Here is a 457,672-nt window from a genome sequence, read left to right on the forward strand (position 1 = left end):
CGCGGGTGGCGCGCGACTGCCCCATCGACTCGCGCAGCACCTTGCCGCCGCCGAACACCGCTTCCTCACCGGCGAGTCCCGGTCCGCCGCTGCGGTCTTCGGTGATCTCGATCAGCAGGTCGGTGTCGGCCAGGCGAATGCGGTCGCCGGTGGTCGGCCCGAACAGTTCGGCGTAGCGGGCGCGGCTCAGTTCGGTCATCGATTCTCTCCCGGACGTCGCGGTGAATTGCCGGTATCCAGCTGCCCCGGCGGGTGCATGCTGATGCCGTGGACCTCACGGGTGCCACCGAGCGGGACCAGCGAAATCCGCTGCGGCAGACCGGGTTCGAAACGAACCGCGGTGCCGGCCGGGATATCGAGCCGGTGCCCGTGGGCGGCATCACGGTCGAACTCCAGCGCGGCGTTGGACTGCGGGAAATGCACATGGCTGCCCACCTGAACCGGGCGGTCACCGGTGTTGACGACATCCAGCTCGACGCGCACCGCGCCGGCGTTCAGTTCGATCGTGCCCTCGGCACAGAGATATTCGCCGGGAATCATGGGTCTCGCCTATCCGATCGGGTGGTGCACGGTGACGAGCTTGGTCCCATCGGGAAACGTCGCCTCGACCTGCACGTCGTGGATCATCTCCGGCACCCCGTCCATCACATCGTCGCGGGTGAGCACCGACCGTCCCGACGACATCAGCTCCGCCACGGTCCGCCCGTCCCGCGCACCCTCGAGCACATGATCGGTGATCACCGCGATCGACTCGGGATGGTTCAGCTTCAACCCCCGCGCCTGCCTCCGGCGCGCCAGCTCGGCCGCATAACTCAGCAGCAACCGTTCCTGCTCGTGCGGCGACAGGCGCATTGGTTCTCTCCTCGGCGGGTCGTGTTCGGTGAGCGACATTCTGGCACGTCCCACGTCCGCGCGGAGACCGCCAGAAAGCACGACCGGGGACGACTCCGCAGCGATTAACGAGATGTTAACGAGCGCTCCACTGTCACCCGACCCGTACCGTCAGACCCATGAACGAATGGACCGGCCTGCTCAACGTGGTCGATGTGGAAGCCACCTGCTGGGCCGGTGATCCGCCTGCCGGGCAGACCAGCGAGATCATCGAGATCGGCATCACTGTTGTCGACCTCGCCGCCCGGACCAGGGTGAGCAAGCACGGGATCATCGTGCGGCCGGAGCGGTCGACGATCAGTGAGTTCTGCACCGAGCTCACCACACTCACGCAGGCGCAGGTCGACGACGAGGGCGTCGAGTTCGGCGAAGCGTGCCGCCTGCTGGTGCGCGAGTTCGCGGCGGGCGAGCGGCCATGGGCGAGTTGGGGCGACTACGACCGCAAGCAGTTCCGTACGCAGTGCGCGGCAACCGGCGTGGAGTATCCGTTCGGGCCCGAGCACACCAATGCCAAACAGGTGTTCGCCGAGTCCTACGACCTGCGGCGACGGTTGGGCATGGACCGGGCGCTTCAGCTCGCCGATATCCCCCTGGAAGGCACCCACCACCGAGGTGAGGACGACGCGTGGAACATCGGCGCGCTGGTCGTCGACGTGCTCGGCCGTGGCGGCTGGCGGGTCACCACCGTCGATTGACGCCTGCGCATGTCGGACCCGGCAACCGCGGCGGAACAGTTCCTGGTCCTGATCACCGGGCCGATGGAGGGCCGCACCCGACTCGGCACCCGCAAGGTCTCCACCGCCGAGATGCGCACCGTCGCCGCCACCGCTGTCGACACTTTCCTGCGCGCCTACGAAATCCCCTGACCCGCACGCACAAAGGACCCGCTGTGACCGGATCACTCGACACCCTGCTCGCCACGATCGAAGCCGAGCGCGCGATCTTCAAGACCTTCTACAAGTTCTTCCGGATCGCCGACACCCAGGAGAGCGAACGCTTCTCCGAGTGCTTCACCCCCGACGCACTGATCGAATACCGCATCATGCCCGGTCCGCCAGTGCTCTTCCACGGCCGCGAATCGTTCACGAACCACATGAGCCGGGTGCCGAAATCCCAGCGCGCCCTGGTGGCCCACGTGATCGGGCAGGCCACGATCGAATGGACCGGCGACCGCCCACTGCTCACCGCGTATGCCACTGTCTGGCACTGGTTTTCGACCACCGATGTGGGTAAACCCGCCGACTGGACCGTGATCGGCCTGGTCGAGGACGAGTTCGAGCGGCACGAGGGCGAATGGCTGATCTCGCACCGCGAGGTGCGCCATGTGGCAGGCAGCGTCGCCGCGGGCCGCGGCCCGCGCTGATCGACGGTGTCAGGCGGCGAGGTTCTGCAGGCGGACCTGGCCGCGGGCGACGGTGCGACCTTCCGCGTCGGTGATGACGACGACCCAGAGTTGCTGGCTGCGGCCGCGGTGGATGGGGGTGGCCTCGGCGGTGAGGAGTCCATCGCGGACCGCGCGGAGGAAGTCGGTGTTGTTGTTGACGCCGACGACCTGGCCGCGGTCACCGAACCAGACACCGCCACCGACGCTGGCCAGCGTTTCGATGACGGTGCAGAACACGCCGCCGTTCTGGATGCCTGCGGGCTGGAACAACTGGGGGTGGACGTCCCATTCGCCGCGCACCCGATCGGGGGTGACCTCGGTGTAGCGAAGGCCGATGAAATCGGTGAAGGTACCGACGCTGGCCTTGTTCATCAACTCGGGAGTGAGATCGACCAGCGAGAACGACGGGTTGCTCATACCGTCCGGTTTACACCATCCGAAACGCTGCGCCGCAGCCGGTAAGACGTAGCGGCGGACTCCGTCTCGAAAACGGAGCCCGCCGCGGCAGGATGGCGGAGTCGACCGCAGCCCTCGGGACCACCGGCTCATCCGTACGCCGAGTTCAGAGTAGGTCAGGCTTACCTAAGTAGTCAAGCGGGCGCTCCGCGGCGTGACGCGCCGATAGTGCGCCCCCGGGCTTGCTCAACACGATCGCAATACTCCATGATCGCTGATACCTCTATGTTCCGAGGCTTGTGTCGATGGTGATAGCTCATGTTCTGGGCGTACGACGACCAGGGGTGGGCGCGGCGAGAGAGGCAAGATTTCGTGAGTAGTAGTCGTATCCCCCGATGGGCTGTGCAGGCGGCGATGTGCGCGGCGGTGGTCGGGTCCGCGGTCGCAGCGCCCGTACAGGCCGAACCACTGTGGCCAGGCGGGCCCGATGTGCCCGGCGTGCCCGCCATCATTCCCGCCCCGCCGCCGGAGCCCGTGGTGGCCCCGTGCAGCGAGAAAGCTCGTGCGTGCCTGCAGTTGTCGACCAATAACGCGTGGTTGATGGACGGCGGGAAGGTCACTTTCGGGCCGAGCCCCATGTCACACGGCCGGCCCGGCTACGAAACGCCGCCCGGGGTCTTCAAGGTGGCGTTCAAGAAGCCGTTCCACTGGAGCACTCTGCACAACGCCCCCATGGAATACGCGATCTTCTTCAACGGTGATATCGCGTACCACATCGGACCCACCGAGGAGCAGTCCCACGGGTGCATCCGGTTGACCCCGGAAGGCGCCAAGGCGCACTACGAATGGCTGGAACCGGGCGACATCGTCGAAGTTGTTCCCTGAGTTCTGAACACCGGAAAGGGAGGCCACGAACGGCCTCCCTTTCCGTGTTCCGGCCCTACTTCCGCACCCCACCGCCGACGCCTGGCCGAACCGAGGAGGACAGGGCGTCGAAGAGCCAGAGCTGGGTGGCGCCGGAGGTCGCGCGTTCGCCGGTGAGAGTTGTTGTGAGGTGCCAGTATCGGCGGACCCGGTGGTCCGCGCCCGCGGCGTCGGTGAGGAGTTGGCGGCGGAAGGTCGCAGTGTCACGACGGGCTCGGGCGGTGGCGTGGACGTCGACGTAGTGGTCGAGTTCCACGCCGGGTCGGGGTGCGGTGTTCGCGGCCACGAGGGGTGCTACCGCTACGCAGGCGTCGGCCACGTCGAACAGGAGACGGCGTTCGTCGCGGATGCCGGGGGTGCTGCGGTGGCGAATGGTGTCGTACATGGCGGTGGCGATATCCGGGTTCGACACCGCGCCGATCAGTTCCGCGTAGGCGATGAGGTGTTCTGGGCGGGCGTCGGCCGTGAGCTCGGGGACGTTCATGCTGAGGAAGCCGTCGATGGCCGAGGTCGGCAGTGGGGCGAGTTGGCGGCGCCAGAAAGTTACGAGCACGTCGCGGGCAGCTCGCGGATCGACCACGGCGGCAAGCAGATCCAGCTGTTCGGCGTGTGCGTCGGGGGCGGCTGATTCGACCGCTCGCAGGAGTGCCCGGCGCCGGTGCAGTGCGTCGAGCTCGTCGTCGAGGGCGATCCGTTCGGCGGCGATCACCTCGGCGATCGACCGGGTGCCGTCCAGTACGTCCTCGATCGCGGGCAGCCCGATGCCGAAGGAACGCAACCGGCGCAGCAGCAGGAGTCGATCGACCGCGCCGGGTTCGAACACCCGGTGGCCGGTAGGCGTGCGGGCAGCGTCGAGAAGGCCCGCATCGCAGTAGAACCGGACCGTGCGCACCGCGACGCCGGTCCGGGCAGCGAGCTCGCCGATCGTCAAGTAGGTGATGTGAGTCACTTTCGCTGGCACCTCCACCTCGGTGGAACTCCTACGGTACCGAGGACACCCACGCGACGGAGGTTCCAACGATGGCCGAACTGGACACGATGAACGACACGATCTGGGAGGCGGTAGCCGAGGAGCGCTCCACGCTGGTCGAATTACTGCGCGAGCTGCCCGAATCGGCGTGGGACACCGCGTCGCTGTGCGAGGGGTGGCGGGTCAGGGATGTGGCGGCACACCTGGTGCTGGCCACCCGCGTCACGATCGTCTCGCTGCTGGTGAATCTGATCCGCGCTCGCGGCAATACCGACCGGCTCATCCACGACACCGCGGTTCGGCACGCCGACCGCACCCCGACCGCCGCGTTGCTCGCCGAGCTCCGCGCCACCATCGACTCCAGAGCCATCCCGGTGGGCACCACACCGATCGACCGCCTGATGGACCTGTTGGTCCACGGCCAGGACATTGCCGTTCCACTCGGTATCGACCGGGTCATGCCCTCGACGCCGGCGCGACTCGCACTGGACCGCGTGTGGACGATGGGCGCGCCCTTCCACGCCCAAGATCGGCTGGTGGGATACGCGCTCACTGCCACCGACACCGCGTGGGCCGCGGGCAACGGCACGCCGATCACCGGCACCGCGGCGGCACTACTGATGATCGTGACCGGTCGCCGCTCCCCCGCCGAGCGAGCCGACGGGAACAGCGACTGACTCCGTCGGCACGCTGCGGTCATCGCCGCCGACCGACAACGCAGTACAGCGATCCGTAGCACCGGTGAGGTGCCACGGATCGCAGTGTTCGACGGGGATCCCGCGGCGATCAGACGGCGACGGTGGTTCGCCCGGCGCCACCATCCGCCGCCGAAACCTCCTTTGCCTCATCGATTTCCGGCACGGAAGTCGCACCGGCCGGAATTCGTCGCAGCAATGCCACCGCCAGCACCGCACCCGCGGCCGAGAGCACAGCAGCGGTCAACGCGGCGGCGTTCAGGCCGTTGGTGAAGGCTTCACGAGCGGCGGCGATGACCGAGTCGGCGAGATCGGCGGGCAGCGATTGCGCCGAACTCAGTGCTCCCGGCAGGGTTTCCGCGGCGGCACCCTCGGCGTCGGACATGTCGGCGCGGTAGATCGCGGCGCCCACGCTGCCGAGCAGGGCGACTCCCGATGCCACGCCGAGGTCGCTGGCGGTGCTGTTCACGGCCGAGGCCGCGCCCGCCTTCTCCGCCGGTGCGGCCCCGATGACCAGACCCGGGATCAGTGCCATCGCCGGGGCGATGCCCGGGTAGAGGATGTAGAAACCGACGATCAGCAGGGGCAGCCCGGCTTCGCTTGCGACCTGGGTGAGGACCAGATAGCCGATTGCGGAGACGGTCAGACCGGCCGCGATGAGGTAGGCGGGGCGAATGCGGCGAGCGAGGGCGGGGGTGACGGTGGAGACGATGACCAGACCGAGGGCGGCGGGCAGGATCCACAGCCCGGCCGCCAGCGGCGACTGGGCCGCGACCAACTGCAGGTACTGGGTGAACAGCAGATACACCCCGCCGAGGGCGATGGCGGCGAGCATGTACACACCGAGCGAACCGCTGAACGTCCGGTTGGCGAACAGTCGCACATCGAGCAGCGGATCCGCCAGGCGCAGCTGCCTGCGGACGAAGACCACCGCGAACAGCACACCGGCGAGCAATGTGAGCACCGATTCGGCGGCGATCCCGGACTCGGCCAGCTTCTTCACGCCGTAGACGAACGGCAGCAGCGCGGCCAGCGACAGCGCGACGCTGATCGGATCGAGCCGACCCGCGAGCGGTGCACGGTATTCGGGGATCAGCACCGGCACCGCGAGCACGACCAGCACCATGACCGGCACACCGATGAGCATCGACGCACCCCACCACAGCGACGCGAGCATCAGACCGCCGAGCAGCGGCCCGAGCGCCACACCCGCCGAGACCGACGCGGCCCAGAGTCCGATGGCGGTGGCGCGCTGCCGGTCGTCGCGGAACATGGTCGTGATCAGCGACAGCGTGGCGGGCATGACGGCCGACGCACCGAGGCCCATCACCGCGCGAGCCGCGATCAGCAGTTCGGGGCCCGGTGCGAACGCGGCGACGATCGAGGCGATGCCGAACAGCACCGCACCCGCCAGCAACAGCCTGCGGCGGCCGAGCCGGTCACCGAGGGTGCCCATGGTGACGAGGAACCCGGCCATCACGAATCCGTAGATGTCGTTGATCCACAACAGCTGGCCGCTGCTGGGCGACAGGTCGGCCGCGATATAGGGGGTGGCGAGGAACAGCACGGTCATGGTCAGGAACAGCAGGACCGTCGGCAGCAGCAGGACCGCCAGACCCAGCCATTGGCGGGTGCCAGCCCGCTCGGGGGTATCGGTGAACTCGGACATCAGGAGTTTCCCTTCTCAGGTTCGAACTTGCGAGCAACAGTGCCGAGCCGCACTTCGGGAACCCTTCGGGTCGACTCCAGACGACCTCGAGCCGCGCACCGCGGTGCGGGCCACCTCGCATCGTCGACCCCCGTTTAGGGTGGGTGACATGCGTTTCGGAGTGCTCGGTCCGCTGGCGGTCTGGACCGACGACGGTCAGCCCGTCCGGGTTCCAGAGCTCAAGGTGCGGGTACTGCTCGGCGCGCTGTTGGTGGAACCCGGCCGGATCGTGCCCGCCGATCGACTGGTCGAGGACCTGTGGGGCACGGCGTTGCCCGCCAACCCGGCCGGCTCCTTGCAGACCAGGGCCTCGCAATTGCGGCGGGTCCTCGGCGACGCCGAAGCGGGCGGGCGGGAGTTGCTGGTATCGCGCTCCCCCGGCTATCTCCTCGACGTCGCCGCGGGTGCCGTCGACTCCCAGGTGTTCCAGCTGTTGCTCCAGCGGGCGCGCGCCACCGACGACACCGCCACGCGCGCAACACTTCTCGCGGAAGCGCTCGCATTGTGGCGCGGCGAGGTCTTGGCCGATCTCACCGATCACGACTTCGCGCGGATCCCGGTACTTCGGCTCGCGGAACAGCGGCTCACCGCGGTCGAGGAACTCGCGCAGGCCCGGATCGCCCTCGGCGAACACGACCGGGTCGCCGACGAGCTCGGTGAGCTCACCGAACTCCACCCACTGCGTGAACGTCTGCGGGCCGCCCACATGCTGGCGCTGTACCGATCGGGACGACACGGGGAGGCCCTGGATTCCTATCGGCGACTGCGCGAGCACCTGGCCGAGGAGCTCGGCCTCGACCCGAGTCCCGAGCTCGCCGGCCTGCATCGTGCTGTGCTGGAACAGGATCCGGCGCTGGGCGCGCCGGTTCGGACCGCGCCCAGCGCCTCCGTGACCCCGCGCCCCACGCTGCCAGTGCCGGTGACCTCGCTGATCGGGCGCGACGACGATCTCGCCGCGATCGACGCGCTGATCCGGGCCGAACGACTGGTGACCCTCACCGGACCCGGTGGGGTCGGCAAGACCCGTCTCGCCTTGGCCACCGCCGCGGCCGACTCGGCGCGCGACGGCGTCTTGTTCGTCGAGCTCGCCGGCCTGTGCCTCGACGCCGAACCGGACAGCGCGCTGACGACACTCACCGAGGTGGTGGCGGCAGCCTTCGATATCCGCGACGATTCCGCGGGTTCGAGCCCGTTCCCGGTGCGCGGCAACGGCACTCAGCTCAACCGTCTCGCCGACGCGGTGCGCGCCAAACAGGTGCTGCTCGTGCTGGACAACGGTGAGCACGTCGTCGACGCGGCCGCCGCGATCGTGTCGCGACTGCTGGCCGCCGCGCCGGAACTGCGCGTGCTGGTCACCAGCCAGGTACCGCTGAACATCGCGGGCGAACACATCTGGCCGGTGGCCCCGTTGCCCCTGCCCACCACGCGAACCTCACGGGTCGCCGAGGCGTCCGACAGTAACGCGGCGCAGCGTGGCGGGCCCGAGATCCGCTCCGCGACGGCTACGCGGGCGCAGGAACATCCGCATGACGGCACTGCCCGGTCGAGTGACGTGGAGACCTCGCCTGCCGCACAGCTTTTCGTCGAGCGCGCCCGCTCGAGCGCGCCCGGCTTCGCGGTCACCGATGACAATGCCGACGCCGTCGCCGCTATCGTCACCCATCTCGACGGCCTGCCGCTGGCCCTCGAGCTGGCGGCGACGCGGGTGCGCGCACTCGGTGTCCATGCGGTCGCCGAGCGGATCGAGGACCGTTTCACCCTGCTGTCGTCGGGGTATCGCGATGCGCCGGACCGTCAGCGCACCCTGCGCGCGGTGATCGATTGGAGCTGGGAGCTCCTCGACGAGGCCGAACGTTCGGTACTGCGGCGTCTTTCGGCGCAGGCCGACGGCGGCACCCTGGAGTCGGCCAAGGCGGTGTGCGCGGGCGGTGACGTCGAGGGTGTCGATGTGGCGGAGGTGCTGGCCCGCTTGGTCGACCGTTCCCTCGTCATCACGCCCGGCGCCGATTCCCGACCGCGCTACCGCCTGCTGAAATCGGTCGCCGCCTACGGTATCGACCGGTTGCGGGAGAGCGGCGAGGAATCCGCCACTCGGCGGCGGCATCTCGACTACTACGTCGCCTTCGCCGAACGCGCCGACCAGCACCTGCGCACCGCTGACCAGCGACGCTGGCTGGCCAGGCTCGACGCCGAGTCGGCGGACCTGCGCCGGGCACTCGAAACCGCCTGCGCGACAGAACGATCCGGCGAAGCGCTGCGCTTGGTCAACGCGCTCGCCTGGTACTGGGTGATGCGCGGCCGGTTGGCCGAGGGCATTCGATCCCTCGGCATCGCACTGGCCGTGCCGGGCGGGACCGATCCCGCCGAACGCCGGGTCGCCCTGCTGTGGCGGCGCGCCCTCGAGCTCGGCGCGGGCCGCACCAACGACACACCGGCCAGCGACCAGTCGGCGCCGGGGAACGGGGGCGATACCACCGCCGAACACACCGGGTCAGTGGGCACGGCCGACCGATCGCAGGCTGTCGAACACCGCCTACCGGCGGAGTTGCGCGCCCGGTGGTATCTCGCGCACGTGCACACCGGATTCGCCGCGCAGCGGGGGATGGACAGCGCGGCCGACCTGCGAACCGCCTTCGCCGGCGACGACTGGGGCGTCGCGGCGGCCTCGGTATCGCTGGCCCGCGAGGCGTTCTCCCGCGGCGATCTGGCCGGGTTGGGTGAACACGCGGGGCGCAGCATGGACCTGTTCACGCGGGTGGGCGATCGCTGGGGGCAGGGTATCGCGGGATTCCTGCTCGGCAGCCACGCCGAGGTGACCGGCGACCTCGACGCGGCCCGTGACCACCACCGGACCGCGCTGGCGACCGCCGAGGAACTCGGACTGTGGACCGAGGTCGGTGAGCGGCTCACTTCCCTCGGCCGGATCGCGTTGCTGCGCGGCGAACTCGAACGCAGCGCCGACCTGCACGAACGAGCCCGTCGGGTCGCGGTCGAGCAGGGTCACCTCGTGGGCGAGGAGTCCGCGGTGCTCGGGCTCGGGTTGGTCGCGCGGCGCCGCGGCCACCTTCGCGCGGCCCGCGAACATCTCAGCGCCTGGCTGGACTGGCACCTGCGGGCCGGATCGCATTTCGGCGCCGCCCTGATCCTCGCCGAACTCGGGTTCACCGCGGAGCTGGCGGCTGACGCCGACGACGCCGAACAACAGCACCTGCGCGGGCTGGACTCCGCGCTGCGCACCGGCGATCCCCGCGCCCACGCGCTCGCGCTGGAAGGCCTGGCCGGAGCCCGTTCGCTCGCCGGGCATTCCACGCACGCGGCCCAGCTGCTCGGCGCCGCCGACGCACTCCGCCGGTCCACCGGCGCCCCGCTGCCCGACGCCGAGCGCGGCGACGTCAACCGCATCGGGGCGCGCATCATCGCCGATATCGGCGCCGGCCAATTCGCCACCGAACTCGACACCGGCCGGGCCACCGACCCCCACACTCTGCACTCCGCCCGAACTCCGAGTCGACCCTGAGTCCAGCGGGCAACACAGAGCCGCACCACCGCACCGAGCCGACTCACGAGTGCGGCCGGCATGCGCCGGTCGCCGCACCCGCGCCGGATACCTCGAGTCGACCCTGAGTTCACCCGAAGGCCGCAGGCGCAGGGTGAATCCATGACTCCCACCGTGACCGACAGCCCCGATCCCTCGGTGACCGACCACGTCCGCCGTTACCTCGCCACCGACGGGCGTGACGGCTTCCTCGAAGGCGGCACCACCAACCTCGTTCTCACCACCGTCGGCCGCCGCACCGGCGTGCGCAGGCGCACCGGACTGTTCTTCGGCGACGACGGCGACCGCCTCGTCCTGGTGGCCTCCGGTTCGGTGCCGGGCCGTGCCGAGCTCCCGCAGTGGTACCGGAATCTGCTTGCCACACCAGAGGCGGAGGTCCAGGTCAGAGCAGATCGGTTCCGGGTGCGAGCGCGCGTCGCCGAAGGCCAGGAGTATCAACGGCTCTGGCAGTCGATGCTCGCGCAAGCACCCGTCTACCGCCACTACGCACGACTGGCCGCGCAGCCGATTCCGGTCGTCGTGCTCGAACGCGTCGAGGAGCGGAAATGAGTACCCGCGGCCGCGCCCAGGTCCACACTTTCGCCGATATCAAAGCCGACTTCGACGCCATCGTCGGCACCGTCAACTACGCGACCATGACCACGGTCGACGCCGAGGGCCGACCGCGGTCGCGCGTCTTGATTCCGGTCTGGGAAACCGAGCCCGACCGCCCGGTCGGCTGGCTCGGCACCTATCGCACGCCGGTGAAAGCCGCCCATATCGCGGGAAATCCGCACGTGACATTTTCCTATTGGAGCCCGGCGCAGAACACCGTCGCCGTCGACACGGTGGCCGAATGGACCGACGACCCCGGCGAGCGGGCACACGTGTGGGACCTGTACCGGCACGGCAGTCCGCCCGGCGCGGGCTATGACCCCCGGCAGTTCTGGCAGGGGCCGCAAGACCCCGCCTTCCAGGTACTTCGCCTCGATCCGTGGCGCATCCAGGTGTTGCGGCGCCAGGATCTGGTCAGCGGAATTCCGGCCCGGATCTGGCGCGGCCCGCTCCAGGGGGATTGACAGAAACGGCGGTGAACGCCACCGTTCACCGCCGATCTGACGTGACTGGACATCTGTACAGGTCACGGCGCGATCCTTCGTGACAGGTACCAATACCGACGACCATTTCCACCGGGAAGGATCCTGAGCCGAATTACGCGAATCGGGCGATTTCCTTGCCGGAGAAAATTCGCGGAGCTACGTTACCCACATCACAACAGAGATCTGATTGTGATCCACATCCCGGCCGACGATATCCCCATTTTCCGGCGGGATGCTTACCGATCATGCAAGGAGATTCACCATGGGTTCGCTGACGGAGATAATGATGGCCGCAATTGCGGGACTGGGTTCCATGGTCGAGGGCGACGGCCTTCTCGCCGTATTCCTCGGCTCGGTCGAAGCCTTCTTCCCGTAAACCGCGTCACCCGACGAACACTGCTGAACTCGAGGACGAGTTCGCTATTCATTTCAGCACCCGAGGAGAACGCACAATGGGATCACTCTACGAATTGATGCAGACCGGCGCAGGCAGCCTGAGCGAAGCCGTCCTGCCTTTCATTCAGGCACTGATCTCGGTCAGCGGCGGTACGCCGACGCCGGGTAAGTAATACGCGGCAATGCCGTCGGGGGTGGGCCGTTCACGGTCCACCCCCGATCCATTCCTACCGACCTGGCCGAGTGGTGTCAACGCCGCATTTTGATAGCGTCTATGCATAATAGGACACAATCGCGAGCCGGAAAAAAGAGGAATGCCGATATCGTCTCACTCACCGGGAATCTCAGGTCCCGGCAAACGGTCCGGCAACAGGCATCCGCAACGGCAGGACCCACTTCAGCCACAGCCATCGACACCTTCTCCGCCAGGGGATCGCCGGGCCGGCGATGCCGGTCTCCTCACCCACTCTTCGAATTCACCGCAGATCAGCCTACTCATCGCCGATATCAATCCCCCTTGACGCACTCACGATGAACGTGCGCGTTCGCAGCGAAACGGTCGCTTACTGTGCCAGACAGTCGCAGTAACTACAGGTCACACGTAGTCCCCGGACGCGCTGCGGCAATCGCCGAACAGCTTCCATCGGGAAAGAAAAAAATGAACGATTCACCGTGAGTGAAACATCGGCTTGCCACACATCTGCAGCGGCGCTACGTTACCGGCATCACATCAGCTACCGATCGTGATGACCACCCGGACCGTGGGGGCCACCCCAGTTCCGGGGGCTAGACAACAGCGCAAGGAGAGACATCATGGGCTCATTCGATGAGCTGCTGCTGGGCGTCCTGGAAGGAATGGCGTCCGCGAACTCGGGCGACCTCCTGCTCGGGACTTTCCTGGGCTCGCTGGAAGCGTTCTTCTCGTAGCCCGATCACCTCATCTTCAGGAGTTACACGTGGGATCCTTTTACGAATTGTTCTCGACCGGCATGGCCAGTCTCGGCAATGGCGCGCTGCCCTTCGTCGACGCACTGATCAGCGCGAGCGGCGGACCCTACACCGGCTAGCCGCCAGCACGCAGTTTGTTCCACCACCAAGCAAGGAGATTCACACATGGGTTCACTGACCGAGATCATGATGGCCGCGATCGCCGGACTGGGTTCCGCGGCCGAAGGCGACGGCCTGCTCGCCGCCTTCCTGGGTTCGGTAGAAGCCTTCTTCCCGTAATCCGATCCACCTCACTACCAGGAGTTTCACATGGGTTCCCTTTACGAACTGATGCAGACCGGCGCGGGCAGCCTGAGCAACGCGGCCCTGCCCTTCGTCCAGGCGCTGATCAGCGCCAGCGGTGGCACGCCCACCCCGGGTAAGTAATCCCAGCGAACGTAGTTCAGCGCGGTTCGGGGGTCGGCCACAGGTGGCAGGCCCCCGTTTCCGCCCGAGAAGTCAGCAGGCTCGCGACACCATGAACAACCAAATGCTCCGCGCCATCATGTCGGCCGTCTGCGCCCTCGCCGTGGCCTCGACGCCGGTCTTCGTCGACGGCGCGCAGGCATCGGCCGCGCCCGGCGCACGGCTGGTGAGTCAGACGCACGCCGGCCAGGTCGCCGACATCAGCGTGTACTCCCCCGCCATGGATCGCACGATCGCGCTGCGGGTGCTCCGGCCGGTCGACACCTCGACCCCGGCACCGACGCTGTATCTGCTGAACGGCGCGGGCGGCGGCGAGGATTCGGCCAACTGGCCAGGTCAGACCGATGCGGGTGGATTCTTCGGCGACAAGCATGTCAACGTCGTCATCCCGATGGAAGGCGCGTTCAGCTACTACACCGACTGGCAGCGACCGGACCCGGGCCTGGCGAAGAACCTCGAGAACAACGGCAACAACAAGTGGACGACGTTCCTCACCCAGGAGCTGCCGCCGGTGATCGACGCGGCCTTCGACACGAACGGCGTCAACGCCCTGGCCGGCATCTCGATGGCGGGGACGTCGGTGCTCGATCTCGCGATCCAGGCGCCTGACCTGTACCGCAGCGTCTCGGCGTACAGCGGCTGCGCGATGACCAGCGATCCGATCGGCCGCGCCTTCGTCTCCCTGGTCGTGCGGATGGGCGGCGGGAACACCGAGAACATGTGGGGTCCCGAGAGCGACGCCGCCTGGCGCGAGCACGATCCGTATGTGCAAGCCCATCGTTTGCCGAATATTCCCATCTACATTTCCGCGGGCACCGGATTGCCGGGACCGCACGACACTCTGTCGAATCCGCGCGTGCACATCAATGGCAAGAATCCGACGTCGATTCTCACGAATCAAATGCTCGTCGGCGGTGGCATCGAAGCGGCGACGGCGTACTGCACGGCGAATTTGGCGCAGCGCACCAGGGAACTCGGCCGGACGAATATCACCTACAACATCCGCCCGACCGGCACCCACTCCTGGGGCTACTGGGAAGACGACCTGCACGCCTCATGGCCGATGATGGCGACAGCCCTGGGCATATGAGCACCGAACTCCGGGTGGGCACCCGGCAGCTGAGTCCCCGGGACGCGGTCTTCGTCTACGACGAGACCGACCGGCACCTGTCCCATATCGTGGCGGTGTACTTCGCCGACTCGACGCGGGCCGCACCGCTCGACGCGGAACAGACGCTGGCGTGGGCACACAGCCGGATCGGGCACGCGGCGCTGTTCCATCGACGGCTGCGAAGGGTGCGGCTGGACGCGGATCTGCCGTACTGGGTACCCGACCCGACGCTGTCGGTCGACGCGCACGTGAGCTTCGAGCGGCCGGGCAACTGGGATGACGCTCGCACCCGGATAGCCGAACTCGCTTCCGCGCGTATGGATCTCACGCGACCGCCGTGGGAGATCCACATCCTCGATCGCGTGGACGGTGTGCCCGCGATGCCCGGCGAAACGACGCTGGTGGTGGTCAAGTTCCACCACAGTGTCGGCGACGGTATCGCGACCCGAGAGCTGGAACGGCTGCTGTTCGGCACCGAACCCGCACCGCCGGTGCGGCTCGAGCCGGCCCGGCCGCTCTCGACCGCCGTGCGCACGATCGCCGCGCTCGGATATCGCCCGATGCGGTTCGTAGCCGGACTGCGCCGCTTCCGGGTCGCGCGGGAGCAACTGCGGGCACTCGTCGAGACCGGTGCGGTGCGCGAACCACTCCCCGAGCGTCCGGCGACCCGTTTCAACCGAGACATCAACTCGGCGTTGACCTTTCACCTCACACCCATTCCGATGCGGGAAGTACTGGCGGCCAAGAACGCCGCACCGCACCGGGTCACGATCAACGACCTGATGTTGACGACGATCGCGGGCGCGCTGGCCACCTACCTCGCCGAGCACGACGAGACGCCCGACGGCTCGCTGGCCGCGATGGTGCCGATGTCGATGCGCGGCATCGCCGACTGGGACTCGGCGAACAAGCTCACCCAGATGGTCGTCGACCTGCACACCGACATCGCCGACCCGATCGCCCGTTTGCACGCCATCCAGGACTCCGCGGGCGCGGCCAAGAAACGAACGCGGGACCCGGTCGTGCAGCGCACCGAGCTGCGCGTGGAAACCGCGCCCGCGCTGCTCCTGCGCGCCGCGGGGTGGGCAAGGGCGCAGCGCCGCTTCGACGCGTCCCCGACGGTCCCGCTGTGCAACACCACGATCAGCAATGTCCCGCCGGTGACCGACGCCCTCGAATTCTGCGGGCGCCCGGTCACGCGAGCGGTCGGCGCGCTCCCCATTCTGGACGGCGACGGCCTACGCCACCTGATCACCTCGCAGGGTGACGAGATCGTCATCGCGATCACCACGAACGCGGAGATGATGCCCGACCCCGAGCATTACGACAAGCTGATCCTCGCGTCGTTCCACGAGCTCGCCGCCGCCCTGCACGCCCCCCACTAGCGCTGCAAGCAGCTGCTGCGGCGCACCGGAAGGCCGCGTTCCTCGAAGGCGCCGAGCAGGAGCTGGCCGCGGCGGGCGCCCGCGGACACATCCGCACGGGCCAGGTCGGGGACGTAAGTCGCCGCGCCGATGATGGATTCGCCGACGAGGGTCCAGAACCGGCGGGCGGGCAGGCCGGAGCAGCGGGTGAGCACCGACTGCAACGGGATCAGCGAGGAGGCGCAGCGTTGAGCGAGCCAGACCGCCATGGCGGCTTCGCAGGGGAAGGCGACCGCGCCGGGTTCGGGATCACAGTCGACGACCCGAATCGTGGTGTCCGACAGCCCCGCCCAGTCGATACCGCCGTCGTTGTCGTGGTGGATCCACAGGTTGTCGCGACCGGGATCCCAGGCCTGGGCATCCATGACGAACAGCGCGGTGACCCGGCCCGCGACGGCGTGGATGAGCGCGGTGGCGACCACTTCGGCGGCGATCTCGTCGTTGATCATCTCCGCGGCGTGGCGCCGGTACATCAGCTCGACGCGACCCTCGGAGAGCCCGTTCGGGACATGCCACCATCGCCGTTTGCCCTGTCCGCTCATCGCCGCGACGGCATACACGCGCGGATGCTCGGGTTGCAGCGATTGCAACCGGGCACAGGCGCGATCGAACGCGGCGGTGGTGCGGGACATGGCGGTGGTGACGGGCTCGGACATCGAACCTCCTCGAACGGTTGGTTCCCGTGACGATGATGTCTCGGAACATAGGTTAGGCTTACCAGACTTCACAAGTCGTGTCCGGTTTCGAGGCAGGAGAAGTTCGTCGCCGTGATCCACCCTGGCACCGTCAGACGTCGTCGTCTGACCGGGCTTCTTCTGCTCGTTGTCCTGCTCACCGTGGCGGTGGTGGCCAGCATTGCCGTCGGCACCCGCTCGCTCGCACCCACCACGGTGTTCGACGCCGTCACACACGCCCTCGGCTGCGACGGCGGCCCGTTCCGATGCCCGGCCCGCTCCACCGCCGAGGAAATCGTGCGTGAGCTTCGTCTGCCGCGCACCGCATTGGCCCTGGTCGCCGGGATGGCGTTGGGCGTCGCGGGCGCGCTCATCCAGGGGTATACCCGGAATCCGCTCGCTGATGCCGGATTGTTAGGACTCAATGCCGGCGCGGGGTTTCTGGCAGCGCTGAGCATCTTCGCGTTCGGGTTCACCGCGCCCGCGCAGTACATCTGGTTCGCCTTCGCCGGGTCCGCGATCGCGGGGATGATCGTGTTCGGGGTGTCCTCGATCGGCGGAGGTAAGGCGAGCCCGTTGAGCCTGGTCCTGGCCGGCGCGGCCGTCACCGCGTTTCTGCAGGCGATGACGAACGCGGTCATCGTGCTCGACAACGCGGCGCTCGACACCTACCGGTTCTGGGTGGTCGGCACCGTGAACGGTCGCGAAGCCGGGGTGTTCTGGCAGGTGCTGCCATTCCTCGTGCTCGGGATGGCGATGGCGGTCGCGGCGGCGCCGGGGCTGAATCTGCTGAGCCTCGGTGACGATGTGGCGCGCGGCCTCGGTGTCGACGTCGGGCGGGCGCGCGCGTTCGGGTTGGTCGCGGTAGTGCTGCTCAGCGGTGCCGCCACCGCGGCGGTCGGGCCGATCGCGTTCCTCGGGCTGGTGGTGCCGCATATCGCGCGGGTGATCACCGGGCCGGACAATCGGTGGCTGATCCCCTACTCGGCGTTGCTGGGTGGGTTACTGCTGCTGGTGGCCGATGTCGCCGGGCGGGTGATCGCGCCACCGGGAGAACTGCAGGTCGGCGTGATGCTGGCCGCCGTCGGTGCGCCGTTCTTCATCGCGCTGGTGCGTCGCAAGAAGTTGGTGTCGCTGTGAGCAAGATTCAGCCGAACACACCGGCCGAATCGGCAGGCTCCGAGCAGGCAGGTGCGAATCGAGCGGACGCCGACCACACAGTTCGGGCGGGCGCCGGGGAAGCAGGTACCCCTCCGGTGGGCAGCGATCGGCTCGACCATCATTCGGCCGACACGAACAAGGCTGTCCTGGACGCCGATTCCGTGGGCGCTGAGCAAGCAGACGCCGCGCTGCGGAAGGTGCGTCCCGCGCTGCGGGTCGGGCCGGTGTCGCTGGTGCTGCGTCCGGTGATGCTCGGCGTCGTCCTGGCCCTGGCAGTCGCGGTGTTTCTGCTGTTCTGCCTCGATATCGCCGTCGGCGACACCCATATCCCGCTCGGGCGCGTGCTCGATGTGCTCGGCGGCGGCGGTTCCCGCTCACAACGCTTCATCATCATCGAATCGCGATTGCCTCGCGCGCTCACAGCGGTGGTCGTCGGCGCCGCGCTCGGACTTTCCGGTGCGCTGATGCAGTCGATCCTGCACAACCCCCTCGCCGGGCCGGACGTTCTCGGCATCACCACCGGCGCGAGTGTGGGCGCGGTCGCGGTGCTGGTCGGCAGCGGTGGCGCGACGACCGGGCTGATCGCGACCGTCGGAGCACCTCTCGCCGCGCTGACCGGCGGCCTGCTCACCGCTGTTGTCATCTATCTCCTGGCCTGGGGACGCGGGCGCGGCGGCGAACGCGGTGTGACCGGGTTCCGGCTCGTTCTCATCGGCATCGGCGTGAACGCGGTGCTGATGTCGGTGATCAGCTGGCTGCTCACCCGCGCCAGCCTCACCGACGCCGCGCGCGCCCAGGTCTGGCTGAACGGATCGCTCAACGCGGCCGACATGTCCCGGGTCGTGCCCGCCGTGATCGCCCTGTCGGTGGTGACCGTCGTGTCGCTGGTGTCCGCGCGGACGCTGGCCACCTTGCGCCTCGGCGAGGAATCGACCCGGGTGCTCGGCGTGCGGATCCAGTCCCAGCAGGCGCTGCTCATCGGGGCGTCCGTGGTGGCGGCGTCGGTGGCGACCTCGGCCGTCGGGCCGGTCGGGTTCGTCGCACTGGCCGCGCCGCAGATCGCGCGGATGGCACTGCGCACGCCCGGCGAACCTCTGATCGCCTCGACCCTGACCGGTGCCGCCCTGGTCGCGGGCGCCGACATCATCTCGCGCACGCTGCTGCCCGTCGATCTGCCGGTCGGTATCGTCACCGCGGCGCTCGGTGGACCGTTCCTGCTCTACCTGCTCGTCCGCATGAATCGGAAGGCCACGCTCTCATGACCAGCCCCGTCCACCGCCTCGCCGCCGATACCGTTTCCCTCGGCTACGGCGACCGGGTGATCGTCGACGAGCTCACACTCGACATCTCTCCCGGCGTGGTCACCACGGTCATCGGCCCCAACGGCTGTGGTAAGTCGACGCTGCTGAAGTCACTGGGCAGGCTGCTTCGCCCGCGCGAGGGACAGGTCGTCCTCGACGGCAAGGCCATCTCATCGATGAAGACCAAGGACGTAGCCAGGGTGATCGGCATGCTGCCGCAGACACCCGTCGCCCCCGAGGGGCTCACCGTCGCCGACCTGGTCGCGCGCGGACGCCATCCGCATCAGTCCTGGTTGCGGCAGTGGTCGACCGACGACGAGACCGAGGTCGCCGCCGCGCTGGCCCAGACCGGCATCGCCGACCTGGCCGACCGCACCCTCGACGAACTCTCCGGCGGCCAACGACAGCGGGCCTGGATCTCCATGGCCCTGGCCCAGGGCACCGACATCCTGCTCCTCGACGAGCCGACCACCTACCTCGACCTCGCGCATTCCCTCGAAGTGCTCGACCTTGTCGACCGCCTGCACGCCGAGTTCGGGCGCACGGTGGTGATGGTGCTGCACGATCTCAATCTCGCGATCCGCTACAGCGACGAGCTCGTCGTCATGCGCGACGGCAAGATCGTCGCGCGCGGTAAACCGGCCGACATCGTCACCGCGAAACTGCTCGCGCAGGTGTTCGGTCTCGAAGCCACCGTGCTCACCGATCCGGTCTCGGGACGGCCGATGATCGTCCCGATCGGGACCAGACACGTGCACGGCGCGGCCGACTATGACGAATGACACACAGCAAACACCCCGTTACGACAAACTGTAGTACGCATGTTTGTCGTTGAGGCCGTAAAATCGGTGGGATGGCAGGTCTCGGCGAACTCGAAAAAGCGGTCATGGACCAGTTGTGGTCGGCCGATGAGCCACTCACGGTGCGGCAGGTCCACGAAGCACTGGCCGCGCGGCGCGAGCTCGCGTACACCACGGTGATGACGGTGCTCCAGCGACTGGCGAAAAAGGATCTGGTGGTCCAGCGACGCGACGATCGCGCGCATCGATACGCACCGGTGCACAGCCGCGACGAATTGGTCGCGAGCCTGATGGTCGACGCCTTGCAACAGGCCGACGCCGCAGGTAGTCGCGCCGCGGCGCTGGTGCACTTCGTCGAACAGGTCGGCAAGGACGAGGCGGATGCCCTGCGCGAGGCGCTCGCCAAGCTCGAATCCGACGAAAACAGCGGCTAGACTCCCTGGCGGCTCTCACAATGGGGTGAGCGCCCCTGGCCCCACAACGCAGTGAGCAGAGTCGATGAACGCAACCGCGGCAGTCTTTGCTGGTCTCGCCTTGCTTCTCGCAGGGCCGGTACCAGCGCTGCTCAGTCGCGCTACCTGGGTGCACCGCAGCCCGCGCGCGGCGCTGGTGTTGTGGCAGGCGATCGCCCTGGCCGCCGTGCTCAGCGCCTTCGGATCCGGACTGGCCATCGCCAGTCTGCTGCTGGTCCCCGGCCCCGACGGTAGGCCGACCACCTCGCCCACCAAGGAGATCGACGCGCTCGGTCTGCCGCTGTGGACGCTGTATGTGCTGGTCTTCGCGCTCACCTTGATGGTCGGCGCCCGCCTGATGTTCTCGATCGTGCGCGTCGGTGTCCACACCCGGCGCCGCCGCTCCCGCCATCGCATGCTGGTCGACCTGCTCGATCAGAGTGGCCCGGTACGTCGCGCCGCCGATATCCGCGTGCTGGCCGCCACCGAACCCATCGCCTACTGCCTGCCCGGCCTTCGTCAGCGGGTCGTGATCAGCGAAGGCACCCTGACCAGCCTCGACGACTCCGAGGTCACCGCCATCGTGAGCCACGAGCGCTCGCACCTGCGCGCCCGCCACGACCTGGTCCTCGAGGCCTTCACCGCCGTGCACGAGGCCTTTCCCCGGGTGGTCCGCAGCAAGGCCGCGCTCGGCCAGGTGAAACTGCTGATCGAACTGCTCGCCGACGACTCCGCGGTGAAGGTCACCGGGCCCAAACCGCTCGCCCGCGCCCTGATCGCCTGCGCCAAGTCCACCGCACCGCAGGGCGCGCTCGCCGCGGGCGGTCCGAGCACGCTGATCCGGATCCAACGGCTCGCAGGCCGCACCGGAGACGTGAGAGTCGCCACCGCCGCCTACCTCGGCTCGGCCGCGATTCTGGTCGTACCGACGCTCGCTGTCGCGGTGCCATGGCTGCAGGAACTCAGCCGGCTCTTCCACGGCTGACCTGGCGATCCCCCGCCGTACGCCGCGAGCGTTCCCAGCGCGGCGGCGCTCGCGCCGCTCCCTGTTTCGCGGCGGAACAGACCTTGCCACAACCACTTACCTGACCAGCCTGTTTACCCAACCGAGGCCGAACACGCCTATCCTGGGAGACCGGTCCTTCCTGCTGGGCCGCACCCCGCTCACGCCGAAGCGCGTATTCGGGTAATCGGCGCCGATCATCGTTCGGCGCGATTCGCAGCCCAACGAAAGGCCACCTTGACCAACTCTGCCCTGCCCACCGAACCGACCTTCGCCGAACTCGGCCTACCCGTCGAACTGGTGCAGACCCTGCGCAACGCGGGTATCGACAAGCCCTTCCCCATCCAGGCCGCCACCATCGGCGACGCCCTCTCCGGGCGTGACGTGCTCGGTCGCGGCCCGACCGGCTCGGGCAAGACCCTGGCCTTCGGCCTGCCGATGCTGACCCGCCTGGCCCAGGGTTCGCAGTCCAAGCCGGGCCGCCCGCGCGGCCTCGTGCTGGTACCGACCCGCGAACTCGCCACCCAGATCGAGAAGGCCCTCGAAGAGGCCGCCCGCTCGCTGGGCCTGCGCGTCGCCTCCGTCGTCGGCGGTGCGCCGATCAAGCGCCAGGCAGATCGCCTCGCACGCGGTGTCGACCTGCTCATCGCGACCCCTGGCCGCCTCGACGACCTGATCAAGCAGCGCAACGCCGACCTGTCGGATGTGACGATCACCGCGCTCGACGAGGCCGACCACATGGCCGACATGGGCTTCCTGCCCCAGGTCACCCGCCTGCTCGACCGCACCCCGAAGCAGGGTCAGCGCCTGCTGTTCTCGGCCACCCTCGACGGTGATGTCGACAAGCTGGTCAAGCGCTACATGCACAACCCGGTGACCCACTCGACCGCGCCCGCCGAGGCTTCGGTCAGCACCATGACCCACCACCTGCTCTACGTGCGCGACAAGAACATCAAGCGCACCGTGGCCACCGAGATCGCGGCGCGTGAGGGCCTGACCATCATGTTCGTGCGCACCAAGCACGGCGCCGACCGCCTGGCCAAGCAGCTGCGCGGCGCCGGTGTCGACGCGGGCTCGCTGCACGGCGGCAAGGCCCAGAACAACCGGGTCCGTACCCTGGCGGCCTTCGCCGACGGGTCGGTGCCGGTGCTGGTCACCACCGACGTCGCCGCGCGTGGCATCCACATCGACGGTGTCTCGCTGGTCGTGCACTTCGACCCGCCCGCCGAGCACAAGGCCTACCTGCACCGTGCGGGCCGCACCGCGCGCGCCGGGGAGGACGGTGTCGTGGTCACCCTCGTCACCGACGAGGAGCGCAAGGACGTCGCCGCGATGACCCGCAAGGCGGGCGTGCGGACCGACGGTGTCGACGTGCGCCCCGGCGACCGGAACCTGGTGGAGATCACCGGCGCCCGCAAGCCCAGTGGGATCGCACTGGCCGCGCCGGTCGCCCCCGCGCAGCCGACCAGGTCGGCGAACGGCGGCGGGCGGACCCGTCGTCCACGCACCGGTGGCGCGCCTGCCGCCGAGGCGGGCCGCGGTGGCGCACCGCGCCGCGAGCGTCCGGCACACGAGCCGCGCACGCGCTCCGGTGGACACGCCCGCACGGGCGACACGCCGACGAATTCTCGTCGTCGCGCCGCGCGTCCGGCCGCTCCCGCCGCGCACCGCAACCGCACGGCAAACTGAATTATCGCGTGGCCGAACCGATTACGGTTCGGCCACGCGTCTGTTTCCCAGAGTTGGAACACGGCGACTTTCCGCTCGTAGATCAGCGCAGGCAAGGGCCGGATCCCGCACACTGAGCCCGTGACGAACCATGAGATCGCCACCGTCGTTTTCGCGCTCATCGCGGCCATGTTGATCGCGCTGGGCGCCGTAGCGCAGCAACGGGCGGCCGCGGCGGTACCGGAAGGCAAGTCGCTGCTGGGCGGCCTGCTCCGCAGCCCACGCTGGTGGTCCGGCGTCGTCGGCGACGCCGGTGGTTACGCGATGCAGGTCGTCGCGCTGGCCTTCGGCGCGGTACTGGTGGTGCAACCGATTCTGGTGAGCGCCTTGGTCTTCGCGCTCCCGCTGTCCGCGCGACTCAACGGGCAGCGGATCACCGCCCGCGCCGCCACGATCGCGCTGATTCTCGTCGGGGCGCTCGCGCTGTTCCTGATCGTGGGTGATCCGACCGCGGGTGAGGACACGGCGCCGTTCCGAGAGTGGTTGATGCCCTTGGCGATTCTGCTCGCCGTCGTCGTGGCCGCGACCGTCACCGGACTGCTGATCGCCAGCCGATCGGGGCAGGCGCTCGCCCTCGGCCTCGCCGGTGGCGCCCTGTTCGGAACGGCCGCGGCACTTACCGATCGCGTGGTCACCCTGTTCGGCGACGGGATCGGCGCGGTGCTCGGCGGGTGGCAGACCTGGACGCTGCTGGCCGCGGGACTGCTCGGCGTGTACCTGCAACAGCGCGCGTTCCAGGCCGGACCGTTGTCGGCCTCGCTGCCCGCCGCGACCATCGCCGAACCACTGGCCGCCGCGTTCCTCGGCCTCACCGCCCTCGACGAGCACCTACGCACCGACGGCGTCGGCTTGATCGTGGTCGGCGCCTGCGTGGTGGTGATGTGCGCGGCGACGGTCGCGCTGTGCCGCACCAGAGCGGTCGCCGACGAACCCGCGCGCTGAAACGTCGCGAGGATTGCACACCGCGGTGCTCACAGGGCTACTATCAATCAAGTGCGATTTCTTCCGGGACCCCAGCCGCCGTATGACCTGACCTACGACGACCTGTTCCTGGTCCCGAACCGGACCGAGGTAGCGTCCCGGTTCGATGTGGACCTGGCCAGCGTCGATGGGTCCGGCACCACCATCCCCCTCGTGGTCGCGAACATGACCGCTGTCGCGGGCAAGCGGATGGCCGAGACCGTCGCCCGGCGCGGCGGCCTCGTGGTGCTCCCCCAGGACCTGCCGATCCCGGCGGCCGCCGACACCATCGCGTTCGTCAAGAGCCGCTCGCTCACCGCCGACACCCCCGTCACCCTCGACCCCGATCGTTCGGTGTCCGACGCGATGGCGCTGATGCACAAGCGCGCGCACGGTGCCGTCGTGGTCGTCGAGGGCGGCAAGCCCGTCGGGGTGGTCACCGAGGCCGCCTGCGCCGATGTCGACCGGTTCGCGCGCCTGCGCGAGGTCGCGTTCACCGATTTCGTCCAGGTGCCTGTCGAGGCGTCCCCGCGCGACATCTTCGACCGCCTCGCCGAGGCGCACGCCCAGCTCGCGGTGCTCACCAACTCCGACGGCACCCTGGCCGGCGTGATGACCCGCACCGGCACCGTCCGCGCGGGCATCTACACCCCCGCCGTCGACGCGAACAACAAGCTGCGCGTCGCGGCCGCCGTCGGCATCAACGGTGACGTGGCCGCCAAGGCGAAGGCACTCGCCGAGGCGGGCGCCGACGTGCTCGTCCTCGACACCGCGCACGGCCACCAGACCAAAATGCTCGAATCCTTGCGCACCGTCGCCGATCTGGGCCTCGGCCTGCCCCTGGTCGCGGGCAACGTGGTCTCCACCGAAGGCACTCGCGATCTGGCCGAAGCCGGCGCGACCATCATCAAGGTCGGTGTCGGCCCCGGCGCCATGTGCACCACCCGCATGATGACCGGTGTCGGTCGCCCGCAGTTCTCCGCCGTGGCCGAATGTGCCGCCGCGGCAAAGGAACTCGGCGTGCACGTGTGGGCTGACGGTGGCGTTCGGCACCCCCGCGACGTCGCCCTCGCGCTGGCCGCCGGTGCGTCGAACGTGATGATCGGTTCCTGGTTCGCGGGCACCTACGAATCCCCGGGCGACCTGCGCATCGACCGCGACGGCAACAAGTACAAGGAAAGCTTCGGCATGGCCTCCAAGCGCGCCGTCGCCGCCCGCACCGCCGCCGACAGCAGCTTCGACCGCGCCCGCAAGGCACTGTTCGAAGAGGGCATCTCCAGCTCGCGGATGCGTCTGGACCCCGAGCGTCCCGGCGTCGAGGACCTCATCGACCACATCTGCTCCGGCGTGCGCAGCTCCTGCACCTACGCCGGGGCCCGCTCGCTGCCGGAATTCCACGACAAGGCCGTGCTCGGCGTGCAGTCCGCCGCGGGCTTCGCCGAGGGAAGGCCGCTGCCCAGCGGCTGGTGAACCGCGCACACGGCGGTCGATCGAACCTTCGATCGACCGCCGTTGTCGTGTCCGGCCCCGCGCCGCTGACACATCATGGGTGGGCACCGATTACTATGGAGTTGCCGATCACGGCACCTGCTCGACTCCCGCCTCGAAAGGATCCAGTTGTCACCCGCGTCCAAGGGCGCCACACAGGAGGGCTCCTCTACGGAGCCGGGTGACAAACCCGGCGTCCTCCTTTTCGCAGCGTCCGTTCGACCTTTCCCGCCGGCACCGCTCGGGCGGTGCTGAGAATGTCCATCGTTCTGACCGTGCTCAGCCTGCTCGGCTTCGTCGCACTCACCCTCGGAACGGCGCTGTTCGTCGCCGCCGAGTTCTCCCTCACCGCACTGGAACGCAGCACCGTCGAAGCGGCCGCCCGCGAAGGTGACACCCGGTCACGGCTGGTGAAACAGGCCCATCACACCCTGTCGTTCCAGCTCTCCGGCGCCCAGCTCGGCATCACGATCACCACACTGATCACCGGCTACATCGCCGAACCCGTCCTGGCCAGATTGCTCGATCCGCTGCTGAGCGGCCTCGGCTTGAGCGAAACAGCTTCGCACGCTGTGGCATTGGCACTGGCCTTGATCATCGCGACCTCGCTGTCGATGATCTACGGCGAACTGGTGCCGAAGAACATCGCGATCGCCGAGCCGATGAAGGTCGCCCGGCTCACCGCTGGTCCGATGATCGGGTTCTCCGCCCTGTTCAAGTGGCTCATCCGCTTCCTCAACGGCTCCGCCAACCAGGTGGTCCGCAGGTTCGGCATCGAGCCCGCCGAGGAATTGCGTTCGGCCCGCTCGCCCCAGGAGCTCGGTTCGCTCGTGCGCACCTCCGCCCAGCGTGGCGCGATGGATCAACGCACCGCGCAGGTGATGGACCGCTCGCTCGAATTCGGTGAGCGCAGCGCCGAGGACCTGATGACCCCGCGCGTGAAGGTCGAATCGCTCGACCGCCACGACACCATCGCCGACCTCATCGCCGCCGCCGCCCGCACCGGCTACTCCCGGTTCCCGGTGGTCGACGGCGACCTCGACAACACGCTCGGCGTGGTGCACGTCAAGCAGGCGTTCACCCATCCGGGCGAGCTGCGCAAGCAGATCCGGTTGAGCGAGCTGGCCGTCGCGGTGCCGATCGTGCCCGCCAGCCTGGACGGCGACGAAGTCCTGGAGCGGGTGCGCGCCGACGGCATGCAGGTGGCGCTGGTCGTCGACGAATACGGCGGCACCGCGGGCATGGTGACCATGGAAGACCTGATCGAGGAGATCCTCGGCGACGTGCGCGACGAGCACGACGAGGAGGAACGCGATGTCCGCCGGGTCTCCGACGGCTGGGACTGCTCGGGTCTGATGCGCATCGACGAGGTGTCGCGCGCGACCGGCTACGACGCGCCGGAAGGTGAATACGAAACCCTCGGCGGGCTGGTACTGGCCCAGCTCGGCCGCATCCCGGTGACCGCCGACGACGTGGTGCTGCCCGAATCCCGCGGTTCCGGTGGCGGCTGGATCGCCCGGGTGGAACGAATGGACGGACGGCGCATCGACCGGGTGCGGCTGATCCCGGTCGACGCGGCGAACCTGGCGGAACGGGAGCACAACCATGGGTGACCTGTTCGGACTCTTCCTGACCGTCGCGCTCCTGGCAGGCAACGCGTTCTTCGTCGCCGCCGAGTTCGCGCTCATCTCCGCCCGCCGCGACCGCCTCGAAGCCCTTGTCGCACAAGGGAAGAAGAAGGCGCAAACAGTGATCGAGGCGGGCGAGAACCTGTCGATCATGCTGGCCGCGGCCCAGCTCGGCATCACCATCTGCTCGATCCTGCTCGGCCGCGTCGGCGAGCCCGCGATCGCGCACCTGATCGAGCGTCCGTTCGAACTGCTCGGCCTGCCGGATCAGCTCCTGCATCCCGTCGGTTTCGCGCTCGCGCTCACCATCGTGGTGATCCTGCATATCCTGCTCGGCGAGATGGTGCCGAAGAACATCGCGCTCGCGGGTCCGGAACGCTCGGCGCTGCTGCTGGTGCCGATCCACCTGCTGTGGTTGCGGATCGCCCGGCCGCTGATCGCGCTGTACAACCTCGCCGCGAACATGACACTGCGGATGATGCGGATCGAGCCGAAGGACGAACTCGACGCCACCGTGTCGACCGTGGAACTGGCCGAGATGATCGGCGAATCCCGCTCCGAGGGCCTCCTCGACGAAGAGGAACACCGCAGGCTCACCCAGGCCCTCGGCACCTCCGACCAGGTCGTCGGCGACGTCATGGTCCCGTTGGCCAAAGCCAGATCGGTACCGCTGATCGGCAACGGCACCACCCTCGGCGAGGTCGAAGCGGCGGTCTCCGAAACGGGCTTCTCCCGCTACCCGGTGGCCGCGTCGGACGGCTCCCTGGTCGGTTACCTGCACATCAAGGACGTCCTCGACGAGGTAGCCGACGACAACGCGGGTCCCGACACCGTCATCCCCCGCACCGACATCCGCCCCTTGCCCACCGTGAGCACCGGAACTCCGCTCTACGAGGCACTGGCTCGTCTCCGCCGCACCAGCAGCCACCTGGGCCGCGTCGTCGACAGCCGAGGCAACACCGTCGGCGTGGTCGCCCTGGAGGACCTCATCGAAGAGTTCGTCGGCACCGTCCGAGACGGGACCCACCGCATCGCCGACTGAATTCCTCGCTCCACACCGGACCCCGGCCGCAGGCGGTCCGGTTCAGAGTCGAGCCTGCGAGCGGCGAACCGTCTCGGGATCGATCTCCTGGATCTGGACGACAACACCGTCGGGATCGGTCACCCGGATGCTGCGGCCGAAGTCCTCCGCGACGAGCGTGTAGTCGTAGCCGCCCGCCGCAAGGCGGGCGGCTACGTCCTCGAGCGGCTCGTCGGTGGAGAAGCCGAGCTCGACCGCCCCGGGCGCGCGCCCCTTCGACACAGCGGCGTCGTGGACACCGACCGCCCCGGCAGGCGCGTCGAGCTGTGCCCAGACCGCGACGCCACCGTCGGCGCGATAGGTGAGTCCCAGACCTTCGTAGAAGCGGCGCGAGGCCGCCACGTCGGCAACGTATCGGATGGGCAGAACTGTCAGCACGGAATCTTCTCCTCGGAAATCATGCGGTCCGGCGAGCCGGGCGACCCGTCGGCGGGCCACGAACTCACTGTGCTTCGCGTGCGGAAGATCGTCGTTCACACGACCACGTCCCGGCGGATACTGACACTAGAGTGGCGGATTGTGGTGGAACCAGTCAGCTTGGACGCCGATGACCGGCGCGTGCTGCATGCGCTGCAGCTCGAATCTCGCGCCTCGTTCGCCCGGATCGGCGCGGTACTCGGCATGTCGGAGCGCAGTGTGTCCCGCCGCTATCACCGCCTGCGTTCTCAGCTGATCCTGCGCATCGTGGGTATCACCCGCCACGACGGGCCGGACCAGGCGGACTGGATCATCGACCTCACCCCGTCGCCGGGCTCGGCCGGCACGGTTGCCCGCGCGCTGGCCGCCCGCGCGGACACATCCTGGATCGCCTCGCTGGCCGGTACCGGCGGACTTTTCTGCATTCTGCGGACGACAGCCGCCGACTGCCACGCGCTTGCCCAGCTCCGGCAGATGCCGCAGGTCGGGGATGTCACCGCCCAGCGGCTGCTCGCACCCGTCGCAGGTGTCGGCGGGTGGCCCGGCCGGCTCCAAGCCCTCACCCCCGAGGAACAGCGCGCTCTGCTCCAGCACGATCATCCCGACCTCGCGCAGCCTCGGCCCGTCCCGTCGCACACCGCCGAGGACAAGCGCCTGCTGACACTGCTGGCCACCGACGGCCGGATGAGCGTCGCGCGGCTCGCCAGAGCGTCAGGGATCGCCGAATCGACTGTGCGCCGCCGGATCACCGAGCTCACCGCGCACGGCGTCCTGATGTTCGAAGTCGAAGTCGATCCGAAACTGTACGGCCGCAGCATCGACGTCATCTGCCGGCTCGATGTTCGTCCCGAGTCCCTTCGGTACGTCGCCGACGCCCTCGGTACACATGCCGAGGTGGCCTTCGCCGCCACCACGAGTGGCACGAGCACCGTGCTGGCCATCCTCGAACTCACTGACGCCGAGGCCCTGCACAACTACCTCGCCGACGGCATCGGGGCGCTACCCGGGGTGAATCGGGCGCACACCGAGGTCGTCGCCGAGTGGATCAAACGTGCTGGCCCGCTTCCACTTCCCCGCCGCTGAGGCCGGCCCCTCTGCGTCGGCCGAACGAAACCACGCCGAATCAGGGTTTGCCCGGATGTGAACGGCCGCCCGCCATCCGATACTTAAGATACGATTCCGTATCTTAAGGGGAGTTCATGTCGCGAGGTCTTCGCCATCTGCTCGTGTGGCTGCATGTGATCTCGGCGGTCAGCTGGCTCAGCCAAGCGGCCGCCTTGTCCGTACTCCTGCTGGTCAGTGCCATTTCGGCACCGGGCGAGCGAAAAACGGGCACTGCGGCCGCGGCGGAACTGCTCGATCAGACCGTGCTGGTGTATTCGGCCAATACGGCTGCTTTCACCGGCCTGATCCTGGCTGCGGTCACCGCGTGGGGGTACTTCCACCACTGGTGGGTGTGCGTGAAATTCGTTCTCACCATCGGACAGCTGTATGTCGGCATTTTCATTCTGTCCTCGGCGATGCACGAGTCCGTGGCGGCGGCCGAAAAGGGCGTCGACGGTTCCGCGGTCGCGCTGGGGATCACCGGTGGCGTGATGGCCGCGGTGCTGGCCTTTCAGGTGTGGCTGTCGGTCGCCAAGCCGTGGGGACGGACGCCGTGGGGTGAACGGGCTCGCACACGTCCGGTGGCGGCACCGACCTGGCTGTACGCGCTCGGTGTCCTCGCGCCGCTGGTCGATCTGGGTTTCGGTGTCGCGGTGGGTGATCCGACGCCGGTGGTGTCGTTGTCGACGCTGGTCATCGCGCTCGTCAGCCGGTTGTGGCGAGCGCGGAAGACGACCACGCCTCGCCTCCGCGACGAACACACCTCGACAGGCACGATCGAACGGGTCATCATGCTCACCCCTGCCGTCGCGGCATTGCGCATCGCCGGTGACGCGAACCCATGGGAACCGGGCGCACACCTCGACCTCACCCTGCCCTCCGGAAAGACCAGGCAGTACTCACTGTGCGGCGACCCCACCGACCGGACCGGCTACGACATCGCCGTGCTGCGCGAAGACGGCGGACGCGGCGCCTCGCGAGAGATCCACGCACTGACAGTCGGTGACACCGTGCGAATCAGCCGCCCGCGCAACAACTTCCCGCTGGTCGAAGCGCCCGCGTACGTGTTCGTCGCCGGCGGCATCGGGATCACGCCGTTCCTCCCGATGATCGCGCGCCTGGCCGCCGACGGCCGACCGTGGCGGTTGATCTACCGCGGCCGATCGCGCGACGATATGCCGTTCGCCGCCGACCTCGAGCGCGCCTATGGCGAGCGGGTCACGGTGCTGCCCTCGGCGACCACACCACGTCCCGACCTACCCGCCCTGCTCGCCGAGCAACCCGGCGGAACCGCCGTCTACTGCTGCGGGCCCGACACCCTGATCCGCGCCATGTCGGAATATGCCGGTCCCACACTACATTTCGAACGTTTCGCACCCGCCCCACGAGACGACGCACCCAACGCGGCCTTCGACCTGTACCTGGCGCGAGCCCACCGCGTCGTCCGCGTTCCCGCCGAGGTCAGCGCCCTCGAAGCCCTTCGAACAGCTCTGCCCACCGCGCCGGGGTCGTGCGAGAACGGGCTGTGTGGCAGTTGTGTGCTGCGAGTCGAAGCCGGGCATCCCGACCACCGCACAGACGTCGCCGAGGACTGCGCGGACATCTTCCACCCGTGCGTATCTCGGTCCCGAGGACCGTTGCTGGTGGTCGACGCCTGACAGCACCCAGCACCGCTACGCTGGTCGGAATGGATTCCGCACAGCCAGTACGCACCCGGCGCCGGGGTGAGGATCTGCTGCGTGCCATTCATTCCGCCGTGCTCGGTGAGCTCGCCGACGTGAGCTACGGCAACCTGACGATGGAGAGCGTGGCAGCCAGAGCCGGTTGCGGCAAAGCACCCCTGTACCGACGCTGGAAAACCAAGGACGACATGGTGCTCGACGCTGTGCGCCACGGGTTTCCGCTGCGCGCGGGGCCGACATATACCGGAAACCTCCGCGACGATCTGTTGGCGCTCCTGCGCGGCATGGCGGCCGGGCTCGCAGGCCCGTTCGGTGGCATCCTCCGTGCCGTCCTCAGCGAGACCCACCGCCGACCCGCGCTGATGACGGCACTGCACGAATCGATCTTCGACCCGCGCGCGGTCGACATGCGCGCACTGCTGCGCGCCGCGGCCGCCGCAGGCGAGATCCGCGCCGACGCCGTGCACTCGCCTGCCGCGACCCTCGGACCCGAACTGGTCATGTTCCGGTTCCTGACCGAGGGCACTCCCCTGCCCGACACGACGATCACCGAGATCGTCGACGACATCGTCCTGCCTCTGCTGTCCTGAATATCGCGTAGGCCGTCCCCGGCGATTCACCCTTGACGATTGGTAACCGATAGCTTACCAATTAAGGAGTGGACGTATTCGAGGCATTGGCCGACCCCGTGCGCCGCGACCTGCTCTGCCGCCTTGCCGACGCACCAGCCAGGGTCGTCGATCTCGCCGCGGAATACCCCATCAGCAGGCCGGCGATCAGCAAGCATCTCCGGATACTCACCGACGCCGGCCTTGTCCGCGCCGAATCGCACGGCCGCGAACGCCACTATCGCCTGGCCCGCGCGGGCCTGGCACCGTTGCACGACTATCTGGAACAGCTGCAGCCGACCCGGCTGCCGATTCCGGAGCACGCGCTCGACGGTCTCGACCTCGAGGTCCGCCGCACCACCCGGGAACGCCGAGCCACGCCGAGCACAAACAGCGACAAGGAGCAGACCGCATGAGCACCCCCACCGCGAGCGGACACCGCCGCGACCGCACCGACGGCATCTACTGCGAATGGACCCGAACCTTTCGCGCACCGATCTCCGACGTCTGGGCCGCCGTCACCGACCCGCAGCGACTCGCGCGCTGGCTCGGCACCTGGACCGGTGACCCGTCGTCCGGCGAGGTGAAGTTCCAGATGCTCTTCGAGGATGAGATGCCCGCCGAGCGATTCCGGATCGACGAATGCGACGCCCCGTACCGGCTGCGGGTCACCACCTCCATGCCCTACGACGGGGAGAACCCCGAACACTGGCAGCTGCGCCTCGACCTCACCGAGGAAGGCGGCATCACCACGCTGACGTTCGCCCAGAACGTGCCCGACCCCACCATGGCGGAGAACGTCGGACCGGGCTGGGACTACTACCTCGACCGTCTGGTCGCCGCCGAAGACGACCGCGACCCAGCCACCGTGAGCTTCGACGACTACTACCCTGCCTTGTCCGAGCACTACCGCGAGGAATTCGGGCGCGAGAGCTGAGCTGGATCCACGATGTGCCGCCGCGGGGCTCGACTACTGTTCGCCGGGTAAGCGATCAAGGGTCCCGAGGCCGTGGATCAGGATGTCGACGGGGTGCTCACCTGCGCAGCAGCGGCTGCGCGCTGTGCGTGCCCGCTCGCCGTCCGGAGAAGACGCAGTCGGCCAGCGACAGCCCGCTGACGTAGGAATTCGCGCAGACGCCGACCGCCGCACGCCCGGCGGCGAAGAGTCCCGCCACGACTCCCCCGTTCTCGGCGCGCACAGCGCCGGTGTCCTCGTCCACCAGCAGACCACCGAGGGTGAGCATCGGCATGGGATAGGTGAGCCGCGCCTTGAACGAGATGTCGAGCAGGGCGAAGGGTCCGGTGCGAAGAGGTCGACGGATGTCGTCGGGTTTACCCAGCGGATCGGGACGGTTGTGTTCGACAGCTCGGTTGTGCGCGTCCACGGTTTCCCGCAGCGCGGACCCGTCGATCCCGGCGCGCGCGGCGACCTCTTCGACGGTGTCGCCGCCCACTCGCCCGATCCGCAGCAGGCGCTCGGTCTGCATTCGCTGGAACCACACCGACTGGGTGCCGATCTGCCGACGGGCTTCGGCCTCGAGCTCCGCGTCCACGAGCAGCCATGCGCGGTGGCCTGGGCTGGCCGCGATGGCCGCGCCCAGCGCCGCGCCGTAGCGGGACTCGTCGATCATGCGCCGGCCCGAGGCATTCACCGCGATCGCTCCGAACAGGGCGCTGGGCGGGGCGATGAAGCGCCACGTCGACATCGCGTCCATGTTGCCGCTGGCCGCACCGATGTCGAGGGCCATGGTGATGCCGCTGCCGTCGTCACCAGCGCTCCCCAGTGGCAGTCCTTGCGACCACGGATAGGCGGGGGCGTGCCGAGCGACCATCTCCCCGTTCGCGATGAACCCACCCGTGGTGAGCACGACTCCGGATCTGGCCTGGATCCGGACCGGCAGTCCGTGTTTGTGCTCGATCCGGGCCAGCAGCGTTTCCATCGCCCGGCGCAGACCAGGGTGATACACACCGGGTTTCGCCGAGAGGCGAGCGAGCGCGGCGAATCGGCGGCGCACCGCCACGGGCGCGTTGTCGATCGTGACCGCCTCGACGCCGGTCACCCGCCCGTCCTCGACAACGAGCCGCGTCACCCTGGTACCGGTGCGGACGCGAACGCCACGCCGGGCCGCCGACTCGGCCAGCGGCCCGAACAGTGCCTTGCCGGAGACGCCGGGACCGTGGACGCGGTGGCCACGCTGGCGTGGCTTCGCGAGTTCCCGATAGCGGCCCGACATTTCGCTGCCCGAGAAGTACAAGTAGTAGTCGTCGGTGGGGTACGACGTCTTGTACGGACACACCGACGCCTGGAAGGGCACGCCGTGCTCGGTCAGCCAGTCGATCATCGCCGCGGATCCTTCGCAGAATCGGCGCAGCGTCGAGGCGCTCACGGCGTCACCGACCTCGGCCTGCAGATACGCGAGCATGTTGTCGACATCGTCGTCGATGCCGGCCGCACGTTGCACCCACGTGCCGCCGCCCGCGTACACGATGCCACCCGACAGCGCCGTGGCACCGCCACCCAGATACCGGTCGACGGCCAAGACCTCGGCGCCGGATTCCCGCGCGGCCAGCGCCGCGGCCACCCCCGCGCCGCCGTATCCGACGACCACGACATCGGCTGCATCGTCCCAGGTCCGCACTTGTTCCACCTCTCGAGCAAAGGCCGACCACATCGCCGCCCGACTGTCACATGTTCCAGTCAAACTATAACGTGTTCTAGAAATCCGGCGGGGTCAACCGGCAGCCTTCTCCTCGCGCGCTTGCGATGCCTGTACACAGCCACTGTCGTCCTGCATCCGATGCCGATCCGGACAGCGCCGGTTCACTCGAGTAGCCCCACAGCGGGCCACGTGTCGACCCGAGGGCGGGTTCGGGGCGGATCCGTCGCCGTGGACCGGTGCGGGAGAATGGCCAGGTGAACGTGCACGACGACCTGACCCCGCCCCTCGACCCACCGGTGTTACCAGTGCTCGAGTGGCAGGCTCGTGCGCAGGCACACCGGCAGCGGCTCGACCGCCTGGTCGGGCCGTATCTGGAGCGGCGGGCGGCGGGGACCACCCATCCGGTCGTGGATTTCTTGTTCACCTACTACGGCAACAAGCCTTCGCAGTTGCGCCGCTGGCATCCGGGCTTCGGGATCGGATTGCGCGACGCGGGCGAATACCGCGGTGCGCGCGGGTACTACGAGCTTGCTCGGGAGCGGGGCGTGTTCACCGCCGACCCGGCGTATCTGTCGAAGCGACGCGACACGATCGCGTTCGTCTCCCGGCTGCTCACCGCCACCGCGCGGCGTCCGGCGCAGTTGTCGTGTTTCGGACTGCACGAGTGGGCGATGGTCTATCGCACCGACGAGGTGCGGCACCAGCAGGTTCCGCTGCGTCTGGGCCACGCGGGCACCGACGCGGTCGTGGAGTCGATGTCGTTGCGCTGCACGCACTTCGATGCGTTCCGCTTCTTCACGCCGGAGGCGGTGGGCCGCAACGCCGAACCGCTCGCCCGCGCAGACCAAGTGGAGCGCGAACAGCCGGGTTGCCTGCATGCCAACATGGATTTGTACAAGTGGGGATTCAAACTCGCCCCACTGATCTCCTCGGATCTACTCCTCGACTGCTTCGAACTCGCCTGCACCGCACGCGAACTCGATATGCGAGCCAGTCCCTACGACCTGTCCGATTTCGGCTACGAACCGGTCCGCATCGAAACCCCCACCGGCCGAGCCGATTACGTTCGCGCCCAGGCAGCCATCGCCGAATCCGCTGACGCACTGCGCGCTCGCCTGCGGCTGGCCTGCGCCGAGTTGTCCTCGGCGCAGGCCGGATTCGACGCTATCGGCTAGCTCCGATCCGTCGCTCGGGGCTCGTCCTTGTCGAGAGTCAGACCTTCCGGCTCCTCCACCGACGCCTCGGTGACGAGGGCGAAATCACCGTCGTGCAGTTCGGTGCCCTTGTCGACGGCGATCTCGACCAGTTCGACGCCGCGGTCCATTCGCACGATCAGCGGGTCGTCGCTCAGGTCCTTGTACAACGACACACACATGGCCACCATCACCACCAGGAACGGGAGCGACACGACGGTGGTCAAGGCTTGCAGGCCGGTCAGCGCACCGCCGAGATTGTCGGAATCGGCGATCGCCAGCATGATCGCGGCGACGGCGCCGGTGGCCGCACCCCAGAAGATGACAACCCATTTCGACGGTTCGATGCTGCCACGCTCGGACAGCGTGCCCATCACGATGGAGGCCGCGTCGGCACCGGAGACGAAGAAGATGGCGACGAGGATCATCACGACCACCGTGGTAACCGAGGTGATCGGGTACTGGTCGAGCAGGTGGAACAGCGCGAAGTTGGAGTCGACCGTGCCGTCGGCTTCGGTGAGGTCACCGTCCTTGGTCTGCTCGAAGATGCCCGCGCCGCCGAAGATCGCGAACCACAGCAGGCTCACCACGCTCGGCACCAGCAACACGCCGGTGACGAACTGGCGGATGGTGCGGCCACGGCTGATCCGCGCGATGAACATGCCGACGAACGGCGTCCACGAGATCCACCAGGCCCAGTAGAAGATCGTCCAGCTCGACAGCCACGCCTTCATCGCCTCGTCACCGGCGCCGGTGCGCGAGGCCATGGTGGGCAGGTTCTCGATGTAGTCGCCGAGCGAGGTCGGCAGCATGTTCAGGATGAACAGCGTCGGGCCCGCGATGAACACGAACGCCGCGATGGCAAGGGCCAGCACCATATTGATGTTGGACAGCCACTGGATGCCACGCGCGACGCCGGAGACCGCCGACAGCACGAAGGCCACGCACAGCCCCGAGATGATCGCGACCAGACCGACCTTGCCGATGCTGTCGATCCACCCGTTGAACTCCATGCCCGCGCCGATCTGCAGGGCACCGAGGCCGAGGGAGGCGGCCGAGCCGAACAGGGTCGCGAAGATCGCCATCATGTCGATGACCCGACCGCCGATGCCGTCGGCGTGGTGGCCGAGCAGCGGCCGGAACACCGCGGAGATCAACTGTGAGCGGCCTTTTCGGAACGTGCCGTAAGCGATGGCCAGGCCCGCGACGGCGTAGATCGCCCACGGGTGCAGGGTCCAGTGGAACAAGGTGGTGGCCATGGCGATCTCACCCGCGGCCGGTGAGCCGGGTTCGGCGGTGTGCGGCGGCGGGTTCACGAAGTGCGACAACGGTTCCGCCACACCCCAGAACATCAGGCCGATGCCCATGCCCGCGCTGAACATCATCGCGATCCACGACACGGTGCGGAATTCGGGTTTCTCGTCGTCGGCGCCCAGCGGGATCCGGCCGTAGCGGCTGATCGCCAGCCAGATCACGAACACCACGAACGCTGTCGCGGTGAGCACGAACAGCCAGCCGGTGTTGGTGATGACCCATTTCTGAGCCGTGCTCGCCGCGGAGGCAAGGCCCTCGTCGTCGAGCACACCCCAGGCGACGAAGGCGAGTGCACCGATCGCGGTGGCGCAGAAGATGAGTAGATCCAGCCGGGGTCTACCCGGCGACCCACCGGCTACCACTCCGCCGGGCGGCGGTGCGGTGCCGGAACTTCCTACGACATCGTTCGACATGGATCCGAGTCCTCTCCGATCGCGGAAACTCCCCGCCTTTACAGACGCGCTTGTCGTGCAGAGCAACCGTACAGCGTATGGACGGTGACCCGCCGTAAGCGCGAGCACCGCCCAACACCCTGTTCCCCGAAACGCCCCACGGCAACCATTCGTGCGGCTTAGTATTCGTGACAGGACACAACTGTCTGAGCCAGTTGGGTTCTCCGCATCATTGATCGGGGGGCAACAAATGCCATCACGTCCGCACACCGGTACACCGTCGACTGCCGCACCCACGGTCCGGCCAGGGGAAATAGCCAGCACACCACCCCGACGACATTCGCTTGTCCGGTACGTGGCGCTGGCCGCGATCACCGCGTTGGTGGCGATCGGCCTGCCGTCGGGTGCGTCCGCGGATTTCGGCGCCGACCTGACCGGCACGGTGCAGGAATTCCTCGACGTGGGCCGAACGGCGGTGCCGCGCGCCGATTGTGGGCCCGGATCGCTGCCGGAATCCGGATTGCAGGGCGATGTGCCCGCGGGTGACCGAGACAGCGGACGCAGTACCCAGGGCTATCGCTGCAATATGTCGATGATCGGCGGTTATGCCGGGCGCGGGGCAGGCATCACCTCCACCAGTTTCGAGCACTGCGCCTATATGGGCACCTTCTTCCCCGGGAACATGCTCAGCGAGCACCAGGGCGTGCAGGTCCTCGATGTCTCCGATCCGGCGAATCCGCGGCTCACCGCGACGCTCGCCGAGCCCGCCATGCTGGCCGGGACCTGGGAGACATTGAAGGTCAACACGACTCGCAAACTGCTCGTCGGGACGGGCGTGCCGGTGGGCATCGGCGCCGGCTACCTGTCGGTGTACGACATCTCCGATTGCGCGCATCCGCGCCTGCTCAATCCGGGTACCGGCTCGAATCTGCTGATGCCACTGCCGATCACCACGCACGAGGGTGGCTTCTCCCCCGACGGTCGCACGTATTGGGCATCGGGCCTGGTGCCCGGCTTTCTCAGCGCGGTCGATCTCACCGATCCGGCGAATCCCCGGGTGATCTGGCAGGGGTTGACGGGGATCGAGGCGCACGGGCTCGGGGTGAGTCCGGACGGAAACCGGCTCTACATCTCCGCACTGGGCGGATTCACCGTGCTCGACGTGAGCGCGGTGCAACGGCGCGACCCGAATCCGCACGTGCCGCACCTGGGCCGGACGTTCTGGACCGACGGCTGGGCCACCCAGCACAGCGTGCCCGTGACCTATGACGGTGTGCCGCACCTGTTCACCGTCGACGAGGGCGGTTCCGGTGGGGTGAAACTCATCGACGTGTCCGACGACAGCGCGCCCCGGATCACCGCGAAGATCAAACTCGAGATCAACCTGCCCCAGAACATCGACGCCGGTGTCGGTTCCGCCATGGGCGGTTCGGCGTTCTCCTACGAATCGCACTACTGCACTGCCGACCGTCCCGACAATCCGACCGCACTGGCCTGCGGGTGGATCTCCTCCGGTATCCGGGTGTTCGACGTCCGCGACCCCGGCGACATCCGCGAGATCGCCTATTTCAACCCGCCCGCCCGCACTGGCCACAACCTCGAGATCTGGAACTCGCCACACGCCCTTGCCTCGATCATCGGCATTCCGGTGATGAGCGCACCGGCGGCACTGCGGTCGATGGCCGAAGGGCTGTTCGATCCGGCACAGGTGCTGACCTCCCGGGCAGGCGATGTCGCGTTCGGTGACCTGTCCACGGACTGGTGCCTGTCGCCACCGGAGTGGCGTGGCGACCAGCTGTATGTCACCTGCTCCGACAACGGGTTCATGGTGCTGCAGCTCGACAACGAGGTGTACACACCGCCCGCGAATCAGCAGTCCACGGTCGGGTCGTGAGCATGAACCGGGTGATCCGCCTGGCTTTCGCGGGTGCTGCCGCCGTGTTCCTCCTCGCGCTCGGCGCGGCACTGCGACCGCTGTTCATCACTGAAACATCCTCTCCCCCAACAATTCTCACGGCGACAGAGCTCGGATTCGTCCAGGACATGACCGCCCACCATCAGCAGGCGCTGATCCTCACCGAGCGCCTCGACCCGGCCGCCGACCCCACCGTGCGCAGACTGGCCGACCAGATCGCCGACACCCAGCGGGTCGAGATCGGCACCCTGCTCGGCTGGACCCAATTGGCCGGCGCCGCCCCCACCGCGACCGTCCCGATGACCTGGATGGCGGGCACCCACCACCACTCGACCACCGCACCGACCACGATGCCGGGCATGGCCACCACCGCCGACCTCGACACCCTCGCCTCGGCTCGCGGGTCCGACGCCGAAACCCTTTTCCTGCAACTGATGTATCGCCATCACGCGGGCGGAATCACGATGGCCCGCGCCGCCGACACCCTCCTCACCTCGGGACCCGTCAAACAGGCCGCCCGCGCGATGGCCCAATCACAAAGCCAGGAACTGGGCTACCTGGGCATGCTCCTCGACCTCCGAGGCGCCAGACCTACGTCCTGACCGAGATCAACAGGCACTCACGTGGATCGGCTCGCGGGACATCCCTGGTGATCAATTGTCCAGCGCGCCTGCGCCTATCAGGTGCGGTCGGTGAAGTGGTCGTTGAGGGCCGATTGGCTGAGTTGGGTGTCGCCGTAGGTGAAGGTGCCGTGCTCGGCGAGCTCGTGAGCCGCGTCAAGGAGGTGGCGATAGAGCGAGCGGGCGATACTGCCGCCCACCGTGACCCGGCGGACGCCGAGGTCGGCGAGTTCGGCCATCGACAACGCGCCGGTCAGTCCCATGACGACATTGAGTGGTCCGTCCAGGGCGTCGACCAGGGTGGCGATCGTGCTGGCGTCGGCAGCGCCGGGGACGAAGACGCAGTCCGCACCGGCGGCGAGGTAGGAGTTGCCGCGGCGAATCGCCGCGTCGAGTCCCGCGTCGACCAGCAACGCGTCGGTTCGGCCGACGAGGACGAACGGCTCACCGCTGGCAGCCACCGCCGCGCGCGCCGCCCGTACCCGATCCACGGCATGCACCTCGTCGAACAGCGGGGTGCTCCGATCGCCGGTGAAGTCCTCGATATTGCCGCCCGCGGCACCGGCCTCGAGCGCCAGCGAGATGGTGGTCGCCACCTCCTGGGCGTCCGGTCCGTACCCCTCCTCGAGGTCGGCGCTGACCGGCACCCGCACGGCGCCGGTGATCTCGTGGATCCGCCGCATCATCGTCGGCCGATCCACCCGACCGTGCGCACCGTGCTCGGTGAAGAAGTCGTGATCGGGGCGGCCGAAGGAGAAGGCGACCCCGGCGCTGGTGGTCGCGATCGCCGGAAATCCCACCGACTCCAGAATCCGCGCGCTCCCCGCGTCCCAGGCATTCGGCAGCAGGAAGCACCCTTCGCGGTGCAGATCGACGAATGCCTGTGCGCGTACTCGCTGGGCGCTGTCCACGAGAGCTCCTGCGGGGAGTCGGGGTGTCCTTACCCGGCCCATTCTGCCCTGCCGGTCCCCACCGGACTTCGCCGATGACCCGGCCGCGGGTCTGAACTAGCATCGAAACGCTGGCGATCGGATGTGAGGGAGGGGCAGCGGGTGCGCGACGGTGCGGTTTTCGCCGGATACACGATCGAGCGGCGGGTGGGTCATGGCGGCATGGGTGCGGTGTACCTGGCCAAACATCCGCGACTGCCCCGGTTGCTCGCGCTGAAATTGCTGAACGAGGAGTTGTTCTCCGACAACGAGTTACGTGCCCGGTTCGAGCGGGAAGCCGATCTGGTCGCGCAGTTGGAGCATCCCAATATCGTCACCGTGTTCGACCGTGGTGCCGATGAGGGCCGACTCTGGATTTCCATGCAGTACATCGATGGGGTGGACGCGGCCACCGTCGACCCGCTGACGTTGCCGCCCGAACGGGCCGTCTACATCGTCGGTGAGACCGCCAAAGCCCTCGACTTCGCCCATCACAAAGGCGTCCTGCATCGCGACGTGAAACCGGCCAACATCCTGCTGGCGAAGGCGTCCGACGGCCAGCAACGGGTGTATCTCACCGATTTCGGCATCGCGCGGGTCGTCGACGACGCGGCGAATCGCCTCACCCGAACGGGGACCTTCACCGCGACCCTCGCCTACGCCTCGCCCGAGCAGTTGACGGGGGCGCAGATGGACGGCCGCGCCGACCAGTACTCACTGGCCTGCACCCTGTACCTCTTGCTCGCGGGGACAGCGCCGTTCGAATCGGTCCATCCGGCGGCCGTGATCCAGGGCCACCTGCAACAACAGCCGCCCGCGGTGTCTGTCGCTCGCCCCGGCCTGCCCGCCGCACTGGACGCGGTCCTGGCCCGCGCGATGGCGAAACGACCGGCCGACCGATTCGCGTCCTGCGCGGACTTCGCTGACGCGGCACGGCTCGCGCTGAGCGGGATCGCCCCGCGACAGCGACCAGCCGCGGCCCCGCCGCCGAGCCCCGCGCAGCCGTATCCCGCTCCGGTACAGCACAACTCGCCCGCGCCCCGTCCGTATTCGCCGGCACCGCACGGCGCGTACCCTTACCGCCCCGCACCGCGACGCCGCTCGAACGCGGGCTGGATCATCGGGCTCTGCGTCGGCCTCGTCGTGGTGGTGGCCGCGAGTATCGGCGTCTGGGTCCTGACCACGAATCGCACTCCGCCGCAGCGCGATCTGGACGAGGCGCGCCAGGCATTCGCGCACATGCTCCCCACCACCGAGATACCGGCCGGGCAGACATGGGGTTCGGGACCAGGATTCGGCGAAGCAACCTGCAGTGGCGACGTTTTCAACGAAAGGAGCACGATCCACTGGTTCTTTGTCGGTTCCCAACCGGACCCGCAGCTCGGCAAGCCCACCGCGATGTGGGAATGCGGGTACGCCAACAGCTACATGATTCCCGCGAGTCTCACCCGGTGGCCCGACGTCAGAATCTTCCGCTACGCATCCGCCGCCGAGGCGAAGCAGGTAACCGACACCTTCGCGGGCGCGGCCAGAGACGTCGACATCAACGGCGACACGGCCTACACGAATTACAAATGGGGTTCGACGCCCACCGACGCCCCCCGCATCGCGACGGTCTTCCCGAACGACCCTCGCCGCGACAAATTCATCATGTACTCCTACGGCCTCGGCGCGACCAACGATCCGTCCATGGCCCAGTTGCTCGACTGGTGGAAGACGGTGCCGTTGACGTGATCGACGGCGGCTAGCGGTCGCGCAGGCGCCGCACCGCGTCGTCCATGTGTTCCCTGAGCAGGGCACGCGCACGTTCCGGGGAGCCGGTGCCGATCGCTTCGTGGAGTTCGACATGTTCGCGGGCTTGTTCGCGCAAGTCCGGGTAGGTGGTCTGCAGCGCGCCGAGGCACATGCGGGTTTCGATGAGGAGGGTGCGGGCGGCGCGGACGAGGCGGGGGCTGTCGGCGGCGGTGACCAGGGCCTCGTGGAAGGCCTGGTCGGCGTCGGAGACACCGGGGGCGTCGCCCGCTTCGGCGGTGATTCGCAGGGCGGTGACGCTGGGTTGCAGGGCGGCGTAGGCGATCTCGCGGCGGCCGTCGAGGATCAGGTCGAGCGCGCCGCCTTCCAGGGCGGCGCGGGCGCGGTAGATGTCGATGACGTCGTCGGTGGTGAGTTCGATGACGAAGATGCCGCGGTTGCGGATGCTGAACAGCAGGCCCTCCTGGACCAGGCGTTGCATGGCCTCGCGCACGGGTCCGCGGGAGACACCGAAACTGGTTGCCAGATCGGCTTCACCGAGTTGGGCACCGGGTGCGAGCGCACCGCGCATGATCGCCTCGCGCAGCCGGTCGGCGATCATCTCCGCGGTCGACTGCTGGTTGACGGGTTCGAAATCAATGATCGACATGGCGACCCCCTTCCGCGAACAACGCGCCGAGTTCCGGCGCGACCGCGGTCACCCCGGCCAACCGCAGACCTTCCCAGATGGTCACCTGGTTCGCCGTGAGCACCGGCTTGCCGAGCGCGGCCTCGAGTTTCGGGAGCACCTCGAGAGTATGCATGGCGGTATCGGGGATGAGCAGCGCCTGAGCGTCGGGGTGGTCGTTGGCGACGGCCAGGGTCAGGACCTGCTCGGGTGTGAGGGTGCCGACCTCGGCGGCGGTGTCGATGCCCGCGCTCGACATCGACACCACGTCGATGCCCGCGTCAGCGAGGAAGTCGACGAACAATCGCGCCACCTCCTCGGGATAGCTCGCGACCACGGCCACCCGCCGCACACCGAGTGCCCGCGCCGCTTCGACGAACGCGAAGCTCGTGCTGGAGGCGGGCACACCGGCCGCCTCGGCGAGGCTCTCGACCTGGCCGCGAGCGCCCTCGGGGCCATAGACGAAACTGCCCGAGGTGCATGCCCACACCACTACGTCGGGCTTCTCGGGTGCCAACAGCGACGCACCGTGGCTCAGCTTCTCCGGGCTGCCCAGGTCGAGCAGTTCGGCGATCGCGTGCAGGTCGGTGCCGTAGATATGGGCAACCGGCAACGCGGCATTCAGCAGGGCGGCCGCGCGTGGGTAGTCGTCCTCGGCGGCATGGTCGGGGTAGATGAATCCGATTGTCGGCATGTGCATCTCGCTCCGTTCAGAAGAAGTTGTCGCGTCAGAAGACATTGACGAGCCATTTCCCTGGGCAGAATGTCGCGTCCACATTCGTTCAGAAGACATTGACGAGCCATTTCCCTGGGCCCATCATGGGCAGCTTCATTCGGCCGAGGCAGGCCCACATGGTCAGCTGGTTGGCGGTGAGGACGGGTTTGCCGAGTGCCTGTTCGAGCGGCTCGATCACGTCGTAGGTCGGCAGGTTCGTACAGCTGACGAAGATCGCTTCCGACCGGGGATCGTCGGCGCCGAGTATCCGTTCGGCGATGGTGCGGTAGTTGACCTTCCAGATGCCGCCACCCAGCCCGAGATGATCGGACTTGATCGTGGCGCAGCCCGCTTCGTCGAGGAAGTCGTGCAGTTTGCCGGTGAGGATCTCGTCGTAGGGGGTGATCACCGACATGCGGGTGATGTTGAGATGCTTGATCGCCTCCACCAGGGCACCGGAGGTGGTCACCGCGTCCGGCGCACCGGCCAGGCAGATCGTTTCCCGCAGCGACCGTTCGTAGGCCAGCCCGTTGATGAAGCTGCCCGAAGTACACAGGTAGGCAACGACTTCCGGTTCCACATGGAGCACGTCGTGGGTGGCCGCCGTGAGATGCAGCGGGTTGGACACCAGTTCGGCCATGGCCAGGGATACCGGCACCGGTTCATAGGGGGTGCGGGCCAGGTGCAAACTCACCTCGAGGGGCGCCCACCGCCACAGTTCCCGTTCGAGGGCGAGGTCGAACGGCGCGATCACGCCGATGCCTCGTTGGGCTACCGGCCCGTCGATGTCCGGGAAGCTGAACTCCACTGCGGCCCCTCTCGCGCTCAGCCGGGCAGACCTCCGAACACGATCGGATTGTTGACAATCATACGATCTGAATTTACGGTGTCAATGTGGAAAACGGGCCGATTGTCACCGTCTTACATCGTGACAGTGTGCCCGAATCGGACCTCATGGCCCCCGTAGCCGAGCGCGCCGAGGTGCGCTATACCGAGGCCGACGGGCTCGCCGCCGCGCTACGCGGCGCCGAAGTGCTGTTCGTGTACGACTTCCAGACCCGCGCGGTGCCCGGTGCGTGGCACAGCGCCGATCGCTTGCGCTGGCTGCACATGGGCGGCGTCGGCGTGGATGCGGTGATGTTCCCCGAGCTGCGGGCCTCCGATGTCGTGGTCACCAACACCCGCAACGTCTTCGACTCCGCCATCGCCGAATACGTTCTCGGACAGATCATCTCGTTCGCCAAGGATCTGCCCGGCTCGATCCGGTTGCAGCTGCGACACGAGTGGCAGCACCGGGAGTCCGAACGGGTCGCCGGCACGACCGCGCTGATCGTCGGCACCGGCTCGATCGGGCGGACCATCGCACGATTGCTGCGCGCGGCGGGGATGACGGTGCGCGGGGTCGGGCGCCGAGCCCGCACCGGCGACCCGGATTTCGGCACCGTCAGCGACGATCTGCACGCCGAACTGCCCGGCGCCGACTACGTGATCGCCATCGCACCGCTCACCGCGCAGACCACGCACATGTTCGATGCGGCCGCGTTCGCCGCGATGAAACCGCATGCGAGGTTTGTCAACGTCGGGCGCGGGGAACTAGTGGTTACCGACGATCTCGTCGCCGCGCTCGGCAACGGCTCGATCGCCGCGGCCGCGCTCGATGTGGTCGACCCGGAGCCGCTACCTGCCGCTCATCCGCTGTGGGATCTGCCGAATGTGGTGCTCACGCCCCACAATTCGGGTGACTTCCACGGCTGGCGCTCCGAGATCGTCCGCGCATTCACCGACAATTTCGGCAGGTGGGCAGCGGGTCTGCCGCTGGACAACGTTGTCGACAAGACGCTCGGGTACGTGCCCGGCTGAAGGAGCCCCGCCATGACGCAGCCCGATCTCCCCACCGATCCCACCGTGCTGACGGCGGTTCAGTTGGTTTCGGCCTACGCGGCCGGTGAACTCTCGCCCGTCGAAGCAGCACAGGCCAGCTTGGACGCCATCGCCGCCCGCGACGGCGCGTTCAATGCCTTCTGCCTGGTCGACCCGGATCGGGCGCTCGTGCAGGCCAAGGATTCCGAGGCGCGCTGGCAGTCGGGCAATCCGCGCGGGCTACTCGACGGTGTGCCGATTTCCATCAAGGACATCTTTCTGACCGAAGGCTGGCCGACCCTGCGCGGTTCCACCTGTGTCGACGAGGGCGGGCCGTGGTTGATGGACAGCCCGGTCGCCGCTCGGCTGCGCGAGGACGGGATGGTATTCGTCGGCAAGACGACCACGCCGGAGATCGCCTGGAAAGGTGTCACCGACAGTCCGTTGACCGGCGTCACCCGCAATCCCGCCGACCCGGCGACAACGGCGGGTGGATCTTCCGGGGGCAGCGCGGCGGCGGTGGCGGCCGGGATGACGCCGGTGTCGGTCGGCACCGACGGCGGTGGCAGTATCCGGATTCCGGCCTCGTTCTGCGGGATCGTCGGCTTCAAACCGACGCACGGACGGGTTCCGCTGTACCCGGCCAGCCCGTTCGGGCCCCTCGCGCACGCCGGGCCGATGACGCGCACCGTCGAGGACGCGGCGCTGCTGATGGACATTCTCTCGCTGCCCGATCCGCGTGACCCGACCGCGCTGGCGCCCACCGTGACCACGTTCCGCAGTCAGATGCAGCGAGATGTGCGCGGGCTGTCGGTCGGCTATTCCGCCACGCTCGGTTTCGCGCAGGTCGATCCCGAGGTCGCCGAGATCGTCGAGCGCGCGGTACGGCGGCTGGCCCAGGCCGATCTGACCATCGATGCGGTAGATCCTGGATTCGCCGATCCGCGGGACGCCTTCGAGACGCTGTGGGCCGCGGGTGCGGCGACCATGCTGTCGAAGTTCCCCGCCGGGTCCCGCGAGAAAGTGGATGCCGGTTTGGCCGCGGTGTGGGCGCGCGGGGAATCCGTCAGCGCCATCGACTATCTCGACGCCCGCCAGGTAGCCGCCGAGGTCGGCATCACGATGGGCAATTTCCACACCGCCTACGACGTCCTGATCACCCCGACGATGCCGATCACCGCCTTCGCGGCCGGCCACGATGTGCCGCCCGGCAGCGGACTGCACGGCTGGCCCGACTGGACCCCGTTCACCTACCCGTTCAACATGACGCAGCAGCCCGCCATCAGCATCCCCGCCGGCACGACTCGTGCCGGTATGCCGGTGGGCTTACAGATCGTGGGGCCACGCCACTCCGATGACCTGATCCTCGCGGTCGCCAGGCACGCCGAATCCGTGCTGAACAGCTGAAACAGGTTGGCAGCACACCCGTGACGACGGTGCGGTAGCCGGAGCCACCCCACCAGATCCGCCCTGAGCGGAAGGCCGAATCGACAGTGGCACTTCAGGCGCGGGCGAAGGCCAAGGTCTCTCCTTCGACACCGCGCAGCCACAGCCCGTTGCATGCCGTAGCGAGGTCGGCCAGGCCTTCTTCGATCGTGGCGAAGACGCTGCCGGGGACCCAGCCGAGGTCGCCGTTGATCAGTAGATTGTTGCGGCCGTAGAACAGGGCGAGGTCGGTGGCGCCCTGGGCATGGTGGGCGGCGGAGCCGGGTTCGTAGCCGTAGGCGGGGTTGCCGATTTCCCACGGTTCGAAGTCGAAGAGGCAGACATCGCCGGGAATCGGTGTGACCGTGGGGTTTTCGCGGTGAGGGGCCGCGGTGATGCGGGGCACCAGGGCGTAGACCTCGTTGCGGGCGTATTTGGCGTGGAAGGCGTCGCCTTCCTGGGGTAGCGCATCCCAGACGGCGGCGCACGTCAGCGGGGCTTCGTCGTCGAGCAGGCGGGCACGACAGGTGACGCCTGCTTTGGTGAGGGTGATGCTCATATAGCGGGCCATCGGTCCTGCTTCCTGGTGGGGGCGAGCGGAGGGTGCGAGATCGCGAGTTCCAGAGTTCGGTGCGTGGTCCCACCCGCGCTCCGGGTGGGACCACGACCGAGGACTACAGCTCGGCGAGAACCTCTGACCAGATCGCCAGCGCATCCTCGACCTGGGTCTCGGTGACGATCAGCGGCGGGATCATGCGCACCACGTTCATGTGGGCACCGCAGGTGAGCAGCAACAGTCCCTTGTCGACGGCCGCCTTCTGCGCGGCCGATGCCGTCGCGGTGTCGGGTTCGCCTGTCGGCGTGGTGAACTCGGCGCCGACGAGCAGGCCGAGGCCGCGGACGTCCCCGATCGCTTTCGTCGCGAGCTTGTCGACGCCGCTGAGCAACTGCGCGCCGCGCACGGCGGCGTTGTCGACGAGCCCCTCGGCCTCGATCACCTCGAGTGTCGCGACAGCGGCGGCACAGGCCACCGCGTTGCCGCCGTACGTGCCACCCTGGGACCCCGGCCAGGCCTTCGCCATCAACTCCCGCGACGCCGCGATACCCGACAGCGGGAAACCACTGGCCAAGCCCTTGGCGATGGTGATCACGTCGGGTCGAACGTCGAAGTGCTGGTGGCCGAAGAACTTTCCGGTCCGGCCGAACCCTGTCTGGATCTCGTCGAAGACCAGCAGAATGCCGTGCCGGTCGGCCCGCTCACGCAGCCCTTGGAAGAACCGGGTGTTGCCGGGGATGTACCCGCCCTCGCCGAGCACCGGCTCGACGATGAACGCGGCGGTCTCCGCAGGCGAGGTGAGGGTAGCGAACAGATAGTCGAGCTCACGCAGCGCGAAGTCGGTGGCTTCCTCCTCGCTCCAGCCGTAGCGGAACGCGGTCGGAAAAGGTGCCACGTGCACACCCGGCATCAGCGGGCTGAAACCCGCCGAGAACCGGGTCCCCGAGGTCGTCATGGTCGCGGCGGCGACGGTACGACCGTGGAAACCGCCGTGGAAGACGATCACGTTCGGGCGCCCGGTGGCTTGCCGGACCAGCCGCAGCGCCGCCTCGACCGCCTCACTGCCGGAATTGGCGAAGAACAGAGAATCCAGGCCCGCGGGCAGCACGGCGCCGAGACGCTCGATGAGTTCCAGCAGCGGCCGGTGCATCACCGTCGTGTACTGACCGTGGATCAGCTTGCCGACCTGGGCCTGCGCGGCCGCGACCACGGTGGGATGACAGTGCCCGGTGCTGGTGACGCCGATCCCGGCGGTGAAATCCAGGTAGCGGCGACCGTCGGTGTCGTAGAGGTAGCAGCCTGCGCCGTGATCGACGTGGACGGGCGTGGCCTGCTTCAGGACGGGAGACAGCTCGGTCATCAAAGACTCCCCAGATTGTCCATTGTCGGATTGTTGACAATATGCATAACATGGCGGGAGGGTTCACAGCAATGGGTGATTCACCGCGTCGGGAGGCAGGCACCGTATGAACGAGGCACGAGGGCTGCTCACAGCCGAGTCCGAGAGCGGCGCACAACCGCTCGAACATCTGAGCGCCGCCGAGCGCGCCGCGATCGACAGCGTCCCGACGGGGTTGTTCATCGGCGGCCGCTGGCTCGACTCCCCCGCGGCGCTGCCCGTCCTCGATCCCGCGACCGGCGCGACACTGTGCGCGGTGGCCGACGCGACCCCGGCCGACGGAATCGACGCCCTCACCGCCGCGGCCGAGGCCCAGTCGGGCTGGGCGAACACCCCGGCACGCACCCGCAGCGACATCCTGATGCGCGCCCACCACGCGCTACTCGCCGACACCGAGCGCCTCGCCCTGATCATGACCCTCGAGATGGGCAAGCCGCTGACGGAAGCGCGCGGCGAAATCGCCTATGCGGCCGAGTTCTTCCGCTGGTTCGCCGAGGAAGCCGTTCGCCTCGACGGCGGATACATGCCCGCGCCGACGGGAGGTTCACGGTTTCTGGTGACGAAGCAACCGGTGGGGCCGAGCCTGCTCATCACGCCGTGGAATTTCCCGATGGCGATGGGCGCCCGCAAGATCGCGCCCGCGCTGGCCGCGGGGTGCACCTGCGTGGTGAAACCCGCTGAGCAGACACCGCTTTCGATGCTGGCGCTCGCGGCGATCCTGGCCGATGCCGGTGTGCCTGCCGGTGTGGTCAATGTGGTGACCACCGCCGACCCCGGCGCGCTGATGACACCGCTGATCGCCGATCCGCGTTCCCGCAAACTCTCCTTCACCGGGTCGACCGCGATCGGGAAACTCCTGCTCGAACAGTGTGCCCGCACCGTCATGCGGACCTCGATGGAACTCGGCGGCAACGCGCCGCTGCTGGTGTTCGACGACGCCGATCTCGACGAGGCGATCGAGGGCGCCTTGTCCGCCAAGATGCGCAATATCGGCCAGGCTTGCACGGCCGCGAACCGGATTCTGGTGCAGCGCGATATCGCTGACGCGTTCGCCGAGGGACTGGCCGCGCGGATGGCGGCGTTGCCGATGGGCCGTGGCACCGAACCGGGCGTCGTCGTCGGTCCGCTGATCGACGACGATGCCGTCGCCAAGGTCGAGCAGCTCGTGGCCGATGCCCGCCGGCGCGGCGCCGAGGTGCGGCTCGGTGGCACCGCGATCGACGGACCCGGCACGTTCTACCCGGCGACCGTGCTCACCGGCGTCCCCGACGATGCCGAGCTGTGCCACACCGAGATCTTCGGACCCGTCGCGGCGATCGGCACGTTCGACACCGAGGACGAGGCGATCACCCGCGCCAACGACACCCCCTACGGGCTGGTCGCCTACGTATTCACCGAGAACCTGCGGCGTGGACTTCGCGTCTGCGAAGCTCTCGAAACGGGAATGGTCGGCCTGAACCAGGGCGTGGTCTCCAATCCGGCCGCACCGTTCGGCGGGGTGAAGGAATCCGGACTCGGGCGCGAGGGCGGTTTCACCGGGATCGACGAATTCCTCGAGTCCAAATACATCGGCGTCAAGGTTTAGGGAGACAGCGTGCGCACATACCGGATCGCGACCATTCCGGGCGACGGAATCGGCGTCGACGTGACCGTCGAGGCGGTGAAGGTGCTCGACCGGGTCCTGCCTGGTATCAGCTGGACCGAGTTCGACTGGTCCTGTGAGAACTATCTGCGGACCGGTGCGATGATGCCCACCGACGGAGCTGAGCAGCTGGCGGAGTTCGACGCGATCCTGTTGGGCGCCGTCGGATTCCCCGGGGTGCCCGACCACATCTCCCTGTGGGGCTTGCTGATTCCGCTGCGGCGCGCCTTCGGCCAGTACGTCAACCTGCGGCCGGTGCGGCTGCTGCCCGGCACCGAATCGGCGCTGAGCGACCGCACCGCCGAGGACCTCGACCTTCTCATCGTGCGCGAGAACTCCGAGGGCGAGTACTCCGAGATCGGCGGCATCCACAACCCCGGCAGGCCGGACGAATTCGTGCTGCAGGAATCGGTGTTCACCCGCACCGGCTGCGAGCGGATCATCCGCTACGCCTTCGACCGCGCCGCCGAGCGCTCGGGAAAGCTGTGTTCGGCGACGAAATCGAACGGCCTTATTCACTCGATGCCGTACTGGGACAGCATCTTCGAGCGCATCGCCGCCGAATATCCCGCGGTACAGACGCGGCAGATGCACGTCGACGCCCTCGCCGCCGAAATCGTGCTGCACCCCGACCGTCTCGACGTGATCGTCGGCTCGAACCTCTTCGGCGACATCCTCTCCGACCTCGCCGCGGCTGTCACCGGCGGACTCGGCCTCGCGCCCTCGGGCAACATCAACCCCGCCGCGGACACGCCGTCGATGTTCGAGGCCGTGCACGGTAGCGCGCCCGACATCGCGGGCCTCGGCATCGCCGACCCCGTCGCCCAGATCCTCGCGGGCGCCATGCTCCTGTCCCACCTCGGCGAGCACGCCGCGGCTGCCGCCGTCGACCGGGCGGTCTGCGATGTGCTCGCCGCGGGCAAGGTCCGCACACCGGACCTCGGCGGCACCGCCACGACCGCCGAACTCGGCACCGCCATCGCCGACCGCGCCGCCGAACTCGCGAATTCGCTCGCCGAAGCCTGAACCCCGACTGCGCACCGCCGGACCCGCGCTGTCGTGAGCACAACGTCATCGCGAGGCAACTGCCAAGAAAATCGCAGGCAATCGGTGGTGCGCACGATGAGTCGCAGAGTCGGTGACAGGTGAGGTAGAAGGCGAGACGTGGTGACGAGCGCACGGGTGGGCGTAGTTCCGGTGGTGCACTGTGGGCTGGCTCTGGTGCGCGCGCAGATAGCCGCGGACCTCGAGCCGATCCCGGTGCGCGAGCGACCCGTGGCCGAGGCCGTCGGGGCGACCCTGGCCGTGCCGCTGTCGGCGGGCACTCCCCTGCCGCGCGTGGACACTGCCGCCATGGACGGCTACGCGGTCGCGGGCCCTGGACCATGGTGGCGCCTGCACCAGCAGGTCAGCTATGCCGGACGGGGCTGTTCGGTGGTCCTCGCGCCCGGCGAAGCGGTCCGCATCGCGACCGGCGCGGCGACCCCGTTGGGCACCACGGCGACCCTGCGCGACGAACACATCGTGATGACCACCGTGTCCGGCAAACCGGTGGTGATGCGCGCGCCCGGCGCGCCCGTCCGCGACGACACCCGCCGCCAAGGCGAACACTGGCACAGCGGAACAGAATTGGCCGGCGCCGGTGCCCGCGTCTCGGCGGCACTCGCCTCGGCAGCACTGAGCTCCGAAGCCGAAACCGTCACTGTGCGTGGGCCTTTGCGCGCCGACGTGGTGATGACCGGCGACGAGATCCGCGCCGTCGGCCCGCTCGAGCCCGGTGAAACTCGCGACTCCCTCGGCCCGGTCATGCCAGAGTTCTTGCGCTGCTGCGACATCGAGAGCACCGGCCTGTGGCACCTCGCCGACAGCAAAGATCTCCTACGGTCCTGGCTCACCCTGAAATCACACGCTGATCTGGTCGTCATGGTCGGCGCCACCGGCCGCGGCGCCGCCGACCACCTGCGCACCCTGCTCGCCGACCTCGGCGCTCGCATCATCGTCGAACGCATCGCGATCCGCCCCGGCGGCTCCACCCTGGTGGCCCAACTTCCCGACGGCCGCGTCCTGCTCGGCCTGCCCGGCAACCCCTTCGCCGCTGTCGCCGCCCTCCTGGCCGTCGGCCCGGCCATCGTCGATGCCCTCACCCTGCGCACCCCCGGCCCCACGATGTGGGGCCGGCTCTCCGACGCGGGCGTCATGGAAGGCGACGCGACCCGCCTGGTCGGTGTCCAGCAACACCCCGGCGGCGTCTGGCGCAGCACCGGCCCCGCCCACACGCCCCACCTGGCCGGCCTCATCCCCTCCCAAGCCCTGGCCGTCCTCCCACCCGGCACCGGCCGAGGCACCCTCGTCGAACTCCTCCCGCTCCCCCACTGATTCACCGGGCGGGCGGCACACTGCTGCCTGCGTCGTCACGCCGTGGCAGGTGGGCCTGCAACCACAGCACTACGCGGTAGGCGAGAACAGCAGGTACGACAACCATCAGCACGATGCGCAGCGCTACCAGCGCCACTACAAGGATCGAGAAGCCGATACCGACACCGTCGGGCGAACCGAACCCGTGGCGCGCGGACACGGCCGCGAGAATCCAGTGCAGCGCGAGGTAGATCGCACCCAGGATCGCCGGTAGCCGGACCAGCCGCCAGCCGTCGAGCAGCCGGGTGTGGCTCATCGCGTCAGCTCCGGGCCGGAGGTGAGGAAGGCCAGCAGCAACGCGTTGCCGATCACACCGCCGGTCGCGAACCGCACCCGGGTACCGCTGCGCATCGACAGCCCGAAGAGGTCCGCGGTGCGGAACAGACGGGTGAAGGTGTCACGGTGGCCGAAAGCGCGCGCCGGGGCGAGCGCGAAACCGGTCCGCACTGAGATCTACGTCGCGCCGCGATTCACTTCGTGCGGTGGACCTCCGCCGTGTTGGCGATCGCGGCGGACGGTATCTCGATCACCGGGACCGGTTTGTTGCTCGGGTTGCCGCTGTTCTCGCCGCGATAGCTGAAACTCAATTGGCCGCCCGCGCCGGGCACTTCGTCGAGGCTGTTCAGATTGAGCATCTGGTTGAGCACGTCGAGGTGGGTCGGCATCGTGTAGTCGGACTGGGCGCGGGCCGACAGGCGGGCCGCTTTCGCCGCGATGAGAATCGCGTCGTGGGTGGCGATGGCGCCGCCGTCGTTGAGGTTCACCGACGCGAAACCCAACTGCTGGAACTGTTCGTGGAATTCCCGGAAGAACGGCGGTGTGCTCGGCGAATTCTGTATCCAGCCCTGCGGATCGGTCTCTGTCGCATAGACGACGCGAATGTTCTTCGCGCGCAGCACCGCCTCCTCGGCACGGAGGTCGAGGACACCGAAATCGGCGCCTGCGGCGACAATGGTGATCGGCGAATCCGGGCACACCCGGTTGAACATCGACTCGAGGAAACTGCTGAAATCGACGACCCGTCCCGCGAAGGCAACTACTTCGGGCTTCACCGCACAGACATTCTGCACGATATTGGAGAACAGGTTGGGGCTCGCCGCGGTCTGCCCGTACAGGCCCACATAGCCCTGCGGGGGATATTTGATCAGGTCGGCCAACCGCGCGTTCATGTCGTCGCGCAGCGACTTGGTGAACAGATCCGTGCCCTGCGTCGCCTCCGGGTCCGGGTTGAGATCAGAATTCAGGTCGTACACCAGCATTGCCGACTCCAGGTCGGGATGGTTGCCCAGATAGCCGTGGAGCGCCTCGGCGTACTCGAGATTGGGTGGCGATGCCCGGACGAAACCGCGAATCGCGCCGTAATTGAGTTGATCGGCGGTGGCGATCGAACTCACGATCGGAATGCTGCGCTGAGCAAGGCGCTGGGCCGCCAATTCGGTCTGCACGGTGGAGACACGCAATCCGGTGACGGCGACCAGCGGTTCCGGACCACCGACCATCGCCTCGAGTTGCCCGACCACCGGCTCCCACTGCAGCTGATGGCTGCCCCAATTTGCCAGCACGAGTTTGACCAGCGGCTGCTGGTCGCCGACCGCTTTGGTGTGGTTGATCCGGTACTGCGCGGTGTAGGCGCCCTCGAGTTCATTGCGGACCATCTCGAGGGTGATCGCCGAGGTCTTGTCGACGGTCAGCGAGTCGAGCAGCGCGACGGTCACGGTGTGTCCCGACCCGCTCACCCGTGCGTTCTCCTCCGCGATCTTGCGCTGGACGCCGGCCAGGGATTCGTGGAAGGCGTAGGTGCCGTCGGTGACTCCGACACATTGGCCGTCGATTTCCTGCACACCGGAATCCGATGCACCACAGGTGTTCTCGGGCCACACGCGATATACGGCGTAGCCCGCCACCAGGGCGACAACGAGACCGACGGCGAGTTTCGGCCACTGCCGCGCTGCCCAGAGCCGAAATCTCGTCCGCCAGTCCAGGATCCGGGGAAGCTCGATACCCGGGCCGTCATTGTCGTGGTCGGCGCTCATCAGCTCATCAACTCCACAGCTCGGCGTTCCGGTGATGGTGGTCCGCCGCGGTGAACAGCGGCCCTGGGTCTCCGCGCACCGTGCCGGCGACGCTGTCGAAATGGACGGCGATCTGCCGATGCAGGGTGCGGCGGACATTGGAAATGAACGGATCGAGGACAACGGACTGCTCGATCACCAACCGGGTCAGGGGATCCGGATCTGACTGGGCGGCGAGCGCGTTGTCCACCTGGTGCATCGGCGAGACGTCCGGGTCGACGGCGCGGCGCGTTGCGGCGGCGACCGCGTGCAACAGCCGAACCCCCGCGGCTGTCTCGCCGGATTCGACCAGCTCGGTGCGCAGGGCAGCGCACACGGTGTCGATATCGCCCGCGGCCATCGTGTAATACAGGATGTCCTCGCGGTGATCGGTGCCGCCGGACTCGTCCTGCAACCGCTGGGATCGTCCGCGCAGCCATTCGAAGACCGCCGGCCAGCCGGGCGCACCGCCACCGGTTCGGTCCGCGAGTTGCCGCAGCAGGAGCCTGCGCAGGACTGCGGGCCCCGCCCCGCCCGATTCCGGCCACAGCACCGCGGCGATATCGCGCAGATAGGCGAGATCGCTGGTCAGGAACCCGCTCCCGGTGGCGAGCAGCGCGGCATGCTGGTAGGTGCGCGCCGCCGCGCACGTCACCAGATCCGCGTAGGCCTCCTCGGGGAATCCCGCGAGCAGTTGAGCGCGCAGTTTGTCTTCCAGCCGGACGGGCTGACTGCCGTTGCCCGGCTCCAGCCGGTCGAGCGTCAGGGCCAGGGATTCCCCCTCGGCGAGCGGCCGTTCACGCAGGGCCGCGACGAACAACCCGGTCGATGCTCGATGACCGGCGAGCAGACCGAACAGCATGGCGGTCATTTGATGGTTGCCGATCGGCACGGCGCCGCCGGGCAGCACGGGCCGCAAGGTGGAGACGATCCGGCGGGTGTCGTCTTCATCCAGGTCCGGCAGCTTGTACCGACACCACAGGTGGGGGCGCCGTTGGGCGTCGAAGGTGAGCTCGCGGTTGCCCAGCGACGCGTCGAATTCGACCAAACGCTGGGTGTGGGCGGTGAGCAGACCGCCTCGACTGGTGACCACAGCCGTCAAAGGATCGGTCGCGATCTCCCCGGAGGCCGGGCGGGCGCGCCGGGCGTCGACCAATCCGTTGACGAACTCCTGCCCGAGTATCGTGTCCGCGTTGTCCAGCAGCACAACGCAATTCAGCGTCATCGCACCCGCCCGGAACGACGACCTGAAATTGTTGCGCAAGTCAGCCAGGAACGCGGACCACAACAGTTCGTTGACCGACGCCATCTGGTCGGTCGCCGCCCACTGATGCAGGTCGACGAGGACGTCGAGCGGGTCATCGGCATGGCCCTGATCACGATGGCCGTACCACTCGGGCGAGAGGGCTTTCGCCCGCCGGACGGCCCGCATCGTCCAGTCGACCCCGAGCTGTGCGAGCAGTCCGAGAAAGGGCGAGACGGGCGAGGGCATCAGCGCACCGCCGAGCAGAGGTGCGAGCTCACCGGCCGACGTCCGAAAGACCTCGTGCATATCGGCCAGATCGACTTTCGTTTCGAGCTTCTTACGCAGCACCGCACGCGATTCCGGACGACCGGGAGACAGCGAGGCTGTCATCGCCAGCGCACCGATCGTGAGCAACGGAAACTCGAACGAACCGTAGGGCTCACTGATCCGCGCCAGCTGAAAGGCAACGCCGAACAACACTTCGGGAACCGTGGCCTGGTGCAACTGTTCGAAATCGATACGCGCACGCGGAATCTGCTGGCCGGCCAGCTCCCGCTCCAGTTCGTCGATCACTCCTGTTTTGCCGCATCCGCGAGCGCCTTCGATGACCAGCACGGGGTGGTGCAGACTCCTGGTGGGACTGCGTCCGATGTCGCGCGTCATCAATCGCCCGACGAGAGAATTCACCACAAAACTGCCCCGATTCACTGTTCTGCGGATATCACGAACCGAATCGGATCCCCGCCGAAGGTGGGGACCACCATCCCAGCAGCTCGGCTAATTGTCAACCAACACAACGTCTTTCATGCCGCAATGACAAGCTTGCCGCACAACAGAAACGGCCCCGAAAACTCGGGGCCGTTTCTGCTAGTTCTCTACCGGATCAGCCGTGTTGCGGCGGCTGCCAGGGGCGACCGTACGGGTCGTCGGGGCGGGGAGCCGGCTGTTCCTGCGGGGCGATCGGGGGTGGGGTCGGCAGTTCCGGGTCCCCCTTGGCCACGGAGGTTTTCGGGCGAGGTACCGGTGTGTCGAACCCTTCGACCGGGGTGCGGGCGGTGGCTTCGGCGGCGCGGACGGCTTCGGCGATTTTCGGGTCAGAGGCGGTTTCGAACCAGTCGGCCACGTCGGAATCGTCTTCGATCTTCACCGGTGCTTCATCGGCGGACGGCTCGTAGCGGAACACACCGTCCTCGCCCTTGGTGGCGAAGTTCTGGGCGAACCCTTCGAGTGCCTTGCCGAAATCGGACGGCACCAGCCACACCTTGTTCGCGTCGCCCTTGGCGACCATCGGCAGCGTCTGCATGTATTGGTACGCAAGCAGTTCCGGGGTCGGCTTGCCGTTCTTGATGGCGGCGAAGACCTTCTCGATCGCCTTCGCCTGACCCTGAGCCTGCAGGTAGGAGGCGGCGCGTTCACCCTGGGCGCGCAGGATGCGGCTCTGGCGTTCGCCCTCGGCCGACAGGATCGAGGACTGTTTACCGCCCTCGGCGGTCAGGATCGCCGCCTGCTTGGCGCCCTCGGCGGTCTTGATCTGCGCTTCGCGGTTACCTTCGGCGGTGAGGATCGTCGCGCGCTTCTCGCGATCGGCCTTCATCTGCTTCTCCATCGATTCCTGGATCGACGGCGGCGGATCGATGGACTTGAGCTCCACCCGGGCCACCCGGAGGCCCCAGCGGCCGGTGGCCTCGTCGAGTACACCGCGCAACTGGTTGTTGATCTGATCGCGCGAGGTCAGCGTCTCTTCGAGGGTCATGCCACCGACCACGTTGCGCAGGGTGGTGACGGTGAGCTGCTCGACCGCGGCGATGTAGTTGCTGATCTCGTAGACGGCGGCCTGCGGGCTGGTGACCTGGAAATACACCACCGAGTCGATCTGCAGGGTGAGGTTGTCCTGGGTGATCACCGGCTGCGGCGGGAACGATACGACCCGCTCGCGCAGGTCCACCTTCGCGCGGACACGATCGGCGAACGGGACGAGGAACGTCAGCTGACCGGACACGGTGCGCGAGTAACGCCCGAGCCGTTCGATCACCGCCGCCTCGGCCTGCGGAACGAGGGCGATCGATTTGAACACCACCACCACGACCAACAGGACGAGGACGGCGGCCACGATCAAGGCAACCATTGCTAGGGACCCTTCCAGACGACGGCGGTCGCGCCATCGATCTTCATCACATAGACAGTCACACCGGCTTCGTACACTTCACTCGGGTCGAGCGGACGCGCGGTCCAGACCTCGCCACCGAGCTTGACCTGACCCGAATACTCCGCGACCTGCTCGAGCACCAGCGCCGACTTGCCCGGCAGCGCATCGGCATTCGTCGGAGTGGGCGGCGGCGTACCGAACTTGCGGCGCAGCAGCGGGCGCACCCCGAGAAACAGCACGCCTGCCATCGCGGCGAACACCAACGCGTCGCCCCAGATCGGCAGATCGGTCGCGGCGCTCACGCCCGCGGTGCCGAGTGCGGCCACGCCCAGCGTGAGCAGCATGAGATCGCCGGTGAGCATTTCCGCCGCCGCGAGAACAATGCCCGCGATCAGCCAGACTATTGCGGCCACCCTGCCAGCCTAGCCGTGATGACCGGTTTACGGGCGGCCTCGCGTGATCGCCGGTCACGGTGCGGCGGTGCTTAGCGCTGCCTTCTGCGCGCGGTAGTTTCGGGGACGTGAGTGCACGAGACAGCTACGGCGACATCTATTCCGGACATGATCGGACCAAGAAGAAGCCGGTGCCGACGGTGAGCGCCGAACGCGACCTGGTGGTGGAGGACGCGGCGAGCGGATTCTGCGGTGCCGTAGTCGGTTTCGATCGCAGCTACGACGGCGAGTTCGTGAAACTGGAGGACGCGCGCGGGGCGGTGCGGTTGTTCGCGATGCGCGAGGCCGCGTTCCTGATCGACGGGAAACCGGTCACGCTGACCAAACCCAGCACGACCGCGCCGAAGCAACCGGCACGGTCGGCGTCGGGTTCCACCCGGGTCGAGGGTGTGCGCGCACGAGTCGCGCGGACCAGCCGGATCTGGGTGGAGGGCGTGCACGACGCGGCCCTCGTCGAGCGGGTGTGGGGCCACGACCTGCGGGTGGAGGGTGTGGTCGTCGAACATCTCGAGGGCCTCGACAATCTCGGCGCCCGGCTCACCGAGTTCGAGCCAGGCCGGGGCGCGCGGGTCGGCGTGCTCGTCGACCACCTGGTGACCGGCTCGAAGGAGACGCACCTGACCACCGGCCTCGGCCCGCACGTGCTGGTCACCGGCCATCCCTACATCGATGTCTGGCAGGCCGTGCGGCCCGCCGCACTCGGCATCGAGGCCTGGCCGTCGGTGCCACGAGGCGAGGATTGGAAGACCGGAATCTGCGCGCGGCTGGGTTGGGGAACACCGCAGCAGGGCTGGCGCCGTGTCTACGATGCGGTCGACTCGTTCCGGGATCTGGAACCCCCACTCATCGGCGCCGTCGAACGACTCATCGACTTCGTGACCGAGCCGGACTGACGCGCAGCAGGTCAAGTGGGCCGTGTTCGAGCACTCAGTGCGCGCACGCGAAGCCGGGCGAACCTTTATGCTCGATGATTATGTGCTCTCCCAGTGCCACGCTGACGCTGTGGGCCGGCTCCTGGCTGGCCGGTACCAGCGCGCCCGACGACCTGCTGGAGGCACTGCACGCCTGGGCACCGCGCCACACCATCGCGGCGGGCGACCCGGTCACCGGCGGACGCACGGATCTGCCGTGGACCGCACGCGGCGAAGCGGGCACCGGCGCCATGCCACTGCTCAAGGTGATCCGCGAGGCGATGGCCCCGGCCGGCGCGCAGTTGCGTCTGGTCCTGCCCGCGCCGGGTGATGTGCGCGGGCTGCCCGTCGGCTCCGCCTTCGCGGCCGACGCGATCGACGCCGAGGAAGGCCTGCTGCTCGGTGTTCCCGGCGAGCCCGGCACCGGCCTGATCCCGCAGTGGGACGATGACGACACGCTGCAGTGGACCGTCTACGGCGTAGACCTCCCCCGCGTCGCCGGGCACGACATGTCGCTCGGCGAGGCCGAATACACGATGCGCGAATCGGTCCGCGACGCCGCCGACGCCCTGATGCGACTGCACACCACCGCGGTCGGCAACGGCGACGACGATCCGCGCGAGCAGATCGAGGCGCAGCTCGCGGCCTACTCTCGCCACGCGTACCCGGACTCGATTCCGTTGCGTGCCAAGCGAATTCTCGATACCGCAGATCATGTGGCCGCGATCCTCACCGTCGCCCAGCACGAGCCGGCGTCCTCGCCCACCTCGGCTACCGCGCTCGGCGCGCACGAATCCCTGCTGCGCCCACTGTGGAACACGATCCGCGAAGCCCGCCTCGTCGCGGTCCACGCCGCCGCCCGCCGCGACACGTAGCCGACCGAGTCTTCCGCTCGGCACCGGCGAAGGTGCCCTCGCCGGTGCGAGTCATGCGCCGTCGCCGAAGTCCAGCGGGCATCGCCGGACCCGGCGGAGGCCGATTCGTCAGCGCCGGTACGGCTGCTGGTACTGCGGCTGCTGGGGGTACGGGTACGGCGCCTGCTGCGGGTACGGCTGCTGCTGCGGGTACGGCTGTTGCTGCGGATACGGCTGTTGCTGCGGATACGGCTGGGGATAGTGGCCCTGCGGATACTGCGGCGGATACTGCGCCTGCGGGTAGCCGGGAGCCGATGGGTGCTGCTGCGGATAGGGCTGCTGATACTGCGCCGGGTACGGCTGCTGCGCCAGCTGCTGTGGCGGCATCTGGTGGGGCGCACCCTGATTCGACCCACCGCTGAACTTGCGGATCAGCACGATGAGGACGATGAGCACGATCACGCCGATGATGAGGTACCAGACCCAGTCCGGCACGCCGATCCCGACGCTCGTGCCGCTGCCACCCCCACGACGGGCCAGCACTGTCGCCGCGTCGCCCGCGAGTACGCGTTCGCCGACGAACAGACCACCTCCCCCGGATAGTGCGGTCACCGTCACATCGACATAGCTCATCGGGCCCTCCCCGTAGCGTCATCGAACCTTCGGGCGAAGGTCCGCGGCGATGCTAACGCAGCGACGGCGCCAAGTGGGAAGTGCCGGTTCAGAATCCGCCGAGGGCGGCCTTCAGGTCCGGAACATCGAGCGACTTCATCGTGGCGTCGCGGACCTGCGGGCAGGTGCGGATGGTGACGGTGTCGACGATGCGGCGGTTGTAGGAGATGGCGGCGTTGGCGACGGTGTCGTTCACAGTCCACAACTTCATCGCGCCGGTGAACGCCACCCGTGCGACCGGCGGGCCGAGCGCCTTCCATGTCCCCTTCTGGCCGTCGAGAATGCCGCACAGTTCCTGGACCGAAGCTTGCGAGATCGTGGGCTCGGTGGGGTGCGGAGGCTGGGTCTCGTAGCCGGACTCGCCGCACCCGGTCAGGCCGAGGGCGGCGGCGGACAGGACCAGGGCGAGCCCGGTGGCGCGGCGCGGCGGTGTCGAAATCATCGGAAATCCTCCGATCAGTCGAGCGCAACTGTGAAAAGGCTACTCCTCGAACCGGGGACTACCGGTGAATGGTTATCCGGTTGTGTTCAGCGCCGGACGGGGCGCGCGGGCGGTGCGCAGCACCCGGGCGCGCACAGGGCACCGTCGACCGTGCAGCCGTAACCAGCGACTTCACCCAGTTCACGGACCGGACCGGCGCTCACGCGTTCGGCGATCAGTTCGACGATCATCCGGGCGAACCGCGGATCGGTGCCGGGGGTCGCGGCGCGCGCGAAAGCCATGCCGAGTTCGGCGGCGCGGGCCGACGCTTCGTTGTCGAGGTCCCAGATCACCTCGAGGTGATCGGAGACGAAGCCGACCGGGCACACCACCACGGCGTCGATGCCCTTGCCGTGCAACACATCCAGGTGGTCGACGATGTCGGGTTCGAGCCACGGCACCTGCGGTGGGCCCGACCGCGACTGCCACACCACGTCGTAGTCGGCGAAACCTGTTGCCGCGGCACACAATCGGGCGGCTTCGGCGACCTGTCGGCTGTAGAGGCGGCCACCGTCAGCGGGCGGGCCCGCGGCAATGTCGGCGGCGACGGGGATGGAATGGGCGGTGAATACGAGGCGAACACCGGCCCGCCGATCGGCCGGAATCTGTTGCACCGCAGCGGTGATCGCGTCGGCGAAGGACTCGATCAGCAGCGGATGGTCGAAGTACTGACGCAGCTTCACGAGTTCGGGGGCGCTGTCACCCACCGCCGCGCGGGCTCGGCTGATGTCCTCGTCGTACTGGCGGCAACCGGAATATCCACCCCACGCCGAGGTCGTGAAGACCAGTGCCGAGCGCACGCCGTCAGCGGTCATCCGCGCGACAGTGTCGGAGACCATGGGGTGCCAGTTGCGATTGCCGAAATAGACCGGCAGCTCCATCCCGGCGGCGGCGAGGTCGGCCTCGAGCGCGGCGATGATCTGCCGATTCAACGCGTTGATCGGCGAGACACCGCCGAAATGCAGGTAGTGCTGCGCGACCTCGGCGAGGCGCTCCGGAGGCACCCCGCGGCCCCGAGTGACGTTCTCCAGGAAGGGGATCACGTCCTCGGGGCCTTCGGGGCCACCGAAGGACAGCAGCAGCAGGGCGTCCGGCATCAGCTCAGGGACATGTTCTCCGGGAACCACATGTTGTGGCTGGCGCCGCCGTCGACGTAGATGATCGAGCCGGTGGTGGCGGGCAGCCAATCCGAGAGCAGCGCCACGATCGACTTGCCGACCGCGCGCGGGTCGTTGCCGTCCCAGCCGATCGGCGACGCGCCGTCCCAGTACTGGTCGAGCTGGACGAGCTGCTTGGCGTCGTCGGTCGCGGTGCCCGCGATGGCCTTGGCCGCGAGGGTCTTGATCGGGCCCGCGGCGATCAGGTTCGAGCGCACCTTCTTGGCGGCGCCGACCTCACGCGCCACATAGCGGTTCACCGACTCCAGCGCGGCCTTCGACACGCCCATCCAGTTGTAGTACGGCATCGCCACGCGCGGATCGAAGTCCATGCCGACGAGCGAGCCGCCCTCGTTCATGACGGGGAGCACGGCGCGCGCGAGCGAGGCGTAGCTCCACGCGGAGATCTCGAACGACTTGGCGACATCGGGGCCCGGACCCTCGAGGAACGGCAGCGCGCCGGGTCCCATGATCGACCGCGGCGCGAACGCGATGGAGTGCAGCGCGCCGTCGATGCCCTCGGGCGCCAGCTCACGCAGCTTCTCGGTGAGCGCGGCCAGGTCCTCTTCGTTGGTCACGTCGAGGCCGATGGCAGGCGGCACTTCCTGCGGCAGCCGCTTGGCGATGCGGTCGATGAGCCGCAGGCGGTCGGGGATACCGGTGATGATCACCCTCGCGCCCTGCTCCTGCGCTATCGCGGCCGCGTGGAACGCGATCGACGAGTCGGTGATGATGCCGGTGACCAGGATGGTCTTACCTTCGAGCAGTCCGCCCATGAGTTTTCGGTTCTCCTGAGATCAGTGTGGGGTGCTGCCACCTTGTCGGTGGCGCGGTGCGGTCCGTTAGCGGGTCAGTGACCCATACCCATGCCGCCGTCGACCGGGATAATCGCACCGGAGATGTAGGACGCATCGTCGGAGGCGAGGAAGCTGATCGCCGCGGCGACATCCTCTGCCTGGCCGATCCGGCCTGCGGGGATGAACTCCAGCGCGGCCTTGCGCATCTCCGGGGTCATGTCCTCGCGGGTCATGTCGGTGTCGATCAGGCCGGGCGCCACCACATTCGCGGTGATGTTGCGCTTGCCCACCTCACGGGTGATCGCGCGCGCCATACCGACGAGACCCGCCTTCGCCGCCGCGTAGTTGACCTGGCCAGGCGCGCCGATCTGACCGACGACCGACCCCAGGAAGATGACCCGGCCCCAGCGGCCCTTCAACATATTGCGATTGGCGCGCTGGGCGGCTCGCCATGCCCCGGTCAGGTTGGCATCGATGACCTTGGTGAAGGAGTCCTCGCTCATACGCATGAACAGCGTGTTGTCCACGATGCCCGCGTTGGCCACGATGACCTCGACAGGTCCCTGATGCGCCTCGACCTCCGTGAACGCGCGGTCGATCGAATCACTGTCGGTGACATCGCATTTCACGCCGAACAGACCCTCGGGCACCCCCGATCCACGATGGGTGACGGCGACCTTGTGGCCGTCGGCCTGCAGACGCTGCGCAACGGCGAGACCGATACCGCGGTTACCGCCGGTGACCAGGACCGACCGTGATGTGACGTTCGACATAGGGTCCAACCTATCTGTTCCGATTCGTGCGCCCCGCGTCAGGGTCGCGCCGTTGCGACAGCTCACAACGCGGGGCGTGGGGAGCTAGGGCAGGCGTTGACGATAGAGCAAACTGACCACGACTCCCGCCGCGATGGCCAGCATGCCGAGCAGCAGCCATGGCCTGCTCGCGTCGCCCCGCGTGGTCTCGTAGCCGATCTGTTCCTCGAGGGTGTCGTAGACCGCGGTGAGTTCGGCCAGCGACGAGGCGGTGTAGAAATCGCCGCCGGACAGCTCGGCGATCTCGCGCAACGAGTCGTTGTCGACCGGGACCTTCACCCGCTGTGAACCCTTGCCGTCGGAATCCGGGATCTCGACCGTGCCCCATTCGGTGCCGAAGGAGATCGTCGAGACCGGGATGCCCTTGTTCTTGGCCAGGCGCGCGGCGGTGAAGCCGTGGCGCGGGTTGTCGACGTCCTTGTCGTCGGGCACGGTCTGCTTGCCGTCCGACATCAGCACCACCCGCGCCGGCGGGGGCGTCTCGGCGCCACCGAGCACGGCGGCCAGGGTGTCGATCGACTGCAGCGCGGTGAGGACGCCCTCGCCGGTGGCGGTGCGCTCGGCCAGCTTGATGTTGTCGATCGAGTGCTTCACCGCCTCGCGGTTGGTCGTCGGCGACACCATCACCGAGGCCGTGCCCGCGAACGTGACGAAGCCGAGGTTGATACCGGGCGTCAGCCCGTCGACGAAATCCTTACCGGCCTTCTGCGCGACCTGCAGCCGGTCCGGCTCCACGTCGGTGGCTTCCATCGACAGCGAAACATCCATCACCAGAACAACAGTCGCGCGGTTGCGCGGCACCTTCTGCACGGCGGTCGGGCCCGCGGCGGCGATGGTCAGCAGCACCAGGCCGACCAGGATGAGTGCGATCGGCGCGTGGCGCATCGGACTCGGCCGCGAGGGGGCGACCCGCTCCAGGATGGCCATGTTGCCGAACTGCAGCATCCGCTTGTGCCGGGCGCGCTGCACCAGCACATAGCCGAGCACCAGCAGGGCGACGACCGCGAGGAAACCGAGCCATGCAACGGCCGTGAAATGCGAAATACTCACTGGCGAGGCACCCGCCCGCTCGGGGCGCCGAGGCTGTGGCGCCGGGTGGACACGAACCGGACCACGTCGGCGATCCAGTCCCGATCGGTCTGCAGGGTGAGCACCGGCGCGCCGCAGCTACGCAGCGCCTGCGCCACCTGCGCACGCTGGGCTCCGGCCGCGGCCGCGAAATCGGCACGCAGCGTGGGGGTGACGCTGAACTCGCGGGTGCGGCCCGATTCGGGATCGTGCAGCACCACGTCGCCGCCGTCGGGCAGCGCGATGTCCAGCGGGTCGAGCACCTCCACCGCGAGAATGTCGTGACGGGCGGAGATCGCGCGCAGGGAACGCTGCCAGTCGACGTCACCGAGGAAGTCGCTGATCACCACGGCCAGACCACGTTTGCGTTGCGGACGGCGCAGCGATTCGATCCCGGCCTTGAGATCACCGCGCACACCGTCGCGGGCGTGCGGGGTGGTCGCGATGCCGCGCAGCAGGGTCTGGGCGTGCATTCGCCCGCTGCGAGCGGGGATGCGTACCAGGTCCTGACCGGTCGCCACGACCGCGCCGATCCGGTTGCCGCCACCGGAGGTGAGGTGGGTGATCGCCGCGGCGGCCGCGATCGCGAGGTCGCGCTTGTGTACCCGGCCGGTGCCGAAATCCAGGCTGGACGACAGGTCGACCACGAGCCAGGTCTCGAGCTCGCGGTCGGCGATCATCTGCCGCACGTGCGGATGGGTGGTGCGGGCGGTCACCGACCAATCCATCTGCCGCACATCGTCACCCGGCTGGTACAGCCGCGCCTCCCCCGGTTCCGACCCCGGTCCGGGGATCAGCCCCTGATGGTCGCCGTGCAGCACGCCGTCGAGACGGCGCCGCACGGTCAACTCGAGGGTCTTGAGCGCCGCGGACAGCTTCGGGTCGGTCAGCTCACCGGCCCGGAACGACGGCGGAGCGTGAGACGACATGGGCACGCGGACAACGGGTTCCGGCGCACTCACTGGGGCGCAGCGGAGCCGGCGGGCTGGGACTGCTGCCCGTTCACCGACTGCGGCACAGCCTGGGCCTGGGGCGGCTGGGGCACCGGCGGCTGCTGCGGGGCAGCCTGACCGTTGGCCTGCGGGGCGACCTGCGGCAGACCGACGGTCTGCAGCACGCGCTTGATGACGTCCTCAGGCGACACCTCGTCGGCCAGTGCGTCATACGACAGCACCAGACGGTGACGCAGCACGTCCGGGATCACCTCGACGACGTCTTGGGGCACCACGTAGTCACGGCCACGGATCAGCGCCACCGAGCGGGCCGCGGCGATGATGCCGAGGCTCGCGCGCGGGGAGGCACCGTAGGAGATCCAGCTCGCCACGTCGTCCATGCCGAAGTCGGCGGGCGTGCGGGTCGCGGTGATCACGCGGACCACGTAGTCGACCAGCGCGTGGTGCACGAAGACGTTGGCGGCCACCTTCTGCAGGCGGATGATGTCTTCGGGGTCGAGAATCTGATTCGGCTCGGGCGCGCTCACACCCATCCGGTAGATGATCTCGCGCTCTTCCTCGACCGAGGGGTAATCCACGACGACCTTGAACAGGAAGCGGTCGCGCTGCGCCTCGGGCAGCGGGTAGACGCCTTCGCTCTCGATCGGGTTCTGGGTCGCCATGACCAGGAACGGATCGGGCATCGGGTAGGTCTTGCCGCCGATCGACAGCTTGCGCTCGGCCATCACCTCGAGCAGTGCCGACTGCACCTTGGCCGGTGCGCGGTTGATCTCGTCGGCGAGCACGAAGTTCGCGACGACCGGGCCGAGCTCGGTGTCGAATTCCTCGCGGCCCTGCCGGTAGATGCGGGTACCGATCAGGTCGGTGGGCACGAGGTCCGGGGTGAACTGCACCCGGGAGAACGAGCCGCCGATGACCTTGGCGAAGGTTTCCACCGCAAGAGTCTTCGCGACGCCCGGCACACCTTCGAGCAGCACGTGTCCGCGCGCCAGCACGGCGACGAGCAAACGCTCGACAAGCCGATCCTGACCGACGATAACCCGCTTGACCTCGTAGATCGCCTTCTCGAGAGTCTGGACGTCACGCTCCAGGGTGCTCGGCGTAGCCGTACCGGCGTCCTTCGCCAGCTTCGGCCCGCTCACACCTTCCGTCGAAGTCACCAACATCCCCGCTTTCGCTTTGGTCCTGTGCGTGCGGCACCAACTATTCCATTGAATCGCCCGGTCCGCCGCAACCGGCCAGTACTAGACGGGGATTCGTCATGGTGGTGACGGCGCTCACGCGCATCGGCGAGTGTGGTGCGCACTTCGCCGATCCGGCCTCTACCAGCACTGATACCCACTCAGTCGGTGACGATGCGAACCGCGTACGGCATGATGCCGTCCTCGCGAACCGGCGAAATCTTCACGATATCCCCAGATTCAGGGGCCTCGATCATCGTGCCGTTGCCCAGATACATCGCCACGTGCGCGCTGCCGCCGGGGCCCCAGAAGAGCATGTCGCCGCGTTCGCGGTCCTCGACGTCGACGCGGGTGCCCGCGTTGTACTGGTAGCCGCTGTAGTGCGGTAGCGAGACGCCGATGCCGGCGAAGGCGTAGAGCATCAGACCCGAGCAGTCGAAGCCGACCTTGTTGAAGTCGCCGTGGGCGTCGCCGGTGCCGCCGTCGCGGATGCCGAGGGTGGGGCCGTCCTCGTCGCCGCCGCCCCAGGCGTAGGTGACGCCGAGTTGGGACATCGCGCGGTCGACCACCGTTTCGATCGCGGCCGAACCGGTGATCTGGGGCTGCGAGGGGCGCGGTTTGGTTCGGCGGGGGGAGGCGGGGGTCGATTCGAGGTCGGTGTGGGGGCGCTGGCCCTCGTTGAGTTCAGCGGCGCGTTCGCGGGCGGCTTTGTCGGCGGCGGCGCGGGAGGCGGCGGCGTTGGCGGCGGCCAGTAGGGCCATTACCTCGGCCTCGCGTTGGGCGTCCCAGGTCAGGAAGATCTCGCGCTGGCCCTGCAGGCCGGCGACCGTCGAGCGGGCGGCGTCGAGGGCGGTCTGGGCGGCGCTGCGGTCGCGGCGCAAGTTGTCGCGGGCCACAGCTTGGGTGTCGAACTCGGTCTTGGCGATGTTCACCGCGGTCTGGGCGGCGTCACGTTTCTGTTCCGCGCCCGCGGCGGCGGTATCGGCGTCGGCCTTGGCTTGCCGGGCGGCGGAGTTCTGGTTGGCCTGGTCGATCTGGGCACGACGTAGACCGTCCAGGACCTGGCGCTGGTTCTTCGACACCATGCCGAGCACCTGCGCGCGATCCATCGCGGCGTCGGGGGTCGAGGAGGCGAGGTAGGTGACGACCGAGCTGTTGGCGGGGCGCACGTAGGCCTGGGTGGCGACCTGATCGAAATCCTGGCGTGCCACACCGACTTTCGTGCCCGCGTCGGCCAGTCGGTCCTGGCTGTCGGTAACGGCCGCAGCGGCCGCGTCGGCGGCGTCGCGGGCGGTCTGCAGGTCGACGAGCGCCTGGTTGACCGCTTCGCGTTTGCCCGCGAGCTGGTCGTCGAGTTCGCGCAACTGCTGATCGGCCGCGGCGACGCGATTGATCAGTACGCCGATCTCGCTGACCCGCGCGTCGACTTGGGCGCCCGCTCCCGCGATCTCACCGTCGGAGGGATTGGGCGGCGGAGGTGGCACCGCGGCGACCGGGCCCGCGGTGAGCAGCACCGCCATCACCGCCAGCAACCCGATCGCTATTCGTAATAGACCTGGTTCGTCCTGCCTGCCCGCACCGCGCACGGCACCTCCGAGTATCTCGACTCGACATACGCCACCGGCACATCAGCCGAAACACCGACCACAAGAGTCGACCAATGCCCCCTGTACCACTGCATTCACGATCGCGATCACCGCTACCGTACGACACATAGTTCCCAAAGGAAACAACTGCCACAGTGGCGCGCGGCAGCAATTCATCGATTGCTCAGAATTAGCCTGACGCGAGACAGTTTTCTACGCCATAAAACAGACCGTTGGTCTGGAAATGTGACTGGAGTGAAATCAGTTAGTTGGCGGAGCTCGCATCGACGCGCGGCGACTCGGTGACAGCCGGGACGTCGGGGCCACGGCGGACCTTCACCAGGTACAGCCCGGCGATCGCCAGCGCCATCAGGCCGAGCATCACGGCGGTGATGACGCTCCAGGAGACGCCTTCCGGCTGCTCCAGCCGGTCGACGAAGGCCTGCACGGCCTCTTCGGGATGGTTGCCCTTGTACTTGGCCGCGTCCTCGGCCCATTCGAGGCGAACCCGGCTGATGCCGTCGCTGTAGGTGCCGAGCCAGTCGTCGCTGAAGACCGCGACAGTTCCGTGCGTGCTTTCGCCGACCTCGGTGGCCAGATCACGTAGGCTCGAGTCGTGGCCGGGATTACCGGGAACGATGACGACGCTGAGCGGGATCCCCTCGGATCGCGCCTGCGCGACGATCGCCGCCAGTTTCTCCTGATCCTGACCCTTGGGGGCCGCGACGTGATTGTCGGCGAGGTCGGACGCGACGCTGCTCAGCACGGTGTTCGGTGGCAGCTCAGCCGCCATCGGCGCAAAAGTGGTCATCTTCCATCCGGTCTGTCGAGCCACGATCGCCGGTGTCGCGACGGGCGTCCAACACTGCCAAGGTGAGCGTCACTGCGTCTTCGGCCGACTTCGCTCGTCAGGCACAGTACGCGACGTAGCGCTCTCCTACGTCCGCACGCCGCTGTCGGCGGCCCCCGCGTATTTCATAGGACAAGCGTACTGTTAGGCTCGTACGGCGAGGAAACCGGCACATAACGGCGCCGGATACCCCCTCCGAAGACGCGAGTCGCCGGCACAGCCCCGCCGGCGGCACACCCTCACACATGAGTGGAGCTGACGTGACGAAGATTGATACCTTCGGCGCCAAAGGCACGCTCGAGGTCGGAAGCAACTCCTACGAGATCTTCCGTCTCTCGGCTGTTCCCGGCACCGAGAAGCTGCCCTATGCCCTGAAGGTGCTGGCAGAGAACCTGCTGCGCACCGAGGACGGCGCGAACATCACCGCCGACCACATCCGCGAGATCGCGAACTGGGACCCCTCGGCGCAGCCGAGCGTCGAGATCCAGTTCACCCCCGCGCGCGTGATCATGCAGGACTTCACCGGCGTGCCCTGCATCGTCGACCTCGCCACCATGCGCGAGGCCGTCACCGTCCTCGGTGGCGATCCGAGCAAGGTCAACCCGCTCTCGCCCGCCGACATGGTCATCGACCACTCGGTGATCCTGGACGTCTTCGGCCGCGCCGACGCGCTGGAGCGCAACGTCGACCTCGAGTACGAGCGCAACGGCGAGCGGTACCAGTTCCTGCGCTGGGGCCAGGGCGCCTTCGACGACTTCAAGGTCGTCCCCCCTGGCATGGGCATCGTCCACCAGGTCAACATCGAGTACCTGGCCCCCACCGTCATGGTCCGCAACGGCCAGGCCTACCCCGACACCTGTGTCGGCACCGACTCGCACACCACCATGGTCAACGGCCTCGGCGTGCTCGGCTGGGGCGTGGGTGGCATCGAGGCCGAGGCCGCGATGCTGGGCCAGCCGGTCTCCATGCTCATCCCGCGCGTGGTCGGCTTCAAGCTGACCGGTGAGATCAAGCCGGGCGTCACCGCCACCGACGTGGTGCTCACCGTCACCGAGCAGCTGCGCAAGCACGGCGTCGTCGGCAAGTTCGTCGAGTTCTACGGCAAGGGCGTCTCCGAGGTACCGCTGGCGAACCGCGCGACCCTGGGCAACATGAGCCCCGAGTTCGGTTCCACCGCCGCGATCTTCCCGATCGACTCCGAGACCATCAACTACCTGCGCCTGACCGGCCGCAGCGACGAGCAGCTCGCGCTCGTCGAGGCGTACGCCAAGGAACAGGGCATGTGGCACGACGCCGAGCGCGAGCCGGTGTACTCGGAGTACCTCGAGCTCGATCTGGGCGACGTGGTGCCCTCGATCGCGGGCCCGAAGCGTCCCCAGGACCGCATCCTGCTCAGCGACTCCAAGCGCGCGTTCCGCTCCGACATCGTCAACTACGTCGGCGAAGGTGAGCTCACCGCGCTGGACGAGGGCGTCGACGAGTCCTTCCCGGCCTCGGACTCGACCGCTGTGTCCGCCAGCGCCGCCGACGACACCTACACGCCCGCGCACTCCGCGGCCAAGGGTGCCAACGGCCGGCCGTCCAAGCCGATCGAGGTCGTCGGTGAGGACGGCAACAAGTTCGTGCTCGATCACGGCGCCGTCGTGGTCGCGGGTATCACCTCCTGCACCAACACCTCCAACCCGTCGGTCATGCTCGGCGCCGCCCTGCTCGCCCGCAACGCGGTGGAAAAGGGTCTCGCGACCAAGCCGTGGGTGAAGACCAACATGGCGCCGGGTTCGCAGGTCGTCACCGACTACTACGAGAAGGCCGGTCTGTGGCCCTACCTCGAGAAGCTCGGCTTCTTCGTCGGTGGCTACGGCTGCACCACCTGCATCGGTAACACCGGTCCGCTGCCCGAGGCGATCTCGGCCGCGATCAACGACAACGACCTCTCGGTCACCGCGGTGCTCTCGGGTAACCGCAACTTCGAGGGTCGCATCTCCCCCGACGTGAAGATGAACTACCTGGCCTCCCCGCCGCTGGTCATCGCGTACGCGCTCGCGGGCACGATGGACTTCGACTTCGAGACCGACGCGCTGGGCCAGGACACCGACGGCAACGATGTCTTCCTGAAGGACATCTGGCCCTCGGCCCAGGAGATCGACGACACCATCAAGACGTCGATCAGCCAGGACATGTTCCGCAACTCCTACGCCACCATCTTCGATGGTGACAAGCGCTGGCAGGGTCTGGCGACCCCGGAGGGTGACACCTTCGCGTGGGACGAGAAGTCGACCTACGTGCGCAAGGCGCCTTACTTCGACGGCATGTCGATGGACCCCTCCCCCGTCACCGATATCGCCGGCGCTCGCGTGCTGGCGCTGCTGGGCGACTCGGTCACCACCGACCACATCTCCCCGGCGGGCCCGATCAAGCCCGGCACCCCGGCCGCGCAGTACCTCGACGCCAACGGTGTGGCCCGCAAGGACTACAACTCGCTGGGCTCGCGTCGCGGCAACCACGAGGTCATGATCCGTGGCACCTTCGCCAACATCCGGCTGCGCAACCAGCTGCTCGACGACGTCTCGGGTGGTTACACCCGCGACTTCACCCAGGACGGTGGCCCGCAGGCGTTCATCTACGACGCCTCGCAGAACTACCAGGCCGCGGGCATCCCGCTGGTCGTGCTCGGTGGCAAGGAATACGGTTCGGGCTCCTCGCGTGACTGGGCCGCCAAGGGCACCAGTCTGCTGGGTGTGAAGGCCGTCATCACCGAGTCGTTCGAGCGCATCCACCGCTCGAACCTGATCGGCATGGGCGTTGTGCCGCTGCAGTTCCCGGCCGGCGAATCCGCCGCGTCGCTGGGCCTGACCGGCACCGAGACCTTCGACATCGCCGGGATCACCGCCCTCAACGAGGGTGTCACCCCCGAGACCGTCAAGGTCACCGCCACCGCCGAAGACGGCAAGGTCACCGAGTTCGACGCGGTCGTCCGCATCGACACCCCCGGTGAGGCCGACTACTACCGCAACGGCGGCATCCTGCAGTACGTGCTGCGCAACATGATCCGCGGCTAACTGCTCGACCCGGTGGCGTGACATCGTAAGATGTTGCGCCACAAGGGCATTCGTATGCCCGTGAATAATGCGACAGCCCCCGTCTCGGTTCGCCGGGGCGGGGGTCCGTGTATCCGCTAGCTGGAGGAATCATGCCCAAGGTCAGCGACGACCACCTCGCCGCCCGCCGCAGCCAGATCCTCGACGGTGCACGACGCTGCTTCGCCGAATACGGCTACGACGGCGCCACCGTGCGCCGCCTGGAAGAAGCGATCGGCCTCTCGCGCGGCGCGATCTTCCACCACTTCCGCGACAAGGATGCCCTGTTCTTCGCCCTCGCCAAAGACGACGCAGAGCGGATGGCCGACGTCGCCGCCAACCAGGGTCTCGTCCAGGTCATGCGCGATATGCTCGCCCGCCCCGAAGAATTCAACTGGCTCGGCACCCGCCTCGAAATCGCCCGCCGGGTCCGCACCGACCCCGAATTCCGCGCGGGCTGGACCCAACGCTCCGCCGAACTCACCGCCGCGACCCTGGCGCGCCTGGAACGCCGCAAGGCCGCGGGCGCCCTGCGCGACGACGTCCCCACCGACGTCCTGCTCGGCTACCTCGACCTGGTCCTCGACGGTCTGATCGCCCGCATCGCCTCGGGCCACACGAACGAAAACCTTTCGGCCGTACTGGATCTCGTCGAAGCCTCGGTGCGCCGCAAGGAGTCCTGAGTCAGGCTCCACACGGTTCCCGCCGCCATGGCCGCCACTCTTGCGCCCGGCGGGATCATCGCGAGGCGCCGTTTCGCTGATCGGGATCGGGCGGTCACTCCGCCCACCGACTGAGCAGAGTTCGCGAAATTCGGTCCAGGGCGGCCCGATCCGCGGGATCGAGAACCGAGAGCATGGCCGTCTCGTTCTCGGTGTGGGCCACGACCACCGTGTCGATCAGTGCGCGCCCGTCCTCGGTGAGCGCCACCCGCACGGCGCGTCGATCTTCGCGGTCGGCGACCCGACGCACCAGGCCCGCCGTCTCGAGCCGGTCGATGCGGCCGGTCATGCCTGCGCGCGACAGCATCAGAGTGTCGGCGAGCACCGACGGGTTGAGTTCACAGGGCGCACCCGAACGGCGCAGTGCCGCAAGCACATCGAACTCACCCCGTTGCAAACCGTGTGCGGTGAACACGGTTTCGATCCGCGCCATGGCGATGGTCATCAGCCGGCCGAGCCTGCCGAAGACCGCCATCGCCTCGAGTTCCAGCTCGGGTCGCTCCCGCCGCCACTGCGCTGCGATCGCATCGACCACATCCGGTTCGCGTTCATCCATGGACACGATTCTATTCGCTGAGATATAGTTCGGTACCGAATTATCAACCGACGAACGGAACGGTCATGACGAACTCCCGCGACATCGCCCTCTGCCTGCCCGAAGACGCCGAGACTCTGGGCACCGAGAACGTGCGGATGCGCCTGCTCGTCGACGCGAACGCCAGCGACGGCGCGGTCAGCACGCTCGAAGTCACCATGACGCAGGGCGCCGACGGCGCCGCGCCGCATTTCCACACCCGCTCCGATGAGCTGTTCTACGTCGCGGACGGCGAACTCCAGGTCATGGCCGGGGACCGCATCCTCACCGTCGGTGCGGGCGGCTCGCTGGTCGTGCCGCGGCAAGTGCCGCACGCCTTCGGCGCGACCCCCGACAGCGGCGCGCGCATTCTGATCGCCTTGATGCCGGGCGTACAGCGCTTCGAGTACTTCCGCCTGCTCGACCGGCTGATCCACGGCCAGGCCACCCACGACGAATTCGTCGCTGCCCAAGAGGAATTCGACAATCACTTCGTCGACGCGCCCGCCTGGTGGGCCGAGCGCAACGCCCATCGCGGGTAATACGCCCTCGGCACCACTGTGGCCGATATTGCACCCGAAACGGGAACAACCCGTCGAGAGCGCCTGGTTATACACCGTATGACGTTCTCCGTACCGGTCCTCGTCCGCGGCTACGAGCTCGACACCCAGGGCCACCTCAATCACGCCGTCTACCATCAGTACGGTGAGCACGCCCGGTGGGAGTTGATGCGCGCGGCGGGCATCTCGCAGGACAAGTTCATCGCCAGCGGTGTCGGCGCGGTGGTGCTCGAGTCGACCATCAAATACAAGCGCGAGCTGCGCGGCGGCGACGAGGTCACGGTGACCTGCGTCTTCGACTGGAAGGAAGGCGAGAAGGTCTTCCGCTTCCACCAGCAGATCATCAAGCTCGACGGCACCGTCTCCGCGGAGATCACCGTCGTGGCGGGTGCGATGGATCTGACGACCCGTCGACTCGTCCCCGAACCGGCCGAACACTTCCGCGGCCTCGCCGAGAATCCCGAACTGCTCGGCCTCTAGCGACCACACACGGCGCGGCGCGCAGCTCCCGGCATCCGTCCGGGATTGCCCGTCGCGCCGTTGTCGTATATGTTTGCTGCCGGATTGCCCATGCGAACACAGTTGACGCATCCGAGTTGTCCGAAATTCTTTCCCCGCAAGGCGATCACGCGCCGCTCGGCGGTTTGCCCGGCGCTCCGCAAATCTTGCGAACCCGCTCGGCAGGCCACCCGTTCACGCTATGATCCGAAGCACCTTTTGGGGTTCTGGCAAATCGCGAGCAGACGAGAAGATCGGAGTGAGTGCCCATGACCGACGCCATCCACCTCCCCGCTACCGCGTCGTCCCGAGATCGGGGCCCCGCCTTGCGCGGATTGCTGGTGGCCGAGTCCGATCGCGACATCTCGGTGCGGGTCGACGGTGGTACCTGGACTTTCGACCGCAGCGACGTCGTGCGACTCACCGAAGAGGGCGCGGGAGAACGTCAGGTGCGCGTCGACATCCGCCCTGGCGCGACAGCGGATTTCACCCGGCGCATGCGCGTCGAGCTCGTCGACCGGCCGATCACGCTCGCACCGGAACCATCGGAAGCGCTCGGCGACGAGCAGCTGGCCCGCGCCACCCGCAGCTGGGCGACGAAACTGCGCATCGCCGAACGAGGTGGTGTCACCGGGGCGACGTTCACTTTCCGCGACGGCATCAACTGCGACAGCCTCGACTGAAGCGGACCGGGCTCATGGAAGGCGCTACCGACGCCGTGCTCATCGTCTCCGAAACCGACGACCTGCACGCCGATGCGCTGGCGTCGACCCTGCGAGAACACCACGGGCTGGACCCGATTCGGCTCGACCTGCGCGACTTCCCTTCCGAGACAGGAAGTTTCCGGCTCGACAAGGCGGGCACCAACCGCGCGATGTCGCATATCCACGGCCTCGACGACGTCCGTGCGGTGTGGTGGCGCAGGCCGCATCCGTGCCGGGTTCCCACCGGCGTTCGCGCGGCCGACGACGAGTTCCGCCAAGCCGAGTGCGACGGGTTCATCCAGGGCATGCTCTGGTCGATCCCGGCGTACTGGGTCAACGATCCGGCAGCCGAGCGCACCGCGGCCCGCAAGATCGTGCAGCTCGAAACCGCGCAGCGGGCGGGCTTCACGATCCCGGAAACGCTGATCACCAACGACCCGGACGAGGCGCGCAGTTTCGTCGAATCCCGGTGCGGTCCAGTGGTGTACAAGCGCACCGGCACCGGGCGTGGCGAGTTCTCGGAGACCAGGATCATCACCAGGCCCGAGCTGAGCAGGCTCGAGTCGATCCGTTCGACGCCGACCACGTTCCAGGATTATGTGGAGGCCAGCTGCGATCTGCGGGTGGTGTGGGTCGACGGTGTCGAGTGGAGTGTGCGCATCGACTCGCAAGCGGGCGTCGGTCGCATCGATTCGCGGCTCGACACCTCGGTCGCGTTCGCGCCGGATCGGCTGCCCGCCTCGGTGAGCAAGTCCCTCGCGACCCTGATGGGTGCGCTCGGGCTCAGCTTCGGCGTCGTCGATCTGCGCCTGGGCAGCGACGGCGAGTACTACTTCCTCGAGGTGAACCCGCAGGGACAGTTCGCGTACCTCGAGATCAAGACGGGGCTGCCGCTGTTCGCCAGCCTGGCGAATCTGCTGGTCCGCGGCGACGGAGCCGTCGCAGGCTGGTAGCGGCCGGCGTCCGCGCCGCGGCTCAGTCGGCCGGATTCTTGCGCCGGTTGGCGCCGCCGCGCCCACGCAGTTCGACATGCGACTCGACCAGCACATTGTGAATGAAGCCGTACGAGCGACCGGTGGACCTGGCCAGGGTGCGAATGGACGCGCCCGCCTCGTACTGCTTCTTCAACTGGGACTGCAACCGGTCGCGGGACTTGCCCGTCACCCGGGTGCCCTTGCCCAGCGCTGCCTTGCCGATCGTCGATTTACCCTTGGCCGATCTAGCGGCCTGTCTGGCACTGTCGCTCATGGCTTCCTCCGAGTCGCCGAGCACTGCCTCCAGGCTAGACACTTCACACTCGGTGATCAACGAAAACAGTGATCAAACTCACGCGACCCCGGCGAGTTCCGCCCCGACACAGCGTTTCACATCAGATCAGGCAGTATTCGACTTCGCCTGACTCCGGGCCATGACGGATCAGGCGAGATCGATGAGCTCCGCGTACTCCGCGGACCAGTGGTCCTCGGTGCCGTCGGGCAGCAGAATGACCCGCTCCGGGTTGAGCGCCTCGGCGGCACCCGGATCGTGGGTCACCAGCACCACGGCGCCCGCGTAGGTGCGCAGCGCCTCGAGGACCTGCTCGCGCGAGACCGGGTCGAGGTTGTTGGTCGGTTCGTCGAGCAGCAGCACGTTGGCCGCCGAGGAGACCAGCCCGGCCAGTGCCAGACGCGTCTTCTCACCGCCGGAGAGCGTGCCCGCGGGCTGCTCGAGCTGCGGCCCGGTGAACATGAACGCACCGAGCAGGCTGCGCAGCTCCTGCTCCCCCGCATCCGGGGAGGCGTGGCGGATGTTCTCCCACACCGAGGCCTGATCGTCGAGGGTGTCGTGCTCCTGGGCGAAATAGCCGACCTTGAGCCCACGGCCCTGTTCGACGCCACCGGCGGTGGGCGTCTCCACACCGGCGAGCAGTTTCAGCATGGTCGTCTTACCGGCACCGTTGAGCCCGAGCACCACAACGCGGCTGCCCTTGTCGACGGCGAAGTTCACACCGGTGAAGATTTCGAGGGAACCGTAGAGCTTGGTCAGGTCCTTCACCATCAGCGGTGTCTTGCTGCAGGCGGCGGGCTCGGGGAACCGGATGCGGGCGACCTTGTCGCTCACGCGCACGTCGTCGAGCTCGTTGATCAACCGTTCGGCGCGACGCACCATCTGGTGTGCCGCAGCGGCTTTGGTGGCCTTCGCGCCGAGCTTGGCGGCCTGCTGACGCAGCGCACCCGCCTTCTTCTCGGCGTTGGCGCGCTCGCGGACACGACGCTGCTCGTCGGTGGCACGGGCGTCGAGGTACTTCTTCCAGCCCATGTTGTAGACGTCGGGCTCGCCGCGCACGGCGTCGAGGAACCACACCTTGTTCACCACGTCGCCGAGCAGTTCCACGTCGTGGCTGATCACGATCAGGCCGCCGTCGTGGTTCTGCAGGAATCCGCGCAGCCAGGTGATGGAGTCGGCGTCGAGGTGGTTGGTCGGCTCGTCGAGCAGCAGGATGCGATCGGAGCGCCCGCCGGAGCCGTCGGAGGCCGAGAACAGGATGCGGGCCAGCTCGATGCGGCGACGCTGACCACCGGAGAGGGTGCGCAGCTGCTGGTCGAGGACGCGGTCGGGCAGGCCGAGGCTGTTGCAGATGCGTGCCGCTTCGCTCTCGGCGACGTAGCCACCGAGCGAGGAGAACTGGTCCTCGAGGCGCCCGTATCGGCGAATCGCCTTGTCGCGCGCGGCATCATCGGCCACCTCGGCCATCTCGACCTGGGCCTTCTCCATATCGCGCAGCAGCACGTCGAGCCCACGCGCCGACAGCACCCGGTCCTTGGCGATCACATCGAGATCGCCTTCCTTCGGGTCCTGCGGCAGGTAACCGATGTCGGTGGAGCGAGTGATCTTTCCGGCATACGGCTCACCCTCGCCCGCGAGGATGCGCAGGGTGGTGGTCTTACCCGCACCATTACGACCGACCAGTCCGATCCGGTCGCCGGACTGCACCCGCAGCGCCGGCCCCGGGGCCGAGAGCAGGGTGCGGACTCCGGCCCGGACCTCCAGGTCGGTCGCCGTGATCACAGAGTTCTCCTCAGAGTAAGACAAGCGGGAAAGGTATATCGGCAAGAACCACTTATTTTACCGTCGCCCTCGCCGGAAGCCGCACCCGGCGCTGCCCGATGTGAGCGTGGTTACTCTCTTGGCATGACTACCGATCTACTTGGCCGCACTGCCCTCGTCACCGGAGCCAGTCGCGGCATCGGCCTCGCGACCGCGGCCGAACTGATGCGCCGGGGCGCGAACGTGCTGATCACCGCCCGTAAACCCGAACCGCTGGAGGCCGCCGCTACCGAGCTGCGCGCGCTGGGACACAAGGGCCAGGTGAGCTTTATCGCCGGCAACGCGGGTGACGCCGACGCGCGCGCGGAAGCCGTGGCCAGGGCCGTCACCGAGTACGGCTCGCTCGACATCCTGGTCAACAACACCGGCATCAACCCGGTCTACGGTCCGCTGATGGACGCCGACCTGGGTGGCGTGAGCAAGATCTTCGACGTGAACGTGGTGGCGTCGCTCGGCTTCGTCCAGCAGGCCTACCGCGCGTGGATGGCCGAGCACGGCGGCGCTGTGGTGAACGTGGCCAGCGTCGCGGGCATCCGGTCGTCCGGGGTGATCTCGGCCTATGGCGCGTCGAAGGCGGCGCTGATCCGGCTCACCGAGGAGCTGGCCTGGCAGCTGGGCCCGAAGATCCGGGTCAACGCGGTGGCGCCGGGCGTGGTCAAGACCAAGTTCGCCGATGCGCTCTACTCCGACGACGAGGAGCGCGCCGCGAGCGTGTACCCGATGAAGCGACTCGGCGAGCCCGAGGATGTGGCTCGGCTGATCGCGTTCCTGGTGTCCGACGAGGCCGCGTGGATCACCGGCGACTGTGTGCGGGTCGACGGCGGGTTCCTGTCCACCGGCGGCATCTGACACGCACTCCGCCGAAACTCGCAGGGGCGGGCCGCGTTTCCGCGTTGCCCGCCCCTGCGACTTTTCGTCAGTCCGGGGTCGCGTCAGTCCGAGGTCGCGCGGCTTCCCGACGAGGCCGAGATACTCGCCTGCGGCCGCGCGCCGCCGGTCCCGTCCTCGGCGCGCTCTGCCTCGGCCCGCTCTGTCTCGGCGCGTGCAGCCTCAGCGCGTGCCGCCTCGGCCCGCGCGAGCGGATCCACGACAACGACCTCCTCGCCCCTGGCCGCGGCGAGCGGATCGCGCACCACCACTTCACGTTTCGGCGATCGCGCCGCGCCGCTGTCATCCAGGCCCCACCGGTCGTGCAGGCGGCGCAGGAATTCCGGTGCGTACCAGTTCGCGTCGCCGAGCACCTTCATCGCGGCGGGGAGCAGGAACCCGCGCACGAGGGTGGCGTCGACGATCACGGCCAGCGGCAGGCCGATGCCGAAGGCCTTCATGAAGGTGATGTCGGAAGCGAGGAAGCCGAGGAACACCAGGGAGATCAGGATCGCCGCGGCGGTGACGATGCGTCCGACCCGTTCCAGGCCGAGCGCGACCGCGGTCTCGTTCTTGCCGGTGCGGTCGTATTCCTCGCGGATCCGCGAAAGCAGGAACACCTGGTAGTCCATCGCGAGCCCGAAGGCCGCGGCGAACAGCATCACCGGGACGGTGGCCGACAGATCCCCGGTAACGGTGAAGCCGAGCACCCCGGACAGGTGCCCGTCCTGGAAGATCCACACCAGCGCACCGAAGGTCGCGGTCAGGCTCAGCGCGCTGAGGACCACCGCCAGCACCGGCAGCACCACACTGCCGGTGAGCGCGAACAGCACGATCAGCATCATGATCACCACGAAGCCGAGCGCCCACGGCAGTTCGTTCTCGATGGCGGCGACCGAGTCGGCATTGGCCGCGGCCACGCCACCGACCAGCAATTCGCTCGGTGTCTGCACCGCGCGCACCTGCTCGACCAGGCTTGCCAGGGCGTCGCTGTCGCCGCTGGCGGGCACGATCGACAGGTAGACGGCCTGCTCGACCCGGAATCGCGCGTTGTCCGCGGTGGGTTCGACGAGCAGCCCGCCCTGGGCATAGCTGCCGGTGGCGGTGTCGACGCGGCGGACATTGTCGAGGTCGGACAGGTCACGGGCGATGGTGTCGAGTCCCGCTGCGCTGTAAGCACTGTCCGGCAGCACCGCTACCAGGGTGTGCTGGTCGCTCTCGCCGAAGTCGCGGGCGACGATCTCGGCGACCTGACGGGAGTTCATCGCTTCCGGCAGGATTCGTTCGTCCGGGAAACCGAGTTTCACGCCGAGGAACGGTGCGCCGAGCAGGAGCAGCAGCGCGGTGACGGCGAGCCCGATCGAGATCGGCTTGCGCATCACGGCCGTAGCCAGTTTGTGCCAGGCACCCTCGCCCGGTGCGGGGCGCGGCGCGCGCAGGAACCACCAGCCCAGCTGACCCTTGTCGATGCGTGTGCCGATCAGCAGCAGCGCGGCGGGCAACACGGTGAGCGACACCAGCGCGGCCAGCGCCGCGACAACGATGCCCGCGTACCCCATCGACCGGATCGCCAGCAGCGGGAAGAACAGCAACCCGGCCAGCGCCACCGCGACGGTGAGCGCGGAGAACGCGACCGTCCGGCCCGCAGTGCGCAGCGTGGTGGCCACCGCGCCCGCCGGAGTGCGGCCATCGGCGAGTTCATCGCGATAGCGGTTGACGATCAGCAGGCTGTAATCGATGGCGAGCCCGAGGCCGAGCAGCGTCGCCACATTGGTCGCGGTGACCGAGAGCGGCGTGAACAGCGTGAGCAACCACAGCGCGCCCATGGTGGTGAGCACGGTGCCGATCGCGACGAGCAACGGCAGGCTCGCGGCGACCAGGCCGCCGAAGACGAACAGCAGCGCGATCAGCGTGAGCGGGAACGCGATGGCCTCGCCCTTGGCGATATCGGTCTTGCTCTGCTGGACCGTCTCGTGCATCAGCATGGCGAATCCGCCCGCCCTGACCTGCAACGATCCCTGGTTCCCCGTCAGCTCCCCGGCGATGGCGGCGACGCGCTGGTCGATCTCGCGTTCGCTGCCGAGCACACTCGCGACGATCAGACCCTGCTTGCCGTCGACACTGCGCAGCGCGGGCAGGTGAGTGGTCCAGTACGACATCACCTCGGTGACGCCCTCGCGTTCCTGCAGGTTGGCGACCAATGCCGTTGCCGCCGCGGTGGATTCGGGATCCTCCACCGAGGACTCGGTCTCCACCAGCAGCAGCAGATTCGGCGGCGACTGCCCGAACTCGGCACGCAGCACCTCGAGCGCGCGGCTGGATTCGCTGCCGGGGTCGGTGTATCCGCCGCCCTCCACCCGCTCGAACAACGTGGCACCCAGGGCGCCGAGCACCACCGCGAGCACCGCGAAAACACCGAGCACCCAGCGACTGCGCCGCCTGGTGAATTCGAACACCGAATTGTCCCCTAACTGATCACGCGATGACGCGACCGCATGTCGACGCGCGGGGGCTCGGAATACAACCGGGCCGTCCCGCCTCGTCTCACCCGATCCTGTTGGCGGGTCGGCGCGTTCGCGTGGCGATCGTAGCAACTTCGTGGCGGTGCCGCCGGGCCTCCGGCACACCCTCGTCCGTCCGGTCGGCTACGGGTCTCGGCTTCGGCTACCGGCGAGCCGCATCGACACTCGCGGTCACGACAGCGCGGCGCAGATTCGGCGGAAGGGCGGCGAACAGAACGCGCATCGCGGCGAGGGTGCCGCGCAGGTCGTCGAGGCCGGACAGATAGGAACGCTGCAGCGGTGCGGGCAAACCGAAGAACGCCTCGAAGAAGACCGGGACCTCGCGCGGCGGGAGAGCCAGCAGCGCACGCAGTCCCGCGCGGCGCAGCGCGGCCACGGCCCGCGCGCGCGGCGTCCACACCGTGTCACCCGCGACAACGGTGTCCGCCGCGGCGAGCGCGGCCGCGACGCTGTATCCGGTCGCGGGGTGGATCAGCCCACCGGCCGCACCGAATCGGCCATGCCCCGGTCTGCCGCCCTGTACCGGAAACCGCACCCGTTCAACAGGTTCGGTTCCGGTGAGTGCGATCCCCCGCGCAGCTAACCGGTGTTCGAGCCTGCGCCGCAACACCTCCGGTGCGAGCGCGGGCCGCCCGGCGAGGCAGGTCTCCTCGAACAGCATGGTGTCGGCGCTCAGCGGTATCGCGTATAGAAACGACGGTGGGTCGTCCGGATCGGCGCCGTTGTCGAGGCGCCAATCCATGAACAGCGTGGGTTCGAGTTCCGCACGGGCCACGACCACGCCGTACGCGGTCTGCTCCGCGCGACGCGGCGACCTGGCCAGCCCCCGCGCATCGACCACCTGCCCGGTGCGGGTCAGCCCACCCGCCGTCCGCACCGATCGTGTCGTCACCTCGACGGCCCGGTCCGCGATCACCGTCGCGCCGTGCAGTGTCAACGACGACTGCAGCGACGCCGTATCGAACACCTGATAGCCGCGGTCGATCCGATGCTCGCGCGCCGCCCACGCCGATGGGCGGTCAACCGCCGCCGCGACCACACCGGAATCGAGCCACCCGGGCAATTCGTCGACCCACGCCGCATAGGTCGGCGTCCACACCCGATCCGGGTGCGGATCGATCACCGTGACGTCGCGTCCCGCCGCCAGCGCACGATGAGCAACGGCCCGCCCCGCGGGCCCGAGCCCACACACGATCACCTCGACACCCACCCGGCAATTGGATCAGACACCACGATTTCAAGCACCGCCGGATCACGGGCGGGCACCTATTCGAGATCGCTTGCTCGCCCCGGCGCGACATTTCGACCATGATGGGGTGCATGAGATCGATCTGGAAGGGCTCGATCGCCTTCGGGCTGGTCAATGTCCCGGTCAAGGTCTATACCGCGACCGAGGACCATGACATTCGGTTCCACCAGGTCCATGCCAAGGACGGGGGCCGGATCAAATACGACCGCGTCTGTCAGGTGTGTGGCAAGTCCGTGCAGTATGCCGATATCGACAAGGCCTATACCTCGCCGGACGGTGAGCAGGTGGTGCTGACCGACGCCGATTTCGCCACATTGCCCGCGGCGGAGAAACACGAGATTCCCGTGCTGGAATTCGTGCCGTCCGATCAGATCGACCCGGTGCTGTTCGATAAGAGCTATTACCTCGAACCGGATTCCACGACGCCGAAGGCCTACCAATTGCTGGCCGCGACGCTCGAACGCATCGACAAGACCGCGCTGGTCCATTTCACGCTGCGGCAGAAGACCCGACTGGCCGCGTTGCGGGTGCGCGACGGTGTGCTGGTCCTGCAGACGCTGCTGTGGCCCGACGAGGTACGCGCGGTCGAATTCCCGTCGCTCGACGACGCGCCCGCCCCGCGCCCGCAAGAACTGAAGATGGCCGAAACCCTCGTCGAGTCGATGTCGGGCGATTTCGACCCGTCCGAATACACCGACGAATACCAGATCGAATTGCAGAAACTGCTCGACGAGGCGATCGCCAGCGGCACCGGCAAGGTCGAGCCCGCCGCCGAGACCGAGCCCGCCGAACAGGCGGATGCCGAAGTCGTGGATCTGGTCGCCGCGTTGCAACGCAGTCTCGAGACCAGCGGGCGGCGCGAAGCCGCGGCGGAGAAGAAGCCAGCGAAAAAAGCCGCCAAGAAAGCCGCACCGCGCAAAGCCGCCACGAGCAAATCCACCGCGGCCAAGACCGCGACCCGCAAGGGCGCGTAGGGCACACTGGCGGCCATGGACACCGCCATCGCTGTCGTGCCGATGGGATTGGGACACCTGCGTCAAGTCCTCGACCTCGGCCATCAGGTCTTCGACACCACCATCAAGCCGTACACGTCGTGGTCGCTGACCGCCGTCGCCGCACACCTCGACAGCCCCGATAACGCCTGCTGGGTGGCGCTGGATTCCGACCGGGTGGTCGGGTTCGTGCTCGGGTCGATGGAGTTCGAGCATCGCGACGACTGGGCCTACCTCGAGTGGATCGCCGTCGCACCCGACATGCAGGGTCACGGGATCGCGCGGCGACTGGTTGACGTCTGCTCGAAGGCGTTGTTCGCGCGCGGCGCCCGCCATATCGTCACCGATGTCGAAGACCGCAACAGCGCCTCGGCCGCGCTGATGACCAGCAGCGGGTTCGTGCCTGCCGCGACCGTCACCTTGCTGGTGCGGCCCAACCCCGCCGCCCCCGACGACGACGCCACGCTGCCGCCGATCACCAAACGCGACCTCGTCCGCCGCGGCAGGTTGTCGGTGGAGCACCCGCTGCGCTGATTCACCCCGGCCGCCGCTTCGCACGCGCAACCGCAGCGTGTCCACAAGTTAGACGGCCGTCCAGGTATTTGCGAGGGTTTCGCTCGCGGCAAGCTAAACCATTGTCGAGGGTCGCGAGGGACGGCTTGGATGACCGAGTTCATCTTCTGCGATCAACTCGGGAGTACAAGTGAAATTCCGTCGGACACTGGCGATCCCGGTGCTGATAGCAACCGCGGCCCTCACCCTGACCGCGTGCGGTTCCGACGACGAGTCGGGCACGGTGGTGCGGATCGGCACCACCGACAAGGACAAAGCCTTCGAAGTCTTCGAACAGAAGGCCAAGGAGCAGGGCATCACACTGAAGGTCACGAACTTCTCCGACTACAAGCAGCCGAACACGGCGCTGTCACAGAAGCAGATCGACCTCAATCTGTTCCAGCATCTACAGTTCCTGGGCCAGTACAACGTCGCGAGTTCGGATACTTTGACCCCGATCGGCTCGACTTACATCGTGCCGCTGGGTCTCTACTCGAAGAAGCACACGGCGCTGGCAGACATCCCCGCCGGCGGTGAGGTCGCGATCCCCAACGATCCGACCAATCAGGCGCGTGCGCTGTTCGTGTTGCAGGCGGCCGGATTGCTGAAGCTCAGCGGCACCTCGGTCCAGCCGACCCCTGCCGACATCGACAAGGCGGCCTCCAAGGTGCGGGTGACTCCAGTCGACGCCGCCCAGACCGCGCTGTCGCTGCCCTCGGTCGACGGTTCGGTGATCAACAACACCTTCCTCGAGCGCTCGGGCGTCGACCCGAAATCGGCGCTGTACAAGGATGATCCGAAGAACCCGGCCGCCGAGCCGTACATCAATGTGATCGTCAGCCGCGCCGAGGACAAGGCCAATCCCACGTATCTGAAGCTGGTCGAGATCTGGAAGGACCAGGCAGTGGCGACCGCGCACGCCGAGGTCACCAAGGACACGGCGGTCGCGGTGAGCCGTCCCGGCCCCGAGCTCGAACGGATTCTGGACCGGGTGCAGCAGGGCATCCGTACGACCAAGTGAACGCGGCGGTCGAATTTCGGTCCGTCACCAAGGTTTTCGGCAGCGGCGACGATCGGCACACGGCGCTCGACAACATCGATCTGCGGATCGAGCCGGGTGAGATCTTCGGCGTCATCGGCTATTCCGGGGCGGGCAAGTCCACGCTGGTGCGGCTGATCAACGCGCTCGACAAGCCGACTTCGGGCACCGTCACGATTTCGGGCACTCCCATCACCGGGGTGCCCGAGTCGGCGGTACGGACGCTGCGCCGCGATATCGGCATGGTGTTCCAGCAGTTCAACCTGTTCCGATCTCGCACTGCCGCAGGCAATATCGAGTATCCGCTGAAGGTGGCGGGCTGGAAGCGGGCCGAGCGCAAGGCCCGCGTGGCCGAGCTGCTCGATTTCGTCGGGCTCACCGACAAGGCGCGCGCCTACCCCGATCAGCTCTCCGGTGGGCAAAAGCAGCGGGTGGGGATCGCCAGGGCTTTGGCGACCTCGCCGTCACTGCTGCTTGCCGACGAGGCAACCTCCGCGCTCGACCCGGAAACCACGGGCGAGGTGCTGCGGCTGTTGAAGAAGATCAATGCCGAGCTCGGGGTGACCATTGTGGTGATCACCCACGAGATGGATGTGATCCGGGCGGTGGCCGCCCGGGTGGCGGTGCTCGCCGAGGGGCGAATCGTCGAATTGGCGTCCACCTTCGATGTTTTCGCGGCACCGCAGGCCGCGCCGACACGATCGTTCGTGGCGACTGTGCTGCACAACCGGCCCGATGCGACGGAATTGGGTCGATTGGGCGAGCTGCACGGCGGGCGGTTGGTCACCGTCGACATCGATGATGACAGCGGTCTCGGCGCCGCGTTGGCCGCCGCGACGGCCGCCGACGTGCGCTTCGAGATCGTTTACGGTGGGGTGAGCACGTTGCAGGACAAGACGTTCGGCAGCGTCACCCTGGCGCTGCACGGACCCGATGCCGCGGTGGATCGCGTTGTCGCCGACCTGGAACGGAACGCGGGCTGATGGAAACCAACTGGGAGAAGCTGCGGCCCACGCTGTTCGAGGCGATCGGCACCACCATCTACCTGGTCGGCGTGACATTCGTCGCGGCCGGGGTGATCGGGCTCGTCCTCGGGACCGCGCTCTACACCACCCGCAAGGGCGGGCTGCTGGCGAACGGGCCGATCTACTTCGTGCTCAATGTGTTCGTCAATATCGTGCGCCCGATCCCGTTCATCATTCTGCTGGCCGCGCTCGGTCCGGTCACGCTGGAAGTGGTCGGCACGACGATCGGTTCGGAGGCGGCGCTGTTCGTGATGATCGTCGCGGCGTCGTTCGGCATCGCCCGGATCGTCGAGCAGAACCTGGTGACCGTCGATCCCGGTGTGATCGAGGCGGCGCGTGCGGTCGGCGCGGGGCCGCTGCGGATCATTCTCACGCTGCTCATCCCGGAAGCGTTGGGGCCGTTGATTCTCGGCTACACCTTCGTGGTGATCTCGATCGTCGACATCTCCGCGATGGCGGGCACCGTCGGCGGTGGCGGGCTCGGCGATTTCGCGATCGTCTACGGGTATCAGCAGTTCCAGTGGCAGGTCACGCTCGTGGCGGTGCTGATCATCATCGTCGGCGTGCAAGCTGTGCAGTTCTTCGGCAATTGGCTGGCGAGGAAAGTTCTGCGCCGCTGAATACAGCAGGGGCACGGAGTGATTCGTGCCCCTGCTGGTTCAGGTTCGCCTCAGACGTTGGCCGTACAGGCCGACAGGATCACGCTCGCCGCGCGCGGCGACGCCGAACCCAGATCCGGGAAGGGCGGGGCGCTGAAGCCGAGCACATCCACCGCGCCACGCTCGGCCGCGGCCAGCGAGTGATCCCACGCCCACCCGAAGCGGTAGTCCGCGCCCTGCGCCACCGCACCGCAAGCATTGCGGAACTCGACGACGACCTGGCAGTCACGCACACCGCACTCATCGAGCGCGGCCCGGCTGGCCGCCGCCCAGCTGCCGTAATTCACCGCAGAGGCGACCACGGCACGGCTCGACGACAAGGCCAGCGCCCCATAGAGATCCCCGGCCGCGGCCTGGAATCCACCATCGCGCGAGACGGCCGTGTACCCCGGCGCCTCAGCGATCGCCACACCGCTGGCTCCCGCGGCGGCAGGCCCCGCGGTCACCACGGTGAACGCGGCCACCGCAGCCGTGGCAGCAATACCCAGGGCATATTTGCCCACAACAGACATCAGAGATTCTCCCCGTCGAAATACCGGCTCCGCGCCTCGAAGCCGAACCAATCATGAACGGCCGCCCACTCCCCCGGAAATAGTTATCCGACATCGCCGCGACGGCCGTCCGGCGAATCTGTCATAGCGCCGAAACATCAGCTCCAGCAGCCATATTCGCCGCATGCAACGCCCGATTCCTCCCGAACCGTTCGTCCGCTACAGACTAACAATGCCCTCCGACAAGTAACGGCCACCACGACTACCGACCGCCCAGCTCATCCCGCGCCCGCATCAACGCGAACCCGAGCAGATTGAGCCCCTTCCAACGCCCAGGATCCGCGACATCGGGGTCGTCGGCAGCCATCCCGATTCCCCAGATCCGGTCGACCGGACTGGCCTCGACGAGCACCCGAGAACCGGTCCCGGTCAGATACTTTCGCAGCGCGTCGTCCTGCCCGAACTTGGCGACGCTCCCCGCGACGACAATGTCGAACCGCGCACGTTCCCACACGTTTTCGTCGAAGCCGCCGATCTGCCTGCCGAGCTTCTTCGCCTGGCTCGGATGACCGACCTCGAGAACCTTCGCCGCGATCGCCGAATCCTCGAACAGCATTGCCTTGCGCCACATCATGTAGTGCTCGGCACTGGCGAACTCCACCCCGTCGACCTCGAATGCCGCAGGCCACCACTGACTCAGGCAGCTCGACCCAATCGTTGCGTCCCGACGCGGAGCGTGCCCCCAGAACGCCAGGTATTTCGGCGAAGTACCCTGCGCGATCGCCTGGCACAACTGCTCTACGGATTCGAAAGCCATCACCCCTCCTAGTTTTGGTCTATGTAACCATAGATAGGAAGTGGGTGCTACCCACTCTGCGAGGCGCCTGGCGGATTCGCTTGGCAGACTGGGTAATCGGCATTCGCGGGTACGAGCGCCGACACCTCGACGCACTCGCGTCGTGATGCCGATGCGGGCGACTTCGGTGTCAGGCCGAGCGGGCGCGGTCCAGGGCGGGGTAGGAGTGGCGGGGGACGCCGGTTTCGGCTGCGACGTGCGATTGAGGGGCGGGGCCGGTGTGGAAGCTGCGGGCGATCATCGAGGAGCGCAGTTGCCAGAGGCCCGAGGATTGGGCGGGGTCGAGGCCGGTGAGCTGGGCTACTCGGCGCAGGCGGTAGTCGACGGTGTTGGTGTGGATGTGCAGCAGGCGAGCGGTGCGCTGGCGGTTCATGTTGTTGGCGATGTGCACGCGCAGGGTTTCGTAGAGTTCGGGGTGGTTGTCGAGGGGGGCGAGGAGTTCGCCGAGACGGGCGCGGCCGGGGCCGGGGCGGGTGAGCTGGTATTCCAGGGCCAGATCGCCGAAGCGGTAGAGGCCGGGGGCGCTGTCGAGGCGCTCCACCATGTCGAGGAGTTCGTGGGCGCGCTGGGCCGCGTCGGGGATCTCGTCGGTGGTGGCGGGTACCAGGGCCGCGGTGATGTCGACGTGCGCGGCCCGCGCCAGCGCCTCGACCAGGGCGTCGAGTTGGCCGTCGACCAGCAGATCGGCCGGGATCAGCAGCGTGCCGCCGTCGACCGACAGCAGCGAGAGCACCTGGTCACCACAGCGGTGCGCCAGCGCCGTCTGCACCCTGCGCAGCTTGCGCCGGGCCACCACCGCACCGTTCACACGCGGGTCCCGCTCGTCGGGATGCGCCCCGATCGACAGGGCGAGAACCGAATACGCGTCGGCGACGGTGATGCCGACCTCCCGCGCCATGGTGACGGTCGACTGACCGGCCAGCAGCGCCGAGGTGAGCGTGTGCACGGCGGTGTGATGCTCGCCGACCGCCTCCCGATGCTCGCGGATATAGGACCGGGTCACGGTGGTACACAACAGGTCCGAGATCTCGACCGTCCGGCGGAACCCGTGGATCAGGCTCGCGCGGTCGGCGTCGGCCGCCTCGTCGTAGACCGCGTCGAAGGCGAGCCGGAAGCCCTCGTGGAACGCGTGCAGGATCGTGTCGATCGGCACGCCTTCGCGCGCCCAGCCCGCCGCCGCCACCGCGAGGCGGTTCAGCTTCACCTCCTCATCGCGCCCGTCGAGCATTCCGCCGACGATCTCCAGGCACATCCGGGTGACAGAAGTGACGTCGCCGGCGATCACATCGCCGGGTAGCGTCCGGCAGGTCGCGACGTTGTCGACGAAATGGCCCACCAATCGGCTGGTCATCGTCCGGACGTCACGCAGGGGCTGCCACAGGGCCGTCTCGTCCAGTTGGATCGTCATCGTCGACTCCTCCTTCTACACCCCGGCGCCGCCGGTGGTGGTTGTGCTTGCCGCCCTGTCCGCCGATGTGATGGCCTACACTGCGGTTTCTCTGTGATCATGACTGTAGGGTGAGCAACCGCTCACCTTCTACTCTTCTTTCTGCCGAGGTCGATAGATGCCCCCGCAAGCCGATAAGCAGCGCAAACGCCCCAAGCAGGACCGGGCGAAGGAGACGAGAACACGCATTCTCACGGTGGCCGCTCATCTTTTCGGCACCCGCGGCATCGGCAATACCTCGACCAACCGGATCGCCACCGAAGCGGGCATGAGCATCGGCACCCTGTACCGGTATTTCAACGACCGCGACGAGATCGTCAAAGAACTCAACGACAGCCTGTTTCTGCAGGTAGAGGAGCGCTACAGCCAGCTGCTGACCGCTAGCTCGAACCAAACCCCGCGCGATGCCGTGGTCGACCTGATCCGCTCGGCCGTAGACATCCTCGTCACGAACGGGCCGCTCGTGCGCGCCCTGGTCGCCGACCTGCAGTTCTACGGCAGCGGCATCCCCGAATTCGAACCCCGGCTGCGGATGCTCATCAAGCTCTACATCATCCAGTTCATGGGTCCGATCAAGCACGCCGACATCGACGTGATGGCCTTCGTCGTGCTCAACGCGGGCTTCGCCACCGCGTTGCGTTCGGTCGAACTCGACGACGCCGAACTCGACGCCATCATCGTGGGCACCGCCGACATGATCAGCGCCTGGATCGACACGGTCGCCGCGGCCGAAAACGCTGAGCGCACAACGACAAAAGGCCCGGATCCGACAAGGATCCGGGCCTGATCGCTACGCGGTGATCAGCGCGCGTTCGCCGTGCAGATGACGTCGATGATCTTGGCGCCGCTGAGGTTCGCCGAACCCGTGTTGGCCAGGATCGCGGTGGGCGTCACCGTCGAAAGCTTCTCGTGCGCGAGGCGCTCAGCCTCTGCCCGGTTGGGGGCGACGGCCCATGCGAAGGCGTCGTTGCTCTGGATGAGCGCGCCGCAACCGTTGGCCCAGGTGGCGATGACCTCGCAGTCGGCGAAGTAGCAATCGGCCAGCGCGATCGTTTCTGCCACCGCGGCATCGACTTCGTTGGCGCTGGTGCCGTAGATCAGTTCGCTCTTGCTCACCGCGATCGACGCCCACTGATTGCCCGCGGCACTCGCCGAACCGGCACCCAGCAGCGAACCGGCCGCAAGACCCATCGCCGCAACGGCGAAGCCGGCCTTACCCATGAAACTCATCGAAAGATCTCCTCTTGAAAGCTGTTCCGGAAGTCCGGAACCTTCAAGATCATCACCGATCGCCCGGTGATAGCCAACCGGACCGGGAAACGTCACACCGAGCACGGTCGACACATATCCGCAATATCCGGGCGGTGCCCAGCACCCGAGGCGAGGACGACGCAAGCCCGGACCGATGTGCGGTCCGGGCTTGCGCGGTTGCCGTGCGGATCAGCCCGCGTTGTCGGTGCAGAGCGTGTCGATCACGCGACCGCCGGCCAGCTGCGACGAGCCGACGTTGACGAGCAGGTTCTGCGGGGTGCCCTCGGTCAGCGCGAGGTAGGCCTCCCGCTCCGCCTCGGCGCGGGTCGATCCCTTGCCCCAGGCGATGAACTCATCGTTGTCCACCAGGGCCAGGCACCCGTTCGCCCAGGTGACCTCCACGTAGCAACCATCCGCGGCGCACTCTTCCAGCGCTGCGGCCTCGGCCTCGGCCCGCGTCGGATAGTTGATCGAACGACCGAAATTCGCCCAGTCAGCGTCGATGGCCATCGCGCCCCACTCGTCGCTCGCCGCATTCGCCGAACCAGCACCCAGCAGCGACCCGGCCGTAAGAACCGACGCCGCGACGGCGAAGCCGACCTTACCCATGAAATTCATTCGAAAGTACTCCTCGTGAAAGCTGCTCCGGAAGTCCGGAACCTCGAGATCATCATCGAATGTCCGGTGAAAGCCAACCTCACCCGCGAAATGTCACATTGTGACCGGTCAGTGCAATACCGCCAGCACATGAAAGGGCCCGGATCCCTGCAGGATCCGGGCCCGACATGCGGAATGTTCTACACCGTGAAGCCGAGGGCGCGCAGCTGTTCGCGGCCGTCATCGGTAATCTTGTCCGGGCCCCACGGGGGCATCCAGACCCAGTTGATCTTCAGGTCTTCGACCATGCCGCTGCGCACCAGCGCGTTGCGGGACTGGTCCTCGATGACGTCGGTCAGCGGACAGGCCGCCGAGGTGAGCGTCATGTCGAGGGTGCAGATGTTGTCCCCGTCGACCGACAGGCCGTAGACCAGGCCGAGGTCGACGACATTGATGCCGAGTTCGGGGTCGACGACGTCACGCATCGCCTCCTCGAGGTCCTCGAGGTGCTGAATCTGTTCGGCCGTCAACTCGACCTCGGCGGGTTTGTCGACCTCGACCGCCGCCGCGACGTCCGGGGTCTGTGCGATATCGGTGCTCTCACTCATGTGGCAGACTCCCCATTTCCCATCGGTGCCTTGGTTTCCTCGGCCGAACTGATCTGCACGACAGCGTCTTTGAACGCCATCCAGCCCAGCAGCGCACACTTCACACGCGCCGGGTACTTGCTCACGCCGGCGAGGGCGATGCCGTCGCCGATCATGTCCTCATCGCCTTCGACGGTGCCACGGCTGGAGATCATCTCGCTGAACGAGTCGACCACCTTCAGCGCCTGCTGCACCGGCAGCCCGATCACCTGATCGGTGAGGATCGAGGTGGCGGCCTGACTGATCGAGCAGCCCTGGCCGTCGTAGGAGACGTCGGCGACCTCGCCGGCGTCGTCGATCTGCACGCGCATCGTCACTTCGTCACCGCAGGTCGGGTTCACGTGGTGCACCTGCGCACCGAACGGTTCCCGCAGCCCGCGGTGGTGCGGGTGCTTGTAGTGATCCAGGATCACTTCCTGGTACATCTGTTCCATACGCATGATCTAGGCAACTCCACGGTGTCTAATTGTCGGCCTTCGCTTCGCTCACGCCGAAGAAGGCCTTGGCCTTCCGCACGGCCGCGACCAGTGCGTCGACCTCATCGAGGGTGTTGTAGACGGCGAACGAGGCACGCGCGGTGGCGGCGACACCGAACTTGCGGTGCAGCGGCCAGGCGCAGTGGTGTCCGACCCGGATGGCGACACCCTGGTCGTCGAGGATCTGGCCCACGTCGTGGGCGTGGATCCCGTCGACCACGAACGACACCGCGCCACCGCGATCGGTGTTCTCGATCGGCCCGACGATCCGCACACCGTCGATGGCGGCGAGTCCGTCGAGCGCGGCACCGGTGAGTGAATGCTCGTGCGCGGCAACGGCATCCATGCCGAGGTCTTCGAGATAGCGCACCGCGGCGGCCAGCCCGACCACCTGCGAGGTCATCGGTGTGCCCGCCTCGAAGCGCTGCGGCGGCGGCGCGTAGGTGGTCTTCTCCATGGTGACGGTCTCGATCATCGACCCACCGGTGATGAACGGCGGCGTCTCCGCCAGCAGCGCGCGTCGGCCGTACAGTCCGCCCACACCCATCGGGCCGAGCATCTTGTGACCGGAGAACGCGGCGAAGTCGACACCGAGCTCATGGAAGTCCACCGCCATGTGCGGCACCGACTGGCAGGCATCGAGCACGACGAACGCGCCGACTGCCTTCGCCCGGCGGACCAATTCGTCCACCGGAGCCACCGCGCCGGTCACGTTCGACTGGTGGCTGAACGCGAGAACCTTTGTCGCGGGCGACAGTTCGAGCGAATCCAGGTCGATGCGGCCGTCATCGGTGATGCCGTACCACTTCAAGGTCGCACCGGTGCGGCGCGCGAGCTCCTGCCACGGCACGAGATTCGCGTGGTGTTCGAGCTCGGTGATGACGATCTCGTCGCCGGGGCCCACCTTGTAGGGGAACCGGTCGTCACCGAACGCGTTGGCCACCAGGTTCAGCGACTCGGTCGCGTTCTTGGTGAACACGATCTCGCCGGGATCGGCGCCGACGAAGCGGGCGATATCGGCGCGCGCCTGCTCATAGGAGTCGGTCGCTTCCTCCGCCAGCTGATGCGCACCGCGGTGCACCGCGGAGTTACGGGTGAGCAAGAACTCGCGCTCGGCGTCCAGCACCTGCAGCGGACGCTGCGAGGTGGCACCGGAATCCAGGTACACCAACGGTTTCCCGTCCCGCACCGTGCGGTGCAGGATCGGGAAGTCGGCCCTGATCCGGGCCACGTCGAGGGCGGGCACCGTAGCGGTCATATCAGGCTCCAGCGGTCGCGGACGTGAAGCGCTCGTACCCGTTCGCGTCGAGTTCGTCGGCCAGCTCGGAGCCACCCTCGGCGACGATCTTGCCGTTGACGAACACATGCACGAAGTCGGGCTTGATGTAGCGCAGGATGCGGGTGTAGTGGGTGATCAGCAGCACGCCACCGTCGGTGCGCTCCTTGTAGCGGTTGACGCCTTCGGAGACGATGCGCAGCGCGTCGACGTCCAGACCGGAGTCGGTCTCGTCGAGGATCGCGATCTTCGGCTTGAGCAGACCCAGCTGCAGGACCTCGTGACGCTTCTTCTCGCCACCGGAGAAGCCCTCGTTCACCGAGCGGTCGGCGAAGGCCGAGTCGATATCGAGCTCCTTCATCGACTCCTTCACCTCCTTGACCCAGGTGCGCAGCTTGGGGGCCTCGCCGCGCACGGCGGTGGCGGCGGTGCGCAGGAAGTTCGACATCGAGACGCCGGGGACCTCGACCGGGTACTGCATGGCCAGGAACAGGCCGGCGCGAGCACGCTCGTCGACCGACATGTCGAGGACGTTCTCGCCGTCGAGGGTGATGGTGCCCTGGGTGACGGTGTACTTCGGGTGGCCCGCGATCACATAGGACAGCGTGGACTTGCCCGAGCCGTTGGGGCCCATGATGGCGTGCGTCTCGCCGGACTTCACGGTGAGATTCACGCCGTTGAGGATCTGCTTCGACTCACCCTCGGGGGTGGTGATCTCGGCGTGCAGGTCCTTGATTTCCAAGGTGGTCATCGAATTCGAATCCTTCGTTGCAGTAAGTGGTGTCAGATACCGACAGTGGCGAGTTCGGCCTCGATGGCCGCCTCGAGCCGCTCCCGGACCTCGGGGACCGTGACCTTCTGGATGATCTCGAAGAAGAAGCCACGCACGACCAGGCGGCGGGCGACGTCTTCGGGAATGCCACGAGCGCGCAGGTAGAACAGCTGCTCGTCGTCGAAACGGCCGGTGGCACTGGCGTGTCCGGCACCGGCGATCTCGCCGGTCTCGATCTCCAGGTTCGGCACCGAGTCGGCGCGAGCGCCGTCGGTGAGCACCAGGTTGCGGTTCGCCTCGTAGGTATCGGTGCCCTCGGCGGCCGCGCGGATCAGCACATCGCCGATCCAGACCGTGCGAGCGTCACCCTTGTCCGAGGCCGGATCGCCCTGCAGCGCACCCTTGTACAACACATTGGACTTGCAGTTGGGCTCGGCGTGGTCGACCAGCAGACGCTGTTCGAAATGCTGGCCCGCGTCGGCGAAGTACAGGCCGAACAGCTCCGCTTCACCACCGGGACCGGCGTAGCGCACGGTGCCCGACAGGCGAACCAGGTCACCGCCGAGCGTCGCCGACACGTGGCGCAGGTTCGCGTCACGGCCCAGCTTCAGGTGATGCGCGGTGACGTGCACGGCGTCTTCGTTCCATTCCTGGACCGCGACGACGGTGAGCTTGGCGCTGTCGCCGAGCACGAATTCGACGTTCTCGGCGTAGGTTCCGCTGCCGCGCTGGTCGATGACCACGGTGGCGACGGCGAAATTGTCCAGGCGGATCTGCAGGTGACCGTAGGCGATCTTGCCCTCACCGGGACCGGTGATGGTGACGGTGACCGGGTCCGACACTTCGGTTTCCGGGCCGACCGTGATCACGGTCGCCTCGGAGAAGCCCGAATAAGCCTGGGCGGCAACACGATCGGCGGGGGTACCGGCCTGGCCGAGGCGAGCGTCGGTGCGGCCCACCGTTTCCACGGTGACACCGGCGACTTCGCTCACCTCGACGGTTGCCTGACCATCGGCGACAGCGGTGCCGTCGTGCAGGCCGCGCAGGCGGCGCAGCGGGGTGAACCGCCACGCCTCGTCGCGGCCCGACGGGATCTCGAACTGGTCGACGTCGAACGAGGTGAAGACCTCGCCCTTGTTGACCGCGGCGCCCGCGCCAGGATTCTGGATCGGCGTCTCGAGCGTCGACATCAGCCCACGGCCCCTTCCATCTGCAGCTCGATGAGCCGGTTCAGTTCCAGTGCGTATTCCATCGGCAATTCCTTGGCGATCGGCTCGACGAACCCGCGCACCACCATCGCCATCGCCTCGTCCTCGGTCATGCCGCGGCTCATGAGGTAGAACAGCTGCTCCTCGGACACCTTGGAAACGGTCGCCTCGTGACCCATCGTCACGTCGTCTTCGCGGATGTCGACGTAGGGATAGGTGTCGGAGCGGCTGACCGTGTCGACCAACAGCGCGTCACACTTCACGGTCGACTTCGACCCGTGGGCGCCCTTGTTGATCTGGACCAGACCGCGGTACGACGCGCGACCGCCACCACGCGCCACCGACTTCGACACGATGGTCGATGAGGTGTGCGGGGCCAGGTGCAGCATCTTGGCGCCGGTGTCCTGGTGCTGGCCGGGGCCCGCGAACGCGACCGAGAGGACCTCGCCGTGCGCGTGCTCGCCGGTCATCCAGACCGCCGGGTACTTCATGGTGACCTTGGAGCCGATGTTGCCGTCGACCCACTCCATGGTGGCGCCCGCCTCGGCCTTGGCCCGCTTGGTGACCAGGTTGTAGACGTTGTTGGACCAGTTCTGGATGGTCGTGTAGCGGCAGCGGCCGCCCTTCTTCACGATGATCTCCACGACCGCGGAGTGCAGCGAGTCGGACTTGTAGATCGGGGCTGTACAACCCTCGACGTAGTGGACGTAGGCGTCCTCGTCGACGATGATCAGCGTCCGCTCGAACTGGCCCATGTTCTCGGTGTTGATCCGGAAGTAGGCCTGCAGCGGGATGTCGACGTGCACGCCCGGCGGCACGTAGATGAACGAGCCACCCGACCAGACGGCGGTGTTGAGCGCGGAGAACTTGTTGTCACCGGCGGGGATGACCGAACCGAAGTACTTGTGGAAGATCTCCGGGTGCTCCTTCAACGCCGTATCGGTGTCGAGGAAGATGACGCCCTGGGACTCCAGGTCCTCGCGGATGGAGTGGTAGACGACCTCGGACTCGTACTGTGCGGCGACACCGGAGACCAGACGCTGCTTCTCCGCTTCCGGGATGCCCAGCTTGTCGTAGGTGTTCTTGATGTCCTCGGGCAGGTCTTCCCAGCTCTCGGCCTGCTTCTCGCTCGAGCGCACGAAGTACTTGATGTTGTCGAAGTCGATGCCGGCGAGGTCCGAACCCCAGTTCGGCATGGGCTTGCGATCGAAGATGCGCAGCGCCTTGAGGCGCACGTCGAGCATCCACTCTTCTTCGCTCTTCTTCGCCGAGATGTCGCGGACGACGGCCTCCGACAGGCCACGTTGCGCACTGGCACCGGCCACATCGGAGTCGGACCAGCCGTAACCGTAGGTGCCCAGCGAGGCGATGGTTTCGTCCTGGGTGAGCGGTTGCACCTGGTCGGTAGGGGTCGTCATTCGGCACTCCTTCCGGAGTCGTTCGTTCGTCCCGCCGCGGGCTGTGCGGCGGATGGGATCTTCGGCACCGCGACCAGCGGTACGTGGGTGGTGCAGGCGCAATCGCCGTTGGCGATCGTCGCAAGTCGCTGCACGTGGGTACCGAGCAGGTCGCGGAAAGCGTCCAATTCGGCAGCGCACAACTGCGGGAACTCCTCGGCGACGTGAGCCACCGGGCAGTGGTGCTGACAGATCTGCACACCGGCGCCGACCTGACGGGTGGTGGCGGCGAAACCGGCCTCGGCGAACGCTTCCGCGATCTCCTCCACCTTGGCTTCGATCACCGGTGCGGTGTGGTCGGCGACGGGCTCGATGCCGTCGACGATCACCCGAACCCGCTTACGCGCGAATTCGGCGATCGCGGCGTCGCCACCGATCTCGCCGAGCTGGCGGATCGCCGCCCCGGCCAGATCGTCGTAGGCGTGACCGAGATTGCCCCGGCCCGCCGCGGTGAGCTGGTACTGCTTGGCCGGCCGACCGCGCCCCTTCTGCTGCCACGGCGCGGAGCGGCTCGCCCGAGCCTGGCCGGCGTCGATGAGCGCGTCGAGGTGTCTGCGCACCCCGGCGGGCGCGAGACCGAGTTCGGTGCCGATCGCCGTCGCGGTGATCGGCCCCTGCTCGAGCAGCAACTGGACGATGGCCGCCCTGGTCTGCCCTTCGTGCGCGGTCGCCGCGGGCACAGCAGACGACCGAGCGCCGGTCGTCTTACGACCGCCACTTTCCACGTCTGTCCGCAAACCCACGGTTTTCACAACACCAGTGTGGCGGAATTGCTTCCCTAAATCTAATAAGGGTCACCTGACAAAGGGTGCCCTGACCTGCGATGAAGATCATCGGGGCCACACCTTCCACCACAAAACCCCAGGTGCACCCCCTGCGGACTGATCTGCGGCCCGCTGCGCGGTGATCCATCGCACAGGCCTACCCCGCCGTCCGGGCGTCTCGTGGCACGATGTCGAGGCATCCGATCGGCAGTCAGGGGGAACCACCGTGCAACGACTGTTGCTCGCTGTCGCACTGCTCGTCACCGTTGTCGCGTGCGGGGGCCCGAAGCCGGCTGCCCCGTATTGGAGCGTAGAGGCGACCACGGATGCGCAGGTCTTCGAGGTATTGCGGCAGGCCGGGAAGGTCGAGGCCTGCGCATTGCTTCCGCGAGCGGAACTGGCGGACCTCGGTACGCCCGGCCCCGACCGACTGCACCAGACGGCGGGCTGCCGGGTGAATCTGCAACGGCCGGACGGCACCGGGACGCTGTTCCTCCAGGTAGTGGCCGGGGTATTCGACGGCGCGTGGGGATACGTTCCCGAGGGGAACCGTCCGGCGACGATCGGCGGCGCGTCGGTCGTGACGGTCGAAGACCGTGCGACCACCAGAGATGGCAGGGTGCCCGATGGCGAGCGATGGTGCCGCGTCGATGTGAAGTATCCGGCGTCGGTCGGTTATCAACTGAACTTGCGCCTACCGGCGGGCAGCGACAGTCCGTGTCCGGCAGCCGAGCGACTGGCGCGGGTCGTGATGGACCGCTGGGTCGAACAGCCACCGCACGGCACCACACCGGGTCTGCCACGCAGCATCGTCGCAGGCATCGATCCGTGCGCGGTCCCGAAATCTCTCGGTGCCGCCATCGATGCCCGTGAGCAGCAACTCGGGGCGTGCTCGTTCACTCTGGACGGGGCGCCCAGCGGCATCATTTTCGACTACTTCCCCGAGGAAAGCTTCGCCGGCGGACGTCGTGACGACCGCGGCCGATATGTGCTGCCCGAGGGATACGCGCTGATGAAAGGGCAGCTGGGGCCCGCATTCGCCGACAGCGAGAACGGCCGCCTGGCGCCCGCGGTGATCGTCCCGGACGACACTCCCACCTCGCACCGCGTGATGAACGCCGTCCTCGACCACTTCGCGTAGCCATCACCGCGTGCTCGGATCGCGGGGTGCCGATACAGGGCCGCCTGCGTCGGGGTCTGGCACGATGGGCAGGTGTCGAACCCGCTCACACCAACGTGTGTCCGTCATCCCGATCGGCCTACCGGACTCGCGTGTACGCGGTGCGGGCGGCCCGCCTGTCCTGATTGCCTGCGCCCGGCGTCGGTCGGGCAGCACTGTGTCGACTGTGTGCGGCAAGGGCAGCAGGACGTGCGACCGGTGCGAACCGTCAGCGGGGCACGCCAGGGCGGGCCCGTTCCCTATGTGACCTACGGGCTGATCGCGATCAATGTGCTGGTCTACGTGATCACCGCGGCGCAGGCCGGTAGCCCGATGGACAACTATCGCGGGTCGGCGGTGTTCCGCGAGTTCGTGCTGGTGCCGCTGCTGGTGGCCGACGGCGAGTGGTGGCGACTGTTCGGGTCGGGGTTCCTGCATTACGGCGCGATCCATCTGCTGGTCAATATGTTCGCGCTGTACGTCGTGGGGCGTGACCTCGAGCAGGTGCTCGGCCGGGTCAGGTACGGGTGCGTTTACCTGGTCTCGCTGCTCGGCGGGTCGGCGGCGGTCATGATGCTGTCCGATTCGATCACCGCGACGGCGGGCGCCTCGGGTGCGGTGTACGGCCTGTTCGGCGCCGTCACGGTGACGCTGATCCGGTTGCGGCAGAGCCCGACTCCGATGCTGGTGGTCATCGGCGTGAACGTGCTGATCAGTTTCTCGATCCCGGGAATCTCGCTGTGGGGCCACCTCGGCGGCCTGGCCGCCGGCACGTTGAGCGCGCTCGGCATCCTGTTCGTGCCCGGTTGGCTGTCGGCCCGCGATCAGCGATCCGCGCAACGCATCGGCTGGGCGGCACTCGGGGCGGTCGCGCTGGTCTGCCTGGCCGTGATCATCGCCGCCGTATTCTCGCTGCGCTCGGACCCGGACTTCGACGGACCACCGGCCGTCGCCGCGCCGACCCCTGTCGAAGTACCCAGGTAGTTCAGACCGGCAGTGCACGATCGCCATTCGGACCGAGTCGTTCGGCGTGGCGGCCTTCTGCAATGATCACGAACGACCAGCGACCGTCTGGTACTGCCGATATCGCGCGGTGACACAAAGATCGGGCTCCGATGATCAGAAGAAGCTTCGCCGCTGGTTGCCTGGCGGTAAGCGCGACAACGCTGGTTGCCTGTGCGGGCAATTCCACCGAGGACCGCGCGAATACGGTAGTTCCAGCGACCACCGCGCCCACGACCTCCGCTTCCGTGCAGGTTCAGGTCCCGCCGGCACCGGTGCAGACCGGCGCCACCCAGGTTCGGTTCGACCCCTGTGTCAGCGTGGGCGACGATCTGGTGACCCGCGCTGGATTCGACCCGGCTACTCGCGAAAGAGCCGCAGACGAAAGCGTATCCAGCCTCTTGACGACAATCGGTTGCCAATTCTGGCGTGAGGAACTCGTCGATGGCGAGAAGTATCCGACCGGCGGTTTGGGGGTGACGTCGAGCGACATGACGCTGGACGACATCAAGCGCAACCCGGGCCACACCGTATTCGACTCCGACCCGATCGGCGGGCGCGAAGCCGTGCTGTACCGGACTCCACAGGTCCCCAGCTCATGCTCAGCGTCCATCAAAGCCCCCGATGGAACCTTCACTGTGCGTCTGACAGTGCCCCCCGGTCCGGTTGCCGTGCCGGAGCCATGTGACCAGATCCGCCAACTGGCCGAAATCTTCAGCGAATCCCTCGGCGGCAACTAGGTCATTCGAGCATTGGGACATGGCACAGTTCTTCGGTTTTGACAGGCCATAGTCGTGCCCCTAAGGTCCGACCATGACCGGAGCGGGAGTCCGGCGGTGGGGAAACGACGTTCAGCTCCGCCTCGTTGAGTAGTGCACAGTTAGGGCATAACACCGATGGCGGAAACCTTCGCGGCGAATCCCAGTGAGATCGCTGGTCTCGGCAATCTCGTCACCTTGATCGCCGCGGACGCCCAGGCAGCCTCAGCCTTCGTGGCCAAGGAGGGGCGGGCCGCTGATTGGCTCCACGGACCGATCATCGACACGCTGGTAGCCCCCATCAATGACGCCGCCGAATGGATGTCCAAGCGCCACGAAGTGCTGGCGACTACCACCGCGAGCACCGGCACCGAACTCAACAAGGCCGCCTGGATGTATCACAGCCAGGATCAGAAGACCTACGCGGCGCTGAACGCACACACCGAATCCGGTCTCGCAGTAGGCGACAACGTCGAGGAGACCGGCGCCACGGCCCAATACGAGGGTGCCGCTACGTACCCGAAGCCGAAAGAGGTCAAACTCGACCCACCATCGGCGAACAAAGATGACGTCATCGGTCTCATCGCAGATATTTTCCCAACGCTCGGCAGCGTGAACGAATCGATCAAGAGCATGACTCGCGCGGCCGGCAACGAACAAGATCCACTGGGCAAATGCTTGTCGCCGATTCCCGGCAACTGGTCCGAGATCCGCAGGCTCGGCGACGTCTACAAGTCGGCAGGCAACGGCCTCGAGGCATGCGGTGAGAATCTCGAATCCGGAATCAAGCGGATCGACGGGACCACGAACAACACGCCGAATTGGGACGGTCAAGCCTCGGTAGCCTTCACCGACTGGGCTACAAAGCAGATCGCCGCGATGAAATGGGAAGGTCCTGTCGGCCGCGTCGTCAGCGACTGCGCGGGCGTGGTCGCCGATTTGATCAGGGATGGAATCAAAGCCATCATCGAAGGCTTGTGGGGGATGCTCAACAAGTATGTCGATTTCGACGACATCAAAGGTGCTCTCAAGTCGGTCGCCAACATCTTGTCCGCGGCCGTCCCGGCGCTGGGCGCTGCCCGGATCGCCAAACTCGTCGTTGATATCGCCACGATTGTCACAAACGCCGTCAACACGGTTCTCAAGATCAAAGAGCTCGTTGAGGCTTTCCAGAAGCTGCTCGAGTACATCAAGGATCCGATAGGCAAGTTGCAGGACAACGCGAAACAAAAATTGGAGGAGGCCGTCGCACCCGTCACCAAGAGGGTTGACCAGGCGACCCGAGCCACAGCTATCGGCCAGGATCTCACGCGAATCGCCGACTACGGCAACTACACGAACCGGCCGACCGAGGGCTATGACACCGGTGCCGCGCCGTGGGAGAACGCGAAATGACCCGGCCGCAGTGGGGCAGCATGCGAGAGCCCGATCTCGACGCCGAGGTGGAGGCTTTCGCGCGCAAGGTCATGGACGCCGCGGACGATCTACGAACGGCCACTATCCGCCTGAACAGCATAAACGTTGACGAACTCTTCAACAGCGCCACCGAGGTGACCGAGGAGTTCATCTCGATGGTCGCCGGGATGGACACGGCGTCCCCGGCACTGAAGGCCTACGCCGAAAGAGTAGCCGCCGGTGAATGCCGATGGTGCGACATCGAGACACTCGCCCGTCCGGTTCCACCGGAGGTCGCCGAGATGAAAAGCTTGCCGCAGGAGTTCATTTGGAAATGGACACCGGAACCCCCGCAAGCGCCACCTCCACCACCGCCGCCCGCGTGGCCACCCGCCCAGACTTCCACCGGTCGATTCCGACCAGCGGATAACGTCGTCGGCCCCAGCGACTGGCCGGAGGACTTCGAGGATTTCCCCGACGATCGGCCTTGGCGCTGAGACGCACCATGCCGTGACGTCGTGTTCCGAGGTGCCGCTACAGGTGGCTCATCACATTTCCGTTTTGCTTGAGGAGTTCGTATGGCGCGGTCGGGCAGGCTGGTCAACCCGATGACGCTGGTGTGGATATCGGGTGTCGCGGTCGGGTCGGTCATCTTCGTCGGGGGCGCACTGAATCTCGGTGTCGCACTAGCCCGATGGACCGGTTCCGGCGTCGCAATGGCGCTGTTCTTTCCAGCGAGCCTGATACTGGGAGTCCTTGGATGGATGGTCTTGTTGGCCGGCGCTTGGCGGATGCGGCGGGCTTATCTGCGGCGGGTCGGTAGCGAGGTGTCCGCAGTAGTGGTCGAGTCGGATCTGGAATGCAAACGCAGTAGAAGGCTGTTCAACTTCGATTTGTGGCGGCTACAGATCGAGGTTCAGTTCCCGCACCCGGATTCCGGTGCGGAGGTCCAGGTACGGAAGCAGTTCTTGTACCACGAGTTCCGGGTGGCCACAGCGCGAGCAATGGGTGAACAGCTGAGCATCGGGGCCTCGGTTCCCGTCCTGGTTCGTAAGAAGTCGGCCCTGATCGAAATTCCGAAGCGGCCTATGTGGATCGATATCTGGTGATGTACGGATCGATTCCCCGACGAAGTGCCCAGGTAGAAGCGAGTGCCCTGGTCGCGGCCGCATCGGCTCGGTGGCTACTGAAGAACCCTGTCGTGTCCGCGCACACTAGGCTCTGACTTCGTGGCGGTACTGGAGGGCGCGGCGCGCAAGACACTGGCGTTCGGGCGGCGAGCTCTCGGGCTCGACGTGTCGGCGCCCGATCACACCGTCGCGGTGCTGCATCGCGACGAGACCGAGGTCCCGGGGCTCGACAAGCGCGAACGCGCGCAACTGGACCGGATCCGGCTGATGGGCGCGACCGGCGCGGTGCTGATGGCGATCGCGGCGTTGGGCATCGGCGCCCAACCCGTGCACCAGAATCCGGTCTCCGGTGTTCGGGTGCTCGGGATCTTCGCGCGAGCGCACACCGGGTCGCTGGCGATGTGCATGTTCGGCACCGCGCTGGTGATCGGGGCGTGGTTGCTGCTGGGACGCTTCGCGATCGGTGGACTCGCGGGTTCGCCGCTGCACCGGCTGAGCCGCTCGCAACTGGACCGCACACTGCTGCTGTGGATCATCCCGCTGTCCGTGGCGCCACCCATGTTCAGCAACGATGTCTATTCCTATCTGGCACAGAGCGAGATCGCCGCCCGCGGCATCGACCCCTATTCCGAAGGCCCGGTCGCCGGACTCGGGATCGACAATGTGCTCACCAACAATGTGCCGACGATCTGGCGCGATACGCCCGCGCCGTACGGTCCACTGTTCCTGTGGATGGGCCGCGGTATCGCCGAGCTGACCGGCGACAACATCATCGCCGGGGTGTGGGTGCACCGGTTACTGGCGCTGGCCGGTGTGGCGCTGATCGTGTGGGCGCTGCCGCGGTTGTCGGTGCGTTGCGGGGTGGCTCCGGTGAGTGCGCTGTGGCTCGGTGCGGCGAACCCGCTGGTGCTGTTCCACCTGGTCGGCGGCGTGCACAACGACGCGCTGATGCTCGGTCTGATGCTGGCCGGAGTGGAGCTCATGCTGCGCGCGATCTACGGCGAAGGCGGCAGACCCGACCGGCTGACGGCCACGAATCTGCCACCTTTCGATGCCCGCGCCTACGGGCTGCTGATCGGCGGGGCGGTGGTGATCACGCTGTCGTCGTCGATCAAGCTCACGTCGATCATCGCCCTCGGGTTCGTCGGCATGGCATTGGCCAGACGCTGGGGCGGGTCGTTCGCGGCCGTCGCCAAAGCCGCGGCTCTGCTGGGTGTCATCGCCGTGGTGACAACGCTTTTCATCGGGTTCGCCAGCGGGCTCGGCTTCGGCTGGGTCCACACCCTCAGCGTCGCCAACGCCGTCCGGAGCTGGATGTCGCTGCCGACCATCATCGGCATCGTCACCGGATTCGGGGGCGTCCTGCTCGGCCTCGGCGATCACACGACCGCTCTGCTCTCGATCACCCGCCCGATCGCGGGACTGGTCGCGGTCTTCGTGACCCTGCGCATGCTCGTCGCGACCGGCGTGGGCAGGCTGCATCCGGTCGGCGCGATGGGTGTCTCGCTGGCGGCGATCGTGCTGCTGTTCCCGGTGGTCCAGCCCTGGTATCTGCTCTGGGCCATCATCCCGCTGGCGGCCTGGGCCACCCAGCCGGTGTTCCGCGTGCCCGCCGTCGCCTTCTCGGCGGTGGTCTCGATGCTGGTGATGCCGCGCGGTGCGGAATTCCAGGTCTTCCAGATCATCGGCGCCGCGCTGGCCGCCGTGGTCTGCTTCGCGCTGTTCTTCGCGCTCACCCGGCACACACTGCCCTGGCGGGCCCAGCCGGGGGTGTCGGCTCCGTCACAGGAGGGCACGGCTTACCGTGTGACATCGTGACAAGTCGCCCTGGACCCGCCGTTAGCGTCGACGGTGTGGTCAAGCATTATGGCGAGACCACCGCGGTAGACGGTCTCCGGTTCGACGTAGAGCCCGCCCAGGTCTTCGCTCTGCTCGGACCCAACGGCGCGGGCAAGACCACCACCGTCGAGATGTGCGAAGGCTTCGTGCGCCCGGACGCGGGCACGGTCCGCGTCCTCGGCCTGGACCCGATTGCCGACTCCGAACAGCTGCGACCGCGGATCGGCGTGATGCTCCAGGGCGGCGGCGCCTACCCCGGCGCCCGCGCCGGGGAGATGCTCGACCTGGTCGCGGCCTATTCCGCCGATCCCATCGACCCTGACTGGCTGCTGTCGACGCTCGGTCTGCGGGACAACCGCCGCACACCCTATCGACGCCTGTCCGGCGGTCAGCAGCAGCGGCTCGCGCTCGCGTGCGCGCTGGTCGGCAGGCCCGAGATCGTGTTCCTCGACGAACCCACCGCCGGTTTGGACGCGCAGGCGCGCCTGATCGTCTGGGAGCTCATCGACGCCCTGCGCCGCGACGGCGTGAGCGTCGTGCTCACCACGCACATGATGGACGAGGCCGAACAGCTCGCCGACCAGCTCGTGATCATCGATCACGGGCGGATCGTCGCGCAGGGCACCCCCGCCGAGGTCACCGCCCACGGCGCGGCAGGCCAGCTGCGGTTCTGCGCCCCACCGAAACTCGATATCGCCTTGCTGAAATCGGCCCTGCCGGAAGGTTTCTCGCCGCACGAGACCACGCCGGGGATGTACCTGATCGAGGGCGAGATCACCCCGCAGGTCCTGGCCACGCTCACCGCCTGGTGCGCCAGGATGGACGTGCTCGCCACCGACATCCGCATCGACCAGCGTCGCCTGGAAGACGTTTTCCTCGAACTGACCGGACGGGACCTGCGCGGATGAGCGAGACCACCAGCCGTTTCCTGCCCGGCACCTTCGCCCCCGATCCGCGGCCTGCCTCGCGGATGGCGATGCTCACGGCGCAGACCGGGCTCGAGCTGAAGCTGTTGTTGCGCAACGGCGAACAGCTGCTGCTCACCATGTTCATCCCGATCACCCTGCTGATCGGCCTGACCCTGTTGCCGTTCGGCGATCTCGGCGAGCATCGGGTCGACCGGATTGTGCCGATGGTGATGATGACCGCGGTGATGTCGACCGCGTTCACCGGCCAGGCCATCGCTGTCGGCTTCGACCGCCGCTACGGCGCCCTCAAACGGCTCGGTGCGACACCGCTGCCCCGCTGGGGCGTGATCGCGGGCAAGTGCGCGGCCGTGCTCATCGTGGTGGTGCTGCAGGCGATGCTGCTCGGTGCCATCGGCGTCGCGCTCGGCTGGCGACCCGGCATCGGCGGACTCGCGCTCGGCGCCTTGGTGATCGCTCTCGGCACGGCCACTTTCGCGGCGATGGGACTGCTGCTCGGCGGAACGCTCAAGGCCGAGGTCGTGCTGGCGCTGGCCAACATCCTGTGGTTCATCATGCTCGGCATCGCCAGCCTGGTGCTCGTCGACTCCCTGCCCACCGCGCTCACCGTGATCGCACGGCTCATCCCGTCCGGTGCGCTGGCATATGCGCTGGATGCGGCGCTGTCGGGGTCGATCGACTGGTTCGGGGTGGCGGTGCTCGCGGTGTGGGGCGTGGTGTGCGGATGGCTCGCGACCAGGCTGTTCCGCTTCCACTGACGTGACCAACGACGCACTGTAGTAGCCCTGGTATCAGCGTCGAATTATCGGCCGGTACCATTCCTGACGTGCTGTATCGCGCCTTCGTTGGCCTCGTCGACCGGCTGCCGCTCCCCTCGCTGCGGGTGCAGCGGCTCATCGCCATCGCGGTGATCCTGAGCCAGGCGGGCATCTCGGTGACCGGCGCCATCGTGCGCGTCACCGCCTCCGGGCTCGGCTGCCCGACCTGGCCGCAGTGCTTCCCCGGCAGTTTCACCCCGATCGGGGTCTCGGAAGTACCCGTCCTGCACCAGACCGTGGAGTTCGGCAACCGGCTGCTCACCTTCGCGGTGACGCTGTGCGCCGGGCTGATCGTGCTCGCAGTCGTCCGGGCGCGCAGGCGCAAGACAGTTCTGACCTACGCCTGGCTGATGCCGGCGGGCACCGTCGTGCAGGCCGTCATCGGCGGGATCACCGTGCGCACCGGGCTGCTGTGGTGGACCGTGGCGGTGCACCTGCTCGCCTCGATGGCGATGGTGTGGCTCGCGGTGGTGCTCTACGCGAAGATCTGCGAACCCGACGACGGCATCGAGACCGTCCAGGTGCCCGCTCCCCTGCGCTGGCTCACCGCCCTGTCCGGGGTGGCGCTCGCGGGGGTGCTCATCGCGGGCACACTGGTCACCGCGGCCGGGCCGCACGCCGGTGACAAGAGCATCGAGCGACAGGTCGAGCGCCTCGAAGTCGAGATCGTCACCCTGGTGCATCTGCACTCGCAGTTGATGATCGGGTATCTCGCACTGCTCGTCGGGCTCGCGTTCGGGCTCTTCGCCGTCGGCATCACGCCCGCTGTCCGCAAGCGGTTGTTCGTGTTGCTCGCGATCGTGCTCGCCCAGGGGCTTGTCGGTGTCGTCCAGTACTTCACCGATGTGCCCGCTGCCCTCGTCGCCATCCACGTCGGTGGCGCCGCCGCCTGCACCGCCGCGACCGCCGCGCTGTGGGCGTCGCTGCGCACGCGCGAGAAGGTCGAGGTGCCCACGGTCGCTCAGGCTTCCGTGCGCTGACCCGTCCCAACGAAACAGCCCGCGATCGGTGCATCCGATCGCGGGCTGTTCGATGTTCGTCGGCCGTTGCGCCGCGAGGATCAGGCGCCTGCGAACAACTTTCCGTTGCGCGCCTTCGGGAACTTGGTCTGACCGGCGACCCAGCCGGCCATCCTGGCCCAGTGTGACGGGGCCGGGGTGACGATCGAGCCGAGCTCGCGGCTCCACTCGTCGGTCTCGACGAGCCCGTCGACTCGCTCGACGAGTGCCTTCGCGGTCGCCAGATCGCCGACCACCCGGTCACCGAGGATGCCGTCGGCGCCGACAAGGGTGATCCGGACACCCTGCTCGCCGAGATACTGCAGCACGGCCGTTCCCGAACCACCGTGCTCAGCGAGGAATTTCACGATGGACTTCTCGACCTCGGCCGGCACCTTCACGGCCTCGGGGGTGGCGGTTGTACTCATGCACCGCAGTTTACCGGCCGGTAGTTTCCAGTCCAGCCCCGAGTGGTCTGGAACACGGGGTGTAGAAAGGGGACTCATGCGCGCGATTCAGGTTTCCGAGCACGGCGGTCCCGAGGTTCTGCAGTACGTGGAGGTGGCCGACCCCCAGGCCGGCCCCGGCCAGCTGCTGGTGAAGACCCAGGGTGTGGGTGTCAATTACATCGATATCTACTTCCGCACCGGCCTCTACCCGCAGGCGACGCCCTACACCCCCGGCTCCGAGGGAACGGGGCTCGTGGTGGCGATCGGCTCGGACGTCACCGAATTCGCGGTCGGCGACCGGGTCGCCTGGGCATCAGCGCCCGGCAGCTACGCGGAGTTGGTCGCGGTCGACGAGGCCGTCGCGGTGCAGGTCCCCGACGGCGTCGAACCGGCCGTCGCCGCCGCCGCGCTCCTGCAGGGCATGACCGCCCACTACCTCACCGAATCCGTGTTCACCCCCGAACCCGGCGACCCGGTCCTCATCCACGCGGGCGCGGGCGGGGTTGGCCTGCTGCTCACCCAGATGGCTGTCGCGAAGGGCGCCCGCGTCATCACCACGGTCTCCACCGACGCCAAGGAAAAGCTCTCGCGTGAAGCGGGTGCCACCGACGTCCTGCGCTACGGCGACGACCTCGCCGCCCGCGTCCGCGACCTCACCGACGGCATCGGCGTAGCCGCGGTCTACGACGGCGTCGGCGCCAGCACCTTCGAAGCCGGCCTCGCCTCCCTCCGCGTCCGCGGCACCCTCGCCCTCTTCGGCGCGGCCAGCGGCGCGGTCCCCCCTTTCGACCCGCAACGACTCAATCCCGCCGGTTCGCTCTGGCTCACCCGACCGTCTCTGGGCGCCTACACCCGCGACCGCACCGAATTCCTCTGGCGCGCAACGGATGTCTTCGACTGGATCGCCGCGGGAACCCTGAACCTGCGCGTCGGCGCTACCTACCCGCTGGCAGATGCGACTCAGGCACAGCGCGATCTCGCGGCGCGCAAGACCACCGGCTCGATCGTGCTGCTGCCCTAGCCACGACCTCGACTGTCCGCTCACCCGGAAAAGCGCATACCGGCTCGAGCAGCTCTCACCGCGGCCCCGACAGCCGGAAACGACAGTGGCCGGGCATCGCTGCCCGGCCACTGGTCGAGAATGTCTTACAGCCCGATGAAGCTGCCGACCGTTTCCCACCCGAGCACCGAGTCGACGGCCAGCCCACAGAACACCACCGCGAGGTAGTTGTTCGACTGCAGGAACAGCTTCAGCGGCTTCACCGACTCGCCGCGGCGCACCCCGGCGTAGAGCTGGTGCGCCATCAGCAGGAACCAGGCACCGGCCACCAGCGCCACAGCGGCGTAGATGACGCCCGTCGCGGGAACCAACGCCATCGTCGCGAGCACCGTCAACCAGGTGTAGATGACGATCTGCTTCGTCACGACCTGCTCGGTAGCGACCACCGGCAGCATCGGCACGCCGGCCGCGCGGTAGTCCTCCTTGTAGCGCATGGCCAGCGCCCAGGTGTGCGGCGGCGTCCAGAAGAAGATCACCGCGAACAGCACCAGCGCGGGCCAGCCGATATCGCCGGTCACCGCGGACCAGCCGACGAGGGCGGGCATACACCCGGCCGCGCCACCCCACACGACATTCTGCGAGGTCCGGCGCTTGAGGCCCTTGGTGTAGACGAAAACGTAGAACAGGATCGTCGCGACGACGAGCGCGCCGCTGAGTAGGTTGGCCTGCCACCACAGCCAGGCGAAGGAGATCGCGCCGAGCGCGACACCGAACACGAGCGCGTGCGAGGTGGGCACCGCATCGCGGGCCAGTGGCCGCCGTGCGGTCCGCTTCATCACCTTGTCGATGTCGGCGTCGGCGACACAGTTGAGGGTGTTGGCACTGGCCGCGCCCATCCAGCCACCGAACAGGGTGACCAGGATGAGCCGGATATCGACGGTGCCGCGGTCGGCCAGCAGCATCGTCGGAATAGTCGCGACGAGCAGCAGCTCGATGACGCGTGGCTTGGTGAGGGCGATGTAGGCAAGGGGCTTGCGCACTATCCGCGCGCCGAGACTGTCGCCCGCCAGGCGATCGGCCAGCGCCGTCGACGAAGTTCCGTGCGCACCGCTACTACCCGGCTCGTGACCGATCCGCACTGTATCTCCTCGCACGCTGTGCTTCGCTTCGCATCCGGTAATGGAACGAGCAGCGCGCGGCTGCGGCGCGGCCACTACTACAGAGGATGGTAGACCCACTCACCTGCCGCTCCGCGCCAGACCCCCGCCACCGTGGGCGCGGTCACTACGCCCCACGAGCCCGCATCCCGGGCCCACTCGGCGGTGAACCCGCATCGACGCGCAGGTGAACGGCACCGCGACGGGCTCCGTCCGCACGGCGGCGAGGGTCTGCACCGCACACCGCCGACGCACGGCGATCCGCACTAGACTCAACGCCAGGGTTCGCGCCAACCGCTGTAGCAGCACCACTAGGGTATTCCTGTACATCGGTACGCATCCCGGCCGCGTGCGACCCGCTGTCGAACACCATCGCCGCTGCCAAGCTATCGCCGTCGACGAAACCTAGGTCAGGAGAACTACGGTCGTGCCAGTCACAGACGACATTCGCGCCCTCACTCAGCGGAACTATCCCAGCGACTGGACGGACCTCGACACCTTGGCCGTCGACACCGCCCGGGTACTCGCTGCCGACGCCGTGCAGAAGGCGGGCAACGGGCACCCCGGTACCGCGATGAGCCTCGCGCCGGTCGCCTACACCCTCTTCCAGCGCACGATGCGCCACAACCCGGCGGATCCGAGCTGGGTGGGTCGCGATCGCTTCGTGCTGTCCTGTGGACATTCCAGCCTCACCCTCTACATCGAGCTCTACCTGGCCGGTTTCGGTCTGGAGCTGACCGACCTCGAGCAGTTGCGCCAGTGGGGTTCGCTCACCCCGGGTCACCCCGAGTTCCGCCACACCGACGGCGTCGAGATCACGACCGGCCCGCTGGGCCAGGGCCTGGCCTCGGCGGTCGGCATGGCGATGGCCGCCCGACGTGAGCGTGGGCTGTTCGATCCGAACGCTCCCGAGGGCACCAGCCCGTTCGACCACTTCATCTACACGATCGCCTCCGACGGCGACCTGCAGGAGGGCGTCACCGCCGAGGCCTCCTCGATCGCGGGCACCCAGCAGCTGGGCAACCTCGTGGTGATCTACGACGACAACGAGATCTCCATCGAGGACGACACCGATATCGCCTTCACCGAAGACGTGGCCAAGCGGTACGAGGCCTACGGCTGGCAGGTGCAGATCGTCGAAGGCGGCGAAGACGTGGTGGCCATCGAGAAGGCCCTGGATGCGGCCAGGGCCGAGACGTCGAAGCCCTCGATCATCATCCTGCGCACCATCATCGGCTTCCCTGCCCCGAACAAGATGAACACCGGTGGCGCGCACGGCGCCGCGCTCGGCCCCGACGAGGTCGCCGCGGTGAAGAAGGCGCTGGGCTTCGACCCGGAGAAGTCCTTCGTCGTCGACCCTGCCGTCATCGAGCACACCCGCAAGGCACTGGCCCGCGGCGCGCAGGCACAGGCGCAGTGGCGGCAGAGCTTCGACAAGTGGGCCGAGGCCAACCCCTCGAACAAGGCGCTGTTCGATCGTCTGCAGACCCGCTCGCTGCCCAAGGGCTGGACCGAGGCGCTGCCGAGCTTCGAGGTCGACCCCAAGGGCATGGCCACCCGCAAGGCGTCGGGCAAGTTCCTCGCCGCGGTCGCCGACGAGCTGCCCGAGCTGTGGGGCGGTTCGGCCGACCTGGCCGAGTCCAACAACACCACGATGCCGGGCCAGGCCAGCTTCGGCCCCGAGTCGATCTCCACCGGCGCGTGGAAGGCCAACCCGTACGGGCGCACCCTGCACTTCGGTATCCGTGAGCACGCGATGGGCTCGATCCTCAACGGCATCGCGCTGCACGGCCCGACCCGCCCCTACGGCGGCACCTTCCTCGTGTTCAGCGACTACATGCGCCCGGCCGTCCGCCTGGCCGCGCTGATGCGGGTGCCCGCCATCTATGTCTGGACCCACGACTCCATCGGCCTCGGCGAGGACGGCCCGACCCACCAGCCGATCGAGCACCTGGCCGCGCTGCGCGCGATCCCCGGCCTCAACGTCGTGCGCCCCGGCGATGCCAACGAGACCGTGTACGCCTGGCGCACCGTCCTCGAACGCGACTCCGACGAACACACCTCGCACTTCTCGGTCCATGACGCGCCGCACCAGGACGGCCCGTCCGCGCTGGCGCTGACCCGCCAGGACATCCCGACCCTGGAGGGCACCAGCTACGAAGGCGTGAAGAAGGGCGGCTACATCCTGGCCGAGGCTTCCACCGGCACCCCCCAGGTGATCCTCATCGGCACCGGTTCCGAGGTCCACCTCGCGGTCGCCGCGCGCACTACGCTGGAAGAGCAGGGCATCCCGACCCGCGTGGTCTCGATGCCGTGTGTGGAGTGGTTCGACGCGCAGGATCAGGGATACCGCGACGAGGTGCTGCCCCCGTCGGTGCGGGCCAGGGTCGCGGTCGAGGCCGGTATCGCGATGCCGTGGCACCGATTCGTCGGTGACGCGGGCGAGGTCGTCGGCATCGACCACTTCGGCGCGTCGGCCGACTACAAGACTCTGTACCGCGAATTCGGTATCACCCCCGATGCCGTCGTCCGCGCGGCACTGCGTTCCACCGACAAGGTGAAGGGGTAAGACCATGGCACAGAACGAGAACCTCGCCGCGCTCGCGGCCGCGGGCGTCTCGGTGTGGCTCGACGATCTCTCGCGTGATCGCATCCAGTCCGGCAATCTCGCCGACCTGGTCGCGACCCGCAGCGTCGTCGGTGTCACCACCAATCCGAGCATCTTCCAGGCCGCGATGAGCGTGGGCCACGCCTACGACGCACAGCTGAAAGACCTTGCGGCCCAAGGCGCCGACGCCGACGCGGCGATCCGCACGATGACCACCGATGACGTGCGCGCCGCCTGCGACGTGCTCGCGCCGGTGTTCGAGGCGACCGGTGGGGTGGACGGGCGGGTGTCGATCGAGGTCGACCCGCGCTTCGCCTTCGACGCCGACAAGACCGTCGCCCAGGCGATCGAGCTGTGGAAGATCGTCGACCGCAAGAACCTGTTCATCAAGATCCCGGCCACCGAGGCCGGGCTGCCCGCGATCACCTCGGTGCTCACCGAGGGCATCAGCGTGAACGTGACGCTGATCTTCTCGGTACCGCGCTACCGCGCGGTGATGGGCGCCTACCTCGACGGTCTGCGCAACGCCAAGATCGGTGGCCACGACCTGGCCAAGATCCACTCGGTCGCGTCGTTCTTCGTGTCCCGGGTCGACACCGAGATCGACAAGCGCCTCGAGGCGATCGGTACCCCGGAGGCACTTGCCCTGCGCGGCAAGGCGGGTGTGGCCAACGCCCGGCTGGCGTACGCCGAATACCAGGACGTGTTCGACGGTGGCGCGCACACCTCCACCTACAACCACCTGGCCGCACAGGGTGGCAACCGGCAGCGGCCGCTGTGGGCGTCGACCGGGGTGAAGAACCCGGATTACCCCGACACCCTCTACGTCACCGAACTCGTCGGCCCGAACACGGTCAACACCCTGCCGGAGAAGACGCTGCAGGCGTTCGCCGATCACGGTGAGCTGCAGGGCGATACGCTCAGCGGCCGCGGCGCCGAGGGCGCACAGGTCTTCGCCGACCTGGCCGCGGTCGGTATCGATCTCGACGATGTGTTCGCACTGCTCGAGCGCGAAGGTGTCGACAAGTTCGAGGGCGCGTGGGGCGAACTGATCGAGGCCACCACCGGCCAGCTGAACATCGCGGCGGAGGGCAACTAGCACGATGGCCGGCACAGCATCGACGGATCAGGCGGCGGGGCTGTGGCACAACCCGCTGCGCGACGAACGCGACAAACGGGTCCCCTTCATCGCGGGCCCGTGCAGCTTGGTGATCTTCGGTGTCACCGGAGATCTGTCCCGCAAGAAGCTGATGCCGGCCATCTATGACCTCGCGAACCAGGGGCTGTTGCCGCCTGGTTTCGCCCTGGTCGGCTTCGCTCGGCGCAACTACGCCGACGAAGACTTCGCCTCGGTGGTACTCGAGGCCGTGAAGAAGCACGCGCGCACCCCCTTCCGCCAGGAAGTCTGGGATCACCTGGCCGAAGGGGTGCGGTTCGTGCAGGGCAGTTTCGACGACGACGCGGCTTTCTCGACGCTCGCCGACACCCTGAAGAGCCTCGACGAGACCCGCGGCACCGGCGGCAATTACGCCTTCTACCTGTCGATTCCGCCGAACATGTTCCCCGTGGTGCTCGACCAGCTCTCCGAGCACGACCTGGCCGAGGCCGAGCCGGAGCCCGACGGGTACACCCCGTGGCGGCGTGTGGTGATCGAGAAGCCGTTCGGTCACGACCTGACCAGCGCCAAGGAGCTCAACGCGCTGGTGAACCGGGTGTTCCCGGAGGAGCAGGTCTTCCGGATCGACCACTATCTCGGCAAGGAGACGGTCCAGAACATTCTGGCGCTGCGCTTCGCCAACGAGTTGTTCGAGCCGATCTGGAACGCCAACTATGTCGACAGCGTGCAGATCACCATGGCCGAGGACATCGGGTTGGGCGGTCGCGCAGGCTATTACGACGGGATCGGCGCCGCGCGCGACGTCATCCAGAACCACCTGTTGCAGTTGCTCGCGCTGACCGCGATGGAGGAACCGACCTCCTTCGAGCCGATGCAGCTCACCACGGAGAAGATCAAGGCTCTCTCGGCCACCAAACTCGTTGCGCCGCTGGATGAGACGACCGCGCGCGGCCAGTACACCGAGGGCTGGCAGGGCAGCGAGCACGTCGTCGGCCTGCATCAGGAGGAAGGCTTCGATCCGCAATCGCGGACCGAGACCTACGCCGCGATCACCCTGCACGTGGAAAACCGGCGCTGGGCGGGTGTGCCGTTCTATCTGCGCACCGGAAAACGCTTGGGCCGCAGGGTGACCGAGATCGCGGTGGTGTTCAAACGCGCACCGCACCTGCCCTTCGATCAGACGATGACCGAGGAGCTCGGCCAGAACGCCCTGGTCATCCGGGTGCAGCCGGACGAGGGCATCACCCTGCGCTTCGGTTCCAAGGTCCCCGGCTCCGGCATGGAAGTGCGCGATGTGAACATGGACTTCAGCTACGGCGAGGCGTTCACCGAGTCCTCCCCCGAGGCCTACGAACGGCTCATCCTCGACGTGCTGCTCGGTGTGCCGTCGCTGTTCCCGGTCAACGCGGAGGTCGAATTGTCCTGGCGCATCCTCGATCCCGTGCTCGCGCACTGGGCCGCGGGCGGCAAACCCGAACCCTACGAGGCCGGGACCTGGGGTCCCACCTCGGCCGATGAGATGCTCGCGCGCAGCGGGCGGGAATGGCGGCGTCCGTGATCGTCGACATGCCCGACACCAATACCGTCGATGTCGGCAAGCGGATGGTGCAGTTGCGCGAGACCAACGGCGTGATCACCCAGGGCCGGGTGCTCACGCTGGTGGTATGCACCCTCGACTCCTCCGAGGCCGAGGACGCGATCGACGCCGCCAACGACGCCAGTCGCGAACATCCCTGCCGGGTCATCGTGCTGGCCCGTGGTGACCGCGACGCCGAGGACCGCCTCGACGCCCAGATCCGGGTGGGCGGCGACGCCGGTGCGGCCGAGGTGATCGTGCTGCGCCTGCAAGGTGCGCTGGTGAACCACGAGAGCAGCGTCGTGACCCCGTTCCTGCTGCCCGACACCCCGGTGGTGGCGTGGTGGCCGCGTGGCGCGCCGGAGTTCCCGTCGCTGGATTCGGTGGGCAAGCTCGCCAAGCGCCGCATCACCGATGCCACCTTCGCTCCCGATCCGATGGGCGCGATCAAGAAGCGCGCGGCCAGTTACGCCGCCGGCGACACCGATCTGGCCTGGAGCCGGATCACCTACTGGCGGGCGCTGCTGGCCGCGGCACTGGACGAGCCGCCGTTCGAACCGGTCACCTCGGTGATCGTGTCGGGCCTTGCGTCCGAACCCGCACTCGACACCCTGGCCGGTTGGCTGGCCTCCCGGTTGCACTGCCCGGTGATCCGCCGGACCGGGGAGTTGAAGGTGGAAATCCAGCGCGCCACCGATTCGATCGCCATCGAACGCCCGCAACTAGGAAGGACGGCCACGCTGACCCGCACCGGCGAACCCGACCAGCGGATCGCGCTGGCACGCCGGGAAACTCGCGATTGCCTCGCCGAAGAACTGCGCCGGCTCGACGCCGACGAGATCTACGCCGAGGCGCTCGCCGGAATCGAGAAGGTGACCTATGAGTGATCTCGACCATGACGACCTCGGTGCCGAATTCCCCGCCAATACGATCGAGATCCACGACGACGCCGACTTGCTCGCCGACGCCGCCGCCGAACGCTTCGTCGACGTGATCGTCGCCGCCCAGGCCGAACGCGGCCACGCCTCGGTCGCGCTCACCGGCGGCAGTGACGGCATCCGCCTGCTCGAACGCGTCCGCCAGACCCCCGGCGCCATCGACTGGTCCACCCTCTACGTCTACTGGGGCGACGAACGTTTCGTCCCGGTCGGGGACAAGGACCGCAACGAACTCCAGGCCCGCGAGGCGCTGCTGGACTTCGTCCCGCTCGACCCGGCCCACGTCTTCCCGATCGCCCCCTCCGACGGCGCCTACGGCTCGCCCGAGGAAGCCGCCGCCGCCTACGCCCAGCTCGTGCACACCGAACTCGACGAACGCGGCGAATTCGACCTCACGGTCCTCGGCATGGGCCCCGAAGGCCACATCAACTCCCTGTTCCCGCACTCACCGGCAGTGCAAGAAACAACGGATTATGTTGTCGCCGTCCATGATTGCCCGAAGCCCCCACCGACCAGGGTCACGATGACCCTGCCCGCGGTGCACCGCTCCCGCCACGTGATGCTCGTGGTCAGCGGCGAAGGCAAGGCCGCCGCCGTGGCCGCGGCCGTCAACGACGCCTCCCCCGACGAGATTCCGTCGGCAGGCGCGGTCGGCATCGAGTCGACCACCTGGGTGATCGACGAGCCCGCCGCGACGGGCCTGCTCCTCGACGAGGAATAACGCACCTGACGAAGCCGGGCCCGTGATCGGGCCCGGCTTCGTCGTGTCAGGTGACGGGAGTCAGGGAGGTCGTCCAGAAATCGGCATAGCGACCTGCTCGGCGGAGGAGTTCTTCGTGGGTGCCGTCCTCCTGGATGTGGGCGTTGTCGAGGAAGACGATGCGGTCGGCGCGGTGGACGGTGCGTAGGCGGTGGGCGACCATCACCACGGTTCGGCCCGCCATCAGGCGTTCGATTCCCTCGTGGACCGCGGCCTCGTTGAGTGGGTCGAGGGCGGAGGTCACCTCGTCCAGCAGGACGATCGGGGCGTCTTTCAGTAGTGCTCGGGCGATCGAAACACGTTGGCGTTCACCGCCGGACAGTGACGTGCCGCCTTCGCCGACGTTGGTTGTCCAGCCGCCGGGGAGCCGGTCGATCACCTCGTCGAGGCGGGCCGCGGTGGCGGCCGTTCTGACCTCGTCGTCGGTGGCGTCGGGGCGGCCGAGGCGGATGTTGTCCTCGATGGTGCCGTCGAAGAGGTAAACGTCCTGGAACACGATGGCGAACTGGGCCATCAGCGTTTCGGTACTGATCGAGCGCACGTCGACACCGCCGATGCGCACGGTCCCCGCGTCGACGTCGTAGAAGCGGGCGAGTAGTTGCAGGAGAGTGGTTTTACCCGCTCCGGAGGGGCCGACAACGGCGAGCCGTTGCCCCTGGGGAACCGTCAGTGACACGTCGTCGAGCACCGTCCTGGTGCCGTGCCGGAAGCTGACGGCGTCGAAGGTCAGGTCGTGGGCTCGCGGCTGGAGTGGCGTGCTGGGTTCGGGCAGGGTCTCGGTGCGCAGGAGTGCGTCGAGGCGAACCAGTTCCGATCGGGCGCTGCGCAGTTGACCGCCGATATCGGCCAGTGACAGCAGCGGGTCGGCGCAGCGGGCGGCCAGGATCAGGATGGCCAAAACCTCTGCCGCGCCGATGTTTCCGCCGAGGGCGAGGTAGGCGCCGAGGGCGAGCAGCACGGTGAACATCGCCTGCACCGCCAGCGAGAGACCGAGGATTGCGGGCAGCGCGGTGAAGGCTCGGCGGCGCGACGCGCGAGCGACTTCGCGCAGCGAGTCGTCGAGCAGGTCGAACCGTTGCGCGGTGCGCCCTCCGGCCCGCAGGATCGGCTGGGCTTGCAGGTATTCGATGACACGTTGCGCGGCATCGTGATCGCGCTGGTGCCGATCCTCGTCGCCGGCCGCCATCGAGCGCCCGGACCAGACCTGGATCGCCGCCACGATCGGTACCGCGGCGGCCGCGGCCGCCCCCAGCTGCCAGTTGAACGCGAACATCACGACGATGATCGTCAGCGGCGTCACGGCGGCGGAGATGAGCGGCGCCATCAGGTGGGCGAGCACGCTCAACGCTTGCAGCACACCGCGACTCGCGAGCACCGATACCTCCCCGACGCGACCCGCTGTGTACCAGCCGATGGGGAGCCGGGCCAGGTGGTCGCCGAGTCGGTAGTACACGCCACGCAGCAAGGTGGTTCCGACGCGGAAACCGGAAAGATCGCTGCGGTAGCGCAGGACCGCGTAGAGGGCGACGGCACCTCCCAGCGCGATCAGCCAGGTTTGGGCGTCGGCGGGCCGGTCACCGAACAGCGCTCGCAATACCGGAACCAGTAGCGCGTAGGAAAAGCCCTCGGCGACCGCGGTCACGGTCATCAGCGCGACGGTGCGCCGCACCGGTTTCGCGTACTCGGGTCCGAGCACGCGCAACAGCATGCGAATCATCGTGGGTCTCCCTGTAGTTCCGCGGTCACCGTCCGGTGCGCGTGCCAGAAGTCGGCGAATCTTCCTTGCCGGGTGAGCAGATCCGCGGGTCGGCCCTGTTCGATGATCGTGCCGTTGTCGAGCAGCACGACGGTGTCGGCGTCGGCGATCGTTTCCAGGCGGTGGGCGATGACCAGGACGGTCCGGTCGCCGCCGCGCGAGGCCAAAGCTTGTCGCACCGCCTGTTCGGTGTGTGGGTCGGCGAACGCGGTCGCCTCGTCCAGGATCAGGACGGGCGCGTCGGCGAGCAGTGCCCTTGCGAGCGAAATCCGTTGTGCCTCACCGCCGGACAGGGACGCGCCGTCACCGATCACGGTGTCGTAGCCGTGCGGCAACGCGAGGATTCGGTCGTGGATGTTCGCCAGCCGCGCGGCGCGAATGACGGTGTCGCGGTCCGCGTGTGGGACGGCCAGGGCGATATTGTCCGCGATCGACGCGCGCAGCAGGCGCACATCCTGGAAGACGAACGAGACCGTCCGGTAGAGCTCGCGGCTGCCGAGTTCGCGTAGATCGACTCCGCCGAGCGCGACGGTGCCGTGGCTCGGATCGAAGAACCGCGGCAGCAGCTGGACCAGGGTGGATTTGCCGCTGCCCGACGGCCCGACGAGCGCCGTGACGGTACCGGGCTCGAGCACCAGGTCGATCCCACGCAGTACTTCGTGCTCGGTGTCGTAGCCGAACCGGACCCCGCGCAACTCCACCCGGTGCCCCCGCGGTGCTCGCGGCCGGGTCGGCTCGGGCAGCGGCGCCTCGTCGAGAACGTCACGAATTCGGCCTGCCGCGCGACCGGCGGCTTGCAGGTCGTCGAAACCGTGCCCGAGGGCCGCCACGGGCGCGGTCAGTCCGATGCCGAGCAGCAGAAACGGCAGTAGATCAGCCGGGGCCAGCCCACCGTTCGTGATCAGCACCGCACCGCCGATCAGCACGACCAGCAGCACGAACGGCGGCGACAACGCCACCTGCATGCCGGCCGCGGGACCCGCGAGGCCACGCACCATCCGCAGGAAGATATCCGCGAAATCGTCGGTGGCCGTGCGGAATCGGCGATGGGCACGCTCGGAACCGCCGAATGCCTTCACCACGGCGATGCCCTGCACGAACTCGACGACCGAGCTGGCGATGCCACCCATGGCCGTGTCGAAATCCTGCTGTTCGCGCAGCCGGGTGGGGGTCATCATCAACGGGACGAGCGCGATGGCCAGCACCACCGGGATCAGGGTGATGAGGGTGAGCCGCCAGTCGACGGTGAACAGGTAAGCCAGCGAGACCAACGGCACCACGAACGCGGACACCAGCTCGCCGGGCGCGTGGGCGATGAACGGGTGCACGGCGCTCACGTCCTCACCCACGATCTTCGCCAGTTCGCCCGTGCGGCGTCGCGCGAACCAGCCGATCGGCACTCGCCCGAGCTGGTCGGCCAACTGCCGCCGGAACGACAGCTGAACCCGATCATCGAGAAGGTGCCCGATGGCCGAAGATGCCGCGGTACACAGCAATCGGACCAGCAGGCCCACCGCACCGGCCAGCACGACGAGCCACACATGAGCGCGGTCGATCTCGCCGGGCGACAACACCGTGCGGCCCAACTCGACCACTGCCAGCAAGGGTGCAAGCCCGGCCACGGCACCGATGACCTGCAAGATCACCACTGCCGTGAAACTGCCGAGATACGGACGAAGCAGCGCGGTGAGGCTCGTTGCCGGAGCTTGCTCGCGGATCATCGACGCGCTCCCGGACGCACGGACAGGTGGCTGCGCAGATGGTCGAGAATCTCCGCACGAGCCGGTCTGGCGGCGGGGATCAGACCAGACATGCTCAGAAAGCCGTGTACCGCTTCGGGATAGCGGGTCAGCGTCACCGCTGCCCCCGCCTGCCGCAATCGATCGGCATAGGCCGACGATTGATCTTCCAGCGGATCCAGGCCCGCGGACTGCAGGAGCGTCGGGGCGGAACCGGCGAGGTCGTCGTGGAACATCGGCGATATCGCGCGGGCATCGAAACCCGCTGGCAGCGCGATGCGGTGCACCGCACGGCAATGGGCCGGGGTCGCCGTGGGGCTGTCCGCGTTCTCGGTGAACGAGGGGTACTCGAACGCCCCGTCGGTCCAGTCGAGTTGGGGATTGATCAGGACCTGCGTCCGCAGCTCACGAATCTCGCGGGCGGTCGACACCGCCAGCGATGCCCCCGCACTACTACCGAGCAGCGCGAGCAGCGCCCCGTCCGCGCCCCACTCCCCCGCCCGCGCGACGAGCACCGGCACCGCATCCCGGGCATCCTCGAAAGCCGCCGGAATCGGATACTCCGGCGCGAGCCGATAGTCCACCGACGCGACCACCGCCGGACACTCGGCAGCCAGGTGACTCAGCAACCAATCATCCTGCGCGGGCACCCCGCTGACGCACCCACCGCCGTGAAAAGCGACGATCAACGGCAGCCCCGAGCCCCCGCGCACCGGCCGATGCACGCGAACATTCAGTGTGCGACCGGGCAATTCGAGTGTGTGGTCGGTGCCGAGTGCACCGCGGTCCGACTTACCGGTGATCAATGTCCCGAGCGCGGACCGCCGCAACTTCTCCTGCGCCGCCCGCACTTCGACTACCTCCGCCTGGGTGATCGAATCCCAATCCGGCCCAGCATGGAGGGCGGCCAACACCCGCATCCGTAGGGGAACTCTGCCTCGCATGACGTACCTCCTGGCGCTCGCTCACCGCCCGTTCCCGGCGGCGTACCGATACCCTGACAGCCGCGAACACCGCGGCGCTTTCGGAAACATGCGGTCACCTTCGACGGCGCGTTCGAGTCGTCTAAACCTTTTTCTGCCAGATCATGATCAATCGCACAGCGCGTCGTCATATCCCCTGTCCGCCCTTCCCGTCCGGTTTCGCGTCGGGGTTCAGCGGTTAAAATGTCGGGCGATCGGTGTGGCGGGGGACGCGAGTTTGCCAAACCGGGACGTCACGGCTTGCCTGCCGGTGGCGGTGTCGTGCCCCGTGCGCCGAGTTGCGCTTGGGCCGGGTGCGAGGTGCCGGCATGGGAAGGGAAAGGGTGATGGGTGGGTTCCTCAGGACCATGGGAGGACGAGAGTCCGGGGTCACCATTCGGTCCGCCGCTGGACGCGCTCGGACCTGATCCGGCCGCCGTGGCGGGTTTGCACGAGCAGGCTCCGACTTCGTGGCGACCAGCCGATCCGGAGCCTGCCCCGGTAGCGATGATCCCGGCGCCACCGCCTCAGTTCCGGGCGCCCGCGGGGGACGAGCCGATGCACGCCACCGGCGCCGTCGGGCTGCCGGACCGGTCGGCACCAGCCCGGCCGGTTCAGCAGGACCGGCGCGAGCCTCCGCCGTCGTGGGACGACGATCCGATGGCCGCGATCTTCAAGCCTGCCCAGGCATCTGGTCGACAGCAGTCCTCGTGGGATGAAGACACGAACACCACGCCCACCGACCCGTCGTCGAGATCCGGCCGCGGCAAGGTAGGAATCGTCCTGCTTGCTTCGGTGGCCACGATCGCGGTCGGCGTGGCGGCGGCGATGACCTACGTCGTCATGACCGGTCAGGACAGCGGACCGGAGAAGACGGTGGTCGTCGCCGCGACCAGCCCACCGACGACCACGGCGCGAAAGACGGCGGGGCCACTCGCCTGTGCCGACGAACAGCGCGGCAACCTGACCATCGGCCGCGGTCCCGGTGACAGCAACTCCGGTCCCGGCGTGATCCTCGGCTTCGAGTACGCGTTCTACACCGACCGCAACGGCGAGAAGGCACGGTCGTTCGTGGCGCCTGAAGCCGACACCGTCGGTTCGGCCCCGATCATCCAGGACGGCATCGACAAGTACGTCCCGCTCGGTACCACCTATTGCGCCCAGATCAGCCAGATCGGCCCGGACAGTTACGAACTCGACCTGACCGAACGTCGTCCCGGCGGCATGCCGGCCGACGATCTGCTCTACACCCAGCTCATCACCACCACCGTCCGCGACGGGCGAACGATGATCGCGTCGATTCGCGAACGGGGACAGTGAGATTCGGCCCGGATACGATCGGGACCACTGAACGACGTTGCCCTCCAAGCCGAATCAGCTTGGAGGGCAACGTATTCAGATCGACGGGCGATGCGACGCGGGTCGCGTCAGATCGCGCTACCCACCGCACCGCCGATGACTCCGCCGACGACGGCCGCTGGCACGCCGCAGGCGACAGCGCCGACTGCCGAACCGGCGGCGACCGTCGCCGCGAACGCCGCGCCCGCGGCCGGAGCCGCCATGACCCCAGCCGTTGCGGCGCCCGCCGCGGTACCGGCTGCTACCGCGGCAGCAGGGGCGAGGGTCGCGGACGTGATCAATCCGCCGGCCACACCGCACACGACCGCTGCGGGCACGCCGCCCACCGCCGCGCCGGCCAAGGCGCCCGCCGCGATCTTGTCCGACCGGCTCGGGTCGATGCCGATCGACTTTCCGCCCGTGGCGATCGCGGCTTCGGCGTTGGCGGCGGCCGAGTTCACGCCGTCGAGAAGGTCTTCCGGCACCGCGTCGGGCACCGGGGAGGTGAAGTCGCCGAGGCGCAGCGTGCGGTCCGGCGGCGCGATGGGCGCGACCGGCTCCACCGCTTGCGGCGCGTGCAGCGCGCCGAGGTCGACCGGCGGCGCACCCTCGTTGCTCGGTACGGTCCGGTGCCCCGGCGGGACAGCGTATTCGCCGAACGGGCCCGGCTTCGCCTCTTGCGGCACGGTGACACCCGGCTGACGCGGAGTGGTGCGCGGACCGAACGCGGCGTTCGGATCGTCGCCCGGTGCGGTGACGCCCGGCTGCACGGTGGTGGTGGGGCCCGGTCCGACCACGGGCGTGGGGCCGCCCCGCTCGCCGGGCGGCGGCGGGGTCGCGGTTCCCGGTTCCGGTTTCGCCGGGTTCGGCGTTGCCGTAGTGGGTTTCGGCGCCTGCGTGTCGCTGGGTGCCAGGCTGGTGGATGTCGAACTCGCGACATCGGTGCCGGTGTTGGTGCAGGCGACCGCGAACATCACGGGCAGGACCCCCAATGCCGGCGCCGCGCGCCTCGCGATCACTCCTGCTTTGACTCTTCGGTGCTTGCCGGCCATCTCGAACTCCCCGCTTCTGATCATGTCGACATCCGGCACCGTCACGGTGCCGGACGCGCCACTGTAAACATGACCAATACGACGGCGTCAAAACCTGAGTGCGGGTTGACAATCACCGAGCTATACGTCTGTCCGATTCCACCATGGCCTGCCACCAGCGGAATCACCCCGCGAGATCCCGCCTCACGACGTAGACTGTGTCGTCACTCACTCCTTGCTCAAACGTGGCCGGTTCGGGTCATCGCCTCCGCCATGATCACGAGCCGCCGCCGGCACCGCGCCCCATCGCGAGTCAGCCAGGGACACCGAGTCGGCCACGTCCCCGAGGTCGTCGATGAGCGGGGACAGCGCTCGGTCGAGTCGCACCGACACGGCGAGTTCTTGGTTGCTGACACAATCCGCGCGCATCTGGCGGAAATTGCACGTTATTCATCGAGAATCACAGTAACTTTCTTGGCATAGCGACGGAATCGAGGTCGACTCGACTGCGGGCGAGGAGTTGTTGCGGTGGCGCTGGGTTCGCTTGACCTGGACGGGGCCTTTCGGGCCGCGATGGACAGTCGCGCGGTGCCCGATAGGATCGACCCGCTCGAGACCGTCGACGCCGCGTTCGGGATCGAACTGTTCGAATCGCAGGTCGCCAGTCGGCATCTCGATCTGGCGGCGCGGCGGCTGGGGGCCGCTCGGCAGGGGTTCTACAGCATCGGGTCCTCCGGACATGAGGGGAATGCGGCGGTGGCGGCCGCGTCGCGCGTCGATGATCCGGCGTTGTTGCACTATCGGTCGGCGGCCTTCTTCGTGCAGCGATGCAAGCGGATTCCGGGGCTGGATCCGATTCGGGATGTGCTGCTGGGGGTGGTCGCGGCGGCCGCGGATCCGATTTCCGGTGGTCGGCACAAGGTGATCGGGAGTGCGGCGGCGTCGATCATTCCGCAGACCTCGACCATCGCTTCGCATCTGCCACGGGCGGTGGGTCTGGCCTTCGCGTTGGATCGGGCCGCCAAGCAAGGGGTTTCGTGTCCGTGGCCCGCGGATGCGGTGGTGGTGTGCAGTTTCGGCGACGCGTCGGCCAATCATTCGACGGCGGTCGGTGCGATCAACGCCGCACTGCATGCCACCCATCAGGGGGTGCCGATGCCGCTGGTGTTCGTGTGCGAGGACAACGGGCTCGGCATCAGTGTGCCCACCGCGCCGGACTGGATCGAACGCGCCTATGGCCCGCGGCCGGGACTCACCTACCTCGCCGCCGACGGTTGCGACCTGCCCGATGTGCTCGGTGCCGCCCAGGACGCGGTGCATCTGGCGCGGACCTGGCGGACGCCGGTGTTCCTGCATTTGCGCATGGTCCGGCTCGGCGGGCACGCGGGGTCCGATGTCGAGTCCGCCTACCGAGGTCCGGCCGAGATCGCCGCCGACCTGGCCCGCGACCCACTGCTCGGCACCGCCCGCTACCTGATCGCGGCGGGAGTCACCGACGCCGACGAGCTGCTCGAGCGCTATGAGCGGATCGGGGCACACGTGCGGGAGACCGCGGATGCCGTCGTGCACGAGGCTCGCCTCGATTCGGCTGCGGCCGTGATCGCACCGCTCGCACCGGCTCACCCCGACGCGATACGCGACGATGTCACCCGGCCGTCGTCGGCCACGAATCGGCGCACTGCCGCTCCCGATCCGACGTCGGATCACCAATCACCCTCCACCACAACGGAATTGCCCCACGCTGATACCGCCGCGGCGAAGGCCGACGACCGTGTCGCCTTGATGACAATGGCGCAATCGATCAACCACACCCTCGGCGAGCTCCTCGCCAGGGATCGCGATGTGCTCATCTTCGGTGAGGATGTCGGCCGCAAGGGCGGCGTCTACGGCGTCACGAAAGGCCTCAGAAAACGCTTCGGAGCGCGTCGCGTCTTCGACACCCTCCTCGACGAACAGTCGATCGTCGGCACCGCACTCGGCACCGGTCTCGCCGGATTCATCCCGATCCCCGAGATCCAATACCTCGCCTACGTCCACAACGCGGCCGACCAGATCCGCGGTGAAGCGGCGACCCTGCAGTTCTTCTCGAACGGCCGATACCGCAATCCGATGGTGGTACGCATCGCGGGCCTCGCCTATCAGAAGGGCTTCGGCGGCCACTTCCACAACGACGATTCCCTGGCGGCACTGCGCGACATCCCCGGCGTCGTCGTCGCGGTACCGGCGCGCGCGGACGACGCGGCCGCGATGCTGCGCACCTGCGTGTCAGCGGCCCGCGTCGACGGCCGAGTTTGCGTGTTCGTCGAACCGATCGCGCTGTATCACACGAAAGATCTGCACCAGGGCGACGAAGCCTGGCTGGCCTGCCCCACCACCGAACACGCCCCGATCGGCAGCGCCCGCACGTACGGCGACGGCACGGATCTGACCATCGTCACCTTCGGCAACGGCGTTCCGATGAGCCTCCGCACAGCGAAACGCCTTGCCGCCCAAGGAATCAACGCGCGAGTACTCGACCTGCGCTGGCTCGATCCCCTACCGATCGCCGATTTGGTCCACCATGCCGAGACCACCGGGCGTGTACTGGTCGCCGACGAGACCCGTCGCAGTGGAGGCGTGTCCGAGTCGGTGTTCGCCGCACTCGTCGACGCCGGTTACCGCGGCGCACTCGCCCGGGTGACCAGCGAGGACAGCTTCATACCGCTGGGACCGGCCGCGGACACCGTCCTGCTCGGCGAATCAGCGATAGAAGCCGCCGCCCGACGAATCGTGTCGTCGAGCTAGCCGACTCAGGCGAACTTGATCTCGAGGCCGATGCCGAGGATCGCGATGAACCAGACGATGCCGACGAAGATCGTGATGCGGTCGAGGTTCTTCTCGACGACGGTGGAGCCGGACAGGCTCGACTGCACGCCGCCACCGAAGAGGCTGGACAAGCCGCCGCCCTTGGCGCGGTGCAACAGCACCAGCAGCACCAACAGCAAGCTGGTGATCACAAGGAGGATATCGAGGAACAGCGACATGAGGTTCATCCTAGGTGGTGGAGGGCGGACTGGTCTAACCAGCCTCGACGGCGACCAGGTGTGAGACGGTGTGGGGACCCGCGGAGTAGTGGGCGACGGTCTGTTCGATCTCGCGGTCGCGGGCGGTCAGGCGCACTTGATGCTGATGCATGTGCTCGGCCCAGGACCGGACGACGAAGGCTTCGACGAAGCGGTCGACGGTGCCGACGTCGCGGTAGAGCCGCCATTCCATCGCGCCGGTGCGCTGCCGTGACCGGCCGACCAGCGCCATCGATTCGGTGAAGACGGCCACGTCGGCGGGTGGCACGTCGTAGCCGCGCATTACCAGGACGGGCCCGTCCGCGGGTTCGGGTTCGACGACGAGTTGCGGTTCGGGCCAGAATGCCGCCGGGGAGAGGTCGATCTCCTCGACGTTGTGCCGGATCGGCCACCACAGGGTGCTCACGGCACAGCAGGCGAGCAGCACCGCCGCGATGAGCAGCGCCGCCACGGCACCGTAGGCGCCGGCGACCAGGCCCCAGAGCAGGGAACCGATCGCCTGACCGCCCATGAACACCAGCATGTACACCGACAGCCCACGGGCCCGGACCCACGCGGGAAGCAACAACTGCATGGTCGAGTTCAGCGTCGACATCGCCAGCAACCACGCCAGCCCGGCCCCCACCAGCAACACGAGTACCACCACCACGTGGTGGACCAGCGCGGCGGCGACCGCACCGAGCCCGAACAGCACCGCGGCGAGCGCGAGCCGCTGGGTGGGGGTGAACAGGACCCGCAACCGTGACAATCCGAGCGCGCCGCAGACCGCCCCGAGCCCGAGCGCACCGAGCAGCAGACCGTAGCCGGAGGACGACAGTCCCAGCCGGTCGTGCGCGATCACCGGCAGCAGCGACCACACCGCGCTGGCGGGGGCGATGAACAGGATCGCGCGGAACAGCACCCGTCTGATCGCGGGCGCGGCCCGAATGAACCGGGTCCCCGCCTGCAACGCCGCGAGGGGCCGTTCGCTGGGCAGTGGGCTGGTTCGCGTCGGCCACTTCGACACCAGCAGCACCGCGACGATGCCGACGAACGACACCGTGTTGAACCCGAACACCACGGTGGGCCCGGCCAGCGACACGATCACCCCCGCCACCGCGGGCCCGACGGCACGACCGATATTGACACTCATGCTGCCCAGTGCCGCGGCCGAGGTGATCTGATCGCGCGGCACCAGCTCCGGCTGGATCGCCTGCCAGGCCGGGGCGGTGAGCGCCTGTCCGCAGCCGAGCAGGAACAGCAGACCGAGCAGGACCGCGGGGGTGGTGTGGCCGGTGGCGGTGGACACGGTGAGGGTGAGCGAGACCAGCGCCATGCCGGTCTGCGCGCCGAGCAGCAGCCGCCGTCGATCCACCAGGTCCGCCAGCACCCCGGACGGGATCGACAGCAACATCACCGGCAACGTCAGCGCGGTCTGCACGAACGCCACCAGTGCGGCCGCGTTCGGTTGGTCGACCACCAGCCACTGCGCGCCGACCGTCTGCATCCACGTGCCGAGATTCGACACCAGCTGAGCGATCCACAACGCCCGGAACAGCGGCGACCGCAACGGCGCCCAGGTCGAGATCCGTTCCGCCGCGACGATGCCCACCCGACGAGCTTATCCCCGGCGACTGCCATCGCGCGCGAGGTGACCCCCGCCGAGCTCGCCGCTCGCCGTCCGCGCGCGGCCATTGCGAAAGATCCCGGCGAACTATCAGATACCTTGTGGCCCACGACAATAGGGAAGTGATCGACCGATACGGTGTTATCTTCTGACCGCTTTCGAGCGATCAGCACCGCAGCTCCCGTTTCGTTCGGGGGGAGCTCGTACGACACGGAGGACAACGCATGAATGCCCCGCAGCAGCCGTATGGCCAGCAACCCTATGGCCAGCAACCGCCGTACGGCCAGCAACCCCCCGGCGGTGGCTACCCGCCGCAGGGTGGCTACCCGCCGCAGGGCGGCTACCCGCAGCCGCCGCGCAAGAAGAAGGTGTGGCCGTGGGTGCTCGGTGGCATTCTCGTCGTGCTGCTGCTGATCGTCGGTGGGTGCGTGGCCTTCGTCGGCACCGTCGCCAATGAGATCGAGAACGAGGTCAGCCGCGAGGTGACCGTCTCCTACCAGGCCGCGGGCTCGGGCACCGGCACCGTCATCTACTCCGACGGGACCCTGGACGTGCAGACCGAAGCCGACGTGCCACTGCCGTGGTCCAAGGATGTGACGATCACCGGTCTGGTGAAGCACTCCGCGCTGAGCGTCATGTCGGGCATCGACGGCGGAACGGTCTCCTGCAAGATCGTCGTCGACGGCAAGGTGATCGCGCAGGACGAGGCCAGCGGTTCACTCGCCACCGCGGACTGCACGGGTGACGCAGGCAAGTAAGTCGACCGCCCGCCCCGGACATCGCCTGGCGGTGTCCGGGGCGGGCCGTACCATCGGCTTCATGCGGATATTCCTTCGACGACTCGCCGCCCTCGCGATACTCGGCACGGCAATGGCCGGGTGCGGATCAGCCGAGAAGGAACCGGTGGACGACACCGCCACGCCGATGGGCCATACCTACATCTCCACCGAGGTCGTCGGCGACAAGATCCCCGGCGGCGGGCCGATGACGCTCGGTTTCTCCGACGGCCGGATCTCGGCGAGCTCCGGCTGTAATTCCGCGGGCGGCACCGTCGACCTGAGCAACCACGTCCTGCACACGTCACCGCTGGCAGGCACCCTGATGGCATGCCCCGGCGAGCGCGGACGCGCCGACGCCTGGCAGTCCGACTTCCTGGAATCCGATCCCACCTGGCGCCTCGACGGTGACCGGCTGACACTGACGGGCAAGTCCGTCACCATCCATCTCACCGACAAGAAGATCGTGAGCCCCGACAAGCCGCTGATCGGGACCACCTGGGTGGTCACCACCATGCTCACCCCGGACGCGCAGATTCGCTCGACCGCGCTCGACGAGGCGAGCCCGACCCTCACCATCGGGGAGGGCGGCACCGTCAACGGCAACGCCGGCTGCAATCGGATGACCGGAACCGCGGGCGTCGGTCCCGGCGAGGCGGTGAACTTCGCCATCGGCACCACCAAGATGATGTGCCCGCCGGAGGTGATGGAGGTCGAGCAGAACGTGCTGCGTGCGCTGGACGGGAGAACCACCGCCACTATCGACGCAGACGCGCTCACGGTGCGCAACGACAACGGCTACGGCCTGATCCTGCGCGCGCGGTAACCGCTCACGTAGACGAAGGGCCGGAAACCCAGCGGTTTCCGGCCCTTCGGCGTTGAACTACCCGATCAGGGCAGCGGACCGCCCGCGGCGATCGCCGACAGGGTGGCGAACTCATCACCCTTGAGCGAAGCACCGCCGACCAGCGCGCCGTCGATATCGGTCTGGCGGATCAGCTCGCCGATGTTCTTGGCGTTCACCGAGCCGCCGTAGAGCACGCGGACTCCGGCGGCGACCTCCGGGGAAGCCAGCTTCTCCAGCTCGCCGCGGATCGCGCCGCACACTTCCTGCGCGTCGGCCGCCGAGGCGACCTTGCCGGTGCCGATGGCCCAGACCGGCTCGTAGGCGATGACGACCTGCGAAATCTGTTCCGCCGTCAGGCCTTTGAGCGAACCGCGCAGCTGCTCGAGGTTGTACTCGACGTGCGTACCCGCCTCACGGACGCCGAGACCCTCACCGATGCAGACGATCGGGGTGAGCTCGTTCTTCAGCGCCTGCTTGGCCTTGGCCAGCACGGTCGCGTCGTCCTCGTGGTGGTACTGACGACGCTCCGAGTGCCCGACCACCACGAAGGTGCAGCCGAGCTTCGCCAGCATCGACCCGCTGATCTCGCCGGTGTAGGCACCGGAATCGTGCGCCGAGACATCCTGCGCACCGTAGGTGATCAGCAGCTTGTCGCCGTCGACGATCGACTGCACGCTGCGCAGATCGGTGAACGGCGGGATCACCGTTACGTCGACCTTCGCGAAGTACTTCTCGGGCAGCGCGAACGCCACCTTCTGCACCAGCGAGATGGCCTCGAGGTGGTTGAGATTCATCTTCCAGTTGCCCGCGATGAGCGGTTTACGTGCTGCCATCGCTCAGCCCTCCAGCACCGAAATACCGGGCAGCTCTTTGCCTTCCAGGTATTCCAGGGAAGCGCCACCACCGGTGGAGATGTGCGAGAAACCGTCGTCGGGCAGGCCGAGCGCACGCACGGCCGCGGCCGAGTCACCGCCACCGACGACCGTGAACGCACCCTTGGAGGTGGCGGTCACGATGGCTTCGGCGACACCGCGGGTGCCTGCGGCGAACTTCTCGAACTCGAACACGCCCATCGGGCCGTTCCAGAACACGGTCTTGGCCTCGGTCAGCAGGGCGGCGAACCGCGACACCGACTCGGGGCCGATGTCCAGGCCGAGCCAGCCGTCGGGGATCTCGGTCGACGCGACGGTCTTGGTGTCGGCATCGGCCGCGAACTTGTCGGCCACCACGATGTCGACCGGCAGGTGCAGCACGTCGCCGAAGCGCTCGAGCAGATCCTTGCAGGTGTCGATCATCTCGGCCTGCAGCAGCGAGCCACCGACCGGAAGTCCTTGCGCGGCAAGGAAGGTGAAGCACATGCCGCCGCCGATGACCAGGGTGTCGACCTTGGGCGCCAGCGCCTCGATCACTGCGAGCTTGTCCGAGACCTTCGAGCCACCGAGCACCACGGCGTACGGGCGAGCCGGGTCCTGAGTGAGCTTCTGCAGCACCTCGACCTCGGCCGCGACCAGCGTGCCCGCGTAGTGCGGGAGCTGCTGGGCGACGTCGTAGACCGATGCCTGCTTGCGGTGGACCACGCCGAAACCGTCGGAGACGAACGCACCGTCGTCGCCGACCAGCTCGACGAACGCCGCCGCGAGCTTGGCCCGCTCCGACTCGTCCTTGCTGGTCTCGCGCGGATCGAAGCGCACGTTCTCCAGCAGCAGCACGTCGCCGTCGGTGAGACCCTCCGAGCGCGAGAGCGCGTCGTAGCCCACCACGTCACCGGCCAGCTGGACGTTGCGGCCCAGCAGCTCGGCCAGCTTCGCCGCCACGGGGGCGAGGGAGAACTTGGCGTCGGGCTCGCCCTTGGGGCGACCGAGGTGCGCCATCACGACCACCTTGGCGCCGGCCTCGACCAGCGCCTGAATGGTCGGCACCGAGGCGATGATGCGGCCCGGGTCGGTGATCTGACCGTTGTCGTCGAGGGGAACGTTCAGGTCGGAGCGCACGAGCACGCCCCGACCCTCGACACCCTCGGCCAGGAGATCCTGCAGTGTCTGAACAGTCATCGCGTTCAGAGCGACTTGCCGACGAGATCGACCAGGTTGGCCAGGCGGTTCGAGTAGCCCCACTCGTTGTCGTACCAGGAGACGACCTTGACCTGGTTGTCGATGACCTTGGTCAGCGGCGCGTCGTAGATCGACGAGTGCGGGTCGGTGACGATGTCACTCGACACGATCGGGTCCTCGTTGTACTTGAGGATGCCCTTCATCGGGCCCTCGGCGGCGGCCTTCATCGCGGCGTTGATCTCCTCGATGGTGGCGGGCTTGGCCAGCGTCGCGGTCAGGTCGGTGACCGAGCCGGTCGGAACCGGAACGCGCAGCGCGTAGCCGTCGAGCTTGCCCTGCAGCTCGGGCAGCACCAGGCCGATGGCCTTGGCGGCACCGGTGCCGGTGGGCACGATGTTCAGGGCCGCGGCGCGGGCGCGACGCAGGTCCTTGTGCGGCGCGTCCTGCAGGTTCTGGTCCTGGGTGTAGGCGTGAATGGTGGTCATCAGACCGTTCACAATGCCGAACGAATCGTTGAGCACCTTGGCGATCGGGCCGAGGCAGTTCGTGGTGCACGAGGCGTTGGAGATGATGTTCTGGCTGCCGTCGTACTTGTCGTCGTTGACGCCCATCACGATGGTGATGTCGTCGCCGGTGGCAGGCGCGGAGATGATGACCTTCTTGGCACCCGCGGACAGGTGGCCCTTGGCCTTCTCGGCGGCGGTGAAGATGCCGGTCGACTCGACGACCACGTCGACGTTCAGGTCGGCCCAGGGCAGTGCCGAGGGGCCTTCCTTGATCGCGAGCGCCTTGATGCGCTGCTCGCCGACCACGATGGTGTCGCCCTCGACGGAGACGTCCTGCGGCAGCCGACCCAGGATCGAGTCGTACTTCAGCAGGGTGGCGAGGGTGTTGATGTCGGTGAGGTCGTTGACCGCGACGATCTCGATATCGGTCTCGCCGACGGCCTTCAGCGCCTCCACCGCACGGAAGAAATTACGTCCGATACGACCGAAGCCGTTGATACCTACCCGGACAGTCACGTTATCGCTCCTCAGCTTTCAAGCGGATTCATTCCGACGGTCACCACAGTAGTAGCCGCGCCAGCCTTCACGACAGCCACCTGTGAGTTGTGAGCTCCCCGGCCTCAGGCCTGCGGAGACCCCAGAATAAAGGGCAGAGCGGTCAGGTATGACCGCTCTGCCCTAATCGTCGGATTCGCCACACCTTTCGGTGCGAGGAGTCTGTGCGAAGTTCCTACTACGCGTCGTCGAGCAGTTCCGCTGTCACCGCGGACTCGGTATCGGGGATGCCGAGGTCCTTGGCGCGACGATCGGCCATCGACAGCAAGCGCCGGATCCGGCCCGCGACAGCGTCTTTGGTCATCGGCGGCTCGGCCAGCTGACCGAGTTCCTCCAGCGACGCCTGCCGGTGCTGCACCCGCAGCCTGCCCGCCGCGGCGAGATGCTCGGGCACATCGTCGGCGAGGATCTCGAGTGCGCGTTCGACCCGCGCCGCCGCCGCGACGGCCGCCCGCGCCGAGCGGCGCAGGTTCGCGTCGTCGAAGTTGGCGAGCCGGTTGGCGGTGGCCCGCACCTCGCGGCGCATCCGCCGTTCTTCCCAGGTGAGCCTGGTGTCCTGCGCGCCCATCCGGGTGAGCAGGGCGCCGATCGCCTCGCCGTCACGCACCACGACCCGATCCGTGCCGCGCACCTCCCGCGCCTTCGCGGTGATGCCGAGCCTGCGCGCCGCGCCGACCAGTGCCAACGCCGCCTCCGGACCCGGGCAGCTCACCTCGAGCGCCGAGGAACGACCCGGCTCGGTGAGCGAACCGTGCGCCAGAAACGCGCCACGCCACGCCGCTTCGGCGTCACCGATGCTGCCGCCGACCACCTGCGCGGGCAACCCACGCACGGGACGGCCACGAACATCGAGCAGACCGGTCTGGCGCGCCAGCGCCTCGCCTTCCTTCGACACCCGCACGACATACCGGGAAGTCTTCCGCAACCCACCCGCGCCGAGCACGTGCACGTCGGAGCCGTATCCGTACAGCTCGAAAATCTCTCTGCGCAGTCGCCGGGCGATGGACCCCATGTCCACCTCGGCTTCCACGATTACCCTGCCCCCCACGATGTGCAGACCGCCCGCAAACCGCAGCAACGCCGACAGTTCCGCTTTACGCGAGCTGACCTGCGACACCACGAGCCTGCTCAGCTCGTCTTTCACCTCGGCTGTCATCGCCACGAGACGCGCTCCTTTCCCACCGACCCGGAACGCACATCTGTGACACTGTGCCGTCCCTCGACTCGAAGCCCTGCCAGTTGCGGCCGCGGCGACCGGATCAGCTGATCCAGTGCGGCGGCTAGTTTTCCGGGATGATGCCGATCCGTTCCCGGCTCGGCGACATCGCAGAACGTTACCCGTGCACGCAACTGTTCGGCGGCTCTTGCTACATGTTCCCGTTGCCGCCCCTCGGGCACCGACGCCGAGTCGACGAGCACCTCGTCGACCGCGAAATCCGGTGCGTGCTGGGACAATACATGCAGATGACGCTCCGCGGAAAAGCCGGCTGTCTCCCCTGGCTCCGCGGCCAGATTCAGAACGAGTACTTTACGTGCCCCGGTACGCACGAGTGCGTTGTGTAGTTGCGGTACGAGGACATGCGGAATGACGCTGGTGAACCACGAACCAGGTCCCAGCACAACAACATCCGCGTCTTCGATGGCCGAGGTCGCCTCGGGGCTGGCAGGCGGATCGGACGGAATCAGCCGCACCCGCCGGACCTTACCCGGCGTGGTCGCCACCGCAACCTGACCGCGCACACACCGGCCGATCCGCGGATCCGACTCGAGGCCCGACACTTCTGCCTCGATATCGAGCGGAATCGGCGACATCGGCAGCACCCGGCCGGTGATCCGCAGCAACCTGCCGACCTCGTCGAGCGCGGCAACGGGATCACCGAGGATGTCGGTGAGCCCGGCGAGAATCAGGTTGCCCACCGAGTGTCCGGCGAGCGCGCCGTTGCCGCCGAAGCGGTGCTGCACGGCCGTGGTCCAGACGCCGTCGGCGTCGTCGGACAGTGCGGCCAGCGCCATCCGCAGATCTCCCGGCGGGAGCATGCCCAGTTCGGCACGCAGCCGCCCGGACGACCCGCCGTCGTCGGCGACGGTGACGACGGCGGTGATCCGCCGCGTCAGCCTGCGCACCGCTGTCAATGTCGCGTACAGCCCGTGCCCGCCGCCCAGCGCGACGACGGCTGGGTCGGCTTCGGTTCCACTCATTCGCGCCCCAGATCCCGGTGCACGACGCGGACGACGTCCACCGCCGTGTGCCCGGTCTCGGCGCCGATGCGGGTACCCAGTGCCTCGGCGATAGCGACACTGCGATGTTTGCCGCCGGTGCACCCCACTGCCACGGTCATGTATCGCTTCCCCTCTTGGCGGTATCCGGTCGTCGTCAACTCGACCAGGTGTTCACCGGTCCGCAGATAGTCCTGCGCGCCCGGCCTGGACAACACGTAGTCGCTGACCACCGACTCCTGTCCGGTGTGTTCCCGCAATTCCGGAATCCAATGCGGGTTGGGCAGAAATCGCACGTCCAACACCATGTCGGCGTCGAGGGGAACACCGTACTTGAAGCCGAACGACTGCAGGGTCAGCTGCAGTGCGGCTGGCGCGCCCGCGCCGTAGGCCTCCTCCAGCTTGCGGTGCAGCTGGTGGATGGACAGCTCGGTGGTGTCGATGACGAGGTCGGCGGCGCCCTTGACCGGGGCGAGCCTGGCTCGTTCGGCGGTGAGACCGGCGCTCAACGTGCCGTCCGGACTGTCGCTCTGCAGCGGGTGACGGCGCCGGGCGAAGCCGAATCGCCGGATCAGCACATCGTCGGAGGCCTCGAGGAACAGCACTCTCGTCCGGATGCCCGCGCCACGCAACTCCTCGGTGACACCGGAGAGCTCACCGGTGAAGAATCGGCTGCGCACGTCCATGACCAGCGCCAACCGCCGGATCGGCGGGTCGGCCGCGGCGCCTAGTTCGATCATCCGCCCGATCAGTTCGGGCGGTAGGTTGTCGGTGACGTACCAGCCGAGGTCCTCTAGCACGCGCGCGGCAGTGCCGCGGCCCGCGCCGGACAAGCCGGTCACGATGACCACTTCTACTGGTTGCTGTGTGTCGGTGACCGTCCCGGATTGCCCGGGTGCCGCCCCCGCATTGTTATTCGATTCGACGCGTGTCATGTCCTACCGGATCCGTTTCTGGGTGCCTTTCGATCATCCCGCACCGGTTCGGGTATCGGGCGCAGACACACAACGTACGGCACACGCAATCTTGCGTCCTGCGATACCGGCCGTCGGCGGTTACGGGCTGTTGAGTGCCGCGAGCACTGCTTTCGCCGTCGAGACCCCGATTCCGGGCACCGAGGTGATTTCCTCGACAGTCGCGTCCTTGATCCTGGCGACCGAGCCGAAATGGGTGACCAAGGCGGTTCGCCTGGTCTCGCCGAGGCCCGGCACCGAATCCAGCGCCGATGCCGTCATCCGGCGTGAGCGTTTGCTGCGGTGGAAGGTGATGGCGAAACGGTGAGCCTCGTCGCGCACGCGTTGCAGCAGGAACAGCGCTTCGCTGTTGCGCGGCATGATCACCGGGTCGGCTTCCCCGGGCACCCAGACCTCTTCGAGGCGTTTGGCCAAACCGATCACCGCGACATCGGTGATGCCGAGTTCGTCCAGGACCTCGGCGGCGGCGGCGACCTGGGGTGCGCCGCCGTCGACCACGTAGAGGTTGGGCGGATAGGCGAAGCGGCGCGGGCGGCCGGTGGTGGGGTCGATGCCGGGACGTGAGGCGGGTTCGTCGACCTCGTCGGGTTCGATCTCGACGGGCTGTTCCCGGTCGCGGGCCAGGCGGGCGAAGCGGCGGCGGGTCACCTCGGCGATGCTGCCGACGTCGTCGGAGCGGCCGTCGCCCGCGGCTTCCTTGATCGCGTAGTGGCGGTAGTCGGACTTGCGGGCAAGGCCGTCTTCGAAGACCACCAGCGAGGCGACCACGTCGGTGCCCTGCACGTGGCTGATGTCGACGCATTCGATCCGCAGCGGGGCGCTGTCGAGTTCGAGCGCGTCCTGAATGTCTTGCAGCGCTTGGGATCTCGAGGTGAGGTCACCGGCGCGGCGGAGCTTGTGCTGGGCCAGCGCCTCGGCGGCGTTGCGCTGCACCGTCTCGGCGAGCGCCTTCTTGTCGCCGCGCTGCGGCACGCGCAGCGAGACCGCGGAGCCTCGGATCTCGGTGAGCCACTCCCCGATCTCCTCGGCGTCGGCGGGCAGTTCGGGTACCAGCACTTCCCGCGGGACGACAATGGCCGCGTCACCGTTCTGGTCCGCCAAGGCGGCCTGTTCGCCGTAGAACTGGGTGAGGAACTGTTCGACCAGGGCGGCCATTTCGGTTCCCGACTCCGCGACATCGAGTGCGTCACCGGATTTGTCGACGACCCAGCCGCGCTGACCGCGCACGCGTCCGTCGCGCACATGGAAGATCTGGACGGCGGCTTCGAGTGCGTCGGTGGCGAAAGCGATCACGTCGGCGTCGGTGCCTGCGCCGAGGACCACGGCTTGCTTCTCGAGTGCGCGGCGCAGCGCCTGCACGTCGTCGCGCAGGCGGGCGGCGTTCTCGAAGTCGAGGTCTTCGGCGGCTTCGTGCATCCGCCGTTCGAGGGCGCGCACCATCTTGTCGGTCTTGCCGGAGAGGAAGTCGCAGAAGTCCTCGACGATCTGGCGGTGCTCGTCGGCGCTGACCCGGCCGACACACGGCGCGGAACACTTGTCGATATAACCGAGCAGGCAGGGGCGCCCGATCTGGTTGTGCCGCTTGAAGACTCCGTTGGAGCAGGTGCGCGCGGGGAACACCCGCAGCAGCAAGTCGAGGGTCTCGCGGATCGCCCAGGCGTGGGCGTACGGACCGAAGTAGCGCACCCCCTTCTTGCGGGCGCCGCGATAGACGAACAGGCGCGGGTACTCCTCGTTGAGGGTCACCGCGAGCACCGGATAGGTCTTGTCGTCGCGGTAGCGCACGTTGAACCGCGGATCGAATTCCTTGATCCAGTTGTACTCGAGTTGCAGCGCCTCCACCTCGGTGGACACCACCGTCCACTCGACCGACGCCGCCGTGGTGACCATCTGCTTGGTGCGCGGATGCAGCGAATACACATCGGCGAAGTAGGAATTCAACCGACTCCGCAGGCTCTTCGCCTTACCGACATAGATGACCCGCCCGTGCACGTCCCGGAACTTGTACACACCGGGTTCGACGGGAATCGTGCCCGGCGCCGGCCGGTACGTCGCGGGATCTGCCACCCATCCAGCCTAGCGAGGGGCTCCGACAGGTCCGCACCGCCGACGGTTGATCGAGCAACCGCCCTTCGGCCGAGCTGACGAACCAGGTGGCGCGCTGACCGTCACCCCGCATCGGGTGTGGTCGGCCACGGGCTCGCACGCTGTGGCGAGGGCCGGTCGCCGGGGCCGCCTGTGTACCGTGATTGCTCGGAACATGTGCCCGAAAGGACGTGCGATGACCAACGCTGCTGCGCCGCGCACAGGCGAGGACCTGTACGACGACGAGGTGACCCCGCACGGGGTCATGCCCGGCACGGTGCGCGGGGCTCGGCTGATCGTCGCGGTCGCCTCGGCTGTCGGGGTGGTGCTGATCACGATCACCGTGGCGCTTGGCGGTTCGCTCGGCGCGCTGCTCGCGGGGTACCTGCCGTCCTTCGCGCTGGTCCCGTTGGTGCTGTTGTTCCGGCAGGGCGGCGACCTGGTGCGCAAGGCCGCGGTCGCGGTCGCGGTGCTGGCGTTGCTCGTGTCCTCGACCGGCATTCTCACCGGACTACCGCCGGGTGCGGTCGGCATCGTCGCCAATGGCGCGGTCGCCGCGATGCTCCTTCGCCCCTCGGCTCGCGCCTGGTTCACCCGCGAACGCTGACCTGCGATCGGGTGATTCGTCCCGCGCTGAAAGGTGCGCGAGCTGACTGGAAGGTCGGGCGCCGAGACCGTCAGCGTCGCGGTCAGTCGACCGTGCGGATCCCGTGTTCGGCGAGTGCGTCGATGAGGCCGCGGGGACGGTCGACGGTCGGAACCGCGTCGACGAGGGCGAAGCGGGCGCCGAGGATCGTCGCGCCGCCGTCGGCTTCGGTGCTGTCGCCGACCATGAGGACGCGTTCGGGATCGACGCCGAGGCGACTGGTGGCGTCGCGGAAGATCTGGGGATTCGGTTTGATGGCGCCTACTTCGTAGGACAGGGTCATCGAGCCGATCAGGTCGGTCCAGCCGTGCTTGCCGAAGGCGGGTCGGATGTCGAAGGCGATATTGCTGACGATGCCGATCGGGATTCCTTGGGCGGCAAGCGATTCCAGTACCGTGCCGGTGTCGGGGTACGGAGTCCAGGTGAACGGGTCGATGAGGCGTTCGTAGAGGCGGGTTGCCTGGATATCGGGAACCCCGGAGCCGCGCAGCACCTCCAGGTAGGCGTGGCGGTGCAGGGCGGGGTCGAGATCGCGGTTGTCCCAGGCGTGTTGGCCTGCCGTGTCGAAGGTCATGAACTGCTCGACCGGGGCCGTCATCCGCCGCAGCACTTCGGCTTTCGCGGCCACGTCGAACGGTGTTCCGTCGTCGCCGACGAGTTCGTCGGCCCAGGTCCGATCGTCCTCCAATCGGAAGACCGTGCCGGAGAAGTCGAACAGCACCGCGTCGATGTCCATATCAGCCAGGGTAACCAGCTAGCCGGTGCGCGCCTGGCGGAAATCGGCCGGGTAACCCAGGATTCGCGTGCCCGTCATCGGGGCGCCGTCGGAGCCGGTTGCCGGCACCGGGCCGAAAAAGATCCAATCGTGTCGGACCGGAGAGTTACGCTGCCTACATGACGCCAAGGCGACGGACGTGGATCGGGGCCACGACGGCCGCAGTGCTCGCGGTGGGGGTACTGGCCGGTTGTTCGACAGACGACAAGCGTGCCGCGGAGTGCACGAGCACGCCCAACGGCACGCCGGTGTCCGCGGCACCCGCGACCAGCGCCGGTGCGCCGACCTCGCAGAATCTCAGTACCAATCCCGAGATCGCGTCGGGGTACCGCTTGGACATGACGGCCGTGCGCACCAGTACCTACGCGGTGTCGACCGCGAACCCGGTGGCCACCGAGGCCGCGTGCCGGGTGCTGCGGGCGGGTGGTACCGCCACCGATGCGCTGGTCACCGCGCAGGCGGTACTCGGGCTGGTCGAACCGCAGGCTTCCGGGATCGGGGGCGGCGCGTTCCTCGTGCATTACGACGCGAAGTCGCGCACCGTCGACACCTACGACGGCCGCGAGACCGCACCCGCGGCGGCCACCGAGAACTATCTGCGCTGGGTCAGCGACACCGATCGCACCGAGCCCGCCCCGAACACCCGGGCGAGCGGCCGCTCGATCGGCGTTCCCGGGGTACTGCGGATGCTCGAACTCGCGCATTCCGAGCACGGGATGACCGCCTGGAAGGAACTGTTCGATCCCGCGATCAGCCTGTCCGACAGCGGTTTCGAGATCAGTCCGCGCCTGGCCGGGCAGATCGCCGAATCCGCGCGGGATCTGGCAGCCGACGAAGCCGCACGCGGCTACTTCCTCGAACCCGACGGTTCACCCAAGAAGGCCGGCACCGTCCTCACCAATCCCGCACTGGCGAAAACACTGTCGGCGATCGCCACCGACGGCGCGAAAGCCCTCTACAGCGGCGCCATCGCCCAGGACATCATCGCGGCGGCGGGCAGCACCGCGGGCGGACGCACCCCGAGTCTGCTGACCACCACCGACCTGGCGAACTACCAGGCCAAGAAGCGCACCGCGCTCTGCACCGGGTACCGCAAGTACGAATTGTGCGGCATGCCCGCGCCGTCCTCGGGTGGCAGCACCGTCGCCGCGACGCTGGGCATCCTCGCCAATTTCGATATCCCCGCGCTGCGCCCCCAAGAGCTCGACGCCAACGGTGGGCGCCCCGACGCGCAGGCCGTGCACCTGATCTCCGAGGCGGAGCGGCTGGCCTACGCCGACCGCAACAAGTACGTCGCGGACCCGGATTTCGTTCCGCTGCCGGGCAATTCGGCCCTGTCGCTGGTCCACCCGCAGTACCTGAAGGAGCGGTCGGGGCTGATCGACCCGCAGCGCAGCATGGGCACCGCCAAGCCTGGCAACCTCGGTCCGGTGCCCCTAGGCAACGGCCCGCAGCCGCCCGAGCACGGCACCAGCCACATCTCCGTCGTCGACAAGTACGGCAACGCCGCGGCGATGACCACCACGGTCGAATCGGCGTTCGGGTCGTTCCATCTCGTCGACGGGTTCGTGCTCAACAATCAGCTCACCGACTTCGCCGCCGATCCGGTCGACCCCGACGGCACCCCGGTGGCCAACCGCCTCCAGCCCAACAAGCGCCCGCGAAGTTCGATGGCGCCGACCCTGGTGTTCGAACGTGACGACAAGGGCGACCGCGGCGAACTGAAGCTCGTCACGGGTTCACCCGGTGGTTCGGTGATCATCCAGTTCGTCGTGAAAACGCTGATCAATACGCTGGATTGGGGCCTCGACCCGCAGCAGGCGGTCTCCGGGGTGTCGTTCGGCGCCGGCAATACGCCGGTCACCGGCGTAGGCGGTGAGCACCCCGACATCGATCCCACCGACAACGGCGACCACGATCCGCTGGTCCAAAAGCTACGGGCGATGGGTCACCAGGTGTCGGTCGCACCGCAGTCCAGCGGGCTGAGCGCCCTGCAGCACAACGGCAAGGACGGCTGGATCGGCGGCGCGGATCCGCGCCGTGAGGGAGCGGTCCTCGGCGATACTCGCTGACCGCAGGCGGTTCGTCGCCGGGACTCGCACCTCCCGTCCCGGCGACGCCGCGCTGACCTACCTCGGCATGCGGCGCATGGTGAGTGCCGAACGAATCCGCCGGGCGCAGGCGCACGAGTCGCGGCAGCGGGACTGTTCGCGAGCGCGACTCAGTCCTGCGGGGCGTACCGGGCCCCGAGTTCGCGCACACGCTCTATCGCGTCGGCGGCGTGGGCCTTGTCGTTGGAACGGATCGCGAGCATCGGGACATAGTCGTCGTCGGCCAGTTCGAGGCGAGCCCAGGCCTTGCGGTCCGGGAAAGACGCGCCTCGGATGTAGGCCCACGGGTAGACCTGCTCGCCCAGGATGTTGCGCACCCCGACACCCTGGCGACCCGCGCGCACCCGCGGACGGGTGAGCATCAAAACCGCGCCCGCACCGACGACCCCGATCAGGATCATCGCGACCTGATCGGCGACCCGGAAGTTCACCCCGGTCGAGCCGGTGCGCAGCAGCAGTCCGCCCGCGGTGAAGGCGACGACGATGACGATCGCTGCGACGACGGCGGTGCGGATCGCCCGGCGCGGACGCACCTCGAACTCCCAGCCCGTGTCCGGCTCGGGAACACCGCGCCGCCACGTCCGCACCACCGGCACGGTCACGCCGATCGCAGCGCGCGCAACGTGAGCGCGGCGTCGAGGGCGGCGGCACAGGCCTGCTCGCCCTTGTCCTCCGACGAACCGGGCAGCCCGGCCCGATCGCGCGCCTGCTCTTCGTCGTTCGTGGTGAGCACACCGTTGGTGACCGGCGTGGCCGCGTCGAGCGACACCCGGGTCAGCCCTGCCGTCACCGCGTCACACACGTACTCGAAATGTGGTGTGCCGCCCCGGATCACGACACCGAGAGCCACCACCGCATCATGCGTGCGTGCCAGTTCCTGCGCGACGACCGGCAGCTCCATCGCACCGGCGCAGCGCACCACGGTCACCTGCTCGACGCCGGCTTCCTTGGCGACCCGCTCGGCATTGGCCACGAGCGTGTCGCAGATCTCGGTGTGCCAGCGCGAGGCGACGATGCCGAGTTTGACGTCTTTGGCCTGCGCCAAAGCGAAGCTCGGAACACCTGTGCCGCTCATCGTTGCCGCCTTTCGTGGGAAGTGATCACTGCGCGGTTTCGCCCAGGTCGAGATCGTCGAGGCCGACCAGGTCGTGGCCCATCCGATCCCGCTTGGTGCGCAGGTAGTGCAGGTTCTCGGCATTGGCGCGCAACGGCATCGGGACGCGCTCGGTGATCGCGAGGCCGTAGCCGTCGAGGCCGACCCGCTTGGCCGGATTGTTGGTGAGCAGACGCATCGAGCGGATCCCGAGATCGACCAGGATCTGCGCGCCCGTGCCGTAATCGCGGGCGTCGGCGGGCAGGCCGAGATCGAGGTTGGCGTCGACGGTGTCGCGGCCGGTGTCCTGCAATTGGTAGGCCTGCAGCTTGTGCATCAGGCCGATGCCACGGCCCTCGTGCCCGCGCATGTAGAGCACGACGCCGCGGCCCTCCTGATCGACCATCTCGAGCGCCGCGTCCAGCTGCGGGCCGCAATCGCAGCGCAGCGAGCCGAAGACGTCGCCGGTCAGGCATTCCGAGTGCACGCGCACCAGCACGTCCTCGCCGTCGCCGATGTCGCCGCGCACCAGCGCGACGTGCTCGGCGTCGTCGAAGATGCTCTGATAGCCCACGGCCTTGAAGTCGCCGTGCGCGGTCGGAATCCGGGCCTCGGCCACCCGCACGACATGCTTCTCGTGCTTGCGCCGCCAGGCGATCATGTCGGCGATCGAGATCATCGCCAGGTTGTGCTCGTCGGCGAACACCCGTAGCTCGTCGGTGCGGGCCATGTGCCCGTCGTCCTTCTGGCTGACGATCTCGCAGATCACGCCCGCCGGACGCAAGCCGGCCATCCGGGCCAGATCGACCGCGGCCTCGGTGTGGCCCGGCCTGCGCAGCACGCCGCCGTCCTTGGCGCGCAGCGGCACCACATGGCCGGGGCGGGTGAACTCGTCGGCCTTGGCCTGCGCGCTGGCCAGCAGGCGCATGGTGACCGCCCGGTCGGCGCCCGAGATACCGGTGGTGATGCCCTCGCGCGCGTCCACCGAGACGGTGTAGGCGGTGCCGTGCTTGTCCTGGTTCATCGCGTACGCGGGCGGCAGGCCGAGCCGGTCGCAGTCATCGGCGGTCAGCGGCACGCAGATGTAGCCGGAGGTGTAGCGGATCATGAACGCGACCAGCTCCGGGGTGGCCTTCTCGGCCGCGAAGATGAGATCGCCTTCGTTCTCCCGGTCCTCGTCGTCGATGACGACAACAGCCTTGCCGGCCGCGATATCGGCGACCGCGCGCTCGATGCTGTCCAACCTGGTCACGTCTGCTTGCTCCGTAATTTTGGCGGCTGGCGCCGCGGGTTTCTCGGCCCTGAGGCCTCGATCTTCCCTCCCGGCGGGCACTCCTTCGTCGCACCCTCTGGTCAGTCCAGATCGAGGCGGCCGAGAAACTGCCTTGGGATGGCAATGACTTCCTACATTACGGCGTGGCCTCGGCGTGTTCTGTGAGGCCCGGCGCCGATCGGTGTCAGCCTCGCTGGGCGAGGCGTTCTACGTACTTCGCGATGACGTCCACCTCGAGGTTCACGGTGGCGCCGACCGGGGCGGTGCCGAGGACGGTCAGGGCGAGGGTGGTCGGGATCAGCGAGACTTCGAACCAATCGCGGGATCCGTCGGCGTTCGGTTCGTCGTCGATGCCGAGCGCGGAGACCGTCAGCGAGACGCCGTCGACGGTGATCGAGCCCTTCTCCACCACATAGCGCGCGATGGAATCCGGCAGCGAGATCCGCACGACTTCCCAGTTCTCCGACGGGGTCCGCCGGAGCACGGTGCCGGTGCCGTCGACGTGGCCCTGCACGACGTGCCCGCCGAGGCGGCTGTTCAACGCGGCCGCGCGTTCGAGGTTGACCGGCGATCCGGGGACCAGGCCGCCGATGCTCGAGCGCCGCAACGTCTCGTCCATGACGTCGACGGTGAAGCTGTCGCCGTCGACCACGTCGACGACGGTGAGGCAGACGCCGTTGACGGCGATCGAATCGCCGTGTCCGGCATCGGAAGTCACCAGCTTGCCGCGGATCGTCAACCGGGCGGCGTCGGTCAGCGCTTCGGTGGCCACGACCTCGCCGAGCTCCTCGACGATCCCTGTGAACATGCCTGACTCCCTTGTCGCGTCATCGATACCCGTTCGGCCCAACAGCAGGTGCGTTGCCGCTATTCCCGCGCGGCCGCCCGGCTTGTCGCACAGCCTAGTAGCGGGGCCGGTGAGACCGGGGCGGGGGCCGAACCCGACCGAACGCAGCACAAGGTCACCGGAAGCGATCGATAGCGCATCGATTCGGCGACAAAGGTGTATCGACATGACGCGACGCCGCCGTTAATCATTCCGGCGGTTGTCGTTCAATCCAATTTTCGGCGAACCGATCCCCCGCATTCATCCGGCTGCCTTAACCTGGGAATACCCGCCATTACGAACTGGAAACACGGTGAGTGGAATGCTTGCGCCCGCCGCGCCATTGACGCAATATTGTTACGTCAACGATTCCTGCTGTTCAACCAGATGTCGGGCCCTGGAACTGCGGGTTTCCCCGACATCATCGCCCGGAGCACTGCGGCTGCCGGGAGTTCGCCCCAGGGATAGTCCACCACTCCAGGAAGACAACACTGTGGGTTACAACAGGTTCGCAATATGTGGGGGTGCCGCGTGAGCACGCTGATCGATTCGACGCTGGAAATGCGCTGCGTACGTTATCGGCGAGAGCTGCACCTGCCGGCCAAGATCGATTTCGATTCCCGCCGCATTCTGCTCCACATCGGCGCGCACTACGGCGCGGTGACCATGCCCAGCGATCTGGGCGAGCGGGTACAGGCGCGCCTGCGCGAGGCCTCGATCGCGGGTCCGGTAGTCGATCACCCCCGCGCTCGGCGCTGGACGTTCCTCACCGGCCCGTGCCGACCGGACTCGCTCACCGCGACCGCGTCGGCCGAACTGTTCCGCCTCTACGCGACCGTCGCCTGCGCGGGCAGCCAGATCGTGCTGCCCTCCCCCGACGACGAGCGCACCGGCTATCGCACCTGGGTGCAGGTACCCGAATCCGGCGACCAGCGGCCGCCGGTGCAGGCTGTCATCGAAGCGGCGCGGGCGCTGGGCACCCGCAAACTCCGCTCCCTGTAATCACGGCAGCCAGGCCGAGGTGGCCAAGTTGCGCAGCTTCTGCACGGCGGCGCCGGGATCGGCCGTGTTGTAGACGGCCGATCCGGCCACGAAGCAATCGATCCCGGCCGCGGCGGCCTGCTCGATGGTGTCGTCGTTGATGCCGCCGTCGATTTCGACGACCAGCCGCAGTTCGCCCGAGTCGACCAGGTTGCGCACGATCCGCGCCTTCTCCAGCACGCCGGGGATGAACGACTGCCCACCGAAACCGGGTTCCACGCTCATCACGAGCAGGGTGTCGAATTCGCGCAGGATCTCCAGGTACGGCTCGATCGGGGTGTTCGGCTTCACCGACAGCCCCGCACGGCCGCCCGCGGCGCGGATATCGCGCGCCACCGCGATCGGATCATCGGTCGCTTCGGCGTGGATGGTGACGTTGTAGGCGCCGGCCTCGGCGTAGCTCGGGGCCCAGCGGCCCGGATCGTCGATCATCAGATGGCAGTCGAACGGGATGTCGGTGGCCTTGAGCAGGCTCTGCACGATCGGCAGACCCAGTGTGAGGTTCGGCACGAAGTGGCCGTCCATGACGTCGACGTGGAGCCAGTCGCATCCTTGCACCGCGGCGGCCTCAGCGGCCAGATTCGCGAAGTCCGCGGACAGGATTGACGGGGCGATCATCGGCTTGGACGGACGGGAGAACGTCGGAGTGGACACAGCGCGACAGTGTAGCGACCGAATGGTGATTGCCCTGCCGGGTTATGGGTAGCCTTCTCAGGGTGACCAATTTTTCGGCGGAACATGGGCCCTTCGGCGCCCCGGTGGAGATTCGTGTGGCAGCACAGCTGACGCAGCTGCCAATCGTGCGCGGACTGGCCGAAACACTGGTGCTACTCAGCGATTTCACCCTCGACGAGGTGGCCGACGTGCGCCTCGCCGTGGACGAGGTGTGCTCGACGATCATCGCGATCGCAGGCCCGGATACGCTGCTCACCTGCCAATTCCTCGTCGGTGACAGCGAATTGCAGGTGCGGGTCGACGGAGTGGCGGCGGCCGAGGGCATGCCGGATCAGCGCAGCTTCGGGTGGCATGTGCTGCGCACGCTCTGCGACGAGGTCATCGCCGAACAGCAGGACTTCGACGCCGGCGCGTCCGGGTACCCGACGACGGTACGATTCCGCAGGGTCCGGGGGAAGGCATAGTGCACGGCGAGGACAACCAGCCCGACCAGCACAATCTCAGCGAACCCGACAAACCCGACGCTCCTGCCGTGGAGTCGGAGAACGCCGCGGAACCGGACAAGGAAGCCCTCGAGCAGGAAACTCTCGAGGAGGAGGCCGAAACTCCGGAACCGGTGTCCGGATACGACGACGTCAGCGCGCTGTTCGAGCGGCTCGCGGCGACCGAGCCGGGCAGTGTGGCGCACGCGGTCGCACGGGACGCGCTGATCAACCGGTGCATCCCGCTGGCCGACCACATCGCGCGCAAATTCAGCGGGCGCGGTGAGCCGTTCGACGATCTGTCGCAGGTGGCGCGTGTCGGTCTGGTGCACGCGGTGGACCGGTTCGATCTGAGTCGCGGCTCGAATTTCCTGTCCTTCGCGGTGCCGACGATCATGGGTGAGGTCCGGCGGTATTTCCGCGACAACACCTGGGCGATGCGGGTTCCGCGGCGCGTCAAGGAGACTCATCTGCGCATCGGCGCGGCAGTGGATCAGCTGTCGCAGCGGTTGGGGCGCTCCCCCACCGCCAAGGAGATCGCCGCCGAACTCGATGTCGACCCCGACGAGGTCACCCAGGCCGTCATCGCGGGCAACGCCTATCAGCCGACCTCGATCGACGCGGCCTCGATCGGTCGCGACAGCGACGCCTCGCTGCTCGACACCCTGGGCGAGGAGGAATCGCAGTTCGACCGGGTCGAGGAGTACATCGCGGTGCGCCCGCTACTGGCGGGCCTGCCGGAGCGTGAACGCCGCATCCTGACCATGCGGTTCTTCGAGTCGATGACGCAGACGCAGATCGCGTCGCAGCTGGGGATCTCGCAGATGCACGTGTCGCGAATTCTCGCGAAAACCCTTGCGCGCCTGCGTGAATTGTCCGAGCGGGACTGAGTCGCGGACGGGACAACGAAGTCCTACGCGCCCTGCCGGGCCCGCCGCAGCTTCGCGGGTGCGCGCAGCCACCAGGCACTGTCGAGCAGCTCGGCGAGCTGTTGCCGGTCGACCGTGTCCAGGTCGATGAGAATGCACGGGTACCCGTCGTAGTGCGGGGTCGTGTAGAAGGCTGGGTCACCGGAGGCCAGCAGCGCCTCCTTCTCCGTGGGCTCGCAGAGCAGCACGAGACCACCTTCGGCTTCGTCACGTAATCGGGCGAAGCTCTTGCCACCGACGTTCAGGCCCGGACTGCGCCACCAGGTGCCTTCCGCCACACCCGGCAGCGCCGTCGCCATCGCGACCACTTGATCCCACGTCATAGCCATACGCCGATTCTCCCCCTCGGCGATCGCTGCGCGCTTGGACGAATGGAACGGCGCCGTCCCCCGTACAGGGGACGGCGCCGTTGTACTGTCGCGTCTATTTCTTGCGCAGAGTCGCCAGGAACATGGCGTCGGTGCCGTGGCGGTGCGGCCACAGCTGCGCGGACGGACCGTCACCGAGATCGGTGACACCGGGCAGGAACTCGCGGCTGTCGAGCTCTTCGGCACCGGTGCGGCGGACGAAATCGGCCACCACCGACACTGTTTCGGCGAGGTGCGGTGAGCAGGTCGAGTAGACGACGACACCGCCCGGACGCACCAGGTCCCAGGCGGCGGCCAGGAGCTCACGCTGCAGGGTGACCAGTTCCGTCACGTCTGCCGGGGTACGACGCCAGCGAGCCTCCGGACGACGGCGAAGGGCGCCGAGGCCGGTGCAGGGCGCGTCGACGAGAACGCGGTCGTAGCCGGGGGTCAGCCCACTGTCGCGGCCGTCCGCGACGTGGACGGTGACGGGCAGGTTGCGGGTGGATTTGCGAACCAGTTCGGCGCGGTGTTCGGCCGGTTCGACGGCGTCGACGGTGAACAGGTCGATCGCGGCGAGCGCGCCGAGCAAGGCCGCCTTACCGCCGGGACCTGCGCAGAGATCGAGCCAGCGGCCCTTGTCCTCGCCGTCCAGTGGCGCGCGGGTGAGAGCGAGCGCGACCAGCTGACTGCCCTCGTCCTGGACGGCCGCGATGCCGTCGCGGACCGGCTCCAGCTGACCCGGGTCGCCGCCGTCGAGGTACACCGCGTACGGGGACCAGCGACCTTCTTCGCCACCGGTGACCAGGGCGAGTTCCTCGGCGGTGATTTCCCCGGGCCTCGCGACCAGGTGCACGACCGGGCGCTCGTCGTCGGCTTTCAGGAGCTCGTCCAACTCGCCTGCTTGTGCGCCGAGCGCGTCGGCGAAGGCTTGGGCGATCCACTTCGGATGCGCGTGCTCGAAGGCGAGCTTGCCGACCGGGTCGGCGGGGGCGAGTTCGGCGATCCACTCCTCGGCGGTCTTGCCCCCCGCCCGGCGCAGCACGGCATTGACGAAACCGGCACGGCCCTGGCCGAATTCGGCGCTGGCCAGGTCGACGGAGGTGTCGACGGCGGCGTGCGCGCTGGTGCGGGTCCGCAGCAACTGGTAGACGCCCAGGCGCAGGATGTCGAGGATGGGGCCGTCGATCTCGTCGACCGGGCGGCCCGCGCACGCCGAGATCACCGCGTCGAGCTGTCCCTGCGAACGACTCGCACCGTAGGTGAGCTCGGTCGCGAACGCGGCATCACGGCCACTGATCTTGCGCTCGCGCAACAACTTCGGCAGCGCGAGGTTGGCATAGGCATCGCGCTCACGCACGGCCCGCAACACATCGAGGGCCACCTCACGCGCCGGATCCACAGGCTCGCCGCGCCGCTTGCGCGGACTCGGCACGGTGGGATCGGGACGCTCGGGTCGCCGCTGCGTGGGCGCCTTACCCGCCGTTCCCGCACCGGCGTCGCGGGTGCCCGCGCCACGGCCGCGCGAATCTCCTACGCGCGCACCACGATCGGGACGCGACGCGCCACGGCCGGTTCGGCCCGCACCGGAACGTCCCGCGGCGCCACGCTGGTCGGCCGAGTCACGACTCTGCGCCCTGTCGTTCGCGTCGCCGAAACCTGGGCGGTCGTCGACACGACGAGGTACACCGGATCGCGGAGCGTCGTCCCGGCCACCACCGTCACCACCCTGCGCGCGGTCGTCTTCGCGACGTGGCCCACCGGATCGCGGAGCGGCAGCACCTCGATTGCCCGCGCCGCGCGCGAAACCAGGGCGATCGTCGGAACGGCGGGGTGTGCCCGATCGGGTGCCCCCGTCGCGGTCGTCGCGGCGGGGTCGGTCGGAGCCGCCACGGTCATCGCGGCCGGTCCAGCGATCGCCGTCCGCACGCGGGGTGGTGGTGCCCTTCGCGGCGCGGGCGGCCCAGCCACCATCGACATTCTTGCTGGTGATCTTGCGGTCGTCGCGGGAACCGGTGCCGCGCGCGTCGCCAGATTTTCCGGTGGGTTTGCGATCCTCGCGGGGGCTCACGCCCTTCGCGGCGTCGGCTTCGCGGCGACGGCGGCGGTCGGAGGCGCTCATGCGCGCACCTCGCTGTCGATCGGCTCCGGCATGACCGCGGTATCTGCTCGCTGCTCCCTCATCCGATCACCGTGCCGGGAGCGAGGCGGGCGCCGCGGGCCCAGTCGAGGGCGTTCATCATCTTCTTGCCGGGCGGTTGGACCTGTCCGAGGCGGACCGCCGTGGTCGATGTTCCGACGAAGACGCCGGACTTGCGCACCTCGATCTCGCGTTCGGGCAAGGTTTCCTCCACCATTTCCACCGGGCCGAGTTTGAGGCGCAGCCCGTTCACCTCGGTCCACGCGCCCGGCGCCGGGGTGACGGCGCGGATGTGGCGGTGGATGGCCAGCGCGGGTTCGTCGAACCCGATTCGTCCCGCCTCCACGGCCACCTTCGGTGCGTAGGTCACGCCGTCGTGGGATTGCGGAATCGCTTGCAGCGACCCGTCTTCCACGCCGTCCAGAGTTTTCTCGAGCAGCACGGCGCCCGCTTCGGCGAGCCTGGCCAGCAGTTCGCCCGCGGTGTCGGTGAGCCCGATCTTCTCGGTCATCACCCCGTACACCGGGCCGGTGTCGAGGCCCGCTTCGATCAGGAAGGTCGACGCACCGGTCATGTCGTCACCCGCGTCGATGGCCGCCTGCACGGGCGCCGCACCGCGCCAGGCGGGCAGCAGCGAGAAGTGCAGATTGATCCAGCCGTGCGCGGGGATGTCGAGCACCTGCTGCGGCAGCAGCGCACCGTAGGCGACGACCGGGCAGCAGTCCGGCGCGAGTTCGGTGAGCGCGGCGACGAATTCGGGTTCGGACGGCTTGCGCGGCGTGAACACCGGAATGCCGTGCTCGTCGGCGAGCTGCCCGACCGGCGAGCGCATGATCTTGCGGCCGCGACCCGCGACCGCGTCGGGCCGGGTGACCACCGCGACGACCTCGTGGCCTTCGCTCTCGATCAACCGGCGCAACGACGGCACCGCGGGTTCCGGCGTGCCGGCGAAAACTACCCGCATCAGCGGCCACCGCCCACACCGCTGGATTCGCGCACGGTGATCCCGCCGCGGAACCAGTCGGATTCGCGGATGGTGCGCATCGCGTCCTTGCGGTCGGCCGGTTCGAGCCGGTTGATGAACAGCACGCCGTCGAGGTGGTCGTGCTCGTGCTGTACGCAGCGGGCGAGCAGCCCGTCGGCCTCGAACTCCACCGGCGCACCGGTGACGTCGACCCCGGTGACCCGCACGCGCGATGCCCGGCGCACGTCGTAGCGCACACCGGGAATCGACAGGCAGCCCTCGGGGCCGACCTGTTCATCGGCCCCGAGGGCCGACCATTCCGGGTTCACCACGTGACCCGCGGCGTCGCCGGTGTCGTAGACGAACACCCGCAGCCCGACCCCGATCTGCGGCGCGGCCATTCCGACCCCACCGTCGTCGTGCATGGTCTCGGTGAGGTCGGCGACCAACGTGGCGAGGTCGGGACCGAACTCGGTGACCGCGTCGGCACGCGAGCGCAGGATCGGGTCGCCGAACAGGCGAACGGGCTGAATGGTCACGGCGGCTCCCGGGGAGGACGAATTGCGGTCGTCCCAGTCTAGAGACCCCGCGAGGTGCTTCCGTCCAGCCCGGCCGTCAGGAGTTGCCCGCGATGATCACCTCGGGGATGCCGGTGCCGAGCGGGACCGGGGTACAGACCGGGGCGGGTGCCCGGACGGGGTCGAGGATGCGCTGCAGCAGCTGCTGCACGAAGGGGTCGTAGACCAGGTGGAAGTGGCCGGTCATGTCGTCGGCGCACAGGTCCTGCAGGACGAGGTTCTCCGCGCCCGCACCGCGCAGCGCGATGTTGGAGAACGGCTGGATCATCTCGTCGACCCGGCTGCCGACGGTGACGTAACGGACACCGGGCACGGTGTCACCGCCCGCGTTGAGCTCCACCATCAGCGGTTCCCCCTGCGCCTGCTGGACGGCCGCCGTGGAGGTGACTCTCGCGAACACGTCCATCATTCCCGGAACGGCCTGACCCACCGGCACCAGTCCGTACATGACACCGCCGTAGCTGGGCGAGGCCAGGCCGACCCAGGTCCCGACCTTCGGCGCACCACCGAGCTTGTTGACATAGAACCGGCTGACATTTGCCCCCTGCGAGAAGCCGACCAGATCGACCTTGGCCGCCTTGGTCGCGACGAGCACATCGTCGACGAACTGGGCGAGCTGAGCGAAACTGATCCGCATGTCCTCGGTGCCGTAGGTGTCGGCGCCCGGCGCCCCGCCGTAGTTCAGCGCGAAGACGCAGTAGCCGGCCGCTACCAGTTGCGGCCCGATTCCCGCCCAGTCGGAGTAGGCGCTCGAGTCGGTGCCGTGCACCAACACGATCGGCCGCGGGTGCTCGGCGCTCGGCGTACACCCGAAGTTGTTGAGGCCCACCGGAACCGAGTTCGGATGGGCATTGATGTAATGGGCGGCATCCAGGTGATCGGACTGCGCCGGACCCGCCTGCATCGGAATGACAGCGGGCCGATAGCCCGCCGGTTCAGCGGCGGCGATCGGCGCGAAAGACACACCGATCACCGCCGTGCAGGCGAGTGCCGCGACCGATACCGCGCCGCGCAATCGTGATGTTCCCCAACCCCACAACGTTCCCAGTTGTTCCATGACCCAAACATTTACTCCATGGGTCCGACAACCGCACGTCGGGAAGGCGGTTCACGACGCCCTCACTTCTCGGGGGTTGCGTCGCCCTCGGAGGTGACATCGTCCTCGGCGAGGATTCGATACAGCGCCCTGCGGGTCTCGGCGAGCACCTCGGCCGCCTTCGCCGCCTGCTGCGCGGTGCCGACCTGGGCCACCTGACCGACCGCGCCCATCACCTGTCCGACCAGCCCGCGCAGGTCCAGCGCCTGGGCGCCGACGTCCTGCTTGACCTCGGCCCACGGGTCGCCGAGATCCTCACGATGGGTCTCGACATAGGCCTTGCCCTCGTCGGTGAGCTGGGCGGTCTTGCGACCGGCCACCTTCTCGATGAGCACCAGACCCTCGTCCTCGAGCTGGGCCAATGCGGGGTAGATGGACCCCGGGCTCGGACGCCAGATGTCGTCGCTGCGGTCGCGGATCTGCTGGATCAGTTCGTAGCCGTGCATGGGGCGCTCGACGAGCAGTAGCAGCACCGCGGCCCGCACGTCACCGCGCCTGCCACGACCACCGCGGCCGCGTCCGCGACCGAAACCGGGACCGAATCCCGGTCCGAAACCTGGGCCGAAGCCCGGTCCGAACTCGGGGCCGTGCCCGTGTCGACCGCCGTGGCGGAACTGCTGACGGTCGGGACCGAATTCCCGGGGGCCCGGTCCGCGACCGCGCCGGAAGTGTCCGAATTCTCGTTGCTCTTGGTTATGCATGACAGCCTCCTGTGGCCTCTCGTTGTTCTTGACACTATCGACGATATATCGGCAATGCATCGAATGCAAGGAGTAATCCGAATTCCTGCCGGACCCGCCCCTGCCCCTTCGGCTCGCCGAACTGGTCGCCTCGCTGTCACTGGCCACCGACCTCGGGCTCGGCCAGCCGCAGGAACACGTCCTGCGCCAGACCGTTCTCGCCGTCCGGCTCGCGGACGATGGCGCGATCACCGACATCGACCTGTTGTGCCCAGGCTGGCAGCCAGTCGAGTGAGCCGAGGCGACACGATGCCCGACGCGCCGACTCCTTTCGCGTTTCACCCCGGCGGAACACACCGCACCCTAGGCTTGAACTGGACAAGCGTTCAGTCGAAGTTCACCGGAGGGTCGGCGTGACGGGTACCGATGTTTATGACGTTGTCGTGGTGGGGGCCGGACTGGCCGGGCTGGCCGCCGCGCGAGAACTCACCGCCAAGGGCCGTCGCGTCCTGGTTCTCGAGGCACGCGACCGGGTCGGTGGCCGCACACTCAACGAATCCATCGGCGACGGCAATGTCGTGGAGGTCGGCGGCCAGTGGGTAGGCCCGACACAGGATCGCGTGCTCGCCCTGATCGACGAACTGGGCCTGAGCAGGCACGCCACCTACAACGAGGGCCTGGCCCAGATCGAATTCGGCGGCCGCACCAAGCGCTACCGCGGCGCGATCCCCCCGCTGCGCCCGATGGCGCTGGCCGATGTCGCCCAAGCTCAGGTGCGCCTCGACCGGATGGCCCGGACGGTGCCGCTCGACGCGCCATGGACCGCCCGGCGCGCATCCGTATGGGACGCACAGACTTTCGACAGCTGGCTGCGCCGCAATGTCCGCACGAAGGGCGCGCGTGAGGTATGCACGCTGGTCTGCCAGGCGGTATTCGCGGCCGAACCCGCCGATATCTCACTGCTGCACTTTCTGTTCTACCTACACTCCGGTGGCGGCATCGACCGGCTGATCTCCACCGTCGACGGCGCCCAGCAGTGGCGCATCGTCGGCGGCTCGCAGCGCATCGCGCAGCGGATGGCCGAAGATCTCGGCGACGCGGTCGAACTGTCCGCACCGGTGCGGCGCATCGAGACCACCGACTACGACGTCACCGTCGTCGCCGACGGTCGCACGGTCCGCGCGAGCGCGGTGATCGTGGCCATCCCGCCGACCCTGACCAGCCGCATCGCCTACGACCCACCATTGCCGGGACACCGAGACCAGTTGGTACAGCGCTACATTCAGGGCTCGGTCGTGAAATGTATGGCCGTGTACGCCGAGCCGTTCTGGCGCCGCGACGGGCTCAACGGCCAAGCGACCAGCGACGTCGGCCCGGTGAAACTCTGTTACGACAACTCACCACCCGACGCCAGCAAAGGTGTGCTGCTCGGCTTCCTCGAGGCTGGCCATGCCCGCCGCCTCGGGCAGCTGCCCGCCGCCGACCGTAAAGCTGAGGTGCTCGCGTGTTTCGCGCGCCACTTCGGGCCCGCGGCCGCCGAACCCGAACAGTTCGTCGAGAAGGACTGGAGCCAGGAAGAGTGGTCGAGGGGCTGCTACGGCGGTTACCTGCCACCCGGCGCCTGGACCGCCTATCACGACACCGTGCGCGTCCCGATCGGCCGAATCCATTGGGCGGGAGCGGAATCCGCGACCGTATGGAACGGCTACATGGACGGCGCGCTCACCTCGGGCGAACGCGCCGCCACCGAAGTCCACACCCTGCTCGACGCCGGGGCACGCCTCATTCCCGGGTGAGGATCTCCCAGATCCATTCCGCGACAACCGGCGCCGGCGTGTCGGGCAATCGCTCGAGCCAGTGCGTGAGCACCGCGAGCATCGCGCCCGCCAGCGCCGCCGCGTCCACCTCGATCGGCACGCCCGAGACCACCGGCGCGTGCTCACCGAGCAACCGGATGCCCTCGGCGAGGATGGTCGCGATCCGCCGGGTCAGCCGGGCGTGCACCGCCGCCGAGCCGTGCGCGCCCAGCACATTCCGGTAGAGCTGGGCATGATCGGCGATGTGCTGGACGTAGCCGATCAGGAATTGCGGCGGCTGGTCGGGTAGACCGTCGTCGAAGCCGCCCTCGCGCAGCGAGATGCCCGCGTCGAGCGCGTGCCGTTCGATCGCGTCGGCGAGCAGCGTCTCCTTGTCGGTGTAGTGGTCGTAGAAGGTGCTGCGGCTCACGCCCGCACGACCGGTGATGTCGGAAATGGCGATGCCGTCGACCGGGCCTTCGAGTCCGAGCTCGAGGATCGCGTCCTGGAGTAGACCGCGGCTGCGCAACACCCGCGGATCGTCGGAGGTCGGCTTGCGCCCGGCCGGCTGCGTTCGAATCACATCTCCACCTTCACATCCACGGGTCGTTGTGTCGCGCGACACGTTGACGTCCGCCGGGCGACCGGGCTTATCCTACACATGTAGGTAATCAGCCAGTTGTAGGTTAAATACCCTGGAGGGGTAACCATGGCGCGGGCTCTCTATCGCCTCGGCGATCTCTGTTTTCGCAATCCGTGGTGGGTGGTCGCCGTTTGGTCACTCATCGCCACTGCCGTCGCACTCGTCGGAATCACCTTGGGCGCCAGGGTTTCCGATCGGTTCGACATTCCCGGCACCGAATCCGACCGCGCCCAGATCGTGCTGAAGGACAGCTTCGGCAAGGGCGCACCGACTACGCAGGGCGAAGCGCCCGCCCGGCTCGTCGTGCGGGCACCCGACGGCAAACCGCTGCCGCTGACCCAGATCGATGCCGAACTGGCGACGCTGAGCGGCACACCCGGCATCGATGGCGTCACCCCGGCCGTGTTCGCGGTGTCCGAGAAGGGCGACGTCACCTTCGTCGACATCACCTTCGCCACCCCGGTGAACCCGACCGCGAAGCAGTCCGTGGAAACGGTCCACAACCGGTTGAGCGCGCAGGGACTGCGGCCGATGCTCACCGGCGGCCCGTTCTACACCGAGGCCTCGTTCGTCGGGCCGTCCGAGGCGGTCGGTGTGGCGATCGCGATGGCCGTTCTGGTCATCACCTTCGGTTCACTCCTCGCCGCGGGGTTGCCGTTGCTGCTCGCGCTGGTCGGAGTCGGTATCGGCACCGGTGGCGTGGTCGCGGCCTCCACGCTGTTCGACGCGTCGTCGGCCACGTTGGCACTGTCGCTGATGCTCGGTTTGGCGGTCGGTATCGACTACACGCTGTTCATCGTGTCGCGACACCGTCAGCAGCTGGCCGAGGCGATGCCGGTGCGTGAATCGGCGGCGCGATCGATCGGAACGGCGGGCAGCGCGGTCGTTTTCGCCGGCGCCACCGTGCTGATCGCCCTGTGCGGCTTGGCGATCGCGCGGATCCCGTTCCTCACCGGGATGGGTCTGGCGGCGGCAGCGAGCGTCGGCGTCGTTGTGCTGCTGGCGATTACGCTGCTGCCCGCGATTCTCGGCTTCGCCGGCGAGCGATTGATTCCGCGTGGGCGGGGCCTGGCCTCGATCGTGGCGGCACAGCGGCCCAACCGCTGGGGCGACACGGTGACCAAGCGGCCGATCCTCACCCTGCTGGCGGGCATCGGCGTGCTCGCCGTCATCGCACTGCCCGCGCTCGGACTGCGTCTCGGCTTGCCCAACGCGGGCCAGGAGCCGACCGATACCGTCGCGCGACAGTCCTACGATCTGCTCGCCAAGGCCTACACACCCGGCCTGAACGGGCCGCTCGTGGCGGTGGTGCAGGGCGAACCGGGCCGGATACAGGCACAGACCAAGGCCGCGATCGAGCAGATCACCGCGCTGCCCGGCGTCGCGATGACGCTGCCGCCGGAGGTCAACGCCGCCGCGGACACCGCCCAGTTCGTGGTCGTCCCGACCACCGAGCCCAGCTCGGAAGACACTGCCACGCTGGTGAAGTCGATCCGGCGCGGCGGGGCGATTCCATTCCATTCCATTCCATTCCATTCCATTCCATTCCATTCCATTCCATTCCATTCCATTCCATTCCATTCCATTCCATTCCATTCCATTCCATTCCATTCCATTCCATTCCATTCCATTCCATTCCATTCCATTCCATTCCATTCCATTCCATTCCATTCCATTCCATTCCGACCTGCGGGCCGAGCACGGTGCGACCCTGCACCTGACGGGCGAGACGGTGATCGCGATCGACGTGGCGCGCAAGCTCTCCGCCGCGTTGGCACCGTTCCTGATCGTCGTCGTCGGCCTGGCCCTGACACTACTGATGCTGGCATTCCGTTCACTGCTGGTTCCGCTCACCGCGGCACTGGGCTTCCTGCTCTCCCTGGCCGCGGCGCTCGGCGCGACCACGGCGGTCTATCAGTGGGGATGGCTGGGTTCGGTCCTCAATGTGCACCATCCGGCACCGATTCTGGCGTTCCTGCCGATCCTGCTGATCGGTGTGCTGTTCGGGCTGGCGATGGACTATCAGGTGTTCCTGGTGTCGCGGATGCGCGAGGCCTACGTCACCGGAGACAGTTCCGCGCTCACCGCGGTGCGCACCGGTTACGCCCACAGCGTGCGGGTGGTCGCGGCGGCGGCGGTGATCATGATCGCGGTTTTCGCCGGATTCCTGTTCAGCCACAACACCATGATCGGCCCGATCGGGTTCGCGATGGGCGTGGGCGTGCTGTTCGACGCGCTGATCGTGCGGATGACCCTGATCCCCGCCGTGATGGCGCTGCTCGGCCGCTGGGCGTGGTGGTTGCCGGGCCCGCTGGAGCGGTTGCTGCCGCACGTCGACATCGAGGGTGAGTCACTGCCGAAGGTGACCGGCAGCCGACCGGAGCGTGAAGTCGTCACGGCCTGAGCGGATTTCACCCGCGTCGACGACGCCCGGCGAGTTTCGCGCCGGGCGCCGTTGACGTGGGCTTTCACGGCTTCCGAGGCGGAAAATCACACGGTCGCCGATCGCACCGGGAAATGGCCCGATCGCCTCCCCGAGTTCATCTGGACGTCACCGGAAATCGAAATCCATTGGGCTACTTTGGATTTCGCGGAGGTCACAACGACGTAACACATCCGCTTCTCGGGTCCACCGAACTACTACCGGGTGCACGACGAATTCGTTCGTTCCCCGCCCCGGAGTGGAGGGAACATGAGCATCAACCGTGAGTCCACTTTCCTGATCACCGGCGCGTCCGGCGTCATCGGCGGCGCACTGGTCGAACTACTGCCCGACCATCGCATCTACGCCGTCGGCCACAGCAAGACCGGGGCCGCGCGTCCCGGTGTCACCTGGCTCAGCGGCGACATCCGACAGCCCGACCTCGGTCTCGGCGACGACTACCAGCGCATCGCCGACGAGGTCGACCGGGTCATCCACGTGGCGGCCATGGTCGACTTCAATCGGGACGAAGAGACCATCCGCTCGATCAACGTGAACGGCACGCGCAATGTGCTGCGGTTCTGCGAGGTCGCCGGCGCCGATCTGGTGCACACCAGTTCGTCGTTCGTCGCCCGCGCCGAGTCGGCGCTGGTCGTCACGGGCACCGGGTGTGCCGACGGTCGCGACATGTACCTGCGCTCCAAGATCGACGGCGAAGCGGCGGTGCGCGAGTCGGGCGTGCCCTACGTGATCGCTCGTCCGTCGTTGCTCATGGGCGATTCGGCGACCGGGCAGATCATCCGCCACCAGGGCCTGCACACCTTCCTCGGCGCCTACGTCAAGGGCGCACTGCCGTTCGTGCCGTTCAGCGACACCGCCCAGGTCGACTTCCTCGCCCAGGATGTCGTCGCGTCGGCGCTGGCCCGCCTCGCCACGGCCGACACCGACGGCTCGGAGTACTGGCTCACCGCCGGTGACCACGCCATCGAGACCGGCGCGATCGTCGAGCTGTGCCGTGAGCTCTACGGCGCCGAGGGCACCGAGCTCGACAGCCCGCGCTACTTCCAGATCGAGGCGGTGCAGCGATTGATCCTGCCGATGCTCGGCGATGTGCTCGACGCCAAGGCACGCAAGAAGTTCGACAATCTGCTCGCCATGGCGTCGCTGTTCACCGACGCGCCGTTCGAATCCAGTCTCGGCACCGGTCCGTTCGTCGGTATCCAGCCGAGTCTGGACACCGCGCGCGATCTGCTGACCCGCACCGTGCGCGCGTACTGGCTACCCGAGACGGTCGCGGCATGAGCGGTCAGCGCCCGGAGGCGGCCGCCTGTGTAACCACGGAGGGAGCCCGAGCATGCCGAATGGAGACAGCATGACCATCGAACGCGCCGAGATCGTCGAGCTCTATCGGGCACATCTGGGTCGTGGGCGCGCGGCCCTGGCCGAATTCGTGAGCGCACCGGTCGAAGTGGCCTCGCACGGCGCGATCGTCGAGACCGCCGACGGCCGTTCCTTCATCGACTGCGGCGGGTATGCGGTGTTCCTGCTCGGGCACTGCCCCGAGCCGGTGGTGGCCGCGGTGGTCGAACAGGTACGCACCCACCCCCTGGCGACCCGGCTGCTCTTGGAGCCCAAGGTCGCCGAGGCCGCTCGGGCGCTGGTGTCGATCGCGCCGGAGGGGCTCGAGTCCGTCGCGTTCCTCAATTCCGGCGCCGAGGCCACCGAGCTCGGGCTCAAGATCGCCCGCGCACATGGCAAGGACCGGCTGATCACCATGCTCGGCGGGTACCACGGCAAGACCACCGGCGCACTGGCGGTGACGCCGAAACCGGAGTACCAGCGCCGTTTTCAGCCGTTGCTGTCCGCCACCGCGATTCCCTACGACGACATCTCGGCACTCGAGGCCGAGCTCGTCGCGGCCGAGGGACGCGGGGCGGTCATCCTGGAACCGATCCAGGGTGAGGGCGGCGTCGTCATCCCGCAGCCGGGTTATCTCGCCGCCGTGCAGCGGTTGTGCCGGGCCAACGACGCGTTCCTGATCGTGGACGAGATCCAGACCGGCCTCGGCCGCACCGGCACGATGTGGGCGCACCAGCCCGAGATCGATTGCCCTGACGTGCTTTTGGTGGGCAAGGCGCTGTCCGGTGGCGTGGTTCCGGTCTCGGCGGTGCTCGCCACCGCCACGGCGTTTCGGCCCTTCGCCGATGACCCGACACTGCACTCGTCGACCTTCGGCGGGTCACCCCTGGCAGCGGCGGCCGTGATCGCCACGGTCGGTGCGCTCGTCGCCGGTGACACCGCCGCACGCGCGGCGGAACTGGGTGAGCGGATGCTCGCCACGGTCGGTGACCTGTGCGCGCAGTACGTGGGCCGCACCGTCCGCGAGGTACGCGGTCGCGGCCTGCTCATCGGCATCGAGTTCACCCGGCCCGATCTGGCCGCCGAGCTGGTCACCGATCTGCTCGCACACGGGGTGATCGTCAATCACTCGCTCGGTGCGAGTGCGGTCGTGCGGCTCACCCCGCCCGCCGTGCTCACCGACGACCAGGAGCGCACCGTCCTGGTCGCCCTCGACAACGCACTCACCGCACTACTCGCACACGTCTGATCACAGGAGTTCTGCCATGCCTACTGTTTCGCTCAGCCGACGCATCGAGAACATCGACGCCGACACGGTTTTCGCTCAGCTCAAGGATCTCGACAGCTACCCCCACATCGCCGACGGTGTGCAGCAGGTCGAGGTGAACTGGGATGCCGACGGTGGCGCCGCCACCAGCGAGTGGGAGGTCCGTTTCCGTGACGGCTCGCTGCGCTGGACCGAACGCGACCTGTTCGACACCGCCGCCCGCACCTACTCGTTCGTCCAGGTCGCCGGCGATCTGGTCGCGTTCGAGGGCCGCTGGGAGGTGGCCGCCGACGGCGCCGACGCCGTGGTGAGCTTCGACGCCGATTTCGATCTCGGCATGCCGAGCCTGGCCGCCATGCTCGACCCGATCGCCACCCGCGCCCTGCACGACAACATCGACGAGCTGATGACCGCCATCAGCGCGTCGGTAGCCGTCGGATCCTGATCCAAGCCATCTGACCAGGCGTTCTGCCGAGCCCAACGACGTGCCCGGCAGAACGCGCCCCTATTTCCGGGCCAGCTCGTCGATCCATCGCTCCAGCCGCGCCCCCTCGGTGACCATCAGCTCCGGGTCACGGAAGGTGTTGGTGAGCAAGGAGATTCCCTGATAGGCGGCGACGAACGCGATCGCGAGCTCGTCGGCATCGGCGCGGCCCAGCTCGGCGAACTGCTCGCGCGCCCACTCCACGAGTAGCCCGATCACCCGCGCCGGTTCCCCACCGAAGGCATCCTCGCGCTTGTCCAGTTCGGCGGCGAGTGAACCGGTCGGGCAACCGAATCGTGCCGCCATCTCCCGTTGCTCGACCCAGCTGCGCACCATCGCCTTCAATTTCTCGGCAGGGCCGGGCAGCTCCGCGAGCTCGGCGACAGCTCCCACCAGCACCTGTCCGTGCAGCTCGATGACCGCGGCGATGAACTGGTCTTTGGTTTTGAAGTAGTAGTAGACATTGCCGACCGGCACGTCGGCCTCGCGCGCGATATCCGCGATCGTCGTCTTCTCGATGCCCTGCTGGTAGAACACGCGCATCGCCGCTTGGACCAGGCGTTGCTGCTTCCCGATCGGGGGTCTGACCTGCGCGTCCGATTCAGTCATACAACTAACTATAGAGTGAGCAGGTCAGGCGCCGTCGCCCGAGGAACTCGCCCCGTCTCCCTGACGACCGTCACGGCCGCGCAGCCACCCCGGACGCCCACTGGGCACAACGCGATCGGGCGATGTAGGCCTAGGCGCGGATCACCCGATATCGACCGGGTCTATCTGCACCCGCAGCGGCGCATCGGACCGGTGCGTGCTGCGCACCGCCTGCGCCGCGGTCAACGCGCGGGCGAGCGGAGCGCCATCGGACCGGGCCACGCGCAACAGCATTCGTTCGACTTCGGCCGGAGAGTCGCTGCCCGAGAAGGGTTTACGCGCGGTCGGTGGTAGCGGGACGGGACCGAGGATCTCGGTGCCGTCGGGAAGTTCCGCGGCGTCGAGTAGTTCGGCGATCGAATCGGTCGTCCCGTCCACGGCCGCCAGCCGAATCGCCGGCGGAAACCCGACTTCGGCCCTGGCGTCGAGTTCGGCGGCGGCGTGGTTGACCGGGTCCCAGCGCACCAGCGCCTGCACGGTCGGCAGGGAGGGCTCGGCCATGACGATCACCTGGCCGCGCGGGCGGACCAAGGCGGCGGCACCCATCCAGCGGCGCAGGGTGTCCTCGCTCGCGCGCAGGTCGGCGCGGCCGAGTAGGGCCCATCCGTCGAGCAACAGCGCCACCCCGTAGCCACCGGGAACGAGCGGCTCGGCGCCGACCGTCGCGACGACCACCTGGGCGCCGGGTTCGACGGTGTCGAGTACCTCCCCGCCTCCCGAGGCCCGGATCGGAACCCCCGAGAACGCACGCCCGAGTTCCTCCGCGGTCCGGGCCGCCCCGATCACGGTCGCCCGCAGCGCTCGCGCCCCACACGCCTGACAGCGAAACGCGGCCTCGGTGATCCCACACCACTTGCACTGCGGACTCGCCGCTTCCCCATTCGTGGAGTGCGGCAACGCCAACGGGCCGTTGCAGTGCCGACACCGCGCGGGTGTCCGGCACTTCGCGCAGGCAAGCGACGGAACGTACCCCCGCCGCGGCACCTGCACCAGCACCGCCACGTTCTCCTTGATCGCCGACCGTGCCGCGGCGAACGCCACACCGGGCATCCGCACCGACCGCGCCAACGCATCCCGCTCCAGCGCGAAATCGCTGTCGCCGGGCGCGCTGATCCTGGGCGTCACCTCACGCAACACGTGACGTTCCGCGAGAAGGTCACGTGCCCAACCGGATTCGACGACCGCCTGAATCTCGGCCGTCCGCGCGAACCCGGCGGCGACGAACGCGGCTCCTGTCTCGTGCGCCCGCAACATCGCCACCTCACGAGCATGCGGATAGGGCGAGCGCGGCTCGGCGTAGGTGTCGTCGCCGTCGTCCCACATCGCGATCAACCCGAGATCCCGTGCGGGCGCGAACACCGCCGCCCGAGTCCCCACCACGATCCGCGCCTGCCCCCGTAGCACCGCCAGCCACCGCCGATACCGCGCCGCGGGCCCCAATCCGGCCGACAACCCGACGGCCCGATCCCCCACCAGCGCAACACATTCGGCGAGCAATCGATCGAGATCCCGCTGATCCGGCACCATCAACACCGCACTGCGCCCGGCGGCCACCACCGTCGCCGCCAACTCCGCCAACCGCGCCGCCCAGTCCTCCCCCGGCAACGCCTGCCACGCCGCTCGCGCACCCCTACCTTGCGCCACTGCGCTGACAAAGCCCATGCCGTGCGCATACCGACCCCACGCCGACGCGTCGACCTCAGGAGACGGCGAATCCGACCCACCTGCTGCCACTGCGCCGACCACCGTGGTCGAATCGCCGACGTTGTCCGAACCCACCGAGGCCGAGCCGTCCGCACCGGTGGAGCTGTTCACACCGGTAGACGCACCCTCACCGTTCAAGCCGACCGCTGCGGTCGAGCCAGCCGCTGCGGTCGAGCCGGCTGCTGCGGTCGAGCCAGCTGCTGCGGTCGAGCGCGAAAGATGCTCGACATCAACCGCTCCCGGCGCCGCGATGCCCGCGCCTTGCTCATCGGCGGCGGGTGACTCCGCCTGCTCGGACGTCGAATCATCGGCGGTAACGACAACGTCGGACGCCGAACGCGCCGACTTCTTCACGACATCGGCCTTCTTCGTGCCGCCGGTTTCGGTGCGGGCGTGACGCGGGGGAATCGCCAGGCGAAGGACATCGGCGCGCGTCCCCGCATAGCGGGCGGCGACAGCAGTGGCCAGTCGCAGAATATCCGGGGTGAGGACGCGTTCCGCGGAGACGACGCGTTCGAGCGACATCATCTTGCCGGTGTGGTCGCTGTGTGGGAGCCGCTCCAGCAGGTAACCGTCGACGAGGCGACCGGCGAACCGCACGCGCACCCGCACGCCCGGTTGCGCGATCTCGTCCAGTTCGGCGGGGACGAGGTAGTCGAAGTCGCGGTCGAGGTGGGCAGGCGAAAGCAGCGGGAGCACCCTCGCGATGGGGTGTCCCGCTGCTGTCGATGAATCGTCCGCTGTCACGCGGTCCGTGACTACTACAGGCCGACGGCCGCGCGCAGCTTGTCGGCGCGGTCCGTGTGCTCCCAGGGCAGGTCGACATCGGTGCGGCCGAAGTGGCCGTAGGCCGCGGTCGGCGCGTAGATCGGGCGCAGCAGGTCGAGATCACGGATGATCGCGCCCGGACGCAGGTCGAAGACCTCGGAGATGGCGGTGGAGATCTTGGTCGGGTCGATCTTCTCGGTGCCGAAGGTCTCGACGAACAGACCGACCGGGGCCGACTTGCCGATCGCGTACGCGACCTGCACCTCGACGCGATCCGCCAGGCCCGCGGCCACGACGTTCTTGGCGACCCAGCGCATGGCGTAGGCGGCCGAGCGGTCGACCTTCGACGGGTCCTTGCCGGAGAACGCGCCGCCACCGTGGCGGGCCATGCCGCCGTAGGTGTCGACGATGATCTTGCGGCCGGTCAGGCCCGCGTCGCCCATCGGTCCACCGAGCACGAACTTGCCGGTGGGGTTGACCAGCAGCCGGATGTCGGAGGTGTCGAGGCTGGGCAGGTTCAGATCGCCGATGACGGCGTCGACGACCTTCTCGCGGATATCGGGGGCGAGCAGGTTGTCCAGGTCGATATCGGCGGCGTGCTGGGTGGAGATGACGACTGTGTCGAGCCGGACCGGGCGGTCACCCTCGTATTCGATGGTGACCTGGGTCTTGCCGTCGGGACGCAGATAGGGCAGCACACCCGACTTACGCACCTCGGTCAGCTTGCGCGAGAGCCGGTGCGCGAGCGCGATCGGCAGCGGCATCAGCTCGGGCGTGTCGATGGTGGCGTAGCCGAACATCAGGCCCTGGTCACCGGCACCCTGGCGCTCGATCGCGTCGTCGGAACCGCCGACGCGCGCCTCGTGCGAGGTGTCGACACCCTGGGCGATATCGGGCGACTGAGCGCCGATCGCGATGTTGACACCGCAGGAGTTACCGTCGAATCCCTTTGCGGAGGAGTCGTATCCGATCTCGAGGACCTTCTCGCGCACGATCCGCGGGATGTCGGCGTAGGCGGAGGTGGTGACCTCGCCCGCGACATGGACCTGCCCCGTGGTGACCATGGTTTCCACCGCGACCCGGCTGCTCGGGTCCTCCGCGAGCAGTGCGTCGAGGATGGAATCGCTGATCGCGTCACAGATCTTGTCCGGATGCCCCTCGGTCACGGACTCACTGGTGAATAGCCGACTACCTGTCGTACGCACAGTTATTCCCTCTCCCTCAACGGGTTACTCGTTCGGCTTGTGACGGTAACTTCTCGGTGTTACCGCGCAACCCTTCTCATCAAGACTATTCCAAACCACCGACATGGTGGCGAGTAAATACCAAGCCACCCCGCGAACACCCGCGCGGACGGTACACTGCGCGACCATCGTTGTAGCGCAACAGCTTTCGCGTGAACTACCCGGTCAGCGCAGCAACGGGACCAGCGCGTCGAGCACCCGGCTGGCCAGCAACGCCTTCGAACCGTGATCGAGGGCCTGTTCGGTGCCGTCGGCACCGAGCAACCAGCCGTCGTTGGTGTCGACCTCGAACGCCTTGCCCTCGCCGACCGCGTTGACCACGAGCAGATCGCAGCGCTTGCGTGCCAGTTTCGCGCGGGCGTGGGTGAGCACGTCGCCGTTGTCGTCACCGGTCTCGGCGGCGAAACCGACGATCGCGGTACCGGCGAGCCGTCCCTCGGTGCGGGCCTCGACCAAGCCGGCGAGGATGTCCTCGTTCTTGGTCAGCGGGATCACGTCGGGTTCGTCGGCGCCCTTCTTGATCTTCGCGGCGGCCACATGGGTCGGACGGAAATCGGCGACCGCGGCAGCCATGATCACCGCGTCGGCGCCGAGCGCGTGCTTGTCGACGGCGGTCTTGAGCTGGTCGGCGGTGGTGATGTGGACCAGTTCGACCGCGGCGGGTGGCGCGAGCTCGATGGTGTTGCCCGCGATCAGCGTCACCTGGGCACCACGCTGGGCGGCGACCCTGGCCAGGGCGTAGCCCTGCTTGCCGGAGCTGCGGTTGCCGAGGAAGCGCACCGGGTCGAGGGGTTCCCTCGTGCCACCGGCGGTGATCACCACGCGGCGACCGGTCAGGTCGCGCGGCAGCGCGTCGGCACGTTCGAGCAGCAGCGAGGCCAGACCGAAGATCTCCTCCGGTTCCGGCAGCCGTCCCGGACCCGTGTCGGTGCCGGTGAGTCGGCCCGACGCGGGCGACATCACGTTGGCGCCGTGCGCGCGCAGAGTCGCGACATTGGCCACCGTGGCCGGGTGCTCCCACATCTCGGTGTGCATCGCGGGCGCGAACAGCACCGGACATCGGGCCGTCAGCAAGGTGGCGGTGAGCAGATCGTCGGCGCGCCCCTGTGCGGCGCGCGCCATCAGATCCGCGGTGGCGGGGGCGATGACGACGAGATCGGCCTCCTGGCCGATCCGCACGTGCGGCACCTCGGGCACGTCGGCGAACACCGTGGTGTGCACCGGCTGACCGGACAGCGCCTCGAAGGTCGCCTTACCGACGAACTGCAGAGCCGACTCGGTGGGAATGACCCGCACCTGATGTCCGGTCTCGGTGAAACGGCGAACGAGGGCACACGCCTTGTAGGCGGCGATGCCCCCGCCGACCCCGACGACGATCCGCATGGTCTTACGCCTCCGGAGTAGAGATTGTCACTCGCCCTCGGTGTGTTCGAGCAGGTCGGAGTGGATTTCGCGCATGGCGACCGACAGCGGCTTCTCCTGCAGACCCGGCTCGACGAGCGGGCCGACGTACTCGAGGATGCCGTCACCGAGCTGGTTGTAGTAATCGTTGATCTGACGGGCGCGCTTGGCCGCGTAGATCACCAGGGCGTACTTGGACGACGTGCGCTCGAGCAGCTCGTCGATCGGGGGGTTGGTGAGGCCGATCGGGGTGTCGTACGCGGGTACTGCGGTGATGTCTGTACTCACTAGGAGTGGCTCCTGCGGGTTAGTGGGTCAAGAACTCGAATTTGTGCTAACGAACAACGATACCAACTGCTCACAAGCAGTGGTTACCTCGCTGTTCACGATGACCGTGTCGAACTCGTCACGGGCCGCCAATTCGACCCGGGCGGTCTGGAGCCTGCGCTCGATCACCTCGGGTGTCTCGGTGCCGCGCGAACGCAACCGCGAGACCAGTTCTTCCCAGCTCGGCGGCGCGAGAAACACCAGAAGTGCCTCGGGCATCGCCTGCCGGACCGACCGTGCACCGGCCAGGTCGACTTCGATCAGTACCGAAAGTCCGCTCGCCAGCGCTGCTCGCACCGGGGCGGCGGGGGTGCCCGATCGCTGCAACCCCCCATGGATGTCTGCCCATTCGAGCAGCTCGTCCGCCACGATCATGGCGTCGAACTCGGCTCGGGAAACAAACCGGTAATCGCGACCGTCGACCTCGCCGGGACGGGGGTCCCGCGTCGTGGCCGACACACTGAAAACCAGTTCGGGCAGGCGTTCCCGCACGCACCGTACGACCGTGGATTTACCCACGGCCGAGGGGCCGACCAGTACTACCAGCCGGCCCTTCCGCGTGTTTTTGTCCACCAGACTTTAGGCGTCGAAGTCGAAGCGGGTGAGCAGCGCAGCGCGCTGCCGGGCACCGAGACCACGGAGACGACGCGTAGGCGCGATCTCCAGCTCGGTCATGATTTCGGCCGCCTTGACCTTGCCCACCTTCGGCAGAGCCTCGAGCAGCGCAGAAACCTTCATCTTGCCGAGAATCTCATCGGACTCGGCGTCGGTGAGGACCTGCTTCAGGTTCGTTCCACCGCGCTTCAGGCGCTCCTTGAGCTCTGCCCGAGCGCGGCGAGCGGCAGCCGCCTTCTCCAGAGCAGCGGCGCGCTGCTCATCAGTCAGCTGGGGAAGGGCCACGGGTTCCTCCGTCTCATCGTTCATTGCCAGATCTACCGCCGGTTACCCGGACGGTCTGTGCGACCGTACCCACGGTGCGCGCCGATTGCGAACCCGACCCCCAGGTCAGGGCAGGATTACGGATGCCGTATGGCGCGCGCGGACTCGATGCGGTGACGGCCGATTCCCACGCCTCGATCGTACCGCCGAATTCCTAAAATGCATCCTCACCTGCGGTTATACCGATATGGGCGATGATAGCCACCGGGTAGCGTGAGGGCCAGGTGCCGCCCTGGCAAACCCGGCGGCGCGCGACCAGCGGGTTTCCTGAAAAAGCCCGCGTGTCGCTCGATTTCGTACCGCGTGTCGTCACGATCGGGCCCGAAACTCGTCGAGAACCGCACCCGAAGCGGTCGCGACGACCTCGTCGATCCAGTCCGGAATCGGGGTGGCGCGGGCGATGTAATCTCGGACCAGACCGTACGGAATCGCCTTCACGGCGGCGCCCGCGATGGCCAGCGAGCGGTCGTCGGCGGCCCCGAATTCGGTCACGACAGCGCCGAGCAGAGCGGCGTTCATGTCGTCGTTCACCCCGGCGATCGCGGCCCGCAGATCCTCGGCGCCGACCTCGACGAGTTCGTCGCGATGGAACATCTTCATCGCCCGCGCCTCGGTCGGGTACGCGCGGCAGTAGCGCGGCAGAAAGGTAGCGGCGGACAGCAGCGGCGCGGGGCCGGTGAGTGCCGTGATGAAGCCCTCGTGGAACCGTCGGATCGACCGCAGCCACAGCCGGGCGAGTAGTTCGTCACGTGAGGCGAAACGCACATAGATCGACCCGGAATGCACGCCGGCGGCGGTGCTGATCGCCGTGATGGCGGGACGGGTGATCGCGGGGTCGGCGAGCAGATCGCGCGCCGCGTCGAGCACCTGATCATCGGTGAAAAGGCGGGGTCTTGCCACCGGATCAGCCTAATGGCACAGTTTATGAATATGGATTCAAAAACACGATTTCCCCTTGCCGGCGCCCTCATGACGTTCATCGGCACGGCGCACACCGCGCTCGGCATCGCCGTGTGGCTCGGCGGTGATCAAGACGTGGAGCTCACCTTCTGGTTCACTCAGTTCGGCGTGGTCAGCGTCGGTTTCGGGCTCGCGATGATGGCGCTGGAGCGGACGCTGGGGTATGTGCCCGGCGCGGTGCTGCTCGCGCTCGGCGCGGTCACCGTATTCGGTCTGGTGTTCATGCCCGTGTCGGGGTTCGTGACCGTGCTGCTGCCCCTCGGCGTCGGCGCGTTCGGTTGGTGGCGTGCCAGGAACCACCGGGTCGCCGCTGAGATCGCACGGCTGGACGGGCCCGAGTAGCCCTTGCACGGCAAGGAAGCAGAGCACGGCCCCTGGCAGCGCCCGGCGCCGCGACCGTCGCCCAGGTGACCCCGCCCCGTGCGTCGCGTCAGCCCTGGAGGAAGGCGAACTCCGCTTGCAGCTGAGCGGTCTTGTCGCACAGCGCCGTCACCGATGGGCCCGCGTTGAGTACCTCCCGAGACACGTTGGGCACGACAGCAGCCAGGTTCGCTTCGGCGACCAGGGCGCGGATCGAGTCCGCTCCCCCGCCTTGCGCGCCCACACCGGGCATCAGAATCGGGCCGTTGAGGGCCGACAGATCGGGTGCCTCGGTGAGCGTCGCGCCCACGACCACGCCGACCGAGCCGAAGCCGTCACCCGCATTGCGGGCCGCGGCCTCGTCGACCATCGTCTGCGCGATCGTGCGCCCGTCCGCGGCGGTGATCCGTTGCAGTTGCGCCCCTTCAGGATTCGAGGTCGCGGCGAGCACGAACACGCCACGATGATTCGCCTGCGCCAGATTCAGCGCCGGATCGAGCGATCCGAATCCGAGGTAGGGCGAGACGGTCACCGCGTCCGAACCCAGCGGTCCGTCGCCGAGCCAAGCGTGGGCGTAGGCATCCATGGTGGAGCCGATGTCGCCACGCTTGGCATCGGCCAGCACCAGGGTGCCCGAGGCCCGCAGCACCGAGATGGCGCGCTCGAGCACCGCGATGCCGCCGGAACCGTAGGTCTCGAAGAACGCGACCTGCGGCTTCACCAGGGCGACCCGGCCGTCGAAGGCCTCGACACAGATCTCGGCGAACGCCTCCAGCCCCTCGACGTCCTCGGTGAGCCCCCACGCCCGCAGCAGGGCAGGGTGGGGATCGATGCCGACGCACACCGGGCCGAATTCGCGCATGGCGTGCTGCAGTCGGCTACCGAACGTCGTCATCGATCCTGCTCCTGGTTGTCGTCGTGGTGTCGCGGACGCCTCGCGTGGTCAGCCACGCAGTGTCGAGTGCAGTTCCTGCAGCGAACGCACCCCGATGCCACCGTTGATGCTGGCCTCGATGCCCTGCACCGCCGCGGCAGCGCCCTGCACGGTGGTGATGCACGGGATGTTCGCGCCCACCGCGGCGGTGCGGATCTCGTAGCCGTCCACGCGGGGGCCCGAGTTGCCGTAGGGGGTGTTGAACACGATGTCGATCTCGCCGTCGCGGATCTGCTCCACGATCGAGGCTTCCGGCATTCCGGTGGCCGGATCGGTGGCTTCCGGGTCGGAGTGCTTGCGTGCCTGTTCGCACGGAATACCGTTGCGGCGCAGAGTTTCCGCGGTGCCCGAGGTGGCGAGGATGCGGAAGCCGAGATCATGCAGGCGCTTGATCGGGAACACCATGGCACGCTTGTCGCGGTTGGCGATCGAGACGAAGACGGTGCCCTCGGTCGGCAGCGAGCCGTAGGCGGCGGCCTGGCTCTTGGCGAACGCGGTGCCGAAGTCGGCGTCGATGCCCATGACCTCGCCGGTGGACTTCATCTCCGGGGAGAGCAGCGAGTCCACGCCGGAGCCGTCGGCGCGACGGAACCGGTGGAAGGGCAGCACGGCTTCCTTCACCGCGACCGGCGCGTCCAGCGGCACGTGGCCACCGTCGCCCTCGGGCGGCAGCATGCCTTCCTTGCGCAGGTCGGCGATGGTGGCGCCGAGCATGATCCGCGCGCAGGCCTTCGCGAGGGGCACGGCGGTCGCCTTGGAGACGAACGGAACCGTCCGGCTCGCACGGGGATTGGCTTCCAGGACGTAGAGCACGTCGTCCTTGAGGGCGTACTGCACATTGAGCAGACCCTTGACCCCGATGCCCTTGGCCAGCGCGATGGTGGAGCGACGCACGGCCTCGATATCGCTGCGGCCCAAGGTGATCGGGGGCAGCGCACAGGCGGAGTCACCGGAGTGGATGCCGGCTTCCTCGATGTGTTCCATCACGCCGCCGAGGTAGACCTCGTCGCCGTCGCACAGGGCGTCGACGTCGATCTCGATGGCGTCTTCGAGGAACCGGTCGACCAGCACCGGGTGATCGGGGCTGAGCTCGGTCGCGCGGGAGATGTAGCCCTCGAGCGAAGTCTCGTCGTAGACGATCTCCATGCCGCGCCCGCCCAGCACGTAGGACGGGCGGACCAGGACGGGGTAGCCGATCTCGCCTGCGATCTTCTTCGCCTGCGCCACGTTGGTGGCGGTGCCGTACTTGGGCGCGGGCAGGCCCGCGGCGACGAGCACATCACCGAATTCGCCACGGTCCTCGGCCAGGTCGATCGCGGCCGCGGAGGTACCGACGACGGGCACGCCCGCGTCGGTGAGCCGCTGCGCCAGACCCAGCGGAGTCTGGCCGCCCAGCTGGACGATCACACCGGCGACGGTGCCGGACTCGGCTTCGGAGTTGTACACCTCGAGGACGTCCTCGAAGGTGAGCGGCTCGAAGTAGAGGCGATCGGCGGTGTCGTAGTCGGTGGAGACGGTCTCGGGGTTGCAGTTGACCATCACGGTCTCGTACCCGGCGGCCGACAGAGTCTGTGCCGCGTGCACACACGAGTAGTCGAACTCGATGCCCTGACCGATGCGGTTCGGGCCCGAGCCCAGGATGATGACCTTCTCGCGCTCGCGCTGCGGCGCGACCTCGGACTCCGCGCCGGGATCCAGCTCGTAGGTGCTGTAGTGGTAGGGCGTCTTGGCCTCGAACTCCGCGGCGCAGGTGTCGACGGTCTTGTAGACGGGGCGCACCCGCAGGCGGTGACGCAGCGAGCGCACGCCTGCCTCACCCGCGAGCTCGGGGCGCAGCGCCGCCAGCTGACGATCGGACAGACCGTAGTGCTTGGCGCGACGCAGCAGGTCCTCGTCGAGGACGGGCGCGTCGAGAACTTCCTGACGCAGCTCGACCAGGCCGAGCACCTCGGCGACGAACCACGGGTCGACGCCGGAGGCCAACGCGACCTCGGCGACGCTCGCGCCGTAGCGCAGTGCCCGCTCCACCTGGTAGATGCGGCCTTCGGTCGGGACGCGCAGGTCGGCGAGGACGGCTTCGATCGCCTCGCGCACCGAGGCCGGGTCACTCGGGTCCGCCGGGGCCCACTGGCCGTCGTCGGTGGTCCAGAAGCTCGTGGCCTTGGTCTCGAGCGAACGCAGCACCTTGCCGAGGGCCTCGGAGAAGTTGCGGCCCATCGACATCGCCTCGCCCACCGACTTCATGGTGGTGGTCAGCGTGGCGTCGGCGCCGGGGAACTTCTCGAACGCGAACCGCGGCGCCTTCACCACGACGTAGTCGAGGGTCGGCTCGAACGAAGCCGGGGTCTCGCCGGTGATGTCGTTGACGATCTCGTCGAGGGTGTAGCCGATCGCCAGCTTGGCCGCGATCTTGGCGATCGGGAAACCGGTGGCTTTCGACGCCAGCGCCGAGGAGCGCGAGACGCGGGGGTTCATCTCGATGACGATCAGGCGGCCGTCGGCCGGGTCCACCGCGAACTGGATGTTGCAGCCGCCGGTGTCGACGCCGACCTCGCGCAGGATCGCGATGCCGAGATCGCGCATCTTCTGGTATTCGCGGTCGGTGAGGGTCATCGCGGGGGCGACGGTGACCGAGTCACCGGTGTGCACGCCCATCGGGTCGACGTTCTCGATCGAGCAGACGATGACCACATTGTCGTTGCGGTCACGCATGAGCTCGAGTTCGAATTCCTTCCAGCCGAGGATGGACTCCTCGATCAGGACGTTCGCGGTCGGCGAGGCGGACAGGCCGCCACCGGCGATGCGGTCGAGGTCGTCCTCGTTGTAGGCCATGCCCGAGCCGAGGCCACCCATGGTGAACGAGGGGCGCACGACCACGGGGTAGCCGAGGTCGGCGACGGTCTCGCGGACTTCGTCCATGGTGTAACAGACTGCGCTGCGGGCACTCTCGCCGCCGACCTTGGCGACGATGTCCTTGAACTTCTGCCGGTCCTCACCGCGCTGGATGGCGTCGAAGTCGGCGCCGATCAGCTCGACGTTGTACTTCTGCAGCACACCGTTCTCGTGCAGCGCGACCGCGGTGTTGAGCGCGGTCTGTCCACCGAGGGTGGCCAGGATGGCGTCGGGGCGTTCCTTCTCGATGACCTTCTCGACGAACTCCGGGGTGATCGGCTCGACGTAGGTGGCGTCGGCGAATTCCGGGTCGGTCATGATGGTCGCCGGGTTGGAGTTCACCAGCGAAACGCGCAGTCCCTCGGACCGCAGTACCCGGCAAGCCTGGGTACCGGAGTAGTCGAATTCGCACGCCTGGCCGATCACGATCGGGCCAGAGCCGATCACCAGGATGTGCTTCAGATCCTCGCGGCGAGGCATCAGGCTCCTTCCATGAGACCGGCGAAACGGTCGAACAGATATGCGGCGTCGTGCGGGCCTGCGGCGGCCTCGGGGTGGTACTGCACCGAGAAGGCGCGGCCGTCGATCAGCCGGACCCCTTCGACGGTGCCGTCGTTGGCGCAGATGTGAGAGACCTCGGCCTTGCCGAACGGGGTGTCGAACACCTCGCCGCGCTCGCCCTCGAGGGCGAAGCCGTGGTTCTGGGCGGTGATGGACACGCGACCGGTGCCCTCTTCGATCACCGGGATGTTGATGCCGCGGTGGCCGAACTTCATCTTGTAGGTGCTACGGCCCAGTGCGCGGCCCAGGATCTGGTTGCCGAAGCAGATGCCGAACAGCGGCATTCCGCGTTCCAGGACACCCTGGGTGAGCGCGATCGCGCCGGTCTGGGTGGCCGGGTCGCCGGGGCCGTTGGACAGGAACACACCGTTGGGGTTCAGCGCGAGGATGTCGTCGAGGGAGGTGTTCGACGGCACCACGTGGGTGCGCACGCCGCGCTCGGCGAACATGCGCGGGGTGTTGGTCTTGATGCCCAGGTCGACCGCGACCACGGTGAACCTGTGGTCACCGACCGGCTCGATCGTGTACATCGCGTCGGTGCTGACCTCTTCGGCGAGGTCGGCACCCAGCATCGAGGCCTGGCCGTTGACCCGCGCGAGGAGTTCCTCGTCGGCGGCCAGCGCGGCGCCGGAGAAGATGCCCGCCTTCATCGAACCGCGGCTGCGCAGGTGGCGGACCACCGCGCGGGTGTCGATGCCGGCGATGCCGACCACGTCCTGGCGGTCGAGCTCGTCGGTCAGCGTGCCGGTGGCGCGCCAGTTGGAGGAGACCCGCGAGGGGTCGCGCACGGCGTAACCGGCGACCCAGATCTTGGCGGACTCGTCGTCCTCGTCGTTCCAGCCGGTGTTGCCGATCTGCGGGGCCGTGGCCACCACGATCTGGCGGGCGTAGCTGGGGTCGGTCAGGGTCTCCTGGTACCCGGTCATCGCCGTGCAGAACACGGCCTCACCGAGTGTCTGGCCCTGTGCGCCGAAGGCGGTACCGCGGAATACGCGGCCGTCCTCGAGCACCAAGGCTGCTTGTGCCTTCGTCATTCATCGTCTCCCGTCGTCACCCTGGTCGCATCCGCAATCCATGCCGGGTACACCGTCTTGTCGTCGCCCCGGAAACCGGTATCGATCTCGGTTCCGGTCGGCAGTGTCCAGCGAATTACCAGCACACCGCCTTCTGTCATCACTTTGCCCGCGTGTCCGCGCTCGGTGCGCACGGCTGTCACCGATTCCTGCGGAATCCAGATCACCGTGGCGCCGTCGCGTTCGAGCAGAATTCCGCGTTCGAACCGCGTCAGTTCGGCGGTCGCCCGGAATCCCAGGTCACCGACCGCGATCCGGTCCTGCCAGCTGGGTGCGATGGTGCTGCCCAGGTACATACCGGTGGTCGGTTCCAGTAGTTGTGCGCCCAGTTCGGCCGGCACGGTCGGCAGTTCGCCGATGCGTGCCCGTTGCCGCGTGGCCTTCTTCTGCCAGGCCCGGTACATCAACCACAGGCACAGCACGAAAAAAGCCAGCAGCCCGACAATCCACAGCGTTCTTTCCACTTCCTGGCCTCCCTAGATCCCGACCGCCTTGCCCTCGCGGGCAGTTACCCGGCCGCGCAGCACAGTGGCTGTCACCTCGGCCGGGAACGTCATGTCCTCGAACGGTGTGTTGTTCGAGATGCTCGCCAGTTCGGCGCCGCGCACCGTCCACTCGGCGTCGGGGTCGATCAGCGTGAGGTTGGCGGGCTCGCCGACGGCGAGCGGGCGGCCGTGGTCGTCGAGTCCGACGATCGCGGCGGGCTTCTCGCTCATCACCCGGGCGACACCGCGCCAGTCGAGCAGGCCGGGCTGGACCATCGTCTGCACGATGATCGAGAGCGCGGTCTCGAGGCCCAGCATGCCGGGGCGGGCGGCCGCGAATTCGCAGCACTTGTCCTGTTCGGCGTGCGGGGCGTGGTCGGTGGCGACGCAGTCGAGGATGCCGTCGGCCAGTGCCTGGCGCAGGGCGGCCACGTCGGTGGATTCGCGCAGTGGTGGGTTCACCTTGTTCACCGCGTCGTAGGTTTCCAGGCGCGAGTCGTCGAGGAGCAGGTGGTGTGGAGTCACCTCGGCGGTGATCGAAATGCCTTGGGACTTAGCCCATTTCACCAGTTCGACGGTGCCCGCGGTGGAGGCGTGGCAGATGTGCACGCGGGCGTTCGCGTCGCGGGCCAGCAGTGCGTCACGCGCGACGATCGACTCCTCGGCGGCGCGGGGCCAGCCGTGCAGGCCAAGGCGCGCGGCGTTGGGGCCCTCGTGCGCGATGGCGTTCTTGGTCAGGCGCGGCTCCTCGGCGTGCTGAGCGATGAGAACGCCGAGGGAGTTCGCGTATTCCAGCGCGCGGCGCATGATCAGCGGGTCGTCGACGCAGTAGCCGTCGTCGGAGAACATCCGCACCTGGCCGACACCGGCGGCCATGGTGCCCATCTCGGCGAGTTGCTTGCCCTGCAGGCCGACGGTGACGGCACCGACCGGGAACACGTCGACGAGGCCGACTTCCTGGCCGCGGCGCCACACGTGGTCGGTGATGACGACCGAGTCGGCGACCGGGCTGGTGTTGGCCATCGCGAACACCGCCGTGTAACCGCCCAGTGCGGCTGCGGCGGAACCGGTTTCGATGGTCTCGGTGTCTTCGCGGCCGGGTTCACGCAGGTGCGTGTGCAGGTCGACGAAGCCGGGCAGCAGGATCTGGCCGTTGCCCTCGATGACCTCGGCGTCGTCGGATGCCGTGAGGCCAGGTCCGATGTCGGCGATGACGGTGTCGCGCACCAGGACGTCGACCGGATCGCCTTCGCCGTAGGGCTTGACGTTCTTGATCAGCAGCTCACTCATACCGTTTCCTCCTGACCGACGAGCAGCCGGAACAACACGGCCATCCGCATGTGCACTCCGTTCGAGACCTGCTGCAGCACAGCCGATTTCGGCGAATCGGCAACCGCTGAGGCGATTTCCATCCCGCGCAGCATCGGGCCGGGGTGCAGGACCACGGCGTCGTCGTCGAGCAGCGCGAGCCTGCGCTCGGACAGTCCGTAGTTGATCGAGTATTCGCGGGCCGACGGGAAGAACCCGCCGTTCATCCGCTCCGCCTGCACCCGCAGCATCATCACCGCGTCGGCGCCGGGCAGTTCCGCGTCCAGCGAGCTCGAGACCCGGCAGGGCCAGGCCTCCACACCGACGGGCAGCAAAGTGCGCGGCGCGACCAGCACGACTTCGGCGCCGAGGGTGTTGAGCAACGAGACATTGGAGCGGGCGACCCGGCTGTGCAGGATGTCGCCCACCAGGACGATCCGCTTGCCCTCGACATCGCCGAGGCGCTGGCGCAAGGTGAGCGCGTCGAGCAGGGCCTGGGTGGGGTGCTGGTGGGTGCCGTCGCCGGCGTTGATGATCGACGGAGCGACGCGGTCCTCGTCGCGGGCCCACTGTTCCATCCAGCGCGCGATCTGGTGCGCGGCACCCGAGGCCGGGTGGCGCACGATCAGCGCGTCGGCGCCTGCGGCGTGCAGGGTGAGGGCGGTGTCGCGCAGCGATTCACCTTTGGAGACAGAGGAACTCGACGCGCTCACGTTGATCACGTCGGCGCTCATCCACTTGCCTGCCACCTCGAAGGACACGCGCGTACGGGTGGAGTTCTCATAGAACACCGTCATCACGGTGCGGCCGCGCAGGGTCGGCAGCTTCTTCACCTCGCGGCCCAGCAGGGCCTGTTCGAAGCGTTCGGCTTCGTCGAGGAGTTCGGTGGCGGTGCCGCGATCCAGGTCGGCGACCGTCAGCAAATGCTTCACGCCTCCACCTCGCTGGCGCTCGGCTCCGGCGTGAACCATCGAATGGCTGTGTTCATGGTTCGGTCGCTACGCTCCCTCACTGCTCCTGACCTTCCTGATGCAGATACACACCGTCGCGACCGTCGTGCTCGACCATCAGCACCGAGATGTCCTCGGCGCGCGAGGTCGGCACGTTCTTGCCCACGTAGTCGGCGCGGATCGGCAGTTCGCGGTGGCCGCGGTCGATGAGTACCGCCAACTGCACGGCGCGGGGGCGGCCGAGGTCGCGCAGGCCGTCGAGGGCGGAGCGGACCGTCCTGCCGGAGAACAGCACGTCGTCGACGAGGACCACCAGGGAGTTCTCGATGCCGCCATCGGGCACCGAGGTGCGCTCGAGCGGGCGGTGCGGGCGGCTGCGCAGGTCGTCGCGGTACAGGGTGATGTCAAGGGAGCCGAGTGCGGGCCGCACGCCCGAGAATTCCTCGATCCGGTCCGCCAGCCGATTGGCCAGGGTGGTGCCGCGCGTCGGGATTCCCATGAGAACCACCCTCGGTGCGTCGGCGTCGCCGGAATCCAGGGCGGTCTTCTCGATGATCTGGTGCGCGATCCGCGCTACGGTCCTGGTCACGTCCGATGGCGACAACAGCTCGCGACCGGCCGCCACCCACTCCGGGGTGTGCCGCTGCGATGTTTCGCCCGCGCCGGTTCTGGCGGCCCGTTCGGGCACAGCCATGCCGACCTCCTTCCCCGCCTCACCGGACGGTCCGTTAAAGGATGCCTAACTCGCCCGTCAGCCTATCAGCGCCGCGGGGCGCCTTTGACCAGGTAGGCCCGCCTGTGAGCGCGGCCACGGAGCGCCGGTGGACCACCGCCGCCGTGCCGGTGATCACAGTCACGCCGAAAGCGCAGTGAGCGCGCGTGTTTCACCGCCGTGGAACGAGGCGGCGACCACTCGGCGCGGGCCGGTCCGTGATCGCGTTCACCTCGTCGCGACGACCGCGACAACTGATACCGACCCGGCCCGAGTGGTCGCCTTCGGTCACACCCGCTCGGCGAGCACGACGCCGACCTTCGGATCGTTCACCGCCACGTCTCTGCCGAGGGCGACGATCAGGTCGTCCCAGGCGCGGAACCGGGTGCGCCAGCCGTGCTCGACGAGCCACTGCTCCCCCGGACGCCCGGCGTCCAGCGGCGGCATCCCAGCGTCGTCACCGGCGACGAGTCGGCGCAGTTCGACGTAGGGCGGCGCCTCGGGATCGACCGCGAACCGGCTGAGACCGAATCGGCTACCGGGCGCGGACAGTGCCGTCAGCGTCGCGACGGCTCGTCGGTGATCCTCGGGCGGGAGGTACGGGAGCGCGCCCTCGTCGATCCAGTGAGTCGGTTCGTCAGGGCGAAATCCCTGCTCTTGCAATGGGACAGCCCAGTCGGTTCGTAGGTCGATCGGCAGGACGTGCCTGCGTGCCGTCGGTATGGCGCCCGCGGCGCGCAGCACCGGTTCTTTGAAGGCGAACAGCTCGGGCAGGTCGAGTTCATAGACGGTGAGGTCGGCGGGCAGACCCAGCCGGAACGCGCGGGTGTCCAGACCGGCGCCGAGCAGAACGATCTGCCTGCATCCGGCGGCGACGGCCTCGGTCACCCGCTCGTCGACCAGACGGACCCCGACGGATCTTCCCGCGAAGAACTGTTCGGCCACGGCCTCGACTCGCTCCCATTTCGCCGCGCCTTCCTCGGTGCGGGTGAAGTCCCGCCGCGCCGCGTCGACGAACGCCGTGGCGATCGGGTCGTCGTAGAGCCGATCCGGCCTCCGCGACTCCCGCTCACGGATCAGCGCGACGCCGATCGCTGTCAGTGCCACCCCTGCGGTGGGTGCGTTCACGTGTGTCATCTACCCCTCCTACCAAACTAACTTGCCGACCGGCTAGTGATTTCGGTCATTCTGCGACGGTAGGCTCCCCCTAGCCGGTCGTCAAGCAAAGGAAAGCCCCGTGGACGGACGTCGTAGCGACACCAGGGAACGCATTCGCACAGTGGCGATGGAACTGTTCTCCGAGCACGGCTACGAGAAGACATCGCTGCGCGAGATCGCCGAACGACTCGGTGTCACCAAAGCCGCGCTGTACTACCACTTCCGGACCAAGGAAGACATCGTCGTCAGCCTGTCCGACGATCTGCGTCGCGGCATCGACGACATCGTCACCTGGGCCGAGCAGACCCCGCCGGGACACGAGCGCGCCGAGCAGATCCTGCGCCGCTACAGCGCGCTACTGCACAGCCTCGGCCGGGACATGGTGCGGTTCTGGCACGAGAACCAGCCCGCGTTCCGCGACCTGGGTTTCGGTGCGGGCCTGCGCTACCAATTCCGCGTCCTCGCCGATCTCATGACCGGCCCCGACGCCGCCCCGCTCGACATCTATCACGCCAGGCAAGCGCTGCTCGCGATAAGCTGGAGCCTGTCGATGATGGGCGATCTCGAGCTGACCGACGACCAGATGCACACCGCCGCAACGGATATCGCGGTCGACATTCTCGCCAAGATCAGTTAGCCGAACGTCGTCGAGCATCGGAGATACCGTCCTCGCCTAGGCGCGATCCGTTGTCGAGGCCGCTTGTCGCCCCACTACCCGCGGACTAGACTGTGACGCGCACCACATCGGGGCGGCGAGTTTCGCACCGCCGCCCAGAGCGATCGTGATCCGATCGGAGCGCCGGGTCACGATGTTCGATCGCGAGCCCCCCGTTCGCCTGCCGGGCCCGAAGTCACTCCGACCCCGCTCGACCGCGCAAGGAGATGACCGTCATGGCGGTTGCCGTCGAACTCGAATTCCCCGGCTCGACCCTCGAACAGTACGACCAGGCCCTCGCGAAGATGGGCTTCAAACATGGCGGCTCCGGCGGCCCTGGCCTGATATTCCACTTCGTCAGGAAGACCGACACCGGATTCCACGTCACCGACGTCTGGGAATCCCCCGAGCAATTCCAGAGCTTCGCCGAATCCACCCTCGGCCCCGTCGGCATGGCAGTGGGCATGCCCAACCAACCCACCATCGAGGTCCACGAGATCTACAACTACCTGGCCCAGAGCAACTGACCTCGCGGAACCCGTTCCGCGACAAGCCTTCTCGATGATCGCCCGACGACATTCGGTATTCGGTTGCGGCACGGGTGGGTGTGGGCTGCAATCGAGGTCATGGAATCGACGGCGTTGAGTGGGCGGGTCGCGGTGGTGACCGGGGTGAGTCGGCGGGGCGGGATCGGGTTCGCGGTGGCGCGGAGGCTGGCCCAGCAGGGTGCTGCGTTGTTCCTGACGCATTGGGCACCACATGATGCGGAGCAGCCGTGGGGTGCGCAGGACCCGGGCGACATCTGTCGCGAGCTGGGTGAGATCACGCGTGTTGCCGATCTCGCAGTCGATCTGGCCGAGCCGACGGCCGCGCAGTTGGTGGTCGACAAAGCCGTCGACGCTTTCGGGCAGGTGGACATACTGGTCGCGAATCACGCGCGCAGCGGGGGTGACGGGAACCTCTTCGAGGTCGATGCCGAGATGCTCGACGGGCACTGGGCGGTCGATGCCCGGTCCGTGCTGTTGCTGACGCAGGCGTTCGCACGGCGCTATCGGGCCGAGGCGCATCCCGTGAGCGACCGGGGGCGCGTCATCTGGATGAGTTCCGGCCAGGATCTCGGGCCGATGCGGTCGGAAATCGCTTACGCCGCAGCGAAATCGGTGCTGGCCGGGCTCACGAGCACCGTCGCCGCCGAGTTGATCGAGCGCGGGATCTTGCTCAATACGGTCAATCCGGGCCCGGTGGATACCGGGTACCTGACTGCGGCGACAGCGGATCGCGACCTCGCGGTGATCGAGGAGGTGCGGGCCGCGTTTCCGCGCGGCCAGGTCGGGGTGCCGGATGACCCGGCTCGGTTGATCGCCTGGCTCGTTTCCGATGAGGGGCGATGGATGGTCGGGCAGGTGATCAACTCCGAGGGCGGGTTTCGGCGATCCCGGTGGTGACCTGCTGATCAGGGGGTGAGCGTGGCTCATCGCCGTGATCGGGATCGGGCACCTCACGCTCGGAATGCCGGCCAGTTGGTCCTATTTCGATGACTGGCTGGCATTGGAGCTGTGGGGGCATTGGTGGGAGGACACTGGGGCAGCCAATGCCTTCTGGTCGAATCCCGCCGGTTTCGGCTGGCCGCTGTTCGTCGTCGGCGTGCTCGTGATGTGGATGGACCGGCACGGGATCGTTCCGCCGGTTTTCCTGGCTTGGATGGTGCTCGGCTGGGGCGCACTCTGCGCGGTCATCGTCAAACCGACTCCGGGACCGATCGTGGTGGTCGCGGGCGTCTTGCTGCTACGCGGAATCCGCAGCGCCGGTGCACATGTCGAATCGCCGAGCCTGGCGGCTCGCGCATGAACGCGCCGAACAGTCACAGCGGTGCCGGTGGCTCCGGTGCGGGCTGACGAGTCGGCAGTGCACTGATCGTCAGCGCCAGCATGACCAGTGCGATGCCCGCCAGTTCCAGCACGGTGGGCCGTTGCGCGAGGGCGATCGCGCCGACGACGGTCGCGGTCGCCGGGAGCAACGCCAGCAGCAGGGCGAAACGCGCGCGGCCCACCGCGGTCAGCACCACCTGGTCCAGCGCGTACGGCACCGCGCTCGACAGCACGCCGACGCCGAGACCGAGCAGCCAGGTTCGCGGGTCGGCGAACACTCCGGCGTCGATCGCCAGTTGCGGGATCAGGACGAACGGCGCCAGCAACACGGCCGCGGCCGCCATGCCGACGGCGAGGGAATCCTGGCCCTCGCCAGTGTCGGCCACTCGCTTGCCGAGCAGGATGTAGGCCGCCCACAGCACCGCCGAGGCGAGCGCGAAACCCACGCCGACCGGCTCGACATCGAGTTGCACACCGGCCAGCAGCACCACGCCGACGGCCACCAGAGCGACCGCGAGCAGATCCCTGGCCCGCCGCGAACCGAGCGTCGCGACGGCGACCGGGCCGAGGAATTCGATGGCGACGGCGGTGCCCAGCGGGATGCGCGCGATCGCCTCGTAGAACACGATGTTCATCGACACGGTGACGATGCCGAAGCCGGCCGCCACCACGATGCCCCGCCGCGTCCAGCGGGTTCGCCACGGCCGACGCCAGGCCAGCAGCGCGACGCCCGCCGCGGCGGCGCGCAACCAGGCGACGGTGGACGGCTCGGTGGTGTCGAACAGGAAGACGCCGAGTGCCGCGCCCACATACTGCGAGGTCGCGGCAATGATGAACACCATCGGCACCGACCAGCCGGGCAGCGCGCTCTTCGTCGGCCGCTCGGTGGCCGAGATCGAATTCATCCCAGGAGTAATGCACAGCCGGGCCCGGAATTCAACGCGGACCCGGCCCCGAACCGAATGATCCTGGGCCGGGCGGACATTCGGCCGACGTTACGTCACGTGGCGACCTCGGCTGGTCGGGCCGACCCACAGCGCCGAGCTGCGCAGACCATGGTGAGCTGCCTCTCCGGACCTTCCGCGCAGGAAGGGCGACTCCCCATGTGTCTCGATCGCGTCGATTCCTAGACGCCGAACCAGCGCGCCAACGCCTCGCGCAATGCCGATTCCGCAGTGTCCGACGGTTCATCGATCGTCGCCGCCCAGGCGATATGACCGTCCGGGCGGATCAGCAGAGCATCCGCGAGACGATCACCGACCTTCGCCGCGCGAATCTCGACGCGCGGTGCCAGCTCCTCGACGATCGTGCGCAGGTCCGGGCGTTCGGCCAAGTCGAGGAAGACCGGTCGTGCGGCTCGCATGAGTTCGGCGACGCTCGTCGTTCCCTGGTCGGTGTGCAGGGGCAGGTCGGGCACGAAAGTGCCGGTGAGCGAGTGTGTTCCGGGGATCGGGTAGCGCAGATCGGTGCCCGCGACAAGGGCTCCCATGCGGCGCAGCGCGGGTTCGTCGGTGAGCAGTTCGGAGAACACTGCGCGCAGCGCCTCGGCGGCCGGATCCTGACCCTGACGCAGCGCGGCCTGGGCGCGGGTCTGCAGCAACGCGCGGCCACCGGCAAAGTGGCGTTCGGCGTGGTAGGTGTCGAGCAGATCGGCCGGTGCCCACCCGTGGATATCGGCGGCCAGCTTCCAGGCCAGGTTCACCGAATCGGTCATGCCGAGGTTCATCGCGGCACCGGTGGCGGGCAGCAGGTGGGCCGCGTCGCCCGCCAGGAAAACCCTACCCACACGGTAGTTTTCGGCTTGCCGGTCCTGGAACTGGTAGCGCGACAAGCGAGTCGGCGGACCGAGTGGAACCTGTGCGCCGAGCACGCGTCGCACGCTGTCGCCGAGTTCGGACATGGTCAGTGGTTCGTCGTTGTCGTATTCGGCTTCGTCGTTCTCGGTGGTCTGGAAGAACATCACCCGGTCTTCGGCGCTGACCCGGCCGAGCGCGAACACCCCGCTGTCGGTGTGGGTGAATCCCGGATCGATCCGGCCGACACCGGGCACTTCGATGCCGCCGTCGTCGTCGAGCACCGTCACCGACTCGTGCACCGCCACCACTGCCAACCGGTTGACCTCCGGATAGGTGCTGCCGGGGAAATCGATTCCCGCCAGCTCACGAATCCGGCTGCGGCCACCGTCGCAGCCGACCAGGTAGCGGGCGCGAATCCGGTACGAGCCGTCCGGCCCGTTCACCTCCGCGATCACCGCATCGTCGTGCTGCTCGATGGCGACGACTTCGTGCCCGCGGCGGATCTCGGCGCCGAGCTCGGCAGCGTCGTCGGCGAGCAGTTCCTCGACCCGCGCCTGCGGAATCGCGATGGCGTGCAAGGGCGTTTCGTCGAGGCCGGTGAAGTCCAGGTACACCCCGCCGAACGGGAAGATCGGCTTCGGACTGGCGTCACCGCTGACCGCGGTCATCCGATCGAGCAGCCCCCGGTACCGCAGCACGTCCAGAATCCGCCCGCCGAGCCCACTGGCCTTCTGCGCGGTACCCGGCTGCGCGCGGCGTTCGAGGACCAGCGGCCGCACCCCGGCGCGACCCAATTCTCCCGCGAGCATCAATCCGGCAGGCCCAGCGCCGACAACGATCACGTCGGTGGTCATCTCTTGCATCTTCGTCACTCCCGAATGTCACTGGTCCCCACGTTGCCCAGCGATTCTGCAGCACCACCGGGGCCTTGCCGCAAGCCCCCGGATGCGCTATAAGTTGGAAACGGAAGCGAGTGCGTCGACGTCAGTGAGTTCCGGTTAGCGCCATTCCCGCCCCGACTCCGATGATCATCACCCCGCCCGCGCTGCCGACAGTTTCCAGCCGACGCGGCGAACGAACCAAGACCGCGCGGCAGCCGAATCTGCCTGTGCGGAAACGTCGTTGCGGCCCGACGTCCACTAGCGGAAGTACACGTAGTCCTGCACCCAGTGGAATCCGCGGCTGCGCAGGGTGAAGGTGTTCGGGTCCCGTCGTTCGAGAGTGATCGTGATCGAGCGGTCGTGCAGAAATCCGCGGAGCAGTAGTCGGTCCGGGGTGGGTTTTTCGGCGGACAGCGTCGCGAACGGTGGCACCGGGTCGACCGCACCGACCGCGTTCATCGAGGTGAGTTCCAGTTGTCCGCCGGGGCGGAAGGAGGCGCGTGCGGGTACCAGTTCGCCGTTCATCCGCTGGTAGGTGGCTTGCTGTGGATCATCGAAAACTAGTCGCCGCCACCGTGTTTCGTCGGTGGTCAGCGGCGGGATCAGCTGCCCGTCGATGGTGAAATCCCGGACCTCCCAGATTCCGTACAGCGCGGACTTGGGGCTCGCGGCACCGGATTGTTCGTGCCAGACCACCCAGCGGTCATAGCCGCTGCCCAGCGCCACCCACAGGCCCAACGCCGCCACAGCCCAGACCGCGATGCGGTTCCTCCTGGCGTCGGTGAACAGCGAAGGCTGGGTCAGTGGCGCGCACGCGCGTTGCCGCACGAAGACATCGGACAGCCGGCGCAGGTACGGAGCGAGCAGGAACACGCTGATCAGCAGCAGGTGCGCGGCGAGCAGTTTCTCCGGTATGTCGAACGTCATGTTCAGCAGGAGAATTTGCGCCGTGCTCAGCAGCGTCAACGCGGCGCCGAGCACCGCGGTCCGGGACACGAACAGCAGCAGCCCCGCCACCACTTCCACCCCACCGAGCACCATCTCGTACGGATACGAGCTGCCGACCTGCAGCCACAACACCGAGGCCGGGCTCATCTCGCCGTACGGCTGCAACAGCTGAGCCAGGCCGGGGGCGGGCATCTGGGTGGGGATCAGTTTGGCGAACCCGAACCCGATCATCTGCCCGCCCAGTGCGAGCCGTAGGAACAGCGAGAACCAGGCGAGCAGGCGGGCGGACACCCGACGACGGTCGACGGCCGTCCACACCGCGGCGCCCACCATCGCGATGATCAGCAGGCAGAACACCAGCACCCAGACGGCGGTTTGGTCGCCCGCTCCGGAGTCCTGGTGCAGCTCGGCGTCGACCCCGAAGACCGCTCTGCCGACCGGACCGGTGAGGGGGTCGGTGATGGGCATGTTCCACGGCCCCGGGTAGTCGCGGACCCACCGGCCGAGGATGCCGAGGAACGCGAACGGGATATAGGTGAGCAACAGGCAGAGCAGGCCGAAATAGATCATCGAGAAGCGCAGGACGAGCTGGGTGAACGCACCGGACTGTGCGACGGGAGCTGCGGTGATCACGGCTGCATCCTCGGGTCATGAGTCGGGTCGGCGTACAGGGGCGGGCAGCCGAGCTCCCCCGCGTCGGGGCGAAGTTCGTAGTGCCAGGGTTCGTTCGCGTAGATCTGACACAGCCCGTAGGCGGCGCCGTGCGCGGACAGCCATGCCGCGCCCTCGGTCCCGATATCGACCGCCTCGCCCGCTACGTGCGCAGACGTGTAGGGGGTTGCCACCCACCGAGCGGCCGCGTTCTCCGAGCCGTACTTCGAGACCGCCTCGCGCAGCAGTTGTCCCTGATATTGCGGCGACCGCCAGCCACTGTTGACGATCAACTCGACCCCGTCGTCGGCGGCATCGGTGGCAGCTTCGCGCAGAGCGGCGAGCAAACCGGGGTCGAGGTTGCCCACGGACGGATTCTCGTCATCGAAGAGCGTCGCGCCGGGCGGCCCACGGTGGCCGCCGACATAGCTGTCGATGGATCGCGCGACCGAGGACAAGGATGGCAGCGACTGGTAAACGAGGACACCGACGGTCGCCGCACTGACGAGGACAACGGCAACGAGGACACTCGATCGGAGACGGCGAGTCGCTGGTTCACTGTGGTTCATGCCCTCAGTCAAGGCAGCATGGTGTTGCCGGCGCGTATGCCGTTTCAGATATGCCGACGATATCCCCCGGCGGGGAGAATCGAGCGTCTATGCGTGTACTGATCGTCGAGGACGAACCCTATTTGGCGGAAGCCATCCGCGATGGCCTGCGCCTGGACGCGATCGCCGCCGACATCGCCGGTGACGGCGACACCGCGCTGGAGCTGCTGAGCGTCAACAGCTACGACATCGCCGTCCTCGACCGCGATATCCCCGGTCCCTCCGGCGACGAGATCGCCGAACACATCGTCGCCTCCGGCAGCGGCCTGCCGATCCTGATGCTCACCGCCGCCGACCGGCTCGACGACAAGGCGAGCGGCTTCGGGCTCGGCGCCGACGACTACCTCACCAAGCCCTTCGCGCTCCGGGAACTCGTCCTGCGGCTCCGAGCACTCGACCGCAGACGCGCCCACATCAGGCCTCCGGTGCGCGAGCTCGCCGGGCTGCGTCTGGATGCGTTCCGCCGTGAGGTCTACCGCGACGGCCGCTACGTCGCGCTGACCCGCAAGCAATTCGCGGTGCTCGAAGTCCTCCTCGCCGCGGAGGGCGGTGTCGTGAGCGCCGAAGAACTGCTGGAACGGGCCTGGGACGAGAACGCGGACCCGTTCACCAACGCGGTGCGAATCACCGTGTCCGCGCTACGCAAACGCCTCGGCGAACCCTGGGTCATCGCCACCGTGGCCGGTGTCGGGTACCGCATCAGCACCGGGCGTGACGGACAAGACCGTGGGTAGGCCGCCCGGGTTTAGTGTTCGGCTCAAACTCACCCTCAGTTACGCCTGCTTCATCATGCTCGTCGGTTCGCTGCTGATCGCCGCACTCGGTGTCTACTACCTGTGGTATCTGCCCGAGGGCTGGATCAACACGCGCAGCGGCGATTTCTGGATCGATCGCGGCATGCTGGTGCGCTCCTTCGCTCCGTTCGTGATCGTCGTGATGGCATTCCTGCTGGCGATCGGCCTGGTGGGAGGCTGGTTTCTCGCCGGTTGGATGCTCACTCCACTGGCCCGCATCACCGCCGCCACCCGCACAGCCGCGAACGGATCACTCGCCCACCGCATCCGGCTGCCGGGCCACCGCGACGAGTTCCGCGAACTGGCCGACGCCTTCGACATCATGCTCGCCCGGCTGGAAGCACACGTCACCGAACAGCAGCGATTCGCCGCCAACGCCTCCCACGAACTGCGCACGCCGCTGGCGATCACACAGACGCTGCTCGACGTGGCCCGTACCGATCGCACCCGCGACACCGGAGAGCTGATCGACCGCCTCTACACCGTCAACGCGCGGGCGATCGACCTCACCGAAGCATTGCTCCTGCTCAGCCGCGCCGATCAACGGTCGTTCACCCGCGAACCCGTCGACCTGTCGCTGCTCGCGGAACAAGCCACGGAAACGCTGCTTCCCCTTGCTGAAGAACACGGCGTCACCCTCGAGACCGCAGGCGAGGTGACCCCCACCATCGGCTCACACGCCCTGCTACTGCAGCTGACGACGAACCTCGTGCACAACGCGATCGTCCACAACCTGCCCACCTGGGGCACCGTGTGGGTCATGACCAGACTGCACCCCGAGGCCGTGGTGCTCACCGTCGAGAACACCGGTCCCCTGCTCACCCCCGAACTGGTTACCACGCTGGTCGAGCCGTTTCGACGCGGCACCGAACGCATCCGCACCGACCACGCGGGGGTCGGCCTCGGCCTGGCGATCGTCCACAGCATCACCGCGGCACACGCCGGAACTCTCACTCTCATCCCTCGCCCGGCCGGCGGACTCCGCGTCATCGTGCAGATTCCTCGTCAGCCACTCCAGCCCACAGCGTGGCGGTAGCAGAAGCGCTCGGACCTGTTCTCGGACAACATGGTCAGGGAGCGCGCAACACCGAACGAACCAATTCCTCGATCGCCGAGCGCAAACGGTCGACCTCGCCCGCCCTGGCCAGTTGCTGTGCCAGTTCCCCGCCGACTGTCGACAGCAATAGTGCGCCCACGGTGTCGGCGTCGATATCGGGACGGACCTCACGCAGGAGCGTGCCGATGTGCTCTGCCCAGAACGTGTGGAATTCAGCGCTGCGTGGGTGTGGCGGCATCGCCTGATAGGCCGCGATCAGTTCCACGTCGTCGGTGACCAGGCTCGTCATGGCGTCGAAGAAGGCGAGTAGCCGATCGGTAGCAGGCGCACCGGGCCCGAGGGGTGGTCGGCCGCTCGAGACCGCCGTCATCAGCTCGACAGCACCCTCGGCGACGAGCTCGTAGAGCAGCCCGGCACGACTGCCGAACCGATGGAAGATGGTGCCCTTCCCGACGCCTGCCGCCGCCGCCACCCGATCCATGGTCACCCCGGCCGCGCCGTGCTCGGCCAGCAGCGCGGAGGTGGCGTCGAGGATCGCCCGACGGTTGCGCGCGGCATCGGCGCGTTCAGTGGGACGTCGGTCGGTCATCGCACCCGCTTTCTCGGCACCCGCCGATCCGTTGACAAGTTGACCGCCGGTCCATATCGTTCGTGATATCTGGACCAGCAGTCAACTTATGGAGTTCTGATGCAGGCAATCGTAATGACAGAGACCGGCGGACCCGACGTCCTGGTGGCGCGCGAGGTCGGCGAACCTCGGCCGGGCGCCGGGCAGGTCGTCATCCGAGCCGAGGCGGTGCCGGTGCTGTACCCGGAGACCAAGATCCGGGCAGGGACGTTCCCCGCTCCCGCGCCGCTGCCCGAGGTCTTCGGATTCCAGGCGGCGGGCACGGTGATCGATATCGGCGCGGGCGTCGATCGGGGATTGCTCGGCGCCCGGGTGGTCGCGTCGACCAGCGGTTTCGGCTCCTATGCCGAACTCGTTGCCGCCGACGCCGATTCGGTGACGGTGATCCCGGCCGAGCTGACCATCGAGCACGCCGCCGCGATCCAGATGCCGGGGTCGGTGGCACTGACACTGATGCGGACCGCGGCCGTCGCCGCTGGCGACACCGTTCTCGTCGAAGCGGCAGCTACTGGCGTCGGCAGCTGCCTGACCCAGCTCTGCGCCGCCGCGGGGGTGCGCGTCATCGGCACCGCGGGCGGCGAACAGAAGGCCCGGCTCGCACGCGACAACGGCGCGCACGAAGTGCTCGATCACACCGCACCCGACTGGGCAGACCGACTGACCGACCTTCTCGCGGACGGCACGGTCGACGTCGTCTTCGATTCGATCGGGGGCGATTCACTGACACCACTTCTCGATCTGATCACTCCGCTGCGCGGCCGAATCCTCAGCTACGGCTGGCTCGCGGGCGCACCGGCGCAACTGGGCGCCACCGACCTGATCCTGCGCGGGCTGACCCTCACCGGCTGCGCGGGCACCGCCTGGCTCGGCGAAGTCGCCCGGCAGCAGTCGGCAGCACTGACGGCGACGGCGCAGGGCCTGCTGACACCCGCGATCGACTCGATTCTCCCCCTCGCCGACGCCGCGCGGGCACACCGAATGCTGGAGGATCGGATGGCATTCGGCACCGTTCTGCTGCGGCCGTGACGAACCCGGTGGACACCTGGGACATGATTCTCGACGCGAGCGGGTGGCAGGACTGAGCCCGCCGCCGAGCCGGTTCGGCGACCTGCAGTCGTATGTTGGAGCGATGACTGCCGATACACACGGCGTGCGCCCGAGGGCCGCCGTCGTCGCCACGGATCAGGACGCCGCTCCAGCCGCGATCACGAAGGTGTTCGGACGTCTCGAAGCCGCGCTCGCGGCGAAGGATGCCGTGGCGTTCGACAGCGTCTTCACCGATGACGTGGTTTTCATCAATCCGGCCGGCTCGGTCTTTCCGAACTGGGACGAGCTGCACGCCTACCACCAGACCGCGCTGCGGGATATCCCGGACGCCGAGGCGCACTACGAGATTCTGGCAGTGCGACTCCTTGCCGGCGGGCACGCGATCGTCACTGTCGAGCAGACGCTGCGAACACCGGATTTCTCGGTAACCAACCGCGGCACCTGGGTTTTCACGGAACGAGACGGCAGCTGGTGGGTCTGTTCGGTGCACAATACGAATGTGGCGGGCAGCGCGGTATCGCAGGGGACTGACGCTGTCAGCGACTGACTCGACCGCTCGCGTGATCACCTGCGGGGTTGGGTGCGTCCATGTCGGAGCCACCGAAAATCGGTGGCGAACGACTGCGACCACTGCTACCTTTCGGGAGTCCGTGCCAGAGAACGAGGAGGTGGTACCCGTGAACGCAGTATCGACGTGGGTGCTCTTCTCCGAGGTCACGGTCGGGCGATAGGTCGTCCGGGAGCGCCGTTCAGCGCACTCCCGAAAGGCACGACCGTGCAATTCATTACCGAACAGCGCCTCGACGACATCCTCGAACGCGAATTCACCCTCGGCGAGATCCCCGGGATCCTGTGGACGCCCGGATCTGCATCCACACCGGTGCCGCTGATCCTGGCCAGTCCCCCTCCCCTCGGGCTACGCAAGGCGTACCCGCGACTGCTGGCCCGGGCCCGGCACTCCGTGGCCCAGGGCTACGCCGTGGCCACCATCGAGCTCCCCGGCAGCGGTGATCGGCCCCGTTCGGCTGCCGCCGATCAGGCCCTCGCCGACCTGCGCCGGGCGCTGGCGGCCGGCGGGCCGGTCGACGACGAGATCGTCGACCGGCTCATCCTCCCGCTAGTCGACAAGGCGGTCCCGGAATGGCGGGCCACCCTGGACGCCCTGCTCGCGCTGCCCGAGATCGGGGGCCCGGTCGGCTACTCGGGCGGGGTGATCTCCATCGGCACCCGGCTGGCGGCGGTCGAGCCGCGCATCGCGGCCGCCGTTCTGTTCGCCGGTAGTTTCGTGCCCCGCGCCATACTCGGGGAGGCCCGGCACGTCACCATTCCGCTGCACGTTCTGCTGCAATGGGACGACGAGGGAAACGACCGGCAAATGGCCCTTGACCTGTTCGACGCCTTCGGCTCCGGGGAGAAGACGCTGCACGCCAATATGGGCGGGCACACCGGCGTACCGCAGCACGCCGGTGCGGAAGCGAACCGGTTCTTCGCGCGCCACCTGAAGTGATGCCGGGCCGTCAGGCCAACTGGTGACAAGGAGCTGCTATCGAGGACAGGTCCCGGCCCTCCTCGATAGCAGTGGCCGCAGTCGAGGCACTGTCATGCCGCCTCCTGCGCGACCTAGGAGACAGATGTCCTGATCAAGTGACATTCGCGGCAGCCGGTCGAGGCGACGTTCACGGTGCGGTGTTCTCGACCACGCGGCAGGCGTCAGCGTCGGCGGACTCAGGCGGTAGCGCCGCTGCCACGATGCTGTCCAGGACAGAACGTGCGGCCAGCAGATCGGCTACCGCCTCGGCGATCCGTTTCTGCTGACGATGAAGATCGGGAAGCATTTCCTGGCACCCGGGCGCCAGGCCTCGTTCGTCGTCGACCATGCAGGGCAGCATCTGGGCGATCGTGTGGGTGCTGAGGCCGGCCGCCAGCAGCGTACGGATGTTGCGTACCGTCCCGACGTCGTCTTCGCGGTACGCGCGATACCCGCTGGGCTCCCGCACGGGCTGTAACAGGCCTTGCTCCTCGTAATAACGCAACAGGCGAATGCTGACGCCGGTCCGGCGCGAAAGCGCTCCGATGCGCATCTGCGGATCACCACCCAGTTCCGAGTTGACTCTCACATTGATGTGAGACTTTAATCTACCCGGCATGACACCTTCCTCGAATACCGTGCAGGACAACCGCGTCAGCCTCCTCGGGCTCGGACCCATGGGCCTGGCACTGGGCAGAGCACTGTTGAAGCAGGGGCATCGCCTCACCCTCTGGAACCGCACCCCCGACAAGGCCGACGAACTGGTCGCGCAGGGCGCGCAGCAGGCGCGAACCGTGGCCGAGGCGGCGACCGCGAGCACGATCACCATCGTGTGCCTCAACGACTACGCGACCATGTATCGGGTCTTGGACCGCGCTGCCGCGGAGCTCGAAGGCAAGGTCCTGGTCAACCTCAACTCCGGCACGCCGGCCGAAGCGCGTGCGGCCCTCGCATGGTCGGCCGAGCGCGGCATCGACTATCTCGAGGGCGCCATCATGGTTCCACCACCGCTGGTGGGCGAACCCGGCGCGGTGATTCTGTACAGCGGCGACCAGGACGTCTTCGATCGGCACCGAACGACGTTGGCAGGCTTGGGCGACCCGCGCTATCTCGGTGCCGATATCGGGCTGGCGGTGCTCTACAACACCGCCCTGCTCGAGATGATGTACGCGACCATCAACGGCTGGCTCCATGCCACCGCCCTACTCGATTCCGCGAACGTCTCGGCACAGAAATTCGCCGAGCTCGCCCTCGGCTGGTTCATGCCGACCGTGGTCGATTACGCGTCCCTGGCCGAGCAGGCGCCCGATCTGGACGCCGCCGACTATCCAGGTGACCTGGGCACGCTGGCGATGAATCTGAATGCGCTGGAACACATCACCCGCGCCAGCGAAGAACAGGGCGTCCACTCCGACCATCCGCGGCTGATGAAGGAGCTCGCCGAACGCGCCGTCGCCGAGGGGCATGGCAGCCAGAACTACTTCGCCATCTACGAGCTGTTCAAGAAGGCAAAGCCGCGTTCGTGACCGTATGCGGATCGAAGCACCTGCATCTTCGTCGCATCGGTGCTCACACGAGGACCAACGTCCGGTTGAACGATGACCAGGTGTTTTCGGCATCGCTCCAATCGGCTCGCCGCAGTGTGGCTGACCGCCGTATCTGTCACCACTCATGACGCCCGGGCTGGTAAGACGCCGCGCGTTGACCAAGCTATCTGTCACCAGATTTCCATCACTGTTGTCACCGGCCGCACGTTCGGTGCCTCCTAGGCGAGTTGCCCGCCTTGGAACGCCCGCTCATGCCGGTGTGCGATTGTTCCGAGGTCCGTTGTTCGACGTTGGGCTGGCAGTGTGGATTCGATCACTTAGCCTGGAGAAGCCCGGTAAACCAGCCTTCGGCGCATGTCACCGGGCTTAGCGTCTAGCCATGAGCTGGTCTTCACCAACTTCCTCACCGGGTGACCCCTACTACACGCTGCCGAACGAATGGGGTTTCGCTGACGAACGCCTTGCCCTGCTTGGCGCGGCCTATGACTCAGGAAGTATCGCGCTTGCGCAACGGCTGGGTGTGAATGCCGGATCGCGGTGCCTGGAGGCCGGGGCCGGTGGTGGATCTTTTGCACGATGGCTGTGCAGTGTCGCACTGCCCGGCGGTCGAGTGCTTGCGGTCGATGCCGACCCGCGCCACCTCGCCGACCTACCTGGCCTTGGTGGCGAAGTTGCCCAACTCGACCTCGTCACCGGCGACATCCCCGAGCGCGCATTCGATTTCGTCCATACCCGATTCGTCCTGCTGCACATTGCTGACCGGGACATCGTTTTGGAGCGGTTGGTCCGAGCACTGGTACCGGGCGGCGTTCTCATGCTCGAAGAGGGCGACGGACTCGGCGTACTCGATGAAATGTCAGGTGCATTCGGCGAAGTATGGCGTGCCTTCGCATGCTCGACCGAAATCGCGGGCGCGAGTCAATCCTGGGCTCGGAGCTTGCCCGCGCAGTTGGAGGCACTCGGGCTCGTAGATGTTCACGCCGAAGCTGAGATTCCGATGTTTCGCGGAGGCTCACCGATGGCGCGCATGTGGAACCTCACCTGGGTACAGACCCACGACACCCTGGTCACTCTTGGTATCCCACCCGAAGTGATAGCCGCTGCGCAGGCCGAGCTGGAAGACGAACAGCAATGGTTGTACGCCCCACCCACGGTCCGTGCGTGGGCCACCGCGCCAGTATGACCGACCTGTGAGCCGCAGCAAGATGAGACCGGAGCCATGCCCGCTTCGTAGGACCTTCCCTGACGTGCCGAATAGTCTTAAGGACGGGAGGTTGTCATGACGGTCGGTCAAGGGCGAGACGTCGTCAATTCTGAGGTGCAGGAAATCCTGAACTACTTCGGGCAGTGCCCCATATGCGGCCACCCTGCCCGTGCGTGGCATATCACGGCGGAGTTCGATGACAATCGCGTCAGCAACCAGGATGTCGCTGAATGCGGCGGCTGGTGCGGCTGGAAAGGACCGGTGCGGCCGGTCGCGATGACGGACGGCGCGTTGGTACTCACGAAGGAACACAAGGCAATCGGACCCAAAGTTCCGGGCCTGCCCTCCGTTTGAGGCCCGACGCACTATTTTGCCGCATGTCGCGCTCTTGGTGACAGGTGTCCCCGCTAGACGCGGTTTGGTCCGAGGATGCGGTGGGTTGATCACGACACCTGTCACCGATTTGCCATCGCGAGGTGTCACCGATCTGCTCGTTTCGCGCCGCATGACCTACGACATGAGGTTGTATGTCGCGGTGCCGTTGAGCCGTGATCTGCTGTGGTCGCACTCCTGCCGTTGGACCGAGTTGGCGGTTCCTGCAGTAATTTCCGCCGGTCAAGCCCGGAGAGGGCAAACGAGCAATCCGGCCTGCCTGCGGCCTCCGTCTCGACCAAGTCCATGACGCTCCCCTCGTCGACACACCGACCCTGAGAAGACTGCTCGCGGTCCAACGCGACCTGACCATGCTGCTGGAAGACCGCCAATCGACCGCAATCAGCTGCGGGCTCCAAGCTCCTGCGCCGCAGTACTTCGTCGATCTCCGCGTCGTCACGGAACTGCTCAGCTCGTCCTGGCCCGCCGCGCGGGCGTTCGCGCCAAGCGCAGCGATTGCCACCGCCGTCGACAGAACTGTCGAAGCGCGGCAACCAGAAATCTCCACACAGCGAAACGGCCAGACTAAGACCCATCGCGCCGCTCCGCACCGGCGGCCTCCGCTTCCAGCTGATGAGTGCGGCGCGCTCCTCTCCACTGCGACGCAGATCCTGGGCACACTGAAGTGTCCCGCTGACGCAGCCGAACTGCTGGCCGAGCTCCTTGCGCATGATCGAACACGTCAACCCACCAGCAGCATTGGGTTGACAGACCGGGTCCTTCAAAGAGCTCAGAACGACTGCTCCCGAGGTCTTCGAACTGCGATTGGCATCATCACGCAGAAGATGTCCTAACAGGACGTTTCGCGACGCGGTCGTCATTGGTGGTGACAGAAATCGTGATCAGGTGACAGATATGGTGGTCAGCCACACGCAGCTAGCTTTCGCTGACCGCGTAGGTTAGCGGGTGATAATCGAACATACATTCGAACACGTTGTAGACTGGCGCTCATGTCGCTGCCCCTGCAAGGTTCACTGTTCGACGGTGACGCGGTTGCCCTGGGTTCGATCGGGGCGATTCGGCGCACCCAGCTCGACGCGACCAGCTGGGTCGATTCGCTACCCGGTTGGCTGAGCGGGGCGAGTCAGCTGTTCGATCGGTTGGCCGAGCGGGTGCCCTGGCATGCCGAGCGCAGGCCGATGTATGACCGGGTGGTCGATGTGCCGCGGCTGGTGTCGTTCTTCGGCGAGAACGATCCGCTGCCGGATCAGATTCTGGTGGAGGCCCGGGCGACGTTGAGCGCGCACTATGCGGCCGAGCTGGGTGAACCGTTTCGAACGGCCGGGCTGTGTTTCTATCGCGACGGACGCGACAGCGTCGCCTGGCACGGCGACACGATCGGCCGCGGCGCCACCCACGACACCATGGTCGCGATCGTCTCGGTCGGGGCGCCGCGCTCGCTGCTGTTGCGGCCGCGTGGCGGGGGTGCGAGTGTGCGGTTCACGGTGGGGCACGGGGATCTGCTGGTCATGGGCGGGGCGTGTCAGCGGTCGTGGGAACACGCGGTTCCCAAGACCGCGCGCCCTGTCGGACCACGCATCAGTATCCAGTTCCGTCCGCGGGGAGTTCGATGAGAACCGACCCGGCCCAGATCGGCGTTGGTCAATATTTACGGATCTCGCCGACATGGCGGATTGTCGGTGACTGGTCGTAGGATCCGGGGATGGGGAGTTCACTTCTGCCGAATATGGGGGCGTCGAGCACGTTGACGGGTCAGGTCACGAAGCCGCCGGTGGAATGGGTGCGGGCGGCCGCGGCAGGGCGAAATCCGGGGCCGCCGTGGTGATATCGGTAATCGGCATTGCCGAAGCCGTTGCTCAGCAACAGGATTCGGTTTCGATACGGCTGGTGGAGGCCGTATCCTGGTAGGAGTCCGCAGTCGGGTGCACAGGGGGTCGTGGTGATCGTCGTTGTCGCGGACGAGACCGAACTCGAAGGCGCAGAACAGATCGTCGGCGCGGCTCTCCGTGACCATGCGTTTCGGGCGGGCGGGGTGGCCGTGTTCCGCTGTCATGTGCCGGAGAGCCGGGGCGGGTCGGTCGAGGTGGACGCGCTGGTGTGCACGCCGCAGAGCGTGACCATCGTGGAGGTGAAGGGGTTCACCGCCCGCCAGGAGGGCACGCTCGCCACTCCGCCGAACGGGCCGTGGACCATCGACGGCGAGCCCGCCGCGCTCTATCACGCCGTGCGGGTGCCCAACCCGTTCGTCCAGGTGCGCCGACAGGTGTTCGCGGCGAAAAGCTTGCTGCAGCAGACGGGGATCTTCGGCTGGGTGAACGCGGTGATCGCCTTGGTCTCCCAGCCCGGCACCGAGATCACCATCGAGGAAACCAGGATCGCCGACGGCTACCGTGCGGTGCTGGTCGATCGCGACGACGCCAGTGCCCTGCACGACTATTTCCAAGCGGAGAGCGGACGCACCGTCCGGCTCAGCATCGATGATGTCACCCGGGTGTTCGCCGCACTGAACCTGGGCCATCTGCTGCCGGCACCCGATGAGCTGCTGGCACAGGGCTTTCCGGCCACACTCGACCCGGCAACCACCTCGCGCCCCGCTGCCCCGACCACAGTCGAGCTCGGTACGTCCGCGGGGACAGCGGATTCCGCTTCGCCCGCGGAACCGACCGGTTCGCCCTCGGCCGCCCAGGCCGCTACGCCCGCCTTCCTCGCCGCGATCGATCGGCTCGCCCATCGATCCCGCCCGCCGGCTCGCCCCGAAGAGCCCGCGACACCGATCCCCACCGAAGAGGGTGTGGAATCACACACTGCGAGTGAAGAATTCACCGAGGTCCCGGTCGGCGATCCGGACATCCCCGCGGAATCGGCCGCCGAGGTCGAACCACTCGGCGAGTCCGCACCCGATCCCGACCTCCCGGAAACTGCTGTCGCCGAAGAAGTCCCACCGCGCGATCCTTCCCCTGAACCTCTCACGAGCGTTACCGCGCCGCACGACGAGCCTTCCGAGACTGCGGCGACGGATGACGCTTCCGGAAAAGCTGTCTCGCTGAGTAAGTCGCTGCCGGGAATCGAATCAGGCGCGGCGGGTGATCCGTCGGCCGATGACGAACCTTCGACGGGTGTCGGCAGTTCGGAGCCCCGCCACGACACCGTCATGGAGGACGACTCCGCCGCCGGTACTCCTGCTGCTGCGGGTGTGGGTCCGAATGCTGGCGCAGGTGCCGCGATCGGTACCGCCGCGGCTCTTGGTGCCGTTGCGGCACTCGGTGCGGCTGCCGCCGCCGGTTCCCGTTCCTCCACTGGCTCCGCATCCTCTGCGAGTTCCGCTCCAGGCGCTGGTCCTGCTGCCCCCGCTGGTTCTGCCGCCGCCGCTGGTTCTGCCGCCGCCGCTGGTCCTGCTGCCCCCGCTGGTCCTGCTGCCCCCGCTGGTCCTGCCGCCCCCGCTGATCCTGCCGCCCCCGCTGATCCTGCCGCCCCCGCTGGCCCTGCTGCCTCCGCTGGCCCTGCTGCCTCCGCTGGCCCTGCTGCCTCCGCTGGCCCTGCTGCCTCCGCAGGATTCGGCGAGACCGGATCATGGAGTACCCCATCGACAACGAGCAGCAGCCCCGCCGTGGCACCCTCGTACCGTTCGCCGGAACCCGAAGAGCCCCGGGAGAACCCGGAGCACTGGTCCGATTGGGTCGAGCGTGACCGGACGTCGCGTCGGCTGACGCTGCCGGAAAGGTGGCGGGCACGGCGGCGGGGAAACGGCCCATCGCTGATCGAGCGATGGCACAACCGTCCCGTTCGGGAGCGGACTACGCCGCGGCGCGGGCTGCGGGTGGGGCCCGGCGTCGCTTTGCTGCTGTTCATCGCACTGTTCGGGGCCGGGTTCTTCGCGATCACCGCGGTGCAGGCGAGCCGATTCGAGATGTCGGACTACGACCGGATGTGCGGCGAGGACAAGAAGGCGTTCCCGAATGCCGCCCCTTATCAGCGAGACGGCGCACGCCCGATCTACCTGTCCGGCGAACTCACGGCCATGGTCGACCCGGACGACCCGACCGCATGGAATCCGCGCGATCCGTCGACCGTGCAGCTCATCGCCTGCATGAAACAGCTGGAACTGCGCGACCTCGTCCAGACCTGCCAGTACGGCCCCTCCCCCGGCGCACCGATAGGACGCACCGTCAACCTGTTCCGCGCCACCTACGAGATCGCCGTCTACGAACTCCATACCGGTCGCGAGGTCGCCAAGGCGACCATGCTCGGCGAGCGCTATTCCGCCGACCCGTCCAACACCGACCCGGACCGGTGCCGAGCCGCGGCCGACGCCCCCGACTACCTGGGCCGCCGCCTCGGCCAACCCTCGACCGCCCAGCTCACCGGCTTCCTCGCCCCGCTGGTCCACGCCGACCGCGCCACCCCTTGACCTGAAGCCCACTCGAGGTAGCAAGATCACTTCGTGCCCAGCGCACACCCGACACCGCGCCCACCCAGCGCCGGTCGCGCCTCCGCCGGTTTCCTCGTACACCCACCGGCGGAGGCCGTCGGGACCATCAAGTGCCGACGAGGGTCCCGGCGACTACGGCGTCGGGACGCCCTGTTCCGCGGTCGGTCTGCCACCGGTCGGCTCCCCACCGGTTCCGAGTTGTTGTGCGCGAGCGAGTTTCACCTGAGCTCGCAGGAGGTCCTGGCCAACGATCTGCAAGGTGTGCGGCTCCACGAGGCCCCGCTCACGGATCAATTCGGTCACGGTTTCCAGACGCAGCAACGAGGCCGCCAGATAACCCTGCAAGACGCCGATCCGATCGGCGGGCACCGTCTGAATCGACCGGCTCGCCAATGATTCCAGATCGCGTTGCGCCTTGAGGGTGTCGGAGGTGAGCACCGCGAAAACACCCCAGAGATCGTCCACTGCCGCGCCGGCGATCTGAGCGCGCAGCGACTCATAGGATTCGTGACGGCGTGCCGAGGCTTCTCGCACATCGCGCAGGGCATCGTTGAGGTGCGATCTGACCGCATCCGGAATGTGGTAGACGTGATTGACCTCGGTCGTGCCGATACGCTCGGCCACCCGGCTCACAACCGCCAGCGCGTCGTCGAGATCGGTGAGCGCGACGCGGAGCAGCGGCGCGGTCGCGTGAAACCGCGGCTCCATGGCCTGCAGATCGTAGAACTCGTTGATTCGCCTGCCCGCCACCGCGATATCCCGGCTGAGCAGCGCGACGTTCTCGTGTAGTCCCATCGCATGCAGTCGCTGATCGACGGCGGCATCAAGTGCTGCAGCGACATTCGGGTCGCGCGGTTCGTGGATATGGTGCACAGCCGAGGCGATCCCCGACCGGGAGAACGCCTTGGTGAAGAAGATCGTACTGATCGACAACGACAGTCCGAGGACGAAATCCGGTTCCGCGGTGAAGACGTCGCGGATGTTCCCCCGTGCCATGATGAGAGAACCGCCGGCTACCAACAAGCCGAGGACAGCCCACAGATATTGCGCCCGAGTCATGTGCCAGCTGCTCAGCGTCAGGTTGTCGCTCATCTTCTCCCCCACTGCTGCGGTCGAGCGGGCGACCGCGACTATCTCCTACGCATCATCCTGTACACCACCGTGATTCGCACCCCCGATCGTGAAACTGCCACGCGTCCAACGGCCGACCCGCCTGGCCCGCGGACGACGACAGCCGCACGTTCAGGATGAACGTGCGGCTGTGACAACGGGATTCACGCTGAGACGGTGATTTCCCATTCGTAGATCGTCAGATCCGAGGCGCCGGTAGTGTGGAGCGGGTCGGCGTGGGCAATTGTTGTTGCGGCGGTGAGATTTTCGGCCAGGATGACGTAGGCGCCACCCGTGCCGTCGGTGAACCCGCCGCTTTCCTGGAGTTGCCCCTCGGCCAGCAGCTCCTGCAGGAAGGTGCGGTGCGGTTCGATCACCGAGGTGTCGAACTTCGGGGTGCGCTCGGCCAGCACGAGGTACTTGCGCGCCACGCCTCAGGACTCCGTCTCGCCGCGCGCGGCCTTCGTCGCGGCCGTTGCGGCCGCCGCGGCGCGGACCTGGGGTGCCACCTGCACCACCTGGCCGAGCACGCCGTTCACGAACGACGGGGAGTCGTCGGTGGACAGTTCCTTGGCCAGCTCCACAGCCTCGTCGACCGCGACGACCGGGGGCACGTCGGTGGCGTGGAACAGTTCCCACACCGCGATCCGCAGAATGGCCCGGTCGACGGCGGGCAGCCGCTGCAGGGTCCAGTCCTGGAGGTAACCCTCGATGGTGCCGTCGACCCGGTCGAGGTCGTCGGCGACGCCCTCGACGAGGGTGGTGGTGTAGGCGTGCACGGGGGCTACGCTCTGGTCGCGGGTCGCCAGCTCAGCGCGATCCGAGAGCAGCACGGAGACGTCGACATCGCGCGCCTCCGCCTCGAACAGCAAGTCCACGGCCCGGCGGCGCGCCTTGTGGCGTGCGCCGAGCTTCTTGAACGAGCCCTTCTTGTCTGCCGGGGAGTCGGTCACGATCAGCCGTTGACGCGGCCGAGGTAGCTGCCGTCGCGCGAGTCGATTTTCAGCTTGTCACCGGTGTTGATGAACAGCGGGACGGCCACCTCGGCGCCGGTTTCCAGGGTGGCGGGCTTGGTGCCGCCGGTGGAACGGTCGCCCTGCAGGCCGATATCGGTGTGCTGCACGACCAGCTCGATGGTGACGGGGAGCTCCACGAACAGCGGCGCGTCCTCGTGCACGGCGACCTGCACGCCCATGTTCTCCAGCAGGAAGCGCGCACCGTCACCGATGGTCGCCTCCGGGATGGCGATCTGGTCGTAGGTGTCGCCGTCCATGAAGATGTAGTCGCTGCCGTCGTGGTACAGGTAGGTCATGTCGCGACGGTCGACGGTCGCGGTCTCGACCTTGACGCCCGCGTTGAAGGTCTTGTCGACGACCTTGCCGGACACGACGTTCTTCAGCTTGGTCCGCACGAACGCGGGGCCTTTGCCCGGCTTCACGTGCTGGAATTCGATGATCTGCTGGAGCTGACCGTCGATCTTCAGCACAAGGCCGTTCTTGAAGTCGCTGGTGTCCGCCACTGTCCTCGGATCTCCTCGTTCGTTTTACTGCGTACTGGGGGTTACTGCGTTCTGCGCGCCGACGTCAGTCGACGACGATCAAGTCCTTGCTGGTGCGGGTGAGCAGTTCCGGGCCCGCTTCGCGCACCACGAGCGTGTCCTCGATCCGGACCCCGCCGCGGCCGGGAAGGTATACACCAGGTTCGACGGTCACCGCCACACCAGCCAGAAGTGTACCGGTACTCGTTTTCGCCACTCCGGGTGCTTCATGGATCTGCAGCCCGACCCCGTGTCCGAGACCGTGCACGAACTGTGGGCCGTACCCCGCGTCTTCGATGATCATCCGGGCCGCGGCGTCGACCTCGCTGGTCTGCGCACCGGGTTTGAGCGCCTCGGTGCCCGCGCGTTGCGAGCGGGCGACCAGTTCGTAGATCTCGCGCTGCCAGTCGGCGGGGGGACCGAGGACCAGCGTGCGGGTCATGTCGGAGTGGTAGCCGCTGACGGTCGCCCCGAAATCGAACTTCACGAAGTCGCCGACGGCAAGGACGGCGTCGGTCGGGCGGTGGTGCGGGATGGCCGAATTGACGCCCGCGGCGACGATCGTCTCGAAGGAGATCTCGTCGGCTCCGTGCTCGAACATCGCCCACTCGAGGTCGCGGGCCACCTGCTTCTCGGTGCGTCCCGGACGCACCAGGCCGCGTTCGAGCAAGGTGGCCAGGGCCTTGTCCGCTGCCGTACACGCGGCGCTGAGCTGGTCGACCTCGTAGGGGTCCTTCACCATGCGCAGCTGTTCGACCAAGCCCGAGGTGGGGGCGAGCTGCAGGCCGGTGCGCAGTTCCTGGAACGAGGTGTGCTGATCGACGGTGACCACATGACTCTCGAAGCCGACACGGCCCAGCTGCCATTCCCCGGTCAGCTCGAGGATCCGGCGCGCGGTGGCCCGGCAGATCTCGGCCTGCAGATCAGGGACCTGTCGGGCGACCTGCGCGGAGTAGCGGCCGTCGGTGCCGATGACGGTGCGGTCCTCGGCACCGCGCATATCCCACGAGTGCACCAGCACAACGGCATTGGATCCGGTGAAGCCGGTCAGGTAGCGGATGTTGACTAGATCGGTCACCAGCAACGCGTCGACACCGTTTTCCACCAGCAAGCTCCGCAGGGCACCGCGCCGGGCCGCGTAATCAGGAGCGGTGAATTCAGCACACATGGGTCAACGCTACCGCTGAACACGCGACACGTCGGCACGCGATGCCGTTGATTCCGTGTCGGCGGACAACTGGAGACGGCTTTGTTCACATGCAAGGAAGTTGTCCACATTCTCTGCTGAGGCCCACTTCTGGTGGTCGCGACGCAGCACGATCGAACCCATGACCACTGCCGCGTTCTGTTGCCTCATCGCCTGGTGCTTGCTACTCGGCGTCATCGATATCCACGCCCGTCGGCTTCCCAACGCGCTGACCGGCGTCGGGGCGGCCGCGGTGTTCCTGTTCGCCCTGTCGACAGGGCAATTGGGGACCGCGGTAATCGGCGCCTCGCTGTTGACGATGCCGTATCTGGTCACCCACCTGCTCTCCCCGGCCGCACTCGGGGCCGGGGATGTGAAGCTCGCGGTAGCGCTCGGTGCCGCTGCGGCGATCGCCGGGCCACCGGCCTGGGTGTGGGCCGCGATCGCCGCACCGGTGCTCACCGCGGCCGTCGCGGCGGTGCTGCTCGGCAGTGACCGGCTGCGTGCGGTGCTGGGTCGCGATTCGGGGCAGGTGCGTGCGGCACCGGCACGACGGCTGGTTCCACACGGTCCGGCGATGTGCCTGGCCACGGTGACCGCGATGGCGCTGGCATGACCACCGGTGCGACGCGCCGGGATGCTCCCGGGGACGCGGTTACGTCGGCGGCCCATGGGAGGTCGGTTCGGCCGGATCAGGGCGGCGACCGCCACCGCCCGGCCAGGCGCGGGGCCGACGTGCCGCTCGTCACGTCGGCCCGCATTCCCGGCTACACGTGTCGACATGGGAAGATGGTCGGCGTGTTGCGCTGGATAACTGCCGGAGAATCCCATGGTCCCGCTCTCGTCGCCCTCCTGGAAGGGATGGTCGCCGGAGTCGAGGTGACATCGGACGATGTCTCCGCACAGCTCGCCCGCCGCCGGCTCGGTTACGGGCGCGGCGCCCGGATGAAGTTCGAGGCCGACAAGGTCACCCTGGTCGGTGGCGTGCGCCACGGCCGCACCATGGGTGGTCCGGTCGCGATCGAGATCGCCAACTCCGAGTGGCCCAAGTGGACCGAAGTGATGTCGGCCGATCCGATCGACGAGACCGAGCTCGCCGGGATGGCGCGCAATGCGCCGTTGACCCGTCCGCGCCCCGGGCACGCCGATTACTCCGGGATGCTCAAGTACGGCTTCGACGACGCCCGCCCGGTGCTCGAGCGGGCCAGCGCCCGCGAGACCGCGGCCAGGGTCGCCGCAGGCACGTTCGCGCGCAACTTCCTGCGCCAGGCCTTCGGCGTCGAGGTGATCTCGCACGTGGTGTCCATCGGCACCGCGGCCAACACCACCGGTGTCACGCCGGGCCCGACCGATCTCGACGCGATCGATGCCAGCCCGGTGCGGGCGTTCGACGCCGAGGCCGAGGCGGCCATGATCGCCGAGATCGAGGCGGCGAAGAAGGACGGTGACACCCTTGGCGGTGTCGTCGAGGTGATCGTGGACGGCCTGCCCATCGGGCTCGGTTCGTTCGTCAGCGGGGAGCAGCGGCTCGATTCGCGCCTGGCCGCCGCCCTCATGGGCATCCAGGCGATCAAGGGTGTCGAGGTGGGCGACGGGTTCGAGACCGCGCGCAGGCGCGGCAGCCAGGCCCACGACGAGATGCGCCCCGGCCCCGACGGTGTGCTGCGTTCCACCAACCGCGCGGGTGGCCTCGAAGGCGGCATGACCAATGGCGAAGCACTGCGGGTGCGCGCCGCGATGAAGCCGATCTCGACCGTGCCGCGCGCGCTGTCGACGGTCGACATGTCCACCGGCGAGGAAGCCGTCGCCATCCACCAGCGCTCCGATGTGTGCGCCGTGCCCGCCGCGGCTGTGGTCGCGGAGTCGATGGTGGCATTGGTGCTGGCGCAGGCCGCGCTGGAGAAGTTCGGCGGCGACTCGCTGGCCGAGACCGTCGACAACATCACCAGTTACGTCAAGCGGATCGGCAGCCGCCCACACGTGCCCGCGGACAGCCGTACCCCGTGACCGAGCAGGGGCAGGAGGGGACCGCGCCGGAGAGCGACGCGGGCCCCTCACCGGCGAGCGCCGAGCCGGTCACCGCGACGACCGTGGAGCCCGAGGCGTCGGCCGCCGAGAACGCCCGAGCTCGGACAACCGCAGAACCTGACGCTCGGGCAACCGTCGAGGCCGAAGATCCGCTGACGGCCGGCTCCGAAGCCAGCGGCACCGACGCGGACGCCCGGACCACACCGGTGGCGCGGGTGGTGCTGGTCGGGCTGCCGGGGTCCGGGAAGTCGACGATCGGGCGCAAGCTGGCGAGGGAACTCGGGGTCGCGCTCTACGACACCGACGCCGGGATCGAGGCAGATACCGGGCGGACCATTCCCGACATCTTCGCCACCGACGGCGAGGCCGAGTTCCGCCGGATCGAAGAAGACGTGGTGCGCCGCGCTGTGCTCTCCCACGACGGCGTGGTCTCCCTCGGCGGTGGGTCGGTGCTGTCCGCACGGACCCGGGATCTGCTGCGTGGCGCGACGGTCGTCTACCTGGAAATCAGTGTGTCCGAAGGGGTTCGGCGTACGGGCGCGAGCAGTACCCGCCCGCTGCTCAACGGTGTCGACCCCGCGGCCAAGTACCGGGATCTGATGCGCGAGCGCCGCCCGCTCTACCGTGAGATCGCCTCGGTGCGCGTGCGGACCGACGGGCGAAGTCCGGGTCGGGTGGTGCGGATGATCCTGGCCAAACTCGGTCTGGAATCGGTGCGCACCGATCTCCCACCCACCCGCGCCAACGCCGGAAACATCTCTCCCGCTTCGAGTTCGGTCGCCGGCAGGCCGGGAACGGGCAGCAATCGGTCCAAGAACCGGCGGCGTGCCAGGGCGCGCGCCGCCGCCGCGCGCCGAGGCGGAGTCGAGCAGGCGGGTGTGGTGGCGACCGAACGTCGCGCAGGCACTGACGACCGGAACCGTTCGGCGGCACCACACTCCGCGGCCGATGGCGCGACAGTCGACGACACCACCGGCGCCGCCCGCACAGCTGGTGCAGCGCAGGGTGAGTCGCGCACGACCGGCAGTCGACGGTCCCGGCGCGGTCGGTCGCGCCGAGGTGGCGCGCGCATCCGTTCGGCGACCAGCGTCACCACGCGTGACACGGGCGGCTCCGTGTCCGAGAACCCGGCGAGCCGCGCGGACGCACGAACAGGCAACGCCGAAACGCAGCCGGGTAACCGCAACGCCGGTCCGCACGAGCCGGGCGACCGCAATACCGGCACCAGCCAGCCGAGCACTCGCAACGCCGGCACCAGCCAGCCGAGCACTCCCCAAGCCGACACCGACCAGCCAGGCGACCGTGCTGCCGGTACCGGGGGGCGGGCGAGCAGCCGCGGCGCTCCCAGTGGTCGAGCAGGCGGGCGCGGCGCTGTCACGAAAGGCCAGGCGAGCAACCGCACTACCGGCCGAGGTAGACGGTCGGCCAGCCGCGAGGCAGGCGCCCCGGGACGGGCGGGTCATCGTGGTGGCGAGTCCGCCGAATCTTCGGGTTCGGCGGCGACCCCTTCGCCGGAAGGCCGGGCCGGGGCGCCGCAAAAGGTTCAGCGGGCCGGACCGTCCGGTGACGCGGACCGTGCGACGAGTACCAACGAACGCAGGCGACGCAGTCAGCCGCGGCGACGCAACGGACGACGCAACAACAACGACCAGAAAGAATCGGAGCAGCGCACGTGACAGAGCCGAACATCATCCAGGTCCGCACCGCCGACCCGTACCCGGTGATCATCGGCCGCGGACTGCTCGGCGATCTCGTCGAAGCGGTCAACGCCGGCAATGCCGTGCGAACCGTGGCGATCTTCCATCAGCCGCCACTGGCCGAAACCGCCGAGGCGGTGCGTAAAGCACTGGCCGACACCGGGATCGACGCGCATCGCATCGAGATCCCCGACGCCGAAGACGGCAAGGAGCTGGCCGTGGCCGGGTTCTGCTGGGAGGTGCTCGGCCGGATCGGCCTGACTCGCAACGACGCCATCGTGAGTCTGGGCGGTGGCGCCGCTACCGACCTGGCCGGCTTCGTCGCGGCCACCTGGATGCGCGGAGTGCGCATCGTGCACGTGCCGACCACGCTGCTGGCGATGGTCGACGCGGCGGTCGGCGGCAAGACCGGTATCAACACCGAGGCGGGCAAGAACCTCGTCGGCAGCTTCCATGAGCCCAGCGCCGTGCTGGTCGACCTCGCGACCCTGGAAACGGTGCCGCGCAACGAGATCGTGGCGGGCATGGCCGAGATCATCAAGGCCGGTTTCATCGCCGACCCGGTGATCCTCGACCTCATCGAAGCCGATCCCGAGGCCGCCCTCGACCCCACCGGCGAGGTGCTGCCCGAATTGATCCGCCGCGCGATCCAGGTCAAGGCCGACGTGGTCGCCGCCGACCTCAAGGAATCAAGCCTGCGCGAGATCCTGAACTACGGCCACACCCTCGGCCACGCCGTGGAGCGGCGCGAGCGTTACCGCTGGCGTCACGGCGCCGCGGTCTCCGTCGGCCTGGTCTTCGCCGCCGAACTCGGCCGCCTGGCCGGTCGCCTCGACGACGCGACCGCCGACCGGCACCGCACCATCCTGGAAAGCGTCGGCCTGCCCGTCACCTACGACGGCGACGCCCTCCCCCATCTGCTGGACGCGATGCAGACCGACAAGAAGACCCGCTCCGGCGTCCTGCGCTTCGTGATCCTGGACGGTCTGGCCAAGCCCGGCCGTCTCGAGGGCCCCGACCCGTCGCTCCTGGCCGCGGCCTACTCGGCCATCGCCCGCGAAGCCACCCCTGGCAGCACCCCGATCTTGCTCTGAGGTCCGCGCTGGCTGTCCGTACGCTCCCTCAGCACCCGACCGGGAGCGTACGGATTCGGTCACACATCTCGTTGCCGGGTCTGATTCGGTTGCCGGAGAGCGAGATTCCGCTCAGTTCGCGGTGGCGAACTGTTGTTCCGTTGCAGGAGCGGCGGTTTCACTCGACCGCCGAGCCCGGGAGTGACCGAAAGCGACACCGACCATCGCGGGCAGGAAGACCAGCAGCATGATGAACGATGCCGCCGACGTCAATTCGTAGAGGATGCCCGCGTCGCCGAGTTCGATGCCGGGGATCTGATCGAGGGCCCAGCACACCGCCGAGCTGGCCAGGCCTGCACCGAGCCCCGCGGCCAACCAGCGGACGATGAGGCCGTCGTCGCCCGTCCGGCCGTCGCGCACGCCCCAGGTGACGGCCGCCGCGATGATCACGAGCAGGCACGCCGCCCGCCAGAAGGTCCCATAGGTGGGCCAAGAGACCATGGCGAAGCCATCGAGGAGGACGCGGCAGGCGACGACCAGCGCGCCGAGGACGGTGGCTCGTAACACCCAAGCGGTCATGGACAACACCTTAGCGGGCTAAAACTAGAACCGGTATCAATTCTGCGGATCAGTCGGAGATCATGATCGTGCGGCGAAGCCGTCGGCTACTGCCGCGGGGCGGACTCCGCCAGTGCGGCCGCCATCGTCGCACGCGGTGCTGGCTGTCCGGTGAACAGCTCGACCTGCCCGAATGCCTGATTCAGCAACATCTGCAGCCCGCTGACCACCGTGTGCCCGGCCGCCTCGACCGCGGTCGCCAGTGGAGTCGGCCACGGGTTGTAGATGGCGTCGAGCACGACCGGGGCGGCGGCCACCGCCGATGCGATCATCGCGGCGGCCTCCGCAGGCACCGTACTGACCACCGCACCGGCCGACGCGCACACCGCGCGCACCTGCTCCTCGTCGAGCGGAACGACCCTCGCTCGCATCCCGAGTCGATCGGCCAGTTCCAGCGCGCTCCGTGCCCGTCCGGCATCACGGGCGATCACCGTGACGGTCTTCGCGCCGAGTTCCGACAGCGCCAGCAACGCGGGCCTGGCCGTGCCACCGGCCCCGAGCACGACAGCCTCGTCGAGAGCGGAGACACCACCACCGCGCAGCGCACCGAGCACGCCGTCGACATCGGTGCAGTCCGCCGACCAGCCGCCATCGGCGCGCACGAGCGTGTTGGCCGAGCCGACCAGCACGGCGCGTTCGGTGCGCTCGACGGCCACCGCCAGCGCCGCTTCCTTGCCCGGCATCGTCACCGACAACCCGACCCACTCCGGCCCGAGCCCGGCGACCACACCGGGCAGCTGCTCCGCCGAGCACTCGATGCGTTCGTAGCTCCAGGGCAAACCGAGCGCCCGGTAGGCGGCCAGGTGCAGCTGGGGTGAGCGCGAATGCGCGATCGGCAGACCGAGCACCGCGGCCTTGCGGCTCATCTCAGCGCCCACTGTCGAGAATGCCGCTCTGCTCGGCCTTCACGATATTGCGCAGGTGCTCGGAGTAGCTCTCGGTGAACAGGGTGGTGCCCTTCTTGTCGATCGTGACGAAGTACAGCCACTTGCCCGGCTCCGGATTCTCCATCGCCTGCAGGGCTTTGAGCGACGGCGCGGAGATCGGGTTGGCGGGCAGGCCCGACATCGCGTAGGTGTTCCACGGCGTCACGGTGCCGCGGTCGGCGTCGGTGGTGGCGACCTCGGTCTCCTCGAGCGAATAGTTCACCGTCGAGTCGAACTGCAACGGCTGGTCGATCCGCAGCCGGTTGACGATGACCCGCGCGACTTTCGGCATGTCCGGCGCCAGCGCTTCGCGTTCGACCAGCGATGCCGCGATCAACGTCTGGTACGGGTCGAGCTGGGTTTCGGCACCCGAACGCAGCAGCCCGGTGGACTCGTAGAGCGCCGCACTCGCGGTGATCAACTGCCGCAGAATCTGCACCGCGCCACCACTGGGATCGAAATCCAGCGTGCCCGCCGAGATCAGCCCGTCGAGCTGCCGACGCCGGTCCGGTGCGGCCGCGACCGCCGCCTTGGCCCAGTCGGGCACGCCGAGCGCGGCCAGGTCGGTGCTCGCGCCCGCGGCGTCGAGCTGCTCGTAGGTGACGCACTTGGCGGCGGTACCGGCGCCGAGGCAGCTGGCGGCCGCGATCTTGGTGTAGATGCCCTCGGTGGGGGCACCGGTGTGGACATCGGTCCGGTTGTGCAGCTGACGTCCCTCGGAGATCACGACATTGCCGACGCGCGAGTTCTTCGACACCAGCGAGGTCACCGCGTGTGCCGCCGGACTGGTTTTCTGGACCGCGTAGAAACCGGGCTGCACGTTGTTCATGTTCGAATTGCGCACGGCCGCTTCGTAGAACGCCGCCGAGCTGGCCACGACACCCTTGTCGTGCATGGTGTCGGCGATCTGGGTGGCGGTGTCACCGGAATGCACCTGGACCACCACGAGTTCGCCGGGCGGGCCCGCGAAATCCTCGGCGGGGGCGAGGCTGCCCATCAGTTTGTAGCCGGCGAAACCGGCGGCGGAGACGAACAGCACGACGAACACCGCCGCGATCACCCACATATTGCGGCGTCGCTTCTTGCGCTCGGCCGCCTTGCGCGAGGCGATCCGCGATTTGGCGCGTCCCGACGGCTTACCCCGGCCCGACGGCTTACTCCGACCCGGCTGTTTGCTCCGGCCCGATGCCGGGCGCGGGCGGCCACGCTCGGCTACCGCGGCGCGCTGCCCGATGCGCCGCGGGGGGACGACCGGCTCGGGGTCCGGTTCCGGTTCGAGCTCGTCGGCCACCACGTGGTCGTCGTAGATCTCGTCCTCGTAGCGGGGGATGACGTCGGTTCCGTCCTCGTCCCACTCGCCGCGATCGGGCGCCTGGTACTCGTCGTCGCGCACCGTGCGGGCATCGAGGCCCCAGTCGTCGCGGCGGGGATAGCGCCGATCAGCTTCCCGTGCCCGGTAGCGTTCCTCGGCCCTGGTCCATCGGTCGGTCATGCATCGTCTCCGACCCTCGCCGTATCCGCTGAGTCCTTCAAGTAGTCGTTCAACACCGAACTCCGCTCGTCCAACCATCCTTGCAGAATCGACACGGCTGCCGCCTGGTCGATCATCTGCCGCTGGCCACGTGCGCGAACTCCACTGTCGCGCAGCGCACGTGCAGCAGACACCGTAGTCAAACGTTCGTCGGAAAGGCGTATCGGAATCGGGTCGATCACCCGGCGCAACTGCTTGGCAAACTTGCGGGCAATCGCGGCGGCGGTGCCGTTTTCGCCGCGCAGGGTGCGTGGCAGGCCGATGATCACCTCGACCGCTTCGTACTCCCGCACAATGTCGGCAATTCTTGCGATGTCGGCGGGTGGGCCCGCGCGCCCACCGGATTTGGCGCGCGCGACGGTCTCGACCGGGGTGGCGAGGATGCCGTCGGGGTCGCTCGAGGCGACGCCGATGCGCACGCTACCGACGTCGACCGCGATCCGGCGGCCCCGCCCGGGGTCGGTGTCCGGGTGCGGTCGGTCGGCGTCGGATTCGGAGTCCGGCGATCCGGGGGTCGTCATCAGCCGGCGAGTTCGGCCACCCGGGCACGGACCGCGGTCAAACCGGCCGGGATACCCGACGGATCCGAACCCGCGCCCTGCGCCATCTCCGGCTTGCCGCCACCGCGACCGGCGATACTCGGCCCGAAGGCCGCGACCAGATCACCGGACTTGACGCCGAGATCCTGGGCGGCCTTGTTCACGGTCACCACGAACGGCGCCTTGCCCTCGACACTGCCGAGCAGCACGACGACCGCGGCCTCACTACCGAGACGGCCACGGATATCGGTGGCCAGCGTCCGCAGGTCACCGGCCGACACGCCCTCGGGCGCCGCGGCGGCCACCAGACGCACCGCACCGACCCGCTCGGCCTGCTCGGCGAACGTGCCCGCCGAGGACAGCACCGCGGCGATCTTGGTGCGCTCGAGTTCCTTCTCGGCCACCTTGAGCCGCTCCACGAGCTGCTCCACCCGCGCGGGCACCTCGTCCGAGGGCACCTTCAGCGACGACGCGACACCGGCCAGCAGCGCACGCTCCTTGGCCAGGTACTTGTAGGAGTCCAGGCCGACGAAGGCCTCGACGCGACGCACACCGGAACCGACCGAGGACTCACCCAGCAGGGTGATCGGGCCGATCTGCGAGGAGTGCTCCACATGGGTGCCACCGCACAGCTCCATCGAGAACGGGCCGCCGATCTCCACGACGCGCACCTCGTCGCCGTAGTTCTCGCCGAACAGCGCCATCGCGCCCATTTCCTTGGCCTTGGGCAGATCCGTGACGAAGGTGTTCACCGGGAAGTCCGCGCCGACAGCGTCATTGGAGACGACCTCGATATCGGCCTTCTGCTGCTCGGAGAGCGCGCCCTGCCAGTTGAAGTCGAACCGCAGGTAGCCGGGCTTGTTCAGCGAACCGGCCTGCACGGCGTTGGGGCCGAGGATCTGGCGTAGCGCGGCGTGCACCATGTGCGTGCCGGAGTGCCCCTGGGTGGCACCGCGACGCCAGGCGGGATCGGCTTGCGCGAGCACGACATCGCCCTCGGTGATCTGGCCCTGCTCGACGGTGGCCTTGTGTACCCAGACCTTCTTTGCGATCTTCTGCACGTCGTTGACCTGCAGTTTCAGGCCACTCGCCGTGATGGAGCCACGGTCGGCGATCTGACCACCGGACTCGGCGTAGAGCGGGCTGCGATCGAGGATGACCTCGATGTCCTGGCCTGCGGTGGCCACCGGGACGCGGACGCCGTCGGCGATCAGGGCCAGCACGTTCGCCTCGGAGGTCAGCTCGTCGAAGCCGGTGAACTCGGTGGCGCCGCGGTCGACCAGTTCCTTGTAGACGGTGAGGTCGGCGTGGGCGTGCTTGCGGGACTGGGCATCGTCCTTGGCGCGCTTGCGCTGCTCGGCCATCAGCGTCCGGAAACCGTCCTCGTCGACGGAAAGGCCCGCCTCAGCGGCCATTTCGAGGGTGAGGTCGATCGGGAAGCCGTACGTGTCGTGCAGGGCGAACGCGTCGGAACCCGTGATCTGCTTGCCGCCCTTGGACTTCACCGCGGTGGCGGCGTTGTCGAAGAGGGTCTCGCCGGTGTTGAGGGTCTTGAGGAACGCCATCTCCTCGCCGACCGACACGGTCTCGATGCGGGAGAAATCGGTGGCCAGTTCGGGGTAGGACGGTGCCATCAGGTCGGTGACGACCTTGATCAGCTCCGCCATCACCGGCTTCTCGGCACCGAGCAGGCGCGCCGACCGCACGATGCGGCGCAGCAGGCGGCGCAGCACGTAGCCGCGGCCGTCGTTGCCGGGGTTCACGCCGTCGGCGATGAGCATCGCGGCGGTGCGGGCGTGGTCGGCGATCACGCGGAAGCGCACGTCATCGGTGTGCTCGACGCCGTAGGAGCGGCCGGTGAGTTCCTCGGCCTTGTCGATGATCGGACGCATCAGGTCGGTCTCGTAGACGTTGTCCACGTCCTGGAGCAGGAACGCCACGCGCTCGACGCCCATGCCGGTGTCGATGTTCTGCTTGGGCAGCGGGCCCAGGATCTCAAAGTTGTCCTTGGAGATACCGGCACCGCGCTCGTTCTGCATGAACACGAGATTCCAGATCTCGATGTAGCGGTCCTCGTCGGCCTCCGGACCACCCTCGACGCCGTATTCGGGGCCGCGGTCGTAGTAGATCTCCGAGCACGGGCCACACGGGCCGGGAATGCCCATCGACCAGTAGTTGTCGGCCATGCCGCGGCGCTGGATGCGGTCGGCGGGCACGCCCATCTCGAGCCACATCCGCTCGGCCTCGTCGTCGTCGAGGTAGACGGTGACCCACAGGCGCTCGGGATCGAAGCCGTAGCCGCCGGCTTCGACGCTGTCGGTGAGCAGCGTCCAGGCCAGCGTGATGGCCTCACGCTTGAAGTAGTCGCCGAAGCTGAAATTGCCCGCCATCTGGAAGAACGTGTTGTGGCGGGTGGTGATGCCGACGTTCTCGATGTCGAGGGTGCGCACGCACTTCTGCACGCTGGTAGCGGTAGCCCACGGCGGGGTCTGCTGACCCAGGAAATACGGTACGAACTGGACCATGCCTGCGTTGACGAACAACAGGTTGGGGTCGGCCAGGATCAGCGAAGCACTGGGGACCTCGGTGTGTCCGGCACGGACGAAATGGTCCAGGAACCGTCGTCGAATCTCGTGGGTCTGCACAAATACCCAGCCTACCGGGCCGGGGCGCGAGGTTTTCCATCGACCGGGGTGGTTCGCGCCACGCCGCTGACCGGCTACTTTCCGCGGATGATGCGGCGCAACTTCTCCAGGCGCGGGGCGATGGTGCGTTCGTTGCCGTGATCGGTGGGCAGGTAGTAGTCGGTCCCGACCAGTTCGTCGGGCGGGTACTGCTGGGTGACGACGCCCTCGCGGTACTTGTGCGGGAATTTGTAGCCCTGGGCGTTGCCGAGCAGCGCGGCACCCGCGTAGTGGCCGTCGCGCAGGTAGGGCGGGACGGCACCGGCCTTACCACCGGAGATGTCGGCCATGGCGGTGCCGATGGCGGTGGTCACCGCGCCGGACTTGGGGGCGGTGGCGAGGTGGATGGTGGCCTGCGCCAGGGCGAGTTTGCACTCGGGCAGGCCGACCAGTTGGACGACCTGCGCGGCGGCGGTCGCCGTCTGCAGGGCCATCGGGTCGGCCATGCCGATGTCCTCGCTCGCGTGGATCATCAAGCGGCGGGCGATGAATCGGGGGTCTTCGCCCGCGGCGAGCATGCGCGCCAGGTAGTGCACGGCCGCGTCGACATCGGAACCACGAATGGACTTGATGAAGGCGCTGATCACGTCGTAGTGCTGGTCGCCCGCGCGGTCGTAGCGAACGGCGGCCTTGTCGACGGTGGCCTCGACCGTTTCCAGCTCGACGGCGCCCCCGGTCGCGCATTCAGCCGAGGCCTCCAGGGCAGTGAGCGCACGACGGGCGTCGCCGCCGGCGATCCGGACGATGTGTTCGATCGCCGCGTCGCTGACGGTGTAGGCGTCGGCCAGTCCGCGCGGGTCGCTGATCGCGCGGGCCAGAACCGCGCGGATGTCGTCCGGGGTGAGCGGTTGCAATTGCAGGACCAGCGAGCGCGACAGCAGCGGGGAGACCACCGAGAACGACGGATTCTCGGTGGTCGCGCCGACCAGCAGCACGACCCGGTTCTCGACGGCAGCCAGCAGCGCGTCCTGCTGGGTCTTGGAGAAGCGATGGATCTCGTCGATGAACAGCACGGTCTGTTCGCCCGCGGTGAGCCGGCGCCGGGCCAGGTCGATGACCGCGCGCACCTCTTTGACGCCGGCCGAGAGTGCCGACAGCGCTTCGAACCGCCGGCCGGTGGCCTGTGACAGCAGCGAGGCGAGGGTGGTCTTGCCGGTGCCGGGCGGTCCGTAGAGCAGCACCGATGCCGCACCGGAGCCTTCGACGAGCCGGCGCAGCGGGGACCCGGGGCCGAGTAGATGCTGCTGACCGATCACCTCGTCGAGGTTCGCGGGGCGCATGCGCACCGCGAGCGGCGCACCCGAGTCGCGACGGAACACCTCGTCGCCGGGTTCGGCGGACGCGTGTTCGCCGGGCACGTCGAAAAGGCTGTCGCTCACGTTCTGCAGGGTACCGACGCCCTCGGACATGTTCTGCGAGGACCAGCCCGCTCGCGCGCGGCGGAACCGACGCACAGTTGCCGACAAAGTGGACAATTGACCAACACTTTCCGCGAAGACTTGCGCTCGAGTGATCCGTGCGATGAGATCGCTGATCGTGGCCGAAATCGCCGAAGTCCCCGCCGTTGTCGAGTCTGCCTTCGCGCGGCGGGCCTTGTTCAAGGGCAGCAGCGTCATCGCCGTGGCGGCGTTGACCACCGTCGCGACCACGGCACGGGCGGTCGGGGCCGTCGGGGTGTTCCAGCACGGCGTCGCCTCGGGCGACCCACTGCCGACCGCCGTCATCCTCTGGACCAGGGTGACGGTCGCCGAGGACGCCACCCCGGGTTCCGGCCTCGGCCCGGCGACAGCGGTCCGCTGGGAAATCGCCACCGACGCCGGTTTCGGCGCGCTCGCGGCGTCGGGCACCGTCACGGCTTCGGCCGAGACCGACCACACCGTCAAGGTCGACGCGACCGGCCTCACGCCCGGCCAGGACTACTTCTACCGGTTCACCGCGCAGGGCGAGACCTCCCCTCTCGGCCGCACCAGGACCGCCCCCGCACCGGACAGCGACATCGACCGGCTGCGCCTCGGCCTGGTCTCCTGCGCCAACTGGGAAGCGGGCTGGTTCGGCTCCTACCGCCATCTGGCCGCGCGCACCGACCTCGACGCGATCGTGCACCTCGGCGACTACCTCTACGAATACGGGCGCGGGAAGTACACCGGCCGCAGCGGCGCGGTCCGCGCACACGATCCGGCGAACGAGATCGTCACCCTCACCGACTACCGCACCCGCCACGGCCAGTACAAGACCGATCCCGATCTGATGGCCCTGCACGCGAGCGTGCCGTTCATCTGCACCTGGGACGACCACGAGTCGGCCGACAACTCCTGGCGCGACGGCGCGGAGAACCACGACCCGGCCACCGAAGGGCCATGGGCCGACCGCAAGGCCGCCTCGACCCGCGCCTACCTGGAGTGGATGCCGGTGCGCGCGACCCGCGCCGACGGCCAGGTGCAGATCTACCGGCGGCTGCGTTTCGGCACGCTCGCCGAACTGTCGATGCTGGATCTGCGCAGCTATCGCGACGAGGAGGCCGGGCCGGTCGCGGGCTGGCGCCACGCCGATGATCCGGCCCGCACGATCACCGGCCGTGCTCAGATGGACTGGCTCACCGCCGGTCTCACCTCCTCGCCCACCCGCTGGAAGCTGATCGGCAACTCGGTGATGGTCGCGCCGCTGATGTTCCCGCCGCTGGAACCCGCCACGACCGAGGCGATCACGACCGCCCTCGGCCTGCCCCAGGGCGGCATCACCGTCAACGGCGATCAGTGGGACGGCTACACCGCCGACCGGCGCACCCTGTTCGCCGCCATCACCGACAACCGGGTGAGCGATGTCGTGTTCCTGACCGGCGACATCCACACCTCCTGGGCCGCGGATCTGCCGGTGGACCCGGCGAACTACCCCGGCGGGCCGACGGCAGGCGCGGAGTTCGTCATCCCGTCGGTCACCTCGTCGAGTGTCGGCGACCTGCTGAAAATGCCCGCGCGCACCGCGTCGATCCCCGCGGAAGCCGCGATCCAGGCGGCCAACCACCACCTGCGCTACGTCGAACTCGACTCGCACGGTTTCGGTGTCCTCGAGGTGACCGCAGGCCAGACCCAGATGGACTGGTTCTACGTGCTCGACGTCACCGATCCGGGTTCCGGCGTGCGGCACGGGATGTCGTTCGCTGTACCCGCGGGCGGACGCCTGGAACCTAGGCCCGCACCGGTGCTCTGACCGCGGTTCGCCGCGAGGTCGCGCACATCGGCGCAGAATTCTTCGGACAGGGTTGTCGATTGCGCCCTCGGTCGCTCGTCGGGTGAGTACGGCCACCCGACGAGCGGGTAGCCCCAGACCCGAAGGAGACCGTCATGAGCCAGTACCTGGTCCTGATCTACGGCGACGAAGCCACCTACGCCGCCTACTCCCCCGCCGAATCCGAGGCCATGCTCGCCGCGCATCGGACGTTCCAGCAGATCGCCGGTGACACCAATCTCGGCGGGCAAGCCCTGCAGCCCACCGCGACCGCCACCACGATCCGCCGCGATGCCGACGGCGAGGTCGTCATCACCGACGGCCCGTTCGCCGAGGCGAAGGAAGCGCTCGGCGGCTACTACCTGCTCGAGGCGCCGGACCTGGATGCCGCGATCGCGCTCGCGGCGCAGGTGCCCGCGCCCACCGGTGGCGTCGAAGTGCGCCCGATCCAGGTCTTCCCGCAGCGGTGACCACGGCGGCGGCCGCGGCCGTCGAGCAGGCGCACCGTCGTGAGTGGGCCTTCGTGCTCGCCGCGACGGTGCGGCTGGTCCGCGATTTCGACCTCGCCGAGGAATGCGTGCAGGAGGCATACACGACGGCGCTGACCGCGTGGGCGAACGACGGAGTCCCGGCCAGACCCGGCGCCTGGCTGACGACGGTGGCGCGGCGACGCGGCCTCGATCTGCTGCGCCGCGACAGCGCCTTCCGCCGCACCCTGCCCCGGCTCGTCGTCGACGAACCGGTGGCCGACACCGCCGAGCTGGCGCTGGCCGACCTGGACGACCCGGCGATCCCCGACGACCGGCTGCGCCTGATCAGCACCTGCTGCCACCCCGCGCTCGCACCGCAGGCGCAGGTCGCGCTGACACTGCGGCTGGTCTGCGGTGTCACCACCGCGGAGGTGGCGCGGGCGTTCCTGGTGAGCGAGTCGACGATGGCCGCGCGCATCACCCGCGCCAAGAAGAAGATCGCGGTGGCGGCTATCCCGTATCGGGTGCCCTCGGTACGCGAGTTGCCGCAGCGGCTCGATTCCATCTGCGCGGTGATCCACTTGCTGTTCACCACCGGCCACACTGCGCCCGCGGGTGAGGTACTGGTCCGCGCCGATCTGGTCGACCGTGCGCTCCAGCTGGCCAGGATGATGCACGCGCTGGTCCCCGACGACCCGTCGGTGACCGGGCTGCTGGCACTGATCGTGCTCACCGACGCCCGCAGGGCCGCGCGCGTCGACGACGACGGCAACCTCTGCACGCTCGAACACCAGAACCGCGGCCGGTGGGACCACGCGGCCATCGCCGAGGGCATCGCACTGGTGAAACACGCTCTGCCACATACCGACCGCTATACCTTGCAGGCGGCGATCGCCGCGGTCCACGACGAGGCACCCACGTGGGCCGACACCGACTGGCGCGAAATCATCGGCCTGTACCGGCTGTTGCTGCGGAATTCGCCGTCGCCGGTCGCCTGGCTCAATCACGCCATCGCGGTCGGCCTCGCCGGCGATCCGGCGCGGGCACTGGCGCTGCTCGATCCGCTCGGCGCCGAACCCGCGCTGGCGACCTACGGCTATCTCGACGCCGCTCGCGCCGCTTTCCTCACCGAGCTCGGACGCACCGGCGAAGCGATCGCCGCCTACGAGTCGGCGCTGCTGCTCACCGACAACGCGGTCGAACGTGCCCATCTGCAGCGCAAACTGCGCACGCTGACCGGCTGATCACGCACCTTCGGCAGCCAGCTCCCGCTTCCATTCGCGGAAGCCCTCCTCGGTGCGGCCGCGCCGCCAGTACCCCGAGATCGAGAGCCATTTCGGCGCGACACCGCGTTCCTTGCGCAGGTAGGGGCGCAGCTGACGCATCACGGACTCGGCCTCGCCGTGCACGAACGCCTGGACCTGTCCCGGCAGCCACTCGGCCGAACGCACCGCGGCCACCAGTGGCGAGTGCGCCCCGGCGAGGTCGTCGGTGATCCGGTCCGAGGACACGCCGCGATGCACCCAGTGCAGGCGCAGGTCGGCAGGCGAGTCGAGGGCGATCTCGTCCTCGGTGCCGCCCACCTCGACGAACACGAGCGCGGGAGCGTCGGCCGGGAGTGCCGCCAGCGCGGCCGCGATGGCGGGCAGCGCCGATTCGTCACCGGCGAGCAGGTACCAGTCAGCCGCCGGGTCGGGCGCGAACGCACCGCCCGGGCCGTTCAACCAGAATCGGGTCCCTGGCTCCACCGAGCGCGCCCATGGACCGGCGATGCCCTCGTCACCGTGCACCACGAAGTCGATACTGATCTCGCGCCGCTCGGGATCGAAGGACCGCACGGTGTAGGTGCGCAGTACCGGCTGGCTCTCCGGGCCGAGCGTCGCGCGCACCGTGTCGAGATCGAACGGCTCCTGGTATTCGACACCGGGCGCCGGAAAGATCAACTTCACATAGGCGTCGGTGAACTCGTTCGGGTTGAATCCGTCCGAGACGGTGCCGACCACCCGCACAAGATGCGGGGTCAACCACTGCTTGCGGACGACTGTGACGGTAACCGGTTTCGGCACGGCAGCTCCCAACTCCTGAAGAAGAACCCTGCCGACGGTACCCGCGTCGCGCCCGAAAGTGGGGCGGCCGTTACTCCGACCAGCGCTCTTCGAGCATTGCCGAGACCTGTTCGGCGAAGTCGCCGACCGCGTCGTCGCCGGTCATCCTGGCGTCCTCGGCCAGCGCCGACCAGCGGTTGATCAGCGCTTCCGAGCGCGGCACCGACAGCCCGTGTTCGCGGGCCGTGGCGATGCGGGTGTGGTCGGCCGGCAGGAACCAGTAGGTGGACAGCCAGACCCAGATCAGCCGGGCCTCGAGGATCCGCTCGGCCAGCACCGTGTCGTCGGCCAGCGACGGCCAGACGCCGACCACGGCCGAACGCCAGGCCTCGACCATTTCCTTGGCACGGCTGCGCGAGAGCTCGAAATCGCACAGGCAACCGGGGAACGAGACCAGCGCGTAGGCGATGTCGAGGGTGGCGTCGCGGAAACCGCCCCACTCGTAGTCGAGGAACCGCGCGCCTTCCTCGTTCATGATCACGTTGTCGGGGCACAGGTCCGACGGGCTGAACGCGCGGTAGCGACCACCGGTGAACAGGCGGTTGCCGTGCACGATGCGTTCGGCGATCTCGCCCGGCACCTCGATGCCGAACTCCGCGAGCAGCAATCCGGGGACATCGGCGATAGCGGCCTGCGCCTGCTGGGCGATCCCGTCGACGCGATGGACCGAGTCGACCCGGCGCATCAGGGCGACGAAGTCGGGTTCGCGACCGACGGTCGCGGCGTGCATCCGGCCCAGCGCCTGCGCGAAGGCCATCAGCGAGTTGCGGGTGCCGGGCTCGACGCGGGCTTGCAGCACCGAGGTGAGCAAGGCGTTGTCGCCGAGGTCGGAGAGCACGAGCAGCCGGTCGGGGACGCTGTGCGCGATCAGGAACGCGCCGGGACGCTGTTCGCGGCTCAACGCGGTGGTGAACTGGTAGGACACCGCCTCGCGCAGGAAGGCGGCGTCGATGCTGGCGACGCCGGGCGCCATTCCACCGATGCGGCGGTCAGGACTGGAACCGCGCACCTGCTTGACGATCAGCGTGCGCGGCAACGAAAATGCGTTCTCCGCAACACGCACGCGTAGGACTGTCGTCCTACCACTGCCGCTGAGCTCCATCGGATCACTCAGCTTTACCGGAGCACCCATTCGCTTTGTGAGCAACTGTTGTGCTGCGGACACGACGTCGGCGGCGCGTTCGGCCAATAGTGCGGTCATCGCCTCTCAAGCTACTCGTACCTGGTCACTTCTAGCGAGCGGTTGGACAACCTTTCCGCGTCGTTCGGCGTGTTGGCGCTGAGGTTGCGCGTGTGTGCCTGTTCGCTTGACACATCAGCCGCTCTTCGGGTTTTCTCATCGTGAACTGCTGTGCGCCACACCGCAAACCGGTTGAGTCGAAAGGTCTATCACAGTGACCGACACTCCGTACGCCGCATCGAGCGATTCACCGGGCGGGTCGCCGGTTCCGGGCGGTGGCGGACAGTTCGCCGGACCCCCCGGCAGACATGAGGGAACCGGTCAACCGCCCACTCCGGCCTCGGGCCAGAGCAGGCACGGAATGGCCGGTGGCGCAGGCTATCCGCAATTCGAAGGACCCGGTGCCGCCCAGTACGGACAGGAGCCGGTCGAGCCGCCACCGCCGATTGCCGGCCAAGGTGGCCCCACACCGCACTACGGGCCCGCGGGCACGGGGCCCGGTTACGCGGTCCCCCAGGCGAAACCGGAGAATCCGGCCTACGCCGCCGCCCCCGCGACCGGCGTGTCGCCGGGCGGTGGCGGGCAGACGCCCGGTTACTACCATTCGGGAGCACAAGCCCTCGATATCGGCCGTTCGCTGAGCTACGGCTGGGAGCGATTCCGGGCGAATCCGGGTCCGTGGCTCGGCGTCACCGCGGTGGGTGTGTTGATCTATCTCGGCTTCGTCGCCGTGGTCCAGATCGTCGAACCGACGTCACCGTTCAGCGTGCTGTTCCTGTTCTTGATGGTGATCGTCGCGCTGTGGCTGTTGCAGGCGGCGATGGTGCGCGGCGCGCTCTACGAAACCGACGGGTACCCACCGGCTTTCGGGTCGTACTTCCGATTCGTGAACGCGGGCAATGTCCTGCTCACTTCGCTGCTCGCCTTCGCCATCACCCTGCTCGCGTCGACGCTGTGCCTGCTGCCGGGCATTATCGCCGGGTTCCTGTGCATGTTCTCGATGCACTTCGTGATCGATCAGGACTACGGTCCGGTGGAAGCGATCAAGGCGAGTGCGCAGTTGGTACTGGCGAATCTGTGGGCGGCGGTGCTGCTTGCGCTGACCATCACGCTGGTCACCGTGGTCGGCGCGGCGCTGTGCGGGCTCGGCCTGTTCGTCGCCGGGCCGGTGTGTGTCATCGCGGTGACGTACTCCTACCGGATGCTGACCGCGGGACCCGTCGCCCGCGTCTGAGGTCAGCGTTCGAGGGTGGTCCGCATGCCGATGGCTCGTTTGAACCTGCCGATCGGGCCCCTGTCGTCGCCCGCCTTCGGCCGCAGCTCGAGCACCAGCACCCCGGCGATCACGATGCCGACCAGGTTCACCGCCAGCTGACCGGCCGACTCGAACGCGCGATGCCACTGTCCGAGCGTCGCCGCCACCACCGCGTACCCGGCCGCGGGCACGGTCGTCACCGAGATGAAGACACCGATCAGAGCGGCCGACTTGGCGGTGACCAGCGACAACATGCCCGCCGCGCCGGCGAGCAGCGCCACAACCAGCGAGAACGGACCGACCTCGTAGATGAAGTCAACGCTGTGGGCGTCGATCACGCCCTCGGTGGTGATCCAGCCGAGTTGCTCCCACACGATCGTCGCGCCGAGCGTGACCACCATGGCGATCGGAAATGCCACCGCCAAGGCGATCACCGAGCGCCGGGCCAGCCGCCAGTTGCGGCGCACCAGCGCCACCGACAGCGCTGCCAGGGGACCGAACTCCGGGCCGACCACCATCGCGCCGACGATCGTGACCGGCGAGTCGGTGGCCACCCCGATCGCGGCGAGCAGGCACGCGATGGTCAGGAACGCCACGAAGGTGGCGTTGAGTGAGGATTCCTCGTGGGTTTCCTTGAGCAGCTGTTCCCAGATCACCGCGTCGCTCGGATCACCGGGCGCGGCTCGGACGGCGCGGTCGGCGGCGTCGGAGAGCACCGCGGTGACCGGGCCGAGAGTGATCCCGCCGTGCTCGACGATGCCGAGCGACTTCACGTCGGCGAGTACCTTGTTGCCCGCCTCGCGCGCCACATCCGCCTGGACGAGATCGCCCGCGGGCTCGAGCGCGACCCCGCGCATCACCGTGAGGTGGGTGACGCCGGCGTCGGCTTCGAGGATCCGCACCAATCCATCGGTCTGATCGGGCGGGCTGATCACTCGCAGATGTAGCACCGGAGTCCTCCTGGTCGGTATCGCCGTGGCGATACGGCAACTGACCAGAAGGTACCGGGCTACCCTCGACGGCCGCTATTTCTCGGGCGCAACAACTTTCGGCGCGTCGGCGGCGGCCTTGACCTCGGGCTTGGCGTCGATGCCCGCCTCCTTGCGCTGCTGCGCGGTGATCTGCGCGGGCGCGTCGGTGAGCGGATCGACGCCGCCACCAGTCTTCGGGAACGCGATCACCTCGCGGATCGAGTCCTCACCGGCCAGCAGCGCGGTGATGCGGTCCCAGCCGAAGGCGATGCCGCCGTGCGGCGGGGCGCCGTAGGCGAAGGCGTCGAGCAGGAAGCCGAACTTGTCCTGGGCCTCGTCGTGGTCGATGCCCATCACCTTGAACACGCGTTCCTGGACGTCGCGGCGGTGGATACGGATGGAACCGCCACCGATCTCGTTGCCGTTGCAGACGATGTCGTAGGCATAGGCCAGCGCCGAACCGGGGTCGGTGTCGAAGGTGTCGATCGACTCCGGCTTGGGCGAGGTGAACGCGTGGTGCACCGCGGTCCAGGCCGAGTAGCCGAGCGCCACGTCGCCGCTGGCGGTGGCGTCGGCGGTGGGCTCGAACATCGGAGCGTCGACGATCCAGACGAAGGCCCAGGCGTTCGGGTCGATGAGGTCGCACTTGCGGGCGATCTCGCCGCGCGCGGCACCGAGCAGGGCCCGGCTCGACTTCACGGCACCGGCGGCGAAGAACACGCAGTCGCCCGGCTCGGCGCCGACCTGCTTGGCCAGGCCGTCGCGCTCGGCGTCGGTCAGGTTCTTGGCGACCGGGCCGCCCAGGGTGCCGTCTTCGTTGATCAGGATGTAGGCCAGGCCCTTGGCGCCGCGCTGCTTGGCCCAGTCCTGCCAGGCATCGAGCTGACGTCGCGGCTGGCTCGCGCCGCCGGGCATCACGACCGCGCCGACGTACTCCGACTGGAACACGCGGAACGTGGTGTCCTTGAAGTAGTCGGTGAGCTCGGTGATCTCGACGCCGAAGCGCAGGTCGGGCTTGTCGGAGCCGTAGCGCCGCATCGCCTCCGCGTAGGTCATGTGCGGGATCGGGGTGACGATGTCGTGGCCGACCAGCTTCCACAGCGAGGTCAGAATGTCCTCGGCCAGCAGGATCACGTCGTCCTGGCGGACAAAGCTCATCTCGATGTCGAGCTGAGTGAATTCGGGCTGACGGTCGGCGCGGAAGTCCTCGTCGCGGTAGCAGCGCGCGATCTGGTAGTAGCGCTCGATGCCACCGACCATGAGCAGCTGCTTGAACAGCTGCGGGCTCTGCGGCAGGGCGTAGAAGCTACCCGGCTGCAGACGCGCGGGAACCAGGAAGTCGCGGGCGCCCTCGGGGGTCGAGCGGGTGAGCGTGGGGGTCTCCACCTCGACGAAGTCGTGGCTCGCCAGCACATCGCGGGCGGCGGCGTTGACCTTGGAGCGCAGGCGGATGGCGTGGCCGGGGCCCTCGCGGCGCAGGTCGAGGTAGCGGTACTTGAGGCGGGTCTCGTCGCCGGGGGTCTCGTCGAGCTGGAACGGCAGTGGTGCGCTCTCGTTGAGCACGACCAGTTCCTTGGCGTCGACCTCGATCTGCCCGGTCGGCAGCTCCGGGTTCTCGTTGCCGTCGGGACGCCGTTCCACCACACCGGTGACCTGCACACAGAATTCCGCGCGGAGCTTGTGGGCCTGTTCGGCCGCCTCGCCCTCGCGGAAAACCACCTGCGAGACGCCCGAGGCGTCGCGCAGATCGATGAAGGTCACACCACCGTGGTCACGACGCCTCGCCACCCAGCCGGTGAGGGTGACGGTCTGACCGGCGTGCTCGCCTCGCAGCGAACCAGCCAAGTGGGTGCGCAGCACGGTATTCCTTTCGACAGACTTTCGTGGACTCGTCGCACCGGTGCGGATCCCCGGGTGCACTGCCATCGTAGTGAGACACGGTGCCCGGATGAAAACCGATATCTTCCCCACCGTGTCAAGCTTGTGACACCTGCCCACCGTCGCCGCTCCCGCCGACGGTGAATCGCGCTGTGGGGCAGCCGGACAACGAGCGAAGGCGAGTACCGCGATGACCTTCAACGAAGGTATGCAGATCGATCCCGGCCGGGCTTCCTCCGGCGGCGGGCCCGGTATGGGCGGCAAGGTCGCCCTCGGCGGCGGCGCGGGCGGTCTGATCCTGCTGGTGATCACGTTGCTCCTCGGCGGCGATCCGGGGTCGGTGCTCGGCAACTTCACCGGCGCGCAGGGCGAGCAGCAGGCGCAGCCGGGGACCGCGGGCACGCCGTCACACTGCAAGACCGGCGCCGACGCGAACAAATACGTCGACTGCCGGGTCGTGGCGACCGCGCAGAGCCTGGACGCGGTGTGGTCGGTGCAGTTGCCGAAGCAGACCGGCACGCGGTACGTGGAGCCGAAGCTGGTGCTGTTCACCGGCGGCGTGAGCACCGGGTGCGGCAACGCCACCAGCGATGTCGGCCCGTTCTACTGCCCCGCCGACCAGACCGCCTACTTCGATACGGCGTTCTTCCAGGAACTGACCGATCGCTTCGGCGCGAGCGCGGGACCGCTGGCGCAGGAGTACGTGGTCGCGCACGAGGTCGGCCACCACATCCAGAACCAGCTCGGCGATATCGGCAAGGCCCAGCGCGACCCGCAGGGTGCGACCTCCGGCGCTGTGCGCACCGAGCTGCAGGCCGACTGTTACGCCGGCATCTGGGCCCACTTCGCCGACAAGCAGCCGTCACCGGGCGGCGGGCAGCCCTTCCTGAATCCCCTGTCGGATACCGACATTCGGGACGCTTTGTCGGCCGCCAATGCCGTCGGCGACGACCGGATCCAGCGCAGCGCGGGCCGCGGTGTCAACCCCGAGTCGTGGACCCACGGGTCCTCGGACCAACGGCAGAAATGGTTCCTCGTCGGCTACCGGACCGGGTCGGTGCAGTCCTGCGACACCTATTCCGCGCGTGACCTCGACAACCCGCCCGGGCTACGCTGACTCCCCGAACGCGAAACCCGCGCACTGTCTTTCGATCGAGGGGAACCCATGCGCCCGACCATGACCGGACTGCTCGTCTGCGCTCTCGCACTCACCGGCGCGAGCGCCGTCGCCCATGCCGATCCGGCGCCGCTACCGTTGGTGAGTCTGACCACGATCCCCGACGGCTGGTCACAGCGCACCGACCTGCGCCCGGTGTTGCAGGTCTTCGCCGACGGCAAGGCCGTGCACATGCCCGACGCGGTGAGCAAGGACCGCAAGCCCGAGACCGCGCCCAAGAAGGTGACCGGAAAGGTTGCCACCGACGTGATCTCGGCCGCGCGCGACGAGATCAACGCGCTGAAGGACACCGATTTCGGGATCCCGGCAGGCGAGAACCGTGGCACCCAGATCATCGACCTGATGCCCGATGACCCGGCCGACGAAGCCCACCTGGTCATCTACTCCCCCGAGGCATCCGATGGCCTCAACCCGGAGCAGCAGGCCGCCCGCAAGCGCTTCACCGACCTCTACAAGAAGCTGGTCGACGCCTTCAAGAGCTGATCGTTCGACGCGGAACCACCAGGGCTCGCCGGTTTCCACCGGCGAGCCCTCGTCGGTCAGAACCGATCCGCGGTCGCGTCCGCTTCGCGTTCGTCCTCGTGGACCGCACCGATGACGTCGGGCGTGGATTCGCCCAGCGGACCGGTGAGATCGTCGTTGCCGGTGCGGCTCTGGTAGGGCTGCACGGTACGACCGTGTTCTTCCTCGTTGTTGCCGCGGCCCGCGCCCGCGCCCGCGCCGCCGCCCATCATGCCGGAGGTACCGCCCGTGCTCGCGGCGGTGGTGGAGCCCATCGAGCCTGCGGTCATCGCGCGACCCGCGGGAACCGCCGAACCCGGCACGGCCGCAGAGCTCTTCGGGGTGCCCGAGGTCGGGGTGCCACCGGTGCCCGCACCCGCGCCGGAACCACTGCCACCACCGCGCGCGGTGCCGAGCGCGCCGAGGGCTGCGCCGGAACCGCCACCACTGCCACCGGAACCACCGGTGCCCGCCGGGGTCGTCGCGCCGGGTGTGGCGGTGCCCGCCGTGGCGCTGGCCGCGGACGTCGCGGAATCGCCGGTGCCGGTGAGGGCTTCCTCCGCCTGGGACAGCAACGGTTCGCCGATGTTCTCCGAGGCCGCGGCGAGGACTTCATCGGGCGAGGGCAGACCACTCTGGCTGGCGAGCTGCCCGACGACGCCGCTGAGTTCGCCGGTGTATCCCATCAACTGACCACGGGTGACATTGACGACCGACACCGCTTCACCGAGATGGGTGGTGGCCAGGCCGATCAGGGTCGCCTGGGTGGGCGGCAGCATGATCGTCGGTGCGAGCGCGGTGGCCTGGGCCGCGAAGGTGGTGGCGATGGTGGTGAGCTGCGCGTTGCCGGTCTGGACCACCGCCGCCGCCTGCTGGGTGAGCGCGGAGATGTCGATGCCGCGCTGGCTGGTGTCCTGGCCCTGGGTCTGCGCCTGCTGGCTGGCGGTGGTCGCCGCGTCGGCGGCCTCGCCTTCCCACAACTGCTGGACGGTTTTCACGCCACCTTGCGCCAGACTCATCGCCTGTTCGATGACCGCCGAGGACTGACTCAGGATCGCGGTCGGGTCGAGCGAGCTGAAAACGCCGGTCCCGAAGCTGCTGAGCAGGTCGAGGAACGGCTGGAACAGGGTGTCGATTCCGGGCAACGCCGGCAGCGACAGTCCGCTCATCAGCGCGGCGACCGGATCCTCGGTGAGCGTGGTCGCGGCGGCGGACGTCCCCGCGCCGGAGGTGCCCGAAGCACCGGCACCCGACGTGCCGGTGAGCGCGGCCTTGGCCTGATCGAACGCTGTCGACGCGGCGGCCGCCGCGGGTGCCGCGACCTGAGCCACCGTGCCCTGCAGGCCACTCAGCGCGGACGAGGCGTCGTCCGAGACGCCGGACAGGATGTCCTGCGGCTGCATTCCGCCGCCGAGGCCACCGAGCCCACCGAGGCCGGCCGGCGACATACTGCCGTTCTGGGCTTCGTCGGTGACCTTCTGCGCGAGCGTGAAGACCGCTTCCTCGGTCTCGGCCGCATCCTCGGGCAGCTGCACCAGCGGCACATCCTGGATGGCTTGCGAGTAGTCGAGCGGGACCGCGCCCATCGCCGAGGCGGTCGCGGCGTCGGCGGTGGCAAGGGCGGCCTCGGGGGCGATGACGCCCGCGTCGGAGCTCAGCGGCTTCATGCCCCGCCTCCGAGCCCGGCTGCCTGACGCGCGAGCTGGGCGGCATTGTCGATATCGGTCGTCTCGAAGGTCACCGACGACTTGAAGGCCGCGTCCGAGAGCGAGCTGAACTTGGCCGACAGGTCGTTGATGTCCTTGGCCTGCAACGCTTGCGCGGCCGCGAACATCGCGAGGTAGTCGGCGCCGATGAGGCCGAACACCGGCGTCGCCGCCGACACGCTGGCAACCAGGTCGATATTGCCCGCGGCGGCGACCTGCGCCGCGACCCCGCCATTGGTCGCCGCGAACGCGGCGACGTCTGCGGGTTGCACCGAAAGGTTGTTCATGCGAAATCCCCCCAACTCGTCGTGAAAATTCTGCCCTGCAGAAGTGAACGCTGGACGCGAAACTCCCGACGCGACCACCCAACTGCGATTGGCGCCAAATATAGCCGAACACCCCGACAGTTTTCGAGTCGTGCCACCTTCGATCTGCGGGATCCGCTTTCAAAACTAGAACATGTTCTATATCGTCGTGCGCATGAAGGTCGCAGTGACCGGCGCAGCCGGCTACCTCGGTACCAACTTGATCCCCCTGCTCGTCGAGCGCGGCCACGAGGTCGTGGCCATCGACCGCGCGGCCCCGACCACCACCGACCCGGCGGTGACCTGGGTCGACGGCAATGTGCTCGACCCGGCGTCGATGCGCGCGGCGCTGGCGGGCACCGAAGTGGTCTACCACCTCGTCGCGTTGATCACCCTCGCCGAACACAACGATCTGGCGTGGCGGGTGAACACCGAAGGTGTCCGCGTCACCGCGGAGGCGGCGCTGGAATCGGGTGTGCGCCGGTTCGTGCACACCAGTTCCATCCACGCCTTCGACCAGTATCGCGCCGGCGGGCACATCGACGAGACCTCCGGCCGCTCCGACGATCCCAGCCTGCCGGTGTACGACCGGTCGAAATGGTCGGGCGAACTAGCCTTGCGCCCGGTGATCGAGCGCGGCCTCGACGCGGTGATCGTGAATCCGACCGGCGTCTACGGCCCGGTCGATCACCTCGACCGGCTGTCCCGCCTGAACACCACCGCCGCCCAGGCGATGCGCGGCCGCATTCCGGTGATGATCGGCGGCGGCTTCGACCTGGTCGATGTGCGCGATGTGGCCCTCGGCCTGATCCTGGCCGGCGAGAAGGGCCGCACCGGCGAGAACTATCTGCTCGGCGGCGAGATGACCACCATGATCGACTTCTGCCGGATGGCCGCCGCTCGCACCGGCGCCAAAGGTCCTCGCTTCGCCATCCCGGCGAAGGCGCTCGGCGCGCTACTGCCGGTGCTCGAGCCGATCAGCAGGCGATTCGGCTCCGACATTCTGTCCAAAGCCGCACTGGGCGCCCTGATCTCGGCACCGGTGGTCGATCACGGCAAGGCCGAACGCGAACTCGGCTACCACCCTCGGCCCACCGTGGACACCGTCAACGACCTCGTCGACTTCCTGCGGGCGTCGCGTCAGGCTTGACACCGGTTCGAACAAATGTTCGACTCGTGGGGTGCGGTGGCAAGCCCAGACCCTGGACGCCGATGACGGCGCGCTGCCCGGCCTGACCAGGGCCGGGCTGGTTCGCTCCGTCCGCACCCCCGAGTTCGACGGCATCACCTTCCACGAGGTGCTGTGCAAGAGCGCGCTGAACAAGATGCCCGAGAGCTCCGCGCTCCCCTTCCGCTGGACGATCAACCCGATGCGCGGCTGCTCACACGCTTGTCGCTACTGCTTCGCGCGTGGCAGCCACGAATATCTCGGCCTCGACGCGGGCGAGGATTTCGATTCCGAGATCGTGGTGAAAACCAATATCGCCGCGGTGCTACGCCGCGAACTCATGCGTCGTTCGTGGCGGCGCGAGGCGGTGGCGCTGGGCACCAACACCGACCCGTATCAGCGTGCCGAGGGCCGATACCGCTTGATGCCCGGCATCATCGGCGCGCTGGCGGATTCGGGCACCCCCTTCTCCATACTCACCAAGGGCCCGCTGCTGCGCCGCGATCTCCCGCTCCTCGTCGAGGCGGCCCGGCGAGTGGAGGTGAGCGTCGCGGTGTCGATCGCCATCCTCGACCCCGACCTGCACCACAGTCTCGAGCCGGGCACTCCCGAACCCCGCGCCCGCCTCGAGCTGGTTCGCGCCCTGGCCGACGCCGGCTTCACCGTGCACGTCATGGCCGCCCCGATCATCCCCTGCCTCACCGACAGTCGTGCCCACCTCGAGGCACTGTTCGCCGCGATCGCCGACGCGGGCGCAGCCAGCGCCATGGCCTTCCCGATGCACCTGCGCGGTCCCACCCGCGACTGGTTCCTCACCTGGCTCGGCACCGAACACCCCGCCCTCATGCGCCGGTACCGCCAGCTCTACGCCCGCGGCAGCAACGTCACCCCCCTCTACCGCGACTGGCTGCGCGACCGGGTGAATCCCCTGCTCGACCACCACGGCCTCCGCCGAACCCAAGGCCACACAAGCCCACCCGCTCCCCCGGCAACACCACAGGACACTCAACTCGCCCTCTTCGGCTGACCACCCGCCGAGAGGCAGTGACCTGCCCATAGATGGCCTGGACCCGCTCACGAGTGATTCCGTCAGGTAAACGACTACCACCCAGACCCCCGCGATGCACGACTCGCCGGGCGACGCTCAGCTCAGCGCGGCGACCTCGGAATCGGTCAGCACCACCGGCGAGACACTGTCCTTACTGCGTACCGACTGCACCGCGCGGTACAGCGGGCGTTCGTCGAGGCCTGCGTCGCGGGCCTCCGCGCGCAGTTGCTGGACGAGCACTTCCGAGATCGCGATCGCGGCGACGAGCTGGCTGGCGGCCAGCGCGTCGGCGAGTTTGCGCAGGCCGAGCAGGTGTAGTTCGCGGCCGCTGCCCATGTCGGTGTACATCGCCAGTGGGACGAGTTGAGTGTCGGGGCCGACCGTTGCTCTCAGCACGATGCGACTGAGCCTGCCCGGGTACACCAGCAGTTGTACGCCGGTGGCGTCGGCGAGGTCGACGGTGCGCTCGCCGAACAGCCGGTGCGCGCGGATCACGGTGCCGCTCAACCACATTCGACGGCGCCGGAAGGCGAACACGTAGCCGATGGTCGGGATCGCGACGACAAGGCCGATCAGGATCGCGTACGGCCAGCTCAGCCATACCGCCGACAGCAGTGCCGCCCCGATGCCGACGCCGAGCGCGGCCAGTGCGAGCCTGCGCAACATCGGCGCGAACACCTCGGGCGCCACCAGGTCGATACCGACCGGTTCCGTCGCCGCCGACTGCCCGGACTGCCCGTCCACGATTACCTCTCCACCCCCACCGGCCCGCCCGGCACGAGGCGCGGTCAGATTACCGCGCCCCACCGACGTCGGCTGCCCAGCACGGCGCCCGGGGCAACTGCCCGCCAAGACGCCGGGCGGGGCTCAGCGACCTACTGCCGAGCCCCGAGTCAGCACCCGATCATGCACTCAGCGCCCGAGCTCCGCACGCAGCACCCCGACGACGCCGTCGAGCGGAACGGACCGCTGCTCGCCGGTCGCCATCTCCTTGACGCCGATCGTGTTCTCGGCGAGATCGCGATCGCCGAGCACGAGCGTGTATTTCGCCCCCGACCGGTCGGCGCCCTTCATCGCGCCCTTCATTCCGCGGCCACCGTAGGCCAGGTCGACACTGATGTCGGCGGCGCGCAGTTCACCGGCCAGCGCGACCAGTTTCGCCTTGGCCTCGTCACCGAGCGCCACGCCGTACACCTGGCAGCGCGCCGGATCAGCCGCCGACTTGCCCTCGGCCGCCAGCGCCAGCACGGTCCGGTCGACACCGATCCCGAAGCCGATGCCCGACAGCGGCTGTCCGCCGAGTTCGGCCATCAGCCCGTCGTAGCGCCCGCCGCCGCCGATGCCCGACTGCGCGCCGAGCTGGTCGTGCACGAATTCGAACGTGGTCTTGGTGTAGTAGTCCAGCCCGCGCACCATCCGCGGGTTCACCACATACGGCACGCCGAGCGCGTCGAGGTGGGCGAGCACCTGATCGAAGTGGGCCTTCGCCGACTCCGAGAGGTGGTCGATCATCAGCGGCGCGTTCGCGGTCAGCTCACGCACTTCCGGCCGCTTGTCGTCGAGCACGCGCAGCGGGTTGATCTCGGCGCGACGCTGCGTCTCCTCGTCCAGCGGCAGTCCACGCAGGAACTCCTGGAGTAGCTCGCGGTACTGCGGACGGCACGTCTCGTCACCGAGCGAGGTGATCTCGAGGCGGAAACCGTCCAGGCCCAGCGAACGGAATCCGGCGTCGGCGATCGCGATGACCTCGGCGTCAAGGGCCGGATCGTCGATGCCGATCGCCTCGATGCCGACCTGCTGCAGCTGCCGGTACCGACCGGCCTGCGGGCGCTCGTACCGGAAGAACGGTCCGGCGTAGCAGAGCTTCACCGGCAGCTGACCACTCTTGTCCAGACCGTGCTGGATCACCGCGCGCATCACCCCGGCAGTGCCTTCGGGGCGCAGCGTGAAACTCTCGCCGTTGCGGTCGGCGAAGGTCCACATCTCCTTGCTGACCACGTCGGTCGACTCGCCGACACCCCGGGCGAACAAGGCGGTCTGTTCGAATACCGGCAGCTCGACATGCCCGTACCCAGCGAGTCGGGCGGCGTGGATCAAGCCGTCGCGCACGGCGACGAACTCGGCCGAGCTGGGCGGCAGGTAGTCGGGGACCCCCTTCGGGGCCGTGAAGCTGCTGGTCTTGGTCACGATGGTCCAGTTTTCCCCACGGGCGGGGTCCGCGTCCAACCGGTTACCCTCTAGACGAACCTGACGACACGGGAGGAACGCGGTAGTGCCGAGTAACGAACAGCGACGGGCGGCGGCCAAGCGCAAGCTGGAGCGCCAGCTGGCACGACGGGCCGAGCAGGAGAAGAAGCGCAAGCGCTTGACGATCGCGGGCTCGGTACTGGGTGTGATAGTCGTCGCGGCCGCCGCGGCGGGCGTGTATTTCCTCACCAAGGGCGACGACAGCGAGGCAGCGAACGCCGAGTCGTCCTCGGCGGTGCCGACGACCCAGTTCGTCAACACCCCCCTCGACATCCCCGGTCCGCCGCCGCCCGCGGCCAAGCCCGCGACCGTCGACTGCAGCTACCCGGTGGGCCAGGAGCCGCCCGCCAAGCCGGTCACAGCGCCGGCCACGACGTCGGTGGCGACCGATGGCCCCGAGGTCAAGGTGGCGATCGATTCGACGCAGGGCCCGATCGGGTTGTCGCTCAACAGCGCTCAGGCACCGTGCACGGTCAACTCGATGGTGAGCCTGGCCCAGCAGGGCTACTTCGACAAGACCAGCTGCCACCGCATCGTGGCGACGCCGGGCTTCGGCATCCTGCAGTGCGGTGACCCGACGGCCACCGGCAAGGGCGGCCCCGGCTACAGCTTCGACAACGAATACCCGACCGACCTGTTCGCGCCCGGCGACCCGGCACTGGAGTCGCAGCCGGTGAACTACAAGCGCGGCTTGGTCGCCATGGCCAACGCGGGCACCTCACCGGACGGCAAGGGCACCAACGGCAGCCAGTTCTTCCTGGTCTTCGGTGACACGCAGCTGCCGCCGAACTACACCATCTTCGGCACGATCGACGAGGCCGGTCTGGCCACGCTGGACAAGGTCGCGGGCGGTGGCGTGAAGGGCGGTCAGGAAGACGGCGGCCCGGCCATCCCGATCTCGTTCAACTCTGTCAAGGTGGGCTGACACCGCCTTTTCACAGCGACGATCACGGACCGGACACCCTGGTGTGTCCGGTCCGTTTCCGGTTTTCGGGCTCCGACGTGCGAAGAAGATCATCAGAGGCTAGGCAACCCTACGATTGATCCGGCCGGCAACCCGCTCACCGGGGATTTTCTCCCCACCTGCCCGCCCTGCCTGACATCGCACCGTATCCTTCGCGCGGTAGGCTCAGATGTCCACTTCCACAGCAGCATCGGGAGCAGTCATGGCGGAACTCGACGACATCGGCAGCGAAACGGCGTCCATGATGCGCACTATGCTGCAGATGGCCACCCTGGTCGCCCTCAAGTCGCGTGAACACGGTCAGAAAGAGGCCGAGTCCCGCGCGAAGGCGATCGAGGCCAAGATGAAGGAAGCGCGCGAGCTGCAGGTCCGCGAGGCGCGCGATCTGAAAGCCAAGGATCCGCGCAATATCGAACTCGTCCAGATGATGTCGATGGGGTCGCGGACGATCGAATCACGCGGCATCGAGACACGCGGGGTCGAGACGCGCGGCATCAGCCTGAACAAGGACGCGGGGTCTCCGTTCGCCGCGAGTGGCGCCGGACAGCCGGCGAACTATGACTCCACCGAGCGGCGCGCGGCGATCGCGGCACATCTACAGCGCGCAGGCGTCGCCCCGGAATTGAGCCAGGTACGGATGCTGGTCGAGATGGGCCACGGCATCTCGCCCGATGACGCGATCCGCTTGCGTGATGCCGCCGCGCGGACTCCGCAGGTACGGGCGCGTGGCCCGGAGCTCGGGATCGAACTGGGGATCGAACGCGGGATCGAACGGCGAAGCTGAGCTCGGCGGCACTACGCAGGTACCGCCGAGCCCTGGTACGTCGCTAGCCGCCCGGCGTAGTGCCTTTGTCCCAGAGACCGTTTTCCGGTTCGGTCCACTGTCCCTGGTCCGGCTTCTTCAACGGCAACGAGGAGAGCATTTCCTTGTGTCCGTTGCGCACACTGCAGTACTTGAACGGCCCACGCGGGTCGAACAGTTTGGTCATGTGCGGGTCGGCATGTTCGAGGAACCACACGCTGATACCGGGACCACCCTTCATCCGGTAGTACTCCCATGCCTGCCACAGCGCATCGAGGCGCACGGCGGCCTCGGGATGGCGCCACCATTCAGGACACCACACGGTGTCGCTGATATCGGTGACCTGACGCTGATAGAGCTGGCTCAAGTACTCGCCGACGAACTCGGTCACGCCGGTATAGACCGCTTGCTTGTCCGTACCCGAAATATCATCGCTCACAGTGGCTTGACCTCCTCGACTTCACCGATCTCGTCCGGCGGAATGGATTTCGCTAACGTCGGCGTCCCGAACAGATCGTCGATGCGCGTCTTGCGTGTCGGATCGTTGTACTCGATCGACTCCTTGACCGCGGCCGCATATTCGGACTCCCACCAGGGCACCGTCCGCACGAGCACGGCAGGCTGACCGGAGGTGAACACCACCGCGCGACCGCGTGGCAAGGTCGCCAGACCCTGTGGGGTGAAGGTCACCGATGAGCTGAGCGAGCGCGAGTAGCTCTTGCTGTTGCCCGACTGCGACATCGACGACGAGATCGAGTCGTACTCGCCGATCGCCTCGGAGCGGTCGCGCAGGAACGCCATGTCATCGACACCGCTGCCGAGGACCTTGATGTTGGCCGCCGACCACAGGGCGCTCATTCCATCCTCACCCCAGCAGCGCGCCCCCTGTGCCCACGACTGCAGCACCGTCATCACCACGATGCCGCGCGAGCCGAAGTGGCTGTACTGCTTGGGGAGATCCTTCCAGCGCACCACGTTGGCGGCCTCGTCGAGCACCGCGAGCAGCGGGATCGGTAGCCGCCCACCGGAGGACTGCGACGCTTTGCGCATCGCCACATCGATGACGGCTTCGGTGAGCGCGCTGACCAGCGGGGCCGCTGATCCGCGCCCTTCGAGCGACAGGGAGTACAGGGTGCCGTTGCGTTCGATGAACTCGAGCTCGTCGAACTGCCGACGAGAGTCGCTGCCGGGGGTGATCCAGGGATGGATGTTCGACAACTGCAAGCAGCGAATCATCTTCTTGGCGTAGGCGAAGGTGCCACCCTTGGTGCGCTGTTCGGCGTTGTACTGCATGGCCAAACCGGACGCGAGGTAATGGTGGCCCACATCGCGCAGGATCTGAATCGCCTCGTTGTTCTGCGGCGTGGTTACCCACTCCCACACTTGCGTGATCGGCTTGCCCGCGATCGCGGCTGCGAGAAAGAGCGCCGCGAGCAGATCCTCCGCCTCCGGCCCGAAAAAGCTGTCACCGTCGTCGGCGCCGGCGCCGATCTCGGCGTCGGCGAAGTGGCCTGCCAACCGCACCGCCCGCATCTCGCAGCCTTCCCGGCGGTGATCGACCCACGCCAGCGGATCCCAGAACCAGGTCGGCCGTTCGCCGGCGACACCTTGCGGGTCGAAGACAAATGTGGCGCTGCCCTTGGCTTCTCGGACATTGCGGGTCGCGTCGACCACGTCGCGTTTATTGGATGTCGCCAAGACCGGCCCGATCGCCGACAGGATCGCCGGGATCACGCGCGAGGTGGACTTGCCCTGCCTCGGTCCCCAGATGTCGAGGTGCAGGTCTTCATAGGAGCCGTAGAGTGGCGTGCCGTCGGCGACGGCGATCCCGATCGGCACACCGGGCGCGTCATCGGAGCCGAGCCGGACGCCGAGATCCTTCGCCTTCTCCCTGACCCCGGACTCGGTGATCGACGCGATCGCGCTACCACTGCCCATGTAATCGGCCTTGTCGTCCACCGCCAATCGCCCAGCACCCGCGCGCTTCTTCAGCTTCTTCCGGATCACCACAAAGGCGACCGCCGCCGCGATCACCAGCAGCACGATCACCGTCGACGCGCGCGGCCACTGCAACTTCCCGCGCGCCAGGTCGGCGACCACCGCGATCGGGTTGGCCGGAATGTTCTGCGGCACCACCGATAACGCGTTGCCCAGGTGCAGGGCGCCGGCGAGGGTGAACAGCGCCGCGAAGCCGAACACGATCATGATCAGTGTCGTATCGGGTCCGACCGCGGCCGGATCCGTCACCTTCTTCTTCGCCACGGGTGCCTCCTTTGTGTGGACGTGGTGGGTGGTCAGCGGAACGCGTCGAGGCGCCAGCCTTGTGGCGTCTGCACCACGGTCGCGATGACCGTGCTCGGCGGTAGGGCTTCGGTGCGTCCGTTCGGGTAGACGACCGTTTGTTCGATGCCGATCTTGTACTGCGCGACAGTGGGATCCGCGCTCGGGGGCGCGGGCTCACCGGACGCGAAGGTGAACGCGTCGACGTGCGCCTTCGCCTTCGCCCAGTCGGCCCATTGCAGCGAAGGTTTCGGGGTGTCGGTGGCGCCGATCGAACTGTCCAGCATACGTATCATGCTGGGCCCCAGCCATTCTCGCGCGCGCTGCAGCGAGGATCCCGGTTGTTCGGTCGCGGGTTTCCAGGTGTAGACCTCGCGCAGCGCAACCACCGCGACACCGTCAGGCGTGGTCGGGTCGGCGGCGGCTTCGAGCAGGCGCGTCGTGGAGGTGGCCTCGGGGCGTGTCGGTTCGGCGTCGCCACCGCAGGCGGAAACCGAGACCAGGACTGCCACGAGCATCACCGCCGGGGTTGTGCGGATTCGTGTTCTCTCCCACCAGGTTATCGCTGGTCGCGCGCTCACAACACCCTCCTCGCCCGTGCGTCGCCGGGCACCGCCACCTCGGCGACACCGCCACCACCGCGCTCGCTCGTCGGCGGCACCGACTGGATCACCTGACCGTTACCCGAATAGATCCCGACCTGTGTCGGCCCTCGCCGCCCGAATCCGCTGAACACCAGATCACCGGCCGCCGCCTTCGCGATCGAGACCTCCCGCCCTGCCTCCCACTGCTGTTCGGCGGTGCGCGGCAGCGTGACCGCGCCCGAGGACGCGGCGAACACCGCCGCCGCGGTCAGTCCCGGCCCGTCGAAGCCCCCACTGCTCGGACCCTGCACGCCACCACCACCCCACACGTACGGGGTGCCGAGCCAGTCGTGCGCGGCCTCGACGATCTGTTCCCCGTCGCTGCCCTCCCCCGGCGTGAACCGTCCCTGCGCGCCGGGCGCCCGGTACTGCGGTTCCATCGACAAGATGTTGGTGACGTAGGGCCGGGTCTCGGAGAAGTGCGCCGCATACTGATTCGGCATGCCCCCTGATGTCAGCACCGCGCCCTCGCCGGCGTTGTAACCGGCCAGGGTGAGTGCGGTCAGGTCGCCCGAGACGCGCCCCGCCGCCATCCAACCCGCGATCTTGTGGGCGATCGAGCACATGTAACGAGCCTGGCCGATGATCGCGTCGCCGTCGTCCCACACGCTGGCGGAACCGTTGCCGTCGGCATCGATGATGTAGGGCTGACCGTCGTCGGGATTGATACTCGCCGCGGTGCCGGGCAGGAACTGGGCCAGGCCCTGGGCACCCGCGGGCGAGGTGAGTCCGCGCCGGAATCCCGACTCCTGCTTGGCCTGCGCGGCCAGCAGCGACGACGAGATCTCCGGGCACACCGTGCCCGCGCGGCGATACCAGATCTCGAGTTCGGCGGGCACCTTCCCGTCGGCCAACGCCCCACCGGCGCTGCCGAATCCGCGCACACAGTTCGGGTCGCTCGAAAATGCTCGCGCGCCACCGACATCCGGGGTGGGTGCGCCGTCGAGCCACGGCATCGGGTCGATCTGACGACCGCCGGTGAACCGGCCGCCGGGGACGATCTCGAAATGCAGGTGCGGGCCACTGGATTCGCCCGCGGAACCGACCATCCCGATCGGCTGGCCCGCGGTCACCGTCTGGCCGGTCCGCACCTTGACGCCCGCGTCCCACATGTGGCCGTAGACCGCGGAGTAGGCGCGGCCGTTGGTGTCGACGGAATCGACGACGATCCAGTTGCCGAAACCCGAAGCGGCACCGGCGGCGACGACTCGACCGTCGGACACCGAGTAGATCGTGGTCCCGTCGGCGGCGGCCATGTCGATGCCCTTGTGGTCGCCACCGCGTGACCCGTACACATCGGAGATGGTGAAGGTTCCGGTCTCCAGCGGCAGCGTGCGGCGTAACGGCCCGACACCCGCGGCCAGCGACGGCGTACCGCTGACCGCCGGATTCGAGGTCGGCGCGGCAGCGCTGGTCGCGCCGGCGCGATTATCACCACCGAGTTCGGGCAGCGTCGGCACCGCCGACCCGTCCAGCACGTCGCCGGTTTCGCAGGTCTCGTCCGAGGACGGCAGCACGATCACCAGTACCAGTGCCACCAATCCGATGATCGAGCCGAGCGCCGTCATCATGATCGTGCGGACGTTCACCGGCCGCCTCCCCGCGTTCCGCGCCGGGCGCCGACTCGCGCAACGTCCGCCGCGGCGGCGGTCATGTGCGGCGCCGGGACTCGTTGAGCGTGTCGGCGAGCGTGCGGTTCATCTCCGCGGCGGCGGCCAGCTGTTGTTGCAGCAGCGCCACTTTGCGACGTAGCGCGGTGGCGTCCATCCGGTCCAGGCTCGGATCCTGGGTCGCGCGCACCCAGTTGCGCACCGAATTGGCGTGCACGCCGATCTGTTCGGCGACCATTCGGCAGGCCTCCGATTCGCTGCGCAACTTGTCGGTCAGCGCCACCACCTGGGCGACGGCGGCATTGCGGACCTCCGGCGAGACCCGGCGATAGGACCGGTGCGGCATCATTTCCCTACTCACTCCCGTTCGAATAGTCCGGCGTGCCACGTGGGTTGTCGCCGAACTCGCTGAAGCGCTGGTTCGTGTCGTGGATTCCGCTTTCTCGCTCCGACACCGTGAACTCCATGTGAAAAGGAATACCGGGCCGGCGATCCTCGCCGACCTTCAACAGGAACTTGCCGGTACCGGGTGGCGACGGCCGCTGCTGACCGGGCTTGAGCGCCTCACCGGTGAGTGCCTGTGGCGCCGACCAACTGGTCACCATCTCCTGTTCGGCGGAGGTGAACGGCACCGTGGAGTCGAGCCTGCTGATCTCCTCGGCGGGTAGCGCACCGAAGATCTTGGCGCGCGCGCGTTCCAGGAAGCCGATGGCCTTGGCGATCGCGGCGTCCGACCCCAGCGCCTGCAGGTCCTTGATGGTGTGGCTGATCATGATCAGCGCGGTGGCGAGACCACGCTGCAGACGGGTCAGTTCGTCGACGCGATCGACCATGAAGTCACCGAGCCCGAGCACCTGCCACAGCTCGTCCATCACCACCTGGAAGTAGCGCTGTGGGCCGAGATCGGCGTCGGCCAGCACGTGCGCGGCTTCGACGGAGGCGAACCCGTCGGCCCAGCAGGCCAGCATGACCGCGGCTTTGAGCTTTTTGTCGCCGCTGGGGATGTGCGAGACATCGATGCACACCGCGACGGCGCTGGTGTCGATGGGAACACTGGTCTGGCCGTTGAAGATCGCGCCGAACGGGCCCTGGGTGAGCGCGCGCAGCGATCGGCGCAGGCCCTTGATCGCGTTCTGGAATTCGTCGGGATTGTCGGCGCCCGCGTCGAGCATCAGTTCGGCGCCGCCGCGGACGATCACCTCCAGGAGGTTCTCCATGATGGGCGGCTTGTCGGGGGTGAAGCCGCCGGGCTGGTAGAGGATGCGCAGCGCGGTGGCGATCAGCGTTTCCTCGAAGTCGGCCACGCGTGCGCCGCGGACCAGTTCCACCAGGCCCGCGATCAACGTCACCTGCCTGGCCCGCAGGTCCTGCAGCACCTGACGTTGCAGGGCGGGTTTGTCTTCCAGGCGCGGCACGACCGAACCGAGCACGCCCGCGGCGAGGGGGTTCAGCTTGCCGTGCCCGTAGCCGAGGTCGATCACCTGACCACCGACGAGTTCGACCATCTTGCGGTAGTCGGGTTTCACGTCGGCCAGGATCAGCGGGGTGATGCCCTGGGCGATGCCGCCGAGCACGATCCGGCGCACCAGTGAGGACTTGCCGAAACCGTTGAGACCCAACACGAACAGGCTGGGCGCGGTGATGAAACTGCCACGCATGAACCAGTTCATCGGATCGAAGCAGACCGGCGCGCCGGTGTGCAGGTGCGAGCCGAGCGGGGTGCCGATCAGCGGCGCACCGGCACCGACCGACCACGGCCACAGGCCGGCGACCTGGGCGGTGGTGGCCCGGTACTCGACCGGGCGGCCGACCACGTTCATCTTGCCGCCGCCCGCGCCCGAGTAACCACGATCGGTCAATTCGGCGGTGGTGCGGTCGAATCCGTCCTTGACGACGGCGTCGGTGCGGGCCTGGGCGTTGTTGCGGCGCAGGTCGTCGGTGTGGATGCGGAAGGTCGCCCAGGCCGCGCGCAGGCCGGACTGCTCGCGGGCGATCATCTCGTAGCGGGCGCGAGTGGTGTCGTCGAGCAGCGAGGGACCTTGCGGACGCCGGTCCGGCTTGGCCGATTTCGCGGACCGTCCCGAGCCCATCGCCCGATCGGCGGCATCGTCGGCGCGCACCGCGCGCACCGCCTTCGCCGGGCGCGCCTTCTTCTTCGTCAGCTTCGGTTCGGCCTGCTTCGGCCGCCCGCGCGGATCACCCTGGGGGCGTTCGTGTTCCCGGCGTGGGCCGTGGTCTTCCTCGCGCAGCCCCCGTTCGGCCCGCGCCCTGGCGGCCCGCTCGGCATCGGGACGCGGGCGCCGAGTGCGCCGCTCCCCCGCACCTTCGCGGCCCGCGGCCCGCCCTCCGTCACCGCGACCGCGCATCTCGTCACCACGGGGACGAACGCGACCGTCCTCGTCCGCCCGCGGCCTGCGCGGTTCCTCACGCGGTCGCGCCGGTCGGCCGCGGTCGCCACGCGGTTCCTCACGCGACCTGCGCTCGCCCGGCGGGCGCTCTTCGGTCGTGCGTGATCCCCGCGCCGAGTCCCGCTCGTCGCGTTCGGTGCGCTCGTCGAGACCGAGCACGTCGTCGCTCACGCGCGGCGCGCTCCCCGCGGGCCGTGGCTCGCGTTCGCCGCGGATGCGCGGCGGCCGGTGGACCGGGCGCAACGCGACGTCGTCGCGATCGCGCACCGGGGGTTCGTAGTCGCGTCCCATAATCGCCTCACCCCGCCAATGCCTTCGGAATGGTCGCGTGTTCGGGCAGGATCACGCCGCAACCGAGCGAGGCCGCGAACGCCGCGGACTGGTACCGGTAGCAGCGCCGGATCTTGAGCCGGGCCTGCGTGGAGAGGTCACGGGTGATGGCCTCGATCCGGGGCAGGTCACCGCGTAGCGGTTCGGTGATGGTGACCAGCGCGCCGAACCGGGTGACACCGTGTCCGCGTGCCTGTTCCTCACGCGCCTGCTGGGTGGCGCCGACCCGCAGCGTCGCCGCCGCCGACACCACGCCGCGTTCGCTCTGCTGCGCGACGAGCGCGTTCTTGAAGTCGTCGTCGACGATCTCGGCGGCATCGGCGGCCGAGTGCGGCCGGTAGACGATCGCGATGCGTTTGCGTGGCACTTCGGGATTGGGCGCGAGCAGTCGCTGCAGGACCCGCTCGTCCACCGCGCCCTCGGGCGCCGCGTCCATCTCCCAGGTCACCGAGCGGCCACCGTCGTGGATCAGGTGATCCCATTTCTCGTCGTAGGACACCGGACCCGCGTCGTCCCACCCGAGACCGTGCCCGCCGGGGTCGGCCGCGGCCACCTCGAGGTCGGCCTGCGAGGCCGGGTCGTAGCTGCGGCGGATGAAGGAGATGACCTCCTCCGCCGACATCGGCTGCGCCCGCACGCCCGCCTCGGCCAGCGCGGCGCAGATACCGGGCAGCCTGCGCCCGATCTCCACCGCTTCCTCGGCCGGGTTCTTGCGGCGCTCGGCGGTCGTAGCCTTGAACGTGATCGCCACCCGTGGCAGCAATTGCACACGCTCCTGCGGCAATTCGGTGGCCAGCTCGTACATCACCTGCTGGGCCAGCTCGGGAGCTTCGGGGCGGGTGATCGTGGAAACCTCGTTGAGCAAACGGTTTCCGGTCTCGGGCACCGTGTCGATCACCGGCACCACCGCGACGATGTCGCTGGTCTGCCCGACCGAGGCGAGAAAGGTGCCCCAGGCCGCGACCCAGCGATCGATCACCGGCTGGTCCACCGCCTCGTGCCCCTGCGGCCAGGCCCGCAACACCACGGTGTACTGCGCGAACGCGGGTAGATGGATCATCCCGAAGTGATAGCCACCGGCGTCGATGCCTTCGTAGAGCTTCGACGGCGCGAGCAGCCCCGGCAGTTTCGTGACACCGCCGGGGATCCGGGAGAACCGGCCACCGCGATACACGTGCTCGCCGTTGTTGCGCGAGCGCCTCCAGTTGAACATCATCAGTCCCGTCTCATAGCCCGAGCGGCCCCCCGTCCGCCACACCAGGGGCACCATCACCAGCGCGCCGAGCCCGCCGACGATGAAGCCCCATTTGAATCCACCGACCATCGCGCAGATCAGTGCCGTGATCACCACGACGAAACCGATCACGGTCTCTTCCCAGCGCAGGCCGAAAAGGCCCGCGCTGCGCGGTTTCTGCCACAGCCCGTACGAGCGGCGCTCGTAGGTGTCGGTCGCCGAGGTGGTCATCGCGGAATCGTGCTCCTGCCGAGGTCGGGTGAACGATTCGCCCAGCGGTCACCGGCGACGTCGCCCATCGATTGGTCCGCGCGCGCGGTGGTGTTGGCCGCGGTCCGCGCGGCCGCCACATTGCGTGCCCCCGCGGGCACCGAGCCCGAACTGGTGGTCGCCGGTGGCGCGGAACCACCCCCACGTGGTGGTGGTGTCGGTCGCGCCGCGCCGCCACCGCCACCGCCGTTGCCGCCGGGCCCGGGTGGCCGCTGACCCGCACCGCCACTACCGAAGTAGCCCGCCGTACCGGGCGCCGCCGCGGGCCGGGAGGCCACGGCCTTGGTACCGATCGCACCCAGCGCCATCGCGCCGACCGCCGCACCACCGGCCACCATCAGACCCGAACCGCCGGTGCCGACGGTGGCGACCGCGGGGGCGACCAAGCGCATCAGCGCCGGCAGCACGAACGCCACGCTGCACAGCAGCACCAGCGCGACCAACATCCGCTGCGCGTCCTCACCGCTGGGCAACCCGCCGGACTCGGTGGTCTCGTCGACGTGTCCCGCCGTGGTGAACGCGATCATGTACACGATCGCGGCCACCGGTTTGAACAGCATGAACGCGATGATCCAGCCGACCAGTTTCTGATACGACTGCTTACCGGTCCCGGTCGCCGACGCGGCGGCAGCCAGCGGCAACACACCCGCGGCGACCACAAGCAGACCCTGCCGGACGATGGCCAGCACGATCTGGGCGAGCGCGCCGAGCAGGCCGACGATGGCGATGATCAGCACGAGGCCCGGCGAAAAGGCCTGCAATTTCGACGTTTTCACCATCAACTCGGCCATGTTCTTGGCATTGCCGCCGGTGGCGTCGGTGATGATCCACTCGGAGAACTTGTCCGAGGCCCGTGTGCCTGCCACGATCACCGCGCCGAGCATCCACGAACTGAACACCACTCTGGCGAACAGGCGGAACGATTCGGCGGCCTCGCTCACGGCCGCCCCACGTCTGGCTTCGGCCAATCTGCCGCCGGTGATGATCACCGAGGCGATCAACAGCAATATCTGGATCTGATAGGTGTAGTCGTTGATCTTGGTGAACAGTGCGCCCGAGTCGCTCACCGCCTCGTTGGGCACCTTCATCCAGAAGGTCAACGCCAGGATCAGCGCCTCACCGAGGCCCTTCATCAGCGAGTCGACCACCTTGCCGAAGGTGGAATCCCACGCCTTGTCCTTGATGGCGGTGGCCGCCTGGTCGGGATGGGAGCCGGCATTGCCTGCCTTACAGACCGCCGAGGCCGCGTCACCGAGCGAGACGCCCGGGATGGCGACGCTGTCGAGGGTGTCGTGCAGTTCGTTGCACGCCTCGTCGAAACCGTAGGTCTGACCCATCGCGACCGTCGGCGTCGCGAGCATGACGGTGAAGATCACCGCGAAGATGGTGACGATCCGCCTCAGCATTGTTGGCACCCCTCGATGGTCCGCGCGGAATCGATCCGGGCTGTGCTGTACCTCGATCACCATGTCGTCCACCCCGCCAGCGATTCCACGTACTCGGTCTGGGTATTTGCTGTCGTCGACGGTTTGAGCCGCCAGTCACCGGCGTCCCATACCACGATCAACCGGATGGCGGCATAGAGCTGCTTGCCGTCGATCACCGGGCCGCGCGATGCCAGCCGCACGATCGCCAGGTCGTCGGCGAAGTCGTCGATCTTGAACGCGTCGGAGGCCACGAAGTACTGGGTCACCTTCTTCGGCTGCTGCGCAGGCAGCCTGTCACCCGACAGGGCGGAGTCGTAGGCGGCCAATTGGGCTGTGCTGACCCGCAATTGCGTCACGTACAGGTCGCGGTCGCCCGGGCGGGCGTTGAGCCGGTAGGTGATCTGCGCGGCGGCCAGCGCGGCGCCCTGCGGGGTGCGCGCGTAGCCGACGGCGAGTCCGTCTTCGATCCGCGACGGCCCGTCGGAGGTGGAGAACGGCACCGACGCGCCGTAGACACGCTGCCAGCCATGCGGTTTCGTGGTGCCCTCCGGCGCGCCGGTCAGCCAATCCGGGTCCGCGGCGGTACGTTGCGTACCCGGTTCCTGGGCCAGCGGCTGACCCGCCGGGTTGTTCGGGATGTCCACCCGCCTGCCGAGCAGGTCGACATCGGGTTCGGCGAAACCCGTTCCACCCGCGGCCTGGGCGGGCGGTGGCGCGTTGTCGACCGGGCTGTCGCCGTCGCGAGTGAAGTACACGACGGCGCCGACGACCATGATCAGCGCGAGCAGGGCACCGGAGGCGATCATGCCGAAGGACGCGCGGTCGCGCGTGCCCGGCTCCTTCTCGCTCACTGTGGTGCCTCCAATGTCACGATGTCTTGCGGTAGTTCGCCGATCGGGTCGACCGGCCGGTCGAGCGAGCTCGGATCGGGTAACTGCAGTCGCCAGTCTCCGCCGTACCAGCTCACCGTGGTGTGGTTCACCGCCCGTGACCGGTCGGAGTATTCGGTGTAGACGTCGACTGTCGTTGCCTCGTCACGATATTCGGTAATTTTGTAACCCAACAATTTCGGCGCGTACTCCGCCGTGGCGGGTCCGGTGATCGAGAGCTGTACTCGGTTGATCGCCCACTCGTCGCGCGCCGGTCCCGGGACGAGTTCGGCGTTCACCACCTGGGCCCACTGATTGTCCGGTGCCACCGACAACCGGATGGTGTGGGTCAGTGCCGCCAGCCCGGCCCCGCGCGGGGAATGCTCGAAACCCGTCGCGGCGCCCTGGCTCACCGTTTTCGGGCCCTGATCGGTGTGCGGCAGGGAGATGCCCTGATAGTCCTGCCAGCCCACCCCGGTCGGGGCGGCTGCCAGCTCGGGGCCGGTATCGCCGCCACCGCAGCCGACGGCTGCGGCGAGCAACGCGATACCGACCGCAACCGGTCGTTTCACTGTGGAATTCATGCCGGCAGGAAAGCCAGCGCGATCGCGGACGCGGTACTGGCGACCGAGGCACCGATCAAACTCATCAGGACGCCGTGCGAGGCGTCGTTGACCGCCAGGTCGCTGCGGAACGCGATCCACAATCGACCCGCCGACAGGATCATCCAGGCCAGGCACGACAGCAGGACGAACCAGAGCAGCCAGTTGAGCAACTGCATCAGCGGCGCCAAGACATCGGCCGGGATCTGTTTGTAGGCGAGCATGGTGATCACTAACCGATGACCGCACTCATGATCGTGCCTGCGCTGGTCGCCACGACGCCACCGATCATCGCGCCGGCCACCATCTTCGGCGACTCGAGACCACCACCGGTCCAGCGCTCCCACGCGAACTTGCCGCCCGCGTAGGTGATGCCGCAGATGCCCGACAGCAGCACGAACCAGGTCAGGTAACGCACCAGCTGCAGGATCTTCTCCGAGCCGGGAGGAGCCTCCGGGGTCGGGTTACCGACCTGGGCCAGCACGGTGCCGTACGTGTCCTGCACGGCGAGGAGGAGCATGCTCATCGGGTGCCTTTCTCCCACAGTAAAGGTGTTGTGCCACAAACACTTCGACGACGACACACGTTTGTACACCACCGACCGGCGAACCGCCCGGCGTTCATGATCGACCCTCGCCCGACGCGGGTGCGCCGAGACTCGTGCGAATCGCGGCGACCACCTCGGTACCGAGGTCACCGATTTCGACCGGCACTTCGTCGAGCGGGTCGGGGCGGCGCTTCTTGACCGCCACCTCGTCGCCCGGCGACCACACCGGAAGCACATCGGACTCCACCAGAGTCCATTCCTCGAACCACGGCACCTGCCAGACGTGCCCGGCCAGCGAGCCGACCACCTCCCGGTACCGCCGGATCTCCGGTGCCATCCGGCCGGGGCGCGCGGCCACGGTGATCAGGCCGAGCACCAGCGCCGGACCCGCGAGCCCCGCGTGGTGCTGGCGCAGCAGATCGTGCGCGCGGGTGAGTCCGGAGATCGTTTCCCTGGCGACCAGGACGACATAGGGGGATTCGCGATCGAACACACCGGGCCAGCGCCCGCGCGCGTCGGCGGCGGGGGCGAGCACGTGCGACAGCGTGGTCGCGCCCGCGCCACCGTGCACGCCGAGCAACCACACCAGCGGCGCCCGGCCCACCCCCGGCACCGGGCGCTCCCAGATCTTGGCGCGCAGCGATTCTGGCGGCGCGACTACACCGGCGGGGGCGTCCGGTTCACGACGACGACGAAGATTCATGGCTGCCGTCATGATGCCACCCCCGCGAGCAAGCTCGCATACGCCGAACGTGTCGTCTCGGCCAGTTCGGCATGGCGAACGAGTTCCCCGCGCGCGAGATGCGGGTCGTAGGGGATCTCGACGACCTCACGCACCCAGCCGGACAGGTGTTCGCGCAAATGCTCCGCAACGCGCGAGTCGTCGTGCGAATACTGGTGCGAGACAACAATGGTGGTATCGGCGACCACGCCCGCGCCGTCGTCGCCGTAGTGGTCGTCGAGCCATTCCAGGGTGACCCGCAGCCGGTTGGCGGCGTCGACGCGGGCCGGAATGGCGAGCACAAGGGCAATATCGGCGTCGTCGAGCAGTGGCCGCAGTTGCCGTCCGGCAATCGGGTTGCCGCCGTCGTACACCGCCGTGTACCCACCGGTGTCGAGCGCACGCGCGACAGTGAGGAATGTCGCGCGGCGGCGCAGCGGGGTGGCGTCGCGCCAGAGCAGTCCGAAACCGGAGGTCGAACGGGAAAGGCAGTCTTCCAGTGGTGCCGGTTCGTCGTCGCCGCGGCCGTACACCCACGACTGCAGGTTCACCGGGTGCAGGTGCTTGTCGGCGCCGCGCAGGGCGATGTCGCTGCCCGCGGCGGTCGCGTCGACCGCCACGGTCGTCGCACCCGCGGTGACCAGTTCGGCGGCCAGGCCGAGCGCGGTCGTCGTGGTGCCCGCACCGCCGCAGCCGCCGACCACCAGGATCGGCCTGCGGGTGCCGTCACGTCGTTCTCCGTTGCGCCGCCGCAACCGCACCACCGGAGCCGGATCACGCGCAAGGTCATCGGACGGGCCCCCCTCGGGGGCCTCGTCGAGCCATCGGCTCCAGTCGTCTGTCATCGCCTCTCCTTACCCTGCCGCGATGCCCGTGATGAGCGTGCGATCGCCGACCAGCGCGGTCCGCACCGATTGCTTGGTGTAGGTGGCCGGTGCGCCCGCGGGCCGGAACTCGGTGACCTCCACCGTGAACCGGTCCGCCGCGACAGTGGTGATCCGCACGCAGTGGGTGGTCCCCACCGGGATGGTGTCGATGCCGCGCTGGATCACGGCGGCAGGCGAGACGTCGGCGTCGGGAGTGACCACCGCTCTGGCCTGCGCCCCCGATCTGGTCACGTAGTAGGCGTACTGGAAGGCAAGAACGGCGTCCGGACCCGAGTCGGTGCCGCCCGCTTCGGCGCTGCGCAACACGATCTCGGTGCGTTCGGTCGGGCACGAGCCCGCGGTGTCGGCGGTCAGGTTGCCCGCGGTGAAGTGCAGCGGCGGGGCGGTGTCGCGGGCGGTGTTGCCGTCGGCGCGGCCGAACAGCAGGAAGAACACGCCGGTCGCCGCGATGACGAGCACGAGAACCGAGATCGCGAGGACCACCCAGGCGCGCTGGCGTTTCCGGTTCGCGCGCAGGGCGCCCGAAGGTTCGAGCACGCGGGCGTCGTCGTATTCGTCGGCGTCGGCGTCCCGCCAGGGGAACTGGACGAGTTCGGCGTCGTAGTCGTCGTCGGGCCCTGGCGCGGGCTCGGCGACCCAATCTGACCAGCCGCCGGTGAAGTCGCTACGCCGTCCGGCCAGTTGCGCGAGGGGCGTCGGAGCAGGCTCGTCCGGGTACGGCCGCTTCTCGTACTCGGAGGCGCCGAAGTCGGCGGATCCGGATGCCGGGGACCCGGCGTCCCAGCCGTCCTTGCTGCCGACTGTCGAAGCCGTCTCGACGTTCCAGCCGTGTTGGTCGCCGACAACTTTCGGCTGCTCTTCTCGGCCCCTGTCGTGCGCGGCGCCGGTGCCGGTCGGCTGATCGTCGAGGGCGAGACCGAACTGCTCCGGCAGACGCTCCCCCACCGTGCCGGAATCCGGCATCGGCGCAGGGTCGGGGCTGTCCGGATATCGGTCGATGCTGTCGTCGTCGCCTGCCACCGGGTCGGTGGTGTCCGGGCGCGCGGGGGCACCGGCATCGGTCTCGGGCTCCAGCGCCGAGTACCAGCGCGACAATTCGTTGTACGACTTCAACATTCCCCCCTTTCCACGGCGCCGGGCACAGTTCGCATCGAAGACCTCTCGGTGATCAGTTCACAGAGAACGGACGGGTGGTGGGTGCGGTGGTTACGGGTGTCGCGGCAGGCGGAGTCGTCGCGCCGCCGGATGAGGCGCCATCGGCTCCTGTCCCGAACGGAAATTGTCCCCCACCGGAGGGTTTGGTTGTCGTAGACGCGCCGGTCGGGCTCTGGAATATTCCCATTCCACGCGAGTCGGACCCGCCGACCGGTACGGTTCCCTTCTCCGAAACACCGGCCACATCGCGGGCGAGCGCGGCGAACCACGCGCCGACGTACTGCGTCGGGGTCGCACCGCCGGCGCCGACGCCCATGCGCGAGTAGGCGTCATGGCGCTGCATCGTGTGCCAGTAACGCACCCAGGTGGTGACATCGAGGAGTTCGGCATTGTCGGTGACGTTCTGCTGGACCGCGGTGAACGCCTCGTTGACCAGTCGCACCCCGGTGGTCGGCGGCACGAGTTGCGGGACCGCGCCTGCCAGTTTCGTGCCGAGCAGCGTCAGCCCGGCCAGTGGATTCGACAGTGTGGCCGTGGCCAATTCGCTGATAGCGGCAGGATTGATCATCGTCTTCACCACGGTCGCGACAGCGTTCAGGCCGATCATGCCGACCTTCAGCAGCGCTCGGTACGCGGCGTTCACGTCGAGCTCGCTGCTCGGGTCGGAGGCGTCGGACAGTCGCTGCGAGATCGACTTCTGCGGAGAGAGCGACACATCGGCGAGGGTGCTGCCGGAGATGTCCTCCTCGGCCACCGCGGTGGCGGTTTTGATGGAGGTGAACGCCAGCGCCTGCGCGATCGAGGTGAGCGAACCGATCGGGTCGCCACCAGAGAGTTTCGACTGGCTCATGAGGTTGGTGACCGCCCGCACGATCGGCGCGCCTTGCGGAGCATCACACGCGAGATCGCCTGTGGCACAAAAGCTTGCGACGCGACCGGTGAGTTTGCCGAAGTCGCCGGTCTGGTCGCTTTGCGGTCCGAGGCCACCGCCGGAGGCGACGCCCTGGCGCACCTCGCCGATGGCGGCCAGTGCCGCGCCGGAGGTGCCCGGAGCCGCGAGTGGTGCGCTCCGGTCGGGCGCGCCGGGGAACAGCGGTGCCTTCTCGCCGCGGGTCGGGTCGGCGAACAACGCGACCGCGGCGACCTTGTCCGCGGACAACACGCCAGCGCCCGCGCCGACCTCCTGGGCGAACAGCGAGGCAACGTGGGCGCCTTGGGAATACCCGACGACCGCGATTCGGGTATCCGGGCATCGCTGAGCGACCTGGGTCGCCATCGAGCGAAGCCGCTCCAAACCGCCCGCCACCGATTCCGTGTACGGCACCGCGCCGCCCTGCACCGCACCGCCGAAACCCGCCTCGTAGGGCACGTACGCGCGATCGACGAGTCCCGCGTCGGCGGCACCGGCCAGCATCGGGCGGAACACCGTCGACAGCATCCCGGTGTCGGTGCTGGGCGCCGCGTCGGGTGACGACTCGCCCGTCCCCTGAATCCCCAAGGCGTACAACGCCGGACACGCCGCGATAGCTACCTGCGTCGACGGCGTGGTGGGTGTACCGTCTTCCGCGCCGGCCACCCCCGCCGTAACCGACAGCGAAGCAACGGTGAACGCGATGAGCGTCCCCGTCAGTCGTGTCGTGCACCGAGCAAAATCGATCCGCATCACAGTCCGTTTCCGCTGACCAGTGGAGCGTTGAAACGCACTAAACCGTAACAGATTCCGGGTAACCCAACCGCTGCCCTAATCGGCCCTTTCACTGCCCCCAGCAAACCCCATGCAGCCAGCAAACTCTCGGCGATCACCTGCACGGTCAACGGCCCGGGCCTCCTCGCGAGGAGGCCCGGGCCGTTGACCGAGATCAGGCGGCGGAGGTCACCCGGTACACGTCGTAGACACCTTCGACGTTGCGCACCACATTGAGCAGGTGACCGAGATGCTTGGGGTCGCCCATTTCGAAGGTGAACTTGCTGATCGCGACGCGGTCGCCGTGGGTGGCCACCGAAGCGGACAGGATATTGACCTTCTCGTCGGCCAGCACCTTGGTCACATCGGAGAGCAATCGGGTGCGGTCGAGTGCTTCGATCTGGATCGCGACCAGGAACACCGACGAGGGCGACGGCGCCCATTCGACCTCGATGATCCGCTCCGATTGCTCCTGCAGCGAATCGGCGTTGGTGCAGTCGGTGCGGTGCACGCTCACCGCGCCACCACGGGTCACGAAGCCCATGATCTCGTCGCCCGGTACCGGTGTGCAGCATTTGGCCAGCTTCGCGACTGTCCCCGGCGCACCGGGGATGAGCACGCCTGCATCACCGGTGACCCGTTGACGGGCTGGCGTGGTCGACGGTGTCGACCGCTCGGCCAGCTCGTTCTCGACATCGCCGATGCCGCCGAGCTGGGCCATGAGCCGCTGCACCACGTGATGCGCCGACACCTGGTGCTCGCCGACGGCGGTGTAGAGGGTGGAGATGTCGCTGTAGTGCAGCTCGTGCGCGACCGCGGTCATCGCCTCGACGCTCATCAACCGCTGCAACGGCAGCCCGACGCGACGGACTTCCTTGGAGATCTGCTCCTTGCCGCTCTCGAGGGCTTCCTCGCGCCGTTCCTTGGCAAACCACTGGCGAATCTTGGCTTTCGCGCGCGGGGAGACCACGAACTTCTGCCAGTCGCGGCTTGGTCCCGCGTTCTGCGCCTTGGAGGTGAACACCTCGATGACTTCGCCGTTCTCCAGCTGCCGTTCCAGCGCGACGAGGCGCCCGTTCACCCGCGCGCCGATGCACTTGTGCCCGACCTCGGTGTGCACGGCGTACGCGAAGTCGACCGGGGTGGACTTCTGCGGCAGCGTGATCACATCGCCCTTGGGCGTGAACACGAAGATCTCCGGCGACTTCAGGTCGAAGCGCAGGGATTCCAGGAACTCGGCGGGATCGGCGGCCTCTCGCTGCCAGTCGAGCAGCTGACGCATCCATGCCATGTCGTCGACTTCGGCGGCGTCACCGGAGTGCTTGCCCTTGGTCTCCTTGTACCGCCAGTGCGCGGCGATGCCGAACTCGGCCGTCCGGTGCATGTCCTGGGTGCGGATCTGCACCTCGAGGGGCTTGCCGTCGGGGCCGACCACCGTGGTGTGCAGTGATTGGTAGACGCCGTAGCGCGGCTGGGCGATGTAGTCCTTGAACCGGCCCGCCATCGGCTGCCACAGCGAGTGCACGACGCCGACCGCGGCGTAGCAGTCACGCACTTCCTCGCACAGGATGCGCATGCCGACCAGGTCATGGATGTCGTCGAAGTCTTTGCCCTTGACGATCATCTTCTGGTAGATCGACCAGTAGTGCTTGGGCCTGCCTTCGACGATCGCGTTGATCCGCGACGCGGCCAGGGTGTTGGTGATCTCCGCGCGCACCTTCGCCAGGTAGGTGTCACGCGAGGGCGCCCGGTCGGCGACCAGGCGCACGATCTCGTCGTATTTCTTGGGGTGCAGGATCGCGAAGGCGAGGTCCTCCAGCTCCCATTTGACGGTGGCCATGCCGAGGCGATGCGCCAGCGGCGCGATCACCTCGAGGGTCTCCTTGGCCTTCTTGGCTTGTTTCTCCGGCGGCAGGAAACGCATGGTGCGCATGTTGTGCAACCGGTCGGCGACCTTGATCACCAGCACACGCGGGTCGCGCGCCATGGCAATGATCATCTTGCGGATGGTCTCGGCCTCGGCGGCCGCGCCCAGGTTGACCTTGTCGAGCTTGGTGACGCCGTCGACGAGGTGGGCGACTTCCTGGCCGAACTCTTCCTTGAGCTGCTCCAGCGAGTAGCCGGTGTCCTCGACGGTGTCGTGCAGCAACGCCGCGACCAGGGTCGTTGTGTCCATACCGAGTTCGGCGAGGATGTTGGCGACCGCGAGGGGGTGCGTGATGTACGGGTCACCCGACTTGCGGAACTGCTTGGCGTGGCGCTCGTCGGCGACATCGAAGGCGCGCTGGAGCAGGCCGAGGTTGGCCTTCGGGTACAGCTCGCGGTGGACGGTGGCGAGGGGTTCGAGCACCGGCTTGACCGCCGCGATCCCGCGCTGCCCGGTCATCCGCCGAGCGAGCCGCGCACGCACCCGCCGCGACGCCGAGCTGGGCACCGAGGCGGTGGGAGACTGCTTGGCGGTTTCGGGGGGCGTCGCCGAGGCACCCTGGCTCGGCGTGGCGCCGGTGGATTCCTGCCCAACCTTCGCCTCGCCCAGTTGTCGAGTCATGCCACCACCTCTCACGCTGCATTCGGACCTTGTCGGCCGAGTGCGGCAACCGCCCAGGTCCTCACTTTAGTCCTCGTACCGACCTGGTGTTCGAGTCACCGGGGTCACAGGCCTGCGGCTAATCCGCCTCTCCGCGGTTTCTGCCGGTCGTTCCCGGGCAGCGTAGTGAGTTCGCGGGCCCGCGGATAGGTGTTCAACGGGTTTTGGACGTCCCCGACGAGTTACCCAGGTCCTGGCGTGATCGGCGGTTCTGTTCCGGCGCGTGTCGCGGGATCTCTGATGAGAACGAGTGCGTGGGGGCGACGAACCGGTCAGCGGTCGTCGGCGTGGGTTGGTCGGGCGCGGAGGCTGTGGCCGTCGAGGCGGCCGGGCGGGGCGGCGAGGAGGTCGAGAACGGTGGGGGTGATGTCCACGAGGGTGTGGGCGCTGGTCACCGTTCCCGGGGTGAAATCGGGGCCGCGGGCGATGACGAAGTTGGCGGTTTCGGCGGCGGTCTGGCCGCCGTGGCCGCCGGTCGGGAGGTGGCCGTGGTCGGTGGTGACCAGGATGGTCCACTGTTCGCGGGGGTTGGCTTCCGCGCGGCGGTCGACCGCGGCGACGATCTGGCCTACCAACGCGTCCACCCGGCGAATCGCGGCCAGGTAGGCACGGGAGGCACCGCCGTGCTGGTGGCCTGCCAGGTCGATCTGGTCGAGGTGGGTGAACAGCAGATCGGGTCCGGAACGCTCGATCGAGGACACCACTTCGGTGGTGGTGGCGGCATCGGTGGCCGACTCGTCGGGGTCGTCGGCGACCGGTGCGGTGGTGAGGGCGAGGTCGGCGCGACGGTCGCCGGTGGCGGCGATCGTCGCGATCTGGTGCCAGGTGCCGATGGAGACCGTGTGCCGGGCGGGGTCGGCCCGTTCGATCCGGGTGAACACGCTCGGGTGCGCCAGGAACGGGCTCGCGTCGAATTCGTTGTCGGTGATCCCGTGCTCGGTGTCCCACACCCCGGTCAGCGCGCTCGCCCACGACGGCCCGGAAATGGTGATGTGCCCGGCGATGTTGCCTTGCGACAGCAGCCCCTGCGCGGCGAGGTGCCGCAAGCGCGGGGCCTGCACTGTGTCGGCCTTGTCGAACATCAACCCGTCGATCCCGATGACGACGGCTTTGTTCACCACCGCGCCGACCCCACGCCGCGGCGTCCCGAACTCCCCCGCCGCGTCAACCGTCGCCCCTACATCGTCGAACGCCGCCACCGACCCGGCGGCCGACCCCACCAGCGGAATCGTCACCAACGCGGTGACCAGCGCGACAAGCACTTTCGCCGGAGCCGACATCTCGCGCATACCCCTCACGATGAGGGATTCATGCCGTTGCGGCGAGACCGGCGCGACGGTGTTCATCGACGTTTCATCGGCTCCGCACGCAACGGACGCCTCGCTGAACAACCCGCGAACCACAGGTCGAGCCGCGAACTCCGATCCACCTTTCGCCGCCTCGGCGCGCGCGTCGAAATGCTGCTGCCTACCGGCGATCTCACCGATGGCGGCATCGAGCAGAGTCGGAACTCCGTGCGCTGCTCAGTCCTCGTCGATGCCGAACGCCCACACCACGGCCGGCCGTCCGGTGGCCTTCACCCGGCGACGTTCACCGGTCCGGCCGAGGCCGGGAATCGCGGCGAGCGTGCGGTTGAGGTTGGCCGGGTCCGGGCGGGCGCCGTTGAGGGACGTACTGAGGTCGACCGCGCGGGTGGCCGGGAACTCGTCGCCCGCCAGTGCTCGGGTGAGCGTCGCGTCCTTCCAGAGCAGCCCGGCCAGCAAACCACGGCTGGTCTCGACGATCCGATTGTGGTCGAACGCCAGCGGCGGGACCTCGTCGAAGCCCACCCACTCGGCGGGCCCCTCGTGTTCGGCGACCACGGCCCACATCGCGATGGCCAGGGTCGGGCCGCGCGGGTCGCGATGCGGTTCATCGAAGGTGACGAGCTGACCGACAGCGCCGATCACCTCGGCCGGTATCCCGAGTTTGGTGTGGACGGCCCGTCTGGCGGCGTCGACGAGACGTTCGCCGCGGCCCAGCAGCACACCGGGTAGCGCGAGTTCGCCGGTGAACGGCTCGAATTCGCGGGGTGCGATGCCGATGCGAACGCCGTTGTCGGCATCCCAGCACCGCAATGTCACCACATCGATCGACACAACGGATTGCTCCACGTCGTCCCATCCTGCCTCGAGCGCCGTGCACTGTCTCGAGCGCAGTGCGTCGGTCACTGACCGGTACCGTGGTTCACGATACGGACGCCCCGATTGTTCCCTCCTCGACGAGTTCACCGGGCCTTCGCGTCCGTTCGGGACGCCCAGTGGACGCATCGCGATTCGGCCAGGGTCTGCGGTCGCGCCGATCCGGACCGTGGCCGGTCAGCACCACCGGCACCAGCAACCGCTCGGCCAGCCACGTCGCCGGGTCGTCGTCTATCGGCACGAGAACCGGTGTCGCGTCGGCGAGTCGCTCGGTCAGTCGCTGCTGGTGCTCGAGATCACGCCACCGGCCGGGAACGAGCTCGGTCAGCCTTCCCGCGGGCGTGTCGTATGCCTGTGCGGCACACAGCGTTGCGGGCACGTCGAGGTGGTTCACGACCAACCCGTCGATCCCGCCACATACGTCGATGGCGTAGCGCAACAGGATCGGATCCATGTGCCCTTGCCGGAACGCGCCCTGATACTGCCCGGTTCCGTTGTGCGGCTCGGGAATTCGGAGCGGCGCCTCGGTCGGTAGCGGACCGGCGCCGTGCCGGGTCGAATAGGTGCGGGTGACGCCCAGAACGGCTGCGGTTCCCCCGATTTCGCGGATCATGGCGCGTGCGTTGCGCGGCTCGACTGTCGACCAGGTGGTGTGCGGGTGCAGGCCACGCCACTCGTCGAGCAGCACGCCCTGCGCACCTTCGAACACCAATCGCCCCGCGCGTGCCGACCTCGCGAGTTCGTCCGCGCCGGTGACACGCACGGCGCGCGCGAAATCGCCGTACATCGCCACCAGTGTGTCGATCGATTCGTAGCCGTGCGCGCTGGGCCCGACGAGACTGTCGTAGTGCGCGGCAAGCCGATCCAGCTTGGCACGTAACACGGCGGGCGCGCGGCAGTCAGCCACCGTCGGTGCGTCGTGTTCGAGTGCGTACCACGCTGTTTCGCCGATGCCACGTCCGCAGGAACCGTGCCGCGAAGAACCCCTCGCGTCCTCGCGGGCACGGTTCGCGGCGATGTGGATCGGGGTGGTCAGCAGGGCGCGCCCGTCGACGGCGAGCAGTCCGAGCGGGTCCCGAACGCCGAGCCCGGCCAGCTGTTCGGATTCGGCGGCGAGCGCGATCGGCTCGACCAGCATGTGCCGCGACAGCAGGGTCGAGACCCCGGAGAAGGTCCCCGATCCGAACTGCGCGAAGGTGTGGTGGCGACCGTCGGCCACGACATTGTGCGCCGCCTGCGCACCGCCGTTGAACCGCACGACGGCCGCCACCCCGAGATCGGCCTCGGCCGAACACAACCAGTCGACCGTCGCGCCTTTGCCCGCGTCACCGAATCCCAGATCGACAACGATGAGGTGATCCGCACCGAACATCGCAGTGCTCCTTGCTCTTTCGATCTCAACGACCGGGCGGCAAGGCGCGCATGGTCCGCCCTGGCTTCGAACCGAGCGCCCGCCCGACCGCGTCCGCCTCGTCACCCGACCCGACATCGCGCAAATCGGCCAGCCCGGTATCGAGATCCACGCGGTCCTCCCCCAATCCGATGGTCAGCGCGATGAGTTCGCAGACCGCGCCTGGGTCGTCGAGTTTCAGGAAGTTCTGCCCCAGCAGTTCCCGCCAGTGCTCGGCGATTTCCGGATCCCGGTAGTAGGAGGACTGATTCGGCAGAATGTAGTACACGTGCCACCGCCGCTCGAGTTCGCGATAGATCGACTCGACCGACACATCGCGCCGCACATGATCACCGACCACCGCCCTGATGTGCCGCGCGGCCAGGCGAGGTTTGTTCAACTCGTCGCCGATCAGGAACAGATACCCTTTCTTTCCGCGCTTGTCCCAGGCATCCGTCGCCACATGCTCGGCCATGAAATCGGCAGCCAGTTCGTAACTTTCGGACTTCTGACCACCGCCGCCACCTTCGAGCAGAATCGCCCGCAGCTGTTCGTCCATCCGATTGTCGGATTCGAACTGCCCGACCTGCAGCGGCACCCGATCGGTATCGGCATCACCGATCGCGCCGAACAGGATCTGCGGATCCTGGGCATATCCCTTGTTCTTCAACAGCCCGTGCAGTTTCCCGAGCTTGTCCTGCATGATCCGCGGCACCCGCCCCATCGACCCGGTCACATCGAACAGCACGGCCACCGGCAGCGAATTCCCGTGCTCGGCCGAATCCCGGCACTCCCGCTTACCGACCCCGAACGGATCCAGCAACGGATGCGCGCACCACGTGTCATACGGCTTGGCCCGCATCTCGGCCGTGTACCCGAAATCGTCCACCCCCTGCCGCGCCCGAAAGGTCTTCCCCGCCCGGTAGGCGGTGTCGTCCCAGCTCCCGTACCCCATCCGAACCACTCCCTCTCGCGTTATCGTTGTTTTAGTCTATCCAACCAAAACAACGATCGTCAAGGCGCCCGGGCAGATTCACCCTGGGCGCACCCGTCAGGGGCAACGGCCGTCCGACAGTGGCGTCAAGCGCGTAGCGACGAGGCCGACGCCGGGACCAGGCCTACCGCCGGGACCCGGATGCCACGTGACGTTGTCCGAGGCAAGCGGGGTGGCACACTCCTTGCAGACGACCACACCCTCGGTCACCCGACCACAGTCGCGGTGGACCACCAACAGCGGCACCCCTTCATCACCGGCCAGCCAGCGATCACCCCAGGCCAGCAGCATGGTCAGGATCGGATAGAGATCGCGACCACGATCAGTGAGTACATACTCGGTGCGGGTCGGATTCTCCTGGTACACGCAGCTTTCCACGATCTCGTGGTCGCGCAGCGTGCGCAGCCGGTCGGTCAGCACGTTGGACGCGATACCGAGGTCGCGACGCAGATCCTCGAAGCGGGTGATGCCGAGGAATACTTTGCTCGGCACCTTGACCGACGATGCCGAACTCCTCTCACCGGTGTCGGGTCGGCTCGTCTTCCGTGGCCGAACCGACCTCGCCCCGCTGCTCACCCTCGTCTATCGAGCAGTCAGCGATCTGCGGTGGACCGACACCCTCGGCACCGGCGACACCCGAGTCCTGTTGGGCGAAGCCAGATTCGGCCCTTTTCGGATGACCGAGGCGATGGTGCTCGACCTCGATCCCGACGGTCGCATCCGGCGGTTGCGCCCCCATCTGCGGCCCTGGCTCGCGCTCACCGCGGTGGCGGTGTGGCTGGGCCCGAATCTGCTCCGGCATCCGGGCGCGGTGCTCCGGGCCGCACGTGCTGGGCGGTAGGCGCCAGGCCGTCTTCGACCAAGCCGTCGGGGGTCAGCTCCAGCCTGCGGGTGACGCCGATGTCGTCGAGGAAGCGCTCGTCGTGGCTCACCACGATCAGCGCACCCTCGAAACTCGCCAGCGCCTGGGTGAGGTGGGCCAGGCTGGGGAGGTCGAGGTTGTTGGTGGGTTCGTCGAGCATCAGTAGCCGGGGAGCCGGTTCGGCGAGCAATAGCGTGGCCAGGGCGGCGCGCAATCGTTCTCCGCCGGAGAGGGCGGCGGCGGTGATGTCGGCGTCGGTGCCACGGAACAGGAAGCGGGCCAGCTGGCCACGGATCTGTTCGGGTGTCGCGTGTGGCGCGGCAGCGGCGACGTTCTCGAACACCGTCCGCGTTTCGTCGAAGACATCGAGTCGCTGCGGGAGCAACCGCCACGACACCTTGGGCTCCTCGGCGACGATCCGGCGCAGCAGGGTGGTTTTGCCCGCCCCGTTGCGGCCGGTCAACGCGATCCGTTCGGGTCCGCTCACGCGCAGGTCGACCACCGGCCCGTTGGCCAGCTCGACCTGCTGCAGATCGAGCACATCCTGGCCCGGATACAGCCGCGTGCCGGGGAGCTCGACCCGGATCTCCCGGTCCGCGCGCACCGATTCCTCGGCGTGGTCGAGAGTTTCGCGGGCGGAGTCGAGTTTGTCGATGTGGGAGTTGCGCAGTTTGCCCGCCGACACCTCGGCGGCGTTCTTACGCAGTCCCGCAACGATTTTCGGCACCCGTTTGTTGTCCTGCATCTTCTGCGCGAAGCGCGCCCGCCGGTCCAGTTTCGTTCGCGCGTCGACGAGTTCGCGCGCCTGCTTGCGCACATCGCTGCGCGCATCACGCACGGCCGCGCGCGCCGCCTCCTGCTCCGCCTCGATGATCCGCTCGTAGTCGCTGAAACCACCACCGAAGGAACGGATTTCACCCGCGCGCAGTTCGGCGATGCCGTCCATCCGGTCGAGCAGTTCGCGATCGTGGCTGACCACGATCACGGTGCCGGCGAACTGCCGGATCACCTCGTAGAGCCGCCCGCGAGCGACCGCGTCGAGGTTGTTGGTCGGTTCGTCGAGCAACAGCACGTCGGGTTCGCGCAGGAGCTCGGCGACCAGGCCGAGCAGCACGGTTTCGCCACCGGAGAGGGTGTCCAGGGTGCGGTCCAGGTCCTCGACCGAACCGGCGACATAGTCGAGCCCGAGCTTGCCGAGCAGTGCGACAGCCTCGTCCTCGACCTGCCAGGACATGCCGACGGTGTCGAAGTCAGCGGGCTCGCCGGTGCCACTTTCGATGCGGTGCAGCGCGTTGCGTACCTCGGCGATACCGAGCACCGCGTCGACTCGCTGTCCGGTCTGCATGCCTAGGTCCTGCCGGAGATAACCGAGACTGCCCGGCACGGAGATCGACCCACGCACCGGCTTCAGTTCACCGGCGACCAGCCGCAACAGCGTCGATTTCCCGGCGCCGTTGCTGCCGACGAGACCGATCTGACCGGGACCGACGACAGCATCGAGCCCGTCGAAAACAGCGGTGCCATCCGGCCAGTGAAAAGTGAGATCGGAAAAAGAAAGAGAGGTCATGCGGATCCCCTTGAGGTGCGACGGAAACACGGTGCGCAGAATGCGGACCGTCCGAGAGCGCTACCTCAAGAAATCAACGCGTGACTCCGATCGCCGGGAACAAGACCCTTCATTGATAACACCGAGCCGCCCCGACGCGCCACCCCTTTTTGTCCTCCTGTGACCCCCGTCATGAAAACGCTAGCCTGGACGCGAGTCGCCATCTCGCGGGCGAACCGGACCGAAGGAGTGCGATGGCGACGATCGTGGTGCGCAAGGCCGCCGGGCGCGACGTCGACGGGGCAGCCCAGACGCTGGCCGCGGCGTTCCAGCACGACCCGGTGATGAGCTGGATCCTGCCGGACCCGGACCGCCGAGCCGCCGGCCTGCCCCGGTTCTTCGCCACGGTGGCGCGCCATATCTTCTTCCCGGCCGGCGCCGCCGACCTCGCACTGCGCCCGGACGACAGTGTCGGCGGTGCCGCCCTGTGGACCCCGCCGAACCATCCGGACCCGTCGCCGCTGACCGAACTGCGCACACTGCCGGGGATCTGGCGCGCGCTCGGCCGCCGCACCCTGGCCGGCAAACAGGTCGGCGACCTGCTCAAGAAGAACCATCCGGCCGAACCACACTGGTACCTGGCGATGCGCGGCTCGGCTCCCGATGTCCGGGGCAAGGGCTACGGGCACGCCCTGCTCCACAGCAGACTCGACCGCGTCGACGCCGATCACGCAGCCGCCTACCTGGAATCCAGCAACCCGGTCAACGTCCCGTACTACGAGCGGTTCGGCTTCGTCGTGACCGGCGAACTGCAGATCCCGGGCGGACCGACACTGTGGCAGATGTTGCGGGCAGCGCGCTGAGTCAGAGCTTGACGATCGAGGTCACCGGGTAGTCACCCTGGTGCTCGCGGCCCTTCAGGAACTCGAGTTCCAGCACCACGGCGGCGGCGACCACCTCGGCGCCGACCTCTTTGAACAGCGCGGCGGCGGCGGCGAGGGTGCCACCGGTGGCGAGGACGTCGTCGAGCAGCAGGATGCGCTTGCCTTCGAGCTCCACACCGTTGGCGGGGATTTCCAGTGCGGCGGAACCGTATTCGAGCTTGTACTCGCGCGAGACGACCGGCGGCGGGAGCTTGCCACCCTTGCGGATGGCGAGCACGCCGGTGCCGAGGGCCGCCGCGACACCGGCTCCGAGCAGGAAGCCGCGGGCGTCGACACCGGCCACGAGATCAGCCTCGGGCGCGAGCGCGGCGAAGCAGTCGATCACCGCGCGGAACCCGGCGGCGTCGGCGAAGACCGGGGTGAGATCGGCGAAACGCACACCCGGCGTGGGGAAGTCGTCGTGCCAACGGGTCAGCCGGGTGACCGCGTCCGCCGCCTCGGCGGTGCGCTCACTGGCCTGATCGTCGGACTCGACCACCGCGTGCTTACTCATCAACCCTCTTTCATCACGTGCACTCATCGCTGCAACACCCAGCGATCCATGTTCCACCCGGTCCCGGCCTGGGTCGGCCCGGCGATCCCGTTCTGCATGCCGTTGCCGAAGGCGATGATGCGCGGCGTCGCGAACAACGGAATGCTCGGCAGCTGCGCCCACAGCAGGTTCTCGGCCTCGGTGAGCAGGTTCAGCGTCGCGGTCGAGTTCGTCTCGCCCGCAAGCTGATCGGTGATCGCATCGTAGCGACCGTTAGCAAAGCCACCGAAATCGAGTCCGCTACCGGCCCGCAACGCGGCGAACGCGACAACACCCGCGCTCGACCCCGCCGGCCCCGGCACCGCGCCGGTTCCGCCGAGTATCGCGTCGACCGCACCCTCCCCGAGCTTCACCGGCGTGAAGTCGGGCGCACCCGCGTCGACCACCGTAATGCCCGCTCCACGGCAGGATTCGGCGATCATCGCCACGGTCTGCGCCCGGCGCGCATCCGGCCCCTGGTACCCGATCCGCACTGTCGGCTGCGCCGTGCCCGAGGACGCCAGGGTCGCGGTGGCCGCCGGAATATCGGCGCCGGGATACCGCTCGGCTCCGCCGGTCACCGCCGGGTAGTACAGCGAATCCTGCTGCACCACATGGGCATTCAGCACACCCGCACCGAGCCCGTGCTTCGCGGGCTCGCCCGCCTTCCCCAGGCTGTCGAACAGCGCCTGGCGCGGCACACACTGCGCGAACGCCCGGCGCACCTCCACCCGCGAGAACACTCCACCGGTGGCGAGCACGAGCTGTTCGGCGCTGCGGCTCGGCACCGTCTGCTCGTCGAAACCGTCGAGCTTCAGATCCGCGACCGACCCGGCCCCGAGATCGACGACCCCGAGCGCGTTCTCCGCGGCCTTGGCGGCGAAGTCGGTGCCCTTCGGCCACACCACGATCCGCTTCGTCTCGGGCGCGTCACCCCACCACTTCTCGTTGGCGACCAGCACCAAACCGTCCTTCGCGCTGAAGGATTCGATCCGATACGGCCCCGATGACGGGAACTTCGTCAGGTCGAGCGCCCCGGACTTCACCGTCCAGCCGGTGTTCCAGAAGTCGGCGATCCGGCCGATCACCTGTCCGTCGCCGGTTTGCAAGGCGTTCACCACGTTCGGCACACCGACCGCCTGCGCCACCACATGCGCGGGCATCATCTCGGCCGCGGTGAACAGCGTCCGCCACGGCAGGTAGTGCTTGCCCGGCCGGAAGACCACAGTGGCGTCCTTGGAGCCCGGCTGACAGTCGATCCGCTCGATCTCGTCGTAGCCCACAGTGCTCGCGGCGTCGAACATCGAGACCGGCCCGCGGTCGCCGGGCCGGGTGTACTTGCCCGAGCGCGCCGACCACGCCAGCACCAGATCGTCGCAGGAGGTCTTCACCCCGTCGGAGTACACCCCGTCCGGGTTGAGCCGGTACTGCACCGTCTGGGTCTCGCCCGGCACCTCCTTGGCCGTGCCGACGTCGGTGTCGGCCACCTGCTGACCGTCGGGTCCGGTGTAGAAGAACCCGGTCAGTACCCGGCCGAACACCGCGGCCGCACCGCTACTGGCGCCGAGCGTGCTCGCGCCGTTGTAGCTGGCCACCGCGGCGTCGACCGCGTAACCGATGGAAGGCACCTGGTTCTTGGTGGAGCACCCGGCCACCACGGAGGTGGTCACCGCCGCCGTGGCGAGCACGGTGATCAGTCGAATCGTGCTGCGTCGCATGATGGGACCCCCTGCTAGTCGGTCGTCAGTGCCTTCTCTTCTGACGCTTCCCGCTCGGCCGCGAACCGGGCCGCGGCGCACCGCTGTCGGTCGGTCGCGGACCACGGGCAGCCGTCGCGCCCACCGGAACCCGAGCGCCCACACCGACTCCCGCACGCTTGTCCAGGACCTTCTTGGTGTGCGCGGCCACCGGACCCCAGCGTTCCTTGATCGAGACCAGCACCGGAACGGCGAGGAAGATCGAGGAGTAGGCACCGACGATCATGCCGACCAGCTGCACCAGCGCGAGGTCCTTGAGCGTGCCGACCCCGAGCAGCCACACCGCGATCACCAGCATGCCGATGATCGGCAGGATGCCGATGACGGTGGTGCTGATCGAGCGCATGAGCGTCTGGTTGGCGGCCAGGTTGGCCTGTTCGGCGTAAGTGCGTTTGTTCAGGTGCAGCACGCCGCGGGTGTTCTCCTCGACCTTGTCGAAGACCACCACGTTGTCGTAGAGCACGTAACCCAGAATCGTGAGCAGACCGATCACCGCGGCCGGTGTCACCTCGAACCCGACCAGCGAGTAGATACCCGCCGTCACGAACAGGTTGAAGAACAGCGACACGATCGCCGCGATGGACATGTCCCGTTCGAATCGGATGGCGATGTACACCATCGTCAACAACACGAACACCGCCAGCGCGATCAACGCCTTCTGGGTGATCTCGCCACCCCAGGTCTCGCTGATCTCGGCGATGCTGATGGCGTTGCGGGTCACCTGCCCGGACGAGTCCTTGGGCTGGAATTCATCGTAGAGCGCGGTCTGGACCTGTTCGATCTGTTCCAGATTCAGGGTTTCCGAACGCACCTGGATGGTGGCCGAGGCACCCGACCCGACCTTCTGCACCGCGACCGGCCCGTGGCCGAGCGCTTGGGCGTAGACGTCTTCCACCTGCTGGGTGCTGACGCCCTCGGCCGCGGGGATCTGGATGCGCGAGCCACCCTCGAAGTCGATACCGAGGGTGAAACCGCGCACCGCGATACTGAGCAGCGAGACCAGCAGCAGCACCGCAGACAGGGTGTAGAAGAACTTGCGCCTGCTGACGATCGGGAAGCCGCCGGTGCCGGTGTAGAGACGTTCGAAGAACCCGTGCTTCGGGCCCTGTACGGACTCGTACTTGTCCAGGTTCACCGATTCCTCGGTGGGGTTGTCGTTACTCATCGTGACATCTCCTTCGACCTGGCCTGGCCGCGTTCCCTGGCGATCTGCTGAACCGAGCCGAGTCCGTTCACCGACGGCTTCGCCCAGAACGGCGAGCGCGCGGCGAGCATCAGCAGCGGTGCGGTGACCAGGTACAGCACGATCACGTCGAGGACAGTGGTGACACCGAGGGTGAAGGCGAAGCCCTTCACCTGACCGGCGGCGAGCAGGTACAGCACGACCGAGGCGATCAAGCTGACCGTCTTACCGGACAGGTTGGTGCGCTGGGCGCGCTGCCAACCGCGCGGCACCGCCGAGCGGAAGCTGCGGCCTTCCCGCATCTCGTCCTTGATGCGTTCGAAGAACACCACGAACGAGTCGGCCGTCAGACCGATACCGATGATCAGACCGGCGATACCGGCGAGGTCGAGGGTGAAGCCGATCCACCGCCCGAGCAGCACGATGATGCCGTACACGGCGACACCGGCCGCGATCAGCGAGAATCCGGCCAGCAGGCCCAGCATCCGGTACACCAGCAGGCAGTACAGCAGCACCGCGATCAGGCCGATCGCGCCGGCGAGCAGACCCGCCTTCAGCGAGGAAAGACCCAGCGTCGCCGAGACCGTCTCCGCTTCCGAAGTCTGGAACGACAGCGGCAGCGAGCCGTACTTCAGGGTGTTGGCCAGCTCGGACGCGCTGTCGGCGGTGAAGCTGCCCGAGATCGAGGTGCGACCACCCAGCTGCGGACCCTGCTGCACCTGCGGCGCGCTGACGACCTTCGAGTCGAGCACGAACGCGACCCGCTTGTTGACGTACTCACCGGTCAGCTTCGACCAGGCGTCGGCGCCGCCGGATTTGAACTCGAGATTCACCTCGTGCCGGGCCTGCTGCGAGTTCAGGCCGGAGGTCGCGTCGGCGATCTCCTGGCCATCGATGCGGCTCGGGCCGAGCAGGAACACCTCGGTGCCGTCCTGCGAGCAGGTGACCAGCGGCAGGGTCGGGTCGTCGTTACCGGCCAGCGGATCTGGCTTGGTGCAGTCCATCGCCGCCATGGCGACCTGCTGCACCTGCTGATCGGTGCTCTGCCGCAATGCCTTGGCGTCGGCGATCTCCTTGGCCTGCTGCTGCTGGTAGGTGAGACCACCGGGCGCCGGAGTCGGCGTCGGGGTCGGCGGTGCCTGCGCGGGGAACACGCGCGACTGCGGCGCCGGGGTCGTCGCCCCCTCGGCGGGCGGGGTCACGCCCTCGGCGGGCGGGGTCGCTTCGCCGGGCACCGGCGCCGGGGTGTCGGTGGCCCCCGTGGGCGCGGTGCCGCCCGGCGGCGCGGTGCCGGTCGCGGGCGGAGCCGCGCCGCCTGCCTGCGGCTGGGTCGCGAAGAGCACCGGACGGATGTAGAGCTTGGCGGTGGTGGCCAGCGCGCGTGCCTGCTGGCTGTCCTCGCCGGGCACCGTGATGACCAGGTTGTCACCGTCGATGACCACCTCGGAGCCGAGAACACCGAGACCGTTGACACGGCTGTCGATGATCTCCTGCGCCTTCTTCAGGCTCTCCTGGCTCGGCTTGTTGCCGTCGGGGGTACGCGCGGTCAAGGTGACGCGGGTACCGCCCTGCAGGTCGATGCCGAGCTTGGCCGACGGGGAATGGTCACCGGTGAAGAACACCAGCGCGTAGATCACGGCCAGCAGCGCGGCGTAGACGCCGAGCAGCCGGAACGGATGCGCCGATCCTTGGGAAGGTGGCACAGCAGGTCATCTCCTAGGCGGAAGTCGAGGCTGGATCGGTGGGCACAACGGTGCCCGGCCCGGAACGCCAGTGCGCCCGGGCGGGAAAAGGGACTGGTCAGTCCTTGGTCAGCCGGGTCTCGGTCTGCTCCACGACTTCCTCGACGGGGGCGTCGGTGGCGTCGGTGACCTCGGGGGTCTGTTCGACCGTCTGCTCGTCGGCGCGCACCTCGCGGATCGCCTGGCGCAGCCAGGTGGTGACCACATCTTCGGCGATCTCCAGGTCGACAGTGTTCTCGTCGAGGTCGACGACGGTGCCGTACAGACCCGAGGTGGTGACGACAGCGTCACCGACCTTCAAGGCCTCCTGCATCGTCGAGACCTTCTCGGCCTCCCGCTTCTGTTTGCGGATACCGAAGAACATCGGCACGAGCAGGGCCAGGATCAGCAGCGGAAACAGGAAGTCCATCGTCGAAGTCAGTCCCTAGTCAGTGGTGGACGTGCAAGTACGCCTGACAGTCTGCCAGTTCCCCGCCGCGGCGACACACCGGACACCGACGCGCACGTGAAATGGGGACTCAGACGGCACGACCGTAGGTGTAATCGTCGAGCGGGAAGGTGACAGCCTCGCGGTGCGCGGCGGCGGTGCTGGTCGGGCGCAGCAACGCCGCTTCACCGTGCTGGTTGAAGTAGTAACTGCGCGCGGTGGCGCAGTCGCCGCCGTAGAAGACCGAGGAACCCAGCTTGTCGGTCATCCGGTCGAGGAACTCGGCGTTGGCCGCTTCGGTCACCTCGAAGGTCTGCTCGCCGCGGCGGAACATCTCGGTGAACAACCGGCCCATGTGCTTCATCTGCGCTTCGATGGTGGTGAAGTACGACAGCCCGCTGTAGGAGTAGGGGCTGTTGAGGCTGAGGAAGTTGGGGAACTTGGGCACGGTGATGCCCTCGTAGGCCTGAAAACGGTTGTCGCGCCAGAACTTTCCGAGATTCACGCCGTCGCGGCCGACGATCTCGATTGCCGGGAAGTTCACGTCCCACAGGTTGAAGCCGGTGGCCAGCAGCAGAGTATCGATCTCGGTCTTGTGGCCGTCGGCGGTAACGATGCCGTCGGATTCCACATGGTCGATCGAGTTCGTTTCCAGCCGCACGTGCGGTTGGTTGAACGTCTTGAAGTAGGTGTTGGAGAACGTCGGGCGCTTGCAGCCGAAGTCGTAGTGCGGGGTGAGCTTCGCCCTGGTCTCGGCGTCGCGCACCTGCGCGAACAGATGCGCCTTCGCCAGCAGCGCGGCCGCCTGATTCAGCGGTTTGGCCTGCCGGTAGTGCAGCACGCCGACGACCATCAGCGCTTCGAGCATGCCGGTGTTGACCAGCCGAGCGGCCTTCTGCGTGAGCGGAACTCTGTCGAACAGTTCCTGCACCACCCCCGGAATCGGCGTGTCGACCTTGGGTACCACCCAGATCGGGGTCCGCTGGAACACGGTCAGTTCGTCGACCTGCTTCGCGACCTCGGGCACCAGCTGCACCGCCGTGGCACCGGTGCCGATAACGGCGGCCTTGCGGCCGGTCAGGTCGTAGTCGGCGTCCCAGTCGGTGGTGTGGATGATCTTGCCCGCGAAAGACTCGATGCCGGGGAACGGCGGGGTGTAGGGCTGGGACAGGAACCCGGTCGCCGCGAGCAGATAGCGCGCGGTCAGCGTCTCACCACCGGCGATCGAGACCACCCACTGCTGGTTCTCCGCATCCCAGCGAGCGCCGTCGACGACGGTCCCGAACCGCATCCGCCTGCGCAGGTCGTATTTGTCCGCCACGCGCTCGGCGTATTCCTTCAGCTCGGCGCCCGGCGCGAACAGCCTGGACCACGACGGGTTCGGCTCGAAGGAATAGGAGTAGGTCACCGAGGCGATGTCGACCGCCAGACCCGGATACCTGTTCACATGCCAGGTGCCGCCGAGATCGTCCTCCCGCTCGAGGATGACGAAATCGCGCAACCCGAGCCGGTCGAGTTCGATACCGGCACCGATGCCACCGAAACCCGCTCCGACCACAATCGCGTCGAGCTGAGGAACCACGCCGAACCTCCATCGTGAGAATGACATGTCATTCTGATTACATCGACTGTAACATCGTCAATGTGACGAAGCCACTCTCGCGAATCGACCAGCGCAAAGCCGAATTGCGCAGGGAGATCATCGATACCGCGTTCGACTGCTTCGCCGAGAAGGGCTATCACGCCACCGGAATCGCCGATATCGCCACGCGCCTCGGCATCGGGCACGGCACCTTCTACCGCTATTTCGCCAACAAGCGCGACATCATCGACCATGTCATCGACGAGGTGAGCGGGCGCATCTTCGGCGCGCTCGACAACGACATGGTGCCCGAAAGCGCCGCCACCATCGAGGAATACGCCGCACTGATCGACCGGATCAGCGATTCACTCAACCGCGTCCTGCTCGACGATCCGCGCACAGCCCATCTGTTGCTGTTCCACGCCACCGGCATCGACGACGAACTCACCGAGCGGGTGTACGGCCTCGTCGACGCCACCGAGATCCTCATGACGCGCTACCTCGATCACGGTGTGCGTGTCGGCTATCTGCGCGCCGACATCGATACCGCCAACACCGCGAAGGCGGCACTCGGCATGATCGTCGCGGGGCTGGTCGCGGGTATGCGAACACCTGATCCCGCGTCGATGGCGGTGTACAGTCACGCCGTGCGGCGGCTGTTCATCGATGGCGTGCGCGCCGCTGCCCGATAACGAAAAGCCGTGGGATAGAAGGGCAATCCTGAGACAATGACCGCTGTGACGCCCGACGATGTGAGCCGCACCCACTTCGCCATGCCGACCCTGGGGCATCGCGGTTATCACGCGGACGAGGTCGACGCCTTCCTGGAAAAGGTGTCGGCCACCCTCGACGGGCAGGGTGGACTCACCGCCGACGACATCCGCCACGTGCACTTCGGCGCACCGCGTTTCGGCGGTCGCGGGTACCAGGCCGACCAGGTCGACGACTTCCTCGACCGGGTGCGGACCGAGCTCGAACATCGCCAGAAGGGCGGCGCTCCCGTTCCGGCGGCGCGCGCGGGCGACGATGTCGCCGAGCTGCTCACCCCCGACGACGTGCACCGCATGCGCTTCACCCAGTCCGCTGTCGGTCGGCGCGGCTACCACGAGGAAGAGGTCGACGCCTTCCTCGACCTGGTCGCGGCCACCCTGGCCCACAACGGGCCGGGCAGCCTCACTACCTCCGATGTGCGCAGTGTCCGCTTCACCGACACCCGCCTCGGCACCCGCGGCTACTCCCGAGAAGAAGTAGACGCCTTCATCGACCTCGTGATCACCGCCATGGAACACCCCGAGCGCCGGCTGTGATATTGGCGGCTGGTGCCGCGGGTTCTCGGCCGCGATGGGCGGCTACGCCGCGGTAGTGGCACCCGTCTCCCTATCCCTGGATGCTGTGGAGTTCGGCTTCGCGCAGGTCGTCGGGGAAGACGTAGCGGCGGAAGGCCCAGAAGCGGAACGCCATGGCCAGCAGGACGCCGAGGATCTGGCCCGAGATGAAGTTGGCGACCATCTGCACCGTCGGATCCACGTGCGGCACACGCAGATTCAGCACGTAGAGCGACAGGGCCTGCGGGATCATGGTAACCGCGATGCCCAGCGCGCTCACCGTGAAGAACAGCGCGGCCTCGTGACTGCGCTGCCTGCCGCCGCGTGCGCGGAACGACCACTCGCGGTTGAGGATGTAGGACGCGATGGTCGCGATCAGCGCACCCAGCAGCCGCGCGGTGAGCGGCTTGTCGCCGAGCACGGTCAGTTTCACCGCGTACACCACGCCGGTGTCGATGAACCAGGTGATCGCGCCGACCACGGCGAATTTCAGGAGTTCCCGGTGCTTCAGGAGCAGGGAACGCAACGGCTCGGGGAGTCGTTGCACCACCTCTAGGACTGCCACCGAATCGACAGTAGACGACGTTGCGGTGCCGCGCCCGCCCGGAGCGGCGCGCGCTCACTCGTAGCGGTCGGCGCTCGGCTGTGGTTCGCGGCCACGCACTTCGATGGCGCCGATGACCAGATCGGGCGGTGGCACCAGGCCGAGGTGTTCCCAGGCGCCCGCGGTCGCGACCCGGCCGCGGGGTGTGCGGGCGACGAGTCCCGCGCGGACGAGGAACGGCTCACAGACCTCTTCCACGGTCGCCGATTCCTCGCCGACGGCGACGGCCAGGGTCGATACGCCCACCGGTCCCCCACCGAATCCCCGCACGAGCGCACCGAGAACGGCACGGTCGAGGCGGTCGAGGCCGAGTGCGTCGACGTCGTAGACCTCGAGCGCCGCCATCGCGATGGGGTGGGTGATGATGCCGTCCGCCCTGACCTCGGCGTAGTCGCGTACCCGGCGCAGCAGCCGGTTGGCGATGCGCGGGGTGCCGCGAGAACGTCCGGCGACTTCGGCGGCGGCGTCGTGGTCGATCTGCACGCCGAGGATGCGGGCCGAGCGGGTGAGGATCTGCAGTAGTTCGGCGGGGTCGTAGAAGTCCATGTGCCCGGTGAAGCCGAAGCGATCGCGCAGCGGGCCGGTGAGCGCACCCGACCGGGTGGTGGCGCCGACCAGGGTGAACGGGGCGATGTCGAGCGGGATCGAGGTCGCGCCTGGACCCTTGCCGACCACCACGTCGACCCGGAAGTCCTCCATCGCCAGGTAGAGCATTTCCTCGGCCGGGCGGGCCATCCGGTGGATCTCGTCGATGAACAGGACATCGCCTTCGACCAGGTTGGACAGCATGGCGGCGAGGTCGCCCGCGCGTTCCAGTGCCGGTCCCGAGGTGATGCGCAGGGCGGTGCCGAGTTCGCCCGCGATGATCATCGCCATGCTGGTCTTGCCGAGTCCCGGCGGGCCCGACAACAGGACGTGGTCGGGGGTGGCACCACGTTGGCGGGCGCCGCGCAGGACAAGTGCGAGCTGTTCGCGCACGCGGGGCTGGCCGATGAATTCGTCGAGTGAGGTCGGGCGAAGGCCCGTCTCCGCTTCGCCGTCGGTGCTGAGATACCGGGCGGTGAGGTCGGATTCGTCGGTCTCGTCGAAGCTGTCGAAGTCGGAGGCGGAGTCCACGGTCTACCTGTTCTTGCCGAGCAGGCCGAGCGCGGCACGCAAGGCGACCGAGGTGGTGGCGGCCGGCTGGTCGCCAAGGACGGCATCGACGGCCTGTTCGGCCTGCTTCGCGGGGAACCCGAGGCCGATGAGCGCCTCGCAAACCTGTTCACGCACAGGCGTACTCGGTGTTTGCGCGCCGGGCGGACCGGTGGGAACAGCCACCTGGTTCACCTTGTCGCGCAGTTCGACGACCATCCGCTCGGCACCGCGTTTGCCGATGCCGGGCACGCGGGTCAGGGCGGCGACGTTGCTCTCGGCCAGCGCTTTTCGCAGCGCTTCGGGTTCGAGCACGGCCAGCACCGCCATGGCCAGCCGTGGGCCGACGCCGGACACGGTCTGCAACAGCGCGAACAGTTCGCGGGCTTCGGTGTCGGCGAACCCGAACAGCGTCATCGAGTCCTCGCGCACGATCATCGCGGTGTACAGGCGGGTCTGCTCGCCGCGGGTGAGCCCGGCGAGGGTCGCCGGAGTGGCATTGAGGCGGTAGCCGACACCCGCGGCCTCGATTACCACATGATCGAGCGCGATCTCGAGTACCTCACCGCGTACCGACGCGATCACCCGCGCACCACCTTCCGTTGTTCGGCGAGCCGTTGTTCGTAGCGGCGGCGGACCTCGTCCGCCTGTGCCTGCGCGGCCGCCATCCGGTCCATCAGCGGCGCCCGCCAACAATGACAGATCGCCAGGGCGAGCGCGTCGGCGGCATCCGCGGGTTTCGGCGCGACCTGCAAACCGAGAATCCGCGTCACCATCGCGGTGACCTGCGCTTTGTCCGCCGTACCGTTGCCGGTGACGGCCGCTTTCACCTCGCTGGGCGTATGAAAGGCCACCCGGATCCCGCGCCGTGCCGCGGCCAGCGCGATCACCCCACCGGCCTGCGCGGTTCCCATCGCCGTCCGCACGTTGTGCTGCGCGAACACTCGCTCGATCGCGACAGCCTCGGGCCGATGGGTGTCCATCCACTCCTCGGCGGCATCCGCCACAGCCATCAACCGCAACGCCAACTCGGCCTCCGGCGGTGTCCGCACCACCCCCACATCGAGGGCGACCACCTTCCGCCCCGGCCCACTGTCGACCATGCTGAGCCCGCACCGGGTGAGCCCGGGATCGACGCCCATCACCCGCACCGGCCACCCCTTCGAAGACACGAACAGTTGTTCGAAAGTCTAGAGCATCTCCCGGTCGCGGCCGACCAACGACACGAGCGTCACGCCGGTCGTGGTGGCAACCCGAGCAACACGGGATCGCGTGCGTGCTCGGCCCAGACTCGCGCCGGATCCGGAATCAACTTGCGCGCTCGTAGGTCGAGCAGGCCGCTCACATAGGACACCGTCGCGGCGACCTCCCCGTCGTCCCTGGTGAGTGTGTGCTCCACCCGATAGGTCTTGCCCTGCCCCCACTCCCAGCGGCAGTCGACCTCGACCGTCTCGTTCGCGCGTAACTCGCGCAGATAGCGAACGTTCAGTTCGAGATTGACCGGCCCCACCCCCGCCGCCAGCAAGTCCGGCACCGAGACCCCCGCCTCGGTCACACACGCAAACCGCGCGTGATCAGCGAACTGCTGATACGCCGCACCGGTGACGTGCAATTGCGGGTCGAGATCGGACACCCGAATTGGAATCCGAACCCGAAACGGCACACTGGTTTCCGCCATGCCCGCGAGTGTGCCACCGGGGTCCGACACATTCCGTCGGCCGAAACCGAGGAACCGGCGACTACGGCGCGCTCTCCAACCCGATCGCCTGGTCGATGAACCTGTTGGTGACGATCGCGTCGGCGGCGAGCCCGTCAGGAACCTCGACACCCCGTTACGCTGAGCCCGGGTGACAAGCTCGACCAGACGCGGGCTGAGCTTGTCGGGTTCACCGGTGCGCACGGACCAGGCGTGCGGGCAGATCTCGTCGCCGGATTCGTGCATGAGCTGCGATTTAACCGGCATGAGCCAGTTCACGTAACATTCCCGGCGGTAGGGGCTCGTTGGAGGCGTAGCCCCGCTGCATCACTCGGCCAGGCTCGGCGACGAACTGGCTGGGCGTGCCTTTGGAGGAGGCATCCGCATACCCGCTTTCACGTCACCATGTGCGACCAGGTAGTCGATGAACAGTGGCCGGGTCGAACAGGACGATGTGCGGATTGACCAAGAAGAAGACTGGTCGACCACAGACATGGCCGCGGTACTACCTTCACCGACCTCCCCGCGGCGTCGCGACTGCGCGGCAACCTCGCCGCCCTGCGTGCTGTCGAATCGAATCTGCTGCCCCTGCACGAGATCATCGACCGCTCCGACGAAGCCCTCAGCCAGAAGAAATCGATGGCCATCGGCATCGAATTTCACACCTACTGGCGCCTTCCACCCCAGAACCCGCCGCTGGTCACCCTCTGCACGATAACCACGGAATGGACCCGACACACCCGGGCCCCGTCTCCACCGCACGCCCCTTGGCCGGCGCGCCTCCGTACACGGCCACACCCAGATCCTCCTCGCGGTCGACGGCCCGCCGCCGCGATGGAACAACACCTGCGCGCAGGCCGCGAAATCTTCACTCACTAACGACGCCGAACAGACTCGGGCACAGCATATTTCCCGGTTCATCGCACCTATACAACAAGTTCGCCGCCGCCTTCACTCGAGTGGAAGCACTACCTAACCGGCACGTTCTATCGCGACGAGCCGGGAATGACCAGCCGAAACCTGCCCCTCGAACTATGGAAAACGAAGACCAACCTGCCAACGAAAATCAAGGCCGAGCAGTCCTCGCCACCTCCCATCAAACAGCCTCCGGACGAAAGCCCCGGTCCGCAGCTTCGCTCAACTCGAAACTGCACCAATCTCTGACAGCTCACCGCTGTCAGAGACCCCAACCCAGACATGCCCACATTCGATAATCGACGATGCCCGGCTACTGGTGAACCGAAGTCTGATTTCTGGTCCGTCGACAAGAAGCCCCAGTTCGTCATGCAATTGAACTATGGATCCATGCCGCAATCGCCCTGCGTCGCCATCGGTCGGGCCCCAGATACTCCGATCGAGCACAGGAGCTGCACCTTCGGCGATCCTGTGATACCCCGACGAACTCTCGACGGACACATTCGATACAGGCGGCGCGACCAGAACAATCGCCGCCATCAACATACCCGTCTCTAAATCCAATTTTAGCTCGACCTCTCCACCTTCATGCCCTGAAACTCGAAGGTAGAGTAAATCAGTTGAGGGCCGAGGCGACCACGAGACTTTCATCGGAACCCAAGGATCGACCTCGACCGAGGTATCAGAACAGCCCGTGTGTCCAACCACTTTTACCATTGATCTCCAATCAACCGAGCGGGAGCGCACGGATGACAACGGGGAGCTGACCAGCCTCGCGCGGCGGAGCAAATTTCAATTTTCAACCACCAACACGTACGAGCTCATTGTAGGGGACGCCATCCCGGCTGGCCTCGGCGGCCGCAGCCTGCAGACTTTTCATCTGCGCCTGCGTTGCCAGATCCAGTTGCTCCTTGGTAGCGCCACGCCCCGCCATGTGTTGCAAATACTCCACCATATGCTCGGTCGCATTACCATGAACCCACATCCGGTTTTCACCGACCTGCATTTCATAGGAACGAGGCAGTTCACTTCCAGGATAGTTATCCTGCGTTGCCTTGATGTCGTTCCAGAACGGGTCATCTCGAACATTCGGATCAGTAGTCTTTTTTCCTGTTCTCCGGTCTTCGAATTTTTTCACGAGTTGTGTTGTTAGATCTTTGATGCGCTGGATTGTTTCTCTTGTTTGTACACCAACGCGCTCAATGATAACCGCTGCCCGGACCTTTGCCGCTTTGACAGCTATCCTGATCAGGTCCACGAATTTGTCGATGATCTTGGCGACGGCGACAGCGGTCTTGGCAGCCACCGCGGCGCCACCTACTCCGAAGCTGACAGCGGAAGCTACAACGGACAGGGCTAGGTTGACCGCGACTTCGACGGCGATCTCTGTGGCGAGTTGTTCGCACAGTTGCCTGAGGTCTTCTCGGAGGTCATCGTGAGCTGTTTTCTGGTCGCGGCAGGCTTGCGCGAGTTCACCGTACGCGCCGCCGAGATCGCTTGCGGCTGATTTGAGTTGGCGCAGGTCTTCATCGATGAAGCTTGCATCGGGAGAGGTTACCTGCTCGAACAGAGCGGCAGCACGTTCGATTTCAACCGGTGCCGCTGTGACGAAGGCGTTGTTGACCAGGTTGTGCCAAACGTCGCCTGCGCGCGACAGTTTGGCGTGTCGCCGTCGGGTATCGGTATTCCGACCTTCACGGCCAGTTCGAACCCGTCGTCCACAAGCCCGCGACCTGGCCCTCCCGCTGAGGGAGGTACCAGGAGGGATGTGAGTTCCTGTGGGGTGAGAGTAAACGAAGGATTAAGGTTGGGAGCGGCCGGTTCCGGCTCGCCGCTCTTCGGGTCATGGTCGGCGAGGGCATGGTTGTACCCAGCCTGTCTAAGGACCTGGGCGTACCCGTCGAGTGCGAGCACGATGTCGATCGACATGGTGTAGATGTCTTTGCACTGATGGTCGTAGGATTCTGCCCAGTTCTTGCCGTCGCCGACGCTTCCCGCCATATTGGTGGTGTCGCCGAAAGATCTCATAGCGGTTTTAAACGCCTCGAAGTGGCCGAAGGACGCCTTCGCGCAGATGTCGGCCGCGTCGTAATAGGTCTGCGCGGACACATCCAGAACTGTCACGACTGGTGACCCGCCGAGCGGCCAAGCATTTGCAAGTTCGTCGCGACGGCGGCGTTGTATCGGTCCCGTGCCGCCAGCGCTGACGTACGCATGGTCTCGATGCCTTCGGTGACATCCTGAGCGCCGCTCACCCATTTCGTGAACGCATCGTTGGCGGCTACCGCAGACGGGCCGGTCCACTTGGACTGAAGATTGGTCGTGCGTTGCTGGATACCGGCAATACTCTCGGTAAGAACCCGACGAAGCCGCTGAGCTGTGTGGAAATGTCGTCGAGATCGTCCAGGTCAACGCGGTACGAGTCGGTCATGAAGTACTTCCCCCAATGCGTTACGGCAGATCCACCGAGCTGGTGTCCGAGGCGGGTCGCGTGTCCAGCTCGACGTGTGTGTCGGCGACCACACCAACAATTCGGCCATCGTGGCCAATGCTTCCAGAACAGTTTGCGCGCCCCTGCGCGTTTCGTCCCAGCCGACGCGATATGCCGTCGCCGAGTTGCCGGTCCAATTCTCGAGCAACCTGTTGACATCAGCGTCTATCGCGCGGAGTCCGTTCACGAGTTCCTGCGCCGTAAGCTGGACGTATCGACCAGCGCCGGAGACTTCGGCGGGAACGACGTCGAACTTACCGTCCCACGATTGCGACAAAGGTTCCCCCCAAAAAGCGGACATTCGATTGCCGCGAGCCAACCCGATCCTCCGGCCGCCGAAACGAGCCTGGTCCGCGAACTGCTGGTTCGTCGAGCCTATGGCGTGCAGTTGCGGATCGATACCGGATGCACAGATCGGGATCCGCACCCGAAACGGCACTATGGGTTCCCCATGGCCGCGAGTGTGTCACCGGGGTCCGGCACATTCGTGGCCCGACTGATCATCGCGGCCGGCTGCGGCTCGCACTCGCTGACACTTGCCACACACAGTCGCTGAACGGGCGCTATTCGAGGGCAGCGGTGAACACCTCGAGCGCGCGATCGTCGAACAGGACGAACCGCACCAGGGTCACGTTCGTTTCGGCCGCGCGTACGGTCTCGACCGCGATCCGCGCGCCGTCGTCCATCGGCCAGCCGAAGATGCCGGTGGAGATCGCCGGGAACGCGACCGTTGCCGCCCCCAATTCGTCTGCCACGCGCAGGGATTCGCGATAGCAGGAGGCGAGCAGTTCGGATCGGTCCTCGGTGGCCGACCACACGGGCCCGACCGTGTGGATCACCCAGCGCGCGGGCAATCGACCGGCTGTGGTCGCCACCGCCTGCCCCGTTCGCAAACCTTTGCCGTAGTGCGAGGCGCGCAGGTCGCGGCATTCGGACAGGATCTGCGGGCCGCCTTTGCGGTGGATCGCCCCGTCGACACCGCCGCCGCCGAGCAGCGAGGAGTTCGCGGCGTTGACCACCGCGTCCACCTGCTGTTCGGTGATGTCACCCCGGGCCATCTCGATTCGCGTCATGTCGTCATTGTGCCGGGCGTTGACTTCGCCCGCGGGTACCGTCGAGGTGGTCGGTCCGTCCGAGGCGAGGAGAACCACACATGGCCAAACCCACCGGTGACATCGTGGCGACGCCCGAGGGGCGGGATCTGGTGATCACCAGGTCGTTGGGGTTGCCGATCGAGGAGGTGTGGGCGCGGTTGACCGATCCGCATCTGACCTCGGGGTGGTACGGCACCTGGGAGGGCGACGCGGGCACCGGCAACACCATCCAGGTGCAGATGCGGTTCGAGGAGGGTGAGCCGTGGACGGCCATGCGCATCGACGACTGCACCCCACCGATCCACCTCGGCATCTCCTCGACCGATCAGATCGGCCTGTGGCGCCTCGAAGTGACCCTGCTCGATACCGGCGCGGCCACCGAGCTGCGCCTGGTCCACCATCTGACCTCGGAATATCAGCTGGCGGAGATCCCACAGATCGGTCCGGGCTGGGAGTACTACGCGGATATGTTCGTCGCCGCGTGCACGCACACCGAACGACCGGATTTCGCCGACTACTACCCGTCGATGTCGGGCTACTACCAGCAGCGGGCTTCCTAGCCGAAACGTGAACCGCCCCGGCCGAATTCACGGCCGGGGCGGTTCCACGGAAATCCGACTACTCGTCGTCGAGTTCCGCGGCGACCTCGTCGGAGATGTCGACATTGGTGTACACGTTCTGCACATCGTCGCTGTCTTCGAGCGCGTCGACCAGTTTGAACACCTTGCGCGCGCCCTCGGCGTCGACCGCGACCGACACCGACGCCTGGAACCCGGACTCGGCGGAGTCGTAGTCGATGTTCGCGGCCTGCAGGGCCGAGCGCACCGCGATCAGATCGCCGGGCTCGGAGATGATCTCGAAGACGTCGCCGTGGTCGTTGACGTCTTCGGCGCCCGCGTCGAGGACCGTCTCGAGGACGTCGTCCTCGGACAGGCCGTTCTTCTCGAGCGTCACCACGCCCTTGCGGGCGAACAGGTACGACACCGAACCCGGGTCGGCCATGTTGCCGCCGTTGCGGGTCATCGCCAGCCGGACCTCGCCCGCGGCGCGGTTGCGGTTGTCGGTGAGGCACTCGATCAGCACGGCGACACCGTTGGGCCCGTAGCCCTCGTACATGATCGTCTGCCAGTCGGCGCCGCCGGCCTCTTCACCACCGCCGCGCTTGCGGGCGCGCTCGATGTTGTCGTTGGGGACCGAAGTCTTCTTCGCCTTCTGGATGGCGTCGAACAGCGTCGGATTGCCCGCAGGGTCACTACCACCAGTGCGGGCCGCCACCTCGATGTTCTTGATCAGCTTGGCGAAGAGTTTGCCGCGCTTGGCGTCGATTCCCGCCTTCTTGTGCTTGGTGGTGGCCCATTTGGAGTGGCCGCTCATGCCCTACTTCCTTCAAGTCGGTTGCGCGTCTGCCCGGGCGGACAAGCTCGATCCAGCCTACTCACCGTCCGCCACGCCCGGCGACGCGGGCTTTACCGCGCTGAACGAACCAGGTCGGCGAACAGTTCGTGCACGCGAAGATCACCGGTCACCTCGGGGTGGAACGAGGTCGCCACCACATTGCCCTGCCTGGCTGCCACGATGCGCCCCTGCGCGGGCCCGTGCGGCACCCGCGCCAGCACCTCGACACCGTCACCGACTCGCTCCACCCACGGCGCGCGAATGAACACCGCGCGCACGGGCGTGTCGAGGCCGGTGAAGTCCAGATCCGTCTCGAAGGAGTCGACCTGACGCCCGAACGCGTTGCGCCGCACCGTCATATCGATCCCGGACAGGTGCTGGGCGTCGGCCCTGGTGTCGAGCACCTCCGAGGCGAGCAGGATCATGCCCGCGCAGGAACCGAACGCGGGCAGCCCGTCGCGCAGCCGCGCCCGCAACGGTTCCAGCAGGTCGAAGGCCTGCAACAGCTTGGAGATCGCGGTCGACTCACCGCCGGGCAGCACGAGCCCGTCGACGGCGGCCAGCTCCGATTCCCGCCGCACCAGCACCGGATCGGCACCGCAGTGCGCCAGCGCGGCAACGTGTTCGCGCACATCACCCTGGAGCGCGAGGACACCGATGGTCGGCCGGGAGGCAGTCGAGGAAGCGTTCACAGGCATCGAGCTTACGAGCACCGGCGATGTGTGCCCGCTCACGCCGCGGTGTCAAGGTTGCGTCAACGGCGGGTGCATCCGCGCGAAACGGGTCGACACTGCGATATGTGATTGCACTGCTGCCACGCAAGTCTCCTGGACCTGCGCAGATCGTCCCGGAGCGCCGCGGACTGACCGTTCCCACCGGCCTGGCCGGACTGTCCCTCGACGCGATGGCCTCGGTGTCCTACGGACCGGAAGCCATCGTGCTGGTCCTGGCCACCGCGGGCGGGCTCGGACTCGGCATGACCCTGCCGGTGACCCTCGCCATCGCGGCCCTGCTCGCCGTTCTCATCGCGTCCTATCGCCAGGTGATCGTGGCGTTCCCCAACGGCGGCGGTGCCTACGCGGTCGCCAAGAAGCACCTCGGCGACCGGACCAGCCTGCTCGCCGCGGCCTCGCTCATCGTCGACTACGTGCTCAATGTCGCCGTTTCGATCGCGGCCGGTGTCGCCGCGCTGACCTCGGCGTTCCCCGCGCTGCACGGGTACACGGTGGGGATCTGCCTGGCGGTGCTGGCCGGCATCACCGCGCTCAACCTGCTCGGGATCACCGAGAGCGCGAAGGCTTTCATGCTGCCAACGGCGGTGTTCGTCGGCAGCATCTTCGTGGTGATCATCGGCGGCCTGCTGCGAACGGAACCGGCGGCCGTGACGGCGGGGTCCGCGGCGGTCAGCGATATCCACACGGTCGGCGTCCTGCTGCTGCTCAAGGCCTTCTCCAGCGGCTGCGCGGCGTTGACCGGCGTCGAGGCGATCGCGAACGCGGTGCCCAGTTTCGAACAGCCGCGGGTGCGCCGCGCCCAGCGCGCCGAGGTCGCGTTGGGGCTGCTGCTCGGCACGATGCTGATCGGGCTGGCCGTGCTGATCGAGAAGTTCTCGCTCCAGCCGATCGAGGGCACCACCGTGCTCTCCCAGCTCACCGAGGCGGCGCTCGGCCACGGGGTCGGGTACTACGTGGTGCAGTTCGCCACCGTCATCCTGCTCGCCCTCGCGGCGAACACCTCCTACGGTGGCCTGCCGACGCTGACCCGGCTGCTGGCCGACGACAACTGCCTGCCACACCGCTTCTCCGTCGCGACCCCGCGCCGCGTGTACCGCTACGGCGTGCTGACACTCGGAATCAGTGCCGCGGTACTGGTGGTGGCCGCGGCGGGCAGCATGAACGCGCTCGTCCCGCTGTTCGCGATCGGCGTGTTCGTCGGGTTCACCATCGCCCAGACCGGCATGGTGCGGCACTGGTGGCTGACCCGCGCCGAGGGCTGGCGCTGGCGGATCACGCTCAACGGGTTCGGCGCGCTACTGACCTTTGTCGCGGCCGTAGTCACCACCGCGATGAAGTTCACCGAGGGCGCCTGGCTGATCGTGGTCGTGCTGCCGCTGCTGATGCTCGGCATGGAACGGATTCGCCACGCCTACACCAGGATCGGTGGTTCCCGCGGTACCGGTGCGGTGCCCGCGCAGCCGCGCCCGACCGGCACCGCGATCATCGTGCCGATCGCCGAAGTCTGCGAACTCAGTCGCGAAGCGCTCTCGGCCGCCATGTCGATCGGCGATGACGTCACCGCGGTGCACGTCTGCCTGCCGGGCGAGTCGACGACGGCGTTCACGAAAGCGTGGGAGGTGTGGCATCCCGAGGTGCGCCTGGTCCTGCTCGAGGACAGCGACGCCACCGTCGCCGGGCCGGTCGCCCGCTATGTCCGCGACAATTTCGGCGGTCGGCGCAAGGTGGTGGTGATCGCCGAGATCGACCCGCCGAGCGGGTGGGATCGGGTGCTGCCGAGCCACCGCAGCGACGAGCTCGAACGGGTGCTGCGCCGGATGAGCGACACCGTGGTCTGCCATCTGCGCGTGCAGGTTCGGTGATCATGGTCCGGTGCGGCGGCCACCGCACCGGACCACCACCGGCGTACTACTTGTGGCGCGGTGTCCGGATCAGGCCTTCCTGGACGACGGCGGCGACCAGGTTGCCCGCGCGGTCCCAGATCTTGCCGCCGGTCAGCGCCCGGCCGAAGCCGGCCGAGGGCGAGGACTGGTCGTAGAGCAGCCATTCGTCGGCGCGGAACGGGCGCAGGAACCACATGGCGTGGTCGAGGGACGCGTTCTGGGTCGGTTCGTCGGGGTGGATCACCTTCGACGAGCCGAGCAGCGTCATATCGCTCATATAGGCCAGCGTGCAGACGTGGAACATCGGGTCGTCGGGCAGCGGATGCCGGTACCGGAACCACACCTGCTGCGGGGAGACCGCACCGTCACGCGACACGACCTGCTCCTGCGGGACGGTGCGGATGTCCCAGTGCTCCCATTCGCGCATCGCCCACAACCGCTCGGGGGTCATGGTCACGCTCGCGTCGGGCAGGTCGTCGGGACCATCGACCGAGGGCATCACGTCCTGATGTTCGGGCCCTTCGTCACCGTGATGGAACGAGGCCGACATCGTGAATATCGCCTGCCCGTCCTGCACGCCGGTGACCCGCCTGGTGCAGAACGAGCGGCCGTCACGGATGCGTTCCACCAGGTAGACGGTGGGTTCCTCCGGATTGCCCGGCCGCAGGAAGTAGCCGTGCAGGGAATGCACCTGGAAGCTGGGATCGACGGTACGGACCGCCGAGACCAGCGCCTGGCCTGCCACCTGACCGCCGAAGGTGCGCGGTAGCTGAGACTCCGTGGACGCGCCGCGGAAGATGTCGCGCTCCAGGCGCTCGATTGCGAGCGCCTCTTCGATTGTCGCCATGCGCTCGAGATTATCGCCTCGCCGACCGGGCGGTATGTCCGGCTCTCCCGCGACGGCGCGGAGTTTGCTGTGATGGTGGCGTGCCGACATTCACGCCCACCTCGCCCACGGCCCTGGCCCGGCTCGTCGCCGACCGGCTCGTCGAGCTGCCGGGGCGACGGGTGCTCGCGGTCGACGGTGCCGATGCCGCCGTGCCCGTCGAACTGGGCAGGCGGATCGTGGCGACGCTCGCCGATCGAGGTAGATCGGCGGCGGCGGTGTCGGTGCACGACTTCGTGCGGCCCGCGTCGTTGCGGATGGAATACGGGCGTGATGACGAATGGTCTTATCGCACAGCGTGGTTCGATTACGCGGCGATTCGCCGCGAGATCCTCGACGCGATGCGCGAGGACGGGCGGTGGTTGCCCGCGCTGTGGGATGAGCAGCGGGATCGGTCGGCGCGGGCGAGGATTCGCCCCGCGCAGGCCGATCTGGTGCTGGTGCTCGCGGGGCCGATGCTGCTGGGGCGCGGTCTCGACTTCGATCTGACGCTGCGCTTGGAGCTGAGCGAGCAAGCGGCGCTGCGGCTTACGCCGGTCGATCAGCGGTGGACCTTGCCCGCTGTGCGCGATCACACAGCCGAGAATCCCGAAGACGCGACCTGGACGGTCCGCTGGGATCATCCCGATCGGGCGGCGCTGCGTAGCTGACAGCACGGACACCGTTGCGGCCGAGGTGCTCCAGATCCGCGAAAGCCCCGTCCGAGATTCCGGACGGGGCTCGAGCGTGCAGAGATCAGGCGCAGGCGACCGAGGTCTGACCGAGGTTGGTCAGCATGCCGCAGGCCCACGACTTCTGGACCTTCCACTTGCCCTCTTCGGCCACGAACGGCACGTCGACGAGGTTGGTCTGGCCGTTGACCGTGAAGTTGGCCTTGGCGTTGACACTGTCACCGAACGAGGTCACCTCGGTGACCTGCACCTGGACGTTGTTGTCCACAACCGCCTGGGCCAGTCGGTTCGGCAGCTCGGGATCGGCCTCGATGCCCTGCACGAAGTCCAGCTTCTGATCGTTGGGGACCGCCGGATCCAGCGCGGTGCCGAGCTGCGCGTTGAGCTGCTCGACGGTAGGCACGGCAGGCAGTTCCGCGGTGGGCGCGCCGCTCGCCGAAGTCTTGGCGCTGGTAGCGGTCTTGGACGTGGTGTCACCCTTGTCGTCACTGCACGCGCTCAGCCCGAGGGCGGCGACCACAGCCAGTCCTGCGATCGCGACTCGTCCGGTCCTACGAAACTTCATCCACTCGTCCTTACGTCGGGTCGGTCTCTCGCCCACGGGGCGACGGCGGAGGCCGGCGCAACACAGCGCAGGCCTCGATGCCACGGCCCGGACGCTACCCAGTGAATTTGAGGAAACCCTAAGACACAGACAACGTGGGTCTGTGAGACGCGTCGGATTGTGTTGTTCCCCAGTGTTACCCGGGGCGCAGACCGGCCACCGCGTCGACCAGGCGGGCATGAGTCGGCGCGTCCGCTGCGGCGATCAGTCCGTGCGGGGCGGTGTGCAGTGGTTGCCCGCCGAGACCGGTGACCACACAGCCCGCTGCCTGGCATATCGCGATCGCGCTGGTGAAGTGCACGCTGTCACGCAGGTCACCGCCGGTGATGTAGGCGGCGCGGCGGCCTGCCGCGACCCAGGCCAGGGCCAAGGAGGTCGATAACACGCGCGGGTGGAATTCGCCCGCGAAGCCGTCGGCGTCGAAGAGTCGCGCGGGGGTCGACCAGGGGAACGGGTGGTCGAGGTCGACGTCGACGAGGTGGCTTCCGGCGTGCGGGTGTAGTGGCTCGTCGCGGCCGTCGGCGCGGAGGAACGAACCCTGCCCCGCTGTCCAGAAGACCTCGTCGGCGAAGGGGTCGGCGGTTGCCGCCGCCTGCACGGTGCCGGTGTCACGCAGGGCGACATTCACCGCCACGAACGCGGTATCGACCGCGAAATTCCTTGTGCCACAGAGTGGATCGATGAACCACGTGCGGTCGCTGCGGGCTGATCCGGTGACTCCCGACTCCTCGGCGACGAACCGGTCGCCCGGGAAGGCGGTCGCGAGGACATCGAGGATGGCTTTCTCGGCGGCGATATCGGCCTGGGTGGCGAAATCGTCGCCCAGTTTGGCGTAGTGCGTGAGCGGGGCGTGGAAGGCCGTCCGAATCACCTGCGAAGCGACTTCTGTTGCGTGGATTGCGATTTCACTATCTGAGTGGTGCACCGTCTCCAGACTACGGACCGCGCGGCACCCCGGCAGGCGAATCCAGGGCCCTGACGGCGCGCGCATGCGGGGTTGCGCAGAGGCGCTGGCCGGAGCGAATCCGGAGCTACGCCGGAACGGCCAAGTACACGGCGAGGCCGAGGCCGCAGATCCCGACCGCCACGCGCAACACGCTCGGCGGGATCACCTTCACCACCGGCGGACCGCACCAGCCACCCGCCAGCGCCCCCGCGCCGAGGGCCAGTGCCGCGCCCCAGTGCACGGGCCCGAAGGCCGCGAAGCCGACCGCCGCGACCAGGTTCGCGATGCCGAGCAGGAAGCTCTTGAGAATCGATGCGCTCCAGAGGGATTCGGAGGTGCACAGCAGCATCATCGACAGATAGATCACGCCCGCGCCCGCGCCGAAATAGCCGCCGTACACGGAGGTGAGCAGGATGCCGACCGGCACGATCCAGGGCGCGCTCAGCTCGCCGATATGGCGGCGCACCAGCGGTTGCACGAGCAGCGCGATCGACGCCATGGCCACCAGAAACGGCACGACCACCTCGAATGCCCCGGCCGGGGCGACCAGCAACGCGAGCGCACCGAGGAGACCGCCCACCGCCGCCAGCACCGCCCAGCGCACCAGCGTGGGTCCGCGGCCGATGAGTTCGCGCCCGGAATTCGCGGTCGCGCCGACGCCGACAGCGACCATCGCGACGGTATTGGTGACATTGGCCGCGACGGGCGGCAGACCGGCGGCCAGCAGCGCAGGATAGGAGACGATCGAGGCCATCCCCGTGACGAAACCGATCAGGCCGGTGAAGAATCCCGCGACGACGAGCAAGGAGAAGTCGAGCGCGGTCACGGACCGACTGTACGGTATGCCCAGTTGGCAGCAATTTCTGGGCCAACCGCGGCCCACATCGACTCCACACCGCCCACCGGCGGCGGGATCACTCCGACGCGCCGTAGGCCGTGCCAGGATGTCGGAGTGCAGATGACGACTTTCGAGCCGGGCGAACCACCCGTTCGACGTAACCGGCTGGACTCCAACACCGTTGCCCGCCTCGACGACGTCACCACCTTCGCCCAACTGCTCGACGCCTTAGAGCTCGTCCGCATGGATCATCCCGATGCCAGGATCCTGTGCACGCTCGACGACCTCGGCCAGTGCGCGTACACGAGCATGCACGCCACGCTCGGGCTCGTCGAAGGCGACAGCGAACACCCCGACGACGCGGACGACCCCGCTGCCACCCACCACGCCGAGAACGCCACGGTCTCCCGGATCGCCGCCCTGCTCGACAATCCGTCCGCCCGCGTCCCCTGGGAAGCGTTGCGCGACACCCGCAATGCCTCCGAGGACGAGCTCACCGCCCTCGTCACCGCCAATCGCTCCCCCGACCGCGTGGTCGACGACGTCGTCCTGATCCAGCGCGTCCCGGTCGACCGCGACGACCTCGCCATCGCCGGCATCCCCAACGGCTACTTCGCCGACGACTGGTCCACCTACGACAACCACACCGTAGTCCGCCGCATGGCCACCCACGGCTACCGCCACATCGCCATCGGCGCCTCCCTCCTCGCCTTCGCCCGCCCCACTTCCCCGACCCCCGAACAAGCAGCGGCCCTGATCACCGACCTCACCCACCTCTACGGCTCCCCCACCGCCATCGCCTGGCACGAACTGGCCGTCCAACTCCCCACCCACCGCCACCTCATCCTCGGCTACGCCGAGAACTTCGCCGACGCCCTCACCACCGACACCGAAGGCGCAGCGGGCCAGCCGTAGCAGCGACCTGACCGCACTCGAGCACAGCGCTCAGCCGCGAGCCTGCCGACAAACAGATGCGGCGTAGCCGACGTCTGGGCGGTCGACCCACCCGAAAATGCCTCGGCGGGCGTCGTGATCACGACGCCCGCCGAGGCGAATCTCTCAGTGCCCGAACAACTTCGGGCCCACAATCACCAGCCGCGCTCGGCGAGGCGGTGGGGCTGGGGGATGTCTTCGACGTTGATGCCGACCATGGCCTCGCCCAGGCCGCGCGAGACCTTGGCCAGGACGTCCGGGTCGTCGTAGAAGGTGGTGGCCTTGACGATGGCGGCGGCGCGCTGTTCGGGGTTGCCGGACTTGAAGATGCCGGAGCCGACGAAGACGCCTTCGGCGCCGAGCTGCATCATCATGGCGGCGTCGGCGGGGGTGGCGATACCGCCCGCGGTGAACATGACGACCGGGAGCTTGCCGGTCTGGGCGACCTCACGGACCAGCTCGTACGGGGCCTGCAGTTCCTTGGCGGCCACGAAGAGCTCGTCCTCGGACAGCGAGGTCAGGCGGCGGATCTCGCCGCGAATGGTGCGCATGTGGGTGGTGGCGTTGGAGACGTCGCCGGTGCCGGCCTCGCCCTTGGAGCGGATCATGGCCGCGCCCTCGGTGATGCGGCGCAGGGCCTCGCCGAGGTTGGTGGCGCCACAGACGAAGGGGACGGTGAAGTTCCACTTGTCGATGTGGTTGGCGTAGTCGGCGGGGGTGAGGACCTCGGACTCGTCGATGTAGTCGACACCGAGGCTCTGCAGGATCTGCGCCTCGACGAAGTGACCGATGCGGGCCTTGGCCATGACCGGGATGGAGACGGCGGCGATGATGCCGTCGATCATGTCCGGGTCGCTCATCCGGGACACGCCACCCTGGGCGCGGATGTCGGCGGGCACCCGCTCGAGCGCCATCACGGCCACGGCGCCCGCGTCTTCGGCGATCTTGGCCTGCTCGGCGTTGACCACATCCATGATCACGCCACCCTTGAGCATCTCGGCCATGCCGCGCTTCACGCGGGCGGTGCCGACGGTGTTGGTGGTCTCAGGCGTAGTCACGAATGTCTCCTGTGTCATGGGCGCCAATCAAGTCGCTCGGATCGGGGTTCACCGTCGATTCTAGAGCTGCCCGAATTCGGCCTTCATAGCCAGTTGGGCACCACTGGCCTTGTCGCGACCAGCGCAGATGCGGAACCAGTCCACGGCTGGCCTTCTCCAATGGCCTCCTGATCACCGCGCGCCGACCCCGACCGGGTCCGCCGCCGGGCCGCGCCGGGCGCGGTCGAACTGCACGATCACCGCCGCCACAGCCGCGGTGCCCGCAGCGCACCACAACGCCGCGACCGGGGTCTGCGTGCGATCGACGGCCACGCCGGCGACCATCGGACCGAGCACCGCGCCGATGTTGAGCGCGGTGGTGGCCATCGCGCCCGCGAGGCGCGGCGCGGTGGGCGCGGCGGTCCGCACGATCGTCGCGATCAACGCGGATCCGACGCCGAACGCGGCCGCCCCGGTGAGCAAAGTCATGACCGCGACCCCGGCGATCGTGTGCGCGGTCACCGCCGCCAACGCCCACACGCCGACCAGCCCGACCGTGCCCACGGTGATGATGGAGCGGCCGCGGCGGTCGCTGTACCGCCCGGTGAGCGTCACCCCGACGAAGGAACCGAGACCGAACAACGCCAGCACCAGCGGGACCCAGCCCCTGGTTGTTCCCGCGATTCCAGCGGCGATGGTGCCGAGGTAGGTGAACGCGGCGAACGTCGCGGCGTTGACCAATACCCCCACGACCACCGCCGACCGCACCTCGCGCACACCGAGCACCGCCCACTCCGACCACATCGACCGATCCGATGCGTCCGCCCCCGCGCCGTCACGCGGCACCATCGACGCCACCGGGATCAGAACCGCCGCGCTCACCACTGCGACGGCCGCGAAGGCTGATCGCCAGCCCCACAGCTGCCCGAGCAGCGTCCCCGCGGGTACGCCCGCGATGCAGGCCACGGTCACCCCGGACACGATGATCGAGGTCGCCCGCCCGAGCAGCGCGGGCCCGACCAGCCGCGGCAGCGCGGCCAGTACGATCGCCAGAAATCCGGCATTGGCGACCGCGGCGACCGCACGGGTAGCCACCAGCACCGCGAAATCGGTGGTGACAGCACCCACGATATGGGCGACGCAGAAGAGCGCGAGAAACGTTGTCGCCGAACGCCGTAGCGGCCACCGGCCCGCGGTGGCCGCCATCGTCGGCGCCCCCAGCACCATGCCGACCGCGTACACCGAGGTCAGCAACCCCACTGTGCCGAGCGAAACGGCGAAGTCGGCGGCGGTCCGCGCCAGCAACCCCGACATCATGAATTCCGATGTGCCCTGCGCGAAAACCGCGGCAGCCAGCACGAAAACCCCGATGGGCATAGTCAACTCTCCGGATACCGGGACACCGCGCGTCGCGCGCGGTGTCCGAGACGATGCGGCATCGGGCGAATCATGGCCCGGCCGCGAGGAATCGACGATCATCCGGCGTTGCGAACGACACCTCGCACCGGTCCGCGGACCGATGGAGGATTGACCCACAACGCCGCCCGACCCGCAGGCCGGACGGCTACCTTCTGGACGCCTCCGGAGAATTCACCCGCTCACCTTAGGTGAGCCGACACCGGGAACGTCAACTGATTTTCCGACGTCGACCGTCGAGGCGGGAAGGGCAGTCGGTCAGCTTGCGGGACGGTCGAACTGAACGTGGACTTCGGACGCGCCGCGCAACGCCGCCACGGGTGCCGCTTCCGCACGCACCTGTGCGCGAACCCGCGAGCTCATCGATTGGAACGGCGTAACGGTCAGTGTCAGTGTGTGCCCGCTCTTGCGTGGCCGCCAGATTCCGGCGACGGCGCCGTCGGACAGCACCACGCCCGGTGCGCCGACCGTCTTCCATACCGCGCGTTGATATTTCGATTCGACGATGGTGTCGCGATCCCGTGTCTGCGTGTAGGGATCGCCGGGTGGCAGCAGCCGTACACCGTGTGCTTCGTGCGCTGACCGGAGTTCATCCAGGTCCTCGGTGCGGATCCACCGGCGCCGACCGTCGTATTCGACCGGAGCGAGTTCGTTCGCCACCGTGTCCCACCACGGATCCACGTCACCGGCTCGCACACCGAGCCAGGCTGCGAATTCACCACGGGACGACGGTCCGTAGCACCGCAGATAGCGGCGCAGCAGTGCGGCGCGATCCGCTGCGGGGTCGGTCTCGGGCAACGGCTCGCCGAGCCATTCCTCGAGCAGGACGAACGGTGCTGTGTTGTCGGTGCGCGGCGCGATGCAGACGATGCCGCGTAGCGTCAGGATCCGCAGGCAGAAGTGCACGACGGCCTCGCCAAGCGGCTGGTTCGCGCCATACGGACCCGGGGCATCCCAGGCTGCGCGCTGGGTCGCGGTGAGTGTGTCCGCGATGCGTGTGGCGAGCTCCGCGCCGAGTTCGCCGATCGCCACCGCGCGCTGCGAGAGCACCGGGCCGATCTGCGCGACGGTGCGGTCCACCACGTCGTCGAGGCCCATCCCGAGCGTGTCGAGCGCCGGACCGACACCGCTGATCAGGCGCAGCCGCGCCGCCTCGGTCGTCGGCAGGACACCCGAGGTGAACACCGGCGCGTCGGCGGTCGGGAAGAAGTACGGCGAACCACGCATGCACCAGGTCTGTAACAACGACTTGTCCTGCGCGACAAGGTCATCGACGCGCGCACCGGTCACGCCGTCGACCCGGGCCGCCAGTGCGAGCAGCGCCGAACCTGGTGGACTGTTCTGCACCGCGCACGCGCCGGCCACCTCGAGCAGATCGTCGAGCGGTCGCCGGGTGAGCAGATTGTGTGAAAGCAACCGAAACCCGATGACCTCAGCGATTCCGACAGATCTTTCCCGAGCTGCCATGCTTCGCCTCCGATCGTCGTCGCGCACCAGATCGACCGACCGTAACCGCCGCACCGATGACCTCAGCGGACCACAGGCCCCGTGTTGTCCCAGCCGTCTCTCATCATGCCGAACGGTCTACGAGTTCAGTGCCGTCCCGGCCGGGTTTCAGCATCCGAACGCACCACGAGCCCTGCGTCGTTTCGACCGCCCAGCGGCCCGAACGCACCGCGAGCCCGTGCCGTCGCGGCCTTTCAGCGAATCGAGCGGACCACGTGCTTGGTGTCGTCCACGGCCGCGGTCACAGCTTCGGCGAGCAGTTCGTCGAGGTGATACGGGTAGACGGCCTCGCCCGCGGCGTCGAGGCTGCGGATGTCGTCGGCCGAGCACCAGCGGTGGTCGGTGATCGTGCGGCGTTCGAGGGCGGTGAGGTCGGCGGGGCGCCATTCGAAACCCGGCGAGCGCAGGGTGAAGAACAGTTCTTCGGAGCGGATGAGTTCGCCGTTGAACGGGAACACCGCCACGCGTCGCCACAGCGGACCGCGCAGCGCGGCGGGGTCGACGCGCTGGCCGGTTTCCTCGTAGACCTCACGGACCGCGGCGTCGCGCAGGTTCTCCCCCGGTTCGACACCGCCGCCGACGGTGAACCAGAAGGCGACCTCGGGAATCATCGGGTCGTGGCCGCGCAGCAGCAGCACGCGGTTCTGCTCGTCGAGCAGGACGACCCGCGCGGACGTGCGGGTGGTGTGGACGACGAGGCCGGTGGCCGCGGCGGGCGTCGCGCGTTCGGTGATCTCGAAGTAGTGCGGCAGCGGTGCGGTGCCGCCCAGATGCAGAATGCGCACGGGCCTGCGGGTGCGCAGGGCGAGGGTGTCGCGCACGGCGTCGTTGTGGAAGCGGCGCGCGATCAGCACGCGCGCCTCGGCGTCGGCGAGTTCGGCCACCAGCTGGGGTCGCAGGTGGTCGATGTCGACGAGCGACAGCGCGGCGGAGAGCTGGTTCTCGATCGTTTCCCGGTCACCGCGGTCGGCACGTTCGGCGCGATCGGCCAGCGCGGCGAGCTGGGTGGCCCGTTCGGCGCGGCGCGGATCGGCACTCACCGGACCGGCCTCCGACATGGCCACCGCGCGCGCCACCACGGCACGACGAGCGAGCGCGGCATCGAGTGCCTGCCAGGACTGGTCGGAGCGCACGTGCAGCCGGTCGAGGCGGTTCGCGGTGGAGTAGGCCCACACGCCGAGCGCGAGAACGAGCAGGGCGATCAGCCCGAGAACGAGAACGGTGGTCGCGGAGAAGGTGATCATCCGGCGGCCCGCACCCGATTGTCGCCGACGGTGACGGTCTCGTACACCCGCAGGATCTGTTCGGCCACGACGGGCCAGTCGTAGCCGGCGACCACCTGGGTCGCGGTGCGCACGAGACGCTCGCGGGTCTCGTCGTCGGTCAGCAACGTGTCGATCGCGGTGGCCAGCGCCTCGGAGTCACCGATCGGCGTGAGCATGCCCGCCGTCCCGTCGCGCAACACGCGCCGGAAGGCGTCGAGCTCGCTCGCGACCACCGGCGTGCCCGCCGCCATCGCCTCGATCAGGATGATGCCGAAGCTCTCCCCACCCAGATTCGGCGCGACGTACACGTCGGCGCTGCGCAGGGCGGCGGCTTTCTCCTCGTCGGAGACCTGTCCGAGGAACCGCAGATGGCCTGCGTGCTCGCCGGCTTCACGACGCAGCCGCTCCTCGTCACCGCGCCCGACGATGAGGATCTCCACGTCGGGGTGGTGCTCGATGAGGGCGGGCAGCGCACCGAGCAATACGTCCATGCCCTTGCGCGGTTCGTCGTAGCGACCGAGGAACAGCACCGCGCGACCCGCGCGCGGATACCCGTCCAGTGGCGCACCGCGCGCGAACGCCGACACGTCGACCCCGTTGGGAATCTCCACCGCGTCGGAGCCGAGCGCCTCGACCTGCCAGCGCCTGGCCAGCTCTGACACGGCGATCCGTCCGCTGATCTTCTCGTGATACGGACGGAGCACACCCTGAAAAGTGCTGAGCACCAACGACTTCGTGGTCGAGGTGTGGAAGGTCGCCACGATCGGACCCTCGGCGATCTTGAGGGCAAGCATCGACAGGCTCGGGGCGTTGGGTTCGTGGATGTGCAGCACGTCGAAGTCGTTGCTGTCGATCCAGCGCCGGATCCTGGTGTAGGCCATCGGACCGAACGACAACCGCGCGACCGACCCGTTGTAGGGAATCGCGACCGCGCGACCGGCCGAGACGACGAACTCGGGCAGCGGTGTGTCGTCGGAGGCGGGGGCGAGCACGCTCACCTTGTGCCCGCGTTCGATGAACACTCTGGCGAGTTCGACGACATGAGCCTGCACGCCGCCGGGAACATCGAACGAATACGGGCAGATCATGCCGATCCTCACGGCTGTCCCCCCGCCTGCTGCGCGGTGATCCGCGACAGTCGTTCGGGCGACAGATCGCCTTCCCAGAGCGGTTGCAGCATGTGCCAGTCGGCCGGATGCTCGGCGATATCGGCGGCGAACTGGTCTGCGAGGGCCTGCGTCGCGGCCGCGACCCCGCCGGAAACATCCAGTGCCGGTTCGACTTTCAGTCCCCAGCCCTCGGTGCCGTCGTCGCCGACGGTGAACCAGCCGTGCACCGGCATGAGCGCGGCACCGGTCTCGATGGCCAGTTTGGCGGCACCGGCGGGCATCCAGGTGCGCTCGCCGAAGAAGTCGACGGGCACGCCCTTGCCGGTGAGATCGCGTTCCCCCATCAGGCACACGATCCGGTTCTGCCGCAGCCGTTGCGCGAGCGCGACGAACGGCGGCTGCTCGCCACCGGTGAGCGGGAAAACCTCGAAACCGAGGCTCTCGCGGTAAGCGACGAACCGCTCGAACAACGATTCGGGCTTCAGCCGCTCGGCCACGGTGGTGAAGGTGTCGTAGTGCTGCACCAACCACACACCGGCCATGTCCCAGTTGCCCGAATGCGGGAGCACCAACAGGACGCCTCGGCCCTGTTCGAGTGCCGCGTCGAGATGTTCCAAACCGCCGACGTAGTAGTCGACGGTGGTGTGGTCCATCGACGGCAGCCGGAACGCCTCACGCCAATAGCGAGCGTAGGAACGCATGCTCGCCCGCATCAGGTCATCGGGCACCTGCTCGGGCGGCACGCCGAGGACACGTGCGAGATTGCGGCGCAACTGTTCCGGGCCGCCGCCCTTCACCGCACGGTCGGCGCCGAGATCGAAGACCCTGCGCACCAACCCTTCCGGTGCCGAACGCACAAGGCTCCAACCCGCGGCGTACCCCCAGTCGCTCAATCGATCTTTGAGGCTCACGACGCCGATCCCCCTGTCGCGTCCGGCCGCGGCGCCGGCGCGATAACCACCCGGGCACCCGGCGAGTTGCGCACCGCCAGCACTCGCTGGAACACCGTCACGATGCTCAGCACCGCCAGCACCCACATCGCCACGTACACGGCCCAGGTGAGCCAGTCGATCCCCCAGTGCCCGCCGATGCCGGTGAGCCCGGTGCCGACCAGCACGATGACCAGGCGGTCCGGGCGTTCGATGAGCCCGCCGTCGGCGGACAGACCGCTCGCCTCGGCGCGCGCCTTGGCGTAGGAGATCACCTGCGAGGTGACCAGCACGATCAAGGTCAGCGCGAACAGTTGCTTGCTGTGCTCGTGATAGACCGCCCACCAGGCGAGCCCGCCGAAGATCGCGCCGTCGGCCACCCGGTCACAGGTGGCGTCGAGGACGGCGCCGTACTTCGTGCCGCCGCCGCGGGCGCGCGCCATCGCCCCGTCGAGCATGTCGAACATGACGAACAGCCAGATGACCATCGTTCCCCAGAACAGATGTCCGGAGGGGAACAGGGTCACCGCGGCGGCGATCGTCGCCGCGGTGCCGATCAGTGTCATCGCGTCCGGGGTGAGCCCCGTCCCGACGAGCGCTTTGCCCAGCGGCGCAGTCGCTTTCGCAAACGTCTGGCGGCCGAAGAAGCTGAGCACGTTCTTTATTCCTCCCACGCCTCCGCCAGCAGCTGCCGCGTTTCGCGCAACAACTGAGGCATCACCTTCACCCCGCCGACCACGGTGATGAAGTTCGCATCCCCGCCCCAGCGCGGCACGATGTGCTGGTGCAGGTGGTCGGCGAGCGAACCACCGGCCACCCCACCGAGATTGAGACCCACGTTGAATCCGGCAGGCCGCGAGACCTGCTTCATCACGCGAATGGCCCGCTGCGTGAAGGCCATCAGTTCCGCGCTCTCGGCGGGCGTGAGGTCCTCCAGGTCGGCTACCCGGCGGTAAGGCACCACCATCATGTGCCCTGGGTTGTACGGGTACAAGTTGAGCACGGCGTAAACATTCTCGCCGCGGGCGATTATCAGACCGTCCTCGTCCGACATCTTGGGGATATCGGTGAACGGATGCCCGGTCGCGTCCTTGGGCTTGACCTCTCCGGTGATGTAGGACATCCGGTACGGCGTCCACAACCGCTGCAGGCGATCAGGCTGGCCTGCCCCGGCGTCGACGATCTCACCGGCGTCGGGGGCGAGGTTCTCGCTCATGATGCTGCATCCTCTCGGCCTGCCCGGGCGTCCTGCGTGGTGACGCAGGCTAGCGCCTCCGGGCGCTGACCGCTCATGCCTGACCCGCCGCGGAGACGACCTCGAACCCCTCGGCGGTCGGTGAGGCGTTCTCGCGGTGGGCGACCCAGGACTTGATCGTGGCGACCGCGTCAGCGACCGGCACCCCGTTGACCTGGGTGCCGTCGCGGAACCGGAAGCTCACCGCGTTCGCTTCCACGTCACGCGCACCCGCGAGCAACATGAACGGCACCTTCTGCGCGGTCTGGTTGAAGATCTTCTTCTGCATCCGGTCGTCGCTGCGGTCCACCTGGGCCCGCACGCCGGCGTCGCGCAGCTGCTCGATCACCGAATCCAGGTGCGGGACAAAGTTTTCCGCCACCGGGATGCCGACGACCTGCACCGGCGAGAGCCAGGCGGGGAACGCGCCGGCGTAGTGCTCGGTGAGCACGCCGAAGAAGCGTTCGATCGAGCCGAACAGGGCGCGGTGGATCATCACCGGACGCTGCTTGGTGCCGTCGGAGGCGGTGTACTCGAGGTCGAAACGATCGGGCAGGTTGAAGTCGAGCTGCACGGTCGACATCTGCCAGGTGCGGCCCAGCGCGTCCTTGACCTGCACGGAGATCTTCGGACCGTAGAACGCGGCGCCGCCCGGGTCGGGCACCAGGTCCAGACCCGAAGCCTCGGCGACCTTTTCGAGGGTTTCGGTGGCCTCGGCCCACAGCTCGTCCGAGCCCACGTACTTCTTCGGGTCCTTGGTGGACAGCTCGAGGTAGAAGTCGTCGAGGCCGTAGTCCTTCAGCAGGCCGAGGACGAACTGCAGGGTGCTGGTGAGCTCGGCGTGCATCTGCTCTTTGGTGCAGTAGATGTGCGCGTCGTCCTGGGTCATGCCGCGCACGCGGGTCAGGCCGTGGATCACGCCGGACTTCTCGTAGCGGTACACCGAGCCGAATTCGAACATCCGCAGCGGCAGTTCACGGTAGGAGCGGCCGCGCGCGCCGAAGATCAGGTTGTGCATCGGGCAGTTCATCGGCTTGACGTAGTAGTCCTGGCCGGGCTTGCGGACGGTGCCGTCCTCGTTGAGTTCGGCGTCGAGGTGCATGGCCGGGAACATGCCGTCCTTGTACCAGTCGAGATGGCCCGAGATCTCGTACAGGTGCCCCTTGGTGAGGTGCGGGGTGTTGACGAATTCGTAGCCCGCGTCGACGTGGCGCTGACGCGAGTACTCCTCCATCTCCTTGCGGATGATGCCGCCCTTGGGGTGGAACACCGGCAGGCCCGAACCGAGCGCGTCGGGGAAGGAGAACAGGTCGAGTTCGAGGCCGAGCTTGCGGTGATCGCGGCGCTCGGCCTCGGCCAGCAGTTCCAGGTAGGCGTCCATCGCCTCGGTGGATTCCCACGCGGTGCCGTACACGCGCTGCAGGTCCTCGCGGTCCTGGTCGCCACGCCAGTAGGCGGCCGAGGAGCGGGTGAGCTTGAAGGCGGGGATGAACTTGGTGGTGGGGATGTGCGGGCCGCGGCACAGGTCGCCCCACAGCTTTTCGCCGGTGCGCGGGTCGAGGTTGTCGTAGATGGTCAGCTCGTTGCCGCCGACCTCCATGATCTCGGGGTCGTCGATGCCGGACTTGTCGCTGATCAGCTCCAGTTTGAACGGCTCGTTCGCCAATTCGACGCGGGCGTCGTCGACTTCGACGACACGACGCGAAAAGCGTTGCGCGCCTTTGATGATCTTCTTCATCCGCGATTCCAGCTTGGCCAGATCCTCGGGGGTGAAGGGCTTGTCGACCTGGAAGTCGTAGTAGAAGCCGTCCTTGATCGGCGGGCCGATGCCGAGCTTCGCGTCCGGGAACTCCTGCTGCACCGCCTGGGCGAGCACGTGCGCGGCCGAGTGCCGGATCACGCTGCGCCCGTCCTCGCTGTTGGCGGGAACCGGCTCGACGTCGGCGTCTTCTTCCGGGATCCAGGACAGATCCTTGAGCGCGCCGTCGACATCGCGTACGACCACGACGGTGTCGGGGCCCTTGGTAGGCAAACCCGCTTCCCGTACCGCCGCGCCCGCCGTAGTCCCGGCCGGCACTCGAACGAGGGCGACTGGACTGATGGGTGCAGAGGTGGTCACGGGGATGCTCTCCTTGACTTCGGTGCCGGGTCGATCCGGCAGTTCTCGCAGGGTCCTTCCTGCGCCCGCCCATGCTATCGGGAGCGCCGACAGGCCGTGTCGATGGACCTAGGCCGCGTGTTGGTCGATGACAGCGACGAGGACGCCGTCCGCGCCGGGCACGGTGCCGGTCCCCGCGGATCCGCGCGACCCGTTCGCCGATTCAGGGCCGGGCGCGCGCGGCCGCGGCCAGCTGCTCGGCTCGGTCGGCGGGCGAACGTTTCGGGCAACTCGTGCACATCTCTCGGCCGGGCACCTCGTAGACCAGGCAGCACGACGCGCGCCGGACGAAGGTGCGTCCGCCTACGGTGACGAATCGCGGCGTCGGCAAGCGGGCGCCCACGTCGGCCGCGAGGCGGGTCGCGGCTTCCTTGGTGCCCGCGTCGAGCGCGCGGTTGCCGATGGCATCGGCCACGACCGCCCACAGCGACGGAACTCCGGCCCCGGAAACGGTCGCGACCTGGGAAATCACCGCGGTCAAGGTGTCGCGCAGTGCGGTCGCGACCTCCTCGGCAGCGGCGGCGCCGATCTCGCCACCCACATCCGAGCGCACGGAGCGACCGGCGGCGTCGACCGGTACCCGATGGAACCGCGCGCGTTCGACGCCGCCGTCGGGGCGGACCACGCAATCGAATTCGCCCAGTGCGGCGACCGGAGCCGGTGTGCCCGCCGCGTAGGCGACGGCGATCTGCTCGACCAGCGTCGAGGCGACCATGCACCACCACAGGGTGCCCGCGACCCGGGGAACATCGGTGCCCCAGGTATGGCTCATCGCGTCGATCTTGGCGGCGACCCAGACCGGATCGGTGAGCAGATGACCGGGAGCGGTGCTCACGACATCAGGGGACTGCGTAACCATGGCCAATCGACTCCGATCCACCCTGCGACCATCGAAAAGGTACCGAGCAGCCACAACGTCACCAGGACGAGGGCGAAGGTGGCCACCGCGCCGAGCACCTTGATGAACCAGCCGCGCGAGGTGTACCAGTCCATGACGATCCGGTACTTGCCGCGCACCCAGTTCAATGTGTGATGGGCCCAGACGAACTCGGTGGCAAGGATGCCGAATCCCGCGAACACCAGCGCCCAGCCGGGTCCGGGGTACGGGATCGTGATGATCCCGACGATCAGTACCAAACCACCGACCACGCCGACGACGATGCGGTAGCCGAGGTTGAGGGTAGGGCGCTGCGCCACGTGTTCCCGGAAGGCGCGCCCGCGCTCCTTGAACCCATCCCACCGCCCGGCGACGGACTCCTTGTCCGCGGAGTCGGTGCCGTCGGTGACGCGCGCGGCGGCGGTCGAATCGCTGGTCATGATTTCCAGCCTACGAGTCCGACCGCCGCCCGGTCGCGTCGTGCGCGTCCGGTCCCCACCCAGCTGGGCGCAGGATCACGTCACACGGTGACGGCGAGCGCGGCGTGATCGTCGATCGCACCGACCCCGTCGACGGTCACCTCGAGCACCCGCGCACCCGCGATGTCGAAGAACAGCCCCGACACCGTCAGGCCACGTTCGGCGACAGCGCGGCGCACCGCGGGATTGCGGCCCAGCGTCTCGAGCTGCACGGCGACATTGACCATGCTCAGCTGATCCACCTCGCTGTACCCGGCTGCCCTGGCGGCGACGGCTACCGGATGACCCGCGCGGAACCGCTGCAGCGCCGGCTCGGCGTGACGCAACCAGGAACCCAGCCCACCGCCGGTGTCGGCCGCGGAGTGGACGGCCTTCATCGCTCCGCAGGAGGAATGCCCACACACCACCACCGAACGGACCGCGAGCGAGTCCAAGGCGAAACTCAGTGCCGCTTCGACCGAATCGTCGCCACTGACCGGCACCAGATTGCCGACATTGCGAACGGTGAACAGGTCACCCGGGCCGCTGTTGGTGATCACATTGGGCACGATTCGCGAATCCGAACAGGTGAGGAAGAACGAATCCGGGTCCTGGTGCATGCCGTCCAGGTGCGGACGCACCACATGCGCGTGGCCGCGATGGAAGGCCGCGATACCCGCGGTCATGGCGTCGCCGCCGGATTTCTGGTGCCGCCACGGCCGGAGCATGTCGTCGATGGCGACCCGGCCCAGCGCGCGCGTCGGTGGCGCGGCCGGGGTATCGGCCATCTTAGCGTGCCCGATCTCGACGAAATCGACGCGGCCACCGGTGCTTTCGTGCTGGCGCTGCCAATCCTCGATCGCCTCGAACGCGGCATGGTCGAGGAAGTCGACGGTCATCTCCACCGTCACATCGACGCCTGCGGGCACCTTCGCCAGCTCGGCCGACAGCTTCGGCAACGCGAGGAAGGTGCACGAACCGTCGATGTGGACCTGCCAGTCCCCGCCGGCCAGCGGCTTCGCGTGGACGTGCACCCGCACGACTCGCCACAGCAGCAGGCCGAACGCCAGGCCCAAGCCGATAACAACGCCTTCCAGCAGGTTGGTGAACACCACGCCGAGCACAGTCACCACATAGACCAGCAGGTCACCGGTGCGCCGGGCCAACCGGATGTGCGCCAGTTTCAGCAGCTGCATGCCGATGACGATGAGCAGGCCCGCCAGCGCGGCCTTGGGGATCTGTTCCACCAGGCCGACCAGCGCCACCGAGAACAACAGAATCCAGAGACCGTGCAGAACGGTCGAAGCCCTCGTGCGCGCGCCCGCCTGCACATTGGTGGCGCTGCGCACGATCACACCGGTGATCGGCAAGCCACCGACCAGACCTGACACGACGTTCGCTGTGCCCTGACCGATGAGTTCCCGATCGAAGTTCGTGCGCGGACCGGTGTGCATCTTGTCGACGGCGACGGCCGAGAGCAGGCTCTCCACGCTGGCGATCAAGGCGATGGTCAGCACCATCATGGCGATGGCGGACCAGTTGCCCGAAGGCAGTTCCGGCAGGCCGAGCGCGTCGAAGATCGACCCGCTCAACGCGATGCGCTCGACGTCGGACAGGCCGAGCGAGAGCACGGTGCCGACGAGCACCGCGACCAGTGGGCCGGGCACCGCGCGCAGCTTCGGTGGTACGTACTTCCAGCCGAGCATCACCGCGATCACCACGGCGCCGACGAGCGCGTCGTCGCCGTGCAGCGACAGCAGCTGACCGGGGAGTTCGATCAGATTGCGCAGCGCGGTGCTGTGCGAGGAACCGCCGAGCAGCACGTGGATCTGCTGCAGGGCGATGGTGATGCCGATACCGGCCAGCATGGCGTGGACCACCACGGGCGCGACGGCGAGCGCGGCCCGCGCGATCCGGCTGAGCCCGAACAGGATCTGCAGCACGCCGGCGGCGACCACGATGAAACAGGTTATGCGCCAACCGAATTGGGCGATGGACTCGGCGACGACCACGGTCAGGCCCGCGGCGGGACCGCTGACCTGTGGGACCGAGCCGCCGAGCAAGCCCACGACCACACCACCGATCACGGCGGCGACGAGACCGGCGGCGATCGGTGCGCCGGAGGCGACCGCGATGCCGAGCGAAAGCGGCAGTGCCACCAGGAAAACCACGATGGAGGCGGGAAGATCGTGACGCAGCAGCGTCTGCTGCCATGCGGGGCGGGACGACTCGTTCAACGGGCCGTCCGCGCGGGGCGGAGCAAGATCGTTTTCGACAGACATGATTCTCCTTCGCCGGCTCCCGGCGCTGGGCCGAGGCCGATCATCGCAAGGCGGTGGTGACGCAAAGGGGACCCCGGTGCAACGTCGAACCGGGTCGAAGATGGATCCAACCTATTGGTAAAGAATTGGCAAAGCCAGTGTGCCGCAGAAACAGTGGGTCTCGCCATAACGGCAGGCAGTCTGTGGTGTGAGCCACAACTATCCCCCTTTACACCGGTTCGGCTGCCGCGCGACGAGCCTCGTCGAACTCGGCGATCCCGTCGGCGGTGATCTCGATGACCCGCGCGGTCGCCAGGTCGAAGAACAGACCCGACACCGCGACCCCGCGCTCCTGGATGCCGCTGCGCACCGCCGGATAGTCGATCAGGGTCTGCACCTGCCGTGCCACGTTCACCATGCCGAGTTGGTCGATCGGACCGAAGCCCGCCAGCCTGGCGGCCTCGGCGACGGGGTGACCGGCGTGGAACGCCGTCAGCGTGGGCTGGGCGTTGGCCAGCCAGTCGTCGAGTCCCGGCCCGGCCTGCACCTGCCGGTACAGCGCTTCCATCGCGCCACAGCCGCTGTGCCCGCACACCACCACCGAGCGCACGTCGAGCTTGTCTAGCGCGTAGATCAGCGCCGCTTCCACCGAAACGTCGGAGCCGCCGACCGGCACCAGGTTGCCGACATTGCGCACCGTGAACAGGTCGCCCGGGCCACTGTTGGTGATGACGTTGGGCACGATGCGGGCGTCGGCGCAGGCCAGGAAGAAGGTGTCGGCATCGGGCCGGTGCCGCAACCCGTCCAGGTGTGGACGCATCAGGTGCGCGTGCTGGCTGTGGTAGGCCGCGATGCCCGCGGCGATCGGGTCGACCCCGCCGCTGCGACGCCACGGCCGGATCGCCTCGTCGTTCGCTTTGCGCGCGTGACCGTGCGCGGGCGGTCCGTCGTTGGTGCGGGCCATCCGCGCGGCGCCGAGTTCGACGAAGTCGACTGTGCCGTCGCCGGATTCACGGGCATCGGCCCAGTCCGAGAGCAACTCGCACGCTGCGTGGTCGAGGAAGTCCACGCTCAGTTCGACGGTCACGTCCACCCCCGCCGGTACCTTCGCCAGTTCGGTCGTGAGCCGGGGCGCGGCCAGGAAGGTGCAGGTGCCCCCGATGCGTACCAGCCAGGTCCCGTCGGCGCGCGGTGCGGCGGTGATGGTGAACTTCACGACCCGCCACAGCAGCAGCGCGAACGAGGCGAGGAGTCCGATCACCATGCCCTGCAACAGGTTCAGCGCGACGACGGCGATCACGGTGACCAGGTACACATAGATGTCGCCGGTGCGGCGAGCACGTTTGATGTGCGCCAGCTTCACCAGCTGCACCCCGATCAGCACCAGCAGCGCGGCCAGCGCCGCTGTCGGAATCTGGCGGACCAGGCCGACCAGCGCGATCGCGAACACCAGGATCCAGCCACCGTGCAGCACAGTGGCCGCCCTGCTGCGCGCGCCCGCGTTGGCGTTGGTGATGCTGCGCACGATGACCGCCGCGATCGGCAGGCCGCCCAGCACGCCCGAGACCATGTTCGCCGCACCCTGACCGAGCAGTTCCCGGTCGAAGTCGGTGCGCTGGTCGGGGCGCAATTTGTCGACCGCCACAGCCGAGAGCAGCGTCTCCACGCTGGCGATGAGGGCGATGGTGAGCATGGTGAGCGCGAGCGGCAGCCACCCACCGTGCGGCAACGCGGGCAATCCGATGCCGTCGAGCAGCGAGCCGTCCAGGCGAACTCGTTCCACCGTCACCGGCAGCACCAGCGAGACCACCGTCGCCAGCGCCACCGCGACCAGCGGACCGGGCACCACCCGTACCCGGCGCGGCAGGTACTGCCAGCCGATCAGTACGGCGATCACGAGCAGCCCGACGAACAGATCACCCTTCTGCACCGACATCACCTGACGCGGCAGCGCGACGATGCTGGCCCACGACGAACTGACCGTCGTTCCGCCGAGGAGGACGTGCACCTGTTGCAGCGCGATCACCACCCCGATGCCGGCGAGCATCGCGTGCACCACGACCGGCGCGATGCCGAGCGCGGCGCGCGCGATGCGACTGAGCCCGAACAGGATCTGGATGACACCCGCGCCGACGGTGATGAAACACATAGCGGCCCAACCGAATTGCTGGACCGCCCCCGCCACGACGACTGCGAGACTCGCGGTCGGCCCACTGACCTGAACCTTCGAGCCGCCGAGTAACCCGGCGACCACCCCGCCCACGGCGGCGGCGATAAGCCCGGCGACGACCGGCGCGCCGGAGGCCAGGGCCACCCCGAGCGACAGCGGCAGGGCGACGAGGAAGACTACGAGTGATGCTGGAAGGTCTTGCTGGAGAACCGATTTCAGTGACACGCACGACAGCGTGCGTGTCGTGGAGGTAGTAGTGGTGCCCGGATCATTGTCGGTCATCATTCTCCTTCGCCGGGGCGGGTGAGCTCCCGGTTCATCGGTCGAACATGCACTGGCAATTGATGCTGAGCTGCGAGCGAACGGCGGATCTGCGGCACTGCTCGAAGAGCTCGGACCCCAGACACAGAGTCGCGTTAATAGTAAAGAACTTCCCAAGCATTAGAAAATGTTCCGGGAAGAATGGGACGGAATCGCCGTCGTTTTGTGACCTCAGTCACAGAGCAAGTTGTCGGCCAACCGCCGCTGCGTCGCCTGGTCGAGACCGGCACGGGTCGCCCACTCGGCAGGGCCGCCGTGCTCGGCATCCAGGTGCGCCAGGAACTGGCGCATGGTGGTCGCGTCGGCGGCGTAAACCCAGGCGGGGAGCCGATCGACCGCGCCATCCGCCTGTGCGCTCCGGGCCCGCAGCGCCGCGATGTTCGGGGTGGTCGCGGCGTAGTCGGCGATGATGTCATCGGCGCGCACCCCGGCGACGGCGAGCAGCAGGGCGATCACCACCCCCGTGCGATCCTTGCCCGCGGCGCAGTGGATCAGCGCGGGCAACTGGCCCGGGGTCGCGAGCAGGCTCAGCACCGCGGCGATGTTCTCGCTGCTGTGCTCGAGGTATTCGCAGTACCGGTCGAACATGCTTCCGTCGGGCGAGACCTCGGTGAGGTCGAGCCGCACCCGATCCGCGCCGTACACGTGCAGGTTCCGATAGGTCGCCACGGCATCGATCACCGAACCCGTTCCGTCCGTGCCGATCTCACCGGGCGCGCGCAGGTCGACGATGGTGCGCAGACCACATTCGCTCAGCAGGAACGACACATCCGCGGCGTCCAGCCCGGTGAGCAGGTCCGATCGCAACACCCGCAGGCGGCGCACCGACCGCCCGTCCGTCGTCTGCAACCCGCCCAGATCCCGCGCGTTCACCGCACCGCGCAGCGGCAATTCGCGGTCCATCGAAGACGTCGCACCGTTTGTCATCACAATCCCCGTTCTCATTTTCCCAGCACCTACTCGCACACGTTGATCAACGGTATTCGGTGCCGGACACCAGACATTCCGGAATGCGGCTCACACCGAATGCGATCGGGGGTAACTACCCAGGTCAGAGCGCTGATGCAGTCGATTCGATCAGCAAATGCGATGGACGGATCGGAATATTCGATGCGAGTCGGCCGGGCTCGTTCTCCTCGATACCGTCGGGCACGGAAACGTCCGTGTCGAAAGGTACGCCGAATGCACCTGACCATCGTCGGAAATCGAGCCGGTATGCCCGCCGACGGCGCCGCCAGTTCGGGCTATCTGGTCGAAACCGGCCAGTCGAAAGTCCTGCTCGACTGTGGCCCCGGGGTCGCGGTGATGCTCGGCAAGTACCTGCACGCGAGCTTGCTCGACGCGGTGGTCATCAGCCACCTGCACCTGGATCACTGCTACGACGTGTTGCCGATCGGCAAGCAGGCGATGCGCCGAGCGGCCGACGCGCCGGATCGCCGGATCAAGCTGTTCGTGCCGAAAGGTGCTCGTACGAAGCTGGACCAGCTCGCGGCGCTGTTCCCGGTGCGGACCTACCCCGATCTGAACCGGGCGTTCGACCTGGCCTACGAGGTCATCGAGTACGAGCGCGGCGCGGCCCACGCGCTCGCCGACTGCAGCATCGAACTGGTTCCCATGGTGCACAGCGAGCCCGACTGCGGCGTCCGTATCGAAAGCCCCACCGGCAGTGTCGCGTTCACCGGCGATACCGGCTGGAACGACAATCTGGTCGCCCTCGCCGCCGATGTCGACATCTTTCTCGCCGAGTCCACCCTCGTCGAGCCGGATCGCACACCACACGGCCATCTTTCGGCCACCGAAGTCGGGCGCGCCGCCGCGGCCGCGGGTGCGCGCTCGGTGGTCCTGACGCACTTCGGCTCAGCGCAGGACGCGTGGCAGCAGGCTCGCCGCGCTGATGTGTCCGCCGAGTTCGACGGGCCAGTGCACCTGAGCCGGCCCGGCATGCGGTTCTCGGTACCCGCCGAGCAGCCCCGCTGACCGCTACACCGCGATCGTCAGTGTCGCGAGGCCGCGCAGATTGATCCGGCCGTTCCAGGTCAGATCGACGACCGCGGCCTCGGGAAAGCGGGTGACGAAGCGCGGGAACACGATCCGGGCCTCCATCCGGACCAGGGCCGCACCGAGACAGTGGTGGATGCCTGCGCCGAGTGAGACGTTCTGGTGCGCGTTCGGCCGGTCCAGGCGCAGTTCGTCGGCGTCGGCGCCCCAGAATTCCGGGTCTCGGTTGGCCGCGGCGAGGGCGCCGATCACCCAGCTACCCGCCGGGATCTCGTGCTCGCCGATGTGCAAGGGCGCGAGGGTGATTCGCCGCATCAGGTGCACCGGGGTGTCGAAGCGCATCAGCTCGTCGACGGCACCGGCCGCCAGATCGGGCTCGGTCCGCAGCCTGCGTGCCTGGTCCGGATGCCGCAGCAGCGACAGTATTCCGCTGCCGAGATGGGTCACGGTGGTCTCGTGGCCTGCGATGTAGAGGAACATCACCTGCGAGATCAGTTCGTCCTCGCTGAGCATGTCGCCGTTGTCCTCGGCGCTGATCAGCGCGGTGAGCAGATCGTCGCCGGGGGTGGCGCGTTTCCAGCGGATCAGTTCGCGGACCATCCCGAACAGTTCCTGGTTGGCGGCTCTGATCCCGGCCTGGGTCTGCGGGCTCGCGAAGGGCTCGAACACCAGCACGACGATCTCGGTGAGCTCGCGCAGCCGGGTGTGCTCGCCGACCGGGATGCCGAGCATTTCCGAGATGATGGTGAAGGGCAGCGGAAAGGCGAGTTCGGCGATGACATCCGCGGTGCCTGCCGCGGCGATGCGGATCAGTGCTTCCTCGACCAGTTCCTCGACCCGCGGCTGCAGCGATTCGATGGAGCGGGGTGTGAAGGCCTTCGAGACAAGCCTGCGCAGCCGGGTGTGGTCGGGCGGGTCCTGATCCAGCATCGACAGCCCGCCCATGACGCGGCTCTCCTTGCGGACCTCGGTGCTGCCGCTCTTCCAGGCCGGCAGATGCCGCAGGTGCTGCTCGTCGACCGAGTGCGGTGAGCGCTGCAGGGCGGCCACGTCGGCGTGGCGGGAGATGATCCAGAATCCGAGCGGATGTCGCTGCGCGGGTCCCGCGGCGCGGAGCTGGGCGTAGTGCGGATAGGGGTCGTCGGCGAAACCCGGTGTGGTGGGGTCGAAGACGAAGGTCTCGGTGCTCATTCCAGGTATCGCTTTCTTGCCGCTGCTCGCATGATCTTTCCGCTGCTCGTCTTGCGCACCGTGTCCGGCGCGGCCAGCACCACGTCCGCGACGGCGAGTTCGTGCTCCCCCAGCACCGCCGCGCGGATGGCGCCGGTGATGTCGTCGGCGTCGGCGTCGGCGTCGCGCTTGATCTCCTGGACGACGACGAGCTTCTCGCCGTCGCGACCCGGCACCGCGAACGCCGCGCCACTGCCGGGCCGCAGCGCCGGGTGCGCCTGCTGCACGGTGTGCTCGATGTCGTGGGGGTAATAGTTGCGGCCCCGGATGATGATCATGTCTTTGAGCCGGCCCACCACGTACAGCTCACCGTCGACGACCACGCCGAGGTCGCCCGTGCGCAGGTAGGTGCGCGCGGGGTCGGCGGCGTGGAAGGTCTCGGCGGTCGCCGCGGGCAGGCCCCAATAGCCCTGGGCGACATGGTCACCCGCTACCCAGATCTCGCCGGCCCGATCCGGCGGGCAGAGGTTCCCGGTGTCCGGGTCGACGATGCGCAGGTCCTCGCCCGGCAGCACTGAACCCGAGCCGACGAGCGTGCGGCCCCGATCCACCGCGGCCGCGACGTAGCGTCGATCGGCGAGCGCATCGATGTCGGCGTCCAGCAACCGCGGACCACGTCCCTTCCCGCTCGCCGACACCAGCAGCGTGGCCTCCGCGAGCCCATAGCACGGGAACACCGATCGGTCGCTGAAGCCCAGTGGTGCGAAGGTTTTCGCGAACCTGTCCAGGGTCTCGGCCCGGATCGGCTCGGCGCCGTTGAAGGCGACCTTCCACGAACTCAGGTCGAGATCGGGCAGTTCGCCCGCCGCGGCGGCGCGCGCGACACAGGCGTCGAAGGCGAAGTTCGGGCCGCCGCTGGTGTGCGCGCGATAGCGCGAGATGGCCTCGAGCCAGCGCAGTGGCCGCCGGATGAAGGTGCTCGGCGACATCTGGATACAGGTCGCGCCGACGTACACCGGTTGCAGCACATTGCCGATCAGGCCCTGATCGTGGAAGAAGGGCGCCCAGCCGACGACGGTGGACTCCCGGTCGTGCCCGAAGCTGTGCCGGATCATCTCCTCGTTGGCTACGAGGTTTCGATGCGTCACCATGACACCCTTGGGCGCGGCGGTCGACCCGGAGGTGTACTGCAGGAATGCCACGGAATCCGGATCGGCGACCGACGGGGTGAACGAGGCGTCCGCCGTGGCCAACTCGTCGACAGCCAGCCACTGCCGCGCGGTACAGAGCGGCTCGAGCACCGATCGCAGCGGCTCGAGCAGCCCGCCGATCGTCAGCACGGCAGTAGGCGCGCAGTCGGCGACGATCGCGCGGGTCGCGTCCTGGACTTTGCCACGGCGGGGCGGATTCACCGGCACGGCGATGATATTCGCGTAGAGGCAGCCGAAGTAGGCGGTGATGAATTCGACGCACTGCGGGAAGACCAGCAGGGCACGCTCGCCCGGCTCGCACCGTGCGCGCAGCAGTCCCGCCACCGCCGTCGCCTGTTCGTGGAGTTCACGATAGGTCGTGGTGGTGTGCTCGGCGCCGTTGTCGTCGAGGAAGATGTAGGCGATGCGATCCGGGTCGTCGGCCGCGCGACGCGCGAGGATGTCGGGGAATAGCTGCACGTCGGTCCTCAGGTCAGGGCGGCGGTCATGATCGCCGCGACGGCCGCACGATGTCGATGGTGGAACAGGTGATCGCCGGCGAACTCGTGCGTGGCGAACAAGCCGTCGGTCAGTGCGCCCCATGCCCACACCTCGTCCGGATCGGCGATCGGGTCCTCGGCGCCGTAGAACGTCGTGATCGGGCAGGTGAGCCGGGGCCGCGGCCGATGGGTGTACTCCTCCGACAGCTCCAGGTCCGCCCGGGTCAGCGGCAGCGCGTACCGCAGGAAACTCGCGCTTCGGCCCGCCGCGCCCCAGGCCCCCATCGCGGCCATCGCGGCGGCGAAGTCGTTGTCGGGCAAGCGATGCAGGACCGCGCGACTCGCCGCCAGGTGTGGTGCCCGGCGACCGGATACGAACAGGTGAACCGGTGGCCGGCCGGCGACTGTCAGCGCGCGAGCGAGTTCATAGGCGATCAGCGCGCCCATACTGTGGCCGTAGAGTGCGACCGGCGAAGCTCCCGATCGGGTGATCTGACAAGCCAATTCGTCGACTGCCTCGCCGACCCGGTGCAGCGGCGGATGCTGTGCGACGTCCTCACGGCCGGGGAGCTGGACCCGGACGACGCCGATCTCAGGTCCGAACAGGTCCGGCCAGCGGTTGAACGACGAGGCCCCGGCGCCAGCGTGCGGGATACACACCAGCCGCACCGCCGCGGAGCCGGCGGCGCCGCGCAACCACGATTTGGCCAGTCCGGTGCCCGTCATCGGGCCCGCCGCACATCGGCGGGAAGGCCTTTCAGGCCGCGCACGATGAAACTGTGGTCCTGCCACTGGAATTCGTCCGATCGCGCTGCCAGCGCTTCCGAACGGACGAACAGGTACTCGAAGGCGACCTGCGCCTGCAGTTCGGCGAGCAGTCCGCCGAGACACCCGTGCATACCGTGGCCGAAGCCGAGATGTCCGCCACCGGTGCGGGTGAGGTCGAACTCGTCGGGCCTGGCGAAGACGGCGGGGTCGCGGTTGGCCGCGCCCAGGCACACCAGGATCTGCTCGCCCGCCGAGATCCTGGCACCGCCGAGCTCGACATCGCGGGTGGCCAGACGCTTGGTCAGCTGCAGCGGCGGATCGTAGCGCAGGGCCTCGGTGACCGCCGCCTCGACCGATTCCGGTCCGCGCCGGAGCAGGGCGGCCTGCTCGGGGTGCCGCAGCAGCGCGAGAGTGCCGTTGCCGATCAGCGATGTGGTGGTCTCGTTGCCCGCGACGAAACACATGATGCAGACGAAGACCACTTCCTCGTCGGTCAGCACATCGCCGCCCCCGGTTCGGGCGGCCAGCAACTGGCTGATCAGATCGGTGCCGGGCCGAGCTCGACGCTCGGGCAATACGGCGTCGACGGCGGCGGCGAACTCCTCGACCACAGCGCAGACCTGTTCGAAGTCCCCGGCTTTCATCATCCCGGGTTCGAGCAGGAATCGGATGTCGTGGGTCCACGGCCCGACCCGCGCGTGCAACTCCGCGGGTAGATCCATCCACTCGCACAGCACGGCCACCGGCAGCGGCCCGGCCAGGTCGGCGATGACATCCAGGCCACCGTCGCGCCAGGCCCGCTCCATCAGGTCGCCGGCGATCCTGGCCACCAGCGGGCGCAGCGACTCCACGGACCTGGCGGTGAACACCCGGTTCACCAATCCGCGCAGCCGCGCGTGATCGGGGTTGTCGGTGAACACCAATGACTTTCGCCCGAGCCGCTCGATCTGCGCGACGCTGCAGTGCCCGAGCCGCTCGGCCTGCCTGCTCACCAGAGTGGGGATCAGACCGGCGCTGAACGAGCGATCGTGCAGTACCCCGCGGACCTCGGCATGCCGGGTGAGCACCCACATGCCGAGCGTCCGGTGCACCGGTTCGGCCTCGCGCAACTGCTGGTACAGCGGATACGGGTCGTGCCGGAATTCGGCACCGAACGGGTTGAACCGGACCCGCGCCCTGGTCGGCGCGGCGGATTCGGGCGCGCTCATGCCGACCGCCCACCATGGCCGGCGAAGAATCCGGTGCGATACGGCACCAGCACGAGTCGCAGCAGGCCGATCTTGCCCATCCGGAAACCGAGCGCCGACAGTTTCAGGTAGCGCTCGTAGCGGGCCACCACATCATCGCCGACGATCGCGGTGGCTTCGGCGCGGTGCGCCCGCAGCCTGCGTGCCCACTGTTCGCACGTCCAGGCGTAATCGAGGCGCCCGTTGCTGATCGAGCGCACCTCGAACAGTCCTTCGGCCGCGGCGGTGATCTCGGCCAGGGTCGGCAGGTCGGCGTCGGGGAAGATCTCCTGTTGCATGAAGGCGCTGGCTCGGTCGCGGGACATGTTCGCGTAGGCGATGGTCTGCAGCGACAGTGTGCCCTCGGGCGTCAGCCAGTCGCGGCACCGCGTGAAGAACTCCCGGTACACCCGGATCTTCTCGTCCGGTGAATCGTCCGGGGTCGCGAAGTGCTCGAAGGCACCGATCGAGATGATGCCGTCGAATCGGGTGTCCGGCTCGTAGTGCAGCCAGTTCTCGGTTCGCACTTCGACGCCGGGATGCGCGCGCGACCGGACGAACTCGGCCTGCTCGGGGCTGAGCGTCAGCCCCACGGACCTGGCCACGCCGGCTCCGGCCAACCGCGCGAGGATCGCGCCCCATCCGCAGCCGATGTCGAGGACGGCGGTGGCGTGCTCGGCGTCGATCGCGTCCAGATGGCAGCGCAGTTTGCGGTCCTGCGCGAGTTCCAGTGTGTCGTCCGGATTTTCGCGCAGTGCGCAGGAGTAGGTCAACGACTCGTCGAGCCAGAGGCGATAGAAGTCGTTGCCCGCGTCGTAGTGGTGACGGATCGCTGCGGCGGCCGCGGTGGACCGCTCGGTATGCACCGGCATCGCTACCCCACACTCCGCCGGCTCTGCTCGTGCAGGTAGGCGGCGACAGCGTCGAGGTTCGGGTTGTCGAACAGGTCCTCGGGTGCCAGATCGACTCCGTAGCGGTCCTCGACCTCGATCAGCAGCGCGACGGCAAGGGCCGAGTCGATGCCGAGGCGGTCGAAATCGGTGGCCGGGTCGATGGTGGCGGCCGGTACCTCGAGCAGACCCGCGAGGTATTCCTGACACCAGGTGACAATGGCTTCTTTACTCGTATCCACGGTGAGAATTCCTTAGATTCGCTTGGCTGCCATGCGTTCGGCTGACGGCATTTTCAGGTCCCAGGCGAGACCGCAGAATGCCAGTGTTCGGATGAGCCAGAAACCGGGGTCGAGTCGATACCAGTCCAATCCGAAAGAGGGCGATTCGGGAAAGGCGTGGTGATTGTTGTGCCACGACTCCCCCAGCGTCGCCAGGGCGAATACCCCACCGTTGTGACTGTTCTCGCGGGATTCGTAGTTGCGGGTACCGAACATGTGCAGGAAGGAATTGATCGCCCAGACAATGTGTTCGAGGACGAAGATGCGCACCAGCCCGCCCCACAGCAGGCCGGCGACCGCGCCGGTCCAGCTCATCGAGACCAGGCCCCCGACAACGGTCGGGAGCAACAGCCCGAGGGCAACCCAGTAGTAGTAGAGGCGGGCGATACGGACCAGACCGCGGTCTTTGATCAGGTCGGGCGCGTAGTGCACCACGTTCGGGTATTCATGGCGGCGCATCCACAGGAAGTGCGAGTGGGCCAGGCCGATCAGGGCACCACGCAGACCGCCACCGGCGAGGTTGGGTGAGTGCGGGTCACCTTCGCGATCACTGTATTCGTGGTGGCGCCGGTGCAGGGCGACCCAGGAGATGACCGGCCCCTGGCCCGCCATCGAACCGAGGATCGCGAGTACCCACGCCACCCACGGCGCCGCTTTGAACGTGCGGTGGGTGAACAACCGGTGATAGCCGACCGTGACGCCGAGTCCGGTGAGCAGCCACATCGTGAACAGCAGGGCGAATTCCAGCCAACCGAAAGGCCGGACCGCCAGGAAGGCGAAGGCGACGACCGTGCCGATGATCGGGAGAATATCGAACAGCAGGAAATGGCGTCGTTGCAGTCGGTGAATGTACGGACTGCTGATCGTTTTCCTGCGCGGATCGGGGTTCATTGTTCAATTCACCTCAGCGGTATAGAAACCGGGCTGAACATTATTTACCGTAACCGTGTGTTCAGCGGTCGGCGACGGCGTGTGACAATTGCCGATCGACGGATCGGAATTGTTTATGACGGACCAGCGACAGCGCCACACTGATCGCGCCGAAGCCGGTGGCGAACAGCCAGATCCGATCGGCACCGAAGACCGCGATGACGGCTCCGCCGATCGCCGAGCCGAACGCCGCCCCGAGGTACATCGCGGAACCGTTGAGCGACAGCAGCATCGGTGCCTGCTCCGGAATCGCGTCGGCGATCATGCTGTGCTGCTGGGCAGGCAGGAAGGCCCAGCCCACCACGCCCCACACCGTGACGAAAAGGACAGTGGTTGCCAGGGTGTGCGCGGCGATCGGCTGCCAGGCCAGGTTCGCGGTGAAGATCGTCAACGCGCCGAGCAGGACCGGCCGCGCGCCGAATCGGTCGACCAGCACGCTGCCACCCCACAACCCGAAGATCGCGCCGACGCCGTGCGCCATGATCAGCGCGCCGACATAGGCCGAGCCGACCGCGGGGACCTCGGCGTAGATTGGACCGACATAGGTGAAGACCATCAATCCGGCGGTCATACCCGAGATCGTCACCGCGAGCCCCAGCCACACCGGTGGGTGACGCAGGGGTGCGAGTCGCTGCCGCAGCGACACCACGGGCGTGCTGTCGCCGGCCGGAACAGTCAGTGCGACGCCAACAGTCGTGATCAGCGCCACCGCGGCGACGACGACGAACGCCATCCGCCACGACGACAACCCGGCGACCCACACCCCGAGCGGTACCCCCGCCACGGTGGCGATCGAGATACCGCCCAGAATGACCGCCAGCGCTCGTCCGCGCCGGTCCGCCGAGGCCATTCCGGCCGCCGCCGCACCCGCCAGGGGGACATAGATCCCCGCGACGCACCCGGCCGCGACGCGAGCCACGGCCATCACCCACGGCGACCAGGCCACCGCGGCAAGCAGATTGACGGCGACGAACAGCGCGATCGCGGCCAGCAGCAGTTGCCGCGGCGAGCGCACCCGCAGCACCGTGACCACGACGGGCGCGGCGAGGGCGTAGGCCAGCGAGTAGCCGGTGACGAACAACCCGGCAGCGGCGACCGAGACCCGCAGGTCGGCGGCCATCGGTGCCAGTACCCCGGCGACGAGGTAGTTGTCGGTCCCCGCGCAGAACGCGCCGAGTGCCAGCACCAGGACCGGCAGCCACCTGATCGACGACGGTGGCGCATCGGTGGCCGGATGCCCTTGGTTCTCACCAGGGCTGGGCGTCGGCATCGCGCAGCTCCACAGCGACATCGGTGAGTTCGTAGATCCGCATGCGCGGTTTCCAGACGCTCGCGTCGGCGATCACCCGAATCCGGCCCGGGCGGCGTTCGACGCTCTTGATGTGCACCTCGAGGGTCATCAGTTCGTCGCTCGCGAGGATCTGCCCGCGATACCGCCACGACAGCGCGACCCCGACCGGAAGCACGAATTCCGGCGCTGCCAGTTCGGCCGCGAGGCCGGTGTCGATCGCCCACTCCTGCATCGCCTGGATCACCGCTTCGACACCGAGCGATCCTGGCATCACGGGGTCGAGGTAGAAGTGATAGTCGAAGAACCAGTCACCGGCGGTGACGGGCCGGGTGGCACGCAGGTAGCCGAGCCCGAATGTGCCTGCGTTGTCGACGGTTTCGATGCTTTCGAGCATTGCCAGATGTCCGGACGCCGACCCGACGGCGCCGCGATCCCGTCCGGCGGCCACATCGATCACCCGGACAGCGGGCCGTCGCTCCTGACTGTCGAGCCACGTGGGCACGAATTCGCCGTTGTCGAGGCCGTTCTGGTTGGCCAGGGCCGGGGCGTTGAAGAACCCGAACAGCGACTCCCCCGCGTAGAACGGTTCGCCGTCCACCGAGAGTTCGTAGGAGAAGGTCTGCAGCACCACACCGACCAGCACGGTGGTGTCGATCAGGGTGCTCGTCTGCTGAATTGTCTTGTCCCGCAGGTCGACTTCGCGCAGCACGGTCGCGGAGCCGTCCAGATTGCGGAGGCTGAAGTCCTCCTGCGGGGAGGTGAGGGTGGCGCCGAGGAAGTAGCCGAGCAGCAGCGCGGACTGCAGGGAGGTCTCCATGTACACGACATTGGGCATGGAGGCGTTGGCCGACTCGGCGTAGTACCAGGAGTCGGCGGGTGAGTCGTATTCGGTGTGCGAGCGGGCCGAGTCGAGCTGGCCGCGTCGCCCGTCGACGTCCATGACCCGGTCACAGAGCTGGAGTCCGTGGTTGGGCATGCGCGTGGCCCGGCGGCCCGCGTAGGCCGAGAACTCGGGGCCGAGCGCGATGCCGAGATCGCCGCGGGCGCTGTGGGTCATGTGGAACTCGCCGAGCAGGGCTCGTTGCCCGAAGACGTTGCGGCGGCCGAAGAATCGGGGTATCGCACCGCCCTGCTCCGGGCCGATCGGCAGGCCTGGTTCCTCTCTGATCTCCACGGCGAGACCGTGGACGCGTGCCACGACTGTTCCCGAACACCGGATCTCGGCGTTGACGCGAAGCCAGGGGCGTGGGAGCAGGTCCATCTGGACCACGTCGGCGATCAGCTCGGCGGGACCTGTCAGCGGTGCGAGCACGGTCACCTCCAGGGGCTCGCCTGCCTGGAATCGGGCACCTGCCAGGCACAGGTGCATGCCCGCGCGCAGCGCGAGGATCTGCGCTGCCTGCCAGGCGACCTCGGTCGCCGCGGTGAGAAGATCGCCGCCGTCGAGTCGGCAGGTCGCCCGGAGTTGCCCTCTGGCCCAAGGGCCCTCGCGGCCGGCGATATCGAGAACCTCGGTGAGGTTTCCGTGGGTGCCTTCGGTGAGCCGGATGTCGGGGTTGACGCCTTCCTGGTCGTAGGCCGGGCCGAAGACCGCCGCCACGTCGCCGCAGGCCAGTGCCGTGAGGGCTCGGCCGTCCACTGCGGTGATCGGGGTGCGGGCGAGGAACTTGAAGGCGTTCATGGTGGTTGCGGGTGGTGGGAGTTCCGATACCACCGGGTGGCCGGGGGCAGCGGAGACGGTGAGCCCGGTCGTGGGTGCGTAATCCACCATGACCGCGAACGACTGCTCCGCCCATGCTGTCGGCTCGGGTTCGGGCGCCGGGATGGGCAGGGGGCCCTGCTCGCGGCGGCCGAGGGTGTCGAGCGCCTGTCGCTGTAATGCGGTCTGAACGTCCATCGCCGAGAGGTGAGCGGCGACCAGCTCGGACCGAACCTCGTGCAGGAGAGCGGAAATGGGGTCGACAGGAGACACCGCCGCCGTGACGTGGTGCGCCGCGCCTGCGGTCGGCCCCTGTACATCGGGCCGCAGCACCGGCTGAGCCGCGGCAGTGGCTGACGGTGCCGCCGCGGCGGCCGGTGGGCCCTGTGCAGCGGGCTGTTGGAGCACCGCCCGCTGCGAGGTGGGTGGATAGACCGCCGACAGCGACGGGGCGGCCGGGTGCACTACGGATCCCGGCGCTGCGTGCGGGGTGGTGGCCGGTTCCAGTGCCAGGGACCAGGCGAGGACGTCGAAGGGTTCACCGTCGAAGTCGAGGGTGTCCAGTGGTGTGATGGTCATCGGATCTCCGTTCCTGACATCGGCGATGCTCACGAGCGCTGCTCGCGCAAGCGCACGGCCTCGGCGAACTTCTCGGTCATCTCCGGGGTGGCGATGACCGCGAGGGCGGAATAGCGCTGCAGGACTGTGCCGTTCGGGTGGCAGGCGGTGACCGTCACGGTGACCTCTGTGCTGTTCGTGTTGGCCTGCAGGTCGTCGACCACCACCACGAACGGACCGTCGTCGGGCAGCGGCGCGAAATACTCGATGCGGCCGATGGACAGCGGCAGGCAGGCCGAGTTCATGAACCACACGCCTAGCAGCGCCCCGGACTGAATCGCGACATCGGCCAGCACCGGACTGTGCAGTGCCCCTGCGAAATTGCCGGTGCCGATGCCGGTGTCGGGGAGCCTGCCTTCGACGACGAGGCGCCGGTCCGCTCGTTCCAGGATGCGGCGGACGCCTTGGAGCAGCGGCCCGTGGAACAGATCCGCGGCACGGTAGACGTCAAGGCCGTTCTCCGGCCCTTCACCGATCGCGTAACCCGGCCAGCCGGAAATAGCTGGTGCAGATGGTATTTCGGCGGCGAGGAGGAAGGTGCCGGTGAAGTGCGACGGAGCGAGAGTCTTGCCGGGTTCGTCACTGCGAATCCAGACCGTGACACTCAGTCGGTCGCCGGCGACCGTACCGGCCTGGACGTCGAGCCGGTAGGAGCGCTCTTCTTTCCCGTCGTACACGATGCCCCGGAGCACCTCGAACCCAGTGCATTCCACGACTCGCAGGCCGGGGTTGGCGCGCTCGAGCACGTTGATCGCCCAGCCGAGCCCGGCGGCCGCGGGGAACACCGGGAACTTGCCGACTCGATGGTCGCCGATCACCGGATCCGCGGCCAGCGATGCGAGATCGCGGTAGGCGGTGAAAGGTTGTGTGGCAGCGATGGTTACGGCCGTTGCGAGCGGGGCAGCGGGGCCGACCAGCACCGACACGTCGTCGGCGCGACCGGGGGCGAACTGTTCGGCGAACATCCGGGCACCCGCGTCCATCCCGAGCAAGGCGACACCGCGCGCGAGGAAGACTTCGCGCAGTTGCGGAGTCACCATGCCGCCGTCCCAAGCACCCCAGTTCACGGTGGTGACGTGCCCGGCGAGACCTTGGCGGCGCCAGCTCACCGCCGCGCGGTTGAGCGCTTCGTTGGCGACGGCGTAGTCGGCCTGACCCGGATTGCCGTAAACCCCGGCCACCGACCCGAACAGGATGAGATGTCCGAGCGTGGCGTCGCGCAGGGCGCTGACCACGTTGTACAGCCCGTCCAGCTTGGTCGCGAGAACGACGCGGATGTCGTCGGCGGACTTGGCTGCCAGCAGGGAATCGGCGAGCGCGCCCGCGCCGTGCACGATGCCGGTGACCCGGCCCGCGTCCGGCGCGAGTGCCCGCTGTGTGGCTTCGGCGTCGGTGATGTCGACCGCGAGGTAGCGCACCCGTGCGCCGGTCTCGGCTACCGCGTCGACGGTCGCGCGGATCTCGCGCTGTGCCAGCAGGTTTCGGGTGAGCCGGTCGACCTGTTTCGGTGTCGGCTGCTCACCCGCGGCGCGCACGGCGGCGATGGCTGCGGCCTTGAGAGCATCGTCGGCGACGCCCAGCGCCCATTCCGGCTCGTCGTCGAGTCCGGTGCGTCCGAGCAGGACGAACTCGCAGGGTCGGCGAGCGGCCAGTTCACGCACACACCGCGCGGTCACACCCCGCGCACCACCGGTGACGACGAGAACATCGTCGGTGGTGAGGGCCAGTTCGGTGGTCTCGGTGGAACTCTCGACCGACTGTGGGCGCAGGGTCCAGCGGGCGTGGCCGGCGTCGATCCCGACTTCGCGAGCGTCGATGGCGGCGTCGTCGAGTTCGGCGAGGAAGGAGACGATCACCGCCTCGTCGGTCAGCTGCGGCGAGAGATCGAGTGCCCGGCAGAACAGTCCGGGCGCTTCCTGCGCGAGGGTCTTGACCAGACCGCTGACCCCGCCGACAACGGCGGCGGCAGCGGCTCGCTCGCCTCGGTGGCCGAGCACACCGTCGATGCGGGTGAGCGTGACGAACGCCGCCCGCGTACCCGCTTCGGCGGTCGCCACCAGGCGATCGTGGACCAGCGTGGCAGTGTGGATCGTGTCGGCGAGCCGATGACCACCCGCCAGCCACTGGCTGTCGGTGGGCAGGACGGACAGGCACAGATCCAGCCGCGCGACATCTTTCAGCGCGGACTCGATCGCCGCCTGCACGGTGACACCGTCCCACTCGCGGACTCCCGCATCGTCGCGGGCGGTGACCGAGGCCGTGTGAACGGTCCATCCCTGTTGCTCGAGGCCGGTCGCGAGCGTCGCGGCGGTGTTGTCACCGTGGTCGACGATCAGCGCGGTCCGGTCCGTGGCGTAGGGCTGGTCGAGCCGGTCGATGTCGGGAAGTGCGACAGGCACGATCCGCAGCAGGACCGGATCGTCGTCGATCCCGCCGCGAGTGTCGCGCTGCTGCGCCCCGGGGTACGCGGTACTCGACGACGTATCGGTGCCATGTGTGGCGGCAACGGGACCAGTGGTTACCGAGGTGCCAGCAGCTGCCGACGAGTCGGCGGCTGCCGCACCTGGCGAAGCTGCGCCGGTCGCGGCAGAGCCCGCGACGAAATCGACGATGTCACTCAGCGTCCGCAACTCCGCGACCTGCTCGGGACCGACGGCAGGCACACCGTCGACGCGCTCACCGACCGCACCCATGATCTGCACCCGCTTGATCGAATCCACACCGAGATCGGCTTCCAGATCCAGCGACATCGCCAGCATCTCCGGCGGATAACCGGTCTTCTCCGAAACCACCTGCACCAACACCGACCACACCGCGTCGGCATCGACCACCGATCCGGTCGCGGGCGCGACGCCCGGCACCGAGACCACCGATGCGGCGACGAAATCCACGATGTCACTCAGGGTCCGGAGTTCGGCGACCTGCTCGGGACCGACGGCCGGTACCCCGTCGATGCGCTCACCGACCGCACCCATGATCTGCACGCGCTTGATCGAGTCGACACCGAGATCGGCCTCGAGATCCAGCGACAGTGCCAGCATCTCCGGCGGATAACCGGTCTTCTCCGAAACCACCTGCGACAGCACCGACCACACCGCGTCGGCATCGAGTGCCGGAGACGTAGGCGCGGTTGCCGGCGCCGAAACCACCGATGCGGCGACGAAATCCACGATGTCGTTCAGGGTCCGCAACTCCGCGACCTGCTCGGGACCCACAGCGGGCACACCATCGATGCGCTCACCGACCGCACCCATGATCTGCACCCGCTTGATCGAATCCACACCGAGATCGGCTTCCAGATCCAGCGACAGTGCCAGCATCTCCGGCGGGTAGCCGGTCTTCTCCGAAACCACCTGCGACAGCACCGACCACACCGCGTCGGCGTCGAGCGCCGGGTCGGTTGTCTCGGCAGCGGCGACCTCTGGGTGACGGGTCACGGCTTCGGTGTCGAGCGATCGGTGCCCTGACACCGCGTCGCCGGTGCGCGGCGAGTGCTCGGCCGTCGGGTCGGCGGCGTCCGTCGAGCCCGCTGTGAACCTCGGTGCGGCCGAATCAGAATGCGGGGCAGGTGATTGCGGGGAGCGCTCCGGCGGGGCCGCCCGGTCGCCGGTCTGACGGTCGAGCAGCGCGGCCGGGGCCGACGGCTGCGAATTGTGGGTGCCGTTTCCGTTGCCGACGGAAGGTTCGGCGTGGAATCCGTTGGTACCGGTTCGGCCAGTGGCATCGACTGGCGTCGGTGATGCGTGTTCCAGGCCGGACAGCGAAGCGAGGATCTCATTGACCCGAACATGGGTTCGGCCGATCGCCAGGCTTTGCTCCTTGATGGCGTGCACGGTCGAGTGGAGGCGGTCGTCGGCACCGCCTGTCCGCTGCGCGTCGCGCAAGACCGAGACCAGTCCTTCGGCGACCTCGAGTTGCCCCTCGGCGTATCGGCTGTGGATGTCGAGGTGCTGCTGAGTCACGGTGTCCCGCCCGGCGCCCGGATAGGCCGAATCGGAGGAGTTCGTCATCGGAACATCACGGCCAGCCGCGGAACCCTGTGCGGCCATGACTGTTTCGGGTACTCGCACGACCGCCGAAGTCTGAGTCGCTGTCGACCGCACGGCAGTCTGTGCCTGGACCTCGGCGGCCGCCTGATTCTCGGCGGCGGCTCGCGACTGCGCAGCGGCCCGCGTTTCCGCTGCCTGGGCCGCGGCCTGTGCTTCAGTAGCGATCTGGGCCTGGGCGGCAGCCTCCGCTTCGGCGGCTCCCCGAGCCTGCGTGACAGCTTCCAACACGACCTGCTCCTCGATTCCCTTGCGGTAGAGCTCCTTACGGGATTCCGGGACGAAGTCGCGGCCGTTGAGCCGGACCACCATGCCGGGCGCCTCCGGCACCGCGAACGGCGCGGCGTCGTGGCGGTGGATGTCGACGATCGGCGCACCGAGCACCGCTAGTTGCAGCGCCGCCTTCTTGAGTGCCACATCGCTGTCGCCGGTCGGGCCCTGGTCGGTCGAGAGGGCGATGACGTCGGCGCCGAGAGTCCGGCGTACGAGCGAGGTGAGCGTGGCCTTGGGCCCGAACTCGACGAATACATTGCAGCCGTCGGCCTGCATGGCCTGCAGCCCCGCGACGAACTCGACGGTTTCGAGCAGCTGGTCGGTGAGCACCTTGCGGTTGCTCGCGACCCGCGAACCATATTCGGCGTCACGGGAATTCGCGTAGATCTTGGCCTTCGGAGCACGAATGCCGACGTTCTTCACGGCGGCCTTGAACGGCTCGACCGCGTGGGCGACGTAGCGGGTGTGGAACGCGCCCGCCACCGGCAACTCACGCACGGTCAGCCCGCGCGCCCGGCCCGCCGCGACGAATTCCGCGACGGCCGCGGTACCACCACCGACCACCACCTGGTCGGGTGCGTTGTGGTTGCACACACTCACATCGGGATGGTCGGCGAGGATCGCGCTGACCTGTTCGCGGTCGGCCTGCACCGCGGCCATCGTGCCCGCGTCGGCGTCGGTGTCGATCGCCATCGCCGCGCCGCGCGCCCTGGCGAGAGTGAAGTAGTCGGCGGTGTCGAGCGAATCCACCGCCCACAGCGCGGTCAGCTCACCGAAGCTGTGGCCCATGAATCCGGCGCAGGTCAGGCCGCGCTCGGACAGGAACCGGTACTGCCCCACCGACAGCGCCGCGATCGCGGGCTGCGCGAACTCGGTGCGCCGCAGCGTCGCCTCCTGGGCATTGCGCTGCTCGGGGTCGAAGACCGGCGCGGGGAACACCACCGCGGCGGGCGGCCGGGCCGCGTCGGCGAACACCGCGTTGGCCTCGTCGAAGGCGGTGGCGACGGTGGGATTGTTCAGTACCGCGGCCAGACCCATGTCCACGTACTGGCTGCCCTGGCCGGCGAACAGCGCGCCGATCTTCAGATCGGGCAGCGCCCGGCGACGGAAGACGATGCCGCGCGGATGGTTCCACTCGTCGGCGTCACCGGCGAGTTCGGTCACCGCCAGCGCGCGCAGCGCCGACGCTTCGTCCTCGTCGCGCGCCACGAATCCGACGCGGGCGTGTTCGTCCGGAATCCCGGCGTCACCGTTCGGCTCGGCGCCCGAACTCAGCAGGCTCGCCAGTTCGGCGGTGGACTCGGCGTGCCACAACCAGACCCGCGCGGTGCGATGCATCGTCGCCGCGCGATCACCGGCGGCCTCCTCGAGCACCGCGTGAAAGTTGGTGCCGCCGAAGCCCATCGCCGACGCGGCCGCACGACGTTGCGGGCGGTGCGGATCGCGGATCCACGGCCGCGTCCTGGTGTTGATGTAGAGCGGCGAGGAATCGTCGAGCGCCTTGTTCGGCGCGGTGACATTGATCGACGGCGGCAGCACCTTGTGATGCAACGCCAGCGCCAGCTTGATCAAACTGGCCGCACCGGCGGCACCCTTGGTGTGCCCGATCTGGGATTTCACGCTGCCGATCGCGGCGTATCCGGTCTCGTCGGTGGCCGCACGCAGTACCGCGTTCAACGCGGCGAGCTCGGTCTGATCGCCGACGCGGGTGCCGGTGGCGTGCGCCTCGAACAGCCCGATCGTGGCCGGTGAGCAATCCGCGTCTTCGTAGGCGCGGCGCAGGGCGGCCTGCTGGCCCTCGGCGCGCGGGGCGTAGATGCTCTTGAAGCGCCCGTCGCTCGAGGACCCGATGCCCTTGATCACCGCGTACACCCGGTCACCGTCGCGTTCGGCGTCGGCGAGGCGCTTGAGGGCGATCATGCCGATGCCCTCGCCGACCAGCGTGCCGTCGGCACTGTCGTCGAGCGGCTTGATCACGCCCGAACGCGACAGCGCCCCCACCTTGCTGAAGCACAGGTACCCGAAGATCGAGTTCTCGGTGTCACAGCCACCGGTGATCATCATGTCGGCACGCCCGGACACCAGTTCGCTGATCGCGACGTGGACCGCCGACAGTGAACTCGCGCACGCCGCGTCGACGGTGCAGTTCATGCCACCGAGGTCGAGGCGGTTGGCGACCCGGCCCGCGATCACATTGCCCAGCAGGCCCGGAAACGAGTTCTCCTCCCAGGACGGGAAGGCGTCCGCGTACTTCTGCGCGATCTGTTCGGCGTCGGCCTGCGTCAGCCCGCAACTGCGGATGACCTCTTTGAGCACCGGCGTCGACAAGCGCGCGGCCAGCGGGTGCGACAACGTCGTCGGTCCGGCGACGCCGAGCACCACCCCGGTGCGCTCGGGCCGGTACCAGTCCGACCCGACCGCGCCCGCGTCGGCGAGCACGTCACGGGCCACGAGCAGGCTCAGCAACTGCACGACCGTGGTGACCTCGAGCTGATTGGGCGGCAGCCCGAACTCGGTGACGCTGAACGGCATCTCGGGCACGAAACCGCCACGGCGGCAATAGGTCTTGTCGGGTGCCGTCGGGTCGGCGTCGTAGTAGTCGTCGAGGTTCCAGTGCGTGGCCGGGACGTCGGACATGCAGTCCGCGGCGTCGACGACGTTCTGCCAGAAGTCACGGAAATTGGCGGCCATCGGGAACAGTCCGCTCAGTCCGACGATCGCGATCGGGTTGTCGGCCAGGCGCCGCGTCATGGCCGGGTCTTCGGAGTGCCGAAGGTGGTCGTTCATGGTTGCTATCCCTTGTCTTCTGCTCAGAGTTGCGTAACTCGCACAGTCCGGACCTCGTCGATGAGGTCGGCCATCGCCGTACCGATGAGCTGATGGCCCGCCGGACTCGGATGCATGCCGTCCGGGGACCACATGACCGGGTCCGCGGTGATGGGTGCGTTCACCAAATCGAGTCGCACGAGGTCGAACTCGTGGACGAGGTCGTCGAGATAGTCGTTGGCTTGCGCGAATCGCGACCGCAACACCGTGCGCACGGATTCGGGCAGACCGGGCAGGCGGTCCGGGATATCCGGCCAGTTCGTGGTGAACACCAGCCGATCCCGGCGCGCCAACCCGGCATAGATGTGACGCAGGTTGCGGCGGAAGCGATCCGGGTCGTAGTCGGTGACCAGGTCGTTTCCGCCGACGATCACGCCGATCAGCGGAGCATCGGCGGCGAGGGCCACCGGCAGCTGCCGGTCGAGGACATCCTGGGTGGTGGCCCCGTAGGAACCGAGGTTCAGTGTCGCGCCGTGAATTCCGAGCAGGTGCTCGACGTGCGCGACAAATCCCGCGAAGGAGCCGTCGGCGGTGACCGCACCGCCGCGCCCCTCCGCGAAACTGTCGCCGAGCACCATCAGCTCATACGTTGGCACCGAGTAGTTTCGCGATGCGTTCGGGTGCGAAGAATTCCTCGCCGGTCATTCCGCCGCCGACCATCGCGAAGAAGTCCGTGGCATATTCCTCGTTCTTTTCCAGCGCTCGGAAAACAGCCAGCAATTGCGGAGTCAGCTCGAGCGTGGAAATCGTGCAGGTGAATTCGAAACTCGACTGCGATTTCTCGTCACGTTCGCGCTGGTAATCGGCGAGCGCCTCGGCCATCGGCCGCTGTTCGGTCAGACCCTCGTGCACCCGTTCGGCGAGCAGTGCCGCGTAGTCGAACGCGTCGGAGATCCCGAGTCCGGTGAACGGGTCCTTGTGGTAGCCCGCGTCGCCGACCAGCGCCCAGCCCGCGCCGTGCGACTGGCGGCGGTAGTTGTCCGGATACCGCATCGGGTAGAAGCGGTCCTCGCGCTTGCCCTTGGTCACCAGTTCCTCGGCGAACTCGGGCAGGATATCGCGGGCGACCTGCACGAAGTTGGTCTCGACATCGGCCCGGAAGTCGGAGTACTTGTCGATCTTGCGCATGACCGCGACGAGCGTCTGGTCGTTGTGTGTCGGCCAGATGCCGATCTGCTGCTTGTCGCCGATGCGGCTGTGGAACTCGGTCTGCGACAGGCCGCTGAAGTAGCTGTAGTAGATGAAGCACTCGGCCGCGACCTTCGTGTAGGTCTCGGCGCCGACAGCGTTGGCGACGAACGAGTTGGTGCCGTCCGCGCCGATCACGATGCGGGCCCGCTCCTCGGCGATCTCGCCGCCTGCTACCGAACCGCGAATGCCGACGACCACGCCGTCTTCGATGATCAGTTCGCTGACGGTGTAGCCGGTGCGAACTTCGGCGCCTGCCTCCTTCGCCCCCTCGACCAGGATCGTGTCGAGTTCGGTGCGCCGCGGCGCGTAGGTGGCATCGATGCCCTGGATGGGATCGGCGAACCCCGCGATGACGATGTCGAGGTAGGACACCGTCATCCGCTTGATCGCCGGCACACCGGTGGCGATCAGCTTGTCGAGCAGACCCCACTGGGCCAGCCGGGCCACGCCGCGCTGCTGAATGTAGTGCGTCGAGACGGTGTCACTGGGGAAGGTGGCCCGGTCCACCACCAGGACTCGATGTCCCTGCCTCGCCAGCAACATGCCGACCGGTGAACCCGCGCACCGCGCGCCGACAACAATCGCGTCATACATCAGGGTGACTCCTCAGTAAATGAAACGCTTATGGCCCCGGTTGCGAGTTTACGGAGGAGAACCGCATGATCCGCATACCGATTTCCAATCGGATTACATGAATAGGTGTTCCCTAACAATGGATCTCAGTATTAGCGATCCGGCAGCTCGACGGAATAGTTGAATTCAACTTCCGTTCATCACGAAAAACGGTTGAATATGCGCTAATTGGGGCATGCCAACTGGAAATGAACCAGCCCCCGGAATCGCCGCAGCGCAGGCTCGGCTGACGAATATGACCGGTGCCGCGACGCCGGACTACGAACAGATCCGCAAGACCGTCGACACGCTCGTGCCGTTCGTGAATCTGGTAGGGGTGCGCATGACCGAACTCGGCCCCGGTTCGGCGGTGGCCGAGATCCCCGAGTCACCGCAGATGAGCAATCACCTGGGAACCGTGCACGCGGGGGCGTTGTTCCTCGCGGCCGAAGTCGCCTGTGCGGGCGCGTTTTCCGGCATCATCGCACCGCGCATTCTGCATGTGCGGACCTTCGTGCTGCGCGGCACCAAGACCACCTTCTTCCGGCCTGCTCGTGGGCGGATCCGCGCCAGTGGCACGGTGAGCTCCCCGATCCTGGCCGACGTGGTCGGGCGCAGGACCGAGGAACAGTTCGACATCACCGGAAAGGCCTTGCTGCACGACGACAGTGGCGCCTTGCTCGCGAAGGTGGACCTCGAGTACTTCTGCTGGCTGGCCGCGGGTCAGCCGGGGTAGAGCTCGGCGATGACGGCGTCGTAGTCGGCTTCGATCGCCGCGCGACGCAGTCGCAACGACGCCGTCAGCTGCCCCTTCTCCATCGAGAAGTCCTCCGCGAGAACGGCGAACCGGCGAATCGACTCCGCCCGCGAGACGAGCTGGTTCGCCGCCTCGACACCGGCGGCGATCTCCGCGAGCAATCGGGGGTCGTCGGTCGGGATGCCGGCGGCCAGGTCGACGTCGTGCTGGGCGGCCCACCGGGCCAGCACCATCGGATCGACGGTGATCAGCGCGGTCACATACGGTCGCCCTTCACCGACGAGCATGCAGTTGCTGACCAAGGCGTGCAGGCGAACTCGATCTTCGAGGGGCGCGGGTGCCACGTTCTTGCCGCCGCTGGTGACGATGATCTCCTTGCGCCGACCGGTGATGAACAGGAACCCATCCTCGTCGAGACGGCCGAGATCCCCTGTGGCCAGCCAGGTTTCGGCCGAGTGGCCGCCGTCCGGCCAGTACCCGGGGAAGACCTGTGGGCCGCGGACCAGGATCTCGCCGTCGTCGGCGATCGCGACGGTCGTGCCCGGCACCGGTCGGCCGACCGCGCCGGCCCGATTGGCGTGTGGCGCACTCATACTCACTGTCGACGATGCCTCGGTGAGACCGTACGCGCCGATGATCTCCACGCCGATCCCGGTGAAGAAGTCCGCTGTCGACGGTTCCAGCGAGGCGCCGCCCGCGACCATGTGCTCGAGCCGTCCGCCGAGCATGCCGCGCCATTGCTTGCCGATATCGGTGTCGATCACCGCGCTCGCCGGGGGCGGCTGACCGCGTCGGCGTGCGTGGCCGATCGCGATCGCCGCCGCCTCTGCCGTGTCGTAGGCGGCGCTGCCGAGTGCTTGACGTGCCGCTTTGCGGATCTTCTCCAGGACGTACGGGACGCCGATCAGGAACGTCGGCCGGAAGTTCGGCAGTTCGGCGGGCAGCTGCGCGGGGGTGGCGACCAGACCGGTGCGGACCCCGGCCAGTACGCAACCGAACTGCACGACCCGCCCGTACACGTGGGCGAGCGGAAGGAACAGTAGCGTCGACGCGGGATCTGCTGGGGTGCGCCGGAATACGGTGTCGAGGAGCTCGACGACGTTGGCAGCGGCGGCGAAGATGTTGCGGTGGGTCAGCAGGCACCCCTTGGGCACTCCGGTCGTGCCGCTGGTGTAGACGATCGTCGCGACATCGTCGGCGCGCACCGCCAGCCTGCGTTCGGTGGCCTCGGCGTCGGCGACCGCTGCGCCCTGCTCGGTCAGCGCGGGCAACGACGAGCCGAGCAGCCAGGCTCGCCCGCGCAACGCCTCCCCCGCGGCCGCGCCGATCATCTCGGACTGTTCGGCTGTCTCCACGAAACACGCGCTGGGCCGGGCATCGGCCACGATGTGCTGGATCTGCTCGGCCGAGGACGTCAGGTACACCGGCACGACCACCGCACCGACACTCAGCACCGCGAAGTCCGCCGCCGACCACTCGAAACTCGTACCGCCGAGGATCAGCACCCGATCGCCGACGCCGATCCCGTTGGCCGACAGGCCTTTCGCGAGCCCGAGAACAACTCGCGCGAACTCGGCGAAGCCGACATCGACCCAGCCCTCGTCCGTATTGCGACTGAACACGACGGCCGCCGGATCGGCAACGGCCTTGCGGAACACCACGTTGGCCAAGTTGTCGTCGGCCGCCATAGTGACCAGTGGCGCGACGCTGTATTCCTGCGCAACACGGTGCCCCTGCACGGCACTGTCTTCCACCACGCCGCCTCCTCGCCCGGCCGTGTCTCCTCGCACCACGCTGCCCTCTTGCCCGGCGGTGTCTCCTCTTACCACGCTGTCTGCCTGCATGGTGACGTCTCCCTGCCCAGCGGCGTGCCCGTGCACCGCGCTACTCATCGCGACTCGACAGTGGCGAGCGGGGCCGGAACGTACGTGGCGCAGCGGCCAGGTAGCCGCACACCCGCCGCGCGCAACTGACTCACGCGGGTGGTGAAGGCCGCGCCGCGCATGATCTGCAGCCCGACCTCGGCGACGTGGCGGTGCGCCGGTGCGGCTAGGTAGGTGCCCGCGACCCAGTCGTTGAACGCGCCCATCGCGGGCCCGCACCAGATCTGGTAGTCGAGCGTGCGATCGGGTGTCGCCGCGGTGCTCCAGCCCGACGAACGGCCCAGATACCACCGGAAGATCAGCGCCATCCGGCGTTTCGGGTTCCCCTCGGCACGCGCGATCTGCTCGGGGTCACGCTCGCGGAAGTAGCCGAGGCAGTCCTCCCACACCTCGTCGAACGAGCGAGCCAGGATCCGCTGCTCGATTTCGGCGCGCTCGGCGACGGGGATCGCCTCGATGCCGTCGTAGCGTCGATAGGTGTCGTACAGGCGCCGGGCCCGGCTCGCGAACATCGTGCCGCGTTGCAGCACCTGCACGTCGACGCCGAGTTCGAACATGTCCGACGACGGCGCCATGGTGGTATCGGCCACACCCGCTGCGGCCAGCAGTCGCTTCGCCGTATCCGACTGCGCCGCTTCGACAGTGGCCTGGTTGACCGACCCGGTGACCACGTAGGAGGCACCCATCGCGAAGGCCGCCGCGGCGGCCGCCGGGGTACCGATGCCACCGGCCGCGCCGACCCGGACCCGCTGGGCGTATCCGTATTCACGCTGGATCCGTTCACGCACCGCCAGCAGCGACGGCAGCAGAACCACCAGCGGACGGCGATCGGTGTGGCCACCGGAGTCCGCCTCGCCGGTGATGTCGTCGGCCATCGGGACCGACGCCGCCAGCTCGGCCTGCTCAGCCGTGATCTCCCCCGCGTCGAGCAGTCCGCGCACCAGGTGCTCCGGTGCCGGGCGAAGGAACAGCTCAGCGACCTCGGCGCGAGACACCTTGGCTATCAAGCGGTTTCGGGCGATCACCTGACCGTTCGGGTCGCGGTGCAGACCGGCCAGCCGGTAGCGCACCACCTGTGGGGTCAGGTCGAGGAACGCCGACGCCTCGACACAGCGCACCTCGTGCCGCAGGCAGGCATCCACGATCGCCCGCTCCAGCGCGTTCTCGCTGGGACTGTGGATCAGGTTGCAGGCGAACGGTTTTCCCGGTGCCTCGCGCCCGATCGTGGCCAGTGCCTCGTCGATCCGGGCGGGCAGCACCCCGGCGGCGCCGAACGAGGCGAGCAACCCCGCGCGGGCCATGGCGACCACCATCGGGGCCGAGGCGATCCCGTTGGCCATCGCACCGGCGTGATAGGCGAAGTCCACCCCGTGCGTCTGCCGGAACTCGTTGTTACCGAGCGTTTCCGGCCGCAGCGCCGGTGCGGCGGCCAGCACTTGCGCGCCACGGGCGGCACCGGCATCGGTGGTCACCGCGACACCGCGATCGTCACGAACCACGAACACCGGCTTGTCCAATTCCGACAGCGCGCGGTAGATGGAGTTGTCGTCCCTGGCGAGCGCCGAGGGTGCAAGGGAAGTCGTCACTGTGCCAATCCTTCTGAGAGCCCGAGAAGAGGTCGCTATCGAGTGGTGCCACGAACGGTCGGCCTTCCCCACCAAGGCAGCTGGCCTTCGTCACCGAGGCATCCGACCGTCGTCACCGAGGCAGTGGGTCTTGGTTGCCGAGTCGATCGGCCATCGCTATTGGGGCGGTCGGCCTTCGACAACCCACGCCGCGACCGCGGGCGCGACCAGTTCGCTGTCCTTCACCCACGACGCATGGCCGATGTGGGTGAAGCCCGAGGTCCGGTCGATGTGCCAGCGGTGCTGATCCGCCGCGCCCATCCGCTTGCTCAGGAAACGCACCGTGGATTCGGGCCCCAGCGGGTCGCCGTCGAGCGAGATGAGCAGCACCGGCAGCGTGAATTCGCGCAGCAGCCGGTCATAGTCGCGGGTGCTGCCACTGGGCCGGTAGTTGCCGGTCCGCAGGTGGCGCGCCCAGTCGATCATGACGCCCGCGGTCATCGGCCCGATCCCGCCGCCGCCGGTCCACCGTCCGCGCAGCCGGGTAACCGCACCGACCGACAGTCCGCGCGCCAAAACCTCGAGGCGCCTGCGCAGTTCGAACGACCACCAGTACACCGAACCGGTGCCGATCGTCGTGATGCTCGCGATCCGCTCCGGCTCGGCCGCCGCGAACAGCAGCGCGAGCTGTCCGCCGAGGCTGTGCCCGAACAGGTGCAGCGGCGCCTGCGGGAACCGTTCGCGCAGCGCGTCCGCCACGGCGGGCAGGTCGACCTCGATCAGCTCGCGATAGCCGAACCCGGGCCCCTCCCCCAGCGCGGGCTTGCTGTCGCCCTGCGCGCGCAGATCGAGGACGGCGGCCGTGAGCCCGGCCGCGTGCAAGGCCGTGACCAGCGGCAGGTAGTACTTGGCCTTGATGGACATCGCGGGCAGGATCAGCACGACCGGCGCGCTCGAATCCGCTTGCGGCAGCAGCCGAACCGCGAGTGCGGCGCCGTCGGTGGTGGGGACGGTAGTCGTTTCGAGGCCGGCGATCTCGGTGCGTTGCTCGCTCATCACGCCGCCATGGTGCAGACGTAGTCGAGCGCCACCTTGCCGACCAGCACGCCGGCCGCGTCGTACATCAGCGCCCGCGCGTCCACGTCCACCCGCTGCCCCGCTTCGGCCGCCAGCACCGTCGCGACGTCGCTCGGGTCGATGACCCCGATCGCCCGGATCCGGCCGAGGGCGGGTTTGCGGAACGACAGCCGCGCGTCCCGCAGTACCAACGTGTCGACCGCCGACAACCGCGAAGCCAGCGCGCCGACGAAAGCGCACGCGCCGGCGATATCGGCGGCCAGGAATTGCGCACCTGCGTGCACGGTCCGCAGATGGTTGAGGACGTAGGGCTCGTCGGGAATCTCCACGATCGCGCGGTGCGGACCGATTTCGGTGATTTCGGTACCCGCGTGGGTGCCGAAGGGAACCAGCTTGCTGACAATTCGCTGCAAGAGCAAGAAGTCGGGATTATCCGGATCGATCGCCTCGAATACCGAACCGAGGGTGGCTGAGGTTTTCAGTTCAGGTGCCATGAATTAATTGCATCATCCCCGGCCGCCGATGCGGATTTCCATTGCCGATCTCAATCGACCGAATGGAAATCAACTCGCCAATGGTTCTCCGTATACTTTGCCGCGGACGGTGGACTGCAGAAAATTCCGCGTCGCGTCGAGACTGTCCAGGAATACCTGCACCACTTCATTGGGACTGTCGACCCGCCAGGCGACCTGCAATTCCACCACCGGTTCCGGATCCACGAGCGGAACCACCCTCAGACCCATCGGCCGCGGCTCGTCCATGCTGATGAACGACGCGAACCCCAGATACCGGCGGGCCGCCACGGTGATCCCGGTGGCCACCGAATCGTTCATGTACTCGGCGACCTTCGGGAAGGCGCCCGCGCGCTCGCCCGCGGTCATGATGGCGTCGTACATCGCGGGGCTCACCTCACGGTTGAACAGCACGCACGGCGTCTCGGCCAGTTCGCGGATCGCGATCGACGACCGGTCGGCCCACCGGTGCCCCGGCCCGACCAGCGCGCCGATGCGCATCTGCAGCAGACACCGCGACAGCACCGAGTCGCCATTGGACGTGCCACCGTAGAGCAGCCCGACATCGAGTTCGCCGCGCGTGAGCGCGGTGAGCTGCGGACCGGAGCGACCCGAGCTGAGCTTGGTGGTGATGTTGGGGTAGTTCGCGTGCAATTGGGCCAGTGACCTGGGCATGATGAGCTGCCCGGCCCGGCCGTTGAACCCGATGTTGATCTTGCCCATCCGTCCGGCCGCGATGTCGCGGACGGTACTCGTCGCCGAGTTCACCTCCCCGAGAATCCGCCGGGCGTCGGTGCGGAACGCCTCGCCCGCGGGGGTCAGCTGCACCACCCGCGAGGTCCGCGACACCAGTTCGACGCCGAGATGGCGTTCCAGACGCTTGAGTTGCTGACTCAGTGACGGCTGCGTCAGGTGCAGCCTGGCGGCTGCCCGCCCGAAGTGCAGTTCGTCAGCGATGGCCAGAAATGCCTCGATATGCCGTGTCTCCATAGTTCGCGCCTCGCGTGATCAGGTACGTGACTCGTCCGAGATATTCCCCTTGTATAGCGGCACCGCACGTCATCGGGGAACGGGCCCGTGAAGCACAGATGAGCAGCGCCCTAATTCCTGCCGACCGCACGGCGTGTCCTGCCCGCCTCGCGGTGACCGCGGTCGCGGCCAGCGCTGTGAACGCGGTCGATTCGGCATTCGAATCGCTGACCCGGTAAAGCCCGATGATCCCCACCTTGACAGTGCGATCCATTTCGTACCGCAATGGATCAATAATGCGTTCCGCGTTGTCGCCCGCGACTTCGGGGTGGAAGACTTTTATGCGGTGCAGGCGAAAGAAATTCGACGCCGATTTCGAAGGAGCCCAGAAAATGACGACCACGGTTGCCAGTCAGCACGACGCCGAGTCGACGCTGGCCGAACTGTTCGCTCCCGACACCCGACCCGATCCGTATCCCGTCCACCGCGCCCTGCGCACGAAGTCGCCGTTGGTCACCAAAGGCGGCGACCTCGTGATCATCGCCAACTATGCCGATTGCCAGCAGGTGCTGCGCGACCCGTCGGTTCGCAACGACCCCAGCCTTTCCCGACTCGGCAAGGATCACCCGGAGCGCCCCGAATCCCTGCTCTTCCTCGATCCGCCCGCACACACCCGCATTCGCCGGCTCGTGTCGAAGGCTTTCACCCCCAGGGTGATTCGGGCCTCGCAGCCACAGATCCACTCGATCGTCGACGATCTCGTCGCGCAGATCGCGAGTAAGTCCGAATTCGACGTGATCTCCGAATTCGCGCTGCCCTTGCCGGTGCGGATCATGTGCGCGCTGTTGGGCATCCCGGTCGAGGAGTTCGACGACTTCGAGCCGGCCGCCCGCAGGCTGGGCCGCGTCCTCGACTTCAACCTCGTCGTCCACAACGACGACCTCGACGACGCCGAAGGCGCGCGCAACGAGCTGATGAACTACCTGAAGAACCTGATCGTCCGCCGCCGCGGCAACCTCGGCGACGACCTGCTCTCGCGGCTGATCGAGGTCGAAGAGGAAGGCGAAGTGCTCAGCGAGGGCGAACTGCTCGCCACCTGTGTGCTGCTGATGGTCGCGGGCCACGAGACCACCGCCAACCTCATCGCCAACGGTGTGCTCGCCCTGCTCCAGAACCCGGACCAGCGCGAAATCCTGCGCGCCGATCCGGAATTGGGGATCAGCGCCGCCGACGAGGTGCTCCGCTACGACGCGCCGATCCAGTTCGTGATGCGCATCGCCACCCGCGACATGGCGGTGAGCGGCACCGCGATCAGCCCCGGCACCGCGATGCTGGTGCTGCTCGCCGCGGCCAACCGCGATCCCGAGCACTACCCCGACGCCGATCGCTTCGATGTCGCCCGCGGTGCCGCCGACCACCTCGCCTTCTCCGCCGGTGCGCACTTCTGCCTGGCCGCGGCGCTGGGCCGGGCCGAGGGCGCGGCGGCGCTGTCGGCCTTCGCCGCGCGCGTGATCGACCCGGTGCTCGTGCCGGGTTCGCTGCGGTACCGGCCCAATGTGAACTTGCGTGGCATCCAGAGCATGACCGTCACGCACGGCGGAGTCCGACTCCGCTGACGCCCGATTCGACCACCCCCTCCACAGAAAGCCTGTTATGAACTCGCACCACCACGGCCGTAAGGCCGGATGGGGGATCGTGCTCGTCGCGGTCACCACGCTGCTCGCGGCCTGCGGCCAGAACAGCTCGGCCCCAGCCGGGGCCGACGACCCGGTGACCATCACCTTCCTGTCCTACACCTACGGACAGACCAACCCGCTGGGCAAGGGCATCGAGAAGTTGATCAACGACTTCCAGACGGCCAACCCGAAGATCACGGTCAAACCGCAGTCGGTCCCGACCGCGGACGCGCTCACCAAGCTGCAGAGCGAAGTGGTAGCGGGCAACCCGCCCGACGTCGCGCAGATCGGGTGGAGCAAGGTCGCGCAAGCGTCGCAGACCTTGCCGCTGCGGTCGCTCGAAGAAGTGGCCGGGACCGACGAGTGGAACAAGCACATGGCGGGCTTCGTGCCGTCGGTGCTGAAGGCGACTCCGGTCGCCGGTGCCAAGAAGCCGGTCGCGATGCCGTTCATGATGGCCACCCCGGTGGTCTTCTACAACGCCGATCTGTTCACCGCCGCCGGCCTCGACCCGGCCCAGCCGCCCAAGACGATGGCCCAGCTCAAGCAGGCGGCACAGGCGATCAAGGACAAGACCGAGGCCCAGGGCGTGTACGTCTCGGCGGCCGATCCGGGCAAGTCCGACTACCTGACCCAGTCGCTGGTCAACAGTGCCGGTGGCGGGCTGGTGTCGAGCAGCGGTGAGGTCACCGTCGATTCGGCCCCGGTGATCACCGCGCTGTCGACGATTCAGGATCTGACCAAGTCCGGTGTACAGCCCGCGGTCGACTTCGCCTCCGCGCAAAGCGCTTTCAACTCCGGCAAGCTCGGCATGCTCGTCACCACCGGCGGCGGTCTGCTGACCCTCGACGCGGCGGCCAAGGGCAAGTTCGCCCTGCAGGTGGCGCCCCTGCCCGCCTTCGACAACCTGCCCGCCCGCCCCACCTTCTCCGGCTCCGGCCTGACGGTCGTTGCCAAGGACGCCGCCAAGGCGAAGGCGGCGTGGAAGTTCGTGCAGTTCATGACCAATGACGAGAGCTTCAAGCTCATCGCCTCGCAGATGGGCTACCTGCCGCTGCGCACCGCGGCGGAGTCCTCGGCCGATCCGCGGCTCGGCTCGGCCGTGAAGCAGATGGCCGACCTGGCGCCCTACACCGCCTTCCCGGGCAAGCAGTCCAACCAGGGCGTCGTGATCCTGCAGGACGAGGCCGTCGAGCCGATCGTCCTGCGCGGTGCCGACCCGGCGGCGACCCTGCGCGCCGCCGCCACGAAGATCCGCGGACTCAACTGAGTTCGCGCACCCTCCGCTGACCCACCACCCCTCGAAGAGAGACAACGTTGTCACACCAGGTATTCGCCCACACGCCGCCCAATGGTTCGCACGGCGGCGCGGTCCCGGACAAGATCGGCCTGACGGTCAATCCGTGGTCGGGAAAGCAGCTCCTCCGTTCCGATTTCGAGGAGATGCGCGAATTCCTCGACGAGGCCGCGACCGCCGGATTCGGTTATGCCGAACTCGGCGGGTGCGGCCTCGGGGTGGTGATCGGCGGGCGGGTGCAGCGCTCCCGGCTGGCGGCGCTGCGCGACGCGCTGGCCGGGTGCCCACTGCGGCTGACCCTGCACAGCTCGTGGCATTCGTCCGGGCGCACCGGCAATCTGCTCGACACCGGCAGTGCTCCAGCCCAGCAACTCGGGCTGTTGGCGGATCTGGAAGTAGCCGCCGCGATCGGCGCCGAGGTGCTGGTCTACCACGCCGGGGTGCTGCCGAACCTGTACAGCGACGGTGACGAGTTGACCGCGGGCATGGCAACCGAACGCGCGATGCTGCGCGATCTCGCCGACGAATCCGGTGCGCGCGGGGTGATGATCGCGGTCGAGAATCGGGCGCCCGGGCCCGCGGTGCTCGCCCGCCGTTCCTACGGGATGCGCCTGGATCTGGTCGCCGAGCAGGTGCAGCGGATCGATCATCCGGCGGTGTCGATGTGCCTCGATGTCGGCCACGCCTATCTGTCGGCCGGCTATCTGGACTACGACTTCCTCGGCGCGATTCGCGAGGTCGCCCCGATCGTCGGCCACATCCACCTGCACGACAATTTCGGCCGGATGGCGCGTCAGCCCGACGCCAGCCCGTACGAACTGGAACTGCTCGGCGAAGGTGACCTGCATCTGCCGCCCGGCTGGGGCACGATCCCGCTCGGCGACGTACTGGAAACGACCTTCGTCCGCGACCCGGCGATCATCATCGAAATGCGGCACGCCCGCCACTACGCCGAGGCGCTGGACACCACCGTGCGCATGCTCGATGCGCGGGCGCGTTCATGACGCTCACCAAGGACCGCGAGGTCCGTGCGGTCGAACGCCCCGCCGCGACCGGGGTGGCCTGGCTGTACTTCTCGCCGACCATGCTCGCGATCGTGGCGTGGGTCTACGGCCCGCTCGTGTTCACGGCGGTGCTCAGCTTCCTCGATTGGAACCTGGTCTCCCCCGACATCGAGTTCATCGGCCTGGAGAACTACGAAACCCTGCTCACCGAACCGGAATTCGGCAATGCGGCCTGGAACACGCTGAAGTACGCGCTGTTGGTGCTGCCCTTCGCGACGGTCGTCCCGTGCGCGCTGGCCATCGCCCTGTGGAAGCGGCCGGGCCGGACCAGCGAGTTCTACCGGATGTTGCTGTTCCTGCCGGTGGTGCTCGCACCGGTGGCCAATGCGCTGTCGTGGCAGTTCATTCTGGATCCGCTGTACGGAATCGTGAATCAGACGCTCGGATTCGCCGGGGTGGAGCCGGTCAACTGGCTCGGCGACCCGGCCACCGCGCTGCCGACCATCGTCATGGTGACGGCACCGAAGGTGGTGGCGCTCAACACTTTGCTCTTCGGGGCGGCGCTGGCGAATCTGGACCGGCGCACCGTCGACGCCGCGCGCATGGACGACGCCACCGAAGGTGAGATCACCCGGTCGATCATTCTGCCGCAGCTGCGCCGCCCGATCATCCTGCTCGGGCTGCTGTCGATGGTGGTGGTGTGGCCGTGGCTGTTCACCAATATCGGGGTGCTCACCCGAGGTGGGCCGAGTAATGCCACCGACAACGTCTACTACCGGCTCTACACCTACGGTTTCACCTTCTTCGACGCGGGCACCGCGTCGGCGGCGGCCATCGTCATCGCCGTCGTGTTCGGCCTGCTCCTGACCTTCTACACCCTGCTCTCGAGGAGATCCAGTGCGACGCGGTGACGCGATCGGCAGGCACCTGCTACTGATCACGGCGGTGGTGCTGATGTTGTTCCCGGTGGTCTTGGCATTGACCACTTCGTTCAAACCGGTGTCGACGATCTTCGATCTGAACCCGATCCCGTATCCGGCGAGCCTGGAGAACTACGAGATGGCGGTGGGCCGGTTCCCGATCGGGCGGCTGCTGCTCAACACTTTCATCATGGCCGCGGGCGTCACCATCGCGACGATGCTGGTCGCACTGCCCGCCGCCTACGCGCTCGTGCGCTTCGACAAGGCCCGAGGTCGTGGCTTCGTCCTTGCGGCCGTGGGTATTTCGCTGCTGATCCCGCCGCAGGCACTGATCATCCCGCAGTTCCTGATGACCGCGAAGCTGGGTTGGCAGGGACACACGATCGGCGTGATCATCCCGCAGCTGGGTGTCAGCGCGCTCGCGGTGTTGTTGCTGCGCGACCACATTCGCTCGGTGCCGCAGTCGCTGATCGGTGCGGCGGTGCTCGAAGGCGCCACGTCGTGGGAGATCCTGCGCCACGTGGTGCTCGGGGTGCTGGGCCCAGCCTTGGGCGCGGTGGCGATTCTGCTGTTCATCAGTACGTGGAACGAATTCCTGTGGCCGCTGCTGGTGATGCCCGATCCGGAGGACACGACCATCCAGCCGGGTCTGGCCCTGTTCCTCGGTCCGGAGAGCGCGGAGTACGGCCCGATGCTCGCCGCGGCGATGCTGGCGTCGCTGCCGGTCGTCGTGATCTATGTCCTGGCGTCGCGACGGATCGCGGACGCCTTCCTTCATTCAGGGGTTCGGTGATCGACATGACAAGTCTCAGTGTGAGCGAGCCCCCGGTGCTGACCACCGAGCTCGACCTTTCGGCCGGCGTGGTGCTCGACGGGGTCATCAAGCAATACGGTGAGGACCGTCCGGCTCTCGACGTCGACCTCCTGCACGTGCCGGGACAGTCGCTGACCGTGCTGGTCGGGCCGTCGGGCTGCGGGAAATCGACCGCGCTCGGCGTGGTGTCGGGGTTGATCCCGCCCACCGCCGGACGGGTGCTCATCGACGGCACCGACGTCACCGACGTGGCGCCGGGGCGACGCGGTGTCTCGATGGTGTTCCAGGACTTCGCGCTGTACCCGCACATGACCGTCGAGCGCAATATCTCCTTCGGCCTGCGGCTGGAAGGCAAGCACAACCGCAACTCGGGGCTGGACCGCACCGAGATCGAGCGGCGGGTGGCGGGTGCGTGTGACAGCCTCGGGCTCAGTGAGCTGCGTCATCGCAGGCCCGCGCAGTTGTCGGGTGGTCAGCGGCAGCGGGTCGGGCTGGCCAGGGCGATCGTTCGGCAGCCGAAGGTGCTGCTGCTCGACGAGCCGTTGTCGGCGCTCGACGCGCAGTTGCGCCAGCTCGCGCGGGTGGAGCTGGTGCGGTTGCATCGCGAGCTCGGCAATACCGTCGTGCTCGTCACGCACGACCAGCTCGAGGCGTTGTCGATGGCCACGCATCTGGTGGTGATGAATGATTCGCGGGTGTTGCAGGTCGGCAGTCCGGCGCAGGTGTACCAGCGGCCGGTCGACCTGTTCGTCGCGACGTTCCTCGGTAGCCCGCCGATGAACCTGGCGACGGTGACCATGAATTCGGACGGGATAACCGGCCCGGGGTTGGATGTGCTTCTGCCACAGTCGGTTCCGGGTGTTCCGGCGGAACTGAAGCTGGGCTGGCGGCCGGGCGACGGCACACTGCGCGATCGTGACGACGCGGGATTGCTCGTGCACGGCGTGGTGGAGCTGGTCGAGTTCACCGGTGACACCAAGATCGCGCAGTGCACCGGCGAATCGGGTCGGTGGGCAGTGACACTGCCCGCGAACGATCAGGCGCCCGCGATCGGCTCGCGGATCCGGGTGTCCGTCCCGGCTGATCGACTGCACCTTTTCGACCCCGAAACCGGCGCCCGCGTAACGGCTTTCGATGCACCTGCTGATCACCAACGATGACGGCTACCGCGCGCCGGGTCTCCTGGCGTTGGCGGAAGCCGTGCGCGCGCTCGGCATCGACGCGACGGTGGTAGCACCGAGCGGGCCGATGTCGGGCGCGAGCCAGTCCCGGCGCAGTGGCGTCGCGATGAACTGGGAGTGGGCCGCACCGACCGCCGGTATTCCCACGCTGCACGTGGGGTCCACGCCGGCGGCGTGTGTGGTGTTCGCGCTGACGTCCGGGATCGTCGCGCCGGTCGACTTGTGTCTGAGCGGGGTGAACGCGGGCGAGAACATCGGGGCCACACTGAATGTCAGCGGTACCTTCGGCGCGGTCCAGGAGGCGGGCGCGCGTGGGGTGCCCGGGATCGCGTTCTCGCGGGAGTTCGGTGGGCCGTGGGCCGAGCCGGGTAACTGGGACTGGAGCTGGGTGCCCGCGGCGACCACTGGCGTACTCAGCACCCTCTTGGCGGAGCGGGCAAGCTGGTTCGCCGCGAACGTCAATCTCTCCGGCACCGATCGCGGCGCCGATCCGGCCTACACCAGGGTCAGTCGCGCGCGGTACTACACCGACATCTTCGACCTCGATCGCTCCGCCATCCTCAGCACGATCGGCTACCGTGCCGAGGACCTCGACCCCGGCGACGACATCTACGCCTTCGCCGAGCAGAAGCGGACCAGCATCACCCTCGTGCCGCGGGCTTGAACGGCTCGGACCGCAGCACGGTCTTCACGATCTTGCCGCCCGGGTTGCGCGGCAGCGGTTCGGTCCGCACCGAGAAATACTGGGGGACTTTGAAATCGGCGAGCCGCTCACGCAGGTAGCCGAGCACGGCGGCCTCGTCGAACTCGGTGCCAGGCACCGGCACCACCACGGCGCCGACCTTCTCGCCCATCATGTCGTCGGGGACCCCGACCACCGCGGATTCACCGATGCCGGGGGCGCCGGCGAGGGCGTTCTCCACCTCGACGCAGTACACGTTCTCGCCACCGCGGTTGATCATGTCCTTGGCTCGGTCCGCGATCGACACCAGCCCCCGCTCGTCGATCCGGGCGAGGTCACCGGTGCGCAGCCAGCCATCGACGAAGGTCGCGGCGGTGGCTTCGGGGTTGTTCCAGTATCCGGCAACGACATTGGCGCCACGGATGAGTAGTTCGCCGACGCCGCTGACGGGGTCCGGCGCGTCGATGGCCAGGTCGACGATCGGCGCGGCGAACCCCACCGAGTCCGCGTGGTCGGTGGCCCATTCGTGGGGCAGGTAGGTCGAGATGGACGCGGTCTCGGTGAGGCCGAAACCGTTGGCCAGGCGCGCGTTCGGGAAATGCGCGGCGATCTCGGCGACCAGCGCGGGCGCCACCGGCGCGCCACCGTAGGCGACCCGGTTCACCGCGCTCAGGTCGAACTCGGCGAAGTCGGGTTGCCGGAAGGCGAGGTAGTAGATGGCGGGAGGGTTGGTGAGCGAGGTGACTCGCTCGTCGACGATCGCGCGGAGGAAGTCCTGGATCTTGAACCGCGGCAGGATGATCGTGGTGCCGCCGATGGCGAGCTGGGGGATCAGCTGACTGTTGCAGGCGGTGACGTGGAACAGCGGCACCGAGACCAGATTGCGCAGGGTCGGGCCTTCGTCAACGGCGATCCGGGCGAGCCGGCGGACGTTCTCCACGGTGGCGAGCAGGTTGCGATGTGTGGTCATCGCGCCCTTAGGGCGGCCGGTGGTGCCGCTGGTGTAGAAAATCGCGGCCAGGTCGGTGGGGCCCGCGCCGTCGTAGACGTAGGGATCGCCCTGCGGCAGCGACTCGTTCGGCCGCAGACTGTAGGCGGCATCGGAGTCGGTCAGGACATAGTCGATCTCCGGGGCGGCGAACCGGGTGTTGACCGGGACCGCCACCGCACCGGCGAGCACGATACCGAGAAAGCCGACCACCCAATCGGTTCCGGCGTCGAGCAGGCTGGCGACGCGGTCACCCGGCTGGATTCCCTTGTCCCGCAATCCACCCGCTGTGTGTGCCGCGCGATCCCACAGTTGCCGGTAGGAGAGTCGCTCACCACCGATCTCGACGACGGCTTCCTGGTCGGGCGAGGTGTGCACCGTGTGGCGGAGCATGTCCACCAGAGAATCGGGCAGGTCGGCGTAGTGGGCGACACCGTGCTCGTCGCGGAAGATCCCCGCGGTGTCGAACGGTCGCACGATCATCATGAGCCCTGCGGGTTCAGCAGCGGGGCGAGGTTGTCCTCGGCGAAGAACTCCCGGCCGCTCAGCCCGCCTGCCATCATCCGGAACCACTGCTGGGTGTGTTTCGGGCTGCTCGGCAGTGCCCGCATCACCTCGACATGTTTGTCCGGCAGGACAAGTCGCGAGGATTCACAGGTGAATCGGTACATCGGCTTGCTCGACCGATCCCGCTGCGCCTGATAGTCGGCGAGCGCTTCGTCGATCGGCCGCGCCGCCGACAGCCCCTCGTGCACCCGCTCGGCGAGCAGGTCGGCGTAGGTGAACGCGTCGCTGATCCCGAGACCGGTGAAGGGGTCCTTGTGATATCCGGCGTCGCCGACCAATGCCCAACCGGGGCCGTGGGATTCGCGGTAGAAATTCTCCGGGTAGCGGGCGATGTAGAACCGTTCGTCGCGTTCGCCGGTGTCGAGCAGTTCGGCGAGGTCGGGCGCGGTTTCCTTGAACGCCAACGAGAAGTTGCGCTCGACATCGGTGCGGAACGGCGCGAACCGGTCGACGTATTGCACACACCAGATCAGCGTCTTGCCGTCGTTGGTCGGCCAGCCGCCGACCGCCTGCTTGTCGCCGATCCGCAACTGGCTCTGCATGTTCAGGCCGGACCAGTACGAGTAGGCGGTGAAGGTCTCCCCCGGGATCACGTCGTACTTCTGGGCACCGGTGAGCTGGGCGATAGTGGACGCGTATCCGTCGGCGCCGATGACGAGGCGGGCGTGTTCGGTGACCGGTTCGCCGTCGCGGTCGCGGCCGACGATGCCGGTGACGATCTCACCGTCGCGCACCAGATCTGTCACGGTGACGCCTTCGCGCAGATCGACCCCGGCCTCGCGGGCGGCATCCTGCAACAGCTTGTCGAGCACGATGCGCCGCGGCGCGTAGGTCTCGGCGATGCCGTCGATCGGGTCGGAGAAACCCTCGAAGTGGGCGTCGGCGTACGACATGGTGATCGAGTGGATGGGCGTGCAGCCGGTGGCTTCCAGCCGATCGAGCAGTCCCCAATCCCGCAGTCGCGCTAGTCCACTCTGCCGCAGCATGTGGGTCGACACGGCATCCTTGGGAAACAGCGCCTGGTCGACGCAGAGCACCCGGTAACCACGCCGCGCGAGCAGCATCGCGACCGTGGCACCGGCACAGCGGGCGCCGACAACAATGACATCGTGCACAGTCTTCGACCTTTCAGGCATCGAGCACGAGACGGTCCGTGCGCGCTCGGGAAACGCAGATCATCATGGTTTTGCCCGACTCCTGCTCAGCCGGGGTGAGCACCGAATCACGGTGCTCGACTTCGCCTTCGAGCACGGTGGTCTCGCAGGTCGCGCACGTTCCTTCGCGGCACGACCACAGCACATCGGCGCCTGCCCGTTCGAGTGCGTCCAGGACCGACGATCCCGCCGGTACTTCGATGTTCCGGCCGGAACGGTTGAGCACGACAGTGGTCGGCCGGTCGGGTCCGGTCGCCGCGAGCTCTTTCGGATGAAAACGCTCGACCCGCAGGGCATCCGCCGCACAGTGCTGCTCGACCGCGGCCAGCAGCGGCTCGGGACCACAGCAGTACACGAGGGTGCCCGAGGTCACCGGCGCGAGAATCTCGGCCAGTGGCATCAGCCCGACTTCGTCCTGCGCGTAGCGACGAACCCGCGCGCCATAGGCGGACAGCTCGTCGGCGAACGCCATCCGCGCGCCGGTGCGGCCGCCGTAATGCAGTTGCCAGTCGGCGCCGTGTTGTTCGAGTGCGCCGATCATCGGCAGCAGCGGGGTGATCCCGATGCCGCCGGCGATCAGGAGGTAGCTCGCCGCCTGCGTGAGCGGGAAATTGTTGCGTGGTTCCCGGATCTCCAGCAGCGTGCCCGGCCGCACTTTCTCGTGCATCCACGCCGACCCGCCCCGGCCCTGCTCCTCGAGCAGCACCGCGATGCGATAACTGTCCCGATTCGCGGGGTCGCCACACAGCGAGTACTGGCGAACGACGCCGTCGGGCAGCACGACATCCACGTGCGCACCCGGTTCCCACGGCGGCAGTGGCGCGCCGCCGGGGTCGGTGAGCACAAAGGACAGCACGCCCTCTGATTCGTAGGTGATGGACCGAATTCGCACAATCGCGCTGATCACACGACGAGTCTCGCAGGGGTTCGGCGGCCCGCGGGGATTGATACTTTCAACGAATTGCCGGATTGAAAACGGCTCGATCGACTATCGGTCGTCGGCGTGCGAAACGATCAGGAATCGAGAAGTGTCGAGGTCGGCGCCGTGTCAGCATTGTTTTCTACCGACCGAGGAAAGGGTTTTCGATGAACATCACCTGGGTTCGACGAGCTCACCGCTGGCTTGCCGTCGGCTTCTTGGCGGCAGTGGTCATCACGGTGATCGGGTTGTCGCTCAGCGGACCGGAGTGGGTGGTCTACCTGCCCCTGATTCCGCTCGCGGCGCTCTTCCTGTCCGGTGCGTCGATGTTCGTGGTGCTCTTGCGCGGCTCGCGAGCAGTGCTGGTTTCCCGTGGCAGTACCGGACTCGTCGGCCTGATACACCGTTGGTCGGCGGTGGTGTTCGTCGTCACCGTTGTCGCCACCGTGATCGCGCTGGCGCAACCGGAACCGATCGTATGGGTCTCCTATCTGCCGTTGATTCCGCTCGCCGGGCTCTTCCTGTCCGGCTCGTTCATGCTGGCGACATGGGCACGCCGTACGGTATTGTAGGTACGTACCTACAATGGGAGATTGCGATGACTTCGATGAGCGCTCGGGAGTTCAACCAGGACGTCAGCGCTGCGAAACGGGCTGCGACCGTGGAGCCGGTCGTGATCACAGATCGCGGTGAGGACGCTTTTGTGCTCTTGTCTATCGACGAGTACCGGCGACTGAAGGCCGACAGTCAGGACCTCGTCTCCCGCCTGAGCATGGACGACGAAATCGAGTTCGAACCGGCACCGCTGCAGGTGAATCTGCGGGTCGCAGACCTGTGACTTTCCTCCTCGACACCAACGTCATCAGTGAGTTGCGCAAGTCGCGGCAGTCGGCGAACCCGCAGGTGCGCTCATGGGTGGCGCAACGACGACCGTCCGACTTGTTCCTGAGCGTCATTACGATCATGGAGGTCGAAATCGGTATCGGCCGAATTGAACGACGCGACGCCGCGCAGGGCAATCGATTGCGCACGTGGCTCGAAGACGATCTGTTGGATGTCTTCGCGAACCGGATTCTGGCATTTGACCTCGCCGTCGGCCGACGCGCCGCACGGTTGCACGTTCCGGACCCACGCCCCGAGCGCGATGCGATGATCGCGGCAACCGCGAGTGAGCACGGCATGATTGTAGTGACTCGCAATCTCGCGGACTTCGAGCCGATGGGCGTGCCTGTCCTCAACCCCTGGGTGCACGCCTGACGGTCCGTCCTATAACACCGTCATCTCGGCCTCACCCGATGTCGACCACCCGTGCCCACGCAGGTGGTCGGTCCGGAACGTAGTCCGGATCGCCCTCCTGCCATGCGCGCGGGCGGCGGAACAGGCCGACCACGGTTCGACAGGCCGGTTGGTGTGTGGGCCAGGGAGTTTGGCCGTCGGTCAGGGCGACGAGGACGTCCGGGCGGGTGCGCAGGGCAAGGGTGAAACCGGTGCGCAGGTCGGTGCCGCCACCGCCGATCAGCGTCATGCCCTCGGCCTGGCACAGTGGGTGGGCGATTCTGGCCGCCGCGTCGCAGGAAAACACGGTGACCAGGTCGCGGCGGCCGCCGACGGCGCGGATGATGGCGGCCACTTCGAGTAGGGCGCTGCCCAGTTCGTCGTCGCTGACCGATCCCGAGGTGTCGATCACCACGCTGACCTTGGGTGGGGTGCGGCGCAGGCTCGGCAGCACGATGCCGGGGAGTGCGGTCGAGCGCCGGGCGGGGCGGCGGTAGGTGTAATCCTCGCCGACGCCGGGGGCCGAGGCGGCCGCGCGGAGGGCGGCTCCGAGCAGATCCCGCCACGGTTGTGAGGGGTGCAGGGCCTCGTTCGCCCAGCGTCGCCACCCCTGGGGCGCGTCTCCTGGACGGCCGACGATGCCCTGCGCCACGAGGAATCGGACGCCTTCGCGCTGCTGTTCGCTGAGACCGTCGGCGCCGTCGGGTCCCAGTTCCCACTCACGGTCCGATCCGTCCGCGCCGCTACCGCAGTCGAGCCACGCCATGCCTTCCGTCAGATGCCCGAGGCGGAACTGACCCAGGTAGTCCTCCATGAGTTGACCTGGATCCAGCCCCAAGGTGCTGGGCAGGACCGCGCCCTCGGGCCAGACCAATCCGTCGCCGAACGCGTCGTCGTTGATCTCGGCATCCGCGGCGATATTCATGCGCAGGCGCTCCCCCGGGCCGGTCAGCTCGTGGGCGTGGGCGTAGCGGTCGCTGCGCGCGTGATGGTCTCGCAGCAGGTGCGAAACCTCGTGCACCAGAATCGAAGCCAGATCTTCCACCGGCGTGCTGTCGACGAACCGGGGCGACACGTAGCACCGCCAGTGTTTGTCCACCCCCATCGTCGGCACCCCTCGCGACTCGACGATGTGCAGCGCGTACAGGGCAGTCGCCAGATAAGGACGGGCCGAGACCGCTTGCAGCCGTGCGGCATACAGCTTGTCGAAATCCAGCCCGGTGGTATCCGCCGTCATCGGCCCGCCTTGACCGCAACGCGGGCCGCGGCGCGATCAGCGCTCTGGGATACCGACACCACCGCGGCGAGTTGTTCGATCGACGCGGGCACCTCCCAGTTGTCGCGGCGCAGCGTGGCCAGGGTGGTCGCGGGAACGACCACCAGGTCGGGTGCCCCGGTTTCCAGGGCTTTGACCAGCAGCGACCAGGCCGCGTCCCACCGTGCCTTCTCCGGTCGTTTGCGGACCGCGGCCACCACACCGTCGAGGGCCGCCTGGCGCAGGTCGCCCCGCGTCGGCAGTTCGGCGGCGGCCGGATCGGCCAGCAGCGCTTCCGGGTCGGGCAGGTCCATCCGATCGATGCTGGTCAGCAGTTCGAACCCGGCGCCGTCGCCGACCGTGCCGCGGATCAACTGCGACAGCACATCGCGACTCGCGTCGGCCGCGGTGGCGAAGGAGATCAGGCGCAGGGTCATCTCCCAGCTGCGCGGCGACGGCCACGGCCCGCCCCGCCGGGTTTCGGTGGTGGGAATCTGATGCACGAGTTTCGGTCGCGCCGCGAGCAGCGTGCAGACCGCCCGCCGAGCGAAAGCGACTGCCTCCGAAAAGCTTTCGGAGGCCAGCTGCGGCAAGGTCGCGCGCGGCCAGGTTCCGCCGAGGCCCCGGACGACGACGTCGTGCTCATGGGTCCACTGCAGGTGCACGAAGCGGTTCGCCAGCGGTGGGCTCAGCTCCCAGCCGTCAGCGGCCGAGGAGCGCGGGTTGGCGGCCGCGACGATGCGCACACCCGGCGGCAGTTCCAGTGCGCCGACCCGCCTTTCGAGAACGACGCGCAACAGTGCGGCCTGCACGGCGGGCGGTGCGGTGGACAGCTCGTCGAGGAACAGCAAGCCGCGCCCGGCCCGCACGAGTCGCACCGCCCAGTCCGGCGGCGCCATCGGCACACCCTGGTTGGCGGGGTCGTCGCCGATGATCGGCAGGCCCGAAAAGTCCGACGGCTCGTGCACACTCGCGATGACCGTGGTCAGCGGCAGGTCAAGGGACTCCGCGAGCTGGGTGAGGGCCGCGGTCTTGCCGATGCCCGGCTCGCCCCACAGCAGGACCGGTAGGTCGGCGGCCACTGCCAAGGTGAGAGCTTCCAGTTGGGTGTTGCGACGCGGCTCTGTCGTCACTTCACCCAGCATGGCGAGGAGTTCGCCCGCGATATCGAGCTGGGAGTGGGCGGCGCGAATCGGGAGCGGCGGGCAGAGGGTGTGAACAGTCATGTGTGAATCACCTTTGGGTTCAGAAGAATTCGATGGATGATGGCAGGTGGAGCGAAGCTCGGCCTCGGCCGACGAAGGCACCGGATGACCTGCTCGGAATTCAGCAGCGACGCCAGCATGGTCGGCACTGCGAAAGCCGCACGAGCCGAACGCGCGAGTCAGCCCGTCGAGGCGGATCAGCTGGTCATCGCAGGTCGGCACGACTTCGCCTGTCAGTGCGACACCGCGTGATCCCGATGGCCCGGACGGCAACTCAGCGCAAGACCGCGTGTCTCGGACGGGCGCGACGGCCTTTACGGTCGTACCGGTCAGGAGGGGTATGGCCGCGACCCGGCGCGGGCAGGCCCGCCCGGAAGAGGCCGTAGGTAATCCGTTGTCGTACAGCGGCTTCGAGCGCGTCACGCAGGGGTCCGTCGCGCAGCACCGCGTCGGCGCCGAGCTTTGTTTCGACGATGGTGAGCGCGCCGTCGATATCGCCGTGGTCCAGACGGTCGCAGACGCCGACCAGCCAATCCGGCTGGCGCAGTGATCGGTCGATGGCTTGCAGGCAGGGCATCGGCGTGCCGGTCAGGGCTGCCAGGAGTTCTTCGCGCCGGATTTCGGCAGGGTCGTGGTCCAGGGCGGCGAGCACCCCGTTCACCAGGCCGATCCGGTGGCGTTCGCCCCGGCATTCCACGAGCCGATAACCGGCGGCGATCGCGGATCTCTCGATCGGCGCTCCGTCGCGGCCGAGCGCGGAAGCGACCAGCGGATGCAGGCGATCGGCGGTGATCGCGTCCGCGCGCAGCAATTCCAGGTCGGGGAGAACCCAGGTCGCCGCGTCGGGCAGGACCGGAAGGGCCGAGATGCCGCCACGCGGATGTTCCCTCGAAATCCGCACCGCGGGTGGATCATCCGCGCGCACATCCAGCACAACCCGTTTCCGCGCACCACACCGCACCAGGACGAGCCCGGACCGGCGCCCCTGCGCCCGCAGCAGAATTCCCGCTTCGTCCGCCCAGCGATCGACGGCACATCCCGGCGGAATCGTTGCGGGCAGACCGGAGCCGGGATCGTCACCCGGTGGCAGCGACACGGGTTCCCCGGAGGCGGGTTCGATGCCTGACGCAATCGCCGTGGCGGCGAATTGCGCTGCTCCAGAACGGGTTCGCAACTCCTGCGCTCTGCGCGAATCCCACAGGTGCCGGTGCAGGTCGAGACGGTAGCGACTGTTGGGCCGAGGGTGGGGGTGCATGCGCGCACTGGTCGCGGGGCTCGCCATGTCCCACAGCGTGAGGCCGATCCGCTGGCCGGCCGCCGCCCAAGCCGGTGGCGTGCGGACCACCAGGTACACGGAACCGGCACTGGGCGTGGACATTCCGATATCGAGGTCGCCGATGTCATCGGCGTCGTAGCGAGCCAGCACCATCGTCAACCCGGGCCGCAACAATCCGTCCGGCGCGATTCTGGGGAGATGCCAGCGCAGCAGATCCGGCGCCAGGTGTCGCAGGTCGGCCCGCACGTGGGCGGCGAGTCCCCGCCCGTGCGTCCGCGCCAATGCCCGCAAGTCCACATCGACGTCGACGTGAGCCGCGGCGCACGCACCGGACCAGTCACCGACGAGACGCCGTGCGGTAGCTACTTCGATCATCCCGGGCGGCACAGCGAGCTCGCGCACCCGTAACCAAAGGGCTTGGCGCGCATCGTCATATGACGAACGAGTGCTCTGCGGAATTTTCGTGAATTCCCCGCGATCGAGCGGGAGAGAAGCCGGTTCGATGACCGGCGTGGGGCTCAACGGCCCGGGCGCAGGACGCCCTTTCGACTGGATGTCATGTGGCCAGTATGCACAACATCGCGCACCCCGACAAGCGGTGACGTTCGATCGCCCGGCCCGCGACCGGGTCGACGAACAAGGCGGGCCCAGGTCAGCGACCCGGACCCGCCTCAGCGATAACTCGCTATCGCGCGTCGGTCAGCTCGCGCGCGTCGGACCGGTCGCCCAGCTGGGGATAGGTCGGGTATTCGATGCCCGAGATGTACTGCACGGTCCGCACCACCTGGCACGAGTAGCCGAACTCGTTGTCGTACCAGACGTAGAGAATCGCGGTGTCGCCCTCGACGATGGTGGCGTTGGCGTCGATGATCGAGGCCGCGCGCGAGCCGATGAAGTCGCTCGAGACCGCGTCGGTGGCGGCGGTGTAGTCGAGGTTACGGCTCAACGGGCCCGCGAGCGATACCTGACGCAGGTACGCGAGCACGTCTTCCTTGGTCGTGTCCTGCTTCAGCTGCAAGTTCAGGATCGCGACGGAGACGTCCGGGGTGGGCACGCGGATCGAGTTGCCGGTGATCTTGGCCTTGAAGTCCGGCATCGCCTTGGCCACCGCGGAGGCGGCGCCGGTCTCGGTGAGCACCAGGTTGAACGGCGCGGACCGGCCGCGACGATCGGCCTTGTGGTAGTTGTCGAGGAGGTTCTGGTCGTTGGTGAACGAGTGCACCGTCTCCACGTGACCGCGCACGATGCCGAACTCGTCGTCCATGGCCTTGAGCGGCGGCACGATCGCGTTGGTCGTGCAGGAGGCGCAGGAGAAGATCTCCTGCGACAGGTCGAGGTCGCGGTGGTTGACCCCGTGCACGATGTTGGGCACGTCACCCTTGCCCGGCGCGGTGAGCACCACCTTCGCGATGCCGGGGCGCAGGTGCTGCGCCAGGCCCTCGCGGTCACGCCAGCGACCGGTGTTGTCGATCAGGATCGCGTTGTCGATGCCGTAGGCGGTGTAGTCGATCGTCGTCGGGTCATCGCTGTAGATGAACTTGATGACGTTGCCGTTCGCGGTGATCGTGTCGTTGTCGGTATCGACCTTGATCGTGCCGTTGAAGTGCCCGTGCACCGAGTCACGGCGCAGCAGCGACGCGCGCTTGGCAAGGTCGTCGTCGCCACCCTTGCGCACCACCACCGCGCGCAGGCTCAGCCCGTTGCCCGACCCGGCCTTCTCGATCAGCAGCCGGGTGACCAGCCGCCCGATCCGCCCGAACCCGTAGAGCACCACATCACGCGGCCCCTGCGACACGGCCTTGTTGCCGTCGCTCACCTCGGCCAGCACCGCGGTGGTGTACTCCTCGACCGACAGCCCACGCTCATCCGCGTGAAATGCCATCACGAGCTGACCCAGATCGATCTTGCACGGCCCCAGATCCAACTGGCTGATGACCTGCAGAAACGGCAGAGTCTCGTCCACCGACAGCTCTTCGCCGCCGATCTGGCGCGCGAACCGATGCGTCCGCAGAATGCTGATCACCGACTTGTTCACCAGCGACCGGCTGTGCAGCAGAATCGTCACACCCTTGCTGCGATACAGCGTTCCGATGATCGGAATCATCGCCTCCGCCGCGGCTTCCTGGGCGTTCCAGCGATCAAGTTGTTCGGTAGTCAACACACGTCCTCTAGTTTTCAACGATGTTTGCGTTGTATCGATGCTAGTGAGGGCGGAATTTTCACCGAGGGCCACTCCCCACCGGTGAGATCATGCGCACTGTGTGTATCGGCGAGCGATCAGAACTTTCCTGTGTGATGGTCGACTCGGTGGCCCAGCCGGGTAGTGAACTCGGCGATGAACTCCTCGGTCAGGGATGGCCAGCCCCAGAAGTCGAAGGCGAGGGTGCCGAGGGCGAAACCCCACGGCCACTGCCAGTCGATGATCGGGCTGGTCGTCTGGCACGCGGGGCACGACACCGCGCCGGCGCCTGTCTGCTCCCAGGCCTCGATCGCGGCCGAAAAGGGTTGCCATACCGCGGGATCCGCTTCCCAGGCCTGTGGGTAGTCGATGATCACCGTCTTCGCCTGGCAGCTCGGGCAGGTCGCGTCGGCCGGTTCGATCTCGCCCTGACCGCCGTAGTGAGCGTGGCGGCCGACGATGACCGCTACCGGTGCGGGAATCCAATCGGCGTCCGAATTGTCGGCGATCTCGGCCCAGGCACGCCCCGCGACGTACCCTTCGTCGGCGTGGAGGCTGTACATCGCGTAACCCGATTTCTCCCGGAGCAGCCACCCCCTCGACACCATCCAGTCGACCATCCGCTCCGCCACCACCTCCGCGTCCGCCGCAGCTACGTCGAGATCGACAATCCGTTCGAAGTAATCACCCACCCCTGCATCCTGCCACCGGGGACCGACACCCGCCGCGGGCCGGTGGACACCGCACTCAGGTCGCGGCAGTCCAGCTGATCATGGCGGGTTTCACCCTGGCGCACAGCGGGTTTCCGGTCGCGTCGGTGAGGCCGAGACGCGCCTCCAGTACTCCCGATTCCGTCGCGGCGGCGAGGGTCTCAGCGGGGACGTCGGCGAGCATCAGTTTGGCCCGGCGGAACATGGTGAGCGTGCCGCCGTCATCGACGGTGACCCAACTGAGGTAGACGAACCGCTCCCCTGGTCGACCCTGGATGTAGGCCCCGCGAATATCGGCGTCGACCACAGTGCACTCCACCGTCCACGCGACAGTGTCCGCGTCACCGCGTTGCGGGTCGAGCAGTTCCTGTGGCCGGTTCTTCCGCTGCACGCCGACGTGGATGTTCGAGTACGTGGCCTCGTTCCCCGCCGGCCGGCAGGACGACCCGGGCAGCTGCGTCCCCACGATTCGGATGAGCATGCGGCCATTGTCGCGCACACGCCGATTCTCGCTCGCTCGTGCCCGACGATCAGCCCACCGTCGCCGACTCGTCCGTAGGAGACTGCGCTGCTTGGTCTTTCGTGGGCGTTGCCGGCCACCACACCCTGTCGCCCAGGAGCGCGAACAACGCGGGGACGACCAGCGTGCGAACCACGAACGTGTCGAGCAGGATGCCGATCCCGACCACGATGCCCAGCTGGGTCAGGGTGATCAACGGCAGCACACCGAGCACACAGAACACCGCGGCGAGGACGACACCGGCGCTGGTGATCACGGCACCGGTCGAGGCGACGGCGCGCACCATCCCCTGCGTGGTGCCGTGCGCACCCGCTTCCTCGCGCGCCCTGGTGACCAGGAAGATCGTGTAATCCACGCCGAGCGCTACCAGGAACAGGAAGCCGAACAGCGGCACGTTCGTGTCCAGCGCGGGGAAGCCGAAGACCGTGCCGCTGATCCAGCTGCCCGCACCGAGCGCGGCGAGCGCACTGAGAACCGTGACGCCGACGAGCAGCACGGCGGCGGGCACCGCGCGCAGTAGCGCCAGCAACACCAGCAGCACGACCGCGAGGATCAGCGGAATGACCAGCGCCTGGTCGCGGCGGGCGGCGTCGCGGATGTCGAGCGCTTCGGCGTCCGACCCACCGACGAGCGCCTCGGCGCCGGGGACCGCGCCGACCGCCGTCCTGATCGCCGCGATGGTGGTGAACGCCTCCGCTGAGCCCGGTGCGGCGTCGAGCACGACGGACCAGCGTGTCGAACCGTTCTCGGCGGTGCCGGTGGCCGTGGCGCGCGAGACACCCTGCACGCCGTCGAGTGCCGTCTGGATCTGGGCGGTGGTCGTACTCCGCGCGATCACCACGGCTGGATCCGACGAGCCGGACGGGAAGTGTTCGGCCATGGCCTCCAGCCCGTCGACCGATTCGGCCTCGACACGGAACTGTTCGGTCTGCGAGAGGCCGATGTCGGTGGTCGCGAGCCCGGTGGCGAAGACGATCAGAACCGCCGAAGCCGCCCCGGCGACCACGGCCGGACGTCGCACCACGCGCCTCGCGACCACCGCCCACGCGCCCTGCTCGGCCGCGTCGCGACCGTCCGGGCGCGGCACGAACGGCCAGAAGATCCGCCGCCCGCACAGTGCCAGCGCGGGCGGCAACGCGGCGAGGACGAAGACCAGCGCCACCACGAGCCCGGCCGCGGCGAACGCGCCGAGGCTGCGGGTATTGGGTAGCAGGGCGAGCAACAGCGTCAGCAGGGCGAGGACGACGGTGACATTGCTGGCGACGATGGCGGGCGCGGCATGGCGCACCGCGGCGCGCAACGCCACTCGATGGTCGGTGTGGCGATGCAGTTCGTCGCGGTACCGCGACACCAGCAGCAGCGCGTAGTTCGTCCCCGCTCCGAAGACGAGCACGCTGGTGATACCCGAGGTCGAACCGTCGAAAGCCAGCCCGGTGAGCTCGGCCAGCAGCGTGCCGACGCTGGTGGCGACGCGATCGGCGAGGCCGACCACCGTCAACGGCACCAGCCACAACACCGGCGAGCGATAGGTGAGGATGAGCAAGACCATCACCACGATCGCGGTGACGATCAGCAGGAGCGCGTTCGCGCCGGAGAAGGAATCGGCGATGTCGGCGCCGAAAGCCGGTCCGCCGGTGATCTGCACGCGCACCGTATCGGGCAGGTCGGTGGTGACGGCGACCCGCAGTTCGCCGATCCGGTCGGTGAGCGCGAAGCCGTTGAGCTGGGCGGACACCGGGATCTGGGCGAGCGCGGCGCGCCCGTCGGGAGCGATGATCACCGGGGTGTGATCCCCCGCGCGGGTGAGCGCCGCATCCGTTGCCGCGAGATCGCCCGGGGTCAGTACGCCGCCGTCGGCGCGCGTCGCCACCATGATCGCGGCCGCCGTTCCGGCATCGGGAAACCGTGCGGCGGCCTCGGCGGCCTCGGCCGATTCCGCCGATCGCGGCAACGACACCGGGGCCTGGCCCGCGCTGTCGTTGCTCCCCGCCAGCGCCATCACGGCCATGGCGGCCGCGACGACCACCAGCAGCACCGCCCACGATCGCCGACCCGTCACCAGCCCAGCGAACCGGTCCCAGCCGTTCCCGTCGCTCATTCGCATCACGCCAAAACTATTTCAGAAACTTAAATAGTTGGCAATCGCGGCGCGTCCGACAGCTAAGCTCCCTGTCGGACAGAGAGGAGGCCGCGCATGGGTGACGACACCGACCCGGCCACCGACCGGACAGGGTTGGAGACCGACATAGCCAGGGACCTCCGTGCCCTGACCGCGATCTCCGAACAGATCGGCCACGTCTTCGCTCGCTCGAACGACCTGCGCCCCAATGATTTCCGCGCCCTGATGCATATCGCGACCGCCGACGCAGAGGGCGCACCGCTCAGCGCGGGCCAGTTGAGCAGATCGATGGGCGTCTCCGCACCCGCCGTCACCTACCTGGTCGAGCGCATGATCGAAGCCGGACACCTCGAACGCGTCGCCGATCCGACCGACCGGCGACGGGTCCACCTGAGCTATACCGACCAGGGCATGTCCGTCGCATCCGGCTTCTTCGGCCCACTCAGCACACGCACCCGCGCCGCGCTGGCCTGCCTGCCCGACGCCGATCTGACCGCCGCCCACCGTGTCCTCGTCGGCGTCACCGCCGCGCTGCGCGAGTTCTACGCCGAGTTACCGGAGCCGGGGCAGGCCGCCGAGTAGTAACATCACCACAGCGGAACCGGGGTGGCGCCCATCTTGTACCAGCCGGGCAGATTTCCCTTGGCGTTCACTACGCGGTCGATGCGCTTGCTGATGCCCGCGGTCATGTCGCCGTTGGTGATCATCTCGGTGAACAGCGCGGTCAGGTTGCCGTAGTCGAAGAAGTCGCGCTGCCACTTCCACTGGAAGTCGCCGCCGTATTTGAACCAACTGCCCTGGATACCGGTGAGCGCGTAGTTCGTTCCGTCGGTCCGTGTGACATCGCAGACCTGTTTCCACAATCCGAGCATGCCGCCGGTCTGCTCGTCGACCACCCAGGACTGATACGGGTAGGTCCAGCCGTCCAGACCGTCCATCTCCGAACCGATGGCCCAGTCCCGGATCTCGGTGCGCCCGACCGCCATGAAGTCGTGTTTCGGGCCGTAGTTCCAGCCGTAGGTGGCGTCCTCGGTGTAGAACTCGGCCAGCGGGCGCCAGTCGCCTGCGCGTTCGCAGTCGACGTTCGCCTGCAACCAGCGTTCGATCATCTCGTCGAGTTCGGCGCGGGGAAATGACATCGAGATCTGCTCCGATCTGTGCAACGCACTCTTGGTAGCAGGTACGTTACGCACAGGATCGACGGTTGTACAGACACTTGTCCAATTATCTGTCCGGCAGTTTTCTTCGATGCCCTTCCTATGTCCGCCACAGCATTTCAGCCCGACGACACACCGCCGCTACCCCGGCCCGGTGACGTCCTCGCCAGCCCGTCGCGGCCGGGCGACAAGCTCCAGCGCGAGCAAGACGACGCCGGTGACCACCGCGATCAGCACCGCCACCCGTACGGTCGGATAGTCCCAGAACAGCAGTACCGCGGCGGCGACGAGCAGCACGGCCCCACGCACCCACCCCAGATTCGCCGCGACGAACCCCGATACCGGACCGCCCTCGCCGCGCCGGAGCCGATCCCCTACCCGACCGGCGGTCGCGCGTACCCAGGACGCCGGCGCCGACGGGCCGGCGAGGAAGGCACCCAGCCCCACCGCGGCGGCCGACACCGCGAGCACCCGCATACTCATCCGCAACGGACCCACCAGGGTGTCGAAGACGATCCGGGCGACCTCCGGTGAGATCGACTGCGCCGGAACATGTTCGAGATACACGCGACGCGCGATCAGCAACGCCACCGCGAGCACGACCATCGACACCAGCACACCCGCCGCGACGGCGAGGATCGCGCGCCGACGGAAACCGTTGCCCGCCACCAGAACCGCGCTCAGCGCACAACCCACCGCGACGGCCGCCAGCACGATCGCCGCCCGGTCCAGCAGCCGCACCGCCCGCTGCGCCTGTGCCAGGTCGTCCGATTCGGCGAGCACGAATTCGGTCGGTAGGTCGATGGCGCGGTCAGCGAGGACGAAACCGCGGCTGTCCAGTTCGTCGACGAGCTCGGCCACCATCGGAGTGAGCGAGATCGACACCACGCCGGCCTGCACCCGCAAGGCGCCCTCGTCGATTCCGGTGACCGCCGCGACCAGCCCGCGATGCGCCTGCCGGTTCGCCGCGTTCCACAGTTCGGGGAAGGCATCGCTGTGCACAAGGGCGCTCACCGCGTTCCGGACCAGCCCTTCGGACTGCGCCGCCAGCAGCGCGGGCACGCTCCGCAGCGCGGCGGTCACGCGCGGACCGCGGTTCTCGGCGTCGCCGACCGTGTCGAGCAGATCGGATGCCAACCGCTCGACGTCGACCCGGGACATGACAGACCGGGTGAGCGCGTCCACGACAGCCGTCTGAATCGCAGGGTCGGCGGCGAGCGGGGCCACGGTGTCGACATAGTGGTCGGTATCGAGGACCTGCGCCCGCAGAAATCCTGCGATAACGGCGGCGAATGTGAAGATCCCCATGACGCACACCAGCAATGCGACGGCAGTTCGCCGCCCCCGGCTACCAGAATCAGTCGTCATCTGTCCGGCTTTCTCGCTGACGTCGAGTCCGATCATCGTATCCCGCACCCGCTGACCGAACGGACTGCCGCGCAGCGGACCAGATCTGCTCCACAACACTTGTCGTGGCGATCATTCGGCACACCCAGCGTGCTCGGACTGCCGACCCGCTAGATATCCAGGCGGATCCGGATGCCCACCATGCGCTCGGAGCCTCCGCGCAGCCTGCTGCCCAGCAGTCCTATCCGGGCGACCAGCCCGTACTTGCGCTTCATCAGCCCGGTGAAGTGCGCGCTCGCGTCCGGCGCGAGCACCTCGGCGATGCCGGGAACCGCGGGACCGAACGGCTTGCCACGCCAGTCGCAGGGCGCGACCGTCACGCGGCCCCCATTGCGGATCCGCTTCACCTTCCCCGCGTCCGCCGCGCTCCACACGGCCAGCGTTCGGCCGTCGCGCATCACCCAGACCGGCGTGGGGACCGCCCTGCCGTCTCGGCGGAACGTGGTGAGTAGCAGGTACTTGCCGGCGGCGAGCTCGCCGAGCACCGTGTCGGGGTGTTTCATGGCACCATACTAACTAGTTAGTTAACTATTGTGTCCGAGGAAGCGCACGACGCGTTCGAAAGGAATCCGCATGGGGCGATTCGTCGGGACTCTGCTCGCGGGCTTCGCGGTGGGCACCCCCGCGATCCCGGTCGGCCTCTCCCTGTCACTGCCCGGCCCGGTCGCGTTGATCGCGGTGTTGCTCGGCGCGGCCTGCTGTGTGGTCTTCGCGGTGTTCGCCATGGAACGCGCCAGGGCGCGCTGGCAGTCGTGGCGCGGACGCCGCAAGTCGGTTGCCGCACAGGCTGTTTCGGTGAATACCGCCAACGGTGCGGCCCCCTGCGACGCGACCGTCGGGCAGACGCCCCCCGTGCACGCCCGGCTCTCCGGCGCGACGGGCCTGCGGGCCCCGCGAGTCCTCGACCGCTATGGCGTCGCGGGCTTCGGCATCGTCGGACCCGCGCTTTTCGGCACCTGGGGCTCGGCCCTACTCGGTGCGGCACTCGGCATCCCCCGCTGGCCGCTGATCTGCTGGCTGATGATCGGGATCACCCTGTGGTGCACGGTGCTGCTCGTCGCATCGGACGCGGTCTTGGCCGTCCTACGATGACCCCCATGTCCCGAGCCGACGCCACCAAGGCCCGCATTCTCCAGGCCGCCACCGACGAGTTCGCCACGTACGGCATCGCCGGAGCCCGGGTGGACCGGATCGCCAAGACGGCGGCGGCCAACAAGAACCTCATCTACGTCTACTTCTGCAGCAAGGACCAACTCTTCGACGCGGTCTTCGACGCCCACGTCACCCACGGCCTGAATTCGGTCCCCTTCACCCCCGAGGACCTCCCCGAGTACGCCGGACGGCTGTTCGACTACTGCCGCCGACACCCCGATGTCATCCGGCTGGCCACCTGGCACCGCCTGGAACGCGGCGACCGAGACCTGGCCGGCACGCCCGCGCGGGACGCCAAACTGGACGCACTCGCCGCGACACAGCGCAAGGACCGCATCGGCTCCGACTTCTCCCCCACCGCACTGCTGACCATCGTCTTGAGCATTGCGCTGGCGTGGAGCCCCGGCAACGTCACGAACCTGCCCGCCGTAGCGGCCGAGAGCGCCGACGAACGCCGACGCGCGATCGTCGAGGCCGTGCGTCGCCTCCTGTGAGCCGCACCGCCGCGTACCGCCGACAGGCAACCCGAGGGATATCCCTGAGCTGAAGCTCCGGGTCGAGACCTGATGTGCCCGGCCCCCTCCGACGGGACCATTGCAGGATGGAAAGCGTTGGCAATCAGGATATTTCAGGCAGCGTTCGACGGCGGCGCGGTATCGCCGTGCTCGCATCGGCCGTCACGGCAGCGAGCCTGCTCGGGCTCTCGACGGGAACCGCGTCCGCGAACACCGCAGGCAGCTGCTTGTGGGCGGACAGCCCGTCTTCGCAGGGAGTCACCGTCATCGCAGGCGGCTGGACCTTCACCTGCGGCCGATCGCGGACCGGGGACGCGCGCTGGGATCGCGGGTCGTCGACGCAGCGCGCGAGCACAGTCGCCAATCCCGGCGCCGCAGGCGATCCCACCGGCCGTTTCAGCGCGGGAGCCGTCCAGCCGGGCACCAGCTACACCGACTACTGCGTAGGCGACCAGCTCGTCAGCGGTCGCGAAGCGGTCTACGAAGCCGTGCCGGACGGCCACGGTCTGCGCTGGCGGCCAGCGGGCCCGATCGCACAGTGGCGTTTCGATCAGGGCGACGGTACTGCGCCGACCGCACGGTCCGCGAGCGAGTGCCGGGCAGATCCTCAGTACTGAGCCCGGCTCACCCGCGGCGACGACGCGGTCATCGAACCAGGTCGGATCCGGCGTCGGCGCGGACACGCTTCGGCAACGCCGAGGACACGGCTCTGGCTCTGCGGGCGAATCGGAGAAATGATCGAACATAACCGGCACTCCCCGGCCATCGGCACAACGTGGAGGTTCGACGATGTGGAACGCGATTGTTCAGATCTGTGGATTCTTGATCATCGGTGCGGTGGTCGGCGTGCTGGCCAGGATGCTCAAGCCGGGCAAGGAGAACATGAGCATGGGCATGACCCTGGTGCTCGGGATGGCCGCGGCGCTCATCGCCGGGGTGATCGCCAGCCTCATCGGCGTCGGCTCCATCACCGAACTCAACTTCTGGGGCTTCGTCCTCGCGGTCATCGCCGCGGTGGTGCTGCTGTTCGCGGCCGAGTCGATGGGCGCCCGTAAACACCCGCCTGTCGCCTGAGCCGAAAATAGCAGGTCATCGCCGGAACCGGCGGTGACCTGCTTGGCGAATGACCGGTTCGCCGCGACCACCCGCTACTTCCGTCCGAGCGACCCGGTCGCGGTGAGCCGCAAACCCGAGATCGTCGACATCGTGTCCATCACCGACGCCGGTCTGCTGGTCTGGTACGGCGGCAAGGACACCTTCGGCACACCGTGGTCAGACATGGCCCCGCTCCTTCCCATCGAACTCGACGTCCCTATCCCCTGACATCCCCTGACGCCCGGCCACGCCTGGCCGAGGACGATCATCGCCATCCGCCATGCCCAAATCGAGGACGGCCGCCACCTCCACTTGCTACAGTCCCAGACAGCTGACTACGGGTGCGTAGAAATGTTGTAAACATCCGTGTAGATCAGTGGTCAGATTCGGTCGTACAGCTCGGCGACCGCATTGAACACGGGGCGGTCAACATGGCAACGATAGGCGATAAGGCAAGCTCACCAACCGATTTCGACCTTGTGGTGCGATTCTGCCTCGACTGGTGGCGCGACCATCCACGACAGTCGGTGGAGACCGCCGGCCGTCAGGTCACCATGGCATGGCAGGCCACCGCCGAGCTGGTCCGAGCCGTGGTGCATCGACGCTTTCCGCTGGCCGAATTCCTCCGTCAGAGCTCGTTCATGGCAGGTGTCTCAGCCACCCCTACCCTGCTGGTCGCCATCCCGATCGCGGCTATCGTGTCGATCCAGATCGGTTCGCTGGTCAGCCAGGTCGGCGCGACGACCTTCATCGGGGCGGTCAACGGCCTCGGCATCATCCGTCAAGGCGCGCCGCTGGTCACCTGCCTGATGATCGCAGGCGCGGTCGGCTCGTCGATCTGCGCCGATCTCGGTTCCCGCACCATCCGCGAGGAGATCGATGCCATGCGGGTGATGGGCGTCGATCCGATCGCGCGGCTGGTCGCGCCGCGACTGCTCGCCGCGGTGCTGGTGAGCATTCTGCTGTGCGGGTTCGTGGTGTTCGTCGGGTTCGCCACCGGCTACCTGTTCAACATCTTCATTCAGGACGGCACACCCGGTTCCTACATCAGCACATTCGCCTCGTTCGCCGTCGCGAGCGACCTACTGGTCGCGCTGGTGAAGGCGGCCATGTTCGGCGCGCTCACCGCGATCATCGCCTGTGATTGCGGCCTGAACACGAAGGGCGGCCCGGGCGGTGTCGCGAACGCGGTGAACTCCGCGGTGGTCAGTTCGGCGATCGTGTTGTTCGCGGCCAATATCGCGCTCACCCAGATCTACAACACCCTGTTCCCGTCCAAGGTGCTCTGAGATGGCGAGCTACCTACCGCCCCTGCTGCGTCCACTCCGGGCCGCCAAGGCCGCGACGACCCCGCTCACCGAGGCGAACGCCAGGTTGGGACACCAGGGCGTCGTCTTCGTGGAGGCATTGCTGGCGATTCCGTTCGTCCTTCGGCACTACCGCAAAGAGGTCGTGCGGCTGATCATCGACGTCACCTGGGGCAACGGCGCGCTGGTGGTCGGTGGCGGCACGGTCGGCGTGATCCTGATTCTGTGTGGCTTCGGCGGCATCACTGTGGGAATGGAATCGCATACCGCCTTGGATCTGCTGACGATGAGCCCGCTCACCGGCGCGATCTCCGGTTTCGCCACCACCAGAGAGCTGGCTCCGCTGCTGGCCACCATCGCCTTCGCCGCGCAGGCGGGTTGCCGGTTCACCGCCCAGATCGGCTCGATGCGGATCGCCGAGGAGATCGACGCGCTCGAGTCGATGGCGATCCGCCCGCTGCCCTACCTGATCACCACCCGCATGCTGGCCGCCGCGGTCGCGATCCTGCCGCTCTACAGCGTCGGTATGGCCACCGCCTACCTCGCCACCAAGGTCACCGCGTTCTTCCTGGGTGGCAACGGGATCGGCACCTATGACCACTACTTCCACCAGTTCCTCGACCCGGGCGACATCGTCTACTCGGTCCTCAAGGCGGTCGCGTTCGTGCTTGTCGCCACCTTCATCCAATGCCACTTCGGCTATATCGCCGCGGGTGGGCCGGAAGGCGTCGGGGTCGCGGCCGGGCGCGCGATCAAGATGACGATCATCGTGGTCGTTTTCCTCAATCTGCTTCTCACACTCGCGATCTGGGGCGTCGACTCCGGTATCCGGATCTCCGGATAGGGGGACTGCTATGTATCCGGATCCCAGCGGACGCGGGTGGTCGCGCGGGCGGCTCAGCCTGGCGGGTGCCGCGATGGCTCTGAGCCTGACCGGTGTCGTCGCGTTGCTCGGGCTGCGCTACGCGGGCCATTTCGAGGAAACCGTCGCGGTGACGGCACGGATGACCAGCACCGGCGACGGGCTGCCCGCGCGCGCCGACGTGCGCTTCCGCGGGCTGCTGGTCGGCACGGTGTCGGCGGTGGAAATCGCCGAGAAGGGCCTGAGCCAGCGGGTAGACCTCGACCTGGAGCCTGCTGCCGCCGCGGCCATCCCGGCCTCGGTGACGGCTCGTGTCGTGCCGGCCAACATCTTCGGAGTCACCTCGGTCGAACTCGTCGACAACGGCCCGGCCGCGACGCCGCTGCGCGCGGGTGCCGTCGTCGAGCAGGACACCAGCCGCGCCACGGTGGCCCTGCAGACCACGCTGACCACCTTGCGCGACGTCCTGAACCGCATCCAGCCCGCCAAACTCGCCCGGGTGCTGGCCACCCTGGCCGAGGCACTCGACGGTGACGCCCGGCTGCCCGGCTCCACGATCGAACGGCTCGACCAGTGGATCACCGAGGTCCGCGCCATGCCCGGCATCGGCGAGCTGCTCGGAGATCTCGGGGCGGCCACCGCGGCGGTGAACCAGTCGGCACCCGAACTCGCTGACGCGCTCGGCAAATCGGTGCAGACGGCACACACGATCACCGTCCGCCGCAACCAGGTGATCGCACTGCTCACCTCGGCGGGCACGGCCACCGACGCGACCCAGGCGCTGTTCGCCCGGAACCCGGACGCGGGCAAGGAGCTCGTCGTCGGACTGGACGAGACATTCGGTGCGCTCGCGGCGGATCCGTCCGCGTTGACCGAGACCGTCATCGCACTCGGCGATTCCCTGAGTCGCCTTGCCACCGTATTCAATTGGGGGCCGAGTAAGCAGATGCAGTGGGACGTCACGGTCTCGTTCACACCGTTTCGCCAGTACACCGCCGCCGACTGCCCGCGCTACGGCAGCCAGGCCGGACCGCGCTGCGATACCGGCAGCATCCCGGATTCCCCAGCGCCACAGTCTTATCCGACGCAGTTGATCCCCGGCTGGCTGGCCTCGGCCGGCCCCGCGCCGATTCCCACCATGCCCGCCCTGCCCACGCTGCCGAATTTCCCGGCCCTGCCGAATATCCCCGGACTCTCCCTACCCGGCCTCGTGATCCCCGGCATCACCGCCCCGGCGAGTTCCACCCCGCGACAGCCCGGCCACCGCGCCGGACCGGTGGCGCTGACCGGCCCCGCCGCGGTGGCCGCGTTCCTGGGCGAGCGACCGAACACCACGCAACAGCTGCTGCTCGGCTCCGTCCTCACCGGTGCGACCGTGACGCTCGCACCACCGTCCTCCGGAGGTCACTGAGATGCGCACCCGCACCATCTATTTCGGGCTCGCCGTCTTCGTCGCCCTGTCGATGATCGCGACCTACACGATCTGGTCGACCTTGCGACGTTCGGTGCCGGGTGACACCCATCGCTACAGCGCCGTCTTCACCGACGTGCTCGGCCTGCGCACCGGCGACGACGTGCGGATCGCCGGCGTGCGCGTCGGCCGGGTCGACGCGATCGACCTGGTCGACCGGCGCCGTGCCCAGGTGACGCTGTCGGTGCAGTCGCGCCAGCACCTGAGTACCACCACGAAAGCGCTGATCCGCTATCAGAATCTCATCGGCCAGCGCTATGTCGCGCTGGCCGTGGGGGAATCGGCGGGTGAGCCACTACCCGCAGGCGGCACGATTCCCCTGGAGCGCACGGAATCCTCGTTCGATGTCTCCGCCATGCTGTCGGGCTTCGAACCACTGTTCAGCCTGCTGCAACCCGACGACGTGAACTCGCTGTCGGAAACCCTGGTCCAGGCGCTGCAAGGTGACGGAGTGTCGTTGTCGGCCTTGATCACTCAGGCCGCCGCACTGGCTACGACCTTCTCCGAACGCGACGAGATCCTCGGCGCGGTGATCACCAATCTCAGCGATGTCATCACCAGCCTGGCCAACCGCAGCGGCGAGCTGGAGACCCTGATCACCCAGTCCCGTGCCCTGGTGAGCGGGCTGTACGAACAGGGCGAGGTACTCAAAGGCTCGGTCACCGGGATCGCCGAGTCGACAACGAAACTGACCGACCTCATCACCAGGGTCGCACCGGGGATGGCGCAGGCGCAGCAACAGGCGAGCGAGGGTGTGGACCTGCTGCTGTCCAATGGCGCGCGCCTCGACCGATCGGCGATCGAACTACCGCTGATCCTTGCCGGACTCGCCCGGATCAGCGGCAACGGCACCTACGTCAATACCTATGTCTGCAGCCTGGACGTTTCGCTGTGGGGCGTGCTGTTTCCCCGCGGAATGTTCTCCCAGGTCGGCGGCAACGAGCACTCGGAGGTTTGCCGATGATCAAGTATCTGTTCTTCCTTGTCCGCACGACCCTGCGCGATGCGTTCGGCAACCGGAACTTCGCCCTCGGCATCGCGGCGGGGGTCACGGTGATCGTGCTCGTCCTCGGATCCGGGATTCTCTCGCGCGCGCACCTGGGCGAGGACACCGTCCACGCGGAATTCGCGCAGGCCGCGGGCCTACGGACCGGCAACAGCGTCGACGTGGCCGGCATCGAAGTCGGCACGGTCACCGCCGTGCGGCTCGAACGCGATCGGGTCCTGGTCTCGATGAGTGTGCGGCCCGATCTCGGCGTGGGTCACGACGCGAAAGCGGCGATCAAGATGTCGACCATTCTCGGCAAGATGCACGTGGAACTCGATCCGGGCACCGAGGGGCAACTACCCGGCTCCCGTATCCCGTTGTCGGCCACCACCGTTCCCTACAACCTGGCCAAAGTCGTGAACGATCCGAAGTATCGCAACTCCTTCGAGCACCTCGAACGACTGGACCCGAACGCGCTGCGCGCCGGCCTGGACGCGGTGAGCACGCAGCTGGGCGATTCACCGCAGCTCACCGCTCAGGCGCTCGACAGCGTCGGCGCACTGGCCAAGGTGATCGCCTCCCGGCGCGACGAGGTGGACCAGCTGCTCGGCAGCATGGATCAGGTCTCCGGACTGATCGCCGACAACCAGAACAGCGTGCTGGTGCTGCTGACCAACGGCCAGGCAATCGGCGAGGCCGTCGTCGCGCGCCGTGATCTGATCAGAGAACTGCTCGACAACATCGCGGCGGCCTCGAAGATCCTGCAGGACATGGGCGTCGACGACGGCGGCAGGCTCGGCCCGCTCATCCACAACCTGAACACGATGTCGCAAGGTCTGGAAAAGAACCGCGAGCACCTAGACGCGCTGTATCAGGTGATGCCGGTGGCGGTCCGCCAATTCAACAACGCGTTCGCGCAGGGCCCCTACGGCGACATCTACATGCCGTGGCTGTTCCCGGACAACTGGCTGTGCCTGGCCGACGCGGTAGAAGGGTGCAAGTGATGCGCAGAGTGCTCCAATGCCTCGCACTGGCGATCATCACCGGCATCGGCACGGGCTGTTCCTCGATCCCGGTGTCGCTGCGCCCCGAGGCCGTCCACCTCACCGCCGACTTCGAAGGCGCCGCCGGCCTGTTCGTCGGCAACGACGTTTCGGTCCTCGGTGTCCCGATCGGGCGGGTCGACGCGATCGAACCCAAGGGTGCCTTCGTCGAGGTGCGGATGACGATCGAGCCAGGCGTCGAGCTGCCCGCTGACGCCATGGCCGCCCTGGTCTCCCCCCAGCTCATCACCAACCGGCACGTCGAATTGACGCCCGCCTATACCGGCGAGGGGCCCACTCTCGCCGACGGTGCCCATATCCCGCTGGCGCGCACCAGGACTCCGGTCGAACTCGACCGCATCCTGCGCAACTTCGAACAACTCGGCGAAGCGCTGAAGGGCGACAACGCGACCGGGCCGATGGCCAGCCGGGTGCTGTTCCCGATGCTCGACGGCAACGGTGATCGCATCCGCGAGACCCTCGACGCCCTCTCCACGACATTCGAGGTGTCGCTGGCCAACAAGGACCAGATCTCGCGCACCATCGTCGAACTCAACGAGCTCACCACGATGATCGCCGGAAACGACCAGACCGTCCGGGACTTCAGCGGTCGGCTGACCGAACTGGTCGCGCTGCTGGCCGAACAGGCGCCGGGCCTGGCCGCGGTGCTCACCCAGGTGAACGACTTCATCGCCAATACCTCGACGGTGCTGGCCGAGAACCGCGCACCGCTCACCGACGCGGTGAACCGCCTGGTCACGATTACCGGCCAGATGCGTGACAACGCACGCGGCCTCACCGAGATCGTCGATGTGACGCCGCTGATGGCCGACAACTTCGCCCGCACGGTCAGCACCGACCAGCGGGCGATGCGGCTGCATCTGCTCACCGATAAATCGTTGCTGGACAACGAAACCCTGTCGCTGCTGTGCACGCGGCTCGCGTTGCGTGCCGACGGCTGCCGGACGGGAAAGCTCATGGATTTCGGTCCGGACTTCGGTCTGACCGCCGCACTGCTGGGACTGTCCGAATGAGCAGAGTCACCCGCCTCACCGTCACCGCGCTGGCCGCGATCAGCGTCAGCTCGTGCACGGTCACCGTCGACAACGTCCCGCTGCCGCGCCCCGGTGTCGAAGGGCCCTCCTACCGCTTGCACGCGGTGTTCGACAACGCACTCAACCTGCCGGAACGGGCCAGGGTGAAGATCGGTGGCACCGATGTCGGAGTCGTCACCAAGATCGATACGACGAACTTCCTCGCCGACGTCGAGCTCGAGGTGCGCCGCGACATCGCGCTTCCGCAGGGCACCCGGACCGAACTGCGACAGCCGACCCCTTTGGGCGACATCCACATCGCCATCGTGCTGCCGCAACACCGCCCCGGCACCCCGTTGCTCGCCGACGGCGATGTCATCGACCGCGAACACACCTCGGCCGGCGCCTCGGTCGAGGAGTTGATGATGGCGATGTCGATGCTGCTCGACGGCGGTGCGATGAACCAGGTCGCCCGCATCACCTCGGAACTGAACGCCATTATCGGCGGGCGCGGCCCCCAACTGTCGCACCTGCTCACCGAACTCACCGCGACGCTGAGCGCGTTGAATCAGCGCACCGGGCAGATCGATTCGGTCCTGCACGGACTCGACGGGCTCACCGCCACCCTGCGCGCCCGCAAAGCCGAACTCGGCCAGGCGGCCGATACCTTCCCCACGCTGATCGCCGTGATCGCCGAGAACAACCGCGCCATCTCCGATCTCACGACGAAGGTCTCCACGGTGACCGCCGCGCTCGGCGATTTCACCTCGACCACCGGCCCTGAATTCCTCAGCCTGTTCGACAGCGTGCAGCGGTTGATGAACGGATTCACCCAGATGGGGGACAACTTGGGCACCACACTGGACCGGCTCAACACACTGGCCCCGGTGGCGCGCACGTCGATGCAAGGGTCGAGTCTGGCTGTCGCGGCGCGGATCTCATACCTCGACATCGGCGCGCTCACCGATACCGAGGGCAGCAGGTTGCCCGACGGCACCGACGTCACCGCGTTCATCGGCAGCCTCGCCCAGGTGCTGGCCCGGGTGCTCGGCCGGCTGCAGGGAGGTCATCGATGATCGCGCGCGCCGCGACCCTCGTCGTCCGGCTGGCCCGCTGGGCCGAGCGCCACCAGACCGCCGGGGCGATGCTCGGCATGGTCGGGATGCTCGTCCTCGGATCCGGCTACATCGCCATCGACGTCGTCGGCGTGCGGCCACTGCACACGACCTATACGGTGCGGGTCCAGCTCGACAGCTCCGGCGGCCTGCTCCCGCACAGCAACGTCACCGTGCGCGGGGTGCGGGTCGGCGCGGTCCGCGCCATCGCACTCGACGATGCGGGGATCCTCGCCGAGGCCGAGATCGACAGCGCCACCACCATTCCCGTCGGCACACCGGTCGCGATCGGGCGGCTGTCGGCGGCAGGCGAACAGTATCTCGACTTCCGGCCGACCAGCGGCGAGGGCCCATACCTCGCCGACGGTGCGACGGTGACCGCCGATCAGGTGAGCACCCCGGTCACGATCGACTCGTTCCTGGACAACACCGGAGCCCTCATCGCCGGGATGAACCCGGACCGGCTCACCGTGATCGTCGACGAACTCGATCGCGCGCTGCGTGGTGGGCCCGATGTGCTGCGCAATGTGATCAGCGGTCTCAGCCAGGCGATGACCGGCCTCACCGGACTGCTCCCGCAGACCACCCAGTTGATCAGCAATCTACGGGTCATCGCCGACACCACCGCCCACGCCCAGCCCGACCTCGCCACCCTGGTCCGCGGGTCGGGCGCGCTGTTCGACCAGATGAACGCCGCCGACAACGAAGTGCGCGAACTCCTCGACGAGGGTCCAGGCAGGCTCACCACCCTCGGCGGCGTGCTCACCGAGACCAGCGATCCGCTGACCAGCCTGGTGACCAATTTTGTCGCCATCACCCGGGCGGCCCGCTTGCGAACCCCCGCGATGTCGGCTCTGTTTCCCGCCCTGCGTGCCGGTGTGGTCGCCCTCGGAGTTCCCGCCCACGACAACGCCTTCCACACCATGGCAGACATCTGGCCGCGCCCCACCTGCGAGTACGAAACCATCCCGGTCTCCCCCGCCGAGGTCTCCGACGGCCGCGGGCGGCTCTACAACTACTGCGTCACCAGCCATCCCGAGCTGCAGGTCCGCGGATCGGCCAACGCGCCGCGCCCCGCCGGACCCGACAACGGATCGGGCCCACCGCCCGGCGTCACCGGCGACGAACTCACCGTCCCCCTGCCCGCCAACTGACTCCTACCCACCGAGGACTTACCCATGACCGCCGAACTCCAGCCACCGATCGACGATTCCGAAACGACTGCGGAACCTCGGCGAATTACCCTGCGCCGCATCATGATTCCGGGAGCGGCGGTGGTCACGACCGCCGCCGTCGCCATCGCCGCCTTCCTCGCCGTGGACAACCATCGGATCCGCGCCCGCGAACAGGCACGCGACTCCGCGCTCCAGGCGGCCTGCACCTACGCGCCGACGCTGGCTCGCTACGACGCCAAAGACCTCGACACGTATTTCGCCGCGGTGCTGGCGGGCGCCACCGGCAGCTGGAAGACCGAATTCGACGCCACCAGTAAAGATCTGCGTGACGTACTCACCCAGGGGCAGGTGGTCTCGACGGTCGGCAAGGTCACCTGCGCGATCGAGTCCGCCGACGAGACGTCCGCGACAGCGGTGGCGGTCATCAATCAGACCATCACCAGCCTCGGCACCAAAGGCGCGCCCGCTCCCGGACAGCTCTCGGTGAGCATGTCGCTCCGTAAGGACCTCGACCGCTGGCTGGTCAGCGAAGTAAGCACCCCGACGCTTTCCCGCTGATCGAAAATGCCGCGGACCATAGCGATTCCGTGGTGTGCGCTGTTAGTATCCTACTTGATAACTACACTCGAGTAGTAATTGGTTCGGCCAGTCCGCGACCGACAGCAAGAAATTTGGGGAGAACCACATGGCAGCAATACGCGAATGGTTGTCGCTACCGGAGGTGGCGCCGGCCGAGGATTACGGATTCTTCGGACCCGATTCGGTCGCGTGGCGGGTCTGGAGTTACCCGACCGGATTGACCATCGGCTTCCAGCGAGCGGTCGTCATCGAGGAACTCGACCCCGCGCTCATCGCCGCGGTGGACACGACCAGCGCGATCTACAGCCGCCCGCGCACCCGCTACGACCGCACGTTGCGCTATTTCGCCATGGTGATGTTCGCCGACAGTCGATCCACGACCAGCGCGGCCGACGTCTTGGTCAAGATCCATTCCAAGGCCGTGGGAATCGATCCGGTCACCGGGAAGTACTACGACGCGAATGATCCGCAGTCGCAGTTGTGGATTCACCTCACCGCGTGGCACTCCCTGCTGATCGCCTACGAGAAGTACGGACCGGGGCGGCTCAGCGCAGACGACGAATCGCGCTATTGGCACGAATGCGCCAGGGCCGCCGAACTCCAAACCTGCGATCCGGCGGACGTTCCCCGCACTCGCGAAGGTGTCGCGCAGTACTTCGAACGGATGCGGCCCCAACTCATCGGCTCCGATATCGCGAAGAAGGCGATGAATCATCTCCTCGACGCCGAGGTGATGCTGCCGCCGATGCCGCGTTTGCTGCGACCACTGTTCACCATCGTCGCGGCATTTCTGCGACGTGGAACACTGGCCACGATGCCGCGATGGATGCGGGAGATGGCCGGACTGCCGACCGGACGGGTTCTCGACCTCCTTGTCCTGCCCTGGCTGAGCGCGGCGATGACAGTGGTCAGCTTGAACACTCGGCTGCAATTGCTCCTGCTGCAGTTGATCTCCCCGACAACAGTGCCGGTGGCGGCACCGATGCTGCTCGGAATAACGCCGACCGATCCGGTGACGACGACACCTCGGCAGGCTCAGAAGAAATACGGGTACGACATCCCGGCGCAAGCCCACCACGCATTACGTGAGAAACAACGTCAGCGCGTATTGATGGACGGCATCGCTCCCTCCGATGAGGGAATCATCGAATCGCAGCCGATCCTCGGCGACATCGCCTGAAAAGAAACAGAGAGCGACAGTGTTGACAAAGCTACTGGAACGCCGGATCAGTATCCGCCAGATGATGTACCTGGCAATCGCGGGCGGCGTCCCCTATTTCGCGATCGGTGTGATCTGGTTGATCACCCACGACAGCCATCTGGGTGACGTGGCCGGGCTCGATCGACTGTTCTCCTCGATCGGCGAGGTGATCGCCTGGCCCGTGCTGATCATCGCCGATATCCAATTGCGGTAGTCCATCGGCACGAATCCGCTCACCGCGTCACGGTGAGCGGATTCTGCTCGCGGCGATCTCAGCCGGAACGGTCGCCGCTGTCGACACCGTTCGCAGGTGCGGCGCCGGACTCGGTGGGCAACGTTCGGATCATCGACCGGACGGTGGCGCGCAACCTTTCGGGCGGAAAGCGTTGCGGATCCGACAACACCATCCGCCCCAGCACTTCGGTGAAACCGAGCATGACATGGGCGATCAGTTCCACATCGACCTCTCGCGGGCCACCGCGCACCGCGAAACCCGCGGTCAACAGCTCGACGCACTGATCGAGGAGCTTGTCGCGCGCGGCGCCGAGCAGCTCGCGATAGTCGGTCGGCGCACCGTCACTGTGCAGCAGGATCAGGCGCCAGCGCGTCGGCGCCGCGGCGACGGATTCGAGAAAAGCCATCACCGCCGCGACGTATTCCTGATCAGGATCGGATTCTTGCAGGTCACGTGGCATAGCCGCGGAAACCTGCCCCATGCCACGTGAGTGTTCCCGGTGCAGCAGGTGCGCCATCAACTCCGGCGCGGTGGGATACATCGCATACAGCACCGGCTTGGCTACGCCGGCTTCCTTGGCAACTGCCTGCATCGTCAAATTCGCGAGCCCGGCCTCACCGACGACACGAAGCGCGGCGTCGAGCAGCTGCGTTCTACGCTCATCCGGCGGAAGGCGGGGCCCGTTGCGGCGCTTCGGGCGAGCGTCGGTCGGCATGCTCTCGGTACTCACACCGACATTATCTCCCACTCCTCCAGCGGGGGTCGGCCATCCTCTGGAACAAATTCCCAGCGACCACAGCATCGAATTGCACTTCGGCTCCGGTGATTCGTATCTTCACCCGCGCACGACCGGCTCAGCGAACTGCCGGCCTGCGATTCGAGCTCGAAATCGCCGTTCACGTTGTGATGCGCACTGCCATTCGGGTCCGCTGACGTCCTTACGTCAGTTTCGGAAGTACCGCGCGTTGCGGTACCCCGGAGTATTCGCTCAACGGGCGGATGAGCGCGTTGGACGCGCCCTGCTCGATGATATGGGCCGACCAGCCGGTAATGCGGCTCATCACGAAGATCGGGGTGAACATCTCGACGTCGAAACCCATCAGGTAGTAGGCGGGGCCGGTCGGGAAGTCGAGGTTCGGCTTGATGCCGGTCGCGTTCACCATCGTCTTCTCGAGTGCGTCGTACATGCGCACCCACTTTTCTCCGCCCGTGTGTTCTGCGACATCGTGAAACGCCGACTTCATGGTCGGCACACGCGAATCACCGTTCTTGTAGACACGGTGGCCGAACCCCATCACCTTGTCCTTGGCGGCGAGCTTGGCCACCAGCCAGTCCTCGGCACGGGCGGGATCGTCGATCGCGAGCATGTCGTGCATGACGGCCTCGTTGGCACCACCGTGCAGTGACCCCTTGAGCGCGCCGATCGCCGCGGTGACCGCACTGTAGATGTCGGACTGTGTGGAGGTCACCACGCGCGCGGCGAACGTGGAGGCGTTGAAACTGTGCTCGGCGTACAGGATCAGCGAAACCTCGAACGCCTTGACGATCGCCGGATCCGGCACCGCACCGAAACACATGTTCAGGAAGTTCTCCGCGAACCCCAGGTCGGTACGTGGCGCAATCGGGTCGAGCGCACGGCGCCGCCGGAAGTCGGCCGCGACGATCGTGGGGAGCACCGCGGTCATCCGCAGCGCCTTCTCCAGGTTCTCCTGGGCCGAATTGTCATCCTCGGTGGGATCTTCAGCTCCCAGATAGCTGATCGCGGTACGCACGACATCCATCGGATGGCAGTTCTCGGGCATCTTGGACAGCAGCGAGAGCATTGACCGATCGGCGCGCCGGAACGCGCGCTCACGCTCGAGGAACAGCGAGAGCTGAGAATCCGTCGGCAGCTCACCGTGCCACAACAGGTAGGCGACCTGCTCGAAGCTGCAGTGCGCGGCCAAGTCCTGCACCGGATAGCCTCGGTAGGTCAGCGAGTTTGTCTCGGGCACCACCTTGGAGATCGCCGTCGTGTCGACAACGACACCGGCCAAACCTTTGCAGATTGTGGGCGATATGGTGCCGGTCATCGCCGACCTCCCTCGACGGTGAAATTGAAGATGCCGGAATCGAATTCGTTGTAGCGCTGGTACTCGAGCAGTTCGTATAGGCGGCTGCGGTGTTGCATCTGGTCGAGCAGTCCGGATTGCGTTCCCGTTGCGGCTATTTCGCGAAGTCCGTGTTCGGCGGCGAACATGGCCAGCCGCAGCGTGGTGACCGGGTAGATGACCGCGTTGTAACCGAGATCTTGTAGCTGCGCCGCGGAGAGCAGCTCGGACTTGCCGAACTCGGTCATGTTCGCCAGCAGCGGGATATCCACGGCAGCGCGGAACTTCTCGAATTCGGACTCGTCCGCGAGCGCCTCGGTGAAGATCAGATCGGCCCCCGCGTCGGCGTAGGCCTTGGCCCGGTCGATCGCGGCGTCGATGCCGTCGATGCCCGCGGCATCGGTGCGGGCACAGATGACGAAGTTCGGGTCCCGGCGCGCTGACACCGCTGCCCGCAGCCGCCGGACCATCTCGTCGGTCGGCACGACGGCTTTGCCGTCGAGGTGCCCACACCGCTTCGGGTTGACCTGGTCTTCGAGGTGACAGCCCGCGATGCCCGCGTCCTCGAGGACGGTGATCGTGCGGGCGGCGCTCATCGGCTCACCGAACCCGGTGTCGGCATCTATCAGGGTCGGCAGGTCGGTGACCCGGGCGATCTGCTGCCCGCGACCGGCAACTTCGGTCAGGGTGGTCAGACCGATGTCGGGCAGTGCGAGGTCCGCGGAGACGACGGCGCCGGAGACGTAGACGCCTTCGAAGCCGATCTCCTGGATCAGCTTGGCCACCAGGGGATTGAAGGCGCCGGGCAGCCGTTGGATGGTTCCGGAGACCAGGCCCGAGCGGAACGCGATGCGTTTGTCGGTCGCGGCGGTGGCGGCGGCGATGAGTCCGGTCATCAGAACAGTCCCTTCGCGAGTTTGGGCGCGCGGGCGAGCACGTCCTCGGGAACGGTGAACGTGAGCTGGCCGAGTTCACCGGACTTCAGGTCGGCGGTGCGCTGGACGGCGTCGAGGAATCGGTCCTGTTCGGCCGGGTCGATGACGCCCTCGGCGAGGGTGCAGAACTTCTCGATGTACTGATCGCGGGCGAAGGGCCGGGCGCCGAGCGGGTGCGCGTCGGCCACCGCCAGCTCGTCGACGATCACGTCGCCGTTGCGCAACCTGATCTCGGCGCGGGCGCCGAACGCCTTCTCGGTGGGGTCGGGTGAGTGATAGCGGCGTGTCCACTCCGGGTCCTCGGCGGTGGAGATCTTGTTCCACAGCGCGACGGTTTCCGGGCGCTGCGCCCGCTCGGGCGCGTAGGACCGCTCGTGATGCCAGGTTCCGTCCTGCAGGGCGACGGCGAAGATGTACATCACCGAATGGTCCAACGTCTCACGGGAGGCGGTGGGGTCGAATTTCTGCGGGTCGCCCGAGCCGGTACCGATGACGACGTGCGTGTGGTGACTGGTATGCAGCACAATGGATTCGATCTGCTCGAGGTCGCCGACCCGCTCACGCATCCGGCGAGCCAGATCGATCGGCGCCTGGCTCTGATACTCGGCCGAGTGTTCCTTGGTATACGAGTCGAGGATCGCGCGCTTGGCTTCTCCGGGTCCCGGCAACGCAACGTTGTACTCGGCTTCCGGCCCGCCGAGCAGCCACGCGATGACTCCGTCCTCGCCCTCCCAGATCGGCGACGGCGCGCCCTCACCGCGCATCGCGCGATCGACGGCCTCGACGGCCATCTTCCCGGCGAACGCGGGAGCGTAGGCCTTCCAGCTGGAGATCTCGCCCTTGCGTGACTGGCGGGTCGCGGTGGTGGTGTGCAACGCCTGACCGATGGCCTGGAAGACGGTGTCGGTGTCCAGTCCCAGCAGGGTGCCGATGCCTGCCGCGGCCGAGGGCCCGAGGTGGGCGACGTGGTCGATCTTGTGTTCGTGCAGGCAGATCGAACGCACCAGGTCGATCTGGATCTCGTATCCGGTGGCCAGGCCCCGGATCAGATCCGCGCCGCTGCGGCCCGCATGCTGCGCGACGGCCAGGATCGGCGGAATGTTGTCGCCGGGATGGGAGTACTCCGCCGCGAGGAACGTGTCGTGGAAGTCGAGTTCACGCACAGCTACGCCGTTCGCCCATGCCGCCCACTCCGGCGAAAACGTCCTATCGATGCCGAATACCGTCGATCCGGGACCGTACGGGTGCGCCTGGGCCTGAGCTCGGGCGTTGGACACCGGGCGCCGGGTCAGCGAGGCGGCCGCGACGGCGGCATTGTCGATGATCCGATTGATGATCATCTCGGCTGTTTCCGCGGGCACGCCGACCGGATCGGTGGCGACCTCAGCTATCCGCCAGGCTAGGTGCTCCCCCTTGGGGAAGTGCTCGGCGGAACGATGAGTGCGTACTGGATAGGTCTTCAATTCTGGTCCTCCAACGGGAATGCGACGGCACGAGCGCCGATCGGCGGTATGCACAGCGGTCATATGTTGTGACATCGCTGATTGTGTTGAGCTTCACAGTGTTTCGACGGTCAGGAGCTGGCTCACCCGCCGAACAACGCCACATGGGTCGCGCCTACCACCAAGCCGAGCAGCGCGCCGTGCAGATACAACAGCCAGGCGTCCTGCTCGACCGAGGCGTAGAACATTTCCATGAATTCGCCCGGGGTCAGCAACTGCAATTTGCGAGCGGCGAATTCGTTGATCTTCGTCGCTTGTTCCTGCGCGAACTCCCTGTCCTCGACCAGGCTCGGCGCCAAGCCCACCGCGGCGTCGACCGCGCCGACCTCGAGACTGTCGAAACGGCTTTCGCCGAACGCCATGCGCACCATCGATCGGGTGGGGCCGAGCTGGTGGTGGATCTCGGCGGAGATGACGTGCTCGATGAGTCGGCGGGTCTTGTCCCCATTGGGACCGTCGAGCAGCTCCTTCGACAGATTCGGCAGCGTCAGCACCTGGTAGGCCAAGACCTGGGCGAGATCCTTTGCCGCCTGCGGCTGCCGTTTGGCCAGCAGCGCCTGCCGCCACAGGTACTTGTACCGCGGCTGCGGATCACCGGGTTCGAACACCATCTTGACCGCGATGACATTGACGGCGACGCCGATCATCGCCGCGGCGACCACGATGACCAGCCAGCCGGGAATCCCGCCGAGCACCGGAATGCTGTGGTGCACTTGCAGGTACAGAGCTAATAGCAGACCGAAGGGCGCGCCGAGCAAACCGATCCGGACCATGAACCGCAACTCCGGGGCCGCGACAGTCGTGGTGAGATCCTTGAGTATGTACGGATTTTCCTGCAGGTAGCGGATCACGAAGCTCTTGACGTCGATCAGTTGGTCGACGCTGCCGCCCAAGGTATCGAAGGCTCGGCGACACAAGGCCGGGAGCTCTCGGTCCACCTGCTGGTAGACAATCTGCTTCACCGGCCTCGGCACTGTGCGCCACAAGACCTCGTTCTCCCGCGCCACCACGTCGTCGACAAGTGGCCCAACCTGTGCGCGTACGAGCTCGGCGATGTAGTCGGCGATGCCGTCCAGGTCGAGTTCGTCGATGAAGTCACGCGGGCTGCCGATCCGCATGAGTGCCTTGTCGACACAGATACTGGCCATCTTCTCCGCTCGGGCCGGGGTGAAGCCCTGGAATCCGAATCGCCTTCCGTCGCCGGAGAAGACCGGCAGCACCTGCACCCGGCGCGGGAAGTACGGATACAGGACGTCGAGGCCGGGTATTCGGATTCCGCGGAAGTGGACCGGCCAGAACAGCATCAGAACACCGGTCCAGTTGGTGAGCCAGCCGGCGATCGCACTGAAAACCGAAAAGCTCACGAGGTCGAAGAGAAACCTCGAATGCGCGCTCATCTCCCAGTCGATGAGCCCGCCTGCGGCGATAGTCGTCATGACAAAGCTGCCCCACAGCGGCGACGACGGCGAAACGCAGGACAGACCGCGACAACGCGTGTCATTGCCGTCCCCGCGGGCTGACGCCGAACTTCCGGAGACCTCGGCTGGTGACCGAGCGCAGGATTCCGAGCGTGAACAGTGCCTTTCGCCGCGAGTACGGGTACCACAGCAGTTCCTTCTGTGTCGTGGGTATCCGAGGTGTCGTGATCGCTTGCGATCTGCAGTACTTGTGCACGGCGGCCGCACCGCCGAATCGTGTGCCGATTCCGGATGTTTTCCAGCCGCCCATGGGCAGCGTGAAGTTGAACAAATTGGAGAATGCGTCGTTGATGTTGACCGCGCCCACCTCGAGCTGGCGCGCGACGCGGGCGGCGCGAGTCTTGTTGCCCGACCACACGGTGGCTGAGAGTCCGAACTCGGAATCGTTGGCCAGACGGATCGCCTCTGCCTCGTCAGCGACCTTGATGACCGGAAGGGTAGGTCCGAAGGTCTCTTCCCGGATACACGACATCGAATGGTCGACATCGACGAGAACGGTAGGCGCGAAGAAGTTCCCGACCCCGGTCGGACGGCCTCCGGTGACTACCGTGGCGCCTGCGGCGACAGCCTCGTCGACGTGGCGCTTCACGACAGCGAGCTGGGCGGGAGTCGCCAGCGCACCGACGTCGAACCGGAAGCTGTCACCGTCCTGGCCCTGACGAAGTTCCTCGACATTCCTGGTCAGCTTGGCGAGGAAATCGTCGTACACCGGCGCCTCGACGTAGACGCGCTCCACCGAAATGCACACCTGGCCGGAATTGAACATGCCACCCCAAGCGATGCCGTGGGCCGCCCGGTCGAGGTCGGCATCGGCCAGTACGATCGCGGCATCCTTGCCCCCGAGCTCCAGACTGCACGGTTTCAGCAGCTCACCCGCTCGCTGGGCGATGATCCGGCCCGTGTGCGTGGAGCCGGTGAACTGGACGTAATCGACGCTGTCGACTACGGCCGCCCCGGTGCCCCCGGCACCGGTCGTCACCTCCAGGACCGGTGGCGCGCCGATCTCTTTCCAGCCCTGCACCAGAAGTACTCCGGACAGCGGCGTCACTTCCGACGGTTTGAGCAGTACCGCGGCACCCGCCGCGAGGGCGGGCGGAATATCGAGAGCAGGCATGCCGAAAGGGAAGTTCCACGGCGTGATGACCCCGACCACCGGATACGGCCGATACACCACGGCCAGCCGTTTCGGGAAGACCGCCGGGCTGTGCGGGGTCGGGTGCCGATCGGCCATAAACCGCTCGGCCCGGCGGGCATAGAAGCCGAAGATGTCAGCGGCGGCGGGGCCCTCGATCGACGCATCCATCCTGGGCTTCGAGGTCTCCGCTTGGACCACATCGGCGATCCGGCCGGCGTTGTCGATCAGCCAATCCTGATACCGCAGCATCCAGACCTTTCGGCCTTTCGGGCCGAGAGCTTCCCATTCGGGTTGGGCTGCTCGCAGCGCTCGCACCTTGGCGGCGACGATGTCGGGTGAGTCGTTGGGCACCGTACCGACGACGCGCCCGTCGGCAGGATTACGCACCTCGATGTCGGCGCGATTCACCGTGGGGTCCACGGATGTCATCTGTGACTCCTCAGAATTGGATCGCGGTGAGTTTGTTGCGCAGCAGCTTGCCGGTGGCGTTACGGGGCAGCTCATCCATGAAGACGACATCGCGTGGCACTTTGTGCCGAGCGAGGTTCGCCTTGACGAAGTCTCTGATCTCTTGGGGATCACGGCGCGAATCCGGTCCGGGAACAATGAAGGCGCGCAACCGTTTTCCGAAATCCTGGTCCTCGACGCCGACCACCGCCGCGTCGTGCACGTCCGGGCGCTGGACGAGCAGGTTTTCCACTTCGAGCGGGAAGACGTTCTCGCCGCCGGAGACGATCATGTCGTCGTCGCGGCCATCGACGAAAAGCAGTCCGTTGCTGTCGAAGTGGCCGACGTCGCCACTGGAGAGTTTGCCGTCGACGATCTCCTTGTTGGCGCCGTCGGTGTACCCCGCGAAGCTCAGGCCGCTGGAGACGAAGATGGTGCCGACCACTCCCGGTTCGGTGATCAGGTTGCGGTCGGCGTCGTAGACCGCGACCCGGCAGCCGACAGGGGGCTTGCCGACAGTGCCCGGCGCCGTGCGCATGTCGGCCGGTGTCGCGACGGCCGCCACCGCGACTTCGGTGGATCCGTACAGGTTGTACAGGACCTCGCCGAAGATTTCCGCCGCGCGTCTGCTGAGGTCGGGCGACACCGATGAGCCCGCACAGAAGATCACTCGCAGACTCGAGGTGTCGTATGCGGCGAGAATCTCGGGGCCGACGTCGAGGATCCGCTGCAGCATGGTCGGAACGACGACCAGCGTCGCCGCCCGATGTTCGGCGACATTGCGCAACGTCTGCTCAGCGTTGAACTTGCGCTGCTGGAAGACGATCTTGTTACCGAGCCCCAGACCCAACAGGAACTGCGACAAGCCGGTGCCATGGAAAATGGGAGCGGCCATCACGATGGTGTTGTCACGTGGTAGCGGCACCCGGTCCAGGAATTGCGCGGATACCAACGGGGAGGCGGTATCTCGGGGTGCGCCCTTCGGCGTCCCGGTGGTTCCGCTGGTCAGGATCACCATTCCGCCGGGCTTGGCCGGGGCCGGCACGGGATCGCTCGCCCGTCCGGCCAGCAGGTCGTCGATGGTCACCGCATTCGGCGCGACGTCGTCGGCGTCATCGACCCACGTGAGCACGCGGGGGATGTCGCCGGGAACAGCGTCGAGCACACCGGTGAATTCACTGTCGTGCAACACGGCGCTGACGCGTTCGCGGGCAGCGACATCGGCGAACTGTGGTTTCGCGAATCCGGTGTTCATCAACACCATCCGCGCGCCGAGCTTGCCGAGGGCCAGCATGGCGAGCACCATTCCCCGGTGGTCACGGCTCAGCACCGCGACGACGTCACCGGGTGCGATTCCGGTGGTCGCCAGTCCACGGGCCAGTGCGTTCGATTGCCGGTCGATGTCACCGAAGCTGAGAGTGCCACGCTCGTCGACGATCGCGGGCGCTCCCGCATGCAGATCCGCGCCGTGCATGACGGTGGCCGCGAACGGCCCGAACCGGTCCGCACGCCGCGACAACCGCACCAGCTGGTCCGGACGCAAGGGATTCATCAACCCGCGCTTGCGCAAGACATTGACGCCACGCGCGAGATCGGCGACGGCGCGCAGCCGATCCAGAGACTCAGGAATTACGTCGAGCATTTCATTGGTCCTTTCACCGCGGCGCCGCCGTCCCACTGGAGGCAGCCCTTGCCCTCGAACTCGTACAGCGGCATGGCGTTTGCCTCGACCGGCTCAGACGACGGTCCCGGACTGGACCAGCCCGGCAGCGTCGGTTGCGGTGATCCCCCAGGCCGCGAGGGTGTTGAGCAGGTCGCGCCCGTCGGCATCCATCGGCACCGGGTGCGCGCTCGCGGTACGGCTGAATCGCGGGGCGGGGGCCGGCTGGACGACGCCGCCGACCTCGACGAAGGCGTCACGGGCCCGGTTGTGTGGGTGCTCGTGGGCTTCCCACGGTGAAAGAACCGGGGACACACAGGCATCGGAGTCGGCGAAAAGATCAGCCCAGTGCGCGCGAGTCTTGGTCCGGAAGGCATCGCCGATGAGCTTTTTCAGCTGATCGAACCCGGCCGGATCGATCTGGAACGGCAGACCCGAGGCGTCGATCTCGAGCTTGTCCAGGAGCTCGGCGTAGAACTGCGGCTCGACACAGCCGACAGCCATGAACTTGCCGTCGGCGGTTTCGTAGGTGTCGTAGAAGGGGGCCGCGCCGTCGAGCATGTTCTCGCCGCGCGGGTTCGGCCACATGCCGCCCGCGCGCATGCCGTGCAGGAACGACATCAGGGTGTTCGCACCATCGACCATCGCCGCGTCGATGACCTGGCCCTTGCCCGACCGCTCTCGTTCGTAGAGGGCCGCGAGCACACCCAGTGCGAGGAACAGGCCGCCGCCGGCGAAGTCACCGAGCAGGTTCAGCGGTGCGTGCGGACGTTCTCCGGCGCGACCGATCGGCTCGAGCGCACCGGCAACGGCGATGTAGTTGATGTCGTGGCCTGCGCGGGGCGCGAGCGGTCCGTCCTGACCCCACCCCGTCATCCGGCCGTACACCAGTTTCGGGTTGAGTTCGAGCAGCTTGTCCGGCCCGATCCCGAGTCGCTCGGCGACGCCGGGACGGAACCCTTCGACGAACACATCCGCGTTGGCGATGAGCTCATGGACGACCGCGACGCCGGCGGGATCCTTGAGGTTCACCGCGATACTGCGGCGACCACGATCGAGCGGACCGGCAGGCGCGACGACGCCGGCCTGACCGCTCGCCCGGTCCACCCGCAGCACCTCCGCGCCCATATCGGCCAGAATCATGCAGCCGAACGGGGCCGGTGCGAGACTTGCTATTTCGACTACCTTGACTCCGGTCAATGGACCCATCGTCTGTTCACTCTCTATCGAAACGGGTTGTGGCACTACAGGCTTCGCGCGATGAGTTCCTTCATGATCTCGCTGGTGCCGCCGTAGATCTTCTGGATACGCGAGTCGGCGTACATGCGGGCGATCGGATACTCGACCATGTAGCCGTAGCCGCCGAAGACCTGAACGCAGCGGTCGACGACAATGCACTGCTGCTCGGTGAGCCACCACTTCGCCTTGGCCGCGGTGGTGATGTCGAGCTCACTGCGCAGATGCTTCTCGATACAGTCGTCCAGATACGTCCAGCACACCGAGGCGAGCGTGTCGCATTCGGCGAGCACGAATTTGGTGTTCTGGAAGCTGAAGATCGGCTTGTTGAATGCCGTGCGCTCCTTGGCGTACTCGACGGTGACCTGTACCGCCTTCTCGACGGTCGCCGCCGCCGAGACGGCCAGAATGAGCCGCTCCTGAGGCAGTTGCTGCATGAGCTGGATGAAGCCTTGCCCCTCGACACCGCCGACGACATTGCTTTGGGGCACGCGGACGTCCACGAAGTTCAGTTCGCAGGTGTCCTGGCCGTGCTGGCCGACCTTCTCCAGGTTCCGGCCGCGCGAGAACCCCGGCAGGTCAGCGGTTTCCACGCCGATCAGCGAGACATCGCCGATTCCACCGTCATCGGCGGTTTTGGCAACCACGATGACGAGGTCGCACAGGAATCCGTTCGAGATGAAGGTCTTGGCGCCGTTGATGACGTAGTCGTCGCCGTCTTTGACCGCACGGGTCTTGATGTTCTGCAGGTCCGAACCGGTACCCGGCTCGGTCATGGCGATAGCCGCCACCAGCTCGCCGCTGGCCATCTTCGGCAACCACGCGAGCTTTTGTTCCTCGGTGCCGTAGGCATTGATGTAGTGCGCGATGATGCCGCTGTGCAGCACCCCACCGAAACTCGGCGCGAGCGCCCGAACCTGTTCGATCGCGATGATCGCCTCATGGGCGAAATCGCCACCGCCGCCGCCGTATTCCTCGGGGATGCTGGCGCACAACAGACCGAGTTCACCGGCTCGGTGCCAGACCTCGCGGTCGACATGTTGCTGCTTGCCCCACCGTTCTTCGTGCGGGGCACAGTATTTGGTGAAGAAATTGCGGGCCAGTTCGGCGACCTGATCGAGGTCTTTGTTCATCCAACTGGATCGGTGCGTAGTCACGAGATATCCCTTGTTTCGGTAGAGATGCCCGCCAATTCGCGTGCGAGCTGGGCGATTACGGCGGTGGCATCGAGCTGGGGACAATGTCCCGCGTGCGGCAACACGACCAGACGACTACCGGCGTTGGCCGCCTGCAGGATCCGGCCGGCGGAGACCGGAACCAGAAGGTCGCGAGCACCCTGCACGACGACCATCGGCACCCGCACGCCGCCATGGTCATCGTTCTCGTCGAGCTCGGCCTTGAGCCGGGCGCCCAAGCTCAACAGCCGATGGGTTTCGGCGGGGTCGGTGGCGACCGCGACAAGTTCTGCCACCGTCTCGGGGTCGACCGCCGACTTGCGGCCGTACAGCAAGCGCGGGCCGATCCTGGCGACAAGGGCTCGATGAAGTCTGGCGGAAAAGCCGAGGGCGGCAGAAAGATGATTGACCGCGATGATAGGGCCGAGCCCGATCGAGACGAGTGGCTTCCAGGCGATCCCCGCGGTATCGAGTGCGACGACCCCCGCAACCGGAAGGTCGCTGCTTCGGCTCGCCCGTAAGGCCAGGGCAGCGCCGAGCGAGTTGCCCATCAGCACAACGCCTTCGGGCCCCGCATGCTGCCGAATTGCCTCGGTGAGGAACATATCCAGCTGCGGCACCAACGCTCCCGGCCGCAACGGATCGGCGCGACCGAAGCCGGGCAGGTCGACGGCGACCGCCGCCCGCCCGGCCGCGCGCAGGTGATCCATGGTGTGACGCCAGGCCTCCGAGGCGTGCGCGAAACCGTGCACCAACAGAATGGTGGGGCCGTTGCCGGCCACTACCAGTTCACGCGTCTCGTACCCGGCGTAACTGGCGCGTCGCTCCACACTGAACGACGTGCTCATTACGACCAGCGATCGAACTGCGCGGGAAGTTCGTCGAGCACCCACGGTCCGTCGACCTCGACGGTCTCCTGGAAGGTCCAGCCTTCCAGCAGCGAGACCGCGCCGCCCTGCACGGCGAGCACCTTGCCGTTCAGCGGGCACTTCTCACTGGCCAAGTAGGCGACGATAGGAGCGATGTTCGCCGGGCTGAAGGCATCGAACTCGCCTTCGGGCACCTCGGCCGCGAAGATCGCGCTCATCCCCGGGGTGGCGAGGGTGAGCCGAGTGCGGGCCACCGGGGCGATCGCGTTGACGCGCACCCCATATCGGGACAGTTCCTCGGCGGCAACGAGCGTCATCGCCGCGATAGCGGCCTTGGCGGCGGCGTAGTTGACCTGGCCGGGAAGTACCGAGAAGGTGCCCGACGCGGAGGCGGTGTTGATCACCGAGGCGTTGCGCGGGGTTCCCGCCTTGGACTGCGCTTTCCAGTACACCGCGGCATGACGCATCAGGTTGAAGTGGCCGTGGAGATGCACTCCGAGCACAGAGTCCCACTGCGACTTCTCGATGCCGGCGATGAACGCGTCGCGCAGGATGCCCGCGTTGTTCACGACGATGTCGAGGCCGCCGAACTCCGAGATGGCCTGGTCGACGAGACTCTGCGCACCATCCCAGTCAGCGACACTGTCGGTGTTGGCCACGGCCTTGCCGCCGGCGGCGATAATCTCCTCGACCACCTGCTGCGCCGGACCGGCGTCGGTGCCGCTGCCGTCGTTGCTGCCGCCGAGGTCGTTGACGACGACGCTCACGCCCTGCGCGGCCAGCAGCAGTGCGTGTTCACGCCCGATGCCACGACCTGCACCGGTGACGATGGCGACGCGATTCTCCGTTGAACCCATGTGAATTCCCTTGCGTGAGTGAGGTAATGGTCAGGCGAGCAGATCGGACAGCTTCTCGAGCGAAGCCTCCAGTTCCTTGAACGCGGTGCGCTCGATGGCCTTGCCGATCGCGCCGACCATCATCTGGCTGATGAACTCGGCCTCGATCTTGGCGACCGACCCGGCCCCCGCTGCCTCGACGGACATCGTGAAACTGACCTTGGCGTTGGCCATGCCGACGCCGGAGATCGTGAAGGTGTTGGGCGCGTCGTAGTTGGTGACATCCCACTCGATGGTGTTCGGCATTCCCATGATCGAGAGGACTTCACTCATCTTGTCGCCCTGCGCGACCGAGGTCGGCGGCTGGGACTTCCACTTGTCGTGCATGGTGTTCCATTCCGCGTTGCGGCTGGGGTCGGCGATGATCGCCCACACCTTGTCCTGCGAAACCGCGATTTCCTTCGACGCCGATGCCTGTGCCATGTGTCTTTTCCTTTACTCGAATAGCGTTGCTGGAGAGTGGTCTTGCCGGTATATGTCGTGGTGGGTCAGCGCGCGGCCGGGCGGTAGGCGGTCACCACAGCCGATCCGCCGAGCCCGATATTGTGCGCGAGCGCGATCTTCGCGCCGGAGACCTGGCGCTTGTCCGCCATACCGCGTAGCTGCCAGTTCAATTCGGCGCACTGGGCCAGGCCGGTCGCGCCGAGCGGATGACCCTTGGAGATCAAACCGCCGGTCGGGTTGACGACCCAGCGACCGCCGTAGGTGGTGTCGCCGGCGTCGACAAGCTTGTGCGCTTCGCCTTCGGCGGCCAGTCCGAGTGCCTCGTAGGTGAGCAACTCGTTGGCGGCGAAGCAGTCGTGCAGCTCGATCACGTCGATGTCATCGGGACCGATCTGCGCCTGCTCGTACACCTCGAGAGCGGCGCGGCGGCTCATATCGCCACCGACCAGGGTGATCAGGCTGCCGCTGTCGAAGGTGCCCGGAACATCGGTCACCAATGACTGGCCGACGATTTCGATGGCCTGACCCGCGAGGTCGTTCTCCTCGACGAAGCGTTCGCTGACCACGATCGCGGCGGCGGAACCGTCCGAGGTCGGCGAGCACATGGGACGAGTCACCTGGCCCGCGGCGTAGATCATCTTGGCGGACTTGATCTCGTCGGCGGTGTAGCTGTCCTGGAACTGGGCATACGGGTTGTTCACCGAGTGCAGGTGGTTCTTGACCGCGATCTGCACCATATGCTCCGGGGTGGAGCCGTACTTCTCGTTGTGCTCGAGACCGGCCGCGCCGAACATCCAGGGCGCGGGCGGGAACGAGATCTCACGCAGCTCCGCCATGGCCAGCAGATGCCGCTGCATCGGCTGTTCGCGGTCCTCGTAGGTGGAACCGAGCGAGCCGGGCTGCATCTTCTCGAAACCGATGGCCAGGGTGCAGTCGGCCAGGCCGCCACGAATCGCCTGGGCAGCGAGGAACAGCGCGCTCGAACCGGTCGAGCAGTTGCTGTTCACGTTGAAGACGGGGATGCCCGTCAGGCCGAGCTCGTAGACGGCGCGGTGACCCGAGGTGGATTCGCCGTAACAGTAACCGGCGTAGGCCTGCTGCACCTTGTCGTAGGCGATACCGGCGTCCTGCAGAGCTTTGGTACCGGACTCCTTGGCCATGGCCGGGTAGTCCCAGCCTTCACGACGGCCGGGCTTTTCGAACTTCGTCATGCCGACACCGACGACGAATACACGATTGCTCATTGATCTGACTCCTTGACGTGAGTGTGCTGGGACGGGCTACGCGATCTCCGCGATGCCGTCCTTGATGAGAGCGTCGCCGTCGCCGCTGGCACTCTCGAACGCGTAGACCTGGCGTCCCTCGGTCTCGCCGGTACGCCAGATCGACGTGGTCATCAGCTGCTCGGGCCGCGCGGGCTTGCTGAAACGGACCGCCAGGCGCCGCAGGCGCGCCGGATCATCGATGGCGACCTGAGACAGCACCGCATGCGAAGTGAACGCCATCGTGCACAGCCCGTGGATGATGATTCCCGGCAGGCCCATCTGCTTGGCGAAGTCGTCGTCCAGGTGGATCGGCATCGGGTCACCGGCAGGTTCGGCGTAGCGGAAGGTCTGGTCCTTGTCGAACTGCTGCTCGACAACGAAGTCGGCTGCACGCTCACGCAGCGACTCGTCGAAAGAGTGTGCCGGCGCGGGTGTTCCGGCCTCATGGGGCCAGACGCCGCCCTTGAAGAAGCCGGAGAAGTACTGCTCGTTGACGAGCGCACCCGCGGCGTCCCTGGTCTCGCCGATGGTCGTCACCACCACGCCGGTGGACTTGCCGTGGATGCCGACGACCTTCGACCGGACCGTCAGCGTCTCACCGGGCACGATCGGGCGGTGGAATCGGAAGTCCTGCTCGCCGTGCAGAATTCGCATCATCAGTTCGTCGGGAACGACACCCATCGTGGTGTCGGCCAGGTCCGACAATGCGGGCACGACGGCGAACACCGGGGGCGCGTAGGTACCGTCGAGGTGCTGCGCGATCGGGTCATTGGTCGCCTCGGCATACGCGATAGCGCGTTGCTTCTCGACCGGGAATTCGATTTCGGAACTCCACGTACCGATGCCGTCGACGTTGAACACGTGCTCGGACATTCACCATCCTCCTCGACTCAGCGTGGCCGCGAACACGGCCGCATCGCTCGTAACTCGACGCTACGGACGGCACGGGCCGTTCGAAATGACTCGACCTCGCGTAGTTCGTGACCGAAACGCGCATTCCGCTCGCGCTGCTAGATTTCCTGTGTGGCAGCACAGGGCGGAAATGAATCGGTGACGGCGGGTCGCACGGTGGCGATTCAGTTCGTCCGAGCGGCGATGTCCACCGCGGCGGCTCGCGGCATCGATATCCGCGGCGCTTTGAGCAGCGCACGCATCACTACCGAAATGCTCGGACACGATCGGGTCCGGGTAACTCGTGCGCAGGCGATTCAGGTCGTGACGGCGTTGTGGAAGCAGACCGACGACGAACTCGCCGGACTCGGACCGCGCCCTGTTCCCCGTGGCGTTTTCCAGATGATCACCCTCGGCCTCATCCATGCGCCCGATCTACACACCGCGCTGACGCGGTTCACCGAATTCGCGACACTCACCACCGGGATGCGGTCGGAGTTGATCGTGTCGGGCCGCCGTGCTCAGGTGGTGATCAACAGCGGTTCCGACGTTGCGCTCGACCCGCTGGTCGTCGATGTGGGCGTCGCGGTCATCCATCGCCTCGCATCGTGGCTGATCCGCAAACAAATCCGGCTGACTTCGGTGGACCTGCCGTTTCCCGCACCGCCGTACGCGGCCGAGTACCGACTGATCTACGGTGCGGTGCCGACTTTCGATGCCGAGTGCGCGGCCTTCAGCTTCGATTCGATGTTTCTGGCGGTTCCGGTCGTGCGCACCGAACCGGAACTCAGCGCGTTCCTGCGTACGGCACCAGCTGACCTGCTCTTCCGCACTCGTTATGACGTGACCACCGCGGACCGAGTACGAAACATACTGGAGCGCACGGACTCCGCCGACTGGCCGGACACCGAGGACGTCGCCAAACGCTTGTCGGTGAGTGCTCAGCATGTCCGGCGACTACTCCGGGAAGAGGGCACCTCGTTCCGCGTGATCCAGGAGGACATCCTGCGTGACCGCGCCATCGACAGCCTCGTCCGCGGCGAGGAGACCATCGAGGAACTCTCCGAGCGGCTCGGCTACTCCGAGCCGAGTGCGTTTCGCCGCGCCTTCCGCCGGTGGACCGGTATCGCGCCGGGCTCGTATCAGACCGGGAGTCCCCCGACCGCGTAGTGCGCGGTTCGGTCACACATTGTGCGCGGTCCGGCCCTGTCATCGGTCCGTGCCGGCCCGTACCGTCAAGGCAATTATGGCCAGCCGAAAGGGCGGAGAACCCACAATGACACCGAAGTCTGTGCGGGATAAGGTTGTGGCGATTACCGGTGGTGCCCGTGGCATCGGATTCGCGACTGCGAAAGCGCTCACCGAGCACGGTGCCAAGGTCGCCATCGGAGACATCGACGAAACAACGCTCAAAGAATCGGCTGCTGTCCTCGGGCTGACTGCCTACAGCAAACTCGATGTCACCGACACGGCGTCGTTCGAGGCTTTCCTGAACACTGTGGAACAGACGCTGGGCCCGATCGACGTTCTGGTCAACAACGCGGGAATCATGCCGGTTGGCCGGCTCATCGACGAACCCGAGCACGTCACCCGGCGCATTATCGATATCAATACATTCGGTGTGATCATCGGATCCAAGTTGGCGGCCCAGCGCATGGTGCCCCGGGGCAGCGGCCACGTCATCAACGTCGCCTCGTTGGCCGGCGAGATCTATACACCTGGACTGGCCAGTTATTGCGCCAGCAAGTACGCCGTCGTCGGCTTCACCGACTCGGCTCGGGTCGAACACCGTGGCACGGGAGTCGATTTCTCGCTGATGATGCCGTCGTTCGTGAACACCGAACTGACCGCGGGCACCCACGGTATCCGTGGCATCAAGAGCGCCCAGCCCGAAGATATCGCCGCGGGCATCATCCGGCTGATCGGCAAGCCCACCGCACGCGTCCGGGTAACCAGACTGGCCGGGGCACTGGCGGCGACGCAGAAGTTCATTCCGCGCGGCCTCGCGGAAGCGATGACGAGGGCATTCGGCGGGGAGTCCGTCTTCCTCGACGACGTCGACGCCGACAAGCGTGCGGCATACGAACAGCGGGCCCGACACAACTGAGCGCAGCCTCGAAACGCACTGGGACCCGGAATCGATTCCGGGTCCCAGTGCGTTTTCGCTGTTCGCTCCGGCTGTGCGCCGGCCGGCTATCGTGGCACGGGTTGTTCGGCTGCCGGGGCCTGGGCAGGCGAGGCGGGTTCCAGTGCCGGCGCATCGAGCTTGCTGACCAGCCAGTGACCGTCGATTCGGTCCATCGTGGCCACCAGGGAGATCTGGCTGGGCACCTGCCTGCCCTGGGTGCCGAGACTGCTGATGGAGACGCTCATGGCGACGACCACCTCGGCGTGCTCGTCGTCGGCATTGGCCACACCGCAGCTGGTGTCGCGGGCCTCGGACTTGATCTGGGCGCTCGTGATCACGTCTTTGAGTTCACTGCTGGTCTTGGAGAACTCGGTCTTGAATTCGCCGGTGGCACCGTCCAGTACATTCCCGATGTACTCGTCGATATTCTGGGCGTTGTAATTCGTCATCGTCTTCGCGTATTCGCACGCCGCGGCCCGCGCCGAGTTCTGCACTTCGAGTGTCGAGTGATCGGCGGTGTATCGCATGTAGAAGAAGGCGGCGGCGGCGATGGGGACCAAGACGGCCGCCGCCATAGCGGCCGCGCGAACCGGGCGCGACCATCGAGTTCCTACGGCCGGACCGGTGGGCGCCGTCGACTCTTCCTTCGGATCGGCGGAGGCATCAACTTTCGGCGCCAGGGTTTCCGATGCTTCGACGTCGTCGGAGGCTGAGGGCTTTTCGCGTTCGGTGGGTGTCATCTGAATGCTTCTCACTGTGGGTTCAGGGCGCTCGGGTCAGCGCCGCGGGATCTCGGTGTCGATCGGGATCGACTGCTCGTCCGGGTTCACCCCCGGCGGCCGGGCGGCGCCGTTGTCCGGCTGATCGGGTCGGGGTGCGTTGGCCGACCCACGGATCTGAAGTGCGGGATTGTTGGTGACGCAGAAGTTCCAGCGCCGCACAGTGGGTCCGTTGAGTTGGGTCGGCGAGACCGGCACGGTCTCGTATTCGCAGGTCGGGCGCGGCCAGATGTCGACGAGTGTGTTGAAGGCACCGTCGTGGATGGGGACACCGAGCGCGCCCGCACCATCGCGCAATGCCGGGAAGAGTTCGCGCATGGCCGGTGTGCGCAAGCGCGCCGAGCGGGCGATGGCCAGGAAGTTCGTCGCGAGATTCGTGACAGGGTCGGAGGTTTCGGCCAGTACGCCGCCGACGGTCGCGAGCTGACCCGGCGCCAGATCGAGCATCCGGCGCAATTCGGCGTCGGCGGCGGTCAGTTGCCCGAACAGCGTGCTCGAATTGCGGGTGAGCGTGGTCAGATCCGGTTGAACGAGCGCGGTGGTGGCCGCGATTGTCCGCAGGTTCGTCAGCAGCGCGACGGTCTGCGGCAGGAGGTTGTCCATCCCCACAGTAATGGCGCTGATTCCGGAAACGAGGTTGCGCAATTGGTCCGGGCCACCGCCGAGTGCCTTGTCCAGTTCGGTGATGATCGTCTGGAACCGCGCGGGATCGCCGACCGGATCGAGTTGCGCGATCAACGCGTTCGCGTTTTCCAGCACGTCGGCCAGCGGCACCGGGGTCGTGACATCTTTCGACTTGATCACCGATCCGTCCGCCAAGTAGGGACCGTCGCCGGAAGTCGGCCGGAAGTCGAGGTACTGCTCCCCCACTGCCGAAAGAGACTGCACGGCAACGATTCCACCCGACGGGATCCGAGCCGAGGAATCGATGCGCGCGAGCGCCTCGATCCCCGTGCCGGTCAACCGAATCGCGGTGATCCGGCCGACCCGATAGCCACGGAAGGTGACATCGCTGTTGTTCATCAGACCGCCGGAACGAACCAGCTCGACCCTGACCGTGTAGGCGGCGCGCAGCGGATTGATATCGGCCAGTCCCACGAAAAGGTAGGTGCCGCCGAGGATCAGCGCGAACACCAGCCCGAGGTTGGTGAGCAATACCTTGCGACGCAGTAGTCGCGAAACGAACGTCATCGCTGTCCTCCGTGCACTCTGGCGTAGACCCGTCGCAACACATCGAGCAGGCTGCCTCCGAAGGCGTCGACGTCGGTGGCGTCGGGTAGCTTGCTGCCCGGGTCGTAGAGCGCGCCGAGGCCGAGATAGTTCGCCGTCCCGTAGAAGGCCATCGCATTGCCGCGCAGAGTGCTCAGCAGCTTCGGCGTGACCTCATGGAGCGCGTCGAGGGTTCCGGCGAAGTTGTCGCCCATCCGGGCCAGGCTGGAGGTCAGTTTCTCGGTGCTGTCGAGCAACGCGGCCAGATCGGTGGTCGAGGTGTCGGCGAAGTCGTGCAGCGCCGCGCTGGTGACCGCGATCTTGCCGAGCAGGTCACCGATCTTGCGGTTGTCGTCAGCGATCGCGCCGATCATTCCCGGGACGGTGTCGGCGACGGCGCTCAGTTCGGCCCGGCGCTGGTCGAATTGCGTGAGCAGGCCGTCCACCTGGACGAGCATGCCGTCGAATTGATCGGACCGGTCATTCAATGCCGTTGTCGCCGATGTCATTTCGGTGATCAGGTGGGCCAGCATCGGCCCGCGACCAGCGACCATGGAGTCCAGCTCGGTGGCGATGTTCGCGACCCGGTTCAGCGCGCCGCCATTGACCAGGGTGGCGACCGACAACAGCAGATCCTCCACCGACGCGCCCGCGGACGTGTTCTGCTGGGTGATGGTGTCTCCGGGGCGGAGTAGTTGCTGATCGGCGGTACGCGGGGGCAGCGAGATCGCTACGTACACATCGCCGAGTGGGGTGGCCTGGCGCAGTTCGGCCGTCGCGTTCGCCGGCAGGCGCACATCACCGCGAATGCTCATCTCGACATCGGCGAGGTAGTTCCGGGTCGAGATCTCGGTCACCTCACCGACATCGGATCCACCGATCTTCACATGCGCGGACGCGGGCAGATTCAGCGCGTTGGTGAAGATCGCGTGGACCCGGTAGCTGTCCGCACCGATGCTCGGACGAGGCAGTGGCAGATCCCCGACGGTGACGCCGCAGCCTGTCGCGGTGCCAAGGGCGGTGGCCAGTAGCAGTGTCGTGGCCAGGCGGGTAGCGGTGGATCTCATCAGGTACCACTCAATCCGAGCAGGGCGGCGGTGAGGCCGAAGTCGGGACCGAAATCCTCGATTTTGCCGGTACGGCAGCCGTCAGAGCGCATCTGGATGCGGGAACAGAACAGGCTCAGTGCCTCACCGTCGAGCAACGACTTGTCCACCAGGAAATGCAGGCGAATCTGTCCCTCATCACGCATCACGGCGTTGTCGACGTTGCGGAACAGCAGCGGCGTGACGTCGACGATCTCGATCAGATTGCGCGCGTTGCGTTGTAGCTGACCGGTGGTGCCGGTCAGCCCGGTCAAGGCATCGCCCAGCTGGGTGCCACGTTGGTCCAGCACCGCGCTGGTGTTGGCGAGGAAGTCGTTGAGCTGGGCGAGGACAGCTTGCAGGCCGGGTGACTGATCGGCGAGCAGCTCGCTCAGCTGGGTCGTCTGACCGCTGAATTCCCGCACCGCCTGGTCATTGCCCGCGATCATCTGAGTGATGTCGTTGAGCCGCACGATGATTCGGGAGATGGCATCACCATTGTCAAGTCCGAGCTGCACAGAGTTCGACAGCGCGGTGATGGTCTCCCGGATCTTGTCGCCGTTACCGCGCAACACCTGCGCGAGGTCCTCGCCCGAGAGCGGGCCTTCGCCGCCCTCGGTGCCCTTCAGCGAGGTGGCGATACTGTCGACGGTAGCGAGTACCCGGTCCAGATCGACGGGGGTCCTGGTGCGTGCCGGACCGTCCATCCCGCACGGGCTGCCGCACGGGATGTGGTCGCCGTCAGCCAGTTTCGGCCCGGTGCCCGAGTAGGCGGGTGCCAGCTCGATGTGCCGGTTGGTCACCAGCGAGGGCGACAGCGTCGCCGCGATGGCATCGGCGGGCACGGGGGTGTCGGCGCTGATCGTCATCCACACGGTGACGTAGGCACCGTGTGGGGCGATCTTGTCGATCTGGCCGATCTTCACTCCGAGCAGCGAGACGTCGTTGCCCTCGTATACCCCGGCGATATTCGCGAAATCGGCCGTCACCTGGATCTTGTCGACGAACGGACCGCGCAGTTCGCAGCCACTGATCGCCAGCGCCGCGGTGCACATGGCTGCCACGGATGTCATAATTCGGCGCAGTGTCATCACCGGCACCCCTCGATGATCGGTACTCCGGGAACTCCGCAGAGCATCTGGTCGGTAATGGGTCCCCACGGTGCCCAGACATCGCCGTAGTTGCCGTTTCCGAAGGCGTTGTTCATCTGTCGCACGGCGATCGGCATTACCTGGAGCAGCTGGTCGAGCTGCTGACGATTCTTCTCCAGCCCCGCGCCCATGACTGCCAGCTGCTCGATCATCGGGCCCAGTTGTTCGTCGTTCTCCGCGCCGATCTGCTGGAACTGGCGCGAGAGTGCCGCCATATTGTCGAGCAAGCTCTGCACCATCTGCTTTCGCTCGTTGACGCGGTCGCCGATGGCACCGGCCTGCACCATGATCAGCAGGATGTTGTTGCGGTTGCCATCGAGGATTCCGGCGACCTGGTCCAGGCTCTTCACCAGGGCGTCGACCTGTCCGCGCCGGGCGTCGATTGTTTTCGCCAGTGCGCCGACGCTGTCGAGTGCAGTGGCGGCGAGCTGGGGTGAATCACCGAGCTGGTCGCCGAGCACGTCGATCGCCTCAGAGACTTTGGTGGTATCGATGCGTTCGATTCGTTCGAACTGCGACGCATAGTCGGGGTCCTGCACGATCTTGGCGAGATTGAAGGGAACGGTGGTGTGCGACAGCGTTATTCGGCTGCTACGCAACTCATCGCCGTGTCCGGTGTCCAGCGCTACATAGGTGCCGCCGAGGATCGTCGAGGTCTTGATCTCGGCCCGGGCATCCCGCCCGATCGCCAGGTCGCCGTCGATATGCATCCTCACCGCCACGTGGCCGGCCTCGACCTCAGCCGTCACCACCCGGCCGACCTGGATACCAGCCACCCGCACCTTGTCGCCGGACGTCAACCCGGCCGCTTGGACGAACTCGGCGACCACGGTCTTGTCCCCGATACCGAGCGAGTTGTAGACACTCGACCCGACCAGCAGTGCCGCGATGACAACCGCACCGATGAGACCGGAGCGGATGTCGCGGCGGCGGGGAGTGTCATCTCCGAGCCGGGTACGCAGTCTCGCCATCACCCCCGCGAACCGAATACGAGTCGCCGCGATCATCGGCACACCTCCGAGTGATGGTTGCCGATCAACGCGTTCATGATCTCGGGGAGGACGCCTGGTGGGAGCAGCACGCCGTAGAGCGCGATGTCGAGTTCGCAGGCATAAGCGTTCGCGTAGGCCCCGTTCTCGGTGAGGTGTGCCACGCCGAGCAGGATCTTCGGCAGGTCGATCGCCGCCTGGTCGAGTTTCGCGCCGTTGCCGACCAGTAGGTCGAAGGCCGCGGTCGTCGAGTTCTGCGCCAGGCGCAGCTGGGACTGCACCTGCCCCATCATGTTCGCTACCGACCCGGTGGCGCCGGCGACCTGCTCGGTCGAGTGCAGCAGGGTCTGGCCTTGTTCGTACAGTCCGGCGACGAGGTCGGCGGTCCGGTTGACGAGAGTGTCCAATTCGCCACCGCGCGCGGCCAATCCGGTGACAACGCCGGTCAGGTTGTCGATCACGTCGCCGAGGATCTGGTCGCGCTGCTCGAATTCGGCGGCGACCGCCGCGGCCTGGGTGATGAAGGCGCTCAGCGACACGTTGTCACCCTGCAGCGCGAGGATCAGGGTGTTCGACAGCGAGTTGATCTGTTCCGGCTTCAGTGCGCTGAACAGCGGCTCGAACCCTCCGAGCAGGGCCGTCACATCGAAGGATGGCTCCGTCTGGAAGGTCCCGTCCGCGGCGCGCAGCGGGATGGCTCCGTCGGCTGCCAGCGTGGTGCCCTCACCTTTGCCCGGTGCGAGCGCCACGTAGCGTTGCCCGATCAGATTCTGGTAGCGAATCATGGCCCGGGTATTGGTGAACAACGCCTGATTCCGCTCGACCTGGAACGTCACGCGGGCATGGTGATCCTCGTCGAGCGCGACGGACTGGACCCGGCCGACCCGGACACCCGCCATCCGTACATCGTCGCCGGGATGCAGTCCGTAGGCGTCGGAGAATGTCGCCGAGTAGTGGTTGGTCTCGCCGGGGATGGCGCGTTGGAGCGTCGACCAGACCACCCAGGTGACCAGCACGGACACGATGGCGAACAGGCTGAATCCGATCAGTGGTTTTCGGTAGCTCATTGGTGGCGACCTCCTTCCGAGGTGTCCTGAGTCAGCGATCCGCCGGTCAGCGCAGCGCCGAGCAATATCAGCTGTGTCGCGTTCGGGGTCCGGCCGAGCAGAGCGGTGACCGCCGCCGGCCCCCGCAACGCTGCCGGGCGAACGGGACCGCTTGCTCCGGGTAGCCCGGGTAGAACAGGCAGGCCCGGCAGTGTGGGCAGACCGGGAATGCCTGGCAGACTCGGCAGCGGACCTGGTGCGGGATCCGCTGGTGCGACGGGGGATTCGGCTGGGCGTAGTGCCGCAGGGAGCTCCCCCGGGTCGGCGACCTCGGGAGCAGTGCCGCAGCTCGGTCCGGCCAGCTCGCCGTAGCGCGGGCAGTCGGCCCGGGTGTTGGGCCGGAACGGTGTCAGCGATACGTCGATCTTCCACTGCCACATGAGTTTCCCGTCCGGACCGCCGCGGTAGGTGGTGGAGAATGCCCGCAATGTGTTGGTGAAGTTGACCATCGCCTGCGGCAACGCCTCCGGATCGGCCGCCAATGCCCCGAAGGTCTCAGCGAGCCCACCGACGAGTTCCTTGCCGGTATCGGGATTGCGGGCGAAGAGTCCGTTCACCACATCGACGGTGTCGCCCGCACCGGTGAGCAGCGCCGTCAGACGATCTCGCCGTTCGGCGACCGTCCGGGCCGTGGTCACCGACTGACTCAGCACGTCGAGCAGTGCCGGCGCCGACTGGTTGAGGCCGGCGGCGGCGGTGGTGAAGTTCTCCAGGTCCGAGGCGATCCCGACCTGGTTGACACCGGTGAGCCAGCGATCCAGCCGCTCCAAGGTCGAGCCCGGCATGCGGGCGCTGCCGTTGAGCGCTTCCGAGAGCGTGGCCAGGATTCGCCCGAGCTTGTCCGGCTCCAGTTTGGTCAAAACGTTCCGGAAAGTCGTCAAAGCCGTTTGCAGCGCGACGGTTTCCTCCGTCCGGTCCTGCAGAACCACCGCGCCCGAGGTCAATCCTGTCCCCGGACCGTTGTCGAGCAGCTCGATGGAGGTGACGGCGAAGATGTTGGCGGGCACCACACGGGCGGTCACGGTCGACGGAACGCCCGTGGCGAAACCCGGTTCCAGTTCGATCCGCACCCGCTGGACATCTCCGGCCGCCGCGACCTCGGAACCGCGCACCCTACCCACGGTGAGCCCGCGGAACTTCACGTCCGAACCGGCGGGCAGTCCGTCGCCGGTGGAGGTGAGCTCCGCGACGACAGGCACGGTATCGGTGAACTTGCCCCCATAGCGAAGCAGTAGCAGCGTGGCGACAGTGGCCACCACCGTGCCGAGCGCGACCCCGGCGACCAGCAATTGCCGGCCGCTCGGTCCACGCCCACTGGGATCGTTGATCATTTTCCCACCTATCCCGAGAACCGAATTCCCGGATCAATGCCCCAGATACCCAGTGTCAGAAGCAGATCAGCGATCACCACGACGACGAAGCAGACCTTGATCGCCGAGCCCGCCGCGATGCCGACGCCCTCCGGACCGCCCTGCGCGAAGAATCCGTAGTAGGACTGGATGAACACGGTCAGCGTCACGAACACGATCGCCTTGAGGATCGAGAACAGCAGGTCGGTACTGACGAAGAACTGGTGGAAGTAGTGGAAGTAGGTGCCGCTGGAGGTGCCGCCCATCATCACCACGGTGATCCGGGCCGAGATGTACGCGGCGCTCAGGCCGACCAGGTACATCGGGACGATGGCGATCCACGCCGCCAGAATCCTGGTGCTCACCAGGTAGGGCAGCGGCCGGATGGCCAGCGAGTCCAGGGCGTCGATCTCCTCGGAGATCCGCATGGTGCCCAACTGCGCGGTGATCCGGCAGCCACCCTGCACCACGAACGCGACGACCGCGATCATCGGGCCGATCTCCCTGGTGACCGCGAACGCCGTGATCGCACCCGTCACCGGGCCCATGCCGAGCAGATCCAGCTGCGAAAACGCCTCGAGACCGATGGTGACGCCGACGAAGATGTTCATCGCGATGATCACGCCCATCACCCCACCGCCGACAACGAGTGAGCCATTGCCCCACGTCACATCGGAGAGCAGGCGCCACACGTCTTTGCGATAGTGCTTGAACGCCAGCGGGATATCGGCGAGGCAACGCACGAAGAAGAAGGCTTGATGGCCGGCTTTGCGCACCGCGTTCGCCGGCTGCCCAGCGGCGCGGCGCAGGGCGCGAAGGGGTCGCAGCAGGGGTGGCACATAGGTCGCGGACATCTCACACCACCTGGTGCGGGAACAGCGCGTTGAACACCTGCGTGAGAATCACATTGGTGGCGAACAGCAATAGCGCGGAGTTGACCACCGCCGAGTTCACCGCATTCGCCACCCCGCCGGGACCACCGCGGGTATTCAGGCCCGTGTCGCAGGCGATGATCGCGGTCAGCAGCCCGAAGATGAGCGACTTCAGCACCGCCGCGACAAGATCGGAGGGCGCGGCGAAGGCGGCGAAAGTGCTCACGAACGAGCCTGCCGTGCCGCCCTGGACGTACACATTGAACATGTAGCCGGTGATGAAGCCGATGAAGACGACGAATCCACACAGCAGCACACTCACCAGCATTGCCGCGAGCAGGCGCGGGGCGACCAGTCTCGTCAGCGGGTCGACGCCCATCACGCGCATGGCGTCGATCTCCTCGCGGACCGTCCGCGACCCCAGATCCGCGCAGATAGCCGAACCCACCGCGCCCGCGATCATGAGCGAAGTCACCAGCGGCGCACCCTGTTTGATGATCCCGAGACCGCTCGCCGCGCCCATGAACGACGTGGCGCCCACCTGGACGACCAGTGAACCGACCTGAATGGAAAGGATCACTCCGATCGGTATCGCGATCAACAGGGTCGGGGCGGCCGAGGCATTGGTCATGAAGGCGCACTGGCGGACGAACTCGCCGAAATGAAACTTGCCCCGGAACAGGTCGACGACGAGTTGCGATATCGCCTGGCGGCCCAGTGTGACCTGCCTGCCGAAGGTCTCGATCGACTTGACCGGATGGTCACGGAAATAGTCCCGGCTCCACTCCAACGCGGTCGAGGTCGGGGCACCCGGATCCTTCGTTGATCGCACCTGTGTCACGCCCTCGTGATCGGCGGCCGATGACCGGCATCGGCCTCGGAGCCCACCCGGTCTGCAGGCGCGGTCTGCGGCGTTGCGACGATCGTCGCCATGGTTCCTCCCAGGTTCTACGTGAAGTCGGCGTAGTGTAACAGCAATCACACATGGTTTGGCAAGAGCGATATTTGAGCCACCAAAATGCGCCTCTGATCTGCTATTTCAGGACTAGATTGACAGACGAGCACACCATCGTGAAGATTTAAGTGAATATTACATAGTGACGAGTCATCAGCGCGAAAGTGTTGCCGGAAGCAAGCACTTCGCAGCAGGGCATCTCGGCGCCACCATGACGAATGCGGCCGGTAGCGTAGGAATTCGGTGCGGCATGAAGACCGTGGCGCGTCGGCGATCGATGCTCGCCACCTGAACAAGATCGGAGGCGAAGATGGGCAACGGGACCGACCTGCGCACACACGGCCATCCCCCGCGCGGTAAGCGTCCGGCGAACCGGCGTCAACTGATCTTGCGTGCGGCAGCGACACTGTTCTGCCGGAATGGCTACGCCAATGTCGGCGTCGGTGAAGTGGCGGACGCGGTAGCGATCGGCCCGTCCGCGTTGTACCGGCACTTCCAAGGCAAGCAGGATCTGCTGGCCGCTGTCGTCAGCGACGCGCTGAACACGTTGAACGAAGCCCTGGCCGCGGCCACCGCCGATGATCTCGCGACACGGCTCGCGGCGGCGGCCCTCGCGGATCGCGACATCGGTGTGCTGGTGCGCAGGGAATCCCGGCACCTGTCCGTCGACCATCGCCGCCTGATCAACGCGTCGATCAACGGAATCGGTTCGCGCACCGCCGAATTGATCAGCGAGCGCAGGCCCGATCTCGGTACGGCGGAAGCCGACCTGCTGGCCTGGTGCACGCTCGCGGCGACAAGCAGTGTTTCGTTCCACAGCCTGTCGCTGCCCGAGCCCGAGTTCGCCACCTTGCTCGCGGAACTCATCACGACGGTGGTCGAGTCACCGATCGCGCTGACCGAACGAAACCCGGAAGCGACCGCGGACCGCGGTTCGATGGTCCCCCGCTCCCGGCGCGAAGCCATCCTGACCGAAGCGACGCGCCTGTTCGCCAGGAACGGGTTCGCGAACGTGAGTATGGAAGAGATCGGCAGCGGCGTCGGCATCGCGGGCCCGAGTGTCTACAACCACTTCTCGGTGAAGTCGGACGTGCTGTCGGCGGCGATGTTCCGTGGCGACGCATGGCTACGGATCGACATGAATCGGGCATTCGCTCGGTCCACCGATCCGCGTGAGTGTCTGCACAGGTTGCTCGGCAGCTACCAGGAGTTCGTCTTCGAGAACGCCGGTCTGGTCCAATTGCTCGTCTCGGAGTCCATGTATCTTCCGGATGCGGACCGACATCGAGCGCGGGCGGCCCAGCACGAATACGTCGCGGAATGGGTGCATCTGGTCACCACGGTGCATCCGGACTGGGATGCGGTCAGCGCCCGCATCCGGGTTCAAGCGGCACAGACGATGATGAACGACATCGCGCTCATGCCACCATTGCGCGCACGCCCCGGTGTCGACACGGCACTGCTCACCATCGGCGCGCGACTCCTGGCGATCGGCGACTCGAACTGAGCGCCGCCGGTGCCGCGGTACGTCAGGCATCCGGTTGCAGCGGCACCCTCGACAGTCCGTCCCAGCACAACCCGACCGTGATCTCGACCGCCGCTGTCTTCGTGATCGGCCGACCTGAGTCCAGCCATTGGCGCGCGGCCATCTGACTGGCACCGACCAGCCCGACAGCCAGTAGGCGCGCTCGGTGCGGATCGAGCCCGGAATCATCGACGACGACATCCGAAATGCATTCCACGCACTCGTCGATCGCGTTTCTGATCCGCCATTCGACAGATGGTTCGGTGCTGACACCCGATTCGAAAATCAGCCGAAGGCCAGCCGGGTAATCGTCGGCGAAGTCGAAGAGGGACTGCACCGCGGCGTGTACCCGCTGGTGATTGTCGCCCGAGGCCAACGCGTGCCGCACGCTGCGTACCAGCGCGTCGATATGCGATTGCAAGACCGCCAAGTACAGCTCAAGTTTTCCCGAAAATTGTTCGTACAGCACGGGTTTGGTGAACCCGGCCCGCAGCGAGACCTCGTCCATGCTGGTGCCGTGATAGCCGCGATTCCCGAAGACTTCGCTCGCGGTGAGGATGACGTGTCGCCTGCGGGCCTCGCGACGGAGCATTGTCGGCGTGGCGTTCATGTTGTGGTCGTCAGACGTTCGCGGAGCACCTTTTTCAGGATCTTCCCGGAGGGGTTACGCGGCATCTCGGTGATGACGATCAGCTCGTGGGGAAGTTTGTAGGACGAGATTCGTTCGCGGCAGAATTCCCGCAGCCCATCCAACGTCAGTTCGACGGCTTCCCGCACTACCGCGACGGCGACGATGCTCTCGCCGTATTCGGCATGCGGGCGGGCGATCACGGCGGCATCGAGAATGCCGGGGTGGGCGGCGATAGCGTTCTCCACCTCGATCGAGTACACATTGCGGCCGCCGGTGATGATCAGGTCCTTGAGCCGGTCGACCAGCGTCATGTAGCCATCGGGATCGAGCCTGGCCAGGTCGCCGGTGTGCAGCCAGCCGTCCACGATGGTGGTGGCGGTGGCCTCGGGCTTGTTCCAGTAGCCCTTCATGACGGTCTCGCCGCGCAGGACGAGTTCACCGACCTCACCCGGAGCCACTTCGGTGCCGTTCACGTCGACGATTCGGCATTCCGACAGCATTAGCGCCTGGCGGCCACTGGCGTCGGGGCGTTCGAGGACCTGCTCGCGATGGGAGAAGATGCCGCCGGGGCCGCCCTCCGTCTGACCGCACAGCTGCATGAAGTTCACCCCTGGCCACAGGGCGACCAACTGCTGAACCACGGTTGCGGGCATGGGCGCCGCACCGAACATCGCGGTACGCCAGGCCGACAAGTCGCGCTCGGCGGCGCCGGGAACCCGCAGCAGGAACTGATACATCGTCGGCACCCCGAAGAACATCGTGATGCGTTCGCGCTCCAGGGCTTCCAGCACGCCGGCGGGGTCGAATCCGCTCTGCACGACGTGGGTAGCGCCGATGAGGGTGCCCGGGATCAGCATGATGCACAGTTCGGCGGCATGGTAGAGCGGGGCCACATGCAGGAAGCGGTCGCCGTCGCGCATACCGCACGTTCCTGTCGTCGCCGCGGCGACCCACATCGCACGATAGTGGTCGAACAACGCTCCCTTGGGCGAACCAGTGGTGCCGGAGGTGTAGAGGATCTGCGCGTCGTCGGAGTCGTGGACGGCAATGTCGGCCACACGACATTCGGCGGTGTCCGCGAGCGCGAACAGGTCCGGGAAATCTTCGACCTCTGACATCGCGAGGGCACGCAGCGACTCGGGCAGGCCGTTGCCCACCGCTGTTCGCACCACCGGCGCGACGGCCGCATCGAAGACCAGGGCGGACGCACCGCAGTCACGAACCAGGTAGTCGAGCTCGGGGGCGGCGGACGCTGGATTGACAGGGACGAAGATCGCACCCAGACGGTGCGCGGCGTAGAAGACGATCACGAATCGGTCGGAGTTGGTGGCCATCAGAGCCAGCCGATCACCCTTGGCGATCCCCTGCACGGCAAGAGCACCGGCTACGCGGTCGACTTCCGCATCCAGTTCGGCGTAGGTGTAGCGGCTGCCGCCGAATACGAGCGCCTCCCGGTCCGGGACGCGCCTCGCCGTCGAGCGCAACGTGGCACCGATGGTCACCATGAATCCTCCAGGGCTGCTTTATGTGAATTGTCAGTAGTGTAACAGCAGTCACAAACCGTCGCACAAGAGGCAGCCCAATCCGATCTTCGAGGGTATACGGTGCAGTACGAGTGACCTCACTTGCGTCGGCGCCAGCGATCGTATTCACTAAGTGAATTCGAGATAGTTATCTAGACTGAGGAGTCGATGTGAGTCAACGCGTGGTGGTCGCCGGTGTCGGGATGATTCCCTTCACGACGCCGAGCCGGACCGAAACCTATGACGTGATGGGCACAACCGCGGCGCGCGCGGCGCTCGCAGACGCGGGCATCGGGTACGAGAAGATCCAGCAGGCCTACGCCGGCTATGTCTACGGCGACTCGACCTGTGGCCAAGCCGTGGTCTACGGCCTCGGCCAGACCGGAATTCCGGTCATCAATGTCAACAACAACTGCTCGACCGGATCGTCGGCGCTGTTTCTGGCCCGTCAGGCGATCGAATCCGGCGCCATGGACGTGGTCCTCGCGGTCGGCTTCGAGCAGATGCAGCGCGGCGCACTGGCGATGGGCTACACCGATCGGCCTACTCCGTTCGATCGGTTCAACGCCGTGATGGACCAGATCCAGGAGCGTACCGACGCTCCGTTCGCCGCACAGATGTTCGGCGGTGCCGGGCGGCAGTACGCGGAGAAGTACGGCACCTCGCCGGAGACCTTCGCCAAGATCTCGGTGAAATCGCGCAAGCACGCCGCCAACAACCCGTACGCGGTGTTCAAAGACCCGGTAACCGTGGAGGAAGTACTCGCCTCCCCGCACATCTACGGCAGCTTGACGCGATTGCAGTGTTGCCCGCCCACCTGCGGCGCGGCCGCGGCGGTGCTCGTCAGCGAGAAGTTCGCGAAGGCCAACGGCATCGACGCGTCCGTCGTGATCAAGGCGCAGGCGATGACCAGCGATTTCGCCTCCACTTTTACCGAGAAGGACATGGCGAAGATCGTCGGTTACGACATGTCCAAGGCTGCCGCACAGCAGGTGTACGAGGCATCGGGCGTCTCTCCCACCGACATTCGGGTCGTCGAGCTGCACGACTGTTTCACCGCCAACGAACTACTCACCTACGAGGCCATCGGTCTGACCCCTGAGGGGACCGCAGAGCAGTTCATCAATGACGGCGACAACACCTACGGCGGCCGGGTGGTCACCAACCCGTCCGGCGGACTGTTGTCCAAGGGACACCCGCTCGGCGCGACCGGACTGGCCCAATGCGCGGAACTGGTGTGGCAGCTGCGTGGGCAGGCACAGGCCCGCCAGGTGGAAGGCGTGAACCTCGCGCTGCAGCACAATATCGGGCTCGGCGGCGCGGCCGTCGTCACCCTGTACGAGAAAGTGAGCTGAACATGGCCGTGGACTCCTCGGCAATCGGGATGGAACTGCCCCCGACGACGTTGCGCGTGGATGCGGGGCGGCTGCGCTTCTTCGCCAAGGCGATCGGGGAAACCGATCCCGTCTTCACCGATCTCGACGCCGCACACGCGGCGGGTTACGCGAATCTTCCGGTCCCTCCGACATTCCTGTTCGGCATCGAGCTCGAGCAGCCTGACCCGTTCGAATGGCTGGCGACCCTCGGGATCGACCTGCGTCGGGCACTGCACGGTGAACAGTCGTTCACCTATCACACGACGGCGGTGGCCGGTGACGTACTGACCGCTACGCCGCGGATCGGCGAGGTGTACAGCAAGAAGGGCGGTGCGCTCGATTTCATCGAGAAGACCTCGACCATCACACGGGGAGACGGTGAGCTCATCGCCGAGCTGAAAACTGTACTCGTCGTGCGCAATCCGATCGAGTCTCGCTCGGCGACGGAGAGTACGGAGGCAGGAAAATGACCACGACTCCATCCATCCAGGTGGGAACCGAGCTGCCGTCCGTGCAGATTCAACCCATCTCGCGAACCACGCTGGCACTGTTCGCCGGTGCGTCGGGTGATCACAACCCGATTCATGTCGACATCGACGTGGCCCGCTCCGCCGGGCTCGATGACGTGTTCGCGCACGGCATGCTGTCGATGGCCTACCTCGGCCGACTGATCACCAATTGGGTACCACAGCAACAGCTTCGGTCTTACCGGGTGCGATTCGCCGCCATCACACCGGTGCTCGGTCAGCCGATCGCCACCGGCAAGGTCGTATCCATCGAGGAGGTGGGCGGGGAACGCCTCGCCACACTCGAACTCGTCGTCGCTGTGGCCGACGGCACCGTCACACTCACCGGCGACGCTGTCGTCGCACTCTGAAAGGTATCGCCCACCATGGGAACTCTCGATGGCAAGGTAGCCATTGTCTCCGGCTCGGGTCGCGGCATCGGCCGTGAGATCGCGCTCAAGCTCGCCGCCGAAGGCGCGTCGGTCGTGGTCAACGACCTCGATGCCGAGCCCGCCAAGGAAACCGTCGCCGCGATCGAGGCCGCGGGTGGCAAGGCCGTCGAATGCGCGGGCAGCGTCACCGAGGAAGGCTTCGCCGAGCGTTTCGTGCAAACCGCGGTCGACTCCTTCGGCGGGCTCGACATCATCATCAACAACGCCGGCTACACCTGGGATTCGGTGATCCAGAAGATGACCGACGAGCAGTGGGACGCCATCATCGACGTACACCTCAAGGCACCGTTCCGGATTCTGCGCGCCGCCCAGCCGGTGATCGCCGCACAGGTGAAGAAGGCCAAAGAAGCGGGCGAGCCGATCCCGTGCCGCAAGGTCGTCAACATCTCCTCCGTCGCGGGCACCGGAGGCAATGCGGGACAGTCCAATTACTCCTCGGCCAAGGCAGGCATCACCGGCCTGACCAAGACCCTGGCCAAAGAATGGGGTCGCTACAACGTCACCGTCAACACCGTGGCGTTCGGCTTCATCAAGACCCGCCTCACCGAGGCGGCGGCCGACGGTGACAGCACCATCGACGTGCAGGGCAAGACGCTCAAGGTAGGCGTGAACCCCGACCTGTTCGCCGCGCTCGAGCGCTCGATCCCGTTGGGCCGCGCGGGAACCCCGCAGGAGGCCGCCGGATCGGTCTATCTGTTCTGCACCCCGGAGTCCGACTACGTCAGCGCCCAGACCCTGGTCTGTGGCGGTGGCTTCAACATGTAAGGACCGACGTGACCACTCCTGTGTACCGATCCCCCTGGGCCGACGACGAAGTCCTCGCCCTGCACGATATGGCTACGAAGTTCTTCGAGGCCGAATTGCTGCCGCACGAGGAGCGCTTCGCGGCGCAGAAGCATGTCGATCGCCAATTCTGGAACCAGGCAGGCGAGCTCGGGCTGCTGTGCGCCTCGATACCTGAGGAATACGGTGGCGGAGGCGGCACCCTCGCTCACGATTTCGCGGTGTTCGATGCGCAATATCGACTGGGCGACACCAGCTTCGGCAATATGGTGCACAGCGGGTTGGTCGCGCACTACATCCTCGCCTACGGCAACGAGGAGCAGAAGCGGCGCTGGCTGCCCGGCATGGCCAGCGGCGCGATCGTCGGGGCCATCGCCATGACCGAGCCCGGTGCGGGATCGGACCTGAAGGCATTGCGCACCATGGCTGTTCGCCATCGCGACAGCTATGTCATCAATGGTTCGAAGACGTTCATCTCCAATGGCAAGCACGCCGACCTGGTGATTGTGGTGGCAAAGACCGACGCTGCGGCCGGGGCCAAGGGCATCTCGCTCATCGTGGTGGAGACCGCCGATGCCGACGGCTACCAGGTCGGCAGGCTGCTGGACAAGGTCGGCATGAAGGGCCAGGACACCGCCGAACTGTCCTTCACCGATGTTCGGGTACCGGTCGGCAACCGGTTGGGCGAGGAGAACGCGGGCTTCGGCTATCTGATGAAGCAGCTCGCCCACGAACGACTCGTCATCGCCGTCTGCGCGGCAGCGGCAACCGAAGCGGCCGTGGCCTGGACGGTGCAATACACCAAGGAGCGCAAGGCCTTCGGCGCGACCTTGTTCGATATGCAGAACACCCGCTTCGAACTCGCCCAGTGCGCCACCCTCGCGCGGGTCTGCCGGGTATTCGTCGACAACTGCATCGAACAGCACCTGCGCGGCGCCCTCGACGGTGCGACCGCGTCGATGGCCAAGGCGTACTCCACCGACATCCAGGGCCAGGTCGTCGACCGCTGTGTGCAGCTGTTCGGCGGCTACGGGTACATGCTCGAGTATCCGATTGCCCGCATGTACGCGGATGCGCGAGTTCAGCGCATCTACGCAGGCGCGAACGAAGTGATGAAAGAACTCATCGCACGTTCGTTGTAAGTCGGCCGCCCCATCGAGAGACAGATCCTCGGTGGGGCGTGCCAGGCGTACTGGCGGCGGATTCGACTAGGAGATACAGACAAACGTGACAGGCGGATGGCAAGCGCGCACACCCGCCGGTCCCGTACGCGGGGCCCGGCCGGCGAATCGACGTGCGCTGATCGTGCGGGCCGCGGCGGAGCTGTTCTACCGCAAGGGATATGCCGCCGCGGGGATGAGTGAGGTAGCCAAGGCGGTCGACATCGGCCCGTCCGCTCTGTATCGGCACTTTCGTGGCAAACAGGACCTGCTCGCAACGGTAGTCGGCGATGCCCTCCACACCGTCGACGCCGCACTGGCAGCAGCATCAGCCGGTGACGTCGGCGCACGACTGGCTTCAGTAGCGATCGAACACCGCGGTATCGGGGTGCTGTGGCGCCGGGAATTACGCCATCTGTCAACGGACAATCGCACCGAGCTACGGGCCATCACCGGCAGTATTGTCACCCGGCTCACCGCACTCGTCCGCGCCCGTCGGCCCGAGCTCGGAGCTGCCGAGTCCGACCTGCTGGCGCGGAGTGCGCTCGCGGTCGTCATCAGCGTCTCGTTCCACGGGCTTTCCCTGCGCGGAGCCGGGTTGCGGACTGAGCTCGGGGAGCTGGTCTCGGCCACCATCGACGCTCCGATCACACCGTCCGCTCCAACTGCGGATCACAGCAGATCCGCAGGGATTCGAAGGTGCAGTTCCCGACGCGAGACCATTCTCATCGAGGCGACAAAACTGTTCGCTCACAACGGTTTCGCGGGCGTGAGGATGGACGATATCGGGATGGCCGCCGGAATTTCCGGTACGAGTATCTACAACCACTTCCCAGCCAAGACCGACATCCTGATGGCGGCGATCTTCCGGGGCGACGAGCGGTTGAGGATTTGCTTGAATCGTGCGTTCGAGCAGGCGATCGATCCGCCCGACGGCCTGCGCCGACTGCTACGAGGCTACGGCGCGTTCGTTTTCGAGAATCCCGACCTGGTCCAGTTGATCATCTGCGAATCGGTGCACTTGGCGGCACCGGACCGGGAACGAGGACGGACCGCCCAGCACTCCTACCTCGCGGAATGGGTACACCTCGCCCGCCAAGTGCACCCGACTTGGGATCCGAGCAGAGCCCGGATCCGGATCCGGGCCGCTCAAAGCATAGTCAATGAGCTGGCGCTGACCCCGCGATGCCGACCGCATCCAGGAATCGAATCGGCTGCGGTGGCAATCGGCGAGGAGCTACTCGCGATTTCCGATACGTAGGCTGCAACACCTCGGTTGCTCTCTACCGCTCGAGACCTTCGCTGACCCGCATGAGTAGCTCGACCTGCGGCGCCTCGCCGACCTGCAAGCCGCAATACGTGCAGAATCGCGATCAAGCCCGAACACCGAAACGGTATTGCACGGCCATCAGTTCCAGTAATGGACAATTTGATATCGCCTTTCATCGAGTCCCCTCCTGGCAGTCGCCCTCGATGACCGACCAGACGAGCGGATGCTGATTCCTATGGTGGGCGGTAGTTTTCGATGATTGAAGGGCGTAGGTGAATAGCTTTGATTCACGCCTCCACTGAAACTCGGAGTTAGGGTGAACCCATGGGGTCATCGACCACGATGCAGTTTTGCCCTCGGTGCCAGCGACCGGCGGCCGCAGTCAGTCCGCGGTCGCTGTGTGCCGAGTGTGCACGCGCCGAGTACGCCACGCGGGTCGACGAAGCGCAGTAGGGGGCTGGCGAGCTTCGAGATGCGTTGGGCAGCAGGAGCATCGGGTCGGTACTGGCCGCCTACCGGCACCACTCCGCGCACGTGCACCGGCCGTTGCCCCAGACCGAGTTGGCGCGGTGGTTGGGCATTTCGCAAGCGCGGCTGTGTCGATTGGAAAACCACCGCGCCCAGGTCGACGACGATGCACTCGCGAACATCGCCCACATAATCGCCATCCCGGACGAGCTTGTCTGGTTCGATGCCCGGCCCGGGCGCACCGGCCCATCAGCAGCAAACCCTGCCGATCCCGTGATCTGCCGGCACATAACTCACCATCCGGGCCGGAAACCGCGCCGCCACTGCGGCGGATATTGGCGCCATATTGATGAACCCGCACGGTCGTCGAATCGAACGAGACCACCGAATCGAGTTGCCGGTCGCTTCCGTCAACGCGGTCAATGCGACCAGCACCGATCCCAGGTGCCGTCGGTGAAATAGCGGCGGTGGCGTTTCCAGAGCGCCTGTCAAGTCCGAATCAAGTGAAATCTCGAGCCGTGTCGTCGCCACGCCGCGGATTCGACAACAACGCCTACCAGGTGATTACCCACCGGCGAAGCGGGTCGAATACCTCAAGCGGTGACCCGGGCGGCGGCACCGGCGTCGACCGGCATCACGGTTCCGGTGATATGAGCGCTCGCCTCGGCCGCCAGGAACAGGACGGCGCGGGTCACCTCCACAGGTTCGAGGAACGGCACCGGCTGGGCGTGGAGGCTCATGAGGACCGGTTCGACGTCTTCGCGCGTCGGCGCATCGAGATCAGGACGCACCATCCGATAGAGGGCGTCGTTATGCACCATCGGAGTCGAAATATTGCCCGGAGCAACGACATTCGCGGTGACACCCCGACCTGCCAGCTCGAGCGCCACGCTCTTCGTCATCCCGATGACGCCCCATTTCGAAGCGCAGTAGGCGGCTTGGCCGGGGGCCGCACCGCGCCCGAGCATGGAGCTGATCGTCACGATCCGGCCGTACCCGCGTTCGGCCATTCCCGCCGCGACCGCGGCGATCGTGTTGAAGACACCGGTCAGATTGGTCCCGATGACCTCGTCCCACTGGCCGCCGGGCACTTCGTGGATGGGGGCGCCTGCCGCGACGCCGGCGTTGGCGACGGCGATGTCGATCCTGCCGAACTCCGATTCGGCGCGGGCGACCAGCGCGTCCATGGCGGCACGATCAGCGGTGTCGGCGCGGACTGCGAGGCAACGGCGCCCGGTCGCCTCGACCAGTTTCGCGGTCTCGGCGAGTTCGGCTTCGGTGCCGAGCGGGTAGGCGACCGCCGCGCTGTCCTCGCAGCGGTCGCAGATCACCAGGTCGGCGCCGCGCTCGGCCAGTGCGACGGCGTGCGAGCGCCCCTGTCCCCGGGCCGCACCGGTGACGAGTGCCACCCGGTCCGTGAAGTCGTCCATGTTTTTCTCCTTACGAGGTATCCAGTGTCTGCTGCGGAAATGAAGCAGGTTCGGCTTATCGGTCGTCGAGAACGACCACGGCACGCCCGCGCAGGCCGCCGGCTTCGAGATCGCGATATGCCTGTCCGACCTGGTCGAAGGTGTACGTCTCCACGTCGTTGCGAATCGCGCCGGCCTCGGCCAGCCGGATCACGTCGTGCGCGTCCGAAATGGTCGATCCCTGGAACGTGAAGATCTCGCCGTCCTTGGGCAGTGCATCGAACCACGCCGCGTCGAGCTTTCCGCCTGCCGCACCGATCAGTGCGAACGCGCCACCGGCGCGGGTGGCGGCGATCCCCGCCGCGATGGTGGAATCGGTGCCGACGAAGTCGAGGACTGCGTCCGCTCCCAGCCCTCCAGCGCTCATCGCCCTGATCGTCTCGGCAGTGCTCGCCCCGATCTGCGCGATCGCGTTGTGCGCGCCGAGTTCCATCGCGACCGCTCGTCGAGTGGCGTCGGTGTCGATGACCACGACCTGCGCGGTGGTGAGGTGTCTCAGATATTGGAGCGCGAACGAGCCGAGCCCGCCTGCCCCGATCACCACCACGACGCCACCGGGGGTGATGCGCGGCACCACTCGGCGAACACCGTGGAACGCGGTCGCTCCGGCATCGGTGAGCGTTCCCGCCGTTCGCGGATCGAGGCCGGACAGCCTGATAAGACCCCGCGGACTGGACACCCGGACGAACTCGGCCAACCCGCCGTCACGTCCGTATCCGCGACCGGCCAATCCTTTCGGGCAGCAATTGTCCTGTCCCCGAATGCAATACGAGCACTCGCCACACGATGACGGGGAGACCACCGCGACCGGGTCGCCCTCGGCACAGCTGGTCACACCGGCGCCCAGCGCCGCTACCCACCCCGCAGTTTCGTGGCCGAGCGTGAACGGCACCTGCCAGCCCAGCGACTCGCACACCTCCCTGGGCATCTGCATCATGCCCAGATCCGAATGGCACAACCCGCACCCCGCAACCCGCACCACGACCTCACCCGGCCCCGGCTCGGGGATGGGGACGTCGACGACCTCGGGAGGTCGGCCCCACTCGAGGATTCGGTATGCCTGCATGGTTCCAGCCACGTGCTTCCCTTCTCAAGATCTGCCGACCACAAGTGGTCGAAATATCGACCGTTACGGTCTAAATATGGGATTCTTCTGAGGTTACAATCCGTTCACTCAGCGGTCAACGGCCGGTTTCCTGCCGAGCGAAGGGATTACGCCCCCCGACGTCGGCGGTCACCGCAGCCGCCACCGCCTTCAATGCGGATGCGCGCTTCGCGATCTCGAGGTTCGAGATCGCGCCGCCGACATAGACGGACAGCACCATCGACTGCCGGCCGTCCGAGTCGAATACCGGGGCGGCAAGGAGGCTGACCTCGTGCGTCTCCGCGGAATCACCGAGCGCCCCCCGAACGAACATCGGCTCGCCGACGCCCGACACCAGCTCGGAGACCAGCTCCCGCAGCTCCGGCGACATGTCGTGCGCGGCAACCCCGGCCATGAGCCGGTGCAACCGCCGCACCGTCGGCGTGAGGCTCTCGATCAGGTAGCCGGACTCCCGGCACTCCGCGGCCATTCGGTGGACGTGCTCGACATCCAATCCCGCCGACAGCACCGGCTCGCGGCGCAGCCAACTGTTCAGCTCCTCGTCCGGCTCCCAGAGCACGAACATCAGCCCGACCGGCGGCGCGAACGGATACACCTGACCCACGGAGGCCGGCGGGGAAACGCCGGGCGGCGTGACCATCTCGAGCACCATGACCTCGTCGCGGACCACGGCCGCCGCGGTGCAGATGGCGCCGAACTGCTCACTGAGCCCGTCGAGGCGGTCGCGGACCAGCGAGCCGAGCGCGAAGTCGCGTTGAGCCGCCCGGCCCGCGGCCACCAGCGCGGGGCCGAGCCCGTAGGACTTCGTCCGGGAGTCGCGGATGAGATACCCGCTTGCGGTCAACTCCGTGACGATGCCCAGGCAGGTCGGCTTCGTGATCCGGCAACGCCGCGCCAACTCCGAGAGACCGAAGCGTTCCCCCTGGTGGCGCACCAGAAAATCGAGGACCTGAACCACGCGCGCAGTCGGGGGCGAAGCTACCTCGCGCTCCACCGATCCCACCGCCTCCCGGGAATCAACCATTGACCATTCCTTCCACAGTCGCCTACAGTGACGCCCATCACCTTACCGCATCGGTCCATATTTCGACCAATGCGCAGGAGTGCACGGCCGGCTCGCTTCCGGGCAGTTCAGCTGAGTCTCTCTGATTGTTGACGCACCCGTAGCCAATGGCTACAGTGAGTCCAGTCACAAATCGAATGGGTCGTGGCATCACTTGCGATTTCGTTCGCACTCGGTCATCGGCACCTTCAGAGCCGTCCGGCAGCCACCCCGAACCTCGCTGGCGAGGACATCACGTTTTTAGGAGTCACTGTTGAGCACACGTAAGTCGAACTGGGGCCGCTGGGGCGAGTCGGATGAGTTGGGGGCGCTCAATCTCCTCACGCCGGAGCGAGTGCTCGCAGCCCTGCGCCTGCCGAAGACCGGCAAGACCTACAGCCTCAGCATTCCGATCCAGCGGTCGGGCGTGCCGAACCTCGACTATCGCGGTACTCCGCAGCGGCTGACCATGATCAATCAGGAGGACGAGGCGATGGCCCGCGCCAACGGCGGCGCTCCCGGTGTCGGCGCCAACGAGGATCAGCTCATCATGCCGTCGCACACCTCGACGCATATGGACGCGCTGTGCCACGTGTACGCCGACAACAAGATCTACAACGGGTACCCGGCCGATCAGGTCACGCCATACTCGGGCGCGGCCAAGTGCAGCATCGACAAGGTCGGCGGCGTCGTCGGGCGCGGCGTCCTCATCGACGTCGCCGCGTCGAAGGGAGTCGCCCTCCTTGCCCCGGGCTACGTCATCACCGCGGCCGATCTGCAGAACGCGCTGGACGATCAGGGCGTCGAACTGCAGACAGGTGACCTGGTGGTGATCCGCACGGGGTGGCTCGAGGACTACCTCGCCGACCAGGGCGCGATGATGCCGCAGCCGGGCATCGGCCTCGAAGCGGCCGCCTTCCTCGCCGCAAAAGACGTGGCGTTGGTCGGCTCGGACAACACGGCCATCGAGCCGATCCCGTTCGACCAGAACGTGTATCTCGGCGGACACATCATCCTGCTCGTCGAGAACGGCATCCACCTTGTCGAGAACATGAACCTGGCAGAGCTGGCGGCCGACAAGTGCTACGAATTCCTGCTCACCATCGGCGCACTGAAGATCACCGGCGCCACAGCGAGCCCTGTCACTCCCGTCGCCATCGGTTGACCGTACCCATTTCACACGACAAGGACTCCGGATGAACGAGAACGCCGAAGCGGCCGCGCACGAGTACCGCACCTCCCACGTCGGGCTGTGCGTCTCCGATCTCGCGAAAAGCATTCGCTTCTACTGTGACGGACTGGGTTTCGTCAAAATCATGGAATACGACATCGACGAGCAAATTCCCGAAGTCGATGCGCCGTGCAGCCTCACCTCGACCTTCCTGGAGAAGGACGGTCTGCGCGTCGAGTTGCTCACCTACCGTCAGCCCGGCGTGATCGGTACCCCGCCCACCCGGCGCAACCATCTGGGAATGACCCACCTGTCGTTCTTCGCCGAAGACATCGACGGCGCGGCGAATGCGCTGTGCGAGTACGGCGGAGTGCTGGTGCCCGACACCCGCGCAGGTGCCGACGACCCGACCGCACCGCAGTTCGTGTTCGTGGCCGACCCCGACGGCAACCGCATCGAGCTCATGCACATCCCTGCCGGCACCCCGTGGTGATCGAGCAACAAGCAAAAGGACAGTTATGACCGCCCCAGAAAAGACTGCACGCGATCCGCACCTCTGGGTACCGCAGCGCAAGGTGGAAGACCTGGAATGGTTCCGGGAGAAGTACGCGGCCGAACGCGACAAGCGTCTGCCGAACACCGGCGCCGACACCTTCCAGGCGATCGATTTCGACGGCAAGTTCGCCGCGTTCGATATCGATCCGCACGCTGACGGCCCGCGCACCCTGCCCCCCGTTCAGGAAGACGTCGACGTGCTGATCATCGGCGCGGGCTTCATGGGGATGAGCGCGGGCATCGAGCTCGACAAGCTCGGAGTCTCGGACTACAGGATCCTCGACGTCGCCTCCGACTTCGGCGGCACCTGGTACTGGAACCGATACCCGGGCGTACGGTGCGACGTCGAGGCGTATGTCTACCTCCCCTACCTGGAGGCGACCGGCTACATGCCGACCGAACGCTACGTGCGCGGCAGCGAGATCTTCGAGTACTGCAAATCGCTCGCCAAGCAGTTCGACCTCTACGACAGAGCCCTGTTCCAGACGCGTGTCACCGGTATGGAGTGGGACGATGACGCAGCTCGCTGGACCGTCAGCACCGACGCAGGCGACACCTTCCGCGCCCGTTTCGTGTCGACGCAGAGCGGTCAGTTCAGCCGCCCGCAGCTGCCCGGAATTCCGGGAATCGAGAAGTTCGCCGGCGCCAGCTTCCACACCAGCCGCTGGGATTACGACTACACCGGTGGCGACATCACGGGTGGTCTGGACAAGCTGCACGACAAGCGCGTCGCGGTGATCGGTACCGGTGCCACCGGCGTGCAAGCCATCCCGCAGCTCGCCGAATACGCTGAGTCGGTCGTCGTTTTCCAGCGCACGCCGTCGCAGATCGCCCCGCGCGAGAACGCGCCGACCGACGTCGACTGGTTCAAGAATCTGCCCGAGGGCTGGCACGCCACGCGCCGCGCGACCTTCGACAAGTGCGCGATGGACCGCGCCACGATCGACTGCGAGGTCGACGACGGCTGGATCAAGTTCGCGAAGTTCCAGATGAACGCGATCTACGAGGCCGGCGGCGCGGAGCCGACGCCCGAGCAGTACATGAACGCGATGGAGCGTTCGGACTACGAGTGGAACGAGATGCTGCGCGATCGCGTCGACTCCATCGTGAACGACTCGGCCAAGGCCGCGAAGCTCAAGACGTACTACCGCACCATGTGCAAGCGGCCGGGCTTCAGCGACGATTTCCTGCCGGTGTTCAACAAGGATTCGGTCGACATCGTCGACACTTCCGAGACCCCGATCGACCGGATCACCGAGACCAGCATCATCGTCGGCGACCACGAGTACGAGGTCGACCTCATCGTCTACGCGACCGGGTTCCAGCAGGGACGTACCTGGACCGACAAAGCGGGCTACGACGTTCTCGGCCGCGACGGGAATCGGCTGTCGAAGAAGTTCGCCGACGGTGTCAGCACCTACCACGGCTTCCTCAGCGAGGAATTCCCGAACCTGTTCTTCTTGGGCTTCATCCAGTCGACCCAGGTCTCGAATATCGCCAACCTGATCGATCACCAGTCCGTCCACATGAGCTACATGATCAACAAGGCCATCAGTGAGGGCATGCGCGCAATCGAGCCGACCCCCGAGGCCGAGGCCGGCTGGAACGAGACCATCGACACGATGGCCGAGCTGCGCCGCGACTGGAACATGACCTGTACCCCGGGGCAGTACAACAACGAGGGCCGCATCGACGACAAGCGCAGCAACCTCGTTGGTGGTCTGTACGGACCCGGGTACGAGTACTTCGATCTGCTCCACAAGTGGCGTGAGGACGACCAGTTCCACGGCATCGCGGTCACTCGCTGAGTGGTCGAGCAGATTTCCATGGACCGGCGGACGGCCTCATTCGTGGTCGTCCGTCGGCCTGCACAGATTGACCAAGGAGATAGAAATGGCATTGACTCCCGTCAAGCTCGGGTATTCGCTGTTCACCCTCGTGGATCCGGCGCGCGGTCACGAGGTGGACTACAACCGCTGGTACGAGCGCGACCACCGGTACTCCGGCTGCATGGTCGGCCCGGGCTGGTTCACCGGCAGTCGCTGGGTCGCCACGAAGGCGCTCAAGGACCTGCGCTTCCCGGAGACCGGGCCGGTCGCGACCAAGACCGAGAACGGCTCGTACCTGGCGACTTACTGGGTGCACGAGCCCGACGCGGAGATCGCCGACGCGTGGGCCCAGAAGCAGGTCGGCGAGCTGTACGCGGCCGGCCGCGGCTTCGCCGAGCGGGAGCACGTGCACACAGCGCAGTACCTGCCCGACTCGACGGTCTCCGCCCAAGATCACGGCGTGCCGCTGGAGCTGGCGCACGACCATCACTACGGCGGCCTGGTCACCGTGATGATCGAGCCGGCCGAGGGCGTCGATCGCGCAGCCGCCCTCGAGGCCATCGACAATGGCCCGGCCGAGAAGCTGGTCGGCAAGGGCGCCGTTGACCTGATCAGCAGCTGGCGGATGAAGCCCTGGCCCTCCGACCACAGTGTCCCGATGAAGATGGGCAACGACGGCGGAACCTCGGACCGCATCCTGCAGATGCTGTTCCTCGAGGAGAGCCCGGTCGACTGCTGGCAGCAGATCATCGACTACGCGGCCGACATCGCGGCGTCGGGCGCCGGCACCGTGACCTTCGCGTCGCCGTTCATCCCGACCGTGGTCGGAACTGACAAGTACACCGACGAGTTGTGGTGACTGCGCGATGCTGAACGGCGAGAAGATCCTGGTCACCGGCGTCGCCGGCCAGATCGCCTTCCCTATCGCGCGCATGCTCGCGGCCGAGAACGAGGTGTGGGGGCTGGCACGATTCAGTCGAGCCGACGACCGGCAGCGGGTGTGCGACGCGGGGATCACCCCGGTCGCCTGCGACCTCGGTGACGGCGACTTCGCGGGTGTCCCGAGCGACTTCACGTACGTCGTGCATCTGGCGGCGAGTCTGGCACCGGGATGGGACTACGACGCTGCGATCCGCGCCAATGCGGAGGGCACCGGACTGCTCCTCCAGCACTGCCGGTCGGCGAAGGGCGCACTCGTGATGTCGACCCACTCGGTCTATCGGCCGCAGGACGATCCGAGGTACGTGTTCACCGAGGAGTCGCCGCTCGGGGAGTGCAACAGCACCCACACACCGACCTACTCGATGTCGAAGATCAGCCAGGAGGCCACCGCACGGCTCGCCGCGCGCGCCTTCGGCGTCCCGGTCACGATCGCGCGGATGAACGCCTCGTACGGGCCGGGCGGCGGACTGCCCGCCATGCACATCGACGCCCTCGCCGAAGGTCGGCCGATCACCACCCGCTGGGACCCGTGCATGTACAGCCCGATCTATGAAGACGACATCACCGTGCAGGTCGGCGCGTTGCTCGACGCAGCGTCCACACCGGCGACCATCGTCAACTGGGGTGGTGACGAAGCGGTCAGCGTCCAGGAGTGGGCGGCATACGCCGGCGAGCTGATGGGCGTCGACGCGACCGTCGACGTGGCCCCGATCGAGGGGACGCTGCGCGGGTCGATCGCGGACACGAGTCGGCGCGCATCCATCACCGGACCGTGCACGGTGGGTTGGCGCGAAGGCATCCGCCGGACAGTTGCACTCCGCCATCCGGACATGCTCGTCGAGACCGCGCACTCGTGAACATCGTCTCGTAGAACACATTCTTGTAGAACACATTCGGGAGAAGACATGCCGACGAGACTGCACGAGTCGCTGCCCGCCGAGCGGGCCGGTGCACCGGCCAGCCCAGAGCTACTCGAACGCCGTGCGAAGTTCGCCGCGACCGAGATCAACCCCGCACTGGGAGTCACGGCGGGCGATGCGGACTTCGCCGGCGTACCGTGCCGGACCGTCCGCGTTGGAGACCGGGCCACCGTCCTCTACCTGCACGGGGGCGGATACCGGATGGGTAATCCGGAGGCTTACCACGCATATGCCGCGGGGCTGGCGGCGGGCGCCGAGGCGGCGGTCATCGTACCGCGGTATCGGCTCGCGCCGGAGAACCCGTTCCCCGCCGGACTGCGCGATGCCCTCGCGGTCTACGAGGATCTCGCGACCGCGACGGACGGGCCGATCGTCATCGCCGGCGATTCAGCGGGCGCCGGTCTCGCCGCCGCGGTTGTCGTCGCTGTGGACACCAGCGACGTTCGCACTCCTGACGGGCTGATGCTGTTGTCGCCGTGGCTCGACCTGCACTGCTCGTCGCCGTTCTATGAGACCGCGACCGATGCCTTCTTCCCGCTGGCGACCGCGGAGTCGGCGCGGGACGACTATTTGCAGGGCGCCACCGCGGACGACCCGTTGGTCTCACCGTTGCTCGCCGACCACACCGGCTTCCCGCCCACCTTGATCCAGGTCGGCGGCACCGAGGCACTGGTCGGCGACGCTCTCGACCTGACTCGGGCGCTCGCGACCGCGAATGTCACCTGCACGCTGGAAGTGATTGCGGATCAAGGGCACACGTGGCCGCTGATCTACCCCGATCACGCCGTCTCCATCGCTTCCATCGAGTCGTGTGTCCGGTTCGTCCGGTCGATCGAAGCCGACAAAGTTTTCGAATAGGCCTGGTGCGGAGGCGGAGGTTTCTGCCCAGCACCAGGCACTCCATGTAGAAAGGCAGAACAGGTTGAGCACTAGTCCACATCAGTCGACCTGTCGTGTCGGCGTCGTTCGGGAGACGAACGACGCTGAACGACGGGTCGCGCTGGTTCCCAAGATGGTCGCGTCGTTGATCGGCAAGGGCGTCGACGTGATCGTCGAGACTGGTGCCGGGCTCGGTTCCCGCATCCCGGACGAGTCGTACAAGGAAGCCGGCGCGGCGATCGGTGACGCGTGGTCCGCCGACGTTGTCGTCAAGGTCGCCCCGCCCAGCGATGCCGAGGTGGCCAAGCTGTCCTCCGGGCAGACCATGATCGGTTTCCTGGCGCCGCGCAATGCCGAGAATCAGATCGGCGCGCTGAAGTCGGCCGGTGTGCAGGCTTTCGCCGTCGAGGCGATTCCGCGTATCTCGCGCGCGCAGGTGATGGACGCGCTGTCCTCGCAGGCGAACGTGGCCGGTTATAAGGCCGTGCTGCTCGCCGCGTCGGAGTCGACCCGGTTCTTCCCGATGCTCACCACCGCCGCGGGCACCGTGAAGCCGGCCACCGTGCTGGTGCTCGGTGTCGGTGTCGCCGGTCTGCAGGCCCTCGCCACGGCCAAGCGCCTCGGTGGGCGGACCACCGGTTACGACGTGCGTCCCGAGGTCGCCGATCAGGTGCGCTCGGTCGGTGCGCAGTGGCTCGACCTGGGTATCGACGCCGCCGGTGAGGGTGGGTACGCCCGCGAACTCACCGACGAGGAGAAAGCCCAGCAGCAGAAGGCCCTCGAAGACGCCATCAAGGGCTTCGACGTCGTGATCACCACCGCGCTCGTGCCGGGTCGCCCCGCACCGCGCCTGGTCACCGCCGCCGCGGTCGAGGGCATGAAGCCCGGCAGCGTGATCGTCGACATGGCCGGTGAGACCGGCGGCAACTGCGAGCTCACCGAACCGGGTCAGACCGTCGTCGCGCACGGCGTGACGATCTGCTCCCCGCTGAACCTCCCGGCCACCATGCCGGAGCACTCGAGCGAGCTGTACTCCAAGAACCTGTACGCCCTCATCGAGTTGATGCTCGACGAAAGCGGCGCGCTCGCACCGGACTTCGACGATGAGGTGCTCGCCGCCGCGTGCGTCACCCGACAGCCGGTGGTGGTGTGATGTCGCACGGAACCGAGATTCCCGAGTTCTCGCAGCTCAACGCCTCCGATCCGACTACTGCCGAGGTTGCCTGATGTACACCGAACTGTTGGCCAACATCGCGATCCTGGTCCTGGCCGGATTCGTGGGCTTCGCCGTCATCTCCAAGGTGCCCAACACCCTGCACACGCCGCTGATGTCGGGCACCAACGCCATCCACGGCATCGTCGTGCTCGGCGCGCTGGTGGTGCTCGGCCACCTGCCCGGCGACGCGCCGTGGAGCGTCGAGATCATCCTGTTCGTCGCGCTGGTGTTCGGCACCCTGAACGTCGTCGGCGGCTTCGTCGTCACCGACCGCATGCTGTCGATGTTCAAATCCAAGAAGGGCGCTCAGAAGGCGGCCGAGAAGAAGGGGGCTGACGCCTGATGGGCTATCTCGTCTCGATCCTGTACATCGTCGCATTCGCGATGTTCATCTACGGCCTGTCCGGCCTGACCGGCCCGAGGACCGCGGTCCGTGGCAACTACATCGCCGCTGTCGGCATGCTGATCGCGATCGTCGCCGTCCTGATCGACATCCGCGACACCGACAACTGGGCCCTCATCGCAGGCGGTCTGCTGGTCGGTGTGGTCCTCGGCGTCCCGCCTGCGCTGAAGACGAAGATGACGGCGATGCCGCAGCTCGTCGCGCTGTTCAACGGCGTGGGCGGCGGCACCGTCGCGCTCATCGCGTGGGCCGAGTTCCTCGACTCCGACGGTTTCACGACCCTTGCCGACGTGCCGACCGCGCCCGTCGTCGTCGGCTCGCTGTTCGCCGCGATCGTCGGCTCGGTCTCGTTCTGGGGATCGCTGGTCGCGTTCTCGAAGCTCCAGGAGCTGCTGAACAAGAACCTCGAGCGCAAGTTCGTCTCCGGTGCCAAGGCGTTCCAGCTCGCGAACATCGCCCTGGCGGTCCTCGCGATCGTCATCGCGGTGTACATCGGTGTCAAGGCGGATCCCGCCAACGACCCGACCTCGTCGCTGTGGATCATCGGGCTGCTCGTCGTGGCGGGGCTGATGGGTCTGTTCGTCGTGCTACCGATCGGTGGCGCCGACATGCCCGTCGTCATCTCGCTGCTCAACGCGCTCACCGGTCTGTCCGCCGCGGCCGCGGGCCTGGCGCTGAACAACCAGGCGATGATCGTCGCGGGCATGATCGTCGGCGCGTCGGGCACCATCCTGACCAATCTGATGGCCAAAGCCATGAACCGGTCCATCCCCGCGATCGTCTTCGGCTCCTTCGGCTCCTTCGGTGCCGGTGACTCCGGTGACGGCGGTCCCGGCGGAGACGCGGGCGGCACAGTCAAGGCGGCCTCCGCCTCGGACACGGCGATCCAGATGGCGTACGCCAACCAGGTCATCGTTGTCCCCGGCTACGGTCTCGCCGTCGCTCAGGCGCAGCACGCGGTCAAGGAGATGGCATCGCTGCTCGAGGCGAGGGGCGTCGAGGTCAAGTACGCGATCCACCCGGTGGCCGGCCGGATGCCCGGGCACATGAATGTGCTGCTCGCCGAGGCGGATGTCGAGTACGACGCCATGAAGGAGATGGATGACATCAACGGTGAGTTCTCCCGCACCGACGTCGCCATCGTCATCGGCGCCAACGACGTGACCAACCCCGCCGCGCGCAACGATCCCAGCAGCCCGATCCACGGCATGCCGATCCTCAACGTCGACGAGGCCCGCTCCGTCATCGTCCTCAAACGGTCGATGTCCTCGGGCTACGCCGGCATCGACAACCCCCTGTTCTTCGCGGACACCACCTCGATGTTGTTCGGTGACGCCAAGAAGATGGTCTCCGAGGTCACCGCGGAGCTCAAGGCCCTCTAGCCGGACTTTGTTCGGTCGGATAGCTGTGATGGCACAGTGGGCAGGTGCCGATCCAGATGGCGAGTGCGCGTTGGATGTCGCGGACGATGCCGTCGACGGTCGGCCCTGCCCACCGGCGTTCTGGGTCCGCCAGCGACGTTTCGCGAGGCAGACGAGATCATCGATCGTGGTGTCGGCGGGCAGTGTGGACCAGCCAGTGGTCGGTGGGTTCGGTTGTGCTGGTGGGCCATTCGGCCAGCTGCCACATCTGATCGACCGATCGGTCGGAGGCGCGAGGCACCCTGGGCCCGGCGGGGCGGAACGGCGGTGATCATTCAGATCGGCTCGTGCGAACGCTCGGTGCCAGGGTCTTTCGAGGTGTAATGCGATGACGCGCACGGTCATGCCGCCGACGTAGTGGAAGACGATCGTCTCGTCGAAGCCGCCGACCGGTCGGCGCAATCGTCTCGGGCGTCAGCTCGGCCAGGTTCCGATGATCAGTTCCCCGAAGCCGCAGAGGTAGTCCGACACCGCGTCTACCGACCGGGCGTCGGCGTGCACACACAGATGTGTAACGCCGATCTCGCTGAGCTCATCGGCGTGCTCGGCGAACCGTCGCACTGAGCGGGGATCTGCAATATCGACCGGCGGCGCCGCCACCTGAATCGAGATCTGCGCCGGGTCGCGTTCGACGCGAAGCAGTTCGGTCCGCAGACGCCCCACCGCGCGACGCAGATCGTCGAGATCCTCGATCGACGTCGTCCGAATGGACGATGCCATCTGCGCGGGTCCGATGACCGGACACCAGCCCTGACCTGAGACCACCACCCGCCGGATCGCCGCACGGCTGTTGCCGCCGATCCACAGCGGCGGATGAGGCTTCTGCACGGGAGCGTGCAGCCGCATCTCACCGGTTCCGCCGAACCCCTCCCCCACTACCGGTGCCGTGGGCGAGAGCCAGATGCGGCGCAAGGCGTCGATGCCCTCGTCGAGCAGCTTGGCGCGGTCGTCGAAGTTCACGCCCAGCGCGGCGAACTCCGACCGCAGGTATCCCGCCCCGACACCCACGACGAGACGGCCGTCCGAGAGGATGTCCAGCGTGGTCAACGCTTTGGCGGCGAGATATGGGTTGCGGAACGGCAGCACGTACAGGTTGGTCATCAGGGTCAGCGACGTGGTGGCCGCCGCCGCGTACGCCAGCGCGACCGCCGGTTCGAGGCTATCGTGCCCGCCGGCAGCGAACCACTTGGCGGACGGTGCCGGATGGTCGGCCAGACACAGCGTTTCGAAGCCATGATCCTGCGCCTCGCGACTGATGCGGGCGAGTACGACGCCCTCCAGGAATCGGGCATCCGCTTGGGCGACATCGCCTGGATACTCCAGCGTGAACTTCACGTCGGTCGTCCTTCGTCTATCGAATCGGAGGGCGGGTCTGCACCCCTGTCACCGCGTGAGCGGAGCGAGCCGAACGCTGGACCGTTGATGCTGATCTCAGATCCAGCACCGGCACTGACCGTTTCGGCTCGCTCCGCTCATCGGAGAGGACGTATTAGTGTGCGTGTGTGAACTCGAAGTGCGACTCATCGGGGCTCGCGCACAATTCGTAGAACTTCTCGCCGCTCCACGGTGCGTTCATCTGCAGCCGACCGAACTCGTTGACATAGTAGTTCTTCCCTGTCGCGGTGCTCGGCGACAGGTAGATGAGCTTCTTGGCTTCCTCGTGCAGCTGGTCGTTGTAGTCGTCGAACGCGTCCTGGCGAATGACCATCGACGAACGACCGTTTTCGAGCATGCCGGCGATGCCTTCGGCGATGTAGCGGGTCCAGATCTCGAACCACGTGGGCAGTCCCGATCCGCTTGCCACCGGCTGCGAGTTGGGGCCGTAGAGCATGAACATGTTCGGGAATCCCGGAACGGTCATGCCTAGATGCGCCTGCGCGCCCTGGACGGTCCAGACATCCTCCAGAGTCACACCGCCGATGCCGAAGTACTGCGTCGGCCAGATGTACTTCTCCGTCTGGAAGCCGACCGCGGCGATGACCAGGTCCGCGTCGCGGGCTTCGCCGTCGGCAGTGACGATCGCGGTGTCGGTCATCCGGTCGATCGGAGTCGTGACGAGCTCGACGTTGTTCCTGGTCAACGAGGCATACCAGTTGTTGTCGACCACCGGACGCCGAGTCATCGGCGGGTAGTCCGGGACGAGCTGTTCGATGAGGTCGTGTCGACCGTCGACCTGGCTGGAGATGTAGCCGACCAAGATCTCGCGCAGCATGTCGTTGCGCTCGCTGACGTCGCCGCCCTTCGCGATCCACTCCGCATCCGGCATGAGCGCGTTCCGCAGATCGATCGTGCTCAGTCCGGCGACGTACTTGTTCCAGTTCCAGTAGAAGGGCATCTCCTGAATCAGCCACTGGAGCTCGTCGGCGATCGGCATACCGTAGTTGGCGCGCGGCGAGATCCACTGCGGCGTGCGCTGATACACCACCACCGACTCCGCCTTTTCGGCCACCTTCGACAGGAGCTGGACTCCGGTCGATCCGTTGCCGATAATGGCGACCTTCTTTCCCGCGTACTCGACGTCGTCGCTCCACTCGGTGGTGTGCACGGTCTGTCCGGTGAATCCGGAGACGCCCTCCACCGGCAGGTCCCGCGGAGTCGCGAACACACCGCTGGCGGCGACCACCACATTCGCCTCGACGTCGGCGACGGAGTCCTCGCCGCACACGGTCAGAGTCCAGCGGTGTGTCGTTTCGTCGAAGCGGGCCGCCTGGACATCGGAGCCGAACTGAATGTTCTCGTAGACGCCGTACTTGTGTGCCACGTGATCGATGTAGGCACGGACATCCGACTGACGGGCGAAGTATTCGGTCCACGGATACTTCTTCTCGAACGCGTACTCGTAGGTAAAGCTCAGCGTGTCGACGCGGACGTCGGGGTAGGTGTTGATACTCCACACCCCGCCGACCTCGGCACGACGCTCGTACACCGTGAACGGGATGCCGAGCTGAGCCAGCTGCACACCCATGGCGACGCCGGCGAATCCCGCACCGACGATCGCGACGTGGTAACCCTCCGGGATCGCCTTCTCGCCGGTCCAGTGCGCCTGGAAGGGCATGTCGGCGAAGGCCGGGATGTGGTGGCGCATGATCAGGTCGTCGGGCCCCAACTTGCGGGCTTCGGCCATCTGGAGCAGTTCGACGATCTCGTCACGTGACGGGATCGGCAGCTCGGCCTCGTCGGGTTCGGTGAGCAAGTATTCGACGGCTTTCGCCCGGATGAGCGCGATATCGTCGGCAGAGAACTCGACGGTGTCCGCGACCGGGCCGAAGACGCGTTGGGGGGTGATCGCGGCGATGTCCGCGTCACGGGTCGCCTGATACAGCGCCATCCGCAACGCGTTCGTATCGGCGCACTCGACGGCGCGCTCTATGTAGCTACGTCCTGGCATCGAAACTTCCAATTCTCGAATCTAACGGCGGAATTCGGGCACGTGTCACTCAGCGGCAGCACCGGACCCAACCCGCTGGTCGATGACGGACTGCCGAAGGTTCTGCTTGCGGATCTTCATCGTCGGCGTCTTCGGCATCTCCGAGACGATCACGACTTCTTCGGGAAACTTCGCCGGCGAGATACCGGCATTGCGGCAATAGGCCCGGATCTCGTCGACGTCGACGTCGGCCGCGCCGTCGCGCAGCTGAAGCACTGCACAGATGCGCTCGCCCGACCGGTCGTCGGGCAAACCGATGACGGCGACGTCGGCGACCGCGGAGTGCTTCGCCAGCACCTCTTCGATCTCGACTGGACTGATCGACTCGCCCTTGCGGATGATCAGGTCCTTCTCCCGGCCGACCAGGACCAGGTGCCCATCCGCCTCGAGCTTTCCGGTGTCACCGGTGAACATCCAGCCGTCGGCGTCGAAGGGGCGCACGATCTCGCCGTCGGCGCGGTAGTGCTTGAACAGCATCGGGCCGCGCAGCCATACTCGGCCGACCTCGCCGGACGACAGCACATCGTCTTCCTCGGAGCGGATCTGCACCTCGCATCCCAGGACGGGACGTCCCGAGGTAGTGGCCAGCTGTTCGACACTGTCGCTCATCCGCGCCGAGGTGATCATCGGGCACTCGGTCATGCCGTAGGCGTGCAGAATCGGAATGCCGACCTCGGCGCGCACGTCCCGGAACAGCTTCTCCGGCATCGGCGCTCCGCCGCCGGTCACCATGCGCAGAGTCGGAACCACGGGGGTGCTCGGATTCTTCCGCTGTTCCCCGAGCAGAAGGGCGTAATGCGGGGTAGATCCGCCGGTGATGGTCACCCCCGTCCGGCGCATCAGCTCCACGGCGGCGACCGGCTCGTAGATCTCCATGACCACCAGCGACATGCCGCTGGTGAGCGATGCGATCAGCAGGTCGGGGCCGGCGATGTGGGCGTACGGGGACAGGATGGTTCCGACGTCGTCGGCGGTGGCGCCGATCGCATCCGCGAGCGCGATGCCGCCGGCGATGAGCGTGCCGTCGGTGTGGCAGACGCCCTTGGGTGCCGAGGTTGTGCCGGAGGTGGTGTAGATCCAGCGCACCTCGTCGAGGCCGAGCGGCGCGGCGGGAAGCGTGGCCGGGTCACCGTCGGGCAGCTCATCGGAGACGATCAGCAGTTCGAGGCGTTCACCGCTCGCCGCACGCAGATCATCGGCCATCGCCTCATGGTCGAACCCGCGGAACTCGGGCAGGGTGATCAGCCATTCCGATGCGCACTGCTCGGTCATGGCCTTGACCTCGCGTGCCCGGTAGAGCGGAATGATGGGATTCTGGGTCACGCCGAGACGCGACAGCGCCAGGCTGAGCACGATGGTTTCGATTCGGGTGGGCAGCTGCCAGCTCACCGTGGAACCGGGCTCGATGCCGCGAGTCAGCAGCCCTGCCGCGGCACGTTCAGCAGCGGAGACGACCTCAGTGAAGGTCAGACGCCGGTCGAACTCGTCGATGACGGCGACGGCGTCGCCGGTGGCGTTGGCGCGCAACGCCAGCAGATCCCACAGGGACCTCGCGTCGTTCGGCGCGATATCCGAGTTCACGAGTTCTCCGCCTTCCTACTTGCCTCCGACGGAAGCGGGCCTGGTGTCAAGAGTGGGTAACCGGTGCGAAGCAGCGCGTTCGCGTGTCCGTGCCAGTGGATGTCGAATGCCGACTGCATCGCAGCATGCTGGCCCATGACGTCGAGGGTCTGGTTGACGGCGCGCTTGGCCGTGGCCAGTCCCCACGCGTCCATCTCCGAGATCTCGTGCGCCAGTTCCATCGTCCGCGCTTCGAGCTCGCCGAGCGGGACCACCCGGTTCACCATGCCGGCGTCGAATGCCTCTGCCGCGGTGAACTTTCGGGCCGTGAACAGCATCTCCTTGGCCCGTCGGGCACCGAGCTCCCACGTATGCGCGTGGTACTCGACGCCGCCGACACCGAACTTCACGACCGGGTCGCTGAAGTAGGCGTTGTCGGCCGCGATGATCAGGTCACAGGGCCAGATCACGTTGAGCGCACCGGCCACGCAGGCGCCCTGGACCGCCGCGATCGATGGCTTCGGTACGTCGCGCCACTTGCGGGAGAAGCCGAGGTAGTACTCGTTCTCCCACCCGTAGGCGCTCTCCAGGGTTGTCCTCCCCTCTCTGAAGTAGCCCGGAGCTGGAGTCTCGAGGTCGTGGCCCGACGAGAAGTGGTCGCCGTTGGCGCGCACGACGATCACCTTGACTGCGTCGTCGGCGGCGGCCTGCTGCCAGCGGGCGTCGAGGTCGCGCAGCAGGGACTCGTCCTGAGCGTTGCGCTTGTCCGGACGGTTGAGGATGATCACGGCGACGGCGCCGTCCACCTCGTAGTCGATGTAGCTCATCGTCATGCTCCCGTGTAGATCCGGTCGAGGGCCGACACGATCTCGGCGTCGTTGCGCGCCGCCGAGCCGAAGTCGTATTGCCAGCGCTTCGCGGCGTCGGTGAACAGGTGCACGTTCGACTCGACCATGTACCCGATGCCGGCATGGACCTCGTGTGCCGAGTGGACGATCTGCAGTGCTGCTTTGGCCGCCTGCCTGCGCATCAGGCCGAGGTACGGTTGCGGGTCGATTCCGGCGTCGATCGCGCCGGCCGCGGACCGGGCGTGCGCCGAGGTCAGATGCGCGGCGATCGCGATGTCGGTGCACAGGTACTGCACCGCCTGGAAGCGGCCGATCGCCCCGTCGAACTGGTGGCGCTGCTGCGCGTACAGGACCGTGATGTCGAGCAGCCGCAGGCCGGCGCCGTAGACCTGCGCCGCGCGCAGGACGTCAGCCCGCTGCTCGGCGACCAGGGCGGCGCGATCGGCGTCGGCACCGCGTGCCAGCACGGCGTCGTCGACCACGGGTATGTCGTCGAAGGTCACCGCGAACATCGGGTACTCCCCCATGTTCGGCATCGCTTCGATTCTCGCGGCCGCCGAATCGACCACTGCCACAACGCTTTCACTGCCGGTTGCGTGAACGAGGAAGCTGTCGGCGCGATCGGCGTATCCGACGGCGAGTGCGGTTCCGCGCAGGACGCCGTTCTCGTACGACACCACCGATCCCCAATCGGCAGCCGGGAAGGCCGGGATCACCACGGCTTCGCCGCAACCGATGCGCTCGGCGATCGCGGCGGCCTTCTCGGTGCCGCTCAGCAGCGCGGCATCACGCGCCGTCATCAGGTCGAGCAGCGGTGTGCCCGCCAGCGCACGGCCCATCTCGACGAAAACGCCGGCGATCGTCCCGAGCAACGGACTGTCGGCGTCGACGCCGGTTGGGTCACCGAGTTGCAGCCAGCCGAGCTCGGCGAACTGCGCAATCTGATCCGCGAACGGAACATTGTTCGACCGGTCTTCGAGCGGCGAGTAGCGCACGAAGACCGACTTGCTCACATCTGAGAGGACGGTGAAGTCCTCTCCCCATGCCAAATCCATCATCTGCTCCTATCGCGGCAGGCCGAGGCCTCGCGTCGCGAGTACCATCCGCTTGAGTTGGGACGTTCCTCCGGCGTGGTTGGCGAACGACTGCCGATACCAGGCCTCGGGCTTTCCGTTGAGGGGCGCGAATGACGACTCCGACCGCAACTGGCTGGTCGGACCGAGGACGCGGTCGTAGATCTGCGCGAACAGCGGCTCGTACTCCTTGGCGGCGACCTGCTGGACGCCGCCGCCCCACGGGGTCCGCCTGCCGTTCGCGTTGTCGCCGATGATCTCGTACGCCAGTAGCCGCTGCGTCTGGATGATCTCGGCGAGCACGGCCAGGTCGGCCTGCACATGCGGGTCGTCGAGCTTGCCCGGGATCGCCTTGCAGTGCGCGATCAGATCGCGCAACCGCGACTCCTGCATCGCGTAGATCGGCTCGACGGTGCCCGATGCGTAGAAGGCCTTCATGATGTACGACCAGCCCTTGCCCTCTTCGCCGATGAGGTTCTTCGTCGGGACGCGGACATGGTCGAGGAAGGTGGTCGACTGGACGCCGCCGCCGTAATTGCGCATCGGGTGCAGGGTGACGCCGGGGTTCTTCAGATCGACGACGAAGATGCTGATGGCGTCGCGAGCGGTGTCGTCGGCTGCCGTGCGCGCGGCGACGTACAGGACATCGGACATCGGGCCCCACGAGGTGAACGCCTTCTCGCCGGTGATGACCCACTCATCGCCCTCGCGGACCGCCTTGGTCCGCAGGGAGCCGAGGTCCGAACCGGCACTCGGCTCGGTGAGGCCCTCGGCCCACAGCACCTCCATGTTGGAGATCTCGGGCAGCAGACGCTGCTTCTGCTCTTCGGTGCCGCCGACCAGGATGGTGCCCGCAGCGAGGAAGATGCCGACCGAGTTGATCATCGGTGCGTCGGCGGCGTACAGCTCCTCGAGGAAGATCTGGTTGTGGATCGGCGTCAGTCCCTTGCCGCCGTACTCCTTCGGCCAGGTGAGGCCGATCCAGCCCTTGGCTGCGACCTTCTTGCTGAACTCGACGGCGATCGTCCACTGGTCGGGGGCGTCGTCGAACTCGGGATTGAAGGCGTTCTCCTCGGGCAGCTCGGCGTCGAGAAACTCCCGGATCTCAGCGCGCCACGCCTCGTGCTCTGGTGTCAGTGCCAGTCTCATTACGCGAATTCCGCCTGTAGTTCATCGGTGCCTGCGGTCTGCTCGGCGGCACCGTGGCCGAGGTGACCCTCGGGGTAGAAGCGACGAGCCCACTTGCGGATTTCGCGGAAGCCTGCGGCTTCGGCGGTCGCCAGGCCCGGCGGCTCGGTGTAGCGCTGATGCTCCCAGATCTCGATGTCGGCCCTGACTTGTCCGATTGCACTGCGCTGCCGCTTGGCCACGCGCGAGTCGTCCTCCCCGTCTTCCTTGCTGGCCCACGCGGAGAACCGCAGGATCGAGTGCTCGTCGTCGACGGGCGTCACCGCGGTGAGCGAGCAGATGCCGCCGACACCGTCGGCGTACGAGAAGCCCAGACCGAGGCCGAGGAGCGAGGCGAAGGTGCGTCCTTCGACGGTCTCGAGCTCGCCGTCGGCGCCGCGCCGCTTGAAGTTCAGCGACAGCTGCGTCCGGAAGTCGTACTCGCCGAACTCCCGGGCGACGACGGTCGGAATTTCGTCGGCGCGGTGCACGTACTTGAAGTGCGCGAAGTCGACGCCGTTCTCGGCTGCGTACTGCGGGTGGATCGCCAGCTCGGCGGTCTCGAAGCGCCCGGCCTCACCGAGGTTGTGGTAACCGCTCGCCGGGCCCGAGTCGGGGAAGAGCTCGAAGATACTGGGAACGTCGTACTGCGGCTCGCCGCCTTCGACGTCGTGCCAGATGTACATGATTCCGTCACGCTCGGCGGTGGTCCAGGTACCGATCTTGCGTACCCGATTGGTGGCCTTCTGGTACGGAATGCAGGTATTGCGGCCTTCCGGACTCCACTGCCAGCCGTGGAACGGGCACTGGATGTCGTCGCCGCACACGGTGCCGCCGTGCCCCAGGTGGGCGCCGAGGTGCTCGCAGTACGCGTTCAGAACCACCAAGCGGCCGCTCTGGGTGCGGTAGGCGACCAGGTCATGACCGAAGTAGCGCAGCGGTTTGACGTCGCCGGCTTCGAGGTCGGCAGACCAACCGAGCTGGAACCACCCCGTCGGCCTCATCGATAATGCCATTGGTGACACTTCATCCTCCTGAACTGTTGCAACAGCAGCACTTTCGGAAACTGCGCAGAAGCTGCTCTACGACAAGGGCTTTCACGGATCGCAACCGGCAGGTGTGCGCCGACACGACGCTCCACCCGAGTTCGGCGAAGCGATCCTCGACCACGTCCACCGATCAGCGCGGCAGCACACCGTGACTGCCATCACTGTAGCCAGTGGCTACGTAGGCGTCAACAAACGGGGCGAGCGTTCGACCATCGCCACAGGTCACAAGGATTTCGACGGAGTCGAAGCCACTTTTCGGAACGGCCGCGCCGTTACGGCAACCTGCACGGCGTGGAACGCCGGCCGACCTCCGGGGAGCTTGACGGTGGCACTCCCCGGCCCTACCATCACCAGCGTTGAGACGGTGGCCACAGTGCCGGCCTGATTTTTCCTCATCAACCCCCTTCATTTACCACCGCAACTTGCTGCGCTTTCGCGCATTGTGCGAGGCGGATTCTCTGAGAACAGCGAGGTCAAAGGGTGAAAGCAATTGTCTTCGACGGCACCGCCAACAGGCTGGTTGACGGCGTCTCCGTCCGCGACCCCGGCCCTGGCGAAGTCCAGGTCCGTATCGTCGCGAGCGGCCTGTGCCAGAGCGACCTGAGCGTGGTCAACGGAAAGATCCCGTTCCCGTCCCCGGTAATCCTCGGCCACGAGGGTGCGGGCATCGTCGAGGCCGTCGGGCCGGGCGTCACCATGCCCGCGGTCGGCGACCACGTGGTGCTGTCAACACTGGCGACGTGCGGCCAGTGCGCCGCATGCACCTCCGGACATCCCACGATGTGCCGTGCGTCGTTCGGGAAGACGGCAACCCCGTTCGACCTCGACGGCACCCCGATCCACAACTTCGCGGCGCTCTCGACCTTCAGCGAACGGATCGTCGTCCAGGCCGGGCAGGCGGTGTCGATCCCGAAGGATATTCCGCTGTCGACCGCGTGCCTGATCGGCTGCGCGGTGCTGACCGGCGCCGGGGCAGTGCTGAACCGGGCCCGCGTCGATCCTGGCGACTCGGTCGTCGTCATCGGCGCCGGCGGCATCGGACTCAACGTCATTCAGGCCGCTCGAGTCGCGGGTGCGGCGACGATCGTCGCCATCGACACGAACCCCGACAAGGAGTCGAAGACGCGCCTCTTCGGCGCGACCGACTTCATCGATGCGACCGCGGGCGACACCGTCATCGCCGTCCGTGAACTCACCGACGGCGGCGCCGATCACGTCTTCGACTGCGTCGGCGGCCAGGCGATCACCAGCCAGGCGATGGAAATGCTCGACTGGGGCGGGCAGTTGATCATGCTCGGTGTCGCCGGACCGGAGGCCAAGCTGTCGGTCCCGGCCACCACCTTCTACATGGATCGCTCGGTGCTGGGCTGCCGCTACGGTTCGTCGCGACCGGGCGCGGATATCCCCAAGTACCTCGACCTGTACCGGTCCGGCCGACTCCTGCTCGACGAACTCGTCACCAAGACCTATGAGCTGGAGGACTTCGAGTCCCTCATCGACGACGCGAAGAACGGAAAGCTCGACCGCGGAGTCTTGCTGATGCCTTCCTGACGTCGACGCCCCGGTTCGCCGGTCAACACGCGGATAAGAGCCCTCCCGGGCCTTCCGCGTGTTTCGGCTTCTCCGGTGTGCCGAGCCGCCTACCTGTTCGGCCGGGTCGCGTAAACGAGGACTTTGAGCATGTCGGTGACTTCCTGCCGGACGTCTTCTCGACTGCGATCTGGATTGTCGGCGAGCTCGGTGAGATACGGCTCGTAGAGATCCCACACCGAGCCGACGAGGGCGACCAGCGACGCCAGCACATTCGAATCGAACTCTGCCCGCACTTGCGGCTCGACCGGGTTCTCCCACAATGCATCGATTTGCGAACGATAGCCGCGTGAACGGACTCCGCCGAGCAGGCGATCCGGTCGAGTTCCCTCAAAGACCGACCACGTCAGCATCCGGCCGAACTGCCCCGCGTCGACATCGGCGCCGAACGAGTTCTCGATCGCGGCGTAGGCGTCTTCCTCACCGGACAGACGCTCGCCGCCGTAGGTGACGAGCAACTCCATCACCGCCACCAACAGGTTCTCTTTCGTTCGATAGAACCGATAGATCAGGCCGTAAGACACGTCCGCCGCGGCGGCGATCTCCCGTAACGTCACCTTCGCCGGACCTTTGCGCGAGAAGAGATCCGCGGCAGCGAGAAGAATGGCCTGTTGCGCGCCGGTCGAGCCCGCACGAGTCGGTGTCCACTCGACGACCTCCTTGTCCGCGCGCTGCACACTCGACTCGGCATCCGGTACGGAGTGCTCTTCGACCGGGTCGGCCACGTAGTCACCGGCCAACCGAAGCGCATCCCCCGTGGTATCCGGACACAGCAACAGTTCAGCAGGCGTGCGAGCGAACTCGTCGATTCTCGTGATCGACCACCGGGCGATGGCGTGCGGTGCGACATCCGCGTCGAACATCGCGAGAAACTCGGGGACCTCCGGACGGATTCCGCGATTCTCCACATCGAACTGCCATACCGGAAACAACGTCGATCCGCCGCCCGGATAACCGAGCATCTTCCGATTCTGGACGCGCTTGTTGATCGCCTGACGGCTGATGCCGAGAAACTCGGCCGCCTGTGGCGTGGTCCAGACGTCGTCAGGGCGTTCGGTGAGGTCACGAGGGGCTGCCATATCGCGCGAACACTATCACGATCACCGGAGCCGAAATCGACAGTGAGAGGCCGAGACTGCTGCGGTTCGCACCCGTTCCGCCCGTGGTCGCGAGGCGAACCGGCCGCGCCTATTGACGCACGCGTAGCCATTGGCTACTGTGACAACAGTCACTGCGAGCCGATGAGTGATCCGTCAACCCGACTGCGGGTCCCTTCGCTCGACTTCTGCGCCTCCGTGTTGACGCCTACCGCCTGTCGGTCGCGTCCGTGAAAGCCATTGCCGCTACGTGCGGGTCGGATCGATTCATGAACGGAACCCAGTACTCGACCTCAGCACTGCATTCCCTCGGTCATCACATCGAACAGGATAAATATGAGCTCACCCGAGATCGCACCTTCACCGAACCTGGTGCGCAGGGCGTCGATGACCGGCTTCTTCGGAACTGCCGTCGAAGCCTATGACTTTATGGTTTTCACTTTTCTCATCGCCTATCTGTCCCCCGAGTTCTTTCCCAGCGACAACCCGGCGGCTGGAATTCTGAGCTCGCTCGCGGTCCTCGGCACCGGATTCCTTGCCCGCCCGGTAGGAGGCATCGTCTTCGGGCGAATCGGTGACCGTCACGGTCGTCGATTCGCACTGATCCTCACCATCTCCGGCATGGGTGGCGCCACCATCCTGATGGGGCTGCTACCGACGCACTCGGTCGCCGGAATCCTGGCCCCTGCGCTTCTTGTTCTCACACGCCTGTTGCAGGGATTCTTCGCAGGCGGGGAGCAGATGGGTTCGGCCACGTTCGTCACCGAGCACGCATCTGTCAGGAACTACGGCATCCTGAGCGCGATGACCCCGGTGGGGTTCGCATTCGGTGGCACACTCGCTCCACTGGTCGTCGCCGTCACGACCTCCCTGTCGTCGGAGGAGACGATGGCCGACTGGGGTTGGCGCATTCCCCTCCTCATGTCGCTACCGCTGATGCTGTACGTGCTGTATCTGCGTACGCGACTGGAGGAATCACCCGATTTCAAGGAACTCGCCGGCAAACACGAAGTCCAGTCCTCCCCGCTGCGTTCGGTCATCACGCGGTACCCCGTGACATTGCTGCGCGTGATCGCACTCAGCACATCGGTTCTCGCGATCGGTTACGTGGTTCCGACGTACATGCCGCTGTTCCTCCAGCAGGAGGTCGGTATGACCCCGGGCGCCACCGCCTGGCTGGCCACCGCTGCATCGACCTTCGCCATCGCCATCGGATTCGCGGCCGGATTCATGATCGACCGGAGCGGCCGTCGGAACACCATGATCCTGGGGCTGGGCATCATCTTGGTGGCGATGTTTCCGATCATGTACCTCATGAAGGCGACCGGCGGGAATCTGATCGTCACCGGGCTGGGCCAGATGCTCCTTGTCGGCATGGCCGGCGCCTCCGCTGTCCCTGTCTACGCGACACTCACCTCGGCCTTCCCGGCCGCCGTTCGCTACACCGGCGCGGCGATCGGATTCGGTCTCGGTTCGGCGATCGGCGGCGGGGCCGGGCCCTACCTCGCGGGAAAACTCACGGAGACGACAGGGAACTCCTACGCCACCTCCGGCGTCGTCGGCGTCGCAGCCCTATTGGGCATCGTGGTGATCGCCACCATGCCGAACAGCAACAGCAACGCTGCGCCCGAGGCAACACTCATGACAGGCGATATCGAGTCCGCCAACACGGATCCGGTCGGAGAGTCGACCCACCTCTCGCGGTTGACGAAAAAGTAGCCAATGGCTACAGTTGACTCAGTCACAGTGACCGCGGTCACGCCACGCCGGATCGGTCAGGGTCGACCAGGTGGCATTCACGCCTATCGCACAAGGAGGAATCGATGTCGTACCCCGTCGATCCCGAGTACCTGCCGATGTTGGGATTCCTCCCGCGCCTCGACGTCTCCGACGCCGAAGCGGCTCGCGCGCTCGTTCGCTCGATGAGCGCGGAAGATCCGATGGCGGCCGTGCCCGCGGATATCTCGGTGGAACGCCGGACGGCACCGGCAGCCGACGGATCGGACATCGAGGTCGTGGTGTTCCGGCCGGAACGCCGGATCGAGCAGCCCCTCCCCGGTATCGCCTACTTCCACGGCGGAGGGTTCGTCTTCGGCGACGCAGGCACCGATGTCCGGGTTCCCTCCGCGCTCGCTGCAGACCTCGGCGCGGTGGTGGTGTCGGTCAACTATCGCCTCGCTCCCGAGTACCCGTTCCCGACAGCGTTCAACGACTGCTTCGCTGCTCTGACCTGGCTCGCCGGCGACAACGACCTCGGGATCGACCCGGCCAGAATCGTCGTCGCCGGGATCAGCGCCGGTGCCGGACTCGCTGCGGCGGTCGCGCTCGCGGCACGCGAAATCGGCGGTCCCGCCCTGTGTTTCCAGGCGCTGGACTCGCCCGTTCTCGACGACCGCCTGCTCACCGCCTCGGCGACCGAGTACACCGACTCCCCGCTGTGGAACCGCCAGAATTCGATCGACAGTTGGTGCCACTACCTCGGGGTCGACGCCGACCGACATCGGACGTCGCACTATGCCGCCCCCGCGCGCGCACGCGATCTCGCGGGGTTGCCGCCGACCTACATCGCGGTGTCCTCGTTCGACCCCCTCCGCGACGAGGGGATCGACTACGCACAACGACTGACGCGCGCCGGTGTGCCCACCGAACTGCAACTCTTCCCCGGGACCTTCCATGGATCGTCGGGAGTGTTCCCCCAGGCGGCGATCTCCCGGCGGATCAACGCCGAATACACAGCCGCCATCCGGCGAGCGCTGAACAGCTCGGCCACGAGCACAACACTGACATCGGAGAATCATGCCGAATCGCTTTGAAGGAAAGGTCGCGATCGTCACCGGGGGCGCACGTGGGCAGGGTGAGCAGATCGTTCGGACGCTGGCACGCGAGGGCTGCTCGGTCGTGATCGGCGACGTCCTCGACGATCAGGGAAAGGCCGTCGCCGACGACCTCGGTGCGTCCGTCGTCTACTCCCGCCTCGATGTGACGACCCCAGCCGACTGGGCGCAGGCCGTTGCTGTGGCGACGTCGACGTTCGGCGGGCTCGACGTCCTCGTCAACAATGCGGCGATCTATCGCAGGCAGCTGCTGGAGGACGAGACCGTCGCCGATCTCGACAAGGTCCTCGACGTCAACCTGCGCGGACCGTTTCTCGGCATCCAGGCCGTCATTCCTGCCATGCGCGCCCGGTGCGGCGGGGCGATCGTGAACGTCTCGTCGCTTGCCGGAACCACGTCGTACCCGGCGCATGGTGCGTACAGCATGTCCAAGTGGGCCCTGCGCGGACTGACGAGGACCGCCGCGATCGAGCTCGCGCCGTCCAACATCCGGGTGAATGCCGTTCTCCCCGGCAACATCCGGACCGGCATGTCGCCGACGACCGCCGCCGATGCCCCGACCGGCCTGAAACGTCAGGCCGACCCGGACGAGACCGCGAACGTCGTGGTCTTTCTCGCCTCGGACGACGCGTCGTTCGTCAACGGCACCGATGTCATCGCTGACGGCGGCTCCCTGCTCGAGTAGCGGTCACACTTCCCCGACCCGACCCCCGTCAGCCGACCGCACCAGACGCGGTTGACGCAGATCCGATCTTTGGAGGAACATGTCCGCCTCTACCCCGGCAGCCGACCCCACCGCCCAGCACTTCGATGTCGTCGTCATCGGCGCGGGATTCAGCGGAATGTATGCGCTGCACCGTCTCCGCCAACAGGGCCGACGGGTCGTCTGCCTGGAGGCCGGCGACGGCGTCGGCGGCACCTGGTTCTGGAACCGCTACCCCGGCGCCCGCGTCGACATCGAGAGCATGCAGTATTCGTACTCCTTCGACGAGATCCTCCAGCAGGAGTGGTCGTGGTCGGAGCACTTCTCCCCGCAGCCGGACCTGGAGGCCTACGCCAACCACGTCGCCGACCGCTTCGACCTGCGCGAGGCCATCCGGTTCGAAACTCGTGTCGATGAGCTGACATTCGACGATGCCGCGGACGAATGGCACGTCGGCACCGCATCGGGCGAGCGCTTCGTCGCCAAGTACGTGATCGCGGCCACCGGCAGCCTGGACGTCTCCAACGTCCCGGCCTGGCCCGGACTGGACAACTTCCACGGCGAGGCGTACCACACCTCGCGGTGGCCCAAGGCCGGCGTCGAGTTGGCCGGTAAGCGGGTGGGCCTGATAGGCACCGGTTCCACCGGTATCCAGCTCACCCCGGAGGTGGCCGCGGCCGCCGACCATCTCACGGTCTTCCAGCGGACGCCGAACTTCAGCCTCCCCTCGTTCAACCGGGAACTGGATCCGGAGTACGAGCGCGACTGGAAGACCAACTACCCCCAGCGGCGCCAGGAAATGCTGAACACCCACGGCGCCGTTCTGATGAGCAATGTCGCCGAGCAGCGCTCCATCTTCAGCTACACCGAAGAAGAGCGCGAAGAAGTGATGGAGCGCGCGTGGAACGCCCGGAACGGACTCGAGTTCATCCGTACGTTCACCGACACCTCCTCCGATCCGGAGGCGAATGCGATTCTCGCGGAGTTCGTGCGGAACAAGATCCGGGCTGTCGTCGATGACGCGGAGACCGCCGAACTTCTGTGCCCGAAGACCTATCCGATCGGCGGCAAGCGGATCTGCGTGGATTCCGGTTACTACACGACATTCAATCGGGCCAACGTGCAACTGGTCGACCTTCGGTCGAATCCTATCGAGGAGATTACCGAATCAGGGCTTCGCACAACCGGTTCCGAATACGAGCTCGATGTGATCATCTTTGCCACCGGCTTCGACGCGATGACCGGTTCGATGCTGAAGCTGAACGCGACCGGGCTCGACGGAGTACGACTCGCCGACAGGTGGGCCGACGGTCCGAAGACTGTCTTCGGTCTGATGACCGCCGACTTCCCGAATCTGTTCATGGTGCACGGTCCCGGTAGCCCGTCGGTCCTCGCACAGATGATCACCACGGGCGAGTGGCAGGTCGACTGGGTCCTGCGGACCATCGATTACCTCGAGGATCATCAGATCTCCCGCTTCAATGCCACCTCCGCGCAGGAAGATCAGTGGGCCACCGAAATGGACGCTGTCGCCGCACGCACAATGCACGCGAAGACCGACTCCTGGTACACAGGCGCGAACATACCCGGCAAGCCGCGAGCGCTGCTGATGTATGTCGGCGGATTCGAGCGGTACTCCAACTGGTGCACCCAGGCCATCGATCAGGAGTACGCGGAATTCGAGAAGAAGCAGCGGGTGTCTCTGCCACAGGTAGGCGACTGACAGTGATTACATCGCGAATCATCGGGCACGAACTGACCGTTGTCGATGTTATCGAGGAAACCTCGGATTCGAAGTCGATCGTGCTGCGGAAGCCGGAGAGATTTCGTGAACTCTTCACCTACCTGCCCGGGCAGTTCCTGACCGTCCGTATACCGAGTGACCGCACTGGACACATCGCTCGATCGTATTCGTTGTCGAGCGCCCCCGACGTCGATGACGATCTGAAGGTAACCGTCAAGCGCACAGCGGGTGGATACGGATCGAACTGGTTGTGTGACAACGTGACACCCGGGAGCTCGATCACTGTCCTGCCCCCGTCGGGCCGGTTCACTCCCGAGGGCTACGAGGAGAAACTATGCCTGTTCGCGGCAGGTAGTGGCATCACTCCGATCATCTCGATCCTGAAGACCGCCCTCTTCCGATCTGACTGTTCGGTGGTGCTGTTCTACGCAAATCGCGACAGCGACTCGGTAATCTTTCGCCAGGAGCTCGATGATTATGCCGTCAAGTTCGGAGACCGACTGGCAGTGCACTACTGGCTCGACGATCTCCATGGCTTTCCTACGCAGGACACGATCGCCGAGTTGGTGGCGGAGGATTCATCATGCGAAGTCTTCGTATGTGGCCCTGCACCATTCATGAATACGGTGGGTGCGGGTCTTCGCACGTCGGGCGTGGCGCAGGAACGACATCATCAGGAACTCTTCGTGTCGATTTCGGGCGACCCCTTCGCAGCGCCCGGGCCGATCTCGGGCGGTCATTCGGTCTCAGTGGTGGATACGATCGTTCACTTGGCTGGCGAATCTCACCAATTCGGCTGGCCGACGGGCCGGAATCTCGTCGATACGCTGCTGGATCGCGGGGTCGATGTTCCGTTCTCCTGCAGATCGGGCGAGTGCGGGTCCTGCGCATGCACTGTCATATCCGGCACGGTCGCGATGGAGAATTCGGACATCTTGGATCCCGCCGATATCGCCGACGGACTCGTACTCGGGTGCCAGTCGCGTCCTGATACCGGACCGATCGAAATCGAGTTCTGAGAACCCGACTCGACTGTGACACCACCTTCGGAAAGTGACATCGAATGACTCGGTTGTTCGACAATTGCCGACTTGGCGGCATCGTTCTCAGAAACCGCGTTGTGATGGCCCCCATGACCCGGGCCCGCAGCGTCGACACCATCGCCGGCGCAGTGACGGCGCAGTATTACCGTCAGCGCGCGACCGCGGGACTGATCGTCACCGAAGGAACGCCGATCTCCCCGGAAGGTCAAGGGTATGCGTACGTTCCCGGTATCTGGTCCAGCAAGCAGGTTGCCGGATGGCGAAGAGTAACCGATGCCGTCCACGATGAGGACGGCCGCATTTTTGCCCAGCTCTGGCACGTCGGCCGACTGTCGCACACGTCGCTCCAGCCTGGACGGCAGCGGCCCGTCGGTGCCGGCGCGGCACCGGCCCACGGGGGCAAGACTTTCGCCTTCGCCGACGACGGCACTGCCGGCTTGGTCGACGTGAGCACGCCCCGGCCGTTGTCCACGCAGGAAGTCGGTCGGGTGATTCGCGACTTCGTCTGCGGTGCAACCAATGCCAGCGACGCCGGCTTCGACGGCGTCGAGTTGCACGGCGCAAACGGCTACCTGTTCGAACAGTTTCTCAACCCCTCGACCAACACGAGAACTGATCACTATGGAGGGTCGATACGACATCGTGCCCGCTTCCTCCTCGAGACGGTCGATCGGGTGAGTGAGGCGATCGGTTCCACCCGTGTCGGGATTCGGCTTTCGCCCTTCAGCGAGCTGTTCGACATGCCCGCCTACGCTGAAACCGCCTCTACCTACCTGTATCTGGCCTCCGAGCTGTCTCGCCGAGACCTTGCCTACGTGCATCTCGCCGATCAGCTTCCCGCAGGAGATCGCGTCATCGATGTCGATTTTCTCACCGCGTTCCGAGCCGCGTACCGGGGAGCGATCATCCTCGCAGGAGGCATGACCCGAGAGCTGGCTGAGGATCTGATGGCGAGGAACGTGATCGACCTCGCCGCATTCGGACAGCCGTTCATCGCCAACCCCGACCTTGTCGAGCGCCTGCAGAACGGGTGGCCGCTGACAACACCCGACCGGGACTCGTACTACGGCGGTGGCGCAGAAGGCTACCTCGACTACCCGAGGTTCGACCCGGCGAGCGTGTGACCCGCGGCCGGTTCCAACGCACGGCCGATAGGGAATCCACCTACGAATCCTCCACTGCAATTCCGATGGCGTCGTCCAACGACGCGGAGCGAGAAGGACTTTCATCGATGATCGTAACGGCGCTGTCTCCCGACCAGTGGCGTGGCCGGAACTTGGGTACCCGTGTGATCGGTTACGACGAGCGTGACGCCATCTTGTACGCACTTGCGGTCGGTGCTCGAGCCGCCGACCTCGACCTGGTGTTCGAGGATCGACTCCGTGTGTTGCCGACCTTCGCGCTGACGTTGGCCCAGTGGGCACCGGATGCCTTGGGCGCACTCGGTGCCTTCGACACACAGACTACCCTCCACGGATCTCAGAGCCTCGATGCTGTGTCTGCGTTGCCTCGGTCCGGCGAGATCGCGATGTCGGCGCGCGTCGGCGAGGTCTGGGACAAGGGGCGTGCGGCGGTGTTCGAAGTCGTCGTCGAGAGCGACTATTTCGTGGCGACCTGGTCGTTGTTCGCACCCGGTGCCGGCGGCTTCGGCGGCGACCGCGGACCATCGGCACCGTCGGCGACGGAACAGGAACCCGCCATGGTCGGAACACTCACCACTGGTGGCGATCAAGCTGCACTCTATCGGCTCACCGGTGACCGGCACCATATCCACATCGATCCCGCTGCCGCGGAACGGATCGGGCAACCCCGCCCCATCCTGCACGGGCTGTGCACACTGGCCGCCGCGACGTTGCCTCTCGCGGACATGCTCGGCGCCCATCCGGCCGATGTGACGTCGCTGTTCGGCCGATTCGCTGCTCCTGTGTTCCCGGGCGACTCAGCGCATATTCGAGCATGGGGCCAGGCATCGAATTGCCGCTTCGACGTCACCACAGGCGGCGGCGCTGTGTTGTCCGGGGGCCGAGCCGTTTTCGCTTGATTCCTGCACCCTACCCGGGTTCCGTCCCGCATCTCATGGAGGTTGAATGTCCGAATTGCAAATACCGAGTTATGACCCGGCCACACTCGTTCGATCCATAGCAGTCGAGATCGAGGCACCTGCGAGTGTTGTGTGGCAGGTTCTCACGGACCTCGACAATTACCCGAACTGGAACCCCTTTTGCATTTCGGCGAGGTCAACACTGGAAATCGGAGCGCCCGTCGAGATGACGCTGGCGGACTACTCAGGTGCTACGGAGACCTTCGCGTACACCGAGTTCGTCTGCGCCGTCGTGCCGGAGCGTCTGCTGTCGTGGGAACTGCGACCCACGGAGGTCTCGCCGCACGCTGCCCGACGTGATCAGATCATCGAGCACATCGGCGAGAATCGTTGTCGCTACTACTCCACGGACGCGTTCCTCGGTGCGGCCGCGCAAGAAATCATGGACGACAGCGGCGCTTGGGTAAAGCGTGCGTTCGATGAAACCGCTGTGGCGTTGAAGATGCAGTGCGAGACCCTCCATGCCGATCGCAGTCGCGAAAACCTACGGTCCGGCACGATCACTCGGAAAGGTTGAGAGATGGCGAACCGCATGCAGGACAAGGTCGTCATTGTTACCGGCGGATCGTCGGGTCTGGGGCGAGCGACAGCCGAATTGATGATCGCCGAAGGTGCTCGTGTCGTGGTCGCGGACATCGACGGGGAGAAGGGGGAAGCTGCCGCGAACGCGATCGGTGCCGAATTCGTCCGTACCGATGTCGGCGACCCGGTGGAGGTCGACGCACTGGTCGCCGGCACCGTCGCCCGGTTCGGGCGGCTTGACGTGATGTGCAACAACGCCGGCGTCATCGCGACCACGCCAGTCCTCGAGACGACCAACGAAGCGTTCGATCGCATGGTGACCGTCAACTTCGGAGGAGTCTTCTACGGCACCAGGGCGGCAGGGCGGGTGATGGTGGAGCAGGGGTTCGGCGTCATCGTCAACACGGCTTCGAACGGCGGGTGTTCCCCTTCGGAAGGAATGGCTGTCTACAGCGGTACGAAGGCAGCAGTGGTGGCACTGTCGAAAGCATGCGCCATCGAGTTCGCGGCCGAAGGGGTTCGGGTGAATACGATCTCACCTGGAACGATGCTCACCGGAATGGTGCCGGACGTGGACGGAATCGTCGAGGTTCTGGACAAACTTCAGCCCATCGGATACGCCGCGAACCCTTCTCAGATGGCGGCAGCTGTCCTGTTCCTTGCCTCCGACGAAGGTAACTACGTCACCGGTCACGATCTGGTCGTCGATGGAGGGGCAACCGCAGGCCGGCGCGCGGTAGGAGTCTGACTCAGCGACTATCAGAACAGGCCGTTGGTGTGCGGCAGCTCGGCGGGGATGGGGGCGATGACATCCCAATGCTCGACGATCTTGCCGCCGCCGACGCGGAACAGGTCGTAGTACGCGGCCGGGTCGCCGAATTCGCCCTCCGACTGGAGCAGCACGAAGTCGCCTTCGGCGATCACCTTGTGGACCTTCTTGTACACAAGGTTCTTCCCCTGCGACGCCCACGTCGCGGCGGCGGCACCGAACCCGTCCAGACCGTCGGCGGCTTCCGGGTTGTGCTGGTCGTAGGTCTCGGTCGAGATGTAGTCGGTCAGCACCGAATAATCCGCGCCGACAAGGACTTTCTGCGCGAACTCGGTCACCAGCGCGCGATTGGCCTCCGTCTTGTCCAGCTCGGTGACTTCGGCGGGCCCGTCGGTCTGGCTGCGGCCGGAGACGGTGCCGGAGACGAGCGGGGTGAGTGCGTCCCAATGTTCGGCCAGTTTGCCGTTCGCGTCGACACGGAAGATGTCGAACCCGACCAGCGGATCGGGACCGAAGCCGTAGTAGGTGCCGTGCAGGGCGACCAAGGCTCCGTCGGCGATCACCCGAGCCGGGTCGTAGCGGAAATCGTCGCCGAGGCCGGCAACCAACTGATGCAGGGCGTCAGGGCCGTCGGCGGCCAGCGCGCTGTGCTGGGTGTAGTCAGAGGCGAACCAACGATCCACTGCGGTCGGGTCCTTCTTGCCGAACAGTTCGGTGGTGGCGGTCACGACGATGTTCTCGGGGTTGCTCATATCTGTACTCCTAGTGGAGGTGGCGAATCGGAACGTACGCTGCTTCGCTTACTCTTATCCGACACTCAACGGGCACCGGATGAGTGAACAACCCAAATCTACGGTGAAAGCGCAGTTGGATTCGGATACGCTGAGGTCTGGATATGGTCAAAAAACGACATCCTCGGGCCGAAAGACTCCTCGAGGTTCCCTTTTCCGCCCCTGTTGGTACCCCAACCGGTATCGAAGTGCTGTCGCTGACCGAGCTACGAAATCGGGTACCCGGCGACCTTCTCGCCACACCACAGCGTCCCGACTTTCATCACCTGCTCACCCTCACCGAAGGTTCCCTGCGGCATACAGTCGACTTCGCCGCCTACATTCTCGAGCCCAGCTCCTGGCTGTGGATCCGCCCCGGCCAAGTCAACCAGTGGGGCGATCTCACGCATGCCGAAGGAACGCTGATCCTGTTCCAGCAGAGTTTCCTGAGCCCGGCCACCGTCGCGGGCGCCCGCATCGACGACCCACATGCCCCGGTTCTGCATCATCCGTTCCCCGGTGATGTCGCGGCCTTGCGGCTGGCCACCGACCACCTGGCCAACGAGTTCGATGCGTTCGGCAGGCTTCCCCTCGAGATCCACACTGCCGCTCTACGACACCTGCTGTCGGTCCTGGTGCTGCGCTTGGCCTATCTCGCCGTCCCGGTCGGCGCCCCGGTCACCGAACCCAGCCCCACTTTCATGATCTTCCGAGACGCTGTGGAAGCTCACTTCACCCGCACCCGCCGGGTCGAGGACTACGCCCGAGACCTCAGATATTCGCCCCGCACCCTGTCTCGTGCCACTCTCGCCGTGGCCGGGCTGGGAGCCAAGGAGTTCATCGATCGCCGAGTGGTCCTCGAGGCCAAACGCCTACTGGCCCACAGTGATCAGACCGCGACCCGCATCGCCGACCGCCTCGGCTTCACCAGCGCGACCCACTTCAGCAAGTACTTCCACCAGCGCACCGGGCAGACTCCCATCACTTTTCGCGACGCGATCCGCGGGCACGAGTCGGGCTTCATGAGTGAATGACTTCGGTCGCCCCTGGCCGGTTTTGACGACAACCTGTCCAGAATCGCCGTCGTCAGCACGGAAACAGCTTGCCACGATGGATCCATGGACAAAGTATCCGAGAACATGGACATCTTTCGCCGGGGCGACCGTTCCTGGAATGCCCGAACTGCGGAGTTTCTCCGAGCCCATACCGATGATGTCGTCGTTCACCAGCCCGGATCGCATGTGCCCCGGGCCGGTGTCGGTATGCACGAGGCCGATATGCAGGTCTTCTTCGACGCTTTCGCCGACATCACGATCGGTCCGGTCGGTGACGACGGGTTTCCTGAGTACAAGGTGCAGTTCGGGTCCGGTGACTGGATGGCGGGCATCAGCGTGATGACCGGTACCCATACCGGCACGTTCAACCTGTACGGGCTCAGTGTGCCGCCGACCGGCCGCGAGGTCGAGATCACGCTGGCGACGATCGCCCGATTCGACAACGGCAAGATCGCCGAGGAATACCTCTTTTATGATTTGTTGCTCCTGGCGATCGACCTCGGCGTATGGCCGCCGAAGCCCGCGGAGAATCGATGACAGAACCTAAGCTGATAGTCGAGAACGCGCTGTCCGACCTACTCGGGAAGCGCGACATCGACGCTGTCGATACTCACATTTCGCCCAACTACATTCAACACAGCGGTTCGGTGGCAGACGGACCCGACGGGGTCCGTGATTTCCTCCTGAACATCCCCGACGAATTCGACTACGAGATCGTTCGCGTGCTCGCAGACCGCGATCTTGTGGTTACGCATGGCGTGTTCCACGGGGTGGCACCCGAGCCGATGGTGGCGTTCAGCCTGTTCCGTATCGAGAACGACCAGCTCGACGAGCAGTGGGACGCCGCGACCCCGCTGGTGTCGAGCACGGTGAGCGGGCGCGGCCAGCTCGACGGTCCCACTGTGGTCACCGATCGTGATCGGACCGACGAGAACCGGTCCCTGGTACGGGAATTCATGGCGCGGGTGCTGGTGGGTGGGGAATACCTGGCGATGGCGCAGTACCTCGCCGGTGATACATACCACCAGCACAATCCGGTGATCGCGGACGGCATGTCGGGGATGCGGGCCTTTCTGGCCGAGAATGCACGTCACGGCATCATGATGGAATATCACCGTCTGCACCGCGTCGTCGCCGAGGGACAGTTCGTGTTCACTCAGTCGGAGGGGACCTTCGACGGGTGCCCGCACGCGTTCTACGACCTGTTCCGGATCGAGGACGCCAAGATCGCCGAGCACTGGGATGTGATGGCCGCGCTGCCCGCCGCGCTGCCACACGACAACGAATCGTTCTAGGCGACGCTCGCGGACTATTCTGAGGCAGTGGAACAGGACCGAGCGGTCGCCCATCGTCTCGACTACCGCAACCCGCGTAGACCACGGCTCGGCGTCGAGGCCCTGACGTTGGCCGAGATCCGCAGCCGGGTTTCGATGGCCACGTTTCGCGCCCCTCAGCGACTTGCCTTTCACCAGATCATCCTGATCACCTCCGGCACCGGCAAGGCGCAGTTCGACTTCATCGGTTATCCCTGCGCGGTGGGCACCTTGTTTCACGCGCGTCCCGGGCAGGTCTCCAAACTCCCCGACGGCGACGACCCGGCACTCGATGGGCGCGTCATCCTCTTCACCGAGGAGTTCTTACCGTCGCTGGCAACAGCATCGGACCTCATCAACGACCGGTACGGCCAGGTCAACTGGCTCCTCGATCCCACCACCCATCACGAGATCGACCGCGCGATCGCGCTGTTCGACGAGACCTACCGAACCGCCTCCGACAGCGTTCGCCATGCCGAACGCCTCGCCCATCACCTCGCCGCGGTGATACTGCGAATCGCCGACCTGCCCCGGCCGGACCGGGAAAAGATCCTCACCTCCGGCGGCGAGACGTACCAACACTTCGAACGAGCTGTCGAAGAGGGATTCGCCGAGCGCCGCACTGTCGAGGACTACGCCGCCCAGCTCGGCTACTCGGTCCGTACCCTCGCCCGGGCCACCGAATCCGCGGTCGGCCGCACCCCCAAACAGGTCCTCGACGATCGAGTCCTGCTGGAAGCCAAACGGCTCCTGGTGGAAACCGACCACACCGTAGCGGCGGTCGGTCGGCGGCTCGGCTTCCACGACTCGGCCACGTTCGGCAAATTCTTCCTGCGTCGTACGACGATGACGCCCACAGCATTCCGCTACGCCCACACCAAGACCGCGATGTCGACGACAAAGCTCTGAGCGCGGATTCCATCGACGTGTTGGCGGCGGCAGCTTTCCGCCATTCCTGTAGATCAGGCGACCGAGCACCTTCAAGATAGGCATAGCAAACGCCAGAATTTGCATTTGTTCAACATAGGAGATTCCTCAATCATGTGTTCATGACCACATCGACCGAACGTTGGATTCGCAACTACGTGGATGGCGAATTTGTCGATCCCAACCCGCAACGCGGCTTCGACAATCTTGACCCCGCTACCGGCGCGCTGGTGGGGCGTGTGCACGAGGCCGATTCGCCGCTGGTCGACCGAGCCGTCGCTGCGGCGCGCCGGGCACTACATCGGGGGTGGGCGGATACGCCGGTCCGCGAGCGCGCAGAGCTGCTGCGGCGGGCCGCGAATCGGATCGAGGAACGGTTCGAGGAGTTCGTGGCCGCCGAGATCGCCGACACCGGGAAGCCGATCACGCAGGCTCGTGAACTCGATGTCGCGAGGGCGCCGGCCAATTTCCGAGCCTTCGCCGATACCGCGGCAGCAGCCGGGCAAGAGTCCTTCCTCACCGACCTCGCCGGCGGCAAACAGGCCTTGAACTACGCGGTACGCAAGCCCTTGGGAGTGGTCGCGGTGATCGTGCCCTGGAACCTGCCACTGTTGTTGCTGACTTGGAAGGTGGCGCCCGCACTCGCCTGCGGCAACGCTGTCATTGTCAAGCCGAGTGAAGAAACCCCTTCGACAGCGACTCTGCTCGCCGATGTGCTCCAAGAGGTGGGGCTGCCGCACGGTGTATTCAACGTGGTCCATGGTTTCGGATCGGGCTCGGCTGGGGAGCTTCTGACAGCGCACCCGGGAATCGATGGAGTGACCTTCACCGGGTCGTCCGCAACCGGCGCACATGTGATGAGAACAGTCGCCCCGCGGGTGCGGCCGGTGTCCTTCGAACTCGGTGGCAAGAACGCGGCCGTTGTGTTCGACGACGTGGACCTCGATGAGGCGCTGACCGGGCTGACCCGGTCCGTGTTCACCAACACCGGACAGGTGTGCTTGTGCACCGAGCGGGTGTACGTCCAGCGGGGAATATTTGACGACATCGCAGGAGGTCTCGCCGAGCGGGCCGCCCGGTTGCGTCTGGGTGCACCTTCGGACCCCGCGACTACCACAGGGCCACTCATCTCCCAGGCGCACCGAGACAAAGTACTCGGCTACTTCGAACTAGCGGAGCAGGCCGGCGCCGAAGTCATCGCCGGTGGCGGCGTTCCCGACCTGGGTGCTGCTCTTGACGCCGGATCCTGGATAGAGCCCACCCTGTGGACGGGTCTGACGAATGCGGACCGCCCGGTACGGGAGGAGATCTTCGGTCCGGTCGCAGCGCTGATCCCCTTCGACACCGAGGACGAGGCGATCGCACTCGCCAACGACACCGAGTACGGTTTGGCCGCTGCGGTGTGGACCAATGACATTCGGCGGGGTCACCGTGTCGCGCAGCAGATGCGAGTCGGCATCTCCTGGGTCAACACCTGGTTCACCCGAGAACTCCGCTCCCCCTTCGGCGGTGCCGGGCTCTCCGGTATCGGGCGCGAGGGTGGCGAATCCTCGCTGCACTTCTACACGGAACCGACGAATGTGTGCGTGCAGCTATGACCGAGCAGGAGACGATCGTGAACACCGACTTTATCGCTGCCGCAGCCGACCGGCTACGCGTCGCAGCCGAGACCAGGAGAGCTACCGCTCCCGTGCGAGAGTTCGTGGGCGAAACAAATCTCGACGCGGCCTACGCGGTGCAACGCGAGGTGATCAGCGCGCGAGTCGCCGCAGGCGCGCGGGTGGTCGGCGCGAAGATCGGTCTCACCGCACCGGCAGTTCAACAGCAGTTCGGAGTCTTCCAGCCCGACTTCGGCATGTTGCTCGACGACATGATCTACGGTCACCGCGAACCCGTGCCGTACTCACGATTCCTCCAGCCGCGGGCCGAAGGCGAGATTGCGTTCGTCCTAGGCCGTGACATCGAAAAGGCCGGCGCCACTGCGGCAGACGTACTACGCGCCACCGACTTCGTACTGCCGGCGATCGAGATCGTCGACTCCCGAATCGCGAACTGGGACCTCACTATCACCGATACGGTCGCGGACAACGCCTCCAGCGGGGCCGTCGTCCTGGGCGTCACTCCGGTTTCGCCGACCGGACTCGATCTGGCTCGGGTCGGGATGGTGCTCGAGCGCGACGGTGAGCCGGTCTCCTTCGGCGCGGGGCACGCCTGTTTGGGGTCGCCGGTCGTTGCTGTGACCTGGCTGGCTCGGGAACTCGCCCGACGCGGACATCCACTCCGCGCAGGCGACGTGATCATGTCGGGCGCATTGGGTCCGATGGTACCGATCTCAGCCGAGGGCACATTCCGGCTACGACTCGACGGCCTCGGCGAAGTCGACGCCGTCATCGAGGGCGGCCACGACGGCATGTTCCTCGGCATCGAGCCGGGCTCCGTTCGGCAGCGGGGTGTAGCAGCATTGGAGAGTGAATCTCGTTGAATACCAAAACAATCGATATCGCTAGTTTAGCCACCCGCCTCGATGAGGCTCAGTGCACTGTGACCGATACGCCCAGCCTGGCTGACACCGATGACATCGGCATCGACGACGCGTACCGAATCCAAAACGAACTGATCGGCCGCCGACTTGCCCGGGGCGAGTCACTTGTCGGGGTGAAGCTCGGCTTCACCAGCAGGGCGAAGATGTCGCAAATGGGTGTGTCGGAGGTGATCGTCGGCCGACTCACCGATGAGATGAGGATCGATGACGGAGGCGAGGTGAAGTTGTCGCGCTTTATCCACCCCAAGATCGAGCCCGAGATCGCCTATCGGATTGCTCGCGATATCGACCCGGACGATCCGATGGTGGACATCGAATCGTATGTGGACTCGGTTGCGCCGGCTATGGAGATCATCGATTCGCGATATCGGGACTTCCGGTTCACCTATACCGATGTCGTCGCCGACAACACCTCGGCCGCAGGCTATGTGATCGGCACGTGGCTGAAGCTACAGGACGTGGCGAACCGCGCGGTCCGCTTGGAGGTCGGAGCCGAGACCGTGACCGGATCGACAGCCGCAATCCTCGGCAATCCGGTCCGGGCGCTGCATGCGCTGCTCGATATCAGCCGCCGCAGGAAGATTCCGATGCGCGCCGGCGAGGTCATTCTCGCGGGTGCTGCAACGGCAGCGATCCCGCTGACCGCAGGCACTGCGCAATGCGACATTGCAGGACTCGGCCGCGTCACAGTGAAGGGAATCGCATGAGCCGCAGCGCAAACAGTGCCAAGGTGATCGATCGTCTTGCGACCCCGCGCGGTCGGTTCCCACACGTGAAGGTAGCCGGGGATTTCGTGTACGTCTCCGGGACCAGCTCCCGGCAGCCCGACAATACCTTCGTCGGTGTCGAGGTCGACGAGATGGGCACCACCGATTTGGACATCCGGGCGCAGACCCGCGCGGTCATCGAGAACATGCGCTCGATCCTCGCTGAGGTCGGCGCCGAGCTGTCGGACCTGGTTCAGGTCACCTCCTATCTGGTCTCGATGAACGATTTCGGCGGCTACAACGAGGTTTACGCCGAACTGTTCGACGAGAGCGGACCAACACGCACCACCCTCGCGGTGCACCAGCTACCGCACCCACATCTGCTCATCGAGATGCAGGGCGTGGCCTACTTGCCCGCCCACCGCCAGCACACCCCGACCACGGAGGCCACGTCATGACCCACATCCCGCCCACCATCGACTTCCAACAGTGGATCGCCGACAACGAGCACCTGCTCAAGCCACCGGTCAACAACCAGACCATGGCGCTAGGCGACGACTTCATCGTGCAGGTCGTCGGCGGCCCGAACCAGCGGACCGACTTTCATCTCGACCCGTATGAGGAGTGGTTCTACCAGCTCAGGGGTGATATGCACGTCAACGTGATGACCGACAACGGTCCCGAAACAGTGCACATCCACGAGGGCGAAACCTGGCTGCTGCCGGGAAACCTGCCACATTCGCCGCAGCGTCCGGAGGCCGGCTCGATCGGTCTTGTGATCGAGCGGGTGCGTCGGGAGGGTACGCTCGAGAAGTTCCAATGGTACTGCCAGAAGTGCAGCGCGCTGATCCATGAGGTCGAGCTCCAGGTCCGCAACATCGTGGCCGACCTTCCGCCCGTCTTCACCCAGTTCTACGACAGTGTCAAGGCCCGTACCTGCGGGAACTGCGGAACTGTTCATCCAGGCAAGGGGTGAGGCAGTGTCCGGAATGATCGATATCCACACCCACTATGTACCGAGGAGCTGGCCCGATCTGACCGAAGACGGCGGACCGGAGGCACCATGGTTGCGGTTCGAGACCGAGTCGGACGCAATGCTCATGATGGGCACCAGGGAGTTCCGCCGGATCCAAGCGGACTGTTGGGACGCCGAGCACCGGTTGCGCGACATGGACGCCGATGGGGTGCATACCCAGGTTGTCTCACCAACACCCGCGTTCTTCAACTACGGCCGCTCGGGCGACCAGGGCTCGCGGATCGCCCGGATCTTCAACGACTTGGCACTCGAGATCGTCGCGCCGGCTACCGACCGGCTGATCCCTTTCTGCCAAGTGCCACTGCAAGACACCGACGCCGCCTGTCGCGAACTCGAGCGATGCCTGTCCAACGGCCACCGTGGCGTCGAGATAGGCAATCATGTCGGGGACAGCGACCTGGACAGCGAGGGCGTGGTCACTTTCCTCCAGCACTGCGCCTCCCTGGACGTTCCAGTATTCGTACACCCCTGGGATATGGCGAGCTCGCCACGCCTGGACCGGTGGATGGCGCAATGGCTGACCGCGATGCCGGCCGAGACGCACCTGTCGATCCTCGCGCTGATTCTCGGGGGGGTCTTCGACCGGATCGACAACCGCCTGAAGATCGGCTTCGCCCACGGCGGCGGATCATTCGCGTTCTGGCTGGGAAGGATGGAGAACGCCTGGCATGGACGCAACGATGTGATCGGAACGTCGGAATTCCCGCCATCTCACTACATCGGCCGCTTTTACGTCGACTCTGTGGTGTTCGACGAGCGCGCCCTGCGCCTGTTGGTCGAAACAATCGGCGTCGACCGGGTCATGGTAGGAAGCGACTACCCCTATCCCCTCGGTGAACGGCCGGTCGGCGAGGTCGTCCGCAAGAGCGAGTTCCTCGACAGTACTGCGCGACAACTGATCACACGTGGTAATGCGGAACGGTTCCTGGGCCTCTGAGGGGCCCGCCCTCGCCTGTCCGCACGATGGGCTTTGCGGCGGCTTCGCAGGCGAACCGCGGTGGTCAGCCGGATCCGGGCACGCTCAACTCCTCCAAATCCTGTTCGGTGGGCTCGATGCCGCCATCGACCAGTGCCCGCATACGGGCGTAGGTGTCTCGCTCGAATTCGTCGGCGGTACTCGACCGTCGCCAGTACCCTGCGATTTTGGATGTCGCTTTCGTGTAGGCGCCGTCGTCGCGCAGTACTCGGCGTACTTGTATGAGGGTAGTCGCCTCGCCCGCCACCCACACGTAGTCCGGGTGGCGAGCGGATAGCTCACCGCGAACCGCGTCGGCGAGGGCCGTGCCCGCGTTCGAGGCGCCATTCGGATACAGCCAGCGACCGCAATCCCGGGCGGCAGGTTCGAGGGGAAGAACATCCGACGGGCCGTCGGCGAGGAGCAGTACGCGGCGGGCGATCGATGGATCGGCGCTGTGCAGGATGGTCATGATCGCGGGTAACGACGACGGATCGCCCACGAGCAGGAGGTCACGAATTCCGCCGGGTAGGGACTGCCCGACGCCATGGGAAATCGTGATCACGTCGCCGACACGAGCTCCTGCGGCCCACCTCCCGCCCGGCCCATTCGGGTGCACGACGAAGTCGATGTCGATCTCCCCTGACTCGGGCCGGTGAGCGCGCACGGTGTAGGTCCGGGCGACCGGCGCATCCGCTCCGGCCGGAAACTCGAAGCTTGACGGTGGGAGAGTGGGCGCCACCGGATCCGCGTCCGGGTCGGTCGGGACGAAAACCTTCACCCTCGCCGCGGTTTCGCCGGTTTCGTAGTTACGCATCTCGGGTCCGCCGAGGGTGACGCGGACGAATTGCGGGCCTACATGGCGCACCCGCGTGACGATCGCCCGATAGGTGACCAGTCGCGGACGCGACCCGGTTCGGGGCGTTGTCGGTGGTTGTGACATCGTTCGTTCCTCAGTTCTCGGCGTTGGTTCGGGAAATACATTCAGGCGTGGGGACCGGATGCGACGATCGCGCAACCCGGAGGCATTCGGCCGGACTCCCCCGTGCAGAGAGATCGCAGGGATCCTCTGCGTCGATCGACGAGCAAAACACACCTTCGAGGACTTCCGCACCGAACTCCACTGTTGCTGAGCCCGTATCGATGGAGACCACGTCGCCGGCGGTACCAGAGATCACGACGATGCTGCCGGGGAGGAATCCGCACGCACGCATCCGCGCCAGAAGATCGGAGTCGGCCTGCAAGTGCTCGGCGATCCATTCGATCCGGACGACTACCTCTCCTGCCCGTACGACCGCGCCGAACCGCGCGGGTGCGCGCTGCATCAGGAACGGCTCGATGCCCAACATCGCCAGCCCGGGTATCGGATTTCCGTATGGCGACGTGTTTGGATAATCGAGGAGTTCGAGGACGCGACGTTCGACCGCATCACTGATCACATGCTCGAGCCTGCATGCCTCGGGATGCACCCGCTCCCACGGCACCCCGATCACGTCCGCAAGCAGCCGCTCGGCAATTCTGTGTTTACGCATCACCGAAATCGCTACTCCTGCGCCTTTGTCGGTCATTTCTACCCGCCGGTCGTCAGCGAGAACTACTAGTCGATCCCGCTGCATGCGGGCTACTGTCTCGCTCACAGTGGGGCCGCTCTGACCGAGCCTCTCGGCGATACGCGCACGCAGCGGGACTGTTCCCTCCTCCTCGAACTCGA

Annotated in this window: 431 protein-coding genes and 3 pseudogenes (2 of these 434 cut by a window edge); 185 read left to right on the top strand and 249 right to left on the bottom strand. The window is 67.3% G+C overall.

Going from position 1 to position 457,672, the window contains the following annotated elements:
• The 3 genes in view from ACWZHB_RS15655 to ACWZHB_RS15665 are tightly spaced (at most 9 nt apart) and all read right to left on the bottom strand, a layout consistent with a single transcriptional unit that may run on beyond the window.
• On the bottom strand, positions 1–199 hold the 5' end (the start) of the coding sequence (locus ACWZHB_RS15655) for an urease subunit alpha (protein WP_266290181.1). Its footprint begins 1,523 nt before the window's first position; only the first 199 of its 1,722 coding nucleotides appear in the window; it begins with the start codon at positions 197–199; the stop codon falls past the left edge of the window.
• The gene (locus ACWZHB_RS15660; RefSeq protein WP_427908670.1) at positions 196–540 is read right to left on the bottom strand and encodes an urease subunit beta; all 345 of its coding nucleotides are present in this window, start codon (positions 538–540) and stop codon (positions 196–198) included. The genes ACWZHB_RS15655 and ACWZHB_RS15660 overlap by 4 nt, the downstream gene beginning before the upstream one ends.
• Before the next feature lie 9 nt (positions 541–549).
• Positions 550–852, bottom strand: coding sequence for an urease subunit gamma (locus ACWZHB_RS15665; protein WP_427908671.1), 303 nt, complete (start codon positions 850–852; stop codon positions 550–552).
• 158 nt (positions 853–1,010) lie between these two features.
• Here ACWZHB_RS15665 and ACWZHB_RS15670 point away from each other — a divergent pair, with 158 nt between their 5' ends.
• Genes ACWZHB_RS15670 through ACWZHB_RS15680 form a run of 3 tightly spaced genes read left to right on the top strand, consistent with a single transcriptional unit; the run spans position 1,011 to position 2,254 of the window.
• Positions 1,011–1,586, top strand: a complete 576-nt coding sequence (locus ACWZHB_RS15670) for an exonuclease domain-containing protein (RefSeq protein ID WP_427908672.1) — start codon at positions 1,011–1,013, stop codon at positions 1,584–1,586.
• 9 nt (positions 1,587–1,595) lie between these two features.
• Positions 1,596–1,757 carry a TetR/AcrR family transcriptional regulator C-terminal domain-containing protein gene (locus tag ACWZHB_RS15675; RefSeq protein WP_427908673.1) on the top strand — a complete coding sequence of 54 codons (162 nt, stop codon included), beginning with the start codon at positions 1,596–1,598 and terminating at the stop codon, positions 1,755–1,757.
• A 23-nt stretch (positions 1,758–1,780) separates the two neighbouring features.
• On the top strand, positions 1,781–2,254 hold the full coding sequence (locus tag ACWZHB_RS15680; protein WP_427908674.1) for a nuclear transport factor 2 family protein: 474 nt from the start codon (positions 1,781–1,783) through the stop codon (positions 2,252–2,254).
• Between the two features lie 9 nt (positions 2,255–2,263).
• On the opposite strand, the gene ACWZHB_RS15685 is transcribed toward ACWZHB_RS15680, so the two are convergent.
• Positions 2,264–2,692, bottom strand: coding sequence for a PaaI family thioesterase (locus ACWZHB_RS15685; RefSeq protein ID WP_427908675.1), 429 nt, complete (start codon positions 2,690–2,692; stop codon positions 2,264–2,266).
• A gap of 351 nt (positions 2,693–3,043) precedes the next feature.
• On the opposite strand from ACWZHB_RS15685, the gene ACWZHB_RS15690 reads away from it, so the two are divergent.
• Positions 3,044–3,556, top strand: coding sequence for a L,D-transpeptidase (locus tag ACWZHB_RS15690; protein ID WP_427908676.1), 513 nt, complete (start codon positions 3,044–3,046; stop codon positions 3,554–3,556).
• Positions 3,557–3,611: 55 nt separating this feature from the next.
• Here ACWZHB_RS15690 and ACWZHB_RS15695 read toward each other — a convergent pair whose 3' ends face one another.
• On the bottom strand, positions 3,612–4,544 hold the full coding sequence (locus tag ACWZHB_RS15695) for a MerR family transcriptional regulator (protein ID WP_427908677.1): 933 nt from the start codon (positions 4,542–4,544) through the stop codon (positions 3,612–3,614).
• A 71-nt stretch (positions 4,545–4,615) separates the two neighbouring features.
• Between ACWZHB_RS15695 and ACWZHB_RS15700 the strand changes: the two genes are divergently transcribed.
• A complete protein-coding gene (locus ACWZHB_RS15700; protein ID WP_427908678.1) occupies positions 4,616–5,242 on the top strand; it encodes a maleylpyruvate isomerase family mycothiol-dependent enzyme in 627 nt (208 codons plus the stop codon).
• A gap of 109 nt (positions 5,243–5,351) precedes the next feature.
• Here the strand turns inward: ACWZHB_RS15700 and ACWZHB_RS15705 are convergent, their stop codons facing one another.
• Entirely contained in the window at positions 5,352–6,929 is a 1,578-nt protein-coding gene (locus ACWZHB_RS15705) for an MFS transporter (RefSeq protein WP_427908679.1), read from the bottom strand.
• Between the two features lie 148 nt (positions 6,930–7,077).
• Between ACWZHB_RS15705 and ACWZHB_RS15710 the strand changes: the two genes are divergently transcribed.
• The 5 genes from ACWZHB_RS15710 to ACWZHB_RS15730 all read left to right on the top strand — a co-directional run bounded on the left by ACWZHB_RS15710 (position 7,078) and on the right by ACWZHB_RS15730 (position 15,908).
• Positions 7,078–10,485: a BTAD domain-containing putative transcriptional regulator gene (locus ACWZHB_RS15710; RefSeq protein ID WP_427908680.1), complete on the top strand. Its 3,408-nt coding sequence runs from the start codon at positions 7,078–7,080 to the stop codon at positions 10,483–10,485.
• Between the two features lie 141 nt (positions 10,486–10,626).
• Positions 10,627–11,073: a nitroreductase/quinone reductase family protein gene (locus tag ACWZHB_RS15715; protein WP_427908681.1), complete on the top strand. Its 447-nt coding sequence runs from the start codon at positions 10,627–10,629 to the stop codon at positions 11,071–11,073.
• Positions 11,070–11,582, top strand: a complete 513-nt coding sequence (locus ACWZHB_RS15720) for a pyridoxamine 5'-phosphate oxidase family protein (RefSeq protein ID WP_427908682.1) — start codon at positions 11,070–11,072, stop codon at positions 11,580–11,582. Before ACWZHB_RS15715 ends, ACWZHB_RS15720 begins: the two co-directional genes overlap by 4 nt.
• Before the next feature lie 1,882 nt (positions 11,583–13,464).
• On the top strand, positions 13,465–14,502 hold the full coding sequence (locus tag ACWZHB_RS15725; RefSeq protein ID WP_427908683.1) for an alpha/beta hydrolase: 1,038 nt from the start codon (positions 13,465–13,467) through the stop codon (positions 14,500–14,502).
• Positions 14,499–15,908, top strand: a complete 1,410-nt coding sequence (locus ACWZHB_RS15730; protein WP_427908684.1) for a wax ester/triacylglycerol synthase family O-acyltransferase — start codon at positions 14,499–14,501, stop codon at positions 15,906–15,908. The genes ACWZHB_RS15725 and ACWZHB_RS15730 overlap by 4 nt, the downstream gene beginning before the upstream one ends.
• On the opposite strand, the gene ACWZHB_RS15735 is transcribed toward ACWZHB_RS15730, so the two are convergent.
• Positions 15,905–16,603, bottom strand: a complete 699-nt coding sequence (locus ACWZHB_RS15735) for a hypothetical protein (protein ID WP_266290216.1) — start codon at positions 16,601–16,603, stop codon at positions 15,905–15,907. The two genes, ACWZHB_RS15730 and ACWZHB_RS15735, sit on opposite strands and share 4 nt — an antisense overlap.
• 111 nt (positions 16,604–16,714) lie before the next feature.
• Here ACWZHB_RS15735 and ACWZHB_RS15740 point away from each other — a divergent pair, with 111 nt between their 5' ends.
• The 10 genes from ACWZHB_RS15740 to ACWZHB_RS15785 all read left to right on the top strand — a co-directional run bounded on the left by ACWZHB_RS15740 (position 16,715) and on the right by ACWZHB_RS15785 (position 28,184).
• Positions 16,715–17,761, top strand: a complete 1,047-nt coding sequence (locus tag ACWZHB_RS15740) for a FecCD family ABC transporter permease (protein ID WP_427908685.1) — start codon at positions 16,715–16,717, stop codon at positions 17,759–17,761.
• Positions 17,758–19,044, top strand: a complete 1,287-nt coding sequence (locus tag ACWZHB_RS15745; protein ID WP_427908686.1) for a FecCD family ABC transporter permease — start codon at positions 17,758–17,760, stop codon at positions 19,042–19,044. Before ACWZHB_RS15740 ends, ACWZHB_RS15745 begins: the two co-directional genes overlap by 4 nt.
• Positions 19,041–19,865, top strand: a complete 825-nt coding sequence (locus ACWZHB_RS15750) for an ABC transporter ATP-binding protein (RefSeq protein WP_427908687.1) — start codon at positions 19,041–19,043, stop codon at positions 19,863–19,865. Before ACWZHB_RS15745 ends, ACWZHB_RS15750 begins: the two co-directional genes overlap by 4 nt.
• Positions 19,866–19,927: 62 nt before the next feature.
• Positions 19,928–20,317, top strand: a complete 390-nt coding sequence (locus ACWZHB_RS15755; RefSeq protein ID WP_279537543.1) for a BlaI/MecI/CopY family transcriptional regulator — start codon at positions 19,928–19,930, stop codon at positions 20,315–20,317.
• Positions 20,318–20,381: 64 nt separating this feature from the next.
• Entirely contained in the window at positions 20,382–21,320 is a 939-nt protein-coding gene (locus tag ACWZHB_RS15760; RefSeq protein WP_266290226.1) for a M56 family metallopeptidase, read from the top strand.
• 255 nt (positions 21,321–21,575) lie between these two features.
• Complete coding sequence (locus ACWZHB_RS15765) at positions 21,576–23,027, top strand: DEAD/DEAH box helicase (protein WP_427908688.1); 1,452 nt, start codon at positions 21,576–21,578, stop codon at positions 23,025–23,027.
• A gap of 120 nt (positions 23,028–23,147) precedes the next feature.
• Positions 23,148–24,008: a DMT family transporter gene (locus ACWZHB_RS15770; RefSeq protein ID WP_427908689.1), complete on the top strand. Its 861-nt coding sequence runs from the start codon at positions 23,148–23,150 to the stop codon at positions 24,006–24,008.
• 51 nt (positions 24,009–24,059) lie between these two features.
• On the top strand, positions 24,060–25,496 hold the full coding sequence (locus ACWZHB_RS15775) for a GuaB1 family IMP dehydrogenase-related protein (protein WP_427908690.1): 1,437 nt from the start codon (positions 24,060–24,062) through the stop codon (positions 25,494–25,496).
• A 275-nt stretch (positions 25,497–25,771) separates the two neighbouring features.
• Entirely contained in the window at positions 25,772–27,127 is a 1,356-nt protein-coding gene (locus ACWZHB_RS15780; protein ID WP_427908691.1) for a hemolysin family protein, read from the top strand.
• Complete coding sequence (locus ACWZHB_RS15785) at positions 27,120–28,184, top strand: hemolysin family protein (protein ID WP_427908692.1); 1,065 nt, start codon at positions 27,120–27,122, stop codon at positions 28,182–28,184. Before ACWZHB_RS15780 ends, ACWZHB_RS15785 begins: the two co-directional genes overlap by 8 nt.
• A gap of 42 nt (positions 28,185–28,226) precedes the next feature.
• Here ACWZHB_RS15785 and ACWZHB_RS15790 read toward each other — a convergent pair whose 3' ends face one another.
• Positions 28,227–28,601, bottom strand: coding sequence for a VOC family protein (locus ACWZHB_RS15790; protein WP_427908693.1), 375 nt, complete (start codon positions 28,599–28,601; stop codon positions 28,227–28,229).
• Positions 28,602–28,742: 141 nt separating this feature from the next.
• On the opposite strand from ACWZHB_RS15790, the gene ACWZHB_RS15795 reads away from it, so the two are divergent.
• The 5 genes from ACWZHB_RS15795 (at position 28,743) to ACWZHB_RS15815 (ending at position 32,971) form a co-directional block, all read left to right on the top strand.
• On the top strand, positions 28,743–29,723 hold the full coding sequence (locus ACWZHB_RS15795; RefSeq protein WP_427908694.1) for an Lrp/AsnC family transcriptional regulator: 981 nt from the start codon (positions 28,743–28,745) through the stop codon (positions 29,721–29,723).
• Positions 29,724–29,839: 116 nt separating this feature from the next.
• Positions 29,840–31,402 (top strand): PDR/VanB family oxidoreductase, encoded by a 1,563-nt coding sequence (locus ACWZHB_RS15800; protein WP_427908695.1) that lies wholly within the window; start codon positions 29,840–29,842, stop codon positions 31,400–31,402.
• Positions 31,403–31,431: 29 nt separating this feature from the next.
• Entirely contained in the window at positions 31,432–32,016 is a 585-nt protein-coding gene (locus ACWZHB_RS15805; RefSeq protein WP_427908696.1) for a TetR/AcrR family transcriptional regulator, read from the top strand.
• Positions 32,017–32,084: 68 nt separating this feature from the next.
• The gene (locus tag ACWZHB_RS15810) at positions 32,085–32,450 is read left to right on the top strand and encodes an ArsR/SmtB family transcription factor (protein WP_427908697.1); all 366 of its coding nucleotides are present in this window, start codon (positions 32,085–32,087) and stop codon (positions 32,448–32,450) included.
• Complete coding sequence (locus ACWZHB_RS15815; protein WP_427908698.1) at positions 32,447–32,971, top strand: SRPBCC family protein; 525 nt, start codon at positions 32,447–32,449, stop codon at positions 32,969–32,971. Before ACWZHB_RS15810 ends, ACWZHB_RS15815 begins: the two co-directional genes overlap by 4 nt.
• Before the next feature lie 97 nt (positions 32,972–33,068).
• Here ACWZHB_RS15815 and ACWZHB_RS15820 read toward each other — a convergent pair whose 3' ends face one another.
• Positions 33,069–34,706, bottom strand: a complete 1,638-nt coding sequence (locus ACWZHB_RS15820) for an FAD-binding protein (protein WP_427908699.1) — start codon at positions 34,704–34,706, stop codon at positions 33,069–33,071.
• A gap of 242 nt (positions 34,707–34,948) precedes the next feature.
• Between ACWZHB_RS15820 and ACWZHB_RS15825 the strand changes: the two genes are divergently transcribed.
• The gene (locus tag ACWZHB_RS15825) at positions 34,949–35,869 is read left to right on the top strand and encodes a 3-methyladenine DNA glycosylase (protein WP_427908700.1); all 921 of its coding nucleotides are present in this window, start codon (positions 34,949–34,951) and stop codon (positions 35,867–35,869) included.
• On the opposite strand, the gene ACWZHB_RS15830 is transcribed toward ACWZHB_RS15825, so the two are convergent.
• On the bottom strand, positions 35,866–37,614 hold the full coding sequence (locus ACWZHB_RS15830) for a BCCT family transporter (RefSeq protein WP_427908701.1): 1,749 nt from the start codon (positions 37,612–37,614) through the stop codon (positions 35,866–35,868). The two genes, ACWZHB_RS15825 and ACWZHB_RS15830, sit on opposite strands and share 4 nt — an antisense overlap.
• A gap of 229 nt (positions 37,615–37,843) precedes the next feature.
• Between ACWZHB_RS15830 and ACWZHB_RS15835 the strand changes: the two genes are divergently transcribed.
• Both ACWZHB_RS15835 and ACWZHB_RS15840 read left to right on the top strand, forming a co-directional pair.
• Positions 37,844–39,487: an LVIVD repeat-containing protein gene (locus tag ACWZHB_RS15835; RefSeq protein ID WP_427908702.1), complete on the top strand. Its 1,644-nt coding sequence runs from the start codon at positions 37,844–37,846 to the stop codon at positions 39,485–39,487.
• A 2-nt stretch (positions 39,488–39,489) separates the two neighbouring features.
• Positions 39,490–40,110, top strand: a complete 621-nt coding sequence (locus ACWZHB_RS15840) for a DUF305 domain-containing protein (RefSeq protein ID WP_427909178.1) — start codon at positions 39,490–39,492, stop codon at positions 40,108–40,110.
• 77 nt (positions 40,111–40,187) lie between these two features.
• Here ACWZHB_RS15840 and ACWZHB_RS15845 read toward each other — a convergent pair whose 3' ends face one another.
• Positions 40,188–41,039: an isocitrate lyase/PEP mutase family protein gene (locus ACWZHB_RS15845; RefSeq protein WP_427908703.1), complete on the bottom strand. Its 852-nt coding sequence runs from the start codon at positions 41,037–41,039 to the stop codon at positions 40,188–40,190.
• Positions 41,040–41,180: 141 nt separating this feature from the next.
• Between ACWZHB_RS15845 and ACWZHB_RS15850 the strand changes: the two genes are divergently transcribed.
• Entirely contained in the window at positions 41,181–42,791 is a 1,611-nt protein-coding gene (locus ACWZHB_RS15850; RefSeq protein ID WP_427908704.1) for a serine/threonine-protein kinase, read from the top strand.
• A gap of 10 nt (positions 42,792–42,801) precedes the next feature.
• On the opposite strand, the gene ACWZHB_RS15855 is transcribed toward ACWZHB_RS15850, so the two are convergent.
• The 3 genes from ACWZHB_RS15855 to ACWZHB_RS15865 all read right to left on the bottom strand — a co-directional run bounded on the left by ACWZHB_RS15855 (position 42,802) and on the right by ACWZHB_RS15865 (position 44,999).
• A complete protein-coding gene (locus tag ACWZHB_RS15855) occupies positions 42,802–43,458 on the bottom strand; it encodes a GntR family transcriptional regulator (protein WP_427908705.1) in 657 nt (218 codons plus the stop codon).
• Positions 43,445–44,176, bottom strand: a complete 732-nt coding sequence (locus tag ACWZHB_RS15860; protein WP_427908706.1) for a maleate cis-trans isomerase family protein — start codon at positions 44,174–44,176, stop codon at positions 43,445–43,447. The genes ACWZHB_RS15855 and ACWZHB_RS15860 overlap by 14 nt, the downstream gene beginning before the upstream one ends.
• 82 nt (positions 44,177–44,258) lie before the next feature.
• Positions 44,259–44,999 carry a maleate cis-trans isomerase family protein gene (locus ACWZHB_RS15865; RefSeq protein ID WP_379325394.1) on the bottom strand — a complete coding sequence of 247 codons (741 nt, stop codon included), beginning with the start codon at positions 44,997–44,999 and terminating at the stop codon, positions 44,259–44,261.
• Between the two features lie 86 nt (positions 45,000–45,085).
• On the opposite strand from ACWZHB_RS15865, the gene ACWZHB_RS15870 reads away from it, so the two are divergent.
• On the top strand, positions 45,086–46,051 hold the full coding sequence (locus ACWZHB_RS15870; RefSeq protein WP_427908707.1) for a D-2-hydroxyacid dehydrogenase: 966 nt from the start codon (positions 45,086–45,088) through the stop codon (positions 46,049–46,051).
• Between the two features lie 12 nt (positions 46,052–46,063).
• Positions 46,064–47,458, top strand: a complete 1,395-nt coding sequence (locus ACWZHB_RS15875) for an amidase (protein WP_427908708.1) — start codon at positions 46,064–46,066, stop codon at positions 47,456–47,458.
• A 94-nt stretch (positions 47,459–47,552) separates the two neighbouring features.
• Here the strand turns inward: ACWZHB_RS15875 and ACWZHB_RS15880 are convergent, their stop codons facing one another.
• Both ACWZHB_RS15880 and ACWZHB_RS15885 read right to left on the bottom strand, forming a co-directional pair.
• Positions 47,553–48,047, bottom strand: a complete 495-nt coding sequence (locus ACWZHB_RS15880; protein ID WP_427908709.1) for a DUF3830 family protein — start codon at positions 48,045–48,047, stop codon at positions 47,553–47,555.
• 103 nt (positions 48,048–48,150) lie between these two features.
• Positions 48,151–49,392, bottom strand: a complete 1,242-nt coding sequence (locus ACWZHB_RS15885) for an aspartate aminotransferase family protein (protein WP_427908710.1) — start codon at positions 49,390–49,392, stop codon at positions 48,151–48,153.
• A gap of 106 nt (positions 49,393–49,498) precedes the next feature.
• Between ACWZHB_RS15885 and ACWZHB_RS15890 the strand changes: the two genes are divergently transcribed.
• From ACWZHB_RS15890 to ACWZHB_RS15900, 3 genes are all read left to right on the top strand, one after another.
• Positions 49,499–51,016, top strand: a complete 1,518-nt coding sequence (locus ACWZHB_RS15890) for an NAD-dependent succinate-semialdehyde dehydrogenase (RefSeq protein ID WP_427908711.1) — start codon at positions 49,499–49,501, stop codon at positions 51,014–51,016.
• 9 nt (positions 51,017–51,025) lie between these two features.
• Positions 51,026–52,099, top strand: a complete 1,074-nt coding sequence (locus ACWZHB_RS15895) for a tartrate dehydrogenase (protein WP_427908712.1) — start codon at positions 51,026–51,028, stop codon at positions 52,097–52,099.
• A 141-nt stretch (positions 52,100–52,240) separates the two neighbouring features.
• Positions 52,241–53,449 (top strand): molybdopterin-binding protein, encoded by a 1,209-nt coding sequence (locus ACWZHB_RS15900; RefSeq protein ID WP_427908713.1) that lies wholly within the window; start codon positions 52,241–52,243, stop codon positions 53,447–53,449.
• Between the two features lies 1 nt (position 53,450).
• Here the strand turns inward: ACWZHB_RS15900 and ACWZHB_RS15905 are convergent, their stop codons facing one another.
• From ACWZHB_RS15905 to ACWZHB_RS15930, 6 genes are all read right to left on the bottom strand, one after another.
• Positions 53,451–53,744, bottom strand: coding sequence for a hypothetical protein (locus ACWZHB_RS15905; RefSeq protein WP_427908714.1), 294 nt, complete (start codon positions 53,742–53,744; stop codon positions 53,451–53,453).
• Positions 53,741–53,935, bottom strand: coding sequence for a hypothetical protein (locus ACWZHB_RS15910; RefSeq protein ID WP_427908715.1), 195 nt, complete (start codon positions 53,933–53,935; stop codon positions 53,741–53,743). The genes ACWZHB_RS15905 and ACWZHB_RS15910 overlap by 4 nt, the downstream gene beginning before the upstream one ends.
• Positions 53,936–53,958: 23 nt before the next feature.
• Complete coding sequence (locus ACWZHB_RS15915) at positions 53,959–55,521, bottom strand: ABC transporter substrate-binding protein (RefSeq protein WP_427908716.1); 1,563 nt, start codon at positions 55,519–55,521, stop codon at positions 53,959–53,961.
• Positions 55,522–55,528: 7 nt separating this feature from the next.
• On the bottom strand, positions 55,529–57,472 hold the full coding sequence (locus ACWZHB_RS15920) for a hypothetical protein (protein WP_427908717.1): 1,944 nt from the start codon (positions 57,470–57,472) through the stop codon (positions 55,529–55,531).
• Positions 57,473–57,668: 196 nt separating this feature from the next.
• Complete coding sequence (locus ACWZHB_RS15925) at positions 57,669–58,910, bottom strand: SPFH domain-containing protein (protein WP_427908718.1); 1,242 nt, start codon at positions 58,908–58,910, stop codon at positions 57,669–57,671.
• 2 nt (positions 58,911–58,912) lie between these two features.
• The gene (locus ACWZHB_RS15930; protein ID WP_427908719.1) at positions 58,913–59,344 is read right to left on the bottom strand and encodes an NfeD family protein; all 432 of its coding nucleotides are present in this window, start codon (positions 59,342–59,344) and stop codon (positions 58,913–58,915) included.
• 107 nt (positions 59,345–59,451) lie between these two features.
• Here ACWZHB_RS15930 and ACWZHB_RS15935 point away from each other — a divergent pair, with 107 nt between their 5' ends.
• Together ACWZHB_RS15935 and ACWZHB_RS15940 are read left to right on the top strand one after the other, a co-directional pair.
• Complete coding sequence (locus ACWZHB_RS15935; RefSeq protein ID WP_427908720.1) at positions 59,452–60,276, top strand: DUF3097 domain-containing protein; 825 nt, start codon at positions 59,452–59,454, stop codon at positions 60,274–60,276.
• Positions 60,277–60,356: 80 nt separating this feature from the next.
• Positions 60,357–61,169: a hypothetical protein gene (locus tag ACWZHB_RS15940; protein ID WP_427908721.1), complete on the top strand. Its 813-nt coding sequence runs from the start codon at positions 60,357–60,359 to the stop codon at positions 61,167–61,169.
• Between the two features lie 108 nt (positions 61,170–61,277).
• Here the strand turns inward: ACWZHB_RS15940 and ACWZHB_RS15945 are convergent, their stop codons facing one another.
• The 10 genes from ACWZHB_RS15945 to ACWZHB_RS15990 all read right to left on the bottom strand — a co-directional run bounded on the left by ACWZHB_RS15945 (position 61,278) and on the right by ACWZHB_RS15990 (position 70,666).
• Positions 61,278–61,781 (bottom strand): hypothetical protein, encoded by a 504-nt coding sequence (locus ACWZHB_RS15945; RefSeq protein ID WP_427908722.1) that lies wholly within the window; start codon positions 61,779–61,781, stop codon positions 61,278–61,280.
• An 88-nt stretch (positions 61,782–61,869) separates the two neighbouring features.
• On the bottom strand, positions 61,870–62,262 hold the full coding sequence (locus tag ACWZHB_RS15950) for a hypothetical protein (protein WP_427908723.1): 393 nt from the start codon (positions 62,260–62,262) through the stop codon (positions 61,870–61,872).
• Positions 62,263–62,348: 86 nt separating this feature from the next.
• Positions 62,349–63,398: a ferrochelatase gene (locus ACWZHB_RS15955; RefSeq protein WP_427908724.1), complete on the bottom strand. Its 1,050-nt coding sequence runs from the start codon at positions 63,396–63,398 to the stop codon at positions 62,349–62,351.
• Positions 63,398–64,234: an NADH-dependent enoyl-ACP reductase InhA gene (gene inhA, locus ACWZHB_RS15960; protein WP_266290283.1), complete on the bottom strand. Its 837-nt coding sequence runs from the start codon at positions 64,232–64,234 to the stop codon at positions 63,398–63,400. The genes ACWZHB_RS15955 and inhA overlap by 1 nt, the downstream gene beginning before the upstream one ends.
• 74 nt (positions 64,235–64,308) lie before the next feature.
• Positions 64,309–65,028: a 3-oxoacyl-ACP reductase FabG1 gene (gene fabG1 / locus ACWZHB_RS15965; RefSeq protein ID WP_427908725.1), complete on the bottom strand. Its 720-nt coding sequence runs from the start codon at positions 65,026–65,028 to the stop codon at positions 64,309–64,311.
• An 84-nt stretch (positions 65,029–65,112) separates the two neighbouring features.
• A complete protein-coding gene (locus ACWZHB_RS15970; RefSeq protein ID WP_427908726.1) occupies positions 65,113–66,117 on the bottom strand; it encodes a VWA domain-containing protein in 1,005 nt (334 codons plus the stop codon).
• Positions 66,114–67,064: a DUF58 domain-containing protein gene (locus ACWZHB_RS15975; protein ID WP_427908727.1), complete on the bottom strand. Its 951-nt coding sequence runs from the start codon at positions 67,062–67,064 to the stop codon at positions 66,114–66,116. Before ACWZHB_RS15975 ends, ACWZHB_RS15970 begins: the two co-directional genes overlap by 4 nt.
• A 29-nt stretch (positions 67,065–67,093) precedes the next feature.
• Positions 67,094–68,254: an AAA family ATPase gene (locus tag ACWZHB_RS15980; protein ID WP_427908728.1), complete on the bottom strand. Its 1,161-nt coding sequence runs from the start codon at positions 68,252–68,254 to the stop codon at positions 67,094–67,096.
• Positions 68,255–68,430: 176 nt separating this feature from the next.
• The gene (locus tag ACWZHB_RS15985) at positions 68,431–69,855 is read right to left on the bottom strand and encodes an NlpC/P60 family protein (RefSeq protein ID WP_427908729.1); all 1,425 of its coding nucleotides are present in this window, start codon (positions 69,853–69,855) and stop codon (positions 68,431–68,433) included.
• Between the two features lie 265 nt (positions 69,856–70,120).
• On the bottom strand, positions 70,121–70,666 hold the full coding sequence (locus tag ACWZHB_RS15990) for an Rv1476 family membrane protein (protein ID WP_427908730.1): 546 nt from the start codon (positions 70,664–70,666) through the stop codon (positions 70,121–70,123).
• Between the two features lie 284 nt (positions 70,667–70,950).
• Between ACWZHB_RS15990 and acnA the strand changes: the two genes are divergently transcribed.
• A complete protein-coding gene (gene acnA / locus ACWZHB_RS15995) occupies positions 70,951–73,764 on the top strand; it encodes an aconitate hydratase AcnA (protein WP_427908731.1) in 2,814 nt (937 codons plus the stop codon).
• A 131-nt stretch (positions 73,765–73,895) separates the two neighbouring features.
• Complete coding sequence (locus tag ACWZHB_RS16000) at positions 73,896–74,465, top strand: TetR/AcrR family transcriptional regulator (RefSeq protein WP_266290299.1); 570 nt, start codon at positions 73,896–73,898, stop codon at positions 74,463–74,465.
• Between the two features lie 94 nt (positions 74,466–74,559).
• Here ACWZHB_RS16000 and ACWZHB_RS16005 read toward each other — a convergent pair whose 3' ends face one another.
• On the bottom strand, positions 74,560–75,060 hold the full coding sequence (locus ACWZHB_RS16005) for a MarR family winged helix-turn-helix transcriptional regulator (protein ID WP_427908732.1): 501 nt from the start codon (positions 75,058–75,060) through the stop codon (positions 74,560–74,562).
• Between the two features lie 137 nt (positions 75,061–75,197).
• Between ACWZHB_RS16005 and ACWZHB_RS16010 the strand changes: the two genes are divergently transcribed.
• The 4 genes from ACWZHB_RS16010 to ACWZHB_RS16025 all read left to right on the top strand — a co-directional run bounded on the left by ACWZHB_RS16010 (position 75,198) and on the right by ACWZHB_RS16025 (position 77,793).
• Positions 75,198–75,620: a cupin domain-containing protein gene (locus tag ACWZHB_RS16010; protein ID WP_427909179.1), complete on the top strand. Its 423-nt coding sequence runs from the start codon at positions 75,198–75,200 to the stop codon at positions 75,618–75,620.
• Positions 75,621–75,698: 78 nt separating this feature from the next.
• The gene (locus ACWZHB_RS16015) at positions 75,699–76,118 is read left to right on the top strand and encodes an acyl-CoA thioesterase (protein WP_427908733.1); all 420 of its coding nucleotides are present in this window, start codon (positions 75,699–75,701) and stop codon (positions 76,116–76,118) included.
• Between the two features lie 287 nt (positions 76,119–76,405).
• Positions 76,406–76,819, top strand: a complete 414-nt coding sequence (locus tag ACWZHB_RS16020; protein ID WP_427908734.1) for a hypothetical protein — start codon at positions 76,406–76,408, stop codon at positions 76,817–76,819.
• 14 nt (positions 76,820–76,833) lie between these two features.
• On the top strand, positions 76,834–77,793 hold the full coding sequence (locus ACWZHB_RS16025; RefSeq protein ID WP_427908735.1) for a hypothetical protein: 960 nt from the start codon (positions 76,834–76,836) through the stop codon (positions 77,791–77,793).
• Between the two features lie 22 nt (positions 77,794–77,815).
• On the opposite strand, the gene ACWZHB_RS16030 is transcribed toward ACWZHB_RS16025, so the two are convergent.
• Positions 77,816–78,088, bottom strand: a complete 273-nt coding sequence (locus ACWZHB_RS16030; protein ID WP_266290315.1) for a helix-turn-helix domain-containing protein — start codon at positions 78,086–78,088, stop codon at positions 77,816–77,818.
• Positions 78,089–78,256: 168 nt separating this feature from the next.
• Complete coding sequence (locus ACWZHB_RS16035) at positions 78,257–79,888, bottom strand: ABC-F family ATP-binding cassette domain-containing protein (RefSeq protein WP_378627138.1); 1,632 nt, start codon at positions 79,886–79,888, stop codon at positions 78,257–78,259.
• 123 nt (positions 79,889–80,011) lie between these two features.
• On the opposite strand from ACWZHB_RS16035, the gene ACWZHB_RS16040 reads away from it, so the two are divergent.
• Positions 80,012–80,776, top strand: a complete 765-nt coding sequence (locus ACWZHB_RS16040) for an SDR family oxidoreductase (protein ID WP_427908736.1) — start codon at positions 80,012–80,014, stop codon at positions 80,774–80,776.
• Positions 80,777–80,859: 83 nt separating this feature from the next.
• Here ACWZHB_RS16040 and ACWZHB_RS16045 read toward each other — a convergent pair whose 3' ends face one another.
• Together ACWZHB_RS16045 and ACWZHB_RS16050 are read right to left on the bottom strand one after the other, a co-directional pair.
• The gene (locus tag ACWZHB_RS16045; protein ID WP_427908737.1) at positions 80,860–83,250 is read right to left on the bottom strand and encodes an MMPL family transporter; all 2,391 of its coding nucleotides are present in this window, start codon (positions 83,248–83,250) and stop codon (positions 80,860–80,862) included.
• A 208-nt stretch (positions 83,251–83,458) separates the two neighbouring features.
• Complete coding sequence (locus tag ACWZHB_RS16050) at positions 83,459–84,526, bottom strand: lycopene cyclase family protein (protein ID WP_427908738.1); 1,068 nt, start codon at positions 84,524–84,526, stop codon at positions 83,459–83,461.
• A 110-nt stretch (positions 84,527–84,636) separates the two neighbouring features.
• On the opposite strand from ACWZHB_RS16050, the gene ku reads away from it, so the two are divergent.
• From ku to ACWZHB_RS16075, 5 genes are all read left to right on the top strand, one after another.
• A complete protein-coding gene (ku, locus tag ACWZHB_RS16055; protein WP_427908739.1) occupies positions 84,637–85,539 on the top strand; it encodes a non-homologous end joining protein Ku in 903 nt (300 codons plus the stop codon).
• Positions 85,540–85,554: 15 nt separating this feature from the next.
• Positions 85,555–86,091, top strand: coding sequence for a GNAT family N-acetyltransferase (locus tag ACWZHB_RS16060; protein WP_427908740.1), 537 nt, complete (start codon positions 85,555–85,557; stop codon positions 86,089–86,091).
• A gap of 169 nt (positions 86,092–86,260) precedes the next feature.
• The gene (locus ACWZHB_RS16065) at positions 86,261–87,130 is read left to right on the top strand and encodes a MetQ/NlpA family ABC transporter substrate-binding protein (RefSeq protein ID WP_427908741.1); all 870 of its coding nucleotides are present in this window, start codon (positions 86,261–86,263) and stop codon (positions 87,128–87,130) included.
• Positions 87,127–88,131 carry a methionine ABC transporter ATP-binding protein gene (locus ACWZHB_RS16070; protein ID WP_427908742.1) on the top strand — a complete coding sequence of 335 codons (1,005 nt, stop codon included), beginning with the start codon at positions 87,127–87,129 and terminating at the stop codon, positions 88,129–88,131. The genes ACWZHB_RS16065 and ACWZHB_RS16070 overlap by 4 nt, the downstream gene beginning before the upstream one ends.
• Positions 88,131–88,793: a methionine ABC transporter permease gene (locus tag ACWZHB_RS16075; RefSeq protein ID WP_427908743.1), complete on the top strand. Its 663-nt coding sequence runs from the start codon at positions 88,131–88,133 to the stop codon at positions 88,791–88,793. The genes ACWZHB_RS16070 and ACWZHB_RS16075 overlap by 1 nt, the downstream gene beginning before the upstream one ends.
• Positions 88,794–88,843: 50 nt before the next feature.
• On the opposite strand, the gene ACWZHB_RS16080 is transcribed toward ACWZHB_RS16075, so the two are convergent.
• The 3 genes from ACWZHB_RS16080 to ACWZHB_RS16090 form a co-directional block, all read right to left on the bottom strand.
• Positions 88,844–89,344: a DUF4189 domain-containing protein gene (locus ACWZHB_RS16080; RefSeq protein WP_427908744.1), complete on the bottom strand. Its 501-nt coding sequence runs from the start codon at positions 89,342–89,344 to the stop codon at positions 88,844–88,846.
• Between the two features lie 241 nt (positions 89,345–89,585).
• On the bottom strand, positions 89,586–90,140 hold the full coding sequence (locus tag ACWZHB_RS16085; RefSeq protein WP_427908745.1) for an NADAR family protein: 555 nt from the start codon (positions 90,138–90,140) through the stop codon (positions 89,586–89,588).
• Between the two features lie 169 nt (positions 90,141–90,309).
• The gene (locus ACWZHB_RS16090) at positions 90,310–91,587 is read right to left on the bottom strand and encodes a PucR family transcriptional regulator (RefSeq protein ID WP_427908746.1); all 1,278 of its coding nucleotides are present in this window, start codon (positions 91,585–91,587) and stop codon (positions 90,310–90,312) included.
• 157 nt (positions 91,588–91,744) lie between these two features.
• Here ACWZHB_RS16090 and ACWZHB_RS16095 point away from each other — a divergent pair, with 157 nt between their 5' ends.
• On the top strand, positions 91,745–92,413 hold the full coding sequence (locus tag ACWZHB_RS16095) for a TetR/AcrR family transcriptional regulator (protein WP_427908747.1): 669 nt from the start codon (positions 91,745–91,747) through the stop codon (positions 92,411–92,413).
• A 14-nt stretch (positions 92,414–92,427) separates the two neighbouring features.
• On the opposite strand, the gene ACWZHB_RS16100 is transcribed toward ACWZHB_RS16095, so the two are convergent.
• The 9 genes from ACWZHB_RS16100 to ACWZHB_RS16140 form a co-directional block, all read right to left on the bottom strand.
• Entirely contained in the window at positions 92,428–92,970 is a 543-nt protein-coding gene (locus tag ACWZHB_RS16100; RefSeq protein ID WP_427908748.1) for a DUF4189 domain-containing protein, read from the bottom strand.
• Between the two features lie 96 nt (positions 92,971–93,066).
• On the bottom strand, positions 93,067–93,495 hold the full coding sequence (locus ACWZHB_RS16105) for a DUF4189 domain-containing protein (RefSeq protein ID WP_427908749.1): 429 nt from the start codon (positions 93,493–93,495) through the stop codon (positions 93,067–93,069).
• A 179-nt stretch (positions 93,496–93,674) separates the two neighbouring features.
• Positions 93,675–94,082 carry a metal-sulfur cluster assembly factor gene (locus ACWZHB_RS16110; RefSeq protein ID WP_427908750.1) on the bottom strand — a complete coding sequence of 136 codons (408 nt, stop codon included), beginning with the start codon at positions 94,080–94,082 and terminating at the stop codon, positions 93,675–93,677.
• Positions 94,079–94,561, bottom strand: coding sequence for a Fe-S cluster assembly sulfur transfer protein SufU (sufU, locus tag ACWZHB_RS16115; protein WP_056810385.1), 483 nt, complete (start codon positions 94,559–94,561; stop codon positions 94,079–94,081). The genes ACWZHB_RS16110 and sufU overlap by 4 nt, the downstream gene beginning before the upstream one ends.
• Before the next feature lie 22 nt (positions 94,562–94,583).
• Positions 94,584–95,855 (bottom strand): cysteine desulfurase, encoded by a 1,272-nt coding sequence (locus ACWZHB_RS16120; RefSeq protein ID WP_427908751.1) that lies wholly within the window; start codon positions 95,853–95,855, stop codon positions 94,584–94,586.
• A 1-nt stretch (position 95,856) separates the two neighbouring features.
• Positions 95,857–96,624 carry a Fe-S cluster assembly ATPase SufC gene (gene sufC / locus ACWZHB_RS16125; RefSeq protein WP_427908752.1) on the bottom strand — a complete coding sequence of 256 codons (768 nt, stop codon included), beginning with the start codon at positions 96,622–96,624 and terminating at the stop codon, positions 95,857–95,859.
• Between the two features lie 32 nt (positions 96,625–96,656).
• On the bottom strand, positions 96,657–97,835 hold the full coding sequence (sufD, locus tag ACWZHB_RS16130; RefSeq protein WP_427908753.1) for a Fe-S cluster assembly protein SufD: 1,179 nt from the start codon (positions 97,833–97,835) through the stop codon (positions 96,657–96,659).
• A complete protein-coding gene (gene sufB / locus ACWZHB_RS16135; RefSeq protein ID WP_427908754.1) occupies positions 97,835–99,271 on the bottom strand; it encodes a Fe-S cluster assembly protein SufB in 1,437 nt (478 codons plus the stop codon). Before sufB ends, sufD begins: the two co-directional genes overlap by 1 nt.
• Positions 99,268–100,062, bottom strand: a complete 795-nt coding sequence (locus tag ACWZHB_RS16140; RefSeq protein ID WP_427908755.1) for a helix-turn-helix transcriptional regulator — start codon at positions 100,060–100,062, stop codon at positions 99,268–99,270. The genes sufB and ACWZHB_RS16140 overlap by 4 nt, the downstream gene beginning before the upstream one ends.
• Positions 100,063–100,300: 238 nt before the next feature.
• Here ACWZHB_RS16140 and ACWZHB_RS16145 point away from each other — a divergent pair, with 238 nt between their 5' ends.
• The 10 genes from ACWZHB_RS16145 to ACWZHB_RS16190 all read left to right on the top strand — a co-directional run bounded on the left by ACWZHB_RS16145 (position 100,301) and on the right by ACWZHB_RS16190 (position 110,081).
• Positions 100,301–101,215 (top strand): hypothetical protein, encoded by a 915-nt coding sequence (locus ACWZHB_RS16145; RefSeq protein ID WP_427908756.1) that lies wholly within the window; start codon positions 100,301–100,303, stop codon positions 101,213–101,215.
• 72 nt (positions 101,216–101,287) lie between these two features.
• Entirely contained in the window at positions 101,288–102,217 is a 930-nt protein-coding gene (locus ACWZHB_RS16150; protein WP_427908757.1) for a rhomboid family intramembrane serine protease, read from the top strand.
• A gap of 131 nt (positions 102,218–102,348) precedes the next feature.
• The gene (locus ACWZHB_RS16155) at positions 102,349–102,975 is read left to right on the top strand and encodes a DUF3558 domain-containing protein (RefSeq protein ID WP_427908758.1); all 627 of its coding nucleotides are present in this window, start codon (positions 102,349–102,351) and stop codon (positions 102,973–102,975) included.
• Between the two features lie 156 nt (positions 102,976–103,131).
• A complete protein-coding gene (locus ACWZHB_RS16160) occupies positions 103,132–104,388 on the top strand; it encodes a hypothetical protein (protein WP_427908759.1) in 1,257 nt (418 codons plus the stop codon).
• Entirely contained in the window at positions 104,385–104,885 is a 501-nt protein-coding gene (locus ACWZHB_RS16165) for a hypothetical protein (RefSeq protein WP_427908760.1), read from the top strand. The genes ACWZHB_RS16160 and ACWZHB_RS16165 overlap by 4 nt, the downstream gene beginning before the upstream one ends.
• A gap of 81 nt (positions 104,886–104,966) precedes the next feature.
• Positions 104,967–105,497: a hypothetical protein gene (locus tag ACWZHB_RS16170; protein ID WP_427908761.1), complete on the top strand. Its 531-nt coding sequence runs from the start codon at positions 104,967–104,969 to the stop codon at positions 105,495–105,497.
• Positions 105,498–105,617: 120 nt separating this feature from the next.
• Positions 105,618–107,336 (top strand): polyprenol phosphomannose-dependent alpha 1,6 mannosyltransferase MptB, encoded by a 1,719-nt coding sequence (mptB, locus tag ACWZHB_RS16175; RefSeq protein ID WP_427908762.1) that lies wholly within the window; start codon positions 105,618–105,620, stop codon positions 107,334–107,336.
• On the top strand, positions 107,333–108,265 hold the full coding sequence (locus ACWZHB_RS16180) for an ABC transporter ATP-binding protein (protein ID WP_427908763.1): 933 nt from the start codon (positions 107,333–107,335) through the stop codon (positions 108,263–108,265). Before mptB ends, ACWZHB_RS16180 begins: the two co-directional genes overlap by 4 nt.
• Positions 108,262–109,041: an ABC transporter permease gene (locus tag ACWZHB_RS16185; protein ID WP_427908764.1), complete on the top strand. Its 780-nt coding sequence runs from the start codon at positions 108,262–108,264 to the stop codon at positions 109,039–109,041. The genes ACWZHB_RS16180 and ACWZHB_RS16185 overlap by 4 nt, the downstream gene beginning before the upstream one ends.
• 68 nt (positions 109,042–109,109) lie before the next feature.
• Positions 109,110–110,081 (top strand): COX15/CtaA family protein, encoded by a 972-nt coding sequence (locus ACWZHB_RS16190; protein WP_427908765.1) that lies wholly within the window; start codon positions 109,110–109,112, stop codon positions 110,079–110,081.
• An 80-nt stretch (positions 110,082–110,161) separates the two neighbouring features.
• Here the strand turns inward: ACWZHB_RS16190 and ACWZHB_RS16195 are convergent, their stop codons facing one another.
• Positions 110,162–110,527 carry a hypothetical protein gene (locus ACWZHB_RS16195; protein WP_427908766.1) on the bottom strand — a complete coding sequence of 122 codons (366 nt, stop codon included), beginning with the start codon at positions 110,525–110,527 and terminating at the stop codon, positions 110,162–110,164.
• 76 nt (positions 110,528–110,603) lie between these two features.
• Between ACWZHB_RS16195 and ACWZHB_RS16200 the strand changes: the two genes are divergently transcribed.
• Positions 110,604–111,569, top strand: a complete 966-nt coding sequence (locus ACWZHB_RS16200) for a quinone oxidoreductase family protein (protein WP_427908767.1) — start codon at positions 110,604–110,606, stop codon at positions 111,567–111,569.
• Positions 111,570–111,694: 125 nt separating this feature from the next.
• Here ACWZHB_RS16200 and ACWZHB_RS16205 read toward each other — a convergent pair whose 3' ends face one another.
• Positions 111,695–112,687 (bottom strand): heme o synthase, encoded by a 993-nt coding sequence (locus ACWZHB_RS16205; RefSeq protein ID WP_427908768.1) that lies wholly within the window; start codon positions 112,685–112,687, stop codon positions 111,695–111,697.
• A gap of 445 nt (positions 112,688–113,132) precedes the next feature.
• Here ACWZHB_RS16205 and tkt point away from each other — a divergent pair, with 445 nt between their 5' ends.
• From tkt to pgl, 5 genes are read left to right on the top strand one after another with little or no spacing between them, the layout of a single operon-like run.
• Complete coding sequence (gene tkt, locus ACWZHB_RS16210) at positions 113,133–115,274, top strand: transketolase (RefSeq protein WP_427908769.1); 2,142 nt, start codon at positions 113,133–113,135, stop codon at positions 115,272–115,274.
• A gap of 4 nt (positions 115,275–115,278) precedes the next feature.
• Positions 115,279–116,412 (top strand): transaldolase, encoded by a 1,134-nt coding sequence (gene tal / locus ACWZHB_RS16215; RefSeq protein WP_427908770.1) that lies wholly within the window; start codon positions 115,279–115,281, stop codon positions 116,410–116,412.
• A gap of 4 nt (positions 116,413–116,416) precedes the next feature.
• Positions 116,417–117,988: a glucose-6-phosphate dehydrogenase gene (gene zwf / locus ACWZHB_RS16220; protein WP_427908771.1), complete on the top strand. Its 1,572-nt coding sequence runs from the start codon at positions 116,417–116,419 to the stop codon at positions 117,986–117,988.
• Positions 117,985–118,893 carry a glucose-6-phosphate dehydrogenase assembly protein OpcA gene (opcA, locus tag ACWZHB_RS16225; RefSeq protein ID WP_427909180.1) on the top strand — a complete coding sequence of 303 codons (909 nt, stop codon included), beginning with the start codon at positions 117,985–117,987 and terminating at the stop codon, positions 118,891–118,893. Before zwf ends, opcA begins: the two co-directional genes overlap by 4 nt.
• Positions 118,886–119,665 carry a 6-phosphogluconolactonase gene (gene pgl / locus ACWZHB_RS16230; protein ID WP_427908772.1) on the top strand — a complete coding sequence of 260 codons (780 nt, stop codon included), beginning with the start codon at positions 118,886–118,888 and terminating at the stop codon, positions 119,663–119,665. The genes opcA and pgl overlap by 8 nt, the downstream gene beginning before the upstream one ends.
• Positions 119,666–119,711: 46 nt before the next feature.
• Here pgl and ACWZHB_RS16235 read toward each other — a convergent pair whose 3' ends face one another.
• From ACWZHB_RS16235 to ACWZHB_RS16245, 3 genes are read right to left on the bottom strand one after another with little or no spacing between them, the layout of a single operon-like run.
• On the bottom strand, positions 119,712–121,421 hold the full coding sequence (locus tag ACWZHB_RS16235; protein WP_427908773.1) for an ABC transporter ATP-binding protein: 1,710 nt from the start codon (positions 121,419–121,421) through the stop codon (positions 119,712–119,714).
• The gene (locus ACWZHB_RS16240; RefSeq protein ID WP_427908774.1) at positions 121,418–123,181 is read right to left on the bottom strand and encodes an ABC transporter ATP-binding protein; all 1,764 of its coding nucleotides are present in this window, start codon (positions 123,179–123,181) and stop codon (positions 121,418–121,420) included. Before ACWZHB_RS16240 ends, ACWZHB_RS16235 begins: the two co-directional genes overlap by 4 nt.
• Positions 123,178–124,143: an alpha/beta hydrolase gene (locus tag ACWZHB_RS16245; protein ID WP_427908775.1), complete on the bottom strand. Its 966-nt coding sequence runs from the start codon at positions 124,141–124,143 to the stop codon at positions 123,178–123,180. The genes ACWZHB_RS16240 and ACWZHB_RS16245 overlap by 4 nt, the downstream gene beginning before the upstream one ends.
• 369 nt (positions 124,144–124,512) lie before the next feature.
• Here ACWZHB_RS16245 and ACWZHB_RS16250 point away from each other — a divergent pair, with 369 nt between their 5' ends.
• On the top strand, positions 124,513–125,481 hold the full coding sequence (locus tag ACWZHB_RS16250) for a hypothetical protein (RefSeq protein WP_427908776.1): 969 nt from the start codon (positions 124,513–124,515) through the stop codon (positions 125,479–125,481).
• A gap of 107 nt (positions 125,482–125,588) precedes the next feature.
• Here the strand turns inward: ACWZHB_RS16250 and ACWZHB_RS16255 are convergent, their stop codons facing one another.
• A complete protein-coding gene (locus ACWZHB_RS16255) occupies positions 125,589–126,575 on the bottom strand; it encodes a hypothetical protein (protein ID WP_427908777.1) in 987 nt (328 codons plus the stop codon).
• 528 nt (positions 126,576–127,103) lie between these two features.
• Between ACWZHB_RS16255 and ACWZHB_RS16260 the strand changes: the two genes are divergently transcribed.
• Positions 127,104–129,314, top strand: coding sequence for a thiamine pyrophosphate-dependent enzyme (locus ACWZHB_RS16260; protein WP_427909181.1), 2,211 nt, complete (start codon positions 127,104–127,106; stop codon positions 129,312–129,314).
• 5 nt (positions 129,315–129,319) lie between these two features.
• Here ACWZHB_RS16260 and secG read toward each other — a convergent pair whose 3' ends face one another.
• Together secG and ACWZHB_RS16270 are read right to left on the bottom strand one after the other, a co-directional pair.
• The gene (gene secG, locus ACWZHB_RS16265) at positions 129,320–129,553 is read right to left on the bottom strand and encodes a preprotein translocase subunit SecG (protein ID WP_101468684.1); all 234 of its coding nucleotides are present in this window, start codon (positions 129,551–129,553) and stop codon (positions 129,320–129,322) included.
• Between the two features lie 34 nt (positions 129,554–129,587).
• A complete protein-coding gene (locus ACWZHB_RS16270) occupies positions 129,588–131,183 on the bottom strand; it encodes an MFS transporter (RefSeq protein WP_427908778.1) in 1,596 nt (531 codons plus the stop codon).
• 239 nt (positions 131,184–131,422) lie between these two features.
• On the opposite strand from ACWZHB_RS16270, the gene ACWZHB_RS16275 reads away from it, so the two are divergent.
• Together ACWZHB_RS16275 and ACWZHB_RS16280 are read left to right on the top strand one after the other, a co-directional pair.
• Complete coding sequence (locus ACWZHB_RS16275) at positions 131,423–131,956, top strand: MmpS family transport accessory protein (RefSeq protein ID WP_427908779.1); 534 nt, start codon at positions 131,423–131,425, stop codon at positions 131,954–131,956.
• A gap of 61 nt (positions 131,957–132,017) precedes the next feature.
• Entirely contained in the window at positions 132,018–132,800 is a 783-nt protein-coding gene (locus ACWZHB_RS16280; protein WP_427908780.1) for an META domain-containing protein, read from the top strand.
• A 65-nt stretch (positions 132,801–132,865) separates the two neighbouring features.
• On the opposite strand, the gene tpiA is transcribed toward ACWZHB_RS16280, so the two are convergent.
• The 7 genes from tpiA to uvrC all read right to left on the bottom strand — a co-directional run bounded on the left by tpiA (position 132,866) and on the right by uvrC (position 141,191).
• Entirely contained in the window at positions 132,866–133,654 is a 789-nt protein-coding gene (gene tpiA / locus ACWZHB_RS16285; protein WP_427908781.1) for a triose-phosphate isomerase, read from the bottom strand.
• A gap of 3 nt (positions 133,655–133,657) precedes the next feature.
• Positions 133,658–134,872 carry a phosphoglycerate kinase gene (locus ACWZHB_RS16290; RefSeq protein WP_378627067.1) on the bottom strand — a complete coding sequence of 405 codons (1,215 nt, stop codon included), beginning with the start codon at positions 134,870–134,872 and terminating at the stop codon, positions 133,658–133,660.
• Positions 134,873–134,877: 5 nt separating this feature from the next.
• Positions 134,878–135,894 carry a type I glyceraldehyde-3-phosphate dehydrogenase gene (gene gap / locus ACWZHB_RS16295; protein ID WP_056810475.1) on the bottom strand — a complete coding sequence of 339 codons (1,017 nt, stop codon included), beginning with the start codon at positions 135,892–135,894 and terminating at the stop codon, positions 134,878–134,880.
• 217 nt (positions 135,895–136,111) lie between these two features.
• Positions 136,112–137,095: a DNA-binding protein WhiA gene (gene whiA / locus ACWZHB_RS16300; RefSeq protein WP_056810477.1), complete on the bottom strand. Its 984-nt coding sequence runs from the start codon at positions 137,093–137,095 to the stop codon at positions 136,112–136,114.
• Entirely contained in the window at positions 137,086–138,132 is a 1,047-nt protein-coding gene (locus ACWZHB_RS16305) for a gluconeogenesis factor YvcK family protein (RefSeq protein ID WP_427908782.1), read from the bottom strand. The genes whiA and ACWZHB_RS16305 overlap by 10 nt, the downstream gene beginning before the upstream one ends.
• The gene (gene rapZ, locus ACWZHB_RS16310) at positions 138,129–139,085 is read right to left on the bottom strand and encodes an RNase adapter RapZ (RefSeq protein ID WP_427908783.1); all 957 of its coding nucleotides are present in this window, start codon (positions 139,083–139,085) and stop codon (positions 138,129–138,131) included. The genes ACWZHB_RS16305 and rapZ overlap by 4 nt, the downstream gene beginning before the upstream one ends.
• A 120-nt stretch (positions 139,086–139,205) precedes the next feature.
• Positions 139,206–141,191, bottom strand: coding sequence for an excinuclease ABC subunit UvrC (uvrC, locus tag ACWZHB_RS16315; protein WP_427908784.1), 1,986 nt, complete (start codon positions 141,189–141,191; stop codon positions 139,206–139,208).
• 214 nt (positions 141,192–141,405) lie between these two features.
• On the opposite strand from uvrC, the gene ACWZHB_RS16320 reads away from it, so the two are divergent.
• A complete protein-coding gene (locus ACWZHB_RS16320) occupies positions 141,406–141,816 on the top strand; it encodes a hypothetical protein (protein WP_427908785.1) in 411 nt (136 codons plus the stop codon).
• Positions 141,817–141,898: 82 nt separating this feature from the next.
• Here the strand turns inward: ACWZHB_RS16320 and ACWZHB_RS16325 are convergent, their stop codons facing one another.
• Positions 141,899–142,591: an HAD family hydrolase gene (locus ACWZHB_RS16325; RefSeq protein WP_427908786.1), complete on the bottom strand. Its 693-nt coding sequence runs from the start codon at positions 142,589–142,591 to the stop codon at positions 141,899–141,901.
• A 158-nt stretch (positions 142,592–142,749) separates the two neighbouring features.
• Between ACWZHB_RS16325 and ACWZHB_RS16330 the strand changes: the two genes are divergently transcribed.
• Entirely contained in the window at positions 142,750–144,702 is a 1,953-nt protein-coding gene (locus ACWZHB_RS16330) for a gamma-glutamyltransferase family protein (protein WP_427908787.1), read from the top strand.
• A 149-nt stretch (positions 144,703–144,851) separates the two neighbouring features.
• Here the strand turns inward: ACWZHB_RS16330 and ACWZHB_RS16335 are convergent, their stop codons facing one another.
• The 4 genes from ACWZHB_RS16335 to ACWZHB_RS16350 all read right to left on the bottom strand — a co-directional run bounded on the left by ACWZHB_RS16335 (position 144,852) and on the right by ACWZHB_RS16350 (position 147,915).
• Positions 144,852–145,337, bottom strand: coding sequence for a PH domain-containing protein (locus ACWZHB_RS16335; RefSeq protein WP_427909182.1), 486 nt, complete (start codon positions 145,335–145,337; stop codon positions 144,852–144,854).
• 2 nt (positions 145,338–145,339) lie between these two features.
• The gene (gene ribH, locus ACWZHB_RS16340; protein ID WP_427908788.1) at positions 145,340–145,816 is read right to left on the bottom strand and encodes a 6,7-dimethyl-8-ribityllumazine synthase; all 477 of its coding nucleotides are present in this window, start codon (positions 145,814–145,816) and stop codon (positions 145,340–145,342) included.
• A gap of 25 nt (positions 145,817–145,841) precedes the next feature.
• Positions 145,842–147,086, bottom strand: a complete 1,245-nt coding sequence (locus tag ACWZHB_RS16345; RefSeq protein WP_378627050.1) for a bifunctional 3,4-dihydroxy-2-butanone-4-phosphate synthase/GTP cyclohydrolase II — start codon at positions 147,084–147,086, stop codon at positions 145,842–145,844.
• A 205-nt stretch (positions 147,087–147,291) separates the two neighbouring features.
• Complete coding sequence (locus ACWZHB_RS16350; RefSeq protein ID WP_427908789.1) at positions 147,292–147,915, bottom strand: riboflavin synthase; 624 nt, start codon at positions 147,913–147,915, stop codon at positions 147,292–147,294.
• A gap of 549 nt (positions 147,916–148,464) precedes the next feature.
• Here ACWZHB_RS16350 and ACWZHB_RS16355 point away from each other — a divergent pair.
• Positions 148,465–148,935, top strand: coding sequence for a hypothetical protein (locus ACWZHB_RS16355; RefSeq protein ID WP_427908790.1), 471 nt, complete (start codon positions 148,465–148,467; stop codon positions 148,933–148,935).
• Here ACWZHB_RS16355 and rpe read toward each other — a convergent pair whose 3' ends face one another.
• Positions 148,936–149,592 (bottom strand): ribulose-phosphate 3-epimerase, encoded by a 657-nt coding sequence (gene rpe / locus ACWZHB_RS16360; RefSeq protein ID WP_427909183.1) that lies wholly within the window; start codon positions 149,590–149,592, stop codon positions 148,936–148,938. It lies immediately after the preceding gene.
• Between the two features lie 152 nt (positions 149,593–149,744).
• Between rpe and ACWZHB_RS16365 the strand changes: the two genes are divergently transcribed.
• Entirely contained in the window at positions 149,745–150,113 is a 369-nt protein-coding gene (locus ACWZHB_RS16365; RefSeq protein ID WP_427908791.1) for an anti-sigma factor, read from the top strand.
• Positions 150,113–151,021, top strand: a complete 909-nt coding sequence (locus tag ACWZHB_RS16370; RefSeq protein ID WP_427908792.1) for an RNA polymerase sigma factor SigF — start codon at positions 150,113–150,115, stop codon at positions 151,019–151,021. Before ACWZHB_RS16365 ends, ACWZHB_RS16370 begins: the two co-directional genes overlap by 1 nt.
• Before the next feature lie 23 nt (positions 151,022–151,044).
• Here the strand turns inward: ACWZHB_RS16370 and ACWZHB_RS16375 are convergent, their stop codons facing one another.
• The 7 genes from ACWZHB_RS16375 to ACWZHB_RS16405 all read right to left on the bottom strand — a co-directional run bounded on the left by ACWZHB_RS16375 (position 151,045) and on the right by ACWZHB_RS16405 (position 157,220).
• Positions 151,045–151,389, bottom strand: a complete 345-nt coding sequence (locus tag ACWZHB_RS16375) for an MmcQ/YjbR family DNA-binding protein (protein ID WP_427908793.1) — start codon at positions 151,387–151,389, stop codon at positions 151,045–151,047.
• 94 nt (positions 151,390–151,483) lie between these two features.
• Positions 151,484–152,842: an RsmB/NOP family class I SAM-dependent RNA methyltransferase gene (locus tag ACWZHB_RS16380; RefSeq protein WP_427909184.1), complete on the bottom strand. Its 1,359-nt coding sequence runs from the start codon at positions 152,840–152,842 to the stop codon at positions 151,484–151,486.
• A gap of 745 nt (positions 152,843–153,587) precedes the next feature.
• Positions 153,588–154,511: a methionyl-tRNA formyltransferase gene (fmt, locus tag ACWZHB_RS16385; protein ID WP_427908794.1), complete on the bottom strand. Its 924-nt coding sequence runs from the start codon at positions 154,509–154,511 to the stop codon at positions 153,588–153,590.
• Positions 154,511–155,050, bottom strand: coding sequence for a peptide deformylase (def, locus tag ACWZHB_RS16390; RefSeq protein ID WP_427908795.1), 540 nt, complete (start codon positions 155,048–155,050; stop codon positions 154,511–154,513). The genes fmt and def overlap by 1 nt, the downstream gene beginning before the upstream one ends.
• A 76-nt stretch (positions 155,051–155,126) precedes the next feature.
• A complete protein-coding gene (locus ACWZHB_RS16395) occupies positions 155,127–156,146 on the bottom strand; it encodes an esterase/lipase family protein (protein ID WP_427908796.1) in 1,020 nt (339 codons plus the stop codon).
• Between the two features lie 62 nt (positions 156,147–156,208).
• Positions 156,209–156,886, bottom strand: coding sequence for a PadR family transcriptional regulator (locus tag ACWZHB_RS16400; RefSeq protein WP_427908797.1), 678 nt, complete (start codon positions 156,884–156,886; stop codon positions 156,209–156,211).
• Positions 156,887–157,022: 136 nt separating this feature from the next.
• Positions 157,023–157,220 carry a hypothetical protein gene (locus ACWZHB_RS16405; RefSeq protein WP_427908798.1) on the bottom strand — a complete coding sequence of 66 codons (198 nt, stop codon included), beginning with the start codon at positions 157,218–157,220 and terminating at the stop codon, positions 157,023–157,025.
• Between the two features lie 58 nt (positions 157,221–157,278).
• Here ACWZHB_RS16405 and ACWZHB_RS16410 point away from each other — a divergent pair, with 58 nt between their 5' ends.
• On the top strand, positions 157,279–158,661 hold the full coding sequence (locus ACWZHB_RS16410) for a flavin monoamine oxidase family protein (RefSeq protein WP_427908799.1): 1,383 nt from the start codon (positions 157,279–157,281) through the stop codon (positions 158,659–158,661).
• On the opposite strand, the gene ACWZHB_RS16415 is transcribed toward ACWZHB_RS16410, so the two are convergent.
• Entirely contained in the window at positions 158,648–159,244 is a 597-nt protein-coding gene (locus ACWZHB_RS16415; protein ID WP_427908800.1) for a TetR/AcrR family transcriptional regulator, read from the bottom strand. The two genes, ACWZHB_RS16410 and ACWZHB_RS16415, sit on opposite strands and share 14 nt — an antisense overlap.
• A 126-nt stretch (positions 159,245–159,370) precedes the next feature.
• Here ACWZHB_RS16415 and ACWZHB_RS16420 point away from each other — a divergent pair.
• A pseudogene (locus tag ACWZHB_RS16420) lies at positions 159,371–160,378 on the top strand (MMPL family transporter); the annotation flags it as partial.
• Between the two features lie 197 nt (positions 160,379–160,575).
• On the opposite strand, the gene ACWZHB_RS16425 reads toward ACWZHB_RS16420, so the two are convergent.
• Positions 160,576–160,965 (bottom strand): hypothetical protein, encoded by a 390-nt coding sequence (locus ACWZHB_RS16425; protein ID WP_427909402.1) that lies wholly within the window; start codon positions 160,963–160,965, stop codon positions 160,576–160,578.
• A 26-nt stretch (positions 160,966–160,991) separates the two neighbouring features.
• On the opposite strand from ACWZHB_RS16425, the gene ACWZHB_RS16430 reads away from it, so the two are divergent.
• From ACWZHB_RS16430 to ACWZHB_RS16445, 4 genes are all read left to right on the top strand, one after another.
• On the top strand, positions 160,992–161,708 hold the full coding sequence (locus tag ACWZHB_RS16430; protein ID WP_427909185.1) for an MMPL family transporter: 717 nt from the start codon (positions 160,992–160,994) through the stop codon (positions 161,706–161,708).
• A gap of 288 nt (positions 161,709–161,996) precedes the next feature.
• Entirely contained in the window at positions 161,997–163,028 is a 1,032-nt protein-coding gene (locus tag ACWZHB_RS16435; RefSeq protein ID WP_427908801.1) for an SDR family oxidoreductase, read from the top strand.
• A gap of 70 nt (positions 163,029–163,098) precedes the next feature.
• Positions 163,099–164,334: an aspartate aminotransferase family protein gene (locus ACWZHB_RS16440; RefSeq protein ID WP_427908802.1), complete on the top strand. Its 1,236-nt coding sequence runs from the start codon at positions 163,099–163,101 to the stop codon at positions 164,332–164,334.
• 16 nt (positions 164,335–164,350) lie between these two features.
• A complete protein-coding gene (locus ACWZHB_RS16445) occupies positions 164,351–164,797 on the top strand; it encodes a type II toxin-antitoxin system RatA family toxin (protein ID WP_427908803.1) in 447 nt (148 codons plus the stop codon).
• 60 nt (positions 164,798–164,857) lie between these two features.
• Here the strand turns inward: ACWZHB_RS16445 and ACWZHB_RS16450 are convergent, their stop codons facing one another.
• The 8 genes from ACWZHB_RS16450 to ACWZHB_RS16485 all read right to left on the bottom strand — a co-directional run bounded on the left by ACWZHB_RS16450 (position 164,858) and on the right by ACWZHB_RS16485 (position 172,767).
• On the bottom strand, positions 164,858–165,445 hold the full coding sequence (locus ACWZHB_RS16450) for a TetR/AcrR family transcriptional regulator (protein WP_427908804.1): 588 nt from the start codon (positions 165,443–165,445) through the stop codon (positions 164,858–164,860).
• Positions 165,446–165,586: 141 nt separating this feature from the next.
• A complete protein-coding gene (locus ACWZHB_RS16455) occupies positions 165,587–167,935 on the bottom strand; it encodes a primosomal protein N' (RefSeq protein ID WP_427908805.1) in 2,349 nt (782 codons plus the stop codon).
• 14 nt (positions 167,936–167,949) lie between these two features.
• Complete coding sequence (metK, locus tag ACWZHB_RS16460) at positions 167,950–169,161, bottom strand: methionine adenosyltransferase (RefSeq protein WP_427908806.1); 1,212 nt, start codon at positions 169,159–169,161, stop codon at positions 167,950–167,952.
• 204 nt (positions 169,162–169,365) lie between these two features.
• Entirely contained in the window at positions 169,366–170,583 is a 1,218-nt protein-coding gene (coaBC, locus tag ACWZHB_RS16465) for a bifunctional phosphopantothenoylcysteine decarboxylase/phosphopantothenate--cysteine ligase CoaBC (RefSeq protein WP_266290483.1), read from the bottom strand.
• Positions 170,584–170,610: 27 nt separating this feature from the next.
• The gene (gene rpoZ / locus ACWZHB_RS16470; protein WP_056810542.1) at positions 170,611–170,889 is read right to left on the bottom strand and encodes a DNA-directed RNA polymerase subunit omega; all 279 of its coding nucleotides are present in this window, start codon (positions 170,887–170,889) and stop codon (positions 170,611–170,613) included.
• 27 nt (positions 170,890–170,916) lie between these two features.
• The gene (gene gmk, locus ACWZHB_RS16475; RefSeq protein ID WP_427908807.1) at positions 170,917–171,501 is read right to left on the bottom strand and encodes a guanylate kinase; all 585 of its coding nucleotides are present in this window, start codon (positions 171,499–171,501) and stop codon (positions 170,917–170,919) included.
• A gap of 6 nt (positions 171,502–171,507) precedes the next feature.
• Positions 171,508–171,828 carry an integration host factor, actinobacterial type gene (gene mihF / locus ACWZHB_RS16480; protein ID WP_056815410.1) on the bottom strand — a complete coding sequence of 107 codons (321 nt, stop codon included), beginning with the start codon at positions 171,826–171,828 and terminating at the stop codon, positions 171,508–171,510.
• A 348-nt stretch (positions 171,829–172,176) separates the two neighbouring features.
• A complete protein-coding gene (locus ACWZHB_RS16485) occupies positions 172,177–172,767 on the bottom strand; it encodes a TetR/AcrR family transcriptional regulator (RefSeq protein WP_427908808.1) in 591 nt (196 codons plus the stop codon).
• Positions 172,768–172,797: 30 nt separating this feature from the next.
• Here ACWZHB_RS16485 and ACWZHB_RS16490 point away from each other — a divergent pair, with 30 nt between their 5' ends.
• Positions 172,798–173,169: a DUF6463 family protein gene (locus ACWZHB_RS16490; RefSeq protein ID WP_427908809.1), complete on the top strand. Its 372-nt coding sequence runs from the start codon at positions 172,798–172,800 to the stop codon at positions 173,167–173,169.
• 88 nt (positions 173,170–173,257) lie between these two features.
• On the opposite strand, the gene pyrF is transcribed toward ACWZHB_RS16490, so the two are convergent.
• From pyrF to ACWZHB_RS16530, 8 genes are all read right to left on the bottom strand, one after another.
• Positions 173,258–174,082, bottom strand: a complete 825-nt coding sequence (pyrF, locus tag ACWZHB_RS16495; protein ID WP_427908810.1) for an orotidine-5'-phosphate decarboxylase — start codon at positions 174,080–174,082, stop codon at positions 173,258–173,260.
• A 48-nt stretch (positions 174,083–174,130) separates the two neighbouring features.
• Entirely contained in the window at positions 174,131–177,493 is a 3,363-nt protein-coding gene (gene carB, locus ACWZHB_RS16500) for a carbamoyl-phosphate synthase large subunit (protein WP_427908811.1), read from the bottom strand.
• Positions 177,493–178,608, bottom strand: coding sequence for a glutamine-hydrolyzing carbamoyl-phosphate synthase small subunit (gene carA / locus ACWZHB_RS16505; protein WP_427908812.1), 1,116 nt, complete (start codon positions 178,606–178,608; stop codon positions 177,493–177,495). The genes carB and carA overlap by 1 nt, the downstream gene beginning before the upstream one ends.
• Positions 178,605–179,111, bottom strand: coding sequence for a PH-like domain-containing protein (locus ACWZHB_RS16510; protein WP_427908813.1), 507 nt, complete (start codon positions 179,109–179,111; stop codon positions 178,605–178,607). Before ACWZHB_RS16510 ends, carA begins: the two co-directional genes overlap by 4 nt.
• A gap of 12 nt (positions 179,112–179,123) precedes the next feature.
• A complete protein-coding gene (locus ACWZHB_RS16515) occupies positions 179,124–180,422 on the bottom strand; it encodes a dihydroorotase (RefSeq protein WP_427908814.1) in 1,299 nt (432 codons plus the stop codon).
• Entirely contained in the window at positions 180,419–181,372 is a 954-nt protein-coding gene (locus ACWZHB_RS16520; protein ID WP_427908815.1) for an aspartate carbamoyltransferase catalytic subunit, read from the bottom strand. Before ACWZHB_RS16520 ends, ACWZHB_RS16515 begins: the two co-directional genes overlap by 4 nt.
• A gap of 76 nt (positions 181,373–181,448) precedes the next feature.
• Positions 181,449–182,084: a bifunctional pyr operon transcriptional regulator/uracil phosphoribosyltransferase PyrR gene (gene pyrR / locus ACWZHB_RS16525; protein ID WP_427908816.1), complete on the bottom strand. Its 636-nt coding sequence runs from the start codon at positions 182,082–182,084 to the stop codon at positions 181,449–181,451.
• 306 nt (positions 182,085–182,390) lie between these two features.
• Positions 182,391–183,239 carry an SAM-dependent methyltransferase gene (locus tag ACWZHB_RS16530; RefSeq protein WP_427908817.1) on the bottom strand — a complete coding sequence of 283 codons (849 nt, stop codon included), beginning with the start codon at positions 183,237–183,239 and terminating at the stop codon, positions 182,391–182,393.
• Positions 183,240–183,339: 100 nt separating this feature from the next.
• Here ACWZHB_RS16530 and ACWZHB_RS16535 point away from each other — a divergent pair, with 100 nt between their 5' ends.
• From ACWZHB_RS16535 to ACWZHB_RS16550, 4 genes are all read left to right on the top strand, one after another.
• Complete coding sequence (locus ACWZHB_RS16535) at positions 183,340–183,897, top strand: TetR/AcrR family transcriptional regulator (protein WP_427908818.1); 558 nt, start codon at positions 183,340–183,342, stop codon at positions 183,895–183,897.
• Positions 183,898–184,151: 254 nt separating this feature from the next.
• Positions 184,152–184,442, top strand: coding sequence for a hypothetical protein (locus ACWZHB_RS16540; RefSeq protein WP_427908819.1), 291 nt, complete (start codon positions 184,152–184,154; stop codon positions 184,440–184,442).
• Between the two features lie 99 nt (positions 184,443–184,541).
• On the top strand, positions 184,542–185,360 hold the full coding sequence (locus ACWZHB_RS16545) for an SDR family oxidoreductase (protein WP_427908820.1): 819 nt from the start codon (positions 184,542–184,544) through the stop codon (positions 185,358–185,360).
• A gap of 34 nt (positions 185,361–185,394) precedes the next feature.
• A complete protein-coding gene (locus ACWZHB_RS16550; RefSeq protein ID WP_427908821.1) occupies positions 185,395–185,763 on the top strand; it encodes a DUF6463 family protein in 369 nt (122 codons plus the stop codon).
• Between the two features lie 13 nt (positions 185,764–185,776).
• Here the strand turns inward: ACWZHB_RS16550 and ACWZHB_RS16555 are convergent, their stop codons facing one another.
• From ACWZHB_RS16555 to ACWZHB_RS16570, 4 genes are all read right to left on the bottom strand, one after another.
• Positions 185,777–186,688, bottom strand: coding sequence for an EamA family transporter (locus ACWZHB_RS16555; protein ID WP_427908822.1), 912 nt, complete (start codon positions 186,686–186,688; stop codon positions 185,777–185,779).
• 221 nt (positions 186,689–186,909) lie between these two features.
• Entirely contained in the window at positions 186,910–188,442 is a 1,533-nt protein-coding gene (locus tag ACWZHB_RS16560; protein ID WP_427909186.1) for an FAD-dependent monooxygenase, read from the bottom strand.
• Positions 188,443–188,718: 276 nt separating this feature from the next.
• Entirely contained in the window at positions 188,719–189,978 is a 1,260-nt protein-coding gene (locus ACWZHB_RS16565) for a DoxX family protein (RefSeq protein WP_427909187.1), read from the bottom strand.
• Positions 189,979–190,037: 59 nt separating this feature from the next.
• The gene (locus tag ACWZHB_RS16570) at positions 190,038–190,628 is read right to left on the bottom strand and encodes a M15 family metallopeptidase (RefSeq protein WP_427908823.1); all 591 of its coding nucleotides are present in this window, start codon (positions 190,626–190,628) and stop codon (positions 190,038–190,040) included.
• A gap of 89 nt (positions 190,629–190,717) precedes the next feature.
• On the opposite strand from ACWZHB_RS16570, the gene ACWZHB_RS16575 reads away from it, so the two are divergent.
• Entirely contained in the window at positions 190,718–191,401 is a 684-nt protein-coding gene (locus ACWZHB_RS16575) for a response regulator transcription factor (protein WP_427908824.1), read from the top strand.
• Positions 191,402–191,456: 55 nt separating this feature from the next.
• Entirely contained in the window at positions 191,457–192,497 is a 1,041-nt protein-coding gene (locus ACWZHB_RS16580; RefSeq protein ID WP_427908825.1) for a sensor histidine kinase, read from the top strand.
• Between the two features lie 34 nt (positions 192,498–192,531).
• Here the strand turns inward: ACWZHB_RS16580 and ACWZHB_RS16585 are convergent, their stop codons facing one another.
• Positions 192,532–193,107 (bottom strand): TetR/AcrR family transcriptional regulator, encoded by a 576-nt coding sequence (locus ACWZHB_RS16585; RefSeq protein WP_427908826.1) that lies wholly within the window; start codon positions 193,105–193,107, stop codon positions 192,532–192,534.
• A gap of 99 nt (positions 193,108–193,206) precedes the next feature.
• On the opposite strand from ACWZHB_RS16585, the gene ACWZHB_RS16590 reads away from it, so the two are divergent.
• The 3 genes from ACWZHB_RS16590 to ACWZHB_RS16600 all read left to right on the top strand — a co-directional run bounded on the left by ACWZHB_RS16590 (position 193,207) and on the right by ACWZHB_RS16600 (position 195,700).
• On the top strand, positions 193,207–194,172 hold the full coding sequence (locus tag ACWZHB_RS16590) for a quinone oxidoreductase family protein (RefSeq protein ID WP_427908827.1): 966 nt from the start codon (positions 193,207–193,209) through the stop codon (positions 194,170–194,172).
• A gap of 103 nt (positions 194,173–194,275) precedes the next feature.
• On the top strand, positions 194,276–194,740 hold the full coding sequence (locus ACWZHB_RS16595) for a YybH family protein (RefSeq protein ID WP_427908828.1): 465 nt from the start codon (positions 194,276–194,278) through the stop codon (positions 194,738–194,740).
• Positions 194,741–194,968: 228 nt separating this feature from the next.
• A complete protein-coding gene (locus ACWZHB_RS16600; protein ID WP_427908829.1) occupies positions 194,969–195,700 on the top strand; it encodes a dienelactone hydrolase family protein in 732 nt (243 codons plus the stop codon).
• A gap of 169 nt (positions 195,701–195,869) precedes the next feature.
• Here ACWZHB_RS16600 and ACWZHB_RS16605 read toward each other — a convergent pair whose 3' ends face one another.
• Positions 195,870–196,274, bottom strand: a complete 405-nt coding sequence (locus tag ACWZHB_RS16605; RefSeq protein ID WP_427908830.1) for a MerR family transcriptional regulator — start codon at positions 196,272–196,274, stop codon at positions 195,870–195,872.
• A gap of 64 nt (positions 196,275–196,338) precedes the next feature.
• Between ACWZHB_RS16605 and ACWZHB_RS16610 the strand changes: the two genes are divergently transcribed.
• From ACWZHB_RS16610 to ACWZHB_RS16630, 5 genes are all read left to right on the top strand, one after another.
• On the top strand, positions 196,339–197,247 hold the full coding sequence (locus tag ACWZHB_RS16610) for an NAD(P)-dependent oxidoreductase (RefSeq protein WP_427908831.1): 909 nt from the start codon (positions 196,339–196,341) through the stop codon (positions 197,245–197,247).
• 400 nt (positions 197,248–197,647) lie between these two features.
• Entirely contained in the window at positions 197,648–198,451 is an 804-nt protein-coding gene (locus ACWZHB_RS16615; protein ID WP_427908832.1) for a class I SAM-dependent methyltransferase, read from the top strand.
• 96 nt (positions 198,452–198,547) lie between these two features.
• Positions 198,548–198,826 (top strand): hypothetical protein, encoded by a 279-nt coding sequence (locus ACWZHB_RS16620; RefSeq protein ID WP_427908833.1) that lies wholly within the window; start codon positions 198,548–198,550, stop codon positions 198,824–198,826.
• Positions 198,827–199,854: 1,028 nt separating this feature from the next.
• Positions 199,855–200,478 carry an alpha-ketoglutarate-dependent dioxygenase AlkB gene (locus tag ACWZHB_RS16625; protein WP_427908834.1) on the top strand — a complete coding sequence of 208 codons (624 nt, stop codon included), beginning with the start codon at positions 199,855–199,857 and terminating at the stop codon, positions 200,476–200,478.
• 326 nt (positions 200,479–200,804) lie between these two features.
• A complete protein-coding gene (locus tag ACWZHB_RS16630; protein WP_427908835.1) occupies positions 200,805–203,273 on the top strand; it encodes a nuclease-related domain-containing protein in 2,469 nt (822 codons plus the stop codon).
• A gap of 153 nt (positions 203,274–203,426) precedes the next feature.
• On the opposite strand, the gene ACWZHB_RS16635 is transcribed toward ACWZHB_RS16630, so the two are convergent.
• The 5 genes from ACWZHB_RS16635 to ACWZHB_RS16655 form a co-directional block, all read right to left on the bottom strand.
• Positions 203,427–204,386 carry a hypothetical protein gene (locus ACWZHB_RS16635; RefSeq protein ID WP_427908836.1) on the bottom strand — a complete coding sequence of 320 codons (960 nt, stop codon included), beginning with the start codon at positions 204,384–204,386 and terminating at the stop codon, positions 203,427–203,429.
• A gap of 182 nt (positions 204,387–204,568) precedes the next feature.
• Positions 204,569–204,835 carry a YciI family protein gene (locus ACWZHB_RS16640; protein WP_427908837.1) on the bottom strand — a complete coding sequence of 89 codons (267 nt, stop codon included), beginning with the start codon at positions 204,833–204,835 and terminating at the stop codon, positions 204,569–204,571.
• A gap of 3 nt (positions 204,836–204,838) precedes the next feature.
• A complete protein-coding gene (nusB, locus tag ACWZHB_RS16645) occupies positions 204,839–205,357 on the bottom strand; it encodes a transcription antitermination factor NusB (protein WP_378945470.1) in 519 nt (172 codons plus the stop codon).
• A gap of 2 nt (positions 205,358–205,359) precedes the next feature.
• Positions 205,360–205,923 carry an elongation factor P gene (gene efp, locus ACWZHB_RS16650; RefSeq protein WP_427908838.1) on the bottom strand — a complete coding sequence of 188 codons (564 nt, stop codon included), beginning with the start codon at positions 205,921–205,923 and terminating at the stop codon, positions 205,360–205,362.
• Positions 205,924–205,987: 64 nt separating this feature from the next.
• Entirely contained in the window at positions 205,988–207,109 is a 1,122-nt protein-coding gene (locus ACWZHB_RS16655) for a M24 family metallopeptidase (RefSeq protein WP_427908839.1), read from the bottom strand.
• Positions 207,110–207,269: 160 nt separating this feature from the next.
• On the opposite strand from ACWZHB_RS16655, the gene ACWZHB_RS16660 reads away from it, so the two are divergent.
• The 4 genes and pseudogenes from ACWZHB_RS16660 to aroB all read left to right on the top strand — a co-directional run bounded on the left by ACWZHB_RS16660 (position 207,270) and on the right by aroB (position 211,946).
• A complete protein-coding gene (locus ACWZHB_RS16660) occupies positions 207,270–207,743 on the top strand; it encodes a prepilin peptidase (RefSeq protein WP_427908840.1) in 474 nt (157 codons plus the stop codon).
• Between the two features lie 182 nt (positions 207,744–207,925).
• Entirely contained in the window at positions 207,926–209,134 is a 1,209-nt protein-coding gene (gene aroC / locus ACWZHB_RS16665; RefSeq protein ID WP_427908841.1) for a chorismate synthase, read from the top strand.
• Positions 209,135–209,361: 227 nt separating this feature from the next.
• Positions 209,362–209,856, top strand: a pseudogene (locus ACWZHB_RS16670) (shikimate kinase); the annotation flags it as partial.
• A gap of 971 nt (positions 209,857–210,827) precedes the next feature.
• Positions 210,828–211,946, top strand: coding sequence for a 3-dehydroquinate synthase (aroB, locus tag ACWZHB_RS16675; protein WP_427908842.1), 1,119 nt, complete (start codon positions 210,828–210,830; stop codon positions 211,944–211,946).
• A 111-nt stretch (positions 211,947–212,057) separates the two neighbouring features.
• On the opposite strand, the gene ACWZHB_RS16680 is transcribed toward aroB, so the two are convergent.
• The 6 genes from ACWZHB_RS16680 to ACWZHB_RS16705 form a co-directional block, all read right to left on the bottom strand.
• A complete protein-coding gene (locus ACWZHB_RS16680; RefSeq protein WP_427908843.1) occupies positions 212,058–212,504 on the bottom strand; it encodes a B-4DMT family transporter in 447 nt (148 codons plus the stop codon).
• 86 nt (positions 212,505–212,590) lie between these two features.
• Positions 212,591–213,409 carry a shikimate dehydrogenase gene (locus tag ACWZHB_RS16685; protein WP_427908844.1) on the bottom strand — a complete coding sequence of 273 codons (819 nt, stop codon included), beginning with the start codon at positions 213,407–213,409 and terminating at the stop codon, positions 212,591–212,593.
• 1 nt (position 213,410) lies between these two features.
• A complete protein-coding gene (locus ACWZHB_RS16690) occupies positions 213,411–214,961 on the bottom strand; it encodes an endolytic transglycosylase MltG (protein WP_427908845.1) in 1,551 nt (516 codons plus the stop codon).
• A complete protein-coding gene (ruvX, locus tag ACWZHB_RS16695) occupies positions 214,958–215,521 on the bottom strand; it encodes a Holliday junction resolvase RuvX (RefSeq protein WP_427908846.1) in 564 nt (187 codons plus the stop codon). Before ruvX ends, ACWZHB_RS16690 begins: the two co-directional genes overlap by 4 nt.
• A complete protein-coding gene (gene alaS, locus ACWZHB_RS16700) occupies positions 215,521–218,184 on the bottom strand; it encodes an alanine--tRNA ligase (protein ID WP_427908847.1) in 2,664 nt (887 codons plus the stop codon). Before alaS ends, ruvX begins: the two co-directional genes overlap by 1 nt.
• A gap of 74 nt (positions 218,185–218,258) precedes the next feature.
• On the bottom strand, positions 218,259–219,632 hold the full coding sequence (locus ACWZHB_RS16705; protein WP_427909188.1) for a replication-associated recombination protein A: 1,374 nt from the start codon (positions 219,630–219,632) through the stop codon (positions 218,259–218,261).
• Between the two features lie 112 nt (positions 219,633–219,744).
• Between ACWZHB_RS16705 and ACWZHB_RS16710 the strand changes: the two genes are divergently transcribed.
• From ACWZHB_RS16710 to ACWZHB_RS16720, 3 genes are all read left to right on the top strand, one after another.
• A complete protein-coding gene (locus tag ACWZHB_RS16710) occupies positions 219,745–221,430 on the top strand; it encodes an alkaline phosphatase D family protein (protein ID WP_427908848.1) in 1,686 nt (561 codons plus the stop codon).
• A 134-nt stretch (positions 221,431–221,564) separates the two neighbouring features.
• Complete coding sequence (locus ACWZHB_RS16715) at positions 221,565–221,918, top strand: YciI family protein (protein WP_427908849.1); 354 nt, start codon at positions 221,565–221,567, stop codon at positions 221,916–221,918.
• Positions 221,915–223,162, top strand: a complete 1,248-nt coding sequence (locus ACWZHB_RS16720; protein WP_427908850.1) for an RNA polymerase sigma factor — start codon at positions 221,915–221,917, stop codon at positions 223,160–223,162. The genes ACWZHB_RS16715 and ACWZHB_RS16720 overlap by 4 nt, the downstream gene beginning before the upstream one ends.
• On the opposite strand, the gene ACWZHB_RS16725 is transcribed toward ACWZHB_RS16720, so the two are convergent.
• Both ACWZHB_RS16725 and ACWZHB_RS16730 read right to left on the bottom strand, forming a co-directional pair.
• Positions 223,163–223,984 (bottom strand): siderophore-interacting protein, encoded by an 822-nt coding sequence (locus tag ACWZHB_RS16725; RefSeq protein WP_427908851.1) that lies wholly within the window; start codon positions 223,982–223,984, stop codon positions 223,163–223,165. It lies immediately after the preceding gene.
• A 70-nt stretch (positions 223,985–224,054) separates the two neighbouring features.
• A complete protein-coding gene (locus ACWZHB_RS16730) occupies positions 224,055–225,224 on the bottom strand; it encodes a phosphotransferase family protein (protein WP_427908852.1) in 1,170 nt (389 codons plus the stop codon).
• Positions 225,225–225,417: 193 nt separating this feature from the next.
• Here ACWZHB_RS16730 and ACWZHB_RS16735 point away from each other — a divergent pair, with 193 nt between their 5' ends.
• A complete protein-coding gene (locus ACWZHB_RS16735) occupies positions 225,418–226,437 on the top strand; it encodes a DUF2189 domain-containing protein (RefSeq protein WP_427908853.1) in 1,020 nt (339 codons plus the stop codon).
• A 2-nt stretch (positions 226,438–226,439) separates the two neighbouring features.
• Here ACWZHB_RS16735 and ACWZHB_RS16740 read toward each other — a convergent pair whose 3' ends face one another.
• Both ACWZHB_RS16740 and aspS read right to left on the bottom strand, forming a co-directional pair.
• Positions 226,440–227,408, bottom strand: a complete 969-nt coding sequence (locus ACWZHB_RS16740) for a DUF389 domain-containing protein (protein WP_427908854.1) — start codon at positions 227,406–227,408, stop codon at positions 226,440–226,442.
• A gap of 75 nt (positions 227,409–227,483) precedes the next feature.
• Positions 227,484–229,289, bottom strand: coding sequence for an aspartate--tRNA ligase (gene aspS / locus ACWZHB_RS16745; RefSeq protein WP_427908855.1), 1,806 nt, complete (start codon positions 229,287–229,289; stop codon positions 227,484–227,486).
• Between the two features lie 208 nt (positions 229,290–229,497).
• On the opposite strand from aspS, the gene ypfJ reads away from it, so the two are divergent.
• On the top strand, positions 229,498–230,424 hold the full coding sequence (gene ypfJ, locus ACWZHB_RS16750; RefSeq protein ID WP_427908856.1) for a KPN_02809 family neutral zinc metallopeptidase: 927 nt from the start codon (positions 229,498–229,500) through the stop codon (positions 230,422–230,424).
• A gap of 48 nt (positions 230,425–230,472) precedes the next feature.
• On the top strand, positions 230,473–230,967 hold the full coding sequence (locus tag ACWZHB_RS16755) for a hypothetical protein (RefSeq protein ID WP_427908857.1): 495 nt from the start codon (positions 230,473–230,475) through the stop codon (positions 230,965–230,967).
• 56 nt (positions 230,968–231,023) lie between these two features.
• On the opposite strand, the gene ACWZHB_RS16760 is transcribed toward ACWZHB_RS16755, so the two are convergent.
• Together ACWZHB_RS16760 and ACWZHB_RS16765 are read right to left on the bottom strand one after the other, a co-directional pair.
• The gene (locus tag ACWZHB_RS16760) at positions 231,024–232,652 is read right to left on the bottom strand and encodes a hypothetical protein (RefSeq protein ID WP_427908858.1); all 1,629 of its coding nucleotides are present in this window, start codon (positions 232,650–232,652) and stop codon (positions 231,024–231,026) included.
• On the bottom strand, positions 232,649–232,978 hold the full coding sequence (locus tag ACWZHB_RS16765; protein WP_427908859.1) for a type VII secretion target: 330 nt from the start codon (positions 232,976–232,978) through the stop codon (positions 232,649–232,651). The genes ACWZHB_RS16760 and ACWZHB_RS16765 overlap by 4 nt, the downstream gene beginning before the upstream one ends.
• A gap of 193 nt (positions 232,979–233,171) precedes the next feature.
• Here ACWZHB_RS16765 and ACWZHB_RS16770 point away from each other — a divergent pair, with 193 nt between their 5' ends.
• Together ACWZHB_RS16770 and ACWZHB_RS16775 are read left to right on the top strand one after the other, a co-directional pair.
• Complete coding sequence (locus tag ACWZHB_RS16770) at positions 233,172–234,146, top strand: NAD-dependent epimerase/dehydratase family protein (protein WP_427908860.1); 975 nt, start codon at positions 233,172–233,174, stop codon at positions 234,144–234,146.
• A 31-nt stretch (positions 234,147–234,177) separates the two neighbouring features.
• Positions 234,178–235,191: an Rv2578c family radical SAM protein gene (locus ACWZHB_RS16775; RefSeq protein ID WP_427908861.1), complete on the top strand. Its 1,014-nt coding sequence runs from the start codon at positions 234,178–234,180 to the stop codon at positions 235,189–235,191.
• A gap of 117 nt (positions 235,192–235,308) precedes the next feature.
• Here the strand turns inward: ACWZHB_RS16775 and ACWZHB_RS16780 are convergent, their stop codons facing one another.
• Together ACWZHB_RS16780 and hisS are read right to left on the bottom strand one after the other, a co-directional pair.
• Positions 235,309–235,956 carry a hypothetical protein gene (locus ACWZHB_RS16780; protein WP_427908862.1) on the bottom strand — a complete coding sequence of 216 codons (648 nt, stop codon included), beginning with the start codon at positions 235,954–235,956 and terminating at the stop codon, positions 235,309–235,311.
• 168 nt (positions 235,957–236,124) lie between these two features.
• The gene (gene hisS, locus ACWZHB_RS16785; RefSeq protein WP_427908863.1) at positions 236,125–237,399 is read right to left on the bottom strand and encodes a histidine--tRNA ligase; all 1,275 of its coding nucleotides are present in this window, start codon (positions 237,397–237,399) and stop codon (positions 236,125–236,127) included.
• An 85-nt stretch (positions 237,400–237,484) separates the two neighbouring features.
• Here hisS and ACWZHB_RS16790 point away from each other — a divergent pair, with 85 nt between their 5' ends.
• The gene (locus ACWZHB_RS16790) at positions 237,485–238,384 is read left to right on the top strand and encodes a peptidylprolyl isomerase (protein ID WP_427908864.1); all 900 of its coding nucleotides are present in this window, start codon (positions 237,485–237,487) and stop codon (positions 238,382–238,384) included.
• A gap of 208 nt (positions 238,385–238,592) precedes the next feature.
• On the top strand, positions 238,593–239,207 hold the full coding sequence (locus ACWZHB_RS16795) for a hypothetical protein (protein WP_427908865.1): 615 nt from the start codon (positions 238,593–238,595) through the stop codon (positions 239,205–239,207).
• A 43-nt stretch (positions 239,208–239,250) separates the two neighbouring features.
• On the opposite strand, the gene ACWZHB_RS16800 is transcribed toward ACWZHB_RS16795, so the two are convergent.
• From ACWZHB_RS16800 to ACWZHB_RS16905, 22 genes are all read right to left on the bottom strand, one after another.
• On the bottom strand, positions 239,251–239,664 hold the full coding sequence (locus ACWZHB_RS16800; protein WP_427908866.1) for a DUF4913 domain-containing protein: 414 nt from the start codon (positions 239,662–239,664) through the stop codon (positions 239,251–239,253).
• Complete coding sequence (locus tag ACWZHB_RS16805) at positions 239,661–241,487, bottom strand: type IV secretory system conjugative DNA transfer family protein (RefSeq protein ID WP_427908867.1); 1,827 nt, start codon at positions 241,485–241,487, stop codon at positions 239,661–239,663. The genes ACWZHB_RS16800 and ACWZHB_RS16805 overlap by 4 nt, the downstream gene beginning before the upstream one ends.
• A 32-nt stretch (positions 241,488–241,519) precedes the next feature.
• On the bottom strand, positions 241,520–242,023 hold the full coding sequence (locus ACWZHB_RS16810; RefSeq protein WP_427908868.1) for a hypothetical protein: 504 nt from the start codon (positions 242,021–242,023) through the stop codon (positions 241,520–241,522).
• A 59-nt stretch (positions 242,024–242,082) separates the two neighbouring features.
• Positions 242,083–243,738, bottom strand: coding sequence for a peptidoglycan DD-metalloendopeptidase family protein (locus tag ACWZHB_RS16815; protein ID WP_427908869.1), 1,656 nt, complete (start codon positions 243,736–243,738; stop codon positions 242,083–242,085).
• 61 nt (positions 243,739–243,799) lie between these two features.
• Positions 243,800–244,120 (bottom strand): transposase, encoded by a 321-nt coding sequence (locus ACWZHB_RS16820; protein ID WP_427908870.1) that lies wholly within the window; start codon positions 244,118–244,120, stop codon positions 243,800–243,802.
• Positions 244,113–246,458, bottom strand: coding sequence for a hypothetical protein (locus tag ACWZHB_RS16825; protein WP_427908871.1), 2,346 nt, complete (start codon positions 246,456–246,458; stop codon positions 244,113–244,115). Before ACWZHB_RS16825 ends, ACWZHB_RS16820 begins: the two co-directional genes overlap by 8 nt.
• Before the next feature lie 7 nt (positions 246,459–246,465).
• The gene (locus ACWZHB_RS16830; protein ID WP_301901530.1) at positions 246,466–247,962 is read right to left on the bottom strand and encodes an SCO6880 family protein; all 1,497 of its coding nucleotides are present in this window, start codon (positions 247,960–247,962) and stop codon (positions 246,466–246,468) included.
• A complete protein-coding gene (locus ACWZHB_RS16835) occupies positions 247,959–249,407 on the bottom strand; it encodes a hypothetical protein (protein ID WP_427909189.1) in 1,449 nt (482 codons plus the stop codon). The genes ACWZHB_RS16830 and ACWZHB_RS16835 overlap by 4 nt, the downstream gene beginning before the upstream one ends.
• A gap of 56 nt (positions 249,408–249,463) precedes the next feature.
• Positions 249,464–250,279 carry a hypothetical protein gene (locus ACWZHB_RS16840; protein ID WP_427908872.1) on the bottom strand — a complete coding sequence of 272 codons (816 nt, stop codon included), beginning with the start codon at positions 250,277–250,279 and terminating at the stop codon, positions 249,464–249,466.
• A complete protein-coding gene (locus tag ACWZHB_RS16845; RefSeq protein ID WP_427908873.1) occupies positions 250,276–250,881 on the bottom strand; it encodes a hypothetical protein in 606 nt (201 codons plus the stop codon). Before ACWZHB_RS16845 ends, ACWZHB_RS16840 begins: the two co-directional genes overlap by 4 nt.
• Positions 250,878–251,123 (bottom strand): hypothetical protein, encoded by a 246-nt coding sequence (locus ACWZHB_RS16850; RefSeq protein WP_427908874.1) that lies wholly within the window; start codon positions 251,121–251,123, stop codon positions 250,878–250,880. Before ACWZHB_RS16850 ends, ACWZHB_RS16845 begins: the two co-directional genes overlap by 4 nt.
• Before the next feature lie 8 nt (positions 251,124–251,131).
• The gene (locus ACWZHB_RS16855; RefSeq protein ID WP_056815437.1) at positions 251,132–251,425 is read right to left on the bottom strand and encodes a hypothetical protein; all 294 of its coding nucleotides are present in this window, start codon (positions 251,423–251,425) and stop codon (positions 251,132–251,134) included.
• Positions 251,426–251,519: 94 nt separating this feature from the next.
• A complete protein-coding gene (locus tag ACWZHB_RS16860) occupies positions 251,520–252,161 on the bottom strand; it encodes a hypothetical protein (protein ID WP_427908875.1) in 642 nt (213 codons plus the stop codon).
• Positions 252,158–253,012, bottom strand: coding sequence for a MinD/ParA family ATP-binding protein (locus ACWZHB_RS16865; RefSeq protein ID WP_379293129.1), 855 nt, complete (start codon positions 253,010–253,012; stop codon positions 252,158–252,160). The genes ACWZHB_RS16860 and ACWZHB_RS16865 overlap by 4 nt, the downstream gene beginning before the upstream one ends.
• Before the next feature lie 9 nt (positions 253,013–253,021).
• On the bottom strand, positions 253,022–254,170 hold the full coding sequence (locus tag ACWZHB_RS16870; protein ID WP_427908876.1) for a hypothetical protein: 1,149 nt from the start codon (positions 254,168–254,170) through the stop codon (positions 253,022–253,024).
• 52 nt (positions 254,171–254,222) lie between these two features.
• A complete protein-coding gene (locus ACWZHB_RS16875; RefSeq protein WP_427908877.1) occupies positions 254,223–255,872 on the bottom strand; it encodes a cutinase family protein in 1,650 nt (549 codons plus the stop codon).
• A gap of 196 nt (positions 255,873–256,068) precedes the next feature.
• The gene (locus tag ACWZHB_RS16880; RefSeq protein WP_427908878.1) at positions 256,069–258,441 is read right to left on the bottom strand and encodes a RelA/SpoT family protein; all 2,373 of its coding nucleotides are present in this window, start codon (positions 258,439–258,441) and stop codon (positions 256,069–256,071) included.
• Positions 258,442–258,752: 311 nt separating this feature from the next.
• Complete coding sequence (locus tag ACWZHB_RS16885; protein ID WP_427908879.1) at positions 258,753–259,769, bottom strand: alkaline phosphatase family protein; 1,017 nt, start codon at positions 259,767–259,769, stop codon at positions 258,753–258,755.
• A gap of 234 nt (positions 259,770–260,003) precedes the next feature.
• Positions 260,004–260,633, bottom strand: a complete 630-nt coding sequence (locus tag ACWZHB_RS16890) for an NUDIX domain-containing protein (RefSeq protein ID WP_427908880.1) — start codon at positions 260,631–260,633, stop codon at positions 260,004–260,006.
• 73 nt (positions 260,634–260,706) lie between these two features.
• Positions 260,707–262,032: an adenylosuccinate synthetase gene (locus ACWZHB_RS16895; RefSeq protein WP_427908881.1), complete on the bottom strand. Its 1,326-nt coding sequence runs from the start codon at positions 262,030–262,032 to the stop codon at positions 260,707–260,709.
• Between the two features lie 25 nt (positions 262,033–262,057).
• Positions 262,058–263,005, bottom strand: coding sequence for a hypothetical protein (locus ACWZHB_RS16900; protein WP_427908882.1), 948 nt, complete (start codon positions 263,003–263,005; stop codon positions 262,058–262,060).
• Positions 263,006–263,101: 96 nt separating this feature from the next.
• Positions 263,102–263,536 (bottom strand): winged helix-turn-helix transcriptional regulator, encoded by a 435-nt coding sequence (locus ACWZHB_RS16905; protein ID WP_427908883.1) that lies wholly within the window; start codon positions 263,534–263,536, stop codon positions 263,102–263,104.
• Position 263,537: 1 nt separating this feature from the next.
• Between ACWZHB_RS16905 and ACWZHB_RS16910 the strand changes: the two genes are divergently transcribed.
• Positions 263,538–263,885, top strand: a complete 348-nt coding sequence (locus tag ACWZHB_RS16910) for a nuclear transport factor 2-like protein (RefSeq protein WP_427908884.1) — start codon at positions 263,538–263,540, stop codon at positions 263,883–263,885.
• Here the strand turns inward: ACWZHB_RS16910 and ACWZHB_RS16915 are convergent.
• A complete protein-coding gene (locus ACWZHB_RS16915) occupies positions 263,803–265,473 on the bottom strand; it encodes an ABC-F family ATP-binding cassette domain-containing protein (protein ID WP_427908885.1) in 1,671 nt (556 codons plus the stop codon). The genes ACWZHB_RS16910 and ACWZHB_RS16915 overlap by 83 nt on opposite strands.
• Positions 265,474–265,706: 233 nt before the next feature.
• Here ACWZHB_RS16915 and ACWZHB_RS16920 point away from each other — a divergent pair, with 233 nt between their 5' ends.
• Positions 265,707–266,315 (top strand): GNAT family N-acetyltransferase, encoded by a 609-nt coding sequence (locus tag ACWZHB_RS16920; RefSeq protein WP_427908886.1) that lies wholly within the window; start codon positions 265,707–265,709, stop codon positions 266,313–266,315.
• A 1-nt stretch (position 266,316) separates the two neighbouring features.
• Here the strand turns inward: ACWZHB_RS16920 and ACWZHB_RS16925 are convergent, their stop codons facing one another.
• The 6 genes from ACWZHB_RS16925 to ACWZHB_RS16950 all read right to left on the bottom strand — a co-directional run bounded on the left by ACWZHB_RS16925 (position 266,317) and on the right by ACWZHB_RS16950 (position 273,598).
• Positions 266,317–266,889 (bottom strand): adenine phosphoribosyltransferase, encoded by a 573-nt coding sequence (locus ACWZHB_RS16925; RefSeq protein WP_427908887.1) that lies wholly within the window; start codon positions 266,887–266,889, stop codon positions 266,317–266,319.
• Positions 266,890–266,912: 23 nt separating this feature from the next.
• Positions 266,913–268,625: an ABC transporter substrate-binding protein gene (locus tag ACWZHB_RS16930; protein ID WP_427908888.1), complete on the bottom strand. Its 1,713-nt coding sequence runs from the start codon at positions 268,623–268,625 to the stop codon at positions 266,913–266,915.
• Positions 268,626–268,650: 25 nt separating this feature from the next.
• Positions 268,651–269,829 carry a protein translocase subunit SecF gene (gene secF, locus ACWZHB_RS16935; protein ID WP_427908889.1) on the bottom strand — a complete coding sequence of 393 codons (1,179 nt, stop codon included), beginning with the start codon at positions 269,827–269,829 and terminating at the stop codon, positions 268,651–268,653.
• On the bottom strand, positions 269,826–271,550 hold the full coding sequence (gene secD / locus ACWZHB_RS16940; protein ID WP_427908890.1) for a protein translocase subunit SecD: 1,725 nt from the start codon (positions 271,548–271,550) through the stop codon (positions 269,826–269,828). The genes secF and secD overlap by 4 nt, the downstream gene beginning before the upstream one ends.
• A gap of 97 nt (positions 271,551–271,647) precedes the next feature.
• On the bottom strand, positions 271,648–271,998 hold the full coding sequence (gene yajC / locus ACWZHB_RS16945) for a preprotein translocase subunit YajC (protein ID WP_427908891.1): 351 nt from the start codon (positions 271,996–271,998) through the stop codon (positions 271,648–271,650).
• A 109-nt stretch (positions 271,999–272,107) separates the two neighbouring features.
• Positions 272,108–273,598, bottom strand: a complete 1,491-nt coding sequence (locus ACWZHB_RS16950) for a flavin-containing monooxygenase (protein ID WP_427908892.1) — start codon at positions 273,596–273,598, stop codon at positions 272,108–272,110.
• A 62-nt stretch (positions 273,599–273,660) separates the two neighbouring features.
• Here ACWZHB_RS16950 and ACWZHB_RS16955 point away from each other — a divergent pair, with 62 nt between their 5' ends.
• Positions 273,661–274,290 carry a TetR/AcrR family transcriptional regulator gene (locus ACWZHB_RS16955; protein ID WP_427908893.1) on the top strand — a complete coding sequence of 210 codons (630 nt, stop codon included), beginning with the start codon at positions 273,661–273,663 and terminating at the stop codon, positions 274,288–274,290.
• A 36-nt stretch (positions 274,291–274,326) separates the two neighbouring features.
• Complete coding sequence (locus tag ACWZHB_RS16960; protein ID WP_427908894.1) at positions 274,327–274,905, top strand: DivIVA domain-containing protein; 579 nt, start codon at positions 274,327–274,329, stop codon at positions 274,903–274,905.
• A gap of 70 nt (positions 274,906–274,975) precedes the next feature.
• Here ACWZHB_RS16960 and ACWZHB_RS16965 read toward each other — a convergent pair whose 3' ends face one another.
• The 11 genes from ACWZHB_RS16965 to ACWZHB_RS17015 form a co-directional block, all read right to left on the bottom strand.
• On the bottom strand, positions 274,976–275,488 hold the full coding sequence (locus ACWZHB_RS16965; protein ID WP_266290661.1) for a GtrA family protein: 513 nt from the start codon (positions 275,486–275,488) through the stop codon (positions 274,976–274,978).
• A 54-nt stretch (positions 275,489–275,542) separates the two neighbouring features.
• Positions 275,543–276,643, bottom strand: coding sequence for a Holliday junction branch migration DNA helicase RuvB (gene ruvB / locus ACWZHB_RS16970; RefSeq protein ID WP_427908895.1), 1,101 nt, complete (start codon positions 276,641–276,643; stop codon positions 275,543–275,545).
• Between the two features lie 3 nt (positions 276,644–276,646).
• A complete protein-coding gene (gene ruvA / locus ACWZHB_RS16975; protein WP_427908896.1) occupies positions 276,647–277,246 on the bottom strand; it encodes a Holliday junction branch migration protein RuvA in 600 nt (199 codons plus the stop codon).
• On the bottom strand, positions 277,243–277,812 hold the full coding sequence (ruvC, locus tag ACWZHB_RS16980) for a crossover junction endodeoxyribonuclease RuvC (RefSeq protein WP_378902897.1): 570 nt from the start codon (positions 277,810–277,812) through the stop codon (positions 277,243–277,245). Before ruvC ends, ruvA begins: the two co-directional genes overlap by 4 nt.
• 80 nt (positions 277,813–277,892) lie before the next feature.
• Complete coding sequence (locus ACWZHB_RS16985) at positions 277,893–278,339, bottom strand: acyl-CoA thioesterase (protein ID WP_427908897.1); 447 nt, start codon at positions 278,337–278,339, stop codon at positions 277,893–277,895.
• A 345-nt stretch (positions 278,340–278,684) separates the two neighbouring features.
• Positions 278,685–279,020 (bottom strand): hypothetical protein, encoded by a 336-nt coding sequence (locus tag ACWZHB_RS16990; protein WP_427908898.1) that lies wholly within the window; start codon positions 279,018–279,020, stop codon positions 278,685–278,687.
• 1,051 nt (positions 279,021–280,071) lie between these two features.
• Positions 280,072–280,578: a hypothetical protein gene (locus tag ACWZHB_RS16995; RefSeq protein ID WP_427908899.1), complete on the bottom strand. Its 507-nt coding sequence runs from the start codon at positions 280,576–280,578 to the stop codon at positions 280,072–280,074.
• A 248-nt stretch (positions 280,579–280,826) separates the two neighbouring features.
• On the bottom strand, positions 280,827–281,381 hold the full coding sequence (locus ACWZHB_RS17000) for a hypothetical protein (RefSeq protein WP_427908900.1): 555 nt from the start codon (positions 281,379–281,381) through the stop codon (positions 280,827–280,829).
• 11 nt (positions 281,382–281,392) lie between these two features.
• The gene (locus ACWZHB_RS17005; RefSeq protein ID WP_427909190.1) at positions 281,393–281,617 is read right to left on the bottom strand and encodes a WXG100 family type VII secretion target; all 225 of its coding nucleotides are present in this window, start codon (positions 281,615–281,617) and stop codon (positions 281,393–281,395) included.
• Positions 281,618–281,680: 63 nt separating this feature from the next.
• Complete coding sequence (locus ACWZHB_RS17010) at positions 281,681–282,064, bottom strand: WXG100 family type VII secretion target (RefSeq protein WP_427909191.1); 384 nt, start codon at positions 282,062–282,064, stop codon at positions 281,681–281,683.
• A 262-nt stretch (positions 282,065–282,326) separates the two neighbouring features.
• Positions 282,327–282,836 (bottom strand): O-acetyl-ADP-ribose deacetylase, encoded by a 510-nt coding sequence (locus tag ACWZHB_RS17015; RefSeq protein ID WP_427908901.1) that lies wholly within the window; start codon positions 282,834–282,836, stop codon positions 282,327–282,329.
• Positions 282,837–282,916: 80 nt separating this feature from the next.
• Between ACWZHB_RS17015 and ACWZHB_RS17020 the strand changes: the two genes are divergently transcribed.
• Entirely contained in the window at positions 282,917–283,417 is a 501-nt protein-coding gene (locus tag ACWZHB_RS17020; RefSeq protein WP_427908902.1) for an SRPBCC domain-containing protein, read from the top strand.
• Between the two features lie 58 nt (positions 283,418–283,475).
• Here the strand turns inward: ACWZHB_RS17020 and ACWZHB_RS17025 are convergent, their stop codons facing one another.
• Both ACWZHB_RS17025 and pdxT read right to left on the bottom strand, forming a co-directional pair.
• On the bottom strand, positions 283,476–284,231 hold the full coding sequence (locus tag ACWZHB_RS17025) for a YebC/PmpR family DNA-binding transcriptional regulator (protein ID WP_067452155.1): 756 nt from the start codon (positions 284,229–284,231) through the stop codon (positions 283,476–283,478).
• A gap of 92 nt (positions 284,232–284,323) precedes the next feature.
• Positions 284,324–284,944: a pyridoxal 5'-phosphate synthase glutaminase subunit PdxT gene (pdxT, locus tag ACWZHB_RS17030; RefSeq protein ID WP_427908903.1), complete on the bottom strand. Its 621-nt coding sequence runs from the start codon at positions 284,942–284,944 to the stop codon at positions 284,324–284,326.
• Between the two features lie 212 nt (positions 284,945–285,156).
• On the opposite strand from pdxT, the gene ACWZHB_RS17035 reads away from it, so the two are divergent.
• Positions 285,157–286,848 carry an APC family permease gene (locus ACWZHB_RS17035; RefSeq protein ID WP_427909192.1) on the top strand — a complete coding sequence of 564 codons (1,692 nt, stop codon included), beginning with the start codon at positions 285,157–285,159 and terminating at the stop codon, positions 286,846–286,848.
• A 46-nt stretch (positions 286,849–286,894) separates the two neighbouring features.
• Here the strand turns inward: ACWZHB_RS17035 and ACWZHB_RS17040 are convergent, their stop codons facing one another.
• Positions 286,895–287,716, bottom strand: a complete 822-nt coding sequence (locus tag ACWZHB_RS17040) for an acyl-CoA thioesterase (protein WP_427908904.1) — start codon at positions 287,714–287,716, stop codon at positions 286,895–286,897.
• An 80-nt stretch (positions 287,717–287,796) separates the two neighbouring features.
• On the opposite strand from ACWZHB_RS17040, the gene ACWZHB_RS17045 reads away from it, so the two are divergent.
• Positions 287,797–288,405, top strand: a complete 609-nt coding sequence (locus ACWZHB_RS17045; RefSeq protein ID WP_427908905.1) for a nucleoside/nucleotide kinase family protein — start codon at positions 287,797–287,799, stop codon at positions 288,403–288,405.
• Positions 288,406–288,490: 85 nt separating this feature from the next.
• On the opposite strand, the gene ACWZHB_RS17050 is transcribed toward ACWZHB_RS17045, so the two are convergent.
• The 3 genes from ACWZHB_RS17050 to ACWZHB_RS17060 form a co-directional block, all read right to left on the bottom strand.
• Positions 288,491–288,991 carry a hypothetical protein gene (locus ACWZHB_RS17050; protein WP_427908906.1) on the bottom strand — a complete coding sequence of 167 codons (501 nt, stop codon included), beginning with the start codon at positions 288,989–288,991 and terminating at the stop codon, positions 288,491–288,493.
• A 175-nt stretch (positions 288,992–289,166) separates the two neighbouring features.
• On the bottom strand, positions 289,167–290,021 hold the full coding sequence (locus tag ACWZHB_RS17055) for an inositol monophosphatase family protein (protein WP_427908907.1): 855 nt from the start codon (positions 290,019–290,021) through the stop codon (positions 289,167–289,169).
• Between the two features lie 40 nt (positions 290,022–290,061).
• On the bottom strand, positions 290,062–290,802 hold the full coding sequence (locus ACWZHB_RS17060) for a TSUP family transporter (protein WP_427908908.1): 741 nt from the start codon (positions 290,800–290,802) through the stop codon (positions 290,062–290,064).
• A gap of 132 nt (positions 290,803–290,934) precedes the next feature.
• On the opposite strand from ACWZHB_RS17060, the gene ACWZHB_RS17065 reads away from it, so the two are divergent.
• Complete coding sequence (locus ACWZHB_RS17065; protein ID WP_427908909.1) at positions 290,935–291,729, top strand: hypothetical protein; 795 nt, start codon at positions 290,935–290,937, stop codon at positions 291,727–291,729.
• 173 nt (positions 291,730–291,902) lie between these two features.
• Here the strand turns inward: ACWZHB_RS17065 and pdxS are convergent, their stop codons facing one another.
• From pdxS to ACWZHB_RS17135, 14 genes are all read right to left on the bottom strand, one after another.
• Positions 291,903–292,823, bottom strand: coding sequence for a pyridoxal 5'-phosphate synthase lyase subunit PdxS (pdxS, locus tag ACWZHB_RS17070; RefSeq protein ID WP_266290719.1), 921 nt, complete (start codon positions 292,821–292,823; stop codon positions 291,903–291,905).
• Positions 292,824–292,976: 153 nt separating this feature from the next.
• Positions 292,977–294,161 carry a Cmx/CmrA family chloramphenicol efflux MFS transporter gene (locus ACWZHB_RS17075; protein ID WP_427908910.1) on the bottom strand — a complete coding sequence of 395 codons (1,185 nt, stop codon included), beginning with the start codon at positions 294,159–294,161 and terminating at the stop codon, positions 292,977–292,979.
• Positions 294,162–294,458: 297 nt separating this feature from the next.
• Complete coding sequence (locus ACWZHB_RS17080; RefSeq protein WP_427908911.1) at positions 294,459–295,667, bottom strand: winged helix DNA-binding domain-containing protein; 1,209 nt, start codon at positions 295,665–295,667, stop codon at positions 294,459–294,461.
• A 233-nt stretch (positions 295,668–295,900) separates the two neighbouring features.
• Positions 295,901–296,947 carry an NUDIX hydrolase gene (locus ACWZHB_RS17085; RefSeq protein WP_427909193.1) on the bottom strand — a complete coding sequence of 349 codons (1,047 nt, stop codon included), beginning with the start codon at positions 296,945–296,947 and terminating at the stop codon, positions 295,901–295,903.
• Complete coding sequence (locus ACWZHB_RS17090) at positions 296,947–298,071, bottom strand: glycosyltransferase family 4 protein (RefSeq protein ID WP_427908912.1); 1,125 nt, start codon at positions 298,069–298,071, stop codon at positions 296,947–296,949. The genes ACWZHB_RS17085 and ACWZHB_RS17090 overlap by 1 nt, the downstream gene beginning before the upstream one ends.
• Complete coding sequence (locus tag ACWZHB_RS17095; RefSeq protein ID WP_427908913.1) at positions 298,068–298,991, bottom strand: phosphatidylinositol mannoside acyltransferase; 924 nt, start codon at positions 298,989–298,991, stop codon at positions 298,068–298,070. Before ACWZHB_RS17095 ends, ACWZHB_RS17090 begins: the two co-directional genes overlap by 4 nt.
• Entirely contained in the window at positions 298,988–299,665 is a 678-nt protein-coding gene (gene pgsA / locus ACWZHB_RS17100; protein WP_427908914.1) for a phosphatidylinositol phosphate synthase, read from the bottom strand. The genes ACWZHB_RS17095 and pgsA overlap by 4 nt, the downstream gene beginning before the upstream one ends.
• 5 nt (positions 299,666–299,670) lie before the next feature.
• Positions 299,671–300,225, bottom strand: coding sequence for an HIT family protein (locus tag ACWZHB_RS17105; protein WP_427908915.1), 555 nt, complete (start codon positions 300,223–300,225; stop codon positions 299,671–299,673).
• A 73-nt stretch (positions 300,226–300,298) separates the two neighbouring features.
• On the bottom strand, positions 300,299–302,362 hold the full coding sequence (gene thrS / locus ACWZHB_RS17110) for a threonine--tRNA ligase (protein WP_427908916.1): 2,064 nt from the start codon (positions 302,360–302,362) through the stop codon (positions 300,299–300,301).
• A 202-nt stretch (positions 302,363–302,564) separates the two neighbouring features.
• The gene (locus tag ACWZHB_RS17115) at positions 302,565–303,236 is read right to left on the bottom strand and encodes a (2Fe-2S)-binding protein (RefSeq protein ID WP_427908917.1); all 672 of its coding nucleotides are present in this window, start codon (positions 303,234–303,236) and stop codon (positions 302,565–302,567) included.
• Positions 303,233–303,718, bottom strand: a complete 486-nt coding sequence (locus ACWZHB_RS17120) for a TIGR02611 family protein (protein ID WP_427908918.1) — start codon at positions 303,716–303,718, stop codon at positions 303,233–303,235. The genes ACWZHB_RS17115 and ACWZHB_RS17120 overlap by 4 nt, the downstream gene beginning before the upstream one ends.
• Before the next feature lie 80 nt (positions 303,719–303,798).
• Positions 303,799–306,018: a SulP family inorganic anion transporter gene (locus tag ACWZHB_RS17125; protein WP_427908919.1), complete on the bottom strand. Its 2,220-nt coding sequence runs from the start codon at positions 306,016–306,018 to the stop codon at positions 303,799–303,801.
• Positions 306,019–306,226: 208 nt separating this feature from the next.
• Positions 306,227–308,452 carry a SulP family inorganic anion transporter gene (locus ACWZHB_RS17130; protein WP_427908920.1) on the bottom strand — a complete coding sequence of 742 codons (2,226 nt, stop codon included), beginning with the start codon at positions 308,450–308,452 and terminating at the stop codon, positions 306,227–306,229.
• Between the two features lie 207 nt (positions 308,453–308,659).
• Positions 308,660–309,415 carry a tyrosine-protein phosphatase gene (locus tag ACWZHB_RS17135; RefSeq protein WP_427908921.1) on the bottom strand — a complete coding sequence of 252 codons (756 nt, stop codon included), beginning with the start codon at positions 309,413–309,415 and terminating at the stop codon, positions 308,660–308,662.
• A 255-nt stretch (positions 309,416–309,670) separates the two neighbouring features.
• Here ACWZHB_RS17135 and ACWZHB_RS17140 point away from each other — a divergent pair, with 255 nt between their 5' ends.
• Positions 309,671–310,465: an MBL fold metallo-hydrolase gene (locus ACWZHB_RS17140; protein ID WP_427908922.1), complete on the top strand. Its 795-nt coding sequence runs from the start codon at positions 309,671–309,673 to the stop codon at positions 310,463–310,465.
• 3 nt (positions 310,466–310,468) lie between these two features.
• Here ACWZHB_RS17140 and ACWZHB_RS17145 read toward each other — a convergent pair whose 3' ends face one another.
• From ACWZHB_RS17145 to ACWZHB_RS17200, 12 genes are all read right to left on the bottom strand, one after another.
• Positions 310,469–311,677, bottom strand: a complete 1,209-nt coding sequence (locus tag ACWZHB_RS17145) for a cytochrome P450 (protein ID WP_427908923.1) — start codon at positions 311,675–311,677, stop codon at positions 310,469–310,471.
• The gene (locus ACWZHB_RS17150; protein WP_427908924.1) at positions 311,674–313,326 is read right to left on the bottom strand and encodes a fatty acyl-AMP ligase; all 1,653 of its coding nucleotides are present in this window, start codon (positions 313,324–313,326) and stop codon (positions 311,674–311,676) included. The genes ACWZHB_RS17145 and ACWZHB_RS17150 overlap by 4 nt, the downstream gene beginning before the upstream one ends.
• A gap of 8 nt (positions 313,327–313,334) precedes the next feature.
• On the bottom strand, positions 313,335–314,072 hold the full coding sequence (locus tag ACWZHB_RS17155) for a thioesterase II family protein (protein ID WP_427908925.1): 738 nt from the start codon (positions 314,070–314,072) through the stop codon (positions 313,335–313,337).
• Positions 314,069–315,322: a cytochrome P450 gene (locus tag ACWZHB_RS17160; RefSeq protein WP_427908926.1), complete on the bottom strand. Its 1,254-nt coding sequence runs from the start codon at positions 315,320–315,322 to the stop codon at positions 314,069–314,071. The genes ACWZHB_RS17155 and ACWZHB_RS17160 overlap by 4 nt, the downstream gene beginning before the upstream one ends.
• Positions 315,319–316,212 (bottom strand): class I SAM-dependent methyltransferase, encoded by an 894-nt coding sequence (locus ACWZHB_RS17165; RefSeq protein ID WP_427908927.1) that lies wholly within the window; start codon positions 316,210–316,212, stop codon positions 315,319–315,321. The genes ACWZHB_RS17160 and ACWZHB_RS17165 overlap by 4 nt, the downstream gene beginning before the upstream one ends.
• Before the next feature lie 2 nt (positions 316,213–316,214).
• Entirely contained in the window at positions 316,215–316,472 is a 258-nt protein-coding gene (locus ACWZHB_RS17170; protein WP_358063050.1) for an acyl carrier protein, read from the bottom strand.
• 12 nt (positions 316,473–316,484) lie between these two features.
• Positions 316,485–317,402, bottom strand: coding sequence for an acyl-CoA desaturase (locus tag ACWZHB_RS17175; protein ID WP_427908928.1), 918 nt, complete (start codon positions 317,400–317,402; stop codon positions 316,485–316,487).
• A gap of 61 nt (positions 317,403–317,463) precedes the next feature.
• Positions 317,464–318,711 (bottom strand): MFS transporter, encoded by a 1,248-nt coding sequence (locus ACWZHB_RS17180; RefSeq protein WP_427908929.1) that lies wholly within the window; start codon positions 318,709–318,711, stop codon positions 317,464–317,466.
• Entirely contained in the window at positions 318,689–321,010 is a 2,322-nt protein-coding gene (locus ACWZHB_RS17185) for a hotdog family protein (RefSeq protein ID WP_427908930.1), read from the bottom strand. The genes ACWZHB_RS17180 and ACWZHB_RS17185 overlap by 23 nt, the downstream gene beginning before the upstream one ends.
• A 29-nt stretch (positions 321,011–321,039) precedes the next feature.
• Entirely contained in the window at positions 321,040–328,155 is a 7,116-nt protein-coding gene (locus ACWZHB_RS17190) for an SDR family NAD(P)-dependent oxidoreductase (RefSeq protein WP_427908931.1), read from the bottom strand.
• A 23-nt stretch (positions 328,156–328,178) separates the two neighbouring features.
• Complete coding sequence (locus ACWZHB_RS17195) at positions 328,179–328,790, bottom strand: GDSL-type esterase/lipase family protein (RefSeq protein WP_427908932.1); 612 nt, start codon at positions 328,788–328,790, stop codon at positions 328,179–328,181.
• The gene (locus ACWZHB_RS17200) at positions 328,777–329,979 is read right to left on the bottom strand and encodes an NAD(P)/FAD-dependent oxidoreductase (RefSeq protein ID WP_427908933.1); all 1,203 of its coding nucleotides are present in this window, start codon (positions 329,977–329,979) and stop codon (positions 328,777–328,779) included. The genes ACWZHB_RS17195 and ACWZHB_RS17200 overlap by 14 nt, the downstream gene beginning before the upstream one ends.
• Positions 329,980–330,193: 214 nt before the next feature.
• On the opposite strand from ACWZHB_RS17200, the gene ACWZHB_RS17205 reads away from it, so the two are divergent.
• Entirely contained in the window at positions 330,194–330,733 is a 540-nt protein-coding gene (locus tag ACWZHB_RS17205; protein WP_427908934.1) for a PaaI family thioesterase, read from the top strand.
• Here ACWZHB_RS17205 and ACWZHB_RS17210 read toward each other — a convergent pair.
• The 5 genes from ACWZHB_RS17210 to ACWZHB_RS17230 form a co-directional block, all read right to left on the bottom strand.
• Positions 330,721–332,511, bottom strand: coding sequence for an AMP-dependent synthetase/ligase (locus ACWZHB_RS17210; RefSeq protein WP_427908935.1), 1,791 nt, complete (start codon positions 332,509–332,511; stop codon positions 330,721–330,723). The two genes, ACWZHB_RS17205 and ACWZHB_RS17210, sit on opposite strands and share 13 nt — an antisense overlap.
• 131 nt (positions 332,512–332,642) lie before the next feature.
• Positions 332,643–334,223 carry a PfaD family polyunsaturated fatty acid/polyketide biosynthesis protein gene (locus tag ACWZHB_RS17215; RefSeq protein WP_427908936.1) on the bottom strand — a complete coding sequence of 527 codons (1,581 nt, stop codon included), beginning with the start codon at positions 334,221–334,223 and terminating at the stop codon, positions 332,643–332,645.
• A gap of 156 nt (positions 334,224–334,379) precedes the next feature.
• Positions 334,380–335,258 (bottom strand): alpha/beta hydrolase family protein, encoded by an 879-nt coding sequence (locus ACWZHB_RS17220; RefSeq protein ID WP_427908937.1) that lies wholly within the window; start codon positions 335,256–335,258, stop codon positions 334,380–334,382.
• Positions 335,258–335,773: a DUF4442 domain-containing protein gene (locus ACWZHB_RS17225; RefSeq protein WP_427908938.1), complete on the bottom strand. Its 516-nt coding sequence runs from the start codon at positions 335,771–335,773 to the stop codon at positions 335,258–335,260. Before ACWZHB_RS17225 ends, ACWZHB_RS17220 begins: the two co-directional genes overlap by 1 nt.
• A gap of 69 nt (positions 335,774–335,842) precedes the next feature.
• Positions 335,843–336,781, bottom strand: coding sequence for a LysR family transcriptional regulator (locus tag ACWZHB_RS17230; protein WP_427908939.1), 939 nt, complete (start codon positions 336,779–336,781; stop codon positions 335,843–335,845).
• A 371-nt stretch (positions 336,782–337,152) separates the two neighbouring features.
• Between ACWZHB_RS17230 and ACWZHB_RS17235 the strand changes: the two genes are divergently transcribed.
• The 7 genes from ACWZHB_RS17235 to surE are packed head-to-tail and all read left to right on the top strand — an operon-like array spanning position 337,153 to position 344,316.
• On the top strand, positions 337,153–338,376 hold the full coding sequence (locus ACWZHB_RS17235) for a cytochrome P450 (RefSeq protein ID WP_427908940.1): 1,224 nt from the start codon (positions 337,153–337,155) through the stop codon (positions 338,374–338,376).
• 37 nt (positions 338,377–338,413) lie between these two features.
• A complete protein-coding gene (locus tag ACWZHB_RS17240) occupies positions 338,414–339,706 on the top strand; it encodes an ABC transporter substrate-binding protein (protein WP_427908941.1) in 1,293 nt (430 codons plus the stop codon).
• Positions 339,707–339,753: 47 nt separating this feature from the next.
• Positions 339,754–340,737, top strand: coding sequence for a sugar phosphate isomerase/epimerase family protein (locus ACWZHB_RS17245; protein ID WP_427908942.1), 984 nt, complete (start codon positions 339,754–339,756; stop codon positions 340,735–340,737).
• Entirely contained in the window at positions 340,734–341,648 is a 915-nt protein-coding gene (locus ACWZHB_RS17250) for a carbohydrate ABC transporter permease (RefSeq protein ID WP_427908943.1), read from the top strand. Before ACWZHB_RS17245 ends, ACWZHB_RS17250 begins: the two co-directional genes overlap by 4 nt.
• Positions 341,635–342,450: a carbohydrate ABC transporter permease gene (locus ACWZHB_RS17255; RefSeq protein WP_427908944.1), complete on the top strand. Its 816-nt coding sequence runs from the start codon at positions 341,635–341,637 to the stop codon at positions 342,448–342,450. Before ACWZHB_RS17250 ends, ACWZHB_RS17255 begins: the two co-directional genes overlap by 14 nt.
• A gap of 5 nt (positions 342,451–342,455) precedes the next feature.
• Positions 342,456–343,631 (top strand): ABC transporter ATP-binding protein, encoded by a 1,176-nt coding sequence (locus ACWZHB_RS17260; RefSeq protein WP_427908945.1) that lies wholly within the window; start codon positions 342,456–342,458, stop codon positions 343,629–343,631.
• Positions 343,606–344,316 carry a 5'/3'-nucleotidase SurE gene (surE, locus tag ACWZHB_RS17265; protein WP_427908946.1) on the top strand — a complete coding sequence of 237 codons (711 nt, stop codon included), beginning with the start codon at positions 343,606–343,608 and terminating at the stop codon, positions 344,314–344,316. The genes ACWZHB_RS17260 and surE overlap by 26 nt, the downstream gene beginning before the upstream one ends.
• Here the strand turns inward: surE and ACWZHB_RS17270 are convergent.
• Genes ACWZHB_RS17270 through ACWZHB_RS17280 form a run of 3 tightly spaced genes read right to left on the bottom strand, consistent with a single transcriptional unit; the run spans position 344,294 to position 347,950 of the window.
• Complete coding sequence (locus tag ACWZHB_RS17270) at positions 344,294–345,808, bottom strand: class I adenylate-forming enzyme family protein (RefSeq protein WP_427908947.1); 1,515 nt, start codon at positions 345,806–345,808, stop codon at positions 344,294–344,296. The two genes, surE and ACWZHB_RS17270, sit on opposite strands and share 23 nt — an antisense overlap.
• The gene (locus tag ACWZHB_RS17275; protein WP_427908948.1) at positions 345,805–347,004 is read right to left on the bottom strand and encodes an FAD-dependent oxidoreductase; all 1,200 of its coding nucleotides are present in this window, start codon (positions 347,002–347,004) and stop codon (positions 345,805–345,807) included. Before ACWZHB_RS17275 ends, ACWZHB_RS17270 begins: the two co-directional genes overlap by 4 nt.
• A gap of 13 nt (positions 347,005–347,017) precedes the next feature.
• The gene (locus ACWZHB_RS17280) at positions 347,018–347,950 is read right to left on the bottom strand and encodes a PDR/VanB family oxidoreductase (protein WP_427908949.1); all 933 of its coding nucleotides are present in this window, start codon (positions 347,948–347,950) and stop codon (positions 347,018–347,020) included.
• Between the two features lie 179 nt (positions 347,951–348,129).
• Here ACWZHB_RS17280 and ACWZHB_RS17285 point away from each other — a divergent pair, with 179 nt between their 5' ends.
• From ACWZHB_RS17285 to ACWZHB_RS17295, 3 genes are read left to right on the top strand one after another with little or no spacing between them, the layout of a single operon-like run.
• Entirely contained in the window at positions 348,130–348,534 is a 405-nt protein-coding gene (locus ACWZHB_RS17285) for a hypothetical protein (RefSeq protein ID WP_427908950.1), read from the top strand.
• Positions 348,510–348,800 (top strand): type II toxin-antitoxin system Phd/YefM family antitoxin, encoded by a 291-nt coding sequence (locus ACWZHB_RS17290; RefSeq protein ID WP_427908951.1) that lies wholly within the window; start codon positions 348,510–348,512, stop codon positions 348,798–348,800. The genes ACWZHB_RS17285 and ACWZHB_RS17290 overlap by 25 nt, the downstream gene beginning before the upstream one ends.
• Complete coding sequence (locus ACWZHB_RS17295; RefSeq protein WP_427908952.1) at positions 348,797–349,219, top strand: type II toxin-antitoxin system VapC family toxin; 423 nt, start codon at positions 348,797–348,799, stop codon at positions 349,217–349,219. The genes ACWZHB_RS17290 and ACWZHB_RS17295 overlap by 4 nt, the downstream gene beginning before the upstream one ends.
• A 31-nt stretch (positions 349,220–349,250) precedes the next feature.
• On the opposite strand, the gene ACWZHB_RS17300 is transcribed toward ACWZHB_RS17295, so the two are convergent.
• Together ACWZHB_RS17300 and ACWZHB_RS17305 are read right to left on the bottom strand one after the other, a co-directional pair.
• On the bottom strand, positions 349,251–350,474 hold the full coding sequence (locus ACWZHB_RS17300) for a vWA domain-containing protein (protein ID WP_427908953.1): 1,224 nt from the start codon (positions 350,472–350,474) through the stop codon (positions 349,251–349,253).
• Entirely contained in the window at positions 350,471–351,718 is a 1,248-nt protein-coding gene (locus ACWZHB_RS17305; protein ID WP_427908954.1) for an AAA family ATPase, read from the bottom strand. Before ACWZHB_RS17305 ends, ACWZHB_RS17300 begins: the two co-directional genes overlap by 4 nt.
• A 36-nt stretch (positions 351,719–351,754) precedes the next feature.
• Between ACWZHB_RS17305 and ACWZHB_RS17310 the strand changes: the two genes are divergently transcribed.
• The gene (locus ACWZHB_RS17310) at positions 351,755–351,949 is read left to right on the top strand and encodes a hypothetical protein (RefSeq protein ID WP_427908955.1); all 195 of its coding nucleotides are present in this window, start codon (positions 351,755–351,757) and stop codon (positions 351,947–351,949) included.
• A gap of 22 nt (positions 351,950–351,971) precedes the next feature.
• On the opposite strand, the gene ACWZHB_RS17315 is transcribed toward ACWZHB_RS17310, so the two are convergent.
• From ACWZHB_RS17315 to ACWZHB_RS17335, 5 genes are all read right to left on the bottom strand, one after another.
• The gene (locus ACWZHB_RS17315) at positions 351,972–353,348 is read right to left on the bottom strand and encodes a hypothetical protein (RefSeq protein WP_427908956.1); all 1,377 of its coding nucleotides are present in this window, start codon (positions 353,346–353,348) and stop codon (positions 351,972–351,974) included.
• Positions 353,349–353,658: 310 nt separating this feature from the next.
• On the bottom strand, positions 353,659–355,077 hold the full coding sequence (locus tag ACWZHB_RS17320) for a glyceraldehyde-3-phosphate dehydrogenase (RefSeq protein ID WP_427909194.1): 1,419 nt from the start codon (positions 355,075–355,077) through the stop codon (positions 353,659–353,661).
• 173 nt (positions 355,078–355,250) lie between these two features.
• Positions 355,251–355,844: a hypothetical protein gene (locus ACWZHB_RS17325; RefSeq protein ID WP_427908957.1), complete on the bottom strand. Its 594-nt coding sequence runs from the start codon at positions 355,842–355,844 to the stop codon at positions 355,251–355,253.
• Between the two features lie 55 nt (positions 355,845–355,899).
• Complete coding sequence (locus ACWZHB_RS17330) at positions 355,900–356,343, bottom strand: DUF5990 family protein (protein WP_427908958.1); 444 nt, start codon at positions 356,341–356,343, stop codon at positions 355,900–355,902.
• A 49-nt stretch (positions 356,344–356,392) separates the two neighbouring features.
• On the bottom strand, positions 356,393–358,480 hold the full coding sequence (locus tag ACWZHB_RS17335) for an MMPL family transporter (protein ID WP_427908959.1): 2,088 nt from the start codon (positions 358,478–358,480) through the stop codon (positions 356,393–356,395).
• Positions 358,481–358,576: 96 nt separating this feature from the next.
• On the opposite strand from ACWZHB_RS17335, the gene ACWZHB_RS17340 reads away from it, so the two are divergent.
• The gene (locus ACWZHB_RS17340) at positions 358,577–359,083 is read left to right on the top strand and encodes a MarR family winged helix-turn-helix transcriptional regulator (protein ID WP_427908960.1); all 507 of its coding nucleotides are present in this window, start codon (positions 358,577–358,579) and stop codon (positions 359,081–359,083) included.
• A gap of 5 nt (positions 359,084–359,088) precedes the next feature.
• Here ACWZHB_RS17340 and ACWZHB_RS17345 read toward each other — a convergent pair whose 3' ends face one another.
• From ACWZHB_RS17345 to ACWZHB_RS17355, 3 genes are all read right to left on the bottom strand, one after another.
• Positions 359,089–359,640 (bottom strand): Cif family virulence factor, encoded by a 552-nt coding sequence (locus ACWZHB_RS17345; RefSeq protein WP_427908961.1) that lies wholly within the window; start codon positions 359,638–359,640, stop codon positions 359,089–359,091.
• Positions 359,641–359,799: 159 nt separating this feature from the next.
• The gene (locus ACWZHB_RS17350) at positions 359,800–360,966 is read right to left on the bottom strand and encodes a hypothetical protein (protein WP_427908962.1); all 1,167 of its coding nucleotides are present in this window, start codon (positions 360,964–360,966) and stop codon (positions 359,800–359,802) included.
• Positions 360,967–361,175: 209 nt separating this feature from the next.
• Positions 361,176–361,568 (bottom strand): PPOX class F420-dependent oxidoreductase, encoded by a 393-nt coding sequence (locus tag ACWZHB_RS17355; RefSeq protein WP_427908963.1) that lies wholly within the window; start codon positions 361,566–361,568, stop codon positions 361,176–361,178.
• Between the two features lie 70 nt (positions 361,569–361,638).
• Here ACWZHB_RS17355 and ACWZHB_RS17360 point away from each other — a divergent pair, with 70 nt between their 5' ends.
• The 16 genes from ACWZHB_RS17360 (at position 361,639) to ACWZHB_RS17435 (ending at position 374,816) form a co-directional block, all read left to right on the top strand.
• Positions 361,639–362,157: a hypothetical protein gene (locus ACWZHB_RS17360; protein ID WP_427908964.1), complete on the top strand. Its 519-nt coding sequence runs from the start codon at positions 361,639–361,641 to the stop codon at positions 362,155–362,157.
• A 5-nt stretch (positions 362,158–362,162) separates the two neighbouring features.
• Complete coding sequence (locus ACWZHB_RS17365; RefSeq protein WP_427908965.1) at positions 362,163–362,711, top strand: TetR/AcrR family transcriptional regulator; 549 nt, start codon at positions 362,163–362,165, stop codon at positions 362,709–362,711.
• 167 nt (positions 362,712–362,878) lie between these two features.
• Complete coding sequence (locus ACWZHB_RS17370; RefSeq protein WP_427908966.1) at positions 362,879–363,349, top strand: hypothetical protein; 471 nt, start codon at positions 362,879–362,881, stop codon at positions 363,347–363,349.
• A gap of 172 nt (positions 363,350–363,521) precedes the next feature.
• On the top strand, positions 363,522–363,806 hold the full coding sequence (locus tag ACWZHB_RS17375) for a GlsB/YeaQ/YmgE family stress response membrane protein (protein WP_379217618.1): 285 nt from the start codon (positions 363,522–363,524) through the stop codon (positions 363,804–363,806).
• A 42-nt stretch (positions 363,807–363,848) separates the two neighbouring features.
• Positions 363,849–364,055, top strand: coding sequence for a hypothetical protein (locus ACWZHB_RS17380; protein WP_427908967.1), 207 nt, complete (start codon positions 363,849–363,851; stop codon positions 364,053–364,055).
• Positions 364,056–364,258: 203 nt separating this feature from the next.
• Positions 364,259–365,116, top strand: a complete 858-nt coding sequence (locus ACWZHB_RS17385) for an MlaE family ABC transporter permease (RefSeq protein ID WP_427908968.1) — start codon at positions 364,259–364,261, stop codon at positions 365,114–365,116.
• Position 365,117: 1 nt separating this feature from the next.
• Positions 365,118–365,978, top strand: a complete 861-nt coding sequence (locus ACWZHB_RS17390; protein ID WP_427908969.1) for an MlaE family ABC transporter permease — start codon at positions 365,118–365,120, stop codon at positions 365,976–365,978.
• Positions 365,979–365,988: 10 nt separating this feature from the next.
• A complete protein-coding gene (locus ACWZHB_RS17395) occupies positions 365,989–367,407 on the top strand; it encodes an MlaD family protein (protein WP_427908970.1) in 1,419 nt (472 codons plus the stop codon).
• 1 nt (position 367,408) lies between these two features.
• Positions 367,409–368,431: an MlaD family protein gene (locus tag ACWZHB_RS17400; RefSeq protein WP_427908971.1), complete on the top strand. Its 1,023-nt coding sequence runs from the start codon at positions 367,409–367,411 to the stop codon at positions 368,429–368,431.
• Complete coding sequence (locus ACWZHB_RS17405; RefSeq protein WP_427908972.1) at positions 368,428–369,459, top strand: MlaD family protein; 1,032 nt, start codon at positions 368,428–368,430, stop codon at positions 369,457–369,459. Before ACWZHB_RS17400 ends, ACWZHB_RS17405 begins: the two co-directional genes overlap by 4 nt.
• Complete coding sequence (locus tag ACWZHB_RS17410) at positions 369,459–370,532, top strand: MCE family protein (protein WP_427908973.1); 1,074 nt, start codon at positions 369,459–369,461, stop codon at positions 370,530–370,532. The genes ACWZHB_RS17405 and ACWZHB_RS17410 overlap by 1 nt, the downstream gene beginning before the upstream one ends.
• The gene (locus tag ACWZHB_RS17415; RefSeq protein WP_427908974.1) at positions 370,529–371,608 is read left to right on the top strand and encodes an MCE family protein; all 1,080 of its coding nucleotides are present in this window, start codon (positions 370,529–370,531) and stop codon (positions 371,606–371,608) included. The genes ACWZHB_RS17410 and ACWZHB_RS17415 overlap by 4 nt, the downstream gene beginning before the upstream one ends.
• Positions 371,605–372,801: an MCE family protein gene (locus ACWZHB_RS17420; protein WP_427908975.1), complete on the top strand. Its 1,197-nt coding sequence runs from the start codon at positions 371,605–371,607 to the stop codon at positions 372,799–372,801. The genes ACWZHB_RS17415 and ACWZHB_RS17420 overlap by 4 nt, the downstream gene beginning before the upstream one ends.
• Positions 372,802–372,825: 24 nt before the next feature.
• A complete protein-coding gene (locus ACWZHB_RS17425; RefSeq protein ID WP_427908976.1) occupies positions 372,826–373,380 on the top strand; it encodes a hypothetical protein in 555 nt (184 codons plus the stop codon).
• 127 nt (positions 373,381–373,507) lie between these two features.
• Positions 373,508–374,581 (top strand): oxygenase MpaB family protein, encoded by a 1,074-nt coding sequence (locus ACWZHB_RS17430; RefSeq protein ID WP_427908977.1) that lies wholly within the window; start codon positions 373,508–373,510, stop codon positions 374,579–374,581.
• 61 nt (positions 374,582–374,642) lie between these two features.
• Positions 374,643–374,816: a hypothetical protein gene (locus tag ACWZHB_RS17435; RefSeq protein WP_427908978.1), complete on the top strand. Its 174-nt coding sequence runs from the start codon at positions 374,643–374,645 to the stop codon at positions 374,814–374,816.
• A 58-nt stretch (positions 374,817–374,874) separates the two neighbouring features.
• On the opposite strand, the gene ACWZHB_RS17440 is transcribed toward ACWZHB_RS17435, so the two are convergent.
• From ACWZHB_RS17440 to ACWZHB_RS17505, 14 genes are all read right to left on the bottom strand, one after another.
• Positions 374,875–375,567 carry a TetR/AcrR family transcriptional regulator gene (locus tag ACWZHB_RS17440; protein WP_427908979.1) on the bottom strand — a complete coding sequence of 231 codons (693 nt, stop codon included), beginning with the start codon at positions 375,565–375,567 and terminating at the stop codon, positions 374,875–374,877.
• Between the two features lie 208 nt (positions 375,568–375,775).
• Positions 375,776–376,909 (bottom strand): bifunctional 2-methylcitrate synthase/citrate synthase, encoded by a 1,134-nt coding sequence (locus ACWZHB_RS17445; protein WP_427908980.1) that lies wholly within the window; start codon positions 376,907–376,909, stop codon positions 375,776–375,778.
• Positions 376,906–377,823, bottom strand: a complete 918-nt coding sequence (prpB, locus tag ACWZHB_RS17450) for a methylisocitrate lyase (RefSeq protein WP_427908981.1) — start codon at positions 377,821–377,823, stop codon at positions 376,906–376,908. The genes ACWZHB_RS17445 and prpB overlap by 4 nt, the downstream gene beginning before the upstream one ends.
• A complete protein-coding gene (gene prpD / locus ACWZHB_RS17455) occupies positions 377,823–379,325 on the bottom strand; it encodes a 2-methylcitrate dehydratase PrpD (RefSeq protein ID WP_427908982.1) in 1,503 nt (500 codons plus the stop codon). The genes prpB and prpD overlap by 1 nt, the downstream gene beginning before the upstream one ends.
• A 122-nt stretch (positions 379,326–379,447) precedes the next feature.
• Positions 379,448–380,800 carry a hypothetical protein gene (locus ACWZHB_RS17460; protein WP_427908983.1) on the bottom strand — a complete coding sequence of 451 codons (1,353 nt, stop codon included), beginning with the start codon at positions 380,798–380,800 and terminating at the stop codon, positions 379,448–379,450.
• Between the two features lie 61 nt (positions 380,801–380,861).
• Positions 380,862–382,406 carry an aldehyde dehydrogenase family protein gene (locus ACWZHB_RS17465; RefSeq protein WP_427908984.1) on the bottom strand — a complete coding sequence of 515 codons (1,545 nt, stop codon included), beginning with the start codon at positions 382,404–382,406 and terminating at the stop codon, positions 380,862–380,864.
• 10 nt (positions 382,407–382,416) lie between these two features.
• On the bottom strand, positions 382,417–384,066 hold the full coding sequence (locus ACWZHB_RS17470; protein WP_427908985.1) for an acyl-CoA synthetase: 1,650 nt from the start codon (positions 384,064–384,066) through the stop codon (positions 382,417–382,419).
• A gap of 93 nt (positions 384,067–384,159) precedes the next feature.
• Complete coding sequence (locus ACWZHB_RS17475) at positions 384,160–385,293, bottom strand: CaiB/BaiF CoA transferase family protein (protein WP_427908986.1); 1,134 nt, start codon at positions 385,291–385,293, stop codon at positions 384,160–384,162.
• A gap of 35 nt (positions 385,294–385,328) precedes the next feature.
• Positions 385,329–386,453: an acyl-CoA dehydrogenase family protein gene (locus ACWZHB_RS17480; protein ID WP_427909195.1), complete on the bottom strand. Its 1,125-nt coding sequence runs from the start codon at positions 386,451–386,453 to the stop codon at positions 385,329–385,331.
• A gap of 20 nt (positions 386,454–386,473) precedes the next feature.
• Positions 386,474–387,343: an alpha/beta fold hydrolase gene (locus ACWZHB_RS17485; RefSeq protein ID WP_427908987.1), complete on the bottom strand. Its 870-nt coding sequence runs from the start codon at positions 387,341–387,343 to the stop codon at positions 386,474–386,476.
• On the bottom strand, positions 387,343–388,221 hold the full coding sequence (locus ACWZHB_RS17490) for an SDR family oxidoreductase (protein ID WP_427908988.1): 879 nt from the start codon (positions 388,219–388,221) through the stop codon (positions 387,343–387,345). Before ACWZHB_RS17490 ends, ACWZHB_RS17485 begins: the two co-directional genes overlap by 1 nt.
• 30 nt (positions 388,222–388,251) lie before the next feature.
• A complete protein-coding gene (locus ACWZHB_RS17495; protein WP_427908989.1) occupies positions 388,252–388,683 on the bottom strand; it encodes a type II toxin-antitoxin system Rv0910 family toxin in 432 nt (143 codons plus the stop codon).
• A gap of 65 nt (positions 388,684–388,748) precedes the next feature.
• A complete protein-coding gene (locus ACWZHB_RS17500; protein ID WP_427908990.1) occupies positions 388,749–389,948 on the bottom strand; it encodes a lipid-transfer protein in 1,200 nt (399 codons plus the stop codon).
• A gap of 36 nt (positions 389,949–389,984) precedes the next feature.
• Positions 389,985–390,842, bottom strand: a complete 858-nt coding sequence (locus tag ACWZHB_RS17505; protein WP_427908991.1) for a MaoC/PaaZ C-terminal domain-containing protein — start codon at positions 390,840–390,842, stop codon at positions 389,985–389,987.
• Between the two features lie 150 nt (positions 390,843–390,992).
• Here ACWZHB_RS17505 and ACWZHB_RS17510 point away from each other — a divergent pair, with 150 nt between their 5' ends.
• Positions 390,993–392,030: an AraC family transcriptional regulator gene (locus ACWZHB_RS17510; protein ID WP_427908992.1), complete on the top strand. Its 1,038-nt coding sequence runs from the start codon at positions 390,993–390,995 to the stop codon at positions 392,028–392,030.
• 106 nt (positions 392,031–392,136) lie between these two features.
• On the top strand, positions 392,137–392,967 hold the full coding sequence (locus ACWZHB_RS17515; RefSeq protein ID WP_427908993.1) for an SDR family oxidoreductase: 831 nt from the start codon (positions 392,137–392,139) through the stop codon (positions 392,965–392,967).
• 86 nt (positions 392,968–393,053) lie between these two features.
• On the opposite strand, the gene ACWZHB_RS17520 is transcribed toward ACWZHB_RS17515, so the two are convergent.
• From ACWZHB_RS17520 to ACWZHB_RS17560, 9 genes are read right to left on the bottom strand one after another with little or no spacing between them, the layout of a single operon-like run.
• Positions 393,054–393,728, bottom strand: a complete 675-nt coding sequence (locus tag ACWZHB_RS17520; RefSeq protein WP_427908994.1) for a hypothetical protein — start codon at positions 393,726–393,728, stop codon at positions 393,054–393,056.
• A gap of 36 nt (positions 393,729–393,764) precedes the next feature.
• Entirely contained in the window at positions 393,765–394,958 is a 1,194-nt protein-coding gene (locus ACWZHB_RS17525; protein WP_427908995.1) for an MlaD family protein, read from the bottom strand.
• On the bottom strand, positions 394,955–396,043 hold the full coding sequence (locus ACWZHB_RS17530) for an MCE family protein (protein WP_427908996.1): 1,089 nt from the start codon (positions 396,041–396,043) through the stop codon (positions 394,955–394,957). Before ACWZHB_RS17530 ends, ACWZHB_RS17525 begins: the two co-directional genes overlap by 4 nt.
• The gene (locus ACWZHB_RS17535) at positions 396,043–397,134 is read right to left on the bottom strand and encodes an MCE family protein (RefSeq protein ID WP_427908997.1); all 1,092 of its coding nucleotides are present in this window, start codon (positions 397,132–397,134) and stop codon (positions 396,043–396,045) included. Before ACWZHB_RS17535 ends, ACWZHB_RS17530 begins: the two co-directional genes overlap by 1 nt.
• Before the next feature lie 17 nt (positions 397,135–397,151).
• A complete protein-coding gene (locus ACWZHB_RS17540) occupies positions 397,152–398,219 on the bottom strand; it encodes an MCE family protein (RefSeq protein WP_427908998.1) in 1,068 nt (355 codons plus the stop codon).
• Positions 398,216–399,268, bottom strand: a complete 1,053-nt coding sequence (locus tag ACWZHB_RS17545) for an MCE family protein (protein WP_427908999.1) — start codon at positions 399,266–399,268, stop codon at positions 398,216–398,218. The genes ACWZHB_RS17540 and ACWZHB_RS17545 overlap by 4 nt, the downstream gene beginning before the upstream one ends.
• The gene (locus ACWZHB_RS17550) at positions 399,265–400,638 is read right to left on the bottom strand and encodes an MlaD family protein (protein WP_427909000.1); all 1,374 of its coding nucleotides are present in this window, start codon (positions 400,636–400,638) and stop codon (positions 399,265–399,267) included. The genes ACWZHB_RS17545 and ACWZHB_RS17550 overlap by 4 nt, the downstream gene beginning before the upstream one ends.
• An 8-nt stretch (positions 400,639–400,646) precedes the next feature.
• Positions 400,647–401,510: an ABC transporter permease gene (locus tag ACWZHB_RS17555; RefSeq protein WP_427909001.1), complete on the bottom strand. Its 864-nt coding sequence runs from the start codon at positions 401,508–401,510 to the stop codon at positions 400,647–400,649.
• A 1-nt stretch (position 401,511) separates the two neighbouring features.
• The gene (locus tag ACWZHB_RS17560) at positions 401,512–402,360 is read right to left on the bottom strand and encodes an MlaE family ABC transporter permease (protein WP_427909002.1); all 849 of its coding nucleotides are present in this window, start codon (positions 402,358–402,360) and stop codon (positions 401,512–401,514) included.
• A gap of 433 nt (positions 402,361–402,793) precedes the next feature.
• Here ACWZHB_RS17560 and ACWZHB_RS17565 point away from each other — a divergent pair, with 433 nt between their 5' ends.
• On the top strand, positions 402,794–403,990 hold the full coding sequence (locus ACWZHB_RS17565; RefSeq protein WP_427909003.1) for a TetR/AcrR family transcriptional regulator: 1,197 nt from the start codon (positions 402,794–402,796) through the stop codon (positions 403,988–403,990).
• A 22-nt stretch (positions 403,991–404,012) separates the two neighbouring features.
• Here the strand turns inward: ACWZHB_RS17565 and ACWZHB_RS17570 are convergent, their stop codons facing one another.
• Both ACWZHB_RS17570 and ACWZHB_RS17575 read right to left on the bottom strand, forming a co-directional pair.
• Complete coding sequence (locus ACWZHB_RS17570; protein ID WP_427909004.1) at positions 404,013–404,618, bottom strand: TetR/AcrR family transcriptional regulator; 606 nt, start codon at positions 404,616–404,618, stop codon at positions 404,013–404,015.
• Entirely contained in the window at positions 404,615–406,144 is a 1,530-nt protein-coding gene (locus ACWZHB_RS17575; protein ID WP_427909005.1) for a class I adenylate-forming enzyme family protein, read from the bottom strand. Before ACWZHB_RS17575 ends, ACWZHB_RS17570 begins: the two co-directional genes overlap by 4 nt.
• Before the next feature lie 188 nt (positions 406,145–406,332).
• On the opposite strand from ACWZHB_RS17575, the gene ACWZHB_RS17580 reads away from it, so the two are divergent.
• The 6 genes from ACWZHB_RS17580 (at position 406,333) to ACWZHB_RS17605 (ending at position 411,700) form a co-directional block, all read left to right on the top strand.
• Positions 406,333–407,517, top strand: coding sequence for a lipid-transfer protein (locus tag ACWZHB_RS17580; protein WP_427909006.1), 1,185 nt, complete (start codon positions 406,333–406,335; stop codon positions 407,515–407,517).
• A gap of 2 nt (positions 407,518–407,519) precedes the next feature.
• Positions 407,520–408,008, top strand: a complete 489-nt coding sequence (locus ACWZHB_RS17585; protein ID WP_427909007.1) for a MaoC family dehydratase N-terminal domain-containing protein — start codon at positions 407,520–407,522, stop codon at positions 408,006–408,008.
• The gene (locus ACWZHB_RS17590; protein ID WP_427909008.1) at positions 408,005–408,415 is read left to right on the top strand and encodes a MaoC/PaaZ C-terminal domain-containing protein; all 411 of its coding nucleotides are present in this window, start codon (positions 408,005–408,007) and stop codon (positions 408,413–408,415) included. Before ACWZHB_RS17585 ends, ACWZHB_RS17590 begins: the two co-directional genes overlap by 4 nt.
• Before the next feature lie 15 nt (positions 408,416–408,430).
• On the top strand, positions 408,431–409,261 hold the full coding sequence (locus ACWZHB_RS17595) for an SDR family NAD(P)-dependent oxidoreductase (RefSeq protein WP_427909009.1): 831 nt from the start codon (positions 408,431–408,433) through the stop codon (positions 409,259–409,261).
• 8 nt (positions 409,262–409,269) lie between these two features.
• The gene (locus ACWZHB_RS17600; RefSeq protein ID WP_427909010.1) at positions 409,270–410,421 is read left to right on the top strand and encodes an acyl-CoA dehydrogenase family protein; all 1,152 of its coding nucleotides are present in this window, start codon (positions 409,270–409,272) and stop codon (positions 410,419–410,421) included.
• A gap of 85 nt (positions 410,422–410,506) precedes the next feature.
• Entirely contained in the window at positions 410,507–411,700 is a 1,194-nt protein-coding gene (locus ACWZHB_RS17605; RefSeq protein ID WP_427909011.1) for a TetR/AcrR family transcriptional regulator, read from the top strand.
• Positions 411,701–412,770: 1,070 nt separating this feature from the next.
• On the opposite strand, the gene ACWZHB_RS17610 is transcribed toward ACWZHB_RS17605, so the two are convergent.
• From ACWZHB_RS17610 to ACWZHB_RS17620, 3 genes are all read right to left on the bottom strand, one after another.
• Complete coding sequence (locus ACWZHB_RS17610; RefSeq protein ID WP_427909012.1) at positions 412,771–413,607, bottom strand: mycofactocin-coupled SDR family oxidoreductase; 837 nt, start codon at positions 413,605–413,607, stop codon at positions 412,771–412,773.
• Between the two features lie 55 nt (positions 413,608–413,662).
• Positions 413,663–414,724 (bottom strand): alcohol dehydrogenase catalytic domain-containing protein, encoded by a 1,062-nt coding sequence (locus ACWZHB_RS17615; RefSeq protein WP_427909013.1) that lies wholly within the window; start codon positions 414,722–414,724, stop codon positions 413,663–413,665.
• A 103-nt stretch (positions 414,725–414,827) separates the two neighbouring features.
• The gene (locus ACWZHB_RS17620) at positions 414,828–415,775 is read right to left on the bottom strand and encodes a helix-turn-helix domain-containing protein (RefSeq protein WP_427909014.1); all 948 of its coding nucleotides are present in this window, start codon (positions 415,773–415,775) and stop codon (positions 414,828–414,830) included.
• A 292-nt stretch (positions 415,776–416,067) separates the two neighbouring features.
• Here ACWZHB_RS17620 and ACWZHB_RS17625 point away from each other — a divergent pair, with 292 nt between their 5' ends.
• From ACWZHB_RS17625 to ACWZHB_RS17665, 9 genes are all read left to right on the top strand, one after another.
• Positions 416,068–416,958, top strand: a complete 891-nt coding sequence (locus ACWZHB_RS17625) for a cyclase family protein (RefSeq protein ID WP_427909015.1) — start codon at positions 416,068–416,070, stop codon at positions 416,956–416,958.
• Positions 416,959–416,989: 31 nt separating this feature from the next.
• On the top strand, positions 416,990–417,457 hold the full coding sequence (locus ACWZHB_RS17630; protein ID WP_427909016.1) for a VOC family protein: 468 nt from the start codon (positions 416,990–416,992) through the stop codon (positions 417,455–417,457).
• A gap of 25 nt (positions 417,458–417,482) precedes the next feature.
• Positions 417,483–419,327, top strand: coding sequence for a flavin-containing monooxygenase (locus tag ACWZHB_RS17635; RefSeq protein WP_427909017.1), 1,845 nt, complete (start codon positions 417,483–417,485; stop codon positions 419,325–419,327).
• 85 nt (positions 419,328–419,412) lie between these two features.
• Positions 419,413–420,207, top strand: coding sequence for a hypothetical protein (locus ACWZHB_RS17640; RefSeq protein ID WP_427909018.1), 795 nt, complete (start codon positions 419,413–419,415; stop codon positions 420,205–420,207).
• Positions 420,208–420,214: 7 nt separating this feature from the next.
• Positions 420,215–421,147 carry an NAD-dependent epimerase/dehydratase family protein gene (locus ACWZHB_RS17645; RefSeq protein WP_427909019.1) on the top strand — a complete coding sequence of 311 codons (933 nt, stop codon included), beginning with the start codon at positions 420,215–420,217 and terminating at the stop codon, positions 421,145–421,147.
• Between the two features lie 48 nt (positions 421,148–421,195).
• Positions 421,196–422,068 (top strand): alpha/beta hydrolase fold domain-containing protein, encoded by an 873-nt coding sequence (locus ACWZHB_RS17650; protein WP_427909020.1) that lies wholly within the window; start codon positions 421,196–421,198, stop codon positions 422,066–422,068.
• 64 nt (positions 422,069–422,132) lie between these two features.
• Entirely contained in the window at positions 422,133–423,242 is a 1,110-nt protein-coding gene (locus ACWZHB_RS17655; protein ID WP_427909021.1) for a Re/Si-specific NAD(P)(+) transhydrogenase subunit alpha, read from the top strand.
• Between the two features lie 73 nt (positions 423,243–423,315).
• The gene (locus ACWZHB_RS17660) at positions 423,316–423,648 is read left to right on the top strand and encodes an NAD(P) transhydrogenase subunit alpha (RefSeq protein WP_427909022.1); all 333 of its coding nucleotides are present in this window, start codon (positions 423,316–423,318) and stop codon (positions 423,646–423,648) included.
• Positions 423,648–425,090 (top strand): NAD(P)(+) transhydrogenase (Re/Si-specific) subunit beta, encoded by a 1,443-nt coding sequence (locus ACWZHB_RS17665; protein WP_427909023.1) that lies wholly within the window; start codon positions 423,648–423,650, stop codon positions 425,088–425,090. The genes ACWZHB_RS17660 and ACWZHB_RS17665 overlap by 1 nt, the downstream gene beginning before the upstream one ends.
• Positions 425,091–425,543: 453 nt before the next feature.
• Here ACWZHB_RS17665 and ACWZHB_RS17670 read toward each other — a convergent pair whose 3' ends face one another.
• From ACWZHB_RS17670 to ACWZHB_RS17700, 7 genes are all read right to left on the bottom strand, one after another.
• Positions 425,544–426,464 (bottom strand): TIGR03619 family F420-dependent LLM class oxidoreductase, encoded by a 921-nt coding sequence (locus ACWZHB_RS17670; RefSeq protein ID WP_427909024.1) that lies wholly within the window; start codon positions 426,462–426,464, stop codon positions 425,544–425,546.
• Between the two features lie 154 nt (positions 426,465–426,618).
• Positions 426,619–428,517 (bottom strand): flavin-containing monooxygenase, encoded by a 1,899-nt coding sequence (locus tag ACWZHB_RS17675; protein ID WP_427909025.1) that lies wholly within the window; start codon positions 428,515–428,517, stop codon positions 426,619–426,621.
• A 45-nt stretch (positions 428,518–428,562) separates the two neighbouring features.
• Positions 428,563–430,137 carry a class I adenylate-forming enzyme family protein gene (locus tag ACWZHB_RS17680; protein WP_427909026.1) on the bottom strand — a complete coding sequence of 525 codons (1,575 nt, stop codon included), beginning with the start codon at positions 430,135–430,137 and terminating at the stop codon, positions 428,563–428,565.
• A complete protein-coding gene (locus ACWZHB_RS17685; protein WP_427909027.1) occupies positions 430,134–430,943 on the bottom strand; it encodes an enoyl-CoA hydratase in 810 nt (269 codons plus the stop codon). Before ACWZHB_RS17685 ends, ACWZHB_RS17680 begins: the two co-directional genes overlap by 4 nt.
• Positions 430,944–430,945: 2 nt before the next feature.
• On the bottom strand, positions 430,946–432,019 hold the full coding sequence (locus ACWZHB_RS17690; protein ID WP_427909028.1) for an acyl-CoA dehydrogenase family protein: 1,074 nt from the start codon (positions 432,017–432,019) through the stop codon (positions 430,946–430,948).
• Positions 432,020–432,028: 9 nt separating this feature from the next.
• Entirely contained in the window at positions 432,029–433,186 is a 1,158-nt protein-coding gene (locus ACWZHB_RS17695) for an acyl-CoA dehydrogenase family protein (protein WP_427909029.1), read from the bottom strand.
• Positions 433,186–434,220 (bottom strand): Rieske 2Fe-2S domain-containing protein, encoded by a 1,035-nt coding sequence (locus ACWZHB_RS17700; protein WP_427909030.1) that lies wholly within the window; start codon positions 434,218–434,220, stop codon positions 433,186–433,188. The genes ACWZHB_RS17695 and ACWZHB_RS17700 overlap by 1 nt, the downstream gene beginning before the upstream one ends.
• Before the next feature lie 513 nt (positions 434,221–434,733).
• Here ACWZHB_RS17700 and ACWZHB_RS17705 point away from each other — a divergent pair.
• Positions 434,734–435,804 (top strand): Zn-dependent alcohol dehydrogenase, encoded by a 1,071-nt coding sequence (locus ACWZHB_RS17705; protein ID WP_427909031.1) that lies wholly within the window; start codon positions 434,734–434,736, stop codon positions 435,802–435,804.
• Positions 435,805–435,893: 89 nt separating this feature from the next.
• Here the strand turns inward: ACWZHB_RS17705 and ACWZHB_RS17710 are convergent, their stop codons facing one another.
• The gene (locus tag ACWZHB_RS17710; protein ID WP_427909032.1) at positions 435,894–436,922 is read right to left on the bottom strand and encodes a TetR/AcrR family transcriptional regulator; all 1,029 of its coding nucleotides are present in this window, start codon (positions 436,920–436,922) and stop codon (positions 435,894–435,896) included.
• A gap of 354 nt (positions 436,923–437,276) precedes the next feature.
• Here ACWZHB_RS17710 and ACWZHB_RS17715 point away from each other — a divergent pair, with 354 nt between their 5' ends.
• The 9 genes from ACWZHB_RS17715 (at position 437,277) to ACWZHB_RS17755 (ending at position 446,635) form a co-directional block, all read left to right on the top strand.
• Positions 437,277–438,659 (top strand): MFS transporter, encoded by a 1,383-nt coding sequence (locus tag ACWZHB_RS17715; RefSeq protein WP_427909033.1) that lies wholly within the window; start codon positions 437,277–437,279, stop codon positions 438,657–438,659.
• 104 nt (positions 438,660–438,763) lie between these two features.
• A complete protein-coding gene (locus tag ACWZHB_RS17720) occupies positions 438,764–439,753 on the top strand; it encodes an alpha/beta hydrolase (protein WP_427909034.1) in 990 nt (329 codons plus the stop codon).
• On the top strand, positions 439,737–440,459 hold the full coding sequence (locus ACWZHB_RS17725; protein ID WP_427909035.1) for an SDR family NAD(P)-dependent oxidoreductase: 723 nt from the start codon (positions 439,737–439,739) through the stop codon (positions 440,457–440,459). Before ACWZHB_RS17720 ends, ACWZHB_RS17725 begins: the two co-directional genes overlap by 17 nt.
• A gap of 79 nt (positions 440,460–440,538) precedes the next feature.
• On the top strand, positions 440,539–442,200 hold the full coding sequence (locus ACWZHB_RS17730; protein WP_427909036.1) for a flavin-containing monooxygenase: 1,662 nt from the start codon (positions 440,539–440,541) through the stop codon (positions 442,198–442,200).
• Positions 442,201–442,202: 2 nt separating this feature from the next.
• On the top strand, positions 442,203–443,240 hold the full coding sequence (locus tag ACWZHB_RS17735; RefSeq protein WP_427909037.1) for a 2Fe-2S iron-sulfur cluster-binding protein: 1,038 nt from the start codon (positions 442,203–442,205) through the stop codon (positions 443,238–443,240).
• A gap of 44 nt (positions 443,241–443,284) precedes the next feature.
• Positions 443,285–444,388, top strand: a complete 1,104-nt coding sequence (locus tag ACWZHB_RS17740; protein WP_427909038.1) for an alkene reductase — start codon at positions 443,285–443,287, stop codon at positions 444,386–444,388.
• Positions 444,389–444,495: 107 nt separating this feature from the next.
• Positions 444,496–445,305: a MaoC/PaaZ C-terminal domain-containing protein gene (locus tag ACWZHB_RS17745; protein WP_427902998.1), complete on the top strand. Its 810-nt coding sequence runs from the start codon at positions 444,496–444,498 to the stop codon at positions 445,303–445,305.
• Positions 445,306–445,351: 46 nt separating this feature from the next.
• Positions 445,352–445,882 carry an SRPBCC domain-containing protein gene (locus ACWZHB_RS17750; protein ID WP_427902999.1) on the top strand — a complete coding sequence of 177 codons (531 nt, stop codon included), beginning with the start codon at positions 445,352–445,354 and terminating at the stop codon, positions 445,880–445,882.
• A gap of 3 nt (positions 445,883–445,885) precedes the next feature.
• Entirely contained in the window at positions 445,886–446,635 is a 750-nt protein-coding gene (locus ACWZHB_RS17755) for an SDR family NAD(P)-dependent oxidoreductase (RefSeq protein WP_427903000.1), read from the top strand.
• A gap of 11 nt (positions 446,636–446,646) precedes the next feature.
• Here ACWZHB_RS17755 and ACWZHB_RS17760 read toward each other — a convergent pair whose 3' ends face one another.
• The gene (locus ACWZHB_RS17760) at positions 446,647–447,408 is read right to left on the bottom strand and encodes a nuclear transport factor 2 family protein (RefSeq protein ID WP_427903001.1); all 762 of its coding nucleotides are present in this window, start codon (positions 447,406–447,408) and stop codon (positions 446,647–446,649) included.
• Between the two features lie 227 nt (positions 447,409–447,635).
• Between ACWZHB_RS17760 and ACWZHB_RS17765 the strand changes: the two genes are divergently transcribed.
• The 10 genes from ACWZHB_RS17765 to ACWZHB_RS17810 all read left to right on the top strand — a co-directional run bounded on the left by ACWZHB_RS17765 (position 447,636) and on the right by ACWZHB_RS17810 (position 455,943).
• Positions 447,636–448,460 carry a helix-turn-helix domain-containing protein gene (locus ACWZHB_RS17765; RefSeq protein WP_427903002.1) on the top strand — a complete coding sequence of 275 codons (825 nt, stop codon included), beginning with the start codon at positions 447,636–447,638 and terminating at the stop codon, positions 448,458–448,460.
• 84 nt (positions 448,461–448,544) lie between these two features.
• Positions 448,545–449,018, top strand: coding sequence for an ester cyclase (locus ACWZHB_RS17770; RefSeq protein ID WP_427903003.1), 474 nt, complete (start codon positions 448,545–448,547; stop codon positions 449,016–449,018).
• Complete coding sequence (locus tag ACWZHB_RS17775) at positions 449,015–449,776, top strand: nuclear transport factor 2 family protein (RefSeq protein ID WP_427903004.1); 762 nt, start codon at positions 449,015–449,017, stop codon at positions 449,774–449,776. The genes ACWZHB_RS17770 and ACWZHB_RS17775 overlap by 4 nt, the downstream gene beginning before the upstream one ends.
• A 27-nt stretch (positions 449,777–449,803) precedes the next feature.
• Positions 449,804–450,703 carry a helix-turn-helix transcriptional regulator gene (locus ACWZHB_RS17780; protein WP_427903005.1) on the top strand — a complete coding sequence of 300 codons (900 nt, stop codon included), beginning with the start codon at positions 449,804–449,806 and terminating at the stop codon, positions 450,701–450,703.
• 140 nt (positions 450,704–450,843) lie between these two features.
• Entirely contained in the window at positions 450,844–452,319 is a 1,476-nt protein-coding gene (locus ACWZHB_RS17785) for a 2-hydroxymuconic semialdehyde dehydrogenase (RefSeq protein WP_427903006.1), read from the top strand.
• On the top strand, positions 452,316–453,203 hold the full coding sequence (locus tag ACWZHB_RS17790; RefSeq protein ID WP_427903007.1) for a 2-keto-4-pentenoate hydratase: 888 nt from the start codon (positions 452,316–452,318) through the stop codon (positions 453,201–453,203). The genes ACWZHB_RS17785 and ACWZHB_RS17790 overlap by 4 nt, the downstream gene beginning before the upstream one ends.
• Complete coding sequence (locus tag ACWZHB_RS17795) at positions 453,200–453,970, top strand: 2-keto-4-pentenoate hydratase (RefSeq protein WP_427903008.1); 771 nt, start codon at positions 453,200–453,202, stop codon at positions 453,968–453,970. Before ACWZHB_RS17790 ends, ACWZHB_RS17795 begins: the two co-directional genes overlap by 4 nt.
• Positions 453,967–454,428: a RidA family protein gene (locus ACWZHB_RS17800; RefSeq protein ID WP_427903009.1), complete on the top strand. Its 462-nt coding sequence runs from the start codon at positions 453,967–453,969 to the stop codon at positions 454,426–454,428. The genes ACWZHB_RS17795 and ACWZHB_RS17800 overlap by 4 nt, the downstream gene beginning before the upstream one ends.
• Positions 454,425–454,946, top strand: a complete 522-nt coding sequence (locus ACWZHB_RS17805; RefSeq protein ID WP_427903010.1) for a 3-hydroxyanthranilate 3,4-dioxygenase — start codon at positions 454,425–454,427, stop codon at positions 454,944–454,946. Before ACWZHB_RS17800 ends, ACWZHB_RS17805 begins: the two co-directional genes overlap by 4 nt.
• A 4-nt stretch (positions 454,947–454,950) precedes the next feature.
• Entirely contained in the window at positions 454,951–455,943 is a 993-nt protein-coding gene (locus ACWZHB_RS17810; RefSeq protein ID WP_427903011.1) for an amidohydrolase family protein, read from the top strand.
• A gap of 64 nt (positions 455,944–456,007) precedes the next feature.
• Here the strand turns inward: ACWZHB_RS17810 and ACWZHB_RS17815 are convergent, their stop codons facing one another.
• Both ACWZHB_RS17815 and ACWZHB_RS17820 read right to left on the bottom strand, forming a co-directional pair.
• Positions 456,008–456,904 (bottom strand): siderophore-interacting protein, encoded by an 897-nt coding sequence (locus ACWZHB_RS17815; RefSeq protein WP_427903012.1) that lies wholly within the window; start codon positions 456,902–456,904, stop codon positions 456,008–456,010.
• A 396-nt stretch (positions 456,905–457,300) separates the two neighbouring features.
• Positions 457,301–457,672: pseudogene (locus ACWZHB_RS17820) on the bottom strand (metal-dependent transcriptional regulator); its annotated part runs 46 nt beyond the window's last position; the annotation flags it as partial.

The sequence above is a fragment of the Nocardia sp. FBN12 genome, from assembly GCF_054031145.1.

What these genes read in the sequence shown, in the direction of transcription:
- ACWZHB_RS15660 (WP_427908670.1), bottom strand. Translation starts at nt 540, where the DNA reads ATGATTCCCGGCGAATATCTCTGTGCCGAGGGCACGATCGAACTGAAC.
- ACWZHB_RS15665 (WP_427908671.1), bottom strand. Translation starts at nt 852, where the DNA reads ATGCGCCTGTCGCCGCACGAGCAGGAACGGTTGCTGCTGAGTTATGCG.
- ACWZHB_RS15670 (WP_427908672.1), top strand. Translation starts at nt 1,011, where the DNA reads ATGAACGAATGGACCGGCCTGCTCAACGTGGTCGATGTGGAAGCCACC.
- ACWZHB_RS15675 (WP_427908673.1), top strand. Translation starts at nt 1,596, where the DNA reads ATGTCGGACCCGGCAACCGCGGCGGAACAGTTCCTGGTCCTGATCACC.
- ACWZHB_RS15685 (WP_427908675.1), bottom strand. Translation starts at nt 2,692, where the DNA reads ATGAGCAACCCGTCGTTCTCGCTGGTCGATCTCACTCCCGAGTTGATG.
- ACWZHB_RS15700 (WP_427908678.1), top strand. Translation starts at nt 4,616, where the DNA reads ATGGCCGAACTGGACACGATGAACGACACGATCTGGGAGGCGGTAGCC.
- ACWZHB_RS15705 (WP_427908679.1), bottom strand. Translation starts at nt 6,929, where the DNA reads ATGTCCGAGTTCACCGATACCCCCGAGCGGGCTGGCACCCGCCAATGG.
- ACWZHB_RS15710 (WP_427908680.1), top strand. Translation starts at nt 7,078, where the DNA reads ATGCGTTTCGGAGTGCTCGGTCCGCTGGCGGTCTGGACCGACGACGGT.
- ACWZHB_RS15715 (WP_427908681.1), top strand. Translation starts at nt 10,627, where the DNA reads ATGACTCCCACCGTGACCGACAGCCCCGATCCCTCGGTGACCGACCAC.
- ACWZHB_RS15720 (WP_427908682.1), top strand. Translation starts at nt 11,070, where the DNA reads ATGAGTACCCGCGGCCGCGCCCAGGTCCACACTTTCGCCGATATCAAA.
- ACWZHB_RS15725 (WP_427908683.1), top strand. Translation starts at nt 13,465, where the DNA reads ATGAACAACCAAATGCTCCGCGCCATCATGTCGGCCGTCTGCGCCCTC.
- ACWZHB_RS15730 (WP_427908684.1), top strand. Translation starts at nt 14,499, where the DNA reads ATGAGCACCGAACTCCGGGTGGGCACCCGGCAGCTGAGTCCCCGGGAC.
- ACWZHB_RS15735 (WP_266290216.1), bottom strand. Translation starts at nt 16,603, where the DNA reads ATGTCCGAGCCCGTCACCACCGCCATGTCCCGCACCACCGCCGCGTTC.
- ACWZHB_RS15750 (WP_427908687.1), top strand. Translation starts at nt 19,041, where the DNA reads ATGACCAGCCCCGTCCACCGCCTCGCCGCCGATACCGTTTCCCTCGGC.
- ACWZHB_RS15760 (WP_266290226.1), top strand. Translation starts at nt 20,382, where the DNA reads ATGAACGCAACCGCGGCAGTCTTTGCTGGTCTCGCCTTGCTTCTCGCA.
- ACWZHB_RS15780 (WP_427908691.1), top strand. Translation starts at nt 25,772, where the DNA reads ATGTCCATCGTTCTGACCGTGCTCAGCCTGCTCGGCTTCGTCGCACTC.
- ACWZHB_RS15785 (WP_427908692.1), top strand. Translation starts at nt 27,120, where the DNA reads ATGGGTGACCTGTTCGGACTCTTCCTGACCGTCGCGCTCCTGGCAGGC.
- ACWZHB_RS15800 (WP_427908695.1), top strand. Translation starts at nt 29,840, where the DNA reads ATGTCGCGAGGTCTTCGCCATCTGCTCGTGTGGCTGCATGTGATCTCG.
- ACWZHB_RS15805 (WP_427908696.1), top strand. Translation starts at nt 31,432, where the DNA reads ATGGATTCCGCACAGCCAGTACGCACCCGGCGCCGGGGTGAGGATCTG.
- ACWZHB_RS15815 (WP_427908698.1), top strand. Translation starts at nt 32,447, where the DNA reads ATGAGCACCCCCACCGCGAGCGGACACCGCCGCGACCGCACCGACGGC.
- ACWZHB_RS15820 (WP_427908699.1), bottom strand. Translation starts at nt 34,706, where the DNA reads ATGTGGTCGGCCTTTGCTCGAGAGGTGGAACAAGTGCGGACCTGGGAC.
- ACWZHB_RS15830 (WP_427908701.1), bottom strand. Translation starts at nt 37,614, where the DNA reads ATGTCGAACGATGTCGTAGGAAGTTCCGGCACCGCACCGCCGCCCGGC.
- ACWZHB_RS15835 (WP_427908702.1), top strand. Translation starts at nt 37,844, where the DNA reads ATGCCATCACGTCCGCACACCGGTACACCGTCGACTGCCGCACCCACG.
- ACWZHB_RS15840 (WP_427909178.1), top strand. Translation starts at nt 39,490, where the DNA reads ATGAACCGGGTGATCCGCCTGGCTTTCGCGGGTGCTGCCGCCGTGTTC.
- ACWZHB_RS15855 (WP_427908705.1), bottom strand. Translation starts at nt 43,458, where the DNA reads ATGTCGATCATTGATTTCGAACCCGTCAACCAGCAGTCGACCGCGGAG.
- ACWZHB_RS15860 (WP_427908706.1), bottom strand. Translation starts at nt 44,176, where the DNA reads ATGCACATGCCGACAATCGGATTCATCTACCCCGACCATGCCGCCGAG.
- ACWZHB_RS15875 (WP_427908708.1), top strand. Translation starts at nt 46,064, where the DNA reads ATGACGCAGCCCGATCTCCCCACCGATCCCACCGTGCTGACGGCGGTT.
- ACWZHB_RS15880 (WP_427908709.1), bottom strand. Translation starts at nt 48,047, where the DNA reads ATGGCCCGCTATATGAGCATCACCCTCACCAAAGCAGGCGTCACCTGT.
- ACWZHB_RS15885 (WP_427908710.1), bottom strand. Translation starts at nt 49,392, where the DNA reads ATGACCGAGCTGTCTCCCGTCCTGAAGCAGGCCACGCCCGTCCACGTC.
- ACWZHB_RS15890 (WP_427908711.1), top strand. Translation starts at nt 49,499, where the DNA reads ATGAACGAGGCACGAGGGCTGCTCACAGCCGAGTCCGAGAGCGGCGCA.
- ACWZHB_RS15905 (WP_427908714.1), bottom strand. Translation starts at nt 53,744, where the DNA reads ATGAGCCACACCCGGCTGCTCGACGGCTGGCGGCTGGTCCGGCTACCG.
- ACWZHB_RS15915 (WP_427908716.1), bottom strand. Translation starts at nt 55,521, where the DNA reads ATGAGCGCCGACCACGACAATGACGGCCCGGGTATCGAGCTTCCCCGG.
- ACWZHB_RS15925 (WP_427908718.1), bottom strand. Translation starts at nt 58,910, where the DNA reads ATGGTTGCCTTGATCGTGGCCGCCGTCCTCGTCCTGTTGGTCGTGGTG.
- ACWZHB_RS15940 (WP_427908721.1), top strand. Translation starts at nt 60,357, where the DNA reads ATGTGCTCTCCCAGTGCCACGCTGACGCTGTGGGCCGGCTCCTGGCTG.
- ACWZHB_RS15945 (WP_427908722.1), bottom strand. Translation starts at nt 61,781, where the DNA reads ATGAGCTATGTCGATGTGACGGTGACCGCACTATCCGGGGGAGGTGGT.
- ACWZHB_RS15950 (WP_427908723.1), bottom strand. Translation starts at nt 62,262, where the DNA reads ATGATTTCGACACCGCCGCGCCGCGCCACCGGGCTCGCCCTGGTCCTG.
- ACWZHB_RS15955 (WP_427908724.1), bottom strand. Translation starts at nt 63,398, where the DNA reads ATGCCGGACGCCCTGCTGCTGCTGTCCTTCGGTGGCCCCGAAGGCCCC.
- inhA (WP_266290283.1), bottom strand. Translation starts at nt 64,234, where the DNA reads ATGGGCGGACTGCTCGAAGGTAAGACCATCCTGGTCACCGGCATCATC.
- fabG1 (WP_427908725.1), bottom strand. Translation starts at nt 65,028, where the DNA reads ATGTCGAACGTCACATCACGGTCGGTCCTGGTCACCGGCGGTAACCGC.
- ACWZHB_RS15975 (WP_427908727.1), bottom strand. Translation starts at nt 67,064, where the DNA reads ATGTCGTCTCACGCTCCGCCGTCGTTCCGGGCCGGTGAGCTGACCGAC.
- ACWZHB_RS15980 (WP_427908728.1), bottom strand. Translation starts at nt 68,254, where the DNA reads ATGTTGGTGACTTCGACGGAAGGTGTGAGCGGGCCGAAGCTGGCGAAG.
- ACWZHB_RS15990 (WP_427908730.1), bottom strand. Translation starts at nt 70,666, where the DNA reads ATGACCACTTTTGCGCCGATGGCGGCTGAGCTGCCACCGAACACCGTG.
- acnA (WP_427908731.1), top strand. Translation starts at nt 70,951, where the DNA reads ATGAGTGGAGCTGACGTGACGAAGATTGATACCTTCGGCGCCAAAGGC.
- ACWZHB_RS16000 (WP_266290299.1), top strand. Translation starts at nt 73,896, where the DNA reads ATGCCCAAGGTCAGCGACGACCACCTCGCCGCCCGCCGCAGCCAGATC.
- ACWZHB_RS16005 (WP_427908732.1), bottom strand. Translation starts at nt 75,060, where the DNA reads ATGGATGAACGCGAACCGGATGTGGTCGATGCGATCGCAGCGCAGTGG.
- ACWZHB_RS16010 (WP_427909179.1), top strand. Translation starts at nt 75,198, where the DNA reads ATGCGCCTGCTCGTCGACGCGAACGCCAGCGACGGCGCGGTCAGCACG.
- ACWZHB_RS16015 (WP_427908733.1), top strand. Translation starts at nt 75,699, where the DNA reads ATGACGTTCTCCGTACCGGTCCTCGTCCGCGGCTACGAGCTCGACACC.
- ACWZHB_RS16020 (WP_427908734.1), top strand. Translation starts at nt 76,406, where the DNA reads ATGACCGACGCCATCCACCTCCCCGCTACCGCGTCGTCCCGAGATCGG.
- ACWZHB_RS16025 (WP_427908735.1), top strand. Translation starts at nt 76,834, where the DNA reads ATGGAAGGCGCTACCGACGCCGTGCTCATCGTCTCCGAAACCGACGAC.
- ACWZHB_RS16030 (WP_266290315.1), bottom strand. Translation starts at nt 78,088, where the DNA reads ATGAGCGACAGTGCCAGACAGGCCGCTAGATCGGCCAAGGGTAAATCG.
- ACWZHB_RS16040 (WP_427908736.1), top strand. Translation starts at nt 80,012, where the DNA reads ATGACTACCGATCTACTTGGCCGCACTGCCCTCGTCACCGGAGCCAGT.
- ku (WP_427908739.1), top strand. Translation starts at nt 84,637, where the DNA reads ATGAGATCGATCTGGAAGGGCTCGATCGCCTTCGGGCTGGTCAATGTC.
- ACWZHB_RS16060 (WP_427908740.1), top strand. Translation starts at nt 85,555, where the DNA reads ATGGACACCGCCATCGCTGTCGTGCCGATGGGATTGGGACACCTGCGT.
- ACWZHB_RS16075 (WP_427908743.1), top strand. Translation starts at nt 88,131, where the DNA reads ATGGAAACCAACTGGGAGAAGCTGCGGCCCACGCTGTTCGAGGCGATC.
- ACWZHB_RS16080 (WP_427908744.1), bottom strand. Translation starts at nt 89,344, where the DNA reads ATGTCTGTTGTGGGCAAATATGCCCTGGGTATTGCTGCCACGGCTGCG.
- ACWZHB_RS16085 (WP_427908745.1), bottom strand. Translation starts at nt 90,140, where the DNA reads ATGGCTTTCGAATCCGTAGAGCAGTTGTGCCAGGCGATCGCGCAGGGT.
- ACWZHB_RS16090 (WP_427908746.1), bottom strand. Translation starts at nt 91,587, where the DNA reads ATGACGATCCAACTGGACGAGACGGCCCTGTGGCAGCCCCTGCGTGAC.
- ACWZHB_RS16095 (WP_427908747.1), top strand. Translation starts at nt 91,745, where the DNA reads ATGCCCCCGCAAGCCGATAAGCAGCGCAAACGCCCCAAGCAGGACCGG.
- ACWZHB_RS16105 (WP_427908749.1), bottom strand. Translation starts at nt 93,495, where the DNA reads ATGAATTTCATGGGTAAGGTCGGCTTCGCCGTCGCGGCGTCGGTTCTT.
- ACWZHB_RS16110 (WP_427908750.1), bottom strand. Translation starts at nt 94,082, where the DNA reads ATGAGTGAGAGCACCGATATCGCACAGACCCCGGACGTCGCGGCGGCG.
- sufU (WP_056810385.1), bottom strand. Translation starts at nt 94,561, where the DNA reads ATGCGTATGGAACAGATGTACCAGGAAGTGATCCTGGATCACTACAAG.
- ACWZHB_RS16120 (WP_427908751.1), bottom strand. Translation starts at nt 95,855, where the DNA reads ATGACCGCTACGGTGCCCGCCCTCGACGTGGCCCGGATCAGGGCCGAC.
- sufC (WP_427908752.1), bottom strand. Translation starts at nt 96,624, where the DNA reads ATGACCACCTTGGAAATCAAGGACCTGCACGCCGAGATCACCACCCCC.
- sufD (WP_427908753.1), bottom strand. Translation starts at nt 97,835, where the DNA reads ATGTCGACGCTCGAGACGCCGATCCAGAATCCTGGCGCGGGCGCCGCG.
- sufB (WP_427908754.1), bottom strand. Translation starts at nt 99,271, where the DNA reads ATGACGACCCCTACCGACCAGGTGCAACCGCTCACCCAGGACGAAACC.
- ACWZHB_RS16155 (WP_427908758.1), top strand. Translation starts at nt 102,349, where the DNA reads ATGATCAGAAGAAGCTTCGCCGCTGGTTGCCTGGCGGTAAGCGCGACA.
- ACWZHB_RS16160 (WP_427908759.1), top strand. Translation starts at nt 103,132, where the DNA reads ATGGCGGAAACCTTCGCGGCGAATCCCAGTGAGATCGCTGGTCTCGGC.
- ACWZHB_RS16165 (WP_427908760.1), top strand. Translation starts at nt 104,385, where the DNA reads ATGACCCGGCCGCAGTGGGGCAGCATGCGAGAGCCCGATCTCGACGCC.
- ACWZHB_RS16170 (WP_427908761.1), top strand. Translation starts at nt 104,967, where the DNA reads ATGGCGCGGTCGGGCAGGCTGGTCAACCCGATGACGCTGGTGTGGATA.
- ACWZHB_RS16185 (WP_427908764.1), top strand. Translation starts at nt 108,262, where the DNA reads ATGAGCGAGACCACCAGCCGTTTCCTGCCCGGCACCTTCGCCCCCGAT.
- ACWZHB_RS16195 (WP_427908766.1), bottom strand. Translation starts at nt 110,527, where the DNA reads ATGAGTACAACCGCCACCCCCGAGGCCGTGAAGGTGCCGGCCGAGGTC.
- ACWZHB_RS16200 (WP_427908767.1), top strand. Translation starts at nt 110,604, where the DNA reads ATGCGCGCGATTCAGGTTTCCGAGCACGGCGGTCCCGAGGTTCTGCAG.
- tal (WP_427908770.1), top strand. Translation starts at nt 115,279, where the DNA reads ATGGCACAGAACGAGAACCTCGCCGCGCTCGCGGCCGCGGGCGTCTCG.
- zwf (WP_427908771.1), top strand. Translation starts at nt 116,417, where the DNA reads ATGGCCGGCACAGCATCGACGGATCAGGCGGCGGGGCTGTGGCACAAC.
- pgl (WP_427908772.1), top strand. Translation starts at nt 118,886, where the DNA reads ATGAGTGATCTCGACCATGACGACCTCGGTGCCGAATTCCCCGCCAAT.
- ACWZHB_RS16235 (WP_427908773.1), bottom strand. Translation starts at nt 121,421, where the DNA reads ATGATTCGCATGCTGTTGCGCGTGCTCGGACCCGAGTACGCGAAACCG.
- ACWZHB_RS16240 (WP_427908774.1), bottom strand. Translation starts at nt 123,181, where the DNA reads ATGATCCGCGAGCAAGCTCCGGCAACGAGCCTCACCGCGCTGCTTCGT.
- ACWZHB_RS16245 (WP_427908775.1), bottom strand. Translation starts at nt 124,143, where the DNA reads ATGCGAGGCAGAGTTCCCCTACGGATGCGGGTGTTGGCCGCCCTCCAT.
- ACWZHB_RS16255 (WP_427908777.1), bottom strand. Translation starts at nt 126,575, where the DNA reads ATGATCAGAAGCGGGGAGTTCGAGATGGCCGGCAAGCACCGAAGAGTC.
- ACWZHB_RS16260 (WP_427909181.1), top strand. Translation starts at nt 127,104, where the DNA reads ATGGACAGTCGCGCGGTGCCCGATAGGATCGACCCGCTCGAGACCGTC.
- secG (WP_101468684.1), bottom strand. Translation starts at nt 129,553, where the DNA reads ATGTCGCTGTTCCTCGATATCCTCCTTGTGATCACCAGCTTGCTGTTG.
- ACWZHB_RS16275 (WP_427908779.1), top strand. Translation starts at nt 131,423, where the DNA reads ATGAATGCCCCGCAGCAGCCGTATGGCCAGCAACCCTATGGCCAGCAA.
- ACWZHB_RS16280 (WP_427908780.1), top strand. Translation starts at nt 132,018, where the DNA reads ATGCGGATATTCCTTCGACGACTCGCCGCCCTCGCGATACTCGGCACG.
- tpiA (WP_427908781.1), bottom strand. Translation starts at nt 133,654, where the DNA reads ATGGCAGCACGTAAACCGCTCATCGCGGGCAACTGGAAGATGAATCTC.
- ACWZHB_RS16290 (WP_378627067.1), bottom strand. Translation starts at nt 134,872, where the DNA reads ATGACTGTTCAGACACTGCAGGATCTCCTGGCCGAGGGTGTCGAGGGT.
- ACWZHB_RS16305 (WP_427908782.1), bottom strand. Translation starts at nt 138,132, where the DNA reads ATGAGTGGAACCGAAGCCGACCCAGCCGTCGTCGCGCTGGGCGGCGGG.
- rapZ (WP_427908783.1), bottom strand. Translation starts at nt 139,085, where the DNA reads ATGACACGCGTCGAATCGAATAACAATGCGGGGGCGGCACCCGGGCAA.
- ACWZHB_RS16320 (WP_427908785.1), top strand. Translation starts at nt 141,406, where the DNA reads ATGACCAACGCTGCTGCGCCGCGCACAGGCGAGGACCTGTACGACGAC.
- ACWZHB_RS16325 (WP_427908786.1), bottom strand. Translation starts at nt 142,591, where the DNA reads ATGGACATCGACGCGGTGCTGTTCGACTTCTCCGGCACGGTCTTCCGA.
- ACWZHB_RS16330 (WP_427908787.1), top strand. Translation starts at nt 142,750, where the DNA reads ATGACGCCAAGGCGACGGACGTGGATCGGGGCCACGACGGCCGCAGTG.
- ribH (WP_427908788.1), bottom strand. Translation starts at nt 145,816, where the DNA reads ATGAGCGGCACAGGTGTTCCGAGCTTCGCTTTGGCGCAGGCCAAAGAC.
- ACWZHB_RS16350 (WP_427908789.1), bottom strand. Translation starts at nt 147,915, where the DNA reads ATGTTCACAGGGATCGTCGAGGAGCTCGGCGAGGTCGTGGCCACCGAA.
- rpe (WP_427909183.1), bottom strand. Translation starts at nt 149,592, where the DNA reads ATGATCGCCCCGTCAATCCTGTCCGCGGACTTCGCGAATCTGGCCGCT.
- ACWZHB_RS16375 (WP_427908793.1), bottom strand. Translation starts at nt 151,389, where the DNA reads ATGGCTATGACGTGGGATCAAGTGGTCGCGATGGCGACGGCGCTGCCG.
- fmt (WP_427908794.1), bottom strand. Translation starts at nt 154,511, where the DNA reads ATGCGGGTAGTTTTCGCCGGCACGCCGGAACCCGCGGTGCCGTCGTTG.
- ACWZHB_RS16395 (WP_427908796.1), bottom strand. Translation starts at nt 156,146, where the DNA reads ATGGAACAACTGGGAACGTTGTGGGGTTGGGGAACATCACGATTGCGC.
- ACWZHB_RS16400 (WP_427908797.1), bottom strand. Translation starts at nt 156,886, where the DNA reads ATGCATAACCAAGAGCAACGAGAATTCGGACACTTCCGGCGCGGTCGC.
- ACWZHB_RS16425 (WP_427909402.1), bottom strand. Translation starts at nt 160,965, where the DNA reads ATGGAATGGAATGGAATGGAATGGAATGGAATGGAATGGAATGGAATG.
- ACWZHB_RS16435 (WP_427908801.1), top strand. Translation starts at nt 161,997, where the DNA reads ATGAGCATCAACCGTGAGTCCACTTTCCTGATCACCGGCGCGTCCGGC.
- ACWZHB_RS16440 (WP_427908802.1), top strand. Translation starts at nt 163,099, where the DNA reads ATGACCATCGAACGCGCCGAGATCGTCGAGCTCTATCGGGCACATCTG.
- ACWZHB_RS16445 (WP_427908803.1), top strand. Translation starts at nt 164,351, where the DNA reads ATGCCTACTGTTTCGCTCAGCCGACGCATCGAGAACATCGACGCCGAC.
- ACWZHB_RS16450 (WP_427908804.1), bottom strand. Translation starts at nt 165,445, where the DNA reads ATGACTGAATCGGACGCGCAGGTCAGACCCCCGATCGGGAAGCAGCAA.
- coaBC (WP_266290483.1), bottom strand. Translation starts at nt 170,583, where the DNA reads ATGCGGATCGTCGTCGGGGTCGGCGGGGGCATCGCCGCCTACAAGGCG.
- ACWZHB_RS16490 (WP_427908809.1), top strand. Translation starts at nt 172,798, where the DNA reads ATGGATTCAAAAACACGATTTCCCCTTGCCGGCGCCCTCATGACGTTC.
- pyrF (WP_427908810.1), bottom strand. Translation starts at nt 174,082, where the DNA reads ATGACGACGTTCGGTAGCCGACTGCAGCACGCCATGCGCGAATTCGGC.
- carB (WP_427908811.1), bottom strand. Translation starts at nt 177,493, where the DNA reads ATGCCTCGCCGCGAGGATCTGAAGCACATCCTGGTGATCGGCTCTGGC.
- carA (WP_427908812.1), bottom strand. Translation starts at nt 178,608, where the DNA reads ATGACGAAGGCACAAGCAGCCTTGGTGCTCGAGGACGGCCGCGTATTC.
- ACWZHB_RS16515 (WP_427908814.1), bottom strand. Translation starts at nt 180,422, where the DNA reads ATGAGTGAGCTGCTGATCAAGAACGTCAAGCCCTACGGCGAAGGCGAT.
- pyrR (WP_427908816.1), bottom strand. Translation starts at nt 182,084, where the DNA reads ATGGCTGTGCCCGAACGGGCCGCCAGAACCGGCGCGGGCGAAACATCG.
- ACWZHB_RS16530 (WP_427908817.1), bottom strand. Translation starts at nt 183,239, where the DNA reads ATGACACACGTGAACGCACCCACCGCAGGGGTGGCACTGACAGCGATC.
- ACWZHB_RS16540 (WP_427908819.1), top strand. Translation starts at nt 184,152, where the DNA reads ATGGCGGTTGCCGTCGAACTCGAATTCCCCGGCTCGACCCTCGAACAG.
- ACWZHB_RS16545 (WP_427908820.1), top strand. Translation starts at nt 184,542, where the DNA reads ATGGAATCGACGGCGTTGAGTGGGCGGGTCGCGGTGGTGACCGGGGTG.
- ACWZHB_RS16555 (WP_427908822.1), bottom strand. Translation starts at nt 186,688, where the DNA reads ATGAATTCGATCTCGGCCACCGAGCGGCCGACGAAGAGCGCGCTGCCC.
- ACWZHB_RS16560 (WP_427909186.1), bottom strand. Translation starts at nt 188,442, where the DNA reads ATGCAAGAGATGACCACCGACGTGATCGTTGTCGGCGCTGGGCCTGCC.
- ACWZHB_RS16565 (WP_427909187.1), bottom strand. Translation starts at nt 189,978, where the DNA reads ATGATCTATTTCGGCCTGCTCTGCCTGTTGCTCACCTATATCCCGTTC.
- ACWZHB_RS16570 (WP_427908823.1), bottom strand. Translation starts at nt 190,628, where the DNA reads ATGAACCACAGTGAACCAGCGACTCGCCGTCTCCGATCGAGTGTCCTC.
- ACWZHB_RS16575 (WP_427908824.1), top strand. Translation starts at nt 190,718, where the DNA reads ATGCGTGTACTGATCGTCGAGGACGAACCCTATTTGGCGGAAGCCATC.
- ACWZHB_RS16580 (WP_427908825.1), top strand. Translation starts at nt 191,457, where the DNA reads ATGCTCGTCGGTTCGCTGCTGATCGCCGCACTCGGTGTCTACTACCTG.
- ACWZHB_RS16585 (WP_427908826.1), bottom strand. Translation starts at nt 193,107, where the DNA reads ATGACCGACCGACGTCCCACTGAACGCGCCGATGCCGCGCGCAACCGT.
- ACWZHB_RS16590 (WP_427908827.1), top strand. Translation starts at nt 193,207, where the DNA reads ATGCAGGCAATCGTAATGACAGAGACCGGCGGACCCGACGTCCTGGTG.
- ACWZHB_RS16595 (WP_427908828.1), top strand. Translation starts at nt 194,276, where the DNA reads ATGACTGCCGATACACACGGCGTGCGCCCGAGGGCCGCCGTCGTCGCC.
- ACWZHB_RS16605 (WP_427908830.1), bottom strand. Translation starts at nt 196,274, where the DNA reads ATGCGCATCGGAGCGCTTTCGCGCCGGACCGGCGTCAGCATTCGCCTG.
- ACWZHB_RS16610 (WP_427908831.1), top strand. Translation starts at nt 196,339, where the DNA reads ATGACACCTTCCTCGAATACCGTGCAGGACAACCGCGTCAGCCTCCTC.
- ACWZHB_RS16615 (WP_427908832.1), top strand. Translation starts at nt 197,648, where the DNA reads ATGAGCTGGTCTTCACCAACTTCCTCACCGGGTGACCCCTACTACACG.
- ACWZHB_RS16620 (WP_427908833.1), top strand. Translation starts at nt 198,548, where the DNA reads ATGACGGTCGGTCAAGGGCGAGACGTCGTCAATTCTGAGGTGCAGGAA.
- ACWZHB_RS16625 (WP_427908834.1), top strand. Translation starts at nt 199,855, where the DNA reads ATGTCGCTGCCCCTGCAAGGTTCACTGTTCGACGGTGACGCGGTTGCC.
- ACWZHB_RS16635 (WP_427908836.1), bottom strand. Translation starts at nt 204,386, where the DNA reads ATGAGCGACAACCTGACGCTGAGCAGCTGGCACATGACTCGGGCGCAA.
- ACWZHB_RS16655 (WP_427908839.1), bottom strand. Translation starts at nt 207,109, where the DNA reads ATGTGTGCTGAATTCACCGCTCCTGATTACGCGGCCCGGCGCGGTGCC.
- ACWZHB_RS16660 (WP_427908840.1), top strand. Translation starts at nt 207,270, where the DNA reads ATGACCACTGCCGCGTTCTGTTGCCTCATCGCCTGGTGCTTGCTACTC.
- ACWZHB_RS16680 (WP_427908843.1), bottom strand. Translation starts at nt 212,504, where the DNA reads ATGACCGCTTGGGTGTTACGAGCCACCGTCCTCGGCGCGCTGGTCGTC.
- ACWZHB_RS16685 (WP_427908844.1), bottom strand. Translation starts at nt 213,409, where the DNA reads ATGAGCCGCAAGGCCGCGGTGCTCGGTCTGCCGATCGCGCATTCGCGC.
- ACWZHB_RS16690 (WP_427908845.1), bottom strand. Translation starts at nt 214,961, where the DNA reads ATGACCGACCGATGGACCAGGGCCGAGGAACGCTACCGGGCACGGGAA.
- ruvX (WP_427908846.1), bottom strand. Translation starts at nt 215,521, where the DNA reads ATGACGACCCCCGGATCGCCGGACTCCGAATCCGACGCCGACCGACCG.
- ACWZHB_RS16705 (WP_427909188.1), bottom strand. Translation starts at nt 219,632, where the DNA reads ATGTCCGAGGGCGTCGGTACCCTGCAGAACGTGAGCGACAGCCTTTTC.
- ACWZHB_RS16710 (WP_427908848.1), top strand. Translation starts at nt 219,745, where the DNA reads ATGAGATCGCTGATCGTGGCCGAAATCGCCGAAGTCCCCGCCGTTGTC.
- ACWZHB_RS16715 (WP_427908849.1), top strand. Translation starts at nt 221,565, where the DNA reads ATGAGCCAGTACCTGGTCCTGATCTACGGCGACGAAGCCACCTACGCC.
- ACWZHB_RS16730 (WP_427908852.1), bottom strand. Translation starts at nt 225,224, where the DNA reads ATGACCGCACTATTGGCCGAACGCGCCGCCGACGTCGTGTCCGCAGCA.
- ypfJ (WP_427908856.1), top strand. Translation starts at nt 229,498, where the DNA reads ATGACCTTCAACGAAGGTATGCAGATCGATCCCGGCCGGGCTTCCTCC.
- ACWZHB_RS16755 (WP_427908857.1), top strand. Translation starts at nt 230,473, where the DNA reads ATGCGCCCGACCATGACCGGACTGCTCGTCTGCGCTCTCGCACTCACC.
- ACWZHB_RS16760 (WP_427908858.1), bottom strand. Translation starts at nt 232,652, where the DNA reads ATGAAGCCGCTGAGCTCCGACGCGGGCGTCATCGCCCCCGAGGCCGCC.
- ACWZHB_RS16765 (WP_427908859.1), bottom strand. Translation starts at nt 232,978, where the DNA reads ATGAACAACCTTTCGGTGCAACCCGCAGACGTCGCCGCGTTCGCGGCG.
- ACWZHB_RS16770 (WP_427908860.1), top strand. Translation starts at nt 233,172, where the DNA reads ATGAAGGTCGCAGTGACCGGCGCAGCCGGCTACCTCGGTACCAACTTG.
- ACWZHB_RS16795 (WP_427908865.1), top strand. Translation starts at nt 238,593, where the DNA reads ATGTCCACTTCCACAGCAGCATCGGGAGCAGTCATGGCGGAACTCGAC.
- ACWZHB_RS16810 (WP_427908868.1), bottom strand. Translation starts at nt 242,023, where the DNA reads ATGCTCGTGGCAGTCCTGGTCTCGGTTTCCGCCTGCGGTGGCGACGCC.
- ACWZHB_RS16825 (WP_427908871.1), bottom strand. Translation starts at nt 246,458, where the DNA reads ATGGGACGCGACTACGAACCCCCGGTGCGCGATCGCGACGACGTCGCG.
- ACWZHB_RS16830 (WP_301901530.1), bottom strand. Translation starts at nt 247,962, where the DNA reads ATGACCACCTCGGCGACCGACACCTACGAGCGCCGCTCGTACGGGCTG.
- ACWZHB_RS16835 (WP_427909189.1), bottom strand. Translation starts at nt 249,407, where the DNA reads ATGCTGAGGCGGATCGTCACCATCTTCGCGGTGATCTTCACCGTCATG.
- ACWZHB_RS16845 (WP_427908873.1), bottom strand. Translation starts at nt 250,881, where the DNA reads ATGAATTCCACAGTGAAACGACCGGTTGCGGTCGGTATCGCGTTGCTC.
- ACWZHB_RS16850 (WP_427908874.1), bottom strand. Translation starts at nt 251,123, where the DNA reads ATGCTCGCCTACAAACAGATCCCGGCCGATGTCTTGGCGCCGCTGATG.
- ACWZHB_RS16855 (WP_056815437.1), bottom strand. Translation starts at nt 251,425, where the DNA reads ATGAGCATGCTCCTCCTCGCCGTGCAGGACACGTACGGCACCGTGCTG.
- ACWZHB_RS16860 (WP_427908875.1), bottom strand. Translation starts at nt 252,161, where the DNA reads ATGACGGCAGCCATGAATCTTCGTCGTCGTCGTGAACCGGACGCCCCC.
- ACWZHB_RS16865 (WP_379293129.1), bottom strand. Translation starts at nt 253,012, where the DNA reads ATGACAGACGACTGGAGCCGATGGCTCGACGAGGCCCCCGAGGGGGGC.
- ACWZHB_RS16870 (WP_427908876.1), bottom strand. Translation starts at nt 254,170, where the DNA reads ATGTTGAAGTCGTACAACGAATTGTCGCGCTGGTACTCGGCGCTGGAG.
- ACWZHB_RS16875 (WP_427908877.1), bottom strand. Translation starts at nt 255,872, where the DNA reads ATGCGGATCGATTTTGCTCGGTGCACGACACGACTGACGGGGACGCTC.
- ACWZHB_RS16880 (WP_427908878.1), bottom strand. Translation starts at nt 258,441, where the DNA reads ATGACTCGACAACTGGGCGAGGCGAAGGTTGGGCAGGAATCCACCGGC.
- ACWZHB_RS16885 (WP_427908879.1), bottom strand. Translation starts at nt 259,769, where the DNA reads ATGCGCGAGATGTCGGCTCCGGCGAAAGTGCTTGTCGCGCTGGTCACC.
- ACWZHB_RS16895 (WP_427908881.1), bottom strand. Translation starts at nt 262,032, where the DNA reads ATGTTCGGTGCGGATCACCTCATCGTTGTCGATCTGGGATTCGGTGAC.
- ACWZHB_RS16900 (WP_427908882.1), bottom strand. Translation starts at nt 263,005, where the DNA reads ATGGGGTACGGGAGCTGGGACGACACCGCCTACCGGGCGGGGAAGACC.
- ACWZHB_RS16915 (WP_427908885.1), bottom strand. Translation starts at nt 265,473, where the DNA reads ATGACCTCTCTTTCTTTTTCCGATCTCACTTTTCACTGGCCGGATGGC.
- ACWZHB_RS16920 (WP_427908886.1), top strand. Translation starts at nt 265,707, where the DNA reads ATGGCGACGATCGTGGTGCGCAAGGCCGCCGGGCGCGACGTCGACGGG.
- ACWZHB_RS16925 (WP_427908887.1), bottom strand. Translation starts at nt 266,889, where the DNA reads ATGAGTAAGCACGCGGTGGTCGAGTCCGACGATCAGGCCAGTGAGCGC.
- ACWZHB_RS16930 (WP_427908888.1), bottom strand. Translation starts at nt 268,625, where the DNA reads ATGCGACGCAGCACGATTCGACTGATCACCGTGCTCGCCACGGCGGCG.
- secF (WP_427908889.1), bottom strand. Translation starts at nt 269,829, where the DNA reads ATGAGTAACGACAACCCCACCGAGGAATCGGTGAACCTGGACAAGTAC.
- yajC (WP_427908891.1), bottom strand. Translation starts at nt 271,998, where the DNA reads ATGGACTTCCTGTTTCCGCTGCTGATCCTGGCCCTGCTCGTGCCGATG.
- ACWZHB_RS16960 (WP_427908894.1), top strand. Translation starts at nt 274,327, where the DNA reads ATGACCGCTGTGACGCCCGACGATGTGAGCCGCACCCACTTCGCCATG.
- ACWZHB_RS16985 (WP_427908897.1), bottom strand. Translation starts at nt 278,339, where the DNA reads ATGGCGGAAACCAGTGTGCCGTTTCGGGTTCGGATTCCAATTCGGGTG.
- ACWZHB_RS17010 (WP_427909191.1), bottom strand. Translation starts at nt 282,064, where the DNA reads ATGTCCGCTTTTTGGGGGGAACCTTTGTCGCAATCGTGGGACGGTAAG.
- ACWZHB_RS17015 (WP_427908901.1), bottom strand. Translation starts at nt 282,836, where the DNA reads ATGACGCGAATCGAGATGGCCCGGGGTGACATCACCGAACAGCAGGTG.
- ACWZHB_RS17020 (WP_427908902.1), top strand. Translation starts at nt 282,917, where the DNA reads ATGGCCAAACCCACCGGTGACATCGTGGCGACGCCCGAGGGGCGGGAT.
- ACWZHB_RS17025 (WP_067452155.1), bottom strand. Translation starts at nt 284,231, where the DNA reads ATGAGCGGCCACTCCAAATGGGCCACCACCAAGCACAAGAAGGCGGGA.
- ACWZHB_RS17035 (WP_427909192.1), top strand. Translation starts at nt 285,157, where the DNA reads ATGGCCTCGGTGTCCTACGGACCGGAAGCCATCGTGCTGGTCCTGGCC.
- ACWZHB_RS17040 (WP_427908904.1), bottom strand. Translation starts at nt 287,716, where the DNA reads ATGGCGACAATCGAAGAGGCGCTCGCAATCGAGCGCCTGGAGCGCGAC.
- ACWZHB_RS17050 (WP_427908906.1), bottom strand. Translation starts at nt 288,991, where the DNA reads ATGAAGTTTCGTAGGACCGGACGAGTCGCGATCGCAGGACTGGCTGTG.
- ACWZHB_RS17055 (WP_427908907.1), bottom strand. Translation starts at nt 290,021, where the DNA reads ATGCGCGCGCCGTCAGGGCCCTGGATTCGCCTGCCGGGGTGCCGCGCG.
- ACWZHB_RS17065 (WP_427908909.1), top strand. Translation starts at nt 290,935, where the DNA reads ATGACGACTTTCGAGCCGGGCGAACCACCCGTTCGACGTAACCGGCTG.
- pdxS (WP_266290719.1), bottom strand. Translation starts at nt 292,823, where the DNA reads ATGACACAGGAGACATTCGTGACTACGCCTGAGACCACCAACACCGTC.
- ACWZHB_RS17075 (WP_427908910.1), bottom strand. Translation starts at nt 294,161, where the DNA reads ATGCCCATCGGGGTTTTCGTGCTGGCTGCCGCGGTTTTCGCGCAGGGC.
- ACWZHB_RS17080 (WP_427908911.1), bottom strand. Translation starts at nt 295,667, where the DNA reads ATGGCAGCTCGGGAAAGATCTGTCGGAATCGCTGAGGTCATCGGGTTT.
- ACWZHB_RS17105 (WP_427908915.1), bottom strand. Translation starts at nt 300,225, where the DNA reads ATGAGCGAGAACCTCGCCCCCGACGCCGGTGAGATCGTCGACGCCGGG.
- ACWZHB_RS17120 (WP_427908918.1), bottom strand. Translation starts at nt 303,718, where the DNA reads ATGACCAGCGATTCGACCGCCGCCGCGCGCGTCACCGACGGCACCGAC.
- ACWZHB_RS17125 (WP_427908919.1), bottom strand. Translation starts at nt 306,018, where the DNA reads ATGTCTGTCGAAAACGATCTTGCTCCGCCCCGCGCGGACGGCCCGTTG.
- ACWZHB_RS17130 (WP_427908920.1), bottom strand. Translation starts at nt 308,452, where the DNA reads ATGATGACCGACAATGATCCGGGCACCACTACTACCTCCACGACACGC.
- ACWZHB_RS17135 (WP_427908921.1), bottom strand. Translation starts at nt 309,415, where the DNA reads ATGACAAACGGTGCGACGTCTTCGATGGACCGCGAATTGCCGCTGCGC.
- ACWZHB_RS17140 (WP_427908922.1), top strand. Translation starts at nt 309,671, where the DNA reads ATGCACCTGACCATCGTCGGAAATCGAGCCGGTATGCCCGCCGACGGC.
- ACWZHB_RS17145 (WP_427908923.1), bottom strand. Translation starts at nt 311,677, where the DNA reads ATGAGCACCGAGACCTTCGTCTTCGACCCCACCACACCGGGTTTCGCC.
- ACWZHB_RS17155 (WP_427908925.1), bottom strand. Translation starts at nt 314,072, where the DNA reads ATGACGGGCACCGGACTGGCCAAATCGTGGTTGCGCGGCGCCGCCGGC.
- ACWZHB_RS17160 (WP_427908926.1), bottom strand. Translation starts at nt 315,322, where the DNA reads ATGAGCGCGCCCGAATCCGCCGCGCCGACCAGGGCGCGGGTCCGGTTC.
- ACWZHB_RS17165 (WP_427908927.1), bottom strand. Translation starts at nt 316,212, where the DNA reads ATGCCGGTGCATACCGAGCGGTCCACCGCGGCCGCCGCAGCGATCCGT.
- ACWZHB_RS17175 (WP_427908928.1), bottom strand. Translation starts at nt 317,402, where the DNA reads ATGAACCCCGATCCGCGCAGGAAAACGATCAGCAGTCCGTACATTCAC.
- ACWZHB_RS17180 (WP_427908929.1), bottom strand. Translation starts at nt 318,711, where the DNA reads ATGCCGACGCCCAGCCCTGGTGAGAACCAAGGGCATCCGGCCACCGAT.
- ACWZHB_RS17185 (WP_427908930.1), bottom strand. Translation starts at nt 321,010, where the DNA reads ATGACCATCACACCACTGGACACCCTCGACTTCGACGGTGAACCCTTC.
- ACWZHB_RS17190 (WP_427908931.1), bottom strand. Translation starts at nt 328,155, where the DNA reads ATGAACGACCACCTTCGGCACTCCGAAGACCCGGCCATGACGCGGCGC.
- ACWZHB_RS17200 (WP_427908933.1), bottom strand. Translation starts at nt 329,979, where the DNA reads ATGTATGACGCGATTGTTGTCGGCGCGCGGTGCGCGGGTTCACCGGTC.
- ACWZHB_RS17205 (WP_427908934.1), top strand. Translation starts at nt 330,194, where the DNA reads ATGCCAACTGGAAATGAACCAGCCCCCGGAATCGCCGCAGCGCAGGCT.
- ACWZHB_RS17220 (WP_427908937.1), bottom strand. Translation starts at nt 335,258, where the DNA reads ATGAGCGAGCAACGCACCGAGATCGCCGGCCTCGAAACGACTACCGTC.
- ACWZHB_RS17225 (WP_427908938.1), bottom strand. Translation starts at nt 335,773, where the DNA reads ATGGCACCTGAACTGAAAACCTCAGCCACCCTCGGTTCGGTATTCGAG.
- ACWZHB_RS17230 (WP_427908939.1), bottom strand. Translation starts at nt 336,781, where the DNA reads ATGGAGACACGGCATATCGAGGCATTTCTGGCCATCGCTGACGAACTG.
- ACWZHB_RS17235 (WP_427908940.1), top strand. Translation starts at nt 337,153, where the DNA reads ATGACGACCACGGTTGCCAGTCAGCACGACGCCGAGTCGACGCTGGCC.
- ACWZHB_RS17240 (WP_427908941.1), top strand. Translation starts at nt 338,414, where the DNA reads ATGAACTCGCACCACCACGGCCGTAAGGCCGGATGGGGGATCGTGCTC.
- ACWZHB_RS17250 (WP_427908943.1), top strand. Translation starts at nt 340,734, where the DNA reads ATGACGCTCACCAAGGACCGCGAGGTCCGTGCGGTCGAACGCCCCGCC.
- ACWZHB_RS17260 (WP_427908945.1), top strand. Translation starts at nt 342,456, where the DNA reads ATGACAAGTCTCAGTGTGAGCGAGCCCCCGGTGCTGACCACCGAGCTC.
- surE (WP_427908946.1), top strand. Translation starts at nt 343,606, where the DNA reads ATGCACCTGCTGATCACCAACGATGACGGCTACCGCGCGCCGGGTCTC.
- ACWZHB_RS17270 (WP_427908947.1), bottom strand. Translation starts at nt 345,808, where the DNA reads ATGATGATCGTGCGACCGTTCGACACCGCGGGGATCTTCCGCGACGAG.
- ACWZHB_RS17285 (WP_427908950.1), top strand. Translation starts at nt 348,130, where the DNA reads ATGAACATCACCTGGGTTCGACGAGCTCACCGCTGGCTTGCCGTCGGC.
- ACWZHB_RS17290 (WP_427908951.1), top strand. Translation starts at nt 348,510, where the DNA reads ATGGGCACGCCGTACGGTATTGTAGGTACGTACCTACAATGGGAGATT.
- ACWZHB_RS17300 (WP_427908953.1), bottom strand. Translation starts at nt 350,474, where the DNA reads ATGACGGCGGATACCACCGGGCTGGATTTCGACAAGCTGTATGCCGCA.
- ACWZHB_RS17305 (WP_427908954.1), bottom strand. Translation starts at nt 351,718, where the DNA reads ATGACTGTTCACACCCTCTGCCCGCCGCTCCCGATTCGCGCCGCCCAC.
- ACWZHB_RS17310 (WP_427908955.1), top strand. Translation starts at nt 351,755, where the DNA reads ATGATGGCAGGTGGAGCGAAGCTCGGCCTCGGCCGACGAAGGCACCGG.
- ACWZHB_RS17315 (WP_427908956.1), bottom strand. Translation starts at nt 353,348, where the DNA reads ATGATCGAAGTAGCTACCGCACGGCGTCTCGTCGGTGACTGGTCCGGT.
- ACWZHB_RS17320 (WP_427909194.1), bottom strand. Translation starts at nt 355,077, where the DNA reads ATGATTCCGATCATCGGAACGCTGTATCGCAGCAAGGGTGTGACGATT.
- ACWZHB_RS17330 (WP_427908958.1), bottom strand. Translation starts at nt 356,343, where the DNA reads ATGCTCATCCGAATCGTGGGGACGCAGCTGCCCGGGTCGTCCTGCCGG.
- ACWZHB_RS17335 (WP_427908959.1), bottom strand. Translation starts at nt 358,480, where the DNA reads ATGAGCGACGGGAACGGCTGGGACCGGTTCGCTGGGCTGGTGACGGGT.
- ACWZHB_RS17340 (WP_427908960.1), top strand. Translation starts at nt 358,577, where the DNA reads ATGGGTGACGACACCGACCCGGCCACCGACCGGACAGGGTTGGAGACC.
- ACWZHB_RS17345 (WP_427908961.1), bottom strand. Translation starts at nt 359,640, where the DNA reads ATGTCATTTCCCCGCGCCGAACTCGACGAGATGATCGAACGCTGGTTG.
- ACWZHB_RS17350 (WP_427908962.1), bottom strand. Translation starts at nt 360,966, where the DNA reads ATGGGGATCTTCACATTCGCCGCCGTTATCGCAGGATTTCTGCGGGCG.
- ACWZHB_RS17355 (WP_427908963.1), bottom strand. Translation starts at nt 361,568, where the DNA reads ATGAAACACCCCGACACGGTGCTCGGCGAGCTCGCCGCCGGCAAGTAC.
- ACWZHB_RS17360 (WP_427908964.1), top strand. Translation starts at nt 361,639, where the DNA reads ATGGGGCGATTCGTCGGGACTCTGCTCGCGGGCTTCGCGGTGGGCACC.
- ACWZHB_RS17365 (WP_427908965.1), top strand. Translation starts at nt 362,163, where the DNA reads ATGTCCCGAGCCGACGCCACCAAGGCCCGCATTCTCCAGGCCGCCACC.
- ACWZHB_RS17375 (WP_379217618.1), top strand. Translation starts at nt 363,522, where the DNA reads ATGTGGAACGCGATTGTTCAGATCTGTGGATTCTTGATCATCGGTGCG.
- ACWZHB_RS17385 (WP_427908968.1), top strand. Translation starts at nt 364,259, where the DNA reads ATGGCAACGATAGGCGATAAGGCAAGCTCACCAACCGATTTCGACCTT.
- ACWZHB_RS17390 (WP_427908969.1), top strand. Translation starts at nt 365,118, where the DNA reads ATGGCGAGCTACCTACCGCCCCTGCTGCGTCCACTCCGGGCCGCCAAG.
- ACWZHB_RS17395 (WP_427908970.1), top strand. Translation starts at nt 365,989, where the DNA reads ATGTATCCGGATCCCAGCGGACGCGGGTGGTCGCGCGGGCGGCTCAGC.
- ACWZHB_RS17400 (WP_427908971.1), top strand. Translation starts at nt 367,409, where the DNA reads ATGCGCACCCGCACCATCTATTTCGGGCTCGCCGTCTTCGTCGCCCTG.
- ACWZHB_RS17405 (WP_427908972.1), top strand. Translation starts at nt 368,428, where the DNA reads ATGATCAAGTATCTGTTCTTCCTTGTCCGCACGACCCTGCGCGATGCG.
- ACWZHB_RS17410 (WP_427908973.1), top strand. Translation starts at nt 369,459, where the DNA reads ATGCGCAGAGTGCTCCAATGCCTCGCACTGGCGATCATCACCGGCATC.
- ACWZHB_RS17415 (WP_427908974.1), top strand. Translation starts at nt 370,529, where the DNA reads ATGAGCAGAGTCACCCGCCTCACCGTCACCGCGCTGGCCGCGATCAGC.
- ACWZHB_RS17420 (WP_427908975.1), top strand. Translation starts at nt 371,605, where the DNA reads ATGATCGCGCGCGCCGCGACCCTCGTCGTCCGGCTGGCCCGCTGGGCC.
- ACWZHB_RS17425 (WP_427908976.1), top strand. Translation starts at nt 372,826, where the DNA reads ATGACCGCCGAACTCCAGCCACCGATCGACGATTCCGAAACGACTGCG.
- ACWZHB_RS17430 (WP_427908977.1), top strand. Translation starts at nt 373,508, where the DNA reads ATGGCAGCAATACGCGAATGGTTGTCGCTACCGGAGGTGGCGCCGGCC.
- ACWZHB_RS17435 (WP_427908978.1), top strand. Translation starts at nt 374,643, where the DNA reads ATGATGTACCTGGCAATCGCGGGCGGCGTCCCCTATTTCGCGATCGGT.
- ACWZHB_RS17445 (WP_427908980.1), bottom strand. Translation starts at nt 376,909, where the DNA reads ATGACCGGCACCATATCGCCCACAATCTGCAAAGGTTTGGCCGGTGTC.
- prpB (WP_427908981.1), bottom strand. Translation starts at nt 377,823, where the DNA reads ATGACCGGACTCATCGCCGCCGCCACCGCCGCGACCGACAAACGCATC.
- ACWZHB_RS17460 (WP_427908983.1), bottom strand. Translation starts at nt 380,800, where the DNA reads ATGACGACTATCGCCGCAGGCGGGCTCATCGACTGGGAGATGAGCGCG.
- ACWZHB_RS17465 (WP_427908984.1), bottom strand. Translation starts at nt 382,406, where the DNA reads ATGACATCCGTGGACCCCACGGTGAATCGCGCCGACATCGAGGTGCGT.
- ACWZHB_RS17470 (WP_427908985.1), bottom strand. Translation starts at nt 384,066, where the DNA reads ATGCTCGACGTAATTCCTGAGTCTCTGGATCGGCTGCGCGCCGTCGCC.
- ACWZHB_RS17475 (WP_427908986.1), bottom strand. Translation starts at nt 385,293, where the DNA reads ATGGGTCCATTGACCGGAGTCAAGGTAGTCGAAATAGCAAGTCTCGCA.
- ACWZHB_RS17480 (WP_427909195.1), bottom strand. Translation starts at nt 386,453, where the DNA reads ATGAACAAAGACCTCGATCAGGTCGCCGAACTGGCCCGCAATTTCTTC.
- ACWZHB_RS17485 (WP_427908987.1), bottom strand. Translation starts at nt 387,343, where the DNA reads ATGAGCACGTCGTTCAGTGTGGAGCGACGCGCCAGTTACGCCGGGTAC.
- ACWZHB_RS17490 (WP_427908988.1), bottom strand. Translation starts at nt 388,221, where the DNA reads ATGGGTTCAACGGAGAATCGCGTCGCCATCGTCACCGGTGCAGGTCGT.
- ACWZHB_RS17495 (WP_427908989.1), bottom strand. Translation starts at nt 388,683, where the DNA reads ATGGCACAGGCATCGGCGTCGAAGGAAATCGCGGTTTCGCAGGACAAG.
- ACWZHB_RS17500 (WP_427908990.1), bottom strand. Translation starts at nt 389,948, where the DNA reads ATGAGCAATCGTGTATTCGTCGTCGGTGTCGGCATGACGAAGTTCGAA.
- ACWZHB_RS17505 (WP_427908991.1), bottom strand. Translation starts at nt 390,842, where the DNA reads ATGTCCGAGCACGTGTTCAACGTCGACGGCATCGGTACGTGGAGTTCC.
- ACWZHB_RS17515 (WP_427908993.1), top strand. Translation starts at nt 392,137, where the DNA reads ATGACACCGAAGTCTGTGCGGGATAAGGTTGTGGCGATTACCGGTGGT.
- ACWZHB_RS17520 (WP_427908994.1), bottom strand. Translation starts at nt 393,728, where the DNA reads ATGACACCCACCGAACGCGAAAAGCCCTCAGCCTCCGACGACGTCGAA.
- ACWZHB_RS17525 (WP_427908995.1), bottom strand. Translation starts at nt 394,958, where the DNA reads ATGACGTTCGTTTCGCGACTACTGCGTCGCAAGGTATTGCTCACCAAC.
- ACWZHB_RS17530 (WP_427908996.1), bottom strand. Translation starts at nt 396,043, where the DNA reads ATGAGATCCACCGCTACCCGCCTGGCCACGACACTGCTACTGGCCACC.
- ACWZHB_RS17535 (WP_427908997.1), bottom strand. Translation starts at nt 397,134, where the DNA reads ATGACATCCGTGGCAGCCATGTGCACCGCGGCGCTGGCGATCAGTGGC.
- ACWZHB_RS17540 (WP_427908998.1), bottom strand. Translation starts at nt 398,219, where the DNA reads ATGATCGCGGCGACTCGTATTCGGTTCGCGGGGGTGATGGCGAGACTG.
- ACWZHB_RS17545 (WP_427908999.1), bottom strand. Translation starts at nt 399,268, where the DNA reads ATGAGCTACCGAAAACCACTGATCGGATTCAGCCTGTTCGCCATCGTG.
- ACWZHB_RS17550 (WP_427909000.1), bottom strand. Translation starts at nt 400,638, where the DNA reads ATGATCAACGATCCCAGTGGGCGTGGACCGAGCGGCCGGCAATTGCTG.
- ACWZHB_RS17555 (WP_427909001.1), bottom strand. Translation starts at nt 401,510, where the DNA reads ATGTCCGCGACCTATGTGCCACCCCTGCTGCGACCCCTTCGCGCCCTG.
- ACWZHB_RS17565 (WP_427909003.1), top strand. Translation starts at nt 402,794, where the DNA reads ATGGGCAACGGGACCGACCTGCGCACACACGGCCATCCCCCGCGCGGT.
- ACWZHB_RS17570 (WP_427909004.1), bottom strand. Translation starts at nt 404,618, where the DNA reads ATGAACGCCACGCCGACAATGCTCCGTCGCGAGGCCCGCAGGCGACAC.
- ACWZHB_RS17575 (WP_427909005.1), bottom strand. Translation starts at nt 406,144, where the DNA reads ATGGTGACCATCGGTGCCACGTTGCGCTCGACGGCGAGGCGCGTCCCG.
- ACWZHB_RS17585 (WP_427909007.1), top strand. Translation starts at nt 407,520, where the DNA reads ATGGCCGTGGACTCCTCGGCAATCGGGATGGAACTGCCCCCGACGACG.
- ACWZHB_RS17590 (WP_427909008.1), top strand. Translation starts at nt 408,005, where the DNA reads ATGACCACGACTCCATCCATCCAGGTGGGAACCGAGCTGCCGTCCGTG.
- ACWZHB_RS17595 (WP_427909009.1), top strand. Translation starts at nt 408,431, where the DNA reads ATGGGAACTCTCGATGGCAAGGTAGCCATTGTCTCCGGCTCGGGTCGC.
- ACWZHB_RS17610 (WP_427909012.1), bottom strand. Translation starts at nt 413,607, where the DNA reads ATGGACGACTTCACGGACCGGGTGGCACTCGTCACCGGTGCGGCCCGG.
- ACWZHB_RS17620 (WP_427909014.1), bottom strand. Translation starts at nt 415,775, where the DNA reads ATGGTTGATTCCCGGGAGGCGGTGGGATCGGTGGAGCGCGAGGTAGCT.
- ACWZHB_RS17630 (WP_427909016.1), top strand. Translation starts at nt 416,990, where the DNA reads ATGAACGAGAACGCCGAAGCGGCCGCGCACGAGTACCGCACCTCCCAC.
- ACWZHB_RS17635 (WP_427909017.1), top strand. Translation starts at nt 417,483, where the DNA reads ATGACCGCCCCAGAAAAGACTGCACGCGATCCGCACCTCTGGGTACCG.
- ACWZHB_RS17640 (WP_427909018.1), top strand. Translation starts at nt 419,413, where the DNA reads ATGGCATTGACTCCCGTCAAGCTCGGGTATTCGCTGTTCACCCTCGTG.
- ACWZHB_RS17645 (WP_427909019.1), top strand. Translation starts at nt 420,215, where the DNA reads ATGCTGAACGGCGAGAAGATCCTGGTCACCGGCGTCGCCGGCCAGATC.
- ACWZHB_RS17650 (WP_427909020.1), top strand. Translation starts at nt 421,196, where the DNA reads ATGCCGACGAGACTGCACGAGTCGCTGCCCGCCGAGCGGGCCGGTGCA.
- ACWZHB_RS17660 (WP_427909022.1), top strand. Translation starts at nt 423,316, where the DNA reads ATGTACACCGAACTGTTGGCCAACATCGCGATCCTGGTCCTGGCCGGA.
- ACWZHB_RS17665 (WP_427909023.1), top strand. Translation starts at nt 423,648, where the DNA reads ATGGGCTATCTCGTCTCGATCCTGTACATCGTCGCATTCGCGATGTTC.
- ACWZHB_RS17675 (WP_427909025.1), bottom strand. Translation starts at nt 428,517, where the DNA reads ATGCCAGGACGTAGCTACATAGAGCGCGCCGTCGAGTGCGCCGATACG.
- ACWZHB_RS17685 (WP_427909027.1), bottom strand. Translation starts at nt 430,943, where the DNA reads ATGAGCTACATCGACTACGAGGTGGACGGCGCCGTCGCCGTGATCATC.
- ACWZHB_RS17690 (WP_427909028.1), bottom strand. Translation starts at nt 432,019, where the DNA reads ATGGATTTGGCATGGGGAGAGGACTTCACCGTCCTCTCAGATGTGAGC.
- ACWZHB_RS17695 (WP_427909029.1), bottom strand. Translation starts at nt 433,186, where the DNA reads ATGAGACTGGCACTGACACCAGAGCACGAGGCGTGGCGCGCTGAGATC.
- ACWZHB_RS17700 (WP_427909030.1), bottom strand. Translation starts at nt 434,220, where the DNA reads ATGGCATTATCGATGAGGCCGACGGGGTGGTTCCAGCTCGGTTGGTCT.
- ACWZHB_RS17710 (WP_427909032.1), bottom strand. Translation starts at nt 436,922, where the DNA reads ATGGCAGCCCCTCGTGACCTCACCGAACGCCCTGACGACGTCTGGACC.
- ACWZHB_RS17715 (WP_427909033.1), top strand. Translation starts at nt 437,277, where the DNA reads ATGAGCTCACCCGAGATCGCACCTTCACCGAACCTGGTGCGCAGGGCG.
- ACWZHB_RS17720 (WP_427909034.1), top strand. Translation starts at nt 438,764, where the DNA reads ATGTCGTACCCCGTCGATCCCGAGTACCTGCCGATGTTGGGATTCCTC.
- ACWZHB_RS17725 (WP_427909035.1), top strand. Translation starts at nt 439,737, where the DNA reads ATGCCGAATCGCTTTGAAGGAAAGGTCGCGATCGTCACCGGGGGCGCA.
- ACWZHB_RS17730 (WP_427909036.1), top strand. Translation starts at nt 440,539, where the DNA reads ATGTCCGCCTCTACCCCGGCAGCCGACCCCACCGCCCAGCACTTCGAT.
- ACWZHB_RS17740 (WP_427909038.1), top strand. Translation starts at nt 443,285, where the DNA reads ATGACTCGGTTGTTCGACAATTGCCGACTTGGCGGCATCGTTCTCAGA.
- ACWZHB_RS17745 (WP_427902998.1), top strand. Translation starts at nt 444,496, where the DNA reads ATGATCGTAACGGCGCTGTCTCCCGACCAGTGGCGTGGCCGGAACTTG.
- ACWZHB_RS17750 (WP_427902999.1), top strand. Translation starts at nt 445,352, where the DNA reads ATGTCCGAATTGCAAATACCGAGTTATGACCCGGCCACACTCGTTCGA.
- ACWZHB_RS17755 (WP_427903000.1), top strand. Translation starts at nt 445,886, where the DNA reads ATGGCGAACCGCATGCAGGACAAGGTCGTCATTGTTACCGGCGGATCG.
- ACWZHB_RS17760 (WP_427903001.1), bottom strand. Translation starts at nt 447,408, where the DNA reads ATGAGCAACCCCGAGAACATCGTCGTGACCGCCACCACCGAACTGTTC.
- ACWZHB_RS17770 (WP_427903003.1), top strand. Translation starts at nt 448,545, where the DNA reads ATGGACAAAGTATCCGAGAACATGGACATCTTTCGCCGGGGCGACCGT.
- ACWZHB_RS17775 (WP_427903004.1), top strand. Translation starts at nt 449,015, where the DNA reads ATGACAGAACCTAAGCTGATAGTCGAGAACGCGCTGTCCGACCTACTC.
- ACWZHB_RS17785 (WP_427903006.1), top strand. Translation starts at nt 450,844, where the DNA reads ATGACCACATCGACCGAACGTTGGATTCGCAACTACGTGGATGGCGAA.
- ACWZHB_RS17790 (WP_427903007.1), top strand. Translation starts at nt 452,316, where the DNA reads ATGACCGAGCAGGAGACGATCGTGAACACCGACTTTATCGCTGCCGCA.
- ACWZHB_RS17800 (WP_427903009.1), top strand. Translation starts at nt 453,967, where the DNA reads ATGAGCCGCAGCGCAAACAGTGCCAAGGTGATCGATCGTCTTGCGACC.
- ACWZHB_RS17805 (WP_427903010.1), top strand. Translation starts at nt 454,425, where the DNA reads ATGACCCACATCCCGCCCACCATCGACTTCCAACAGTGGATCGCCGAC.
- ACWZHB_RS17815 (WP_427903012.1), bottom strand. Translation starts at nt 456,904, where the DNA reads ATGTCACAACCACCGACAACGCCCCGAACCGGGTCGCGTCCGCGACTG.